This is a genomic window from Streptomyces ferrugineus, from assembly GCF_015160855.1.
Taxonomy (GTDB): domain Bacteria; phylum Actinomycetota; class Actinomycetes; order Streptomycetales; family Streptomycetaceae; genus Streptomyces; species Streptomyces ferrugineus.
On the sequence record NZ_CP063373.1, the window covers coordinates 5472919 to 5929650 of the forward strand.

The 456732-nt window shown below is 72.1% G+C and carries 400 protein-coding genes and 12 pseudogenes (2 of these 412 cut by a window edge); 214 read left to right on the plus strand and 198 right to left on the minus strand.

What is annotated here, in order from left to right; all coding sequences use genetic code 11:
* The 8 genes from IM697_RS24740 to IM697_RS24775 form a co-directional block, all read left to right on the plus strand.
* Positions 1-1088, plus strand: the 3' portion of a protein-coding gene (locus tag IM697_RS24740) for a bifunctional copper resistance protein CopD/cytochrome c oxidase assembly protein (RefSeq protein ID WP_194038297.1). It extends 964 nt beyond the left edge of the window; the window shows 1088 of its 2052 coding nt (coding positions 965-2052); its start codon lies beyond the left edge, outside the window; the stop codon is at positions 1086-1088.
* Positions 1085-1753: a DsbA family protein gene (locus IM697_RS24745; RefSeq protein WP_194038298.1), complete on the plus strand. Its 669-nt coding sequence runs from the start codon at positions 1085-1087 to the stop codon at positions 1751-1753. The genes IM697_RS24740 and IM697_RS24745 overlap by 4 nt, the downstream gene beginning before the upstream one ends.
* 404 nt (positions 1754-2157) lie before the next feature.
* Positions 2158-2322, plus strand: coding sequence for a hypothetical protein (locus tag IM697_RS24750; RefSeq protein ID WP_194038299.1), 165 nt, complete (start codon positions 2158-2160; stop codon positions 2320-2322).
* A 248-nt stretch (positions 2323-2570) separates the two neighbouring features.
* Positions 2571-2966: a TOBE domain-containing protein gene (locus IM697_RS24755; RefSeq protein WP_194038300.1), complete on the plus strand. Its 396-nt coding sequence runs from the start codon at positions 2571-2573 to the stop codon at positions 2964-2966.
* Between the two features lie 162 nt (positions 2967-3128).
* Complete coding sequence (gene modA, locus IM697_RS24760; RefSeq protein ID WP_194038301.1) at positions 3129-3941, plus strand: molybdate ABC transporter substrate-binding protein; 813 nt, start codon at positions 3129-3131, stop codon at positions 3939-3941.
* Positions 3938-4822, plus strand: a complete 885-nt coding sequence (gene modB, locus IM697_RS24765) for a molybdate ABC transporter permease subunit (protein ID WP_194038302.1) — start codon at positions 3938-3940, stop codon at positions 4820-4822. The genes modA and modB overlap by 4 nt, the downstream gene beginning before the upstream one ends.
* Entirely contained in the window at positions 4819-5934 is a 1116-nt protein-coding gene (locus tag IM697_RS24770) for an ABC transporter ATP-binding protein (protein WP_228044163.1), read from the plus strand. The genes modB and IM697_RS24770 overlap by 4 nt, the downstream gene beginning before the upstream one ends.
* A gap of 94 nt (positions 5935-6028) precedes the next feature.
* Positions 6029-6448 (plus strand): TOBE domain-containing protein, encoded by a 420-nt coding sequence (locus IM697_RS24775; RefSeq protein ID WP_194038304.1) that lies wholly within the window; start codon positions 6029-6031, stop codon positions 6446-6448.
* Between the two features lie 40 nt (positions 6449-6488).
* Here IM697_RS24775 and IM697_RS24780 read toward each other — a convergent pair whose 3' ends face one another.
* A complete protein-coding gene (locus IM697_RS24780) occupies positions 6489-7850 on the minus strand; it encodes a transcriptional regulator (protein ID WP_194038305.1) in 1362 nt (453 codons plus the stop codon).
* Between the two features lie 214 nt (positions 7851-8064).
* Between IM697_RS24780 and IM697_RS24785 the strand changes: the two genes are divergently transcribed.
* Complete coding sequence (locus IM697_RS24785) at positions 8065-8763, plus strand: DUF4232 domain-containing protein (RefSeq protein ID WP_194038306.1); 699 nt, start codon at positions 8065-8067, stop codon at positions 8761-8763.
* Positions 8764-8874: 111 nt separating this feature from the next.
* On the opposite strand, the gene IM697_RS24790 is transcribed toward IM697_RS24785, so the two are convergent.
* The gene (locus tag IM697_RS24790; RefSeq protein ID WP_194038307.1) at positions 8875-9804 is read right to left on the minus strand and encodes a carbohydrate kinase family protein; all 930 of its coding nucleotides are present in this window, start codon (positions 9802-9804) and stop codon (positions 8875-8877) included.
* Entirely contained in the window at positions 9801-10487 is a 687-nt protein-coding gene (locus IM697_RS24795; RefSeq protein ID WP_194038308.1) for a class II aldolase/adducin family protein, read from the minus strand. Before IM697_RS24795 ends, IM697_RS24790 begins: the two co-directional genes overlap by 4 nt.
* A gap of 58 nt (positions 10488-10545) precedes the next feature.
* On the opposite strand from IM697_RS24795, the gene IM697_RS24800 reads away from it, so the two are divergent.
* From IM697_RS24800 to IM697_RS24810, 3 genes are all read left to right on the plus strand, one after another.
* The gene (locus IM697_RS24800; RefSeq protein ID WP_194038309.1) at positions 10546-11196 is read left to right on the plus strand and encodes a TetR/AcrR family transcriptional regulator; all 651 of its coding nucleotides are present in this window, start codon (positions 10546-10548) and stop codon (positions 11194-11196) included.
* Between the two features lie 48 nt (positions 11197-11244).
* Positions 11245-12006, plus strand: coding sequence for a YqjF family protein (locus IM697_RS24805; protein ID WP_194038310.1), 762 nt, complete (start codon positions 11245-11247; stop codon positions 12004-12006).
* Positions 12007-12110: 104 nt separating this feature from the next.
* Positions 12111-12860 carry an SDR family NAD(P)-dependent oxidoreductase gene (locus IM697_RS24810; protein ID WP_194038311.1) on the plus strand — a complete coding sequence of 250 codons (750 nt, stop codon included), beginning with the start codon at positions 12111-12113 and terminating at the stop codon, positions 12858-12860.
* Positions 12861-12979: 119 nt separating this feature from the next.
* Here the strand turns inward: IM697_RS24810 and IM697_RS24815 are convergent, their stop codons facing one another.
* The 3 genes from IM697_RS24815 to IM697_RS24825 all read right to left on the minus strand — a co-directional run bounded on the left by IM697_RS24815 (position 12980) and on the right by IM697_RS24825 (position 16278).
* Positions 12980-14911, minus strand: coding sequence for a DUF1996 domain-containing protein (locus tag IM697_RS24815; protein ID WP_194049854.1), 1932 nt, complete (start codon positions 14909-14911; stop codon positions 12980-12982).
* Between the two features lie 205 nt (positions 14912-15116).
* Complete coding sequence (locus IM697_RS24820) at positions 15117-15569, minus strand: flavodoxin family protein (RefSeq protein ID WP_194038312.1); 453 nt, start codon at positions 15567-15569, stop codon at positions 15117-15119.
* A 28-nt stretch (positions 15570-15597) separates the two neighbouring features.
* Entirely contained in the window at positions 15598-16278 is a 681-nt protein-coding gene (locus tag IM697_RS24825; protein WP_194038313.1) for an ANTAR domain-containing protein, read from the minus strand.
* 128 nt (positions 16279-16406) lie between these two features.
* Between IM697_RS24825 and IM697_RS24830 the strand changes: the two genes are divergently transcribed.
* A complete protein-coding gene (locus tag IM697_RS24830) occupies positions 16407-16772 on the plus strand; it encodes a helix-turn-helix transcriptional regulator (protein WP_194038314.1) in 366 nt (121 codons plus the stop codon).
* Between the two features lie 9 nt (positions 16773-16781).
* Here the strand turns inward: IM697_RS24830 and IM697_RS24835 are convergent, their stop codons facing one another.
* Both IM697_RS24835 and IM697_RS24840 read right to left on the minus strand, forming a co-directional pair.
* The gene (locus tag IM697_RS24835; protein WP_194038315.1) at positions 16782-17663 is read right to left on the minus strand and encodes a YegS/Rv2252/BmrU family lipid kinase; all 882 of its coding nucleotides are present in this window, start codon (positions 17661-17663) and stop codon (positions 16782-16784) included.
* Between the two features lie 74 nt (positions 17664-17737).
* Positions 17738-19336, minus strand: a complete 1599-nt coding sequence (locus IM697_RS24840; protein ID WP_194038316.1) for an FAD-binding oxidoreductase — start codon at positions 19334-19336, stop codon at positions 17738-17740.
* Positions 19337-19409: 73 nt separating this feature from the next.
* Here IM697_RS24840 and IM697_RS24845 point away from each other — a divergent pair, with 73 nt between their 5' ends.
* Both IM697_RS24845 and IM697_RS24850 read left to right on the plus strand, forming a co-directional pair.
* Positions 19410-20009, plus strand: a complete 600-nt coding sequence (locus IM697_RS24845) for a TetR/AcrR family transcriptional regulator (RefSeq protein ID WP_194038317.1) — start codon at positions 19410-19412, stop codon at positions 20007-20009.
* Entirely contained in the window at positions 20006-21592 is a 1587-nt protein-coding gene (locus IM697_RS24850; protein ID WP_194038318.1) for a glycerol-3-phosphate dehydrogenase/oxidase, read from the plus strand. Before IM697_RS24845 ends, IM697_RS24850 begins: the two co-directional genes overlap by 4 nt.
* 175 nt (positions 21593-21767) lie before the next feature.
* Here IM697_RS24850 and IM697_RS24855 read toward each other — a convergent pair whose 3' ends face one another.
* A complete protein-coding gene (locus IM697_RS24855) occupies positions 21768-23852 on the minus strand; it encodes an RICIN domain-containing protein (RefSeq protein ID WP_194038319.1) in 2085 nt (694 codons plus the stop codon).
* A gap of 314 nt (positions 23853-24166) precedes the next feature.
* On the opposite strand from IM697_RS24855, the gene IM697_RS24860 reads away from it, so the two are divergent.
* Together IM697_RS24860 and IM697_RS24865 are read left to right on the plus strand one after the other, a co-directional pair.
* Entirely contained in the window at positions 24167-25195 is a 1029-nt protein-coding gene (locus tag IM697_RS24860) for a LacI family DNA-binding transcriptional regulator (protein WP_194038320.1), read from the plus strand.
* 182 nt (positions 25196-25377) lie between these two features.
* Positions 25378-25761, plus strand: a complete 384-nt coding sequence (locus IM697_RS24865) for a hypothetical protein (RefSeq protein WP_194038321.1) — start codon at positions 25378-25380, stop codon at positions 25759-25761.
* A 37-nt stretch (positions 25762-25798) separates the two neighbouring features.
* Here the strand turns inward: IM697_RS24865 and IM697_RS24870 are convergent, their stop codons facing one another.
* Positions 25799-26206 carry an SseB family protein gene (locus tag IM697_RS24870; protein WP_194038322.1) on the minus strand — a complete coding sequence of 136 codons (408 nt, stop codon included), beginning with the start codon at positions 26204-26206 and terminating at the stop codon, positions 25799-25801.
* A 661-nt stretch (positions 26207-26867) separates the two neighbouring features.
* A complete protein-coding gene (locus IM697_RS24875) occupies positions 26868-28046 on the minus strand; it encodes an epoxide hydrolase family protein (protein ID WP_194038323.1) in 1179 nt (392 codons plus the stop codon).
* Between the two features lie 103 nt (positions 28047-28149).
* On the opposite strand from IM697_RS24875, the gene IM697_RS24880 reads away from it, so the two are divergent.
* Together IM697_RS24880 and IM697_RS45995 are read left to right on the plus strand one after the other, a co-directional pair.
* On the plus strand, positions 28150-28716 hold the full coding sequence (locus IM697_RS24880) for a CGNR zinc finger domain-containing protein (protein ID WP_194038324.1): 567 nt from the start codon (positions 28150-28152) through the stop codon (positions 28714-28716).
* 76 nt (positions 28717-28792) lie between these two features.
* Positions 28793-28925 (plus strand): annotated as a pseudogene (locus tag IM697_RS45995) (IS701 family transposase); the annotation flags it as partial.
* A gap of 806 nt (positions 28926-29731) precedes the next feature.
* On the opposite strand, the gene IM697_RS24890 reads toward IM697_RS45995, so the two are convergent.
* Complete coding sequence (locus tag IM697_RS24890; protein WP_194038325.1) at positions 29732-29881, minus strand: hypothetical protein; 150 nt, start codon at positions 29879-29881, stop codon at positions 29732-29734.
* A gap of 423 nt (positions 29882-30304) precedes the next feature.
* On the opposite strand from IM697_RS24890, the pseudogene IM697_RS24895 reads away from it, so the two are divergent.
* Positions 30305-30568: pseudogene (locus IM697_RS24895) on the plus strand (long-chain fatty acid--CoA ligase); the annotation flags it as partial.
* A gap of 326 nt (positions 30569-30894) precedes the next feature.
* On the opposite strand, the gene IM697_RS24900 reads toward IM697_RS24895, so the two are convergent.
* Positions 30895-32397 carry a SulP family inorganic anion transporter gene (locus IM697_RS24900; protein WP_194038326.1) on the minus strand — a complete coding sequence of 501 codons (1503 nt, stop codon included), beginning with the start codon at positions 32395-32397 and terminating at the stop codon, positions 30895-30897.
* Positions 32398-32744: 347 nt separating this feature from the next.
* Here IM697_RS24900 and IM697_RS24905 point away from each other — a divergent pair, with 347 nt between their 5' ends.
* Positions 32745-33161, plus strand: coding sequence for a MerR family transcriptional regulator (locus tag IM697_RS24905; RefSeq protein WP_194038327.1), 417 nt, complete (start codon positions 32745-32747; stop codon positions 33159-33161).
* 88 nt (positions 33162-33249) lie between these two features.
* On the opposite strand, the gene IM697_RS24910 is transcribed toward IM697_RS24905, so the two are convergent.
* Together IM697_RS24910 and IM697_RS24915 are read right to left on the minus strand one after the other, a co-directional pair.
* A complete protein-coding gene (locus IM697_RS24910) occupies positions 33250-33684 on the minus strand; it encodes a VOC family protein (protein ID WP_194038328.1) in 435 nt (144 codons plus the stop codon).
* Between the two features lie 381 nt (positions 33685-34065).
* Positions 34066-34503 (minus strand): hypothetical protein, encoded by a 438-nt coding sequence (locus tag IM697_RS24915; RefSeq protein ID WP_194038329.1) that lies wholly within the window; start codon positions 34501-34503, stop codon positions 34066-34068.
* Positions 34504-34553: 50 nt separating this feature from the next.
* On the opposite strand from IM697_RS24915, the gene IM697_RS24920 reads away from it, so the two are divergent.
* Entirely contained in the window at positions 34554-35045 is a 492-nt protein-coding gene (locus IM697_RS24920) for a hypothetical protein (protein ID WP_194038330.1), read from the plus strand.
* A gap of 348 nt (positions 35046-35393) precedes the next feature.
* Here IM697_RS24920 and IM697_RS24925 read toward each other — a convergent pair whose 3' ends face one another.
* Positions 35394-37448 carry a SpoIIE family protein phosphatase gene (locus tag IM697_RS24925; RefSeq protein WP_194049855.1) on the minus strand — a complete coding sequence of 685 codons (2055 nt, stop codon included), beginning with the start codon at positions 37446-37448 and terminating at the stop codon, positions 35394-35396.
* Between the two features lie 684 nt (positions 37449-38132).
* On the opposite strand from IM697_RS24925, the gene IM697_RS24930 reads away from it, so the two are divergent.
* A complete protein-coding gene (locus IM697_RS24930; RefSeq protein WP_194038331.1) occupies positions 38133-39203 on the plus strand; it encodes a class I SAM-dependent methyltransferase in 1071 nt (356 codons plus the stop codon).
* Positions 39204-39244: 41 nt separating this feature from the next.
* Here the strand turns inward: IM697_RS24930 and IM697_RS24935 are convergent, their stop codons facing one another.
* The 3 genes from IM697_RS24935 to IM697_RS24945 all read right to left on the minus strand — a co-directional run bounded on the left by IM697_RS24935 (position 39245) and on the right by IM697_RS24945 (position 40678).
* Positions 39245-39679: a DUF2267 domain-containing protein gene (locus tag IM697_RS24935; RefSeq protein ID WP_407699549.1), complete on the minus strand. Its 435-nt coding sequence runs from the start codon at positions 39677-39679 to the stop codon at positions 39245-39247.
* Between the two features lie 69 nt (positions 39680-39748).
* Positions 39749-40144: a DUF2267 domain-containing protein gene (locus IM697_RS24940; RefSeq protein WP_194038333.1), complete on the minus strand. Its 396-nt coding sequence runs from the start codon at positions 40142-40144 to the stop codon at positions 39749-39751.
* Between the two features lie 102 nt (positions 40145-40246).
* Positions 40247-40678 carry an Hsp20/alpha crystallin family protein gene (locus IM697_RS24945; protein WP_194038334.1) on the minus strand — a complete coding sequence of 144 codons (432 nt, stop codon included), beginning with the start codon at positions 40676-40678 and terminating at the stop codon, positions 40247-40249.
* 128 nt (positions 40679-40806) lie between these two features.
* Between IM697_RS24945 and IM697_RS24950 the strand changes: the two genes are divergently transcribed.
* Positions 40807-41472: a type III effector protein gene (locus IM697_RS24950; RefSeq protein ID WP_194038335.1), complete on the plus strand. Its 666-nt coding sequence runs from the start codon at positions 40807-40809 to the stop codon at positions 41470-41472.
* Between the two features lie 320 nt (positions 41473-41792).
* Here the strand turns inward: IM697_RS24950 and IM697_RS24955 are convergent, their stop codons facing one another.
* Positions 41793-42491, minus strand: a complete 699-nt coding sequence (locus tag IM697_RS24955) for a hypothetical protein (RefSeq protein WP_194038336.1) — start codon at positions 42489-42491, stop codon at positions 41793-41795.
* A gap of 189 nt (positions 42492-42680) precedes the next feature.
* Here IM697_RS24955 and IM697_RS24960 point away from each other — a divergent pair, with 189 nt between their 5' ends.
* The 8 genes from IM697_RS24960 to IM697_RS24995 all read left to right on the plus strand — a co-directional run bounded on the left by IM697_RS24960 (position 42681) and on the right by IM697_RS24995 (position 47634).
* Complete coding sequence (locus IM697_RS24960) at positions 42681-43001, plus strand: hypothetical protein (RefSeq protein ID WP_228044165.1); 321 nt, start codon at positions 42681-42683, stop codon at positions 42999-43001.
* Positions 43002-43109: 108 nt separating this feature from the next.
* A complete protein-coding gene (locus IM697_RS24965; protein ID WP_194038337.1) occupies positions 43110-43589 on the plus strand; it encodes a DUF5994 family protein in 480 nt (159 codons plus the stop codon).
* Positions 43590-43800: 211 nt separating this feature from the next.
* Positions 43801-44139 (plus strand): MerR family transcriptional regulator, encoded by a 339-nt coding sequence (locus tag IM697_RS24970; protein WP_194038338.1) that lies wholly within the window; start codon positions 43801-43803, stop codon positions 44137-44139.
* A gap of 232 nt (positions 44140-44371) precedes the next feature.
* The gene (locus IM697_RS24975; RefSeq protein ID WP_007383480.1) at positions 44372-44575 is read left to right on the plus strand and encodes a cold-shock protein; all 204 of its coding nucleotides are present in this window, start codon (positions 44372-44374) and stop codon (positions 44573-44575) included.
* Between the two features lie 222 nt (positions 44576-44797).
* Entirely contained in the window at positions 44798-46360 is a 1563-nt protein-coding gene (locus IM697_RS24980; RefSeq protein WP_194038339.1) for a DEAD/DEAH box helicase, read from the plus strand.
* Between the two features lie 77 nt (positions 46361-46437).
* On the plus strand, positions 46438-46845 hold the full coding sequence (locus IM697_RS24985) for a CBS domain-containing protein (RefSeq protein WP_194038340.1): 408 nt from the start codon (positions 46438-46440) through the stop codon (positions 46843-46845).
* Positions 46846-46903: 58 nt separating this feature from the next.
* Positions 46904-47191, plus strand: a complete 288-nt coding sequence (locus IM697_RS24990) for an SCO5918 family protein (RefSeq protein WP_194038341.1) — start codon at positions 46904-46906, stop codon at positions 47189-47191.
* Between the two features lie 53 nt (positions 47192-47244).
* The gene (locus IM697_RS24995) at positions 47245-47634 is read left to right on the plus strand and encodes a hypothetical protein (protein WP_194038342.1); all 390 of its coding nucleotides are present in this window, start codon (positions 47245-47247) and stop codon (positions 47632-47634) included.
* A 76-nt stretch (positions 47635-47710) separates the two neighbouring features.
* Here the strand turns inward: IM697_RS24995 and IM697_RS25000 are convergent, their stop codons facing one another.
* The gene (locus tag IM697_RS25000) at positions 47711-48349 is read right to left on the minus strand and encodes a class I SAM-dependent methyltransferase (protein ID WP_194038343.1); all 639 of its coding nucleotides are present in this window, start codon (positions 48347-48349) and stop codon (positions 47711-47713) included.
* Positions 48350-48562: 213 nt separating this feature from the next.
* Between IM697_RS25000 and IM697_RS25005 the strand changes: the two genes are divergently transcribed.
* A complete protein-coding gene (locus IM697_RS25005) occupies positions 48563-49189 on the plus strand; it encodes an NADPH-dependent F420 reductase (protein WP_194038344.1) in 627 nt (208 codons plus the stop codon).
* Position 49190: 1 nt separating this feature from the next.
* Here the strand turns inward: IM697_RS25005 and IM697_RS25010 are convergent, their stop codons facing one another.
* Positions 49191-49982, minus strand: coding sequence for a maleylpyruvate isomerase family mycothiol-dependent enzyme (locus tag IM697_RS25010; protein WP_194038345.1), 792 nt, complete (start codon positions 49980-49982; stop codon positions 49191-49193).
* Between the two features lie 103 nt (positions 49983-50085).
* On the opposite strand from IM697_RS25010, the gene IM697_RS25015 reads away from it, so the two are divergent.
* A complete protein-coding gene (locus IM697_RS25015) occupies positions 50086-50787 on the plus strand; it encodes a lipoprotein (protein WP_194038346.1) in 702 nt (233 codons plus the stop codon).
* A gap of 84 nt (positions 50788-50871) precedes the next feature.
* Here IM697_RS25015 and IM697_RS25020 read toward each other — a convergent pair.
* The 8 genes and pseudogenes from IM697_RS25020 to IM697_RS25050 form a co-directional block, all read right to left on the minus strand.
* A pseudogene (locus IM697_RS25020) lies at positions 50872-51021 on the minus strand (endo-1,4-beta-xylanase); the annotation flags it as partial.
* Between the two features lie 56 nt (positions 51022-51077).
* Positions 51078-51125, minus strand: a pseudogene (locus IM697_RS46000) (hypothetical protein); the annotation flags it as partial.
* A 172-nt stretch (positions 51126-51297) separates the two neighbouring features.
* On the minus strand, positions 51298-52077 hold the full coding sequence (locus tag IM697_RS25025) for an alpha/beta fold hydrolase (RefSeq protein ID WP_194038347.1): 780 nt from the start codon (positions 52075-52077) through the stop codon (positions 51298-51300).
* Positions 52078-52140: 63 nt separating this feature from the next.
* Positions 52141-53292: an alpha/beta hydrolase gene (locus IM697_RS25030; RefSeq protein ID WP_194038348.1), complete on the minus strand. Its 1152-nt coding sequence runs from the start codon at positions 53290-53292 to the stop codon at positions 52141-52143.
* Positions 53289-55637 (minus strand): thioester reductase domain-containing protein, encoded by a 2349-nt coding sequence (locus IM697_RS25035; RefSeq protein WP_194038349.1) that lies wholly within the window; start codon positions 55635-55637, stop codon positions 53289-53291. Before IM697_RS25035 ends, IM697_RS25030 begins: the two co-directional genes overlap by 4 nt.
* A gap of 74 nt (positions 55638-55711) precedes the next feature.
* A complete protein-coding gene (locus IM697_RS25040; RefSeq protein ID WP_194038350.1) occupies positions 55712-69292 on the minus strand; it encodes a type I polyketide synthase in 13581 nt (4526 codons plus the stop codon).
* Positions 69293-69427: 135 nt separating this feature from the next.
* Positions 69428-71161: a fatty acyl-AMP ligase gene (locus IM697_RS25045; protein ID WP_194038351.1), complete on the minus strand. Its 1734-nt coding sequence runs from the start codon at positions 71159-71161 to the stop codon at positions 69428-69430.
* Positions 71162-71453: 292 nt separating this feature from the next.
* Positions 71454-71690, minus strand: a complete 237-nt coding sequence (locus IM697_RS25050) for a hypothetical protein (protein ID WP_194038352.1) — start codon at positions 71688-71690, stop codon at positions 71454-71456.
* Positions 71691-71926: 236 nt separating this feature from the next.
* On the opposite strand from IM697_RS25050, the gene IM697_RS25055 reads away from it, so the two are divergent.
* The 6 genes from IM697_RS25055 to IM697_RS25080 are packed head-to-tail and all read left to right on the plus strand — an operon-like array spanning position 71927 to position 77360.
* Positions 71927-73414: an ATP-binding protein gene (locus tag IM697_RS25055; RefSeq protein WP_194038353.1), complete on the plus strand. Its 1488-nt coding sequence runs from the start codon at positions 71927-71929 to the stop codon at positions 73412-73414.
* Complete coding sequence (locus IM697_RS25060; protein WP_194038354.1) at positions 73411-73833, plus strand: roadblock/LC7 domain-containing protein; 423 nt, start codon at positions 73411-73413, stop codon at positions 73831-73833. The genes IM697_RS25055 and IM697_RS25060 overlap by 4 nt, the downstream gene beginning before the upstream one ends.
* A complete protein-coding gene (locus IM697_RS25065; protein ID WP_194038355.1) occupies positions 73830-74192 on the plus strand; it encodes a DUF742 domain-containing protein in 363 nt (120 codons plus the stop codon). Before IM697_RS25060 ends, IM697_RS25065 begins: the two co-directional genes overlap by 4 nt.
* Entirely contained in the window at positions 74164-74793 is a 630-nt protein-coding gene (locus IM697_RS25070; RefSeq protein ID WP_194038356.1) for a GTP-binding protein, read from the plus strand. The genes IM697_RS25065 and IM697_RS25070 overlap by 29 nt, the downstream gene beginning before the upstream one ends.
* Positions 74790-76100, plus strand: coding sequence for a cytochrome P450 (locus IM697_RS25075; RefSeq protein ID WP_228044166.1), 1311 nt, complete (start codon positions 74790-74792; stop codon positions 76098-76100). Before IM697_RS25070 ends, IM697_RS25075 begins: the two co-directional genes overlap by 4 nt.
* Positions 76101-76127: 27 nt before the next feature.
* Positions 76128-77360, plus strand: a complete 1233-nt coding sequence (locus tag IM697_RS25080) for a cytochrome P450 family protein (RefSeq protein WP_194038357.1) — start codon at positions 76128-76130, stop codon at positions 77358-77360.
* Positions 77361-77486: 126 nt separating this feature from the next.
* Here the strand turns inward: IM697_RS25080 and IM697_RS25085 are convergent, their stop codons facing one another.
* The gene (locus IM697_RS25085) at positions 77487-79019 is read right to left on the minus strand and encodes a helix-turn-helix domain-containing protein (RefSeq protein WP_194038358.1); all 1533 of its coding nucleotides are present in this window, start codon (positions 79017-79019) and stop codon (positions 77487-77489) included.
* A 141-nt stretch (positions 79020-79160) separates the two neighbouring features.
* Here IM697_RS25085 and IM697_RS25090 point away from each other — a divergent pair, with 141 nt between their 5' ends.
* From IM697_RS25090 to IM697_RS25100, 3 genes are all read left to right on the plus strand, one after another.
* Positions 79161-79781, plus strand: a complete 621-nt coding sequence (locus IM697_RS25090) for an L-threonylcarbamoyladenylate synthase (protein WP_194038359.1) — start codon at positions 79161-79163, stop codon at positions 79779-79781.
* Between the two features lie 122 nt (positions 79782-79903).
* A complete protein-coding gene (locus IM697_RS25095) occupies positions 79904-80659 on the plus strand; it encodes a dienelactone hydrolase family protein (RefSeq protein ID WP_194038360.1) in 756 nt (251 codons plus the stop codon).
* Between the two features lie 58 nt (positions 80660-80717).
* Complete coding sequence (locus tag IM697_RS25100) at positions 80718-81674, plus strand: aminoglycoside phosphotransferase/kinase family protein (protein WP_194038361.1); 957 nt, start codon at positions 80718-80720, stop codon at positions 81672-81674.
* Positions 81675-81737: 63 nt separating this feature from the next.
* On the opposite strand, the gene IM697_RS25105 is transcribed toward IM697_RS25100, so the two are convergent.
* Together IM697_RS25105 and IM697_RS25110 are read right to left on the minus strand one after the other, a co-directional pair.
* Positions 81738-82238: a hypothetical protein gene (locus IM697_RS25105; protein ID WP_194038362.1), complete on the minus strand. Its 501-nt coding sequence runs from the start codon at positions 82236-82238 to the stop codon at positions 81738-81740.
* A gap of 42 nt (positions 82239-82280) precedes the next feature.
* Positions 82281-83117: a DUF2249 domain-containing protein gene (locus tag IM697_RS25110; RefSeq protein ID WP_194038363.1), complete on the minus strand. Its 837-nt coding sequence runs from the start codon at positions 83115-83117 to the stop codon at positions 82281-82283.
* 658 nt (positions 83118-83775) lie between these two features.
* Between IM697_RS25110 and epsC the strand changes: the two genes are divergently transcribed.
* Together epsC and cysK are read left to right on the plus strand one after the other, a co-directional pair.
* Positions 83776-84363, plus strand: a complete 588-nt coding sequence (epsC, locus tag IM697_RS25115) for a serine O-acetyltransferase EpsC (protein ID WP_194038364.1) — start codon at positions 83776-83778, stop codon at positions 84361-84363.
* Positions 84360-85280: a cysteine synthase A gene (gene cysK / locus IM697_RS25120; protein WP_194038365.1), complete on the plus strand. Its 921-nt coding sequence runs from the start codon at positions 84360-84362 to the stop codon at positions 85278-85280. Before epsC ends, cysK begins: the two co-directional genes overlap by 4 nt.
* A gap of 324 nt (positions 85281-85604) precedes the next feature.
* Here cysK and IM697_RS25125 read toward each other — a convergent pair whose 3' ends face one another.
* Entirely contained in the window at positions 85605-86390 is a 786-nt protein-coding gene (locus IM697_RS25125; protein WP_194038366.1) for an IclR family transcriptional regulator, read from the minus strand.
* Between the two features lie 246 nt (positions 86391-86636).
* On the opposite strand from IM697_RS25125, the gene IM697_RS25130 reads away from it, so the two are divergent.
* From IM697_RS25130 to IM697_RS25145, 4 genes are all read left to right on the plus strand, one after another.
* Positions 86637-86816 carry a hypothetical protein gene (locus IM697_RS25130; protein WP_194038367.1) on the plus strand — a complete coding sequence of 60 codons (180 nt, stop codon included), beginning with the start codon at positions 86637-86639 and terminating at the stop codon, positions 86814-86816.
* An 83-nt stretch (positions 86817-86899) separates the two neighbouring features.
* Positions 86900-87448, plus strand: coding sequence for a vitamin K epoxide reductase family protein (locus tag IM697_RS25135; RefSeq protein WP_194038368.1), 549 nt, complete (start codon positions 86900-86902; stop codon positions 87446-87448).
* A 112-nt stretch (positions 87449-87560) separates the two neighbouring features.
* Positions 87561-88415 carry a class I SAM-dependent methyltransferase gene (locus IM697_RS25140; protein WP_194038369.1) on the plus strand — a complete coding sequence of 285 codons (855 nt, stop codon included), beginning with the start codon at positions 87561-87563 and terminating at the stop codon, positions 88413-88415.
* Between the two features lie 10 nt (positions 88416-88425).
* Complete coding sequence (locus tag IM697_RS25145; RefSeq protein ID WP_194038370.1) at positions 88426-88776, plus strand: cupin domain-containing protein; 351 nt, start codon at positions 88426-88428, stop codon at positions 88774-88776.
* 21 nt (positions 88777-88797) lie between these two features.
* Here IM697_RS25145 and IM697_RS25150 read toward each other — a convergent pair whose 3' ends face one another.
* From IM697_RS25150 to IM697_RS25175, 6 genes are all read right to left on the minus strand, one after another.
* Positions 88798-90027, minus strand: a complete 1230-nt coding sequence (locus IM697_RS25150; RefSeq protein ID WP_194038371.1) for a DegT/DnrJ/EryC1/StrS family aminotransferase — start codon at positions 90025-90027, stop codon at positions 88798-88800.
* A gap of 2 nt (positions 90028-90029) precedes the next feature.
* Entirely contained in the window at positions 90030-91196 is a 1167-nt protein-coding gene (locus IM697_RS25155; RefSeq protein ID WP_194038372.1) for a GNAT family N-acetyltransferase, read from the minus strand.
* 1 nt (position 91197) lies between these two features.
* A complete protein-coding gene (locus IM697_RS25160; protein ID WP_194049857.1) occupies positions 91198-91716 on the minus strand; it encodes a MarR family winged helix-turn-helix transcriptional regulator in 519 nt (172 codons plus the stop codon).
* A gap of 251 nt (positions 91717-91967) precedes the next feature.
* A complete protein-coding gene (locus tag IM697_RS25165; protein WP_194038373.1) occupies positions 91968-92540 on the minus strand; it encodes a NifU family protein in 573 nt (190 codons plus the stop codon).
* Between the two features lie 9 nt (positions 92541-92549).
* On the minus strand, positions 92550-94499 hold the full coding sequence (gene feoB / locus IM697_RS25170; RefSeq protein ID WP_194038374.1) for a ferrous iron transporter B: 1950 nt from the start codon (positions 94497-94499) through the stop codon (positions 92550-92552).
* On the minus strand, positions 94496-94801 hold the full coding sequence (locus tag IM697_RS25175; protein ID WP_194038375.1) for a FeoA family protein: 306 nt from the start codon (positions 94799-94801) through the stop codon (positions 94496-94498). Before IM697_RS25175 ends, feoB begins: the two co-directional genes overlap by 4 nt.
* A gap of 199 nt (positions 94802-95000) precedes the next feature.
* On the opposite strand from IM697_RS25175, the gene IM697_RS25180 reads away from it, so the two are divergent.
* Positions 95001-95771, plus strand: coding sequence for a transposase family protein (locus IM697_RS25180; RefSeq protein WP_194038123.1), 771 nt, complete (start codon positions 95001-95003; stop codon positions 95769-95771).
* A 57-nt stretch (positions 95772-95828) separates the two neighbouring features.
* Here IM697_RS25180 and IM697_RS25185 read toward each other — a convergent pair whose 3' ends face one another.
* The 3 genes from IM697_RS25185 to IM697_RS25195 all read right to left on the minus strand — a co-directional run bounded on the left by IM697_RS25185 (position 95829) and on the right by IM697_RS25195 (position 100954).
* Positions 95829-97421: an ABC transporter permease gene (locus IM697_RS25185; RefSeq protein ID WP_194038376.1), complete on the minus strand. Its 1593-nt coding sequence runs from the start codon at positions 97419-97421 to the stop codon at positions 95829-95831.
* Positions 97418-98380, minus strand: a complete 963-nt coding sequence (locus tag IM697_RS25190) for an ABC transporter ATP-binding protein (RefSeq protein ID WP_194038377.1) — start codon at positions 98378-98380, stop codon at positions 97418-97420. Before IM697_RS25190 ends, IM697_RS25185 begins: the two co-directional genes overlap by 4 nt.
* 141 nt (positions 98381-98521) lie before the next feature.
* Positions 98522-100954, minus strand: coding sequence for a SpoIIE family protein phosphatase (locus IM697_RS25195; RefSeq protein ID WP_228045019.1), 2433 nt, complete (start codon positions 100952-100954; stop codon positions 98522-98524).
* A gap of 285 nt (positions 100955-101239) precedes the next feature.
* On the opposite strand from IM697_RS25195, the gene IM697_RS25200 reads away from it, so the two are divergent.
* Together IM697_RS25200 and IM697_RS25205 are read left to right on the plus strand one after the other, a co-directional pair.
* Positions 101240-101818 (plus strand): carboxymuconolactone decarboxylase family protein, encoded by a 579-nt coding sequence (locus IM697_RS25200; protein ID WP_194038379.1) that lies wholly within the window; start codon positions 101240-101242, stop codon positions 101816-101818.
* The gene (locus tag IM697_RS25205) at positions 101815-102675 is read left to right on the plus strand and encodes an RNA polymerase sigma-70 factor (protein WP_194038380.1); all 861 of its coding nucleotides are present in this window, start codon (positions 101815-101817) and stop codon (positions 102673-102675) included. The genes IM697_RS25200 and IM697_RS25205 overlap by 4 nt, the downstream gene beginning before the upstream one ends.
* A gap of 44 nt (positions 102676-102719) precedes the next feature.
* Here the strand turns inward: IM697_RS25205 and IM697_RS25210 are convergent, their stop codons facing one another.
* On the minus strand, positions 102720-103955 hold the full coding sequence (locus tag IM697_RS25210; protein ID WP_194038381.1) for an MFS transporter: 1236 nt from the start codon (positions 103953-103955) through the stop codon (positions 102720-102722).
* Between the two features lie 217 nt (positions 103956-104172).
* On the opposite strand from IM697_RS25210, the gene IM697_RS25215 reads away from it, so the two are divergent.
* The gene (locus tag IM697_RS25215; protein WP_194049858.1) at positions 104173-105300 is read left to right on the plus strand and encodes an MFS transporter; all 1128 of its coding nucleotides are present in this window, start codon (positions 104173-104175) and stop codon (positions 105298-105300) included.
* A 27-nt stretch (positions 105301-105327) separates the two neighbouring features.
* Here IM697_RS25215 and IM697_RS25220 read toward each other — a convergent pair whose 3' ends face one another.
* Together IM697_RS25220 and IM697_RS25225 are read right to left on the minus strand one after the other, a co-directional pair.
* Positions 105328-106320 (minus strand): alpha/beta fold hydrolase, encoded by a 993-nt coding sequence (locus tag IM697_RS25220; RefSeq protein ID WP_194038382.1) that lies wholly within the window; start codon positions 106318-106320, stop codon positions 105328-105330.
* A 209-nt stretch (positions 106321-106529) separates the two neighbouring features.
* On the minus strand, positions 106530-107438 hold the full coding sequence (locus tag IM697_RS25225) for an arginase family protein (protein ID WP_194038383.1): 909 nt from the start codon (positions 107436-107438) through the stop codon (positions 106530-106532).
* Between the two features lie 256 nt (positions 107439-107694).
* On the opposite strand from IM697_RS25225, the gene IM697_RS25230 reads away from it, so the two are divergent.
* Complete coding sequence (locus tag IM697_RS25230; protein ID WP_194038384.1) at positions 107695-108576, plus strand: MHYT domain-containing protein; 882 nt, start codon at positions 107695-107697, stop codon at positions 108574-108576.
* Positions 108577-108654: 78 nt separating this feature from the next.
* The gene (locus tag IM697_RS25235) at positions 108655-110157 is read left to right on the plus strand and encodes a metallophosphoesterase family protein (protein WP_194038385.1); all 1503 of its coding nucleotides are present in this window, start codon (positions 108655-108657) and stop codon (positions 110155-110157) included.
* Positions 110158-110183: 26 nt separating this feature from the next.
* Here IM697_RS25235 and IM697_RS25240 read toward each other — a convergent pair whose 3' ends face one another.
* Positions 110184-121955, minus strand: coding sequence for a non-ribosomal peptide synthetase/type I polyketide synthase (locus IM697_RS25240; protein ID WP_194038386.1), 11772 nt, complete (start codon positions 121953-121955; stop codon positions 110184-110186).
* Between the two features lie 119 nt (positions 121956-122074).
* Complete coding sequence (locus IM697_RS25245; RefSeq protein WP_194038387.1) at positions 122075-124060, minus strand: AfsR/SARP family transcriptional regulator; 1986 nt, start codon at positions 124058-124060, stop codon at positions 122075-122077.
* Between the two features lie 272 nt (positions 124061-124332).
* On the opposite strand from IM697_RS25245, the gene IM697_RS25250 reads away from it, so the two are divergent.
* The gene (locus tag IM697_RS25250) at positions 124333-124857 is read left to right on the plus strand and encodes a hypothetical protein (protein WP_228045021.1); all 525 of its coding nucleotides are present in this window, start codon (positions 124333-124335) and stop codon (positions 124855-124857) included.
* Between the two features lie 45 nt (positions 124858-124902).
* Here IM697_RS25250 and IM697_RS25255 read toward each other — a convergent pair whose 3' ends face one another.
* Positions 124903-125814, minus strand: coding sequence for a DUF4231 domain-containing protein (locus IM697_RS25255; RefSeq protein ID WP_194038388.1), 912 nt, complete (start codon positions 125812-125814; stop codon positions 124903-124905).
* Between the two features lie 128 nt (positions 125815-125942).
* On the opposite strand from IM697_RS25255, the gene IM697_RS25260 reads away from it, so the two are divergent.
* The 5 genes from IM697_RS25260 (at position 125943) to fxsT (ending at position 133842) form a co-directional block, all read left to right on the plus strand.
* Positions 125943-126716 (plus strand): AAC(3) family N-acetyltransferase, encoded by a 774-nt coding sequence (locus tag IM697_RS25260; RefSeq protein WP_228044167.1) that lies wholly within the window; start codon positions 125943-125945, stop codon positions 126714-126716.
* 151 nt (positions 126717-126867) lie between these two features.
* On the plus strand, positions 126868-127050 hold the full coding sequence (locus IM697_RS25265; protein ID WP_194038389.1) for an FXSXX-COOH protein: 183 nt from the start codon (positions 126868-126870) through the stop codon (positions 127048-127050).
* Positions 127047-128267: an FxsB family cyclophane-forming radical SAM/SPASM peptide maturase gene (locus IM697_RS25270; RefSeq protein ID WP_228044168.1), complete on the plus strand. Its 1221-nt coding sequence runs from the start codon at positions 127047-127049 to the stop codon at positions 128265-128267. Before IM697_RS25265 ends, IM697_RS25270 begins: the two co-directional genes overlap by 4 nt.
* 312 nt (positions 128268-128579) lie before the next feature.
* Positions 128580-129851, plus strand: coding sequence for a TIR-like protein FxsC (locus tag IM697_RS25275; protein WP_194038390.1), 1272 nt, complete (start codon positions 128580-128582; stop codon positions 129849-129851).
* Positions 129841-133842 (plus strand): FxSxx-COOH system tetratricopeptide repeat protein, encoded by a 4002-nt coding sequence (gene fxsT / locus IM697_RS25280; RefSeq protein ID WP_194038391.1) that lies wholly within the window; start codon positions 129841-129843, stop codon positions 133840-133842. The genes IM697_RS25275 and fxsT overlap by 11 nt, the downstream gene beginning before the upstream one ends.
* A gap of 134 nt (positions 133843-133976) precedes the next feature.
* On the opposite strand, the gene IM697_RS25285 is transcribed toward fxsT, so the two are convergent.
* Positions 133977-134372: a hypothetical protein gene (locus IM697_RS25285; RefSeq protein ID WP_194038392.1), complete on the minus strand. Its 396-nt coding sequence runs from the start codon at positions 134370-134372 to the stop codon at positions 133977-133979.
* 218 nt (positions 134373-134590) lie between these two features.
* The gene (locus tag IM697_RS25290; RefSeq protein WP_194038393.1) at positions 134591-135274 is read right to left on the minus strand and encodes an ATP-binding protein; all 684 of its coding nucleotides are present in this window, start codon (positions 135272-135274) and stop codon (positions 134591-134593) included.
* Positions 135275-135570: 296 nt separating this feature from the next.
* On the opposite strand from IM697_RS25290, the gene IM697_RS25295 reads away from it, so the two are divergent.
* Positions 135571-136449 (plus strand): alpha/beta fold hydrolase, encoded by an 879-nt coding sequence (locus IM697_RS25295; RefSeq protein ID WP_194038394.1) that lies wholly within the window; start codon positions 135571-135573, stop codon positions 136447-136449.
* A gap of 24 nt (positions 136450-136473) precedes the next feature.
* On the opposite strand, the gene IM697_RS25300 is transcribed toward IM697_RS25295, so the two are convergent.
* Together IM697_RS25300 and IM697_RS25305 are read right to left on the minus strand one after the other, a co-directional pair.
* Complete coding sequence (locus IM697_RS25300; RefSeq protein WP_194038395.1) at positions 136474-137448, minus strand: TauD/TfdA dioxygenase family protein; 975 nt, start codon at positions 137446-137448, stop codon at positions 136474-136476.
* Positions 137449-137549: 101 nt separating this feature from the next.
* The gene (locus tag IM697_RS25305; RefSeq protein ID WP_194038396.1) at positions 137550-139100 is read right to left on the minus strand and encodes a glycoside hydrolase family 32 protein; all 1551 of its coding nucleotides are present in this window, start codon (positions 139098-139100) and stop codon (positions 137550-137552) included.
* A 159-nt stretch (positions 139101-139259) separates the two neighbouring features.
* Between IM697_RS25305 and IM697_RS25310 the strand changes: the two genes are divergently transcribed.
* The 4 genes from IM697_RS25310 to IM697_RS25325 are packed head-to-tail and all read left to right on the plus strand — an operon-like array spanning position 139260 to position 143901.
* On the plus strand, positions 139260-140669 hold the full coding sequence (locus IM697_RS25310) for an extracellular solute-binding protein (RefSeq protein ID WP_194038397.1): 1410 nt from the start codon (positions 139260-139262) through the stop codon (positions 140667-140669).
* Entirely contained in the window at positions 140666-141634 is a 969-nt protein-coding gene (locus tag IM697_RS25315) for a carbohydrate ABC transporter permease (RefSeq protein ID WP_194038398.1), read from the plus strand. The genes IM697_RS25310 and IM697_RS25315 overlap by 4 nt, the downstream gene beginning before the upstream one ends.
* Before the next feature lie 15 nt (positions 141635-141649).
* The gene (locus IM697_RS25320; RefSeq protein ID WP_194038399.1) at positions 141650-142504 is read left to right on the plus strand and encodes a carbohydrate ABC transporter permease; all 855 of its coding nucleotides are present in this window, start codon (positions 141650-141652) and stop codon (positions 142502-142504) included.
* Entirely contained in the window at positions 142501-143901 is a 1401-nt protein-coding gene (locus IM697_RS25325) for a glycoside hydrolase family 32 protein (protein WP_194038400.1), read from the plus strand. The genes IM697_RS25320 and IM697_RS25325 overlap by 4 nt, the downstream gene beginning before the upstream one ends.
* Here the strand turns inward: IM697_RS25325 and IM697_RS25330 are convergent.
* Positions 143864-144928, minus strand: coding sequence for a LacI family DNA-binding transcriptional regulator (locus tag IM697_RS25330; RefSeq protein ID WP_194038401.1), 1065 nt, complete (start codon positions 144926-144928; stop codon positions 143864-143866). The genes IM697_RS25325 and IM697_RS25330 overlap by 38 nt on opposite strands.
* 96 nt (positions 144929-145024) lie before the next feature.
* Between IM697_RS25330 and IM697_RS25335 the strand changes: the two genes are divergently transcribed.
* Together IM697_RS25335 and IM697_RS25340 are read left to right on the plus strand one after the other, a co-directional pair.
* Positions 145025-145855 (plus strand): aldo/keto reductase, encoded by an 831-nt coding sequence (locus tag IM697_RS25335; protein ID WP_194038402.1) that lies wholly within the window; start codon positions 145025-145027, stop codon positions 145853-145855.
* A gap of 57 nt (positions 145856-145912) precedes the next feature.
* On the plus strand, positions 145913-146521 hold the full coding sequence (locus IM697_RS25340) for a DNA polymerase ligase N-terminal domain-containing protein (protein ID WP_194038403.1): 609 nt from the start codon (positions 145913-145915) through the stop codon (positions 146519-146521).
* Positions 146522-146982: 461 nt separating this feature from the next.
* On the opposite strand, the pseudogene IM697_RS25345 reads toward IM697_RS25340, so the two are convergent.
* A pseudogene (locus tag IM697_RS25345) lies at positions 146983-147852 on the minus strand (IS110 family transposase); the annotation flags it as partial.
* A 122-nt stretch (positions 147853-147974) separates the two neighbouring features.
* Positions 147975-148352: a DUF6207 family protein gene (locus IM697_RS44975; protein ID WP_228044169.1), complete on the minus strand. Its 378-nt coding sequence runs from the start codon at positions 148350-148352 to the stop codon at positions 147975-147977.
* Between IM697_RS44975 and IM697_RS25355 the strand changes: the two genes are divergently transcribed.
* The gene (locus IM697_RS25355; protein WP_194038405.1) at positions 148351-148554 is read left to right on the plus strand and encodes a hypothetical protein; all 204 of its coding nucleotides are present in this window, start codon (positions 148351-148353) and stop codon (positions 148552-148554) included. The two genes, IM697_RS44975 and IM697_RS25355, sit on opposite strands and share 2 nt — an antisense overlap.
* 94 nt (positions 148555-148648) lie before the next feature.
* Here the strand turns inward: IM697_RS25355 and IM697_RS25360 are convergent, their stop codons facing one another.
* The gene (locus IM697_RS25360) at positions 148649-149071 is read right to left on the minus strand and encodes a DUF6069 family protein (protein ID WP_194038406.1); all 423 of its coding nucleotides are present in this window, start codon (positions 149069-149071) and stop codon (positions 148649-148651) included.
* Positions 149072-149102: 31 nt separating this feature from the next.
* The gene (gene lgt, locus IM697_RS25365; protein ID WP_194038407.1) at positions 149103-149969 is read right to left on the minus strand and encodes a prolipoprotein diacylglyceryl transferase; all 867 of its coding nucleotides are present in this window, start codon (positions 149967-149969) and stop codon (positions 149103-149105) included.
* 178 nt (positions 149970-150147) lie between these two features.
* Between lgt and IM697_RS25370 the strand changes: the two genes are divergently transcribed.
* A complete protein-coding gene (locus IM697_RS25370; protein WP_194038408.1) occupies positions 150148-151371 on the plus strand; it encodes a sensor histidine kinase in 1224 nt (407 codons plus the stop codon).
* Positions 151368-152015 (plus strand): response regulator, encoded by a 648-nt coding sequence (locus tag IM697_RS25375; RefSeq protein WP_194038409.1) that lies wholly within the window; start codon positions 151368-151370, stop codon positions 152013-152015. The genes IM697_RS25370 and IM697_RS25375 overlap by 4 nt, the downstream gene beginning before the upstream one ends.
* Before the next feature lie 77 nt (positions 152016-152092).
* Here IM697_RS25375 and IM697_RS25380 read toward each other — a convergent pair whose 3' ends face one another.
* On the minus strand, positions 152093-152785 hold the full coding sequence (locus IM697_RS25380) for a TetR/AcrR family transcriptional regulator (RefSeq protein ID WP_194038410.1): 693 nt from the start codon (positions 152783-152785) through the stop codon (positions 152093-152095).
* 101 nt (positions 152786-152886) lie between these two features.
* Between IM697_RS25380 and IM697_RS25385 the strand changes: the two genes are divergently transcribed.
* The 3 genes and pseudogenes from IM697_RS25385 to IM697_RS25395 all read left to right on the plus strand — a co-directional run.
* Positions 152887-153561: an SDR family NAD(P)-dependent oxidoreductase gene (locus tag IM697_RS25385; RefSeq protein WP_194038411.1), complete on the plus strand. Its 675-nt coding sequence runs from the start codon at positions 152887-152889 to the stop codon at positions 153559-153561.
* Between the two features lie 85 nt (positions 153562-153646).
* Complete coding sequence (locus IM697_RS25390) at positions 153647-154018, plus strand: DoxX family protein (protein ID WP_194038412.1); 372 nt, start codon at positions 153647-153649, stop codon at positions 154016-154018.
* A 519-nt stretch (positions 154019-154537) separates the two neighbouring features.
* Positions 154538-154699: pseudogene (locus IM697_RS25395) on the plus strand (non-homologous end-joining DNA ligase); the annotation flags it as partial.
* Between the two features lie 38 nt (positions 154700-154737).
* On the opposite strand, the pseudogene IM697_RS45750 reads toward IM697_RS25395, so the two are convergent.
* Positions 154738-155036: pseudogene (locus tag IM697_RS45750) on the minus strand (ATP dependent DNA ligase).
* Positions 155037-155114: 78 nt separating this feature from the next.
* On the opposite strand from IM697_RS45750, the gene IM697_RS25405 reads away from it, so the two are divergent.
* Positions 155115-155549 (plus strand): cupin domain-containing protein, encoded by a 435-nt coding sequence (locus tag IM697_RS25405; RefSeq protein ID WP_194038413.1) that lies wholly within the window; start codon positions 155115-155117, stop codon positions 155547-155549.
* On the opposite strand, the gene IM697_RS25410 is transcribed toward IM697_RS25405, so the two are convergent.
* The 4 genes from IM697_RS25410 to IM697_RS25425 form a co-directional block, all read right to left on the minus strand.
* Complete coding sequence (locus tag IM697_RS25410; protein WP_194038414.1) at positions 155550-157886, minus strand: SpoIIE family protein phosphatase; 2337 nt, start codon at positions 157884-157886, stop codon at positions 155550-155552.
* Between the two features lie 76 nt (positions 157887-157962).
* A complete protein-coding gene (locus IM697_RS25415; protein WP_194038415.1) occupies positions 157963-158421 on the minus strand; it encodes a peroxiredoxin in 459 nt (152 codons plus the stop codon).
* The gene (locus tag IM697_RS25420) at positions 158418-158798 is read right to left on the minus strand and encodes a DoxX family protein (RefSeq protein WP_194038416.1); all 381 of its coding nucleotides are present in this window, start codon (positions 158796-158798) and stop codon (positions 158418-158420) included. Before IM697_RS25420 ends, IM697_RS25415 begins: the two co-directional genes overlap by 4 nt.
* A gap of 84 nt (positions 158799-158882) precedes the next feature.
* Positions 158883-159629: an AraC family transcriptional regulator gene (locus IM697_RS25425; protein ID WP_194038417.1), complete on the minus strand. Its 747-nt coding sequence runs from the start codon at positions 159627-159629 to the stop codon at positions 158883-158885.
* Between the two features lie 87 nt (positions 159630-159716).
* Between IM697_RS25425 and IM697_RS25430 the strand changes: the two genes are divergently transcribed.
* On the plus strand, positions 159717-160886 hold the full coding sequence (locus IM697_RS25430; protein ID WP_194038418.1) for an MFS transporter: 1170 nt from the start codon (positions 159717-159719) through the stop codon (positions 160884-160886).
* A gap of 141 nt (positions 160887-161027) precedes the next feature.
* On the opposite strand, the pseudogene IM697_RS25435 reads toward IM697_RS25430, so the two are convergent.
* Positions 161028-161174: pseudogene (locus tag IM697_RS25435) on the minus strand (TetR family transcriptional regulator); the annotation flags it as partial.
* A gap of 251 nt (positions 161175-161425) precedes the next feature.
* Here IM697_RS25435 and IM697_RS25440 point away from each other — a divergent pair.
* The 4 genes from IM697_RS25440 (at position 161426) to IM697_RS25455 (ending at position 165214) form a co-directional block, all read left to right on the plus strand.
* Entirely contained in the window at positions 161426-162112 is a 687-nt protein-coding gene (locus IM697_RS25440) for a response regulator (protein ID WP_194038419.1), read from the plus strand.
* A 74-nt stretch (positions 162113-162186) separates the two neighbouring features.
* A complete protein-coding gene (locus IM697_RS25445) occupies positions 162187-163167 on the plus strand; it encodes an ATP-dependent DNA ligase (protein WP_194038420.1) in 981 nt (326 codons plus the stop codon).
* 142 nt (positions 163168-163309) lie between these two features.
* Positions 163310-164086: an NPP1 family protein gene (locus IM697_RS25450; protein WP_194038421.1), complete on the plus strand. Its 777-nt coding sequence runs from the start codon at positions 163310-163312 to the stop codon at positions 164084-164086.
* 102 nt (positions 164087-164188) lie between these two features.
* Positions 164189-165214 (plus strand): questin oxidase family protein, encoded by a 1026-nt coding sequence (locus tag IM697_RS25455; protein WP_194038422.1) that lies wholly within the window; start codon positions 164189-164191, stop codon positions 165212-165214.
* On the opposite strand, the gene IM697_RS25460 is transcribed toward IM697_RS25455, so the two are convergent.
* On the minus strand, positions 165195-166196 hold the full coding sequence (locus IM697_RS25460) for an ArsR/SmtB family transcription factor (RefSeq protein ID WP_194038423.1): 1002 nt from the start codon (positions 166194-166196) through the stop codon (positions 165195-165197). The two genes, IM697_RS25455 and IM697_RS25460, sit on opposite strands and share 20 nt — an antisense overlap.
* A gap of 106 nt (positions 166197-166302) precedes the next feature.
* On the opposite strand from IM697_RS25460, the gene IM697_RS25465 reads away from it, so the two are divergent.
* Both IM697_RS25465 and hemC read left to right on the plus strand, forming a co-directional pair.
* On the plus strand, positions 166303-167502 hold the full coding sequence (locus IM697_RS25465) for an MFS transporter (protein ID WP_194038424.1): 1200 nt from the start codon (positions 166303-166305) through the stop codon (positions 167500-167502).
* Between the two features lie 17 nt (positions 167503-167519).
* On the plus strand, positions 167520-168455 hold the full coding sequence (hemC, locus tag IM697_RS25470; protein ID WP_194038425.1) for a hydroxymethylbilane synthase: 936 nt from the start codon (positions 167520-167522) through the stop codon (positions 168453-168455).
* Positions 168456-168482: 27 nt separating this feature from the next.
* Here the strand turns inward: hemC and IM697_RS25475 are convergent, their stop codons facing one another.
* Positions 168483-169001, minus strand: a complete 519-nt coding sequence (locus IM697_RS25475; protein ID WP_194038426.1) for a hypothetical protein — start codon at positions 168999-169001, stop codon at positions 168483-168485.
* A gap of 366 nt (positions 169002-169367) precedes the next feature.
* Between IM697_RS25475 and IM697_RS25480 the strand changes: the two genes are divergently transcribed.
* A complete protein-coding gene (locus IM697_RS25480; protein ID WP_194038427.1) occupies positions 169368-170162 on the plus strand; it encodes an RNA polymerase sigma factor SigF in 795 nt (264 codons plus the stop codon).
* 33 nt (positions 170163-170195) lie between these two features.
* Here IM697_RS25480 and IM697_RS25485 read toward each other — a convergent pair whose 3' ends face one another.
* Positions 170196-170528, minus strand: coding sequence for an ANTAR domain-containing protein (locus IM697_RS25485; protein ID WP_194038428.1), 333 nt, complete (start codon positions 170526-170528; stop codon positions 170196-170198).
* A gap of 169 nt (positions 170529-170697) precedes the next feature.
* Between IM697_RS25485 and IM697_RS25490 the strand changes: the two genes are divergently transcribed.
* Positions 170698-171498, plus strand: a complete 801-nt coding sequence (locus IM697_RS25490; RefSeq protein WP_194038429.1) for a VOC family protein — start codon at positions 170698-170700, stop codon at positions 171496-171498.
* Between the two features lie 17 nt (positions 171499-171515).
* On the opposite strand, the gene glgX is transcribed toward IM697_RS25490, so the two are convergent.
* Positions 171516-173660, minus strand: a complete 2145-nt coding sequence (glgX, locus tag IM697_RS25495; RefSeq protein WP_194038430.1) for a glycogen debranching protein GlgX — start codon at positions 173658-173660, stop codon at positions 171516-171518.
* Complete coding sequence (locus IM697_RS25500; protein WP_194038431.1) at positions 173657-174169, minus strand: pep a2; 513 nt, start codon at positions 174167-174169, stop codon at positions 173657-173659. Before IM697_RS25500 ends, glgX begins: the two co-directional genes overlap by 4 nt.
* A 296-nt stretch (positions 174170-174465) precedes the next feature.
* On the opposite strand from IM697_RS25500, the gene IM697_RS25505 reads away from it, so the two are divergent.
* From IM697_RS25505 to IM697_RS25530, 6 genes are all read left to right on the plus strand, one after another.
* On the plus strand, positions 174466-174771 hold the full coding sequence (locus tag IM697_RS25505; RefSeq protein ID WP_194038432.1) for a DUF5133 domain-containing protein: 306 nt from the start codon (positions 174466-174468) through the stop codon (positions 174769-174771).
* A 70-nt stretch (positions 174772-174841) separates the two neighbouring features.
* A complete protein-coding gene (locus tag IM697_RS25510) occupies positions 174842-176848 on the plus strand; it encodes an alpha-1,4-glucan--maltose-1-phosphate maltosyltransferase (protein ID WP_194038433.1) in 2007 nt (668 codons plus the stop codon).
* Between the two features lie 5 nt (positions 176849-176853).
* Positions 176854-178572, plus strand: a complete 1719-nt coding sequence (treS, locus tag IM697_RS25515) for a maltose alpha-D-glucosyltransferase (RefSeq protein ID WP_194038434.1) — start codon at positions 176854-176856, stop codon at positions 178570-178572.
* A 41-nt stretch (positions 178573-178613) separates the two neighbouring features.
* Positions 178614-179975, plus strand: coding sequence for a maltokinase N-terminal cap-like domain-containing protein (locus IM697_RS25520; RefSeq protein WP_194038435.1), 1362 nt, complete (start codon positions 178614-178616; stop codon positions 179973-179975).
* Positions 179976-179979: 4 nt separating this feature from the next.
* Positions 179980-182196 carry a 1,4-alpha-glucan branching enzyme gene (glgB, locus tag IM697_RS25525; RefSeq protein WP_194038436.1) on the plus strand — a complete coding sequence of 739 codons (2217 nt, stop codon included), beginning with the start codon at positions 179980-179982 and terminating at the stop codon, positions 182194-182196.
* A 113-nt stretch (positions 182197-182309) separates the two neighbouring features.
* Positions 182310-184214 (plus strand): AMP-dependent synthetase/ligase, encoded by a 1905-nt coding sequence (locus tag IM697_RS25530; RefSeq protein ID WP_194038437.1) that lies wholly within the window; start codon positions 182310-182312, stop codon positions 184212-184214.
* A 6-nt stretch (positions 184215-184220) separates the two neighbouring features.
* Here the strand turns inward: IM697_RS25530 and IM697_RS25535 are convergent, their stop codons facing one another.
* Positions 184221-184775: a fibronectin type III domain-containing protein gene (locus tag IM697_RS25535; RefSeq protein ID WP_228044170.1), complete on the minus strand. Its 555-nt coding sequence runs from the start codon at positions 184773-184775 to the stop codon at positions 184221-184223.
* A gap of 10 nt (positions 184776-184785) precedes the next feature.
* Positions 184786-185388, minus strand: a complete 603-nt coding sequence (locus IM697_RS25540) for a hypothetical protein (protein ID WP_194038438.1) — start codon at positions 185386-185388, stop codon at positions 184786-184788.
* 276 nt (positions 185389-185664) lie between these two features.
* Between IM697_RS25540 and IM697_RS25545 the strand changes: the two genes are divergently transcribed.
* The 4 genes from IM697_RS25545 to IM697_RS25560 all read left to right on the plus strand — a co-directional run bounded on the left by IM697_RS25545 (position 185665) and on the right by IM697_RS25560 (position 190386).
* Entirely contained in the window at positions 185665-187035 is a 1371-nt protein-coding gene (locus IM697_RS25545) for an NAD(P)/FAD-dependent oxidoreductase (RefSeq protein ID WP_194038439.1), read from the plus strand.
* 86 nt (positions 187036-187121) lie between these two features.
* Positions 187122-189365: an FUSC family protein gene (locus IM697_RS25550; RefSeq protein ID WP_194038440.1), complete on the plus strand. Its 2244-nt coding sequence runs from the start codon at positions 187122-187124 to the stop codon at positions 189363-189365.
* A gap of 36 nt (positions 189366-189401) precedes the next feature.
* Entirely contained in the window at positions 189402-189641 is a 240-nt protein-coding gene (locus tag IM697_RS25555; protein WP_194038441.1) for a hypothetical protein, read from the plus strand.
* 289 nt (positions 189642-189930) lie between these two features.
* Positions 189931-190386, plus strand: coding sequence for a cyclic nucleotide-binding domain-containing protein (locus IM697_RS25560; RefSeq protein WP_194038442.1), 456 nt, complete (start codon positions 189931-189933; stop codon positions 190384-190386).
* Positions 190387-190409: 23 nt separating this feature from the next.
* Here IM697_RS25560 and IM697_RS25565 read toward each other — a convergent pair whose 3' ends face one another.
* A complete protein-coding gene (locus tag IM697_RS25565) occupies positions 190410-191024 on the minus strand; it encodes a LysE/ArgO family amino acid transporter (protein WP_194038443.1) in 615 nt (204 codons plus the stop codon).
* A gap of 66 nt (positions 191025-191090) precedes the next feature.
* On the opposite strand from IM697_RS25565, the gene IM697_RS25570 reads away from it, so the two are divergent.
* Complete coding sequence (locus IM697_RS25570) at positions 191091-191999, plus strand: LysR family transcriptional regulator ArgP (protein ID WP_194038444.1); 909 nt, start codon at positions 191091-191093, stop codon at positions 191997-191999.
* Between the two features lie 20 nt (positions 192000-192019).
* Here IM697_RS25570 and IM697_RS25575 read toward each other — a convergent pair whose 3' ends face one another.
* The gene (locus tag IM697_RS25575; RefSeq protein ID WP_194038445.1) at positions 192020-192727 is read right to left on the minus strand and encodes a TetR/AcrR family transcriptional regulator; all 708 of its coding nucleotides are present in this window, start codon (positions 192725-192727) and stop codon (positions 192020-192022) included.
* A gap of 117 nt (positions 192728-192844) precedes the next feature.
* Between IM697_RS25575 and IM697_RS25580 the strand changes: the two genes are divergently transcribed.
* Both IM697_RS25580 and IM697_RS25585 read left to right on the plus strand, forming a co-directional pair.
* A complete protein-coding gene (locus IM697_RS25580; protein ID WP_194038446.1) occupies positions 192845-194062 on the plus strand; it encodes a saccharopine dehydrogenase family protein in 1218 nt (405 codons plus the stop codon).
* Positions 194063-194167: 105 nt separating this feature from the next.
* The gene (locus IM697_RS25585; RefSeq protein WP_194038447.1) at positions 194168-194401 is read left to right on the plus strand and encodes a WhiB family transcriptional regulator; all 234 of its coding nucleotides are present in this window, start codon (positions 194168-194170) and stop codon (positions 194399-194401) included.
* Positions 194402-194439: 38 nt separating this feature from the next.
* Here the strand turns inward: IM697_RS25585 and IM697_RS25590 are convergent, their stop codons facing one another.
* Genes IM697_RS25590 through IM697_RS25600 form a run of 3 tightly spaced genes read right to left on the minus strand, consistent with a single transcriptional unit; the run spans position 194440 to position 197734 of the window.
* Positions 194440-196263: a sensor histidine kinase gene (locus IM697_RS25590; protein WP_194038448.1), complete on the minus strand. Its 1824-nt coding sequence runs from the start codon at positions 196261-196263 to the stop codon at positions 194440-194442.
* Complete coding sequence (locus tag IM697_RS25595; protein ID WP_194038449.1) at positions 196260-196964, minus strand: response regulator transcription factor; 705 nt, start codon at positions 196962-196964, stop codon at positions 196260-196262. Before IM697_RS25595 ends, IM697_RS25590 begins: the two co-directional genes overlap by 4 nt.
* Positions 196965-196993: 29 nt before the next feature.
* Positions 196994-197734 carry a L,D-transpeptidase family protein gene (locus tag IM697_RS25600; protein WP_194038450.1) on the minus strand — a complete coding sequence of 247 codons (741 nt, stop codon included), beginning with the start codon at positions 197732-197734 and terminating at the stop codon, positions 196994-196996.
* A gap of 79 nt (positions 197735-197813) precedes the next feature.
* Between IM697_RS25600 and IM697_RS25605 the strand changes: the two genes are divergently transcribed.
* On the plus strand, positions 197814-198164 hold the full coding sequence (locus IM697_RS25605; protein ID WP_194038451.1) for a DUF488 domain-containing protein: 351 nt from the start codon (positions 197814-197816) through the stop codon (positions 198162-198164).
* A 22-nt stretch (positions 198165-198186) separates the two neighbouring features.
* Here IM697_RS25605 and IM697_RS25610 read toward each other — a convergent pair whose 3' ends face one another.
* Together IM697_RS25610 and IM697_RS25615 are read right to left on the minus strand one after the other, a co-directional pair.
* Complete coding sequence (locus tag IM697_RS25610) at positions 198187-199860, minus strand: FAD-binding dehydrogenase (RefSeq protein ID WP_194038452.1); 1674 nt, start codon at positions 199858-199860, stop codon at positions 198187-198189.
* A 24-nt stretch (positions 199861-199884) separates the two neighbouring features.
* Positions 199885-200511 carry a TetR/AcrR family transcriptional regulator gene (locus IM697_RS25615; protein WP_194038453.1) on the minus strand — a complete coding sequence of 209 codons (627 nt, stop codon included), beginning with the start codon at positions 200509-200511 and terminating at the stop codon, positions 199885-199887.
* A 109-nt stretch (positions 200512-200620) separates the two neighbouring features.
* Between IM697_RS25615 and IM697_RS25620 the strand changes: the two genes are divergently transcribed.
* The 4 genes from IM697_RS25620 to IM697_RS25635 all read left to right on the plus strand — a co-directional run bounded on the left by IM697_RS25620 (position 200621) and on the right by IM697_RS25635 (position 204616).
* On the plus strand, positions 200621-201250 hold the full coding sequence (locus tag IM697_RS25620) for an alpha-ketoglutarate-dependent dioxygenase AlkB (protein WP_194038454.1): 630 nt from the start codon (positions 200621-200623) through the stop codon (positions 201248-201250).
* A 110-nt stretch (positions 201251-201360) separates the two neighbouring features.
* Positions 201361-202542: an acyltransferase family protein gene (locus tag IM697_RS25625; protein WP_194038455.1), complete on the plus strand. Its 1182-nt coding sequence runs from the start codon at positions 201361-201363 to the stop codon at positions 202540-202542.
* Positions 202543-202592: 50 nt separating this feature from the next.
* Positions 202593-203339: an MBL fold metallo-hydrolase gene (locus IM697_RS25630; protein WP_194038456.1), complete on the plus strand. Its 747-nt coding sequence runs from the start codon at positions 202593-202595 to the stop codon at positions 203337-203339.
* Between the two features lie 41 nt (positions 203340-203380).
* Positions 203381-204616 carry a DUF4032 domain-containing protein gene (locus IM697_RS25635; protein ID WP_194038457.1) on the plus strand — a complete coding sequence of 412 codons (1236 nt, stop codon included), beginning with the start codon at positions 203381-203383 and terminating at the stop codon, positions 204614-204616.
* Position 204617: 1 nt separating this feature from the next.
* Here the strand turns inward: IM697_RS25635 and IM697_RS25640 are convergent, their stop codons facing one another.
* On the minus strand, positions 204618-205502 hold the full coding sequence (locus IM697_RS25640) for a universal stress protein (protein ID WP_194038458.1): 885 nt from the start codon (positions 205500-205502) through the stop codon (positions 204618-204620).
* A gap of 105 nt (positions 205503-205607) precedes the next feature.
* Here IM697_RS25640 and IM697_RS25645 point away from each other — a divergent pair.
* The 5 genes and pseudogenes from IM697_RS25645 to IM697_RS25665 all read left to right on the plus strand — a co-directional run.
* A pseudogene (locus tag IM697_RS25645) lies at positions 205608-205772 on the plus strand (VOC family protein); the annotation flags it as partial.
* A 128-nt stretch (positions 205773-205900) separates the two neighbouring features.
* Positions 205901-207577 carry an NAD(P)/FAD-dependent oxidoreductase gene (locus IM697_RS25650; RefSeq protein ID WP_194038460.1) on the plus strand — a complete coding sequence of 559 codons (1677 nt, stop codon included), beginning with the start codon at positions 205901-205903 and terminating at the stop codon, positions 207575-207577.
* The gene (locus IM697_RS25655) at positions 207574-209013 is read left to right on the plus strand and encodes an ATP-binding protein (protein ID WP_194038461.1); all 1440 of its coding nucleotides are present in this window, start codon (positions 207574-207576) and stop codon (positions 209011-209013) included. Before IM697_RS25650 ends, IM697_RS25655 begins: the two co-directional genes overlap by 4 nt.
* Entirely contained in the window at positions 209010-209363 is a 354-nt protein-coding gene (locus tag IM697_RS25660) for a UBP-type zinc finger domain-containing protein (RefSeq protein WP_194038462.1), read from the plus strand. Before IM697_RS25655 ends, IM697_RS25660 begins: the two co-directional genes overlap by 4 nt.
* A 60-nt stretch (positions 209364-209423) precedes the next feature.
* Positions 209424-212366 (plus strand): helix-turn-helix transcriptional regulator, encoded by a 2943-nt coding sequence (locus tag IM697_RS25665; protein WP_194038463.1) that lies wholly within the window; start codon positions 209424-209426, stop codon positions 212364-212366.
* 7 nt (positions 212367-212373) lie between these two features.
* Here the strand turns inward: IM697_RS25665 and IM697_RS25670 are convergent, their stop codons facing one another.
* From IM697_RS25670 to IM697_RS25685, 4 genes are all read right to left on the minus strand, one after another.
* Positions 212374-213567, minus strand: a complete 1194-nt coding sequence (locus IM697_RS25670) for an SGNH/GDSL hydrolase family protein (protein ID WP_407699550.1) — start codon at positions 213565-213567, stop codon at positions 212374-212376.
* A complete protein-coding gene (locus IM697_RS25675; RefSeq protein ID WP_194038464.1) occupies positions 213564-215930 on the minus strand; it encodes a glycosyl hydrolase family 95 catalytic domain-containing protein in 2367 nt (788 codons plus the stop codon). Before IM697_RS25675 ends, IM697_RS25670 begins: the two co-directional genes overlap by 4 nt.
* A gap of 62 nt (positions 215931-215992) precedes the next feature.
* A complete protein-coding gene (locus IM697_RS25680) occupies positions 215993-217810 on the minus strand; it encodes an alpha-galactosidase D (RefSeq protein WP_194038465.1) in 1818 nt (605 codons plus the stop codon).
* 31 nt (positions 217811-217841) lie between these two features.
* Positions 217842-219020 (minus strand): ROK family transcriptional regulator, encoded by a 1179-nt coding sequence (locus IM697_RS25685; protein ID WP_194038466.1) that lies wholly within the window; start codon positions 219018-219020, stop codon positions 217842-217844.
* A 195-nt stretch (positions 219021-219215) separates the two neighbouring features.
* Between IM697_RS25685 and IM697_RS25690 the strand changes: the two genes are divergently transcribed.
* From IM697_RS25690 to IM697_RS25720, 7 genes are all read left to right on the plus strand, one after another.
* Positions 219216-220430, plus strand: a complete 1215-nt coding sequence (locus tag IM697_RS25690; RefSeq protein ID WP_194038467.1) for a serine hydrolase domain-containing protein — start codon at positions 219216-219218, stop codon at positions 220428-220430.
* Positions 220431-220509: 79 nt separating this feature from the next.
* Entirely contained in the window at positions 220510-221871 is a 1362-nt protein-coding gene (locus IM697_RS25695) for a CAP domain-containing protein (RefSeq protein WP_194049864.1), read from the plus strand.
* A 65-nt stretch (positions 221872-221936) separates the two neighbouring features.
* Entirely contained in the window at positions 221937-222614 is a 678-nt protein-coding gene (locus tag IM697_RS25700; RefSeq protein WP_194038468.1) for an AIM24 family protein, read from the plus strand.
* Between the two features lie 205 nt (positions 222615-222819).
* A complete protein-coding gene (locus tag IM697_RS25705) occupies positions 222820-223884 on the plus strand; it encodes a tetratricopeptide repeat protein (RefSeq protein WP_194049865.1) in 1065 nt (354 codons plus the stop codon).
* On the plus strand, positions 223881-224930 hold the full coding sequence (locus IM697_RS25710; protein WP_194038469.1) for a polyprenyl synthetase family protein: 1050 nt from the start codon (positions 223881-223883) through the stop codon (positions 224928-224930). The genes IM697_RS25705 and IM697_RS25710 overlap by 4 nt, the downstream gene beginning before the upstream one ends.
* A gap of 123 nt (positions 224931-225053) precedes the next feature.
* Complete coding sequence (locus tag IM697_RS25715; RefSeq protein ID WP_194038470.1) at positions 225054-226013, plus strand: threonine/serine dehydratase family protein; 960 nt, start codon at positions 225054-225056, stop codon at positions 226011-226013.
* A 158-nt stretch (positions 226014-226171) separates the two neighbouring features.
* A complete protein-coding gene (locus IM697_RS25720) occupies positions 226172-227761 on the plus strand; it encodes a serine/threonine protein kinase (RefSeq protein WP_194038471.1) in 1590 nt (529 codons plus the stop codon).
* On the opposite strand, the gene IM697_RS25725 is transcribed toward IM697_RS25720, so the two are convergent.
* A complete protein-coding gene (locus IM697_RS25725; RefSeq protein WP_194038472.1) occupies positions 227762-229198 on the minus strand; it encodes a serine hydrolase domain-containing protein in 1437 nt (478 codons plus the stop codon).
* Positions 229199-229248: 50 nt separating this feature from the next.
* On the opposite strand from IM697_RS25725, the gene IM697_RS25730 reads away from it, so the two are divergent.
* A complete protein-coding gene (locus IM697_RS25730; RefSeq protein WP_194038473.1) occupies positions 229249-230220 on the plus strand; it encodes an LLM class F420-dependent oxidoreductase in 972 nt (323 codons plus the stop codon).
* A gap of 109 nt (positions 230221-230329) precedes the next feature.
* Entirely contained in the window at positions 230330-231412 is a 1083-nt protein-coding gene (locus tag IM697_RS25735; protein ID WP_194038474.1) for a hypothetical protein, read from the plus strand.
* On the opposite strand, the gene IM697_RS25740 is transcribed toward IM697_RS25735, so the two are convergent.
* A complete protein-coding gene (locus tag IM697_RS25740; protein WP_194038475.1) occupies positions 231394-231876 on the minus strand; it encodes a DUF6328 family protein in 483 nt (160 codons plus the stop codon). The two genes, IM697_RS25735 and IM697_RS25740, sit on opposite strands and share 19 nt — an antisense overlap.
* A gap of 84 nt (positions 231877-231960) precedes the next feature.
* Entirely contained in the window at positions 231961-232944 is a 984-nt protein-coding gene (locus IM697_RS25745) for an aldo/keto reductase (RefSeq protein ID WP_194038476.1), read from the minus strand.
* 137 nt (positions 232945-233081) lie between these two features.
* On the opposite strand from IM697_RS25745, the gene IM697_RS25750 reads away from it, so the two are divergent.
* Positions 233082-234770 (plus strand): cholesterol oxidase substrate-binding domain-containing protein, encoded by a 1689-nt coding sequence (locus IM697_RS25750; RefSeq protein WP_194038477.1) that lies wholly within the window; start codon positions 233082-233084, stop codon positions 234768-234770.
* A gap of 18 nt (positions 234771-234788) precedes the next feature.
* Here IM697_RS25750 and IM697_RS25755 read toward each other — a convergent pair whose 3' ends face one another.
* Complete coding sequence (locus IM697_RS25755) at positions 234789-235988, minus strand: FAD-dependent monooxygenase (protein ID WP_194038478.1); 1200 nt, start codon at positions 235986-235988, stop codon at positions 234789-234791.
* A gap of 354 nt (positions 235989-236342) precedes the next feature.
* Here IM697_RS25755 and melC1 point away from each other — a divergent pair, with 354 nt between their 5' ends.
* Both melC1 and melC2 read left to right on the plus strand, forming a co-directional pair.
* Entirely contained in the window at positions 236343-236714 is a 372-nt protein-coding gene (gene melC1 / locus IM697_RS25760) for an apotyrosinase chaperone MelC1 (protein WP_194038479.1), read from the plus strand.
* 34 nt (positions 236715-236748) lie between these two features.
* Positions 236749-237573, plus strand: coding sequence for a tyrosinase MelC2 (gene melC2 / locus IM697_RS25765; protein WP_194038480.1), 825 nt, complete (start codon positions 236749-236751; stop codon positions 237571-237573).
* 18 nt (positions 237574-237591) lie between these two features.
* Here the strand turns inward: melC2 and IM697_RS25770 are convergent, their stop codons facing one another.
* Together IM697_RS25770 and IM697_RS25775 are read right to left on the minus strand one after the other, a co-directional pair.
* Entirely contained in the window at positions 237592-238272 is a 681-nt protein-coding gene (locus IM697_RS25770) for a ribonuclease H family protein (RefSeq protein WP_194038481.1), read from the minus strand.
* 52 nt (positions 238273-238324) lie between these two features.
* Positions 238325-239125: a VOC family protein gene (locus IM697_RS25775; RefSeq protein ID WP_194038482.1), complete on the minus strand. Its 801-nt coding sequence runs from the start codon at positions 239123-239125 to the stop codon at positions 238325-238327.
* A gap of 150 nt (positions 239126-239275) precedes the next feature.
* Between IM697_RS25775 and IM697_RS25780 the strand changes: the two genes are divergently transcribed.
* From IM697_RS25780 to IM697_RS25800, 5 genes are all read left to right on the plus strand, one after another.
* Positions 239276-240283, plus strand: coding sequence for a zinc-binding alcohol dehydrogenase family protein (locus IM697_RS25780; protein ID WP_194049866.1), 1008 nt, complete (start codon positions 239276-239278; stop codon positions 240281-240283).
* Between the two features lie 431 nt (positions 240284-240714).
* Entirely contained in the window at positions 240715-242151 is a 1437-nt protein-coding gene (locus IM697_RS25785) for a family 2B encapsulin nanocompartment shell protein (protein WP_194038483.1), read from the plus strand.
* Positions 242152-242167: 16 nt separating this feature from the next.
* A complete protein-coding gene (locus IM697_RS25790; protein ID WP_194038484.1) occupies positions 242168-243217 on the plus strand; it encodes a family 2 encapsulin nanocompartment cargo protein terpene cyclase in 1050 nt (349 codons plus the stop codon).
* A gap of 50 nt (positions 243218-243267) precedes the next feature.
* Positions 243268-244146 (plus strand): geranyl diphosphate 2-C-methyltransferase, encoded by an 879-nt coding sequence (locus IM697_RS25795; protein ID WP_194038485.1) that lies wholly within the window; start codon positions 243268-243270, stop codon positions 244144-244146.
* Between the two features lie 118 nt (positions 244147-244264).
* A complete protein-coding gene (locus tag IM697_RS25800; protein ID WP_194038486.1) occupies positions 244265-245155 on the plus strand; it encodes an SGNH/GDSL hydrolase family protein in 891 nt (296 codons plus the stop codon).
* An 8-nt stretch (positions 245156-245163) separates the two neighbouring features.
* Here IM697_RS25800 and IM697_RS25805 read toward each other — a convergent pair whose 3' ends face one another.
* Complete coding sequence (locus tag IM697_RS25805) at positions 245164-245646, minus strand: VOC family protein (RefSeq protein WP_194038487.1); 483 nt, start codon at positions 245644-245646, stop codon at positions 245164-245166.
* A gap of 123 nt (positions 245647-245769) precedes the next feature.
* On the opposite strand from IM697_RS25805, the gene IM697_RS25810 reads away from it, so the two are divergent.
* From IM697_RS25810 to IM697_RS25820, 3 genes are all read left to right on the plus strand, one after another.
* On the plus strand, positions 245770-246978 hold the full coding sequence (locus IM697_RS25810) for an epoxide hydrolase family protein (RefSeq protein ID WP_194038488.1): 1209 nt from the start codon (positions 245770-245772) through the stop codon (positions 246976-246978).
* A gap of 87 nt (positions 246979-247065) precedes the next feature.
* Positions 247066-247704, plus strand: coding sequence for a ClpP family protease (locus IM697_RS25815; RefSeq protein WP_194038489.1), 639 nt, complete (start codon positions 247066-247068; stop codon positions 247702-247704).
* Between the two features lies 1 nt (position 247705).
* A complete protein-coding gene (locus IM697_RS25820) occupies positions 247706-248308 on the plus strand; it encodes a ClpP family protease (RefSeq protein ID WP_194038490.1) in 603 nt (200 codons plus the stop codon).
* Positions 248309-248323: 15 nt separating this feature from the next.
* On the opposite strand, the gene IM697_RS45755 is transcribed toward IM697_RS25820, so the two are convergent.
* The 3 genes from IM697_RS45755 to IM697_RS25835 form a co-directional block, all read right to left on the minus strand.
* The gene (locus tag IM697_RS45755; protein ID WP_194038491.1) at positions 248324-248797 is read right to left on the minus strand and encodes a helix-turn-helix domain-containing protein; all 474 of its coding nucleotides are present in this window, start codon (positions 248795-248797) and stop codon (positions 248324-248326) included.
* Positions 248798-249029: 232 nt separating this feature from the next.
* On the minus strand, positions 249030-249485 hold the full coding sequence (locus IM697_RS25830) for an ATP-binding protein (RefSeq protein ID WP_194038492.1): 456 nt from the start codon (positions 249483-249485) through the stop codon (positions 249030-249032).
* A gap of 98 nt (positions 249486-249583) precedes the next feature.
* The gene (locus IM697_RS25835; protein WP_228044171.1) at positions 249584-250732 is read right to left on the minus strand and encodes a DUF6777 domain-containing protein; all 1149 of its coding nucleotides are present in this window, start codon (positions 250730-250732) and stop codon (positions 249584-249586) included.
* A 161-nt stretch (positions 250733-250893) separates the two neighbouring features.
* Here IM697_RS25835 and IM697_RS25840 point away from each other — a divergent pair, with 161 nt between their 5' ends.
* Positions 250894-252186 carry a streptophobe family protein gene (locus tag IM697_RS25840; protein ID WP_194038494.1) on the plus strand — a complete coding sequence of 431 codons (1293 nt, stop codon included), beginning with the start codon at positions 250894-250896 and terminating at the stop codon, positions 252184-252186.
* 427 nt (positions 252187-252613) lie between these two features.
* Here IM697_RS25840 and IM697_RS25845 read toward each other — a convergent pair whose 3' ends face one another.
* From IM697_RS25845 to IM697_RS25860, 4 genes are all read right to left on the minus strand, one after another.
* Positions 252614-253639 (minus strand): serine/threonine-protein kinase, encoded by a 1026-nt coding sequence (locus IM697_RS25845; protein ID WP_194038495.1) that lies wholly within the window; start codon positions 253637-253639, stop codon positions 252614-252616.
* On the minus strand, positions 253629-254174 hold the full coding sequence (locus tag IM697_RS25850; RefSeq protein ID WP_194038496.1) for a hypothetical protein: 546 nt from the start codon (positions 254172-254174) through the stop codon (positions 253629-253631). Before IM697_RS25850 ends, IM697_RS25845 begins: the two co-directional genes overlap by 11 nt.
* A gap of 9 nt (positions 254175-254183) precedes the next feature.
* Positions 254184-256526, minus strand: coding sequence for an FHA domain-containing protein (locus IM697_RS25855; RefSeq protein ID WP_194038497.1), 2343 nt, complete (start codon positions 256524-256526; stop codon positions 254184-254186).
* A gap of 71 nt (positions 256527-256597) precedes the next feature.
* On the minus strand, positions 256598-257008 hold the full coding sequence (locus tag IM697_RS25860) for a hypothetical protein (RefSeq protein ID WP_194038498.1): 411 nt from the start codon (positions 257006-257008) through the stop codon (positions 256598-256600).
* Positions 257009-257355: 347 nt separating this feature from the next.
* Between IM697_RS25860 and IM697_RS25865 the strand changes: the two genes are divergently transcribed.
* Entirely contained in the window at positions 257356-257739 is a 384-nt protein-coding gene (locus IM697_RS25865; RefSeq protein WP_194038499.1) for a nuclear transport factor 2 family protein, read from the plus strand.
* A 73-nt stretch (positions 257740-257812) separates the two neighbouring features.
* Entirely contained in the window at positions 257813-258100 is a 288-nt protein-coding gene (locus tag IM697_RS25870) for a DUF1905 domain-containing protein (RefSeq protein WP_194038500.1), read from the plus strand.
* On the opposite strand, the gene mgrA is transcribed toward IM697_RS25870, so the two are convergent.
* Positions 258090-259082, minus strand: coding sequence for an L-glyceraldehyde 3-phosphate reductase (gene mgrA / locus IM697_RS25875; RefSeq protein WP_194038501.1), 993 nt, complete (start codon positions 259080-259082; stop codon positions 258090-258092). The two genes, IM697_RS25870 and mgrA, sit on opposite strands and share 11 nt — an antisense overlap.
* A gap of 136 nt (positions 259083-259218) precedes the next feature.
* Between mgrA and IM697_RS25880 the strand changes: the two genes are divergently transcribed.
* Positions 259219-260106: a LysR family transcriptional regulator gene (locus tag IM697_RS25880; RefSeq protein WP_194038502.1), complete on the plus strand. Its 888-nt coding sequence runs from the start codon at positions 259219-259221 to the stop codon at positions 260104-260106.
* 25 nt (positions 260107-260131) lie between these two features.
* Positions 260132-260641 (plus strand): mycothiol transferase, encoded by a 510-nt coding sequence (locus tag IM697_RS25885; protein ID WP_194038503.1) that lies wholly within the window; start codon positions 260132-260134, stop codon positions 260639-260641.
* A 13-nt stretch (positions 260642-260654) separates the two neighbouring features.
* Here IM697_RS25885 and IM697_RS25890 read toward each other — a convergent pair whose 3' ends face one another.
* Together IM697_RS25890 and IM697_RS25895 are read right to left on the minus strand one after the other, a co-directional pair.
* Complete coding sequence (locus IM697_RS25890) at positions 260655-261725, minus strand: adenosine deaminase (protein WP_194038504.1); 1071 nt, start codon at positions 261723-261725, stop codon at positions 260655-260657.
* A 48-nt stretch (positions 261726-261773) separates the two neighbouring features.
* Complete coding sequence (locus IM697_RS25895; protein WP_194038505.1) at positions 261774-262160, minus strand: VOC family protein; 387 nt, start codon at positions 262158-262160, stop codon at positions 261774-261776.
* Between the two features lie 134 nt (positions 262161-262294).
* Here IM697_RS25895 and IM697_RS25900 point away from each other — a divergent pair, with 134 nt between their 5' ends.
* Complete coding sequence (locus IM697_RS25900; protein ID WP_194038506.1) at positions 262295-262753, plus strand: pyridoxamine 5'-phosphate oxidase family protein; 459 nt, start codon at positions 262295-262297, stop codon at positions 262751-262753.
* Between the two features lie 119 nt (positions 262754-262872).
* Positions 262873-263859, plus strand: a complete 987-nt coding sequence (sph, locus tag IM697_RS25905; RefSeq protein ID WP_194038507.1) for a sphingomyelin phosphodiesterase — start codon at positions 262873-262875, stop codon at positions 263857-263859.
* Positions 263860-263880: 21 nt separating this feature from the next.
* On the opposite strand, the gene IM697_RS25910 is transcribed toward sph, so the two are convergent.
* The 4 genes from IM697_RS25910 to IM697_RS25925 form a co-directional block, all read right to left on the minus strand.
* Positions 263881-264786, minus strand: coding sequence for an aldo/keto reductase (locus IM697_RS25910; RefSeq protein ID WP_194038508.1), 906 nt, complete (start codon positions 264784-264786; stop codon positions 263881-263883).
* A 39-nt stretch (positions 264787-264825) separates the two neighbouring features.
* Positions 264826-265536, minus strand: coding sequence for a chitinase (locus IM697_RS25915; protein WP_194038509.1), 711 nt, complete (start codon positions 265534-265536; stop codon positions 264826-264828).
* A 228-nt stretch (positions 265537-265764) separates the two neighbouring features.
* Complete coding sequence (locus IM697_RS25920; RefSeq protein WP_194038510.1) at positions 265765-266958, minus strand: RNA polymerase sigma factor; 1194 nt, start codon at positions 266956-266958, stop codon at positions 265765-265767.
* Positions 266958-267311, minus strand: coding sequence for a YciI family protein (locus IM697_RS25925; protein ID WP_194038511.1), 354 nt, complete (start codon positions 267309-267311; stop codon positions 266958-266960). Before IM697_RS25925 ends, IM697_RS25920 begins: the two co-directional genes overlap by 1 nt.
* Before the next feature lie 235 nt (positions 267312-267546).
* Here IM697_RS25925 and IM697_RS25930 point away from each other — a divergent pair, with 235 nt between their 5' ends.
* Positions 267547-267987 carry an SPW repeat protein gene (locus IM697_RS25930; protein WP_194038512.1) on the plus strand — a complete coding sequence of 147 codons (441 nt, stop codon included), beginning with the start codon at positions 267547-267549 and terminating at the stop codon, positions 267985-267987.
* Between the two features lie 81 nt (positions 267988-268068).
* Here IM697_RS25930 and IM697_RS25935 read toward each other — a convergent pair whose 3' ends face one another.
* The gene (locus IM697_RS25935) at positions 268069-268836 is read right to left on the minus strand and encodes an ArsR/SmtB family transcription factor (RefSeq protein WP_194049867.1); all 768 of its coding nucleotides are present in this window, start codon (positions 268834-268836) and stop codon (positions 268069-268071) included.
* Between the two features lie 221 nt (positions 268837-269057).
* On the opposite strand from IM697_RS25935, the gene IM697_RS25940 reads away from it, so the two are divergent.
* A complete protein-coding gene (locus IM697_RS25940) occupies positions 269058-269477 on the plus strand; it encodes a hypothetical protein (protein ID WP_194038513.1) in 420 nt (139 codons plus the stop codon).
* 29 nt (positions 269478-269506) lie between these two features.
* On the opposite strand, the gene IM697_RS25945 is transcribed toward IM697_RS25940, so the two are convergent.
* The gene (locus IM697_RS25945) at positions 269507-270244 is read right to left on the minus strand and encodes a phosphotransferase (protein WP_194038514.1); all 738 of its coding nucleotides are present in this window, start codon (positions 270242-270244) and stop codon (positions 269507-269509) included.
* 71 nt (positions 270245-270315) lie between these two features.
* Between IM697_RS25945 and IM697_RS25950 the strand changes: the two genes are divergently transcribed.
* Both IM697_RS25950 and IM697_RS25955 read left to right on the plus strand, forming a co-directional pair.
* A complete protein-coding gene (locus tag IM697_RS25950) occupies positions 270316-270891 on the plus strand; it encodes a nucleoside/nucleotide kinase family protein (RefSeq protein WP_194038515.1) in 576 nt (191 codons plus the stop codon).
* Between the two features lie 70 nt (positions 270892-270961).
* Positions 270962-271225, plus strand: a complete 264-nt coding sequence (locus IM697_RS25955; RefSeq protein WP_194038516.1) for a GlsB/YeaQ/YmgE family stress response membrane protein — start codon at positions 270962-270964, stop codon at positions 271223-271225.
* A gap of 3 nt (positions 271226-271228) precedes the next feature.
* On the opposite strand, the gene IM697_RS25960 is transcribed toward IM697_RS25955, so the two are convergent.
* Positions 271229-272173 carry an NAD-dependent epimerase/dehydratase family protein gene (locus IM697_RS25960; RefSeq protein ID WP_194049868.1) on the minus strand — a complete coding sequence of 315 codons (945 nt, stop codon included), beginning with the start codon at positions 272171-272173 and terminating at the stop codon, positions 271229-271231.
* 60 nt (positions 272174-272233) lie between these two features.
* Positions 272234-273190 (minus strand): annotated as a pseudogene (locus IM697_RS25965) (NAD-dependent epimerase/dehydratase family protein); the annotation flags it as partial.
* 132 nt (positions 273191-273322) lie between these two features.
* Here IM697_RS25965 and IM697_RS25970 point away from each other — a divergent pair.
* Positions 273323-274030 carry a TetR/AcrR family transcriptional regulator gene (locus IM697_RS25970; RefSeq protein WP_194038517.1) on the plus strand — a complete coding sequence of 236 codons (708 nt, stop codon included), beginning with the start codon at positions 273323-273325 and terminating at the stop codon, positions 274028-274030.
* A gap of 41 nt (positions 274031-274071) precedes the next feature.
* Here IM697_RS25970 and IM697_RS25975 read toward each other — a convergent pair whose 3' ends face one another.
* The gene (locus IM697_RS25975; RefSeq protein WP_194038518.1) at positions 274072-274848 is read right to left on the minus strand and encodes a GNAT family N-acetyltransferase; all 777 of its coding nucleotides are present in this window, start codon (positions 274846-274848) and stop codon (positions 274072-274074) included.
* Positions 274849-274982: 134 nt separating this feature from the next.
* On the opposite strand from IM697_RS25975, the gene IM697_RS25980 reads away from it, so the two are divergent.
* On the plus strand, positions 274983-275468 hold the full coding sequence (locus tag IM697_RS25980; protein WP_194038519.1) for a nucleoside deaminase: 486 nt from the start codon (positions 274983-274985) through the stop codon (positions 275466-275468).
* Positions 275469-275497: 29 nt separating this feature from the next.
* Here IM697_RS25980 and IM697_RS25985 read toward each other — a convergent pair whose 3' ends face one another.
* Together IM697_RS25985 and IM697_RS45760 are read right to left on the minus strand one after the other, a co-directional pair.
* The gene (locus IM697_RS25985; RefSeq protein ID WP_194038520.1) at positions 275498-276352 is read right to left on the minus strand and encodes a GNAT family N-acetyltransferase; all 855 of its coding nucleotides are present in this window, start codon (positions 276350-276352) and stop codon (positions 275498-275500) included.
* 231 nt (positions 276353-276583) lie between these two features.
* Complete coding sequence (locus IM697_RS45760) at positions 276584-277237, minus strand: chaplin (protein WP_194038521.1); 654 nt, start codon at positions 277235-277237, stop codon at positions 276584-276586.
* Between the two features lie 271 nt (positions 277238-277508).
* On the opposite strand from IM697_RS45760, the gene IM697_RS25995 reads away from it, so the two are divergent.
* On the plus strand, positions 277509-279095 hold the full coding sequence (locus IM697_RS25995; protein ID WP_194038522.1) for an alpha/beta hydrolase: 1587 nt from the start codon (positions 277509-277511) through the stop codon (positions 279093-279095).
* A gap of 65 nt (positions 279096-279160) precedes the next feature.
* Entirely contained in the window at positions 279161-280258 is a 1098-nt protein-coding gene (locus IM697_RS26000) for a baeRF3 domain-containing protein (RefSeq protein WP_194038523.1), read from the plus strand.
* A gap of 48 nt (positions 280259-280306) precedes the next feature.
* Here IM697_RS26000 and IM697_RS26005 read toward each other — a convergent pair whose 3' ends face one another.
* On the minus strand, positions 280307-280720 hold the full coding sequence (locus IM697_RS26005) for an SsgA family sporulation/cell division regulator (protein ID WP_194038524.1): 414 nt from the start codon (positions 280718-280720) through the stop codon (positions 280307-280309).
* 430 nt (positions 280721-281150) lie between these two features.
* Between IM697_RS26005 and IM697_RS26010 the strand changes: the two genes are divergently transcribed.
* Positions 281151-282548, plus strand: a complete 1398-nt coding sequence (locus tag IM697_RS26010; RefSeq protein WP_194038525.1) for a PP2C family protein-serine/threonine phosphatase — start codon at positions 281151-281153, stop codon at positions 282546-282548.
* 10 nt (positions 282549-282558) lie between these two features.
* Here the strand turns inward: IM697_RS26010 and IM697_RS26015 are convergent, their stop codons facing one another.
* A complete protein-coding gene (locus IM697_RS26015; RefSeq protein WP_194038526.1) occupies positions 282559-284052 on the minus strand; it encodes a DNA-binding protein NsdB in 1494 nt (497 codons plus the stop codon).
* Positions 284053-284286: 234 nt separating this feature from the next.
* On the opposite strand from IM697_RS26015, the gene IM697_RS26020 reads away from it, so the two are divergent.
* Both IM697_RS26020 and IM697_RS26025 read left to right on the plus strand, forming a co-directional pair.
* Positions 284287-285429, plus strand: a complete 1143-nt coding sequence (locus IM697_RS26020) for an aminoglycoside phosphotransferase family protein (RefSeq protein WP_194038527.1) — start codon at positions 284287-284289, stop codon at positions 285427-285429.
* Between the two features lie 242 nt (positions 285430-285671).
* Positions 285672-287591, plus strand: coding sequence for an N-acetylmuramoyl-L-alanine amidase (locus IM697_RS26025; protein WP_194038528.1), 1920 nt, complete (start codon positions 285672-285674; stop codon positions 287589-287591).
* Between the two features lie 3 nt (positions 287592-287594).
* Here IM697_RS26025 and IM697_RS26030 read toward each other — a convergent pair whose 3' ends face one another.
* From IM697_RS26030 to IM697_RS26065, 8 genes are all read right to left on the minus strand, one after another.
* Complete coding sequence (locus IM697_RS26030) at positions 287595-289928, minus strand: glycoside hydrolase family 95 protein (protein WP_407699551.1); 2334 nt, start codon at positions 289926-289928, stop codon at positions 287595-287597.
* Between the two features lie 134 nt (positions 289929-290062).
* Positions 290063-290560, minus strand: a complete 498-nt coding sequence (locus IM697_RS26035) for a hypothetical protein (protein WP_194038530.1) — start codon at positions 290558-290560, stop codon at positions 290063-290065.
* A 329-nt stretch (positions 290561-290889) separates the two neighbouring features.
* A complete protein-coding gene (locus IM697_RS26040) occupies positions 290890-291795 on the minus strand; it encodes a universal stress protein (protein WP_194038531.1) in 906 nt (301 codons plus the stop codon).
* A 143-nt stretch (positions 291796-291938) separates the two neighbouring features.
* Positions 291939-292181 carry a DUF397 domain-containing protein gene (locus tag IM697_RS26045; protein WP_194038532.1) on the minus strand — a complete coding sequence of 81 codons (243 nt, stop codon included), beginning with the start codon at positions 292179-292181 and terminating at the stop codon, positions 291939-291941.
* Positions 292182-292275: 94 nt separating this feature from the next.
* On the minus strand, positions 292276-293442 hold the full coding sequence (locus IM697_RS26050; RefSeq protein WP_194038533.1) for a thiolase domain-containing protein: 1167 nt from the start codon (positions 293440-293442) through the stop codon (positions 292276-292278).
* On the minus strand, positions 293439-294488 hold the full coding sequence (locus IM697_RS26055) for a thiolase domain-containing protein (RefSeq protein ID WP_194038534.1): 1050 nt from the start codon (positions 294486-294488) through the stop codon (positions 293439-293441). Before IM697_RS26055 ends, IM697_RS26050 begins: the two co-directional genes overlap by 4 nt.
* Positions 294485-295426, minus strand: a complete 942-nt coding sequence (locus tag IM697_RS26060; RefSeq protein WP_194038535.1) for a Zn-ribbon domain-containing OB-fold protein — start codon at positions 295424-295426, stop codon at positions 294485-294487. The genes IM697_RS26055 and IM697_RS26060 overlap by 4 nt, the downstream gene beginning before the upstream one ends.
* A 12-nt stretch (positions 295427-295438) precedes the next feature.
* Positions 295439-296239 carry a crotonase/enoyl-CoA hydratase family protein gene (locus IM697_RS26065; protein WP_194038536.1) on the minus strand — a complete coding sequence of 267 codons (801 nt, stop codon included), beginning with the start codon at positions 296237-296239 and terminating at the stop codon, positions 295439-295441.
* Positions 296240-296404: 165 nt separating this feature from the next.
* On the opposite strand from IM697_RS26065, the gene IM697_RS26070 reads away from it, so the two are divergent.
* The 3 genes from IM697_RS26070 (at position 296405) to IM697_RS26080 (ending at position 300585) form a co-directional block, all read left to right on the plus strand.
* A complete protein-coding gene (locus IM697_RS26070) occupies positions 296405-298033 on the plus strand; it encodes an acyl-CoA synthetase (RefSeq protein WP_194038537.1) in 1629 nt (542 codons plus the stop codon).
* A 116-nt stretch (positions 298034-298149) separates the two neighbouring features.
* On the plus strand, positions 298150-300018 hold the full coding sequence (locus IM697_RS26075) for a sulfatase (RefSeq protein WP_194038538.1): 1869 nt from the start codon (positions 298150-298152) through the stop codon (positions 300016-300018).
* Between the two features lie 144 nt (positions 300019-300162).
* Complete coding sequence (locus IM697_RS26080; RefSeq protein WP_194038539.1) at positions 300163-300585, plus strand: hypothetical protein; 423 nt, start codon at positions 300163-300165, stop codon at positions 300583-300585.
* A 36-nt stretch (positions 300586-300621) separates the two neighbouring features.
* On the opposite strand, the gene IM697_RS26085 is transcribed toward IM697_RS26080, so the two are convergent.
* Genes IM697_RS26085 through IM697_RS26095 form a run of 3 tightly spaced genes read right to left on the minus strand, consistent with a single transcriptional unit; the run spans position 300622 to position 305034 of the window.
* The gene (locus tag IM697_RS26085; RefSeq protein ID WP_194038540.1) at positions 300622-301893 is read right to left on the minus strand and encodes a cation:proton antiporter; all 1272 of its coding nucleotides are present in this window, start codon (positions 301891-301893) and stop codon (positions 300622-300624) included.
* A gap of 6 nt (positions 301894-301899) precedes the next feature.
* The gene (locus IM697_RS26090) at positions 301900-302385 is read right to left on the minus strand and encodes a cation:proton antiporter regulatory subunit (protein WP_228044172.1); all 486 of its coding nucleotides are present in this window, start codon (positions 302383-302385) and stop codon (positions 301900-301902) included.
* A 51-nt stretch (positions 302386-302436) separates the two neighbouring features.
* On the minus strand, positions 302437-305034 hold the full coding sequence (locus IM697_RS26095; protein WP_228044173.1) for an AMP-binding protein: 2598 nt from the start codon (positions 305032-305034) through the stop codon (positions 302437-302439).
* A gap of 385 nt (positions 305035-305419) precedes the next feature.
* On the opposite strand from IM697_RS26095, the gene IM697_RS26100 reads away from it, so the two are divergent.
* The 3 genes from IM697_RS26100 to IM697_RS26110 all read left to right on the plus strand — a co-directional run bounded on the left by IM697_RS26100 (position 305420) and on the right by IM697_RS26110 (position 309244).
* Positions 305420-306460 carry an iron ABC transporter substrate-binding protein gene (locus IM697_RS26100; RefSeq protein ID WP_194038542.1) on the plus strand — a complete coding sequence of 347 codons (1041 nt, stop codon included), beginning with the start codon at positions 305420-305422 and terminating at the stop codon, positions 306458-306460.
* 111 nt (positions 306461-306571) lie between these two features.
* On the plus strand, positions 306572-308122 hold the full coding sequence (locus tag IM697_RS26105; protein ID WP_228045026.1) for an ABC transporter permease: 1551 nt from the start codon (positions 306572-306574) through the stop codon (positions 308120-308122).
* A gap of 75 nt (positions 308123-308197) precedes the next feature.
* Positions 308198-309244, plus strand: a complete 1047-nt coding sequence (locus tag IM697_RS26110; RefSeq protein WP_194038543.1) for an ABC transporter ATP-binding protein — start codon at positions 308198-308200, stop codon at positions 309242-309244.
* Here IM697_RS26110 and IM697_RS26115 read toward each other — a convergent pair.
* Positions 309216-310100 carry an alpha/beta fold hydrolase gene (locus tag IM697_RS26115; protein ID WP_194038544.1) on the minus strand — a complete coding sequence of 295 codons (885 nt, stop codon included), beginning with the start codon at positions 310098-310100 and terminating at the stop codon, positions 309216-309218. The two genes, IM697_RS26110 and IM697_RS26115, sit on opposite strands and share 29 nt — an antisense overlap.
* A 204-nt stretch (positions 310101-310304) precedes the next feature.
* Here IM697_RS26115 and paaK point away from each other — a divergent pair, with 204 nt between their 5' ends.
* Complete coding sequence (gene paaK / locus IM697_RS26120) at positions 310305-311603, plus strand: phenylacetate--CoA ligase PaaK (RefSeq protein WP_194038545.1); 1299 nt, start codon at positions 310305-310307, stop codon at positions 311601-311603.
* Here the strand turns inward: paaK and IM697_RS26125 are convergent.
* Positions 311597-313096 (minus strand): acyl-CoA synthetase, encoded by a 1500-nt coding sequence (locus tag IM697_RS26125; RefSeq protein ID WP_194038546.1) that lies wholly within the window; start codon positions 313094-313096, stop codon positions 311597-311599. The genes paaK and IM697_RS26125 overlap by 7 nt on opposite strands.
* A 110-nt stretch (positions 313097-313206) precedes the next feature.
* Between IM697_RS26125 and IM697_RS26130 the strand changes: the two genes are divergently transcribed.
* The 4 genes from IM697_RS26130 to IM697_RS26145 all read left to right on the plus strand — a co-directional run bounded on the left by IM697_RS26130 (position 313207) and on the right by IM697_RS26145 (position 321424).
* Positions 313207-315621, plus strand: coding sequence for a penicillin acylase family protein (locus tag IM697_RS26130; protein WP_194038547.1), 2415 nt, complete (start codon positions 313207-313209; stop codon positions 315619-315621).
* A 249-nt stretch (positions 315622-315870) separates the two neighbouring features.
* Positions 315871-317334 carry a cytochrome P450 gene (locus IM697_RS26135; RefSeq protein WP_194038548.1) on the plus strand — a complete coding sequence of 488 codons (1464 nt, stop codon included), beginning with the start codon at positions 315871-315873 and terminating at the stop codon, positions 317332-317334.
* The gene (locus tag IM697_RS26140) at positions 317309-318325 is read left to right on the plus strand and encodes a (-)-alpha-amorphene synthase (protein ID WP_228044174.1); all 1017 of its coding nucleotides are present in this window, start codon (positions 317309-317311) and stop codon (positions 318323-318325) included. The genes IM697_RS26135 and IM697_RS26140 overlap by 26 nt, the downstream gene beginning before the upstream one ends.
* A 186-nt stretch (positions 318326-318511) precedes the next feature.
* Positions 318512-321424 (plus strand): ATP-binding protein, encoded by a 2913-nt coding sequence (locus IM697_RS26145; RefSeq protein WP_194038549.1) that lies wholly within the window; start codon positions 318512-318514, stop codon positions 321422-321424.
* Positions 321425-321426: 2 nt separating this feature from the next.
* Here the strand turns inward: IM697_RS26145 and IM697_RS26150 are convergent, their stop codons facing one another.
* Positions 321427-323004 carry an acyl-CoA synthetase gene (locus IM697_RS26150; RefSeq protein ID WP_194038550.1) on the minus strand — a complete coding sequence of 526 codons (1578 nt, stop codon included), beginning with the start codon at positions 323002-323004 and terminating at the stop codon, positions 321427-321429.
* Positions 323001-324110 carry a nitronate monooxygenase gene (locus tag IM697_RS26155; RefSeq protein ID WP_194038551.1) on the minus strand — a complete coding sequence of 370 codons (1110 nt, stop codon included), beginning with the start codon at positions 324108-324110 and terminating at the stop codon, positions 323001-323003. The genes IM697_RS26150 and IM697_RS26155 overlap by 4 nt, the downstream gene beginning before the upstream one ends.
* A 127-nt stretch (positions 324111-324237) precedes the next feature.
* On the opposite strand from IM697_RS26155, the gene IM697_RS26160 reads away from it, so the two are divergent.
* Positions 324238-326019, plus strand: coding sequence for a serine hydrolase domain-containing protein (locus IM697_RS26160; protein ID WP_194038552.1), 1782 nt, complete (start codon positions 324238-324240; stop codon positions 326017-326019).
* Positions 326020-326023: 4 nt separating this feature from the next.
* On the opposite strand, the gene IM697_RS26165 is transcribed toward IM697_RS26160, so the two are convergent.
* Positions 326024-326875 (minus strand): helix-turn-helix transcriptional regulator, encoded by an 852-nt coding sequence (locus IM697_RS26165; RefSeq protein ID WP_194038553.1) that lies wholly within the window; start codon positions 326873-326875, stop codon positions 326024-326026.
* 87 nt (positions 326876-326962) lie between these two features.
* Here IM697_RS26165 and IM697_RS26170 point away from each other — a divergent pair, with 87 nt between their 5' ends.
* Positions 326963-327748, plus strand: coding sequence for an SDR family NAD(P)-dependent oxidoreductase (locus tag IM697_RS26170; RefSeq protein WP_194038554.1), 786 nt, complete (start codon positions 326963-326965; stop codon positions 327746-327748).
* Here IM697_RS26170 and IM697_RS26175 read toward each other — a convergent pair.
* The 5 genes from IM697_RS26175 to IM697_RS26195 all read right to left on the minus strand — a co-directional run bounded on the left by IM697_RS26175 (position 327745) and on the right by IM697_RS26195 (position 334197).
* Positions 327745-329343 carry a phytoene desaturase family protein gene (locus IM697_RS26175; RefSeq protein WP_228044175.1) on the minus strand — a complete coding sequence of 533 codons (1599 nt, stop codon included), beginning with the start codon at positions 329341-329343 and terminating at the stop codon, positions 327745-327747. The two genes, IM697_RS26170 and IM697_RS26175, sit on opposite strands and share 4 nt — an antisense overlap.
* Positions 329344-329389: 46 nt before the next feature.
* The gene (locus IM697_RS26180; RefSeq protein WP_194038556.1) at positions 329390-331630 is read right to left on the minus strand and encodes a serine/threonine-protein kinase; all 2241 of its coding nucleotides are present in this window, start codon (positions 331628-331630) and stop codon (positions 329390-329392) included.
* Positions 331612-332562 carry an oxygenase MpaB family protein gene (locus IM697_RS26185; RefSeq protein ID WP_194038557.1) on the minus strand — a complete coding sequence of 317 codons (951 nt, stop codon included), beginning with the start codon at positions 332560-332562 and terminating at the stop codon, positions 331612-331614. Before IM697_RS26185 ends, IM697_RS26180 begins: the two co-directional genes overlap by 19 nt.
* Before the next feature lie 9 nt (positions 332563-332571).
* Complete coding sequence (locus tag IM697_RS26190) at positions 332572-333750, minus strand: acyl-CoA dehydrogenase family protein (RefSeq protein ID WP_194038558.1); 1179 nt, start codon at positions 333748-333750, stop codon at positions 332572-332574.
* Between the two features lie 72 nt (positions 333751-333822).
* Positions 333823-334197 (minus strand): four-helix bundle copper-binding protein, encoded by a 375-nt coding sequence (locus IM697_RS26195; protein WP_194038559.1) that lies wholly within the window; start codon positions 334195-334197, stop codon positions 333823-333825.
* Between the two features lie 124 nt (positions 334198-334321).
* Here IM697_RS26195 and IM697_RS26200 point away from each other — a divergent pair, with 124 nt between their 5' ends.
* From IM697_RS26200 to qcrB, 3 genes are all read left to right on the plus strand, one after another.
* The gene (locus IM697_RS26200; RefSeq protein ID WP_194038560.1) at positions 334322-334687 is read left to right on the plus strand and encodes a DUF6479 family protein; all 366 of its coding nucleotides are present in this window, start codon (positions 334322-334324) and stop codon (positions 334685-334687) included.
* 63 nt (positions 334688-334750) lie between these two features.
* Positions 334751-335101: a DUF8129 domain-containing protein gene (locus IM697_RS26205; RefSeq protein ID WP_194038561.1), complete on the plus strand. Its 351-nt coding sequence runs from the start codon at positions 334751-334753 to the stop codon at positions 335099-335101.
* Positions 335102-335142: 41 nt separating this feature from the next.
* On the plus strand, positions 335143-336651 hold the full coding sequence (qcrB, locus tag IM697_RS26210; protein ID WP_194038562.1) for a cytochrome bc1 complex cytochrome b subunit: 1509 nt from the start codon (positions 335143-335145) through the stop codon (positions 336649-336651).
* Here the strand turns inward: qcrB and ctaF are convergent.
* From ctaF to IM697_RS26225, 3 genes are all read right to left on the minus strand, one after another.
* Complete coding sequence (ctaF, locus tag IM697_RS26215; protein WP_194038563.1) at positions 336594-337037, minus strand: aa3-type cytochrome oxidase subunit IV; 444 nt, start codon at positions 337035-337037, stop codon at positions 336594-336596. The two genes, qcrB and ctaF, sit on opposite strands and share 58 nt — an antisense overlap.
* Positions 337037-338692: an aa3-type cytochrome oxidase subunit I gene (gene ctaD, locus IM697_RS26220; RefSeq protein ID WP_194038564.1), complete on the minus strand. Its 1656-nt coding sequence runs from the start codon at positions 338690-338692 to the stop codon at positions 337037-337039. The genes ctaF and ctaD overlap by 1 nt, the downstream gene beginning before the upstream one ends.
* 65 nt (positions 338693-338757) lie before the next feature.
* Positions 338758-339099 (minus strand): hypothetical protein, encoded by a 342-nt coding sequence (locus IM697_RS26225; protein ID WP_194038565.1) that lies wholly within the window; start codon positions 339097-339099, stop codon positions 338758-338760.
* A gap of 145 nt (positions 339100-339244) precedes the next feature.
* Here IM697_RS26225 and ppk2 point away from each other — a divergent pair, with 145 nt between their 5' ends.
* On the plus strand, positions 339245-340048 hold the full coding sequence (ppk2, locus tag IM697_RS26230; protein ID WP_194038566.1) for a polyphosphate kinase 2: 804 nt from the start codon (positions 339245-339247) through the stop codon (positions 340046-340048).
* 3 nt (positions 340049-340051) lie between these two features.
* Here ppk2 and IM697_RS26235 read toward each other — a convergent pair whose 3' ends face one another.
* The 3 genes from IM697_RS26235 to IM697_RS26245 form a co-directional block, all read right to left on the minus strand.
* Positions 340052-340933, minus strand: a complete 882-nt coding sequence (locus tag IM697_RS26235; RefSeq protein WP_194038567.1) for a universal stress protein — start codon at positions 340931-340933, stop codon at positions 340052-340054.
* 76 nt (positions 340934-341009) lie between these two features.
* Positions 341010-343409: a glycoside hydrolase family 65 protein gene (locus IM697_RS26240; protein WP_228044176.1), complete on the minus strand. Its 2400-nt coding sequence runs from the start codon at positions 343407-343409 to the stop codon at positions 341010-341012.
* On the minus strand, positions 343406-344179 hold the full coding sequence (locus IM697_RS26245) for an HAD family hydrolase (protein WP_194038568.1): 774 nt from the start codon (positions 344177-344179) through the stop codon (positions 343406-343408). Before IM697_RS26245 ends, IM697_RS26240 begins: the two co-directional genes overlap by 4 nt.
* Before the next feature lie 341 nt (positions 344180-344520).
* Between IM697_RS26245 and IM697_RS26250 the strand changes: the two genes are divergently transcribed.
* Positions 344521-345432, plus strand: coding sequence for an EamA family transporter (locus tag IM697_RS26250; RefSeq protein ID WP_194038569.1), 912 nt, complete (start codon positions 344521-344523; stop codon positions 345430-345432).
* A gap of 27 nt (positions 345433-345459) precedes the next feature.
* Here the strand turns inward: IM697_RS26250 and IM697_RS26255 are convergent, their stop codons facing one another.
* From IM697_RS26255 to IM697_RS26265, 3 genes are all read right to left on the minus strand, one after another.
* Positions 345460-346299 carry an endonuclease/exonuclease/phosphatase family protein gene (locus IM697_RS26255; RefSeq protein ID WP_194038570.1) on the minus strand — a complete coding sequence of 280 codons (840 nt, stop codon included), beginning with the start codon at positions 346297-346299 and terminating at the stop codon, positions 345460-345462.
* Between the two features lie 94 nt (positions 346300-346393).
* Entirely contained in the window at positions 346394-349081 is a 2688-nt protein-coding gene (gene ppdK / locus IM697_RS26260; protein ID WP_194038571.1) for a pyruvate, phosphate dikinase, read from the minus strand.
* Between the two features lie 14 nt (positions 349082-349095).
* Entirely contained in the window at positions 349096-349998 is a 903-nt protein-coding gene (locus IM697_RS26265) for a universal stress protein (RefSeq protein WP_194038572.1), read from the minus strand.
* 182 nt (positions 349999-350180) lie between these two features.
* Here IM697_RS26265 and IM697_RS26270 point away from each other — a divergent pair, with 182 nt between their 5' ends.
* From IM697_RS26270 to hypE, 12 genes are all read left to right on the plus strand, one after another.
* On the plus strand, positions 350181-351005 hold the full coding sequence (locus IM697_RS26270) for a universal stress protein (protein ID WP_194038573.1): 825 nt from the start codon (positions 350181-350183) through the stop codon (positions 351003-351005).
* Between the two features lie 305 nt (positions 351006-351310).
* Complete coding sequence (locus tag IM697_RS26275) at positions 351311-351817, plus strand: hydrogenase maturation protease (RefSeq protein WP_194038574.1); 507 nt, start codon at positions 351311-351313, stop codon at positions 351815-351817.
* Positions 351814-354105: a carbamoyltransferase HypF gene (gene hypF / locus IM697_RS26280; protein ID WP_194038575.1), complete on the plus strand. Its 2292-nt coding sequence runs from the start codon at positions 351814-351816 to the stop codon at positions 354103-354105. The genes IM697_RS26275 and hypF overlap by 4 nt, the downstream gene beginning before the upstream one ends.
* 6 nt (positions 354106-354111) lie before the next feature.
* A complete protein-coding gene (locus IM697_RS26285) occupies positions 354112-354369 on the plus strand; it encodes a HypC/HybG/HupF family hydrogenase formation chaperone (RefSeq protein ID WP_194038576.1) in 258 nt (85 codons plus the stop codon).
* 109 nt (positions 354370-354478) lie between these two features.
* A complete protein-coding gene (locus IM697_RS26290) occupies positions 354479-355633 on the plus strand; it encodes a 4Fe-4S dicluster domain-containing protein (protein WP_194038577.1) in 1155 nt (384 codons plus the stop codon).
* Positions 355633-356097 (plus strand): Crp/Fnr family transcriptional regulator, encoded by a 465-nt coding sequence (locus tag IM697_RS26295; RefSeq protein WP_194038578.1) that lies wholly within the window; start codon positions 355633-355635, stop codon positions 356095-356097. The genes IM697_RS26290 and IM697_RS26295 overlap by 1 nt, the downstream gene beginning before the upstream one ends.
* Positions 356094-356900, plus strand: a complete 807-nt coding sequence (locus IM697_RS26300; RefSeq protein WP_194038579.1) for an FAD/NAD(P)-binding protein — start codon at positions 356094-356096, stop codon at positions 356898-356900. The genes IM697_RS26295 and IM697_RS26300 overlap by 4 nt, the downstream gene beginning before the upstream one ends.
* A 1-nt stretch (position 356901) precedes the next feature.
* Entirely contained in the window at positions 356902-357663 is a 762-nt protein-coding gene (locus IM697_RS26305; RefSeq protein WP_194038580.1) for an NADH-quinone oxidoreductase subunit B family protein, read from the plus strand.
* Positions 357660-358991: a Ni/Fe hydrogenase subunit alpha gene (locus tag IM697_RS26310; protein WP_194038581.1), complete on the plus strand. Its 1332-nt coding sequence runs from the start codon at positions 357660-357662 to the stop codon at positions 358989-358991. Before IM697_RS26305 ends, IM697_RS26310 begins: the two co-directional genes overlap by 4 nt.
* 21 nt (positions 358992-359012) lie before the next feature.
* The gene (locus tag IM697_RS26315; protein ID WP_194038582.1) at positions 359013-359639 is read left to right on the plus strand and encodes a CBS domain-containing protein; all 627 of its coding nucleotides are present in this window, start codon (positions 359013-359015) and stop codon (positions 359637-359639) included.
* A 16-nt stretch (positions 359640-359655) separates the two neighbouring features.
* On the plus strand, positions 359656-360759 hold the full coding sequence (hypD, locus tag IM697_RS26320; RefSeq protein ID WP_194038583.1) for a hydrogenase formation protein HypD: 1104 nt from the start codon (positions 359656-359658) through the stop codon (positions 360757-360759).
* The gene (gene hypE / locus IM697_RS26325; protein WP_194038584.1) at positions 360756-361790 is read left to right on the plus strand and encodes a hydrogenase expression/formation protein HypE; all 1035 of its coding nucleotides are present in this window, start codon (positions 360756-360758) and stop codon (positions 361788-361790) included. Before hypD ends, hypE begins: the two co-directional genes overlap by 4 nt.
* Positions 361791-361866: 76 nt before the next feature.
* Here hypE and IM697_RS26330 read toward each other — a convergent pair whose 3' ends face one another.
* From IM697_RS26330 to IM697_RS26380, 11 genes are all read right to left on the minus strand, one after another.
* Complete coding sequence (locus IM697_RS26330) at positions 361867-362442, minus strand: Rv1733c family protein (RefSeq protein WP_194038585.1); 576 nt, start codon at positions 362440-362442, stop codon at positions 361867-361869.
* 5 nt (positions 362443-362447) lie between these two features.
* Complete coding sequence (locus IM697_RS26335) at positions 362448-363455, minus strand: Acg family FMN-binding oxidoreductase (protein ID WP_194038586.1); 1008 nt, start codon at positions 363453-363455, stop codon at positions 362448-362450.
* 45 nt (positions 363456-363500) lie between these two features.
* Complete coding sequence (locus tag IM697_RS26340) at positions 363501-364004, minus strand: flavodoxin domain-containing protein (protein ID WP_194038587.1); 504 nt, start codon at positions 364002-364004, stop codon at positions 363501-363503.
* 24 nt (positions 364005-364028) lie between these two features.
* Entirely contained in the window at positions 364029-364760 is a 732-nt protein-coding gene (locus IM697_RS26345) for a CBS domain-containing protein (protein ID WP_194038588.1), read from the minus strand.
* A gap of 12 nt (positions 364761-364772) precedes the next feature.
* The gene (locus tag IM697_RS26350; RefSeq protein ID WP_194038589.1) at positions 364773-367466 is read right to left on the minus strand and encodes a bifunctional acetate--CoA ligase family protein/GNAT family N-acetyltransferase; all 2694 of its coding nucleotides are present in this window, start codon (positions 367464-367466) and stop codon (positions 364773-364775) included.
* A gap of 160 nt (positions 367467-367626) precedes the next feature.
* Positions 367627-370008 carry a phosphoketolase family protein gene (locus IM697_RS26355; protein ID WP_194038590.1) on the minus strand — a complete coding sequence of 794 codons (2382 nt, stop codon included), beginning with the start codon at positions 370006-370008 and terminating at the stop codon, positions 367627-367629.
* 42 nt (positions 370009-370050) lie between these two features.
* Positions 370051-370923, minus strand: coding sequence for a universal stress protein (locus IM697_RS26360; protein WP_194049873.1), 873 nt, complete (start codon positions 370921-370923; stop codon positions 370051-370053).
* A 5-nt stretch (positions 370924-370928) separates the two neighbouring features.
* On the minus strand, positions 370929-371951 hold the full coding sequence (locus IM697_RS26365) for a zinc-dependent alcohol dehydrogenase (RefSeq protein WP_194038591.1): 1023 nt from the start codon (positions 371949-371951) through the stop codon (positions 370929-370931).
* Positions 371952-371976: 25 nt separating this feature from the next.
* Positions 371977-372882, minus strand: coding sequence for a universal stress protein (locus IM697_RS26370; protein ID WP_194038592.1), 906 nt, complete (start codon positions 372880-372882; stop codon positions 371977-371979).
* 109 nt (positions 372883-372991) lie between these two features.
* Positions 372992-373621, minus strand: coding sequence for a DoxX family membrane protein (locus tag IM697_RS26375; RefSeq protein WP_194038593.1), 630 nt, complete (start codon positions 373619-373621; stop codon positions 372992-372994).
* 141 nt (positions 373622-373762) lie between these two features.
* Positions 373763-374686, minus strand: a complete 924-nt coding sequence (locus IM697_RS26380) for an amino acid kinase family protein (protein WP_194038594.1) — start codon at positions 374684-374686, stop codon at positions 373763-373765.
* 217 nt (positions 374687-374903) lie between these two features.
* Between IM697_RS26380 and IM697_RS26385 the strand changes: the two genes are divergently transcribed.
* From IM697_RS26385 to IM697_RS26395, 3 genes are all read left to right on the plus strand, one after another.
* A complete protein-coding gene (locus IM697_RS26385; protein ID WP_194038595.1) occupies positions 374904-375368 on the plus strand; it encodes a Crp/Fnr family transcriptional regulator in 465 nt (154 codons plus the stop codon).
* Between the two features lie 18 nt (positions 375369-375386).
* Positions 375387-376046: a CBS domain-containing protein gene (locus tag IM697_RS26390; protein WP_194038596.1), complete on the plus strand. Its 660-nt coding sequence runs from the start codon at positions 375387-375389 to the stop codon at positions 376044-376046.
* Positions 376047-376152: 106 nt separating this feature from the next.
* On the plus strand, positions 376153-376854 hold the full coding sequence (locus tag IM697_RS26395) for a response regulator (protein WP_194038597.1): 702 nt from the start codon (positions 376153-376155) through the stop codon (positions 376852-376854).
* A gap of 23 nt (positions 376855-376877) precedes the next feature.
* On the opposite strand, the pseudogene IM697_RS26400 reads toward IM697_RS26395, so the two are convergent.
* Both IM697_RS26400 and IM697_RS26405 read right to left on the minus strand, forming a co-directional pair.
* Positions 376878-377746 (minus strand): annotated as a pseudogene (locus tag IM697_RS26400) (alpha/beta hydrolase); the annotation flags it as partial.
* A gap of 274 nt (positions 377747-378020) precedes the next feature.
* Entirely contained in the window at positions 378021-380711 is a 2691-nt protein-coding gene (locus IM697_RS26405) for a cation-translocating P-type ATPase (RefSeq protein WP_265582670.1), read from the minus strand.
* A 357-nt stretch (positions 380712-381068) separates the two neighbouring features.
* Between IM697_RS26405 and IM697_RS26410 the strand changes: the two genes are divergently transcribed.
* The 5 genes from IM697_RS26410 (at position 381069) to IM697_RS45555 (ending at position 385618) form a co-directional block, all read left to right on the plus strand.
* Positions 381069-381935 carry a universal stress protein gene (locus tag IM697_RS26410; protein WP_194038598.1) on the plus strand — a complete coding sequence of 289 codons (867 nt, stop codon included), beginning with the start codon at positions 381069-381071 and terminating at the stop codon, positions 381933-381935.
* A gap of 87 nt (positions 381936-382022) precedes the next feature.
* Positions 382023-384299, plus strand: a complete 2277-nt coding sequence (locus IM697_RS26415) for a heavy metal translocating P-type ATPase (protein ID WP_194049875.1) — start codon at positions 382023-382025, stop codon at positions 384297-384299.
* A 10-nt stretch (positions 384300-384309) separates the two neighbouring features.
* Positions 384310-384738, plus strand: coding sequence for a hypothetical protein (locus IM697_RS26420; protein WP_194038599.1), 429 nt, complete (start codon positions 384310-384312; stop codon positions 384736-384738).
* On the plus strand, positions 384735-385226 hold the full coding sequence (locus IM697_RS26425; RefSeq protein WP_194038600.1) for a hypothetical protein: 492 nt from the start codon (positions 384735-384737) through the stop codon (positions 385224-385226). The genes IM697_RS26420 and IM697_RS26425 overlap by 4 nt, the downstream gene beginning before the upstream one ends.
* Before the next feature lie 266 nt (positions 385227-385492).
* Positions 385493-385618, plus strand: coding sequence for a hypothetical protein (locus IM697_RS45555; protein WP_265582671.1), 126 nt, complete (start codon positions 385493-385495; stop codon positions 385616-385618).
* 126 nt (positions 385619-385744) lie between these two features.
* Here IM697_RS45555 and IM697_RS26430 read toward each other — a convergent pair whose 3' ends face one another.
* Genes IM697_RS26430 through IM697_RS26440 form a run of 3 tightly spaced genes read right to left on the minus strand, consistent with a single transcriptional unit; the run spans position 385745 to position 389732 of the window.
* Positions 385745-388114 (minus strand): glycoside hydrolase family 65 protein, encoded by a 2370-nt coding sequence (locus IM697_RS26430; protein WP_194038601.1) that lies wholly within the window; start codon positions 388112-388114, stop codon positions 385745-385747.
* An 11-nt stretch (positions 388115-388125) separates the two neighbouring features.
* Positions 388126-388884: an HAD family hydrolase gene (locus tag IM697_RS26435; protein WP_194049876.1), complete on the minus strand. Its 759-nt coding sequence runs from the start codon at positions 388882-388884 to the stop codon at positions 388126-388128.
* A 2-nt stretch (positions 388885-388886) separates the two neighbouring features.
* Positions 388887-389732, minus strand: coding sequence for a universal stress protein (locus IM697_RS26440; RefSeq protein WP_194038602.1), 846 nt, complete (start codon positions 389730-389732; stop codon positions 388887-388889).
* A gap of 257 nt (positions 389733-389989) precedes the next feature.
* Between IM697_RS26440 and IM697_RS26445 the strand changes: the two genes are divergently transcribed.
* The gene (locus IM697_RS26445) at positions 389990-390496 is read left to right on the plus strand and encodes a universal stress protein (RefSeq protein WP_194038603.1); all 507 of its coding nucleotides are present in this window, start codon (positions 389990-389992) and stop codon (positions 390494-390496) included.
* A gap of 13 nt (positions 390497-390509) precedes the next feature.
* Entirely contained in the window at positions 390510-390872 is a 363-nt protein-coding gene (locus tag IM697_RS26450) for an NADPH-dependent FMN reductase family protein (protein ID WP_194038604.1), read from the plus strand.
* Positions 390873-390918: 46 nt separating this feature from the next.
* Here IM697_RS26450 and IM697_RS26455 read toward each other — a convergent pair whose 3' ends face one another.
* From IM697_RS26455 to IM697_RS26465, 3 genes are all read right to left on the minus strand, one after another.
* On the minus strand, positions 390919-391125 hold the full coding sequence (locus IM697_RS26455; RefSeq protein WP_194038605.1) for a hypothetical protein: 207 nt from the start codon (positions 391123-391125) through the stop codon (positions 390919-390921).
* Positions 391126-391356: 231 nt separating this feature from the next.
* A complete protein-coding gene (locus tag IM697_RS26460) occupies positions 391357-392079 on the minus strand; it encodes a CBS domain-containing protein (protein WP_194038606.1) in 723 nt (240 codons plus the stop codon).
* A gap of 47 nt (positions 392080-392126) precedes the next feature.
* On the minus strand, positions 392127-392591 hold the full coding sequence (locus IM697_RS26465; RefSeq protein ID WP_194038607.1) for a cyclic nucleotide-binding domain-containing protein: 465 nt from the start codon (positions 392589-392591) through the stop codon (positions 392127-392129).
* A 300-nt stretch (positions 392592-392891) separates the two neighbouring features.
* On the opposite strand from IM697_RS26465, the gene IM697_RS26470 reads away from it, so the two are divergent.
* The 5 genes from IM697_RS26470 to IM697_RS26490 are packed head-to-tail and all read left to right on the plus strand — an operon-like array spanning position 392892 to position 398256.
* Positions 392892-393782 (plus strand): universal stress protein, encoded by an 891-nt coding sequence (locus tag IM697_RS26470; RefSeq protein ID WP_194038608.1) that lies wholly within the window; start codon positions 392892-392894, stop codon positions 393780-393782.
* Between the two features lie 23 nt (positions 393783-393805).
* Positions 393806-394405 (plus strand): 2-oxoacid:acceptor oxidoreductase family protein, encoded by a 600-nt coding sequence (locus IM697_RS26475; protein WP_194038609.1) that lies wholly within the window; start codon positions 393806-393808, stop codon positions 394403-394405.
* Positions 394389-395630 carry a pyruvate ferredoxin oxidoreductase gene (gene porA, locus IM697_RS26480; protein WP_194038610.1) on the plus strand — a complete coding sequence of 414 codons (1242 nt, stop codon included), beginning with the start codon at positions 394389-394391 and terminating at the stop codon, positions 395628-395630. Before IM697_RS26475 ends, porA begins: the two co-directional genes overlap by 17 nt.
* On the plus strand, positions 395627-396634 hold the full coding sequence (locus IM697_RS26485) for a thiamine pyrophosphate-dependent enzyme (protein ID WP_194038611.1): 1008 nt from the start codon (positions 395627-395629) through the stop codon (positions 396632-396634). Before porA ends, IM697_RS26485 begins: the two co-directional genes overlap by 4 nt.
* Positions 396631-398256, plus strand: coding sequence for an NAD(P)-binding protein (locus tag IM697_RS26490; protein WP_194038612.1), 1626 nt, complete (start codon positions 396631-396633; stop codon positions 398254-398256). Before IM697_RS26485 ends, IM697_RS26490 begins: the two co-directional genes overlap by 4 nt.
* A gap of 852 nt (positions 398257-399108) precedes the next feature.
* Here IM697_RS26490 and IM697_RS26495 read toward each other — a convergent pair.
* From IM697_RS26495 to IM697_RS26520, 6 genes are all read right to left on the minus strand, one after another.
* Positions 399109-400839, minus strand: a complete 1731-nt coding sequence (locus IM697_RS26495) for a sensor histidine kinase (RefSeq protein WP_194038613.1) — start codon at positions 400837-400839, stop codon at positions 399109-399111.
* A 120-nt stretch (positions 400840-400959) separates the two neighbouring features.
* Positions 400960-401988: a type I glyceraldehyde-3-phosphate dehydrogenase gene (gap, locus tag IM697_RS26500; protein ID WP_194038614.1), complete on the minus strand. Its 1029-nt coding sequence runs from the start codon at positions 401986-401988 to the stop codon at positions 400960-400962.
* A gap of 118 nt (positions 401989-402106) precedes the next feature.
* Positions 402107-402793, minus strand: coding sequence for a response regulator (locus tag IM697_RS26505; RefSeq protein ID WP_194038615.1), 687 nt, complete (start codon positions 402791-402793; stop codon positions 402107-402109).
* A gap of 95 nt (positions 402794-402888) precedes the next feature.
* A complete protein-coding gene (locus IM697_RS26510; RefSeq protein ID WP_194038616.1) occupies positions 402889-403719 on the minus strand; it encodes a universal stress protein in 831 nt (276 codons plus the stop codon).
* Positions 403720-404136: 417 nt separating this feature from the next.
* Entirely contained in the window at positions 404137-404814 is a 678-nt protein-coding gene (locus IM697_RS26515) for a helix-turn-helix domain-containing protein (RefSeq protein WP_194038617.1), read from the minus strand.
* A gap of 18 nt (positions 404815-404832) precedes the next feature.
* The gene (locus tag IM697_RS26520; RefSeq protein WP_194049877.1) at positions 404833-405903 is read right to left on the minus strand and encodes a zinc-dependent alcohol dehydrogenase family protein; all 1071 of its coding nucleotides are present in this window, start codon (positions 405901-405903) and stop codon (positions 404833-404835) included.
* Between the two features lie 172 nt (positions 405904-406075).
* Between IM697_RS26520 and IM697_RS26525 the strand changes: the two genes are divergently transcribed.
* Entirely contained in the window at positions 406076-406468 is a 393-nt protein-coding gene (locus tag IM697_RS26525; RefSeq protein WP_194038618.1) for an STAS domain-containing protein, read from the plus strand.
* Between the two features lie 8 nt (positions 406469-406476).
* Here the strand turns inward: IM697_RS26525 and IM697_RS26530 are convergent, their stop codons facing one another.
* The gene (locus tag IM697_RS26530) at positions 406477-407457 is read right to left on the minus strand and encodes an Acg family FMN-binding oxidoreductase (protein WP_194038619.1); all 981 of its coding nucleotides are present in this window, start codon (positions 407455-407457) and stop codon (positions 406477-406479) included.
* Between the two features lie 264 nt (positions 407458-407721).
* Here IM697_RS26530 and IM697_RS26535 point away from each other — a divergent pair, with 264 nt between their 5' ends.
* Complete coding sequence (locus tag IM697_RS26535; protein ID WP_194038620.1) at positions 407722-408297, plus strand: Rv1733c family protein; 576 nt, start codon at positions 407722-407724, stop codon at positions 408295-408297.
* Between the two features lie 287 nt (positions 408298-408584).
* Here IM697_RS26535 and IM697_RS26540 read toward each other — a convergent pair whose 3' ends face one another.
* Both IM697_RS26540 and IM697_RS26545 read right to left on the minus strand, forming a co-directional pair.
* On the minus strand, positions 408585-408875 hold the full coding sequence (locus IM697_RS26540; RefSeq protein ID WP_194038621.1) for a DUF1876 domain-containing protein: 291 nt from the start codon (positions 408873-408875) through the stop codon (positions 408585-408587).
* 10 nt (positions 408876-408885) lie between these two features.
* The gene (locus tag IM697_RS26545; protein WP_194038622.1) at positions 408886-410232 is read right to left on the minus strand and encodes a nicotinate phosphoribosyltransferase; all 1347 of its coding nucleotides are present in this window, start codon (positions 410230-410232) and stop codon (positions 408886-408888) included.
* Between the two features lie 180 nt (positions 410233-410412).
* Here IM697_RS26545 and IM697_RS26550 point away from each other — a divergent pair, with 180 nt between their 5' ends.
* Positions 410413-411438 carry a 6-phosphofructokinase gene (locus IM697_RS26550; RefSeq protein WP_194038623.1) on the plus strand — a complete coding sequence of 342 codons (1026 nt, stop codon included), beginning with the start codon at positions 410413-410415 and terminating at the stop codon, positions 411436-411438.
* Between the two features lie 21 nt (positions 411439-411459).
* On the opposite strand, the gene IM697_RS26555 is transcribed toward IM697_RS26550, so the two are convergent.
* The gene (locus tag IM697_RS26555; RefSeq protein WP_194038624.1) at positions 411460-412350 is read right to left on the minus strand and encodes a universal stress protein; all 891 of its coding nucleotides are present in this window, start codon (positions 412348-412350) and stop codon (positions 411460-411462) included.
* A 181-nt stretch (positions 412351-412531) separates the two neighbouring features.
* On the opposite strand from IM697_RS26555, the gene IM697_RS26560 reads away from it, so the two are divergent.
* From IM697_RS26560 to IM697_RS26575, 4 genes are all read left to right on the plus strand, one after another.
* Positions 412532-412933: a beta/alpha barrel domain-containing protein gene (locus IM697_RS26560; protein WP_228044178.1), complete on the plus strand. Its 402-nt coding sequence runs from the start codon at positions 412532-412534 to the stop codon at positions 412931-412933.
* 256 nt (positions 412934-413189) lie between these two features.
* Complete coding sequence (gene dhaK, locus IM697_RS26565; RefSeq protein WP_194038625.1) at positions 413190-414182, plus strand: dihydroxyacetone kinase subunit DhaK; 993 nt, start codon at positions 413190-413192, stop codon at positions 414180-414182.
* 46 nt (positions 414183-414228) lie between these two features.
* Positions 414229-414828: a dihydroxyacetone kinase subunit DhaL gene (dhaL, locus tag IM697_RS26570; protein WP_194038626.1), complete on the plus strand. Its 600-nt coding sequence runs from the start codon at positions 414229-414231 to the stop codon at positions 414826-414828.
* Positions 414821-415240 (plus strand): PTS-dependent dihydroxyacetone kinase phosphotransferase subunit DhaM, encoded by a 420-nt coding sequence (locus IM697_RS26575; RefSeq protein ID WP_194038627.1) that lies wholly within the window; start codon positions 414821-414823, stop codon positions 415238-415240. Before dhaL ends, IM697_RS26575 begins: the two co-directional genes overlap by 8 nt.
* Positions 415241-415405: 165 nt before the next feature.
* Here the strand turns inward: IM697_RS26575 and IM697_RS26580 are convergent, their stop codons facing one another.
* The gene (locus IM697_RS26580; RefSeq protein WP_194038628.1) at positions 415406-416056 is read right to left on the minus strand and encodes a TetR/AcrR family transcriptional regulator; all 651 of its coding nucleotides are present in this window, start codon (positions 416054-416056) and stop codon (positions 415406-415408) included.
* Positions 416057-416196: 140 nt separating this feature from the next.
* Between IM697_RS26580 and IM697_RS26585 the strand changes: the two genes are divergently transcribed.
* Complete coding sequence (locus IM697_RS26585; RefSeq protein ID WP_194038629.1) at positions 416197-416958, plus strand: SDR family NAD(P)-dependent oxidoreductase; 762 nt, start codon at positions 416197-416199, stop codon at positions 416956-416958.
* A 30-nt stretch (positions 416959-416988) separates the two neighbouring features.
* On the opposite strand, the gene IM697_RS26590 is transcribed toward IM697_RS26585, so the two are convergent.
* Complete coding sequence (locus IM697_RS26590) at positions 416989-417684, minus strand: glycoside hydrolase family 75 protein (protein WP_194038630.1); 696 nt, start codon at positions 417682-417684, stop codon at positions 416989-416991.
* A gap of 450 nt (positions 417685-418134) precedes the next feature.
* Between IM697_RS26590 and IM697_RS26595 the strand changes: the two genes are divergently transcribed.
* Positions 418135-419115 (plus strand): fibronectin type III domain-containing protein, encoded by a 981-nt coding sequence (locus IM697_RS26595; protein ID WP_194038631.1) that lies wholly within the window; start codon positions 418135-418137, stop codon positions 419113-419115.
* A gap of 167 nt (positions 419116-419282) precedes the next feature.
* Positions 419283-419822: a hypothetical protein gene (locus IM697_RS26600; protein WP_194038632.1), complete on the plus strand. Its 540-nt coding sequence runs from the start codon at positions 419283-419285 to the stop codon at positions 419820-419822.
* 48 nt (positions 419823-419870) lie between these two features.
* Here IM697_RS26600 and IM697_RS26605 read toward each other — a convergent pair whose 3' ends face one another.
* Both IM697_RS26605 and IM697_RS26610 read right to left on the minus strand, forming a co-directional pair.
* Entirely contained in the window at positions 419871-420422 is a 552-nt protein-coding gene (locus IM697_RS26605) for a PadR family transcriptional regulator (protein WP_194038633.1), read from the minus strand.
* A gap of 71 nt (positions 420423-420493) precedes the next feature.
* Positions 420494-422509: an NADPH-dependent 2,4-dienoyl-CoA reductase gene (locus tag IM697_RS26610; protein ID WP_194038634.1), complete on the minus strand. Its 2016-nt coding sequence runs from the start codon at positions 422507-422509 to the stop codon at positions 420494-420496.
* A 120-nt stretch (positions 422510-422629) separates the two neighbouring features.
* Here IM697_RS26610 and IM697_RS26615 point away from each other — a divergent pair, with 120 nt between their 5' ends.
* Positions 422630-423790 (plus strand): M20 family metallopeptidase, encoded by a 1161-nt coding sequence (locus tag IM697_RS26615; RefSeq protein WP_194038635.1) that lies wholly within the window; start codon positions 422630-422632, stop codon positions 423788-423790.
* Positions 423791-423802: 12 nt separating this feature from the next.
* Here the strand turns inward: IM697_RS26615 and IM697_RS26620 are convergent, their stop codons facing one another.
* Together IM697_RS26620 and IM697_RS26625 are read right to left on the minus strand one after the other, a co-directional pair.
* Positions 423803-424171, minus strand: a complete 369-nt coding sequence (locus IM697_RS26620; RefSeq protein WP_194038636.1) for a hypothetical protein — start codon at positions 424169-424171, stop codon at positions 423803-423805.
* A 122-nt stretch (positions 424172-424293) separates the two neighbouring features.
* Positions 424294-425166, minus strand: a complete 873-nt coding sequence (locus tag IM697_RS26625; protein ID WP_194038637.1) for a hypothetical protein — start codon at positions 425164-425166, stop codon at positions 424294-424296.
* Positions 425167-425438: 272 nt separating this feature from the next.
* Here IM697_RS26625 and IM697_RS26630 point away from each other — a divergent pair, with 272 nt between their 5' ends.
* Both IM697_RS26630 and IM697_RS26635 read left to right on the plus strand, forming a co-directional pair.
* Positions 425439-427517 carry a SpoIIE family protein phosphatase gene (locus tag IM697_RS26630; RefSeq protein WP_194038638.1) on the plus strand — a complete coding sequence of 693 codons (2079 nt, stop codon included), beginning with the start codon at positions 425439-425441 and terminating at the stop codon, positions 427515-427517.
* Positions 427518-427653: 136 nt separating this feature from the next.
* Positions 427654-428406: a hypothetical protein gene (locus tag IM697_RS26635; protein ID WP_194038639.1), complete on the plus strand. Its 753-nt coding sequence runs from the start codon at positions 427654-427656 to the stop codon at positions 428404-428406.
* Here IM697_RS26635 and IM697_RS26640 read toward each other — a convergent pair whose 3' ends face one another.
* Positions 428407-429228: a putative protein N(5)-glutamine methyltransferase gene (locus tag IM697_RS26640; RefSeq protein ID WP_194038640.1), complete on the minus strand. Its 822-nt coding sequence runs from the start codon at positions 429226-429228 to the stop codon at positions 428407-428409. It abuts the gene before it with no gap.
* Positions 429229-429517: 289 nt separating this feature from the next.
* On the opposite strand from IM697_RS26640, the gene IM697_RS26645 reads away from it, so the two are divergent.
* From IM697_RS26645 to IM697_RS26670, 6 genes are all read left to right on the plus strand, one after another.
* Positions 429518-430123 (plus strand): sulfite oxidase-like oxidoreductase, encoded by a 606-nt coding sequence (locus IM697_RS26645; RefSeq protein ID WP_194038641.1) that lies wholly within the window; start codon positions 429518-429520, stop codon positions 430121-430123.
* Positions 430116-430880, plus strand: a complete 765-nt coding sequence (locus IM697_RS26650; RefSeq protein WP_228044179.1) for a ferredoxin reductase — start codon at positions 430116-430118, stop codon at positions 430878-430880. Before IM697_RS26645 ends, IM697_RS26650 begins: the two co-directional genes overlap by 8 nt.
* 99 nt (positions 430881-430979) lie before the next feature.
* Entirely contained in the window at positions 430980-431564 is a 585-nt protein-coding gene (locus IM697_RS26655; RefSeq protein WP_194038642.1) for an Rv1733c family protein, read from the plus strand.
* 154 nt (positions 431565-431718) lie between these two features.
* Positions 431719-432687 carry an acetylxylan esterase gene (locus IM697_RS26660; protein ID WP_194038643.1) on the plus strand — a complete coding sequence of 323 codons (969 nt, stop codon included), beginning with the start codon at positions 431719-431721 and terminating at the stop codon, positions 432685-432687.
* Between the two features lie 136 nt (positions 432688-432823).
* Positions 432824-433990: a serine hydrolase domain-containing protein gene (locus tag IM697_RS26665; RefSeq protein ID WP_194038644.1), complete on the plus strand. Its 1167-nt coding sequence runs from the start codon at positions 432824-432826 to the stop codon at positions 433988-433990.
* Between the two features lie 129 nt (positions 433991-434119).
* Positions 434120-434863 carry a GntR family transcriptional regulator gene (locus IM697_RS26670; protein ID WP_194038645.1) on the plus strand — a complete coding sequence of 248 codons (744 nt, stop codon included), beginning with the start codon at positions 434120-434122 and terminating at the stop codon, positions 434861-434863.
* Here IM697_RS26670 and IM697_RS26675 read toward each other — a convergent pair.
* Complete coding sequence (locus IM697_RS26675) at positions 434833-435612, minus strand: class I SAM-dependent methyltransferase (RefSeq protein ID WP_194038646.1); 780 nt, start codon at positions 435610-435612, stop codon at positions 434833-434835. The two genes, IM697_RS26670 and IM697_RS26675, sit on opposite strands and share 31 nt — an antisense overlap.
* 5 nt (positions 435613-435617) lie before the next feature.
* Positions 435618-436175: a PadR family transcriptional regulator gene (locus tag IM697_RS26680; protein ID WP_194038647.1), complete on the minus strand. Its 558-nt coding sequence runs from the start codon at positions 436173-436175 to the stop codon at positions 435618-435620.
* Positions 436176-436245: 70 nt separating this feature from the next.
* Here IM697_RS26680 and IM697_RS26685 point away from each other — a divergent pair, with 70 nt between their 5' ends.
* The 3 genes and pseudogenes from IM697_RS26685 to IM697_RS44990 form a co-directional block, all read left to right on the plus strand.
* Entirely contained in the window at positions 436246-436644 is a 399-nt protein-coding gene (locus IM697_RS26685) for a nuclear transport factor 2 family protein (protein ID WP_194038648.1), read from the plus strand.
* Between the two features lie 347 nt (positions 436645-436991).
* Positions 436992-438128: a transcription termination factor Rho gene (gene rho, locus IM697_RS26690; protein ID WP_194038649.1), complete on the plus strand. Its 1137-nt coding sequence runs from the start codon at positions 436992-436994 to the stop codon at positions 438126-438128.
* A 91-nt stretch (positions 438129-438219) separates the two neighbouring features.
* Positions 438220-439107: pseudogene (locus IM697_RS44990) on the plus strand (D-alanyl-D-alanine carboxypeptidase family protein); the annotation flags it as partial.
* A gap of 35 nt (positions 439108-439142) precedes the next feature.
* Here the strand turns inward: IM697_RS44990 and IM697_RS26695 are convergent.
* The 11 genes from IM697_RS26695 to crcB (IM697_RS26745) all read right to left on the minus strand — a co-directional run bounded on the left by IM697_RS26695 (position 439143) and on the right by crcB (IM697_RS26745) (position 450037).
* Entirely contained in the window at positions 439143-440492 is a 1350-nt protein-coding gene (locus IM697_RS26695; RefSeq protein ID WP_194038650.1) for a glycosyltransferase 87 family protein, read from the minus strand.
* Positions 440489-441883: a polyprenol phosphomannose-dependent alpha 1,6 mannosyltransferase MptB gene (gene mptB / locus IM697_RS26700; RefSeq protein WP_194038651.1), complete on the minus strand. Its 1395-nt coding sequence runs from the start codon at positions 441881-441883 to the stop codon at positions 440489-440491. The genes IM697_RS26695 and mptB overlap by 4 nt, the downstream gene beginning before the upstream one ends.
* A 160-nt stretch (positions 441884-442043) precedes the next feature.
* Positions 442044-442985, minus strand: coding sequence for a glutaminase (locus IM697_RS26705; protein WP_194038652.1), 942 nt, complete (start codon positions 442983-442985; stop codon positions 442044-442046).
* Between the two features lie 49 nt (positions 442986-443034).
* Positions 443035-444444: an aspartate ammonia-lyase gene (aspA, locus tag IM697_RS26710; protein ID WP_194038653.1), complete on the minus strand. Its 1410-nt coding sequence runs from the start codon at positions 444442-444444 to the stop codon at positions 443035-443037.
* Positions 444445-444561: 117 nt separating this feature from the next.
* A complete protein-coding gene (locus IM697_RS26715; protein WP_194049879.1) occupies positions 444562-445578 on the minus strand; it encodes an asparaginase in 1017 nt (338 codons plus the stop codon).
* A 50-nt stretch (positions 445579-445628) separates the two neighbouring features.
* Positions 445629-447068, minus strand: a complete 1440-nt coding sequence (locus IM697_RS26720) for an amino acid permease (protein WP_194038654.1) — start codon at positions 447066-447068, stop codon at positions 445629-445631.
* Positions 447065-447739 carry a FadR/GntR family transcriptional regulator gene (locus IM697_RS26725; protein WP_194049880.1) on the minus strand — a complete coding sequence of 225 codons (675 nt, stop codon included), beginning with the start codon at positions 447737-447739 and terminating at the stop codon, positions 447065-447067. The genes IM697_RS26720 and IM697_RS26725 overlap by 4 nt, the downstream gene beginning before the upstream one ends.
* Positions 447740-447896: 157 nt before the next feature.
* Positions 447897-448733, minus strand: coding sequence for an undecaprenyl-diphosphate phosphatase (locus IM697_RS26730; protein WP_194038655.1), 837 nt, complete (start codon positions 448731-448733; stop codon positions 447897-447899).
* 94 nt (positions 448734-448827) lie between these two features.
* Positions 448828-449202, minus strand: a complete 375-nt coding sequence (gene crcB / locus IM697_RS26735) for a fluoride efflux transporter CrcB (protein ID WP_194038656.1) — start codon at positions 449200-449202, stop codon at positions 448828-448830.
* Complete coding sequence (locus IM697_RS26740; protein WP_194038657.1) at positions 449199-449579, minus strand: DUF190 domain-containing protein; 381 nt, start codon at positions 449577-449579, stop codon at positions 449199-449201. Before IM697_RS26740 ends, crcB (IM697_RS26735) begins: the two co-directional genes overlap by 4 nt.
* The gene (gene crcB / locus IM697_RS26745; RefSeq protein WP_194038658.1) at positions 449576-450037 is read right to left on the minus strand and encodes a fluoride efflux transporter CrcB; all 462 of its coding nucleotides are present in this window, start codon (positions 450035-450037) and stop codon (positions 449576-449578) included. Before crcB (IM697_RS26745) ends, IM697_RS26740 begins: the two co-directional genes overlap by 4 nt.
* A 269-nt stretch (positions 450038-450306) precedes the next feature.
* Between crcB (IM697_RS26745) and IM697_RS26750 the strand changes: the two genes are divergently transcribed.
* Positions 450307-450777, plus strand: a complete 471-nt coding sequence (locus tag IM697_RS26750) for an SRPBCC family protein (protein WP_194038659.1) — start codon at positions 450307-450309, stop codon at positions 450775-450777.
* Between the two features lie 191 nt (positions 450778-450968).
* On the opposite strand, the gene IM697_RS26755 is transcribed toward IM697_RS26750, so the two are convergent.
* Positions 450969-451736, minus strand: coding sequence for a transposase (locus tag IM697_RS26755; protein ID WP_194038660.1), 768 nt, complete (start codon positions 451734-451736; stop codon positions 450969-450971).
* An 88-nt stretch (positions 451737-451824) separates the two neighbouring features.
* Between IM697_RS26755 and IM697_RS26760 the strand changes: the two genes are divergently transcribed.
* Entirely contained in the window at positions 451825-452595 is a 771-nt protein-coding gene (locus IM697_RS26760) for a transposase family protein (RefSeq protein ID WP_194038123.1), read from the plus strand.
* Positions 452596-452652: 57 nt separating this feature from the next.
* Here IM697_RS26760 and IM697_RS26765 read toward each other — a convergent pair whose 3' ends face one another.
* From IM697_RS26765 to IM697_RS26780, 4 genes are all read right to left on the minus strand, one after another.
* On the minus strand, positions 452653-452823 hold the full coding sequence (locus tag IM697_RS26765) for a hypothetical protein (protein ID WP_194038661.1): 171 nt from the start codon (positions 452821-452823) through the stop codon (positions 452653-452655).
* Between the two features lie 215 nt (positions 452824-453038).
* Positions 453039-453326, minus strand: coding sequence for a helix-turn-helix domain-containing protein (locus tag IM697_RS26770; protein ID WP_194038662.1), 288 nt, complete (start codon positions 453324-453326; stop codon positions 453039-453041).
* 221 nt (positions 453327-453547) lie between these two features.
* A complete protein-coding gene (locus tag IM697_RS26775; protein WP_194038663.1) occupies positions 453548-455107 on the minus strand; it encodes a glycoside hydrolase family 53 protein in 1560 nt (519 codons plus the stop codon).
* A gap of 86 nt (positions 455108-455193) precedes the next feature.
* Positions 455194-456732, minus strand: partial view of a beta-galactosidase gene (locus tag IM697_RS26780; protein WP_194038664.1) — the 3' portion only. The gene runs 483 nt beyond the window's last position; only the last 1539 of its 2022 coding nucleotides appear in the window; its start codon lies off the right edge, out of view — the gene reads right to left on this strand; its stop codon occupies positions 455194-455196.

A 456732-nucleotide genomic window follows, 5' to 3' on the forward strand; every position in this document is an offset into this window, starting at 1 on the left:
TCATGGCGGTGGCGACGGGGCTCGCCGTGGGCCTGTCGCGCACTCCGGCACCCGGCGCCGAGGACGCTTCCCTGTCGCCCACCGAGGAACTGCTGGGTTTCCCGATGCCGCCGCCACTCGGCGACTTCCCGTGGACGCCGCTGTTCACGCAATGGCACTTCGACCCGCTGTTCGGCTTCGGTACCGCCACGGCTGCGCTGCTGTACCTGGCAGGTGTCCGGAAGCTGCGCGCCCGTGGTGACAAGTGGCCTGTCGGCCGAACGATTGCGTGGCTGCTGGGCCTGGCGGTGACCGTCCTGGCGACCATGAGCGGGCTCGCGGTCTACGGCAAGGTGCTGTTCAGCGTGCACATGGGCCAGCACATGATCCTCGCGATGACCGTGCCGATCCTGCTGGTGCTCGGTGCCCCGGCCACCCTCGCGCTGCGCGCCCTGCCTGCCGCGCCGAAGGGCGAGCCGGACGGTCCGCGCGAGATGCTGATGAAGCTGCTGCACAGCCGCTATGTGAGGGTGATCTCGAACCCGGTGGTGGCGAGCGTGCTGTTCATCGGCAGCGCCTTCGTCGTCTACTACACGTCGCTGTTCGAGCAGCTGATGCGCAGCCACCTGGGCCATATGTTCATGCTGGTGCACTTCCTGGCCGTCGGGCTGGTGTTCTTCTGGGTGATCATCGGAATCGATCCCGGCCCGCGCCGCCCGCCTCACCTCGGGCGGCTGTTCGTGCTCATCCTGACGATGCCGTTCCACTCCTGGTTCAGCATCTCGCTGATGAGCTCCACCGCGCTGATCGGCGAGGGCTGGTGGTCCCTGCTCGACCGTCCCTGGGTCGCCGAGGCGTTGGACGACCAGTACAACGCGGGCGCGATCGCCTGGGCCACCGGAGACATCCCGGTCCTGATCACCACGATCATCCTGGCGATCCAGTGGATCCGCTCCGACCAGCGCGAGGCCCGCCGCATCGACCGGCAGATCGAACGCGGCGACGACAACGACCCCCTCGCCGCCTACAACGCCTACCTCGCGAGCCTGCACGCCCGCGACCGACACCCCGGCCAGTCGGCCAGGCCCACCCCCACCGAGGAATCATGAGCAAGATAAAGAAGCAACTGTTCGCCGTCGCGGTCCTCGTGGCCGGATTCGCCGCCGCGATCGGCTCCTACCTGCTCCTCAAGCCGGATGATCGCGGCAACGGCGGCCTGAACGTACAGCCGGTCGCCGAGGCGAAGGTCCTGCGCGACGACAGCCACCGCCTCAACACCCCGAAGAAGAGCGAACTGACCATCGTCGAGTTCCTCGACTTCGAGTGCGAGGGGTGCGGTGCGTTCCACCCGGTCGTGGAGAAGCTGCGCGAGGAGTACGGCGACAGGGTCACCTTCGTCGCCCGCTACTTCCCCATGCCGGGTCACCGCAACGGCGAACTCGCCGCTCGCGCCGCCGAAGCCGCCGCCCAGCAGGGCAAGTTCGAGGAGATGTACGACAAGCTCTTCACCACCCAGCGGGAGTGGGGCGAGTCGCAGGAGTGGAAGCAGGACGTCTTCCGCGGCTACGCGAAGCAACTCGGCCTGGACATGGGCAAGTTCGACGCCGCTCTCGCCGACCCGGAGGTCGCGGGGCGCGTCCAGGACGACCAGCGCGACGGCCTCGGCCTCGGTGTCCAGGGGACGCCGACCTTCTTCGTCGACGGAGCCAAGGTCGACACCCCGGCCTCCTACGAGGCGTTCAAGGCGCTCATCGACGCCCGGCTGTCCGACTGACGCAGGAGGACGCGCCGTGCGCTACCTCATCGACCAGGCCCGCGTCTTCCGCGCCCGCGCGGCAGCCCTCGGCCTGGTCCTCGGCTCCAGGCGGAGAACGACAGACCCCCTGCGCCGGGTCACGGCTGCGGGACACCCATATCCCGGTCCATCCCTCATCCTGGCGGCGGCTTCGGCCCGCCCGCTCTCACCAGCAAGGAGTTCCTCTTGCTCACGTAACACCGTGCCTGCTCGGCGCGCCGGACCGCGATCGTCGGCGGTCCTGCCATGTAGGGGCGTCGCCGCCGAGCACAAGATCAAGGTGCGGCAGTTGCCGGGCGAGCGCCTGCTGCGCGCGGCGGGCCTGCCCCCCGGGCGCCGATGTCCGGGTCCGTCGACTGCTGCTGCCGCAGGCGGCACGGGCGATGGACGAGGGCGCGATCGACGCCCTGATGGTGTTGGGCGGCGTTCCCCTGCCGGCGCTCTCCGCCCTCGACGCCCGGCACCCGTCCGCCTCCTTCCGTCGGCCGACCTCCTCCCCCGCCTGCGCGCCGGTACGGAACGCTCCGGCTCGGGCCTCGGTGCGGTGACGGGGCCGGCAGGGGCGCGCCGGGGAACGCCCGAGGTGACGACGACCATCGGCGTGGCCAACCCCCTCCTGTGCCACCCCGACCTCCCCTCCCCCGTCGCCACCGCCCTCATCGACGTCCTGGTTCGCCGCCGCGCGCCTCGTCCCGACCACAGCTCGGTCAGCCGAGCGGGCGGGCCGGGGTGCGCTCGGCCGTGCAGTGCGCCCTCCGGCACTTCAAGCCCCCGCCGCTGACCTATCTTGGCCTGCATGCAGGCATACACGATCGGCCAGGCCGCACGGCTGCTCGGCGTCAGTCCGGACACCGCGCGGCGGTGGGCGGACGCGGGGCGGGTGGCGACCCACCGGGACGAGGGCGGCAGGCGGCTCATCGACGGCAAGGACCTGGCCGCCTTCTCCGTCGAACTCGCGAAGAGCGGGGGCGGCGACGAGGACACCTCCTACACCTCGGTGCGCAACGCCTTTCCCGGCATCGTCACCGCGATCAAGCTGGGCGACGTGGCGGCCCAGGTGGAGATCCAGGCCGGGCCGCACCGGCTGGTGTCGCTGCTGACGCGGGAGGCCGTGGAGGAGCTGGGGCTTGAGGTGGGCATGGAGGCCACGGCCCGGGTGAAGTCGACGAACGTGCACATCGACCGCGTGTGAGCGGTGAGGGCTCCGCCTCCGCTCGCACCCCGCTGGTACAAACGCACATGCCATGCCAGTACACAAATGGTCCGGCTCATGCGATGCGACAAGAGACTTTCTCCTCGCATCTGCGGCAGTATCATCGGCGCATGTGCACCTACCAGAGGGAGTGGACTGGCCATGACCCGTTCCGTGCGTCGGACCCGCCGGATGATGAAGGTGACCGGCGCGGGCGCCGCCGCTCTGCTGGGTCTGAGCGCCTGCTCGCCCTCCGGCTCGGAGTCCGCCACTGACTCGGGCTCCGCCTCGGGCGGGCTGTCCGGGCAGGTGACCGTCTTCGCGGCGGCCTCGCTGAAGGAGAGCTTCACGAAGCTGGGCAAGGTGTTCGAGAAGGAGCACCCGGGCACCGAGGTGACCTTGAGCTTCGGCGGCAGCGACGCCCTCGCGGCGGGCATCACCGGCGGTGCGCCCGCCGACGTCTTCGCCTCGGCCAGCCCCAGGACCATGAAGGTCGTCACCGATGCGGGGGCCGCCTCGGGCACGCCGGTCACCTTCGTCCGCAACCGGCTGGAGATCGCGACCCTGCCGGGCAACCCCGGCAAGATCGCTTCCCTGAAGGACCTCACCGACTCGGGTCTGAAGGTCGTGCTGTGCGACAGGACGGTGCCGTGCGGTGCCGCCGCCCAGAAGGCCCTCGACGCGAGCGGGTTGAAGCTGACGCCGGTCTCCTACGAGGAGGACGTCAAGTCCGCGCTGAACAAGGTGGTGCTGAAGGAGGCCGACGCGGCGGTCGTGTACCGGACCGACGTGCAGGCGGCGGGTGACAAGGTGGCGGGCGTGGAGTTCCCCGAGTCGGCCGACGCCGTCAACGACTACCCGATCACCGTGCTCAAGGAGTCCCAGAACGCCGGGGCGGCCAAGGCGTTCGTGTCGCTGGTGAGGTCCGCCGAGGGCCGGCAGGTCCTGGCCGAGTCAGGGTTCCTGAAGCCGTGACCTCCTCGTCCCCGGGCAGAGCCGACGCCACGGACACCCTCACCGGTGGCCCGCGGCGCGGCCGCGTCCGCTTCCGCAGCGACCGTACCGGCCCGCGTGGGCGCGGCGGTGCCCCGCTGCCCCTGCTGCTGCCCGCGCTGATCGGTCTGGCCTTCCTCGTTCTGCCGCTCGTCGCCCTGCTGATCCGGGCCCCGTGGCGCAGCATGCCCGACCTGCTGACCAGCTCCGAGGTGTGGGAGGCGCTGCGGCTGTCCCTGGTGTGCGCGACGGCGGCGACCGCGGTGAGCCTGGTGATCGGGGTGCCGCTGGCCTGGCTGCTGGCCCGGGTGGAGTTCCCGGGGCGTGGTCTCGTACGGGCCCTCGTCACACTGCCGCTCGTGCTGCCGCCGGTGGTCGGGGGTGTGGCGCTGCTGATGGCGCTGGGCCGCAACGGCGTCGTGGGCAGGTGGCTGGACGACTGGTTCGGGCTCACGCTGCCGTTCACCACGGCGGGCGTGGTGGTGGCGGAGGCGTTCGTGGCGATGCCCTTCCTCGTCATCAGCGTGGAGGGCACCCTGCGCGCCGCCGATCCGCGCTACGAGGAGGCCGCCACGACCCTGGGCGCCTCCCGCTTCACCGCGTTCCGCCGGGTCACCCTGCCGCTGATCGCCCCCGGCATCGCGGCCGGCGCCGTCCTCGCCTGGGCCCGGGCGCTCGGCGAGTTCGGTGCGACGATCACTTTCGCCGGCAACTTCCCGGGCCGTACCCAGACCATGCCCCTCGCCGTCTACCTCGCCCTCCAGAACGACCCGGAGGCGGCGATCGCGCTCAGCCTGGTGCTGCTCGCCGTGTCGATCGCGGTGCTGGCGGGGTTGCGTGACCGATGGATGACCGCCTCATGACCGACCTCGACAAGACCACGGGAGCCGCGGGAGCGGCGGGAGCGGCCCTCGGGGCCTCCGCACCACCGCCAGGGAGCGGGCTCGACGCGCGCCTGGTCGTCGAGCGCGCTTCGTTCCGCCTCGACGTGGCGCTCAGGGCGGCGCCCGGTGACGTGGTCGCGCTGCTCGGCCCGAACGGGGCGGGCAAGACGACCGCCCTGCGGGCCCTCGCCGGTCTCGTCCCGATGTCCGGCGGTCATCTGCGGCTGGACGGCGCGGAGTTGGACCGTACCCGGCCGGAGTCCCGCCCCGTCGGGGTCGTCTTCCAGGACTACTTGCTCTTCCCGCACCTGTCCGCGCTGGACAACGTCGCCTTCGGGCCGCGCTGTCACGGCGCCACCAAGGCGCAGGCCCGCGCCCAGGCCGCCGAGTGGCTGGGGCGCATGGGTCTGGCCGGGCACGCCGGGAGCAAGCCGCGCGGGCTGTCCGGTGGTCAGGCGCAGCGCGTGGCCCTCGCCCGTGCGCTGGCCACCCATCCGCGCCTGCTACTGCTCGACGAGCCGCTCGCCGCGCTCGACGCCCGGACCCGGCTCGACGTCCGCGCCCAGTTGCGCCGTCATCTGGCGGACTTCGAGGCGGTCGCCGTACTCGTCACGCACGATCCGCTGGACGCGATGGTCCTGGCCGACCGGCTGGTCGTCGTCGAGGACGGCCACGTCGTCCAGGAGGGCACGCCGTCCGACATCGCCCGCCATCCGCGCACCGACTACATCGCGCACCTGGTCGGCCTCAACCTCTACCGGGGCGAGGCCGAGGGGCACACGGTCCGCGTCGACGGCGGCCCCGCGATCACGACCACGGAGGATCTCGCCGGCCCGGTCTTCGTCGCCTTCCCGCCCGGCGCGGTCACCCTGCACCGGGAGCGACCCACCGGATCCAGCGCCCGCAACCTGTGGCGCTTGGAGGTGGTCGGTCTGGAGACGCACGGCGACCAGATCCGCGCCGACCTCACCGGCGAACTGCCCCTGGCCGCCGACCTCACCACCATCGCCGCCGCCGAACTCGACCTGCGCCCCGGAGCCACAGTCTGGGCGTCGGTCAAGGCGGCCCAGACACACGCCTACCCCGCGTGACGAGGTTCCGGCAGGTGCGGACTTCACCGGGCTACGGTGAGCCTCCCAGCACCCCCAAAGGGGGCACATCGCACATTCTGTGAGGCGTACGACCATGAGCCTGAGCATCCGCAACCAGATCCCCGGCACCGTCACCTCCGTCACTGCGGGGGAGGCCATGGCGACGGTCAGGATCCGCCTCGACGGCGGCCAGGACGTCACCGCCGCCATCACCCTGGACGCCGTCAGGGACCTGGGCCTCGCCGCGGGCTCCACCGTGCGCGCCCTGGTCAAGGCCACGGAGGTCGCGCTGGCCACCGGCCCGGTTGAGGGGCTGTCCATCCGCAACCGGCTGCCCGGCACCGTGCTCGAGGTCGCGGCGGGGGCCGCGATGGCCTCGGTGCGGGTCTCGGTCGACGGCGGTGAGGTGACGGCCGCGATCACCAAGGACGCGGTCGGCGAGCTCGGCCTCGCGGCGGGGTCCGCCGTCACCGTCCTGTTCAAGTCGACCGAGGTCTCGCTCGCCACCGGATGAGGCCGAGGGAACTGCACGAGGCCCTCCCGGGCCCCCTCTCTCATCCCTCTGCCGACTCCAGCCACTTCTGGCCGCCGAGTGGGAACTCGTATGCCGGACGCCCGTTGTTGCCGCTGGTCCGGAACGGCTTCCCGTTGTCCTTGACGACGAGCGTGCCGTGCCGGTCGCCGCTGGACCAGGCCAGCTCCAGATACCAGCTCACGTCGTACGCCGAGGCGTCGGCCGTGATCTTCAGGACCTCCGGATCGGACTCGCTCACCTTGAGCGGGAAGTCCCGCTGCCCGGCCCCGGCCACGACCGTGGGCCGCGCTCCGTCGAGCGCCACGCTGAAGGGCCGGGTCGGCACATCGCCGCCGCAGCCGACGCCCATCACGTAGTCGTTCCAGGCCAGGGGCGTGTCCCTGGCGACCACCCGGACCTTCAGGCTGTCGAGGACCACCGTCTCCCGCCCCGTCCCTTGAACGGTCAGCGTCACCAACTGCTGCCCCGCCGACACCGCCTTGTACGCCCCGACCCAGGCCGGCGCGTCCTGCTCCACCGGGGGCGGGCCGACCTCCGTCGCGGGCCGGTCCACGAGGTAGTGCTGGGAGCACGGGCCCTCCCAGCTGTAGGGACGGGTGTTCACGGTCAGTGGAGGCTTGGCGTCCGGCCGGTCGGCGGAGCCCGCTCCGGCGCCGGGCGCGCTCTTCGTCGCAGTGGCGGAGGGCGACGGGGAGTCGGGGCCGCCGGGCTCGGCGTTCTTCGAGGGGGATGCCGACGTGCGGGGCCCGTCCTTCGTCGGCTGAGCCGAGGCGTCCTTGGAGGCGGCGGCCCCGACGGGGCTGCCGCGGCCGTCGTCGCCCTGATGTCCACCCGAAGGCAGAGTCAACGCCAGGGCGACGGCGCCGAGCACGACGGCCACGCCGACACCGGCCAGGACGGCGGTACGGCGGCGAAGACGCCGGGGACGTCCGGCGGGGATGGTGGGCCGGGCGGGGCCCGGAGTATCGGCGGGCGCGAACTCGGCCACCGGTGCACCGGGCCCGACCGCCGTCTCCTCGGAGGGGACTTGGGCGTCCCCCTGCCCGGCCGCCCCGGCATCCGCGTCCCCCTGCCCGGCCGCCCCGGCATCCTGGGAAGCCGAAGCGGCCGCCTCCCCCGCCCCCTTCCTCCCCCGCAACGCATCCGCCAGCACCCACCGCCGATGCAGCTCCACCAGCTCCTCCGGCGCGGCCTTGCACAGCCGCGCCAGCCGCTCCACGGGCGCGTAGTCGGTGGGGACGGCATCCCCGTTGCAGTACCGGTGCAGCGTCGACGTGCTCATGTGCAGTCGCTTGCCGAGGACGCCGTAGCTGAGCCCCGAGCGGTCCTTCAACTGCCGCAGAAGCGCCGCGAAGTCGGCCGCCGCAGTGCCTTCCGACACCGTTCCTCCATCCCCCATGTCCCGTTCCCCCGTTCCAGGGGACGGACGTTTCTCCAGGTCAGAACCGTTCCCGCCGTTCCAGTGTTCCTGATCGCCCGCCGGGTGTGGCGGCCGGGACGGAAACCGGATCAAGCTCTGGTCATCCAAGCACGCCGCTGCCGGAAACCGGTCGAGCGGATGCGCCCAAACCCATTGCACGGACAAGGAATCAGCCATGCGCACCTTCCGCCACGCCCGCCTCCTCGCCGCCACCGGCGCCGCCCTGACCGCCCTCGCCCTCACCGCCTGCGAGAACGGCTCCGGCACCCGCGACGAGGGCGCCGCGCAGTCGGGTTCGCCGAGCGCGACCAAGGACGTGTCGAAGCAGACGCAGGACCAGTCGTCTCGGCAGACGGGCCAGAACGCCGGAGCGGAGCAGTCGTCGGCCCGGTCCACCGAGCCGGGCGAGTCGGCGCAGAAGGGCGCGGGAGGCGGAGGCGCCCCGGCGGATCTGACCATCTGCAACGGCTCCAACACCAGGACCGAGGCGCAGCCGGTCTCCCGCCCGCTCAACCACCTGCTGCTCACCGTGACCAACACCGGTTCGAAGCGGTGTGCCCTGTTGTACTACCCGGTGCTCCGCTTCGACGAGATGCAGTGGGTGCCGCAGGCGATCGAGGACACCCGGCCGCAGGCCGTGACGATGCTGGAGCCGGGCGCCTCCGGTTACGCGGGTGTCCTGCTCTCCGCGGCCGACGGCAGCGGCACGGGCGCGGACACCGGCCGCAAGCTCACGGTCGGCTTCCAGGGCAGGACCCCGAACAGCGACGGCGGCCCGGCGGCCACGCCCTCCCTGCCGGCCGAGGGCGTCCACTACGACAGCGCGCTGAGCGTGACCTACTGGCAGACGGACATGGAAACCGCCCTCAGCTGAATTCCCACCAGCATGGGGCACCGCGGCCAGGCTCTTGACGCGCGACGCCACCGCGCCGGAGCCGGCCGCCGTGTCGGTCCGCTCACCGATGAACCGTGGGGCGTGCCCGGATCAGGCGCGCGGCTTGTTCGTCGCCGCGAAGGCGTCGGCGCCCGCGAGGTCGAAGTCCCCGTGGTCGCTGCCGAGGCCCTGCGCCACCAGGGCGGCGGCCGCGCTGCCGAGGACGGCGGCGTCGTACGGGGTGCGGCCCAGGCCCGTACCGCGTACGAAACCGGCCGAGAACGCGTCGCCGCAGCCGGTGGTGTCCACGACGTCGATCGCGAAGGCGGGCACCTTCTCGGTGCCGTCGGGGGTCACCAGCAGCGCGCCGTCGCCGCCCCGGGTGACCGCCACCAGGCCGGCTCCGGCGGCGAGGAGTTTCCGCGCGCCCGCGGCCAGGTCCTGTTCGCCGGTGAAGCCGAGGACCTGGTCCTCGTTGGGCAGCATGTGGTCGACGTAGGGCAGCGCCGGTTCGAGCTGCTCGAAGCTGCCGAGCGCGCCGGGGGCGAGGAGGTCAACCGAGGTGACCGTGCCGTGCTCCTTGGCGTGCGACAGGATGCGCGTGGCGGTGTCGACGCCGATCAGTTCGGGGCCGCCGAGGTGGAGGTGGGTGGCTTCGGCGATCGCGTCCCAGGGCACGTCGTCGGGGCCGTAGGTGATGTTGGCGCCGAGGAGGTGGAGGGAGGGGCGGTCGCCGTTGGGGCGGATGGGCAGGACGCTCGCGGAGGTGGGGGTGTCGGTGCGGCGGACGAGGTGCCGGGTGTCGATGCCGGCCGCACGCAGGAGTTGGACCAGCATGTCTCCGGTGGGGTCGGTGCCGATGGCCCCGGCGCTCTGTACCGAGGCCCCGAGCTTGGCGAGGGTGAGCGCGGTTCCGCCGGCCGTGCCGGCGGCGGTCATCCTGATGTCCTCCACCAGGGTGGCGCCCTGCCCCTCGGGTATGGCCTCGACCGGCCGTACCAGCACGTCCAGCACATGCACGCCCAGCGTGACGACCTTCATCGGTTTCCCTCCTGCACGGGTGGTACGGGGTGGGTGGTGCCGTAGTTCCGGGCGAGCGCGGCCTCGATCACCGCGAGTTGCTGCTGTTCGTCGAGGACGCGGGGCGTGCCGAGGGCGGCCGCGTGCTGGTAGACGCCGCACGCCCACTCCAGCAGCAGGGCGTGCTCGACGGCCTTGTCCAGTGTCGGGGCATGGGTGAGCGCGCCATGGCTGGCCATCAGCGCGGCGCTGCGGCCCTCCAACGCGGTCAGGACGGACTCGGCGAGTTCCGGTGTGCCGAAGGTGGCGTACGGGGCGACGCGGACCGTGCCGCCGAGGGTGAGCAACTGGTAGTGGATGCAGGGCAGTTCGTCGAGCACGCAGGCCAGCGCGGTCGCCATCGGCGCGTGGGTGTGGACGACCGCGCCGGTGCCGTAGCGGCGGTATACGCCCAGGTGCAGGTCGAGTTCGGAGGTGGGCTCCAGCGTCCCGGCCACGATGTTCCCGTCGAGGTCGACCACGGTCACCTGGTCCGGCGTGAGTTCGGCGAGCACCGCCCCGGTCGCCGTGATGGCGACACGGTCGTCCACCCGCACGCTGACGTTGCCGGCCGTGCCGATGAGCAGCCGCTCCGCCCCCAGCCGCCGGCACGCCTCGGCCACGGCGGCGCGCTGCGGACCCAGCACCGAGCTTGAGCCTGTCATGTGCGCGACGCTAGCCTAAACGTGAAACAAAGTCACGTTCAGATTCGGAGGCCGCCACATGGGCGACCCGACCCCGGAGCCCGGCGGCACCTGGCAGGTCCCCCTGCGCCGCACCCCTCAGCAGGCGCGCAGCAAAGCGCGCCTCGCCCGGGTCCTTGAGGCCGCGGAACGCGTCCTGGTCCGCGAGGGCGTGCAGGCCCTGACGACGACCCGCATCGCGGCGGAGGCCAAGGTCTCGGTCGGTTCGCTGTACCAGTACCTGCCCGACCGGGACGCCGTCATCGACGCCCTCGCGGCCGGCTACTTCGCCCGGCTGGAGGCCGCCATGGACGACCTGGTGGACTCGGCGTCGGCGCAGCGGTGGGACGACCCGGTCGGGGTGCTCATCGACGCGTACGCCGCGATCTACCGCACCGAACACGGCTTCCGGGCCCTGTGGTTCGGCAGCAGCCTCACCGAGCAGACCCGTGCGGCGGACCGCGAGCACAAGCGCCGTATGGCCGACGGCATCCGGCGCATCCTGCTGGCCCTCGGCCTCGCCCGCGACGACGAGGCACTCGCCCGCGCCTGCCACGCCGCGGTCCTCGCCGCCGACGCCCTCGCCCAGGAGGCGTTCCGCCGTGCTCCCGAGGGCGATCCGGACCTCCTCGACGAGGCCAAGCTGATGCTGCGCGGATACCTCACCGGCATCGCCGCGCGCTACCGATGACCCGTGGCTGCGCGCCTGGGCGGATCCGGGCTCTGCCATGCTGGCCCGGTGCCGAATCCCACTCCCGTCACCCCGGACGCCCCCGCCCACATACGCACGCCGCTCCTCACCCAGGAGTGGCTCGACCTCGCCTTCATCCACTGGGCCGTCGAACCGGACGTCGTGGCCGGGCTGTTGCCCAGGGGCACGGTTCCGGACACGCACGACGGCATGACGTACGTCGGGCTGGTCGCGTTCCGGATGCATCGGGTCGGCTGGCTGCGGCTGCCCGGGGTGCCGTATCTCGGGACCTTCCCCGAGACCAACGTGCGCCTGTACTCCGTGGACGGGCACGGGCGGCGCGGCGTCGTGTTCCGGTCGATGGACGCCGCACGGCTGATCCCGGTCGTGATGGGACGGGTCGGCTTCCGGCTGCCGTATCTGTGGTCGCGGATGACCGTCCGATCGGCGGGCGACACCGTGACCTACACCAGTGCGCGTCGCTGGCCCGGCCCGCGCGGCGCGTCGAGCCGCATCACCGTGCGCACCGGTGAGCCCGTCGAGGAGCCGACCGGGCTGGAGCACTTCCTGACCGCCCGCTGGGGCATGCACAACGCCTTCTTCGGCGGGCCCGAGCCGCTGGCGTACCTGCCCAACCACCACCCCCGGTGGCTGCTGTACCGCGCCGAACTGCTCACCTGCGAGGAGAACCTCCTCACCGCGGCCGGACTGCCCGCCCCGGACACGGACCCGGTCAGCGTCCTGTACTCCCCCGGCGTGCCGGTCCGCCTGGGCCGTCCGGCGCGGCCCGCGGGCATCCCCACTCCGTGACCCACCCGCGCGTGTCGAATTCCGCGGCTCGGCGCCGACGTATCGGATGAGAGTCGGGGCCGCCTCCGCGGCCCGCCGACAGTCGGACAAGACGGAGACCGATCATGTTGCTCAAGGACAAGGTCGCGGTGGTGTACGGCGCGAGCGGCCCCATCGGCGGGGCGGCGGCGCGCGCCTTCGCCCGCGAGGGGGCGCGGGTCGTCCTCGCCGGGCGCCGCGCGGCACCGCTGGACGAGCTCGCCGAGGACATCCGGGCCGCGGGCGGGACGGTGGAGACCGCCGTGGTCGACCCGCGGGAGGAGGCGGCGGTGGACGCCTTCGTCGACGGCGTCGTCGCTCGGGCGGGGCGGATCGACGTGTCGTTCAACGCGATCGGCTACGGAGATGTCCAGAAACCGTTGATGGAGATCTCGGAGGCGGACTTTCTGCAGCCCATCGTGACCGCGATGCGGTCGCAGTTCCTGACGACCCGGGCGGCGGCCCGGCACATGATCGGGCGCGGCACGGGAGTGATCCTCGCCTTCGGCGGCGGTGGCCCGCAGACGCTGCCCGGGCTCGGCGGCTTCAAGATCGCGCTGGACGCGCTGGAGGGGCTGCGCCGGCAGTGGGCGATCGAGCTGGGCCCGCACGGCATCCGCGTGGTGACCCTGAAGTCCGGCGGCGTGCCGGAGACCCTGCCCGAGGGCTTCCCCGGCAGGGCGGCCATCGTGGACAGCCTGGTCGAGGCGACGCAGCTCGGCCGTGGTGCGACGCTCGCCGACGTCGGCAACGTGGCCGCGTTCGTCGCCTCCGACAAGGCCCGCACGCTCACCTCGACGGACGTGAACATCTCCTGCGGCGCCATCGTGGACTAGTACGCCGCGGGTCACCGCCTGCCGCCTCGCCCCGCGCACGCGCGGGGCCCGGACCGGAGGCGACCGGTCCGGGCCCCGCTGGACGGTCCCGGCGTCAGACGCCGTTGCCGGCCGTCATGTCACTCGGCGCGGCGCCTGGTGCGCATCAGCAGCAGGAAGCCCCCCGTCAGCAGGACGGCACCGGCCGCGGCCGGCCACAGCGAGGTGCCGGTCTCGGCGAGATCGCCGCCGACGGCCTGCGGCTGCGTGCCGGAGCCGGCGTCGGAGTCGTCGCCGGCCGCGCCCGGCTGGGTCTGCTCCGCGGCACCGCCCGCGTTCGCGTCGTCGTCGCCGGAGCCGCCCTCGGCCCGGGCGGTGGCCGACGGCGTTCCGTAGGCCTTGGGCGCCACGGTGCTCGACACGGTCGGCTTGTCGTCCTCGGCCGGGTCGGCGGCGGGCGCCTCCTTGTCGGGCTCCTCGGTCGCGGGTGCCTCGGTGGCCGGCTCCTCGGTCGCGGGCTCGTCCTCGGCCGGCGGCTCCGTCTGCTCGTCCCCTCCGTTGCCCGGGTCCGGCTTGTCCTCGTCGGCCGGCGCAGTGGTGGGAGCCTCGGTCGGCTCCTCCTGGCCCGGGTCACCGCCGTCGTCAGCACCCACGCCGCACTTGCGGCCCTCGTTGATGCAGTCGACCATCTCGCCCATCAGGTCCTCGTCGAAGACGTTGATGAAGTCGCCGTGGTCGGTGACCGGCTTGTGCAGCTGCTCGGGGAACGTGTCCACCGCGAACAGCGGCGTCGTACGGCCGCCGTCCTGCAGGCTCGGCGCGTCGACGTCGTACACGATCCGCTGCACCAGCTGGGGAATGGCCTTGAAGCCGTTGCCGCAGCTGCCGTCCGCCGCGGCGAACGCCACGTGCGCGCGGTGGTTGGCGCTGTCGATGTTCTGTCCGTCCCAGCAGCTCTGGAACCTGAAGGTGCGCACCACGTCACTGCCCTGCGGGCACAGCGGGTACTTGTCCTTCAGCTGCCGGTCCTCGAAGCCGGTGCAGCTCCAGGAGGCGTTGGCGTTGGCGGTGCCGTTGACGAACGCCTTGGCGTCACCGGTGATGATGCGCAGCAGCCGCGGCATCGCCACGACCTTGGCGCGCGGGTTGCCCACGAACGTCAGCGTCACCTCCTTGGGGGTGACGATCTCGCCGGCGTTGCCCTCGATGCCGCCGCCGGGCGAGTTGGCGTCCTGCTCCTGCGTCCCGTTCTGAAGACGGATCACGGGCCAGTAGTACGTGGACTTGTCGCCCTGGTCGACACAGCTGGTCTCGGCGTTCGCCAGGTCCTCGTCGCTCGCGAAGGCGTCGTTGGACTGGTTGCCGATGTAGTCGTGGAAGTGGTGGGCGCCGTTGGAGACGCCGGGGGCGACGATGATGTTGTCGGAGTTGAACAGGCCGTTCTCGTTGACTCCGCAGCTGCTGGCGAAGGTGCCGCGGGAGGCGTCCGACGTCAGGGCCGGGCTGGGCACGTTCGGCTGTACGGACTTGATGTCCACGTAGTCCGCGGCGACAGGCCCGTTGCCGGCCTGGCCGCCGTTGCCGTTCTGGCCGTCGTCGCCCTGCTGTTGGTCACCCTGGTCGCCGCCGTTGTCCTGAGCTCCGTCGGCGCCGTTCACCTGGTCGCCGTTGCCGCTGTCGGCCGCGCGCAGCGTGCAGGCGGCCAGGGAGTCCAGGCCCTCGGGCCGCTCCCCCACGCGGTCGACCGCGATGGCGATGCGCTCGATGGTGGCGCCGCGCTTGTCCTTCAGCGGATTCATGATCGCGTTGTCGGCGAAGCCCGCGTCCTGCTGGATCGCCTGGGCCGACTTCTGCAACCGCTGGTAGGCGTCGGCGATCTGCTGGTCGAGGAGCGCGAGTTCCTTCGCGACGTCCTCCTTCGCCCCCTCCGGCACATCCGTCAGCTTGCTGCCGACATCGGGGCAGTCGATCGTGCCGGCCGGGGAGGACAGTGTCCGGGCGGGGTCCGCTCCGTCGTCCTCGGTCGCCGAGGCATAGACGTTGGCCGCAACCAGGCCGCCGCCGCCCAACATCAGCGCGACCGCTGCAAAGGTCGCGCGCCGTGCGCCCGTTGGGCGTCTTCGCGTGCTGCGTCCCAAGGAAGTACTCCTACGCCTCGTGGTCGGTCAGGGCATGAAAATCCCCCGGTCCCATACGGAGGCCGACCCCGTGGTGTTCAAACGCCTCGCGAATTCACAGAACTTTCTTATGAGCACCGGCTCTTCGTCCGAGCCCCGCTCAGTCCATCAGCCCGGCGGCGAGTGTCGCCCCCAGCTCCCAGCAGGCCTCGATGTCGGCCTTGGCGGGCTCGCCCGTCACCGTCACGGGCTGCACGGCTCGGCGCCAGGCCAGGCCCGTCGTGATGGAGTCGACCGCCCGCACGGCCCCGGTCACATCGCTGCCGCCGTGCACGTAGTAGCCGAAGGGGCGGCCCCGGGTCGCGTCCAGGCACGGATAGTAGATCTGGTCGAGGAAATGCTTCAGGGCGCCCGAGATGTAGCCGAGGTTCGCCGGGGTGCCCAGGAGGTAGCCGTCGGCGTCCAGCACATCGGACGCCGTGGCGGACAGCGCCGGTCGCCGCACGACCTCGACGTTCTCGATCTCGGGCGCGGTGGCGCCGGAGACGACCGCTTCGAGCAGGGCCTGGCAGTTGGGTGAGGGGGTGTGGTGAACGATCAGCAAGGTAGGCACACCCCGCACCCTGCCGCCGTGCCGCCGATCAGCGCAACTGCGGCGTTCCGGCCGTCGAGTCGACCTTGGCGACCGCGGCCGACAGTTGTTCGCGTACCCCTTCGGGCAACGGATCGCCCTTGACCGCGGCCACCAGGGATCCGGCGAGACTGTGCAGTTTGGTGTTGGTGTTCTGCGAGACCGCGACCAGCACCGCCCAGGCGTCCTCGGAATCCAGGCCGAAGGACGCCATCAGAATGCCCCGGGCCAGGTCGATGGTCGGCCGGGTGTGCATGGCCCGCCGCAGTTGGGCGATCTCGGTCCGCAGGTCCTCGTCGCGTTCCACGGATGCCTCCGCGTCCTGGGTGTGCCTGGCTGCCGTGTCCTGTCCGTCAGCCCCGGAATCGGCGAACATCGCCCGTGGGTCGGTCACCGTCACCAGCCGGTCGACTGCCCCGCCGCTGATGCGGACGACCACCGTCTTGCCCTGCTTCAGCGCTCGTTGGCGCAGGCTGAGCAGGATGTCGAGAGCGTCGCAGTCGCAGAAGGACACGCCGCTCAGATCCAGCTCGACCCCTTGGACCGAGTCGCTCAGGGCTTTGTGCAGGCAGTTGCGCAGCCGCTCACCGGTGTCGAGATCGAGCTCTCCGCACACTTCCACGCGGACCCGCTTGCCGTCGAGGTGAAGCGCGGTGGTCAGACGCTGCGCTTGGGACGTGAGCTCCGGCATGACCGCCTCTCCCTCAAGTGCTCCCCGTCTCGCTACAAGACTGACCCGAACAGCCGAACACGTCAACTGATACATGAAATCTCGTGCGTGTTTTTGTATACGTGAACGCCCAGACGTATCATTGGCCCATGGATGGAGTCCCTGAGTCACACACCGGGTGGACATTCCTGACCAACCACGCGCGTGTGCTGGCGGCGATCGCCGACAACCCGAACATCCGTATCCGGCACATCGCGGCCCGCTGCCGCCTCACTGAACGGGCCGTGCAGAAGATCATTTCCGATCTGGAGCGGGACGGCTATCTCTCCCACGTCCGCGAGGGACGTTCCAACACCTACCGGATCGAGCCGGGCAAGGTGCTGCGCCACCCCGCGGAATCCGGGCTGCCGGTGGCCGCACTGCTCTCGCTGCTCCTCAAGGACGAGGCTGATCGTGGCATCACGCCGGAGCAGTTCAGCCCCGCACGCCAGTGGACGCCGGTGGACGGCGGATGAGCGGTCCGCTCAGCACAGTACGCGCAGCGCTCCCGGCAGGACTCTGACCGTGACCGGCAGGATGGCCTCGACCTCGCCGTCGGCGCCGTAGGGCACCTCGCGGTCGGCCGCGATCCGTATCTCCTTGCCGCGCAGGATCCGCACCTCGGGGCGGCGGACATGGGCTCCGGTCTTGAGCTCGTTCATCAGGGCGAAGAACAGCCGGCGCGGTGCCTCCCGGATCATCACGACTTCCAGCAGGCCGTCGTCCACGCGGGCGTCGGGCGCGATGAGCCGGCCCGATCCGTAGTAGCCGGAGTTGGCGGCGACGACCGTGTAGCCGGTGTGCAGGTGTTCCTGGCCGTCGACGGTGACCCGGTAGCGAGCGGCGCGCCAGGTGGTGACGGCGCGCAGGCCGCCCGCGTAGTAGGAAGCGGCGCCGCGCAGCAGGGTGGCGTTGTTGGCGTGGCGGTTGGCCAGCGCGTCGACGCCGGCGTAGACGCTGCCGAGGGCCACCGTGCGCTGGTGGACGGCCGACTCGACCTCGATGATGTCGACCTCGCGGGGCTCGTGGTTCAGCAGCGCCACGGCGAGCGCCGCCGGGTCGGTGGGCAGGTCGAGCGCCCGGGCGAAGTCGTTGCCGCGTCCGGCCGGGACCAGGCCCAGCAGGGCGTCGGTGCCGCTGAGGGCGCCGCCGACGCCGCCGGCCATGCCGTCGCCGCCGACGGCGAGCACCACCCGGCCCCGCGCTCCGGCGTCCCGCGCCAGTTCCTGGGCGTGGGCGAGGCTGCGGCTGTACTGGGTCTCCAGGTCGGCCCCGGCCTCCCGCAGCGGCCGGGCCACGTCCAGCAGCGCGGCGGCTGCGGCGGATCCGCCCGCCGTGGGGTTGACGATGGCGGTGAACTGTCTCATCGGTGTGCCTTTCGGGCCGACGGGAGGGGCGCTGCCGGAGGAGGGTGAGGGGGGTGGCGGTCTTGGTGTGCGGGTCAGTCGAGCGGCAGCAGCACGCCGGGGTTGAGCAGGCCCGCCGGGTCCAGTCGCCGCTTCACGGCACGCAGCGCGTCGATGCCCAGGGGGCCGGCCTCGCGGACGTACCAGTCGCGGTGGTCGGTGCCCACGCCGTGGTGGTGGGTGATCGTGCCGCCCGCGGCGAGGATCGCCTCGTTGGCGGCGTGCTTGGCCCTCTCCCAGTGTGCGACCGGTTCGTCGCCCTGGGCCGAGACGACGGTGAAGTACAGCGAGGCGCCGTTCTCGTAGACGTGGGAGATGTGGCACATGATCAGCGGTGGGGTGCCGGCCTCGGTGAGTGTCGTGGCGAGGGCGTCACGGACGGCCGCGTAGAGCTCGGGGACGCGTGACCAGAAGGTCGCCGTCTCCAGCGTCTCGACGAACGCCCCGGCGTCCAGCAGGGAGTCCCGCAGATAGGGCGCCGAGTAGCGGCCGTGCGCCCAGCGCTGCCCCGGGTCCTCGCCCAGCGGGGTTCCGCCGCACTCCCGCAGCACGGCCGAGCCCCGCTGCCTGCGGTACGTGATGTCCTCGTCCGTGCCCTCGTAGCCGGCGATCGCCATGCATCCGGCGGACCGCTGCCCGGCGTCGGCGGCGCCGATGGCGTCGGGCTGGGCGAGGCCGACGAGGGTCTCGGTCTCGTCGGACAGCCGCAGCACCGTCGGACGGGGGCCGTCCTGGGCGAGCCGGCGCAGTGCGGCGGCGCCCGCCTCGAAGGAGTCGAAGCGCCAGCCCTCGTAGACACATGTCTCGGGGACGGGTCGGATCCGCACGGTCACGGACGTGATGACGCCGAACGCGCCCTCCGAGCCGAGCAGGAGCTGGCGCAGGTCGGGCCCGGCCGCCGAGCGCGGTGCGCGGCCCGAGTCGATGGTGCCCTCGGGGGTCGCGAGGGTCAGGCCCAGGACCATCTCGTCGAAGCGGCCGTAGCCGGCGGATGCCTGACCGCTGGAGCGGGCGGCGGCGAATCCCCCGATGCTCGCCCACTCGAAGGACTGGGGGAAGTGGCCGAGGGTGAAGCCGTGTTCGGCCAGCAGTGCCTCGGCCTGCGGCCCGCGCAGTCCGGGTTGCAGGGTGGCGGTGCGGGAGACCGGGTCGAGGGCGAGCAACTGGTCCATGCGGCGCAGGTCCAGGGCGACGAAGGGGCCGCGCCGGGCGGGGGCGAGGCCGCCGACGACGGAGGTGCCGCCCCCGAACGGGACCACGGGCAGGCCGTGTTCGGCGCAGGCGCGCAGTACGGCGAGGACGTCGTCGTGGCCGGCGGGGAGGACGACCGCCGCGGGGACGTCGTCGACCTCGCCGTCGCGGATCCGCAGCAGGTCGGGGGTGGACTTGCCGCGGGTGTGGCGGATGCGGGTCTCGGCGTCGGTGCGCACGTGCTCCGCCCCGCCGACCGCGGCGGACAGGGCCTGGCGGGCGGCGGGTTCGAGTCCCGGCTCGGGCACGGCTATGTCGTCCAGGGCGACCGGCCCGGCGGTGCGCGGCTTGACTCCGAGCAGGTCTCGAAGCAGGCCGACCACGGTCTCGGGCAGCGGCGCCGCCTTGGCCGGGTCGCCCCAGCCGCTCCACAGCATGTCCATGGGTCTCGTCCTCACCGGTCGAATCGAGCGATGCCGTGTCCCGGACGGCCCCGCAGGCGTTACACTGTGACACATGACGCCTATTCGTCACAACTACTCGGACGGCGACACCGTGCTCGACGCGGTGCGCGACTGCGTCCTGGCCGTCGGGGTCCGCCGTACGACGCTGACCGACGTGGCCCGCCGCGCGGGTGTCTCGCGGATGACGCTGTACCGGCGGTGGCCCGATGTGCGCTCCCTGGTGGGGGACCTGATGACCCGGGAGTGGGTCGCGGTCGCCACCGGCGCCATGCCCGAACGGCGGCCCGGTACGGACACGCGCGACCTGATCGTCGAGGGGCTGGTGGCCGGGGCGAAGGCCTTCCGCGCCCACCCGCTCTTCCTGAAGATCGTCGACGTCGATCCGGAACTGCTCCTGCCCTACGTCCTCGACCGCCGCGGCGCGAGCCAGGAGGCGCTGCTCGCCCTGCTCGGCGACGCGCTGCGGGAGGGCCACGCCGACGGATCCGTACGCGACGGCCACGTGGAACGGCAGGCGCGGTCCCTGCTGCTGATCGTCCAGTCCTTCACCCTGTCCCTGCGGACCATGACCGACGAGGACGACGCCGACCTGAGCAGCGACGCGTTCCTGACGGAACTGCGCAGCATCCTGGAGAGGACCCTCACGCCATGACCGCCGCCACCGACCTGCCCGGATCGTCACTGTCCGCCGCCCGCCGCTCGCGTGAACTCGCCGCGACCGTGGGCGGTCCGGCCGTGGACGTCCTGGTCGTCGGGCTGGGCGCGACGGGCGCCGGGGCCGCGCTGGACGCCGCCGCCCGGGGGCTGACGGTGGCCGCCGTCGACGCCCATGACCTGGCCTTCGGCACCTCGCGCTTCAGCAGCAAGCTCATCCACGGCGGGCTGCGCTATCTCGCCTCGGCGCAGCTCGACGTCGCCCACGAGAGCGCGGTCGAGCGCGGGGTGCTGATGGAGCGCACGGCACCGCATCTGGTGCGGGCCCAGCCCTTCGTGCTGCCGCTGACCCCCCTGGTCTCCCGTGCCCAGTCCGCCCTGGCCTGGGCGGGCTTCCGGGCCGGCGACACCCTGCGCCTGGCGGCCCGCACCGCCCGGGCCACCCTGCCCGCACCGCGCCGCCTCTCCACGGTGGAGACCCGGCATCTCGCCCCCGCACTGCGCACCCAGGGACTGCGCGGCGGCCTGCTGTCCTGGGACGGCCGGCTCACCGACGACGCCCGTCTGGTGACCGCGATCGCCCGCACCGCCGCCGCCCACCACGCGCGGATCCTGACGCGTGTCAGGGTCCTGGAACTCACCGCGTCCGGCGCCCGCATACGGGACGAGCTCACCGGCGAGGAGGGCGAGATCAGGGCCCGTGCCGTGATCAACGCGTCCGGGGTCTGGGCGGGCGGCCTGGTGGACGGCATCCGGATCCGCCCCTCGCGCGGCACCCATCTCGTGCTGCGCTCCGAGCACCTCGGCCCGCTGCCCGCGGGGCTGCATGTGCCGGTCCCCGGCGAGACCAACCGCTTCGTCCTCGTGCTGCCGCAGGGCGACGGCCGGGTCTACGTCGGCCTCACCGACGAGCCCGTCGAGGGCGACATCCCCGACGTCCCCGACGTGCCCGAGAGCGACATCGGCTTCCTGCTCGACGTCCTCGGCTCGGTCCTGGACGTCCCGGTCCGACGCGACGACGTCGTGGGCGCGTTCGCGGGCCTGCGTCCGCTGCTCGACACCACGCCGGCGGCACACTCGGGCGGTGCGTCACGGACCTCCGACATCTCCCGCCGGCACGCGGTCCTCACCTCGCCGGAGGGCGTGACCACCGTGCTCGGCGGCAAGCTCACCACGTACCGGCGGATGGCCGAGGACGCCGTCGACGCCGCCGTCGCCGCACACCGCCTCCCGGCCGGCCCCTCCCGCACCGCCTCCCTCCCCCTCGTCGGCGCCGCGTCACCCGAGGCCCTCGGTGCCGTCCGGGCACCGCGCCGCCTCGTCCAGCGCTACGGCACCGAGGCGGCGGCCGTCCAGGCGCTCACCGCGCGCGATCCCCGGCTGGGCGGACCCGTACTGCCGGGCCATCCCGTCACAGCCGCCGAACTCCTGTGGGCCGTACGCCACGAAGGCGCCCTCCACGAGTCCGACCTGCTCGACCGGCGCACCCGCATCGGACTGGTGCCGGCCGACCGGGCGGCGGCGCTGGACGCCGTGCGCGAGGTGCTGGGTGAGGTGTCGGCGCAGGTGGGTGACGTGTAGGGGCAACCCGCTCAGGCATCGGGCGCCAGTGCTCGACCGGCGCCCGCGCCGTCCTGCCCTGCCAGGTCGAATTGTGCGTCACGAGTCTCGCCCGACGACGTCCATGCGTACTCCACCGGCCGGGCCGGGGACGTCGCGGTCGGGACTCGTGACGCAATGCTGCCGGGCTGAGGCGCTACCCGGCCTGTGAGCCGTCGTAGTCCGACGGGGAGTCCGCCGTCACGTCGGTCACCTTCCAGCGTTGGTTGGCGCCGGAGTTGGGCTGCCAGACGCCGACTGCGGCACCTTCGTTCGTGGACTGGCCGGCGACGTCGGGAAGCTGGCCGGTGGCGGCGTTGACGAGAGTCCAGGTGCCGTCGCCGGTGGTCGACATGATCCACTGGGCGGCGTTGTCGCGGCGGCCCCGGTCGGGCTCGGCCACCAGGGCGCCCTCCCGGACGGCCAGACGCTTGCCCTCCGTCGCCTCGGTGAAGACGTACCGCTTGCGGTTGTCATGGCCGCGGATCTGCTTGAGCCGCCACTGCTGGCCGCTCGGATCGGCGGCGTCGGCGCTCTTGATGACGAGGCCGGTGCCGTTGTCGGCGATCGTGAGGTCCTTGCCGCTCTGGACGCCGGTGAGCCGGTAGGTGTGGCCCTTCTGGAGCTCGGCCGCTTCCCGGGCCACCCCGGACACGCCCTTGACGAGGAAGGACGTCACGGACTGGGCGGGCACGGTGACCGTGGCCTGCCTGCCGGTGACCCGGACCGGCTTCTGCCGCTCCAGCTTGCCGTCGGCGCTGGTCACCACCGGGGTGACGGTGGCCCGGGAGGAGACTCGCCCGAACTTCGACAGGTCGAGGGTGACCTCACGGGCCCCGGTGGTGCTGTTGACGTGGACGACGGTCGCCGCGTCGCCCTTGCGGGAGAGCGCGGCCGTGCTGGAGGTGTCGTTCGTCTTGATCAGCCGGTCGCCGGGCTTGATGTAGTGGGTGAAGTTACGGGCCGTGTCGAACTTGGTGTTGGTGTAGATCGGGCAGCTTTCGAGGGTGTCCTTCGAGGTGCAGCTGAACGAGAGCTGGATCTCGCCCCAGTTGCCGCCCTTCGCGGACTCGCCGCCGGGCTTCATGTTGTCGTAGTCCTCGACGGGCTGCCAGAACACCCAGGCACGGGGCTCCAGTTCACGCAGGTCGTCGACGATGCGCTGGGCCAGGCCGAGACCCGGCCGCATGTCCGTGAAGCTCTGTCCGTCGCCCCAGTCGCCCTCGACCTCGCTCATCCACAGCGGCTTGTCCGCGGCCTTGGCCAGGTCCCGCACGGTGGTGCGCTGGCCGGTGCCGTAGGTGTGGACGTTCATCTGGCCGACGAGGTCACGGACCTCCTGCGGGTAGGAGTTCCAGTTGGTGGCGAATTTGCCGGGGTTGGTCTCGTCCATCGCGGATATCTCCGCGTGCGTACGGGACTTCGCAAGGGTCGGACCCAGCGCGCGGATCACCTTCTGCTGGAGTTCGGGGCCGATGTGGGCCCCCTCCTGACGGCCGCCCACGGGCTCGCCGTCCGGGCCGAGCTTGGTGCCCCAGTAGTCGGTGTTCGGCTCGTTGAACGGGTCCAGGGTGTCGACCTTGATGCGGTGCGCCTTCTCGAGGCGTTCGGTCGCACCCACCAGGTACTTGGCGAAGTCGTCCACGGACTCGGTCTTGAGCTGGTCCTTGCCCGCGTCGAAGTTGCCGGACACATAGCCGCTCTCGGTCATGAACCACGGCGGCGAGTTGCTGAACGTCTCCCAGTGGGTGATGTCCTTCTTGATGCGGTCGACCCACCAGCGCTGAGTGGCGTCGGCCTTGTCGTTCCAGTCGGCGGGGTCGTCGGCGTCCCACCAGTCGACGTCCTCGCGGGTGGTGCCCGCCGGGGCCTTCCACCAGCCCTCGACCGCGCCGCCTGCGCGCAGGTAGTCCTTGACGTCCGGGGCGTTGCCGCCGCCGATGTTGTAGCGGGCGATGTTCAGCGCGAGGCCGGCGTCCCCGAAGAGGAGCTTGGCCAGCTTCTCCCGTATCGCGGGCGGGTAGTCGCCGGTGGCGTTGGCGAACCAGACCAGGCTGGTGCCCCAGCCCTCGAACTTCTCCTGCCGGTAGGAGGGGTCGGGCCGGACCGTGACCGCGGCGGTGGCCGCGGCCGTCTCGGCGTGCGCGAGAGGCAGCGTGGTGGTGGCCAGGACGGTTCCGGTCGCCAGGGCGGTGATGCCGATGGCCCCGAGGAGCCTTCTCTTGCGCGTGCGGTGTGCCATCTCCAGTACTCCAGCTCTTCCGCGTACCGCACGTCCCGGCGGAACGCGGAGATCGAGGCCCGCTCGGGGGCGGTCTGGTGCGTTTCAGTACGCTCTCGTACGATTTCGACTAGGTGATGTTTACGTAAACATCCATTGGCGCGATGTCTACACTGTCGGAATCTCGGCGGTCAAGGAGTCGTCCGGGACCGAAAGTTGCGTGGCTGGAGGACGGCATGGACACGACCGACGACGGTGGCGGCGCGCCGCCGGGAACGCGTCCGTCGGAGAGCCGTACAAGAAGGCGCACGGCCCGCCCCCGGCAGGGTGCCTCGATGGCCGATGTCGCCCGTGTAGCGGGCGTCTCCTCCCAGACGGTCTCCCGTGTCTCCAACGGCTTCCCCGGCGTCACCGACGAGACCCGTCGACAGGTCCTGGCCGCCATGCGGGAGCTGGGCTACCGGCCCAACAGTGCCGCGCGGGCGCTCAAGCGCGGCGAGTTCCGCACCCTCGGCGTGATCACCTTCTCCCTGTCCACCATGGGGAACATCCGCACCCTCGAGGCCATCGCCACGTCCGCCGCCCAGCAGGGCTACGCCGTCACGCTCCTTCCCGTCGCCGTGCCGACCCAGGACGAGGTGAACGGGGCCTTCTCCCGCCTGGGCGAACTCGCCGTGGACGCCGTCATCGTCATCATGGAGATACACCTGCTCGACGCCGCGACCGTCTCGCTGCCGCCCGGCGTCCAGGTCGTGGTGGCCGACTCGGACGCCGGCGACCGCTACACCGTGGTCGACACCGACCAGGTGGGCGGAGCCCGCGACGCCGTGCGGCATCTGCTGGACCTCGGTCACGACACGGTGTGGCATCTGGCGGGCCCCGAGGGCTCGTTCGCCGCCCAGCGCCGCGCCAACGCCTGGCGCGCCACCCTCACCGAGGCCGGCCGCCTCCCACCGCCCCTCGTGCGCGGCGACTGGTCGGCCGAATCCGGTTACCGGGCCGGGCTCCGACTCGCCGACCAGCAGGACTGCACGGCCGTGTTCGCCGCCAACGACCAGATGGCGCTGGGGCTGCTGCGCGCCCTGCACGAACGCGGCCGGAGAGTGCCCGACGACATCAGCGTCGTCGGCTTCGACGACATCCCCGAATCCGCGTCCTTCCTGCCTCCCCTCACCACCATCCACCAGGACTTCGCCGAAGTGGGACGACTCTGCGTGGAAGGGGTCCTCGGCAAGATCCGCCGACCCGTACAGGAGACGACGGGACATGGCACCACACTCGTCCCGACCCGCCTCGTACGGCGCGACAGCACCGCACCGCCACCACCGGGCCAGGAGCGTCACGCGGCACGACCGCGGTCATGACAGTGAGGGGACACCCTCCGGGAGTGCCCGCGTCCGATCCGCTGGCCCGACCCCGACCCCTCCCACATCCGCCACTCAGCCACTCCCGTCACTCCCGTCGCGTCACGCGTCATGGCGGACGGCGTACGGTTCCTGCTCGTCTCACCTTCACGACCCGGACCGGCAAGCCCCGCGCCGAGCTCGTGCCCGTCGAGGCGGCGGACGCGCTGCAGGGCGAGGACGTTGGGTTCGCGGGCTACACCGCGGGCACCATGGGCCAACTGCCGCGCGAACCCGACGTGATCGCGATCCCGGCCGGGATGGTGCGCTGCGACCCGCACGTCGAGGGCAGCCCGTACGGGTTCGCGCCCCGCGTGAGCCTGCGGACGCCGGCCGAGAAGGCCGCCGCCGAGGGCGTATGGCTGGCTAGCGGCGCCGAGGTGGAGTACTGCCTGGTGCAGCGGGCGGTGGAGGGGAGATACGACAGTTTCCGGACGGATCAAATAGGTCCCGCCGTCCGACGTTCCCCAACCAGGCGAAGGCGCCGCAGCCTCTCCATGAGCACACGTGAGCACGACCAACGCTGACCACCACCGGCGGCCCGAATCCGCCGGTTCCCGGCCGTCACACGAGGCAGCGACCCAGCAGCCACCGCGCCCTGTGCGCGGACAGGGTCAGCTCGTCCTCGTCCCCGGCGTCGATCACCAGCAGCACCTCATCGCTCGGCCAGCGGGAGGCCAGGTCCCGCAGGGTGACCGGCCTGTAGCAGGGCACCTGGGGAAAGGCCCTGAACAGTCGTTCCTCCGAGGTGAAGACCATGACCGCAGGGGCGTCATGGACACTCTCGATCACCGGCAGCACAAGCCGCACCAGCTCACTGTGGCTACGCGTATATCGGATGCCGCCGATCGCAGGGATCAGCACGTCACAGCCAGCCAGCGCTTCGAGCGCCCGTACGTCCCCCGTGGTGGACAGGTCTTGCAGAGCCTTCCGTGCCACCGATTCGAAGACCTCTGCCGGGATCTCAGTCATAGCGCCGCACCCTTTTTACACAGAGCCACTCCCGGACGACGGATCGTCTAACTCCATCTACCCGCGATCGCTGCAACCATGCGGTGAGTCCGGCGCACGAGTGCCATCCTGGGGCTGTCTCTGACCCGTCAAAGATCGCTCAACGACGATCAACGCCGATCGATCACTGCCGTCAGACGAATCGCGGTAGGCCGACCCGTGGAACCGCGGAAGACGCCCCTGCCGGACGGACGAGTGATCACATAGTCGTCGAAGCATGCTGACCCACAGCGGACCCGCATCGACGCAGAGGGAAGTGGTGAACCCAGAGCCCGATTCCGTGGCACCCATATCCGCGCCGAGCACCGGCCCGGATCCCCGAACCAAGCACCGCCCGGACACCGCACCCGATGCCCGCCCCGGACGAACCCGACCCCGGCTTCAACCACAACGGCATCCAGGCCATGTCGGCCGGCACCGGCCCGGAGGCGCCCCCCTCCCGGCCCGAGCCGCGCCCCGCTACCCAGGCCCTACGGAGCCCGGATCCAGCGATTGACTCGTCCCCGACGCCGAGCGGGCCGGGCCGCCGCGCCTACTCGCCGACCGCCGGATTGCCTCACCCACCGTCAGCTCACACCATCAGATCATCAGCCGCCGGATTCGGGCTCCACACCCAGCGTCTTCACCGATTGGCGGCCAGCACTGCCGCGAGGCCTCCTTGCAGATCCTTGACGAAATACTCGGGAACCTCCAGCGACGGGAAATGTCCCCCGGCTTCAGGGGACCTCCATCGGACGATCTGCCGGAACCGCTCCTGTGCCCAGGCACGCGGGCACTTCTCGATGTCCCGGGGATACACACTGATTGCTGACGGGACATCGACCCGAAGGTCGGGGTCGAGCGAGTCGTGGCTTTCGTAGTAGATGCGGGCCGACGACGCGCCGGTCCGCGTCAGCCAATACAGGGTGACGTCGTCGAGAACCCTGTCCCTGGAAATCCTCTCGAACGGGCTGTCCTCGGTATCTGTCCACTCAGCGAACTTGTCAAGGATCCAGGCGAGAAGCCCGACTGGTGAGTCGACGAGCGAGTAGCCGATGGTCTGCGGTCGGGTCGCCTGCTGCTTCGCGTACGCCGCGCGGTGGCGCCAGAAATCGCGGGTGTCCTCGGCCCATGTGCGCTCGGCCGCCGTCAGCCCGTCCGTCGTCAACCCGGGCGGTGCCTGCGCGGTCGTTGTGTGGATACCGAGAACGTGCGTCGGGAACCTGCCGCCGAGGACCGTAGTGATCACACCACCCCAGTCGCCGCCGTGGGCTACGAACTTGCTGTAGCCGATCCTTCCCATCAGTTCCACCCACGCGGCCGCGATCTTCTCGATTCCCCACCCGGTGGTGGCCGGCTTGTCGCTGTAGCCAAAGCCTGGCAACGACGGGACCACGACGTGGAACGCCGGCGCGTCCGCATCTTTCGGATCTGCCAGCTCATCCACTAGGTCGACGAACTCAGCAATGCTGCCCGGCCAGCCGTGCGTCAAGATCAGAGGAGTGGCATCTGCGCGTGCGGATCGACGGTGCAGGAAGTGAATACCCAGACCGTCAATGGTCGTGCGGAACTGGCCGATCCGGTTAAGGCGCGCTTCGAACGAGCGCCAGTTGTACCCGGTGCGCCAGTAGTCCACGACATCGACGAGGTCGGCAAGAGGAACGCCCTGTGCCCATCGGCGAGGGTCGGGCGCCGCGCGATAGACCGTCTCAGCTTCCGGGAGCCGCGCCGCGACCAATCGCGCGCGCAGATCGTCGAGGTCAGCGTCAGTTGCGTGGGCTTCAAATGCTTGCACCTCGCCTGCTTGCACCTCGCTGGGCATGAGACCTCCCGGTCGTCGTGGAGCCGGCTTGGACCTGGCGCGAACCGGCTAAGACGGTTCTAGCATCTCTCGATGTCGGCGTGCAACCAGCTAAGGTGGTTCCATGCATGCTCGGTTCCCTGAATTCCGTCTCGGTAAGGTGCTGGCGACCAGCTTCACGGCGACCCTGACGGAGCGTCGCGGCGACGCTGTGGAACGTATTCCCACGCCGCAACGACTCGTCGACTGGCTGGCGGTGAATGGCCTGGCCGTGGATTCCTGCACCACCGCCCAGCTCGAACTCGCTCGGGAACTGAGGGAATCAATCCACGCCGCCTTGACAGCGGCCGCGATCCAAGACCCTCTCCCTGCGTCTGCTGTCCAGGTCATCAATGACCGCAGTACTCAGGGTCGGGCCGCGGCCATTCTGACGCCCGAGAACAATCGGCAATGGCGACTCAGCTCGACTTCCTGCGTGGAGGATGCGCTGAGCGTTATCGCCGCCGACTCGATCAGCATCATCGCAGGCGAACGAGACGGAAGACTGGCCTTGTGCGCATCGCCAACCTGCCGAGCCGCCTTCTTCGACACCAGCCAAAGCCGCACCCGCAAATGGTGCGACATGAACACGTGCGGGAATCGTCAGAAGAAGGCGCGCTTCAATGCCAACAAGCGCAAGAGCTCCGGATAATTGCGTGCTGAGCACGTCACTCGAAGTGGTGGGGACCTTGCTGATGTCAGATTGTGGGAAAGCGGTCTGGACCGCGTCCTGGACGGACGACCGGGAACGATGCCGGCGGTCAGCCATCGACGACACGGTCGGCTTCGAGACCGAGTGGCCGTGGCCGAGCGATGGTCCGCCGTGCGATCGCCGACAGGATCCCGTTGCGGTGGGTGACCGCACCAACCGCCACAACACTGTGGTGACCCGCTGGGCGCCCGACCACCCCGTCCACGACCCGTTCGCAGCCTGGCCCGGCAGAAGTGGAAGCATCGCTCCCGCGGCGAGGGATTTGGTCAATGCCCGCGTCGCGCAGGCGCTGGTATGCGCCGTCGGGGCAGGTAGTCACGAAACTCGTAGAGGCCGACCTTCCGGCGGACGACCAGGCCCGCTGCCCTGGGGCGGGTCACCTTGGACTTCTCCCGGGCGGCCGCGCATGGGCCGGTTAAGCAGTTCCGACGGCGGCGCGTGCTCAGCTCAGCGTCAAGTGCACCAGGTCGGTCTCCTGATCACGGGCCCGGGCGAAGCACCGGCTTTTCCCGGTGGCCACCCTGGACCGCCCCTGGGCCCGCGAGGTAGTCACCGAAACCGACCCCGCCGCCCAGCTCGCCCTCCAGGCCGCCGGCGCCCGCCGTGTCCTCGAGCGCGCCGCGCCGGTCCTGGAGGTCGTGCGCGGCGCGGCGACCGCCGACCCGGAACTGGCCGAGTTCTGGCGGCCAACCAGCAGCAGCGCCACACGGTCCAGCTCCGCTTCGCCGAGACACTCACGGCCAAGACGTCCGGCTCGCTGCGCGACGGCCACGACGCCACGTCCGCCGCCGACATCGCGCTGGCCGTCCTGGGCCCGGAGACCTACGGTCTGCTGGTCAGCAGCCGGGGCTGGTCCCCGGAGCGCTGGGAGCGGTGGGCGACGGACGCTCTCGTACGGCAGTTGCTCCCCTGCCCACGGCCGTACCGACTCAACGGCGCATGCGGCGCGGCGCCTTCAGCTCCGTTCGGCACCTTGTACGGACCGGACCCGGTCAACGCGCTGTGCCTGCCGCCACCGCTGGAACTCGGGCAGGGCCACGATGTCGGTGAAGTGACCGAAGGACGGGTCGCGGGTGAGGACGTGGTCGACGATCCGATAGCGCACAACTTACTGAACGGCGCGCTGCGAGCTGTCGCTGGCTCTCGCTTGGGCGGCGGTGGGGCGTGTGATGTCGGCGGGGCCGGATTGACAGCCCGTGGTCGCACTTGGTCAGAACGCTGCGATTGACCAAGCGTCTGTCCCGTGTCGAACGCCCACGTCCGTGGCCGTAGCTGTGACCTGCGACGACCAGATCAGCTGAGACAATGTCAGCCGACGGGTCTCAGACGATCTGGTCCCAACGAACCGGGTCCACGCGTCTCACTCAATTTGGCGGGACACCTCCACCTCGGTCGGGCCGTGGCAAAGGCCCTGGCCGCGAAGCGCGTGGCCTCGTACCGATTCGACCGGCGGGGCGTGGGTGTCACCGCAGGTGACTGGCAGACCACGAGTTTCCTGCAACACCGCCGGGACGCCGTCGCGGTTCTGGCGGCATCTCATGATCTCGGCGGGCGCAGCTACGCGGAGGTCGTCTCGTCACCCCAGGTGCACAAGCTGATCGACGGCTTTGTCCAGCGTGTCAACGGCGAACTGCAGCGGTGGCAGACCGTCAAGAAGTTCTCGGTCCTGCCGCGTGACCTCGACGTGGAGCACGGTGAGTTCACTCCGAGCCTCAAGGTCAAGCGGCCTGTCGTGGAGCGCGAGTACGCCGATGCCATCGAGGCCATGTACGAAGGTTCCCGCGAAGCGTGACCTCCATGAGTCCGGTACGGCACGCAGCCGTACCGGACCGCCCCACCTGGCCTTCGCCGGCGGCAGACCGTGAGCGACCAGGGTGTGCCGCCACCAGCCCGCAACTCCGCAGTGGTCACATCGGCGAAGGGGCGGAACGGCGTCGCCCGGTGCTGGGAGCGCAGCAGGCAGCGGGTCACGGACAGCGCCGTACGCCCACGGGCAGCGCATACCGCGGCCCGGACTGGGCTCGCGTGCTCCGGGGCTTCGCCGACGTTGTCCACCTCGACGAGCGGGTCCGGGCGCCCTCCCCCACTACGTCCGTCGGGGAGGGGCGGCCGGTCCGGTCAGTGGCTGCCGGTCAGCTGGCCGGCGAGGCGCTCGTGCATGTCGGCGCTGGGCTTGTTCAGGCCGACGATGGTGACCTTCTTGCCCCGCTGGGCGTACTTGGTCTCGACGGCGTCCAGAGCGGCGACGGACGAGGCGTCCCAGATGTGCGCGTCGGAGAGGTCGATGACGATGTCGTCCGGGTCGTCCTTGTAGTTGAACTGGTGGACGAGGTCGTTGGAGGAGGCGAAGAACAGCTCGCCGGTGACCGCGTAGACGACCTGGTTGCCGTCGGGGTCGACGACACCGGAGACGTTGACCATGTGCGCGACGCGCTTGGCGAAGACGACCATCGCGGTGATGCAGCCCACGACGACGCCGATGGCGAGGTTGTGGGTGGCGACCACGCAGGCGACGGTGACGACCATGACGGTCATCTCGCCGAGCGGCATCCGCCGAAGCGTCTTCGGGGCGATGGAGTGCCAGTCGAAGGTCGCGAACGACACCATGATCATGACGGCCACGAGCGCGGCCATGGGGATGTCGGAGACGACCGGGCCAAAGGCGATGCACAGCACCATCAGGAACGCGCCGGCCAGGAACGTCGACAGGCGGGTCCGGGCGCCGGAGACCCGTACGTTGATCATGGTCTGGCCGATCATGGCGCAGCCGCCCATGCCGCCGAAGAAGCCGGTGACGATGTTGGCGATGCCCTGGCCGATGGATTCGCGGGTCTTGCCCGAGTGGGTGTCGGTGATGTCGTCGACCAGCTTGGCCGTCATCAGCGACTCCATCAGGCCGACCAGCGCCATGGCGAAGGCGTAGGGGGCGATCGTCGTCAGCGTGTCCATCGTGAAGGGGACGTCCGGCAGGCCCGGCACCGGCAGTGAGGAGGGCAGCTCGCCCTTGTCGCCGACGGTCGGCACGGCGATTCCGGCCGCCACCGTGATCACGGTCAGGATGATGATGGAGACCAGCGGGGCCGGAATCACCGTGGTGACCTTCGGGAAGAAGACCATCAGCGCGAGCCCGCCCGCGACCAGCGGGTAGACCATCCACGGCACATCCGTCAGCTCCGGCACCTGAGCCATGAAGATGAGGATGGCGAGGGCGTTGACGAAGCCGACCATCACGCTGCGCGGCACGAACCGCATGAGCTTGGCCACGCCCAGCGCGCCCAGGATCACCTGGAAGACGCCGGCCAGAATGACGGCCGCGATCAGGTAGCTGAGGCCGTGCTCCCGGTTGAGCGGGGCGATGACCAGGGCGACCGCGCCGGTCGCGGCGGAGATCATGGCCTTGCGGCCGCCGACGATCGAGATGACGACCGCCATGGTGAAGGAGGCGAACAGACCGACCGCCGGGTCGACCCCGGCGATGATCGAGAAGGAGATCGCCTCCGGGATCAGGGCCAGGGCGACCACCAGGCCGGCCAGCACCTCGGTGCGCAGGACCTTCGGGGAGTCCAGCCAGTCGGGCTTGGACAGGCGGAACTTCGGGGCTGCGGACAGCAGTGAGGACATGCAACCGTTTCTGTTCAGGCGCACGGGTCACGGGCAGGGACACGTACACGCGTCGTACATGACTCCGCGCACGCGGGGAGCGAATTCCTCGGGCATCATGGCCCGGAAGTCTTCGGATGCCATCGGGGCCCGGTCGGGGCCCGCGCCATGGGCGTCCACTCCTGCCATCAGCCTCGACGGCGGCGGTGAACAGGGAGAGACTCTACCCTGACGTGAGGGCAGAGTGCGACTTGCGGCGTGTGAAACGCAGGTAAATACCCGGCAGGACCCAGTGATTCATCTCACGTAAGCTGTGGTGCTTTACGGATTCGAAAATCGAAGGAAACAACGAAGGGGATCATGGGGCGATGACGGATCAGCGGCAGATGCAGATCGGTGAGGTGGCCGAGCGGACCGGTTTGTCTCTGCGCACCATCCGGCACTACGAGGAAGTGGGCCTGGTGATCCCCTCGGCCCGCAGCAAGGGCGGCTTCCGGCTGTACACGGACTCCGACGTCGAGCGCCTGATGGTGATCCGCCGTATGAAGCCGCTGGACTTCTCCCTGGAGGAGATGCGGGACCTGCTGGACATCACCGACCGGCTCGCCGCCACCGACGACCGGCCCGTGGGTGAGGAGCTCAAGCGCCTGCGGGAGCGGCTGGACTCCTACCGCGAGGTTGCCGACGCCCGCTGCGAGACCCTGCGGGCCCGGCTGGAGATGGCCGAGGACTTCGCCGCAACTCTGCGCCGCCGCCTGCAGGCGGACGCCCGCTCGGGTGCCTGAGCGGCCCCGGCCGTAGTACGGGACTACGGGACGAGGGGCGCGGACCGCCAAGGGCCGCGCCCCTCGATGCCATTCGGCCGCGTGACGGTCAGGCCCCTACGGCGCCCGGTACCTCTTCGGTGACGCCGTTCAGCGGCGAGTTCGGATCACTGCCGTACGGGCGGGTGATGACCTCCAGGCCGTGACCGGCCGGATCCCCGAAGTACACACCCCGCCCGCCGTCGTTGCGATTGATTCGACCAGGGTGACGGCCGTGCGGGTCGGCCTGGATCGGCACCCCGGCCGCCACGAGCCGCGCGAGCACCTGGTCGAACTCCCGCTCGGAGACGAGGAACGCGTAGTGCTGCGTGGGGATGTCGATGTCGACGGTCGCGAAGTCCAAAGTGACGCCGTTGGCGGTCGTCACCGGCAGGAACATCCCGGCCGGCTCGCCAACCTCGAGCCCCAGGACATCGGCGAGGAAATGAGCGGACTTCTCCCGGTCACGGGAAAGAACAATGGTGTGGTTGAACTCGACTGACACTGGTCAATGCCTCCACGGGCATCTCCGCGGCGCCTCCATGCCTCACCCGGCCGGTGACCGACACGCGATGCCGCGCCAGAGATCGTAAACACCCTTCTCCGGCGGCGTCGAGGGGTTTTCGGCCCGTCATCCAGCCCGGCCTCGCCCATCCCCTAAGGACGCGCGCCGGATTCCCTGGTCGGTACGCCCACCAGCGCCCGTCGGACGACCGCGGCACCCAGCGGACCACACCCCGCAAGCCATCCGTGAGTGCACGCCATGGTTGTTCGCGGCATGTGGGACTGGTCGGGCGGCCCGAACGGCGGCTCAGGCCGTTCCCAGGCGGTGGGCAGGGCTGCCGCCATCATCATTCACGTGACGTGAGCGTATGCCGCGTTCCCCTCACGGGTGCAACAGGTGCGGACGGCCGGGAGGCGCCCCGGGCTCGTTCGAAGCGCAGGAGAGGATGCGACGCGGGCCGTTCTCGCTGTCGAGGATGAGCCGGGCGTTGCCCGGGTGCGGCTGCAAGGAGACCAGGGCGGTCTCGCGCACCGCGACGCCGAGGCCGCCGTCGGTGAGATGGAAGCCGATGGCAGGGCTGCGACGGGCTCCGAAAGAATCCGCTGCACCGCCCGACCACCTCGCCGGGCGCTGGCTGCCACGGCTTGGGCCGCCGAGTTCACCGGCTTCGGATACGGGGATCAACTCCGTGCTGAGCATGCCCTGTTCGGCCAGGCGTGCGCACAGCAGCCGGGCCCGGTCGTTCCCCGACGCGGTAATCGTGACCCAGCCGAAGGAGGGCGGGCACCCCGGGGCGATCTCGGCGCACTTCCTGCGCACCGCCGTCCCCTTCCTCACGAGCGCCGCCGTCTGCGCCGTCGGGTTCTGGTGTGATCTCCGTCGGGAGCGGACTGTTGCTCGCCCCGATCACCACCGCGGTCGCCAGCGGCGTGGACCCGTCCGGCGCCGGGGCGGCCTCCGGGCTGATGAACACCACCAAACGGGTCGACGGCGTACTCGGCCTGGTCGCCCTGTCCGCGCTCGCCGCCGACGCCTCCGGCGTCCCGGCCGGGTTCGCACGGGTCTTCGGTGCCATCGCGGTGGTTCTGGCCGTCGTCGCCGTCGTATCACTCACGTACCACCAGGAGCAGATCGTCGAACAACTCGAGGTCAAACTCGGCCGGGACAGCCGCGAGGACGTACGCCTCCGCCTCCTCGGCGAGATCGCCTTCGGCGCCTACCGTGTCGGCGCCAAGAACTGGACCGCCGGCCGCGGCAAAGGAGCCGGCAGTCGTGGCAAGGGGGGACGCGCGACGCTGGCCGCCCGCGTGGACGAGGCGTTCGACGCCGTTCCCGACGCGATCGCGCTGGACGCCGACTGACGCTGCCTGCCGAACTTCGGACGCCGGCCGCGCTCGCTCGCAGGACTGACCGGCACGGACCATGAGGTCCGTCGACTCGGCGGCGGGTGTGGCGGAGGTCCTGGACGCGGAAATCGTCCGGCACGCCGACCGTGATCCGACCGATGGACTGAACGCCGCTGCCGACCGGGAGCGCGTTGGCCGGGACGGTGGCGCCGATGCGTCGGCAGACGCCGGCGGCCGGCGCGCAGCATGTCGGCCTGCTCGCCTCCCAGGAGCGAAGCCATCTCTCTCGGACAGTTGGGCGACGTCTTCGGCTCGGGCGCGGGATCTCCGTTGGGCGACACGGCTGTCGTGGACCGGCAGTGCTCACACACGCGGACGGATGAGGAGGAGGGCGACATCGTCGCTCCTCGGGGCGGAACGGTCGGCGTGGTGGAGGAGGCTGTCGGCGAGGTCGTCCAGGCCGTGGGCCGTTTCTCGGGCCAGGTGCCGGGCGAGTCGGCGGGTGGAATCCCCGATGTCGGTGCCGGGGACTTCCACGAGTCCGTCGGTGTACAGGACGAGCACGGCGCCGGGTGGGAGGGAGATCTCCGTGCCGGGGTAGTCCGCCTCGGGGTCGATGCCGAGCAGCAGCCCGGTGGGGACGTCGAGGGCTTCGGTACGGCCGTCGGGGTGGCGCAGCAACGGCGGGGGGTGGCCGGCGGTGGCGAGGTGGGCCCGGTGGTGGGCGAGGTCGAGACGGGCGATCAGACAGCTGGTGAACAGCTCGGCGTCGAGGTCGGTGAGGAGACGGTTGGTGCGGGCGAGGAGTTCGGCCGGCGCCGTGCCGACGGTGGCGTGGGTGTGGACGGCGGTGCGGACCTGTCCCATGAGAGCCGCGGCCTCGGTGTTGTGGCCCTGGACGTCACCGATCGCGGCCACGGCCGTGGTGGGGGTGTCATGGATGAGGTCGTAGAAGTCGCCGCCGATGTCCATGCCGTGCCCGGCCGGCCGGTATCGGGCGGCCACGTCCAGGCCGGGCACGGCGGGCAGAGTGCGGGGCAGCAGGCCGGTCTGCAGGGTGTGGGCGAGGCTGTGCTTGGCGTCGTAGAGGCGGGCGCGTCCGAGGGCCTGCGCGATCAGCCCGGCGATGGAGGTCAGCACCGCCCGCTCGGACGGCGGGAAGGAACGGGGCCGGTCGTAGGCCAGGACGAGTGAGCCGACGGGACGGCCGGAGACGATCAGGGGCAGGAACGCCCAGGAGGCCATCCCGTCCTGGTGGACGGCCGGTGGGTAGGCCCGCTTGAGGTCGGCGAACGAGGCGAAGAAGCCCGGGACACCGGTGGTCAGAACCCGTACGGCCGGGGTTTCGGAGGTCAGCGGTGCACCGTCGAAGCGGGCGACGAGCTCGGCGCTGTAGCCGCGGTACCCGATGATCCGCAGCCTGCCTTCCTCCGCGGCCATCAGCGCGAGGGCCGTCGGACCGAACGCCGGCACCAGCTGATCGCCGGTCATCTCGACCACGTCGCCGACCCCGACCGCCTCGGTCAAGGTCACCGCCAAGTGCGTCAGGTGGTACAGCGACGTCGCCCCGACCGTCGCCCCGACCGGCTGTGTGGGACCCGGCGAGGGCTCAGCGACGGTGCTCCCGATGGGAGCGGGGGTGATGTGGACACTGATGCCGCTCTCGTCCGGATAGAGCCGGAAGGACAGCCAGGTGTCCGGGGGGCGCAGCGCGGTGAAGGAGGTGGGCCGGCGGGTCACCACCGCCTGCCGGTAGCGGTCCTCAAAGGCCGGGTCACGCAGCCACGGCAGCACCTCCCAGGGCAGTTTGCCCAGCAGGTCGCCGGTGCCCACCAGGTCGGCACCGGCCGGGTTGACAAAGGTGATCCGGCCGTCCAGATCCAGGGAGCAACAGCCCACCGGCACACGGTGGGTGAACTCCAGCGCGGCCCGAGCCCGGGCCGGGTCCGCCTCACCCTGCGGATGGGGCGGCGGCAGGACACGTGGCTCGTCGACGGAAAACGGCAGACAGCCACCGCCCTCGGCCTGTCGAAGGATTCCCCCGGCATCCCGGCAGAAGGTGGCGATGGCCTCGTGCTGGGTCGGGCTCAGTCCCGGCGGATGTCCGACGGGCCACAGCAGCACGAGGCCGCCACACGTATCGGTATCGGTGGTGATCGGTGCCGCGGCCAGCATGAAGTCGTACGGCAGCACGATCCCCACCCTGGGATAGCGCCGGGCCATCTCCTCCTGACTCGGCAGCCACACCAGCCGCCGGTCCCGGATGGCGTCCGCCACCGGGATCCGGGCGTCCACCGGGATCCGCGCCCATGGCGCGGCGATCTGTGCAGGCACACCCGCCACCAGCACCAGCCGCAGCACCCGCTCCCCGGGCGGCAGCACGTACACCAGCCCCACCGACGCGTCCGTGCCCCGCATCACCTCACCCAGAACAGCCTCAAGCCGTTCCCCGGGAGCTGCGGAGAGGTCGACGGGGTCTGCGGGAAGGCGTACATCACCCACATTCGGACCATACGCCCATGGGGTTGTCGCGGCAGCCGACACCACACGTCACCCATGGGCGGCCCGCGAAGATGATCGGCATGGTCCTGCACCGAGTGGCGGACGCGTCGGCGGCGTCGCCGGCCTCGGCGGTTCAGGCCGTGGGCCGTGGAGATCGCGGTCCGTCCGCTCGATAGGACCGGGGCGTTCAAGGCGGGTGCGCTGTCGCACGACGACGGTTCCCGTTGCTGTGGTCGACGCGGTCGACACCTGCCAGTGGTGGTGCGGACCCTCGCCGCGGTCGGCGGCCGGGATCGACGGCGGACTGCCGACGTCGCGGCTTGTGCTGCCGGCGTCCGCGACGGACGTTGCTCCCGGCGGTCGACGTGGCCGAGGTGCTCGGCGCCACGCCCGCCACGGTCAGCAGCGCGCTGCGGCGCCGGGGCGGGCCTCACAGACCTGGCAGTCGACGAAGACGTAGCGGATCCGATACCCGGATCAGGTGAGGAGAACAGGCCCTAGCGGCTCCGCCCGTCGTGGCGGCGACGCAACGCAGCAGCTCGGTGCTTGGCTGGCAGGACCGGTCGCATCCCGCGATCGTGCTCGGCCAGGAGGGACACGGTGGCAGCACAGCGAGAAGTGGACGAAGCAAAGGTCGAGGCCTTCATGGAGAAGGCGCTCGGGGACCTCAGCGGGACGATGACCGTCGGTCTGTGCCACCTGGGAGACCGGCTGGGCCTGTTCAAGGACCTCGCGGCCAACGGCCCCGCCGACAGCCGGGAGCTCGCGGACCGTCTGGATCTCAATGAGCGTTACGTTCGTGAGTGGCTGCGGGGTATGACCGCCGCGGGCTATCTGGAGGAACCGGAGCCCGGGCGCTTCACCCTTCCCGCCGAGCACGCACCGGCCCTGGTGGACGAATCGGGGCCCATGTTCCTCGGCGGTGTCTACCAGATGATGCCTGCGGCGCTGGCGCCGTACGAGCGGTTGAGCGAGGCCTTCCGGAGCGGGGGCGGCGTACGGCAGAGCGATTACCCGGACATCCTGTGGGACGGCATGAGCCGTTTCACCGGCAGCTGGTTCGAGAGCGTGATGGTCGACGACTGGCTGAGCACGTTCCCGCACGTCGTCGAGAGGCTGGAGCGGGGCATCGACGTCGCGGACGTGGGATGCGGTGCGGGCCGCGCCCTGATCGTGCTCGCCGAGGCGTTTCCCCGCTCGCGTTTCACGGGCTTCGACAACTTCCCGGCCCAGGTGGACCGCGCTCGGGCGAACGCGGAGAAGGCCGGTGTCGCAGACCGTGTGACCTTCGAGACGGTCGACGCCGCCCGGGGGCTCCCCGGACGCTACGACCTCATCACCACCTTCGACGTCATCCACGACGCGGCGGAGCCGAAGCGGCTTCTGTCCGCCATCAGGGCCGCCGTCAGGGACGACGGCGACTACCTGATGCTCGAGATCAACAGCGAGGACCGGCCCGAGGACAACGTCGGCCCTGTCGCATCGATGTTCTACGGTTTCAGCATGTTCTACTGCATGACCACCTCCCTCGCGAACGGGGGAGCCGCCCTCGGAACGTGCGGTATGCCCGAGGCGGTCGTACGCGACCTGTGTGCCGAAGCTGGTTTCAGCGCCGTGGCCCGGTCCACGGCCGACGACCCTTTCAACGTCCTGTACGACATCAAGCCGTAGGCTGCACGGTCACGAGGAGGGCGTAGCCGAGGGCGCCCTGCCTATGCCGCTGGGGTGAGTTCGGCGCGGCCGAACAACAGTGCGTAGCCGGACGGCAGTTGGTGCAGGATGCGGGTGAGAAGGTCGGGGCCGGACAGGGCCGCGACGGCGCGAAGGACGGAGCCGGTGTCCCAGCGGGTGGTGCCCACGGGGGCGCCGGCGCGGGCGGCGAGGTCCTTGACGAAGGCCCAGCCGGTCAGCGGCTGGGTGTCGGGGATCTGTGCGGTGAGGATGCGTGCGGCTTCGAGGGGCAGGCGAGCGGCCAGTTCGACGCGCTCGTCGCCCGTCAACTGGCGTCCGAGTCCGGCGAGGACCAGACGGACGGCTTCCACTGCCTGTTCCCGGGTGGGGTAGGCGCCTTCGTAGCGAACCTTCTCCAGCATCTGCTCGTACGTCATCACGGGCGTGTGCTGGAGCGGTGCACGCCGGTCGGACATCACTGCGGTGTTCGCCTTTCTGTCGCTGTGGTGGTGCCGGACCCACAGGGCGCGCGGACAATCAGGGGGTCAGGTGGGCTGGGGGCGACCGAAGAGCAGGTCGTAGCCCTCGGGGAGCTGGAGCAGCATCTGCTTGAGCAGGTCGTCGCCGGCCGCGTCGGCGACCGTGCTGAGGACGGCGCTGACATCCCAGGCCGCGGTCTGTTCGGTGGCTCCCTCGATCCAGGCCGCTGTCGCCCGCACGAACCGCTCCGGTGGCAGGGGTTCGGCGCTTTGTAGCGGGTTGAGGAGGATCAGGGCGAAGTGTTCCGGCAGGCGTGCCGCCAGCTGGGCGCGCACTTCGCCGACCAGGTGAGCACCCAGCAGGGCGAGTACCACGCGGGTCGCGCGTTCTGCTTCCTGCCGGCTGTCGTACTCGCCGCGTTCTCGCACATGGTCGAGGAACGCCTCCCGTTGCAGGGTCACGTCGGCCGCCCCCTTCTTCGCTCCGTAGGGGTGCGGAGGACGGGTGAGGGGGGGAGATCAGGTGCCCGTCCTCCGCCGCTGTTCGGCGCGTTTCGCCCCGGCTCAGCCGGAGATCTCCTTGCGGTCGGATCCCCCGCCGATGGCGATCTTGCGGGGCTTGGCCCGTTCGGCGATCGGGATGCGCAGGATCAGCACGCCGGCGTCGTAGTCGGCCTTGATGTGCTCGGTGTCCAGCGTGTCGGCCAGCACGATCTGGCGGGAGAAGACGCCCAGTGGCCGCTCCGACAGTTCCATCTGCACGTCGTCGGCCTTCGCCACGGGCCGGCGCTCGGCCTTGACGGTCAGCATGTTGCGTTCGACGTCGATGTCGATCGCGTCCGCGCTGACGCCGGGGAGGTCGAAGGCCACCACGTATTCGTCGCCCTCGCGGTAGGCGTCCATCGCCATCGCGGCCGGGCGCGACCAGGTGCCCGGGCTCGTCAGCTGCTGAGCCAGCCGGTCGAGCTCACGGAAGGGGTCGGTGCGCATCAACATCGTCAGACACCTCCAGCGGGTTCGGGCAGTTGCTGCCAATGCGCTCACTGAAACCGTTGTAACATGTCATCCAATGGATGACAAACACGATGTCATCCACAGGATGACAACCTCTGAGGGAGGTGCTCATGACAGCAGCCGATCAGCCGATCCAGCCGACCCCCTCCAACGCCGACGCCCAGAACCCGGCTTCGTTTCTCGCCGCCGCTGCGGCACTGGAAGCCATAGACGACGCCCTGCGCGTCGCCCAGCACGAGGAGCCCGGCGCCCCCGATGTCCACGATGTCGGCCCTGAGCAGGCCCTGGCCTCCCTTCTTCTGCTGCGGCAGGTTCGCGAGCAGCTCGCCGAATGGGAAACCGGTCTGATCGAAACCGCCCGCCAGGCGGGAGCCAGCTGGGCCGACCTCGCCCACCCACTCGGCGTGGCCAGCCGCCAGGCCGCCGAACGCCGCTACCTGCGCAACCGGCCCGGCCCCGCCGGAACCACCGGCGAACAACGCGTCCAGGCCACCCGCGAACGTCGCGCCGCCGAGCGCACCATCGCCGCCTGGGCCCGCCGCAACGCCGCCGACCTGCGCCGCATCTCCGGCCAGATCACCGCTCTCACCGACCTCCCCACCGCCGCCCGCCTCCCCCTCAGCCAACTCCACGCGGCCCTGGCCCACGACGACCCCGCCGCCCTCGTCGATCCCCTCAACGCCACCCGCCCCCACCTGACCCCCGCCCACCCCGACCTCGCCGCCCAACTCGACACCCTCACGAATTCCGCCAGGCCCCCAGCCACCCCCGACTGACCGGCCGGCACGCGGCGGCAGGGCGATGACCATCGGCATGACCGTGCGGCGCGAGATCCCGCCGCCGCCCGAGCAGGTGGCCGACTCGGGACGGGCGCCGAGGGCACCCGCACCCCCGCTCCCTCGGCCGACACATCCACCACTACGTCCCGCGCGTGGCCGCCGACGAGCCACCGCGGCTGCTGGACATGGTCTCCGTGGCCGCTCCCAGGCCGAGGCAGGTGACGTCCAGAAGCACAGCGATGCTCACCGGGGTGGCGTCCGTCGGGCCCCCTCCCGCTTCGAAGCATGCGGCCGCCGCTGAGCGCGTCCCAGCGGCGTCACGGCCCGATGACCAGGGCGCGACACCGCGCCGTAGGGGTCGCGGTGCGGGCGTCGGCCGCAACGGAGCGCCAACCCCAGGACCGCAGGGCGCGAAGGGTCACGGTGTCGCCGCGGTCCACCAGCGTGACGCCGAGCACGGCGGGATGGTCGGCGAGTACGGCGGTGTGGCCGGCGAGCAGCCGCCGCTGCAGGCGCCGGGCGAGGTTCCAGTCACAGCCCTGGTTCTGGGTGCGCACCCAGGAGTGGACCAGGATCCCGGGGATCGCGAAGAGCCTCCCGGAGGCGGCGAGCCGGAGCAGCTCCCTGGGCAGACATCCGTCCGGGCCCCACCACCAGGGCCCGTCCGCGAGTACCGGAAAGCCGTACGCACATCCCGTCAGTACGACACCCTCCTCGTGGGCTGTGGGTACCTCGGCGCCGGTGGCCCCAGCCGCCCCGGCAGGTTCCGGCAGCATGTCGCTCTCCGCGACCAACAGGGCGAAGCCCGGTCGCGGCACCTCCCCCACAAGTCGGCGCAGGAACAGCTCACGGCCCTGGTTCCACGCCCGCGGGTCACCGCCGGAGGTCGCCGCGTACAGGTCACCGAGTTCCCCCAGCCGGTCCTCGATCTGCCGTCGGGACAGTGGGCGGATACGCTCCCCTTCCAGGGGCGACGGCACCCGCCGGCCCCTCCGGTCGGGCACGTTCACAGTCATGAGGCGAGTCCTGCCCCGGGGCCGGACGGGACCGGCCCGGCGTCGTCGTCCGCCGAGGACGGCACCGCGTGGGAGCGGATACGCGAAGAACCCCCGGCCCCTTCACCGTACTCCCGCGTACGGTCGGTCACGGCGGCCCGGGCGTACGGTGGACGTACCGGGGGGCCGTCGGCAGAGAGGGGCAGGCCCATGCACTCGAGGTCCGGCCGCTCCGACGACGTCGACAGCACCCCCGATGTGCGGTGGGCCCCGCCCGCGGGCGGGGGACTCGCCGAGGTACGCATCATCGCCGCGGACCCCGACGTCGCCCAGCGGGTCGCCGTCGTCCTGCGCCAGGAGTTCGTCTGCGACGAACCCCGCAGCTATCCCACAGGCCCGGACGGGCGCGGCACCCTGCTGCACCTGACCGTCGACACCCGCCGCGCCGCCGACGCCCCGTCGGCGCCCTCGCCGTGGCTGGAGAGCAGCCGTTCCCAGGGCCGGCGCTCGCACACCGACGAGCCCGGCTGACGGTCGGCGCAGGAGTAGCGTGGGACGAGGAAGTCCGAGGTCTTCTCCAGCCTTCCCACGGCCCAATCCACCGAGCCGAGCCGGAACCGCCACAGGCAGGTGAGCACAGTGCCCGGTACCGATCCCCCGCCCGCGGCGGGACTCCTGCCGGACGGCGTCTACGAGGCCGTACGCCCCGGGACGGCCCTGCTGCGGTTGGAGACGACGCACGACCGCCGGGGAGTCCTCGATGGTGCATGGTGGCCGCGCTCCCGTGACATCGCAGCCGAGCTGCCCGGTCTGATCAGCGCGCTGACCGGACACCTCGGGCCGATCGCCCGGGTCGGCCTGGATTCCGCCGCCTGGGACGGGCTGCCGACACGCCTGGTCGTCGAGGGGCGGGTCGTGCACATCGACGCGTCATCCGTGGGTGACGACACCGTCATGCTCACCCGAGGGGATCAGGACCTCTTCTCCCTGCTCGTCGTGCCGCCGGACACTCCGCCCGACGCGGCGCGGGCAGCGATGACCCAAGCGGTGCGTGCCGACAACGTCAAGGATGCCGGGCGGATACTCGTCGACACCGGCGCCGAGTCCGGCCGCCCGTAGGCCTCCGATCCCCGTACCGCTCGGCGAGACGGTTCCCGGGCCGCGCGCCGCTGACCCGGGCCGCCCGGCAGGGGAAAGTCTGTGACGGCGAGGACACATGTCCGTACCCGTCGGAGTTAGGGTTGCCGGACCAGGCAGATGGTGCCGAACCCTTTCGGAGTACGGGTGCCGCCCGCCCGGGCCTCCAGCCGTGTTCCCGAAACAAGGTGCTATGCCAGCTGAAGACACGCCCGTCGCCGGGAACCTCGACGACGACGATTACCCCGCCTACACCATGGGACGAGCCGCCGACGTGCTCGGCACCACCCCCGCCTTCCTCCGGGCCGTCGGCGAAGCCCGGCTGATCACTCCGCTGCGCTCGGAAGGCGGCCACCGCCGGTACTCCCGCCACCAGTTGCGCATCGCCGCCCGCGCCCGTGAGCTCGTCGACCAGGGCACCCCCGTCGAGGCCGCGTGCCGCATCATCTCTCTCGAGGACCAGCTCGACGACGCCCTCCGTCTGAACCGGGAGATGCGCCGGAAGCTGAGCGAGCGCGGCACGGATACCTAGTCTCGCCGCTACAGAAATACAGGATGCCGCGGGGCGAGAATTCCTGAGCGGTCGAAAAAACCCATGACCGGCTTCCACCCGACCTGTGTTAACGTGATCTCAGTTGCAGTTTTGGTTGCCAGAGATCTTATTCTTTGCAGAGCTTTCCGGATCTTTCCGGAGGGGTGATCATCGCGGCGACTCGGACCCGTAAAGTGCGGAGTCCGGCACTGCCCCCCAAGGGAGATTCAATATGGCATCTGGCACCGTGAAGTGGTTCAACGCGGAAAAGGGCTTCGGCTTCATCGAGCAGGACGGCGGCGGCGCTGACGTGTTCGCCCACTACTCGAACATCGCCACCAGCGGCTTCCGCGAGCTTCAGGAAGGCCAGAAGGTTACCTTCGACGTCACGCAGGGCCAGAAGGGCCCGCAGGCCGAGAACATCGTTCCCGCCTGACACTGACGCGAACCACGTGACTGGGGCCCGCACTCTTGGGGTGCGGGCCCCAGTTCATTGCTTTCCGGGCCTCCTCCCGGATTCCTGATTTCCTGACAGCCCCGGCCGCAGCGCCGAGAGGGCTGGTTTTCGCATTTCCCTCGGCTTATTCTTGTGAATCCTCGTGCGGCTCCGCGCTGCTGGATGGAATTCCTCGATAGCCGCATCGAGGAAGGTTCCGCCATGAACCGCACCCGCCGTACCGGCCGCAACTCCGATCGTTCTCGCAACCAGGAGAAGGGCCGGCAGAGGCATCGCCCGGGCGCCGGACGGAACGGTGGTCAACGGACCCGCGTCACGACACGCCCGCAGGAGTTCACCCTGCCGGTCACCCTCACCGAGCCGCTGCCCGCGGTCGCCACGTTCGCCGAACTGGCCATGCCCGCACGTCTGCTGGCCGCGCTCGACGCCGAGGGCGTGACCGTTCCCTTCCCCATCCAGGCGGCCACCCTGCCCAACGCGCTGGCCGGACGGGACGTGCTGGGCCGCGGGCGCACGGGCTCGGGCAAGACACTCGCCTTCGGCCTGCCGGTGCTGGCCCGGCTGGACGGGCGGCGGGCCCAGCCCCGACAGCCGCTCGCTCTCGTCCTCGTGCCCACCCGGGAACTGGCCCAGCAGGTCGCCGACGCCCTCGCCCCCTACGCCCGTGCGCTGCGCCTGCGGCTCGCCACCGTGGTGGGCGGCATGGGGATCGGCCGCCAGGCGAGTGCGCTGCGCGGCGGCACCGAGGTGGTCGTAGCGACACCCGGCCGGCTCAAGGACCTCATCGAACGGGGCGACTGCCGGCTGGACCAGGTCGCCGTCACCGTCCTGGACGAAGCCGACCAGATGGCCGACATGGGCTTCATGCCACAGGTGACCGCACTGCTCGACCAAGTCGGCCCCGGCGGCCAGCGGTTGCTGTTCTCAGCCACCCTGGACCGCAACATCGACCTCCTGGTGCGCCGCTACCTCCACGACCCCGTGGTGCACTCGGTCGACCCGTCCGCGGGCGCCGTCGCCACCATGGAGCACCATCTGCTGCACGTCCGCGACGCCGACAAGCACACCACCGCGACCGAGATCGCCGCCCGCGACGGGCGGGTGATCATGTTCCTGGACACCAAGCACGCGGCCGACCGGCTGGCCAAGCACCTGCTGTCCGTCGGTGTGCGCGCCTCGGCCCTGCACGGCGGCAAGTCCCAGCCACAGCGCAACCGGACGCTCGCCCAGTTCAAGGACGGTCATGTGACGGTCCTGGTGGCCACCAATGTCGCCGCCCGCGGGATCCACGTCGACGACCTCGACCTCGTCGTGAACGTCGACCCTCCCGGCGATCACAAGGACTACCTGCACCGCGGCGGCCGTACCGCGCGTGCCGGTGAGTCCGGCACCGTCGTCACCCTCGTCCTGCCGCACCAACGTCGCGCGATGGACCGTCTGATGACCGACGCCGGCATCACCCCGCGCAGTGCCCTGGTCCGCCCGGGCGAGGCCGAACTGCATCGCATCACGGGCGCCCGGACGCCCTCCGGCGTGCCCGTCACGCTCACCGCACCGGTCGCCGAACAGAGCGCACGGACGGAATCCGCCAACCGCGGCCGGAAGGGACCAGCCGCCGGCCGGAGTCGGAGGGGACGGAACGCCGGCCGCGGTGGGGCCGGACGGGCCACGGGCCGCGGTGAGGACGGACGAGCCACCGGCGGCGGTGAGGCCGGACGGGCCGTCGGCCGGAATCGGCACTCCGCCCCGCGGAACAACCCATAGCCCAGGCCCGCCGGATCCGCTCCCGCGCCGGGCGTGCCTTCGCCCGTCCGCGCCGCCCCGACGAAGAGGAGAAGCCCTTGACGCCGATCCCGCCTGACACGCTGCCGGCCACAAGCGCCGACGGCACCGGTCTGACCGCCTGCGACGCCATGCACGCTCCCGGTCCCCAGGTGGACGACCACATGACCGTCGACGTGGCCCTGTCCGTGCTCATCAGCGCGCGCGTCCCGCATCTGCTGCTCCAGGACGAGGACGGGCGGTGCGCGGGGCTGGTCACGCTGGCCCAGCTCTCCGCGTATCGCGGCGGCTCGTGGTACGGCCACCGCAGACGGTTGCGGGACATACCGCTCGACCGCGGACCCTTCACCTCGTCCGTGGCCGAACTCGGCGAGGCCGAAGCCGCCATGCGGGTCAGGGCCCTGGACATGTCCCCTGTGATCGACGAGCACGGCTACGCCCTGGGCGTCCTCGCGCTCACCCACTGACCGCCGTCGCACGGTCGGCCCCTCCGGTGTTCTCTCCCCCAACTCTGTGGAGGCATCCATGCGTTGTGTCATCGCCCGTTTCCCGTTCGACCTCACCAAGGGCGAGGTCGAGCAGTCCATGAGCGGCATCACGCCCGAACCGGTCACCGGTGTGGCCGTCGCCATCGGCCGCCGCGTCTACCCCGTGATGCAGGTCGGGGAAGTGATCACCAGGCAGGACCGCCGCGACTTCACCTCGGGTGAGATGCGCCGGGCGCTGACCCGGCTCGGCTTCACCTGCCACGACGCCCCTACGACCACACCGGTCGAGGCCGCGCGGCCCGACCAGGGACTGCTGGGCTGGTGACACTCGCTTCCTTCCGCGCGCCGAGACCCGTCATGGGGCTAGGCTCCTGAGGCATGAAGCACCCCGACGACCTGCTCGTCGCGATCGCAGCGACGGTGGAGTCGCAGCACAGCAGTCAGATGTCCCTGACCGTGGTGACTCCAGGAGCCGTCATCACGGGACGGCTGGCCCCGGAAGCCCTGTGGAAGGAACGCGTGGCCGAGGTCCTGCGGGACTCCGAGCACCTGGGGCGGTTCGCCGCCGTGTCCACCCCGTCCCAGGGCGGCACCGACCGCCGACCGGAGCACGATGGGACCGAACCCGCGCCCACGCACCTCCACTTCCACGTCGCCCGGATCCTCCAGGGAAGCTTCGGCATCCCCGACACGGGAGGCATGTACCGCGTCGCGCTGGCGGACGTGAGCGCGTGGACCATCGGGGACATCGGCTATTCGGACCAGTGAGGCCGGTGGCGTCTGCGCACGGCGCGGTCCGGTGGCCCGGACGTACGGGATCCACCACGCCCTTCGCTCCAAGGGCTCACGCCTCACCCCGCCGAACGCGCCACACATTGTCTTCCCGGAAGCCCTCCACGCCCTCCGGCGACACATGCACGCTGCGCACCGTCTCCAGCGTCTCCACGGTCCAGTCGGCCTCCGGCAGGGCGAGTTCGTCGAGGACGCCGCGCAGTGTCGGGAACTCCGCCTCGAAGGGCGGCTCGGTCTGCCAGGACGGCCAGCCGGCGTGCATGACGAGGAGCAGGGTGCCGCCGGCCGCGACCGCGTCGGCGGCCTGCCGCAGGATCCGCTGCTGGTCCAGCTCGACCGGCGACTGCAGGAACTGCGCGTTGACCAGGTCGAAGGGGCCCTCGGGGAACGTCTCGCCCAGCACGTGACGCTCCCAGGCCGTACGGTCCCTCACACCGGCCTCGGCGGCATGCAGGGCGGCACGCTCCAGCGCCGTGTGGGAGATGTCGACGCCGGTGACCCGCCAGCCGCGCGAGGCGAGCCACACCGCGTCGGCGCCCTCACCGCATCCGAGGTCGAGGGCCCTGCCCGGGGCGAGGTGGCCGGCCTCGCGCACGAGCAGGGAGTTGGGGCGGCCGCTCCACAGCCGGCCGCCGTCGCGGTAGCGGGCCTCCCAGAACTCGGCGGCCGTCGGGGAGTGGGGCTCGGTCATGTCGCCTCCGGAGTGCGCGGTGTCGATGGCGGGACTCGGGCGAGGGCCCGGTCCATGCCCTGAAGGCTGCGGGATGCCGCGGTCGGTGACAAAGGGACTTGCTGTTCCGGCAAAGCGATCTCTGGGTGAGGCCTCAGGAGTACGACTTTGGTGCCGGTCCGCCCGGGCCCGCGGCCCGATTCGCCGAGCCCTCACCCCGCCTAGCGTCGAGCCATGCGTATAGGACTTCTCGGTACCGGCAACGTCGCACGCGCACTGGCCCACGGCTGGCGAGCCGCAGGGCACGATGTGCTGCTCGGTTCACGTGCACCTAAGGAACGCGCCGACCTCGGCCTGCCGGTGGCGGGCCTGCACGAGACGGCCGCGCACGCGGAGGTGCTCGTCAACGCCACCCCGGGGACCGTCTCGGTCGAGTTGCTGCGCTCCATCGGGCGACCGGCCCTGGCCGGCAAGCTCCTGATCGACGTCGGGGTCGGCCTCTCCGACGACTACACCGAGCTCTCGCACCCCAACAGCAGCCTGGGAGAACAGATCCAGGGGGCCTTTCCCCTGACCCCCGTCGTCAAGACGCTGTGCACCATGGACTCGACGGTCATGATCGCCCCGGACGGCCTCGACGGCCCGAGCACCGTCTTCCTCTCCGGCGACGACGCCGAAGCCAAGCGGACCACCGGCCGCCTGCTCACCGACCTCGGCTGGCCCCCGTCGTCCCAGCTGGACATCGGGGGCATCGCCACGGCACGCGGGCAGGAGCACTTCGCGCTGCTCTTCATGGGCATCGCGGGCGGTCTGGGGGCCCACGCGTTCAACATCAACGTGGTCACGCGCGCCGCCGGGTAGCTCACTCGCCCGGCGCCTCCAGCCAGAAGCCCGCGCGGGTCCGCCACAGGTCGAGGAGCGCGGCATCGCCCTCGATCTCCACGGCGGGCGCGGGCCGCTTGTAGAAGAACAGGAGCAGGTCGGTCACCGGGCCGCGTGCGGTCGCGGTGGCTTCCTCGGAACCGGGGCGCCAGACGGGCCGCTCACCGGCGAGGGCGACGAGCCACCGGCCGGCGCCGGCCGCGTCGAAGTGGAGCGTGCGGTCGGCGCCGAGCAGGTCGGGCAGATCCGGCCGGAGCTCGAACGCCTCGGGGAAGGTGGAGTACTCCAGCCACTCCTCCACCGCGTCGACGGCGAGGGCGTCCTCGAGCTCGAACTCGGCGCCGGCCGCCAGGGCGGCGTCGGCCCGGTGCACGACGGTCTCGTACGTCATGCGCCGCGCCCAGAACGCCACCGGCGCCGGCTTCTCCTCGGAGGGGTTCCACGCCCGGGCGTCGGGCCCGGCGGCGCGGAGGGTGGCGCTGAGCCGTGCCGCGCCCCCGGTGAGCCACGGGATCAGGACGGACGCGTCCTCGTCGGTGTAGGCGGTGAGGTCGTTGACCAGGCCGTCGGGGACGGGACCGGTGGACCCGGTCCGGACGATCTCCTCCGCCCAGCGGTGGTCGCCGCCCACGTGCCGCAGCAGTTGGCCCAGGTTCCAGCCGGGGCAGGTGAGCACCGGGGCGGTCAGGTCCGCGCCGTGCACATGGGCCGCGAGCCGTTCGGTCTGGGAGACGATCTCGTCGCAGTAGCGGTCGAAGGTCAGCGAGGTCATCGCCTCATGATGCCGCAGGGCCGGAGGGGCCTCGCCGGTGGTCTCGGATACTGTGTGCGGCCTGAGCAAGATCGGTTAGCGGTTGGGGTGGGGAGAGATCACGATGGTGGTGGGGGCGAGACGGGTTCGGCGTCGGCTGGCCCAGGCGGCGTTGCTGGCCGTGGTGCTGACGGGATGTTCGGGGGTGGCGCAGGACGATCCGAAGACGCCGTCGAGCGCATCGGCGGCGGCCGAGGCGGCGCGTGCCGACGAAACGGCGAGTGGTGGCGATACGGCGGTGAAGAGCGGGGGCACCATCGGCGCGGCCGGATCGGCGTGCGAACTCCCCGTCACCTTCGACATCGCCGAGGACTGGAAGGCGGAGGCCGTCGACGGCGGGGACGGCTCCGGGGAAGCCGACAGCGAACTGGCCCAGGAGATCGCCGACGCGCTTCTGCACCAGGGCCCGGTCACGGCCACCTGCGAGATCGACGCCAAGCCGGCCGGGAACATCGGCTTCCTGCGCATCTGGAAGGGCAAGGCGGGTGACGACGACGCGCGTGCCGTACTGGAGGGCTTCGTGAAGGCGGAGAAGGGCGTCAGCAAGGCGAAGTACAGCGCGTTCGAGGCGGGCGGCCTCACCGGGGCCGAGGTGAACTACCTCGTCACCAGCGAGCTCCTCGATGAGACGAAGGAGGAGTCGGCGCTGGCCGTCGCCACGAAGCAGGGCCCGGTCGTCATCCACCTCGGCGGAATGGACACCGACGAGCACCGGGCGATGCTGCCGGCGTACGAGCTCGCCAAGCGGACGCTGCGGGCCGGCTGAGCGACGCATGAGTCCGGCGCGCGGGCCTTCAGCAGGCGGCGCCCGCGCCGGAGTCGGGGCCGCGCTGTTGCCGTTCTTCATGACGGTGGAGCCGAAGCTGGTGGACGCGAGGTCGGTGACACCCCAGACGGTGCTGCCGGTGCAGCGCGAGACGGCGAGGCAGGCCCGCACCACGTTGCTGTAACTGTGGGCCTGGGCCGAGCCCGAGCCCTCGATGTCCAGCTCGGTGATCTGCGGTCGGCGGTGCCGAGTCCGGCGACCCGGCCCGGCAACTGGGAGTGCCAGACCAGGGTGTGGCCGCGGACCTTGGCGCCGGCCGCGGCGAGCAGGCCGGCCATGCCGAGGGCCAGTGCGGGGCACCACCTCGTCTCCTTCCGGGATTCCGAGAGTTTCGTGGAGTTCTACGACTGCCCCTCGCGCTCTCCGCCCCGGTATAGAACGCGATCCCCCTCCGGCGTGAGCCACACCCGCAGATACTGTGTGACGGCCCCGGTCGGTGCCGCTGCTCGTCTACGCGCGGTCGGTGAGGAAGCGGTCCAGGGCCGTCGTCAGTTCGGCGGGCTTCTCCACCGGCAGTTCGTGGCCGGCGTCCAGCACGCGGACCACCGCGTCCGGGTAGGCCTTGGCCATGCGCAGCATCTGGGAGAGGGGCAGCTGGATGTCGTGGTAGCCGTGCACCATCAGGGTCGGGACCTGTATCTGTCCGACCTGGTCCAGGATGTCGAAGGCGCGCATGGCGCCGTAGAGCGTCATGACGACCTCCCGGGGAGTCTCGGCGGAGGCGCGGATGTACTCGCGGATCTCCTCGCGCGGGTAGCCGGGGGCGAAGGCGCGCTGGATGTTGGCGGCGACGAACAGCTTGAAGGGGGCGAGCGTGGAGGCTGCCATCAGCAGGGCTCGGCCGCGGCTGTAGGCCATCTTCCCGATCGAGTTGACCAGCACCATGCGCTCGACCCGTTCCGGGTGGGCGAGTGCGATGGTCTGGGCGATCATGCCGCCCATGGAGTGGCCGATGATCACGAACCGCTCGATCTTGAGGTGGTCGAGGAGGGCGAGGACGTCGTCGGCCAGGTCGCCGACCCTGCGCGCGCCCGCTCCGGTGCTCTCGCCGTGCCCGCGCAGGTCGAGCCGGACGGCGCGGCGCCGCTCGGCGAAGTGGGCCATCTGGTGGTCCCAGCGGTGCCGGTCCGCCGTCCAGCCGTGCACGAACACCAGGGGCACGGCCTCGCCGTCGCGGGGGCCCTCGTCGTCGTACGTCAGTGTCGCGCCGTCGACTTCGAGCTGCGGCATGGTCGCCTCCTGGCGTGCGCTGGGGTTACTGAGCGGTAGGGTATCCGGCCCGGTGGCCGCCGGTCACCGGCGTTCGCCCAGGAAATCGAGGATGTGCCCGAACACGTCGAGGGCCGCTCCCCTGCCGAGGAACGTGTCCAGGTGGCCGTAGCCGGGGATCTCGGTGTACGTCACGTCGAGCTGCGGCTGACGGTGAGCGAGGACGTCGTGGCAGAGCTTCTGGGAGTCGAGCCACAGGCCGTTCTCGCTGCCCGCGAGGAGCAGGACGGGGGTGTCGATACGGGCGGCCGCGTCCAGGGCGTTCTGCGGGAGGGCGCGGTAGCGGTGGTCGGTGTCGTGCCAGCGCACGACGGTGCGGGCCAGTTCGATGCGGCGCAGGTGCGGCAGGATCCACAGGGGCGCGGGGCCGAGGAGTTCGGCGAGCCGGCCGTGGGTGGTGTCGGTCAGGTGCTCGTGGACGAAGAGGGACGCGCCGGTCCCCCAGGCCGAGTTGTGCAGGATCTGGCAGGTGGGGTCCGGGCAGGTCGCCTTGCGGGAGGCCAGCGCGAACAGCGGGGTGTACTTCGACCACAGGCCGACCTGGCGGAAGTCGACGGGGATGTGGTCGATACGGGACTTCAGCAGTTCCCCGGCCAGCGTCATGCGCAGGGAGGTGCGGCCCGCGAGCTTCGGCGTGAGGAAGACGCCCTGGGAGACGACGCCCGCGAGGCCCGGCACCAGTCCCGCCGTCATGCTCAGGGAGAGCGTGAGCGAGCCGATGCAGTGGGCGACCGCGAACAGGGGGCGGTCGCCGATGCGGGTGCGGATGTGGGCGACGGCCTCGGGGATGTCGTACAGGGCGACGTCGTCGTAGGTGTAGCGGCGGCCCGTCTCGTTGTAGGGCAGCCGGCGACTGCCCCGCCAGTCGAGCAGCCAGGGCTCGTAGCCCTCGTCCAGGAGGACGTCGACCAGGTTGCGGGTCTCGGGCAGCAGGAACATGTCGGCCGAGGCGGTGTGCCCGTGCAGGAGCAGCACGGCGGGGCGGTCCCGGTCGCCCCGGTCGCCGGGGTCGATGCGGGTCAGGCCGAGGCGTACGCCGTCGCTCGTGTGGAACGGGATCTCCTCGACCTTGGCCGGGTCGAGCCGGTGGTGGAGAGGGCGCAAGGTCGTGGTGGTCCTCACCCTGCGCAGGGCGGGCCGGGTGGCGGTCCTGGGGTTCGGTGTGCGGAAGATCATCGGCGGTGCTCCGTGGGGGTCTGGGTGCGGCGCAGGTCGAGCAGGTCCGCGGCGGCCCGGGCGAAGGGGCCGAGCAGGCCGCGGCCCATCTCCAGGCCGAACCAGGCGAGCCAGGTGAGCTTGGCGGCGCGCTTCTCCTGGCTGGTCAGGCGCGGGTCGACCTTGATGCCGTCGATCTGGTCGCGTACGTAGGAGTCCGCGGGGACGACGACTTCGCCGGCGAGGCTCGCCGGTTCGCCTTCGCGGCCGATTTCCACGGTGAGGGCTCGGGTCTGGCGCCAGACGTCACGGCGGGCGCGGGCGTACTTGTGGCCCTCCAGCCACCAGCGGCCACCGTCGGCGTCCGTCAACTGGAGCCGGTAGCGAAGGAGTTGGTGGCGCAGGCCGTGCCGCTGCGGGATGCCCTCCTCGGGGCGGATCCAGATGTCGCCGCGCTCCACGGTCAACGGCTCGGCGTGCAGGGCCGGACAGGTGACCTCGCCCCGGACGTCGACGCGGCGGTCCGTCACCAGCTGGTGCATGCTCGCGATGGAGAGGGTGAGGGCCATGGCGCAGGGGGTGTCGGGGCTGCCTGCGACGGGGCCGACGCCGCCCCTGGTGGTCTCGGTGAACCACAGGTAGGGCTGGTCGTCCTTGTGCGGGAGCCGGGCCAGACCGTCGTGGGCGAGGGCCTCGAACGTCTTCACCTGCGCCCGGGCGTCGTAGCGGGCGGCGGGTGGCAGGCCGAGGGCCTCGACGAGCGCGCCGGTGCGGTCGGCGGTGGCGGCCGGGCCCTTCAGGGTCGCCTCACACAGCTTCAGGGCCGTGGGGCTCTGCAACACCCGGGTGAGGAAGGCCAGTTCGGGTATCGGCTCGGCCTCCAGGCGGGCGAGGGCGTCGGAGCGCCACTCGTCCCAGTCCTGTACGCGGACGTGCATCCCGCCGAAGGCCATGTCCCGTACGACGTCGTCGAGGGTGTTGGGCACGCCGGTGAGGTTGTAGTCGAAGCCCCAGGCGTCGGGCTCGCAGATAGCGGCGACGGCGACGCGGCTGACCCAGTCGACCGGGGCGGCGTTGAGGTAGCGGAAGGCGGGCACCGTACGGAACCGGCCGAAGGCCGAGATGAGGCCGCTGCTGAGGTCCTGGGGGTTGTAGGCGCCGGTCCTGGTGTGGCCGCCGATGCCGCCCGGCCGCAGGGCCGTCACCACCAGGCCGTGGTCCCGGGCGCGCCGCAGGGCGACTTCCGCGGCCCACTTGGTCTGGTCGTAGCCGGCGACGAGCCGGTCGATGTGCGCGAGGGGGTCGTCCTCGCCCATGGAGGGGATGCCGACCTCGTTGAAGACGGCGATGGAGGAGATGTGGTGCAGCGGCTTGGGGCGGCCGGTAGCGGCGAGTTCGGCGAGGGTGAGGGCGCCGAGGACGTTGCTGGTGCGCAGTGACTGGTAGCCGCGCAGGAAGTCCACGGCCGCCGCGACCGAGACGACGCTGTCCAGTTCGTGGGTGAGGGTGTGCCAGAGGTCGTCGGACAGGCCCAGGTGCGGATGGCGGATGTCGCCGGGGAGCACGGTGATCCGGCGGCGCACCTCCGACGACCAGGGCAGACCGTAGCTCCTTAGCGCCTCGCCGAGCCGGGCCGTGGCCGCCTCCTCGTCGGCGGCGCGGACCAGGCAGTGCACGTGGGCGTCGCTGTGCCGCAGCAGGTCCAGGAGCATATGGCTGCCGAGGAAGCCGGTGGCGCCGGTCAGCAGGATGCGGCGGGGCGGGAGGGGCTCGGGCGGGGCGGTGAAGGGGAGGCGGTCGGCGAGGGCCAGGTCGGCGAGGATCTGGCTGAGGTCCTCGGGGCGGGCCGTGGAGTCCGGCGGGGTGGTCAGGGGTGGGGCGGCGGCCATGGGCGTCGCCGGCTCGACGGGCTGCGGCGGTACGGCGATCGCGGCTCCGGTGCTTTCCAGCCGCCGTCTGGCCAAGGCGATGGGCCGGGCGTCGGCGAACACCTCGTCCAGGTCGACCGACACGCCCAGCTCGCCCTCCAGCGCCGAGACGAGTTCGACGGCGTTCACGGAGGTGCCGCCGGCGTCGAAGAAGTCGGCGTCGGGCGCCAGTTGTCCCGCCGGCACGAAGCGGCCCGCCACGGCCGCGATGGCGGTGGCGAGTTCATCGGGACCGCGCGAGAGGTCCGCACCCGCAGCGGTCGGTGGAGCGTCGGCACCGGGCCGCTCGGGCGGCCCGGTCGGCTCGGTCGGCTCCGTCGCCCCCTTGACCCTGGCCAGCAGGTCGGTCACGGTCAGCCCGACACCGCCCCGCTCTATGGCCTCCGCGGTCGCCCGCTGGTCGGCGGCCGCCGACACGTTCTCGTTCACCTCACGCATGAGAGCCCTTCACGGTGTTGCCCTGCCCTTTCATCGCTGCCGACAGCCATCCGCACGCACGCCACCCCGTACCGTCATGGGCGCCGCCAAGAGCGGAACGTCCTCAGGTGCTCCGGTGTGACGACGGCCTCCAGTCGGTCGTCGTCCTGATCGCCGCCGCCCAGTGCCGACAGCAGCCGGCGGGCCGGGGCGTTGCGCGCGGTGCGTTCCGCCGTCAGGCGGACCTTGGCGCAGCACAGTTCCTCGGCGCGCTCGGCCAGCCACCGCAGGAGCCGTTCCTCGACACCCCGACCGAGCGCCCGGCAGCTCATCAGCCAGGCCAAAACGTCGAGTTGGTCGCCCTCGCGGCGCACGGCGAGGAGGCCGATCTGGCCGTAGTCGCCGAAGCGGTCACGGGCCGACGCCGTCCAGATCTCGCCGTGCTCGCGCCACCGGGCGACGTCGCCGCCGTCGGCAGAGCGGGCGCGGAGAGTGAACTGGTTGGTGCGGCGCAGGAGTTGCTCGGCCCGCCGCACATCGGCGTCGGCCAGCGCCCGGACCTCGACCTCCAGTTCCAACTGCTCCAGGAACTCCTCGAATCCGGCCTGTTCCCGTACGGCGTCCCGCTCCCGCTCCTGCTCGTAGAACCGCGCCCGCAGCGCGTCCTCGGCCGTCCCCGCCGCGGGGACCAGCGGCCACAACCGGCCCAGGAAGTCCGGTAGTTCGGCCGCCGGCGGGCAGGTCACCGACAGCACCTGCGGCAGCGCGGCGCGCATCCTGGCGATCTCGGCCGGGTTGTCGTCGAGGAAGAGGAAGCTGTCCAGGCCGAGGTTGAGCGTGCGCGCCGTATCGGCGAGGCGGGTCGGCTTGGGGCCCCAGGCCGCCGAGAGCACGCTGAAGTGGTCCGCCTTCAGCAGGCTGTCCGCGCGGTCCAGTACGGCGCGGACGGTGTCCTCGTCGTTGTTGCTGACCAGCACCAGCAGCGCGCCCGCCGCGCGCCACTGGAGCAGCCGGTGCGCCAGCAGGGCTCGCGGACCGGTCAGGTCCACGGCCTCGGGGCCGATCTCGCCCGCCACGCCGCCCCACAGGGTCTCGTCGCCGTCGACCGCGATCACCTTGGGCGCCGGGCGCCGTACGGACCGCACGGCCTCGGCGAGGCGAAGGGCGACGGCCGCCTGGAAGTGCGGGGTGAACGGCAGGTGGGCCACGCGTTCGGTGCGCTCGTCGAAGACGTCGTCGACGGGGTGGCGGCGGGTCCAGTCGCCGGGGCCGAGGACGGCGATGCCGGGCACCTCGGCCAGTTCGGCGGCGATCTCCCGCTCCCACCGCTCAAGGCGGTCCTCGACCTGTGCGGTGGGCGGGAAGCCGACGATCAGCGGCTTGCGGGTGCGTTCGGCGACCTCGCGCAGCGCGGCCGGGTAGGCGGTGCGCAGTTCGGCGAGCAGCGTGTCGTCGATCGGGCCGAAGCGTTGCAGGTCCGTGGCCCGCAACAGGACGACGCCCACGGTCGTGGCCGGGTCGGCGAACACTCCGGAGGGGTCGCGCAGGCTCGCCGTCACATGGTGGTACGGGGCTTCCGCGACCGTCGTCACGCTGCCGTCCGGCGCCGACTCGTTGACGGCCGTCTCGCACATCAGGGGCAGGTTGCCGAGGGCGAAGGTGGCGGCGAGCGCGAGCCTGCGGGGCGACTCGGCGTGCGGTGTATCCGTACGCACCCGCCCCGACGGATCCTCGGCCGTCTCCGCCAGCAGACTCAGCAACTCCTCCCCCAGCTCGGCCACCGTCGCCGCGTCCAGGATGTCGAGGTTGTGGTCGAGGCGGATCCGGCCCACGTCCGGGGTCATGGTGATCATCAGGTCGAGGTCCGAGTAGCCGGTCCCGGCCGGCAGCACCTCCAGGCCGGTCAGCCCGCGAGCGGCGCGTACGTAGTTGAAGTACACCTCCACCAGCGGCGCGTTCGCCCGGTACAGCCCCTGTTCGGCCAGCACCGGCAGCACGTCGGAGAACATGGCACCCTTGGTCAGCACCCGCTCCAGCCGCCCGTCGGTGCGGCGCAGCACCTCCTCGATCCGCTCCCCCGCGTTCGCCTCGGCGGGGAAGGGCACCGGCACGCCGAAGAAGCCCACCGCGTCATAGGCGTCGGCGTGGATGCGGGTGTCCACGGGCACGGCGAGGACGAAACGTTCCCGCTCGCGCTTCCGGGCCAGCAGGACGGTCAGGGTGCCGAGGCAGAAGGCCGCGGGCGTCACGGCCAGGCGGCTCGCGGCGGCCGAGATCCGGTCCGTCAGCCCGTCGGGGATCGGCACGGTGACACTGCCGGCGCGGTACGAGCGGGTCTGCGGGCGCGGCCGGCTCAGGGCGAGGTCGAGGCGTGCGCTGCCCCGGAACGCCTCGCGCCACTCGCTCGCGTCGGTGCTCCCGTCGGCGTGCTCACCGGTCCGCTGGGCCTCGATCAGCAGTTGGACGTCGCGGTTGGTGACGGTGTCGCCGAGTGCCGCACCGGACAGCTCGGCATCGATCTCGCCCGCCACCAGCAGCAGCGACTGCAGATCGCTGACGGCGTGGTGGGCGCCGTACACCAGGACCTGGCCGCGCTCACCGCCGTCCAGCAGCTCGAATCGCCACAGGGGCGCGGCCGCGAGGTCGAACGGTGGCTCCAGGAGCTCGCGCAGCCGGTCGGCGGCGTCGAGGGCGGCGGTGTCCGGCACGACCGTCCACCGCAGCAGGGGTTCCGGCAGTTCGCGGTGCACGCTCAGCCGGCGTCCGCCCTCGGCGGCGGTGACGACGGCGGTGCGCAGGGCCGCGTGCCGTGCGGTGAGGCGGGTGAGGATGCCGGTGAGCGCCTCGCGGGTGGTGGGCGTAGTGAGACGTACCGCGAGGCCGACGGCGTGGGCCGCGTCCGGCATGCCCGGCTGGGCGCTGCGCAGCAGCCGTACGACGTCGCGGGTCGCGGTGTGCGATTCGGTCGCCGGAATCTCGGTCGCCCGATCCGGTTCGTCCGCTGCCGCTGTCCGTCGTTCGGGCAGTGCCGTGCCGAGGGCCTGGGCGAGGCCGCGGATGTCGGCGGCCGAGAAGACGGTGGCGGCGGGGAGTTCGACGCCGAGTTCGCGGGCGAAGGAGTTGCGCAGGCGCACCAGCATGAGGGAGTCGAGGCCGAGTTCCTTCAGGGCCGTGGTCGCGGACACCTGGACCGCGCCGCCGGAGACCTCGCCGATCCTGGCGCGTACGTACGCTTCCAGGCGTACGGTCCGCTCGGTGTCGCTCGTCGCCGCGAGCACCTTCTTGACCAGGTCGTCCGTGCCGGGTGTGCCGGTGGGGACGGCGACCAGGTCGGCCAGGATCGGGCGGGTGCGGGCGGCGTCGGGGTCGAGGGCCAGCATCTCCCAGTCCAGGGCCAGCGGGGCGAGCTGGCGGCGGCCCGTGCTCAGCACGCGTTCGAACAGCTCACCGCCGTCCTGCGCGGAGAAGGCGACCAGGCCCGAGCGGGCGGTCTCGGCCTCGCGGGTGCCGGACTCGGCCACCATGCCGACGCCGGACCAGGCACCCCAGTCCAGGCTGAGCGCCCGCCGGTCGGTACGGGAGAGGTGGTGGGCCCAGGCGTCGAGGAAGGCGTTGGCCGCCGAGTACGGGCTCTGTCCGGCCGAGCCGAGCAGGCCGGCCGCGGATGCGAACAGCACGAAGTCGGCTGCTTCCGGGGTGAGTTCGGTGAGCAGGGCGGTGCCCAGGACCTTGGGGGCGAGGACGCGCAGGACGCGCCCGTCGGTCAGGTTGGCGATCGTGGCGTCGTCCAGGACGCCGGCCGCGTGCACGACGCCGGTGATCGGCCCGAGTGCGTGGCGTACGGCGTCCAGGGCGGCCGTCAGCCCTTCGCGGTCGGCGACGTCCGCGCGTGCCAGGTGCACGGTCACGCCCCGCTCTTCGAGCGTCCGGATCCAGCCGAGGGCGTCGTCGGTGGGCGCGCCGCGGCTCATCAGGGCCAGCCGGCGGGCGCCCCGGCCGGCGAGCCGTTCGGCGACGACCCGCCCGAGGCCGCCCAGGCCACCGGTGATCAGGTACACGCCGCCCGGAGTGATCGCGCCCTGGCCGCCGTCGTCGGGGCGGGTGCGGGTCAGGCGGGGTACGAGTCGTCCGGTCCCGCGCAGCGCGACGAGCCGTTCGTCGTCGGCGTGCCGCAGTTGGGTCCACAGGGCGTCGGCGCCGCCCGTCGCCGGCAGGTCGACGAGGGTGGTCCGCAGCTCGGGGTGCTCTTGCGCCAACGCGAGCCCGAAGCCCCAGGCGAGCGCTTGCTGGGGGTGGGTCACCTGCGTGCTGTCACCGGCGGCCTGGCTGCCCCGTGCGACGACGAAGAGGCGGGGCGTCCGGCCGCCCTGCGAACGATCCGCGAGCGTGCGCACCAGGTGCAGGGTGCTCAGGCAGCACAGCCGGGCCGCCTCCTGTGCCGTGCCGGCGTCCTCGATCGCGGGGGCGTCCAAGGCGGACAACTGGACGATCCGCTCGGGTGGTTCGCTCGCGAAGGCCTCGTCGAGCAGGCGCGCGAGGTGGTGCGGGTCGGCCGGGTCGAGGACGTAGCGTCCGGGGCCTTCGGCGGTGAAGGTCCGCCCTTTTCGCGCGATCACATACGGCACGTCGGTCGCGAGCCGTTCCGCGACCTCGGCCGCCACGCCCGTCTCGTCGGCCAGGACGAGCCAGCTTCCGCGCGGGGGCGGTTCGTCGGCGATCGGGCGCGGCTGCCAGCGGGTCTCGAACAGCGCCCCGTCCAGCGGCGAGAGCGCGGCCAGCTCGAACTCCTCCGCCTCCAGCAGCAGTTGGTCGTGCTCGTCGTACAGGCGAAGGTCCAGGGTCGCGGTGTCCCCGGACACCGACCGCAGCTCGCAGGTCACCCAGACGGGAGTGGTGCGCAGCCCGGTGTGGCGGAGCCGTCCGACTCCGGCGGGCACGAACGCCCGTCCCTGCGGTGCGTCGGCGGGCAGCGCGGCGGTGTGGAAGGCGGCGTCGAGGACGGCCGGGTGCAGCAGGTGGCCGGCGGCGGGCTTGTCGGCGAGCCGGGCCAGGGCGGCGGAATGGGTGCGGTGGCCGGACTCCAGGCCGCGGAAGGCGGGGCCGTATTCGATGCCGAGGGCGGCGAGAGCGCCGTAGACGCCGGGCAGATCGACCTGCTCGGTGCACCGTTCGCGCAGTGCGGCGAGCGGCTCGGCGGCGGATTCGGCGCCGGTGACGGCGACGCGTCCGGCGACGTGGCGTTCCCAGCCTGCGCGCCGTCCGTCGCCGGTGGGCGCCGAGGCGATGGTGAAGTCCCAACAGCCGTCGGCGGCGGGTCGCAGGACGAGCTGCAGCCGGGTCGGGCGGGACTCGTCGAGGCGCAGCGGCTGGAGGAACCGCACGTCGGCGAGCCGTACGTCACCTCCGTCCCGTACGACGGACGCGGCCTCCAGCGCCATGCCGAGGAAGGCGGCGCCGGGCAGCCACACCTCGCCGGTCACCCGGTGGTCGGTGAGATAGGCGAAGCGGCTGTCGCGCAGGTCCACCTCGCTCTGGAAGATGTGCCGGTCTGCCTCGTCGCTGGCCTCGACGTGCGTGCCCAGAAGCGGTGAGGCGCCGCCGGTGGCGGTGGTCGGCGCGGGGGCGAGCCAGTGGCGTTCGCGGGCGAAGGCGTAGGTGGGCAGGTCGACGCGGCGGCCCGCCGGGAACAGGGCCCGCCAGTCGGGGGTGTGGCTGGCTGTGTACAGCTCTCCCAGCCTGCCGAGCAGTGCGTCCCGCCCGCCGTGCTGGCGGCGCAGCGTGCCGACGCTCACCGCGTCGATTCCGGCCTCGGCCGCCACCGCCTCGACGGCGGAGCCCAGCGAGGGGTGCGGGCTCAGCTCGACGAAGTAGCGGTAACCGTCGTCCAGCATGCGGCGGATGGTCTCCGCGAAGCGGACGGGCTCGCTGAGGTTGGCGTACCAGTACTCGGGGTCCAGTCGGTCGCCGGAAACGGGTTCCGCCAGCACCGTCGAGTACACAGGGGTGCCGCTGTGGCCGCCCTGGATGCCGGCGAAGCGGTCGAGCAGTTCGTCGCGCAGCGGTGCCATCAGCGGGGTGTGCGAGGCGAACGGGGTCGACAGCGACCGGGCCTCGATGCCCTGTTCGTCGAGGCTCCGGCGCAGGTCGGCCAGTGCGTCGGCGGCACCCGAAACGGCGGTGGAGTGCGGGCCGTTGACGGCCGCGACGAAGAGGCGGCCGGCGTACGGGGCGAGCAGTTCCTCGACCCGGGGGCGGGGCAGGTTCAGGGAGAGCATGCCGCCCTTGCCCGCGACGGGTACGACCGCCTGGGCCCGCCCGGTCACCACGGCCACGGCGTCGTCCAGGGTGAGGGCGCCGGCACTGTACGCGGCGGCGATCTCGCCGAGGCTGTGCCCGGTCACGGCGTCCGGGGAGACGCCCAGCGAGCGCCAGGCGGCCGTCAGTGCCGCGTTCACCGCGAACAGCGTCGGCTGCAGGTACTCGGTCCGCTCCAGCGGGGAGAACTCCTCGGGCGCCCGCAGGGCGTTGAGCACCGACCAGCCGGCGCGCCGCCGCACGGCCTCGTCGATGCGGGTCAGTTCCTCGCGGAAGGCGTCCGACTCCCGGATCAGGTCGAGGCCCATGCCGGGCCACTGACCGCCGTGTCCGGCGTAGACGAAGGCGATCTTGCCCGTCTGCTCCTCCCGGAGCGCGGGGAGCGGGATCCGCCCGGACGCCAACTCGCCCAGGAGGGCCCGAAGTTCGTCGCGGTCCTCGGCCACGACCGCCGTGCGCCGCTCGAAGTGGCTGCGGTGGCGGGCCAGGGTGTGGGCGAGGTCCGGCAGCGCGGCGGAGTCGTGGGCGAGGTGGTGTGCCAGAGCGGCGGCCTGCCCGCGCAGGCCCGCCTCGCCGCGGCCGGAGAGGACGAACAGGCGCTTGCCGGCGGGAGGTTCGGCGGCGGGATCGGGCGACAGGGACTGGGACTGGGGCGCCTCCTCCACGATCACATGTGCGTTGGTGCCGCTGATCCCGAAGGCGCTGACGCCCGCGCGCCGCACCCGTTCGGGATCCCGTGGCCAGGCGTGGGCCTCGTTCAGTACGCGCAGTCCGCTGTCCGCCCAGTCGACGTGCCGGCTGGGCGTGTCGGCGTGCAGGGTGCGCGGCAGGGTCTCGTGGCGCAGGGACTGCACGACCTTGATCAGGCCGACCACGCCCGAGGCCGCCTGGGTGTGTCCCACGTTGGACTTCAGCGAGCCCAGGTACAGCGGGCGTCCCTCGGCGCGCGAGGCGCCGAAGACCTCCGCGAGGGCGTTCGCCTCGATCGGGTCGCCCAGCGTCGTGCCCGTGCCGTGCGCCTCGACGTGGTCGATGTCCTCGGCCCGCAGCCCGGACCGGGCCAGGGCGCGGCGGATCACCTGCCCCTGCGCGGGTCCGTTGGGCGCGGACAGGCCCTGGCTGCGGCCGTCCTGGTTGACGGCGGTGCCGCGCAGCACGGCCAGGATCCGGTCGCCGTCGCGCCGGGCGTCGCTCAGCCGCTTCAGTACGACCATCCCGGCGCCCTCGGCCCAGATGGCGCCGTCGGCGGCGTCGGAGAAGGAGCGGCAGCGGCCGGTCGGGGACAGGCCGCGCAGCCGGCTGAACTCGACGAAGGTCTGCGGCGTGACCATCAGGGTGACGCCGCCGGCGAGCGCCAGATCGCACTCTCCCGCGCGCAGCGCCTGCGCCGCCAGGTGCACGGCCACGAGCGACGAGGAGCACGCCGTGTCCACGGTCAGCGCGGGCCCGTTCAGCCCCAGTGTGTAGGCGAGGCGGCCGGAGGCCACGCTCAGGGCGGAGCCCGTGCCGACGTATCCGTCGAGTTGGTCGAGGCGGGTGCCGGAGAGGTAGTCGCTGCCGAACATGCCGACGTACACGCCGGTGGTGCTGCCCGCCAGTTCGGCCGGCACGATGCCGGCGCGCTCCAGCGACTCCCAGGCCGTCTCCAGCAGCAGCCGCTGCTGCGGGTCCATGGCCGCCGCCTCCTTCGGGGTGATGCCGAAGAAGGCCGCGTCGAAGGACTCGATGTCGTCGAGGAAGCCGCCCTCGCGGGCGTATGACTTGCCGGGCACGTCCGGGTCGGGGTCGTACAGCGACTCGACGTCCCACCGTCCCGCCGGGAACGGTCCGACGGCGTCCCGGCCCTCCGCGACCAGGCGCCACAGGCCCTCGGGGTCGGTGACTCCGCCTGGCAGCCGGCAGGCCATGGCGACGAGGGCCACCGGCTCGTCGGAGGAGGAGGCGGGTGCGGGTGGAGATGCGGGTGCGGGTGGAGATGCGGGTGCGGGTGCGGCCTGGCGGCTCGGGCGGGCCGTTGTCGCCAGGGCACCGGTCAGCAGGTGTTCGCTCAGGCGGGTCGGCGTGGGGTGGTCGAAGAGCAGGGTGGCGAGGAGCCTGGTGCCGATGCGGGCGCTGATGCGGTTGCGCAGGTCGACCGCGGTCACCGAGTCCATGCCGAGATCGCGCAGCGGCTGGTCGGGGCGGACGGACTCCGCCGAGCGCAGGCCGAGCGCGTGGGCGGCCTCCTCGCGGACCAGGGCGAGGACGCGCGCGGCGCGTTCTGGTGCCGGCAGCCGGGCCAGGCGGTCGGCCAGGGTGCGGGTGCCGGGCTGGGCCGGGCGGGTCGCGGGGAGCAGGGAGCGCCACAGTGCGTCGGTGGGCGCGGTGGCCCTGAGCCGGGGCAGGTCCAGGGCCCAGGCGACCAGGTGGGGGGCGTCGCGGCGCAGGGCGAGTTCGGTCAGGTCGCGGCCCTGGTCGGGGGTCAGGGCGCGGTGACCGAGCCGGGTCATCCGCTCCAGGTCGGCGTGCTCGGCGGCGAGCCCCTCCCCCGCCCAGGCACCGAAGGAGACCGAGACGCCGGGCAGGCCCAGGGCGCGGCGGTGCTGGGCGAGTTGGTCGAGGAAGACGTTGGCGGCCGCGTAGTTGGCCTGGCCCGCGTTGCCGACGACTCCCGCGGCGGAGGAGACCAACAGGAAGAGGTCGAGCGGGTGATCGGCGGTGAGCCGGTGCAGGTGGGCGGCGCCGTCGACCTTGGGACGCAGCACCTGGGCGAGGCGCTCGGGGCTCAGCTCGGCGACGACCCCGTCGGCGAGCACGCCGGCACAGTGCACGACCCCGCGCAGGTCCCCGATACGGCCAAGTACGTCCGTCACGGCCGCCGCGTCGGCGACGTCGCACGCGGCGACCTCGACCTCGGCGCCGAGGGCGGTGAGTTCGGCGGTGGCCTCCGCCAGGCGAGGGTCCTCGACTCCTTGACGGGACGTCAGCAGGAAGCGAGGGACGCCGTTCTCGGCGAGCATCCGGGCGATGTGGCGGCCCACCGCCCCGAGGCCACCGGTGATGAGCACGGTTCCGTCGGTGGGGATCCGCGCAGGGCTCCCGGGCGGTTCGGGACGGGCTCGTATCAGGCGCGGGGCGAGCAATTGGCCGCCGCGCAGGGCGAGTTCGGGCTCATCGGCCGGCAGCGGCGGCAGTTCGTCCGCGCCGTCGAGGTCGAGGAGGGTCAACCCGAGGTCGGGGTGTTCGGCACGGGCACCGCGTGCCAGCCCCCACAGCACCGACTGTGCGAGCCCGGAAACGGTCTCACCGTCGGCCGTTGCGACTGCTCCGCGGGTTATCCAGACCGTGCGTGCGGGCGCCTCCTCCGGCGGGAGCGCGATCAGGGCCTGCAATTCGGCAAGCGCCGTGGCCGCCAACTCGTGGGCTGCGGCGGCCGGTTCGGTGTCCGTTGTGGTCCCGGGCCAGAACCGTACGACGGTGTCGGCGTCCTCCTCTTCGCCTGCTGCGGCCGTCCACGCCACCTCGTACAGGTGCCGCCCGTTCTCCGACCCGCTGTTGAGGTCGGCCGGGTTGGCGGCCCGCAGGCGTACGCCTTCCAGGCGGCCCGCCGGGAAGCCGTCGGCGTCCCACAGGGCCACGTCCAGCGTGAGGTCCGTGCCCGAGCCGCCGGTCCGGCGCACCGCCGCGGTCAGCTCCGTCGCCCCACCGGGCGGCAGGACGCAGCGGGCCACCGCGACCGGCAGCAGGACACGCTGGTCGGAGGCGTCGAGCGCGGCGGCCACGTGGAGGGCGGCGTCCAGGAGTGCCGGGTGCACCGGGTAGGGGTCGGCCGTGTCGCGGGCCACGGGCGGCAGGCAGAGGCGGGCCAGCACGGTCCCGTCGCCGGTCGCGGTGGCCTGTCGTACGCCCTGGAAGGCGGGGCCGTAGCCGAGGCCGAGCCGGGTCAGGTGCGCGTAGGTGTCCTCGGGCCAGGCCGGTTCGGCCGTCTCGGGCCAGGTCGGGGGCACGTCGGCGGGCATGGCGGTCGGGTCGGCGGCGGACGCGGTGGCGTGCAGGGTCCAGTCCGTCGGCTCCTGGCCGCGGGGGCGGCTGTGGACCGTGATCTCCGGCACCGGTCCGGCGGTGATCACCTCGACGGACACCTCGACCGTGCCGGCGCCGGGCAGGGTGAGGGGTGCCAGGAGGAGCAGGTCGGTGACGTCGGCGGGGGTGTCGGGGCGGGCCGCGGCCAGGGCGGCGCGGCAGAGTTCCATCAGGGTGGTGCCCGAGACCACGGTCCGGCCGAAGACGGTGTGGTCGGGCAGCCAGTCGGCGGTGGCCGGGGACCACTCGTTGCGGAAGGTCCAGCGGGTCTCGTCCGCCGACTGCAGCTGGATGCCGAGCAAGGGGTGCGCGGCGCGGTCGAGGAAGCCGGGGGCGGCTTCCGTGGTGGCGGGCTCGGTCCAGTGACGCTGTTCGTCCCAGGCGTAGGTCGGCAGGTTGACCGGAGTCGTCTGCGGAACCAGGCGGCGCCAGTCGATCCGCCGTCCGTGGGCGTGGAGTTCGGCGGCGGCACGGTCCAGGCAGGCGGGGCCGTCCTCGTCGCGGCGCAGGGAGCCGACGGCGACCAGGTCCTCGTCGATGGTGCGCAGGGCGGTGAGCAGGGACGGGTGCGGGGCGAGTTCGACGAAGTGGCGGTAGCCGTCGGCGACCATGCGCTCGACGGTGGGCGCGAAGCGGACGGGTTCGCGCAGGTTGGTGTACCAGTAGTCGGCTTCGAGTACGGCGGTGACCGGTTCGCCCGTGACGGTGGAGTACCAGGCGACGGACGTGGGGCAGGTGGTGACCCCGTCGAGTTCGTCGAGGATCGTGGTGCGGATCGGCTCGACCCGCTCGGTGTGGGAGGCGTAGTCGACGTCGAGGCGCCGGGCGAAGATCTGCTGCCGGTCGAGGTCGGCGAGCAGCGCATCCACGGCGTCCACGGCACCGGCGATCACGGTCGAGCGGCCGCTGTTGACGGCGGCGACGTCGATCTCGCCGCCGTGGTCGGCGAGTCGGTCCTCGACCTCGGTGTGCGGCAGGGCGACGACGGCCATCGTGCCGGAACCGGACAGTTCGGTCAGGGCCTGGCTGCGCAGGGCGACCACGGCCGCGGCGTCGTTGAGGCTGAGCACCCCGGCGACGCAGGCCGCGGCAACCTCGCCCTGGCTGTGTCCGACGACCGCGTCCGCCCGTACTCCGCGCGCCCGCCACACGGCGGCCAGCGACACCATCACGGCGAAGAGGACCGGCTGGACGACGTCGACCCGGTCCAGGCTCGGGGCGCCCGCGTCGCCCCGCAGGACGGACGTGACCGACCAGTCGGTGAACGGGCGCAGGGCGGCGTCGCAGCGGTCGAGTTCGTCGGCGAACACCGGGTCGCGGTCGAGCAGATCGCGTGCCATGCCGGGCCACTGGGATCCCTGGCCGGGGAAGACGAACGCCAGCTTGCCCACCGGGAGGGGCTGCTGGGGGCCGACGGTCAGGTCGGTGTCGGTCCGGTCCTCGGTGAGTGCGCGCAGGGCGGTGAGCAGTTGCGCGCGGTCGGCGGCCTGGACGACGGCACGGTGCTCGAAGTGGGTGCGGTGGTGGGCCAGGGTGGCGGCGACCGCGGGGAGCGGCAACTCGGGCCGCTGCTCAAGGGTTCGGCGGAGGCGGTCGGCCTGGCCCCGGAGTGCGGGGAGGGTGCGGGCCGAGACCGGGAAGAGGGTGCTGCCGGGGAGGTCGCCGGGCGGCTGGGGCCGGTCCTCAGGCGCTTCCTCCAGCACCACATGGGCGTTGGTGCCGCTGATCCCGAAGGCGCTCACGCCCGCGCGCCGCACCCGCTCGGCATCCCGTGGCCAGGCGTGCGCCTCGCTCAGCACGCGCAGGCCGCTGTGTGCCCAGTCGACGTGCTCGGTCGCCGTCTCGGCGTGCAGGGAGGCCGGTATGCGTTCGTGGCCGAGGGCCAGCACGGTCTTGATGACGCCGGCGATGCCCGCGGCGGCCTGGGTGTGGCCGATGTTGGACTTGAGGGAGCCGACGCCGAGGGGGCGGCCTGCGGGGCGGTCGGGGCCGAACACGGCGGCCAGGGCATTGCCCTCGATGGGGTCGCCGAGCCGGGTGCCGGTGCCGTGCGCCTCGATGTGGTCCAGGTCGTGCGGCTGCAGCCCGGCCGCGTCGAGGGCGGCGCGCAGGACGCGTTCCTGGGCGGGGCCGTTGGGGGCGCTCAGGCCCTGGCTGCGGCCGTCCTGGTTGATCGCCGAGCCCTTGACGACCGCGAGGATCCGGTCGCCGTCACGGCGCGCGTCGGCGAGCCGCTTCAGCAGCACCACTCCACAGCCCTCGGCCCACACCACGCCGTCGGCGTCGGCCGAGAAGGGGCTGCACCGCCCGGACGGCGACAGCCCGCGCAGCCTGCTGAACTCGACGTGCCCGCGCGGCGTCACCAGCAGCGTCGCGCCGCCCGCCAGTGCCAGGTCGCACTCCCCGCCCGCCAGCGCCCGCGCCGCCAGATGCAGTGCGACCAGGGACGACGAGCAGGCGGTGTCGACGGTGACCGCCGGGCCCTGAAGGCCGAGGGTGTAGGCGATGCGGCCGGACGCCACGCTGGCCGCCGAGCCGGTGCCGACGTGCCCGTCGAGCTGGTCCAGGGCGGCCGAGGCCAGGTATCCGCTGTCGTAGAGGCCGATGTAGACGCCCGTGGAGCTGCCGTTCAGCGTCTCGGGGACGATCCCGGCGCGTTCGATCGCCTCCCAGCCGGTCCGCAGTAGCAGCCGCTGCTGGGGGTCCATGGCGGCGGCCTCGCGCGGCGAGATCCCGAAGAAGGCCGCGTCGAAGCGGTCGATGCCGGAGAGGTAGCCGCCGTGCAGCGAGTACGCCTTGCCGGTGGCCTCCGGGTCGGGGTCGTGCAGCCCCTGGGTGTGCCAACGGCCCGCCGGCACCTCGGTGATGGCGTCCTCGCCCTGCGCCAGCAGCCGCCACAGCGCCTCGGGGTGGTCGGCGCCGCCGGGGAACCGGCAGGCCATGGAGATGATCGCGATGTCGTCCCCGGCGCGCACGGGGGTGTCGTCCGGCGCGGGGATCTCCGCCGGGGTCCGTGCGGGCACGTCGGCGAAGACCGCCTTCGCGAGCGCGGCGATGGTGGGGTGGTTGAAGACGAGGGACGGGTCCAGGCCGCGGCCGGTCAGGGCGGACAGCTCTGCGGCCAGGGTCACCAACTGCCGCGATCCCAGCCCGAACTCGGCGATCGGGCGGTCGGGGTCGACGGCCAGCGGATCGAGCCCGGCCGTCTCGGCGACGGCCGACTCCAGCCAGACCCGCACGCCCTCCTCAGTGGTGAGGGACGGCTCGGGGGACTGCTTCGGGGACGCGTGCGCAGGCATCTGGAGAGGTGTCCTCGGGGATTCGGGCAAAGGGCGGGGCGGCCGTACGACGCACGGGGCTCGGGGTGGTGGAAACGGCCGCTGCGGGCGTCGTACGGCTGTTCTCGTCGGCGTACGACGATCGGCCGGGCGGTGTCAGCTCGGGGTGGGCGCGGTGACCGCGGCGAGGGTGCCGTCGAGGTAGGCGGCCCGGGAGGCGCGGCGCTGGATCTTGCCGCTGGAGGTCTTGGGGATGGTGCCCGGCCGGACCAGGACGACGTCGCGCACGGACAGGCCGTGGGCCTCGCCGATCCCGCTGCGCACGACGTCGATGATCTTCTCGGCCTCGGACACCGCGTCCGGGGCGATCTCGGCGACGAGGACGGTCTGTTCGCCGCCCGCTCCCCCGTCGTTGCCGTCGACGGAGAACGCGGCGGTGCAGCCGGGCCGCAGCGCCGGGTGGGCCATCTCGGCGGTCAGTTCCAGGTCCTGCGGGTAGTGGTTGCGGCCGTCGATGACGATGAGGTCCTTGAGGCGGCCGGTGACGAACAGTTCACCGTCGCGCAGGAATCCGAGGTCGCCGGTGCGCAGGAAGCTGCCGTCGTGGCCGGTCAGGGTGGCGCGGAAGGTCTCGCGGGTGGCGAGGGCGTTGCGCCAGTAGCCCTTGGCGACGCTCGCGCCGCGCACCCAGATCTCGCCGGTCTCGCCCTCGGGCAGCTCCTCGCGCCGTTCGGGGTCGGCGATGACGACGGTGACGTCGGGGCCGGGGCGGCCGGAGCTGACGGCCGCGGCGTCGGACTGGCCGGCGTGCGGGCCGGTCTCGGGGGGCGCGAGCAGGGTGGGCGGGGCGGGGACCGCGCTGCCGGTGACCATCAGGGTGGCCTCGGCGAGTCCGTAGCAGGGGTAGAGGGCCTCGCGGCGGAAGCCGGCCGGGGCGAAGGTGTCGGTGAAGCGTCGCAGGGTGGCGGCGCGTACCGGTTCGGCGCCGTTGAAGGCGACCCTCCAGCCGCTGAGGTCGAGTTCGTCGAGGAGCCGGGGGGTGGCGTGCTTCAGGCACAGCTCGTAGGCGAAGTTGGGGGCGCCGCTGGTGTGCGGGCGGTAGCGGCTGATCGCGGTCAGCCAGCGCTGGGGCTGCTGGAGGAAGTGCAGCGGCGAGAAGAGGGTGGCGGTGACACCGAGGTGGATGGTGTTGAGGACGGGGCCTATGAGGCCCATGTCGTGGTACATGGGCAGCCAGCTCACGAACATCTCGTGGCCGTACTCCGCGATGACGTCCGGGGTGTGGCCCATACGCTCGGTGATGACCCGCTCGTTGTCCAGCAGGTTTTGGTGGGTGACCATCACGCCGCGTGGGGCGGAGGTGGATCCGGAGGTGTACTGGAGGAAGGCGACCGAGTCGGCGTCGAGGTCGGGCTCGCGCCAGGAGGCGGCGGCCGCGTCGGGGATGTCCTCGGTGGCGACGCGGGTGACGCCGTCGAGCTCGGGCAGGTGCTCCGCCAGGCCGGACAGGGCCGTGATCACCTCGCGGCCGCCCAGGATCACCTTGGCGTCGGCGTCGGCGATCAGCCGCTTCATGCGGGTCAGGGCGCGGTGGTTCTGCGTACGGCCCTGCGGCGGGACGCCCGGCACGGCGACGACGCCGGCCGCGAGGCAGCCGAGGTAGCCGCAGATGAACTCCGGGCCGGGCGGGTACAGCAGCATGGCGCGGGATCCGGCGAGGCCGCGCTCCTGGAGCCAGGCGGCGACGGCCCGGGACCGCTCGGCGAGACGGCCGTAGGAGATCTCCTGGATCTCGCCGTCGCAGTCACCGGTGACGAGGTAGCGGTAGGCGGTGCGGTCGGGGTGGTGCGCGGCGTGCTGGGAGAGCAGATCGACCAGGGATCGAACCATGTTGCGAGTCTCACCTGTCTGCATCGAAGGACGACGAACTGGAGTTCGAGGGTCAGATGCGGGTTGAGCACGGATCGCTCGGTCGGCGGCCATCCCCCCGTCCAGCTTGCTACCGGCGAGTAGCACCATAGCAATCCCACCGGTTCGGCGGGCCGAACAAATGTAAACCCTACGTGTCGAAACCGAGTTGGCGCACCGGGGGTCCCGTCGGCCGCACCTTTCGGCCTCCATACCGGCGAAAGCCCGGACACCTCGGCGATCTCGGTGTCCGGGCTGCGCGAGAGGGCTTGGCTCAGCCCTCGCCCAGTCGCTTGCGCAGCAGCGACTTCCCCAGTTCGGCGCCCTTGCGGCTGTCGGCCTGGGCCTTGCGGAACAGGTCGGCCGCCTCGGTGTCCTTGCCGCGTTCCGCGTCCTCGATGTAGGTCTCCAGCCGCAGCGCGTTGTTCAGACACGCCTCCACGTACCAGATCAGGTTGTAGTCCTTGTCCTGCGTACCGGTGATGCCGCCGGTCTCCGTGCCACTGGTCATACGGGCCTCCTCCAGCGTCGTTTCTCCTGACCTGGTCGCCGGGTACCCGCCGCCCGGCCGTCAATTCAGACAGTCCACGCAGAAGTGAGCAGAGTTGCTTCACTTTCGAAGCGAAGTATCTGTCGACCGTGCGAGATCGATCGATGACGGTGTGTACTGTGCTGCGAGCGGCTCACCGACGGCCCTCGGAACCAGCCCTGCCCGACTGCCCCGAACCGACCTCTGGAACCGACTCGATGATCGAATTACCGGACCTGGCGACCGGCGGTCTCGCCGTCGGCATCGTGTCCGCGCTCGCCTTGGGCGGCGGGCTGCTGCACGCACAGCGGCAACAGGCGCGCCAACGGGCCGAGATCACCGCGCTGCGCCGCCAACTCGACGGCGCGGTGAAGGCGTTCACGGCCGAGATCGAGCATCTGGCGACCCGGCGTGTCCCGGCCGCCGCCCAGCAGATGGCGCATCCGCATGTCCCCGTTCCGGGCCCGCTGCATCCGCAGACCTCGCACACGCCGATCGGCCCGGCGCTGGAACACGTGCTGAACGGGCTGCGCGTCGAGCTGGCCGCACAGCGCACCCGGATCGACGCCGCCGCACAGGCCGGCATGCGCGGGGCGACACGCGAGATCCAGGCGGCCCTCTACCGGCTCCAGGACGCGCTGCGCGGGCTGCAGCAGAAGTACGACGAACCGGAGTTGGCGCAGACCCTGTTCCAACTGGACCACGAGAACGAGCAGTCGCTGCGGCGGGCGCAGGTCGCCGCCGTGGTGTGCGGAGCCTGGGTCGGGCTCGCCCGCGAGGAGTCGCACCTGGTGGACGCGGTGACCGGCGGCCAGGCCCGGCTCGCGGGCTACCACCGGGTCCGGATCCACAACCACCTCACCGCGGGCACCGGGCTCGTGTCGCACGCCGTCGAGCCGGTCGCGATCATCGTCGCCGAGCTCCTCGACAACGCGCTGCGGCACTCCGCGCCGGACACCGAGATCCAGGTCAACCTGGAGCACGTCCACCACGGCGTCTGCGTCACCGTCGACGACGCGGGCCTGGGCATGACCCAGGACGAACGCGCCCGCGCCCAGCGGCTGGTGGCCGGTTCCGAGCCGATCCTCCTCACCGAACTGGGCGATCCGCCCCGCATGGGGCTCGCCGCGATCGGGCAGCTCACCCGGCAGTTCGATCTGGACGTCGACCTGTCGTCGCCGTCGCCGTACGGCGGGGTGCGGGCGGTGCTGCGGGTCGACAGCCAGCTGCTCAGCCGTATCGACCCCGACGAGCGCCCGCCGGCGGCCAGCGCGCCGCGCTCCACGCGCCCGGCCGAGCGGGAGGAGGCACCCGTCGAGGCGGCACGCGACTCGCGACCTGAGGCGTCCGTCGCCTCCCCCACGCACACCGAAGCGACCGGCAGCACGCACGGGTACGGGACCGAGCCCGACGGCGCCTCCGACGCCGCGTCCGGGCATCACGCCCCACGGGACACCGGCGGTCTGCCACAGCGCCGGCGCCGTAGGCGGATGGCGGCGACGTCCGGCGACACGCCCGAACCGAGACCCGCGGCACGCCGCCCGGAGGAGGCCGCCGCGGCGCTGGGGGCGCTGCAGGCCGGTACCGCCGCGGCCCGGTCCGCGTCCGGTGAGCCGGCGGACGACGACTCCACCGCCGTGCCGGACACCGGGCACGACGACACCGATCAGACCGACCATGAACACGAAGGGGGAACGGCTCGATGACCAGCCGCGATGCCGGCGACACGGCCTGGGTGCTCGAACCGATCCTGCAGGTGCCGCATGTGGTGGCCGCCGTGCTGCTCACGCGGGACGGGCTGGTGACCGGGTACACCGACGCGCTGACCCGGCCCTCGGCCGAGCGGGTGGCGGCGATCACCAGCACCGTACAGGGGGCGTGCCGGACGGCGGCCGCGGCGTTCGCCGACCGGGAGCGGGCCGAGGTGCGCCAGGTCGTCATCGAGTCGGACCACGGGTATGTGCTGATCGTGCCGACGGACCACGGCACGTGTGTGGCCGCGTACGGGGACGGGGAGGTGCGCCTGGATCTGCTCGCGCACCGGGTGCACTCCCAGGTGGCGCGGCTCGGCGAGAAGGCGATGGCCGCCGCGTCCCGAGGTGCCGACGGCGGCGCGCCGGCATGACCGGCCGCCGTGGCGGCCGCCCCCTGGTTCCCGCGTATCTGTCGACCGGCGGCGTGGCCCGGCCCAGCCGCCCCCAGCTGGAGCGGCTGTCGGTGCTCACCAGTACCGGCGCCGCCGCGCCCGCCGGTCTGCCCGCCGCCCAACTCGCCCTGCTGGACGCCCTGAACGACGGTTCGCTCACGGTGGTGGAGGCGGCGGCGCTGCTGCGGTTGCCGGTGTCCGCCGTGCGTGTCCTGGCGGGCGAGCTGATCGACCGGGACCTGGCGTCGTCCAGGGCGCCGATCCCGCCCGCCCAACGCTTCGACCCCGATTTGCTGAAGAGAGTGGCCGATGGCCTTCGCGCCCTCAAGCACACCTAGCGGCACGGCGAGACCGCCGGTCGACGTCCACCTGCCCGACACCGCCCGCGACCTGGTCAAGATCCTCGTCGCCGGCCCCTTCGGCGTGGGCAAGACGACCCTGATCGGCTCGGTCTCCGAGATCCGCCCGCTGCACACCGAGGAGCCGATCAGCGAGGCGTCCGCGCCGCTGGACGACCTGGCCGGGGTGCGGGACAAGGCGACGACCACCGTCGCCGTGGACTTCGGCCGGATCAGCCTGCCGGGCGGCGTCGTGCTGTATCTGTTCGGCACACCCGGCCAGGAGCGGTTCCGGCCGCTGTGGGACGACATCGCGTACGGGGCGCTGGGGGCGCTGGTCCTGGTCGACAGCCGTCGCATCGACGCGTCGTTCGACGTGCTGGGACTGGTGGAGGAGTCGGGGCTGCCGTACGCGGTCGCCTTCAACGCCTTTCCGGACGCGCCAAGGCACCACACCGAGGAACAGTTGCGCGCCGCCCTGGACCTGGAGGCGGGCACACCGATGGTGACGTGTGACGCACGGGACGCCGACTCGTCCGTCGACGCGCTGCTCGCGCTGGTCCAGCACCTCATCGACCGTCACGCTCCGGAGGACCGGTGACCACCCGATCGCCCGACCGGCAGGCATTCCCCCACTCGGCGCCCGTGCGGCTGTGGGAGGACGGCTTCGCGCTGGATCCGTACTCCTACTACGACGCCCTGCGCGCCCAAGGGCCGGTCGGCTGGGCGGAGTTGGCGCCCGGTGTGCCGGCGTACGTCGTCACCGACCGGCGGGCGGCGCTGGATCTGCTGCGCGACACGGACACGTTCTCGCACGACCCGCGGCCGTGGGAGGCCACGGTCGCCGACGACTCGCCGATCCTGGGCATGATGCGCTGGCGGCCCAACACCCTGTTCGCCGACGGTGCGGCCCACGTCCGGTACCGGACCTCGCTGATCGACACCTTCGACCGGATCGAGCCGCACGATCTGCGGGCCCGGGTGCACCGGGCGGTGCGGGTGCTGGTGGACCGCATCGGGCCCAAGGGCGAGGCCGATCTGGTCGCCGAGTTCGCGCGACCGCTGATGGCGCTGGTGTTCAACAGCCTCTTCGGGCTGCCCGACAGCCACAGCGACCGGCTCAACACCGCGCTGGGCAAGATGATGGAGGGCGGCGCCGAGGCGGCCGAGGGCGAGGCGGAGTTCGGCGGCTACGTGCTGGAGCTGATCGCCGCCAAGACCGAGGAGCGGGGCGACGACCTGCCGAGCCGGCTCCTGGACCACCCCGCCGGGCTCACCCCCGAGGAGGTCACCTGGCAGGTGTTCCTCACCCTGGGCGCCGGGCACGAGCCGACGGCGAACCTGGTGTCGAACGCGCTGTCGCGCATCCTCGGCAACCCGCTGTACTACTCCACCCTCACCAGCGGCGCCCGCCCCGTGACGGAGGCGGTGGTGGAGGTGCTGCACCACGAGACACCGCTGGCCAACTACGGCATCCACTACGCGCGCAGCCCGGTGTCCTTCCACGGCACGTGGATCAGGTCCGCGGTGCCGGTGGTCGTCTCGTACGGGGCGCTCGCCCACTTCGCCGAGCGGGAGGCCACCGGCGGCCGCCACCCCCGGGACGCCTCGCACCTGTCCTGGTCGGCGGGTCCGCACGCCTGCCCGGTGCGGCAGCACACGCTGCTCATCGCCACCGAGGCGATCGAGCGGCTCACCCAGTGGCTCCCGGACCTGGAGCCGGTCCTGCCGCGGGCGCGCCTGACATGGCGGCCCGGCCCCTTCCACCGCTCACTGACCTCCCTGCCCGTCCGGTTCAGCCCCAGGGGGTGTTGTGAGAGTCCCGCACAGCACCCGCGGCGCCCGGCACGCACCCTCGGCGCACCGAACACCGCAGGCACCGCACGGGACGCTCACAACACCCCCTAGCTCCCCCGACCAGCCAGGAGTCCCCTCGTGACCGTGTCCGACCGCACCGACCGCTTCGCCATCGACCCGTTCGGCGCCGACATCCCCGGTGAGAGCGCCCGGCTGCGCGCCCTCGGCCCGATCGTGCCGGTGGAGCTGCCGGGCGGGATTCCCGCGTGGGCGCCCACGGGCTACGACACGCTCAAGGAGCTGATCCTCGATCCCCGGGTCAGCAAGGATCCGCGGCGGCACTGGCGGCTGTGGCCCGAGCTGGGCGATCACCCCTCCTGGGGCTGGATCCTGGGCTGGGTGGGCGTGGTCAACATGCTCTCGACGTACGGCTCCGACCATGCGCGGCTGCGCAAGCTGGTCGCGCCGAGCTTCACCCAGCGGCGCACGGAGATGATGCGGCCACGGGTGGAGGCGATCACCGCGGAGCTGCTCGACGCGCTCGACAAGGGCGAGTCGGAGGTCGATCTGAAGGCCGCTTTCGCCCACCCTCTGCCGATGCGGATGATCTGCGAACTGTTCGGCGTGCCGGAGGAGTTGCGGGAGGACACCGCGGCGCTCATCGCGGCGATCATGGACACCTCCGACCCGAGTCCGGAGCACGCGGCGTTCGTGCAGCGGCAGATCGGCACGGTGCTGCCGGCGCTGATCGCGTACCGCGGCGAGCACCCCGGGGACGATCTGACGACCGAGCTGATCCGGGTGCGCGACGAGGACGGCGACCGGCTCGGCGACGAGGAACTGCTGTACACGCTGCTGCTGGTGATCGGCGCCGGGTTCGAGACGACCGTCAATCTCATCGGCAACGCGGTGGTCGCCCTGCTGACCCACCCCGAGCAGTTGGACGCCGTACGGTCCGGACGGATCGGCTGGGACGCGGTGATCGACGAGACGCTGCGTGTGCACCCGTCGATCGCGTCGCTCCCCCTGCGGTTCGCGGTCAGCGACATCGAGGTCGGGGACGTGACGATCGCGGCCGGGGACGCCATCATCACGACGTTCGCGGCCGCGGGAGTGGATCCCGCGCACTACGGGCCCGACGCGGACACCTTCGACGCGGCGCGCGGGGCGGACGACCATCTGGCCTTCGGGATCGGGGTGCACCGGTGCATCGGCGCGCCGCTGGCCCGCGTCGAGGCGATGACCGCGCTGCCGGCCCTCTTCGACCGCTTCCCCGAGCTGCGGCCGGCCGTCGGCGCTCAGGAGCTGCGTCAGGTGCCGTCGTTCATCGCGTTCGGCTGGCAGGAGATCCCGGTCCGGCTGCGGGGATGATCGGCGTCGGGGCGCGGGGACGCGACCGGTCCCCCGTTCCGGTCGTGTCCCCGCGGAGAGTTGAACTTACGTCCACGACGCGGGCATTGGGTATCGCGTCGATGCCCACTGTGCCGCCGGCGGGACTCACCCGTGCACAGGTGAGTCCGGATGGCCCGGTTTCGCCCGGTGCAGTACGGGCTCGGTCAGGTCGCCCAGCGTGAGATGGGCCAGGACGACCTCGTACAGGTCGCTGCCGCCGGCCAGGAGACGGCGTTCCAGGACGGGTTCGGCGCTGCGGACGTGCTCGCGGACGGTCTGGGCATGGACGCCGAGGGTCTGCGCGGTCCGTTCGGCGTTGCCGCCCTCGGCGATCCAGGTCCGCAGGGTGCGGCGCAGGTCCCGGGTGTCCTTGTCGAGGTGGGCGAGGAGGTCCTGCGCCCAGGTGCGCATCGCGGGTCCGGTCAGCAGGTCCCGCAAGGGGACGAAGGTCGCCTGCGCGGGGCTGTCGTCGGCCGGTGTGTCGCCCAGGCCGATCTGGATGTTGAGCGCGAGGTGGACCACGGCACGGGCCGTCAGATCGGCGAAGTCCGTGCCCAGCAGGGCCTCCACGCGTTCCATGCGGGCGCGGACGGTGTTGCGGCTGACGCCCATGACCTTGGCCGCGCTCACGGCGGTGAACTCCAGGCCCAGCCGGGTCGTGGCGAGCAGTTCGGCGCGGGTGTGGTGCGGCAGCGTGTCGAGCGGGCGCAGCAGCCGGTCCGTCCACCCGCGCAGGGCCGCCGGGTCGATCAGGCGCTCGGGGTGGGTGCGCTCGGCGTAGACGGCGGCCTTGTCCGGCCGGAAGTGCGCGACGGCGAGCGCGCTCACGGCCTGCCCGTAGGCGGTGGCGGTGCGGGCCAGGCTCTGCCGGGCGCTGCCGCCGATGAAGGTGCGCGGGCGCCGGCCGATCAGCGCCCTGAGTTCACGCGCGTCCGCCTCGCCGGGCGTCACGACGATCACATGCTCGTCCACGGCCGGGCAGAGCACGACCAGTGCGCGCTCTTCGGTGACGTCGATGCATTCCCCGGCGAGCCGGTCGCGCTCCTCGGCGGTGCCCTCGACGACATGGACGCAGGCGCTGTCCGTGTCGAGCAGGCCCGGCCACAGCCCCGCGGCGACGCGGCGCGCGGCGACGGTGTCCTCCACCATCAGCAGTTGCAGGATCGCCAGGCGCAGATCGGAGGTGGCCTGTTCGAGCCGGAGTCCGGCGGCGGTCGTCTCGTCCGCCTTGAGCAGGAGTTCGATGACCTGGACGGTGTGCGTGACGATGTCGGAGGCGCGCCGGTCGAAGGGCGTCTCGCGCGACACCGCGAGGACGCCCGCCGCGGAGGGGTTCGGGTACGTCACCCGGACCAGCCGCACATGACGGCCCTGGCCCTCCCAGGCGGCGGAGGCGATACGGCCGGCGGCGACACCCTCGACGAGGTGGTCGTCCAGGGGCGGCCGGGTGCCGGCGAGGAGTCTGCCGGTGTCGTCCTGGAGCGAGACGACGCCCCGCACGGTGTCCGCGAGCCAGGCGACGACCCGGCGGACGTCCCGGCCGCCCGGCCGCAGGTGCTCCAGCAACTCCTCCGCCCAGGCCGAGCCGTCGGCGCCCGGAACCCCCGCCCGACGGTTCCCGTCCTCTCTGCCAGCCACTTCGGCGTTCACCTCGTCCTGCACTTATTCACAACGTACCGGTCGGGGACGTTACCTCACATATCCGTGAACGCGGGGTCGGCGGACTCCGGCTCCGCCCGCCTGCGCGGCGGTTGGGCCGTGAGGGCATAGGCTCGGCGAATGGCGAAGTACTTCGACGTGCACCCCGACAATCCCCAGCCGCGCACCATCGCCCAGGTCGCCGAGAGCGTCCGCTCCGGTGCGCTGATCGCGTATCCGACGGACTCCTGCTATGCGCTGGGCTGCCGGCTGGGCAGCCGTGACGGCATCGACCGGATCCGGGCCATTCGCCGCCTGGACGACCGGCATCACTTCACCCTGGTCTGCCAGGACTTCGCGCAGCTCGGCCAGTTCGTGCGGGTGGACAACGACGTGTTCCGCGCGATCAAGGCGTCGACGCCCGGCAGCTACACGTTCATCCTGCCCGCGACGAGGGAGGTGCCGCGCATGCTGCAGCATCCGAAGAAGAAGACGGTGGGCGTGCGCATCCCCGACCACGTCGTGACACAGGCACTGGTCACCGAGCTCGGGGAGCCGCTGCTGTCGAGCACGCTGCTGCTGCCCGACGAGGAGGAGCCGATGACCCAGGGCTGGGAGATCAAGGACCGGCTCGACCATGTGCTGGACGCGGTGGTCGACTCCGGGGACTGCGGCACCGAGCCGACGACGGTGATCGACTTCTCGGGCGGCGAGGCCGAGATCGTACGGAAGGGAGCGGGTGACACGTCCCGGTTCGAGTAAAGGCGTCCCCAAAGGGGAGGGGGTGCCGCGAGCCGTTTGCATGCTGCGTGCAACCATGCGTGCGGCCCGGTTCCACCGGCTCGGCGACCTGTTCGCCGTGAACCGCACAGAGAGGCACCCCCATGACCTCCGTACAGGGAACAGACGTCGACCTCCCCATCGAGGACGGTGTGGCGGACGCCTATCTGGCCCATCCGGGCGACGGTCTGCCCCGACCGGGCGTCCTTCTCTACCAGGACGCCTTCGGACTCCGTCCCCACCTGCGGCGGATGGCCGACCGGCTCGCCGGGGCGGGCTACGCGGTCCTCGTGCCGAACGTCTTCTACCGGCACGGGCGCAGCCCCGTCTTCGATCTGCCCGAGTTCATCGACCCCGAGGCGCGGCCGGAGCTGTGGCAGAAGATCGTCCCGGTCATGCGGTCCCTGACGCCCGAGCTCGCGGTGCGCGACGCCGGCGCGTATCTGCGCTGGATGGCCGAGCGGCCCGAGATCGCCGACGGCCCGGTCGCCCTCACCGGTTACTGCATGGGCGCCCGGCTCGTGCTGCGCACCGCCGGCGCCTACCCGGACCGGGTGGCCGCCGCGGCCGGTTTCCACGGCGGCCAGCTGGCGACCGACGCCGAGGACAGCCCGCACCTGGCCGCCGAACACATCACCGCGGAGCTGTACTTCGGGCACGCCGACGCGGACCAGTCGATGCCGCCGGAGCAGATGGAGCGCCTCGCCGCCGCGCTGACCGCGGCCGGAGTCCGCCACCGGTACGAGGTGTACGAGGGCGCCCACCACGGTTACACGCAGGCCGACACCTCGGCGTACGACGAGGCCGCGGCCGAGCGGCACTGGGCGGCGCTGCTGGACCTGCTGAAGCGGACGTTCTGATCCGCTGGGCCACTCCGCGTCGCGGCACTCCCGCCCACGCGGATGCGATGATCGAACCGTGACCGACTTACTGACACCCCAGGACATCGCCCGCCGCACCGCCGCCGCAGCCGACGCGGCCGTCGCGGCGGGGCGGGATCTCGGGCTCACCGTCACCGATGCCAAGGTGCTCTACGAGCTGTTCTCCGTCGTCGTCCACCTCGCGCCCGCGCCGGTCGTGGCCCGGATCCCCACCGTGCTGCCGAGCTACGCCGACCTCGACTCCCTGGCACACCGTCAGCGGGCGGAACTGGACGTGGCCCAGTGGCTCGCGGATCAGGGAGTCCCGGTGATCCCGCCGAGCCCGCTCGTGCCGGCGGAGCCCGTGCGGCGGGACGGGTTCTCGATGACGTTCTGGCGGTTCGTCGAGGAGGACCGGGACCGGGCGCCCGACTACGCGGCGAACTCCGCGATCACCGCCGACCTGCACGCCGCGCTGCGCACGTACCCGGGCCGGCTGTCCTACCTGTCCGCGGCCGAACCGCGGTTCATCACGGACGCCCTCGCGTCGCTCGAACAGCGCCCCGACCTCGTCGAACCGGCCGATCTGGACCGCGCGCGCCGCGAGTGGCGGGTCCTGGAGCCGCTGGTGCGCTCACGCGCGGCGTTCGAGGAGCGGTTCCCGGGCATCGACCTCCAGCCCGTCCACGGCGACTCGCCGCCCGCGAACATCTTTCCCGGCGTGGACGGGGACCTCTACTCCGACTTCGAGCTGATCACGTTGGGGCCCGTCGAGTGGGACCTGGCCGCGCTCGGTCCCGACCTCGAAGCCGCCTACGACCGCCGGGCCCTGAGCAAGGGCATGAGGCCGCTGGACCAGGACGTTCTGCGCTTCGTGAACGCCGTGGGAATGCTGCGCACCATCGCGGCCCTCACCCTCGCACCGCAACTGCCCGCCCTGCTCGAGTACCTGGAGCCGGCCATCGCCCAGTGGCGGACCGCGCCGTTCGCGGGCGGCCTGGCCGACCTGCCCTGAAGGGATGCGGCGACTGCCCCGACAAGGCCGACGCGGGCGTGGAGTTGGGCGGCGGATCGGCGATCAGGGGCGCCGCCTGTCCGCGCGTAGGGCATCCGCGGTGGCCACCAGGGCCGCACCGACGCCGGTCAGTGCGGCGCCCAGGCCGGTGACCAGCGTGGTCAGGTGCCAAGCCTGGTAGGCGGACAGCAGTGAGCCGCGCAGGGTCTCCCCCATGAAGACGGTCTGGCGCAGTTGCTCCAGCTTCTCGTCGTCGCCCCCGGTGGCGTGCAGCTCTTCGGTGATCTCGGCGTAGCTGCGACCGCCGGCGGCATGGACGAGATGATCCTTGATCATCTCCGCGTAGGCGTGGGCCTGGGCGCCGCTGTCCACCGGCACACCGGCCAGGTGGGTGAGCTGGGCGGGAAGGCCGTGCGTGGGGAAGGTGATCCGCTGGTTGGCCAGTTCGGTCCGGATCTCCTCGCGTGCGCTGCGGCCGCGCAGCAGCATGACGGGCCCGGCGGCCAGCAGGGCCGCGCCAACCGTCCCCAGCAGCACGCCGGCCCGGCGGTGCGCACCATTCATGACGTGTCTTCCTTCTTCTCGTAGGTCCGTGGGTGTCCGTGGTCAGCGGTGGCTGAGGCGGAGCCGCCAGGCGTCCGGGCCGCGCTGGAGGTACTCCACCCCGAAGCGTCCGGGCTCGCGCTGCTCGATCTGCGCGAGGAGCGGCAGCGGGTCGTGCGGGGCGACGAGCACCATGGCGTTGCCCGCCGGGACCGCGTCGAGGGCGCCGAAGACCGTGGCGTGGCGCAGGGCGTGCGGGACGTCCCGCACGTCCAGTTCGGGAACCTCGGCCTCCTCCTCGCCACCGCAGCCGCACCCTCCGCCGCAGCCACCGCTCTCCTCGGTCGCGTCGCCCGTGGCGTCCTTCGCCGTACCGGCGGCCTGGGCCCCCGCGGTGCCGTCCGTCGCCGACTTCTGCCGTGCGAGCATGTCCCGCAGGTCGGCGAGCAGCGCGGCCAGACGGACACCGGGTGCGACGGCGAGCAGCGGCAGCACCAGGCCGTTCTCCTTGGCCACGTGCTCTTCGAAGAGCACCTGCAGTGCCCGGGCGTCGGCCGCCGCCCCCAACGCCGTGGGGGCGGCCCGCAGGGAGCCGACCAGCGCGGCGAGGCAGCTGTGTTCGGCGATCAGGCTCTCGATGAGCAGGCGGCTGTCGGGCAGTCGGCGCGCGGCAGGGTAGAGCACGGCTTCCTCGGCGGCCGCGTGCGGCAGGAGCTCACGTTCACAGAAGGACACGAGACCGGCCCGGATCCGCTCGGCCGCCCCGGGCTCCCGCTCCGCCGCGGTGAGCAGCAACGCCACGCGCCCGGCCAACTCTCCGGCGAGGTCGACGTGGTGCGCCTCGGCGGCTTCGAGAGCGGCGGCGTCCTCGGGGGCCGACGCAATGGTGACAGCACTCATGAGGGGGTCTCCAACGGTTCACGGCCGGTCGGGCCGACCGGCGCGGGTAGGGCGCCGACTCGTCCGCCACGCCCTGAGGCGACCGGCGCACCCGCCCGCCAGCCTGTAGCGGGACGCCGGCGCCAGGACGTGGCGGACGGACGACCATCCGGCGATGACAGGTGGGACGACCGGATGACGACCGGACCGGGGCTCGCCGCGCCTCGTGGACGCACGAAGACGAGGCCGAGCGGCAGGACACGACGGCCCGTGGCGCTCCCGGCCGGTCGTGGACCAGCATCACCGTGCCACCGCCTCCGTCGCCTGGGCCGGACGGTCCACCGGGCAGCGCCTCCCGGTCCCCGCCGCGCATGCGGAACAGGGCCGAACGGCCGTGTGGGAAGGGGAAGGTCGACCCAGTCGGAGCCGCTCCCCGTCCGCCTATCGTCCGGCCTCATGGACAACGGCCCACATCCGGAGCACTCGCACATCCGCACCCGGCAGGCCCGCCCGGTCGCCACCGGGCCGGCGGTGCGTCGATGTCAGAGGGGCTGACCGGGCCGTACGGCGTCACGTCGCCGACACGCCGTCGGCCCGTACGGCGCTCACCAGCTCCGACGCCCCTGTCCTGTCTCGCCTCGACGCATGCCGTCGGGCCACGCCCGCAGAAAGACGCGCCATGATCCTCGAAGACCTCCGGACGGCCTGCCGCAAGGACCCCGCTCTGCACGGCGTTCACATCATCGAGCTCCTGCTGTATCCGGGGCTGTGGGCCATCTGGTCGCACCGGGTCGCCCACCGGCTGCACCGGCTCGGCCTGCCGTTTGTGCCCCGACTGCTCTCCCAGCTCTGCCGAGCCCTGACCGGCATCGAGATCCACCCCGGCGCCGTCATCGGCCGCCGCTGCTTCATCGACCACGGCATGGGCGTGGTCATCGGTGAGACCGCCGTCCTGGGCGACGACGTGATGCTGTATCACCGGGTGACGCTGGGCGGCACCGGCTGGTGGACCGACACGAAGGGCACGCGGCGGCACCCGACCGTCGGCGACCGGGTCGTCCTCGGCGTGGGCGCCACCGTGCTCGGCCCCGTGTACGTCGGCCACGACACGACTGTCGGCGCACACGCTCTCGTCCTGCGCGACGTCCCCGCCCACTCCTGCGTCCGCGCCGCCCGACCGGACACCACGACCCGCGGCCGCACCGCGACGCCCCCACCGCGCGCCGGCCTCCCCGTCACCACCGACCGGACAGAAGGACGACCATGACAGCGATACATCCCTCGATCACGGCGCTGATCGGCCGTACCCCCCTGGTGGCGCTGCGCCGTTACGGCGCGGACCTGCCCGTCCGCCTGGTCGCCAAGCTGGAGTCCGCCAATCCCGGCGGCAGCGTCAAGGACCGCATCGCGCTGGCGATGATCGAGGACGCCGAGGCCACCGGAACGCTCCGGCCCGGGCAGCGGATCATCGAGCCGACCAGCGGCAACACCGGCATCGGCCTCGCCATGGTGGCCGCCGCCGGGAACCATCCGGTGACCCTCACCATGCCCGAGAGCATGAGCGTCGAACGTCGCGCCCTGCTGCGTGCCTACGGTGCCGAGCTCGTCCTGACTCCGGCCGCCGACGGCATGCGTGGCGCCGTCGCCCGGGCCGCCGAACTGGCGGAGCGCCACGGCTGGTTCATGCCGCAGCAGTTCGCGAACCCGGCGAACCCCGACGTCCACCGCCGTACCACCGCCCAGGAGATCTGGCAGGACACAGCAGGCCAGGTCGACGTCCTGGTGGCCGGTGTCGGCACCGGCGGGACCGTCACCGGTGTCGGGCAGGTGCTGAAGGAGAAGAAGCCGGAGGTCACCGTGGTGGCCGTGGAGCCGGACGAGTCGGCGGTGCTGTCCGGCGACTCACCCGGCCCGCACCGTGTCCAGGGGCTCGGCGCCGGGTTCGTCCCCGACGTCCTCGACACCACGGTCTACGACACCGTTCGCCGCGTCTCCCTGGACCAGGCCCGGGAAGAGGCCCGCCGTCTGGCCCGCACCGAGGGCATCCTGGCCGGCGTCTCCGGCGGAGCGGCCCTCCACGCGGCCGCCGCGGTCGCGCGTCGGCCGGAGCACCTGGGTGCGCTGATCGTGGTCGTCCTGCCCGACACCGGCGAGCGGTATCTGAGCACGGACCTGTTCTCCTGATCACGCGTCGCCTCACCCACGGGAACAGGCACTGCCGTCCCTCCGCCTCCTCGGCGGTGCCACCCTTGCGGACGTATGCCGCGCCAAGCTCACGCCGGGGTCGGCCAAGGTGCCCGGCAGGTCGGCGACCTTGAAGGGGAATGCGGTCGGACAGGCCGCGGGGTCGTTGCGCACGGTCAGTTCGCGGCGAAGCTCCCGCTCGACCAGCGCCCGCCGCCCGCGCCCGGCGAAGATGTGCGGGGCCCGGCCGGGGCCCCCGACTGGGTCCTCGCAAGGATGGTCGCCGGGCCCGGAACCCGTACTTGCGGCTCCGTAACCAGATGCTCAGCCGGCATGGCCCACCCGGCGGCTGATCTCCTCCGCCCCCTTGAGCAGCACGGGCGCCAGCTCGTGCATGCGTTCCTCGGTGAAGCGGTACGCCGGTCCCGACGCGCACAGCGCGGCGACGACCCCGCCGTCCCGGGAGCGGATCGGGGCCGCCATGGCATGCAGCCCGACCTCGAACTCCTCCAGCGTCACCGCGTACCCGCGGTCCCGCGCCTCGGCGAGGTGCCTGTCCAACTCCCGCCCGGCGGTGAGGGTATTCGGCGTCACCCTTTTCATACTGGAGTGCGCGAGCAGCGTGGTGCGTTCCCGCGCCGGCAAGTGGGCCAGCAGGACCTTGCCGGTGGCGGTGGCGTGCACCGGGGTGGGTTGGCCGACGCGACTGTGCGTGCCGACCGCGCCCGGGCCGCGGACCTGGTAGAGGGTGATCGCGTAGTGCTCCTTCAGGACGGCGACGCTGATGGTCTCGCCGATCTCCACGGTGAGTTGCTCGCACACCGGCCTGCCCTGCCGGGTGATGTCGAGACGGTCCACGACCGCGCCCGCCAGGTGCACGAGCCCGAAGCCGAGTCGGTACCTGCCCCGCTCGGCCGTCTGCTCGACCAGACCGCGTGACTCCAACGCCCCGAGCAGTCGGAACGCGGTCGACTTGTGGACATCGAGCTGCGCGGCGGCCTCGCGGACACCCGCCTCACCGCGCTGGGCGAGGATCTCCAGGACGCTCACGGCACGGTCGACGGACTGCGCCCCGTTCACCACGGGACCTGTTGTCGAATCCTGTCGCATATCGCTCCCATCGTGCAGGTCAGCCCCTGTCGAGACGTGGAGGGGTGCGGGGTCCGGGGTGCGTCGGACGGCTGCCGAATCGCCGCCAGCATGCGACACCGACCGCGTCGTCCTCCTCGGCCGACCGGCCCCGGTACGGGGACCTTTGGGCCCTGTCGGCGCGGCGCGGGCCGGGCCGGAAGGTCACTCGGCGGGGACCGATGGACCCAGGCGCGGGACGGCGTGGGCCGCCTAGCGTCCCCACTCATGGAGAACGACAAGCCGGCACGTCCCCCGCGCGGGCGTGCCGCCGAGAGCCGGCCACTCGCCGCCCCGCGCCTGCCGGCCCGGCCGTACATGGCCCACCGGCACCGTGCCACACCGGCGACGACCCCGACGACCGTGCGCCGGGCCCGGTCGGCCTCCGGCTCCCGGCGAGCGGCATGAGTCACGGCCCCGCGCTCTCGCCGGACCCCACGACCACCCCACGCCCCCACACGGTGGCCTCGAGCCGCCGAACGGGATGGGTGATGGTCACCACCGGGATCGTCGGCTGGCTCGCCTCCTTCCGGCTCACCGTGGACGACTGGCGGCTGCTGCGCGACCCGGCCTACCAACCGCCGTGCGACATCAGCCCCGTGGTGAGTTGCGGCAGCGTCATGTCCAGCTCGCAGGGCAGCCTGCTCGGCTTCCCCAACATGCTCCTCGGACTGGGCGCCTTCGCCGCCGTGATCGCCCTGGGCATCGCCGTGCTCTCCGGGACGCGCCTGCACCGCGGGCTGTGGCTCGCGCTGGGCGCCGGGGCGCTGACGGGGGTGGTGTTCGTCCACTGGCTGATCGTGCAGTCGCTCTACGAGCTCAACAAGATCTGCCCCTACTGCGCCGTCGTCTGGGTCGTCACCATCGCCCTGTTCTGGTACGTGACCCTGCACTGCCTCGAACAGCGAATCGTCCCGGTGCCCCGGGGTGTCCTGGAGGTCGTGCGGGACACCCACTGGATGATGCTCGCCGCCTGGTACGGGGTGATCGCGATGCTCGTCCTCACCCGCTTCTGGTCGTACTGGAGCAGCCTGCCGTGACGGGCCCACTGGACCCCGCACTCGGGACGTTCGGCCCCCGCACCCCTCTCCCACTCGAAGTTAGGTTCACCTAAGTAGCACCGACGCAGGCTGTGGAGAGCGAGGAACGAGCATGGCATCGACGGACCCTTCGGCCCTGGAGAAGGAGCGGAAGGACATTCCCCTTCCCGGCGACGGACTGGACGCCACCCGTATGCCGGGCCACTGGCTGCTGGCCCGCTTGGGCAAGCGCGTCCTGCGTCCCGGTGGCGTAGAACTGACCCGCTGGATGCTCGACACCCTGGCCCTCGGTCCGGACGACCGAGTGGTGGAACTGGCCGCGGGGCTCGGGGCCACGGCCCGGCTGACCCTCGCGCGCATCCCGGGCTCCTACACGGCAGTCGACCGCGATCCCGCCGCCGTGGCGGTACTGGGCACTCTGATCGCCCCCGGCGCGACCGACGTCGCGGCCGTACGGGCCGACGCCGCGGACACCGGTCTGCCGGCCGGCAGCGCCACCGCGGTGTACGGGGAGGCCATGCTGACCATGCAGCCCGAGCCCGCCAAACGCCGCATCATGCGCGAGGCCCGGCGGCTGCTCGCCGACGCCGACGGCCGGTACGCCATCCACGAGCTGTGCCTGCTGCCCGAGGACCTCGACCCGGAACATGCGGAGGCGATCACGCGGGACCTGGGCGAGGCCATCCACGTCGGCGCCCGTCCGCTGACCCCGCGCGGCTGGGTCGACCTGCTCGCCGCCGAGGGCTTCACCGTCACCGCACGCCGGCGAACGCCGATGGCCCTGCTCGAACCCCGCCGGCTCATCTCCGACGAGGGATTCGCGCAGGCCGCGCGCATCGCCGGCCGGGCTCTGCGCGATCCCGAAGCCCGCCGGCGTGTCCTGCGGATGCGCCGCGTCTTCCGCCGCCACCAGGCCCACCTCGGCGCCATCGGCCTCATCGCCACACCCACCCCGCGCACCGTCTGAGGAGACCCGCATGTCCGCCACCGTCATCCCCGACCTGACCACCGAACTGCCGCTGCCCGAGGACGGCACCCTCAGCCGCGTCCTGTACCGCGACGACCGGCTGCGCGTGATCGGCTTCGCGTTCGCCCAGGGGCAGGAGCTGACCGAGCACACTTCGGCTCTGCCGGTCGTCATCCAGGTCGTGCAGGGCCGCCTGGACCTCGTCCTCGGTGACGAGAAGTCCGTGGCGACGCCCGGCAGTTGGATCCACCTGCCCGCCCGACTGCCCCACACCGTGCGCGCCATCGATCCCACCATCATGCTGCTGACCATGCTGCCCGCCCCGGACCCCACTGCGGCCGGCGGCCCCGCCGCGGCCTGAACCAGCCCCGCCGACACGCACTCAGCGGCCCAGGGACGCCGGTGGCGTGGTGTCCGCAACGGAGCCGGAAATCGGGAGGCGGGCGGTCGTCGCCCGCTCTCTCGTCAGGGCGCTGATGACCCTACGGGCCAGGAACGGATCGGCCGGAAGGACGTGCGCGGCGAACCAGCGGGCGGCAGCGGGGTCGGGGGACGGTTCGACGAACTCCGCGCCCGCGTAGTCGTCGAGCGGAGGATCGTAGACGTATCCGGAGACCACGCCGTGCCTCACCAACCGCTCCACCAGGGCGTCGCGGTCGTCGACGAGGAGCGGAGCACGGAAGAGGGGCGGGGGCCCGTCGTACGCCGCCTGCTCTCTCAGTGCCGGGGAAGCCCACGCGGTACCCGAAAGCAGCGACACGCCGACCCTGCGCCGGGTGAGATCCCGGTCCAGGCCGGCCATCCGCAGTGCCAACTGTCCGCGGACCAGGGCCCCATGGCGGGTCCGGTAGCCATGCAGGTCGACGCGGACCCAGGGCTCGTAGGGAGTCAGCCCCGGCGCCCGGCCCGCGCAGGCGGCCAGCCGCGGTGCGCGCAGGGCCATGCGGAAGTCGTCGCGTTCCAGCGCTCCGAGGTGCCGCAGCATCCGCCACACGGGGTGCACCAGGTGGAGGCGGCACACAGCCGAACGGGCCAGCGGCCGCAGCGTGGTGGCCAGGTCGTCGCGCAGGCGGCGTGGGGTGAGCAGGTCGTCGCGCAGGAGTTCCAGCTCGCGCCGGGTGCGTGCGTCGTCGACGGCGAGGAAGCCGCCCGCCATCCCCGCGACATGCTTGGAGAGGCTGAACGCCGCGGCCCTCCCGAACGTCCCGATCGGCTGCCCGTCCACATGCGTGCCGATGGCGTGCGCCGCGTCCTCGATCAGGGGGATGCCCAGCGCGGCGCAGCGGCGGCGCAGTTCGACGACCCGGTCGGGCAGCCCGTACAGGTTGGTGGTCAGAACGGCGTCCACAGCGCGCCAGGTGGACGCCGGTACGGCGGCCGGGTCGATGTTGCCGTCCCACCGGGACACCGGGGCCTGGACCGGGCGCAGTCCGGCGGCGAGGACGACGAAGAGGATCACGTCGTCGTTCACCGGGGACATCAGCACCCGCGCACCCGGCCGGCACCAGCGCCGCAGCGCCAGATACAGGGCCAGTCGGGCCGAGGGCGTGTAGACGCATTCACGTCCGATGCGCCGTGTCATCGTCGCGGCGAGCCGCGATCCGTACGGCATCGTCACCTGCTTCCGTTGCTTCCGTTGGAGGGGCGCGTGGCGGACGCGGTGCGTTCGGGCGCGTGCCGACGGGGCACGGCGGCTCCGGCCAGCACCGACGTGCGGAAGGTGCCGGCCGTCTTCAGCAACCGGTCGGCGGGCTGCCGCAGCCCGGGATGGGCCAGAACCGTGTTCCGCAGGCCGCGCACCGGGCCGCGCCACATCCGGTGCGCGGCCGACACCGGGTGGAGGCGGGCCGCGAACCCCTCGCCCACGCGCAGCTCTCGGGTCTTGAGCCAGTCCTTGTACTCCATGTCGCCGCGCCCGAGATCCACGTAGGTCACTCCGTGCGCGCCGGCTGCCTCCGCCAACCTCAGATGCATGATCAGCCCGGGCGAGTAGCGGCCGAACTCGGGGTCGTACGCGGGAAACCAGGTCGCCAGCACCGTGCGCGACCTCGGCCCGAAGTGCGCAGCCACCGCCCGGTCACCGGCGTACAGCACGGACAGCACACCGGTGAAGTGCTCGTCCCGGGTGTGGAACAGGTCGTCCACCAGGTGCACGATCCACGGCCGGGCGAACCGGTCCATCCGGCCCGTCCTGCGGTACTGCGCGGACTTCCACCGCATGAGCCGGCGCAGCATCCGCGGGTCGCGCTCGTCGAAGACGAACCGCACCTCACCGATGTCGCGCCCCAAGCGCCGTTCCTTGGCCAGCGTGGACTTGGTGAGCCGAGGGGAGGTGCGGCGCAGCCACTGCGCGTATCCCGTCCCGTGGTGCTCCAGGTCGATCACGGGTGAGGCGAACATTCCGGTGACATGTCTGGCGAAGGGTCCCTGCTCCTCGACGAGGTGGTCGAACTCGAAGACGGACAGCCCGCAGGCCCGCAGCAGCTCCCCGGTGTCCCAGGTGACCCCTGGGCGGTGCACCAGCGCCTGGCAGTCGGACAGGCCGAGCCCGATCGCCCGGCCGACGCCTAAGACCCCGCGCTGGTACGGAAGAAATCCGACGGGCTCCCCGCTCTCCCTCAGGACGGCCACGCGCGCTCCGCGTCGGTGTCGAGCGATCGCCATGGCGAACTGCGGTGACAGGAAGGGGTTGGCGTACTGGGGTGAATCGTCCATCGTCCCGTGCCACACGCGGTGAAGTGCGGGGCTCAGCTCGTCGAGGCGGTAGTTCGTGATGTCCATCTCAGACCTGCCGATCTCCTCGGTTGACGGTTGTCGGAGGCGGCCCTTGAAGACGCTCCTCACCGCGCTCCTCGACGTGATGGACGACCCGCCACAGCACCTCCGTGACGCTCCGGCACTCCTCGTCGCTGAGCCTGGCGGTCACGTACGCCACCTCCTCGTCCATCTTCGGCGACAGACGCAGCATCAGCGCCTCGCCGTCGGCCGTGAGGTCGAGCAGCACCAGCCTGCCGTCGCAGGGGTGGTCGGACCGTCTGATGAATCCCCTGCGCTCCAGCGTCCGTGAGACCCCGGTGAGGGTCCCTTTGGAGATCCCCGCTTCCCGCGCGACATGCCGGGTCTCCGACTCGCCTCGGACCCAGACGACCCGGAGCACCACGAACGCCGTCCAGGTCAGGTCGGCGCCACGCAGCACGGAGTTCTCGAGGTGCTGCCGTACCACCGAGCCGGCACGGCAGAGGGCGGCGACCACGGCTGTCCGTGCGGTGAGGACCGTGGTGTGACCCAGGGGGTGGGACATTTCCCGTACGTCCGGTTCGGGCACCCCGGCCTCCTCTGCACTTCCGCGTCCGTACGCACCGGTCTCCTGACGCCCGCGCTGCGGCCGGTCACACGCCAGCATGGAGATGCCGACGCGTTCACGCGTGGGCCGAACAGGCACGTCCGCATGACCCGTTGGTCCCTTTCGACACCTCCGGCCGGGCCCGACGGCCGTCCGGACAGGGGCTTTCGACCCACAGCCGGCTGCCACGTCCTTCGACTCTCGCTCCCTCAGCCACCTCCTGTACCGCGTCGGCCTCTGCGCGGCGGCGGCGAGCCGGCGTTCCGGATCTCCCGCAGGCCGGGGTGGCGTCGGCGCAGTTGGTGTTCCAGGCGCCGGTGCAGTGTGACCCAGGCGGCGGGGCAGCCGTGGCAGGCGCCGCCCAGGCGGACGGTGACGATGCCGTCGCATACGTCGACCAGGTCGATGGAACCGCCGTGGGAGCGCGCGAGGTCGCCCACCGGTCCGGCGAGGACGTCCCTGGCCGCGCTGTACAGCAGTGCGTCGTCGCCGCCGTGGCCGGTGTCGCCCGCGGCGATCCATCCGGTGGGTTCGTCGAGGGCGGCGTGCAGCGCGGTACGGACCCGAGGGCCCTCCCGGGACCAGCTGCGGTCCGAGCCGAGGACGGTGACGACCGCCGCCGGTTCCACCGTGATCCGTGCCAGGGTGCCGTCGGCCAGCAGCCCCGCCAGTGGCGCGGGTGCCTCGGCGAGCGGGCCGGTCACGGTGAGGATGCCGGCCGGCGTGATCCAGCGCAGCCGGTCGGGCCGACCGGGTACCGGCTGGGCGTGCAGGGGGATCACCGGTCGCGCTCACCCGCCCGACAGGACGGTGACCGTCCTGGCCAGCCAGGCCATCAGCCAGGCCAGCGCCGTCAGATAGGCGAAGGCGGTCAGCGGCCATCTCCATGTGCCGGTCTCCCGGCGCAGGACCGCCACGGTGGCCATGCACTGCAACGCGTAGACGAAGTAGACCAGCAGCGCGGCGATGGTGGGCGGGGTGAGGACCGGCTCCCCGGCGCGGGGCCCGTCGGAATGGGTCATGTCCCGCAGCGCCTGCCCCGGGTCCTCGGGTTCCTCGGCTGCCGCGACCTGCCCGAGGGTGGCGACGAAGGTCTCCCGTGCGGCCTGCGCCGACAGCACTCCCACGTTGACGCGCCAGTCGAAGCCCAGCGGCTCGAAGACGGGCGCGACCGTCCTGCCGAGGCCGGCGGCGTAACTGTGGTCGACGGTGTAGGCGGACACGGCCACGGGATCGGCGGTGTCGACACCCTCCGCGCGCAGGTGCGCGGCCGAGTGCAGCGGCAGGTTCAGCAGCAGCCACAGGGCGAGGGTGGTGGCGAGGATGACGGTCGAGCACTTGCGCAGGAAGGCCCCGGCGGCGGACCACACCGCCGTCAGCACCGCGCGCGGCGTGGGCAGTCGGTAGGGCGGCATCTCCATGAAGAACGGCACCGCCTGGCCACGTCGGTCGCCGAGCTTCTTGAACACCCAGGCGGCCAGCATCGCCGAGACCGCGCCGAGCAGGTACAGGCCGAACATCACCAGACCCTGCGCGCCGAACGGGCCCACCCTCGCGGAGGGGTCGACCAGCAGGCCGATGAGCAGGACGTAGACCGGCAGCCGCGCCGAGCAGGTCATCAGCGGGGCGGCCATCATGGTCGCGACGCGGTCCTTCGCCGAGGGCAGCGTGCGGGTGGCCATGATGCCGGGGATCGCGCAGGCGAACGAGGACAGCAGTGCCACGAACGCACGGCCCTCCAGCCCGAAGCGCGCCATCACCCGGTCCATCACAAACGCCGCCCGCGCCATGTAGCCCACGCCCTCCAGCAGGGCCAGCAGCAGGAACAGCAACACGATCTGCGGGACGAAGACCAACACACCGCCGACGCCGCCGATGAGCGCGTCGCCCAGCAGCCCGGCGGCCCATGGGTTGCCGACGTGCGCGGCGACCTGGCCCGACAGCCGTCCGAACAGCGCCTCGACGTAGCCCTGGAGCGGCGCGGCCAGGGTGAACACGGTCTGGAAGAACAGCGTCATCACCGCGAAGAACACCACCGTGCCCGCCAGCGGATGCAGCAGCACCGCGTCGACGCGCCGGGTGACCCGGTGCCGCTCAGGGGCCTCGTAACCGGCGAAGGCCAGTACCGACTCCGCCCAGGCGTCCCGCTCGCCGGGCTCGGTGGGCGGGGCCACGGCCGGGATGGGCCAGGCCCTCCAGTCGGCGAGCCTCGCGCGCAACTGTGCGACGCCGTACCCACGGTGGCCCACCACCGCCAGGACGGGCACCCCGAGCGCCTGAGCCAACGCGTCGACGTCCAGACGGCCCTGACGGCGCACCAGCTCATCGGTGAACGTCACCACCACACAGGTGGGCAGCCCGCGGGCCAGAACCTGCGCGACGAACCCGAGGGACCTCCACAGGGTGGTGGCATCCACCACCACCAGCAGCGCGTCGGGCCGCTCCGCCCCCTCCAGCCGGCCGTCCAGCACATCGACCGCGATCCGCTCGTCCGGGCTGACCGGTTCCAGACCGTAGGTACCCGGCAGGTCCTCGACCACATACGTGTGCCGGCCCGCCCGGCAGGTCCCGACGAACCGGGACACGGTCACCCCGGGGTAGTTGCCGGTCTTGGCACGCAGCCCGGTCAGGGCGTTGAAGACACTGGTCTTGCCCGCGTTGGGGCTGCCGACCAGGGCAACCCGCGGTGTCCCGGCCACAGTCGCCTCCGCGCCGCCGGCGTCGTGGCAGCCCGCGCTCACCGCTCCGCCTCCACGACCTGTACGTACGCGGCCTGCGCCCGCCGCAGACACACCTCGTAGTCCTTGACCCGGTAGACGACCGGGTCACGCAGCGGAGCGCGGCGCACCACCTCCACCACCGCGCCGACGGTGAACCCCAGATCGTTCAACCGGCGGGCCACCGAAGGCGACCCGTCAGCGACGACCGCTGCCACCGTGGCACGGGCGCCGGGCGCCAGATCCGCCAAGGCACAGCGCTCGCCTCGGATGACGGCGACCGCCCTGTCCCCCGCCCTCTCGCACTCCCGGTCAAGCTCGCTCATCCGTGCCTCCGCCACAGCATGCCGACCCTCCACAGGGTCCAACTAAGGCGAGGCTAGCCTTACCAATATGGACGGGGCGTGGGCGTTCCGGCCCGCGGGCAGGGGCCCCTTCGGCCCCATCGACAAGGCCACATGACCCCATGCGGCCGGGGAGCCTAAAGCGTGTTGCAGAACGCTGTGATCAGGGCATTTCCCTTGCATGGGTGGGGTGTTGAGGGCTGAGCCGGTCTGGGTGGAGACGTTCACCGGTCTGCGGGCTGAGCAGTTCGGGCGGCTGCTAAGGGCGGTTCGGGAACGTGGTGGTGAGGGGTGCGGGTGGGGTCGTCCGTGGCGGCTTCCGCTGGCCGAGCGGGTGCTGCTGGTGGCTGTCTACTACCGCACGAACCTCACGATGCGGCAGCTCGCCCCGCTGTTCGGCATCTCCCCGGCGACCGTGTGCCGGGTGATCCAGCGGCTGGGGCCGCTGCTCGCGCTCGAGCCGGTACGTGCCCCGCAGGAGGCAGTCGAGCGGTTGTGGATCGTGGACGGCACCCTCATCCCGGTCCGTGACCGAGGTGTGGGTGCCTCCTCGCGTAACTACCGTTTCTCAGCAAACGTGCAGGTCATCGTGGACGCAGACACCCGGCTCGTGGTGGCCGCGGCCCGTCCGCTGCCGGGCACCACCGCGGACGCGCACGCCTGGCGGCGCTCCGGACTGGCCGAGCACTGCGAAGGCGTGACGGTGCTCGGCGACGGCGCTTATCTCAACACCGGCCTGATCGTCCCGCACCGCAAACGCCCCGGACGGCCGCTACTCAAGGGCGAAGAGGAGGACAACGCGGAGCACCGCAAGGTCCGCGCCCGTGTGGAGCATGTGATCGGACGGATGAAGAATTACAAGATCCTGCGTGACTGCCGGCAGCGCGGCGACGGCCTCCATCACGCCGTTCAGGCCGTCGCCCGCATGCACAACCTCGCCCTCACCGCGTGACCAGACGCGACAAACGCCCAGTTCAGCCTGCCTGATCACAGCGTTCTGCAACACGCTTTAGCCGATGTCCCGTCTGCGCAATCCCGCCAGGCCGAGCGCCGTCAGCGCGGCGGCGAGGAGTGCGAGCAGGGCCGGCGCGGCGGCGCTCGGGTCGGCCGCCGGCAGGTGCGGGATGTGCTCGAAGGGGGACGCGTCCGTGAACCACCCGGGCAGGTCGAGGACCTCGCCGAGCAGGCCGATGACGAAGCAGGCGGTGAGGGCGGCCCAGGTGGCCACCATGCCGCGTGGGGCGAGACCGAACAGGGTGATGGCGAGGCCCGCGAGCAGCCAGAGTGCCGGGGCGTAGACGAGCGCGGCGCCGACGAGACGGGGGACCTGGCCCATGCCGCCGCCGGAGACGCCGTACGCGAGCCCTGTACCCAGGCCCGCGGCGATGAGCACGACGACGCTGCCGGCCAGCGCCACGGTCAGATGGCCGGCCGTCCAGCGGCCCCGGGAGACCGGTGTGGCCAGTACCGGCTCGGCCCGCAGTCCGCCCTCCTCGCCGCGCAGTCGCAGGACGGACTGCACCGTGTACCCGCCGCTGAGGAGGGCGACGACGAGCAGCGACTGGGCGAGGTAGGAGTCGGTGAGGTCGGCCGTGCCGTAGCGGGCGACGATGTCCTGCATGGTCTCGTTGTCGCCGACGAAGTCCTCGACGTCGGCGGCGACCCAGCCGTAGGCCAGGCCGGTCAGGAAGACGCCGCAGCTCCAGCCGATCAGGCTGCCCCGCTGCAGCCGCAGGGCCAGGCCGAGCGGCCGGCCCAGGCCGGGTGCGGCGCGGGGCGGGCCGGGCCTGGGTGGGACGAGGCCCGCGCCGAGGTCGCGCCGGTCGGACAGGGCGTGTGCCGCGGTGACCGCCCCTGCGGCGCAGATGAGGGCGAGGAGCAGGGGCCACCAACGTTCGCCGGCGAAGGGGCGGGCCTTCTGGACCAGGCCGATGGGCGAGAACCACGACACCGTGCCGTCGCCGATGTCGCCGACGGCCCGCAGGACGAAGGCCGCGCCCAGCACGGCGCCGGTGCCGCCGTGCACGACCCGGGTGTTCTCCGAGATCTGGGCCACGGCGGTGGTGATCCCGGCGAAGACGAGCCCCAGTGCGCAGAAGGACGCGCCGAAGACCACCGAGCCCGCGACGGGCAGTTCCATGGCGATCAGGCCGAGGGTGACCAGCATCCCGACCGTCACGTTCATGGCGGCCACGACCAGCAGGGCGGCGGTGGCGCCGGCGTGCCGGCCGATGGGCAGCGAGCGGATCAGCTCGGCGCGGCCGGCCTCCTCCTCGGCGCGGGTGTTGCGTCCGATCATGAACGTGCTCATGAGGGCGACCACGACCAGCCCGAGCGTGCCGACCTGGAAGGCGACCTCGCCGCCCAGGGTGTCGAGCGCCAGGGGCGGGCCGTTGAAGGCGATGGCCGCGGCGTTGTCCTCACTGGCCTCGGCCGCCACGTCGAGGTCGTGCTGTGTGGGATACAGGCCCTTGACGCCGGCCGCCGTCAGCAGCACCAGGAAGGGGATGGCCGTGAGCCAGATCAGGATGCGGATTCGCTCGCGGCGCACGATCAGCCGGGTGAGGACGGCCGTGCCGGTCAGCTCGGTCGACCGGGTCATCGCCGCTCCCCCTTCACCTGGAGGTCCGGCTCGTCGTCGTAATGGCGCAGGAACAGCTCCTCCAGCGTGGGTGGCCGGCTGGTCAGGGTGCGGATCCCGAAGCCGGTGAGGTGGCGTACGGCGTCGTCGAGACGGCCGGTGTCCACGTCGAAGCGCACCCGGTGGTTCTCGGCGCGCAGATCGTGCACGCCGGTCAGGGCGTCCAGACCGGCGGGCGTCCGGACCGTCTCGACGTCGATCGAGGTGCGTGTCAGATGCCGCAGCTCGGTCAGCGTGCCGCTCTCCACGGTGCGGCCGGCCCGGATGATGCTCACCCGGTCGCACAGGGCCTCCACCTCGGCCAGGATGTGGCTGGACAGCAGCACCGTGCGGCCCTCGGCCTTCACCTCGCGGATGCAGTCCTGGAAGGCGCTCTCCATCAGCGGGTCGAGCCCCGAGGTCGGCTCGTCGAGGAGCAGCAGTTCGGCACGGGATGCCAGCGCCGCGACCAGGCCGACCTTCTGCCGGTTGCCCTTGGAGTAGGTGCGGGACTTCTTGGTCGGGTCCAGCTCGAACCGCTCCAGCAGTTCGTCGCGCCGAGCCGGGTCCAGGTCGCCGCGCAGCCGCCCGAAGACGTCGATGATCTCACCGCCGGTCAGCTTGGGCCACAGACTGACGTCACCCGGCACGTAGGCCAGCCGCCGGTGCAGGGCGACGGCGTCGCGCCAGGGATCGCCGCCCAGCAGCCGGGCCTCGCCCGCATCGGCTCGCAGCAGGCCGAGCAGAACGCGGAGGGTCGTGGTCTTGCCCGCGCCGTTGGGCCCGAGGAAGCCGTGCACCTCGCCGGTGGCGACCGTCAGGTCCAGCCCGTCCAGGGCACGGGTCCGGCCGAAGGTCTTCACCAGCCCCGAGACGCAGACGGCGGCGGCACGGCCGCGACCGGTCGCTGCGGGGCGCGCGGGAACGGAGATGGCGGACATCGGCGCCTCCTGGCTCGGGTCTCCTCCGACGCTTCCGCACGGCGCGGGTTCTCGGCAGGGGCCAGAGGTCCCGGGCGACCGGACGATGGGGACGGAACCGGCCGGCACGGGGTGGTGCCTGAGCCCGTCGCGGGGCCGTGCTCACTCGCCGGTGATGTCCACCTCCGCCCAGATCGTCTTCCCTGCGGCGTGCTGGCGTGTCCCCCAGCGCCCGGTGAGCTGGGCGACCAGGAGCAGGCCGCGGCCGCCCTCGTCGAAGGTGCGGGCCCGCCGCAGGTGCGGGGCGGTGCTGCTGCCGTCGGAGACCTCGCAGATGAGCGAGGTGTCGCGGATCAGACGCAGTCGGATGGGCGGTTGCCCGTAGCGGATCGCGTTGGTGACGAGTTCGCTGACGACCAGTTCGACGGTGAACGCCACGTCGTGCAGTCGCCACTGCGCCAGCCGGGCCAGCACCTGGGCACGGGTGTCGGCCACCGTGGCCGGGTCCGACGGCACGTCCCACGTGGTGACCTGACTCGCGTCGAGGGCTCGGGTGCGAGCGACCAGCAGGGCGACGTCGTCCTGCGGCTGGGCGGGCAGCAGGGTGCCGATCAGGTCGTCGCACAGGGCGTCCGGCGAGACGGCAGGCCGCTCCAGGCACTGGCGCAGCAGCGCGAGACCGTTGCCGGGGTCGTGGTCCGCCCCTTCGATGAGGCCGTCCGTGTACAGCGCCAGGAGGCTGCCCGCGGGCAGCTCCCACTCGACGGTCTCGAACGGCAGACCGCCCACCCCGAGCGGCGGGCCTGGAGGGACGTCGACATAGTGGGCGGTGCCGTCGGGGGTGACGACGGCGGGCGGCGGGTGGCCCGCGGTGGCGGCCGTGCAGCGGCTCTCGACCGGGTCGTAGACCAGGTACAGGCACGTGGCGACGAGCCCGGTGGAGATGTCGCCGTCGCTCTCGGCCGCCGCACTCGGTTCCTCCTCGGCAAGGTGGCTGACCAGGTCGTCGAGGTGAACGAGGAGCTCGTCGGCGGGGAGGTCGACGTCGGCCAGTGTGCGTACGGCGGTCCGCAGGCGTCCCATGGTGGCGGAGGCACGCAGGCCGTGGCCCACCACATCGCCGACGACCAGGGCGACCCGGGCGCCCGACAGCGGGATCACGTCGAACCAGTCGCCGCCCAGCCCCGCCCGGGTGCGGGCCGGAAGGTAGCGGTAGGCGGCGTCGACGGCGTCCTGGGCGGCGAGCCGGCGAGGCAGCAGGCTGCGCTGCAGGGTCAGGGCGGTGGTGCGCTCGAGGGTGTAGCGGCGGGCGTTGTCCACGGACACGGCGGCCCGCGCGGCGATCTCCTGGGCGAGGAGCAGATCGTCCTCGTCGAACGGGTCCTGGCGCCGGTGGCGGACGAGGACGGCCACGCCGAGGGTGATACCGCGGGCCCGCAGCGGGACGACCATGATCGAGTGGATGCCGAAGGACTTCACCACCCCGGACCGCTCGGGGTCGGCCTTCCGCCAGCTTCGAATGGACTCGTCGAGGGTGCTGTGCAGCGAGGGCCGGCCGGTGGCCAGGCAGCGGACGGGAGGCGTGGACTGCGGATAGTGGTCCACCTCTCCCGGCTGGATCACCGCCTCGGGCGCGCCGGGCAGGACGGACCGCTGGGCGGCGCGGCGCAGGGCGACGGTGCCGGCACCGGTGCCCGTGCCGTCGCCGGTGCGTCTCGGCTCGACACCGCGGAACAGGGAGTCCAGCAGGTCGATGGTGACGAAGTCGGCCAGTCGGCCCACCGTCACATCGGCCATCTCCTGCGCTGTGCGCATCACGTCCAGCGTGCTGCCGACCCGCGTGCTGACGTCGTTCAGCAGGGCGAGCCGCTCCCGGGCCAGGTGCTGTTCGGTGACGTCCAGCGCGGACAGTTGCAGACGCCGTACCCGGCCCGAGGGGGCCTTGATCGGGGACACGGCCACGGACCAGACCCGCTCGCGCGCCTGGGCCCGGGCCCTGCCCCGCACGAGGAACTGTTCGGGCTCCCCCGTCGCGAACACCCGGCGCATGCCGCCCTCGACCGTCCGGCAGGCGTGGGGCGGCAGGACCTCGGTGATCCGCCGGCCCCGCATCTGCTCTTCGCTGAAGCCCAGTTCGCGTGCGGCTCCGGCGCTCGCCCGCACCGCCCGCAGCCCGGAGTCGAACACCATGACCGGCAGGTGGCTCTGCGCGAACGCCTCCTCCGTCGTCTCCCGGTCCGGTCGCGGCCGCTCCGGCGCCGTGAGCAGCAGGAGATACTGGGCCTCGCCCCGGCCGTCGCACGACGGGTACGTCCGCAGCCGCACGGCCACGTGCGGTCCGTCCCGGTGCCGGAGCGAAACGACCTCGCTCGGTCCGGCCAGGACGGCGGAGAGATCCTTCTCGGCGCGCTCGTCGGGATCGAGCAGAACGGTCACGGGACGCCCCACGACCTCCTGGTACGGGTAGCCCAGCAGACGCTCGGCGCCCGCGCTCCACCCCGTCACCATCCCCCGCACATCGACGACGGCCGTGGCGGCGTCCACCGGATCCGGGTACTCGCCGGAGCCGTTGCCGAGTGGGGTGGCACCGTGCATGTCGATCATCGTCCATTCCGCCCCGTGGACCATGGCCCCGGGGACACCAGCCCAGGGGCAGCCGGCGCGCGAAGCGTCCCGCCACACCGCGCCGACACACCTACCCCCACTTCTACCGCCCTTCGCTCCCACGCGCGCGCCCGGACGCCACGCCGATGTCCGTGGCGCCGGCCTGGCACCTGCGCCAGAACATCGCCGGCGAGGAGTGATGTCACGTTCGGGGCCTCCCCGGTGTCTTCATGTCGAACCGGCATACAGACATGGCAGACACAGGTGGAGGACATCATGGCGCTACGCCTTCCGAAGGCCGAGCTCCCCGCCGAACTCGAGGCGAGCATGGTCCAGCAGTTCGGGGCCGTGCCCGAGAACGTGGAGGTGTTGTGGCACAGCCCCGACGTCACCCGGGACAACCTGGAGCTCGGCGGCAGGGTGGCCGCGTGGGACGCGGCCGACGCGAGCCTGAAGTCGTTCGCGCACATGGCCGTCGCGGCACAGGTCGGGTGCGGTTGGTGCCTCGACGCCGGCTACTTCCAGGCGCGGAACCAGAACCTGGACCTGGCCAAGGCGAGCCAGGTGCCGCGCTGGCGGGAGGCCGAGGTGTTCACGCCGCTGGAGCGGGACGTGATGGAGTACGCCGAGGCCATGACGAACACGCCGCCGACGGTCACCGACGAGCAGTACGCGGCTCTGCTGGAGCGGCTGGGCCCGGCGGCGATGGTCGAGCTGACCGCGTACATCGGTTTCGTCAATCTCGCGACGAGGGCCAACGTGGCGAACGGCGTCACGTCACAGGGCTTCTCCGACGCCTGCGAGATCCCGCTCGCGGCGCGCGGTGAGAAGCCCGCCGCGCCGTCCGCGTCATGACCGACGACCCGTTCGTCGCCCACCGCAGCCTGCTGTTCACGGTCGCCTACGAGATGCTCGGCTCGGCGGCCGACGCCGAGGACGTGCTCCAGGAGTCCTGGCTGCGGTGGGCCGGCGTCGACCGCTCTCAGGTGCGTGACCCGCGCGCGTACCTCGTGCGGGCCGTCACCCGGCAGGCGCTCAACCGCCTGCGTGCGCTGTCGCGCAGCCGCGAGGACTACGTCGGCGAGTGGCTGCCGGAACCGCTGCTGACCAGCCCCGATGTAGCCGAGGACGTCGAACTCGCGGAGAGCGTGTCGATCGCGATACTGACCGTGCTGGAGACGCTCGGGCCCGTGGAGCGTGCGGTGTTCGTGCTCCGCGAGGTCTTCGACATGCCGTACGGCGAGATCGCCGAGGCCGTCGGGAAGTCCGTGCCCGCGGTGCGGCAGATCGCGCGGCGGGCACGCGAGCACGTGGCGGCCCGTCGGCCCCGGATGCGGGTGAGCCGTTCGGAGCAGCGGGCGGTGGTGGAGCGGTTCCTGGCGGCGCTGCGCACCGGGCGGCTGCAGGACCTGATGGAGGTCATGGCGCCCGACGTGGTGCTGATCAGCGACGGCGGCGGACTGGCGGCGGCCGCGCTCGCTCCGGTCCACGGGGCCGAGGCCGTGGCGGCGCTGCTGGCGCGCACGGACCGGGCCGCGTTCGAGACGACGGCCGTATGGCTCAACGGCGCCCCCGCGGCCCGGGTCGAGGCCGAGGGCCGGCCGGCGGCGGTGAGTGTCGTGGTGGAGAACGGCCGGGTCACCCGGATCTACGCGACGGCGAACCCGCGGAAGCTGACACGGCTGGACGATCTGGTCGAGCTCGCCAGGTGATCCGTGGCCGCGCGTGTGCGGGGTGAGCGGTCCGGCCGGACCGCTCATGCCGCGGGTCTTGCCGCCCGGTGTGCGGCAACGGCCATGACGACCACGGACGTCAGGGTGAGCCCGGCGCCGACGTGGAGGGGCGCGGTGTAGCCGAGTCCCGCGGTGATGGCCAGACCGCCGAGCCAGGCGCCGAGGGCGTTGCCGACGTTGGAGGCGGACACGTTCGCGCTGGCGGCCAGGGCGGCTCCGTGCGCGAAGTCGGTCACGCGGGTGATCATGCCGGGCACGCCGGCGAACCCTGACACCCCCATCAGGAACGTCAGGGTCACCGTCGCGACGGGGCTGTCGGCCAGCAGGCCGAACACCGCCAGGACGACGGTGAGTCCGAGCAGGGCGAGGACCAGGGCACGGTCACGGTCGTGGTCGGCCGCCCGTCCGCCGATCACGTTCCCGACGACCAGTCCGATGCCGTACACCATCAGCAACCAGGAGACGTCCCCCGGGGAGAATCCGCCGACCTCGGTGTAGGTGTAGGCGATGTAGCTGAACGCGCCGAACATCCCGCCGTAGCCGAGCGCGGTGGCCGTCAGGGTGAGCCAGACCTGAGCCGACCGGAAGGCGCGAAGCTGGGCCCGCAGGCCGCTCGGCGGACCCGAACCGCCCTGCGGTGTCTGACCCGCCCACCCGGGGACGAGGGCGACGATGCCCGCCAGCGCCAGCACGCCGATCGCGGTGACCGCCCAGAACGCCGCCCGCCAGCCCCAGCGCTCCCCGATCCACGCGCCGAACGGCACCCCCAGCACGTTCGCGACGGTGAGTCCGGCGAACATGACCGCCACCGCGCGGGACTTGCGCTCGGGCGCGACCAGGCTGCGCGCGACCAGCGAGCCGATGCCGAAGAACGAGCCGTGGCACAGCGCCGCGACGATCCGGCCGAGCAGCATCACCGGATAGCTCGGCGCCACGGCGGACAGCAGGTTGCCCACGACGAACAGCGCCACCAGGCCCACCAGGACCGCCTTGCGGGGCAGTCGCGCCGTCGCCGCGGTCAGGACGAGCGCGCCGATCGCGACGCTCAGCGCGTATCCGGAGATCAGCCGGCCCGCCGCCGCCTCGGACACCGCGAAGCTCGACGCCACCTGCGGCAGCAGCCCGGCGATCAGGAACTCGGTCAGGCCGATGCCGAAGCCGCCGAGTGCCAGCGCGATCAGTCCACTTGGCGTCCGTCGCCGTTCGTGCGGGCGGTTGCGTAGGACGAAGTCCGTGTCCGCGGCGCCGAATTCGCTCATGCGTCCACCGTCGCCCGTGACAGCGCGTCCCGCCCATGGACAAAGATCGGCGGCGCTTGGACGAAAGTCGTGCCCCGGGCGGCGGGTGAATTCCCTGCGCGCCGCCGCGGGTGGCCCCGTGCGGCGGGCGCAAGCTGGAGGCGTGCGCAACGGTGGGCGAGAGGTGAGCGGCGGGTGGCGGGCGTGTCTGCTCGGCGGTGCGGTGTTCGCCGTGGGAATGGCGGGCACCACGCTGCCGACGCCCCTGTACGGCCACTACCAGGAGGAGTTCGGCTTCTCCGAGCTGACGGTCACCGTAGTGTACGCCGTGTACGCCTTCGCGGTGATCGGTGTGCTGCTGCTCGCGGGCAACGCCTCGGACGCCGTGGGCAGGCGGCCGGTGATCGTTTCGGCCCTGGGCTGTGCCGCCGCGAGTGCCGTCTGCTTCCTGAGCGCCTCGGCGCTGGGCTGGCTGTATGTGGGCCGGCTGCTGTCGGGGCTGTCCGCCGGTCTGCTCACGGGGGCCGCCACGGCGTATGTGATGGAGCTGGCGCCGCGTGGCGGCGCCGCCCGGGCCACGTTCGTCGCGACCGCCGCCAACATGGGCGGACTGGGCTGCGGTCCGCTGCTCGCCGGGGTGCTGGCGCAGTACGCTCCCTGGCCGCTGTATCTGCCGTTCGTCGTGCACCTCGCTCTGGCGGTCTGCTCGGTCGCCGTGGTGCTGTCGCTTCCGGAGACCGTGCGGGAGCGGCGGCCGCTGAGCACCGTACGGCCGCAGCGGCCCAGCCTGCCGCCGCAGGTGCGGTCGGTGTTCGGTCCGGCGGCCACCGCCTCCTTCGTGGGTTTCGCCCTGTTCGGCGTGTTCACCTCGGTCAGCCCGGCGTTCCTCGCCGAGTCCCTGCACGAGCGCAACCACGCCGTGAGCGGGCTGGTCGTGGCGATGGCCTTCTTCGCCTCGACCGCCGGGCAACTGGCCGTCGGCCGGGTCGGGGTGAGCCGGGCGCTGCCGCTGGGCTGCGCGGCACTCCTCGTCGGGCTGGCGCTGCTCGCCGGGGCGCTGTGGTGGGACCTGCTGCCGCTGGTGGTGGCGAGCGCGATCGTCGGCGGGAGCGGTCAGGGGCTTTCGTTTCGCGCGGCGCTGTCCGCGGTGACCGATGCCTCGCCGGCGGACCGGCGGGCGGCGGTGATCTCGACGCTGTTCGTGGTGGCGTACGGGGGTATCTCGCTGCCGGTCGTCGGGGTGGGGGTGCTGACGGGTCCGATCGGGCTGGAGGGGGCGGGCCTGGTGTTCATCGCCTGCATGACCGTCCTGGTCCTGACGGCCGCCGGCTATCTGGTCCGGCGGCCGGTGCCGGTGCGGGCGTGAGCCCCGGCCCGTGAGGCCGTGGGAGACCTACGCGATCTCCGGCAGGGCGGCGAGCCAGTCGGTCAGCAGCCGGTTGGTCTCCTGCGGGCGTTCCTGCTGGATCCAGTGGCCGCAGCCGTCGAGGAGGTGCGAGGAACGCAGACCGGGCAGGGTCGTGGGGTAGGCCTTGATCGCGTCGGCCAGCCAGGTGGTGGAGGCGTCGAGCGCGCCGCCGAGGAACAGCGAGGGCTGGGTGAGGGGGGCGCCGGTGTGGTCGGCCAGGTCGGCCCAGTCGCGGTCCATGTTCCGGTAACGGTTGAGGGCCCCGGTCATGCCGGTGCGCTCGAACTCCCCCGCGTAGACGTCCAGGTCGGACTCCGCCAGCCAGGCGGGCGGCCGCCCGGCGGGGAAGCGGTCGCGCAGTGTGCCGCCGTGGGCGACGAAGTGCGGGTCGGGGGCGCCGGGTCCCGGCATGGTGTCGGCGGACAGGGCGGCGTAGAAGCCCGCGAGCCAGCCGCGGACGTCGGGCTCGATCTCGGCCTCGGCACGCCCCGGCTGCTGGAAGTAGGAGACGTAGAACTCCTCCGGGCCGCCCATCCGCGCGAACGCCTCGCTCGGTTTCGGACCGCCGGGCGGGGTGTAGGGCACGCTCAGCAGCCCGACCGCGTGGAACACTTCGGGGTGCAGCAGAGCGGAGGTGGCGGCGATGGTCGCGCCCCAGTCGTGCCCCACGATGACCGCCGACCGCTCGCCGAGCGCCTCCACCACGGCGACGTTGTCCGCCACCAGCTCCAGCATCCGGTAGGCGTCGAGCGCCTCAGGCTTGGCGGAGCGGCCGTATCCGCGCACGTCGACGGCGACCGCGCGGTATCCGGCCGCCGCCAGCGCGGGGAGCTGGTGGCGCCACGAGTACCAGCACTCGGGGAAGCCGTGCACCAGGAGGACCAGGGGTCCGGCTCCCTGTTCGGCGAGGTGGATCCGGCCGGCGGGAGCCGGTACCAGGCGGTGGATGACGTCCGTTGCACGGGCGGCGTGGGGCATGTTTCCTCCGGGGCTGCGCGGGGTTCCGTCATCCTGCGTCGGCAGGGAGGAGCGTCGCGAGTCTCCTTGCCGATTCGGCAAAGTCGCAGGTCCGGCCTCCCGGCCTCGCCGTCCCACCTCCAGGTCCGCCCCCCGGCCGCGCCCGACCACCTCCAGGTCCGGCCCCCCGGCCGCGCCCACCCACCTCCCGATCCCGCACGTCCTGCCCGTCAACCGCCCCCGGTGAGGTCCGTGTCGGCACCCGCCGACAGTGCCCGGCGCAGGCATCCGGCGAGTTGGCCGGCGATCGTGCCGTCCGGGTCGAGACGGGGGTTGAAGATCGTGACGTCCAGCCCTACGGCTCTCGGCTCGCCCAGTGCCGTGCTCAGCACGCCCTCCAGTTCCCGCCAGGTCAGCCCGTCCGGCTGTCGGTAGTCGACGGCGGGCATGATCGCGTCGTCCAGGACGTCGACGTCGAGGTGCACCCAGAACTCGTAGATCGCAGCGGCGGTGAGCCGGTCGACGGCCCGGCGCGCGGCACGGTCCGCACCGGACTCGCGGACACCGTCGAGGTCGATCGCGTGCAGCCCGGCCGGCAGGGGCTGACTTCCGGCCCGGGCGGAGTCGTCCGCGTCACGGAAGCCGAGGGCCACGACGTCCTCGTCCCGCACCAGGGGCCCGCGGCCCTCCAGGTCGGTGAGCAGCCCGGGGCCGCGGCCGGTGGCCAGGGCGAGTTCCATCGAGGCCGCTTCGCCGTACGGCTCGGCCGAGGGCTGGTAGAAGTCGGTGTGGCCGTCGAGGAACAGCAGTCCGGGGCGTCCGCGGCGGCGCAGGGCGAGGAGGTTGCCGAGCAGGACGGTGCAGTCGCCGCCGAGGACGACCGGGAAGCGGCCGGCGTCGAGGACGTCGCCGACGGCGTCGGCCAGTCGGACCGAGTACTCGGCGATGCCGCGCGGGTTGAGCACGCCCGTGTCGGCGTCGCGTGTCGGATCGTATGCCGGTGGCTCGATCCGGCCCGCCCGTACCGCGTCGAGATCGGTGAGCAGACCGGCGTCCAGGAGAGCCGCCGGCAGCTCCTGGACTCCGGACGGCCGCAGGCCCAGCACGGACGGTGCCTCGATGATCGCGAGTCGCCGCATGTCCGGCCCCTTTCCGGCGCTGTCTGCCGTCCCGTACTCCATCTGTGCCACATCCACCGGGCCGACACCACTCGTGGCCTTAGCAGACATTCCCGGGCCCGGCCTCCGTCTGGCCGGATCTGATCCCTGTGTGACCGGAGTCCAACCCTCGTGATGCAAAGTTCAACCGCTACCGACGGTAAACGCTTGCTTTTGCACTCTCCTGCCACGTACACCTAGCTCCACAACAGGCCATGACTCAGGGGGGAGTTGGCTTATGCAAGGCACGGTTGACGGGTTCCGCTACGGTGCGGTGACCCCGGTGGCGGCCTATCTGATGGCTTGCCTGGGAGGGGCGTTGGGGCTGCGGTGCATCGTGCGGACCCTGCTCGGCGGACAGTCGTGGAAGCCGGGCTGGCTGGCGCTCGGTGCCGCCTCGATCGGCTGCGGCATCTGGACGATGCACTTCATCGCCATGATCGGCTTCCAGGTCGAGGAGACCCGGATCCGGTACGACACGGGGCTGACCGTCCTCAGCCTGGCCGTGGCGATCTTCGTCGTCGGCATCGGCGTGTTCATGGTCGGCTATCTCGGCGCCGGGCGGGCCGCGCTGACCGGAGCGGGGGTGATCACCGGGCTCGGGGTGGCGGCCATGCACTATCTGGGAATGGCGGCGCTGCGGCTCGACGGTGACATCGAGTACGACGCGTTCACCGTCGGGCTCTCCGTCCTGATCGCGATCGTCGCCGCGACCGCCGCGCTGTGGGCGGCCGTGACCATCCGCGGATTCCTGACCAGCCTCGGGGCGAGCCTCGTCATGGGAGTGGCCGTCTCCGGGATGCACTACACGGGCATGGCGGCCGTCAGTGTGCACCTGCACGGCACGACGGGCGCGTCGTGGGCCGGGGACTCGCCCAGCTCGCTGCTGCTGCCCATGCTGCTGGGGCCGATCATCTTCCTCCTGCTGGCCGGAGTGGTGGTGATGTTCGACCCGCTCCTGGTGCTCGGCGACGGCGAGAGGAGCCGCTCCGGCACGGACCGGGGCCGACGGGACGGACCGAGCGGGGCCGCGGCCCAACAGCCGCGCCACGACTCGGGGTTCGGGGCATCCGGCGACACGCCGGAGCCACGCCGCAAGCCCTACGCCCGCAAGTGGTGACCGGGGCGGGGGCCGGCCGACGCACGGCGCCCCGGCTCCCCCTCTCGCCGTTCTCTAGATCATTGTTACGGTGCACCGGTGTCTGATTCCTCACGCGATACCGCCGAGGGCGCCGGCTGGGGCGCCACCGAACTCGGCACGTACAAGCGGCTGATGCCGCCCAAGGTCGAGAAGATCTCGTGGCTCGACCCCCGGATGCTGTGGGCCGCGCGCAACGGCGTGCTGGCGTCCTGGTTCGGGGACCCCACGGGCCGTACCCGCAGCCGCTGGGTGGCGCAGCGCACGGCCGCCGGCGCACCCGCCGACAAGGTGATCCGGCGGGACGACCCCGACCGGTTCTCGTTCCTCGTCATCGGTGACACCGGCGAGGGCGACGATCCCCAATACGCCGTGGTGCCCGGGCTTCTGAAGGTGGGTCAGGACACCAGGTTCACGGTCCTCACCAGCGATGTGATCTACCCGGTCGGCAGTGCCGACGAATACGGCACCAAGTTCTTCCGGCCCTACCAGGATTATCAGGCGCCCATCTACGCGATACCGGGCAACCACGACTGGTACGAGGACCTCGGCGCGTTCATGCGCGTCTTCTGCGACGACGCCCCGCCCCTGGCCCCGGAGCCCGCGCCGCGCCCGTTCAGCCGGGCCCGGCTGCGGGAGCTGCTGTGGCACCGGCCGCGCAAGGGTGACGGCCAACGGCTGGACGAGGCCAGGAAGCTGCGGTCGGCCGCCGCCCAACAGGCCGCCCAGCCGGGGCCGTACTGGGCGATCGACGCCGGGCCGGTGCGGCTGATAGCCATCGACACCGGGCTGCTCGGCACGCTCGACGCCGAGCAGGGCGCGTGGCTGCGCGAGGTCTCCAAGGACCCGCGTCCGAAGATCCTCATCACGGGCTCGCCCCTGTACGTGGACGGCGAACACCACCCCTGCGAGATCGAGGGCGGCGGCACCGTCGACGACATCGTCCGCGACCCGGCCCACCGCTATGTCGCGGCGATAGGAGGCGACATCCACAACTACCAGCGCTATCCGGTCCAGGTGGACGGCCGCACGATCCAGTACGTCGTCTCGGGCGGCGGCGGCGCGTTCATGCACGCCACGCACACCATCCCCCGGGTCGACATCGCGAACGTCACCGAGAAGGAGTTCCGCTGCTATCCGCTGCGCGGCGACTCCCTGGCCTTCTACAGCACGCTCTACGGCCGCCGGCTGCGCCTGCGCCGCTTCTTCACGCTGACCGAGGCGCAGGCCACGGCCGTCATCGCCGAACGGCTGGAGATCCAACCGGGTCGCGCGGCGGCCCCGGACGCCCGCATCACATGGCGCACGCGGCTGGTCGCGGGCCTGCTGGGCACCGGACGCCGCCCCGACCGGGCCAAGCGGTTCCGCCTTCCCGTGCGCAAGATCTACACGTCGCTGTTCTCCCCGAGCTCGGCGACGTACAGCCCGCCGTTCTTCAAGCAGTTCCTCCGCCTCGACGTCACTCCGGAGACGGTCCGTCTGCGCTGCTACGCCGCGACGGGCAACCGCGCCCAGGAGCTGCGACCGCCGGTCGAGGACGAGGTGACGATCCCGCTGATCTGAGCGCGGCGATCCGGGCGTGAGCGTGGCTACCGGGCTCGGCCCGGCCGCGGGTCGGCGTCCGGGACGATGACCCGGTCGAGCAGGTGCAGCGGGGCGGCCCGCACCCCGGCCGCCTCGGTCGCGTCCCAGTGGGCGAGGGCCCGGGGCAGGTCGACCAGGCCGTGTGTCAGGGGGAGTTCGGTCCCTGGCCGGCCGAGAGCTCCGAGGTGGGCGTGGAGCAGTGACTCCAGCCGGCACGAGGCCAGGGTGCCCTTGATGCCGGGCCGCATGGCGAAGCCCGCGCTCGCCACGTCCGGCAGGTCGTCGCCGAGCCGGGTCCGAGTGAAGTCGAGGGCCAGCAGGCCGCCTCCGACGACCAGGACGTCCCGCTGCCGGATCGTCCGGTCCAGGGCGCTCGCGGTGTCGAAGCAGTGCGGGAAGGAGTCGTCGACCACGATCGTGCCGGGGCGCAGCCGATCGACGTCCAGGAGGTTCGTCGCGCCGCTGACGGCGGTGACGATCACGTCGGCCGCGTAGCAGGCTGCGGGCAGCATCGGTCCCGACTCGACGACCTGGATCCGCGTCGCCGGGTACTCGGACGCCAGCTCCGCCGCCAGCCGCTGAAGTCGCGCGGTGCTGCCGGGCAGGTCGCACAGCAGCAGCCCGGCCGGCGGGCGGGGAGCCGTCGCCAGCAGCAGTCGTAGCGACGAGGTGCCGATCGAGCCGCAGCCGACGACGGCGAGGGACAGCTCGTCGAGACGGCGGCCGGTCGCCGTGAGCGCGGCCTGGACGGTCTTCACGACGGCGACGGTCGTCGAGGCGTGTCCGGTGGTGATCGCCGCGTCGGTGGTGGTCTCCCGCAGGACGTCGTAGCCGTAGCCGGTGAGCGCCGGGATCATGCCCGCGAGCGAGACGCAGCCCGCGCCCAGTGCGGCGGCGTGCTCGACGGCGCGGGCGGTGCGGGCGGCCAGGTCGCCGGCCGGGGCCAGTTCGTCGGCGAAGAGCGGGAGGGCGACGAAGCCCGAGTCACCGAGCGCGGTCCCGGTCTCCTCCAGCAGACGGGCGCGGCCGTCCGGGAAGAGGAGGGAACGGATCTCCTCCCGGCCGAGCCCGGGGCTGTCGTGCGCAAGCCCCGCGAGAGCGGCGAGGTGCTGCGGCGCCGGCAGGTATCCGACGAGCGCGGCGTCGAGCCGCGGTCGCCGACGGCGGCCGGGGCCGCGCACGGCCTGGCCGAGCTGCCTGCGCATGTCCTCGGCGAACCCGGTCACCTCACCGGCGGTGAGGGCGGCCGCCGAGGCCCGCACCGTGACGCGCAGGCCCGCACCGTCCGCCAACGGCCGCACGGCCAGGAACACATCGGTGCCGAGCGGCGGCGGGGCGAGCGAGGTGTCGGACTCGTCGGGGTGCAGTGACAGGCTGCCGCCCGTCTCGGCGCCCAGGGAGGTGAAGTCGAGGAAGGTGAAGAAGAACTGGGCGTGGCTCGGCAGTCCCGCCGCCGTGCGCAGCTCGCTGGGCCCTTCGGCCCGGGCCAGCTCCGCCTCGGCCGCCAGCCGCCGCAGGTCGTCCGCAAAGGCGTCGCCCCGCAGTGCGGGGCGCAGTGCCACCGCCTCCGCGAACGGGCCGAACACCCGATGCGCGTCCGCCGTGGACTCCTCGCGTCCGGTGACGGCGAGTCCGAGCATCAGGTCGCGCTGCCCGGTGAGTTCGGCGAGGACGCGGTGGTACGCGGTGAGCAGCGGCGCGTACAGCGTGCGGTGGGCCGCTCGGGCGAGTCTGCGCAACCCGCCGGTCGTGGCCGGGTCCACGGTGAATCCGGCGGTGTGGAAGGCCGGTTGCGGGTCGGTGCCCTCGGTGGCCGGCCGGCGCAGCACGGGTGGCGTGTAGGGCGCGCGGAGACGGGCGCGGTACGACTCGGCCTCGGGTCCGTGCGGGCGTGGCCGTACGGCGGACCGGGTGACGTGATCGCGGAAGGTGCTGTCGAGCGGCGGCAGCCCGTGCGGCAGCCCTCGGTCGAGGTGGTCGTAGGCGGTGAGCAGTTCCCTGGTGAGGAGGGCGGCACTGTAGCCGTCGCCGATGAGGTGGTGGGCGTGGACGAGGAGGACGTGCTCGGCGGGAGTCACCGTGAACAGCCGCATCCGGAGCAACGGCCAGGCCCAGGGCTCCAGTCGGCGCCGCGCCTCCTCGGCGATGCGCCGCTCCAGCAGGCCGGGGTGTGCGAGGGTCTCCGTCTCGACGGGCAGGCGCAGCGAGTCGGGCAGCTCCTGCTGTACGGGCGGGCGGGCACCCGCGGGGAAGACGGTGCGCAGCATCGGATGCCGGGCCACCAGGACGTCCACGGCGCGCTGGAGGACGTCCGGGCGCAGTGGCCCGCTCAGCCGGAACCGGGCGAGCCAACCGGTGCCCGCCTCGGGGGCGATGGTCTCGGCGAGCAGGAAGCCCCGCTGGGAGGGCGTGAGGGGATAGGGATCCGCGGACCGCACGGTGGCGGGGGCCGGGTCCGGCGCGGAGGTCGGGTCCGGCGCGGGAGTCGGGTCCGGCGCGGGAGTCGCGGCGGCGCTGTCGAGGGCCGTCGCGAGGGCGCCGAGCGTGCGGTGGGTGTAGACGGTCGTGGGCCGTGGGACCACGGGAAGCTCCTCGCGCAGGCGGGCGAAGAGCTCCAGCACCAGGATGGAGTCGCCGCCGAGGTCGAAGAAGTCGTCCTCACGGGTGACGTGGGGTGCGTCGAGCAGGGCCGCCCAGAGGCGCGCCACCGTGTGCTCGGTGGGGGTGGCGGGCGGGGTTCCGGACTCGGGGGCGGCGGTGTCGGCCTCTGCCGAGGCGCCCTCGCCGGCCGTCGGCAGCCGGTTGCGGTCGATCTTGCCGGTGCCGGTCAGGGGCATCGACGCGAGCGTGTGGATGCGTCCGGGCAGCATGTACGGCGGCAGCGCGCGGGACAGGAAGGCGCGCACCTCGCGCGTGTCCGGCTCGGCCGCCGCGGTCCGGGGTTCGAGGTACGCCTCCAGGCGGCCGTCGACGAGCAGTACGGCGGCACGGGCGACGTCCGGGTGGGTGAGCAGCGCGGCCTCTACCTCGCCGAGTTCCACTCGGTGGCCGCGGACCTTGACCTGGTCGTCGAGACGGCCGAGGAACTCCAGTACACCGTCCGGGCTGTGCCGGACCCGGTCACCGCTGCGATACCAGCGGCGACCGTCGCGCTCGACGAAGGCCTCCGCGGTGAGCTGCGGCTCGTGGAGGTAGCCCGGGGTCAGCCCGGTTCCGGCGATGAGCAGTTCACCGGCCTCGCCGGGAGCGCAGGGGCGTCCGTCCTCGGTGACGACGGCCAGTTCGGTCCCGGCCACGGGACGGCCGATGGGCAACTGCCGTACGTCGTCGGCGGGCCGGGTGTCGATGATGTGGCAGGTGGCGTTGATGGTGGCCTCGGTGGGCCCGTACAGGTTGGCGATCCTGTGCCCCGCCGCGCCCCCGCATGTGTCGAGCAGGTCGAACCACCGGCGTACGTGCGCGGCGGGCAGCGCCTCCCCGCCTACGTGCACCCAGCGCAGTGCCGACAGGTCCGGGGGTGTCCCGTCCCGCCTTGCCCGGGTCTCGGCGGCGGTCAGCAGCCGCTCCCACAGCGTCGGCACCGAGCTCCACACCGTGATCCGGTCGTCGACGAGGCGGTCCAGGAGCGCCTCGGGGTCGCGCAGCAGGTCCCGGGTCAGGGTGTGGACGGTGGCGCCGGCCAGCAGCGGCGCCAGCAACTGGCGTACGGACGCGTCGAAGCAGACGGACGCGGTCTGCACGAGGTGGTCGCCGGGGCCGTAGCCGAAGGTGCTCAGGGACCAGTCGAGGTAGGTGAGCATGGAGCGGTGGGTGATGGGGACCGCCTTGGGGCGGCCCGTGGAACCCGAGGTGAAGATCACGTAGGCGATGGCGTCCGGGTCGGCGGGTGGCTGCCCGACGGGGCTCGGCGAGACCGGGGACCGGTCGTCGGCCATGACCGGGGTGATGCCGTCCAGCGCGGTGGCCGCTGTGCGCGTCGCCGTGTGGCAGACCACTGTGGTGACGCCCGTGCGGGCCACCTGGTCCCGCATCCGGGCCACGGGATGGGTCGGGTCCAGCGGCACCCACCCGGCGCCCGCCCGAAGGATGCCCACCACGCCCACGACGGTGTCCGGGCCGGGATCGGTGAGCAGGCCGACCAGATCGCCCGGGCCTACGCCGCTCGCCCGCAGCCGGGAGGCGAGGGCGGTGGAGGCGGCGTCGAGTCGGGCGTAGGTGAGGGTGGTGCGGCCGGTGTGCACCGCGACGGCCGACGGAGTCGCGCGGAACCGGGCGGACAGCCGGTCGGCCACCCCCTCGGCGCGGTCCGGGGCGGACTGCTCGGCCGCCGCTCGCAGTTCGAGCGCGTACTCCTTTGCGAGGCGCTCTACGGTCTCGCGGCGGAAGAGGTGCGCGGGGTGGTTCCAGGAGAAGTGCAGGGTGTCGTCCGACTCCCAGCACAGCAGTCCCAGCCTGGTCGCCGCGGAGGCGGTGGCCGCCGCGGTCGGGGTCACGGTGACCGGCCAGTCGCGGCCATGGCTCACGGGGAAACGGGCGAAGCTGAACCCGGCCGGGGCGACCGTACGGGGCGCGGGGCCGGTGGCGGGCAGCAGCGCGGCGATGTCGGGGCTGGTGAGCGTCGCGTGGGACTCGGCCTCGCGCCAGCTGCGCCGCAGCCGCCGGGCCAGCGCGGTCACGGGCTCGTCCGGGTCGACGGTGACGAACACCGGGAGGGTGTCGGCGAGCGGACCGACGAGCCGGTCGATCCCGGGCAGCGGCGCCTCCCGCCGGGCACGCGCCACGTTCACGGCGACGGCCGGCTGTCCGCCCCAACGGGCCAGGCAGCGGCCGTAGACGGCGAGCAGCAGATGGAAGAGGGAGACGTCGTGCCGGGCCGCCACCTCGCGCAGCGTGGCCGTGAGCGACGCGTCGAGGGTCGACTGGTGGTGGGTGAGCGGCGGCGCCGGGAGGGCTTGCGGATCGCCGTCGTACGGCAGTGCCGCAGGCGTGTGCCCGGCGATGCGCTCACGCCAGTACCGCTGGTCCCGGATGAAGGCCGGGGAGCGGCGATCGGCGTCGACGAGGGCCGCGTAGTCGGCGAACTCGGTGGACAAGGGCGGGAGTTCGCCGGGGCGGCCGTGGGCGAGGGAGGTGTAGAGCGACCAGAGTTCCTCGCACAGCACCTTCAGGCTGAAGCCGTCCGCCGCGCTGTGGTGGACGACGAGGAGGAGGTGTGCTTCGTCGCGGTCGCGGACGAGGAGGGCACGGACGGGGTCTTCGACGGTCAGGTCGAAGGGACGGTTGTACAGCCGTTGTTCGAGCTCGGGCAGTGGTGGCGCGGCGGCGTCCGGCTCGTGCACCTCGTACCAGCGGGGCGCGGTGTCGGTGGGCCCGGCGGGCGCGATGAACTGGCGCGGAGGTGTGCCGTCCGCGGTGATCCGCAGACGCAGCATGGGGTGGCGGGCGGCGAGTCGGGCGAGGGCGCGGCCGAGGAGTCCGGGGTCGAGGGGGCCGCGGATGGTCTGGCGTATGCAGCCGTAGGCGGTGACGCCTTCGTAGAGGGCTTCGGTGGTGAGGAAGGCGAGTTGGAGGGGGGTGAGAGGGCTCGGAGGGTTCTCCTGGGCGCGGCTCACGGGGGCGGGCGTCTCGCGGGCCTCCGGGCTCTGTGTGCCGAGGTGGGTGGCCAGTTCGGCGACCGTGCGGTACTCGAAGAGCAGTGTGGCGGGCAGCGGAAGCCCGAGTTCCGTCTCCAGGCGGCGTGCGAGGTCGACGGCGGTGAGCGAGTCCAGGCCCAGTCCCAGGAACTGCTCGTCGTCGGCGATGTCCTCGGGGGCCCGGTGCAGGGCCTCGGCCAGCAGGCGGCGTATCAGGTCGGCGGTGCGGGCGGCGTCGGGGCCGGTGGCGACGGGGTGTCCCGCCACACTCGCGGTGGAGTGCCCCGGCGCCGGTGCGGGCGTCTCCGGGGCCGTCACCAGCACGTGAGCGGCCCCGGTCGCGACCGCCGCCCGCAGCCCCGCGATCGCGGCCCCCGGGGTCATGGGGCTCAGGCCGCGCGCACGCGGCGGTGCCCCGGCGGCCAGTCCCGTGTCGGCGACGGGCCCGAACCCGATCGACTGCCAGGGGCGGCCCGCCGCGCGCTCGGCGGCGGCGAAGGCGTCCAGGAAGGCGTTGGCGGCCGCGTAGTCGCCGAGTGCGCCCGCCAGGCCGGGCAGGACCGAGGAGACGGAGGAGAAGGCGACGCGTACGGCCGGTTCCTGACCGTGCCGGCGCAGCGCCTCGGCGAGCAGTGCCGTGCCACGCACCTTCGCGGCGAGCGTCCGCTCGATCTCCGCGTCGGACTTGGAGCGGAGCGAGCCGGGCCGGACCGTGCCGGCGGCGTGGAAGACCCCGTCCAGCGGGGGCAGTTCGGCGAACAGCGCCTCGACGGCCGCCTCGTCGGACACGTCGGCCGCGTGGTACCGGGCCGCCCGTGCGCCCCGGGCACGGAGTCCGGCGAGCAGGTCCTCGGGCAGGGTCGCGGAACGTCCGGTCAGGATCAGCTCGCACGCACCCCGGCCCGCCAGATCCCGCGCGAGTGCCGAACCGAGCCCTCCGGCTCCCCCGGTGATCAGATAGGTGCCGTCCGGCGGCAGTTCCCCGGGCCCGGTGGGAGCGTCCGCCGCGTCGTCGGGCGCGCGGCCGAGCCTGCGCCCGGACCGCCACGCGACGGCACCCCCGGCGCCGGACTCGTGGGCCGAGTACAACTCCCGCTCCAGGGCGTCGACTCGGGCGGCGAGCGTGTCGCCGGAGGACAGGTCGACGCCGCGGGCCGCGAGCCCTGGGTGTTCCTGCGGGAGTGCCAGCGCCAAGCCGTGCGGGAGTGCCTGCGCGGGGCTCGTCCGTTGCGTCGGCGTGCCGGTGACGTAGGCGTCCTCGGTGACCACCAGCAGACGGGAGCAGTCGGCGGGGAGGTGGTCGAGGGCGTGGCGCAGTGCGGTGACGGTGGCCTTCGTGGCGGCGTCGAGGTCGTGCGGGGCCTCGGCCTCCGCCAGCCATACGACGGTGTCCGCCGGCGCCGGTGCCTGGTCGTGAACCGCGTCGTCCATGACGACCGTCACCCCACGACCGGTGAGCCGCTCGCCCAGCGCCCGGCCGAGCGCCCGGTCGCCGCCGAGCAGCCGTACCACGCCAGGACCTTCGGCAGGCGTGAGTGGCGCCGCCCGCCAATCGAGGCGCCGCACCACGGGCACCGCGTCGGCCCTGCGCGGCCAGTGGCGGCTGCGTCGGAAGGGGTACGTCGGCACCGGCACCCGCGGCCGCCCGGCAGCCGGGGTCGTCCGGTCCAGGGCCGTTCCGCGTGCCCACAGCCGACCGGCCGTCTCCAGCAGGGCCCGTGGTGTCGCACCTGTCGCCGAGGAGGGTCCCGTCGACAACACCTCCACGTCACCGGCGCCCTGCGGGCCGGCGACCGCCCGGACCGCCGCACCGAGGGTGTCCCCCGGGCCGAGCTCGACGAAAGTGTCGTAGCCCTCGTCCAGGAGGCGCTCCACCGCCGCCCCGAACCGCACCGGCTCGACCGCGTGCCGCTGCCAGTAGGCGGGGGTGAGACCGGGCCGCCACTCGCCGGTGACCGTGCTGAGCATCGGCACGGCCGACGGTTTCACCGTCAGTGTCCTGGCGGCGTCCCGCAGCGGATCGAGGGCCGGTTCCAGCAGCGGTGAGTGGAAGGCATGGGACACCCGGAGCCTCCGCGTGGCCACGCCGCGCCTCGTCAGCTCCGTGACGGCACGGTCCACGGCGTCCTCGGCGCCCGAAATCACCACCTGCGCGGGCCCGTTGACGGCGGCGATGCTCACCGACCCGGCGAACTCCGCGACGGTGTCCTCGTCCCCTCGCACCGCGGCCATGGCTCCGGGGAGGGCCAGCTCGCCCACCAGCCGCCCGCGCCGCGCGGCGAACCCGACCGCCTCGGCCAGGCTCAGCGAACCGGCGACACACGCCGCCGCGATCTCGCCCACACTGTGCCCGGCGACCGCGTCGGCGGACACGCCCCACTCCCCCAGCTGCCGGGCCAGCCCCACCCCGAACGCGACGAGCAGCGGCTGAGCCACCTCCGTCCGCGCCAACTCTCCGGGAGCCACACGGGGATCGAGGCACCACTCGGCGAGCGAGCGCCCGAGCACGGGCCCCGTCAGCGACGATGCCTCGTCCAGAACCGCACGGAACGCCGGAGCCGACCGGTACAGGGCTCTGCCCTGGCCGGGTGTCTGGGCGCCCTGGCCCGGCAGCAGGAACACCGTGCGGGGCCGGGTCCGCGCCACCGTGAAGTCCGCCGGGCGGGCGGCCTGGAGGCGGTCCGCGAGGTCGCCGTCGGCGACCACGGCGAGACGGTGACGGCCGTCGTCCCGGGCGGTGTTGACGGTGGCGCAGATGTCCGCCTCCCGCAGGGACGGGTGCCCGCGGACGTGCACGGCCAGGTCTGCGGTGGCCGCCCGGAGCGCGTCGGCGCTGTGGGCCGACAGCGTGAGCAGGTGCGGGCCGTCGGCGGGCGGCGTCGGGGAGGTCGTCCGTCCGGGTGGCTCCTCCAGGACGGCGTGGGCGTTGGTGCCGCCGAAGCCGAAGGCGTTGACGCCCGCGATCAGGGGCCCTGGGGCCTGCCATTCCCGCCGCTCGGTGACGAGTCGGAAGCCGGGGGCGACGCGTTCCAGGTAGGGCGCGGGCGGGGTGGTGTTCGGGGAGGGCGGGATCTGCCGGTGCCGGAGTGCCAGGATCGTCTTGACCAGGCTCGGCATGCCGGCGGCGTTGAGCAGGTGTCCGACGTTGGCCTTGACCGAGCCGAGCAGGCGCGGCCGTCCGTCCGCGCGGGGCGGGAAGGCGTGCCCGAGGGACTGGGCCTCGATGGGGTCGCCGACCGGGGTGCCGGTTCCGTGCGCCTCCACGTACGACACCGTGTCGGGGTCGATGCCGCACTCGCCGTATGCCTGGGTGATGACCTCGCGCTGGGTGCGCGGGTTCGGGGCGAGCAGGCTCAGCGACCGGCCGTCGTTGTTGACGGCGGTGCCCCGGACGAGGGCCAGCACCGGATCGCTGTCCCGCAGCGCGTCGTCGAGACGGGCCAGGACGAGGGCCGCTCCGCCCTCGCCGGGCACGATGCCGTCGGCGGCGGCGCCGAAGGGGCGGCTGCCGCCGGTCGGGGACAGTGCGCCGGCCCGGGCGAGCAGTCGGTGGCCGGTCGGGGTGAGGGCGAGTTGGACGCCGCCGACGACGGCTACGTCGCACTCGCCGCTCTGGAGGCTGCGCCGCGCCAGATGGAGGGCGACGAGCGCCGAGGAGCAGGCGGTGTCGACCGCGAGGGCGGGGCCGTCGAGGTCCAGTGTGTGGGAGAGGCGGGCGGCGATCAGGTTGGGCAGGTTGCCGGTGAGGGCGCCGGGATGGGCGGCCAGGTCGCCGCCGCCGGTCGAGGCGAGGATCTCGCGGTATCCGCTGTCGCCGACGGCGGCGAACACACCGACCCTGCGGCCGCTGCGACGCGCTCCCGCGTATCCGGCGCGCTCCAGGGCTTCGTGGGCCAGTTCCAGGAAGATCCGCGCCTGTGGGTCGGTGGCGCGGGCCTCCTCGTCGTCCATGCCGAAGCAGTCGGCGTCGAAGTGCGCGGGGTCGGGGAGGAAGGAGCCGAAGAGGTCGGGGGCGTCGTCCCATCGGTCCTCCGGTACGGCCGTCAGCGTGTCGCGGCCGGAGAGGAGCAACTCCCAGAACGCCTCGGGAGTTTGGGCGCCGGGGAAGCGGCAGGCCATGCCGAGGACGGCCACTGGCCCGTTCCCCGAGGGCTCGCCGGACGCCTTGGAGACCCGCCCCGCCACGGTCGCTCCGCCACCCTCCCCGGTCAGGGACAGCACATGCCGGGCCAGCGCAGCCACGGTGTCATGGTCGCGCAGTGCCCGGGGCTCCACCGTGACGGAGAAGGCGTCCTCGATACCGGCGATGACCGTCATCGCCTTCAGTGAGGAGCCTCCGAGGGCGAAGAAGCGGTCGTCCCGGTCGATGGCCGCCGGGGCGAGGTCCAGTGCCTGTGCCCAGATCCCCCGGATCGCCTCCTCGACGTCATGCCGTGAATGCGGCGCGTCCCTGCGCGGTCGGTCCTGCGCCCGCACCGCCGCCGCCAACCGCTCCTCGACGGCCGCGTAGGCACCCGCCTCGAACCGGTCCCGCATCAGCGCTCGCCGCAGCTTGCCGCTGGTCGTCCGGGGAAACGCCCCCGGTGGCAGGGGCAGCACCCGTACGTCGTCGTGGCCCAGTGCCTCGCGGACCCGGGCCGCCGCAGCGTCCAGCACCGGAAGTGCCGTGGCCAGGGCGGGTCTTGCCCATTGAACGAACACCACCACCCGGTCGCCCCCGGTGTCCGGATCGGGGGACCCGATCGCCGCCACCGTCCCCTCGGGCAGCCCCGGAGTGGCCGCGGCGGTCTCCTCCAGGTCGGGTGCGTGGAAGGTGCGGCCGCCGACGAACACGACGTCCTTGTGCCGGCCGGTGACGCACAGCCGGCCCTCGCTCAGGAAGCCCAGATCGCCCGTGCGCAGCCAGCCCTCGGAGAACGCGGACGCGCTCGCCTCGGGACTGCGGTGATAGCCGCGTGCGAGCTGCGGACCGCGCACCTCGACATGACCGACGCGCCGGTCGCCGAGAGCTTTGCCGGAGTCGTCGGTGACCCGGATCTCGCAGTCCGGGACGGGGCGGCCCACGTCCATGAACTCGACGGTGTCCGGGCCGGGTGCCGCGGGGACGGCCCTGCCTCGGCTCAGCGCCCCGCGCTCCAGGCGCAGGGGCGCGGCGACCTCCCCGAGCGGGGGCACCGTCACGGCGAGAGTGGACTCGGCCAGTCCGTACACGGGAAGCATGGCCGTGGAGTTCAGCCCGGCCGGCTCCGCCTTGGCGGTGAACTCCCGCCACACGCGCGGTGCGATGGGCTCGGCGCCCACGAGCATCAGGCGTACACCACTCAGGTCCAGTCGGTCCCAGGTGCCGGCCGGCACGCGCCGCACCGCGAGGGCGAGCGCGAAGTTCGCCGCCGACAGCAGGGTCGCCCGGTGCCGTGCCACCGACTCCAGCCACAGCGCCGGGCGCTTGGCGAAGGTGAGGGGTTCGAGCCGTATCTGCTTCAGACCGGCCGCCATGGGGACCAGATGGGTGCCGATCAGACCCATGTCGTGGAAGTACGGCATCCAGGTGGCCACGACGTCGTCGGGTGTGACGGCGGTGGCGGCGCGGATCTGGCGGAGGTTGGCGAGGACGGCCTGGTGGGTGAGTTCCACGCCCTTGGGGTCGCCGGTGCTGCCGGAGGAGAACTGGAGGAACGCCAGGTCCCGCGGGCTCCGGTGGGGCAGCGCGCGCAACGGGCGGGCCTCGCGCAGCGCGCCCAGCCGCAGGGCCCGCACCGGTTCCGGGAGTTCGGCGAACAGGTCCTCGCCGGCGTCGTCGACCAGGACGGCGGGCCGGCCGAGGAACTCCCACACCGGTGCGACCCGGCGCGGCTCCGGTGCGAGCGGGACGGGCACGAGCCCAGCGGCCAGCGCTCCCCAGAACATCGGCTGGAAGTTAGCGCCGAGGGTGGCGAGGAGCGGGACGGGGGTACCGGGCCGGAGTCCCGCCGCGCGCAGGCCGCCCGCCACGCGCAGTGCGTCGTCGCGGAGCTCGGCGAAGGTCACGGTGTGCTCGTCGCCGTCGCCTCGGACATGGACGACGACCTGGCCGGGGTGCTGCTCGGCGGCGCGCAGCAGTACGTCGAGGAGGGTGACAGCGGCAGGGGGCCCGGGAGTCGGCATGTGCTTCCTTCCTCGTCGCACGCGGCGAGGGGCACGCGGGCGCGCCCCGCCGGCGTCGGGTACCCGGCGGGAGCGTTGTCGATCATTCACCTGTACGACGACGAGTTTCGCCGAACGGTTCACCTGCGGGTCGAGTGGCCGGTTCCTCGAAGGGCGGCGCCGAGGTCGCCCAGATGCGTCGAGACCGGCCCCAGAGTGAGCAACCCGCTGCCCGCGCCCGCCAGTTCGTTCACCGCAGGCGAGAGGGCGGCCTGGGCGCGGGCCATGGTCTGCCGGTCGCGCAGGGCCAGTGCGGCACGGGCGGTGAGGCACCACAGGGCCTCCTGGAGGAGGTCGCGGGGCGGTTCGGGCGTCGCGCGGAGGGCGTCGAGGGCCTCGGCGCGGCGGCCCTGGTCGAGGAGGAGCAGGGGACGCGTCCAAGGGGCGTACGGGCCCCAGTCGGTGTGCTCGTCGAAGCGGAGCGGCATGGAGTGCCGCAGGCGCAGACACAGCAGCGCGAGGGGCGGCAGGCCGTGGGCGAGGCCGGGCATTCCGGCTCCGTCGAGCAGGGCGGTCGCGTCACGGTAGGCCGCCTCCACCTCGGCCATGGGTGCCCGGCCGGTGGCGTCCAGTCGCAGGGCGGCGTACCAGCCGGTGAACACGCCCACGAGCGGCCGTTCGTGCCGTGCGGCCAGTGCGTCGGCGGCGGCCGCGTGGTGGTCGGCGGTGGTGAAGTCCCCGAGGGCGCCGCGGGCTTGGAGGCGGACGAGGTGGCCCAGGATCTCGTACGTGGACAGCCCGTGCCGGGCCGCGAGCGCGATCAGCTCCGCGCCGATCGCGTCCCGGCGTGGCGCGAGCCCGGTGCGGTCGAAGCACTGCATGAAGGAGGCGTTGAGGGCGAACGCCAGCAGGGCCGGATCGTCGAGGCGGCGGGCGATCTCCTCGGCATGGCGGGCGGCCTGCGGGCCACGGGCGCTCCGGGTGCCGCGCGACTCCAGGGCGATGGTGGCGAGCAGCCGCGCCCGGTCCGTGGCTCGGGCCTGCCCCGGCAGGGCGGCCAGCGTGCGCTCGGCCGCCGCGACGACCTGTGCGGCCTGTTCCGGGTCGTCGAGGCGGGTCCAGATCGCCGGGACGTCGTAGGCGCCGATCACCCGCGCGGTCAGTTCGGCATCGCCCAGCTCCTCGGCGGCCGCGACGGCGGCGACCCGGTGCTCGCGGGCGGCCGGCAGTCCGCTGCCGCCGGTCATCGCGAGGTTGCGCAGCAGGCCGGTCGTGGACTCCAGGCGGGCGCGGGCGTCGGGGGCGACGGCGCGGTCGTAGGCGGCGGCGACCTGCTCCCAGACCCGGCCGGCCGGATTGTCCGGCGAGCGGCCGAGGCGGTCGGCCTGCCGGAGGATGTCCGTCTCCAGGGCGCGCAGCCCGGGGCCGGGGTCGATGCCCAGGTCGTCGGCCAGCAGCGTTCGCGCCCTGCGCAGGACGTCGAGGGCGTCGGCCTGACGGCCCGTGCGGTACAGGGCCAGGGCGAGCAGGCGCCAGGCGTTCTCGCGCCAGGGATGCTCGGCCGCGTGCGCCCGCAGGTCCGCGGCCACGCGGTCGGCCGGACCGAGGTCGAGCAGGGCCTCGGCCCGCAGTTCCACGGCGTGCAGGCGCAGCTCGGCCAGCCGACGGCTCTCGGCGCGGGCCCACGGCTGCTCGGCGAACTCCGCGTAGGCGGGCCCGCGCCACAGCCCGAGTGCCTCCTCCAGCCGTACGGTCGCCTCCTTCGGCGGGAGCGTCGCGGCGTCGGCGACGGTCCGCTCGAACCGCCACGCGTCGACCGCGTCCGGCGCGGCGCGCAGGGCGTAACCCGGGCCCTCGGTGACCAGCAGCCGGGCCGGAGTACGGGGCGGGCGGTCGGGTTCCAGGGCGCGGCGCAGGGCGGCGACGAAGGTGCGCACCGCTCCCACGGCGTCGCCGGGCGGGTCCGTCCAGAGGTCGTCGACCAAGCGGGCGACGGGCACGACACGGCCCCGGGCGACGATCAGCCGGGCCAGCACCGAGCGGTGTCTCGGCCCTTTCAGGCCGATCGCGCTGCCGTCCACGTCCCAGGCCGTCACCGGGCCCAGCACGCCGAAGGCAGGGGCCATGCCTGCCACCGCCCTCCACCGTCGCGGGTCACCGGACATCGACGGAATGCGCGGTCCGTGGTGATTCCACGATAGGTGGTGATTCCAAGACAGTGGGCCTCCTGTCCGGCCTGCCCTTTCGTGAGCCCGGCGATCGGAGCCACAGGAGATCGGCGGACATGTCGTGTTCTCGCCGTGACAGGTCGTCGTACAGGGGTCGCCGACGGACCCGAGGTGAGTCCGGCAGAGGTGACGGGAAGGACTCTGTCGTGACGAGAACCCCTGCGGTCAGCATCACCGACGAAACCGTCGCCGCCCGCCCCGACGCGGGCCGGACACGTGTCGTCCCCATCGGAGTGACCGGGCACCGATCTCTTCCCGCCTCGGTTCTCCCCCACCTGCGCTCCCGGATGCGGGAACTGCTGCGAGAAGGCGCCGATCTGACGGTGCTGACCAGCCTCGCTGCAGGTGCCGACCAGCTCTTCGCGAAAGTCGCCCTGGACTGCGGTGTACCGGTCACCGCCGTCATCCCGGGCATGGACTACGCGGCCCACCTCGGCAGCGCGACGGATAAGGCGGCGTACCAGCGACTGCTCAGGTGTTGTACGACACGGGTCGATCTGCCCGTCGAGGCGACACACGAGGAGGCGTACGACGCTGCCGGCCGCTGGATCGTCGATCACTGCGACCGGCTCGTCGCGGTGTGGGACGGCTTGCCGGCCCGGGGTCGGGGTGGCACCGGCGACATCGTGGCCTACGCCAGACGGACGGGTGTCCCCGTCACCGTCATCTGGCGCACGGGCGCACGGCGCGACTGAGCCGGTGCAGGCGTTCCCGCCCCGGGCCGCCGTCGCCGCGACGGGTCAACTCCCGACGCCGACCAGCCAGTCGGTGTGCTGCGGCGACATGAGACGCTCCGCCTCCGCGACGGCCTCGGCCCACCCGTTCTCGGTCACGGTGGTGCCCATCGCGACCCGGAGCATCTCCAGGTCCTGTTCGACGAGGGAGTGCGCATGCGTCAGCGGCCGGTGTCGCCGCACCTCCTGCCAGGCCACGCCGGCCGCCGCGGCGGCGCTCAGCAGGCCGGTCAGATCCCAGCTCAGCCCGCCCATGGCCCTGAGGGCCGCCGCGATCAGAGCGAGCGCCGTCAACATGGCGGTGACATACGCCCAGCGCCCCGCGGCATGGCGGGCCTGTGTGGCCCGGTTGCGGTACCAGGTCAGTTGCTCGAGCATGCGATCGCGCAGATAGATGTCTCGGCGTGCTTCGAAGGGCTTGGACCGCACCGCGCGCATGGCGGGGGTGATCTGGCCGGTGCCGCGGGCGGCGCCCGGCCCGTCCCGCGGGTCCGCCCAGCCGACCTTTCGCAGCTCCCGCAGCCGCTCCTCCATCCGCTCCACGAACAGGGCGTCCGGGTCGCGAACCTCAGAGCGGAAGGGGCCGCCGTGGACCATGTACTGCCAGGCGAGCGACTTCAACGTCTCGGCGGCGGCCCGGTGCACCTGCCAGTGCACCCGGGCTCTGCGGCGCGAGCTGTACAGGCCGAGAGCGACGGACAGCGCGTACAGGACGGCCGCGACGGCTACCGGGATGCGGCTGTTGATCCGCTCGGCGAGCATGGCGCAGGCCGCCGCCAGAAGCAGCAGGGCCAGTTGTGTGCGAACCGCGTGGAACGACTCGCTCTGACGGGCGATCGCCCAGTGATCGCTTGCCCGGAAGAGTGGAGGCAGATCACTCTCGCCCACCGTCGTACTGGGACCCGGAATGCCCCTCATCGACGCCCCCGAAGCGCTCGTTCCCCCCAGAAATTCCGAGTATGGGACCGAAATGGTGAGGATGGCCACCCCACTCTTGCGCCATCGCGGCGGGCCATGGGGTGGCCGTCCGGTGAGGGAGGAAGGTCATGCCCGACGCCGGGAGCCTGACTCGGCTTCTCATCGACCTGGGCGTCCGCCGCGGCGGGATCCTGATGGTGCACGCGTCCCTCAGCGGGACAGGGCTGAGTCCGTCGGACGCACGGGATGCGCTGCTGGCCGCACTCGGCCCGGCAGGCACGCTTGTCGCCCCCGCCTTCACCCCGGAGAACTCCGACACTTCACGCGCGCATCGGGCGCTGGTCGAAGGGCTGTCCGAGCGGGAGGTGCAGGACTTCCGGGCGGCGATGCCTCCCTTCGCACCCGATGTGACACCGTGCCCGAGCATGGGAGCGCTCGCCGAGTCCGTACGGACCATGCCTGGCGCCGTGCGCAGCACGCATCCGCAGACCTCGCTGACCGGACTGGGGCCCCGCGCGGCCGAGTTGCTCGCTCGGCACCACCCGCACTGCCACCTGGGCGAGGACTCCCCGCTCGCCGCGCTGTACGAGGCGGACGCCCAAGTGCTGCTGCTGCGGGTGGGGTTCGAGGTGTGCAGCGCGTTCCATCTCGCCGAGTACCGGTTGCGGCCACCGCCGCCGACCCGCACCTACCGATGTGTGACCGGGGCCGTGGGAAACTGGACGTCGTACGAGGATCTCGTCCTGGACGACCGTGACTTCGCCGCGATCGGGGCACGTCTGCCGCGCGGTCTCCTGAACGGCGGGGAGTGGGCCGGCAAGGCCGTCGTCGTCCTCGGTATGCGCGATGCCGTCGACAACGCAGGGATGCAAATGTCCCGATATCGCTCGGGATTGCCCTGAGTGGATGAGTGAGGATTCGTCCTCCGTCGGACCACCGGCCAGGTGGACGCGCGCAGAGCTCTGAAAGAGCATGGACATGGAATGTTTCGGGGCAACATCTCGGCACTCGGCACCACTCAGGGACGCTCAGGGTCAGGGGGAGCAACTACCGATGGATGCGCCTCAGGAAAGCAGCCGCAATACAGGACTGGTGGACATCACCGGGTTCTCGCCTCACCTGCTGGAGACAGTGGCTGAAACGAACACGGCACTTGGGCACGCCCTGCGGCGACGCCTTCAAGAAGCCGACAGTCCGCAAGGGACGACCGACGTCGTCTTCGACAGTGCGCTGTGACCGCATGGGAGGTCGACCCCGCCGAGCCGGGCCGGCCGCCGGGCGTTCCCTTACGGCAGTTCCTGTTGAAGATCCACAGCTTGTGCAATCTGTCCTGCGACTACTGTTATGTGTACTTCGCCGCTGACCAGAGCTGGCGGCAACGGCCCAGCATGATGCCCCTCGACACGGTCCGCCGAGCCGCCGACCGGATCGCCGAGCACGCGCTGGAGCACCGGCTTCGCTCCGTCCGGATCATCCTGCACGGCGGGGAACCTCTGATGGTGGGGAGAACGCACCTCTCCGAACTGCTCACCGTCCTCCATGAACGCCTGGACCCGGTGGTGCCTTTCCACTGCTCGCTCCAGTCGAACGGAACGCTCCTCGACACGAACTTCCTCGAGCTGCTGCTCGACCACCGGGTCGACGTGGCGGTGAGCCTCGACGGGGCACCCGCGGCACACGACCGGCACCGTCGGTTCTCGGACGGCCGCCCGAGCCACCCACGTGTCGCCGCGGCGCTGAAGCTGCTCGGACATCCCAGGTATCGACATCTGTTCGTGGGACTCCTGTGCACCGTGGACCTGGCGAACGACCCCGTCGAAACCTACGAGTCGCTCCTGCGGTTCGAGCCACCGCGCGTCGACTTCCTTCTGCCGCACGGCACTTGGGGTCGTCCGCCCCCGGGCGTCGAAGACCGGACACGCCCCCCGCACCGGCCCCCGGACACCGAGACCCGTGGTGACCGGGTCCCCTACGCCGAGTGGTTGATGTCCGTCTTCGACCGCTGGTTCGACGCGCCACAGCAGGAGACTCGCGTTCGCTCGTTCGAGGAGCTCATGTCCGGCCTGCTCGGCGGCGCCGTGAACACCGAGGCGTTCGGACTCGCACCGCACGACCTCGTGGTCGTGGAGTCCGATGGGACCCTTGAGGACTCCGACTCCCTCAAGGTCGTGGCACCCGGCGCGCCGGTCACCGGGCTCGACGTGTTCCGGCACCCCTTCTCCGACGCCCTTCGCACGGAGGCCATGCGCAGGCGGCAGGCGGGAGCGGACGGTCTCGGGCAGGTCTGCCGGGACTGTGTGTTCACCGACGTCTGCGGAGGCGGCCTGTACACCCACCGCCACCACCCGACGACCGGATTCGCCAACCCCTCGGTCTACTGCGCGGATCTGGCCGTCCTGATCGCCCACATCCGCCGACGCATGAACCATCACCTGATGCGCGCCCCTCAGTGAGCCGGGACCGTGACACCGCGCGCCCCAAGTGCTCAACGAAGCAAGGAGAGTTGAATGCCTTCGATGTGGGGATAGGTGGATATGAACTCGGATCCTGCCGCGCAGGGTACCGCGCGGAGGAAGGGGGGTATCGTTCGCTGTCTCGGCACTGCTCCACCACGGCAAGAACTGAGGGGAACCGGTTGGGGGGTGATGAGGTGTGGAGGTCCACTGTTCCGTGCTCGCTTCCGCCGGCGCCGGACACCCTCCAAGGCGCACAGTGTGGCTCGCTCCACCGTCTGAACCCCGTGGAAGCTGCAGGTCAGGGACTCATTGGAACCGTATTTCTTCCTGAGCTACGCGCGCAGGCGGGGCCCTCGGGTCCTGATCAAACGGTTTTACGACGATCTTTGCACCGAACTGCGTGGCTTACGCGCGAGGACCAGCGAGCCGTTCGGGCGACCCTTTCTCGACGTCCTGTCCATCCAGGTCGGTCAGAACTGGAACGCGGCCCTGGGCGATGCCGTGGGGCATTGCCGGACCATGGTGGCCCTGTACACCTCGGACTACTTCCGCAGCGACTTCTGCGGGCGGGAGTGGAAGGCCTTCGACGACCGGCAGCGCGGCCTGCGCGACGTGACGGGTGTGGACGCGCGAGCGCTCATTCCGGTCCTGTGGGAACCGGTGTCGGGGGTCCCCACCGGCGCCGACCACATACAGTACGAGAACATCGACTTCGGCGAGGACTACGCCCGGTGGGGGTTACGGCGGTTGCTGGTCGCGGACCCGGGCGGGGAGTACATCCGGATCGTGAAACTCCTCGCGCAGCAGATACTGGTCGCCGCGGAGCACTTCCGGATACCGGTGGTCGAGGGTCTCGATCTCAGCGCTCCGGAGGCGGTGGGCCCGTTCCCCTCCACCGACCTCGCGGCGCCGGGCAGCCATGCCCTGGTACTGGTGGCCGCACGGACTGCCGCGACAGCACATCCGCAGCGGGTGCATCCCGCGTGCCGGTGCCACGGAGACAGCCCCGCCGACTGGAATCCGTTCCCCACCGAACACGAGGAACCGCTGGCCACAAGGGCGAGACGCCTTCTGGAGCAGAGCGGCTTCACCGTGCGGACCGAGACCGTCTCGCACCAGCTCGGACAGCACCTCGACCGGGCCCGCGCGCAGGGGTGGGTCGCGGTCCTCCTGGTGGAGGCACAGGCCGCGGCTGACGAGGCGTATCGAAGAGCGATCCGGGCGTACGACCGGGAGAACCATCCCGGCAGTGTCGTGATCGTCCCGTGCGGAGCGGACGAGGCGAGTGATCCGTCGCAGGGCAAGTCCTACTGGGATACGGTCCGCAGCGCGTTCCCCCTGAGCTGGGCGAGCGGCGCCGGCGAACCTTTGCCGTTGGTCCAGCTGGGTGCTTTGTCTGACGATTTCGACGGCCTCCTCCATGCGGTAGTTGCCAAGGCGAGCAACCACCTTTTCTCTTTCTTGGGAGAAGAGGAGGTGTTCCCGACCGACTCCGCGAGCCTTCCCATCCTCGACGTCGTGGCCCCTTTCCGCCCCACACCTTCGAGAGCCGGAGCAAGGAGCAGGACCGATGACCCATGACGACCACGGCCGGGGCACGATCATCACCTTCTACTCCTTCAAGGGCGGCACGGGGCGCACCATGGCGCTGGTCAACACCGCCTGGATCCTCGCCAGCAACGGCCTGCGCGTCCTCGTCGTGGACTGGGACCTGGAGGCGCCCGGACTGCACACCTACCTGCAGCCCCTGCTCGCCGACCCCGAACTCACCGAGAGTGCGGGCGTCATCGAGATGGTGCAGAACTTCGCCCGGGAGGCGACGGCACACGCCGTGGGCTCCCGCGCCGAGGCCGGGGACGCGACCACGGCTCGGCCGCCCTCCCTCGTCGGACTCCGAGAGCACGCACGGGTCGACCAGTACGTCGTGGGCACGGATCTGCGGCTCCCCCCGGGCGGGAGGCTCGACCTGCTACCGGCCGGTGCGCAGGACCCCGACACCTATGCCGTCACCGTCAGCACCTTCGACTGGGGCAAGTTCTACCGCATGGGTGGCAACAACCTGCTGACGGCGTTGCGTGAGGACATGGCAGCGCGTTATGACTACGTGCTGATCGACAGCAGGACCGGGTTCAGTGACACGGCGGGCATCTGCACGGTGGTCCTGCCTGACATCGTGGTGGACTGCTTCACCCTGAGCCGGCAGGGCGTCAACGGCGCCGTCCGGGTGGCGGAGTCGATCCGCCGCAACTCCCACGCCCAGCGGAACATCCGCATCGTGCCGGTGCCCATGCGCGTCGAGGACGCCGGCCGCGACCGTCTCGAGGCCGGGCGATACCAGGCCCGCAGCCTGTTCAGCCCGTTCCTGCACTGGATGCCGGAAGAGGAGTACGACGACTACTGGAACAGCGTCGAGATCCCCTACAAGGCCAGCTACGCCTACGAGGAGATCCCCGCCACCGTAGGAGAGCGGCGTCAGGACGGCACACTGCTCGCCGCATTCGAACGACTCACCGCCCGGATCACCGACAACCGGGTGATCCAGTTGAGCAACATGCCGGAGACCTACCGTCAGCGGCTGCGCAGGGAGTACGAACGCAACTCGCCCGTCAACCGCAAGGACTTCTACGTCAGCTACGCCGCCCCGGACCGGCTCTGGGCGGACTGGGCGGCCGCGGCGTTCCGGGCCGCGGGCTTCGAGGCGAAGCTGGCACCGGTCGAGACGACCGACCTCTCGGCCGCCTCCACGGCGCTGGCCGGGCTGGAGCGCACCCTGGCCGGTGAGTCGCGGCTCGTCGTGCTGCTCTCTTCGCAGTACACGGCTCTCAAGGAGGCACGGGACACCTGGCAGCGCGTCAGCCGTAGGGACTCCAACGGCGAGAACGGCATGATCATTCCGGTCCATGTGGACGACTCCTCGCTCCCACCGGAGTTCACGACCGCCTCCCCGGCCGTCAGCCTTGTCGGAGTCTCCACCGAGGAGGCGGTGCTTCGGCTGCTGGCCGCCGCCGACGGGGAGCAGCCAGGGAGCGGTGCCCGCCATGTCGCGGCGAGTGCGATCCCGTCCACCAGGCTCCCCGGCACACCACCGAAGGTGTCCCGGCTGCCACAGCGCAACGCCGTGTTCACCGGTCGCCGGGCGCTGATCGAGCGTCTGCGGGACAGTCTGCTCTCGGGCGGTTCCACCGCCGTGCTGCCCCAGGCCCTCTACGGACTCGGCGGGGTCGGCAAGACGCAGATCGCCCTGGAGTACGCACACCGCTTCGCCTCGGACTACGACGTGGTCTGGTGGATCAACGCGGCCGAACGGCAGCAGATCCGTCAGGACCTCAGCGCACTCGGCGCGCGCCTCGGAGTGGCCACCGGCGGCAAGGACCTGCGCGCGATATGCAACGAGGTGCTGGACAGGCTGCGCCGCGGCGCTCCCCACTCCCGGTGGCTGCTCGTCTACGACAACGCCGAGAAGGCCGGGGACCTCGACGAACTGATTCCCGTCAGCGGATCCGGCCGGCATGTCCTGATCACCTCCCGCAACCCCGGGTGGGACGAGCGTGCGGCACGCCTCGAGGTCGACCTCTTCACCCGGGAGGAGAGCGTGGCCCTGCTCCGCCGCTACAACCGCGGCCTGGAACGGGTGGAGGCGGACCGGGTGGCGGAGGAACTGGGGGACTTCCCCCTCGCGGTCAGCCTCGCTGCGGCGTCGCTCCAGCAGTCGGCCCTGCCCGTGGACACCTACGTGGAGATGCTTCGTAGTCAGATGACCGACATCCTGCGCAGTCAGCCTGCGCCCGAATACCCGAGTTCCGCCGCAGCCACCTGGCTGCTCTCCCTCAACCAGTTGCGGGAGCGCATGCCCGCAGCCGCCGCGCTCCTGCAGGTGTGCGCGTTCTTCGGCCCCGACCCCATCCCGCGAAGCCTGCTCAACAACCAGACCTCTCGCCGGTTGCTGCAACACCACGACCCGAGTCTGGCGAACCTGCTGATGATGGGCAGGCTGTACGGAGAGATCAAGCGCAACGGGCTGGCGCAGATCGACGAACGCGCCGACACCCTCACCCTGCACCGTCTGGTCCAGCGGGTCCTCAGGGACCAGCTCAGCGCCGAGGAACAGGGCGAGATGCGCGAGCGGGTCCACTCCGTCCTCGGCGAGGGCAACCCCAACAACCCCGACGACTCCGCCAACTGGTCCCACTACGCCGCGCTGCTGCCTCATCTGCGACCGACGCAGGCGGAGGAGAGCGACAAGACCGAGGTGCGGCAGTGGATCTGCGACACGGTCCGCTACCTGTGGCGCAGCGGCGACGCCGCGACGGCCGACCAGACGGCCGAGCGTGTGCTGGGCACCTGGACCTCGCTGTTCGGAGACGACGACGAACTGGTGCTCCAACTGCGCACCGAACTCGGCAACGCCCTGCGCGACCAGGGCCGGCTGTCCAAGGCGTTCTCGGTGACCCGAGACGCCTACGAACGTGGGCGTCGTGTCCTCGGCGAGGACCACCCCTACACCCTGAACGCGGCCATGAGCCTGGGCGCCGACCTGCGTGGTGCCGGACGCTACGAGGAAGCCATGGAAAGCGACAGGGACACGCTCGAGCGGGCACGTCGCGTGTACACGGACTCTCACCCGCGAACCCTGTCGGCGGCGAACAACCTCGCCGTGTCCGAGTTCCTCTCCGGCAACCGGGAGGCGGCGCGCAACACCAACCGGGACATCTTCAAGCAGCGCCAGGAGATCTCCGGTCCCGACGAGCGCTCCACGCTCAACTCGGCCACCAACTACGCCCGCGACCTGCGCGCCGCAGGAGAGTTCCACGAGGCGCTGAAACTCATCGAGGACACCCTCGAGCGAAGCCGGCGCACGCTCGGAAACGAGCACCTGATCACGTTCCGCGCCTCGCTCGGAGCTGCCATCCTCTACCGCCGCCTCGGCGACTCCGAGAAGGCCTACGCGTTGACCAGCGAAACGTACGACCAGTGCCGCAAACAGCTCGGCGACGACCACCCCGACACACTGGCCGTGGCGACGAACCTGTGCTCCGACCGGTACGACCGCGGAGATGCCGTGGAGGGGCGGGACCTCGCCAAGGACACCTTCGAGCGCTACCAGCGCCGGTTCGGCGAGGATCACGTCTTCACCCTCGCGAGCGCCACCAACCTCGCGATCCTGCTGCGCCTCACGGGTGAGCGGGAGGAGGCGCTGCGGCTGTCGGCGCAGGCCCTCGATCGCCTGCGCGGACTCCTCGGCCCTCGGCATCCGTACACGCTCACCTGCATGCTCAACCATGCGACGGACCTGTCGGAGAACGACCGCCACCCGGAGGCGGTCGGAATGGCTCGCGAAGCGTCCGAGGGACTCGAAGCCGTACTCGGCCCCAACCACTACCTGACGATTGCCGGCGCCTCCAACCTCGCCGCACAGCTGCGTCAGGACGAACCGGACGAGGCCCGGCGACTCCACGACGAAGCCGAAGGACGGGCAAGGGAGAGCAAGGAGCTGGGCGGCGAACATCCCATGACCCGCTCGGTCACGGCGTGGCGCCCCATCGACGCGGACATCGAGCCACCGGTCACCTGACCACCGGCTCGGTGGGACGGTCAGTGACCAAAGCCAGTCCGGCGCCTCGGCATCCGAAGGCGCCGGACTGAGCGGGCCCAGCCTCCGACCAGCCGACGACCGAGCGTGAACCGTCCCGTGCTCCCACCCGTGTGTCAACTGGCGAGGAGGCTGCGCACCTCCGTGACCTGCGCCGCACCGAGATCGGCGTAGCGCGCCATGGCCTCTTCGAGAAACTGCCTCGCCCCTCGTGCCTCGCCCTGGACGAGCGCGAGCTTGCCGACTTCCAGCAGAACCTGGTCCGCACCAAGGACGCCCATCTCCACTTCCGTCCAGGCAGCGCCTCGGCGATTTCCCATCCGTCGGTACATGAGGAGTGCGGTGTCGCCGTGTTCCCGTGCGGTGGCCCGATCACCCATCATCCTGCGGAGCGTACAGAGTTCGACGTGCACATCCGCGATGTTCCGCTCACCGCCCAGCTCGTTGAACTCCCGCAACGCCTGTTCCAACAAGGCCTGTGCCTCTGCGTAGGATCCCAAGATCCTCTTCACGATCCCGATCTCGCGCCGGGCCCAGGCGCAGCCGTTCCTTTCCGATGCGCTGGATTTGATCCTCAGAGCAGCGGAGAATGATCCATGCCTCGTTGCGGTGGTTCCCCTTCGGCGACGATCCGGTCGGCGATGTGTCGGATGGTCAGCGGCAGACGGTGTCGTCGACCGTGCGGGAGCCTCGGCGCAGGATGTCGCCGACGACGGATCGGGCAGCGTCCTCACCGAGAGCGCCGACCTCGACATGCACGTCCGCGTCCAGACCGGGCAGCATGCGCGGCTTCGGCCACGTCGTCGAGGACGATCAGGAACGGCCTGCTTCCGACGGCGGACCGCCATTCGCTGCTCATGCTGTCCAGATTGAAGTCTGTCGTCGCCGGAGCCGCGCCGACGATGGTCAGCACCCCGGCGAGGGCGTCCTGCGGCCGGAGCCGACCCGCCGATTCCGCATGGCTGCGGTACGCGACGAAGAGCCGGCCGCCCGGGTCGCGCTCGACGAGGCGGTGGGCCGCCTGGACGGCGAGTTCCGTCTTGCCGCTCCCCGACCGCCCCGTGACGAGGCAGACGAGCGGCCGTGCCGCCGGCGCGGGCGGCTCGGCGGTCAGGAGCCGGTCCAGTTCGCTTTCGCGGCCGGCGAACACTGCCATTCCCGGTGGGAGTGTGTTCGGCCCGTCGCCGCGGTCGGCCGACACGCCGACCGGAGCGGGATCGTCCGTGGCGGGGCTGCCACCGGGCACCAGAACGGCACCCGCGGCCGCGAGGGTGACCAGCGCGAGCAGTGTGCCGAAGAGCCACCAGTTCCAGGTGGCGGTGACCAGATTCGTCACCGCGCCCACGCCGGCCCCGAGGACGGGTCCGGACGCCAGTATCAGCGCCTCACGTCGTCGCCTGGGACTTATGGTCATCGGCCCCCCAACCGTCGCCGAGCGAACTGCACATGCCCGTTCGGACGCGGCTCCACTCCTCGATCGGCAGGGGCATGCCGAGGGGCGGGCCGGATGGGGGGCGACCGGCGACGACCACCACCGGCTTACGTGTGAACGGCCTCTCGCGACGCGCATGGCGTGCGCATCGCGCGGGAACTCCCGGTCTGTTCCTTTCGACGTCTGTCCCGGACCCGCCGCTCATTCGCTGCTCATCCGCCCCCGGGAGGATCGAGGAGTCCCCCAGCCCATCGATGAGCATCCCAAGGAGCGACGCCATGCCTCCTGTCATCCCCGGCTTCGGCCACCACCGCATCCCGGTCGCCGACGGCGTGTCCCTGCACGCGGCCGTCGGTGGCTCCGGCGCGCCGGTCGTCCTGTTGCACGGCTTCCCGCAGACCCACCTGATGTGGCGGCACGTGGCCGTCGATCTCGCGGCGGACCACACGGTGATCTGCCCGGACCTGCGCGGCTACGGCGCCAGCGACAAGCCGGCCGAGTCCGACGGCAGCGGGTACGCCAAGCGGACCATGGCCGCGGACATCGTGGCCCTGGCCCGCGCACTCGGGCACGAGCGCTTCGCCCTGGCCGGGCACGACCGTGGCGCTCTGGTGGCCTTCCGGGCCGCGCTCGACCATCCCGGCGCGGTGACCCACCTGGCGTGTCTCGACATCCTGCCGACCCTGGACATGTGGGACGTGATGCACGGCGTCACCGCCGCCGTCGGCTTCCACCTCTATCTGCTGGCCCAGCCGCCCGGCCTGCCCGAACGCATGATCAGCGCCGCGCCGGACACCTTCTTCGGGCACTTCCTCGACATCTGGACGACCGACCGGGGGGCCGTGCCGGACGAGGTCCGCGCCGCCTACCTGGCGGCCTGCCGGGAGGCGGTGCCCTCGATCGTCGCCGACTACCGGGCCTCGGCCGGTGTCGACATCGAGCACGACCGGGCCGACCGGGAGGCGGGACGCAGGCTGCGGATGCCCGTCGCGGTGCTTCAGCAGGACTGGGGCGCCGCCCTCGGTTTCGACGCGGCCGCGCTGTGGCGCGCCTGGGCGCCCGATCTGCGGCACACGACGGTCTCCCACGGCCACTTCATGGCCGAGGAGGCACCGGACGACATCGCGAAGGCGCTGCGGGAGCTGCTCGCCCGTTGATCCCGCGCGCGAAAGCCCGCTCGGCTACCAGCGCCCCGGCTCGGTCCCGACGATCGGCTCCGAGGGTTCGCCGTCCACGCCCACCGGTACGTCACCGGTGAGCATCACCCGGTGCATGGTCCGGGGGAAGTCCAGGTGGGCGTTGTCGCCGGGGGCCAGGTGGATGGTGGCCCGGTTGTCCCAGAAGGCGATGCTGCCGGGCTCCCAGCGGAAGCGGACCGTGTACTCGGGGCGCACCGCCTGCTCCAGCAGCATGTCGAGGATCGCCCGGCTCTCGGCCCGGGAGAGACCGGCGATCTGCTCGACGTAGTAGCCGTTGACGTAGAGAACCCGCTCCCCCGTCTCCGGATGGACGCGCACCAGCGGATGCAGCGAGGCGACCTGGTGGTCCAGCAGGTGGCGGACGTACGCGTCGTCGCCGGGCCGGGGCTGATAGCCGACGCCGAGGCGGTGCTCGGCCCGCAGCCCGTCGACGAACTCCCTGACCGGGCCGGAGAGTCCGGCGTAGGCGGCGGCCAGGTTGGACCAGGTCGTGTCGCCGCCGTACGGGGGCACGGTCTCGGCGCGCAGGATCGTCGCGGCGGGCGGGTCGATACGGGCGCCGTGGTCGCAGTGCCAGCCGCGCAGCAGGGTGTGGCGGCGGCGCCGCAGCCACTCGTCGTGCTCCATGCCGAACCTCCCGCCCAGCTCCAGCCGGTCGGCGGTCGTCTCGATCTCGGGGAAGTCCGCCGGGGAGGCGCTCCCCCGCCTGCGCGGGACGACCGGTTCGCCGAACCGGCGCGCGAACGCCACATGCCCGGCGTGGTCCAGCCGTTGCCCCCGGAAGAAGACGACCTTCCAGCGGAGCACCGCCGCCCGGATCGCGGCGACGACGGTGTCGTCGAGTTCCCCGGCCAGGTCGGCGCCCGTGATCTCCGCCCCGATGTGGCCGGCGACCGGGCGCACCTCGATCCCCGCGGCGTGCTCCGCCCCGCCCTCCGTGGTCCTGTCCGTCGTCATGCCCGCTCCGTCGGTCGTCCGTCCGTCTGCCCACACCGGCTCCGGTCCGAGCCGGCTCCGGGAAGATCGTGACAGTGATCGGCGGGCCTGGCGACAGGGCCTCAGACCGCGAACTCCCGGATCACGGTGTTCCGGAACACCGCCGGGCCGTCGATCGTGAACAGGGCGAGCCCGGTGTCGATCAGGTACGGGAAGACCTCCGAGGAGTGCACGTACCGTCCGTCGTCCACGAACATCTCGACGGATGTGCGGTCGACCAGGATGCGCAGCCGCACCCTGCGGGTTGACGGGTCGAAGGGGCTGTGGCTCTCCTGCCACCTGCCGGAGGCGTCCGGGTTCACGGTGGGGCGGCGGTTGAGGAAGGCGTAGTCCCGGTAGACCCCGGCGTCGACGTGACGGCTGCCGTCGGGAGAGCGACGCAACTGGACTCCGGCGCCGGTGAGTTGGTCCCAGGTGATCTCGCAGGTCACCTCGTACGCCGTGCCCCGGTAGTCGAGCACCCGGGTGCCGGAGACCTCCAGGTCGCCCAGGTTCACGGTGCGCGAGACATGGGCATCCAAGCCCGCGACCGGCTGTGAGGCCAGGTAGTACGTTCCGGAGGAGGCCCGCTTCAGGGTGAGCTGACGGACGATCGAGTCCGTGCCGTTGAAGCCGTCGCAGTCGATCGTGGGCGTGATGTTGGCGTAGTCCCAGTTGTTCAGCCAGCCCATGGCGTAGCGGACGGACGGGTCCACCGAGCCGTCGCTCCGGTGCCGGTCGAAGGTGACGGCCGCGTACCAGTCCCAGCCGTGGTCGAGCCACTGCGGGTCGGTGGCGTCGGCGGTGAAGGCCGTACCGTCGAAGGAGCCCGTCCAGTAGGCGTAGGTGTTCGGCCGCCCCGAGCCCTTGCCGTTGGCGCTCACGCCGAGCACCCACTTCGCGGTGCCGTCGTCGGCGGTGACGCGGAACAGGTCCGGGCACTCCAGGACGCCGATGCCGCCGTGGACGAAGCCTCCGGCGTACGTCCAGGACTTCAGGTCGTCCGAGTGGTAGAAGCCCACCTTGTCGTTCTCGGCCAGTGCCATCACCCACCGGCCGCGCTCCTCGTCCCGGATCACCTTGGGATCGCGGAAGTCGCGCACACCGGGGTTGGGCAGGACGGGATCGGTCCCGTGGTTCGTGAACGTCCGGCCGCCGTCGGTCGAGTAGTACAGGTACTGCGCCTGCGTGACCTCGTCCGGCGCCATGGTGGCGATGACGATCACCGCCCCCGCGCCGAAGCCCGCGGTGTCGTCCGTGTCGATCACCGCCGACCCGGACCAGACGTCGCCGTTGACCGTCGTGTCCTTCGGCACAGCTGTCCCTCGGTCCTGGAAGGAGACCAGATCGGTGCTGGTGGCGAGGCGCCACGCGGTGCCCGTGGTGGTTCCGCCGGCGAGATAGTCCGGGTTGTACAGGTAGTAGTAGCGATACTCCCCGTCGATCCAGACCGGGCGCTGCGGGTCGTTCTTCCACTGGTCGGGCACCGTGAAGTGGTACTCGGCGCGATAGCTCGCGCAGGTGGCGGCCGGTTTCCCAGGTTTCGCGGCGGCCGGAGACGCGGTCGGCAACAGCGTGGCCGAGGCCCCGGCCGCTGAACCGGCGAGCAGCGATCTCCTGGACATCATGCGCATCACACATCATTCCCATCGTCGGGACGGCGGCTCGTGTGGACCAGGACTCTGCGACCTAACTCGTTAAAGGTCAAGTGGTTCACGACTATTGACAGGGCCGACAGGCACTTCTCATCATCTGGGGCATCACTGGTCGACTAACACGAGTTAGGCCCTTCCATGACCGACTCGCACCCCACCCGCCGCACGCTGCTGCGGTACGGCGCCTACGGCGCGGGAGCCGCCGCGCTCGCCGGTACCGCCGCGAGCTGGGACCGGCTGACCGGAGCCGACATCCCCGGCCGGAACGACGGCTCGCTCGTCGTCGCCACGCTCGGCCCCGCATACGGACCGGAGGCGATCCGCACGCTCACCGACGGCTTCAAGAAGGTCCACCCCGACATCAAGCTACGGATCAACGCCGTGCAGGCCGTCGACTGGTCCGACTTCTTCGCGAAGATCCTCACCCAGATCGCGGCGGGCACGGCGCCGGATCTGGTGTACGTCGCCACCGAGGGCGTCCAGTTGTTCGCGCAGCGCCTCGGGGTCCCGCTGGACGACTGGGTGCGGCGGGACGCCGAGGAGCTGCGCGAGTACTTCGCCGACGTCCATCCCTCGCTGGTGGAGTCGATGATGTACGAGGGGAGCCTGTACCAGCTCCCGGTCGAGTTCAACGCGGCCGACATGTACCTCAACAACCAGGTGCTGAAGCGGGCGGACGCCGGCTTCCCGGCTGCCGACTGGACCCGCGACGACTTCACCGCGCTGCTGCGGGACATGAAGAAGGCCAGCGGTTCGCAGTTCACGCCGTACTTCTGGACCAACCGGCTGTGGGGCGGCGTGGTGCCCTGGCTGTTCGCCAACGACACCAATCTGCTCGCCGAGTCCAAGGCGCCGGGCGGCGCCTGGCTGTGGGACTCGTTCTACCCGGCCGGCGCCCGGAAGGGACGCGGCGGCGGGTTCCGCTGGACGACCCCGCAGGCCACCGACGCGCGCGTGGAGGAGGCGTACGACTATCTCGCCTCCCTCGTCCAGGAGGGCCTGTGCACCCGGCCCGAGGGCGGCAACGGCCAGAACCTCATCGGCGTGTTCTCCACCGGCCGGGTCGGCGTCACGCCCGCGGGCGGCTTCTGGGCGGGGGGTCTGCATCTGGCCGGGATGCGGGCGGACGCCTTCGACGTGCAGTACTTCCCGCGCTGGCGCACCCAGCGCATGCAGTTCGGTGCCGCCGGCTACGCGCTGCTGCGCACGTCGAAACTGCAGGAGGAGGCCTGGGAGTTCATCAAGTACGCCGCCCGCCGGGACACCCTGATGCGGCTGTTCGAGACGAACCAGACCACCCCGGCACGCCGCTCCATGCTGACCGCCGACCGCTACCGGGAGACCGGCCCCGACCACTGGCAGGTCTTCTACGACACCCTCGACAAGTTCCCCTACACCGGGCCCATCCCCGCGCCACCGCAGGTCGCCGAGGTCGAGCAGGTGCTGCTCAAGCACACCGGCACCGCCCTGGCCTCGCGGCGCTCGGTGGGTCCCGCGCTGCGCCGGATGCAGAGCGATCTGGAGAAGGCCATGGAGCGTGACGTATGACGAACACCCAGGCGAACACCCGGATACCGGACGCACGGCCGAAGCCTTCGGGGGCCGCGCCCCCGCGCCCCGCGCCCCGGGCCTCCGCCCGCGATCGTGGCGTCCGGCTGCTGGCCACGCTGTTCCTGGCGCCGACGATCGTCGGCATCGTCGTCTTCACGGTCGTCCCGATCGTCGGCTCGGTGGTGCTGAGCCTCTTCCACTGGAACGTGATCGACGACCCGAGCTTCGCCGGAGCCGCCAACTACCGTGAGGTCTTCACCGATTCGACGGTGCTGGTCTCCTTCGGCAACACGCTGGTGTTCATGGTGCTCGCCGTCGCGCTCCAGCTGTTGATCGCACTCACCCTCGCCCTGGCCGTGAACGGCCGGATGCCGGTGTGGCTGCGCTCGGTGTTCCGGTCGGCGTTCTTCTTCCCGCTGGTGCTGTCCGCCGCGTCGATCTCGGTGGTGATGAAGTACCTGTTCAACCAGGACTTCGGGGTGGTGAACTGGCTGCTGGGGCTGGTCGGAATCGCTCCGGTGCCGTGGCTGACGTCCGAGAACGCGGCGATGGCCACCGTGATCCTGGTCTACGTCTGGCAGCAGTTCGGGTTCTCGTTCCTGCTGTTCGTGGGCGGGCTGAACAACATCCCCAGGGAGATCCACGAGGCCGCCTCCCTCGACGGCGCCACCGGGCTGCGCAAGCACCTCAACGTCACCCTGCCCCTGCTGTCGCCCACGCTGCTGGTCGCGTCGGTGGTCGGCATCATCAACGCGCTCCAGGTCTTCGAGCAGCCGTACGTCCTCACCAACGGCGGCCCCGGCGACGCCACCCGCACCGTGGTGATGGTCATCTACGAGAGCGCCTTCGAGCAGCTCCGCTTCGGTACGGCCTCGGCGGTGGGCGTCCTGCTGTTCGTGCTGATCATGGCGGTCACCGCCGTCCAGTTCCGGCTCAGCCGGCGTTTCGTCCACTACCAGTGAGCCGGTGAGCCTCCCATGAGCCAAGCAACCCTGTCCCTGAGCCGCACCCGGCACTCCCTCGCGCCCTTGGCCCGGATCGCCGGGCTGACGGTGTGCGCCCTGCTGACCCTGGGCCCGGTCATCTGGACCGTCTCCACCTCGCTGCGCACCCCGGCCGAGGCCTTCGACCTGCCGCCGAGCATCATCCCGACGAGCCCCTCCACGGAGGCGTACCGCGGCGTCTTCGACCAGATCGACGTCTGGCTGCTCGCCCTGAACTCGACGCTGGTGACCGCGCTGATCGCGGTGGGCCAGATGATCACCGCCGGGCTGGCCGGCTACGCCTTCGCACGCCTCGAGTTCCGGTTCAAGAAGCCGCTGTTCGGCCTGGTCCTGGCGACCATGATGGTGCCACTGCAGGTCACGATCGTGCCGGTGTTCCTGGTGCTGAAGTCGATGGGCCTGACCGACACCCTGCTCGGTCTGATCATCCCGGCCTTCCCGACCGCCTTCGGCACCTTCCTGATGCGCCAGTACTTCCTGGGCATGCCGAAGGACCTGGGCGAGGCAGCGATGCTGGACGGCTGCGGGCCCTGGCGGATCTTCCGGTCCGTGTACGCCCCGCTGGCCGCGCCCGGTCTCGCGATCGTCGGCGTACTGGCCTTCAACTACCACTGGAACGAGTTCTTCCGCCCGCTGATCCTGGAGACCTCCGGCCAGAACTACACCCTCCCCCTGGGCCTGGTCTCCCTCCAGGGCAACCTCGGCACCGGCTCCATCTCGGTGGTGCTCGCCGGTGTCGTCCTGTCCATGATCCCCGCCGTCGCCGTGTTCGTCGTCGGTCAGCGCCCTCTGCGCGAGGGCATCACGTCCGCAGGAGTCAACCGTTGAGCCTCGCCGCTCAGTCCACGGACCCGAGCGCCCCGCGCTTCAGGGTCCGTCCCCCCGCCAACTGGATCAACGACCCGAACGGCCCCTTCCGTTGGCGGGGCCGCCACCACCTCTTCTACCAGCACAACCCCGCCGCCCCCGTGCACACCGACGTCCACTGGGGCCATGTCTCCAGCGCCGATCTCGTCGTCTGGGAGCACCATCCGCTCGCGCTCACCCCGACACCCGGCGGCCCGGACGAGGCGGGCTGCTGGTCCGGGTGCGTGGTCGACGACGACGGGGTGCCCACGGCCGTCTACACCGGCGTCGACCGCCGTCACACCGGCCTCGGCTCGATCTGCCTGGCGCGGGCGCTGATGCCGGAGGACGAGACGCTCACCGACTGGCGGCCGCTGCCCACGCCGGTGGTGAGCGGCCCGCCCGACGGCCTGGACGTGGTGATGTTCCGCGACCCGTTCGTCTTCACGAGCGGTGGCCGTCGGTGGGCGCTGGTCGGCGCGGGGCACGCCGACGGGACACCGTCGGTGCTGCTGTACGAGTGCGACGACCTGGCCGACTGGCGGTTCGCCGGAGTGCTGCTCGACGGCGCCGACCCGGTCGCGGCGGACGCCTTCGGCGACCGGGCGGTGGGCTGGGAGTGCCCGCAGCTGTTCGAGACGGCGGGCGGGGAGTGGGTGCTGGTGCTGTCGCTGTGGGACGGGGATCCATGGGACACCGGCTATCTGACGGGACGTCTGCGGCCCGACGGCGCGGGCGGGTTGCGTTTCGCGGCCCGCCGCGGCGGACGGCTGGACCACGGGCGCGACTTCTACGCGCCCGCCGTACTCCGGGAGCCGGGCCGGGTGTTGATGTGGGGCTGGTCGTGGGAGGCGCGCGGGCAGGAGGAGGTCGACCGTGCGGGCTGGGCCGGGGTGCTGACCGCTCCGCGGGTGGTGGACGTCCATGCCGACGGTGCCCTGCGTGTCGCACCGGCGCCGGAGCTTCGGCTGCTGCGGGCGGCCGAGCCGCTGGTGACGGCGGCGGCCCGGCGTGCCGCGCTGCCGGAGGCGTACGACCTGACGGTGACCGCGTCCGCCCGTACCGTCGTGAGTCTGCTGCGGTCGGCCTCGGGGGCGGAGTTGACGGTGGTGCTGGACCCGGACGAGGGCACGGTGACGCTGGACCGGGGTGACTGGCCTCGCAGCGGGCGGGAGGGGACGGCGCCGATCGTGGTGCGGGTGCCGGCCGACGAGGTGCGGATTCTCGTCGACGGGTCGCTGCTGGAGCTGTTCGCCGGCGACCGGGCCATGGTCACCGAGCGGGTCTACCGGCGGCCGGACGATGTGGCCGAACTCGTCGTGACCGGCGCCGGGGCCTCGGTCAGCGGCTGGGAGCTGGTCCCACCGACGCTCGGCTGATCACCGGGCAGGCCAGGCGCCGTACCGTCGCGGGCGGCGTCCGGCCGGTGTCGATGGCGTCGAGGAGCAGACGCGCCGCCGCGTCGCCCATCGCCCGGTGCGGCAGGGCGACGGTGGTGAGCGGCGGGGTGAGGAACTCCGCCATGTGCTCCTGGTCGTCGTAGCCGACCACCGACAGCTCGCCGGGGACGGCGACACCGAGCCGGGTAGCGGCGTGCAGGACGCCCGCCGCTACCCGGTCGTTGTAGCAGAAGACCCCGGTGGGGCGCTGGTCGGCGGGGACGCCGTCGAGGACGCTCAGCGCGCCCTGGTACCCGCCCGTTATCTCGCCGCCGCTGCGTACGACCCACTCCTTGGGCACGGTGATGCCCTCGGCGCGCAGCGCGTCGCGGAAGCCGCGCAGGCGGTCGGCGGAGGCGATGTCGTCCTGGCCGCCGACCACCGCCATCCTGCGGTGCCCCTCGTCCAGCAGCAGCCGGGCCGCCGTACGGCCGCCCGCGCGCTCGGCGGGGATGACGGCGGGCAGGGAGCCGTCGTCGGGCAGGCAGTTGGCGAGGACGGAGTGGGTGCGGTGCAGGCCCTCGGGGACGCGGACGCGGCGCAGCGACATGGCCGCGTAGATGATGCCGTCCACGCGCCGGTCGAGGAGTTCGGCGACGGCCGCGTCCTCCTTGGCCGGGTCGCCGCCGGAGTCGATGGTCAGCACGAGGTGCTCGCTGTCCCAGGCGGTCTCCATGGCGCCGCGCAGCAGCCGCCCGGCGAAGGGCGAGGAGGCGATCTCGTCGGTGACCAGGCCGATCACGGCCGTACGGCGGCGGCGCAGGCCGCGAGCGACGGGGTCGGGGCGGTAGCCGAGCTCGGCGGCGGCGCGGCGGATGCGTTCCTGGGTGGCGGGTGAGAGATTGCCCTCGGCGCGGCCGTTGAAGACGAAGGAGACGGCCGTGTGGGACACCCCGGCGAGCCGGGCGACGTCCCGTGACGTGGGACGCCCGGATCCCGTCGCGTGCTTCTCCTCGGTGCCGCCCATGCCGTGCGCCGCCCTCTTCCCCCACCTGTCCGGTTGATCAATCCTCACCCTATCCGTGACGCTGGGTGTACGGCACAGTCGAGGGGAGGTCCGACAGTGATCAGCATTCCGCTGCACACGCTCAACGACGGCACGACGATCCCCGGCATCGGTCTGGGTACCTGGCCGATGGACGACGCCCAGGCGGAACAGGCGGTGCTCGACGCCCTGGAGCTGGGCTACCGCCTCGTCGACACCGCGACGAACTACCGCAACGAGACGGGCGTCGGCCGAGGGGTCGCGCGCAGCGCCGTTCCGCGCGAGGAGGTGGTGGTGACCACGAAGCTCCCGGGCCGGCACCACGGCTACGAGGAGACCCTGGCCTCCTTCGAGGAGTCCCGGCGCCGCCTGGATCTCGAGTACGTCGACCTGTATCTGATCCACTGGCCGCTGCCCCGCGTCGACAAGTACGTCGACTCCTGGCGGGCCATGATCAAGCTCCGCGAGGACGGTCTCGTCCGGTCGATCGGCGTCTCCAACTTCACGCCCGAGCACATCGAGCGGCTGGAGCGCGAGACCGGGGTCCTGCCCTCGGTCAACCAGATCGAGCTGCACCCGCTGTTCCCGCAGGAGGAGCTGCGTGCCTTCCACACCGGCAAGGGCATCGTCACCGAGAGCTGGAGCCCGCTGGGGCGCGGCAGCGACCTGCTGGACGACCCCGTCGTCAAGGGCGTCGCCGAAGCCCTCAAGGTGACCCCCGGCCAGGTCGTGCTGCGCTGGCACACGCAGCTGGGCGCGCTGCCGATCCCGAAGTCGGGGAACCGGGAGCGGCAGCGCGAGAACCTCGACGTCTTCGGCTTCACCCTGGACGCCACCCAGATGGCCGCCGTCGCCGACCGGGCCCATCGGCGCCTCGGCGGGGACCCCGAGGTGCACGAGGAGTTCTGAGGCGGGAGTCGCGGGCGCCCTCGCGGGGTACTCGGAGCGCTCGGGAAGGAGGCGCTCGTGGGCGAGAAGGACCAGCTGCGCGAGTACCGCGGCAAGCGTGACTTCGGCCGGACGCGCGAGCCGGAGGGGCGTCCGGCGGCCGCCGGTGAGGAGCCGCGGTTCGTGGTGCAGATCCATGACGCAAGCACCCTGCACTTCGACTTCCGGCTCCAGGTGGACGACGTGCTGAGGTCCTGGTCGGTGCCGAAGGGACCGTCCGGAGACCCCAAGGACAAGCGGCTCGCCATGCCGACCGAGGATCATCCGCTGGAGTACGAGGACTTCGAGGGGGTGATCCCGAAGGGCGAGTACGGCGGCGGCACGGTCATCGTCTGGGACAGCGGCACCTACGAGCCGCTCAGCCATGACCGCAGGGGACGGCAGGTCGACTTCGGGGAGTCGCTGGAGCACGGTCATGCCACGTTCCGGCTGCACGGCTCGAAGCTGCACGGCGAGTTCGCCCTCACCCGGATCCGCGGCGGGCAGGACGACCGGGAGGCCTGGCTGCTGGTGAAGGCGGGAAAGGGCCGCGGACATGGGCACGGCACCCCCGACCCGTACCGGGCCCGCTCGGTGCGCACCGGCCGCACCCTCGCCCAGGTCGCCGCCGACGGCGACGAGGGGTGAGCGTGGCGACCGGTCTGCCGGACACCCTCCCGGACGGGCAGCGGCGGCTGCTGCGCGAGGCGCGCCCCGGGGCGGAGCCGGCCGCGCGGCCGATGCCGGCCACGCTCAGCGACCGGCGGGACTTCTCCGGCGAGGAGTGGCTCTTCGAGCGGAAGTTATGGACAGGGTTTCAGCCTGTCCGGTGTCCAGACTCAGGTCCTGCTTGATAGGCCTGAAAACGACGGCGGCCTCACCGCGGTCGCCCTATCTCACCGGTCGCTGGTTAAGCGCCGCTTTCCGGGCTCGGGGGCGGGGCCTGGAAGGACTGGATCATTCAGGCGATCAGTCGGCGCCAGGCGTCCGGGGGGTGCTTCTATCTGTTCGGTCAAGGTCTGTGGGCTTGGTCAGGCCGTTTGTTCGTGCCCGGGTTGGTAGAGGGTGCGGTGCTTGAGCATGGCGTGCAGGACGTCGACACGGCGGCCGCCGACCTCGGCCAGGATGCGGGCACCGGTCCTGACCGCGACCCCGGGCATGGAGGTCAGGCCCTTCGCGAGAGGGTGGGCCTCCAGCAGTGCGGCGACCCGCATCTCCAGGATGTCCCGGCGCTTGAGGAGGACCGCGAGGGCCTCGGCCAGGCCGGAGACGATCTCCCCTGCCGAGCCGGTGCCGGGGACCCGCACAGTCTGCTCGGCCAGGGCGGTGGTGATCTGATCAGCCAGGGTGTGGGCACTGCGCATGCGCGGCGCCGCCTGGAGCATGACCTGCGCGATCTGCTCGGTGCCGGCCTGGGCCAGCTGGGCCGGGGAGCCGTAGGCCTGTAGCAGGGCCAGGACGGCCGGGTGCCGCAGGCGGGGTCCCAGGACGCGTTCAAGGGCAGGGTGGATGGAGGTGAGCAGTCCGCGCAGCCGGTTGGAAGTGCGGGTGGCGTCCTGGGCGAGGTCGTCGTCGTGGCCCAGGACCATGGTCAGTTCGGCCCGCACGCTCTCGTCGGGATCGATGGAGTGCAGCAGGTGCGGCATGGTGCGGGCGGCATCGGCGATGACGTAGGCATCGCGGGCGTCGGTCTTGCCGGTGCCGGGGTGCAGATCGGCCAGCCGGCGCATCGACAGGCCCGGCAGATAGGCGACTTCGCATCCACAAGCGCGGGCGACGGTCACCGCCAGGGTGCCGATGGAGGCCGGCTGGTCGACCACGACCAGGACCTTCCCCTTGCGCTTGAGGCGGGCGAAGAGCTCCCGCAGCTGGGGCTCGCCGTTGGGCAGCGCCTTGTCGAAGGTCGTACGGCCGTCGGCCAGCAGAGCCGTGCCGTGGTGGGCGGACTTGCCTATGTCCAACGCGCAGAACACATCGATCGACGTGAAGTCGTTGCTGGTCACCGGGCTTTCCCTCCCCGGAGTCACAACCGGTGGCCCGCCGGGCACCGGAGATCGGCAGCCACATTACGCAGCCCTGCCTGTCGGCGGACACGCTTCCATCAGCGATCAACCGGTGCCGCCAGGACCGGCGACAGCACCCCCCGGATTGGACAGGGGCAACGAGTCATACCGGCTCCGGAAGCCACGAGCCCGAACCGGGCTCTACGAGGAAGGTAATGGGCATCGGCCGTGGCGCCGAGGACTCCGGCGTTGGCCATCAGCAGCACGAGATCGCGGCTGGTGAAGTCCTCGCGCAGCTGCCCGCAGTCCTTGGCGCGGCCGACCTCGCGTCCAGCGTCGTCCGCACTCCGCTTTCGCCATTTCTCCCGTCCGGCGAGCAGCTGCTGGAAGGCGAGCGCGGTGGCTTCGTCAGCGGCCGCGACGTCGACGACCAGGCGGTACGGCGTGGTGGTGGAGGAACTGGCGGTGGAGGTCATGGCGCAGCTGCCGGACGACCGGGCGCGGCAGGAGGTGATGGCGCTCGTGGAGGTAGCGCGGATGGATCCGCGGGCCTGGCCCGATGTGCGTGATCCGGGCTCGGTTGAGGAGATCCGGGAGGCCTTCGGGCGGCGGTGCTGGATCCAGTACATGCCGCACGCCGGAGCGATCGAGGTCCGTGACATCGGGTGGGCGGGCTGATCACTATCCGTCCCGGTCGGTCTTCAGGGGGTTCTTTGGGGGTGCCGGGCGGATCGTGCCTCCTCAACGCTCTATGGCCCGGCCGGCGCGTGGGTCAGCGCGCCGAGCTCAGTGGCATGACTCTGCGGTACGTCGGCACTGCGATCACCGCGACCGCGACGTGCATCAGGAGCAGCGCCCCCACACCGGTCACCTCGCCCTCGCCGAACAGGAAAAAGTCCGGCACGAAGGACAACACGACGACCGACGGGACGAGTCGGCGGAGCAGCCGTTCGGGATCGGAGGAGAACCTGCGGACGAGGGCCCACCCGACGGACCCTCCCAGCACTCCCAGCGCGGTCAGAAAGACGTACGACGAGGGCTCCAACGGGCGGAAGTCGTCCGGTGCACCGAGCGCGTGCGCCAGTACGGCGATCAACGCGTTCACCAGCGAGGACAGCAGGAAGGCGACGAACACACCTCCCGCCACCATGATCGGACCCCGACGGGTGGGGAGCGTCTCAGAGACACGGGACATGGCAACTCCAAACGGACATGAGGGACATTGGTCAGTTCTTGGGGCTACTGGTGGCATCCACTTGCTGAAGGAGACGGCCGACGTCGACGCCGTCACGCCTGTCGGCCGCGCGCCGTGTCGTAGCCACGAGGTAGGCGACGGCAGCCGCGAAGACCAGCAGCGCGGTCCAGTCGTTCAGGCGCAGGCCGAGGATGTGGTGGGCCTCGTCCACCCGCAGGTACTCGATCCAGAAGCGGCCGACGGTGTACGCGGCGGCGTACAGCGCGAACGCCCGGCCCCGGTCGAGACGGAAACGGCGGTCCGCCCACAGGACCAGGGCGACCACGCCGAGACACCACAACCACTCGTACAGGAACGCCGGGTGATACGTGGCCAGGTTCGGGGTGGCCTCAGGCCGGTGCGCGGGGTCGATCTCCAGGGCCCAGGGGAGAGTGGTGGCCCGCCCGTAGAGCTCCTGGTTGAACCAGTTGCCCCAGCGGCCGATGGCCTGCCCCAGCGCTATGCCGGGTGCGACGGCATCGGCGAACGCGGACAGGGCAACGCCCTTGCGGCGGCAGCCGATCCAGGCTCCGACGGCCCCACCGGCGATGGCGCCCCAGATACCGATGCCTCCGTCCCAGATGAAAAGGGCCTTGACCGGATCGCCGCTCTTGCCGAAGTACAGCTCGCCGGACGTGATCACGTGGTAGAGGCGGGCACCGACGACACCGAATGGAACCGCCCAAAGGGCGATGTCCGCCACGACGGTCTTCTCTCCGCCGCGAGCGGCCCAGCGACGGCCGCCCAGCCACACCGCGGCGGCGATTCCGAGGATCAGCATCAGTGAGTAGCCGCGCAGTGGGAGCGGGCCCAGGTGGACCTCGCCGATGGACGGGCTGGGAATGAAGGCCAGGAGCACTGGTGGTTCCTCACAAGGGGCGGTGGAAGAGCAGGCCGTCGACTGCGGGGCCGATCGTCGCCGCCCGCGCCCCTCACGCACATCGACCGATCGACGCGCCCTGCATCCACCGATCGGTGGAGCCGCCCCGCTGGTCGGCTGATTCTGCCGCTACGCGGCTGCGCCTACTCTGTAGGCCATGGCACTGCAACAGGCGTGGGACCGGCAGCGGTGGAAGGCCATGGGGCAGCACGCCTTCTTCGTCACCGTGCTCGCCCTGTCCATGCCGGGTGCGCTGGCCGGGGCGGATATGACGACCGGCGCCGCGCTGTCGCGGATCGGCCCGGCAGTGGGGCTCGCCCTTTGGTATGCGTACTGGATCGCGCTGCGCGGTGGCGCCGACCGCCCGCCGCTGCCCTACCTCGTCGGGGCCCTGTCCGGGTGGGCGGTCATGGCCACGGTGGACCCCGCGTTCCTCCCGGTCGCCGTGGCGGTACTGAGCCCGTACTGGCTGAGGCGGGCCTGGTGGTCGGCCGGCGGGGTGCTGGTGCTGGGCGCCGGCTGGTCATGGCAGAGCCTGACCACGGACGGCTCCGTCGACGTACGGGCGCTCACGGGCTGCGTGCTCGCTACCGCGGTGGCGGTCACCATCACCTGCTACGTCGCCACCCTCGACCATGAGAGTCACAAGCGGCAGCGGCTCCTGGACGAACTCACCGCCACCCAGGCGGAACGAGCGGCAGCGGAACGCCAGGCGGGTACCCTGGCCGAACGTCAGCGCCTGGCCCGCGAGGTCCACGACACGCTCACCCAGGGGTTCGCGTCCATCGCCATGCTGCTGGACGCCGCACGCGACGACCTGCCACCCGACTCCCCTGCGGCCCGCCGCGTCGAGCAGGCCATGCGCACGGCCCGGGACAACCTCGCAGAGAGCCGCCGCCTCGTGCACGCCCTCCGCCCGGCGCCACTGGACCGCACGCACCTGGCGGACGCTGTCCGTGAACTCACCGCCCGGCTCGCGGAGGAGACCGGCACCGAGGCCTACACGGTCGTGACCGGCCGCCCGGCCGCCCTGCCTCCCAGTACCGAGGGCGAGTTGCTGCGGGTCGTGCAGGAGGCACTGACCAACGCCCGGCGGCACGCCCGCGCGATGAGTGTCTCGGTCACGCTGTCGTACCTCGGCGACGTCCTGGCGATCGACATCCAGGACGACGGCACCGGGTTCGCACCGGCTGCCCGGCATACGGGCGTCGGCCTGACCACCATGCGGGAGCGCATCGCCGCCTTGCACGGCACGTTCACGGTGGAAAGCGCCCCGGGCGAGGGTACGACCGTCGCCGTCACGGTGCCCCTCCCGGTCGAGCCTTCCGCCTCCGTCTCCTCAGCCGTGTCGGGCACCGAGCGGATGGCCCCGGCGTCATGAGGACATCGGCCGGTCCCACGATCCGAGTCCTTCTCGCCGACGACCACCCCGTGGTCCGTGACGGGCTTGCCGCCATGCTCTCCACCCAGCCCGATCTCACGGTCGTCGGCGAAGCCGCCACCGGCGCCGAGGCACTGCGCCAGACCGCCTCACTCGCACCCGACGTCGTGCTGATGGACCTGCAGATGCCCGAAATGGACGGCACGACCGCGACCGCCGCCATCCGTGCCGCCCACCCCGAGGTGCGGGTACTCGTCCTGACCACCTACGACACGGACGCCGACATCACTGCCGCCGTCGACGCCGGCGCAGTCGGCTACCTGCTCAAGGACACCGGACGACACGAGCTCTGCGAGGCCGTTCGGACCGCGGCTCGGGGAGGCGCGGCACTGTCGCCCACCGTGGCCGCCAAGGTCCTCGCCCATATGCGCGGCGACCGGGGCGCCGGCTTGTCCGGCAGGGAGCTCGAAGTCCTGTCCGCCGTGGCCCGGGGGCAGAGCAACAGACAGATCGCCCGCGCCCTGCGCCTGTCCGAGGCCACCGTCAAGACCCATCTGCTGCACATCTACACCAAGCTCGACGTCCGTGACCGGACCGCCGCTGTCACCGCCGCACTTGGCCGAGGAATCATCCGCATGGACTGAAGGCCTTGCTGGAGTGTTGCTCGGCGGTACGGCGAGAGGCCGAGGAGTTCCGTCAGTCGGTCCTCCACCGAGTAGGACTAGGCGGTGCCCGGGCCGGTTTGTGAGAGGCGGACCATGGCGCGGTAGAGGGCGGTGGGCCTCGGGGCGTCGGGCAGCGGGGGGATCGGCGCACCGGGCGCGGCGTAGGAGCGGAGCATGTGGCCGACGAGGCGGCGCCAGGCGTCGGGGGCGTCCTCGCCGGCGGCGGTGACGACTCCGGCGTTGGCGATGAGCAGGATGACGACGTCCTGGTGGGTGAAGTCCTCGCGCAGGTGCCCGGTGTCCTTGGCACGGGTGATGAGCTCGAGCAGCCGCTCGTACGCCTCGGCGCGGCGTGCCTCCAGCGCCTTGGCGGTCGGGAAGGACATGGTCAGCACGTCGGCGAAGCCGCGGTCGGCGGCCTGCATGGCACAGACGGCCTGGAGGTAGCTGATGAAGCCGTGCCAGGGATCGGGGTCGGCCAGTGCCTCGGCGACGGCGTCGGCGTAGGCATCCATGCGATCGGCGAAGACCGCGTTGACGAGTTCCTCCCGGGTGGCGAAGCGCCGGCCGAGCGTGGCTTTGCCGACGCCTGCCTCTCGGGCGACCGAGGCCATGGAGACGCCGAGTCCTTCGGTGGCGTAGAGGCGGCGGGCAGCGGCCAGGATGCGGCAGCGGTTGCGTTCGGCGTCGGCGCGCAGTCCCGGGCCGGGCTGCTGGCCTGGCGTCTGGTCCGAAGGTGGCGAGGTCATACCCCCACTCTACCCAAGTGGAACGGTCGGCCCGTTTCTGCTGTACGGTGTGCGACAGTGAAAGTGGGACGCCTGGCCCACTTACTTGAAAGGACTTCACCATGCCCAGCATCGCCATCGTCGGAGCCGGCCCCGGCATGGGCCTCGCCATCGCCCGCACCTTCGGCTCGCGCGGCTACGACGTCGCTCTCATCGCCCGCAACCGCGCCAAGCTCGACGACCTCGTCGGCCGACTCACCGCCGAGGGCATCACCGCCGCCGCGTTCCCGGCGGACGTGCGCAACCACGACGCGCTGACCCAGGCCCTCAAGGACGCCGCCACCCGCTTCGGCGGCATCGACGTCCTGGAGCACTCCCCCGCTCCCAGCATCGCCTCCGTGAACCTCACCTCCCCGTCCCAGACCAGCCCCTCCGATGTACAGGGATGGATCGACTTCCTGCTCTGCAGCGCCATCACCGCCACCCAGGCCGTCCTGCCCGCGATGCGTGAGGCCGGCGCGGGCACCCTGCTCTTCACCAACGGTGCCGGCTCGGTCGACCCCATCCCGATGCTCGGCAACGTCAACCCCGCCCAGGCGGCGCTGCGCAACTGGGCGCTCAACCTGCACAAGGAGCTGGCCGGCACCGGTATCCAGGCCGCGCACGTCGCCATCGGCGTGTGGATCGGCGCGGGCGGCCCTCCCGAAATCCCGACCGCCGAGGCCGAGGACATCGCCCCTCTCTACTGGGACCTGCACACCCAGCGCGACGAAGCCGAGCGCGTCTTCACCGGCTGACGCCTCCCAGCTCTCCCCCGCGGAAGCCTGACCCGATCACTCCTCATCCGCCGCGGCGGATCCGAAGAAGAAGGTGTCCGCTCCGATGAACGTGTTCCTGTGGATCCTGCAGGGCGTCCTCGCCGCGCTGTTCGCGGCCGCCGGCGTCACCAAGTCCACCCAGCCCCGCGAAAAGCTCATATCCCAGCTGCCGTGGGTCAGTGACGTCTCGACACCCGTGGTGCGTCTGATCGGCGTCACCGAACTCGCCGGCGCCCTCGGGCTGATCCTGCCGGGCGCCTTCGACATCGCCACCTTGCTCACCCCGCTTGCCGCCACCGGCCTGGCTGTGATCATGGTCCTGGCCATGGGCCTCCACGCCCGCCGCAAGGAGCCGCAGGCCATCGGGTTCAACGCGATCCTGCTCATCGTCGCCGCGATCATCATGTGGGGCCGGTTCGGGCCCTACTCCTTCTGACCACCCGGTCTCCCGTCCCTTCACAGCGGCCCGGCCCGCGACCACGCCGGCCGGGCCGCAAGGCGAGGTCGTACTCGGCCGCCGGACTGATCAGGAACGGCTGACCTTCGGGCACGCCCAGGTCATCCAGCCGCTGATCCAGACCGTCGAACAGCGCATTGAACTCCCGTATGAATGGGCTCACTTCCCTCGGCCACGCGAGGTCTCGCCGGGTGAAGTGCACCCGCCACCCTGTGATCGACATGACGCTGGCCGATAGCCGTGGACAGCTCAACAGCCCATAACCGAAATTGGACGGGGTGCGCGTGCTGAGCGCTCCGCTGGAAGTGCCGCGATCAGGCCGTCGATCGGGTGCGGCACCATCGTGGCTGGTCGCGCCCACGCGGCGGAGCCGCAGATCGATACAGACCCGCGCCCCTTCGGGGCGCTGCAAGAACCGCAGCGCGGGCTTTGGCGCTTCGTATGGACCTGACCCGGCGGCAGGACGTCGAGGCGAGCGGGGTCGCGGCGACGTAGTACGTGTTCGACCTGCTCAGGCTGGACGGCCAGGACACCACGCGGCTGCCGCTCAGGGCCCGCAAGTCGCTGCTGCGGCGGGCGCTGACGTACCGCGCTCCGCTGCGGATGACGCCCCACCGCAACGAGGGCGGGGCCGAGCTGCTGGCCGACTCCTGCGCCCGGGGCTGGGAGGGGCTGATCGCCAAGCGGGCCGACGGGGACTACCAGCCGCGCCAACGCGGATGCCGCAGCATGCCGTCCCGGGTCCACTCGGTGAAGTCGATCTGCGCGACCAGCTCCGGCCTTACGCACCGGACCTTCGAACGGCGCGCGAGACACACATCCCGTCCAGCCGCTCGCGCAGTTCCAGCAGCGTGCGCCGGTCGAAGCCGGTGCCGACCTTGCCCGCGTACCGCAGCCGCCCGCCCTCGTGATAGCCGAGCAGCAGCGCACCGAGCCCGACCCGGCTCCCGGCCGGCTCGGCCGGCGGACGGTGCGGCCGCGTGAGCGCCTTGCGGATCTTTGGGGTTCTGCCCCCAACTGGGCTTGTGTGCCTCTATGTTCACGGCGGAACCCATGTCCTCCAGGAGGCTCCCGTATGCGCACCGCGCTCCGCACCACGCTCATCGGCGCCGTGACCGCCGCCACCGTCCTCGTCTGCGGCCCCGCCCAGGCGACGCCCCCGGGCCCGGGCGTCACCGGCCGGACCATCAGCCAGACCACCGTCGGAGACACCGACTACGTCCTGCGAGAGGTCACGGTGCCGCCCGGCCAGGCCACCGGCTGGCACTACCACGACGGCCCGGTGTACGGATACGTGAAGCAGGGCACGCTCAGCCACTACGACTCCGGCTGCGCCTCCGACGGCGTCTATCCGCAGGGCACCGTCGTGCGCGAGCCGGGCGGGCCGAGCGACGTCCACCTCGGCCGGAACCAGGGCGACACCACGCTCGTGCTGGAGGTGTTCTACATACTCCCGCACGGCGCGCCGCTGTCCGAGGACGTGCCCAACCCCGGCTGCCCCTTCGAGTGATCACACCGGCGGCAGCGGCTGTTCCGCCCAGATGGTCTTGCCGCTGCCGGTCTGCCGGCTGCCCCAGCGCTGGGTGAGCTGGGCGACGAGCAGCAGTCCGCGGCCGCCCTCGTCGTAGGCGTGGGCCCGGCGCAGATGCGGGGAGGTGGAACTGGCGTCGGAGACCTCGCAGATGAGGGTGCGGTCGCGGATCAGACGCAGCTGGATGGGCGGGGCGCCGTACCGGATGGCGTTGGTGACGAGTTCGCTGACGACGAGTTCGGTGACGAAGGCCGCCTCGTCCAGTCCCCACGCGGTCAGTTGGTCCGTGGCCGCCTGCCGGGTGCCGGCCACGCGCTCGGGGTCGGGCGGTACGTCCCAGGTGGCGATGCGGTCGGCGCCCAGGGCCCGGGTGCGGGCCAGCAGCAGGGCCACGTCGTCGCTGGGGTCCTCCGGCAGGACGGCCTTCAGCACCCCGTCGCACAGCGCGTCCAGGGACTCGGCGGGCGCGGTCAGCGCGCGGCACAGTTCGGCGGTGGCGTGGTCGATGTCGCGGTCGCGGTCCTCGATGAGGCCGTCCGTGTACAGGGCGACCAGGGCGCCCTCGGGCAGTTCCACCTCCCTCGCCTCGAAGGGCAGCCCGCCGACCCCGAGCGGCGGCCCGGCGTTCACCTCGATGACCTGGGCGGTGCCGTCGGGCAGGACGACGGCCGGCGGCGGATGGCCGGCCGCGGCGAGGCTGAGGCGGCGGGTGACGGGGTCGTAGACGGAGTAGAGGCAGGTGGCGCCGAGTTCGGCGACCTCGTCGGAGTCGTCCCCGGCGAGGTGGGTGACCAGGTCGTCGAGGTGGGTGAGGAGTTCGTCGGGCGGCAGGTCCACGTCGGCGAGGGTGCGTACGGCCGTGCACAGCCGGCCCATGGTGGCCGAGGACGGGATGCCGTGTCCGACGACGTCGCCGACGACCAGGGCGACCCGGCTGCCGGACAGCGGGATCACGTCGAACCAGTCGCCGCCGATGCCGGCCTGCGATCCGGACGGCCGGTAGCGGTGGGCCACCTCGACCGCCGCCTGGCCGGGCAGTCCCCGGGGCAGCAGGTTGTGCTGGAGGGCGAGCGCGGTGGTGCGTTCCCGGGCGAAGCGGCGGGCGTTGTCGACGCAGACGGCGGCCCGGCTGGCGAGTTCCTCGGCGAACACGGCGTCGTCGGCGCCGTAGTCGTCCGACTGCCGGATGCGCACGGCCACCGCGACGCCGAGCGTGGTGCCCCGGGCCCGCAGTGGCACCGCCATCATCGAGTGGGCGCCCACCCGGTGGCGCCGGCCGGCCGGGGCCCGGGCGTTGCGTTCGGCGACCCACCGCATGAACGCCGGCTCGCCGGCCTGGCTCTGGATCACCCGGCCCTCCAGTATCGCGCGGGCCGGCGGCGAGAACGGCGGGTAGTGGTCCACCTCGCCCAGGTGCACGGCCGCTTCCGGGGTGCCCTCGGTGACCGAGCCGTGGGCGACCCGGCGCAGGGCGATGTCCGTGCCGGTCAGTACGGGCGGCTCCTCGGCGCCCAGGACCCAGTCGAACAGGTCCACGCTGGCGAAGTCGGCGAACCGGGGCACCACGATCCCGACCATCTCCTCGGCGGTGCGCACCACGTCCAGGGTGGTGCCGATGGCGGCGGCGGCCTCGTTCAACAGGGCCAGCCGCTGGCGCGCCCAGTACTGGTCGGAGCTGTCGAACGCGGCGAGCGCGGTTCCGATCAGCTCGCCGGAGGGGTCGCGCACCGGCCACATCTCGGTGGTCCAGGCATGTTCGCGGTTCAGGGCCGGGGCGCCCGTGAAGCTCTCGTAGCGCAGCGGCCTGCCCGTCTCGCTGACCTGGCGAAGATGCCACAGGAAGCCCCGGCTGTGGACCTCGTCCTCCACGGTCTCCGGGAAAGGGCGGCCGAGCAGCACGTCCTCCGGTACGCCCATGACCTTGCAGGCCACGTCGTTGAGCCGCAGGTAGCGCTGGTCGGCGTCGAAGACGGACATGGACATGGACGCCTGCTGGAAGGCCAGCTCGGCCAGGGTGGGCTCGTGCCGGTCGGGCGGCCCCGCGGTGATCACGTATCCGTCGGGTCGGCCGTCCTCGTCCAGCACGGCGCACGCGGTCACGGTCAAGGGCACGGCCCCGCCGTCCCGGTGCCGCAGCACGGCGGTGCCGGTCAGCGCCGCGACGCCTTCGGGGGCCGGCGGCTCGGCGAGCAGGTCCCGTGCCGGCCTTCCCACCACGTCCGCGGCCTCCAGGCCCGTCAGCCGTCGGGCACCCTCGCTCCACCCCTTGACCACACCCTGGGCATCGAGGATCGCCACGGCGGAGACGCGCTCCATGTCGTCCAGCATGAGACCTGGGCCGCACCGCATCAACCGCGACGCCCGGGCCGTTGCCCGCGGGCCGCGACCGCGCTCACTTGCGCAGCGCGGCGAGGGCCCGGTCGGCGTGGGTGTTCATCCGCAGTTCGCTGCGGACGACCTCCAGAACGGTGCGGTCCTGCCCGATGACGAAGGTGGCCCGTTTGGTGGGGGCCAGCGCGAAGCCGCGCGTCACGCCGAACAGCTCCCGGACCGTGCCGTCGGCGTCGGACAGCAGCGGCATCCCGAGGGTGTGGCGCTCGGCGAACTCCTGCTGGCGTTCGACCGCGTCCCCGCTGATGCCGACCGGCCGGGCCCCGACGGCGGCGAACTCGGCGGCGAGATCACGGAAGTGGCAGGCCTCCGCCGTGCAGCCGGGGGTGAGGGCGGCCGGGTAGAAGAACAGCACCACCGGTCCCTCGGTGAGCAGTTCGGTCAGGCTGCGCACGGCGCCGGTCTCGTCCGGCAGCGTGAAGTCCTCGACCTTGTCGCCGACCTGTACTCGTGCGCTCATGACCGGCCCTCCGCGTTCCTGGCGACGCCCCGTGCCCACAGCACGAGGGGGATCTGCAGCGGCAGCCGGCCGACGGCCGCGGCCTTCTGCGGGGCGGGGCGGTGCCGCCAGTCGACGGCCATCTTCACGTTCGCGGGGAACACACCGACGAAGAAGGCCGCGGTGGCCAGCGCGGCGGCCTTGCGGGTGCGCGGCAGCGCCACACCGGCGGCCAGCGCGAGTTCGGCGACGCCACTGGCGTACGTCCAGGTCCGGGGCGTCCCCGGAAGAGCGCTCGGCACGACCGCGTCGTACTGGCGCGGGGCGGTGAAGTGGGTGACGCCGGCCGCGGCCAGCAGGCCGGCGAGCAGCAGGGGCGAGCGTTCGGACCGGGGCACGGATCCTCCTTGGATGGCCTGCCGCCGGATGCTACCGGAGGGTAGATCACGGACCGCCACCCGCCCTGCCCGTCATCGGCCCCGCTACGTGCGGCGGTTGTGGGTTCCCGGGGTGTAACCGAAGGAGCGGCGGAAGACGTCGATGAAGGCACTGGCGGAGGACCAGCCGCAGCGGTGGGCGACGGTCGTGACGGGCGTGTCCTCGGCGAGCAGCCGCAGCGCGTGGTAGAGGCGGGACTGGGTGCGCCACTGCGGGAAGGTCATGCCGAACTCGCGGCGGAAGAGCCGGCTGAGAGTGCGCTCGCCGACCCCCGTCGCGGCGCCGAGCGCGGCCAGGGTGCGCGGGTCGGCCGGGTCGGCGTGGACGAGGGCGCAGACCGCGGCCAGGCGTGGGTCGGCGGGGGTGGGCAGGCTCAGGGGCTGCTGGGGCGAGGCACGCAGTTGGTCGCGCAGGACGGCGAGCAGGCGACGGCGCTCGGGGCCGCCGTCGTCGGGGTCGCGGGTGTAGGCGAGGATCAGCTCGCGCAGGAGCGGGCTGACGGCGAGGACGGTGGGGGCGTCCAGGCCGAGGGGGTTGTCGTCGGCGGGCAGTCCGACCAGGTACAGGTCGAGGTGGCCGTGGGCGCGGTGGGCGTGCGCGGTGCCGGCGGGGACCCAGATGGCGCGGTTGCCGGGCGCGAACCAGGTGCCGGCGTCGGTGGTGACGGCGAGGACGCCGGAGCCGGCGTAGACGATCTGGTGGTCGTCGTGCCGGTGGGCGTCGATGCGTTCCCCGGCGGCCAGGACCTTGGCACGGGTCGGCGCGGTCGGTGCGTGGCGGATGTTCGACACAGCTCGGCAGATTATCGGAAGCGGGCCACCGGCGCGGGCCGCGACGATCGCGGGGTGTCCGAGAAACGCAGTCGAACCATCACTTTGATGTCCCTGGGCCACGCCTGTGTCGATGTCTATCAAGGCGCCGTCGCGGCCCTCGTCCCCTTCTTCGTCGCCGAGCGCGCCTACAGCTATGCCGCCGCCTCGGGCGTCGTCCTCGCCGCGTCCCTGTTGTCGTCGGTGGTGCAGCCGCTGTTCGGGGCGCTCACCGACCGCTGGTCGATGCCCTGGCTGCTGCCGCTGAGCGCGCTGGCGGGCGGTGCGGGGGTGGCGCTCAGCGGGGTCACGGGGTCCTACGCGCTCACCTTGGCGGTGGTGGCCGTGTCGGGGGTCGGGGTCGCCGCGTACCACCCGGAGGCGGCCCGCGCGGCCCGCGCCGCCTCGCGGGGGAGCCATACGGCGATGGGCTGGTTCTCCCTCGGCGGCAACGTCGGTTTCGCCCTGGCCCCGCTGCTGGTGGCGGCGGTCGTCGCCACGGGCGGGCTGGGTGCTTCTCCCCTGCTGGTCGTGCCGGCGGTCGTCGGGGCGGCCCTGTGTGCGGCGGCGGTGCGTTCGGGCACGGGCGGGGGCGCGGACGGCGGCAGGGGCGGCGAGGGGATCGGCACCGACGACTGGCCGTCGTTTCTGCGGCTGTCCGGAGCGATCATGTGCCGGTCGATCGTGTTCGTCGGCCTGAGCGCCTTCGTCTCGCTGTACGTCCGTCAGCGGGCCGGTGGCGGGGAGGTGGCCGGTACGGCCGCGCTGTGCGTGCTCTACGCGGGCGGCGCGGTGGGGACGGTGGCCGGGGGCCGGCTCGCCGAGCGGTACGGGCGGCTGACCGTCGTGCGCCGGGCGTATGCGCTGTCCGTCCTCGCGGTGGCCGGGCTGGTCCTGGTTCCCGGGCCGGCGATGTATCTGTTCGTCGCGCTGACGTCGGCCGGCCTGTATGTCCCGTTCTCGCTGCATGTCACGCTCGGCCAGGACTATCTGCCCCGGCGGGTCGGCACGGCGAGCGGAGTCACGCTGGGGCTCGCCGTGAGCGTGGGCGGGCTCGCCGCGCCGGTGATCGGCGCGCTGGCCGACGCCACGTCGCTGCGGACGGCGCTCGTGCCGCTCATCGCCCTGCCCGCGCTGGGGTGGCTGCTGCTGAGCGGGCTGCGGGAGCCGGCTTCTCCGGGGCGGGCGGCACCGGCTGCCGGCCCGCCCGACCGACGTTCGCGCGCCGTGTCCGCTTGAGCGCCCGGGTCAGGCGGTCCCGGCCGGTGCCGTCGGCTGCGGTTCGGTGTCCTCGTCGACGGTGTGGGCGAGGAAGTCGTCGACCCTGCGCTGGAAGAGCCCGGCCGGCTCACGCAGTTCCTCGGGCGACCAGTCGGCCAGGGCGTTGTTGCCCTGGCCCGCGGCCTCGCTGACCTGGCGGTTGGACACCGCGTACACGCCGTGCTCGGCGAAGAGCCGCTCGGCCGCGGTCAGGAGCAGCTCCCGGGTCGCGCTGACCTGTTCCTCCCGCAGTGTCCTGCCCGCCATGATCACCACCGCACCGGGACCTCGCGCCACCCGCCGACGACCAGTCCCTCGAGCCGCCGTGGCTTCACTCCCCACAATCTAAGTCAACTGACTGAATCGCGGCGGCGGGCCGTCCTGCTCGGGGATGAGGTGTGGGGCGGACATACTGCGTTTCGAGTAGCGGTGATTGTCGGCGGACGCATGACGACACGGCGGCTCGATACGGGAAGGCTGAGCGCAGTCCCACGATCCGGAAGCGGAAGAAACACCCCATGACCATCCGTGTACTGCTCGCCGACGACCAGGCCCTGCTGCGGGCCACCTTCCGGATCCTGATCGACTCCTCCGCCGACATGGAGGTCGTCGCCGAGGCCACCGACGGCGCCGAGGCCGTCGACCTCGCCCGGGCCCACCACCCCGACCTGGTCCTGATGGACATCCGTATGCCCGGCACCGACGGACTCACCGCCACCACCACGATCTGCGCCGACCCCGGCCTCACGGCGGTGCGGGTGCTGATCCTGACCACGTTCGAGATCGACGAGTACGTGGCGCGGGCGCTGCGGGCCGGGGCGAGCGGCTTCCTCGGCAAGGACGTCACCGCGGACGTGCTGCTCGACGGCATCCGTACCGTGGCCGCCGGCGAGTCCCTGCTCTCCCCCACCGCGACCCGCACGCTCATCACCCGGTTCCTGGCATCGCCCGCCGAGAGCTCGCAGTCGGCCGCGCCGGAGCACCTCGCCGCGCTAACCGCGCGCGAGCGGGAGGTCATGGCGTGGGTGGCCGAGGGGCACTCCAACGAGGAGATCGCCGAGAAGCTCTACGTCAGCCCGCTGACCGTACGCACCCATGTGCACCGGGCCATGACGAAGCTCGGCGCCCGCGACCGTGCCCAACTGGTCGTGATGGCCTATCAGTCGGGCCTGGTGCGGGCCGTGCCGCCGAACGCGGAGCAGTGACGTCCCGGCCGCCGTTCAGGGGAAAACGGCGGCCAGGGCGCGTGAGCGCGGGCAGGGCCGTCGACAACTGACCCGTGAGCCTGCCGCTGATCCCTCCGATGCTCGCGACGCCCGGCACCCTGCCGCCCGCCGCGCAGGACGCGCGCTGGGCGTACGAGACCAAGCAGGACGGCCAGCGCGCGGTGGCCTATCTGGCCGGCGACGGCTCCCTGCTGCTGCGCGCCCGCTCCGGCGAGGACATCACGCCCGCCTACCCCGAACTGCGGCCGCTCGGCGACGCGCTCGGCGCCACCTCCGCCGTACTGGACGGGGAGATCCTGGTGCTGGACGAACAGGGGCGCGCCGACTTCCAGTTGCTGCAGTCCCGCATGGGCCTGGTGCACGCGCCCGCCCGGGCCGCCCGGATGGCCACGCGGACCCCGGTGCATCTGGTGCTGTTCGACGTGATGCACCTGGCGGGCCGCTCCCTGCTCAAGGTCCCCTACTCACGCCGGCGCGGGCGGCTGGAGGAGCTGGACCTGGCCGGGCCGTTCTGGTCGACGCCGCGCGCCCTGGTGGGACACGGCGCGCAGGCGCTGGCGGCCACCCGCGAGCACGGCCTGGAGGGGCTGGTGTGCAAGCGGCTGGACTCGCTGTACGAGCCCGGGGTGCGTTCCCGCGCCTGGATCAAGATCCGCAACATGCACAGCGAGGACGTGGTCGTCGGCGGCTGGCTGCCCGGCAAGGGTCGGCTCACGGGCCTGCCGGGCGCGCTGCTGGTCGGTCAGTTCACGGCCGACGGGCGGCTGCGGTACGTCGGCGGCGTGGGCACCGGCTGGAGCGAGGCCGAGCGCACCCGGCTCGCCGAGCTGCTGCGGGCCGGCGCGACGGACGTGTGCCCCTTCGATCCCGTCCCCCAGGTGGCGGGCGCGCGCTGGGTGCTGCCCCGGCTGGTCGGCGAGGTCCGCTTCAGCATCCGCACCCGCTCCGGCATGCTGCGCCAGCCGTCGTGGCTGCGGCTCAGGCCGGACCTGGCGCCCACGGACGCGGCGGCCCAACTGCCGGACGACGTCTGACGCACAGGTGCGGCGGCGAGTATTGCGCTGCCCTTCACCGTTGGTACGCCCGTGGCTCTTGGCGCGTAAGTGAAAACCGGGGATCCTGAACTGCCGTTCCCCCCACAGCCGTTGGGCTGCGCCCGGACTCCGAGGAGACGCAGTGTCGTCACAGACGTTCCGCACCCACAGCAAGCGATGGCTCACCGGTCTGGCAGGTGCCGCCGCGCTCGTCGTCGCTTTCCCCAGCGTCGCCTTCGCCGCCCCGCCCGGAGCGCTGCCCGCCAACGCCGAGTCGGGCGAGCAGACGTACCAGCCCGCCTACGACTACGACACCGACGGCTGCTACTCCACCCCGGCCATCGGCCCGGACGGCACGGTCAACGGCGGCCTGAACCCGACCGGTGCGCTCAACGGCAACTGCCGTGACGCCTCGGACCTGGACAACACCAACGGGTACTCGCGCTACAAGTGCAACAACGGCTGGTGCGCCTACATGTACGGCCTGTACTTCGAGAAGGACCAGGCGATTGCGGGCAGCAGCATCGGCGGGCACCGGCACGACTGGGAGCACGTGGTGGTGTGGGTGCAGAACAACGCGGTGCGGTACGTGTCGACGTCCAACCACGGCTCGTTCACGATCAGCCCCGCGTCGTCGGTGCGCTTCGACGGCACACACGCCAAGATCGTGTACCACAAGGACGGCATCAGCACGCACTGCTTCCGCCTGGCCAACTCGGGCGACGAGCCGCCGGAGAACCACAAGGGCACCTGGCAGTACCCGCCGCTGGTCGGCTGGAACGGCTACCCGGCGGGCGTGCGCGACAAGCTCGTCGCGTACAACTTCGGCAGCGCCAACTTCGGCCTGAAGGACGGCAGCTTCGAGTCCCACCTGGCGTCGGCGAAGCCGTCCGGCATCTCGTTCGACCCGAACGCCTGATCAGACGTCACCATCGGGCGCGGGTCCTAGGACCCGGGCACCGCGCGGTTTGCGTCCCGCGCCCGATCCCGGCCCGCGGCCGGGCCGCATACGGTCGCGCTCATGGAGACAAGCGACAAGCACGACACCGGCGGACAGTTCGAGGAAGCCCTGGAACGCCTGCACACCCGCGGCCCGGAACGGCAGGGCTGGCTCTCCAACCACGCCCCCATGGTCGTGGAAGCTCTCGCCGCCCACGGCCGGGCCGGGGCGGTCCATCGCTGGCTGGACCTCTACGAGGACAGGCTGGAGGACTTCCCGGACCGCGTGGCTCCTGTCACCGACGACGACTGGGCCTCGGCGCTGGGCGATCCGCGCCGCATCACGGACTGGACCGATCATTTCTCCCGCGCCCTCGCCGAACGGCCCTTCAGGAGCGTCCTCGCCGAGTGGTGGCCACGGTTGTTGCCCGGGATGTACGGCGGCGCCACGCACACCGTCATACGGGCCGGGCATGCCGTACGGGCCCTCGAGGCCGGCGAGAACGCGCCCCGGCTCGCCGAACTGGCCCATGCGCTGGGCTACTGGGCGGCACGGCATCAGCCGGTCACCGGCGTCGCCGCCCTGCCCGGAGCCCTGACGGCCTCGGCGGCCCTGGACGCGGTACCCGCCATCGAGCCGGGGCATCTGGGATTCCGCGACCGGCTGGCCGCCGTCCGCCGACTGCCCGTGTGGGCCGCCTCGGTCACCGACCCGGACACCGCACGTGACCGGCTGACCGAACTCGTCCGTGCCACGACCCACCGCTACGCCACCCATGGCCACGGCGAACCGACCATGCTGGCGCATGCGGCGACCGCTCCCAACGCCGTGCTGCGGACGCTGGATTCGCTGCCGCGCGAGCTGTGGGCGCCGAGCCTGCACGCGGCGTGGATCGCGTCCGCGGCGGTCACCGCCATGTACGCCCCGGCGGAGCCGGTCCCCCACCGGCCCGCGGCGGCACTCACCCCGGAAGAGGTGCTGGAGCGCGCTGTGGCACACGGCGACGAGCACGTCATCAAGTTCACCGACACGGCCCTCGACGTCGGTGACGAGCCCGCCCTCGCGGCCGCCGTGCGGGCGGTCGAGATCAGCGCGCCGCTGGTGTGACGTCCCGCTCGACGAGGGCGTCGCCCAGAGCCGTTCGTCCGTACAGGACGTAGTGGCCCTGGCGCCGGGACTCCAGCAGGCCGGATTCCCGCAGGACCGAGAGGTGGGCCGACACGGTCGACGGGGCCAGGCCGTGGCGGTGGGCCAGTTCCGTCGTCGAGGAGGGCGCGGCGAGGCCGGTGAGGACGGCCGCGCGCTGGTGGCCGAGCAGCCGGGCGAGCGCCTGTGGCGGGCGCGGGGCGGTGTGGAGACGGGCCATGTCCCGGGCGGGGTAGATGACCGTCGGCTGCCAGGGCCGGGCGAAGCCGCTCACCACGTCCGGCCACACGAACACGCTCGGCATCAGCAACACGCCCCTGCCGTCCGGGCGTTGGGCGTCCGTCACGTCGGCGTACCGGCGCAGGGTGAGGGTGTGGCCGGTCCAGTCGACGGCCGGGTGCAGGTCGGTGAGCAGCGCGTCGAGGCCGCCGTCGGCCGCCCTGCGCGAGCGGTGCGCGATGTCCGCCTCGAGCACGGCCCGATGGCGCGGCCAGTCCGGGGCGAGCAGCGCGTGCCAGGCCCGTTCGGTGAGGTCGGCCAGGCGCCGGACGGTGGCGGCGGGGTCGTCGAGCGCGGCACGCCCCTGGGGTGACTCGGCCAGGCCCGGGGTGCAGGACAGCGAGCGTGCCATCTCGGCGTGGGCCAGGGCGGGGTCGGTGGCGCGCATCCGGGCCAGCTCGTCGTCGATGGCCGGGTACGGGTGCTCGGGGGGCGGGCCGAGGAAGTCCGGGGTGTAGCCGCCGGGCGGGGGGATGAACAGCCACAGGAGCCCCAGGTCGAGGCCGGCGACCGTACGGCTCATACGGCGCAGCCAGGCCTGGTGGTAGCCGTGCCGGGCGGGCCGGCGCAGCATGCGCAGCGCCTCGTGGGTCTGGCACAGCGGCGAGATCGCGAACCGGCAGCGCGTGAGGTCGTCGGTGCCGAGGTGCAGGGCGAGCGGCATGGCAACCCCCGTGGTGAGCGGCGATTCGTCCTGGACCGAAAGAGTAGAGGCACCGGCCGCGGCCCAGCACGCTTGCCCCGACTCCCCCTCACGGAAAGGCGGTTGGATGGCAAGCGTGGGTCCGGCACCCTGGCGGCGTGCCGCCGTCGTCGCGGCGCTGATGCTGGCGGCGTTCACCTTCAACACCACCGAGAACCTCCCGGTCGGCCTGCTCGCCCTCATGGCGGACGACCTGCGGGTGTCGCTGACCGCCGTGGGCGCCCTGGTCACCGGGTACGGCCTGACCGTGGCCGTCGCGTCGCTGCCGCTCGCCCATGTCACCCGGTCGGTGCCGCGCCGGTATCTGCTGACGGGGATTCTGGGCCTGCTCGCCGTGGCGAGCTGGGTGTCGGCGCTGGGCGGGGTGTCGTACGGGGGGCTGCTGGCGGCGCGGGTGGCGACGGCGCTGGGGCAGGCGTTGTTCTGGGCGGTGATGGGGCCGGTCGCGGTCGGGCTGTTCCCACCGGAGCGTCGCGGGCGGGTCATCGGACTGCTGTCCGTCGGGGGCTCGCTGGCCACGGTGGCCGGGGTCCCGGCGGGGACCTGGCTGGGCGGACACACGGAGTGGCGGACGCCGTTCGCGGTGCTCGGTCTGCTCGCGCTGCTCTCGCTCGTGACCATCGGCGTCCTGCTGCCGTCGTCCCGTCCGCAGGACGGCCATTCCGCGTACGGCGCCGCCCCCGACCGGCGCGGGTTCCGTGTCGTGCTGACGGTGACCACCCTTTCGGTGACGGGTGCCTTCGCCGGGTTCACCTATGTCGTCGCCTTCCTCGACGAGGTGAGCGGGTTCGGCGCGGACGCGGTGAGTGCGGTGCTGTTCGCGTTCGGTGGGGCGGCGCTGGCCGGGGTCACCGTGACCGGGCCACTGCTCGACCGCTTCCCGCGCGCCACCCTGGCCGTGCCGGTGGCGGGCCAGGCGGTGGCGCTGCTCGGCCTGTACGCCGCGGGCCATGTCCCGGTGGCGAGCGTCGTGCTGATCATGCTGCTGGGCTTCTCGGTCGCGCCCGCCTTCATGGCGACGCAGAGCCGGGTGCTCCAGGTGGCGCCGGGCCGCACCGAGACCGCCCTCGCGGCCAACTCGGCCGTCTACAACGTGGGGATCGCCGCGGGTGCGTTCCTCGGCGGCGCGCTGCTGCCCGCCACCGGGGTGCGCGGCACGTTCCTGGCCGGGGGCCTGTTGACGGTGGGGGCGCTCGCGGTCCTGCTGTGGTCGGAGCGCGGGAAGGCGGTGGGAATCGACCGGTACCGTACGGACGCTCGGCTGTGACGGTCTATCGTGTCCGCATGTCCGTGCCTGAACTGATCCGTATCGTCTCCCGCGACTCGCCGATGGCGCTCGCCCAAGTGGAGCGTGTCCGCGCCGAGTTGGCGGCCCTGCACCCGGGTGTGCGCACCGAGGTCGTGCCGGTGAAGACGACCGGTGACAAGTGGATGGGCGATCTTTCCAAGGTCGAGGGCAAGGGCGCGTTCACCAAGGAGGTGGACGCGGCGCTGCTGGCGGGCGAGGCCGATCTCGCCGTGCACTGCGTCAAGGACATCCCCGCCGACCGGCCGCTGCCCGCGGGGACGACGTTCGCCGCGTTCCTGAAGCGGGACGACATCCGTGACGCCCTGATCCACCCCGGCGGGCTGACGCTGGACGAGCTGCCGGCCGGCACCCGGATCGGCACCTCCTCGGTGCGCCGGGTCGCGCAGCTGGCCGCCACCCATCCGGAGCTGGAGTGCGTGCCGTTCCGCGGCAACGCCAACCGGCGGCTGGAGAAGCTCGCGGCCGGCGAGGCCGACGCGCTGCTGCTGGCGGTGGCCGGCCTGGAGCGCATCGGCCGCACCGACGTGATCAGCGAGGTCCTCTCGCCCGAGGCGCTAATGCCGCCCATCGGCGCGGGCATCCTCGCGCTGCAGTGCCGGGAGGGCGACAGCGAGCTCATCGACGCGGTCAGCGGACTCGGCGACCCGGACACCTATCGGGAGGCCACCGCCGAGCGCATGTTCCTGCACGTGCTGCAGGGGCACTGCAACAGCCCCATCGCCGGGTTCGCGCGCGTGGACCGCGGCGGCGAGTTGTCCCTGCGGGCGTGTGTGTTCACCCCGGACGGCAAGACGCGGCTGAACGCCCACGAGTGGGCGGGCCGGCTGGACCCGGCCACGCTGGGTACGTCGGTCGCGGTGGCGCTGCTGCGTCAGGGCGCCCGCGAGATCATCGACGGCATCCCGCACTGAGCCGCCGGGCACCGGGACGGTCGCGCGTCAGGCGGTGCCCTCTTCGGCCTGCTCCCGCAGGAAGTCGCTGATCTGGAGCGCGAGGCCGTCCCGCAGGGTGGCGGCGTGGACGCCGACCGTCTCCTGAAGGCCCAGGCCGCCGGTCCACAGCCGGCGGTCGGCCCACTCCTCCTCGACCCGCAGCTGGATCTGCACATCGACCTGGCTCAGGCTCGCCTCCGGGCCCGCCGCGTACAGCACGGCGGTGGCCCGGCGCAGCGGGTAGACGTCGAAGCCCTCGATGAACTGCGAGTTGCGCCAGTCGATGAACGCGGCCTCGCCGTCGCTGCCGATCCGCACGTCGATCTGGCCGTCCTCGAGGTGGATGCCCAGGTGCCTCTCACCGCGGTTCTCGACGGTGACACGGACCCTGAAGTACGTCAGCCCCTCGGCGGCCTCGTCCCGTCCGCGCGGCGGCTCGGCGGCTTCCAGACGGTGGACGCGGACACGCAGACCGGCATGCTCGTCGTACTCGTGCCAGTCCCCGACCACGTTCGGCTCGTACACAGTCCACCTCTCGACCCAGAGAGCTGCTGTCTATCTTCGCGCTCAGCGCACTGTCAAATGAGCAGAATGCGCTGTGGCCAGCCCATTCGCCCGCTTGATCACCGATCAAGCCGTGGGCAGGAAGGATCCGCCTTCCGGCCGCGCGGCCGCGTTCACCCACGTGCCGCACATCACGTTCCCCAGCAAGATCAGCGAGGCGCTCCGCCTTCCCTTCCGGCGCGGACGGACAGTCACCCGACGGCGACACGTAGTGGTATTCACGAAATGCGTTTCTGGTTCTTGGATAGGGGGAATATGTCGATATGTGCTTCGGACCGGAGGCACATCCGTGAGAACCCGAGCACCTGCTGAGGGAGGTGCACACGGATGTGTGCCACCGCAGCCAGAACGAAGCAGCACCCGCATGACGACGCCCCCGACACCGCCGAGGCCTTCGACCGGATCGCCGCACTGCCCGAGGGGGCCGAACGCAAGGCACTCAGGGACGAACTGGTTCAGGCCTGGTTGCCCATGGCCGAGCGGATCGCCGTACGGTTCAAGGGCCGTGGCGAGTCCCTCGAGGACCTGTACCAGGTGGCCGCCCTGGGGCTGGTGAAGGCCGTCGACCACTACGACCCGGCCCGCGGCCACGCCTTCGAGGCGTACGCGGTGCCCACCATCACCGGCGAGATCAAGCGGCACTTCCGTGACCACATGTGGACCCTGCATGTGCCGCGCCGGGTCCAGGACCTGCGCAATCGCGTGCGCAACTCCGCCAAGGAGCTGTCGCAGCGCACCCCGGGCCGCACACCCACGGTCGCCGAGATAGCCGAGCACGCGCAGCTCAGCGAGAGCGAGGTGCGCACCGGGATGGAAGCGCTGGAGTGCTTCTCCGCGCTGTCGCTGGAGGCGGAGATGCCCGGCACGGACGGCTACGCGCTGGGGGACGCGATCGGCGATCCGGACCCGGCGTACGAGGTCGTCGTCGACCGCGTGTCCGTCAGACCGTGTCTGCAACGGCTCCCGGAACGCGAGCGCACGATCCTGTACCTCCGCTTCTTCGGCGGGATGACACAGAGCCGCATCGCGCTGCAACTCGGGATCTCGCAGATGCATGTCTCGCGGCTGCTGAGCGGCTGCTTCGCCCAGCTTCGGGAGGAACTGCTGGCCGAGGTGCGCTGAGTCGGGCGGCCCGCGTACGGCCTGCCCGTGCCGTCACTCCTGGGGGGACTCCGGGATCTGCGTCGGGCCGTGGCGTTCGAGGGCCTCTTCGAGTTCGACGCGGATCTCCGGCGGCATCCTGCCGCCGCGGCCCCAGGTGATGATCAGCTCCGCGACCCGGCGCAGCTTGATGTTCGTGTGCTGGGAGACGTCCTTCAGGACCGCCCATCCCGCGTCCGGGGCCACCCTGCCCAGCGCCACGACCATGCCGATCGCCTGGTCCACGACGGCGTGCGAGGCCACCGCCTCCTTGAGCTGGTCGACCTCTTCCTCCAGCTCGAGAATCCGGTCGGTCTCGTCAGGACGGTCGTTCGGTACCGATGCCACGCCTCCATCCTCGCCTCTTGACCGGTCGGGTGCCAGTGAAACGCGAGGACCGAGATCGGCCGTTTCGGCGCAACGGCGGGGGTACTCGACAGGCCCCTGAGCGAATCCGGCTGGACACTGGGAGCAGACCGGTGGCCCGCCGGCCGGGCGAGACCAGGACGCGACTGCCATGAACGATGCGAGAACCACCAGGGGCACGGCCGACGTCGTGTCCACACACTCCGTCTTCGGCGCACCTTGCTGGGTGAGCCTGACCAGCCGGGACCTGGAAGCCACCCAGGAGTTCTACACGGCCGTCCTGGGCTGGCGCTGGAGGCCGGCCAAGCTCGGGGACCCCTTCCGGATCGCGCTGGCGCAGAGAGTGCCGGTGGCCGGCATCGCCGCGGTCGCCTCGATGTGGCAGATGGCCGTGGCCTGGACGCCCTACTTCGCCGTGCCCAGTGCGGACGAGGCCGTGGCCCGGGTGCAGGAACGCGGCGGCACCGCGGCCGTCGGGCCGCTCTCCCTGCCGCCGGGACGGGCGGCGCTGCTCGCCGACCGGGACGGGGCGACGTTCGGCATCTGGGAGGGGGAGCTCATCTCCAACTGGGAGACCTGGCGTCGCGCCGCGCCGACGTTCATCCGGCTGCACACCCGGGACGCGTTCGACGCCGCCATGTTCTACGGCGAGGTCTTCGACTGGGCGTCGGAGCGGCCCGGCTGCTGCGAGGTCCACTACGAGGGCGGCGAGGTCGTGCTGCGCAGTGGGGGCGACGTCGTGGCGCGGATCGAGTCGGGGGCGCTGGGGGCCGCGCCGGATCCCACGATTCGACCGCACTGGCAGGTGCACTTCGCCGTCGCGGACGTGGCGGAGTGTGCGCGCGCCGCGGAGCTGCACGGGGGAAGCGTGCTGTCCAAGGTCAGCGAGGAAGCGGTGCTGCGGGATCCGGACGGGGCGCAGTTCACCGTGACCTCGCGGCGCGAGCGGTAGGTTGCCCCGAGCCCCTTTCAGGATGTCGCGCGCGGCGGTCTCGACAGCAGCACCAGGCTGCGGCGTTCGATGAGGAGAGCGGCGGCCGCCTTGTGTTCCTGCTCGTCCGGCGGGCCCTGCTGTTCGGACGTGTCGATCAGGGTCGTCCAGCGTTCGCCGTAGGTGCTGTCCGGGAGCTGGAACTCCACCGGCTCCCAGTAGGCGTTGAGCAGGAGGAGGAAGGAGTCGTCGACCACGGGGCGGCCGCACGGGTCGGGTTGGGCGATGGCCTCGCCGTTGAGGAAGGCGGCCACCGAGTGGGCCTCGGCGCGGTGCCAGTCGTCGGGGGTCATCTCGCGTCCGTCGGGCAGGAACCAGACCAGGTCGGGCAGCGGCTGGTCGGGGTGGGTCGGGGTCTCGCCCTGGAAGAAGCGGCGGCGGCGCAGGACGGGGTGGGCGGCGCGCAGGGCGATGACGTAGCGGGTGAAGTCGGCCAGAGCCCGCTGGTCGTCGGTGAGCCGCCAGTCGACCCAGGAGACCTCGTTGTCCTGGCAGTAGGCGTTGTTGTTGCCGCGCTGGGTGCGGCCGAGTTCGTCGCCGTGGCCGAGCATCGGGATGCCCTGTGACAGCAGCAGCGTGGCGAGGAAGTTGCGCTGCTGACGGGCGCGCAGCGCGAGCACGGCCGGGTCGCGGGTCGCGCCCTCGGCGCCGCAGTTCCAGGACCGGTTGTGGCTCTCGCCGTCCCGGTTGCCCTCGCCGTTGGCCTCATTGTGCTTGTCGTTGTAGGAGACGAGGTCGCGCAGGGTGAAACCGTCGTGCGCGGTCACGAAGTTGACACTGGCACGCGGGCGGCGCCGGCTGTGCGCGTACAGGTCGGCGGAGCCGGTCAGCCGGGAGGCGAACTCGCCGAGCGAACCGGGCTCGGCGCGCCAGAAGTCCCGTACGGCGTCCCGGTACCTGCCGTTCCACTCCGACCACAGCGGCGGGAAGTTGCCCACCTGGTAGCCGCCCTCGCCGACGTCCCACGGCTCGGCGATCAGCTTGACGCGGCTGATCACGGGGTCCTGCTGGATCAGGTCGAAGAACGCCGAGAGCCGGTCCACCTCGTGGAACTGTCGGGCCAGCGTGGCCGCGAGGTCGAAGCGGAAACCGTCGACGTGCATCTCGGTGACCCAGTAGCGCAGCGAGTCCATGATCAGCTGGAGCACATAGGGGTGGCGCATCAGCAGGCTGTTGCCGGTGCCGGTGGTGTCGTAGTAGTGCGCCCAGTCGCCGTCCACCAGGCGGTAGTACGAGGCGTTGTCGATGCCGCGGAAGGACAGGGTCGGGCCGCGCTCGTTGCCCTCGGCGGTGTGGTTGTAGACCACGTCCAGGATCACTTCGAGGCCGGCCGCGTGCAGCGCCTTCACCATCGCCTTGAACTCGTTGACCTGCTGGCCGCGGGTGCCGTGGGCGGCGTAGGCGTTGTGCGGGGCGAAGAAGCCGATCGTGTTGTAGCCCCAGTAGTTGGACAGGCCGCGGTCGAGGAGGACGCCGTCCTGGACGTACTGGTGCACCGGCATCAGCTCGATGGCGGTCACACCGAGGGAGGTGAGGTGCTCGACGATCGCGGGGTGCGCCAGCCCTGCGTAGGTGCCGCGCAGCTCCGGCGGGATGTCGGGGTGCTTGCGGGTCAGGCCCCGTACGTGCGCCTCGTAGATGACGGTGTCGGCGTACGGTCGTCCGGGCGGGCGGTCGTCGCCCCAGTCGAAGTACGGCTCGGTCACTACGCCGAGCATGGTGTGCCCGGCGCTGTCCGCCGGGGAGGGGCCGCCCGGGGTGCGCTCGAAGAGGGAGGCGTGGTTGTCGACCTGGCCGTCGACGGCCCGGCTGTACGGGTCGAGCAGCAGCTTCGCCGGATTGCACCGGTGGCCGAGGCCCGGGTCCCAGGGGCCGTGCACCCGATAGCCGTAGCGCTGTCCCGGGCCGACGCCGGGCAGATAGCCGTGCCACACGAAGCCGTCGACCTCGGTCAGCGGGACCACGCCGTGCCGGCCCCGGTCGTCGACGAGGACGAGCTCGACACGCTCGGCGACCTCGCTGAACAGGGCGAAGTTGGTGCCCTGGCCGTCGAAGGCGGCGCCCAACGGGTAGGGGTGCCCGCTCCACGCGGGCACCCCTTTGCTGCGCTTTCGCGCTGTCACAGGGCCTCCTGGAGGACGCCGTCCCGGGTACCCGCCGCGTCGGCGACGGCCGTGGCCGGCGCCTCCCGTGGCACCTGAAGCGCCTCCCGCAGGTTGGGCGCGGGCGCGGGCGGCACGAGCGGGGCGCGTTCGCCGGCGCGGGCGCGCTGCGAGAACCAGATGACCTTGCTGCCGGACTCGGTGGCGCAGCAGCCCCATCCGTCGCTCATCGCGGCGAGGTGCTGAAGGCAGGCGCGCAGCTCGTGGTCCGGGCGCAGGGCGCGGTCGTTGTCACCGATGGCGGTGATGAGGTGCTGGCCGTTCCACCACATCTCGATCGAGGTGTTCTTGTCCGTGGCGTGCTCGTCGATGGCCCGCAGCAGCATCTCCGTGCCGTGTCGGACGGGTTCGACGAGGGTCTCCAGGTCCCAGTACCTGAGGTGAGCGGCCAGAATTCGGCTGACCTGACCCACCCGTTCGGGGCTGACTTCCACATCGAGGTGGTAGTAGCAGGGCACTGCGGTCTTCACCGTCGTTACCTCCTCACCGCGAAAGCTCCCGCTCTCCTCGCCCCTGCGGGACGGGCCCCGAGCACGGAGCGTGAGCGCCGATCGCTTCTGAGTCACTCCAGGGTGGGGGTGGTGCGCCATTCGTGCAACAGGAGGACACATCTGAGGTGGTTGAAGATCCAACAGGACGGAGAGTCGCCGACCGTGCACCATGTGTGAAGACCTCGATGCCCGTAACGGAACCCGTGCGTGTGCGCGCACGGGTTCCGCCCGACGGTCGGGAGACGCGTCATCGAGCCCGGAAGGTGAGCGGGGCCATGCTGCTACCGGCCAAAGCCGAAGTCGCCCGGCAACTGCGGCGATACCGGGCCTGGGAACGAGCCATGCTCGCGGCCCCGGCCGACCTCACGGTGCGCGCCACCTTCGAGGACACCGGCTACACCCTCTGTGTGCTGATGGGAAAGCGCTGCGCCCGTGAGGCCGCGGACGCCGCGGAGCGCTTTCTGCGCATCACTCCGGCCGCCTATCTGCAGGAGCAGGACGAACGGCCCCGCACGGCGAGCGTCTCCGCCCGCAGAGGGCCGCCGAGGTCGCGGCGGCGACGTTTCCATGCCGGGAGGTAGGCGGCTTCCGGCGCAGATCGAATCCCCGGCCGGGCCCCGTGCCCGGCCTCGAGCACGGTGGAGGTGAGCCATGGGCAGGACCAAGAGCAGGGCCGGTGCCGGCGCCGGGACCATCGGGCGCATCCCGGTACGGGACGTACAGCCGGCCGTGGAGTGCGGCAGGCATCCGGCGAAGGCCGTCACGGGTGAGACCTTCGAGGTCACCGCCACGGTGTTCCGTGAAGGCCACGACGCCGTGGCCGCCAATGTCGTGCTGACCGACCCGGACGGCCGTCCCGGCCCGTGGACGCCGATGCACGAACTGGCCCCCGGCACCGACCGCTGGGGCGCCAAGGTGACTCCGTCCGCGGTGGGCCGCTGGACGTTCCATGTGGAGGCCTGGAGCGACCCGGTGGCCACGTGGCGGCGCACCGCCCGCATCAAGGTCCCGGCCGGGATCGACGTCGGCCTGGTCCTGGAGGAGGGCGGCGAACTGTACGAGCGGGCCGCCGCCGGAGTGCCCGACGAGACGGAGCGGGCGACCCTGCTGGCCGCCTCGGAGGCGCTGCGGGACGACTCGCTGCCGCCGGTGTCACGGCTGGCGGCGGCGTTCGCGGCGAACGTCGACGCGGTGTTGGGGAGGTATCCGCTGCGGGATCTGGTCACCGCGTCGGATCCGCTGCCGCTGCTGGTGGAACGCGAACGGGCCCTGTACGGCTCCTGGTACGAGTTCTTCCCCCGCTCCGAGGGCACCCCCGAACACCCCCACGGCACCTTCACCACCGCCGCCCGCCGACTGCCCGCCATCGCCGCCATGGGCTTCGACGTCGTCTACCTGCCGCCGATCCACCCGATCGGTACCACCTTCCGCAAGGGCCCCAACAACACCCTCTCCGCCGGCCCCGACGACGTCGGCGTGCCCTGGGCGATCGGCTCCCCCGAGGGCGGCCACGACGCGATCCACCCCGGTCTCGGCACGATCGAGGACTTCGACCGGTTCGTGGCGCGGGCGGGTGAGCTGGGCCTGGAGGTGGCCCTGGACTTCGCCCTGCAGTGCTCGCCGGATCACCCCTGGGTGGACAAGCACCCCGAGTGGTTCCACCACCGCCCCGACGGCACCATCGCCTACGCGGAGAACCCGCCGAAGAAGTACCAGGACATCTATCCCATCGCCTTCGACGCGGACCTGGACGGCCTGATCGCCGAGACCCTGCGGGTGCTGCGGCACTGGATGGCCCACGGGGTGCGCATCTTCCGCGTCGACAACCCGCACACCAAACCGGTGCTGTTCTGGCAGCGGGTGATCGCGGACATCAACCGCACCGACCCGGACGTGATCTTCCTGGCCGAGGCGTTCACCCGCCCCGCGATGATGCACACCCTGGCCCAGACCGGCTTCCAGCAGTCCTACACCTACTTCACCTGGCGCAACACCAAACAGGAACTGACCGAGTACCTGACCGAGCTGTCGGGGGAGGCGGCGGCCTACATGCGGCCGAACTTCTTCGCCAACACCCCCGACATCCTGCACGAGTTCCTGCAGACCGGCGGCCGGCCCGCCTTCGAGGTCCGCGCCGTCCTGGCCGCCACCCTCTCCCCCACCTGGGGCATCTACAGCGGCTACGAACTGTGCGAGAACACCCCCCTGCGCCCCGGCAGCGAGGAATACCTCGACTCCGAGAAGTACCAGCTGCGCCCCCGCGACTGGGACACCGCCGAACGCGAGGGCCGCACCATCACCCCCCTGCTCACCCGCCTCAACGCCATCCGCAGGTGCCACCCGGCCCTGCATCGGCTCAGGAACCTCCGCTTCCACCGGACCGACAACGACGCGCTGATCGCGTACAGCAAACGCACTGGTCCGGACACGGTTCTGGTGGTCGCCAACCTTGATCCCCACCACACCCAGGAGGCCACGGTCTCGTTGGACATGCCGCAACTCGGCCTGGACTGGGACGCCTCTCTGTCCGTGCACGACGAACTGACGGGTGAGATCTACCGCTGGGGCAGGACCAACTACGTACGTCTCGAGCCCGGCCGGGCGCCCGCGCACGTGTTCCACGTCCAGGCATCGCCATCGCAGATCGGAGGGTCCTGAGCGTCATGACCGTCAACGAACCCGTGCTCGACACGTTCGAGGACACTCCTGCCAAGGATCGTGACCCCGACTGGTTCAAACGTGCCGTCTTCTACGAGGTCCTGGTCCGCTCCTTCCAGGACAGCAACGGCGACGGCGTCGGCGACCTCAAAGGCCTGACCGCCAAACTCGACTACCTGCAATGGCTCGGCGTCGACTGCCTGTGGCTGCCGCCCTTCTTCAAATCGCCGCTCCGGGACGGCGGCTACGACGTCTCCGACTACACCTCGGTCCTGCCCGAATTCGGCGACCTCGCCGACTTCGTTGAATTCGCCGATGCCGCCCATCAGCGCGGTATGCGCGTCATCATCGACTTCGTCATGAACCACACCAGCGACCAGCACCCGTGGTTCCAGGAGTCGAGAAAGGACCCCGACGGGCCCTACGGCGACTACTACGTATGGGCCGACGACGACAAGGCCTACGCCGACGCCCGGATCATCTTCGTCGACACCGAGCCCTCCAACTGGACGTACGACCCGGTCCGGGGGCAGTACTACTTCCACCGGTTCTTCTCCCACCAGCCGGATCTCAACTACGAGAACCCGGCCGTGCAGGAGGAGATCCTGGCCGCCCTGCGCTTCTGGCTGGATCTGGGCATCGACGGCTTCCGGCTCGACGCAGTGCCCTATCTGTACGCCGAGGAAGGCACGAACTGCGAGAACCTTCCCGCGACGCACGAATTCCTCAAGCGCGTCCGCCGTGAGATCGACGCGATGTATCCGGACACGGTGCTGCTGGCGGAGGCGAACCAGTGGCCGGAGGACGTCGTCGACTACTTCGGCGACTACCGCAGCGGCGGCGACGAGTGCCATATGGCGTTCCACTTCCCCGTGATGCCGCGGATCTTCATGGCCGTGCGGCGGGAATCCCGCTATCCCGTCTCCGAAATCCTCGCCAAGACGCCGGCCATTCCCTCCGGCTGCCAGTGGGGCATCTTCCTGCGCAACCACGACGAGCTGACCCTGGAAATGGTCACCGACGAGGAACGCGACTACATGTGGGCGGAATACGCCAAGGACCCCCGCATGCGCGCCAACATCGGCATCCGCAGGCGCCTCGCCCCCCTGCTCGACAACGACCGTCATTCCATCGAACTCTTCACCGCCCTGCTGCTCTCCCTGCCGGGCAGCCCGATCCTCTACTACGGCGACGAGATCGGCATGGGCGACAACATCTGGCTCGGCGACCGCGACGCCGTCCGCACCCCCATGCAGTGGACGCCGGACCGCAACGCCGGCTTCTCCACCTGCGACCCCGGACGGCTCTGCCTGCCGACCATCATGGACCCGGTCTACGGCTACCAGGTGACGAACGTCGAGGCGTCCATGGCCTCGCCGTCCTCCCTGCTGCACTGGACCCGGCGCATGATCGAGATCCGCAAGCAGAACCCCGCCTTCGGACTCGGCACCTACACCGAGCTGCAATCCTCCAACCCCGCCGTGCTCGCCTTCCTGCGCGAGTACGAGGACGACCTGGTGCTGTGCGTGCACAACTTCGCACGCTTCGCGCAGCCGACCGAGCTCGACCTGCGTGAGTTCAGCGGACGCCATCCGGTCGAGCTGTTCGGCGGGGTGCGTTTCCCGGCCATCGGCGAACTGCCGTATCTGCTGACCCTCGGGGGCCACGGCTTCTACTGGTTCCGGCTCACCCGAGTCGCATCCCGCATCGGCAGACGACTTTGAGCGTGAGCTTCGAGCGTGTGCCGAGGAAAGGACGCGTCACCATGCAGAAGACCGCATATCCCCGACCCACCCGTACGGTCGACGCCAGCCCCATGGCCTCGCTGGCCGGGCTGCTGCGCGAGTGGCTGCCGCGGCAGCGCTGGTTCGCGGGCAAGGACCGGCCCGTCACCGACCTCGCGCTGCTGTCGATGACGGAGCTGTTCCCGGGCTGTCTGCATCTGCTGGTGCACGCCGGCCACTCGGCGGTGCCCGCACCGGGCGGCGCTCCCCCGGCCGGTGACTGCTACCAGCTGCTGCTGGGCGTGCGGCAGCACCTGTCGCCGCGGCTCGGCCGGGCGCTCATCGGCCGTGCGGAGGAGGGGCCGCTGGCCGGTCTGACGGTGTTCGACGCGCTGCAGGACCCCCGTTCGGCCCAGCTGCTCCTGGACCGGCTGCGTCACCCCGGCACGGCGGGCCCGCTGCGCTTCGAGGCGGACTCCTCCGTGTCGCTGCCGGCCGGCCTTGTGCCCCGGCTGCTGGACGCCGAGCAGTCCAACTCCTCGCTGGTGTACGGCGACGCGTTCATCCTGAAGCTGTTCCGGCGCATCCAGCCGGGCGTCAATCCCGACCTGGAGCTGTCCGGCGCGCTCGCCGGGCAGGGCTGCGGCCGGGTGCCGGCCCCGGTGGCCTGGTTCCGTACGACGCACCCGTGGGAGGCGACGCTGGGCGTGCTCCAGCCGTTCCTGCGGGACGCCTCCGACGGCTGGACCCTGGCGCTGGACGCGCTGGCCTCGGGCGACGACTTCACCGCCGAGGCCCGTGAGATGGGGCAGGCGACGGCGGAGGTGCATCTGGCGCTGGCGGCGGCCTTCCCCTCCCGGGCCCACGCCGAGAACGGCCGTACGGCGGCGGAGATGACCGAACGCCTCGAGCTCGCCGCGCACTTCGTCCCCGCGCTGCGGCCCCATGTCCCCGGTCTGCGCACCGCCTTCGGTGCGCTGGCCGCCTGCGCCCCCGGCCCGTCCGCCCAGCGCATCCACGGCGACCTGCACCTGGGGCAGGTGCTGCGGGCCGGCCGGGAGTGGTTCGTCATCGACTTCGAGGGCGAACCGTCCCGCCCGCTCGCCGAGCGGCGCGGCGTCCACTCCCCCGTGCGGGACATCGCCGGCATGCTGCGCTCCTTCGACTACGCCGCCCGGCAGCGCCGCCCGTGGCGTCCGGAGTGGGCGCGCCGCTGCCGGGAGGCCTACTGCGCGGGCTATGCCACCCGCGCCGGGTGGGACCCCCGCAAGAAGCACGGGCTGCTCCGTGCCTATGAGACCGACCGCGCCGTGTACGAGGTGCTGTACGAGGCCCGGCACCGACCCGACTGGTTGCCCGTACCGATGGCGGCGATCGAACGCCTCGCCGTGAGAGGAGCCTGACCCCATGGCCCTGCACGAGACCTCGCGCCCCGAGTCCGCCGGACCGGACCGGCACAGCACCGCGCCGCCCCTCGATCCGGCCGACCGTGATCGCCTGCTGTCGGGTGCCCACCACGATCCGCACGCGCTGCTCGGGGCGCACCCGGTCCCGGGCGGGATCGCCTTCCGGGCGCTGCGCCCGTTCGCGCGGGCGGTGGGCGTCGTGGTGGACGGCGAGCGCACCGCGCTGGTCTCGGAGGGCGGCGGCCTCTTCTCGGCCGTACTGCCGCTGGACGCGATCCCCGCGTACACGCTGCTGGTGTCGTACGCGGAGGACGGATCCGACGAGCGCGAGGTGCACGACCCGTACCGCTTCCTGCCCGCCCTCGGCGAACTCGACCTGCATCTGATCCGCGAGGGCCGGCACGAGGAGCTGTGGAAGGCGCTCGGCGCCGAGCCGATGACACACCAGGGCGTGCGGGGCACCCGGTTCACCGTATGGGCGCCGAACGCCCGGGGTGTGCGGGTCGCCGGGGACTTCACCTGCTGGGACGGGACGGCGTTCCCGATGCGCTCGCTCGGCGCGTCCGGGGTGTGGGAGCTGTTCCTGCCGGGCATCGGCGAGGGCACCCGGTACAAGTTCGAGATCACCTCCCGCCACGGTCACCGCTTCCTCAAGGCCGACCCGATGGCGCGCCGTGCCGAGGTCCCGCCGGACACGGCGTCGATCGTGCACGCCTCGCACTACGAGTGGGGCGACGGGGAGTGGATGGCGCACCGGGGCGATGTCCCCGTGCACCAGGCCCCCTTCTCGGTGTACGAGGTCCATCTGCCGTCCTGGCGGCCGGGGCTGACGTACCGCCGGCTGGCCGAGGAACTGCCGGCGTACGTCAAGGACCTGGGCTTCACCCATGTGGAGTTCATGCCGGTCGCGCAGCATCCCTTCGCGGGGTCCTGGGGCTATCAGGTCACCGGCTTCTACGCGCCCACGGCCCGCCTCGGCACACCCGACGACTTCAAGCACCTGGTCGACGCGCTGCACCGGGCCGGCGTCGGGGTGATCGTGGACTGGGTGCCGGCCCACTTCCCCAAGGACGACTGGGCACTGGCCCGGTTCGACGGGGACCCGCTGTACGAGCCCGGGGACGCGCGGCGGGCGGAGCATCCGGACTGGGGGACGTTCGAGTTCGACTACGGGCGCACCGAGGTGCGCAACTTCCTCGTCGCCAACGCGACGTACTGGTGCGAGGAGTTCCACATCGACGGGCTGCGGGTGGACGCCGTCGCCTCCATGCTCTACCTCGACTACTCGCGGGACCCGGGGCAGTGGTCGGCCAACGCGTTCGGCGGGCGGGAGGACCTGGCGGCGATGCGGTTCCTGCAGGAGATGAACGCGACGGTGTACCGGCGCAATCCGGGGGTCGTCACGATCGCGGAGGAGTCCACCGCCTGGGGCGGGGTCACCCGGCCGACCGACAGCGGCGGGCTGGGGTTCGGGCTGAAGTGGAACATGGGCTGGATGCACGACTCGCTCCAGTACATGGCCAAGGAGCCGGTGCACCGCAAGTACCACCACAACGAGATGACGTTCTCGATGGTGTACGCCTACAGCGAGAACTACGTCCTGCCGATCTCCCACGACGAGGTCGTGCACGGCAAGCAGGCGCTGGTGTCCAAGATGCCGGGCGACTGGTGGCAGCGCCGCGCCAACCACCGTGCGTACCTGGGCTTCATGTGGGCGCACCCGGGCAAGCAACTGCTCTTCATGGGGCAGGAGTTCGCACAAGGTGCCGAGTGGTCGGAGGCACACGGTCCGGAGTGGTGGCTGCTCGATCCCGGGTACGCGTCGGCGGGCGACCACCGGGGTGTGCGGGACCTGGTGCGGGACCTCAACTCGCGCTACGGGGCGACCCCTGCGCTGTGGGAGCGGGACACCGACCCGGGAGGCTTCCAGTGGTCGCTCGGGGACGCGGCCGACGACAACGTCTTCGCGTTCCTGCGGTACGACACCGAGGGCACCCCTCTGCTCTGTGTCTCCAACTTCTCCCCCGTAGTCCGTCAGGACTACCGCCTGTGGGTGCCGGACCACGTCACCGCCTGGCAGGAGACGCTCAACACCGACGCGGCGCGGTACGGCGGAAGCGATGTCACCAACCCCGATCCCGTCAAACCGGAGGACGGGCACCTGCGTCTGACGCTGCCTCCGCTGGCCACGTTGTGGCTGCTGCCGTACGGGATGTGACTCCCGAGTTCTCCGTTCCCGACACCATCCGGTCTCAGCTGGGCTAGATTCGGGCAGCGCCGATAACGGAACTCATCGGTGACGTCACACCCGGTACACATCTGGAGCAGCGCATGCGCGACCTCGGCCTCGCTCCCCCGACCGTCACGTCCCTGATCGGCGGGCTCGCCGACAGTGTCTTCGAGACGGCGGCCGTCCGTCCCACGCTGCCGATGCTCGCGCGCCGTCCCGACCCCTCCTCCACCACCTGGGAGGAGGTGACCGCCGTGGAACTGCGCGACGAAGTCGCCGATCTGGCCAAGGGACTGATCGCGTCCGGCATCTCGCCGGGCCACCGCGTGGCCATCATGGCGCGCACCCGGTACGAGTGGACGGTCTTCAGCTACGCGCTGTGGGCGGTGGGCGCCGAGGTGGTCCCGATCTATCCGACGGCGTCGCGCGACCAGGTGGAGTGGATCCTGAGGGACGCCGAGTGCGTGGCCGTGGTGGTGGAGGACGAGCAGGCGGTCATGACGGTCGGCTCGGTGTGCGGATCGCTGACGCGGCTGCGCCACGTCTGGCAGCTGGACGCGGGCGGGCTGGGGCAGCTCGTGGCGCGGGGCGAGTTCATCCCGCTCACCACGGTCGAGTCGCTGCGCCGCATCGTGCTGCCGGACTCGACGGCGGTGATCGCCTACACCTCCGGCACCACGGGCCGGCCTTTGGGCTGCGCGCTGAGCCACCGCAATCTGGCGAGCCCCTGCGACACGCTGCTCGCGGGCTGGGGCCACAAGGTGGTGCCGCCGGGCGGGCAGGCGTCCGTTCTCGCCTTCCTGCCGTTCTCCCATGTGTACGGCCTTCTCGTGCAGACCCTGTGCGTCCGCGGCGGCATGATGATGGGGCACGAACCGGACCTGCGCGTGGAGGCGCTGGCGGTCGCCCTGCGCACCTTCCGCCCCACCTATTTCTGCGGTGTGCCGTCGATCTTCGAGAAGATCTACAAGAACGCCCTGCGCACGGCCCAGCAGGCGGGCCGGGGCGCCCTGTTCGAGCGGGCCGCCGACACCGCACGGGACTTCGCGGCCGCCCTGGAGCGGCAGCGGCTGGGCGGCGGTCCCGGGCCCGGTTTCGATCTGCGGCTGCAGCACGCCCTGTACGAGCGGACGGTGTACCGCAAGTTCCGTGCCGCACTCGGCGGCCGGGTGCTGCTCGGGACGTCCGGCGGCTCGTCCCTGAACCGTGAGCTCTCCCTCTTCTACGAGGGCGTCGGCATCTTCGTGAACGACGGGTACGGGCTCACGGAGACCAGCGGCGGGGTCACCGCGCAGCCGCTGGGCCGGGAGATGTCGGGGACGGTGGGGCAGGCGCTGCCGGGCATGGACATCCGGGTCGCCGACGACGGGGAGATCCTGGTGCGCGGGCCGTCGGTGTTCCAGGGATACGTCAACGACGAGAGCTCGACGTGGGCCGCGCTGCGCGGCGGCTGGCTCGCGACCGGGGACCTCGGGCGGCTGGACTCCGACGGCTATCTGACGATCACGGGGCGCAAGAAGGACGTCATCGTCACGAGCAGCGGCAAGAGCGTCTCGCCGGCGCTCCTGGAGCAGCGGCTGAGGATGCATCCGCTGGTGCACCAGGCGGTGGTGGTGGGCGACAACCGCCCCTGTGTCGGCGCGCTGATCACCCTGGACCCCGACTTCCTGGCGTACTGGCGGGACGGCCACTCGGTGCGCAGCGACGCGCGGATCCGGGAGGCGCGGGAGGAGAACGCGCTGCGGGAGGAGGTCGCCCGGGCCGTGGCCGCCGCCAACAGCGCGGTGTCGCGCGCCGAGTCGATCCGGGTGTTCCGGGTGCTGCCGGAGCCGTTCGACATGGCCCGCGGGCTGCTGACGCCGTCGATGAAGCTGCGCCGGGACGAGATCGTGCGGCACTACGCGCTGCAGATCGACGCGATGTACCAGGCCCGCTCGCGCGCACCGCGGGAGCAGTTGTCGGACGAGTTCGCGCACTGGGACGACGCGGACAACGTCTTCCGCTGAGCACGCCTACCCGCCCGAGGTGAGCCGTACGACGTTCGACTGCTCGCCGAGGACGAGGGCGCGGATCCGGAAGGTGGCCTGCTTCTCGCCGGGCAGGGTGCGCAGCGTCGTGCCGGTGACCTCCGGATCGACGACGGCGACGGGCTCGTACCAACCGCTGTCCTTCCGGCGCATCTCCAGGAGGAAGCCGTCCTCGTCGGCGGAGTCGTCGGTCCAGGTGAAGCGGATGCCGTCCGGAAGGTCGGCGCGGACCGGCCGGGTCACGGGTCCCCGGTAGGCCCGCAGGCGGTAGAAGAACGTGGTGTGCGGCATCAGGTCGGGGTGGCGGTAGGTCGACACCTGCCGGGGCAGATGGTCCAGGACGGTGTAGGGGCCCGCTTCCTCGGTCGCGAACTCCAGCACATGGCCCGCGACTCCCGGCCGGGTGCCCGTCCAGTCGAGGTCGATGTCGGTGGGTGTCGTCAGGACACCTCGCAGCGGCTGCTGCCGTGTCTCGGCCGAGCAGGCCGGCAGCGCCAGGATCAGCGCCGCCGACACCGCGATGTGCGCTCTTGCTCGCATACGGCGGCCGCTACTTGCGCCAGAAGCGGATGTTGCTCCACTCCACGGTCGCCGGCCCGCTGCCGCTGTTGGTGCGGTAGGCGCCGAACTTGTCGTAGAAGCTGCCGCCGGGGCTGGCGTAGGTGTGCTTGAGCGAGCCGTTGATGTAGGTGCGGTGCTCGGCGCCGACCTGGTGGACGGTGTTGACGCGGACGGTCGTGCCGACGGTTCCGGCGTGGGAGAGCGTGGTGCCGCCGTGCACCGCGTACAGCCGGCCGCCGCGCTCGACGGCGAGCATGAAGTACGGTCCCGAGCCCGACTCGTGGAACGTCTGCTTGAGGCTGATCCGGGAGCCGCTGAGGCCGGTGATGCGGAAGTGGCCCTCGAACTGGCGCGTTCCGCCGGTGTAGGTGGCATAGCGCCGTTCAGCCCGTTGGTCGCCGCTGGCGGTGGAGCAGGTGAGCCGGAAGGTCAGGCCGTCGATCCGGCCGCAGCCGCGTTCCTGTTCGCTGTGACCGGGGGACACCGACTGCCAGCCGCCGGGCTCGACTTCGGCGACGGCGTGCGGGGCGGTGAGCAGCGACGTGGCGCACAGCGCCGTGGTGACGGTGAGGGCGCGCAGGCGTGGGAGCATCCTGCCTCCTGTCGAATGAGGGGATGTGTTCACATACATAAATCACGGTCTCTTGCATGGATGGCTTCAACGGAAGCTAGGTCCGGACCAATAGCTCGTCAAGAGATCGCGCGGACACGTCTTTCACTTCCGAACCGGTGTGCCCTCGCGCGGGTTGGGGCAGGGTGGATCACGACGGGTTCGGCTGCCTGCCGCACCCGGCTGGCGGAACGACCGGTGGCGCGGTGGGATCGAGGCGAACGTCGTCGAGGCAGACCGCCTGGAGCCGCAGAAGGGATGATCACCGTGACACGACCCAGGATCCTGGTGGTTGGCGCAGGCTTCGCCGGAGTCGGATGCGTGCGCCGGCTGGAACGCAAACTCTCCCCGGACGAGGCCGAGATCACCTTGGTGACGCCGTCCTCCTACCAGCTCTACCTGCCGCTGCTGCCCCAGGTCGCCTCCGGTGTCCTGACGCCCCAGTCGATCGCCCTGTCGCTGCGCCGCAGCCGCAGGTACCGCACCCGGATCATCCCGGGCGGCGCCATCGGCGTGGACCTCGCGTCCAAGGTCTGCGTCATCCGCACCATCACCGACCGGACCGTCAACGAGCCGTACGACTACATCGTGCTGGCCCCCGGCAGCATCACCCGCACCTTCGACATCCCGGGGCTGACCGACAACGCGTACGGCATGAAGACGCTCGCGGAGGCCGCCTACCTGCGCGACCACGTCATCTCCCAGCTCGATCTCGCCGACGCCAGCCAGGACCCCGACGAGCGCACGGCGCGCCTTCAGTTCGTGGTGGTCGGCGGCGGCTACGCGGGCACCGAGACCGCCGCGTGTCTGCAGATGCTGACCCACAACGCGGTCAAGCGCTATCCGCGGCTCGACCCCCGCCTGATCAAGTGGCATCTGATCGACATCGCCCCGAGGCTGATGCCCGAACTCGGTGAGAAGCTCGGCGACGACGCCCAGGAGATCCTGCGCAAGCGTGGCATCGAGATCTCCCTCGGGGTGTCCATCGCCAAGGCCGGCCCCGAGGAGGTCACCTTCACCGACGGCCGCGTCATCCCAACCCGCACCCTGATCTGGACCGCCGGCGTGGTCGCCAGCCCGCTGATCGGCACGCTGGGCGCGGAGACGGTACGGGGGCGGCTCGCGGTCACCGCCGAGATGAACTTGCCCGGGCACGACGGCGTGTTCGCGCTCGGCGACGCCGCCGCGGTGCCCGACAGGGCCAAGGACGAGGAGGGCGCCGTCTGCCCGCCCACCGCCCAGCACGCCATGCGCCAGGGCAAGGTGGTGGCCGACAACGTCATCGCCGCCCTGCGCGACCAGCCGCTGCGGCCGTACGAGCACAAGGACCTCGGGCTGGTCGTCGACCTCGGCGGCCGTGACGCCGTGTCCAAGCCGCTCGGCGTCGAGCTGAAGGGCCTGCCCGCGCTCGCCGTCGCCCGCGGCTACCACTGGTCGGCGCTGCGCACCAACGTCGCCAAGACCCGCGTGATGACGAACTGGCTGCTCAACGCCGTCGCCGGGGACGATTTCGTGCGCACCGGATTCCAGTCGCGCAGTCCCGCCAAGCTCAAGGACTTCGAGTTCGTGCACGCCTATCTGACGCCGGAGCAGCTGCGCGCGCAGGTCGGCGGGAAGGGCGACGGCTGAGCGGGGTGCCGGCCTCGGCCGAGGCGCGGGGCGCGGAGCGCGGAGCGCGGTGTGAACGGAGAGAGAGCGGGAGAGAGTACGGCGGCGTGAGGGCAGCGGGAGGGCCGGTCCGGGCGCGGCTGCGCGACCGGGTCGCGGCGTCGGACCCGGGTCTGCTGAGGCTGGCGGCCGGGCTGCGCACGTCGGGCTCGATCGCCCTCACGGTCGCCCTGCTCGCGCTGCTGGGCACCGATGTACGCCATCTGGTGGCGGGGGCCCTGGCGGCGATGGTCTCCACCTTCGCCATCCGGGAGAAGCAGCGCGGGCAGCAGGCGGTCACGCTCGCGCTGGGGCTTCCGGTGGCGCTGGCGTCCCTGACGCTGGCGGCGGTGCTGCACACCAACGTGGTGGCCGGCGACCTGTTCTTCGTCGCGCTCATCTTCTGCGCCGTCTACGGCCGCAGATTCGGCGACCGGGGCACCGCGCTCGGTCTGATCGGCTTCCAGATCTACTTCGTGTCGCTCTTCGTCGGCGCCTCCGTCAGCGAGTTGCCCGCCCTGTGCGGCGCGGTCGCCATGGGCTTCGCGTGCGGCGCGCTGATGCGGTTCGTCCTCGTTCCCGAGACGCCGACGGGGGTGCTGCAGCGGCTGCGCGGGGCCTTCCGGGCCCGGCTGGCACAACTGCTGTCCGCGCAGCTCGATCTGCTCGACGCCGGTCCCGAGGACGCGGACCGGGCCCTGGAGCAGGTGCGCGAGGGCACCGCACGCCTGCACGAGACGGCCCTGCTGATCCAGGGCCGGCTGGAGGAGGGCACCGCCGACGAGACGGTGGCCGGGCTCGTCCAACGGCGGGTCGCGGACGCCGAGATCGCCGCCGAGCGCCTGGGGCTGTCGCTGCTGCGCGCCCGCGGGGCCGAGCGGGTGGACACGCTGGCCCTGCATCTGCCGGGCGCGCCCGTGCCCTCGGGCGGGCGGCAACCGGTGCGGGACGCGGCGACCGACACCCTGCGCCGGGATCTTCAGGCCCTGCGCCTGCTCGTGCTGCGGCCCGTCGACCGGGCCACCGGAACCTCGGTGGCCCATCTGCGCAACCGGCTCCTCGGGTACCGCGACGAGGACAACCTGCCGGTCGCCTCGCCCGCCGTGCAGGACGTCTTCCGGGCCGTCGGCGAGGCCGCCCGTGCCGTACTCGGGCTGCGGATCGCGCTCGGCGGCACCCACGACGAGTCGGACGACTCCCCGGCCACGGCCCGTTCCCGCGAGGAGCTGGACGCGGAGGACGCGGTGCTGGACGCCGAGGAGGAGACGCCCGCGCCGGAGCGGACGGGCCTTGAGCGGCCCACCACGCGTGCCGCCGTGCAGGTCGCCGTGGGGTCGGCGCTGGCCATGGTCGGCGGTGAGCTGCTGTCCCGTGACCGCTGGTACTGGGCGGTGCTGACCTGCTGGATCGTGTTCCTCAACACCGCTTCCACGGGCGAGATCCTGGTCAAGGGCTACCGCCGGCTGCTCGGCACCGTCCTCGGCGTGCTGGCCGGCATCGTGCTGGCGGGCGCCGTCGGACAGCACACCTGGACGGCGTTCGCGCTGGTGCTGCTGTTCGTCTTCGCGATGTTCTACTCGGCGCCGCTGTCCTACACGCTGGTGTCCTTCTTCGTCACCGCGGCGCTCGGGCTGCTCTACACCCTGCTGCACACCTACAGCCTCTCGGTGCTGGTGCTGCGCGTCGAGGAGACCGCGCTCGGCGCGGCCTGCGGGGTGATCGCGGCCGCGTTCGTGCTGCCGGTGCGGACCGATCGCCGTACCAACGAACTCCTCGCCACCGTGCTGGAACGGCTCGGCGACGTCACCCGCAGCGCCGTCGACCAGCTCAGCGGCGGACCGCCCGTCGACCTGATCGACGAGGCACGCGACCTGGACCAGGCGCTGGCCGACCTGCGGGCCGCCACCCAGCCGCTGACCCATCCCGGCACGCCGCTGCGGGCCCGGCGGGAGACCGCGCGCTATGTCGTCGCGCTGCTGGAGACCTGCGCGTATCACGCGCGTTCGCTGGCCGCGACCGCCGAGCTGCTGCCCACCCATCCCTCGATCGCGGCGGACCCGCGGCTGCGCCGGGCCGCGCGTCGCATCGAGCACAACATCGAGGTGATCACCGCCCGCGTGACCGACGAACACGCCACGGTCGAGATCGAGACCGGCCCGAGCATCGCCTCGCTGCTCGGCCCGGCCGTCCCCGGCACATCGCGCTACGGCCGGGTCACCGACCGTGTCCTACGCCATCTGCAACGCCTCGACGAGGGGGTGTCCGGCCTGGCCCGTCCACTGGGCGTGCCGGTGAAGGCACCGGACGGATGACCGCACATCGGGGCGATACCTGGGTACGCGGATGTCATGACCGATGTCGTGGACTCAGACGAACTGCTGCGGCGGATGCAGCGGGCCCGGGCCTATGCCCGGCGGAACCAGCGGACGTGGCGGGCACGGAGCGAGGAGCTGGGGTCGACCGATCCCGAGGGGGCCCGCGACGCCGCCGTGCGGACGGTGGCGTACGAGACCGTGATCACGGTGCTGGAAGAGATCCTGACCCCGGGGAAGCACGCCGAACCCGGTCTGAAACCTGGATCGGAGTGAAACCAGTCACGTACGCCGGTTTCGATGACGCAGAATCCGCCGAGATGGTTTACGGTTCATACATACGTGGTCACGGGGTCGACCGAATCGGTCCTCCGTGCGCCACCCCCTACGGCCCTGGCTGGCCTCCCCCGTCCAGCCAGGGCTTTTTCATGCCCTCCGCGATCCGCCGCACGAGATCCCGGCCAAAACCGGGTCCGCCGAGGTGCTCAGCGCGGCGGCAGCCGCTGAAATGGACGCAGGGAACGCACGCACCGGAACCTCAGTCCTCGGCGAGGAGCCCCGTGTCATGACCAAAGCGATCAAACTCCTGACCGCCCTTCCGCCGCCTCAGCGCGAGCGCCTGATGTCCCTCGCGAGGGAGGTCTCCTTCCCGGAGGACACCCGGATCTTCGAGGCGGGCGGCACCGCCGACCGTTTCTGGGTCATCCGCTCGGGCGCCGTCTCCCTCGACCAGCGGGTGACGTCCGTGCAGCGGGTCACCGTCGCCAGCCTCGGCGCCGGCGATCTGCTGGGCTGGTCCTGGCTGTTCCCGCCGTACCAGTGGGACTTCGGCGCGGAGGCCTTCAGCCCCGTGCGGGCCTACGAGTTCGAGGCGGCGGCGGTGCTGCGGCTGTGCGAGGAGGACACCCGACTCGGGCTGTCGCTGGTACGGCACGTCGCCGAAATCCTCGCGCACCGGCTGGAGATGACCCGGGGCAAGCTGATGGAGCAGTACGGCCACAACCGGCGCCCGGTGCTCTGAGCGCCCCACGCGGTAGTGGCGGGTCAGGCGCCCGCGACGAGGCTCACGCCGAGTGCGATCATCGTCGCGGCGACCAGCCCGTCCAGCACGCGCCAGGCCACCGGCTTGGCGAGGTGGCGGCTCAGCAGGCGGGCGCCGAAGCCGAGCGCGGCGAACCAGCACAGGCTGGCGAGCGCGGCGCCGAGGCCGAACGTCCAGCGCATCGGGCCCCGGTCGGCGGCGACCGTGCCGAGCAGGAAGACGGTGTCGAGGTAGACGTGCGGGTTGAGCCAGGTCATCGCGAGGCAGGTCAGCACCGCCCGCCGCCGTGACCCCGCGGCGTCGCCCTCCGTCAGCAGGGCGCCGGCCGGCCTGAAGACCCGGCGGGCGGCGAGCGCGCCGTAGCAGAGCAGGAACGCCCCGCCGACCCACGCCACCGCGGTCAGCGCCCCGGGCCACGCCACGACCACCGCGCCGACGCCGGCCACGCCCAGGGTGATCAGCAGCGCGTCGGACAGGGCGCAGATGCCGACGACGGCCAGGACGGCGTCGCGGCGGATCCCCTGACGCAGGACGAAGGCGTTCTGGGCGCCGATGGCGACGATCAGGGAGAGGCCGGTGCCGAATCCGGCGGCTGCGGTGGTCAAGGCGTTTGTCATGCCGTTGACGTTAAGGAAGCGATCTCCGCACGTACAGCTAAAGATTCTTAGCTACCTTTAGCAGATATGAAGACCGAGCTGACCGAGCTTCCCCTCGACCAGGTGCGGACGCTGCTGGCGGTGGTGGACGAGGGCACCTTCGACGCGGCCGCGGCCGCGCTGCATGTGACGCCGTCGGCGGTGAGCCAGCGGGTGAAGGCGCTGGAGCAGCGCACGGGGCGGGTGCTGCTGGTGCGCACGAAACCGGTGCGGCCGACCGAGTCGGGCGAGGTCGTCGTCCGGTTCGCCCGCCAGTTGGCGCGCCTGGAGCGCGATGCGCGGGCCGAGCTCGGCATGAGCGCGGCCGGGGAGCCGACCCGGGTGTCGGTCGCGGTCAACGCCGACTCGCTGGCGACGTGGTTCCTGACGGCGCTCACGCGCGTACCGGCGGAGCCTCGGCTCTGTTTCGAGCTGCGGCGGGAGGACGAGAGCCGTACGGCGGTGCTGCTGCGGGAAGGGCAGGTGATGGCCGCGGTGACCTCGTCGCCTGATCCCGTGGCGGGGTGTTCGGTGCGCCTGCTGGGCCGGATGCGCTATCTGGCCGCGGCGAGCCCGGAGTTCGCCGACCGGCATCTCGACGGGCCGCTGGGGGAGGCGCTCGCACGGGCGCCGGTGATGTCCTTCGACCGCAGTGACGACCTCCAGGACGGGTTCGTGCGCAGGCTGCGGCGTGGCCGGACCGGCGCGAGTGCCGTACGGCACCACGTCCCCACCTCGGAGGGGTTCGTGTCGGCCGTGGCGGCCGGACTGGGCTGGGGACTGGTGCCCGAGGCGCAGGCGGAACCGCTCCTGAAGGACGGCCGCCTGGTGCAGCTCGCCCCGAAGCGGCCGGTCGACGTCCCGCTGTACTGGCAGCAGTGGAAGCTGGACTCACCGGCTCTGGCGGCGGTCACGCAGGCAGTGGCGATCACGGCGGAGGAAGCACTGCGCCCATGACGTCCCGCGTCCTTGGGACGTCAGCCGTGACGCCCCTCCAGTTGCGCGGCGGCGCTGTCCAGCAGCATCTCCAGCGCCGTCGGATAGGCGCTGTTCACCATCCGAGTCGCCAGCAGCGGCGCCGCCTCGGCGATCCGGGGATGGGTGCTGCGGGGCAGCCGGGCATACGTCGAGCGCCACATCTCCTCATCGGCGCGAAGTGAGGCGCTGGGCAGCGCCAGCGACGCCGCGTCCAGCGCCGCGAAGGCCAGCGTCTGGTCGATGAAGGCGTGGTAGATGCGCACGGTGTCCGGCAGCGGGAACCCGGCTCTGCGCAGGAGGTCCAGGACGGCCTCGTCGGCGGCGAGTTCGTTCGCGCGGCCGGTGACCCGGTTCGTGGTCAGCAGGGCGGCCTGCGGATGGGCGACGTAGGCGGCGTGGATGCGCAGCCCGACGGCGCGCAGGTCCTCACGCCACTCCCCCGTCGGCTCCCAGCCTTCCAGCGCCTGGCCGATGAGGGCGTCGCCGATCGCGAGGGTCAGATCGTCCATGCCGCGGAAGTAGCGGTACAGCGTGCTCGGGTCGGCGTCCAGGGCCAGCCCGAGGCGACGGGCGGTGAGACCGGCGCTGCCGTGTTCGCGCAGCATGCGCAGCGCCGTGTCGACGATCAGCCGCTCCGACAGCACCGTGCCGCTCTTGGTGGGGCGACGCCGCCGCCGCTTCTCTTCCGGTACGACCGGTTTCGGCATCGCCGTCTCCCTCCTTATGCCAACGGCATTGACCTTAACCGAGTGGGCGGCGTTGTATTCCAGGCGGGGCCCCACCACGTCGTAGACCTTCAGCACTTCAGTCGAGGGAGTCTTGTCATGCGTGTACTGCTCGTGGGAGCCGGCGGGGTGGGTACCGCCATCACCCGGATCGCGGCCCGGCGTCCGTTCTTCGAGGCGATGGTGGTCGCCGACCACGACCCCGCCCGCGCCGAGGCGGCCGTGACCGCCCTCGCCGACGATGCCCGCTTCCGTGCCGAGCGGGTGGACGCGGGCGACGAGGCGGCGGTCGCCGCGCTGCTGCGGCGGCACGCCTGCGACGTGCTCCTCAACGCCACCGACCCGCGGTTCGTGATGCCGCTGTTCCGGGCCGCGCGCACGGCCGGTGCCACGTATGTCGACATGGCGATGTCGCTGTCGCGGCCGCATCCGGAGCGGCCGTACGAGGAGTGCGGGGTCAAGCTGGGCGACGCCCAGTTCGAGCAGGCGGCCGACTGGGCGAGGGCGGGCGCGCTGGCGCTGGTCGGCATGGGTGTGGAGCCGGGGCTGTCCGACGTGTTCGCCCGGTACGCGGCCGACGAGCTGTTCGACGAGATCGAGGAGATCGGCGTCCGCGACGGCGCGAACCTCACCGTCGACGGCTACGACTTCGCGCCGTCGTTCAGCATCTGGACCACGATCGAGGAGTGCCTCAACCCGCCGGTGGTCTACGAGGACGGCCGCGGCTGGTTCACCACCGAGCCGTTCAGCGAGCCCGAGGTGTTCGACTTCCCCGAGGGCATCGGGCCGGTCGAGTGCGTGAACGTGGAGCACGAGGAGGTGCTGCTGGTGCCGCGCTGGGTCGACGCGCGGCGGGTGACCTTCAAGTACGGCCTGGGCGAGGAGTTCATCGACACGCTGAAGACGCTGCACCTGCTGGGTCTGGACCGCACCGAGCCGGTGACCGTGCCGGGCGCCGACGGGCCGGTGCGGGTCTCGCCCCGGGACGTGGTCGCCGCCTGTCTGCCGGATCCGGCGACGCTGGGCGAGCGGATGCACGGCAAGACCTGCGCGGGCACCTGGGTACGGGGCGTCAAGGACGGCCGGCCGCGCGAGGTGTACCTGTACCACGTGGTCGACAACCAATGGTCCATGAAGGAGTACGGCAGCCAGGCCGTGGTGTGGCAGACCGCCGTCAACCCGGTCGTCGCCCTCGAACTCCTCGCCACCGGCGCCTGGTCGGGCGCGGGCGTGCTCGGTCCTGAGGCCTTCCCCGCCCGCCCCTTCCTGGATCTGCTGACGGCGTACGGCTCCCCTTGGGGCATGCGCGAAGAGTGACCTGATTCGGCTGTGTCCAACGGGGTTTCACTCATGCATCGACAGGCGACCCGAAAACGAGTAGGCATCCACCGAGGGCACGTACGACGATCGCAGGTGACTTTGATGGACGACTGGCGAGACCACGCCGCCTGCCGCCATGAGGACCCCGACCTCTTCTACCCGATCGGCACGTCCGGACCGACCGTGTTGCAGACGGAGCAGGCGAAGGCCGTCTGCCGGCGCTGCTCGGTCCGCGAGCAGTGTCTGCGCTGGGCGCTGGACATGGACCAGTTCATCGGGATCTGGGGCGGCACGAGCGAGGCCGAGCGACGGGCGCTGCGGCAGCGGGCCGGATGACCGGCGGCTCGTCGGCACGGGCGTAGCGTCCGCGCGGCTCAGTCGGGCGCCTCGGCCGCCGGCAGTCGCAGCGTGAACACGGATCCGGCGCCTGGCTCGCTCGCCGCGTCGACCGTCCCCCCGTGCGCGGCGACCAGGTGCCGGACGATCGGCAGGCCCAGCCCACTGCCGCCGGTACGCCGACTGCGGGACTTCTCCGCGCGCCAGAACCGGTCGAAGACGTAGGGCAGGTCCTCGGCGTCGATTCCGGTCCCCGTGTCGGTGACGTCGAGGACGACGAAGTCGCCGTCGCGCTGGGCGGTGAGGGTGACGGTGCCGTCGGCCGGTGTGTGACGCAGGGCGTTGGAGACGAGGTTGCCGAGTGCCTGGCGCATGCGGACCGGATCCGCGTCCAGCCAGGGCGTGCCGTCGGCCGTGGTGCGCAGGGTGACGCCGGCGGTGTCGGCGGCGACCCGGTGGGCGGCGGCGACCTGGCCGAGGAGGTCGTCGGCGCGCACGGGCTCACGGTGCAGGCGCAGGGTGCCGGCGTCGGCGGCGGCGAGGTCCTGGAGATCGTCGATGACGCGCTGCAGGACGAGCGCCTCCTCGTGCAGGGAGGCGAGCAGGGCGGGGGCGGGGGCGACGACGCCGTCGCGGGTGACTTCCAGCCAGCCGCGGATGTTGGTCAGCGGGCTGCGCAGTTCATGGGCGATATCGCTGACCATGGCCTTGCGCTGGGCCTCCAACCGCTCGCGCCGCTCGGTGAGTTCGTTGAACGCCGCGGCGAGGATGCCGGTCTCGTCGCGGGTGGTGACGGGGACGCGCACATGCAGCTCGGGCGGCTGCTGGGCCGCCTCGGTCAGCGCCCGCAGCGGCCGGACCAGCCGGGTGGCGACCACGGCGGTCACGGCCACGGTGACGGCCAGTACGAGGCCGGCGGCACCGACGACCTTGGCCTTGTTGGCCGGGGACATGTCGAACCGTACGGCCGTCGTGTCCCCGCCGCCCAGGAACAGCTCGGCGACGGGGGCCACGTACGGGTCGAGCTGGGCGCGGCGGGCGGCGTCGGCGCAGCTCTCCGCCTTCCGCAGGGACTCCGGGTCCCCGGGGCGACCGACCTTGCCCATGAGGTACCGCGTGCCGATGCGGCGCTCGTTGATGTCGACGGCGACGAACAGGTCCCGGCCGGCGCTCACGCCGTTTCGTTCCAGGCAGTCCCAGGACCGTTCCGTGAGTTCGGACAGAGCCTTCTTCTCGGTGGGCGTCGGAGTGTTGAGCCTGCCGTCGGCGCACTCGTCGGGTACGTAGCCGGCCGCGACGGCCCCCTTCTCGTCGCTGAGGACGGGGCGTCCGCTCGGCGTCCTCAGCACGGTGGTCTCGTAGCCGTTGCGGGCGTAGCACTGCTGCCTGGCCGTGGCGAGCTCGTCCAGTCGGACCCGCTCCCCGGCCGGCAGCAGATAGGGCCCCACCACGCGGGGGTCGAGCCCGCTGCGCTGCGCCCCGCGCTCCGTGTAGGTGTCGGTGCGCAGCGGGTCGATGGTGGCGGCGGCGCGTGGCGGCAGGGAGGTGCCGGGCGGTGCGGAGTCGGCGATGGTCCGGCGGTCCGGGGTGGTCAGCGCGATACGGCGCCCGGTCCGCGCGGACAGCGCACGCACCGTCTCCTCGACGCCTCTCCAGTCCGGGTGGGTCGCGGCGTATCCGCTGAGCCGGGCCAGGACGTCCATGTCCTCCGCGAGGACCTGTCCCTGCTCCTCGCGCAGCGCCCGAGTGGTGGTCTCCACCGCCAGCCAGGCCGTCGCCGCCACCGAGCACACGGCGATCAGCACCGTCGCGATCAACAGCCGGACCAGGAGGCGCTTGCGCACCGGGATGCGCGCGGTCACGCACGGCCCCCGCTGAGCTTGTAGCCGACGCCGAACACCGTCAGCAGCCGCACCGGCCTGCGCGGGTCGGCCTCGATCTTCTTGCGCAGGTTCATGATGTGGACGTCGACGGCCCGTTCGGTGGAGGCCCGGTCGGTGCCCCGGGTGCACTCCAGCAACTGCCGCCGGGAGAAGACGCGTTCGGGTTCGGCCGTCATGGCGAGGAGGATCTCGAACTCGGCCGGCGTGCACTCCACCGCCGCCCCGTCGCATCGCACCTCGTGCCGTACGGGGTCGACGGCGAGGCCCGCCGCGCGGACCACGGGATCCTCCCGCCGGCCGGCGGCACGTCCGCTGCGCCGCAGCACCGTGCGGATGCGGGCCATCAGCTCCCGCGGGCTGTACGGCTTGGTCATGTAGTCGTCGGCGCCGAGTTCGAGGCCGAGCAGTACGTCGTCCTCCGCCGACCGGGCCGTCAGCATCAGCACGGGGAGGTCCGGATCGTCGGGGTTCCGGCGCAGCACCCGGCACACCCCGAAGCCGTCGATCACCGGCAGCATCAGGTCCAGCACGACCAGGTCGGGCCGTCGCCGCCGGACCGCGTCGAGGGCGGCCGGCCCGTCGTGCACCACGGTGGCGGTGTGGCCCTCCGCCAGCAGGGAGCGTCGTATCAGTTCGGCCTGCATCTCGTCGTCCTCGGCGACCAGCACATGTGCGCACACGCGGCGGATCCTAAGCGGTCCGGGGGATTTCAGCGGGCCAGTGACTTGGCGTCGCCCATGACGACGACGGGATGCCGGTCGGGGTCCAGCGCCCGCAGCAGCTCCCTCATGTGCTCCCGCGCGATGCTGACGCAGCCCTGTGTCGGGCCGTCGTGGTCGACGTGCAGCCATATGCCGCCGCCGCGGCCCGCGCCGAGCGGGCGGGTCCAGTCCAGGGGTGAAGTGCCGGGCCGGCGGTTGTAGTTGATGGCGATCACGTAGTCGAAGGAGCCGGCGAGCGGCTCGCCCTCGAAGCCGGTGCCGGTGGCCGTGAACCCGACGCCGTGGTCGTAGGGCAGCCTGGTCCCGGGGTCGCGGAGCAGGCCCCCGGCGTCGGTGAGGGTGAAGACGCCGACGGGTGAGCGCAGATCGCCGGCGCGGTGGTGGTCGGTCCAGCCGCGCAGGGCGTTGTGGGCGGGCCAGCTCGCGCCGGCCTCCCAGCCGATGTCGCTGCGCTCGTACAGGACGACCGTCGACTGCGAGGAGTTCCTGCCGCGTCCGGTCACGACGACGGCCTGACGTGCCTCGGCGGGCACCTTCGCCCAGGTCTTCGGGCCCAGTCCGGGCAGTTGCTGCGGGGCCACCTCCAGGGCGACGTCGGGCAGGGGCGTGGCGGCCGCGGGCCTGGTGGCGGTGGGCCGGCTGTCCGGCGTCGCCGCGTCACCGCCGCCGCAGCCGGTCAGCAGCAGGGAGGCGGCCAGCAGTGCGACACGGGGCTTGTGCGTGATCATGAGTCGACCTTGGCCGACACTTGTGAGGAACTCGTCAGGTCCGGCGGGTCGTCGTCCGCCGCCCGAGAAAGGTCCGGCCATGAGTGTTCGCATCCGTCGTGTCTATGAGACGCCCGAGCCCGAGGACGGCGTTCGCGTCCTGGTCGACCGGCTGTGGCCGCGCGGTCTGTCGAAGGACGCCGCCCGGGTGGACGAGTGGCCGAAGGGACTCACCCCGTCGACCGAGCTGCGCCGCTGGTACCACGCGGACGAGAGGTCGTACGACGAGTTCGCGCGCCGCTACGAGGCGGAGCTGGCCGAACCCGAGGCGGCGGAGCTCCTGGAGCGGGTACGGGCGTGGGCGGCCAAGGGTGACGTGACGCTGCTGACCTCCTCCAAGACCCCCGAACAGAGCCACGCCGCGGTGCTGGCCCGCCTCCTTGGGGAGTGAGGAGACGGGCCGGCCGGCGCGTTCAGGCCGTCTGCTCGGCCGCCGTCCGTCCCGCCGTCCGGCCGGAGAACAGGCAGCCGCCGAGGAAGGTGCCCTCCAGGGCGTTGTAGCCGTGGACGCCGCCACCGCCGAAGCCGGCGACCTCGCCGGCCGCGTACAGGCCGTCGATGGGCGTGCCGTCAGCGCCCAGGGCGCGGGAGTGGAGGTCGGTCTGGATGCCGCCGAGGGTCTTGCGGGTCAGGACGTGCAGCTTGACGCCGATGAGGGGGCCGGCCGCCGGGTCGAGGATGCGGTGCGGGGTGGCGACGCGGCCGAGGCGGTCGCCGATGTAGCGGCGGGCGTTGCGGATGCCCTGGACCTGGGCGTCCTTGCTGTAGGGGTTGGCGATCTGCAGGTCGCGGGCCTCGATCTGGCGCCGGACGGTCTCGGCGTCGAGGAGCGGCTTGTCCGTCAACTCGTTCATCTTCTCGACCAGTTGCTCCAGCTTGGGCGCGGTCACGAAGTCCGCGCCGTTGCGCAGGAAGGCGGCCACCGGTCCCGGGGCGCCCTTGCCGAGCACGCGTTCCTTCAGGAACCCGGTCCGGTCCTTGGCGGTGATGTCGGGGTTCTGCTCGGAGCCCGACAGCGCGAACTCCTTTTCGATGATCTTCTGGCTGAGGATGAACCAGGAGTGGTCGTACCCGGCGATGTCCTCGGTCGTGCGCAGGTGCTCCAGCGTGCCGAGGGTGTCGTAGCCCGGCAGACAGGGGTCGGGGAGCCGGCGGCCGAGGGCGTCGAACCACATCGACGACGGCCCGGGCAGGATGCGGATGCCGTGGCCGGGCCAGATCGGATCCCAGTTCTGCAGGCCCTCGGTGTAGTGCCACATACGGTCGCGGTTGACCAGCCGTACGCCCGCCTCCGCGCTGATGTCGAGCATGCGGCCGTCGACATAGGCCGGGACGCCGGTGACCATCTCGGTGGGCGGGGTGCCGAGCCGCTCGGGCCAGTAGCGGCGGACCATGTCGTGGTTGGCACCGATGCCGCCGGTGGTGACGATCACGGCCTGGGCGGTGAGCTCGAACTCGCCGGCGCGGTCCCGGTTGGAGGCGACGCCCCGGGGCGAGTGGTCGTCGGCCAGGACCGTTCCGCGCACCCCGCGCGCGGAGCCGTCCTCGATGACCAGTTCGTCGACCTGGTGCCGGTGGTAGAAGGTGAGCAGCCCGTCGCGGGCGGCCTGCTTGGCGTACCGGACGAAGGGCTCCACGACGCCCGTGCCGGTGCCCCAGGCGATGTGGAACCGGGGCACGGAGTTGCCGTGGCCGTCGGCCCGTAGGTCGCCGCGCTCGGCCCAGCCCACCGTGGGCAGGAACTTGATGCCGTGCCCGTCCAGCCAGGCGCGCTTCTCGCCGGCCGCGAACTCGACGTACGCGCGTGCCCAGCGCACCGCCCAGGAGTCCTCGTCCTCCACCCGGTCGAACCGGGCGCTGCCCTGCCAGTCGTTCCAGGCCAGGTCGAGGGAGTCCTTGATGCCCAGGCGCCGCTGCTCCGGGGAGTCGACGAGGAACAGCCCGCCGAAGGACCAGAACGCCTGTCCGCCGAGGTTGGCCGCGTTCTCCTGGTCCACCAGCGCGACCCTGCGGCCCCGGCTGGTCAGTTCGCTCGCGGCGACCAGGCCCGCGAGTCCCGCTCCGACGACGATGACGTCGGCATCCATGGCGACCGTCCCTTCCTCATGTCCTCATGTGGTGGTGTCGCTGCCGTCGGTGAGCAGCGCGGTGAGCAGTTGTTTCAGCCAGGCGCGGGCGTGCTCGACGTCCTTGTCCAGCAGCAGTTGGGTGGTCACTCCGTCGTAGGCGGCGACCACGGCGTGGGCGGCGCCGTCGATGCCGCCGAGCACGGCGGGCAGTGCGGTGTCTGCCCGCGCGCGGGCCAGCCGGTCGGCGATCGCGCCGCGCAGTCGGGCCCGGTGTTCCAGCAGTGTCCGGGCCACGGCCGGTGCGCGCGCGGCGTGCACCAGGAAGTCCGTCTTCACCAGCAGCCAGTCGCGGTCCAGGAGCAGCACGTCGGTCACCCGGTCCACGGCGGCGGGCACGTCCAGGTCCGGCCCGTCGAGGGCGAGCGCCCCGGAGACCTGCTCCGCGATCACGTCCGCGCGCTGCTGGTAGAGGGCGAAGAACAGTTCGTCCAGGCTGTCGAAGTTGGAGTAGAAGGCACCCCTGCTGTAGCCGGCGGCGTCGCAGACCTCCTCGATGGAGACCCGGCCGAAGCCCTTGGCGGCGAACACCTCGAAGGCGGCGTCGAGCAGGTTGGCCCGGGTGCGGACCCGGCGCTTGGTGACACGCCTGGTCGTCTCCTCCACCGCCACGTCCGGACCTCCGTTCGATACATGAATGTATCCGATACATGAGTGCATCCAAAGAGTCCGACCGAAAACCGATGGGAACAAATTTTCGATTCAGGGGTACGCTGGCAGCATGGCCACGCACCTCCAGGGCTCCCTGTTCGACCAGACCGACGAGCTGCGGCTCGGCTCCCTCGCCGGGGTCCGCCGCACCCGGCTCGCCCGTGGCGCCTGGATCGACGTGCTGCCGGGCTGGCTCAGCGGGGCCGACGCGCTGTTCGAACAGCTCGCCTCCGAGGTGCCGTGGCGTGCCGAGCGGCGCACGATGTACGACCACGTGGTCGACGTACCGCGACTGCTCGCCTTCTACGGGGCGGACGACGCGCTGCCGCATCCCGTCCTCGTCGAGGCCCGCGACGCGCTGTCCGCGCACTACGCCGAGGAGCTGGGTGAGCCGTTCACCACGGCCGGGCTCTGCTACTACCGCGACGGCCGGGACAGCGTGGCCTGGCACGGTGACCGGATCGGACGGGGCGCGCGCGAGGACACCATGGTCGCCATCCTCTCCGTGGGCGCGCCCCGGGATCTGCTGCTGCGCCCGATGCGCGGCGGGGGTCGGACGGTGCGCCGGCCGCTGGGGCACGGCGACCTGATCGTGATGGGCGGCTCCTGCCAGCGGACCTGGGAGCACTCGGTACCGAAGACCACACGCGCGACGGGACCGCGCATCAGCGTGCAGTTCCGCCCGCACGGCGTGCACTGAGGCTTCAGAGGCGGCCGCTTCGGGTGCACGCGGGGGCTGCCTCCGGCGGACGGTGCCGGAGGCAGCCCTTCCTCTGGGCGAGGCCCCGCCGCGCCCCCACACTGGTCCGGGTGAGCGCGCAGACGCAGGTCCCGGCCACCGCTCCCCGACGCGGCGAACTCGACACGCTGCGGGTGCTCGTCGTCCTCGGGCTGGTCTTCTTCCACTCCGCCCTGGTGTTCTCGCCGGACGACGACTTCTACGTCAAGAACGCCGAGACGACCGGCGCCGTCACCGTGCTCGCCGGGTTCGGGGTGGTCTGGGCGATGCCCATGCTGTTCCTCGTCGCCGGGCTCGGCTCCCGGCACTCGATCCGCCGGCGCGGGGCCGCCCGGTTCACCCGGGAACGCCTGCTGCGCCTGGGAGTTCCGCTGGTCGTCGCGACGGTCGTGCTGTGCCCGCTCCCCCAGTGGCTGCGGCTGCGGGCCGCCGACCCGGGCTACGACGAGTCGTACGGGCGCTTCTGGCTCCGCTTCCTCACCGTCCACCCGGACCTGGCCGACTTCCCGTTCGTCCTCGACGGGGAGCACTTCGAGACCGGCCACCTGTGGTTCGTCGTGCTCCTGCTCACCTTCAGCCTGCTCCTCGCCCCGGTCGCGGCGCCGCTGGCGGCCTGGTCGCAGCGCGCGGGACAGGCGGTGCAGCGGCGCCCGTCCCTGCTCCTGGCGCCCCTTGTGCCGCTCGCCGCGATCAACGCCTTCCTGGGGATGGAGGAGGGCTTCGCGGGCTGGAACCGCTGGGCCTATCTGGTGTTCTTCGCCTTCGGGTACGCCCTCGCCGACGACGTGCGCGTCCGCGCCGCCCTGCGCCGGCTCGCCGTGCCGGTGGGGGTGGCCGGGCTGGTCCTGTTCGCGGGGACCGCGCCCGGGTTCCTCGCGCTGGACGACCCGTTCACCGACGGGAGCGCGCCGGCGCTGGTGACCCGGGCCGTGTTCGGGGCGGCGGGCTGGTGCTGGGTCGTGGCGATCCTCGGGCTCCTGGACCGGCCGCGCGAGGTGCGGGCGCCGTCGCGCGCGATGGTGTACCTCGGGATCGCCGCCCTGCCCGTGTATGTGCTGCACCAGCCGGTCGTGGTCGCCCTGGCGTACGGCGTGGCGGGGTGGCCGGCGCCGATCGCGGTCGAGTACGCGGTGATCGTGGCCGGTTCGCTGATCGTGATCCTCGCGCTGTACGAGGGTGTGGTGCGCAGGACGCGGTGGACGAGGTTCCTGTTCGGGATGCGTCCGGCCCCGCCGAAGGCGCTTTCACCGTGATCTGCTTTGCTGTCGCACGTCGGGCACGTACCTCACCACGCGGGACGATCATGCGGGCAGATGTGCAGCAAGTCGCGGACGGCACCTGTCTGGTGCACGGCAGCAACACCAACTGGGTGATCCTGACCGAGGGGGACGCGATCACGCTGATCGACACCGGCTACCCCGGGGACCGGCCGCGGCTCCTCGCCTCGCTCGCGGAGGTGGGCGGTGCGCCGGAGGCGGTGCGGGCCGTACTGATCACGCACGCGCACACCGACCACCTGGGCAACGCCGAGTACCTGCGCGACACGTACGGCACGCCGATATTCCTGCACGAGGCCGAAGTGCCGCACGCCCGCCGCGAGTTCCTGCACCAGGTCGATGTCGGGACGGTCCTGCGCAACGGCTGGCGGCCCGGTGTCCTGCCCTGGGCGATCCACGCGATCCGCTCCGGCGGCACCGCGCACGTCCCGGTCACCTCCCCCGAGGCGTTCCCGTCGCCGGGGCCGCTGGACCTGCCCGGCCGCCCCGTACCGGTGCACACGCCCGGTCACACCGACGGCCACTGCGCCTACCATCTGCCGGACGCCGGTGCGGTGATCGCGGGCGACTCCCTGGTCAGCGGGCACCCCACCTCGCGGATCAAGGGGCCGCAGCTGCTGCCGGACATGTTCCACCGCGAGCGGGCGCGGGCCGTGGCCTCGCTGGCCGTGCTCGAAGACCTCAAGGGCGAGGTGCTACTGCCCGGGCACGGTCCGCTGCACCGGGGCTCGGTGCGCGAAGCCGCTCTTCAGGCCCGGGAGCGCGCCCTTTAGGGTGAGCTGACGATTCCCCGCGAGCCGAGGACGAACGGACCATGGCACTCCAGATCAGCGCGACGAATCCGGAGCACCCCGCGCTCCTGCTGGAACTGCCCTGGCAGCTCCCCTTGGAGGAGTGGCCGGAGGAGGTGCTGGTCCCGCTGCCCCGCGGCATCTCCCGCCACGTCGTGCGCTACGCCCGCGCCGGCGACGAGGTCATCGCCGTCAAGGAGCTCGCCGAGCGCCCGGCCCTGCGTGAGTACGAGCTGCTGCGCGACCTGGACCGGCTCGGCATCCCCGCGGTCGACCCGCTGGCCGTGGTCACCGGCCGCACCGACACGGCCGGCGGCCCGCTGGAGTCGGTGCTGGTCACCCGGCACCTGGGCGGCTCGCAGCCGTACCGCTCGATGTTCGAGACGACGATGCGCCCGGCGACCATGCACCGGCTCATGGACGCGCTCGCCGTGCTGCTGGTCCGTCTCCACCTCGCCGGCTTCGCCTGGGGCGACTGCTCGCTGTCCAACACGCTGTTCCGGCGCGACGCGGGCGCCTACGCCGCGTACCTGGTGGACGCCGAGACCGGCGATCTGCATCCGCGGCTCAGCGAGGGCCAGCGCGACTACGACCTGGACCTCGCCCGGGTCAACATCAGCGGCGAGCTGCTGGACCTGGAGGCGTCCGGGGCGCTGCACCCCTCCGTCGACCCGATCGAGTTCGGCATGGAGATCTGCGCCCGCTACCGGAGCCTGTGGCAGGAGCTGACCCGCACCTCGGTGTACCCGGCGGGCAAGTACCACTACATCGAGCGCCGGATACGCCGCCTGAACGACCTCGGTTTCGACGTGGCCGAGATGCAGATCGAGCACGCCGCCAACGGCGACACGGTCACCTTCGTGCCCAAGGTCGTCGACGCCGGCCACCACCAGCGCCAGCTGCTGCGCCTGACGGGCCTGGACACCGAGGAGAACCAGGCCCGCAGGCTGCTGAACGACCTGGAGAGCTGGATGGCCACCCAGGACGACTACGCCCCGGGCGACCCCCTCGGTGCCCGTCCCGAGGTGCTCGCCCACCGCTGGGTGCGCGATGTCTTCCGCCCCACCGTGCGGGCCGTACCGCTCGAGCTGCGCGGCTCCATGGACCCGGCCGAGATCTACCACGAGCTGCTCGAACACCGCTGGTACCTGTCCGAGCGGGCGCAGCACGACATCGGCCTGGACACGGTGGTCGAGGACTACATCGAGAACATCCTGCCCAAGGCCCGCGAGACGCTGCAGCCGACCACGTCCGACTGACTCACTCGTCGTGCGGCACCACGGCCACCGGGCAGGGCGCGTGGTGCAGCACGCCGTGCGCCACCGAGCCGATGCGGGCGCCCACGGCCGTACGGCGGGCGCGGCGCCCGACGACCATCAACTGGGCCCGCCCGGCCACCGACAACAGCACCTGCCCGGCGCTGCCCATCTCGACGTGCTCGACCACATGCACGTCCGGGAAGCGCTCGCGCCACGGCCGCAGCGCCTCGCCCAGGGACTTCTTCTCGTACGGCTCCAGCCCTCCGGCATCGTCGAGGAGCTTCATGGAGGCCGGGCTGTAGGAGAACAGCGGCGGCAGGGTCCAGGCCCGCACCGCGCGTACGGCCGCGCCACGCGCCGCGGCCGTCTCGAACGCGAACCGCAGGGCGGGGGCGCTGTCGTCCGGGTCGCCCTGCTGGCCCACCACGATCTCGCGCCCGGCGGCCTCGGCGGACGCCTGGTCCCCGGCCCGGACGAGGACGACGGGCCGCGTAGCCCCGGCGATGACCTGCTGTCCGACGGAGCCCAGCAGGAACCCGACGACCGCGGCCTGGCCCCGCGAACCCAGCACCAGCATCTCGGCGTCCGCCGCGGCGGCGAGCAGTGTGTCGGCGGGCCCGCCGTCGAGGACGTCGGTGGTGACGTCCAGCCCGGCATGCCGCTCGGTGACGGAGCGGGCGGCCTCCGCCAGCCCCTCGCGGACCCACCGGGCCTGGGTGTCGGCGTCTTCGGCGTACCCCGCGTCCACCGCCTCGTGCGGCTGGAACCGCCACGCGTGCACCACCCGCAGGGCGAGCCCACGGCGGACCGCCTCCCGGGCGGCCCAGCCCAGCGCGGCGACGCTCTCCTCCGAGCCGTCCACCCCTGCCGTGATCGGGCGCGTCATACCGGCTGCCTCCTCATGTAAATGATCATGTCTTCGCATCATGGTCATGTCCTCGACCCCAGTCTTCACTACCCCGCGGGCCTGGCATGGGAAGGGGAGCAAGTGATGGTGGACTCGGCCGATCCGGAGGCCCTCGGGCGCTGGTGGGCCGAGGTCCTGGGCTGGGTCGTGGTGTGCGACGAGCCCGACGAGTTCGAGCGGCTCCACCTCGACTACCGGCCCCACGACCGAGACGCGGAGGTCGCCCGCCTCCTCGCCCTCGGCGCGCGGCGCGGCTGAAAACCGCCGCCTCGCGCATACCCGCGCGAGGCGGGTGGATCGAACATACGATGGACCGGAGTCGGCGCGGCGGTCGCGAGGACACCGCGCCGTGGTTCGGAGCCCGGGGTGGGAGACGTATGGCACAGGCCGCCGACGCAGCGCGGACCGTCATCCTGACCGTCGACGACGATCCGGGGGTCTCCCGGGCGGTCGCCCGCGATCTCCGGCGGCGCTACGGCGCGTCGCACCGCATCGTGCGCGCGGAGTCCGGCGAGTCGGCGCTTCAGGCGCTGCGGGAGCTGAAGCTGCGGGGCGACCTGGTGGCCGTGATCCTGGCCGATTACCGCATGCCGCAGATGAACGGCATCGAGTTCCTCGAACAGGCCCTGGACGTGTACCCGGGGGCGCGGCGCGTGCTGCTCACCGCGTACGCGGACACGAACGCGGCGATCGACGCGATCAACGTCGTCGACCTCGACCACTACCTCCTCAAGCCGTGGGACCCGCCCGAGGAGAAGCTCTACCCGGTCCTGGACGACCTGCTGGAGGCGTGGCGGCGCAGCGACTACCGGCCGGTGCCCAGCACCAAGGTGGTCGGGCACCGCTGGTCGGCGCGCTCCTCGGAGGTACGGGAGTTCCTGGCCCGCAACCAGGTGCCGTACCGCTGGTACTCGGCCGAGGAGCCCGAGGGGCAGCGGCTGCTCGCCGCCGCCGGGCAGGACGGGCAGCGGCTGCCGCTGGTGATCACTCCGGAGGGGACGCCGCTCGTGGCGCCCGAGGCACCCGAACTGGCCGCCCAGGTCGGGCTGGCCACGACGCCGACGGCCGACTTCTACGACCTCGTCGTCATCGGCGGCGGACCCGCCGGACTCGGCGCGGCCGTGTACGGGGCGTCGGAGGGGCTGCGGACCGTGCTGGTGGAGCGGTCGGCGACCGGCGGGCAGGCCGGGCAGAGCTCCCGGATCGAGAACTACCTGGGCTTCCCGGACGGCGTGTCGGGCGCCCAGCTCACCGACCGGGCCCGGCGGCAGGCGGCGAAGTTCGACGCCGAGATCCTCACCGCGCGCGAGGTGACGGGGCTGGAGGTCAGCGGCGCCGCCCGGATCGTGCGGTTCTCGGACGGCTCGGCGGTCGCCGCGCACAGTGTGATCCTGGCGACCGGCGTGTCCTACCGGCAGCTGGCGGCGCCCGGCTGCGACGACCTGACCGGCTGCGGCGTGTACTACGGGTCGGCGCTCACGGAGGCGCCCGCGTGCCAGGGCCAGGACGTGTACATCGTCGGCGGCGCCAACTCCGCCGGGCAGGCGGCGATGTATCTGTCCCGGGGCGCCAAGTCGGTGACGCTGCTGGTGCGCGGCGAGTCGCTGTCGGCGTCCATGTCGCACTATCTGGTCCAGCAGATCGACGAGGCGCCGAACATCTCGGTACGCGCCCGGACGGTCGTCGAGTCCGCGCACGGCTCCGGGCACCTGGAGCAGCTCACGCTGCGCGACGTGGACAGCGGGCGGACCGAACTCGTCGACGCCCAGTGGATGTTCGTGTTCATCGGCGCCGCCCCGCTGACCGACTGGCTGGACCAAACGGTGCTGCGGGACGAGCGCGGGTTCATCCTGGCCGGGCCTGACCTGACCGCCGACGGGCGGCCGCCGGCCGGCTGGGAGCTGGACCGGCCGCCGTACCACCTGGAGACCAATGTGCCCGGCGTGTTCGTGGCGGGTGACGCGCGCGCCGAGTCCGCCAAGCGTGTCGCGTCCGCCGTCGGAGAGGGAGCCATGGCCGTGATGCTGGTGCACCGCTATCTGGAGCAGTCATGAGCGGGCAGTCGATGCCGTGCGACGCGCGGGAGATCGGCTCGCTGTTCCTGTTCGAGAAGCTCACCCCCGAGCAGCTCGGCCGGTTGTGCGGCGAGGGGCGGGTGGAGATGTTCGAGCCCGGGCCCGTGTACAGCGAGGGCGACCCCGCGACCTGCTTCTACGTCATGATCGAGGGCACCGTCGTGCTGTCCCGGCGGGTCGGCGGCGACGACGTGGAGGTCAACCGGACGTCCCAGCGCGGGGTGTACTCGGGGGCCTGGCAGGCCTATCTCGGGGACCGGGTGCCGCAGGTCTACAACAGCTCGATGCGGGTCACGGAGCCGACGCGGTTCTTCGTGCTGCCTGCCGCGACCTTCGCGGCCGTGATCCAGGAGTGGTTCCCGATGGCCCTGCACCTGCTGGAGGGCCTCTTCTTCGGCCAGAAGAGCACCCAGTTGGCCATCAACCAGCGCGAACGGCTGCTGGCGCTGGGCTCGCTGTCCGCCGGGCTGACGCACGAGCTCAACAACCCCGCCGCGGCGGCCGTACGGGCGACCGCGACGCTGCGCGAGCGGGTGGGCAAGATGCGGCACAAGCTGGCCGTCATCGCCCAGGGTTCGTACTCCCCCGAGGTCATGGCCAACCTCATCGACATCCAGGAACGCACCGCCGAACGGGTCGCGAAGGCGCCGACGCTGAGCCCGCTGGAGGCCTCCGACCAGGAGGACACGGTCACCGACTGGCTCGACGACCACGGCATCCCGGACGGCTGGCGGATCGCGCCCACCTTCGTGCAGGCCGGCCTCGACGCGGACTGGCTGGACCAGGTCGCGGCGGCGGTGGACGAGGAGATCCTGCCGAACGCGATCGGGTGGCTCAACTACACCGTCGAGACCGAGCTGTTGATGGACGAGATCAACGACTCGACCACACGCGTCTCGCATCTCGTGGACGCCGCCAAGCAGTACTCCCAGCTCGACCGCGCGCCCTTCCAGAACGCCGACGTGCACGAACTCCTCGACAGCACCCTGCTGATGCTCTCGAGCAAGATCGGCCGGCAGATCGAGGTCGTCAAGGAGTACGACCGTACGCTGCCGAAGATCCCGGCGTACCCGGCGGAGCTCAACCAGGTGTGGACGAACCTGATCGACAACGCGGTCTCCGCGATCAACAGCGCGGGCGGAGAGGGGACGTTGACCGTGCGGACGGCGCCGGACCACGACCGGCTGCTGGTGGAGTTCCGCGACACCGGGATCGGCATCCCCGAGGCGGACCGGGGGCGGATCTTCGACCCCTTCTTCACGACCAAGCCCGTGGGCGAGGGCACCGGGCTAGGCCTCGACATCTCCTGGCGGATCGTGGTCAACAAGCACCACGGCACGATCCAGGTGGAGTCCGAGCCGGGCGACACGCGCTTCCAGGTGCTGCTTCCGTTCACCTCCGAGGAGGCTTCATGACCAGCGTCAACGGCATCGATCCCGGCGTGCCGCCGAGTGGCAGCGGGTGCCGGGAGTGCGACGAGGCCGGCGGGTGGTGGTTCCATCTGCGGCGGTGTGCGCAGTGCGGTCATGTGGGGTGCTGCGACAGTTCGCCCGCGAAGCACGCCACCGCCCACTTCCGGGAGACGGGGCATCCGCTGGTGCAGAGCTACGAGCCGGGCGAGGCCTGGTACTGGAACTACGCCACGAGTGAGTTGTTCGAATCGGGGCCCGAGTTGGCGGCACCGTCGAGTCATCCGGCGGATCAGCCCGCGCCGGGGCCCGCGGGACGGGTGCCGGACGACTGGGCGAAGGCATTGCGCGCCTGAGATCCCCGCGTCCCGGAGAAAACCACCGGCACTGTCAGGGGTGAGTGACAGGATGTTGCCGTGTCGCAGGCATCCTTCACCACACCGCTCATCGGGCGGGATCCCGAGTTCACCCGGCTCTCCCGGGTGCTGGAACGCGCCCAGGAAGGGGAGGCCCGGGCGGTTCTGATCGCCGGGGACGCCGGGGTCGGCAAGACCCGGGTGCTCGACGAGGTCGCCGGGAAGGCGTCGGCGGCCGGGATGACCGTGCTGACCGGGCACTGTGTCGACCTCGGCGACGTCGGGCTGCCGTATCTGCCGTTCACCGAGGTCCTCGGGGTGCTCGCCGGTGACGGGCGGTCCGCGGAGGTGCTCGGGGCCCATCCCGTCGTCGGCCGGCTGCTGGGCGGCGGGACGGATGCCGTGAGCGACCGGCTGCGGTTGTTCGAGGGCATCGCGGGGCTGCTGGCCGACCTCTCCGAGATCGCGCCGGTGCTGCTCGTCCTGGAGGATCTGCACTGGGCCGACCAGTCGTCGCGGGATCTGCTGCGGTTCCTGCTCAGCCGCGGGATCCTGCAGCGGACGGCCGCGGGGGCGCCCGCGCGCCGACTGGCCGTGCTGGCGTCGTATCGCGCCGACGATCTGCATCGGCGTCATCCGCTGCGGCCGCTGCTCGCCGAGCTGGTGCGGCTGCCCGCCGTGGAGCGGCTGGAGCTGCGGCCCCTGGCCGATGCCGAGGTGGCGAGGCTGGTGCGGGCCGTGCAGGAGCGGCCGCTGCCGGACGGCACGGTCCGGCGGATCGTCGAGCGGGCCGAGGGCAACGCCTTCTACGCCGAGGAGCTGGTCGCGGCCACGGACACGGAGGCCGGCGGGGTGCCCAGCGGGCTGGCCGACGTTCTGCTGATCCGGTTCGAGCAGCTCTCCGACACCGCGCAGCAGGTGCTGCGCACGGCCGCGGTCGCCGGGCGTCGTGTCGAGCACGAGCTGCTGCGGGGTGCCGTGGGCATCCCGGAGGAGGAGCTGGAGTCGGCGCTGCGCGAGGCCGTCGGGCGGCAGTTGCTCGTGCCCGGCGACGGCGACACGTACGCGTTCCGGCACGCGCTCGCCCGCGAGGCCGTCTACGCCGATCTGCTGCCCGGTGAACGGGCCCGGCTGCACGGGACGTTCGCCCGGCTGCTGGCGGGGCGTGGCCGTCCGGACGAGACGGCGGCCGAGCGCGCCCACCACTACCGCGAGAGCCATGACCTGGCCGAGGCGCTGGCCGCCTCGCTGGAGGCCGCCGGACATGCGCGCGGGTTGGGTGCCCCCGCCGAGGAGCTGCGGCATCTGGAGACCGCCCTGGACCTGTGGTCGTCGGTGGAGCGGTCGGCGCGGCCCTCGGGCGAGGGCCAGGACCGGGTGACGCTGACGCTGCGCGCGTCGGCGGCGGCCGCGCACGCCGGCGAGTCGCACCGCGCGGTCTCCCTCACCCGCTCCGCGCTCGCCGGCGTCGGCCGGGACACGGACACCGAGCTCGCCGCCCGGGTCCGCTACACGCTGGCCGGCAATCTGCTCGACGTGGACAGTCTGACGGCGGCCTACGCCTACAGCAGCGAGGCGCTCGCCCTGATCCCGGCCGAGCCCCCGTCGCGGACCTGGGTGTGGGCGGCGGCCACACACGTCCTCGCGGCACGTCAGGTCGGGGAGAACGAGACCGCGCTGCGGGTCGCCCGTGAGGCCCTGCGCGTCGCCGAGCAGTTGCGGGCGACGGACGCCCGGGCGGACCTGCTGATCTCGCTGGCCGCGCTCGAGGGCGGCGGCCGGCGTACGCCGCAGGGGCGGGAGCGGCTGCGTGAGGCCCGGGAGCTGGCGCGGCGTTCGGGCAACGCGCCGGTGGAGATGCGCGCCCTGTTCAACCTCGCCGTCGGCTGCTTCGAGTCCGGTGAGCTCCAGGAGTGTCTGCCCTGGCTGGCGGAGGGGCTCGAGCGCGCCCGGCGTGCGGGGTTGCTGTCCTCGCCGTATCCGCTGGAGATGCGGTATCTGCAGCAGCTGGTGCTGTACACGCTGGGCCGCTGGGACGAGTGCCTGAGCGCCGCGGCGTCCGACGCCGAGGTGCTGCCCGCGGCGGGCGGTTACACGGCCGGTCCGGCCCTGTACGTGGCGCTCGCGCGCGGTGACTTCCGGGCGGCCGAGCAGGCGCGTGCCCTGCTTCAGGGGCCGTTCGACTGGATGGGCACGCTGGTCGCGGGCATCGCGCTCACCGACGCCGCCGCGCTGCGCGGGGAGGCGGAGGCGGCCGTGGAGCGGATGCGGTCCACCGTCGCGGCGCTCACCGACGACGCGGGGACGCCGCCGGACGCCACTGTGCGGCTCGCCGCCCTCGCCCTGTCCGCGGTCGCCGACCGGGTCGCCGAGCTGCGCCTGGCCGGTGACGAGGCGGGGGCGCGCGGCTGGTCGGACACGGCGACCGAGCTGGTGGAGCGGGCGCGGGCCACGGCCGCGCGCGGGGCGAACGGCACCTCGCAGGGCCCGGAGGGCATGGCGTGGCTGGCCCGCGCGGAGGCGGAGTGGACGCGGGCCGTCGCCGGGCCGGACGCGCCCGCGTGGGCGAAGGCGGTGGCCGCGTTCGACTACGGCGACGACTACGAGCGGGCCCGGTGCCGGCTGCGGCACGCCGAGGCGCTGCTGGCGGCGGGCGACCGGGAGGCCGCGGCCGGCGAGGCCCGGGCCGCCCGGGAGACCGCGGCCCGGCTGGGTGCCACGCCGCTGCTGGAGCGGGTGGACGCCCTGATCCGCCGGGGCCGGCTCGGCGGGAGCACCGCCGACCGGTCCTCCCCGCTGACGGCCCGTGAGCAGGACGTCCTGCGGCTCCTCGCACTCGGCCGCAGCAACCGGCAGATCGGCGAGGAGCTGTACATCAGCGGCAAGACGGCGAGCGTCCATGTCTCCAACATCCTCGCCAAGCTGGGCGCGGCGAGCCGTACGGAGGCGGTGGCGATCGCGTATCGGGAGGGACTGATCAGCCGCGAGGAGACGGTGGGCTGACGCCCTGTCACCCCGTGGTCTCGCAGTCGAGGGCAGTCAGGTCGACGGCGTCGGCCATCGCCTGCATGCCCTTGTCGTTGGGGTGTATGTGGTCGCCGCCGTCGAGGGCGGGAAGCATTCTCGCCCTGTCGTAGGGGCTGCGCAGAACGCGGTCGAAGTCGGTGACGGCGTCGAACTCGCCGCCGGTGCGGATGAACTCGTTGACCTCCTGGCGTACCGCCTCGCCGGCCGGGTCCCATTCGTGCCAGCCCTTGAAGGGGCCGACGGTCGCGCCGACGACGCACTTGCCGGCCGCGTGCGCCCGGTCGATGATCTCGCGGTAGCCCTCGATCAGGTCGTCGGCGGTGACGCCGGTGTGGGCCTTGATGTCGTTCACGCCCTGGAAGAGGAACACGGTCCGCACGCCCGGCTGGGACAGCACATCGCGCTCCAGCCGGTTCAGGGCACTCTGGCCGGGGCCGTCGGCGAGGACCTTGTTCCCCGAGATCCCCTCGTTGGCCACGCCCTTCACGGCGGTGTCGGTCTTCTGCAGACGGCGGGCCAGATAGTCGGGCCAGCGGCGGTTCAGGTCGGAGGTGGACTGCCAGCCGTCGGTGATGGAGTCGCCGAGGGCGACCACCGCTCCGGTGCCCTTGGCGGCGTGCACGGCGACGGCGTCGAGGTAGAACCAGGAGCCGGTCGGGATGGTCCAGGCGGTGCCGCTCTCCTCGGCGGTGTGGTCGCCCTGGGTGGCGTACGACGTCTGCATGGCCATCCAGTGGCCGCTCGCCGGGCCGCCCGCGTCCGGGCTGTGCAGGCTGACGACGAGGTTGGCGGTCGCGGGCAGCCTGCCGGGCAGCGGGTCGCTCCACACGGTGTGGCCCGCCGGCACGGTGACCGAGGGCTTTCCGTCGAACGCCAGCCGCCGGTTGCTGCCCGGTCGCAGTTCGGCGCCCTGCTTCTGGATGCCCGCGTAGACGCTGTCGAAGGTCAGCGGCCGGTCTCCGAAGGCGTTGGACAGACGGATCCGGACGCCGGTGCCGCCGACGCTGGTGTGTACGACGAGCCGGTAGCTGCGGCCCGCGACGCCGTCGGTCATGCGGTCGGCACTGGCCGCCCAGGTGACGACGCCGCCGGCGTCGCCGGTGGCCTCGGCGGGCGCGGACTGGCAGGCGACGACCGTCAGCAGGAGGGCGGCGGAGGGAAGCGCGGCGGCCCTCACCGGGGGAAGTCCCTCAGCGTGACGGAGGCGCCGGGCCGCAACGTGACCGTGCGGGACCCCTCGCCGTACGCGACCGTCGTGGTGCGGCCGCCGACGCTGTGGATCCGGGCCTCGGTCGGCTTGCCGTCGCGCCAGCGCAGGTCGGCCTCGAAGCCGCCCCGTGCGGGCACGCCCCGGACGAAGCCGGTGGTGGCCCAGGCGTCGGGGAGGGCGGGGAGGAGTTCGATGTGTCCGGGCCGGGAGTACAGCAGCATCTCCACCATCGCCGCCGGGGTGCCGAAGTTGGCGTCGATCTGGAAGATGCCCCGGCCGCGTTCCGCCTCGTAGATGTCGAAGAGGTTGGGTGCCGTGCCGTTGCTGCCGTCGGTCGAGGGGCGGAGGTTGTCGACGATGAGCCGGTAGGCGTGGTCCGCGTCCTTCAGGCGGGCCCAGCACAGGCCGCGCCAGGCGTTGGCCCAGCCGAAGTTCTCCATGCCGCGGGCGGTGAGCAGGGCGGTGGCGCCGGCCACGATGTCGGCCGGGGTGGAGCCGTCGGGGCGGATGCGGTCGCCGGGGAACAGGTTGATCAGCGGGGACAGGTGGCGGTGCGTGGTCTCCCCCAGGTTGTCCGGCGACATCCACTCCTGCAGCCAGCCGGTCGTGGGGCTGACCTGCGGCAGGTACAGCTTTCTGCGCAGTGCCGCGATCGTGTCCGCGTAGGCGGTGTCGGTGCGCAGCTCGGCGGCCGCGGTGCAGTAGTTCCCGAACAGTGTCCACACGACTTCCTGAGCATAGGTGATGCCTTTGGCGTCCTGTGGGCCGTGTTCCGGAGACCAGTCGCTGTCGTCGACGAGCACCTCCTTCGAGGTGCCGGGGAGGGTGATGGTGAGCAGCCGCGCCTCCCAGAACTCGCAGGCGCCTTTGAGCAGCGGGTAGATCTTGCTCAGGTATGCGCGCGACCCCGTGTACTCGTAGTGCTCCCACAGGGTGGTGCACAGCCAGGCGTTGCCCGCCGGATGCCACCACCAGCCGCTTCCGCCGTGGGGGTTGGTGGAGAAGGCGACGGCCCAGCCGGCGTTCCTGCCGGAGGAGTTGCGGAAGCGGTTGCGCGGGTCGTTGAACAGGCGGCGGGTGACGTCGGTCCAGGACGGGAGCTGGGCGAGGCAGTAGTCCGCGAAGGCGTCGAAGCACGGGGACAGTCCGGTGCGGTCGGCCATCCAGTAGTTCATCTGGATGTTGACGTCGGTGTGGTAGTCGCCCATCCAGTCCGGGTCGTTGCCGTCCAGCCACAGGCCCTGGAGGGCCACCGGCAGGCTGTCGCGCGAGCCGCAGATCATCAGGTAGCGGCCGAACTGGAGGTATGCCGCCTCCAGTTCGGGGTCGGGTTCCGGATCGCGGCTGCGGGCGTGCAGGCGCTCCCAGGTGTCCAGTGCGCGCTGTGCGTCGGTGGACGTGCCGAGGGAGAGGTCGAGTCGCCCGTACAGGGTGCGGTAGTCGGCGATGTGGGTGCGCCGCAGGGCGTCGGCCGATTCCGCGGCGGCGGCGCGGACCTTCGTACGGGACAGTCGCTCGGGGTCGAGGGAGGGGTCGCGGAAGCCGGCCGCGGCGTCGGGCGCGTAGTTGGTGCCGGCACCGACGATCACGGTGAGGTCCTCGCAGCCGGAGAAGTCGATGCGGGTGCCGTGGACGGTGACCTTGCCGCCGTTGCCGCGGGCCGTGACGGCGGCGCCGTAGCGCAGGCCGTTGGGGAGGGTCGCGCCGAAGGACTCGGCTGCGGTGGGGCTCTCGCCGTGGGTGCCGGTCAGGGTGAGGGTGCCGGTGTAGCGGCCGCCGCCGCTCTGGGTGAAGTGCAGGACGATGACGTCGTCGGGGTGGCTGGCGTACATCTCGCGCCGGTAGGTGACGCCGGAGCGGACGTAGGAGCTGGTGACCAGGCCCCGGGCGAGGTCGAGGGTGCGGCGGTAGCCGTGGACGGCGCCGAGGTCGTGGTCGGGGAGGTCGACGGTGAGCCTGGCGAGCAGTGTGAAGGAGCCGAAGTCGGAGCGGCCGTAGGGGAACTGGCCGTCCTGGTCCAGGGTGTCGTTGAGGCCGCCGGTCCACATGGTGGCGTCGCTGATGAGCAGCAGTTCGCGGCCGGGGTCGTTGCTCACGAGGGCGCCGATGCGGCCGTTGCCGACGGGCAGGCCCTGTTCGATGAGCGAGCCCTCGTCGCCGGGGGCCCGCCACCACAGCCGGTGCCGGGTGGAGCCGGCGGGCAGCGGGCCTTCGGCTGGGCGGGCGGGTGCGGCGGAGGCGGTGAAGGCGGGCAGGGAGGCGAGGGTGGCGGTGAGGCCCGCGGTGGTGGCCAGGGAGAGGACGGATCTTCTGCTCGGGCTGGTGTCCATGTGCGGCTCCGGGTACGTCCGGGTCGGGGCCCGGCGCATGGCCGGGCCCCGACGGAGGGAGGTCAGAGGGACTTCGGTACGTCGATCCGGTCGATGTCCGGTGCGTAGCCGGTCCCGCTGTCGAACGTGATCGTGTTGGCCCCGGCCTTGAGGCTGACCGGCACATGGACGCTGTTGGCGGTGCCCCAGTCCCCGGTGGAGGCGAACTTGTGCGAGGTCGCGCCCCCTGCGTTGGCCGACACGAGCACCGATCGCGCGTCGCCGCTGACGTAGGCCACCTTGATCTGGTAGATGCCGGCCTTGGGCACCACGACGTCGTTCACGGTGACCTTGCCGCCCCCGTAGAGGTTGCCGACCTTGCGTCCGTCGGAGCAGGCGGAGCAGGCGGCGACGGAGGCGTTGCCGCTGAGGGTGTTGGCGGCCGCCTCGGCCTCGTGGGCGGTCCAGACGAGGTCCGTGCCGCGCGGGGTGACGGTGAACAGGCGGGAGCCGTGTGCCGGGAGCGCCTGGGTGATCCGGCCGGAGTGGCTGCCGAGGTTCTCCTTGTTCCACACGTCGCGTACGAACGCCTTGCCCCTGAAACCGAGGGTGGACCAGTTCGCGGTCACCGCGGCGGGCGCGTCGGAGAGGTTGAACAGTGCCACGGTGTAGGTGCCGTCGGGGTTCTTCGCGGCCCACACCTGCTGCGGGTCGGAGGCGGTGACGGGCTCGGCGGGCGGGGCGCTGCTCTGGTTGATCGCGATGACCTCGCGGTCGGTGAGCAGCTTCAGGCCGTAGGAGTCGAGCCGGGTGAGGTCGTCGCCGGTGAACAGCGGGGACTTGGCGATCGCCCACAGGGTGGCGTAGCTCTGCCGTTCGGCCTTGGTGAGGCCGTCCATCTCGCCGTTGCCGACGTTGAGGGAGTCGAGGTCGTTCCAGCCGCCGGGGCCGGCGTGGTCGGTCCAGGCGGGGGCGTCGTCCCAGCGGTCGTCGACCGAGTTCTCCCAGGTGACCAGGGTGTTGCAGTAGCACTCGACGTCGGTGTCGATGCGCCAGCCGTTGGAGTACTTCTTCCAGTCCTCGACGTGCCCGTAGTCCAGGGACCAGGACAGCTCCAGGTGGATCGGGCGGCCGGCCGCCTTGATGGCCTGCTGCCAGGCGGCGACGTCGGCCACGTTGTCGTAGTTGTCGCCGGTCTTGGACGAGCCGGGGCCGACGCCGTCGAGCTTCAGGAAGTCGTAGCCCCAGTCGGCGAACATCCGCGCCTGGGAGTCGATGTACTTCTGTGCGCAGGGATCGGAGAAGTCGATCTTGTAGGCGGAGTCCCAGCCGTTGGTGGTGCGCAGGTCGTCGTGAACGATGTCGGCGGTGGTGCACCCCGGTGCGTTCCAGATCGGCGTCGTGCCGTCGCGGTAGGCGCCCTTCTCCAGGCCGACCGGGAGGTAGATGCCGGCCTTGAGGCCCTTGGCGTGGATGCGGTCGGCGACGGCCTTCATGCCGCTCGGGAAGCGCTCGGGGTCGGCCTTCTGGCGGCCGTACTCGTCGTACCGCTGTGTCCAGGACCAGTCCATCCACCAGCCGGCGTCGATGTTGACGTACTCGTAGCCGTACTTCTTGAGCTTGGCGGCCATGGCGTCGGTCTGCTTGGCGACGTTCGCCTCGGACAGATAGCTGTAGTCGCCCTTCGGGTTGAGGCCCGGGTACTTCGACGACTGCATGGTCCAGCTCGTCCAGCCCATGTAGGGCTTGGCGGCCACCGCGGTGGTGGCCGGGGCGACCGGGGGCGTGGTGGTCTCGGCTTGTGCGGCGGGCACGGCGGCGGTGACACCGGCGGTGAGGGCCAGGACCACCACGGCTCTCAGGGCGCGTGCGGGCAGGACGGAGTACGAGGATGACCGCATGGGTCGTACCTCCTGAGGTCGTTCAGCGGCGCTACCGCTGGTCGTCGGCTCTGATGAAGGACTGGATCGCGGTGGCCGCGGCCCCGCGCGCCCACTCCTCGAAGGGCAGCGGGCGGGTCTGTACGTCGCACTGGGCGGCGGAGCCGAACGCGGCCGCGGCGAAGGCGTCGCGGATCTGTTCGGCGAACAGGTCGTGGGCGGCGAGGCCCTCGCCGGAGATGATCACCCGCTCGGGGCCGAGCAGGTTGGCCACGGTGGCGATGCCCCGGCCGATCGCCTCACCCGCGCGGGCGTAGGCCTCGCGCGCCCCGGTGTTGCCCCGGTGGGCCAGCTCCACGGCCTCGACGGTGTCGGCGACTTCGACGCCGGTGGTCTCGCGGATGCGCCGGACGATCGCGGCGTCCCCCGCGATGGCCTCCACGCAGCCGCGGTTGCCGCAGTGGCAGGGCGGTCCCGCCGGGTCGACGGTCACATGCCCGATCTCCCCGGCCACGCCGTGCGCACCGGCGACCACCCGGCCGTGCACGACCAGGCCGCAGCCGATGCCGGCGCCGACGGTCACCACGGCGAAGTCGGACAGCCCGACGCCGGCGCCGAACCACTGCTCGGCGACGGTGAGGGCGCGGACGTCGTTGTCGACGGTGACCGGCAATCCGGTGGTCGCGGCGGCGAGTTCGGCGAGGGGCACGTCCCGCCACTGAAGGAACGGTGAGTAGCGCACGACTCCGGCGCCGCGGTCCACGTCTCCGGAGACGGCGATGCCGAGTCCGAGGACCGGGACGCCCAGGTCGCCCGCTTCCGCGAGCAGTTCGCCCGCCAGCTCGGCGACCGAGGCCAGTACACCCCTGGGCTCCCGGTCCGGGAGCGGGGCGTGGCGGGCGACGCGGATGCGGCAGCACAGGTCGGTGAGCACGCCGATGATCTCGTCGCCGGTCACCTTGACGCCGATGAACAGCGCCCGTCCACCGTCGACCCGAACCGGGTTGGCCGGTCGGCCGAGCGTGGGACGGGCCGCCTCCTCCACGTCCTCCACCAGATAGCCGGCCTCGATGAGGGGCCGTACCGCCTTGGTGACGGCGGCCGGGGACAGTCCCGCCCGCCGGGCCACCTCCAGACGGGTGAGCGGCCCCTGGCTCAGGACCGTGGTGAAGATCTGCGAGGCGGCCGGCGTGTTCGCCGGGAACGTCTCGGCGCGGTGGATCGAGGACATGCCCGGAACCTAGGGCCCTTATTTTCCGCCGTCAATAAAAGAAGCGGGATTCACCGGAGGACTCCCACCCGGTGATCCCTGGCTGTCCAACTGTGCGTCGTCTGTGGCGATGTGACGGGATGCGAGAAGGTTGCCCGGAACGAGGGTGATCGTTCTCGCAGGTGTACCCCATCGACACAAACGGGAGGAAGCCGGATGGTCTCAGCAGCGGTGGTCAGAGGTACGGCGTTGGCGGCACTGGTGTCGCTCCTGGCGGCGCCCGCACACGCCGTGTCCGCGGAGTCCGGCGCCACGAAGGTCGCCACCAGGGCCGACGCCCTGCCCGCCCCGGACATCGCCGGGGTGTGGGACGTCCTGCGCACGGTTCGCAAGCGGGGAGCGCCCGGCGCGATCGCGCGGATCGACGACGGCGCCAAGACCCACTGGGCCGCCCTGGGGGTCGCCGACCGCAGGACGAAACGGGCCATCAGCAACGCCGACCGGTTCCGCATCGGCAGCGTCACCAAGATCTTCTCGGCCGTGGTCCTGCTGCAACTGGCCGACGAGCGGAAGCTGGACCTGGACGCGCCGGTCAACCGCTATCTGCCGGGGCTGCTGCCCGACAACCGCATCACGGTGCGGCATGTGCTCAGCCACCGCAGCGGACTGTACGACTACACCAACGACATGTTCGCGCGGACGGTCCCCGGCTTCGAGGCGGTCCGCGCCAAGGTCTTCACCTACCGCCAGCTCGTGAACCGGTCCCTGAGCAGGCCGCGCACCACCAAGCCGGGCGGCGCGTACTCCTACTCCAACACCAACTTCGTCGTCGCCGGCATGCTCATCGAGAAGCTGACCGGGCGCTCCGTGCGGACCGAGTACCGCGAGCGGATCATCGAGCCGCTGCACCTGCGCGACACCTTCTACGTCCACCCCCGCACCAAGATCCCCGGCCGGCACGCCCGTGGCTATCTCACCCCGGACACGGCCGGCGCGGCGCTCGTCGACGCCACCGAGCAGACGGTGTCGTGGGCGCAGAGCGCGGGCGCGGTCATCTCCACCACCAAGGACCTCAACACCTTCCTGTCGGCGCTGCTCGGCGGCCGGCTGACCTCGCGGGCCCAGCTCGCCCAGATGCAGCGGTGGGTACCGGCGGGCGGCACACAGTCGTACGGGCTCGGGCTGCGGCGGCGCGAGCTGTCGTGCGGTGTCTCGGTCTACGGCCACACGGGCGCCGTCCAGGGCTACTACACCTACGCGTTCGCGTCCAAGGACGGCAGGCGCAGCCTGGCCGCGCTCGCCAACGCCTCCAACAACGGCACGGTCCTCAACTCGATGGGGGGCGCGCTGGAGTCGGCGTTCTGCGGCAAGAAGGCCAAGCCGCGGCATCGTTCCGAGCACGTCGAGAAGCAGCGGGCCGAGGGTGCCTGACGGGTGGGAACCCGTGAGATCCGGCGGACGTTGTCCGGACATCTCCACCGGATCTCGAACCACCCACCAGGACGGCATGATGAGCGAGTTGGTTCCCGGGGGCAATCTGCCCCTCCCGGGCGGCAGCGTGACCGTCCGGGTGCCCGGCCCCTTCGACGTGTCCGCGCTCATCACCGACGACGGCGGCAAGGTCAAGGGCGACGCCGACTTCGTGTTCTACAACCAGCCGTCCGCGCCGGGCGCCCGCCTCCAGGGCGACACCCTGACCGTCGATCCCCCTCGGCTGCGCGCCGGGGCGACCCGGGTCACGGTCGTCGTCAGCCCCGCCGATCCCGGCACCGCCCTGGGCCGGCTGCCCGCCCCGGTGCTCCAGGTCACCGACCCGGGCGGCCGCCAGCTCGCCCGGTTCGCCCCGCCGCGCCCGCGGCAGGAGACGGTGCTGCTGCTCGCCGAGCTCTACCGGCGCGGCGGCAGCTGGAAGGTGCGGGCGCTCGGGCAGGGCTATGCGGACGGGCTGGCGGGACTCGCGCGCGACTTCGGGGTGGACGTCGTCGAGGACGCGACACCGTCTCCGTCCCGGCGGACACCCGCTCCGCCCATGCCGACCGCACGGCCGGCGATGCACACCCTGTCCGGCTTCACCACCGCGCACTCCCCCTCCCCCGATCCCGACGGCTTCCTCGGCCTGGTCAACTCCGCCCGCACGAGCGCCGGTTCACCGCCGGTCGCCCTCGACGCCCGCCTCGCCTCCGCCGCCCGGGCGCACGCCTCCGCCATGGCCGCGGCGGGCCGGCTCGACGTCGAGGGCCGTGACGGCGTCTCCGTGTACCAGCGCATCAGCGCCGCCGGGTACGCGTATCTCACCGTCGGCGAGCACCTGGTCTCCGGTCCCCGCACACCCGCCGAGTTCGTCGCGTACTGCCTGCGCGACGACCGCCCCCGCCGCACCCTGCACGACCCGGCCTTCACCCACGCCGCGGTGGCGTACGTCAACGGCGGCCGCTCGGGCGACACCTACTGGACGGCGCTGTGGGCCAGGCCGCTCACGCCGGGCGATCTGTCCCGCACCGCGGCCGAGGTCGTCGACCTCACCAACCGCGAGCGGACCCGGGCCGGGCTGCGCCCCTTGGCCGTCGATCCCGCGCTCACCGCCGCCGCTCAGGCGTACAGCGCCGACATGGCGGCCCGGGCCTTCTACTCCCACACCTCGCCCGAGGGGACCCAGCCCTGGGACCGGGCGGCGGCCGCGGGCTCCCGTATGCGCTCGATCGGCGAGAACATCGCGTGCGGTCAGCGCTCCCCCGCCGAGGTCGTGGAGGGCTGGATGAACAGCCCGGGGCACCGCGCCAACATCCTCAAGCGCGACTTCACCCACATAGGCATCGGCTTCGCGGGCGGCGGACCCGCGGGCACGTACTGGACGCAGCTCTTCGGCGCATGAGGTCCCCGGAAGCCCGACACGCCGCGCGCTGGGCGGAACGGATCCGTCCGGGACAGGATGCCCGCATGAAGGGTGACCTCTTTTCCAGCGAGCACATGGTCCAGCCCGCCACGGCGCCGGGCATGACGATCGAGAACGCCAAGTGCGTCAAGTACGCGGTGAACGGCGAGATGCACGCCCGGCAGGGCGCGATGGTCGCCTACCGCGGCAACCTCCAGTTCGAGCGCAAGGGCCAGGGCATGGGCGGCATGCTCAAGCGGGCCGTGACCGGTGAGGGGCTGCCGCTGATGGCGGTGCGCGGGCAGGGCGAGGCCTGGTTCGCGCACGAGGCGCAGAACTGCTTCATCGTCGATGTCGACCCCGGCGACGAGTTCACGGTCAACGGCCGCAACGTCCTGTGTTTCGATGCGTCGCTGTCGTACCGGATAGCGACGGTGAAGGGCGCGGGCATCACCGGCGGCGGCCTGTTCAACAGCGTGTTCACGGGCCAGGGCAGGCTCGGGCTGATCTGCGACGGCAACCCGCTGGTCATCCCGGTCTCGCAGCAGTACCCGGTGTACGTCGACACGGACGCGGTGGTCGGCTGGACCGCCGGGCTGCAGACCTCGCTGCATCGTTCGCAGTCGCTCGGCTCGATGCTGCGCGGCGGTTCCGGGGAGGCCGTGCAGCTGATGCTGCAAGGTCAGGGCTATGTCGTCGTACGGCCGAGCGAGGCGACGCCGCAGAAGCCACAGCAGCACTGAACCGACACCGTGAGGTGATCTGCGCCTCACGAGCAACCCCGTCCGCCCCGCCGACGTCTTGATCGACGACAGGCGAAGCCCTGGCCGCCCGTTTCGGCCAGGGCTGATTTTCAACGCTCTATACACACTATGTATACACAGCGTGTATACGCATCTCGTATACGCGGAGAGTAGACACGGTGTGTATGTCGATCGAAAGGCATCGATGTACGGCAAGGCATTCGCCCCGGAGTACCAGGGCGCCCTGACCACCCTGTCCGTGAACTCGTCGCTCAGCGACGTACTGGCCGCCGGCACCGAGCAGTTGAGAGCGGCCGAGCGGACCGGGCGGCACGGCGAGGCGGCGCGCTCCGGGCTCGCGGTCGCCGAGGCGCACCGCCGGCTGGGGCACGTCGGTGCCGCGGACCGGGCGTGGAAGGCCAGCTACCGCGCCGCCCGGGAGGCCGGCGACACGGGGGCGATGGCCTGGGCGCTGTGGAGCGGCGGCACGCTGGCCCGGCAGCGCGGGGCGTTCCCGCTGGCCCGGCGGCTGCTCCAGCTCGCGGCAGAGTTCGGCGAGCGCGGCGGCGACATCGTCGTACGCGGCTACTCGCTGGCCGGCCTCGCGGAGACCGGCCGCATCCAGGGCGACTACGAGGCAGTCCGCCGGCTGCACGAGCAGTTGCTGGCCGAGGCCCGGCGGCGCGGCGAGGCGCGGCACACGGTGTGGGCGCTGGAGGGCATCGCGCAGATCCATCGCAACACCGGCTCCTACGACACGGCGTACGCCCTGTTCGAGGAGGCGGCCGAGATCGCCGCGCGCGCCGAGGACCGGCGGGGACACGCCTGGGCGCTGCGCGGGCTCGCCGACATCGTGTCGGTGCGCGACGGCGACGTGGAGCGGGCGCTTGCACTGCTGTCCGAGGCGGAGACCACCTGCCGCACGATGAAGCTGTCCAGCGCGCTGGCCTACAACCACAAGATGCGCGGCAACGTCCTCTACCGCGCCGGGCGTTACGCCCAGGCCCGGGAGCTGTACGAGCAGGCGCTCGCGGAGTTCCGTGCGATGAGCGAGCCGCGCGGGGAGGCGCTGTCCCGGCTGGGGCTGGTGAAGTCGCGTGCCCGGCTGGGGCGCGACCGTGCCGAGACGGCCGCCGAACTGGCGGAACTGGCCGGGGTGTTGGAGCGGATCGGGCTGCGGCACGCGCGGGAGATGGTGGCGCGGGCGCAGGAGGAGTTCGGCGCCGACAAGCACGCCGTGGCGGGCGCCGGGGAGGTGGCCGTACGGTGACGGCGCTTCCTTCGGCGCTCCGGGCGCCCTCCCCATCCCACGCGGTGCCGGACGCCCGCCAGGTCCTCGACCGCTGCCGGGCCCTGGTGCGGCCCGCGCTGCGGGAGGCGGTCGGGCGGACGCATCCGTGGGTCGGTGAGATGGCCGCGTACTCCTTCGGCTGGTGCGAGGTGGGCGGTGCGCCGGCCGCCGCGTCCGGCGGAAAGGGCGTACGGCAGGCGCTGGCCGTGCTCGGTGCCGAAGCGACCGGTGCGCCCGGGCGGGTCGCGGTGCCCGGGGTGGTCGCGGTGGAGCTGGTGCACGCCTTCTCGCTGCTGCACGACGACATCATGGACGGCGACGAGGCACGGCGGCGCCGCCCCACGGTGTGGAAGGCGTACGGCACGGGACCCGCCGTCCTCGCGGGGGACGCCCTGTTCGCGCTGGCCGTCGAGACGCTCGCCGCGGCACCCGCGGGGCCCCGGGCCGTGCGGCTGCTGTCCGTGGCGTTGCAGGACCTGGTGCGCGGTCAGGCCGACGACCTGCTGTTCGCCACGCGGCCCTGGAGGGGACCGGAACGGGTGCGGACGGACGAGTACCGGGCGATGGCCGAGCACAAGACGGGCGCCCTGCTGGGCTGCGCCGCCGCGCTGGGCGCCCTGCTCGGCGGTGCGCCGTCCGCGACCGTCGCCGCCCTCGACCGGGCCGGCCGGCATCTGGGCATCGCCTTCCAGGTGGTGGACGATCTGCTGGGCATCTGGGGCGACCCCGCCGTCACCGGCAAGCCGGTCCACGGCGATCTGCGCGAGCGCAAGAAGACCTTCCCGGTGCTGGCCGCGCTCGACTCCCCCGCCGCCGGTCCGCTCGCCGCGCTCCTGGAGTCGGCCGCCGACCCCGGCGAGGTGGCCGCGCTGATCGAGGAGGCGGGCGGTCGCTCGGCCGCGCTCGTGGCGGCCCGGCGTCATGTCGCCGCCGTGACCGCGGCCCTGGCGGACATACCGTTGCGGGAGGGACCCGCCGAGGAGTTGCGGGCGCTGCTGGACTTCCTGCTGCGGCGCGATCTGTGAGAGGGCGCTGCGCCCTACGGCAGTGATCGTCGCGGCTCGGCGAAAACGGGTTGACCGGCGACGCCGCCCGCGTCAGGGTGCCGAACGGTGCGGATCCCACCCCGCGCCGGAAAGGTGACCGCCTTGATCGGGATCTCGGACGTCGAAGCCGCGGCCGGCCTCATCGCCGGACATGTGGTGCACACCCCGACCGTGCCCAGCCCCGGCCTGTCGGCCCTGCTCGGCGCCCCGGTCACGGCGAAGCTCGAACTCCTGCAGCGCACCGGCTCGTTCAAGGCGCGCGGGGCGACGGCGAAGCTGCTGTCGCTGAGCGACGCCCAGCGCGCCGCCGGGGTCGTGGCGGTGAGCGGGGGCAACCATGGAATCGCCCTGGCGATGACGGCGGCCGTCCTCGATGTGAAGGCCACCGTGGTCATGCCGCGTTCGGCGCCCGCGCACGCCGTGCGGATCGCCGAGGACGCCGGGGCGTCGGTGCGGCTGACGGAGGACATGGACGGTGCGTTCGCGCTGGTCACGCGGCTGCGGGACGAGGGGCTGACGCTCGTCCACCCCTTCGACGACCCCCTGGTGATCGCCGGGCAGGGCACCGTCGGGCTGGAGCTGGCCGACGACGCCGGTGACCTCACCGACGTGATCGTCAGCGTCGGGGGCGGCGGGCTCGTCGCCGGTGTCGCGGTGGCGCTGCGGGCCCGCCGTCCAGGTGTGCGGATCTGGGGCGTGGAGACCGAGGGCGCCGAGGCCATGTCCCGGGCGCTGGCGGCGGGCGGGCCGGTGCCGGTGCCGCTGTCGTCGATCGTGTCCACGCTCAGCGCGCCGGCCGCGTCGCAGCTGACGTACGACCATGTGTCCGCCCTCGTCGACGAGGTGCTCGTGGTCCCGGACCGGGAGGCGGTGCGGGGCGTGCTCGATCTCGCCGAGCACGCCAAGGTCTGGACCGAGCCCGCCGCCGGCTGTCTGCTGCCCGCGGCCCGGCGCGTCCTGGAGCGGGTCGGGGGCGGTGCGCGGCTCGGGCTGGTCGTGTGCGGGGGCAACGCGACGACCTCGGACGTGCTGCGCTGGGCGGCCGATTTCGGCCTTCGCTGAATCATTCACGCTCAATTTCCCTGGATTTTCCACATGCTTACTCATGCGTCAGAAAGCAAAGGAAAAGAAGCGCCCTTTGGTTGAGGATTTCATTGAACGCTTCCCGTCATGTCCCCCGTACTTCCTGTGAGATATCAGAGCCCGGGGTTCAGCGAGGGATGGCCATGGTCAAGGCGCGCGTCTCCACAGCCGAGTTGGTCGCCGGAAGGTACCGGCTCGTCGATGTCGTCCAGCGCGAGACGAACCGCGTCGGCTACTACGGCGAGGACATGGAAACCGAACGCCCGTGCCTCCTCACCCAGATCGGTCTCCCCGACGATCCGTGCCCGGACGCCGCGGGCCGGACCACCTCACGCATCCTGCGCGCCTCCGAGCGGATGGGGCTGCTGCGCCCGGGACACGTGGCCCCCGTCCTGGACGCCGTCGAGGAGTCCGGGAGCCTGTGGATCGTCACCGACTGGATCGACGGCACGCCTTTGGGTGAACTCATCCTTCAGCAGGGCATGTTCAACCACGTGCGCGCCGCGCGCATCGGCCTCGAACTGCTCGACGTGCTGGAGGCCGCGCACGTCGCGGGCATCACCCACGGCGAACTGAGCCCCGGGCAGGTGTTCGTGGGCGGCGACGGGTCCGTCGTCGTCACCGGCTTCGGACTGGCCGGCGCGACCCTCGCGCCCCGCGTCGCCGCGCCGTCGTACGCCTCGCCGGAGCAGGCCCGCGACGAGCGGATCGGGCCGGCGTCCGATCTGTGGGCGCTCGGCGCGATCCTCTACACGATGGTCGAGGGGCGCCCGCCGTATCGCGAACGGGACCGGCCCGAGGCCACGTTGAAGGGGGTCGACCGGCTCCCGCTGCGCGCCCCGGTGCGCGCCGGGCCGCTCACCCAGGTGGTGCAGGGGCTGCTGCGCAAGGACTCCCGGGAGCGGCTGAGCCGGCCGGCGGTCCGCGACACGTTCGTCCGGGTCCTCAACGAGGACCCTGAGACGGCCACGCAGGAGATGGGGCAGACCCGACTGCGCCGTCGATACGCCGTCGGGCCCACCTGGAGCAGACGGGCCATGGTGGCCGGCACGGCCCTGGCCGTGGTCACCGTCGCGGCCGCCGTCCTGGTGGTGACCAACGGCCGGTCGAACGACTCGGGCCCCGCGTCGGCGGGTTCGGCGCCCGGCGCGTCCGCCTCCGCCGGGGCGCCGACCGCCCAGTCCCCCACGCCCAGCCCCTCCCCCTCCCAGGAGGGGACGGGCTCGAAGCCCCCCACCGCATCCCCCTCGGGCACGGCCCTGCCGCCCGGCTACCGGACGTACACCTCACGGGACGGCTTCTCCGTCGCTCTGCCCGAGGGCTGGAAGGCGCTGCGCACCAAGCGGACCGGGGACCTGGCGTACCGCGTCTTCTTCAGCGCCGACGGCGATGCGCGCACCCTCGCCATCACCTACAGCGAGGCCCTGGGGTCGGACCCCGTCGCCGTGTGGCGCGACGAGGTCCAGCCCGACCTGGAGGAGCGCTCCGGGTTCCGGCGCATCGGCGACATCGAGGCGACGACGTACCAGGGTTACGAGGCCGCCGACATGGAGTGGGTCTCGGAGAACGACGGCACTCGGCTGCGCACCTTCGGCCGCGGGTTCCTGATCGGCGACCACCGCGGCTACTCGCTGCGCTGGACGACCCCGGAGGATGACTGGGACGACCCGGCGAACCGGGAGGCCCTGGACGTGTTCCTGCGGACCTTCCGGGTGGCGGAGGACTGATCAGCCCGAGGCACGGGGTGCGCGCATCGCCCTGAGCGGCAGGCCGTGCAGTGGGTCCGTGCGCCAACGGGCCGTGAACGTCCGGTCCTTGAGCGAGCAGGTCACGTCGAGGTGGTGCGGGGTCTCCAGGAAGGCGACGTCCACGACGAGGGTGTCGGCGTCGGCCCAACCGCCGCTCACCGCGGTGGGCACCGGCTCCTCGGTGACGGTCCACCCGGCGTCCCCGAACCGCACCACGAGCGGGTGGCCGCCCTCGGTGAGCGTCAGCGCCCAGCCGTCCCCGTCCGACGCGAGGTCGATCCCGGTGAGCTTGGGCACGGGCCCGCAGACACCGCCGTCCGGGGTGAACGCGGCGGCGGACCACGCCTCGGCCCGCTCGGGCGGCGCGGGCTCACCCGTGGCGGGCGGCAGCGCCAGCCCGGCCAGCCGCCGCGCCAGTTCCGCGTCCGCCGTCTCGCCGTCCGTCAGGGGCGCGGGGCCCAACGCGGGCAGCAGATGCCTCCAGACCAGGTTCAGCAGGGCCTGCATGTCCCAGGTGTCCGCGGTCGTCGCGATCACGGCGTCGTGCTCGGGCAGCACGACGCAGAACTGGCCGAAGGCACCGTCGCCGCGATAGCCGTGCCGGGACATCCAGAACTTGAAGCCGTAGCCCCGCTGCCAGTCGTCCCCGGGCATCACACCGTCGTTCGGGATCTGCGGCCGCGTGGCCTCGGCCACCCACCACTCGGGCAGCAGCCGCTCGCCCTCCCACACCCCGCCGCGCAGATAGAGCTGGCCCAGCCGGGCGATCGCGTCGGTGGTGGCGTGCAGCCCGCTGAAGCCGAGCTCCCGGCCGCTGCGGTCCGTCAGCCAGGCGATGTCGCCGATGCCGAGCGGATCCAGCAGGCGCGGCCGCAGATACTCGGTCAGCGACTGTCCGCTCACGCGCTGCACGATGGCGGAGAGCGCGAAGGTGGCGGGCTGGTTGTAGGCGAAGACCGTGCCCGGGTCGCGGTCCGGGGGCACCAGGAGGAAGCCGCGCACGAGGTCCTCGCGGTCGCGCCGGCGCGCCTCGGAGACGGTGTCGCTCTCGTGCCCGCTGGCCATGGACGCCACGTGCCGCACGAGCATGGCGCGGCTGCGCGGGTCGGTGATGTCGGCCTCGAACTCGGGGAAGTACGAGATCACGGGGTCGTCGAGCCGTATCAGCCCCTCGGCGGCGGCCATCCCGGCGGCGGTCGCGGTGAAGCTCTTGCTGATCGAGTAGAGCAACTGCGGGCGTTCGGGAGCGTACGGCGCCCACCAGCCGGAGGCGACCAGATGCCCGTGCCGCAGGATCATCAGGCTGTGCGGCTCGATCGCGGGGGCGGCGTCGACGGCGTCGAGGAAGGCGAGGACGCCGTTGGCGTCGACGCCCTGGGCGGCGGGGGTGCTCGAAGGCAGCGGGCGAACAGGCATACGGGCATCCTCTCCCGTTTTCGACGCCGCTGTCCGGGGACTCGGGCCCCATGGTGAAGATCGGATACACGATGATGACCGAGCAGGCTGGCCCTCGTGAGCTGGTGGACCACCTGGTCCGCGCCGAGGCGGCGGGCTTCGACTTCTCCGTGACCTCGGACCACTACTTTCCGTGGCTGCGTTCGCAGGGTCACTCGCCGTACGCCTGGAGTGTGCTGGGGGCGGCCGCCCAGGCCACGTCGCGGATTCCGCTGATGACGTACGTGACGTGTCCGACGGTCCGCTACCACCCGGCGGTGGTGGCGCAGAAGGCGGCCACGATGCAGTCGCTGTCCGGGGGCCGGTTCCGGCTGGGGCTCGGCTCGGGCGAGAACCTCAACGAGCATGTCGTGGGCGGCGGTTGGCCGTCGGTGGATGTGCGGCACGAGATGCTGGAGGAGGCGGTGGAGATCATCCGGGCGCTCTTCGGGGGCGGCGATGTGAACCATCGCGGCCCGCACTTCGACGTGGAGTCGGCCCGACTGTGGGACCTGCCGGACGAGCCGCCGCCCATCGGCATCGCCGTCTCCGGGGAGCAGTCCTGTGCGCTCGCGGGCCGGCTGGGCGACCTGGTGATCGCCACGGAACCGAAGGCGGACCTGCTGGAGGCCTTCGACCGGCACGGCGGCGCGGGCAAGCCCCGGGTGGGGCAGGTCCCGGTGTGCCACGACGCCGACCCGGACGCCGCGATCGAGCGCGCCCACGCCCAGTTCCGCTGGTTCGGCGGTGGCTGGAAGGTCAACTCGGAGCTGCCGCACCCGGACTCCTTCGCGTCGGCGACCCGGTTCGTCACCCGGGACGACGTGGCCGACTCGATCCCGTGCGGCGACGACCCCGACGCCTTCGTCAAGGCCGTCCGCCCCTACGCCGAGGCGGGGTTCACCGAGATCGCCCTGGTACAGATCGGGGGCGAGGCGCAGTTGCCGTATCTCGACTGGGCGGAGAAGACGCTGCTGCCCGCGCTGCGGGAGGCCCTCGACTGACGCACCCGCACCCCGGTGCCCCGGGGACGGCGAGAGCCCCGTACGCGGGTGCCCTAGGCTGCCGGTCGGCACTTTTGCCGTCCGAACAGCCTGTACAGGAGAGTCATCCGTGAGCCTGGCGATCGTCCCGTCCGAGACGTCCCCCGTGCCCCTGTCCGACCTCGTCGCCCGTGACGCGCGAGAGTTCGGGGTCTACGCGCGGACCGGGGGGTGGGCCTTCGGCCTGATGGTGGCGCGCAGCGTACGCCCCGGCGGCCAGAGCGCGGACGAGACGCCGAAGGTGTCCGCGAAGGAGTTCGCCGAACTCGCCGGGTGCTCCCCCGAGCGCGTCATGCGCTACTACAAGGCCTGGGACCGGGCCGCCGACGACGGTCTCGTCCCGCACTTCGAGGCGCTCGCGCCGGGCCAGGAGGTGGAGCTGCCGGACGCCGACGTGTGGCTCGGCTACTACGTCTCCCGCAACGGCGCCACCTCCGAGCGGGGCACCGCCATCGCCGAGGCGGCCGAGGCCGAGGGCATCCGCCCGACGAAGGCCCTGGAGGTCGCCGAGAACCCCACCGCGCTGCGCGCCGCGATCCTCGCCGACCCCTCCACGGCCCGCGCGGCCCGCCAGGCGCTCCTCGACCGTGTCCGGGAGGACCCCGATCTCCAGGCCGAGCTGGCGCGGGACGTCGTACGCACCGACGACCTGAAGAAGGCCGTCGCCACGGAGAACCGGGCGGCCGACCGGATCGGCTACGTCCGGCAGATCGCCGAGTCCGGCCAGATCAGGACCCCGGCCGGGCAGACCGTCGACGCGCCCGTGGACGTGCGCCAGGAGGCCGAACGGCATCTGTCGCTGATCGACGAGCTCGACGAGGACGAGGACACCGGCGAGTGGGCCGGCGAGGCCTACGACACCATGAAGTCCCTCGTCGCCGAGACCGTGGAGGCGGACCCCGAACTGCGGGTGCGGGAGCGGCGCACGAAGTTCTACAACAGCCTGCAGCGGGCGACGAAGGTCTTCGAGGAACTGACCTTCGACGACGTTCAGGAGTTCGTGGAGGACGACATGGTCCAGCAGCTGGAGGAGCTCCAGCAGGCCATCTCCACGTGCATCACGGCGCTGCGCGGCGCGCAGGCAGGCACCGGCGAAGCGAGCCTGCCGCGCTCACCCGGTCAGGACGCCGCCGCTCACTCCTCGGCGCGGTGACGCGCCCACAGCGGCAGCAGGAACCACCACAGCACGTACCAGACGACGACGCCCGCCACCAGCAGGGGCACGAACCAGTCGTGGGTGGCGACCCGCAGGATCAGCAGCAGCGAGCCCGACATGGTGCCGAGCAGCAGGAACAGGCCGACGAAGGTCATCTTGGAGGCCCATTCCACCGCCTGCGGCTTGATGCGCCGCCCGGCCACCAGACGGTGCAGCGACACGGGGCCGATCAGCGCGCCGGTGGCGGCGGCGCCCAGCACCACCGTCACGATGTAGATGGTCTGGTCCGTGTCGGTGAGCCTGTCGTACTTCGCCGTGAACACGACGGTGAGCAGGAAGCCGAACAGGATCTGGACGCCCATCTGGGTCACCCGGACCTCCTGGAGGAGTTCGCCCCACATGCGGTCGGCCCGCTCCTCCTCGCTCTCGTCGCGGCCCGTCCGTCGTCCCTGTGCGGTCATGCCGGTACAGGTAACCCCGCCGCGGAACACTCAAACGGCGGGGTCGGTGAGCGGCGTGGCCACCGCTCGCGGCGCGGTACGCGTCTACCAGCGGCCTTCGACCTGCTCCTTGATCCGCCGGTCGTACAGGTCCCGGATCGCGGTGAGCGTGTGCTCGGACAGCTCCGGCAGCGCCGCGGCGGCCGCGTTGGCGCGGGCCTGCTCGGGCGAGCGGGCGCCCGGGATCACGGTGGTCACGCCGGGCTGCTGGATGATCCAGCGCAGCGCGAGCTGGGCCGGTGTGAAGCCCTCCGGGGCGAGGGCGGCGAACTCGACGGCCGCCTCCACGCCGGAGTCGTAGTCGACGCCGGAGAAGGTCTCGCCCTGGTCGAAGGACTCGCCGTGCCGGTTGTAGGTGCGGTGGTCGTTGGCCGGGAAGACGGTGTCCTTGGTGTACTTGCCCGACAGCAGGCCGGAGGCCAGCGGGACGCGGGCGATGATGCCGACGCCCGCCTCCTCGGCCGCGGGCAGCACCTCGAGGAGGGGCTTCATGCGGAACGGGTTGAGGATGATCTGCACGCTGGCCACGCCCGGCCGGGCGATCGCGGTCAGCGCCTCGGCGCAGGTCTCGACGCTGACGCCGTACTGCGCGATGCGCTCCTCCTCGACCAGGGTGTCCAGGGCGTCGAACACCTCGTCCGTGGAGTAGACCGGCGTCGGCGGGCAGTGCAGTTGGACCAGGTCGAGGCGGTCCACGCCGAGGTTGCGCCGTGAACGGTCGTTCCAGGCGCGGAAGTTGTCGAGAACGTAGTTCTCGGGGATCTGGTCGACACGGCGGCCCATCTTGGTCGCCACGAAGATGTCCAGCTCGGGCCTGCCCCGCAGGAAGCCGGCGATGGTCTGCTCACTGCGCCCGTCGCCGTACACGTCGGCCGTGTCGAAGAAGGTGACCCCCGACTCCACCGCCGCGTCCAGTACCGAAAGGGCTTCCTTGTCGTCCACGTCTCCCCAGTCGGCGCCCAGCTGCCACGTACCGAGACCGACGACGGATGCCCGCTGACCCGACCTACCGATTACACGCTCGTCCATGGCGTCAGTGTGTCATTCGCCGCCGGCGGGGGCGGAGGGGGCCCGCCGCCCGGGCCCCCTGTGAATTCGTCACCCACAAGAGTGAATCCGTTCGGCGAGCAAGCGGTTACCGTCGGCCGGGTCCCTAGCTTGGGCCTGTGATCGACAAGTTCACCCGCAGGGGCTTGCTCCGCACCGCGGCCCTGGCCGCCGTACCGACCCTGGCCCCGGCGGATCCGGCCGTCGCCGCGCGGGAGTTGCCGGACTTCCCGGCGGACGTGGCGCTGTACCGCTCGGCGTATCGCAACTGGGTCGGCGAGATCACCGCCGACGGGCTGTGGGCCTGCGCACCGGCCGGCCCGGATCAGGTGGCCGACGTCGTCAACTGGGCGTGGCGGCACGGCTGGAGGGTGCGCGCCCGAGGTTCCTCGCACGGCTGGTCACCGCTGACGATCACGCCGGGCACACCGTCGGACGCGCCGGTCCTCCTCGTCGACACGGCCTCACATCTCACCGGCCTGTCCCTGGAGTCGCCGACCGCGGTGCGGGCCGGCCCGGGCGTCACCCTGGAGGCCCTGCTCACCTACCTGGAGGAACACGGTCTGGGCGTCACCGCCACGCCCGCGCCCGGCAACCTCACCCTGGGCGGCGCCCTGGCGATCGACGCCCACGGCACCGCCGTACCCGCGCTGGGCGAGCGGCGGCCGCCCGGTCACACATACGGCTCGCTGAGCAATCTCGTGCTGTCGCTGACGGCCGTCGTCTGGGACGAGGACAGCGGCGCGTATGTGCCGCGGACCTACGACCGTGCCGAGGCGGACTGCGCCGCGCTGCTCACCCACCTCGGCCGCGCCTTCGTCACCGAGGTCGTGCTGCGCGTGGGCGCTAACACCAACCTGCGGTGCGTCAGCCGCATGGACATCCCGGCCGACGAGCTGTTCGCCGCGCCCGGCTCCGACGGCCGCACCTTCGCGAGCTTTCTGGACCGAGCAGGGCGGGCCGAGGCGATCTGGTTCGCCTTCACCGAGTGCCCGTGGCTGAAGGTGTGGAGCGTCTCCCCGACCCGGCCACTGACCTCACGGCAGGTGCGGACGCCGTACAACTACCCGTTCTCCGACAGCGTCCCGCCCCCGGTCGCGGAGCTGGTCGAGCGCGTCGTGTCGGACGGGGCCTGGTATCTGGCTCCGGTGCTGGGCAACGCTCAGTACGACGCGGCCGTGCTCGGGCTGACGGCCACGCTGTCGGCGGACATCTGGGGGCCGTCCAAGAACACGCTGCTGTATCTGCGGCCGACGACGCTGCGGATCGCCACGAACGGCTACGCGGTGCACACCGGCCGGGACCAGGTGCAGCGCGTCGTCGCCGAGTTCGCCGCCTTCTACCGGGAGCGGCTCACGGCCTACGCCGACCGGGGCCGGTTCCCGGTCAACGGGTCGGTGGAGATCCGGGTGACGGGCCTCGACGATCCGGGGGACGTCGGGCACACGGGGGCGCGGGCCCCGCTGCTGTCGGCGCTCCGGCCGCGCGACGACCGCCCCGAGTGGGACACCGCCGTGTGGCTGAACATCCTGACGCTGCCCGGGACGCCGTACGCGGAGGAGTTCTCGAGCCAGATCGAGCGGTTCCTGCTGCGTACCTTCGACGGCGAGTACGCCATGACCAGGGTCGAGTGGTCGAAGGGCTGGGCCTATACGAGGGAGGCCGCCTGGAGCGACGGCGAGGTGCTGGGCCATGCGGTGCCCGGCGGCTTCGGGGAGGACACGTGGGGGCAGGCCCGCGGTGTGCTGGACCGGCTCGATCCGCACCGGGTGTTCGGCAACGGCTTCCTCGACCGGTTGTTCCGGTGAGGCACGTCCCTTCGCCGTTCAGGGGCGGGACGCCCTCGCCTGCATGGTGCGGGCGAGCTTCGGGCCCAGCCGGCGCTTGAGGCGGCGCGTCGTCTCCAGCCGGCCGGCCGCCCGGTCGAGCCGGTAGTAGAGCCGGGGCGGCACATGGGGCAGCAGGGGCGAGTGGCGCTGGCCGAGGAGGGCGAACATCTGCTGCGGGGGCAGGTCGATGTAGCGGGGCAGGTTCTCGTACCAGCGGGCGCTGAGGCGGGCCGCGCTCTGGACGGACAACAGGGCCCGTCTGCGCTGCCGTTCGTAGCGGTCGAGGGCCTGCGGCAGGGCGGGCTGCTCGTGCAGTGCTCCCGCCAGGGCGATGGCGTCCTCCAGGGCGAGGGTCGTGCCGGCGCCGACGGAGTAGTGGGTGGTGTGGGCGGCGTCGCCGATCAGGACGAGGTTGCCGCGGTGCCAGGTGCGGTTGGTGAGGGTGCGGAAGGTCAGCCATTGAGCCGAGGGGCGGCCGATGAGGGGGTGGCCGTCGAGGATGTCGGCGAAGAGCTTCTCCAACAGGGCCAGTCCGTCGGCCTCGTTCGCGGTGTCCAGGCCGAGGCCGGTCCAGGTCTCGGGGGCACATTCGACGACGCAGGTGCTCGACTCGGGTCCGAAGCCGTAGCCGTAGCACCAGATCCAGCCGTGGCCGGTCTCGACGAAGGCGAAGGTGAAGGCTTCGAAGACCTTGCTCGTGCCGAGCCAGAGGTAGCGGTTGCGGCCGGTGCCGATCGCCGTGCCGAAGTGGTCGGCGTGGCGGGTGCGCAGGGCGCTGTGAACGCCGTCGGCCGCCACGATCAGGTCGGCGTCGGGCAGGTCGTCCGGGGTGATCCCGTGCTCGAACTCCAGGCGTACGCCCAGCGAGCGGGCGCGCTCGGCGAGGATCTCCAGCAGGCGGTGGCGGCCGATGCCGTGGCCCTCGTCGCCGGGCCGGCGGGTCGTCAGGTCCCGTACGTGGGCCACTCCTTCGCTCCAGCGGACCGAGTTCGCCTCGACGGCCCGGGCCGACTCGGGGTCGTGCGCGTGAAGTCTGTCGAGCAGTCCGCGCCAGTAGGTGACGCCCCAGCCGTAGGTGGAGCCCTCCGGATCGCGTTCGTGGACGGTGATGTCGTGGGACGGGTTCCGCAGCTTGAGCAGGATCGAGAGATACAGGCCGGCGGGCCCGCCGCCGACGCAGGCGACCTTCACACACACCCCTGGAAAATACCCGATTCGGTCATTTCGGGTCCGCAGGGTAGCAGGGCGGGAACACCGCGCAGGGCATTCCGGATCGCGCCAGTTTCCGTAGGTGGGGCACATCTCCCGACGTCACGCCCACCCGCGAAGGATCACCGGAAACCCGCTTCCCGGGAGAAGGAATTCGCCGTTCCGCGGCTGCGCGGACGCCGGCCGCGACAAGATCATCCTCGTTCAACACTGTACGACATTTAGCAACTTGTCCGGATCGAGGCCACCCGCTCCCGACCGATTTCTCCCGTGCTCGTCCGGCCCGATAGGTATGCGGGGTTCGCAACCGAACGAATCACCGAACGAACCCAGGAGGTCCGCATGCCGGAACTCAGCCGTCGCCGTGCCCTGACCGCCGCGGCCGCCCTCGCCACCATGGCCGGTGTCCAGCCGGCCGTCGCCCCCACCGTGTCCGCCACGGAGCACGGCCGTCACACCCCGGCGTCCTTCGACGAGGTCTACAAGGGCCGCCGGATACAGGGCCGGCCGGTCTCGGGCGGCGCTCATCAGCATCACGGAGGCGGCTACGCCGTGTCCGTCGACGGGGTGGAGCTGCATGTGATGCGCAACGCCGACGGCAGCTGGATCAGCGTCGTCAGCCACTACGACCCGGTGCCCACCCCGCGCGCCGCCGCCCGTGCCGCCGTGGACGAGCTCCAGGGCGCCGCACTTCTGCCCTTCCCCGCCAACTGACTCTCCGTACCCGCACTCTGGAGCACGCTCGACCATGACCGTCCGCAAGAACCAGGCCGCCCTGACCGCCGACGAGAAGCGCCGCTTCGTCGCCGCCGTCGTGGAGTTGAAGCGCAGCGGCCGCTACGACACGTTCGTCACCACGCACAACGCCTTCATCGTCGGCGACACCGACGACGGTGAGCGCACCGGCCACCGTTCACCTAGTTTCCTGCCCTGGCATCGCAGATTCCTGCTCGACTTCGAGCGCGCCCTGCAGGAGGTGGACTCCTCGGTCGCGCTGCCCTACTGGGACTGGAGCACCGATCGCTCGATACGGTCGTCGCTGTGGGCGCCCGACTTCCTGGGCGGCACCGGGCGCAGCCGCGACGGGCGGGTGATGGACGGGCCGTTCGCGGCGTCGGCCAGCAACTGGTCGATCAATGTGCGCGTCGACGGCCGTACGTTTCTGCGCCGCTCGCTCGGCACCGCCGTACGGGAGCTGCCGACCCGGGCCGAGGTGGAGTCCGTGCTCGCCATGCCGACGTACGACACGGCGCCCTGGAACAGCGCGTCGGACGGCTTCCGCAACCACCTCGAGGGCTGGCGCGGCGTCAACCTGCACAACCGGGTCCATGTGTGGGTCGGCGGGCACATGGCGACCGGCATGTCGCCCAACGACCCGGTGTTCTGGCTGCACCACGCCTACGTCGACAAGCTTTGGGCGCAGTGGCAGCGGCTCCACCCCGGCAGCGGGTATGTGCCGGTGGCCGGGACACCGAACGTGGTGGACCTCAACGACACGATGAAGCCGTGGAACGACGTGCGTCCCGCCGATCTGCTCGACCACACCGCGCACTACACCTTCGACGCGGCCTGAGCCCCGTGGGGCTCGTCGTCATGCCTGCGCGGTACGGCACTCCGGGTGGCCCCAGCCCTGGGCGTTCTTCGCGATCTGCTCGCCCGCCGCATAGCCGCGGCCGCACCCGCAGCGGCCGGGGAACTTGGCCTTGATGGTGCGCGCGGAGCTGCCGTTCTGCCGGGACGCCGCCGCCCTGCGACGCGGCGCCTTGGTCTTCGGGGTGTCCGGGGACGGCGGCGGCTCCGGTGAGCCGAGCTCGCTGCCCGCCGGCTCCTGCACGGTGGCGGCCTGGCTGGCGGCGCGGTCGGCGAAGTCGTTGAGCCGGTCGCCGTCGACCTGGTGGGCGGGGACGTAGCGGAACTCGACCGTGCGGCCGTCGAGCAGCTCGTCGATGCGTACCACCAGGTCCTGGTTGGCGACGGGCTTGCCGGCGGCCGTCTTCCAGCCGTTGCGCTTCCAGCCCGGCAGCCAGGTGGTGACGGCCTTCATGGCGTACTGCGAGTCCATGCGGATCTCCAGCGGTACGCCCGGGTCGGTCGCGGTGAGCAGGCGTTCCAGCGCGGTGAGTTCCGCGACGTTGTTGGTGGCCCTGCCCAGCGGCCCCGACTCCCAGCGGGCCGGGGCCTCGGTCTCGTCGGCGACGACCCAGGCCCAGCCCGCCGGCCCGGGGTTTCCCTTCGAAGCCCCGTCGCACGCGGCCACAACACGTTCACGCATGCGCCGATCATGCCATGGGCCGGCGGGCCGTCCGGTCGCAGGTCTCCCGCGATCAGGGGACGTCCGTCGTCTTCGGCATGTCCCCTTCCGTCGTCGTGACGTCGATCACCGAGAAGTTCGCGCCCTGCGGGTCGGTGAGCGCCGCGAACCGGCCGAACGGCGAGCTCATCGGCCCGAAGCGCAGAATGGCGCCCTGCTTGGTGGCCCGGGCGACCGCGTCGTCGCAGTTGGCGACCGTGAAGTAGACGTTGATGTAGGAGGGGACCTCGGGCGGGAACTCCTCCGTCATCTGCATCCGGCCGAGGACCATGTCGTCGCCGAGGGAGTAGATCCGGAAGTCGACCTCGTCGTCCTCCATCTGCTTGGCGCCGTACCCGAAGACGGCCGGGAAGAAGGCGTCCGGCTTCTCCCGCTCGCGGGTGAAGACCTCGCCCCAGCAGTACGCGCCGGGCTGGTCCATCGGCGCCTCGAAGCCCTCGTGGGTACCGGGCTGCCAGAGGCCGAAGATCGCGCCGCTGGGCTCGCGGGCCAGGCACATGCTGCCGACCTCGCCGACCGCCATCGGCTCCATCAGGATCTCGCCGCCGTTCTCACGGATCTTGGCGCCGGTGGCGCCCACGTCGGCGGACGCGAAGTAGAGGCACCACTGCGACTGCCCCTCCTGGCCCGGCATGGGCGGGACGACCGCGGCGGCCGCCTTGCCGTTCGCGTAGGCCTGGGTGTAGTTGCCGTAATCCGTCGACTCCTCGCCGAACGTCCAGCCCAGGACGTCGCCGTAGAAGTTCTTGGCCCCCTCGATGTCGCTGAACATCGCGTCGGCCCAGATCGGGGTTCCCTCAGGTTTCACGGCCATGGCTGCGGCCCTCTCCCGGATCGGTGAGTTGTCCGGATTCATACGCTAGCCACCGGCCGGTCGGGGCGCGCGCCGAATACCTGGTTCCGTTCCAGACTGGGGGAGACGGCGGCCGGTCGACGGACGGGGCTCGGTATGGCGGACGGGACGATGCGCGCGTGGTCGGTGATCGAGCCGGGGCCGGTCGGGGCGGGGCCGCTGCGGCTGGTCGAGAAGCCGGTGCCGGTGCCCGGGGACGACGAGCTGCTGGTGCGGGTGCGGGCGTGCGGGGTGTGCCGTACGGATCTGCATGTCGCCGAGGGCGATCTGCCGGTGCGCCGGCCCGGGGTGACGCCCGGGCACGAGGTCGTCGGGGAGGTCGTGGGGTTCGGGGCGGCGGTGGGCGGCTTCGCGGTCGGGGAACGGGTGGGGGTGGCCTGGCTGCGGCGGACCGACGGGACGTGCCGCTATTGCGCGCGGGGGTCGGAGAACCTGTGCCCGGCCTCGTCCTACACCGGCTGGGACGCCGACGGCGGATACGCCGAGTACACGACCGTGCCGGCCGCGTTCGCCTACCGGCTGCCCGGCGGCCTGGACGACGTGTCGCTCGCGCCGCTGCTGTGTGCCGGGATCATCGGCCATCGCGCGCTGCGCCGCTCGGCACTGCCGCCGGGCGGACGGCTGGGACTGTACGGCTTCGGGGGCAGCGCTCATCTGTGCGCGCAGGTGGCGATGGCCGAGGGTGCCACCGTGCACGTCCTCACGCGCGGGGCGGACGCCCGCAAGCTGGCGCTCGATCTCGGGGCGGCCTCGGCGCGCGGCCCGTACGAGATGCCGCCGGAGCCGCTGGACAGCGCGATCCTGTTCGCGCCCGCCGGTGAGCTGGTGCCGGGCGCGCTGCGGGCCCTGGACCGGGGCGGGACGCTGGCGATCGCCGGCATCCACCTCAGCGACGTCCCGGGCCTGCGCTACGAGAGCGAGCTGTTCTACGAGAAGCAGCTGCGCAGCGTCACCTCCAACACCCGCGAGGACGGCCGTGAGTTCCTGGCGCTGGTCGCCGAGCACTCCGTACACGCCACGACACACAGCTATCCGCTGTCGCGGGCGGACGAGGCGCTGCGGGATCTCGCGGCGGGGCGGTTCGACGGTGCGGCCGTGCTGGTGAACGACCTGTCCTGAGCCGCGTGCGCCCCCGGCGCCGGCCGGGACGCGTGAGTCGGGTGGTCGCGCGCCGTACGCCCGCCCGTCCGGACGATCACCACCGGCGTGAAAGGACGTGCCCGTGCGCCCTCCGCTTCGGAGGAGGGTTTGCGCCACTCACGTGGTGAAGCCGCCCCCTTCACGCCGTACCGGGCAGGCCACCTGCGCTGTTTGGCTTGTCCGTGCGGCGCGTTCGGCCCATCCGTGCCACTGGGTCCTGTCGTCACATTCCCGTCGTCCGCCCGAAGGGCGGGCCCGGCGGCGTCTGGTGCGTGCGAGCGTGCGTGCCAGACGCCGCCGGGCAGGCGGGAATGTGGCGACAGGGCCCAGGGCCGCCGTCATCGCGCCCAGAGGCTGCCGTCGTCATCGACCACTCCGCTCACCCCTGCTCACCCCTCCAGGGAGGGACAGTGTCCGTACCCGAGAGTGCCACCGGACCCGCCGCCGACGACCCCGCCCCCGCCGCCGACGGACCACTCACCAGTCTGAGCACCCAGGCCGCGCGCCAGCTCACCACGACCACCAAGTCCGAACCGCAGATGCAGGCCATCTCCTCGCGATGGCTGCTGAAGATGCTTCCGTGGGTGGACGTCAAGGGCGGCACCTACCGCGTCAACCGGCGTCTGCAACTGCGCGTGGGCCGCGGCCGGGTGCAGTTCGAGCAGAACGGCGCCGACGACATCAAGGTCATCCCCCAGACGCTCACCGAACTGCCGGTCCTGCGCGGCTACTCCGACCTCGACGTGCTCAAGGAGGTCGCGACCCGGTTCCGGGTGCGCGAGGTGCGCGCCGGCCAGGTGCTCGTCGAGGCCGGGCAGCCGGTCCATGAGGCCTACCTCGTCGTGCACGGCCGGTTCACCCGCTTCACCGAGGGCAAGTACGGCGAGGAGGAGATCCTCGGCATCGTCACCGACGGCGACCAGATCGGCGACGAGGCCATCGGCCAGACCGACCCGCTGTGGCTGAGCTCGGTGCGCGCCGAGACCTCGGGCGTGCTGCTGGTGCTGCCCTGGACCGTGGTGCGGGAGTTCACCGAACGGGTGCCGTCCCTCGCCGCGCACCTGGCGGCCTACGCCGAACGGCAGCGGCTGCCCATGAACCGCAAGGGCGAGGCGGACGTCCCGGTACAGGCCGGGCACAGCGGGGAGCCGACCATCAACGGCGGCTTCGTCGACTACGAACTCGCCCCGCGCGAGTACGAGTTGTCCCTCACCCAGACCGTGCTGCGCGTGCACACCAGGGTCGCCGACCTCTACAACAACCCGATGAACCAGACCGAGCAGCAACTGAGGCTGACCGTCGAGGAGATCCGCGAGCGCCAGGAGTGGGAGCTGGTCAACAACCGGGAGTTCGGACTGCTGCACAGCGCCGACTACGGGCAGCGCATCAGCACCTTCACCGGTCCGCCGACACCGGACGACATGGACGAGCTGCTGTCGATGCGCCGCAAGACCAAGCTGTTCATCGCCCATCCGAAGGCGATCGCGGCCTTCTTCCGGCAGTGCAACCGGCGCGGCCTGGTGCCCGGCACGGCGAGCGTCGACGGGCACGAGATCCCGGCCTGGCGCGGTGTCCCGATCTTCCCGTGCAACAAGATCCCGATCAGCCCGCAGCACACCTCCAGCATCATCGCGCTGCGCACCGGCGAGGGCGACCAGGGGGCCGTCGGACTGTTCCAGACGGGGATTCCGGACGAGTTCCAGCCCGGTCTGAACGTGCGGTTCATGGGCATCGACGCCAACTCGATCATCCGCTACCTCGTCACCGCCTACTACTCGCTGGCGATCCTCGTCCCGGACGCGGTCGGGATCCTCGAGAACGCCCAGATCGGCCGGACCCCTGAGTGATCGTGTGGAGCATCCGATGAGCACGGCCCCCTCCTCGCCGGCCCTGCCCGGACCGCCGAACCTCGCCCGCACCATCCGGGCCCGGCGCGGCGGTGCGATCCCCGGGCTCAAGTACCGGCAGGTCGCCCCCGCCGACCCGGAGAAGGTCGCGGAGGTCGACCGCAGACTGGAGGCCTGGGCCCGCCGCCTCGATCTGTTCCCGCGGTCCTGGTCGGGGGACTTCTCGGGGTTCCAGTTCGGCCGGGCGGTGGTGCTCCAGCACCCGGCCGGGGCCGACCTGGAGCGCCTGACGGCGGCCGGGGAGCTGCTGCTCGCCGAGAACATCGTGGACAGCTGCTACTGCGAGGAGGACGAGGGCAGGGGGGCCTCGCGCAGCGGTCTCGGCGGGCGGCTGATCCTGGCCCAGTCGGCGCTGGACCCGTACCACGGCACCCCGGAGTTCCAGGAGCAGTGGGCGCACGGTGTGCAGCGGGACGGTCCGCTGCGCTCGTACCACTGGGCGCTGAAGGACTACGCCGCCGTCGCCACGCCCAGCCAGACCGACCGGCTGGTGCACGATCTCGCCCGGCTGCACCTGGGCTATCTCGCCGAGGCCGCCTGGAGCGAGACGCGGTACGTCCCGCACGTGTGGGAGTACCTGGTGATGCGGCAGTTCAACAACTTCCGTCCCTGCCTGTCGATCGTCGACGCCATCGACGGCTACGAACTGCCCGAGGCGCTGTACGCCCGACCCGAGATCCAGCGGATCACCGCCCTCGCCTGCAACGCCACCACGATCGTCAACGACCTGTACTCCTTCACCAAGGAACTGGCCAGCGACCCCACCCATCTGAATCTGCCGCAGGTCATCGCGGCCAACGAGCGCTGCGGCCTCAAGGCCGCCTACCTGAAGGCGGTCGAGATCCACAACCGGATCATGGAGGCGTTCGAGGAGGAGTCGGCCCTGCTCGCCGCCACCTCACCGCTCGTCGAGCGCTACGCCCGGGGCCTGTCCGACTGGGTGGCCGGCAACCACGAGTGGCACGCCACCAACACCCACCGCTACTACCTGCCCGACTACTGGTAAAGCGCGAGCGAATGACAGAACGTCACACGCACCAACCCGAGGAGTCACCGTTGACCATCGCCCCCGAAGCCGACCCCAAGGCGAAATCGGTGCCGACCCAGTCCACGTACCAGACCCGCGTCGCGGACTACTGGAACGCCGAGGAGAACCCGGTCAACCTCGAACTCGGAAAGCTCGACGACCTGTACCACCACCACTACGGCATCGGGGACGCCGACCGCTCGGTGCTCGACGAACCCGATCCCGCCCTGCGCCGGGAGCGGATCACCGCCGAACTGCACCGGCTGGAGCACGCCCAGGCCGAACTCCTCGCCGACCGTCTCGGCCCGCTCTCCCCCGCCGACCGCGTCTTCGACGCCGGCTGCGGGCGCGGCGGCGGCAGCGTGGTGGCGCATCTGCGCTACGGCTGCCACGCCGACGGCGTCACCATCTCCGACAAGCAGGCCGAGTTCGCCAACGCGCAGGCCCGCGACCGGGGCATCGACGACCGGGTGCGCTACCACCACCGCAACATGCTGGACACCGGGCTCCCGACCGGGGCGTACGCGGCCTCCTGGAACAACGAGTCCACCATGTACGTCGAGCTGGACCTGCTGTTCGCCGAGCACGCCCGGCTGCTGCGCCGCGGCGGCCGCTATGTGGTGATCACCGGCTGCTACAACGACACCTATGGGCGCGCCTCCCGCGAGGTGTCCCTCATCAACGCCCACTACATCTGCGACATCCATCCACGCTCGGCGTACTTCCGCGCCATGGCCCGCAACCGGCTGGTCCCGGTCCATGTGCAGGATCTGACCGCGGCGACCATCCCCTACTGGGAACTGCGCCGCGAGGCCGATCACCTGGTGACGGGTATCGAGGACACCTTCCTCAACGCCTACCGCAACGGCAGCTTCCAGTATCTGCTGATCGCGGCGGACCGCGTCTGAGCGACCGTCGGGCTCGCGTCGGCCACGGCCCATTCCGTGGCCGACGCGTGTCTTCCCCCTTGGGGCCGGTCGTGCTTGCCTGGGAGCCGTTTTCGGTGTCCGGGGCGGGAGTCGCCGTATGCGCAGACCGTGGATCGTGGGGGTGCTGCTGGCCGCCGTGCTGCTCGGCGCGTGCGGGGACCCGGCGTCGGAGCCGCAGGACGCGCCCCCGCCCAAGGTGCCGAGGGCGTCGGTCACCACGCAGCAGCGGGCGCCGGCCTCACCGAGCCCCACGCCCGTGAAGGCGCCCTCCGTGCTGTATCTCGGCGACTCCCTCGCGATGGAGGCGCAGCGGGTCATCGGCCAGGAACTGCGCCGCGAGCTGCGGGCGACGTACAAGAGCGCCCCGTACTCGGGCACGACCCTGTGCGACTACCTGGAGGGCACGGGCAAGCGGTCCCTGGTCCCGGACGCGGACAAGGCGGCCGTGCTGGTGCGCAGGGAACGGCCGGACTTCGTGGTGCTGCAGTTCTGGGGGAACGCGTGGGATTACACGCCGTGCATGGCCGGGATCACCCACGACGCCTCTCCGGGAAGGTACTTCGAGCGGTACGCGGCGGACATGAAGCGGCTCACCGACCAGATCTCGGCGGCCGGGGAGGCACGGATCGTCTGGGTGCTGCAGGGGCCGGACCCGATCACGCCCGACCGGGTCCGGCGGGTCAACGCCCTCTACGAGAAGCAGGCCGCGGCCTCGGGCGATCTGGTCGCCGACGCCGGCAAGGCGGTGAGCGCGGCCGGGGCCCGCTACTCCTGGGTCCAGTACCTGCCGTGCACGGCGTACGAGCAGGCGCACTCCGAGTACTGCACCCAGCCGGGCCGCGACCGGACGGCCCTGCACCGCGACGACGACTATCTGCACTTCTGTCTGGCGCCGACCACCTCGACGCCCAAGCCATGCCCGGTCCGCTCCCCCGGGATTCTGCGGATCGCCCAAGCGATCACTCAGGTGATCCGCGAGAACCCGTAGGGCCGGGCTCACTCGCCCGCGTAGGCCTTGTCCAGGGCGGCGATGTCGAACTTGCCCATCGCCATGAACGCCTTGGTCACCCGGGCCGCCTTCGCCGGGTCCGGGTCGGTGATCATCGCGTCCAGCCGGTCCGGGACGACCTGCCAGGACACCCCGTACCGGTCCTTGAGCCAGCCGCACGGGCCGGGCTCGCCGCCGTTCTCGGTGAGCTTGGCCCAGTAGTAGTCGATCTCCTCCTGGTTCTCGCAGAAGATCATGAAGGAGGTCGCCTCGGTGAACTTGAACTGGGGCCCGCCGTTGAGCCCGAGGAACTTCTGGCCGTTGGCCGTGAACTCGACGGTCATCACGCTGCCGGCGGGCTGGGGCGCCCCCTCCGGGTAGCGCGCGACCTTGCCGACGCTGGAGTTCTTGAAGACGGACACATAGAAGTGGGCGGCCTCCTCCGCCTGGCCGTCGAACCACAGACACGTGGTGAAACCGTCGCTTGCCATGACTTCCTCCTGGAGCCTGGATCCGCTGTCATCTGTGTCGACCGGCCCGCGCCGCGAAAGTCATCGCTCGCAACGGCGGGAAATCCGCGTGGCCGGTACAACGAGGCGAACTAGCATCCCGGCATGACGTCATCGTCCACGGACAGCATCCGCCCGTATCGCATCGACATTCCGCAGAGCGCCCTCGACGATCTCCACGACCGGCTCGACCGCACCCGCTGGCCCGACGCGATCCCGGGCGCGGGATGGGCCCACGGGGTGCCGATCGGCTATCTGCGCGACCTCGTACGGCACTGGCGGCACGGCTACGACTGGCGGGCGGCCGAGGCCCGGCTCAACGAGTGGCCGCAGTTCACGACCACGATCGACGGGGCGAACGTCCACTTCGCACATGTCCGCTCGCCCGAGCCCGATGCCACCCCGCTGATCATCACACACGGCTGGCCGGGGTCGATCGTGGAGTTCCTGGACGTCGTGGGGCCGCTCGCCGACCCGGCGGCGCACGGGGGCGATCCGGCGGACGCCTTCCATGTCGTCGTCCCGAGCATCCCGGGGTTCGGGCTGTCCGGGCCGACGACCGAGCCCGGCTGGGAGGCGGGCCGGGTCGCCGACGCGTGGGCCGAGCTGATGCGCCGGCTCGGCTATGAGCGGTTCGGCGCGCAGGGCGGCGACTGGGGCGCGGCGATCACCCGGGAGCTGGGCAGGTCGCATCCCGGGCGGGTGCTCGGCGTCCACGTCAATCTGCTGCCGGGCGCGCAGGCGACCAGCGAGCCGACGCCGCAGGAGCTGGCCGAGCTGCCCCCCGACGAACAGGAGCGGGCACTCACCTCATGGCGCCGGTGGGCCGCCTTCTCGCGCGACGGCATCGGCTACTACCACCAGCAGGCCACCCGGCCGCAGACCCTGGCGTACGGGCTCACCGACTCACCCGTGGGGCAACTCGCCTGGATCGTCGAGAAGTTCCGGGAGTGGACGGACTCCGGGGAACTGCCGGAGGAGGCCGTCGACCGGGACCGGATGCTCACCAACGTGATGCTGTACTGGCTGACCGGCACCGCCGGTTCGTCCGCGCGCATCTACTACGAGCGGGCGCATCCGCGCGGCCGGGTCGCGAAGCCCGCCGAGCCGTCCACCGCCCCGACCGCGCTCGCCCTGTTCCCCGCCGAACCGCAGCTCCCACTGCGGCACAAGGCCGAGCGCACCGAGAACCTGGTGCGGTGGACGGAGTTCGACCGGGGCGGGCACTTCGCGGCGATGGAGGAGCCGGACCTGCTGGTGGACGACGTCCGGGCGTTCTTCCGGCAGTTGCGCGAGGGCTCTGCCGTCGGCTGATCTGCCACGGGCAGACAAATCCGCCACCGGCGTCGTCCGCGGTCGACAGTGGGGTCGACGGCATCCCGACCACCACGAGGAGACCAGATGACGCCCCTTGCCATGCTCGCGCCCCGGGCCGAGGAGGGCGACACCCCGCCGACGCGGTTCGACGACCATCTCGCCGCCCAACTGCTGGGCCAGCGCATCGTGTTCCTCGGCACCGAGGTCACCGAGGCCTCCGCCAACCGGGTCTGCGCGCAGTTGCTCCTGCTGTCGGCGGAGGACCCGCGCACCGACATCAGCCTGTACATCAACAGCCCGGGCGGGTCCGTGTACGCGGGGCTCGCGATCTACGACACGATGCGCCTCATCCCCAACGACGTCTCGACGCTCGCCATCGGCTTCGCGGCCAGCATGGGCCAGTTCCTGCTCTGCGGCGGCACGCCGGGCAAGCGGTACGCCCTGCCGAACGCGCGGATCATGATGCACCAGGGGTCGGCGGGCATCGGGGGCACTGCCGCCGACATCGAGATCCAGGCGGAGAACCTGGAGCACAGCAAGCGGACCATGGAGCGGCTCATCGCCGAGAACACCGGCCAGACCCCGGAGACCATCGCCCGGGACGGTGACCGCGACCGCTGGTTCACGGCCGAGGAGGCCAGGGAGTACGGCATGGTGGACCAGGTCGTCCAGTCCCTCGTGGACGTCCGCCCGGCCGCCTCGAAGCGACGGATGGGGCTGTGACATGGGGAACTACACGATTCCGTACGTCGTCGAGCGGACCGCGCACGGTGAGCGCTCCTCCGACGTGTTCAGCCGGCTGCTGTCGGAGCGGATCATCTTCCTCGGCACTGAGATCGACGACGGCGTCGCCAACGTCGTGATCGCCCAGCTGCTCCATCTGGAGTCGGCGGCGCCGGAGAACGAGATCGCGATCTACATCAACTCCCCCGGCGGCTCGTTCACTTCACTCATGGCGATCTACGACACCATGACGTACGTGCAGGCGCCGATCTCGACGTTCTGTGTGGGGCAGGCGGCATCGACGGCCGCCGTGCTGCTGGCCGGAGGGGATCCGGGGCGGCGGTTCGTGCTGGAGCACGCGCGCGTGCTGCTCGGTCAGCCCGCCTCGGGCGGCAGCCGTGGCATGATCTCCGACCTCGCTGTCCAGGCCAAGGAGATGGTCCGGATCCGCTCGCAGGTCGAGGAGGTGCTGGCCCGGCACACCCACCACGACATCGCGACGCTGCGCGCGGACATGGACCGCGACAAGGTGTTCACCGCACCGGAGGCGGTGGCGTACGGGCTGGCCGACGAGGTGGTGAGCCGGCGCCTCGTTGGGGTCTGAGGCGCCGGCGCCTCCTCAGGCCGCCAGGCACAGCCCGTCGTACGGCGTGCCGGCCCTGCCGCGGCCGCTGCCCGGGACGCTGCGGCCGGCGAGCCGGACCAGCTCGCCCTGCGCCAGCGACAGCAGGTCGCCGAGGCCGAGCCCCAGGGCGTGGGCCGCGGCCGCGAGGACCTCCGAGGAGGCCTCCTTGCGGCCGCGCTCCACCTCCGAGAGATACGGCATGGAGATCCGGGCGGCGTCGGCCACGTCCTTGAGCGTGCGCTCCTGGGCGAGGCGCTCGCGGCGCAGGACGTCGCCGACGAGGTCGCGCCAGAGGGGTTCCTTGGGGGCAGGGGCCTCCGGCGGGGCGGCGCCCGGGCGTTCGGACGGGGGGCGAGTCGTTCCCGGGCGCGCGGCCGACGGATGGGCCGCCGGACGGGTCGGCGTTCGACGGCCGGCCGGTGGGCGCAGGGCAATGACGCGGGCTTCGTTCGGCGCTTGTTCGCTCACCTTCCCAGCCTAGGAGCGCGGGGCGTGAGGGGAAGGGATCGGCGTTCTGCCCTGGGGGAAATCGCGGCTACGGCCGACCGGGGCGCGGGGTCCGCCGCGGCGCCGCCCCCCCCATGTCCCGCCACCCGCAGCGGCGTTCGGGCAGCGCGCCGTCAGGCTCTGTCGCATCGGTCGTACGGGCGGGCAGGGGCGGTCGGCATCCGGGCCGCCCACCGGTTTCCGGCCGCGACCGTCACTCGTCGGCGAGGCGGAGCACCGCCCGCACCCGCTTGCCGACCGGCACCCGCTCCACGGCGACCTCCGTCGCCAGCGCGTGCACTATCTCCAGACCGTGCCGGCCGACGCGCTCCGGGTCCCTGGGGTAGCGGCGGGGCAGGGCGGAGCTGCTGTCGTACACGCAGACCGACACCGCGTCGTCGGTGCCCTCCATGTCCAGGATGTAGGGGCCGTTGCTGTGCCGGTCGGCGTTGGTGACCAGCTCGCTGACCACCAGGAGCACCTTGTCCTCGGCGGTCTCCGCGATCGTGGCGCACCACTCGGTCCTGAGCCGCCCGAGGAACAGCGCGGCGAAGGACCTCGCCTCGGCGATGCACCCCGGTTCACCGCTGTAGTGCGCCGCCCGCCGTAGCGGTTCCACGGGCACGTCGAAACCAGTCGTAATCACTGCACCGTCCACGTGCTCGGTCATGCGTTTCTCTCTCGGAAGCCGGACTGGCCGGACCCTGTTGCACCAGTCCTCGTACCCAGAGCGGAGCCGCGCAGTCACTCTGCAGGTGGCGCCGTACGTCACAGCGGGGGCGACTGCGGTGCGGGACCGGTCGGCGCGGACTGTGACGTGGTGGCCGTGTCCCCGTCGGGCGGCAGCTGTGTGGTGGGCGTGTCGGGCGTCTCGGGCTCGGTCGTCGTGGGCTCCGTCGGCGATGTCTGCGGGGACGTCTCGGGGGTGGAGGTCTGCGGAGTCGACGGTGAACTCGGCGATGTCGGCGACGTGGGTGTCGACAGGCTCGGCGACGGGGTGGGCTGCTTGGGCCGGTCGGTCTTCCTGTCCTTGCCGCCGTCGTCGCCCCGGTGGCGCGCGACCCACTGGTCGTCGTCCTCGTCGTAGATGACGAAGACGTCGATGATCGTCGTCGAGGGCGCGATCACCACGACGTTCGAGGAGCGGAACGACGGCCAGGAATCACCCGTGTGCCGGGGCGTGCCCTGCTGGGCGACCGGCCGGGTCAGCGGGTTGCCGCAGGCGCACCGCACCCGGGGCTCCCCGCGGTCGTCGACGAGGACGGCGGTGCCGGTCTGGAGGACGGCCTGGTAGCTGGTGGCGGCGCCGTCGACGTAGCCGTGGTTGGTGACGCGGGTGTCCAGGCGCAGTTGGACCGGGGTGAGGGAGCGCAGGTACGCCGGGACGTCGGAGGGCTCGACCCGGGAGACGGAGGCGAACGCGTCGTTCTTCGCCGGGACCTCCCGGAGGTACGTGATCTGCTTCTCCACGTCGCAGGCGGCCACGTTGCGGCTGCCGCCGTACAGGCCGGGCGCCCCGCCGTCGACGCCGCGCACGGCGTTCGACGGCTCCGACCCGGTGGGCGGGGACGGGGTGACGGGCGCGGCGGAGCTGTCCTTCGCCGTGGACGCGGTGAACGGGTCGGGGCCCGTCCTGTCCGCCGCCTGGAGGAAGACCTCGCCGCTCTTGCCGGTGCCGCCGTCGCCGCGGGAGAGGACGACGGCGATGACCACGGCGGCCACGACCACGGTGGTGAGCACCGCGATCCGGGGCGCGGACCGCCACCAGGGCCGGTGGGGTTCCGGTCCGGGCGCCGCGCCGCCGCCACCGCCGGACGGGGGCGGCGAGGGCGGGCCGGAGGGCGGCTGGGAGGGGCCCGACAGGGGGCCCGAGGGCGGTCCTGTGGGGCGGCCGGACGAGGGAGGTTCGACGCTCACGAAGCCTTCTTCCCGACACGGGGCCTGTGTTGCCGTTCTGTAAGCATTTACGGCTTTTCGCAACGCTCCCATTCTGTGTTCCGATCCCGCGCGGCCCGCAAGCCGACGCGGACGGACCTCCCGGCGAGCGCACCGCTGAAGTGCTCCTTAGCGTGGGCAGGGTGAGTGCGCCGCCCCCCTCCCGTCCGGCCGTGGCCGCCCATGGCTGGGTGCGGGCCCTTGGCTGGGTGCGGGCCCTCGTCGCGGTGTTGGCGGGGCTGGTCTCGATGGGGGTGGTCGCCGCGCTCGGGCTGTGGGCGGCCGGGGCGGCCGATCTCCCGGACGGCGCCTTCCCGCGTGTCGTCGCGGCGACCGTGGTCACGGCGGTCGGCGGCACGGTCGAGCTCTCGGGGAACGCCGGAGGGCTGGCCGAGTCCGACGCCGGGCTGACCGTGATCCCGCTGTCCGTCACGCTCACCGGCGCCCTCGTGCTGGCCGCCGGTTTTCTGCGGCCGTTGCGGCACCGGGCGGTCGCGGGCGCGGCGGAGTTGGCGGGGTGGGCCGCGAGGATCGCCGTGCTGTGGCTGCTCGCGCTGCTGGCGCTGGCCCTCTCCGCCCGCCAGACCTTCTCCCTCTCCCTCGACGACTTCGGGCAGGAGGAGCTGGGCGACCTGGGCGACCTGTTCGGCATCTCACCCGAGGTCGGCTTCACCACCGATGTCCTGACCACCGTGTTCTTCGGCCTGCTGTGGCTGGCGGGCGTGCTCGTGCTGACCCTGCTGGTCGCGCGCGGCGCCCCGCTGCCGGGGCGACTGCTGCGCTTCCAGGAGTCGGTGCGGCCGGCGGCGTACGCCATGGTGGCGCTGTTGCTCGCGTACGTCGGGCTGGGCGTCGTCATCGGGCTGGTCGTCGCGGCGACGCGCGGGCACGCGGCACAGACGTTCGCGGTGATCCTGCTCGGGTTGCCGAACCTGGTGTGGCTCGCCCTGACGATCGGGCTCGGCGCCACCTGGAACGGCCGGGTGGACGGGCCGTTCGGGCTGCCCATGCCGCATGTGCTGGACGAGGTACTGCGCGGCAAGGAGGTCGCCGAGCTCAATCTGGGCACGCTCTCCGAGCACGACGGGCGGGTGTGGTGGCTGGTGGCCGTGGACGCGGCCCTGCTGGTCGCCGCCGCGTTCGTGATGGCGAGGCGCTCGCCGGCCCGGACGCGTGCCTGGCAGCACGGCGTGCACATGGCGGTGGCGCTGGCGCTGACGGTGCTGATGATCTGCCTCGTCGGCCGGATCTCCGCGCACTACGGACTGTCGGTCCTGGGCATCGGCGACCTCGGCGGCGATCTGGGCGGCGAGCTGTTCCTGAGACCCGAGGTGTGGTCGGCCTTCGGCCTGGCGCTGCTGTGGGGGCTGGTGACCGGATTCCTCGGCGGGCTGCTGGCTCGGCCGACGCGGCACCGCGGCGAGGCCGCAGGCTGAGCGAGGGACCGGTCGCCTGCGGGACACCGCTCGGCGTGTCCCGACGTACGGCCGGCGCGGCGCCCACCGGCCCCCGAGGTGTGATCGGCCTTCGGCCTGGCACTGCTGTGGAGGATGGTGACCGGATTCCTCGGCGGGCTGCTGGCTCAGCCGACGCGGCACCGCGGCGAGGCCGCAGGCTGAGCGAGGGACCGGTCGCCTGCGGGACACCGCTCGGCGTGTGCCGACGTACGGCCGGCGCGGCGTTCACCGGCCGAAGACCGGAGCGGCCCAGCGGGGCGGCGGCTTCGGCGGGTCCGGCGCGGGTTCCCTCGACGGGCTGCTGGCTCGGCCGACGCGGCACCGCGGCGAGGCCGCAGGCTGAGCGAGGGACCGGTCGCCTGCGGGACACCGCTCGGCGTGTGCCGACGTACGGCCGGCGCGGCGTTCACCGGCCGAAGACCGGAGCGGCCCAGCGGGGCGGCGGCTTCGGCGGGTCCGGCGCGGGTTTCCTCGGTGGTCGCGCGGCCCGGGACTCCTTCTCCAGCCCCGCGACCCTGAGGTCGACCTCCGTTGGCGCGTGTGCCGTGGCCGCGCCGCCGGTCATGGCGGCGCGCAGGTCGGCGACGAAGGCGAGGCAGGAGTCCTGGCGGTGGTCGGGGTTCTTGGCCAGGGCCCGGCGGAACACGGCGTCGACCGGCGGGGCGAGGTCGGAGCGCGCCTCGGTCAGGGGTGGCGGCTCGTCGAACTGGTGGGCCCACAGCAAGGCCATGTCGTCGTCGCGGCGGAACGGCGGATGGCCCGCCAGGCACTCGTAGACCACGCAACCGAACCCGTAGACGTCGCAGCGCGCGTCGACCGGCTTGCCGGAGATCTGCTCGGGGGCCACGTAGTCGAGGGTGCCGACGAACTGGCCGACGGTCGTGAATCCGGTCAGCGACAGCGACTTCTTCGTCAGGCCGAAGTCGGTGAGATAGACGTGCTCGGGGTGGTCGCTGTCGGTGCCGCGGGCGACGAGGATGTTGCCGGGTTTCACGTCCCGGTGGACCAGGCCGTGCTCATGGGCCGCGTCGAGGGCGGAGGCGACCTGGGCGGCGATGCGCAGGACCGTCCCCGGCGGCAGCGGGCCCTGGCGGTCGAGGAGCGAGCGCAGGTCGCTGCCGGAGACGTAGCGCATGGCGATGTACAGGACGCCGTCCGTCTCGCCCGCTTCGAAGACCGGCACGATGTGCGGGTGGTCGATCGCCGCGGCGGCCCGGGACTCGTGGGTGAAGCGGCGCCGGAAGGTGTCGTTGCGGGCCAGCTCGGGGGCGAGGAGCTTCAGCGCGACGGTGCGGTCCAGGCGCAGATCCCGGGCGCGGTAGACCACGGCCATGCCGCCGCGGCCGATCTCGCGCTCGATGCGGTAGCCGGCGACCTGCCGGCCGATCAGCTCGGAGGGCCGGCCCGAGAACAGGCTCGTGTCACGGGCCATCGGGCGTCACGACCTGGGTCGGTGCGTGGCCGGGCTCCGCCTTCGCACGGGGCTCGGCGTCCGTCGCGTAGGTGCTCAGCCGGGTGCCGTCCGTGTACACCCACCGCCCGTGCTCGGCGTCGTACAACCACACGGACTCCCCGTCGACGACCACCCCGACCCGTACCCCCCGGGTGCGGGCCCGGAAGCCCTCGCCGTCCAGGCCGCCGGCCGCCAGGTCCTCGACCGAGGCCCGGTAGCCGTTCAGTGCCCGCTCGGCCCGGGCGAGCAGCGGGCGCGGGTCGGCGGTGCGGGCCGGCGGGCCGCCGTCGGCGGTGGGCGGGTCCTGCGGTACGGCGACCAGGGAGCGGCCGTCGACCCAGGCGGACCAGCCGTTGGCGCACAGGACGCGTCCCCAGTCGCCGCGCCGTTCGACGAGCTGGACCGGCAGGAAGGCGTCGAGGGGCACGGTCGGCCGGGCGGGGTCGGGGGCCTCCCAGGCGGACATGCCGTGTCCGGGGACGACGTGCGTGGGCCGGAAGCCGGGGGAAGTCATCGCCTGCGCCTACTTCCGCATCACGGCGGGTTCGCGCCGGCGCAGCAGCCGGGAGACGAGGAAGCCGAAGAGCGCGGAGAGCACGATCAGCATGGCCACGTTGAACAGCCACACCCCGGCCGAGTGCTCGAACAGCGGATCGCCGGTCAGGTCGCCGGGCACGATCCGGGCCAGTTCGACGGTGCCGGCCATCGCGCCGAGCGCCCATCGCGACGGCACCAGCCAGGAGAGCTGCTCCAGGCCGGGGACGCCGTGGAGCTTGAGCAGGGCGCCGCAGAAGACGACCTGGACGATGGCGAGGAGCACCAGCAGCGGCATCGTCACCTCCTCCTTGCGCACCAGCGCGGAGACGACCAGGCCGAGCATCATCGCGGTGAAGGCGAGCAGGGCGACGGCCACGGTGATCTCGACCAGGGGCGGCATCAACACGCCTTCGCCGCCGGGGGCGTCGAGATCGACGCCGAGCAGGGCGACCAGGGTCAGCACGACGGCCTGGAGGACGGTGATCGTGCCCAGGACCACGACCTTGGACATCAGGTACGCCGATCTGGACAGGCCGACGGCGCGTTCGCGCTGGTAGATGACGCGCTCCTTGACGAGCTCGCGCACCGCGTTGGCCGCGCCGGTCAGGACGCCGCCGACGCACAGGATGAGCAGCGCGTTCATCGCCGTCGCCTGGGTCAGCCTGCTGCCCGCCAGGGCCCGGGCCATGGCGCCCATCACGAACGGCAGGGCGATCATGATGACGAGGAAGGTGCGGTCGGCGCCGAGCGCGGTGGCGTAGCGGCGGGACAGGATGCCGAGCTGGGCGCCACGGGTGCGCGGGCGGGGCGGCCGGCCGATGACGACGGGGTCGGTGCGGGGCTGCCGGGGCTGTGCGGTCGCGTCGGCGATGTACCGCCGGTGGCAGGACGCGGCCCGGTAGTCGCCCGCCCAGTCGCGTTCCCGGTCGCGTTCGAAGGCCTCGAAGGCCTCCGGCCAGTGCTCGAAGCCGAAGAAGGGCAGCGCCTCCTCGGGCGGCCCGTAGTAGGCGATGCGTCCGCCGGGTGCGAGGACGAGGAGGCGGTCGCAGGTATCGAGGCTGAGCACGCTGTGGGTGACGACGATGACGGTGCGGCCGTCGTCGGCCAGGCCGCGCAGCATGTGCATCACCGAGCGGTCCATGCCGGGGTCGAGCCCGGAGGTCGGCTCGTCGAGGAACAGCAGCGAGGGCTTGGTGAGCAGTTCCAGGGCGACGCTGACGCGCTTGCGCTGCCCGCCCGACAGGCTGTGCACGGGCTGCAGGGCGCGCTGCTCCAGGCCCAGCTCGTGGATGACCTCCTCGACCCGGGCGCGGCGCTCGTCCTTGGCGGTGTCCTGGGGGAAGCGCAGCTCGGCGGCGTAGGACAGGGCGCTGCGGACGGTGAGTTGGGCGTGCAGGATGTCGTCCTGAGGGACCAGGCCGATGCGCTGGCGCAGCTCGGCGTAGTCGCGGTAGAGGTCGCGGCCGTCGTAGAGGACGGTGCCGTGGTCGGCGGGGCGCTGCCCGGTGAGGGCGCCCAGGAGGGTGGACTTGCCCGCTCCGCTCGGTCCGACGACGGCGAGCAGGCACTTCTCCCCCACCGGGAAGGAGACGTGGTCGAGGAGGGTCTTGCGGCCGTGGTCGACGGTGACCGCGAGGTCCTGCACCTCCAGGGAGATCTCGCCGGTGTCGACGTACTCCTGGAGCTGGTCGCCGACCAGGCAGAACGCGGAGTGTCCGATGCCGACGACGTCCCCGGGGCCGATCGGCGCGACGGTGACGGCGCCGCCGTTGAGGTAGGTGCCGTTGTGGCTGCCCAGGTCGACGATCTCGTAGGTCCCGTCGGGCAGGGTGTGCAGCTCGGCGTGGTGGCGGGAGACGACCAGGTCGTCGACGACCAGGTCGTTGTCGGCGGCGCGGCCGATGCGGACGGTGCGGGTGGTCAGCGGCCGGACGTTGGTGGGCTGCCGGAAGGTGCCCGTGCGCCCGGGCATGGACACGGCCGAGGGGCGTTCCGGTGCCGCGGCCGGGGGGCGGTCCAGCAGGATCGCGCGGGGGCCGTCGGAGGGGTTGCCGAAGCGGATGACGGTGCCGGGCCCGACGTCCCAGTGCTGGATGCGGTGGCCGTCGGTGTAGGTGCCGTTCGTGCTGTCGTCGTCCGCGAGGGTCCAGTGGTCGGCCTCGGGGTGGAACACCGCGTGGTGCCAGGAGACGCGGGCGTCGTCGATGACGATGTCGCTGAGCGGGTCGCGTCCTACGCGGTAGTCACGGCCCGGGGTCAACACGGTCGAGCCCGACTCGGTCTCCATGACGAGTACGGGTGCGGCCGGTGCGACAGAACGCTCCGCCATGCCAGGATTCTATCGATCTGCCCATATGTGTGCCCACTTGCGCCAGGGTGGGACCGTTGGGGTACCGGGGGTCAGGCGACGGGCATCACCAGTGCCGGGATGGTCCGCTGCATCCGCAGGGCGTCCACGGACTCGGCGAGCAGTTCGTATTCGGTGGTGTCGTCGCTCACGGCGATCCGGACCAGGCGACCGGCCGCCAACTCGTCGGCGACCAGCTCCTGTTGGTCGACGTCGCCGCACCAGGTGCGCAGTGCGGCCGGGACGTCGGGGACGGTGTCGGCGACCGGGACGAGCGAGCTCGGCGGGAAGTGCTCTGCCTCCGGTCGCGGGTCTAATCGCTCGGCCATCCAGGACGCCCGGTCCCGTAACCACCACAGGGCGAGGGCCAGGGTGGGCGCCCGGTAGGTACCCAGGGGCACTCCGATGCGCCGCCCGCCGCAGACGCCGTATGCGGTGACATGGCAAAGGAACTCGTCGTGCACGTAGCCTCCCCCGTGGTGCCGTGTTCGCCTGCCGGCGGACCTCGCTTCCCGTGCGGCTCGTGAGCGGTGTGTAAGGGCGTCGTCGCCCCAAGTGAAGCGCCCTCGTAGTCGAGTATGTTCACTACTGAAACACTGTCACCACGACTTTCCGGCCACTCTCCTGGCATATTCACAGCCGGTACTGGCCGAAATACGTCAGGTATAGGTCAACTCCGCCTTCGAGGCGGGCATTACCTCGGGCGTAATCGAGCTTTCCGGCCCGGGCGGGCATCGTGGCGGTACCGGGTCACCGCGACCGGGATCCCGGTTCTGAGCAGCACTTACGACCTCGTTGGAGGCTGATCCCCATGCCCGCGCACACCGATCGTTACGACAGCGCCGTCGCCCGCTACTTCGAGGCGTGGAACACCCGCGAGCCCGAGGCTCTGGCCCGGGCGGTGGCCACCGCCTGGAGCCCGCAGGGCGGCTACACCGACCCCCTGGCCGACGTCCGCGGCCACGAAGGGATCGTGGCCGTCGTCTCGGCGGCGCACGCGCGGTTCCCCGGCTTCGTCTTCCGGCTCACCGGCTCGGTCGAGGGCCATCACGACACCGCGCGCTTCTCCTGGGAGCTGGTGAGCGAGGCCGACGGCTCGGCACCCGTGGCCGGGTCCGATGTGATCACGCTGGACCCGGAGGGGCGGATCACCTCCGTCCTCGGCTTCCTGGACCGGGTGCCCGCCGAGGCGTGAGCGATGAGTTCCGCGCGTCGCGGCGGTCTGTCCCGGTGAAGGCAGGAGAGACCGCTGCGGAACGGAGCACATCATGACCACGAGCGCGCATGTGGACGCGGAGTTCACCGCCGTCCTGCGCAAGAGCCCGAGCAAGGGTGGTTGGACCTATGTCGTGTGGCCGGAGTCCGCCGAGTTCTTCGGCACCCGCGGACTGGTCAAGATCCGCGGGACGATCGACGGACATCCGTTCCGCAGTTCGTTCATGGCCCTCGGAGACGGCACCCACAAGCTTCCCGTGAAGGCCGATGTGCGCAAGGCCATCGGGAAGCAGGAGGGCGACTCCGTGACCGTTCACCTGACCGAACGGCTCACCCCTTGAGCACCGCGTCGATCCGGGCCAGCTCCTCCGCGCCGAAGTCCAGGTTGCGGGCGGCCGCGACGCTGTCCTCGATCTGCTGTGCGCTGCTGGCGCCGACGAGCGCGGAGGTCACCCGGCCGCCGCGCAGGACCCAGGCGAGGGCCAGCTGGGCCAGGGTCTGACCACGGGACTCGGCGATGTCGTCGAGGGCGCGCAGCTTGCCGACGAGATCCTCGGTGATCGCGTCGGAGTTCAGGAACGGGCTGTCGCTCGCGGCCCTCGAGCCCTCCGGGATGCCGTCGAGGTAGCGGCCGGTCAGCAGACCCTGCTCCAGCGGGGAGAAGACGATGGAGCCGACCTGGAGCTCGTCCAGGGCGTCGAGCAGGCCCTCGTCCTCGGGGCGGCGGTCGAGCATCGAGTAGCGCGGCTGGTGGATGAGCAGCGGGGTGCCCAGCTCGCGCAGGATGCGGGCGGCCTCGCGGGTCTGCTCGGCCGAGTAGTTGGAGATGCCGACGTAGAGCGCCTTGCCCTGCTGCACCGCCGAGTGCAGGGCGCCCATCGTCTCCTCGAGCGGAGTGTCCGGGTCGGGGCGGTGCGAGTAGAAGATGTCGACGTAGTCCAGGCCCATCCGCCGCAGGCTCTGGTCGAGCGAGGACAGCAGGTACTTGCGCGAGCCCCACTCGCCGTACGGGCCGGGCCACATCAGATAGCCGGCCTTGGTGGAGATGATCAGCTCGTCGCGGTACGGCGCGAAGTCCGTCTTCATGGCCTCGCCGAACGCCGTCTCGGCGGCGCCGGGCGGTGGGCCGTAGTTGTTGGCCAGGTCGAAGTGGGTGACGCCGAGATCGAAGGCGCGGCGCAGGATGGACCGCTGCGTCTCGACCGGGCGGTCCGGACCGAAGTTGTGCCACAGTCCGAGGGACAGCGCGGGGAGCTTGAGGCCGCTGCGTCCGGTGCGCCGGTAGGGCATGTCCGCGTAGCGGTCGGGGTGTGCGGTGTACAACGCGACTCCAGAGGGGTTGGCACACGAAGGACGGCTCCGAGGAACCGGCTTCCGGTCGCCCTCCACTCTGTCGCGACCTGCGCGCAGTGGTCCAACAGGTAAATCAGATGGGATTCAGCGGCTACGCTGCTCAATCATGGAACTGCGCCATCTCCAGCACTTCGTGGCGGTCGCCGAGGACCAGCACTTCACCCGGGCGGCCGAGCGCCTGCTGGTGTCCCAGTCCGGCCTGTCGGCCTCGATCCGGGCACTGGAGCGGGAGTTGCAGACCCCGCTGTTCGTGCGCACGACCCGCCGGGTGACGCTCACCCCGGCCGGCCGGGCCCTGCTGTGCGAGGCGGAGCGGATCCTGGCGCAGGTGCGGGCCGCGCACGAGGCGGTGGCCGCGGTGCAGGGTGTGCTGCGCGGGATGCTGGCACTCGGGTCCGAGCAGTGCATCGCCGGGGTGCATGTGGCGGGGCTGCTCGCGGCCTTCCGGCGGGAGCACCCGGACGTGGAGATCTGTCTGCGCCAGGCGGGCTCGGGCGCGCTCGCGGAGGAGGTCGCGGCCGGCCGACTCGACATGGCCTTCGCCGTGCGGGCCGCACAGGAGGACACCGAACAGCTGCGGGTCGTACCGCTGTACGGCGAGCCGATGACCGTCCTGTGCCATCCGAGTCACCGGCTCGCGGCCGCCGGGGCGGCGGTCACCCCGGAGGAGCTGGGCGGGGAGGTCTTCGTCGACTTCCATCCGGACTGGGGACCGCGCCGCACCACCGACGCGGTCTTCGCGGCCGCGGGCGTACGGCGGAGCGTGGCGCTGGAGGTCAACGACGTGCACAGCCTCCTGGACCTGGTGGACGAGAACCTCGGCGTCGCCGTCGTACCGCGGCACTTCCGGCACAAGCGGCCGACCCTGACCGCCCTGCCGGTGAAGGACACCGATGAGACCGTCTACGAGACGGTCGCCCTGCTGCCGCCCGCGCAGGCCACCAGCCCGGCGGCCCGGGCGCTGATGGCACTGCTGCAGACGGAAGGCGAGTGACGGGCGGTTGCGCGATGGTGGAGCCATGCATGCGAAGGACATCCTCATCGACGGGTACAACCGCATCCAGGAAGAAGTCCACGCCGCCGTCGACGGCCTCGGCCCGGACGAGCTGACCGCCCGGCCCTCCCCCGACGCCAACTCCGTCGCCTGGCTGATCTGGCATCTCACCCGGGTCCAGGACGACCACGTCGCCGACGCCTTCGACCTCGACCAGGTGTGGCTGGCACAGGACTGGCAGAAGACCTTCGGCCTCGACCTGCCACGCCACGACACCGGCTACGGCCACACCCCGGCGAAGGTCGCCAAGGTGCGCGTCGACTCCGGTGACCTGCTGACCGGCTACTACGACGCCGTGCACGCCCAGAGCCTCGGCGCGCTGCGCGAGCTGGCGGCCAGGGATCTGGAGCGGGTCGTGGACGAGCGCTGGGATCCGCCGGTCACGCTGGGCGTACGGCTGGTCAGCGTCCTGTCCGACGATCTCCAGCACGTCGGACAGGCCGCCTACGTCCGCGGGCTGCTGCCCCTGCCGTAGCCCGCGGGCCGCGTCACAGCTCGGCCGCGTACCCCGGCAGGACGACGTCCTCGATGAGGGCCGTGCGCTCGTCGAACGGGATGAACGCGCTCTTGAGGGCGTTCACCGTGACCGTGCGCAGGTCCTCGACGGTCCAGCCGGCCTCCTCGACCAGCAGGGACATCTCCCGGGTCATCGTCGTCCCGGACACCAGACGGTTGTCGGTGTTGAGGGTGACTCTGAAGCCCAGGTCCTTCAGCTCGGTGATCGGGTGCCCGGCTATCGAGGTGGCGGCGCCGGTCTGGAGGTTGGAGGTCGGGCACATCTCCAGCGCGATACGGCGGTCGCGGACCCAGCCCGCGAGCCGGCCCAGCTTGCCCTCCACGATGTCGTCGGTGATGCGCACGCCGTGGCCGATGCGCTGGGCGCCGCAGATCTGCAGGGCCTGGTGGATGCTGGACAGGCCGTCGGCCTCACCGGCGTGGATGGTGAAGGGCACGCTCTCGCGGCGCAGGTGCTCGAAGGCGTCCAGGTGGTCGGCGGCCGGGAAGCCGGCCTCGGCACCGGCGATGTCGAAGCCGACGACACCGGCGTCCCGGAAGGCGACGGCCAGGTCGGCGGCCTCGCGCACCCGGTCGAACATCCGCATGCCGCACAGCAGGGTGCCGACGCGCACCGGGGTGCCGGCGGCCGCGGCCTTCGCCATGCCGGCGGCGAGGCCCTCCTGGACGGTCTCGACGACCTCGGCGAGGGTCAGCCCGCCGGTGGTGTTCAGCTCGGGGGCGTAGCGCACCTCGCCGTAGACGACACCGTCGGCCGCGAGGTCGAGGACGTACTCCTCGGCGGTGCGCAGCAGACCCTCGCGGGTCTGCAGCACGGCGAGGGTGTGCTCGAAGGTGGCGATGTAGCGGACCAGGTCGCCGGAGTTCGCGGCGTCGAAGTACCAGGCGGCGAGCTCGTCCGGGTCGGTGGTGGGCAGGGTGTGGCCGACCGCCTCCGCCAGCTCCACCACGGTGGCGGGGCGCAGACCGCCGTCGAGGTGGTCGTGCAGGACGGCCTTGGGGAGGCGGCGGATCACATCGGCGTCTACGCGCGTAGCGGTCATGGTGCGGTCTTTCCTTGAGCGGGGCGGTTCGAAGCGGCGGGAGGGGCGTCAGGCGGCGGGCTGGAGCAAATCCCAGCGGTTGCCGTACAGGTCCTGGAAGACGGCGACCGAGCCGTAGGGCTCATGCCGGGGCTCCTCCAGGAAGGTCACGCCGGCGGCGAGCATCCGGGCATGGTCGCGGGCGAAGTCGTCGGTGTGCAGGAAGAACCCGACACGGCCGCCGGTCTGGTCACCGACCCGGGCGCGCTGCTCGTCGCCCTTGGCGCGGGCCAGCAGCATCCCGGTGCCCTGGTCGCCGGGCCGGACGACGACCCAGCGGGAGCCGTCCGGGCGCGGGCTGTCCTCGACGAGCCGGAAGCCGAGGGCTTCGGTGTAGAAGCGGATCGCCTCGTCGTAGTCGTCGACGACGAGGGTGACCAGGGCGACGTGTCTCATCGGGGCCTTCCGGGGCAGTCGGTTGACCGGAGAGGTTATACGTAAAACCTCTCCGGCGCCAGTCACGACCGGGACCACGGTCCTACGCCTGCGGCCCGAGGTGCGAAAGACGGTCGGCGACTAGCGTTCCGGCCATGACGATCACGGAAGTGCCACGCAGCCCCGAGCACCGCAAGCGGGACGTGCTGGACCGGCTGGAGCGGGAGACCGACGTCTGGGTGGCCTCGGCGGACGCCGACGGGGTGCCGTGTCTGGTCGCGCTGTGGTTCGTCTGGGACGGCGAGGCCCTCTGGCTGGCCACCCGCCCCGGCAACCCCACGGGCCGCAACCTCCGCGCCGGCCGCCGGACCCGGCTGGCCTTCGGGGACACGCGCGACGTCGTCCTCATCGACGGCGACGTGGAGACCTACGGCAGCGACGAGGTGCCGCCCGCGGCGGCTGAGGCGTTCCGGGCGAAGACCGGCTGGGACCCACGCGGCGACTCGGCGACGTACGCCTACTACCGGGTGCGTCCGCGTGCGGTGCAGGCCTGGCACGAGCAGCGCGAACTACCCCAGCGCCATCTCATGCGGGACGGAATCTGGCTTGTCTGAACAACTTCCATACGTACGCCCCTTCGCCATCCGATTCCCGCACGACTGTTACCTAGGAGTAATCCCTGATGGTTTGATGTGCGGCGCCACTCAACCCCCTTCACCCACAGGGAGATCCAGTGACGCTCTTCGCACATCGTCGTGCACATGGCTCGGCCGTGCTCGCGCTCTCGCTCGCCACCGCAGGCTTGGCGGGCGCAACGCCCGGCGCGTCGGCCGCCGAGCAGACGCCGCCGCTCAAGGTGCTGTCGTACAACGTCTTCCTGTTCAGCAAGGCCCTCTACCCGAACTGGGGTCAGGACCACCGGGCCACCGAGATCTCCAGGGCGCCGTTCGTACAGGGCAATGACGTCATCGTGTTCCAGGAGGCGTTCGACAACTCCTCCTCGGACGCGCTGAAGAGCTCCCTCGCCGACCGCTACCCGTACCAGACGCCGGTCGTCGGACGCACCAGGAGCGGCTGGGACGCCACCGGCGGCGCGTACTCGGCGACGACGCCCGAGGACGGCGGGGTCACGGTCCTGAGCAAGTGGCCCGTCGTGCGCAAGGAGCAGTGGGTCTACAAGGACGCGTGCGGGGCGGACTGGTGGTCCAACAAGGGCTTCGCGTATGTGGTGCTGAACGTGAACGGCACCAAGGTGCACGTCGTCGGCACGCACGCCCAGTCGACGGACCCGGGCTGCGACGCGGGCGAGGCGGCCGCCATGCGCAGCCGTCAGTTCAAGACGATCGACGCGTTCCTGGACGCCAAGAACATCCCGGCGGGCGAGCAGGTGCTGCTCGCCGGTGACCTGAACGTCGACTCGCGTACGCCGGAGTACGCCTCGATGCTCGCCGACGGCGGGCTGGTGGGAGCCGACGCGCGCACCGGGCACCCGTACTCCTTCGACACGCAGGACAACTCCATCGCCCGCGACCGCTACCCCGACGACCCGCGCGAGGACCTGGACCACGTCCTGCACCGCGCGGGTCACGCCCGACCCACGGCCTGGAAGAACGAGGTCGTCAAGGAGCAGAGCGCGCCCTGGACGGTGACCAGCTGGGGCACCGACTACACGTACACGAACCTCTCGGACCACTACCCGGTCACTGGGTACGCGGGCTGAGCGCAGCCGATACGGTCCGGCTCAACCGGCGTGCTCTCGCGCCGCGTTGAGCCGGGCCAGCTCGTCGTCGGTGAGGCGCAGGGCGCCGGCGGCCACGTTCTCGGCCAGGTGCTCGGGATTGCCGGTGCCGGGGATGGCGAGAACGTGCGGGCCCTGATGCAGGGTCCAGGCGATGCGTACCTGGGCGGGGCTCGCGCGGTGCGCCCGGGCCACGGCGAGCACCTCGTCGTCGTGCAGGGCGGTCGCGCCCTGCTCCCCCGCCTCCCCGGCCACGGCGTAGAACGGCACGAAGGCGATGCCCTGCTCGCCGCACAGGCGCAGGAGTTCGTCGGCCTCGGGGTCGGGCCGGTCGAGCGCGTACCGGTTCTGCACGGACACCACGGGCGCGATGGCCTGCGCCTCGGCGAGGTGCCGTGGCTCCACGGACGAGATGCCGAGGTGCCGGATCAGGCCGGCCTCACGCAGCTCGGCCAGCGCGCCGAAGTGCTCGGCGATGGAGTCCTGCCGCATGCGGCGCAGGTAGACGACGTCCAGGTGGTCGCGGCCGAGCTGGCGCAGGTTCTCCTCGACGTGGCCGCGCAGTCGGTCGGGGCGGGCCGAGGTGCCCCAGTCGCCGTGGTAGTCGCGGAAGGGGCCGACCTTGGTGGCGATGACCAGGTCGTCGGGGTACGGCGCCAGCGCGGTGTTGATCAGTTCGTTGGCGGAGCGGAGGGCGGAGAAGTAGAAGGCGGCGGTGTCGATGTGGTCGACGCCCAGCTCGACCGCCTTGCGCAGTACGGCGATCGAGCGTGACCGGTCGCTCGGCGTCCCGTGGTGGAAGGCGGCGCTGCCCGTGAGCCGCATCGCGCCGAAGCCGACGCGGCTGACGGACAGGTCGCCGAGTTTCCAGGTGCCCGCGGCGTCCGCGGTGATCGTTTCGGAGGTCATCGGCGGAGTTTCGCACACACGGGCGGGCGGACAGGGGCTTCAGCAGTAGAGGTTGCCGCCGGGGGCGACACCGAGGACCGAGGTGAACCGCTGGTAGGCGTCGACGCGGCTCTGTACCTGGGCCGGGTTCTTGCCGTCGCATTCCAGTGAGCCGTTGATCGAGCGGATGGTCTGGCCGAAGCCGGCCTGGTTGACCATGGCGTTGTGGGGGGTCATGGTGCCGGGGCCGGTCTGCGTGTTCCAGTACCACAGGCCGGTCTTCCAGGCGACGGCCGACTCGTTCTGCACCCGCCAGGGGTTGTTGAGCAGGTCGATGCCGAGGGCGTCGCCGGCGGCCTTGTAGTTGAAGTTCCAGCTGAGCTGGATGGGGCCGCGGCCGTAGTAGGCGTCCTGGCCCGCGGGGCAGCCGTAGGGCTGGTTGCGGTCGCAGTAGTGGGGGTAGTTGGCGGTGTTCTGCTCGACGATGTGGACCAGTCCGCCGGTCTCGTGGTTGACGTTGGCGAGGAAGGCGGCGGCCTCCTGCTTCTTGACGGTGTCGCTGCCGGTGTTGGCGAAGCCGGGGTAGGCGCTCAGCGCGGCGGTCAGGCCGCTGTAGGTGTAGAAGGGGTTCCGGTTCGGGAACATCTGGTTGAACTGGGCCTCGCTCACCACGAACCCGGCGGCGGACGCGCTCGGGGCGGGCTGGAGGAGCAGCGCGGCGCTTCCCAGGGCGAGCGAGGAGACGAGTGCTGCGGTACGGCGCCTCTTCACAGGATCAACTCCTTTGCGGAGCACGGCCGCACCCGGACAAGGGCAGGGGAGATCAGCACCTTGTGCGCACGCACCGACGGAGTCGGTCACGGCGTGGGGGCGGCCGTGGTGGGGGGTGTGGGGACACACTCAACCGCGTTGGTCTGTACCAGTCAAGGGTGTAGACCAGTCAACCCGCCCCACCGCTCCGGGAGTCGGGGAAACGCCGCCTCGGCAGGACCGTCACCCTCAGGCCTGGATGAGCTCCCGGCGTCGGCGTTCGAGATAGCCGCTCTCCGCCGGGTTCCGCGAGAGCGCGAGGGCGGCGTCGTACGCCCGCACGGCCTCCATGGTCCGGCCCAGACGGCGCAGCAGGTCCGCGCGGACGGCGTGGAAGACGTGGTAGCCGTCGAGTTCCAGCGCGTCCACGAGGTCGAGGGCCTGGGCGGGGCCTTCGGTCTCGGCCACGGCGACGGCCCGGTTCAGGGCCACGACCGGGCTGGGGGCGACGGTCATGAGGTGGTCGTAGAGCTGCCGGATCTGATCCCAGTCCGTGGCCCGCGGGTCCGGTGCGTCGCTGTGCACGGCCTGGATGGCGGCCTGGAGTTGGTACGGCCCCGGCCTGCCCCGGCGCAGACAGCGGCGCACGAGCGTCTGCCCCTCGGCGATCGACTCGCGGTCCCAGCGCGCACGGTCCTGCTCCGGCAGCGGCACGAGCGCGCCGTGCTCGTCCTGCCGCGCGGACCGGCGGGACTCGACGAGGAGCATCAGCGCTAGCAGTCCGGTGACCTCGGGCTCGTCCGGCATGAGTTCGGCCAGCAGCCGGCCGAGCCGTACGGCCTCCGCGCACAGGTCCGCCGCTCCCTCGTACCCCTGGTTGAAGATCAGGTAGACGACGGCCAGCACTCCCGTGAGCCGGTCCAGCAGGTCGGCGTCCCGGGGCACGCGATACGGGATTCCGGCGTTGCGGATCTTCGCCTTCGCCCGCACCAGGCGCTGGGCCATGGTCGGCTCCGGCACCAGGAAGGCCCGCGCGATCTGGGCCGTGGTGAGCCCGCCGAGCAGGCGCAGGGTGAGGGCGACCCGCGCCTGGGCGGAGAGGGCCGGGTGGCAGCAGGTGAAGATGAGCCGGAGCCGTTCGTCGCGCACGGGGCCCTCCTCGGGCGGTGCGTCGGGGGCGTGCAACAGGGCCGCCTGGGCGTGGCGTTCGTCCCGGCCGGCCTCGCGGCGCAGCCGGTCGATGGCGCGGTTGCGGGCGGTGGTGATGATCCAGCCTGCCGGGCTCGGCGGCACACCGGTCCGCGGCCAGCGCCGCAGCGCCGTGGTGAACGCGTCCTGGACCGCTTCCTCGGCGAGGTCGATGTCGCCGAGGAAGCGGACGAGGACGGCGACCGCGCGGCCGTACTCCGCGCGGAAGACGGCCTCGACGTCCGGGGCGTCCATCAGTCGTCGGCTTCGCCCATGAACGGGCGCACCTCGATCGGCAGGGTGGTCGCCAGGGCCAGCCTGCGGCCCCATCCGAGGGCCGCGTCCAGGTCGGGCGCCTTGATGAGGCTGATGCCGCCGAGCATCTCCTTGCCCTCGGCGTACGGTCCGTCGGTGACCAGGACGTCGCCGTCGCGGGGCCGCAGCACGGTGGAGGACTCCGGGCCGTGCAGTCCCCCGGCGAACACCCAGGCGCCCGCCTCGCGCAGCTCCCGGTTGAGGACGTCGAGGTTCTTCTCGATCTCGCCGAGGACCTCCGGGGCGGGCGGCTCCCCGACCGGCTGCATCACGTTGAGCAGGTAGTACTTCATCACGGCCTCCTCGGGCCTCGTGGTGGTCTCTCACCTCCTACACGAACGGCCCGGCCCTGGATCGACACCCGTACGCGGGTGCCGGGAGAAATTTCCGGAGAGTTCCTCCGCTTACATCGTCATGAACCCGTCGACCTCTACACATAAGGAAGAAATAAGCGCAGAATGACCGTAGGCGCGCTTACCGCATACCGCACCAGACGCGGTCAGGCCTGCGAGTCAAAGGAGACGAGTCATGGCCAACGTGCAGCCCACCAGAGGTGACATAACCGCCCACCCCGATGTAACCGAAATGCGGGACCGCTACGCCCGCATGCTCGGCGGTCGTGATGTGACGCTGCTGGACGGACCGGTGTTCCTGCTCGGTCTGTACTGCGCGGTGTCCCCCTGGATACTCCACTACACGACGAGCCAGCCCCCGCTCGTGACGCACAACCTGGTCGTGGGAATCGCGATCGGGCTGCTGGCCCTCGGATTCACCCGGGCTCCGGAACGCATGTACGGCCTGAGCTGGGCCTGCTCCGCGATCGGCGTCTGGATGATCATCGCGCCGTGGGTCGTCGGGGACAGCCCGGACGCGGGCGTCGTGGTGAACAACATCATCATCGGCGCGCTTGCCGTGATCCTGGGGCTGATGTGCGCCGGAACGGCGGCGAGGAGCACCTCGAGGCCGTAGCGGCGACCGGAGAGGAGCGCACGAAGGCCGGTCCGCACCCGCGGACCGGCCTTTCCCCCGCCCACACCTCGGCGGGGCCGTTCAGCGGGCCGGCATCAGCCACGGCTCCTGGGGCAGCACATGACCGGTCTCCAGGAGCGACTTGAGGTTGGACAGCACCGCGGGCCACCCGGACGACACGTCGGCGCGCTCGCTCTCGTCCGCCAGGTCCTCGTGTGTCACGGTGAGCCGGACGATATCGGCGTGCCGCTGGATGTCGAAGGTGACCCGGGAGTACTTGTCCTCCTGCCCCTCCTCGTCCGGCGCCGCCCAGGTGGTGACCAGACGCGTGGGGCGCTCGCTCTCCACGACGGTGCCGACCACGTCGGCGATGCCCGAGCCGTCCGTACGGACGTGTTCCCAGCGGGAGCCGGGCCGCCAGTCCGAGACGTTGCGGTGGCCCCAGTAGGCGGCGGTCAGGTCGGCGTCGGTGAGGGCGTCCCAGACCTTCTCGGGGGTGCTCTCGATGTAGGTGACGTAGACGAATGCGGGCTTGTCGGTCATGGCTTCCTCGGCTCGTCGTTTCACGGCCCCGAGCACACGCAGGCGCGGGCGCTCGAACTTGTCGATCCACCGCTCCTGGATCTCGTGGAGCGGGACCGGATTGAGGTAGTGCAGCTTCTCCCGCCCCCGCCGCACCGTGCTGACCAGGTTGGCGGCCTCCAGGACCCCCAGATGCTGGGTCACCGACTGACGCGCCATGTCGATACGCGCGCACAGCTCCCCCAGCGTCTGCCCGTTGTCCTCGTGCAGCCGGTCCAGGAGCCGTCTGCGCGTCTCGTCGGACAGCGCCTTGAAGACCTTGTCCATCGCGGGGTCGCCACTGTCTGATCGCACACTCAACGTTATGCAGGTAATTACCTGCATGTCAACGGCAGCGATTTGCGATTTATCCACTTTGAGCTGCACACGAAGAATGACTGTTGCACGGCCTATCGGTGCTCTTGATGGACGGTCCGTAGCTTCGAACACGTCGGAACGAACCCCACCGAAGGAACCACCCCCTGACCCAGCAAGCCGAGGCCAAGCGCATGTACGTGACGACGGTGAAGCTCGCGGACCAGGTCAGCCGGGCCGAGGGCGTGCAGTACGGGACCCTCTACACCCAGGGCGCGCCCACACAGGCCCAGCACAACGGACTGCACGTCACCCTCCGGCCGAACGGCGAGGTCACCTCCTGGATCGAGCGGGCGAAGCCCGAGCCCAAGGCCAAGCCGGCCGTCGAGCGCGTCCTGATCGGCACGGCGACGCTGGCGGACGGGTCGACGACGGCGAAGATCCACCGGCTCGCGGACGACCACTACGAGGCCGACGTCTTCGCCAACGGCACCCGGCTCGACACCCTCGTCGCCGCCGGCCACCCCGCGTACGGCGAGCACAACGGCCTGCGCGTCGCCCTCCACCCGGACGGCGAACTGACCTCCTGGGTCGACCCCACCCCGATGCCCTGACGCCGGCCGCCCGTCACGCGCGCACGGCGTCAGCTCAGGAACACCCCCAGCTCACGCCGGTGTTCAGCGGTCCACGCGTAGGCGTCGCGCACCTCGTCCACGGCTCCCCGGTCCCGCAGTCCCACCATGGCCGGCTCGCCCCGCGCGGCGCCCCCCTCGATGCCCCGCCGGCAGCGGTCCTGCCACCACAGGATCGCGTCGACGATCCCCTCGCCGCCGTACGGCCCGTACGCGTCGCAGATGAGCGCGATGCGCCGCGCCGTCTCGGACACCCGGGTGACGCCGGGCCCGAGGTCCAGGTACTGCCAGCACACATGGGCGAGGTCATGGATGCGCTCGCCGGGCGCGGCGAGGTCCCAGTCGACGAAGGCGGTCGGCCACCAGTCGGCGCCCTCCACCGTGTACACCGTGTTCTTGGGCGCGAGATCGTTGTGGCACACGACGTCCCGGTCGCCGGCCAGCGGTGTTCCGTGCGTCATGTCGTGGACGGCGCGGACGAGTCGGGCCACCCGCACCAGCGCCGCGTCCGTGCCCGCCGCGGCCCGCTCCCGCGCCGTGACGGCCGCCCGCCCCTCCAGGTAGCCCAGCACCTCCCGCCCCTGCTCGTCCGTCCCGATGTAGCGCGGGGCCCCCTCCCACCCCCGTGACTCGAAGAGCGCGAGCAACTCCCGCACATACTCCGACCGTTCGGACGGTCTGCGCCGCACGGTCGTCCCGACCCGCACCACCTTGCCGACGGCTCCACCGCCGAGTACCTGCTCGGCCATCCGCACCTCCACTGATCGACGGGCGCCGAAACCACTCGCCAAGCATGCCCGTACCCGGGCACGCTGCCCGTATGGATCAGGCGGAGGCACTGCTCATCGGGGGACGGGCCGGGGTCGGCAAGACGACGGTCGGCTGGGAGGTCTCGGCACGGCTGCGGGCCGCGCGGGTGGCGCACGCGGTGATCGACGGCGACTTCATGGGCGCCGTCCATCCGGCACCGCCCGGCGACGCGCACCGGGCCGACATCACGGCACGGAACCTGGCCGCCATGTGGGGAAATTACGCGGGGCTCGGATACCGGCGCCTCGTCTACACGAACACCGCGAGCGTGCTCGACACGTCCGCGCCCGTCTTCCGCGCGGCCATGGGTGACGACGTGCGGCTGGTACGGGTCCTGCTGACCGCCACCGACGCGACGGCCGAACAGCGGCTCGCCGGGCGCGAGCTCGGCTCCGAGCTGGAGCACGAGATGCACAGCAGTGCGCGCAAGGCGCGTCTCCTGGACGAACACGCGCCCGCCGACGTGCTGCGCGTGGTGACCGACGGCCGTACCGTGATCGACATCGCCGCGCAGGTCGTGGCCGCCACCGGATGGGTCGTGGACGGCTCCGCGACGGCGACCGGCCCGGTGTCGACCGCCGGTTGAAGCGGAACGGACTGTCCCTGTCTCCACGGGGAACCCGGACTGCCGCGGGGACAGGAGGAAGAGGGTCGAAATGGAGATCTCGGGCATCATCAGCGCCATTGTGATCGGCATCGTCATCGGTGTGCTCGGACGACTCGTGATTCCGGGCCGTCAGCGCATCGGCGTCCTGTGGACGATCCTCGTCGGCATCGTGGCCGCGCTGCTCGGCTCGGCGATCGCGGCCGGCTTCGACGTGGCGGACACCGACGGTGTCGACTGGGTCGAGTGGCTCATCCAGATCGGCCTCGCCGCACTGGGCGTCGCCGCACTGGACCGGGCGAGGGCGCGCCGCTGACGATCAGGTGAGTGCCCCGGCGGCCCGCATCGCGGCGAGGCCGTCGCGGGCCGCCGGGTGGACGGGCGTCCAGCCGAGTTCGCGTTCCGCCTTCGCGGTGGACACGCGCAGCGTCGTCGACATCATCGTGTGCGCGTATGACATGGGCCGCATCAGCCACAGCGGCACGGTCATCGGCTTCGGCAGCCCGAACCCCTCGGCCACGCACCGCACATGTGCCCCGAACCCCAGCGGAGCCCGGTCGGCGATGTTGTACGCCTGGCCGGGGCGCCCTCGTTCGACGGCGGCGACCACCGCGCGGGCGGCGTCGGTGAGCTCGATCCAGGGCAGCACCCGGCCGTGGTCGGCGGGGACGGGCAGTTGCCGCTTGCGCAGCATCGACAGGAGGGCGTCGGTGCCGCCCGGGCCGTAGAACAGACCGAAGCGGAGCGCGATGCCCTCCAGGCCCGAGGCGCCGAAAGTGAGTTGCTCCTTGATGCGCATCGCCGCGATGTGGGCCTCCAGCTCCGGGGAGCGGCCGCGCGGGCCGAAGGGGCCGTCCTCGTCGATCACCTGGTCGCCGTGGTCGCCGTAGCCGTATCCGAAGACCATCGACTCCGACACGAGGCGCCGGGCGCCGGTGGCCCGTGCGGCCTCGATCAGGTGGACGGTTCCGTCGGTGCGCAGCGCGTTGGTGGCGTGCATGTCGCGGTGGCGCATGGGCGACTTGCGCAGGGCGGTCGCGGCGTGGATCACGGTGTCGAAGCGGTGGCCGTCGACGGCGCGCAGGAGGGCGTCGCGGTCCAACAGGTCGGCCTGGATGTCGTTGCGCGGGCCACGGCCGAGCCCGGTGACCTCGTGGCCCGCCTCGGTCAGGGCGCGGGTGATGTGCCGGCCGAGGACACCGCCGGCGCCCGCGAGGAGGACGGTCCGGCTGCGGCCGCTGTCGTCTGTGTGGTTCGTCGTCATGCGAGTGCGACGAGCGGGCCGGGCCCGGATGTGACATCCCGGCCGCACCGGCACGGGCCACCGTCCCGCGAGCAGCCCCTCGTACCAGGTCACGGTGGCGTCGACCGTCTCCACCAGTGGGGTGGGCGTGGCGCCGAAGGCCTGCTCGAAGGCCGAGGAGTCCATGATCTGGGGCTCGGTGTGCTGGTAGAACATCTCGGCGTACTCGGCCATGAACCGCTCGTCGAACGGGCCGAAGGGCCGGGGCTCGGGAAGGACCACGACGTTCAGCGCCTTCCCGACCCGCTTCTCGATCATCCGGTGGATCTCGCGGGTGCTGACGGCGGGCGCGGTCGGCAGATGCCAGACCCGTCCGTCACCCTCCGGGCGCTCGCCGAGGGTGGCGAGCCCCGCGGCCACGTCCTCGATGTTGGTGTAGCTGTGCGGCAGGTCGATGTCACCGAGCCCCAGCACCTCCGTGCCGGTGAGCGCGCCCGGGAAGACGGCCCCGCCGAGGGAGGAGTTGAGCACGCCGGGTCCGACGAAGTCGGCGGAGCGGGCGAGGACCACCCGGGCACGGCCGGCACGGTGTGCCGCTAGGTACTTCTCGTCCAGTTCGGCACGCATCCGCCCCTTGCGGCTGGTCGCGTTCCACGGGGAGTCCTCGGTCATCACCGCGCCCCCGGTCTCGCCGTACGGGTAGAGCGTGTCGAGTACGACCAGCCGCGCCCCGGCGGCCTCCACGGCGCCGAGGATCGCGTCCTGAACGCGGGGCATCACCTCGACCTGGAGGTGATAGCCGACGTTGACGGCGTGATACACGACGGCGGCTCCGGCCATGGCCGCTCCCGCGCCCTCCGCCGTGCTCACGTCGGCGGCGACCCGCTCCACCCCGTCGATCGCGGGCCCTTCGCCCTTGCGGTCGACGAGGCGCACGGGGTGGCCGCGGCGCACGAGTTCCCGGGCGAGGGCGGTTCCGGCGGGACCGGAGCCGAGTACGGCGTGCAGGGAGCGGGGGGCGTTGGCGGTGGCGCTCATGACGGCCTCATCTCTAGGTCGGTTACTGACTATCACTTATGTTAGATACAGTAACTCTTTCGATAGGTCATAGCAAGAGTGGGGCAGCCGGGCTCTCGTTAAGGTGTGTCGCGATACCGAGGAGGAGCCGTCGTGACCAGCAGTGCGCAGACCCCGCGAGCGCGTTACCGCGAGCAGACCCGGGCGGAGATCAAGGAGATCGCGCTCCGGCAACTGGCCGAGGGCGGCACGGAGGGGGTGGCCCTCACCCGGATCGCCAAGGAGGTGGGGCTCTCGGGGCCCGCCCTCTACCGCTACTTCGACTCCCGCGACGCGCTGCTGACGGATCTCATCCGCGACGCGTACGCCGACCTGGCGGCGGCCGTCTCGGCGGCGGCCGGCGCGCTGGCGCCGGACACGTCACCGCGAGCGCGGCTGCGGTCCCTCGCGGCGGCGTGCCGGGGCTGGGCCGTCGAGCAGCCGCACCGGTACCTGCTCATCGAGGGCACGCCGGTGCCCGGCTACGACGCACCCCCGGACACGGTCGACAGCGCGCGGGCGGTGCTCGGGCCGTTCCTGCCGGCGTTCGACGGAGCCGAGCCGTCTGGGGCCGTGCGGCCCGTGGTGGAGCAGATGACGGCCTGGGCGGAACGGGACGCGGCCGTCGCGCAGTGGGCGCGCGGGGAGGTGTCGGCGCGGTCGGAAGGGGTCGCGCTGGCCGGGGCGGTGCTCGCCTGGTCCCATATGCACGGGGCGATCGGGCTGGAGGTGTCGGGCCAGTTCGAGGGCATGGGCCATGACGGGAGCACGCTGCTCACGGCCCAGATCGACTCGCTGGCGGACGCGTTCGGGCTCGGCTGAGGGCGGGCCGGTCCGCCAGGGGCTGCACCCGGGACTCGTCCCTACGGCGTGTACACGTAAGGCGTGGTGGTGGTCAGCGGTTCGAAGCCGAGCCGTTCGAGGATGGGCCGGCTCGCGCTCATGGCGTCGACCTGGAGATACCGGTAGCCACGCGCCGCGGCGGCCCGGGCGCGGTGGGCGACCAGCGCACGGTAGATGCCCCGGCCGCGCCAGCCCTCGACGGTCCCGCCGCCCCACAGCCCGGCGAACCGCGTGCCCGGCACGAGCTCCATCCGGGCGGCGCTGACCGGAGTGTCTCCGGCCAGGGCGACGACCGCGACCACGGTGTCCGCGTCGGCCGTGAGCTGGGCGAGCAACTGATGCCGGAGCCGGGAGCCGTCGGTGCCGAAGGCCTTCTCGTGCACCTCGGCGACGAGGTCGACGCCGGCCCGGTCGGTCACGGGGACGATGCGGATGCCGTCCGGCGGCTCGGCGTCCAGGTTCAGGTCGGCGGCCTCGCCGATCATCAGCGTCTCCTCGGGCTGGGGCGTGAAGCCCGCGCCCCTGAGCCGCCGTCCGAGGTCCACGGGGAGGTCGTGGCCGTAGAGCTTCCACTCGAACGCGAGCCCGAGCCCGCAGAAGTGGGCGATCTGTTCGGCGATCGCCGCGTCGGCGCCGGCCTCGTCCCGGTCGGACCAGACGACGCCGTTCCAGCCGTGCGCGGACGACACCTGGCGGACGACCCCGCCCACCCGCTCGACCAGCGCGTCGGGGCCGTCCGGCCGCGCGCCTTCCCGTAGATCCCGGTCGAAGAGGGCGAGCACCCCGGCATGATCCATGGGATCACTCCAGCACCGCGCCGCCGCCGGAGCAAGGCCTTTACGGCCCGGCCGCATCTTCCCGGCCGTCCGGGCGTGCGTCGGCGAGCATGGGCCGCGCACGGAGAATCGCGCCGCCGAAAGGGCCGTACACCATGGTCGTGAAGGACATCGAACTGCCGCACCTGCGCCGCTGCGTCGCGCTCGCGACCGAGGCGCTGGAGGCCGGGGACGAGCCGTTCGGCTCGGTTCTGGTGGGGGCGGACGGCGAGGCGCTCGCCGAGGACCACAACCGGGTGGCCTCCGGCGACCGCACCCGGCACCCGGAGTTCGAGCTGGCACGCTGGTCCGCCGCCCATATGTCGCCCGAGGAGCGGGCCGCCGCGACGGTGTACACCTCCGGCGAGCACTGCCCGATGTGCGCGGCCGCGCACGCGTGGGTGGGCCTGGGACGCATCGTGTACGTCACCTCGTCGCAGCAACTGAGCGGCTGGCTTGCCGAGTTGGGCGTGCCCGCGCCACCGGTACGGACCCTGCCGATCCAGGAGGTCGCGCCGGGCGTGACCGTGGAGGGCCCGGTGCCCGAGCTGACGGCGGACGTCCGCGCACTGCACTTCCGCTTCCACCGGCGCACGGGCTGACGCGCGGCCGCCTGACCGCCCGGACCTCGCTAGCCCAGCTCCAGCGTGGCCACGCCGAAGACGCGCTCCTGCGCGTACGGCCGCACCGGCCCCGTGTACATGCGGGCGGTCTCGAAGGAGGGCGTGAAGCCGGCCTCCTCGGCGAGGGCGACGCCCGCCGGGTTGTTCTCGGGCACGTCGATCGCCACCGCGCGGCCGGCCGCCTCGGCGGTCAGGGCGGTGAAGACGGCCCGCGCGTCCTCGGGGGTGTCCGCGAAGAGCGGGCCGATGCGCGGGCAGTCGTGGCCCGGGCGGATCACGCCGTAGCCGGTGACGCGATCGCCGGTGCGGCGGACGACGGCCCGGTGACCGGGGCCGGTGAGCCAGTGCGCGAGGAAGCGGGGGCGGTCGGCGGGCGTGCAGGCGCCGTCGTAGGCGGTGATGTCCTCGACGTCCTCGGGGCGAACGGCCCGCACGTCCGCCGGGGCGGGGACGGCGGGTGCGGTTCCGGTGTACCGGAAGGTGCGGTGGGCGAACTCGAAGCCGGAGCGGCGGTAGTTGTCCTGCTGGGCGACGACTCCGTCGAGGCCCACCGTACGGTTCTCCGCGTGCGCCAGCGCGGTCTTCCAGGTGGCGCGGCCGTAGCCGCGGCCGCGCAGGTCGGGGCGGACCAGGTACCAGCCGAGGAACGCGTAGTCGGACCCGTAGTTGACCACGGAGATCGCCGAGACGGGTTCGCCGTCGATCCGGCCGAGGAAGAAGCCCTCGGGGTCCTGGGCGAAAAAGGCCGCGCTGTCCGCGAGTCCCGGGTTCCAGCCCTCGTCGACGGCCCATCCCCGGACGACCGGCCAGTCGTCGAGGCCGGCCTGCGTGATGACGAGGTCTTCGGGGGCCGATGCGGCCATGAACGCGCTCCGTTCCGTCGGGGGTGCGCGCGGGTGATCCACCGCGCACGCAGCATCCTCGCGGATCACGCGGGAGGGCGTCACGGCATGATCAAGCCGTTGCCGCGCCCCGCGGGTGACGCGCCGGACGGATGTTCACACGGTGCCGTACCGCGTCGTACGACAGTCGTACGGCAAAGGCCCCACCGTCGTCTGCCGGTGGGGCCTGCCGTACCGCGTGCGCGACGCGGGTCAGCGCACCGCCTTGGGGCGGAAGCGGCGGTACAGGACGACCCCGCCCAGGGCGAGAGCGGCGGCGCCCGCCACGGTGGGGAGGGTCTGGTCCGCTCCGGTGTGGGCGAGGGCGGCCCTGGGCCCGTGCGGCACGTGCGCGGGCGGCACCGGCCGCGGGTGCCGGGCCCGCGGTGCGGACGGCTTCGGATCGGGCCGCGTGGTGGCGGGGGGCTGCTTGCCGGGGCCGTTCACCGACTCGTTGCCGATCGCCGCGTTGCCGACGCCGACGACGTTGACGCTGTTGCCGCTGACGTTCACCGGGAGGTGCACCGGGAGCTGCACGACATTGCCGGACCCGACGCCGGGCGAATCCTTTCCGCTCCCGTCGGCCGACGCCCCGCCGTCCGACGCGCCGCCCGGCTTGGCCTCACCGTCCTCGTTGGCGCACTTGTTACCGACGGCGGGGTTCAGCAGCCCCACCACGTTCACGGTGTTCCCGCACACGTTCACCGGGACGTGCGCCGGGAGCTGGACGGTGTTGCCGGAGAGCACGCCGGGCGAGTCGGCCGCGGCGCCGTCCGCCGCGGAGTCGGCGTACGCGGGCATCGTCACGGCCATCGCGCCCGAGGCGGCAGCAATGGCGATCACACCGTTTCGGGTAACCCGTCTCATAGGTTCCCTGCCTTCCAGACATGGTCGCGGGCACTCGCCCGCATCGGATAAAACGCAGGTGAACCATTCGAGTTATGGCTTATCGGCCTTTCACCCCATCGAGTGGCACGCTTGTCGAACTAGTGGCAAAAACGCCCGATAGGAACACAAGGGGCGCAGGATACGGCCGCTTCGCCGGTCCCGCACGTCCGGAGGCGTGCCTTCCGGGGCCCGCCTATCGTGATCGAGGACGCCGATTCCCGGTCCCGCGACGGGCGTCCTGGAGGCATCCATGCTGGCCAAGCTGTCAACGCGGCCCATGCTGCGGCGCTGCGCGGTCACCGGCGCGGTCGGTCTCGCCCTGCTCGGCACGGCCCTGCCGGCCGGCACGGACAGCCCGGAGGCCGACCTGACCCGCTTCTACCGGCAGAAGATCACCTGGGCCAGGTGCCCGGGCGAGGGCCTGCCGAAGGATCTCCAGTGCGGCAAGGTCACCGTCCCCCTCGACTACGCCCACCCACGCGCCGGCACCCTCGACCTGGCGCTCGCCCGCTACCGGGCGACCGGCGACAAGCGGGGCTCGGTGCTGCTGAACTTCGGCGGGCCGGGCGGCCCCGGCGTCCCCGAGTTCATGACCGGCGCCAAGGACTTCATGGAGCTGACGGACAACTACGACATCGTGACCTTCGATCCGCGCGGCGTCGGCAGGTCCTCGCCGGTCAGCTGCGGGGACGGAAAGGAGGACATCGAGATCCCGGACGACAGCACCGAACTCGGCCGCGACCCGCAGTCCGTCCTGAAGCGGTTGCGCAAGGCGGCCGCGACCTGTGCCCGCCACTCCGGCCCCGTGCTGCCCCACATAGGCACCGTCAACGCCTCGCGCGACATGGACGTGATGCGCCAGGCCCTCGGCGACGACAAGCTCAACTACCTGGGTTTCTCGTACGGGACGCGGCTGGGCGCGGTGTACGCGGCCCAGTTCCCCGAGAAGGTCGGCCGGTTGGTGCTCGACGGCGTGGACACCCTGACCGAGCCGCTGACCGAGCAGGGCGTGGCGGGCGCGCGGGGACAGCAGAAGGCGCTGGACGAGTTCATCGACTGGTGCGTGAAGGACATCGCCTGTCCGTTCGGACAGGATGCTCGCGAGGCCCGCAAGCAGGTGGTACGGCTCGTCGACTCGCTGGACGCGGATCCCGTGCCGTCGGCGTTCGGCGAGCCCTTCACCGGGCAGGACCTGGTCGGCGCCCTGGGACAGGCGCTCTACAGCGAGGAGTTGTGGCCGTCCCTGGAGCGCGCCCTGGCCTCGCTGGTGGAGGACGGCGACACGCACGCCATCGAGACGTTCACGGGCGGCGGTGCGGCGCCCGCGCGCCGCGAGGAGACCGACGAGCCGCACGACGGCGGGCTGGTGGACGAGGAGGACGTCCCCCTCGACAACATGCCCGCCGCGCTGATGGCGATCAACTGCGCGGACGACCCCGACCGCCCCACCGGCCGGCAGATCATCGACGACCTCGACCGGCTGCGCGCCGAGTACGACCAGGCGTCGCCGGTCTTCGGCCCGTACCGGCTCAGCGGGGTGCTGATGTGCTACGGCCGCCCCAGGGGCACGGACTTCATACGCGACGAGGTCAAGGACGTGGCCACGCCGAAGATGCTTCTCGTGGGCACCCGGGGCGACCCGGCGACGCCGTACCGCTGGACCGTGGAGACGGCCGGCCGCCTCGGCTCCTCGGCCGTGGTCCTGGACAACAAGGGCAGCGGGCACACCGGGTACTCCTCCTCCAAGTGCGTGCACGGCAAGGTCGACACCTTCCTGCTGTACGGCACGCTGCCGCCCGACGGCAGCTCCTGCGGGCCGGAGGACGACGATGAGTAAGCCCGGGCCGAAGTGATGGGATTGCCCCTAATGCCCGATCGGCGAATCGGTCCTATCGTGCTGTTATGGAGCACGCACTCAGTCCCACGACCCTCACCGAGCTGCGGCGCCCGCGCCCCTATCCGGCCGTGTCGGTGCTGACGCCGACGCATCGCCGAGAGCCCTATCGAACCCAGGACCAGGTCCGGCTGCGCAATGTCGTGGCCGAGGCCAAGAAGCAGCTGGAGGCCGATCCGTCGGTCACCCGCGAGCGCCGGACCGACGTCGAGCGCCAGCTCGACCAGGCCCTCGCCGAGGTCGATCTCACCTACGCCGAGGACGGTCTGGTGATCTTCGCGGCCCCCGGTGAGCACCAGGTGTGGTCGCTCGCCCGCACGGTGCCCGAGCGCGTGGTGCTCTCGGACACCTTTCTGACCCGCCACCTGGTCTCCGCGCAGGCCGCCGAGCGGCCCTACTGGGTCCTGTCGATCTCCGCGGACCGCGTCGCCCTGTGGAACGGCACCCTCGACCGCATCACCGAGGCCCGTATGGGCGGCTTCCCGCTGACCCGGCGCGTGGAGAACTTCGACGCCGAGCGCCGCGAGCAGATCGGCGACACGCCGAGCACGTTCCGCGACGAGGGCACCCGCCACTTCCTCAAGGACGCCGACTCGGCCATGAGCACGATCCTGCGGCGCGATCCGCGGCCGCTCTACGTCACCGGCGAACAGGCGGCGCTGTCCCTGCTGGACGAGATCGGCGGCGCCACCAGGATCGCGGTGCACATCCCGCACGGCGGGCTCGCGCACGGCACGCACGAGGCGGTGTGGCAGGCCGTCGGGCCGCGGATCACCGCCGAGATCCGCGAGAACACCGACGCCGTCCTGCGCGAACTCGAATCCGCCCATGGCCGCAAGGCGTTCGCGGCCGGTCTCGACGAACTCTGGCGCAGCGCCCGCGAGGGACGCGTACGGCTGCTGGCCGTCGAGGAGAACTACCGGGCGACCGTACGCGGCGAGGAAGGCGGCCATCTGATCCCCGCGGTGAGCGGCGACCTCGACGCCCGCGAGGACATCGTGGACGAGATCGTCGAGCAGTGCCTGGAGACCGGCGCCGAGGTCCGTTTCGTGCCGGACGGCACGCTGAGCGACTCCAGGGGGATCGCGGGAGTGCTGCGGTACTGACGCCGGGGCGTCGAGGAGGCGGCACCGCGGCGGCTCGCCGCCTCCTCCTCACACGCCGCCGAACAGCGCGCTCAGCCCTCGCTCCACGACCGCCTCCAGGTCCTCCTCGCCGGCCGCGACCACGGCGTACGTCCGCAGCAGGAAGCGGTGGAGCGCGGAGGTGTCGAACTGGAGCAGCGCCATGCCGTGGGGCGAGTGCAGCTCCACGACCGTCCGCTCCTGGCCGCACGGCCAGATGTGCACGTCCCCGTCGCCCGCCGGGCCGCGCAGCCCCGCCTCCAGCAGGCCGCGCGCGAAGGTCCAGGTGGCGCCCTGGCCGTCGAGCGAGACATCGCCCGGGAAGTCGACGTAGACCGCCAGCGGGTCCGTGGAGGCGTACCGCAGCGTGGCCGGTACCGGGATCTCCCGCTCCTCGCCGGTGATGAGACGGGCGCGGGCGGGCTGCTCGAGGGCGATGTCCATGGGCGGTCTCCCCTGCGGGTCGGCGGTCGGACGGTTTTGCCGCTGTGCTTTTACGACTCCGCAGGTGCCCTTCGCATTACACCGACGTGCACGTCAATTTTGTGAGCTGCATCACCCCAGATGGGTGCAACCGAACGATCGAGGGCCACTTTCGCCACACCCCTGGAACACGCGGCCCTCGAACATGCGCATGAGGGCCGTTCGATCGCCGCGAAGGGCCATCAAATCCCGTACGCCGACTACGACTTGATCCCCTCGGCCACGTACACAATTCGCGTGACTCGACCGCCCGGAGAAGACTCTGGCATATGCCAGACGCACCACCGCAACGGGTGTTGCCAAATCCCTTACAGGGCGTCGCGGGCTGTGCAACAGTCGTAACGGTCCTTCCGTCAGCCTTGGTCGTACCGTCCCCGCCTCGGAGTGCGTCATGCCGCCCCATGTCTCTGCGGACCACCCCGCCGCCCAGCCGCCCGGGCGCGGCTCGGTCGACGCGCTCATATCGCAGACGCGACGGCTCAAGGGCGATGTCGACGCCGTGCGGCGGGACACCCGGAGCGACGGTTCGGATCCGCGGGAGCGGTGGCAGCGAGCGCTGTGCGACCTCGCGCTGCACCAGCTCAACGACCTGGACGAGCACCTCGGGCAGCTCCGCGAAGGCCCGCCCGCCACACCGTCGGCGCCCGCGCCCCGGAGCGGATCGCTGCTCAGCCGGGTCGGCAGCGCGGAGTGGAACCTGCTGACGGACGAGGCCGGTTGGTCCGGCGAGCTCTACCAGATCCTGGGCCGCGACCCCGCGTCGGCGCCGCTCAGCCTCGACGAGCTGCCGTCCGTGGTGCTCGAGGAGGACCGGCCGAAGCTGACGGCGATGGTCACCGGCTGCCTGGTCGACGCCAAGCCCATCGACGGGGAGTTCCGGATCGTACGGCCGGACGGCGAGGCCCGGACCGTGCACATGATGGGCGAACCCGTGCTCGACTCTGACGGAAGCACCGCCTCGATGTGGGCCGTGCTACGGGACGTCAGCGAACTGCGCCGAAGCCAACGCGCCGTGAGTGAGACCCGTGACTCGCTCCAGCGCCACCGGCACCTGGCACAGACCGAGCACCGGCTCGCGGTCGAGTTGCAGGAAGCTGTGCTGCCGCCGTGGCGCGGCTCCCTGCGACTCCCGCACCAAGGCCCCGAGACACTCGACCTCGCGGCCCACCACCTGCCGTCGTCGACGAGCGCACTGATCGGCGGCCACTGGTACGACGCACTCGAACTGGCCGACGGCGAGACGCTGTTGAGCGTCGGCGACCTCACCGGCCACGGAGTCGCCGTGACCTCCGGCATGGCGACCCTGCTGGGCGCCGTACGCGGCATGGCGATGGCCGGCACCCAGCCGGGGCAACTGATGTCCTGGCTCAACCAGTTACTCGACGCCACCGTCCAGCCCGCCCTCGGCAGCGCCGTGTGCTGCCGCTACCGCCCCGACACCCGCACCCTGACCTGGGCGCAGGCCGGACACCCCGCCCCGCTGCTGTTCCGCGACGGGACGGGGCGCAGGCTGAACGCGCCGGACGGCGTCCTGCTCGGTGCCTCCTCGGGGGCCGAGTACGCCCAGGCCGAGGAGACCCTCGAAGTGGGCGACCTGCTGCTGCTGCACACCGACGGACTGGTGCCGGGGCACAGCGGAGCGGACTCGGTGAGCCTCCTCCTCGGCCTGGGCCCCCGCCTCGGCGAGACAGACACGGCACAGGACTGTGTACGGCTGGTCGTGGACGAGTTCGGTGAGAGTGAGCGCGCGGACGACGCCTGCGTGCTCGTGGCCAGGGTGGTGTCCTAGGGGAAGTCCCCTATGCCGGTGCGCTGTCGCCGCCCGGCCGCTTCGCCTTGGGCAGCGCCAACCGGATCTCCTCCCGCAGTTCATGGATCTTCGGGTAGCTGGAGTACTCGGCGGTGAGCCGGTACATCTGGCGCAGCCGGTCCCAGGTGCGGCCGGACGAGTTCTGCCCCATCGACACCAGGGCGAGCCGGGCGAAACTGTCCGCCTGTTCGGGGTCGTCGGCGATGAAGCAGGCGGAGGCCATGGACAGGAAGTCGAAGATCTTCGACCGTTCCTGCGCGTCGACGCGCAGCGCCAGGGCCCGCTCCGCGTAGTGCTGGGCGTGCACGGCGGCGCCCGGCTCGAACTCCGCCAGTGTGCGGTAGGACAGGGCCTGCATGCCGTACAGGTCCGCCTCGTTGAACAGTTGCATCCAGCTCGGCGGCGGCACGTCGCCCTTGTCGGAGACGAACAGGTCCTCCGCCTGTCCGAGGGTGCGGCGCATGGCCTGGCTCTTGCCCTGGGACGCCTGTGCCCAGGCCTCGATGGTGTGGAACATGGCCCTGGTGCGCGGCAGCACCTCGTCGCCGGAGCCGGACTGGGCCAGTTTCATGAGGTCGAGTGCGTCGTCGGGCCGGCCGAGGTGCACCATCTGGCGAGCCGCTCGGGAGAGCGCCTCCCCGGCGCGGGGCCGGTCGCCGCCCTCCCGGGCCGCGTGGGCGGCGATGACGAAGTACTTCTGGGCCGTGGGCTCCAGGCCGACGTCGTGCGACATCCAGCCCGCGAGAACGGCGAGGTTGGCGGCGACGCCCCACAGGCGCCGCTGGAGATGTTCGGGGTGATGGTAGGCGAGCATGCCGCCCACCTCGTTGAGCTGGCCCACGACTGCCTTGCGTTGCAGCCCGCCGCCGCGGGCCGCGTCCCAGGCCCGGAACACCTCTACCGAGCGCTCCAGTTCCTCGATCTCCTGCGACCCGATGGGAGCGGCCTCGTAGCGGTCGAACCCGGCCGGGTCGGCGTGCAGGGGGTCGTCGAACTGGGGGGCGTCGGCCTTGAGGGCCGGGTCGGTGTGCAGCCAGTCGTGCATGGCGCTGCTGAGTGCGGATCCCGCGGCGAGCGCGGCACCCGCGCCCACCAAGCCGCGTCGGTTGAGCATGAGGTCCATTCCCGTGAATTCGGTGAGGACCGCAGCCGTCCGCTCGGGCGCCCACGGCACACCGTCGGGATGCTCCACACTCCCGCCGTCCTGCCGTTTCCCCGCACGCCCGTGCCGGACCAGACCGAGGTCCTCGATGGTCACGACACGGCCGAGACGCTCGGTGAACAGGGCCACCAGTACCCGCGGCACCGGATCGCGCGGGATCTCTCCCATGTCGATCCACCGCCGCACCCGCGAGGTGTCGGTCGCCAGCTGGGGGTGGCCCATGGCCGCCGCCTGCCGGTTGACCAGCCTCGCGAGCTCACCCTTGGACCAGCCGGCCAGGCCGAACAGGTCCGCCAGGCGGGTGTTGGGTTCTCCGCTCACTTCAAGCCCCCAGGTTCTCGGCTGAGTTGACAGTAGCCCCGCGAGAGTTGCCTCGGGACTATTCGCCAGGGTTCGCCAGGGTGCGCCAGATGGTGTGCCACTGCGCATCGGGTGTCAGGTAGGAACGCGCCACCCCGACCCGGTTCGCCGAGGGACATTCCCCAGGGTGCACCCGGGCGACCGGATCGGGCAGCGCTTTGACGTCGCAGGCACACGAAGGGATCTGTCTCTCCCATGTACGCAGCATCGTCCTCCGTGTCCGCCCCGCCCCGGTCGCTGCGTGCCCGCCCGGCGGGCGGCGGCCCCTACCTCGCCCCCGCGCGGCCGGCGGCCACCCCTGTACTCGGTGCGGGCCGACCGCCGCGCGCCGCGGGGCTCGGCACCCAACCGCTCAGCGGGAGACTCGACTTGTCCGGCCCCCAGGGCGCCCAGCTGCGTTCGGCGATCGCGTCGGTGCACCGGATCTGCCCGGAGTTCGCGCCGGTCCAGGTGCTGCGCCGCAGTGGGCGATCCGTGCTCCTGGTCGGCACGACCGGGCGCAGCACGGCCGTCGCCAAGTGTTTACTGGATCACTCGCCGGCCTGGGCCGAGCGGATCCGGCACGAAATAGCGGCATACCGCTCGTTCGTCCGGCACCGCCCCCCGGTGCGGGTGCCGAGACTGATCGCGGCGGATCCGGACAACGGCGTCCTCGTCATCGAGCGGATGCCGGGCCGGGTGGCGGCCCTGCAGCGGCACCCGGCCGAGGTGCCACCGCGCGCGGACATCAGGGCGGCACTCGGCGCGATCTGCCGGCTCAACACCTGGCGGCCGCCGGCGGGCACCTTCGACGCGCCGTTGGACTACGCCGCCCGGATCTCCCGGTATCACGAGCTGGGGCTGCTCACCGACCGGGACATGGGCGATCTGCAGAAGCTGCTGCACGGCATCGCGGCGAGCGCGGGCCGGCACGGCATGGGCCAGTTCTGCCACGGCGACGCGTTGCTGTCGAACATCCTGCTCTCACCGGCCGGTCCAGTGCTGGTGGACTGGGAGCACGCGGGCTGGTACCTGCCGGGCTACGACCTGGCGACGCTGTGGTCGGTGCTCGGGGACGCGCCGGTGGCCCGGCGGCAGATCAGCCAGATCGCCCAGACAGCGGGTCCGGCGTCGCGGGACGCGTTCCTGGTGAACCTGATGCTGGTGCTGACCCGTGAGATCCGTACCTACGAGACGGCCGTGCAGCGTTCGATGCACGACGCGACCCCGGCGGCACCGGGAGTGGCCCACCCGGGTGCTGCGCCGTCCGGCGAGGAACAGCGGCTGCTGCTGAGGCGGCTGCACGACGACTGTCAGCTGGCCCGGCGGGCCGTGCGCGCGGCGGTCGGCACTCGCTGACGGGGACGGTGGCCCGCGGTACGCCCTTGGCGTACCGCGGGCCTTCGTGTGTGCGGCCATCGGGGTACGCCTCTGACACCCCGCAGGCCAGGACGCCGTCACCACGAAACTCCCGGGGACGCCGGTGACGAGGGAATTCACCCGCCTCTTGGCATGATTGACGGATCGTCGGACAGCCGGTACCACAGACCCACGCCCGGCCCCGCACGGCTCATCGCGCCCGACCGTCCCAGGAGGCTGCATTGCGAGGATCCGTCACCGCCCTGGCCGCCGCGGCACTGCTGCTCCCTCTGCTCGGCGCGGCCCCGTCCGACACCCGGAACTCCGAGCACGGCCTCCAGTCGGCCTTCGCCTCCGCCGCCGCCGAGTACCACGTGCCGCAGAGCGTCCTGCTCGGAGTCTCCTATCTGCAGTCCCGCTGGGACGCGCACGGCGGGGCGGCCAGCGTGACCGGCGGCTACGGCCCGATGCACCTCACCGACGCCCGCACCGCGCTCGCCGAGGCCGACTCGCACCACGGCGACGGCTCGGAGGACCCGCGCGGCGACAGCGCCCGCCCGGCCCTGACCCCGAAGGCGAAACCGCCGAAGTCCTCCGAGGTCCCGGCCCGCCTCAGGACGCTGCCGAAGGCGGCCGAGCTGACCGGGCTGAGCCGCAGGCAACTGCGTACGGACCCGGCCGCCAACGTGGCCGGCGGCGCCGCGCTGCTCGCCGCCGCGCAGCGGGAGCTGGGCCGCCCGCTCAGCTCCGACCCGGCGGACTGGTACGGCGCGGTGGCCCGGTTCTCCGGGGCCGACGACACGGCGACGGCCGCGGCGTACGCGAACGACGTCTACGCCGTGCTGCGCACCGGGCAGGAACGCGAGACGGACTCCGGCCAGCTCGTGGCCCTGGCCGCCCAGCCGGACCTCTCCCCCGACACCGCGCAGTTGCGGCGGGCGGGGCTGCGCACGCTCGACGCCACGGAGACCGAGTGCCCGCCGACGGTGTCCTGCGAGTGGGTCCCGGCGCCGTACGAGGAGTTCGGGGAGGGCGACTACGGCAATCACGACCTGGGCGGTCGTCCGGCCTCGCAGCGCATCGAGTACATCGTCATCCATGACACGGAGGGCGCCTGGGACGGTGTCCTCAACATGGTGCAGGACCCCACCTATGTGTCGTGGCAATACACCCTGCGCTCCACCGATGGTCACATCGCGCAGCATGTGAAGGCCAAGGACGTGGCCTGGCACGCGGGCAACTGGTACATCAACGCCAAGTCGATCGGCCTGGAGCACGAGGGCTTCCTGGCGCGGCCGGACGCCTGGTACACGGAGGCGATGTACCGGTCCTCGGCGCGCCTGGTCCGCTACCTCGCCAAGAAGTACGGCATCCCGTTGGACCGACAGCACATCCTCGGCCATGACACCGTGCCGGGTCCGACCGCGTCGACGATCAGCGGTATGCACACCGACCCGGGCCCGTACTGGGACTGGCGGCACTACTTCGAGCTGCTCGGCCGCCCCCTCGTACCCACCGCCGGCCCGAACGGCGGCCTGGTGACGATCCGCCCCGACTACGCCACCAACCGGCCCGAGTACACGGGCTGTGTCACCGCCGGCCGGCCCTGCGCGGACCACGGTTCGAGCGCGGTGCGGCTGTACTCCGGTCCCGGTGAGTCGTATCCCCTGATCAAGGACATCGGCCTGGGTTCCACCCCGTCCAAGGGCGTCAACGACCTGTCGTCGCGGGTCTCGACCGGGCAGCAGTACGCGGTCGCCGGCCGGGACGGTGACTGGACGGCGATCTGGTACCTGGGCCAGAAGGCGTGGTTCAGGAACCCGAGGAAGAACCCGACCGCGGTGAACGCGGCGGGGCAGGTGGTGACGCCGAAGGCCGGCCTGACGAGCGTCCCGGTGTACGGGCGCGCCTATCCCGAGGCCGCCGCCTATCCGGAGGGCGTCCCGGCGCAGACGGTGTCGGCGCTGCCGTACACCTTGCCGGCCGGCCAGCGGTACGCGGTGGGCGGCAAGGTGCCGGGCGAGTACTACTACGCGGTGACCTTCGACGAGGCCTCGCACCGGGTCGTGACCGGCAAGGACCTGTACTACGAGATCCAGTTCGGTCATCGGGTGGGGTATGTGCGGGCGGCCGACGTGCGGGTGGTGCCCTCCGGCTCGTAGGGGTCAGTCCGTCGCCTCCCAGGTGTAGCGCCGCCCCGCGACCGCCTTGAAGGTCAGCCGCCCGTCCTCGAACAGATCACTGCTCATGGTGAGTTCACGGGTGCGTGTCGCCTCGACGACGATGCGGGTCGCCCGTCGGTCCGCCCACTCGATGTCGAGGACGGCGCCGCCGCGGGCGCGCAGGCCGCGCACCGAGCCGGCCGGCCAGGCGGCGGGCAGGGCGGGAAGTACCTCGATGACGTCGAACTGGCTCTGCAGGAGCATCTCCACGACTCCGGAGGTGGCGCCGAAGTTGCCGTCGATCTGGAACGGCGGGTGGGTGTCCCAGAGGTTGGGCAGGGTGGAGGACCTGAGCTGTTCGCGGAGCATCCGGTGGGCGTGGTCGCCGTCGCGCAGCCGGGCCCAGAAGTTGATCTTCCAGGCCTTGGACCAGCCGGTGCCACCGTCTCCGCGTGCGGTCAGGGAGACCTTGGCGGCGTCCGCCCACTTGCTGCCGGGTTCGATCCGCCGCCCGGGGTGCAGGGCGAACAGATGCGAGACATGCCGATGGGTGTCGGCGGGGTCGTCCAAGTCCTGCTTCCATTCCTGGAGTTGGCCCCAGGAACCGATGTGCAGGCCCGGGTCGAGCCGGGTCAGCGCCTCCTCGACGCGGCGACGGAACTCGGGCGTGTCGCCCAGGATCCGGGCCGCTTCGAGGGTGTTGGTCAGCAGGTCGTGCACGATCTGCTGCGACATGGCGGCGCCGGCCGTGAAGTCGCCGTGCTCGGGTGAGTAGCTGGGGGTGACGACGAGGGTTCCGTCGCGCGGGTCGGTGCGCAGGTTGTCGAGCCAGAACTCGGCGGCCTCCTTCATGACCGGGTACGCGGTGCCGCGCAGGTAGTCGGTGGAGCCGCCGAATCTGTAGTGCTCGTACATCTGCTGGGTGAGCCAGGCCGCCGCTTCGGGGAACCAGAACGCGGTCGCCCAGTCGTGCACTCCGGTGAAGCCGTAGGGGTTGGTCTCGTTGTGCACCACCCAGCCGCGCGAGCCGAACATCTCCTGTGCCGTACGGCGTCCGGGCGCTCGCAGGGCCTCGACGAAGCGGTCGTAGGGCGCCGTGGTCTCGGCGAGGTTGGCGGCCTCGGCGGGCCAGTAGTTCATCTGGAGGTTGATGTTGGTGTGGTAGTCCGCCGACCAGGGGGGTGTGGTGCTGTTGTTCCAGACGCCCTGGAGGTTGGCGGGCAGGGATCCGGGGCGTGAGGAGGCGATGAGCAGGTAGCGGCCGTACTGGAAGTAGAGGGCCTCCAGGGCGCGGTCCGCGGCGCTCGTCCCGCCGGTGTAGTCGGCCAGGAGTCGGTCCGTGGGGACGTCCGCGGGCAGTGACTGGCCGATGTCGAGGCCGACACGGCCGAAGAGGGCTCGGTGGTCGCGGACGTGCCGGACGAGCAGGGACTGGTAGCGGTCGCCCGCTTCGCCCACGGCGCGGCTGACGGCGGCGTGCGGATCCGGGCCGCGGTAGTCGGGGTAAGTGTCGGCGTAGTCCGTTCCGGCGGCCAGGACGAACCAGGCGCTGTCGGCGCCGGTCACGGTGAGGGTGCCGTCGGCGCCGGAGGTCACGGTGCCGCCCTGGGCGCGCACCCGGACCTGCGCCTCGAAGCGCAGGCCGTTGTCGGCGAGCGTGCCGCGCACGGTGAGGGTGCCGTCGGCGGCGGTGGCGGTGTGGTCGGCGCGCGGCGAGGTGTAGCGCAGGGTGAAGGTGACGTTGCCGGGCCGGTCGGCCGCGAGCCGTCCGACGATCACGCCGTCGGGGTGAGAGGCGAAGAAGTCCCTTTGGTGGCGCGTGCCTTGGTGGGTGTGGACGACCGTGGCGACGGCGTTGTCGAGGTCCAGCTCGCGCCGGTAGTCCGCCGGCGGTGTCGTCGGCGCGCCGGGCAGGTCGAGGTGGAGGTCGCCGAAGGTCTGGTGGGCGCCGTAGCCGGCCCTTGGCTGGCCGAGCCGGTCGGCCACCGTCTCGGGGTCGAGGGCGGTCCGCGCGTCGAGGTCGTCCTGTACGGCGGTGATCGCGCCGGGGCGGGGTGCGCGCCAGTTGCCGTGGTCGTAGCCCTGGACGGAGCCGGGGCCGCCGGTCCAGAGCGTCTTCTCGTTGAACTGGAGCCGTTCGGAGGCGAGCGTGCCGAACACCATGGCACCGAGGGCGCCGTTGCCGATGGGCAGGGCTTCGCGTTCCCAGTCGGCGGCCGGGGTGGCGTACCAGAGAACCGATGATCTCCTCGACACATCGGAGGAATCAGCGGCGGCAGCCTCTGCGGCTCCGGCTCCGAGGGCAAGCCCTCCGACCCCTCCGACCGCTGCTGTCAAGGTGGTCCTTCGAGTGATCCCATGAGGCTCATACGACATGACCCCTGACGCTAGAGATCCGATGACTCTGCGACAAGGGTCATGACAAGACGAGCGGGCAGCGCGCTGCGCGGGGACGGCGGCGCGGGGGCGACTCAGCCCTGCTGGAAGAGCTCCGCCGGCAGCGGCTTCAGGAGGGCGTACAGGTCGTCGGTGATGGGGCGGTCCCAGGCGGCGATGGTGACCAGGACGTTGTCGCTGCGGTCGAACTGGACGCAGGAGATCCGGCTCTCGGAGAGCTTCAGCCGGCGCACGATCAGGAGGTTGTCGCCCTGCATCACGGGCACGTCCTCGCTGCCGACGACCGTGATCTCCTCGTCGTTGTCCAGCGCCAGCAGCAGCTGCGCGACCTCGAACGGGATCTCGCCCTCCGGCACCTCGCGGGCCGGGGAGCCCTCGGGCAGGTTGCCGATGATCATCGCCGGACCGCGGCCGCCGAACAGGTCGTAACGCAGGAAGACGCCCTGGCAGCTGCCGTCGGGAGCGGGCAGCAGACCGGCACCCAGATTGCCGGGCCAGTCGCCCGGGTCCATGGCCAGTACGTCGAAGTCGGGCCCGGCGGGCGTGGCGCTGCGGCGGCGGAGGAACGACATGTCGCCATGGTACGTGGCCGGGCGTGTTCCGTGACGTGAGGGCAGAGGTTGGAGCGCTGCTCCGGGGGTGACACCCCGGGCCCCGGATGCTGCGACGGCGGTCCTCCCGCGCCGGCACATCCCGTTGCCCGTCGGCAGCGGGCGCCCTACGGCCGCGATCATGCCGCTCCACGCCGTGGGCGACGTGCCCGTGCTGAAGCCGTGTCCCGGGGGCCGCCGCCCGGGACGCCGAGGCCGAGGGCCGCGTCCTGTCCCGCCGCCAGGGCCTGCCGCACGTGTACAGCAACCCCCTTGGTCCCTACGGGAGTTGGGGGAGACGGCGCGTGCCCTCACTCCTCCGGCGGCGTGGGCGGCACCACCGCCACCGGGCTCGCGGCGTGCAGCAGGACCGCCTGGGTGACCGAGCCCATCATGCGGGCGGGGGCCAGCAGGCGGCGCCGGTGGCGGCCCACGACGACCAGGGTCGCGTCCTTGGAGGCGGCGACCAGGTGGCCGGCCGCGTCGCCGGGGGCCACGTGGGGCTCGGCGCGGACCTCGGGGTGGCGTTCGCGGTACGGGGCGAGGAAGCCTTCCGCGAGGGTGCGGGTCTCGGCCTCGATGGCGTCCTGGTCGGCGAACGGCGGCACGGCCTGGGCGGTGGTCGCCGTCCACAGGTGCAGCGGCCAGGCGTAGGCGGCGACGACCTGGAGCCGGGCGCCGCGCCGGGCGGCCTCGGCGAAGGCGAAGGACAGCGTGGCCTCGTCGGGGCTGTCGACCTGGAGGCCGACGACGACGCGGGGGCCCGGTTCGATCGGCATGTCGCCGTGCACCTGGCGCCCGGGCTTGGGCACGACCACGACCGGGCACTCGGCGTCGCGTGCGGCGGTCATGCCGCTGGAGCCGAGCAGCAGGCCGACGAAGCCGCCCCTGCCCCGGCTGCCCAGCACCAGCAGCTGGGCGTTGGAGCCCTGTTCGGGCAGCGCCGCACCGGGCGCCCCGGCCAGGGCGAGGTACTCCGTCACCGGCCGCTCGACGCGCCCGGCCAGATACCGGCGTACGGCGCCGATCACCGGATCGGCCTCGGTGTCCGGGTGCCCGGCGGGCAGGATCTCGGCGCCCACCCAGGCGACGTACTGCTGCACGTGGACCACCCGCAGCGGCGCCTCGCGCAGCAGGGCGGCGTCGAAGGCCCAGTCCAGGGCGACGAGGCTGTCGTCCGAACCGTCGACCGCAGCGATGACCGGCAGGGTGCTCATGGGTTCCTCACCTCCGGGAGACGACCTTCTCCGCTACCGGGCCAGCCTGGCTCAGGCAGCGGCCCCGGCGGGGTTCTCGAGGTCGCGTGTCCGGAAAAACGGGCGGAACACACCCGGAACGGCCCGTCAGACCGCGCGCGTGATCACGTGAGGTCGAACTCCCCCTCCCGTGCTCCCGACACGAAGGCGCCCCACTCGGCGGGCGTGAAGATGAGGGAAGGGCTCTCCGGGCGGCCGCTGTTGCGCATCGCGATGAATCCCTCGACAAAGGCGATCTGGACATCCCCCAGGCCACGGCTGCTGGAGTGCCACTCGGCGTTGCTGAGGTCCAGCTCGGGCTTGTCCCAGCCTGCGAGCGGCTGCTGCTGGATGGTGGTCTCGGCCACGTCCGTGCTCCTCCCGATTGCGTCGTCCGCGGTCAGCCTAGCGATCGACCTCAACCGCCAACAGGCCACGTGAGGGGGACCTTTGCGGAGACTTTCACGCATCCGGGGGTTCGGACCCCACCAGCCACATCGAGAAGAACTGCGATCCGCCGCCGTAGGCGTGTCCGAGCACCTTCCTGGCCCGCTCCACCTGGTGTTCCCCGGCCTGTCCCCGCACCTGGAGCGCCGCCTCCGCGAAGCGGATCATGCCGGAGGCGCCGATGGGGTTGGTGGACAGGACACCGCCCGACATGTTGACGGGCAGATCGCCGTCCAGCTCGGTCACCCCGGACTCGGTGAGCTTCCAGCCCTCGCCCTCGGCGGCGAAGCCGAGGTTCTCCAGCCACATGGGCTCGTACCAGGAGAACGGCACGTACATCTCGACGGCGTCGATGTCCCGGCGTGGGTCGGCGACCCCCGCCTGCCGGTAGACGTCGGCCGCGCAGTCCTTGCCGGCCTGCGGAGACACCGCGTCCTTGCCCGCGAACAGGGTGGGCTCGCTGCGCATGGCGCCGCCGAGCATCCAGGCGGGCGGCCGGGGCGCGCGGGCGGCTCCGGCGCGGTCGGTGAGGATCATCGCGCAGGCGCCGTCGGAGGAGGGGCAGGTCTCCGAGTAGCGGATCGGGTCCCACAGCATGGGCGAGGCCTGGACCTTCTCCAGGGTGATGTCGTGCTCGTGGAGGTGCGCGTAGGGGTTCTTGAGCGCGTTGCGCCGGTCCTTGTACGCCACCAGGGAGCCGACCGTGTCGGGCGCGCCGCTGCGCCGCATGTACGCGCGTACGTGCGGGGCGAAGAACCCGCCCGCCCCGGCCAGCAGGGGTTGCTGGAAGGGGATCGGCAGGGACAGTCCCCACATGGCGTTGGACTCGGACTGTTTCTCGAAGGCGAGCGTCAGCACGGTGCCGTGGACGCGGGCCGCGACCAGGTTGGCGGCGACGAGGGCGGTGGATCCGCCGACGGAGCCGGCCGTGTGCACCCGGAGCATGGGCTTGCCCACCGCGCCGAGCGCGTCGGCGAGGTACAGCTCCGGCATCATCACGCCCTCGAAGAAGTCGGGCGCCTTGCCGATGACTACGGCGTCGACGTCCGCCCAGGTCAGTTCGGCGTCGTCGAGCGCCCTGCGGGCGGCCTCCCGGACGAGCCCGGCGATCGACACGTCCCGGCGCGCCGCGACGTGCTTGGTCTGGCCGATCCCTGTGACGGCCACGGGCTCCTTGCTCATCGCGGATCCCCTTCGAGTACGGCGACCAGGTTCTGTTGCAGACAGGGGCCGGACGTGGCGTGCGCGAGCGCCCGGTCGGACTCGCCCCGCTGGATCCGGGCGGCGGCCTCTCCGATGCGGATGAGCCCGGCGGCCATGACGGGGTTGGCGGCGAGCGCCCCGCCGGAGGGGTTGACGCGCACGCCGTCGTCGAGCCCCAGCGCCTTGCGCAGGACGACCTCCTGCGAGGTGAACGGGGCGTGCAGCTCGGCGGTGTCGACGGGCCGTTCGAACGCGCCCGCCCGCTCGGCGGCGAGGCGGGTCGAGGGCGAGTCGGTCAGATCGCGCACGCCGAGGCTGTGCGCCTCGATGCGGTGGTCGACACCCCGGATCCAGGCGGGCCGGTCGCACAGCTCACGGGCCCGCTCCCCCGCCGCGAGGACCACGGCGGCGGCTCCGTCGCCGATGGGCGGGCAGTCGCCGGTACGCAGCGGTCGTACGACGTAGTCCCCGTGCGCCACCGAACCGCGCAGCTGGGCATGGGAGTTGGCGGTGGCGTCGGTGCGGCTGCGGGCGGCGACCGCCGCGAGGGCGGGTTCGTCGGTGTCGCCGGCGTCGATGAGGGCCTGGGCCTGGAGGGCGGCCAGGGCCACGGAGTCGGGCCAGAGGGGGGCGACGTAGTAGGGGTCGAGCTGGCGGGTGAGGACGTCGCGCAGCGGGCCGGGCGAGGACTTGCCGTAGGAGTAGACGAGCGCGGTGTCGGCGTCCCCGGTCAGCAGCTTGGTCCACGCCTCGTACAGCGCCCACGCGCCGTCCATCTCGACGTGCGACTCGGAGATCGGCGGCCAGGCGCCGACGCCGTCGAGGGCGAGGGTGAAGGAGAAGGCGCGGCCGGCGAGGTAGTCGCTGGAGCCGGAGCAGGTGAAGCCGATGTCGGCGGTCTTCAGGCCGGTCTGCGCGAGCACCTCGTGCAGTACGGGCATGAGCATCTCCACCTCGGAGAACTCCTCGCTGGTGCGCCGGTGGTCGGTCTGGGCGAAGGCGACGACGGCGATCTCGCGGTTCACAGCAGCTCCCGGTAGGTGTCGTAGTCCGCGTCGGGCTCGCCCGTGGGCCGGTAGTGGTCGGGGTAGCGGGCGCCTTCCGTCCACACCGGCTCGACCCGCAGGCCCATGCGCACCTGGTCGTAGGGGATGCCGCCGATGCGGCCGTGCAGGGCGAGGCCGGCGCCGTCGAGGGCGATGTGGGCGTAGACGTACGGCACTTCGATGTCGAGGTTCTTCGCCTTGATGTTGACGATGCAGAAGGTGGTGACCGTGCCGTGGGGACCTACCTCGACCTGTTCCGATGTGGCCACCCCACATGTGGGGCACGCACCCCTCGGTGGCACGTACACCTTGTGGCAGGACGGACAGCGTTCGCCGACGTTGCGGTGTTCGGCCAGGGCGTTGATGTACGCGCTCTGGGCCCGGCCGGGTGAGTAGGTGTAGTCGAGGCGGGCGGGGGCGACGATGCCGGTGATCGGGTCCTCGAACTCCCTGTCGGCGCCGGTGGGCTGGGCCGGATCGCCGTCGTACGGCTCGAAGCAGGCGATGTCCGTGATGGCGCCGGTGCGCTCCTCGGCCCAGCGGACGCGGACGCGCATTCCGGTGTGCACGGCGTGGGGGCCGGGGGCGTCGAGGGCGTGCAGGAGGGCGGTGTCGGCGCCGTCGAGGCGGACCAGGGCCCAGGCGAAGGGGGTGTCGAGGGGCTGGTCGCGGCGGGGGGCGTGGTTCCAGGCCCAGGTGGTGACCGTGCCGGTGGGGGCGACCTCGACCAGGTCGCGGATCTCCTCGGCGGTGACGGGGTCGTACTCGACGGGCGGGACGAGGGTGCGGCCGTCGCCGGTGCGCACCCCGAGCACGACGCGTTCGCGCAGGCCGGTGAGGAAGGCGCTCTGCACGGGGCCGAGGGAACGGGTGAAGGGGAACTCGACGGCCAAGGGGGCTTTGAGGACTTCCGGCACGGTGGTCCCTCCTCAGGAACGCTTGTAGACGGGCGGCCGCTTCTGAGCGAAGGCGCGGGCGCCTTCCTTGGCGTCGGCGGTGTCGAAGATCGGCCAGCCTCGCCCCAGTTCGGCGGCGAGGCCGTCCGTCTCGGTCATCTCGGCGGTGTCGTAGACCGACGCCTTGACGGCCTCGACGGCCAGTGGACCGCAGGCGTTGATCTGCTCGGCGATCTCCAGCGCCCTGGTCAGCGCCGTGCCGTCGGGCACGACATGCCCGATGAGGCCGATGTCGGCGGCCTCGCGGGCGCTGTACGGGCGTCCGGTGAGCAGCATCTCCAGGGCGTGGGTGCGCGGGATCTGGCGTTGCAGCCGGACCGTGGAGCCGCCGATCGGGAACAGGCCGCGCTTGACCTCGAACAGGCCGAAGGTCGCCGACTCGCCCGCGACGCGGATGTCGGTGCCCTGGAGCATCTCGGTGCCGCCCGCGACGCAGTACCCCTCGACGGCGGCGATCACCGGCTTGCGGGGGCGGTGGTGGCGCAGCATCGCCTTCCAGTGCAGGTCGGGATCGGCCTTGAGCCGGTCGCGGTACTGCTCCCCCGCCATGCCCTGCCCGGCCAGGGCCTTGAGGTCCATGCCCGCGCAGAACGAGCCGCCCGCACCGGTGAACACGATCGAGCGGACCGTGTCGTCGGCGTCGGCCTCGAGCCAGCCGTCGTAGAGGCCGACGAGCATGGCCAACGAGAGCGCGTTCTTGGCCTGAGGCCTGTTGAGCGTGAGCACCAGTGTGGCGCCCTCGCGCTGCACGGTGAGGTGTTCCGTCCCACCCATCGCCCATCTCCCCTCTGAAAGAACGAGAACAGGTTGCAGGAGGCGCCGGGGCACTTCAAGGGTTTTCTGACAGGTAGTCAGATTTCTTGTGCGCGGACCCTTCACAGTTGTGCCGCCCTTTGCTCTGATGACCGGCACCGGTGGAGAGCGAGGGCAGGAGGAGCGGTGGAGTACAACCTTGCCGACCTGTTCGAGTCGGTCGTCGACGCGGTGCCGGACCGCGAGGCGCTCGTGTACATCGACCATCCCGGCACGGGTGCGGAGCGCCGTCTGACGTACGCCGAGCTGGACGCGGCCGCCAACCGGATCGGGCACCATCTGATCGACAGCGGGATACGCCCCGGCGAGCATCTCGGGCTCCACCTCTACAACGGCATCGAGTACCTCCAGACGGTGCTGGGCTGCCTGAAGGCGCGGATCGTGCCGGTCAACGTCAACTACCGCTACGTGGAAGAGGAGTTGGTCTACCTCTACCGGGACGCCGATCTGGTGGCCCTGGTCTTCGAGGCGGAGTTCGCCGACCGGGTGGCGGCGGCGCTGCCACGGGTGGACGGGCTGCGGCACCTGGTGCGGGTGGGCGGTGCGACGCCCGGTGCGGCCGAGGCACCGGTCGTGCCGGCCGTGGCCTTCGCGGACGCCGAGGCGGCCGGATCGCCCGAGCGGGGATTCCCGGCGCGGTCGGCGGACGACCAGTTCATCATCTACACCGGCGGCACCACCGGGATGCCCAAGGGCGTGATGTGGCGCCAGGAGGACCTGTTCTTCTCGGGCCTGGGCGGCGGCGCGCCGACCGGTGAGCCGGTGCGGAAGCCGGAGGAACTCGCCGAGCGCGTGGCGGCGAGCGGCGACGGCATCACCTTCTTCCCGACCGCCCCGCTGATGCACGGGACGTCCACGCTGACCGCCTTCATCGGCTTCAACTTCGGCCAACGCATCGTGATCCACCGCAAGTTCGCGCCGGAGGACGTCCTTCGCACCATCGAGAAGGAGAAGGTCACCAGCGTGTCGCTGGTCGGCGACGCGATGCTGCGGCCGCTGGTCGACGCGCTGAGCGGGCCTCTCAAGGGCACGGACTGCTCGTCGATGTTCAGCGTTTCGTCGTCCGGGGCGATCATGTCGGACACGGTGCGCCGGCAGTTCCAGGAGCTGGTCCCGAACGTGATGCTGCTGAACAACTTCGGCTCCTCCGAGTCCGGCTTCAACGGTACGGCGACGGAGGACTCCGGGCCCGAGCGCGGATTCCGCATCCGCGTCAACTCCCGTACGCAGGTGGTCGATCCGGCCACCCATGAGCCGGTCGCCGTGGGTGAGGTGGGCCGGGTCGCCCAGTGCGGCCATGTGCCGCTCGGCTACTACAACGACCCGCGGAAAACCGCCGAGACCTTCTTCGAGAAGGACGGCGAGCGCTGGGTGCTGCTCGGCGACATGGCCACCGTCGACGACGAAGGTGTCGTCACCGTGCTGGGGCGCGGCTCGCAGTGCATCAACACCGGGGGCGAGAAGGTGTACCCGGAGGAGGTCGAGCAGGCGCTCAAGTCCCACCCCGATGTGTACGACGCGCTGGTGGCCGGGGTGCCGGACGCCAGGTGGGGGCATCATGTGGCGGCGGTGGTGCAGTTGCGGACGGGCGCGGTACGGCCCTCCCTGGAGGACGTCCAGTCCCACTGCCGCACCCATCTCGCGGGCTACAAGATCCCTCGCCAGCTGGTGATCACGGACGTGATCCGGCGCTCGCCGAGCGGCAAGGCGGACTACCGGTGGGCTCGGGAGGTCGCGGCGGCTGCGGACGGGTGAATTCCGGGCAGGTCGGATTGAACCTAAGGTGACGTGCGGACGTACTCGTGGTGGCAGGCCCGGTGATCGGGCGCTGTTCGCCATGCCATCGCAAGACCGCACGGGAGGTCCTCCGGGTGTCGCAGGAGGCAACAGAGGCAGCAACACGGGAGTCGGAAGAAGCGGGGACGCCAGGGGCGGTCGATACGGCGGAGGCGGACAGCGGTGACGACGCTGTCTCGTCGGCCGACACAGACTCGTCCGCCGACACGGCCCAGGCGTCGGAGACGTCGGAAGCCGCCGATGAGCCTGAGGCCGCCCGCCCCGCACAGCCGTCCGGCTCCACGCCCCGCCCCGGCTGGTTCGGCTGGCGGCGCCGCTTCCCCCGTACGGCACAGGGCGTCGCCGTCGGCACGACCGTGCTGGCCGCCGCGCTCCTGCTGTTCGCGCTCCTCGTGCCCAACCGTCTCGAACGGCTCGGGCCCGACGCGTTCTTCCGCCTCCCGGCCGAGGGGATCCTGCTGGCGGGGCTGCTGCTGGCGGTGCCGCCGCGATCACGGCGGCTGTTGTCGGTGGCCTCGGGGGTGTTCCTGGGTCTGCTCACCGTCCTGAAGTTCGTCGACATGGGCTTCTACTCGGTGCTGGCCCGCCCCTTCGACCTGGTCCTGGACTGGATACTGCTGGACGACGCGGCGGAGTTCGTCCGGGAGTCCTTCGGCCGCACCGGACAGGTGCTCGCGGTGGTCGGGGTGATCGTGCTGCTCGTCGCGGTGCTCGTCCTCATGACGCTCGCGATGGTGCGCGTGACGAACCTGATGGTCCGCCATCGTGCCGTCGCCACCCGCACGACCCTGGTCCTCGGCACCGCGTGGATCACCTGTATGACCCTGAGCATCCAGATCGCCGGCGTCCCGCTCGCCACCAAGGGCAACGCCGAGTTCGTCAACAACCGCATCGACCAGGTGCAGGCGGGCCTCAAGGACGGCCGGATCTTCGAGAAGCAGGCGTCCGTCGACGCCTTCGCGAAGACACCGCCGGACCAGCTCCTGACGGGGCTGCGCGGCAAGGACGTGCTGTTCACGTTCATCGAGAGCTACGGCCGGGTCGCGATCGACGACCCGGCGATGGCACCGCAGATCGACGCGGCGCTCGAGGAGGGCACGAACTCGCTCAAGGCGGCCGGGTTCCAGTCCCGCAGCGCCTGGCTGGAGGCACCGGTGACGGGGGCGGGCAGCTGGCTCGCCCACTCCACGTTCCTCTCCGGCCTCTGGATCAAGAACCAGCAGCGGTACCGGAGCCTGACGACCAGCGACCGCGCGACGCTGAACAGCTACTTCCGCAAGACGGGGGCGTGGCGCACGGTCGGCATCGTGCCGGGTGTGCGGCGGGCCTGGCCGGAGGGCAAGTTCTTCGCGCTCGACCACATCTACGACTCGGAGCACCTGGGCTACCAGGGCCCCTACTTCAGCTGGACGCCGGTGCCCGACCAGTTCAGCCTGGAGGCGTTCCAGCGGCTGGAGCACGGCAAGAAGAACCGCGACCCGATCATGGCGGAGATCATCCTGGCCTCCAGCCACAACCCCTGGTCCCCCATCGCCCGCATGGTCGACTGGGACGACCTCGGCGACGGCTCGGTCTTCCACCAGATCAAGAAGGAGGGCACCGACCCCAAGGAGGTCTGGCAGGACCCCGAGCGCGTGCGCACCGAGTACCGCCGCGCCATCGAGTACTCCCTGGACAGCCTCACCGAGTGGGTCGAGCGCTACGGCACCGACGACACGGTCCTCGTCTTCCTCGGCGACCACCAGCCGGTGCCGACGGTCACCGCCGGCAGCACGAGCAAGGACGTCCCCGTCACGATCGTCGCCCGCGACCCGAAGGTCCTCGACCGGATCGCCGAGTGGAACTGGACGGACGGCCTCAAGCCCGCCGAGAACGCCCCGACCTGGGGCATGGACCGCTTCAGGGACCGCTTCCTGACGGCGTACGGGCCGCAGGGGGGCTGAGCGGAGAGGGCGACGGCCGGCCCGTTCGGGTGACGCGCAACGGACGCAGCCCGTCCGGCGTAGCAGCAGGCGACGGTGCACGGGTGGCGTACCTACGGTCGCAAGGAGAGGTCGTCGCGACCTCAGGACCGAAAGGGAACGCCCGTGAGAAGACGCGTCCACGCGATATGCACGACCGCGATCACCGTTCTCGCCATGGCCGGCCCGGCGGCCCACGTGGCGCACGCCCAGGGCGATCTGGACTGCCGCGACTTCGCCTTCCAGGAAGACGCGCAGGCCGAACTCGACCGCAATCTCAGCGACCCGCACCGGCTGGACCAGGACCAGGGCAGGGACGACGACATCGCCTGCGAGAGGCTGCCGCACCGGGGCGCGGCCGTCGCCCCCGTCCACACCCCGCCGCCTCTTCCCACCCGCTCGCCTCTCCCCACCCAGGGGGTGAGGGGCGGACTGGGCGGCAGCTCGGGGCCGGCGGACTTCGAGATGGCACTGGGAGCCGGCCTGGCGGTCGGCGCGCTGGCGCTGACCGCCGGCTTCGTCGTGTACCGGCGTCGGCTCCACCGCTGAGCACGCGCTCCCGGCCGTGACGGACCGTCCGCGGGATCATGACCGGCCGAGCACGTCCTGCCCGTCGACCGTGTCGTACGCCGCGTCCGCCGCCTCGGTCAGGGCCTCGCCCTCGACGGCCGCGACGCCCGGCGAGGCGGAGCCACCCGTGCGCCGCCGCCTCAGACGCATCGCCACGGGTTCGGTGTAGCGGGCGGTGAGCGGGCCCACGATCACCAGGATCAGCACGTACGCGGTGGCCAGCGGTCCCAGGGACGGCTCGATGCCGGCGGTCACCGCGAGCCCGGCGATGACGATGGAGAACTCACCGCGGGCCACCAGGGTTCCGCCCGCCCGCCAGCGGCCCTTGACGGAGATCCCCGCACGCTTGGCGGCCCAGTACCCGGTGGCGACCTTCGTGAGCGCGGTGACCACGGCCAGCGCGAGCGCGGGCAGCAGCACCGGCGGGATGCTCGCGGGGTCGGTGTGCAGCCCGAAGAAGACGAAGAACACCGCGGCGAACAGGTCCCGCAGCGGCGCCAGCAGATTGTGCGCCCCCTCCGCGACCTCGCCGGAGAGCGCGATGCCGACCAGGAACGCGCCGACCGCGGCCGAGATCTGGAGCTGCTGGGCGAGTCCGGCCACGAGCAGGGTCAGGCCGAGCACGACCAGGAGCAGCTTCTCGGGGTCGTCGCTGGAGACGAAGCGCGAGATGTGGCGGCCGTAGCGGACCGCGAGCAGGAGGACGAGCCCGGCGGCGCCGAGCGCGATGGCGAGGGTGACGCTCCCCGCCGCGAGACCGGTGCCGGCCAGCAGGGCGGTGACGATCGGCAGGTAGACGGCCATGGAGAGGTCCTCGAGGACGAGGATGCTCAGGATGACCGGGGTCTCGCGGTTGCCGAGCCGGCCGAGGTCGCCGAGGACCTTGGCGATGACGCCGGAGGACGAGATCCAGGTGACGCCCGCCAGGACGACGGCGGCGACCGGGCCCCAGCCGAGCAGCAGGGCCATGCAGGCGCCCGGCAGCGCGTTGAGCGCGGCGTCGACGAGTCCGGCCGGGTACTGGGTCTTGAGGTTGGAGACGAGGTCGCTGGCCGTGTACTCGAGGCCGAGCATCAGCAACAGCAGGATCACGCCGATCTCGGCGCCGATGGCGACGAAGTCCTCGCTGGTGCCCAGGGGAAGCAGGCCGCCCTTGCCGAAGGCGAGCCCGACCAGCAGGTACAGGGGTATCGGCGAGAGCTGGAAGCGCCCGGCGAACCGGCCCAGCAGGCCGAGACCGAGGATGATCGCACCGAACTCGATGAGGAAGACCGCGGAGCTGTGCATCGCGGCTCACTCCCGCCCGAGTATCTCGGCGGCCGCCTCCACGCCCTCACGGGTGCCGATCACGATCAGGGTGTCGCCGCCGGCCAGCCGGAAGTCCGGGGTGGGCGAGGGGATGGCGTCGGCGCGGCGCAGTACGGCCACGATGGACACGCCGGTCTCGGTGCGCATCCGGGTCTCGCCGAGCAGCCGTCCGTTCCAGTACGAGGTGGCGGACAGTTCGACGCGCTCGGCGACGAGGCCCAACTCGGTGGTGGACAGCAGGTTCGGGCTGTGGTGGGCCGGCATCAGCGCGTCGATCAGCGTGGCCGCCTCGGCGGAGCTGAGCCTGACCGACAGCGCGCACGCGTCCGGGTCGTCCGTGCGGTACGCGCTCAGCGTCCGCGAGCCGTCCCGGTGGGCGACCACGGACATGCGGCGTTGCTCACGGGTGGTGAGGTCGTAGCGGACTCCGATGCCGGGCAACGGCGTACTGCTCAGGCGTGGCGCGCCCACGGTTGTCCCCCTGTCTCGGTCAGATGTGGTGTCCGGTTCTCCGACCGAACCCTAACGAGTGCCGGGAGCCTGCACGAACGCGGCCGCTCGCCGCCTGTCGAGCCACCTGGGTGCGCACCGCATCAGGCGGGTCGCCAAGGAGCCGTACATCACGCCGACGGCCAGCGAGACCAGCAGCGCGAGCACGGGCGAGTCGTCGCGGATGTACGGGTAGACGTGGAAATGCGTCAGGTAGATGTACAGCGAGCTGCCCGCCAGCAGCCCCGCCAGCCGGTTGACCGGGTCCAGGCTGGGCAGCACCGGCACCCAGATCAGCAGGGCCAGCCCCGCCACGACGACGACCGTCCGCAGCGACTGGCCCTCAGCCCCGGGGAACAGCCCCGGCACGGTGGCCAGCAGTACCGCTGTCAGCAGCAGCCGCCGCGGCACCGTGCGTGCCCGCGCCGCCGCCCAGCCCAGGGCGAACAGGAAGAACACCACGGTGGGGCTCAGATGGAACCGGACGTGGGCCAGCCCCAGCGGGTCGTACCGGCCGATCACCCCCAGCGCCACCAGGCCCAGCGCGAAACCGAACGGGCTGCGCCGCTCGGCCCGGTCCAGCAGCGGCAGAGCGAGGAGCGCGGTCAGCACGATCAGGAAGTGGACCAGCGCCTCCACGAACCAGTACCGCCACTCGGGGTGCGAATTGTCCTGTGGGAAGAGACTGTTGACCAGCAGCAGGTTGGCGAGGTCGTACTCGCGGGTCAGGGCCAGCGCGAAGGCCAGCCACACCATGCTCGGCACGGCGATGCGCAGGATGCTGCGCCCCAGGGCGCGCACACGGCGCCCGCGCGGGGCGTCGGTGAGGTGGAAGCGGGCGAAGTTGAATCCGGCGACGCCGAGCAGGACATGCGCGCCGCCCTGGACGAAGTAGACGGGTATGTGTGCGCTGACCACGAGGACGATGCCGACGGCCCGCAGGGCGATGCCGGTCTCCAGCGTGCGTCTTCGGCGCGCCGGGCGCGGGGTCGGCGACGGGCCGGGGGCCCGCAACTCGCGGATGGGGGTGGTGTGCCAGTCGGCGGGCAGGGTGCCCAGTGCCTCTTCGAGGCGCAGCGACATCTCGACGTAGGACAGGGAGTCGCCTCCCAGGCCGACGAAGCTGCTGTCCTCGGTGACGTCCCTGCGGTCGAGGATCTCGGCGTACAGGCGGCACAGTTCCTCGGTCGTCGCCTCGCCGGGGCGGTTCCGTGCGCTGTCCCGGGACGGTTCCGCCGCGGGGCGGGTCAGGCGTCGTACGGCCTCGTAGTCGGGCTTGCCCGTGGCCAGCCGGGGCAGATCCGGCACCACGCGGACGCGTATCGCGCGCACCGGCAGTCCGCATGCGTCCGCGACCAGGCGCCGCACTCGCGAGGCGTCCGCCTCCGCGCCCTCCTCGCTCGCCACCGCGACGGCCAGCGCGTCGTCGTCCCCGGCGCAGTACGCGCGCACGCCGTGCCGCTCCAGCAGCCCTTCGACGCGCTGCGGGTCGATGCGCAGCCCGAGGATCTTCGCGAACCGGCTGCGTCGCCCGACGATCTCGTAGAGCCCGTCGGATGCGCGCCGGGCGATGTCTCCCGTGCGCAGTTCCCCGACGGTACGGCCGAGCGCCAGGTCCGCCGGGGTCTCGGCGTAGCCGAGCATGACGTTGGGTCCCGTGTACACGAGTTCGCCGGTGTCCGGCGCGCCGGTGCCGTCCGGGCCGTCCAGCGGCTCGAGCCGGAAGGAACCGCCGGGTATGGGCACGCCGACAGCCTGCGGGCGTTCGGCCGCGCGTCGGGGCGGCAGATAGGCCATCCGGGCCGTCGCCTCCGTCTGCCCGTACATCACGAACAGCTCCCAGCCCGCGCGGCGCCCCAACTCGGCGTATCGCACGACGCGTTCCGGCGCGAGCCGGCCGCCGGCCTGGGTGACGCGGCGCAGCTCGGGCAGCCGCATCCCCTCGAAGCCGACCCGGTCGAGCAGGTCGAAGGTGTACGGGACCCCGGCCAGCACCGTGCCCCGGGCGGCACGGAACAGCTCCCAGAAACCGGCGTCGGCCACGGACCGTCCGGTGACGATGAGTCCGGCACCGCGCAGCAGATGGCTGTTGATGACCGACAGTCCGTAGCAGTAGTGCATGGGCAGGGTGGTGGCGGCCCGGTCGCTGTCCCCGATGTCCTGGTACGAGGCGATGGACTCGGCGTTGGCCTGGAGGTTGTCGTGGGAGAGCCGGACCAGTTTGGGTGAGCCCGTGGAGCCGGAGGTGCTCAGCAGCAGGGCGAGGTCGGGGTGGAGGGTGTGGGCGGAGGTGGGGTGCCGCTCGTCGAGGGCCCAGGTCGTGGTGCCGTTCTCGGCTTGTCGCGGTACGGCGACCACGTCGGGGGCGTAGGCGGCGGTCAGCGATTCGAGGGTGCTGTCGCTGTCGCCGGGGACCAGCAGGAGCGGATGCCCGGCCGACAGGGCGGCGAGGTAGACGACGAGGGCGTCGACCCGGTTGGCCCCGGCCAGCAGCACCAGGCGCCGGGCGGGACCGAGGCGTTCGGCCGTCTCGGCCACGCGCGCGGCCAGTTGCCGGTAGGAGAGCTCTCCGTCCTCAGTGATCAGCGCGGTGCGGTCGCCGAACGCGGCGAGGTTCCGGGCGAACGGCACGGTCCGGGGTTCCGCGCACGGTTGCCCTCCCCCGGCGGTGGTGGCGCCGCCGGGGACGGACGGTCCGGTGGACGGAGGGGCGAACAGGCCGGCGAACCGTTCTCTGACACGTCGTCCGGAGGCCGGACGTGCGGGCCGGAAGGGCGCGAAAGGAGACGGAAGCGGTGGAATGTCCGGGCGTGAGTCGGAGGGGATGGTCACGGGGCGCGCCCTTTCCGCTTCCATGGCGTCGTCCGCTGGTAGCACAGATCACTTGACGGTGAGGTTAGCTTTACCTTATTCATAGCTCGTTCACAAGGTTCCCCCAGCGGCACCAGACAGCCGCTCGCCCTTCTGATTGACGCGACGAGCGCCGCAGGTGGCGAGCCACGCAGGAAGGCAACACATGCGACGCCCCACGGCCCGCCTGATCACCGCGCTCACCGCGATCGGCCTGCTCGTCCCCGCCCTCGCCGCCTGCGGCTCGGACGACAAGGGCGGCGGCTCGGGCGGCGGCGACGACGCCGCGCTGGTCATCTACTCCGGCCGCAACGAGAAGCTCGTCAAGCCGATCCTGGACAAGCTGGAGAAGGCCGTCGGCAGCGAGGTCGACGTCCGCTACGGCGAGAGCGCCGAGTTGGCGGCCCAGATCCTGGAGGAGGGCGACCGCACCAAGGCCGGGCTCTTCTTCTCCCAGGACGCCGGCGCGCTCGGGGCCCTGTCGAAGGAGGGCATGCTGGAGAAGCTGCCCCAGGCCACCCTCGACAAGGTGGACTCCGCCTACCGGGGCGGCGAGGGCGACTGGGTGGGCCTGTCGGGCCGCGTCCGCGTCATCGCGTACAACCCGGACAAGGTCGACAAGGCGCCCGACAGCGTCCACGACGTGGTCAAGCCCGAGTGGAAGGGCAAGGTGGGCTTCGCGCCCACCAACGCCTCCTTCCAGGCCTTCGTCACCGGCATGCGGGTCCTGGAGGGCGACGACGCCACCCGCACCTGGCTCAAGGGCCTGAAGGCCAACGGCAAGACCTACAGCAACAACCTCGCCACGCTGGACGCCGTCGAGTCCGGCGAAGTCTCCCTCGGCCTGGTCAACCACTACTACTGGTACGAGCGGGTCGCCGAGAAGGGCGAGGACAAGGTGGGCGCCAAGCTGCACTTCCTGCCCGGCGGCGACCCCGGCGCGCTGATCAACGTCGCCGGAGCGGCCGTCCTCAAGGACGGCGGGCAGAGCGCGACCGCCCAAAAGGCCGTCGACTACCTGCTGTCGAAGGAGGCGCAGACCTACTTCGCCGAGGAGACCAAGGAGTACCCGCTGGCCGCCGGCGTGACCAGCCCGGTGCGGGACCTGCCCGCGCTGGACTCGCTTCAGGCCCCGGACATCGACCTGAGCAAGCTGGAGTCGCTCCAGGAGACCCTGGCCATGCTCCAGGACGTCGGGCTGGTCTGATCCGACGTGGGCACATCCCCTCAGTCCGTACGGGAGCCGGCCGCCCCGGACACCGAAGGCCGCCCGGCCCGGGTGTCCCCCGCGGCCGGGCTCCGGCGCACCCGCAGAGCCGTGGGACGGCTGCTCCCGGGCGCCGGCCCCGGCGTCCGCGCCACCGACCGCAGGCCTCCGTGGGTGCTGATCGTCCCCGCCTGCGTGGCGGCCCTGTTCGCGCTGCTCCCGCTCGGCTACCTCGCCGTCCGCGCGCTCGAACGCGGCCCCGGATACGCCTGGGACGTCGTCGCCGACGAGCGCACCCTCCAACTCGTCGGCCGCAGCCTGGGCCTCGCGCTCACCGTGGTGGCGGCCTGCCTCGTGCTGGGCGTCTCGCTGGCCTGGCTGACCGTGCGCACCGCCCTGCCCGGGGCCCGCGCCTGGTCGGTGCTGGCCACCCTGCCGCTCGCCGTGCCCAGTTACGTCGCCGCCTTCACCTGGCTGTCCGCCGCTCCGCGGACCGCCGGGTTCGCGGGGGCGGCGCTGGCCCTGACGCTGGTCAGCTTCCCCTATGTGCAGCTGCCGGTCGCCGCGGCGCTGCGCGGCATCGACCCGGCGCAGGAGGAGGCCGCACGCTCCCTCGGGCACGGCCCGTTGAGCACCTTCTGGCGGATCACGCTGCCGCAGCTGCGGCCGGCCGCGGCCGGCGGCGGGCTGCTCGTCGCGCTGTACGTCCTGTCCGACTTCGGCGCGGTCTCACTGATGCGGTACGACACCTTCACCTGGGCCATCCACACCTCGTACCGCGCCTCCTTCGACCGCACCCCGGCCGCCGCGCTGAGCGTCGTGCTGGTGGTGATGACCGTGGCGCTGGTCGCCGCCGAGGGCCGCACCCGGGGCCGCGCGGGCCACGCCAGGACCGGCACCGGCAGTGCTCGCCCCATCGCTGCGGTTCCCCTCGGACGCTGGCGGATCCCGGCCCTCGCGTGGTGCTCGGCGGTGACGGCCGTCGCGGTCGCCTTCCCGCTGGGCACCCTCGGCTACTGGCTGGCCGTCGGCACCTCCGCGACCCGGGACCTCGGCGGGCTCGCCGAGACGGCCTGGGCCACGCTGGGCGTCGCCGCCGCCGGAGCGGCCCTGACCACGCTGCTCGCCCTGCCGGTCGGCGTGATCGCGGCACGCCACCGGGGCCGCGGTGCCCGGCTGCTGGAGCAGGCGGCGTACGCGGGTCACGCGCTGCCCGGCATCACCGTCGCGCTCGCCCTGGTCTTCTTCGCCGTCCGCTACGCCTACCCGCTCTACCAGCAACTCCCGTTGCTGATCTGCGCCTACGCCGTGCTGTTCCTTCCCGTCGCCGTGGCCGCCACCCGGGCCGCCGTACTGCAGGCGCCACCGGTGCTCGAGGACGTCGCCCGCTCGCTGGGGCGACGTCCGCTGCGGGTGCTGCGGGACGTGACGGTGCCGCTGGCCGCTCCGGGCGTCGCCGCCGGGGCCGCGCTCACCTTCGTGGTCTGCATGAAGGAACTCCCCGCGACGCTGCTGCTGCGCCCCACCGGCATGGACACCCTCGCCACCCGGCTGTGGACCGAGACCGGTGCCGGGTCCTTCGCCGCGGCCGCCCCCTACGCCGCGGCACTCATCCTGCTGGCCGCCGTCCCCTCGTACCTGCTGGGCAGGCACCGCACATGAAACCTCCGAGGCAGGCATCGCACATGACTCCCCGAGACAGGCTCCGCACATGACTCCCCGAGACGGGCACCGCCGATGACGAACGACCTCCACATCGAGCAACTGGCCAAGTCCTACGGCCCCGAGGCCCATGTGCTGCGCGGGCTGGACCTCGACGTGCCGGGCGGCGCCCTGGCCGCCGTGCTCGGCCCCTCCGGCTGCGGCAAGACCACCCTGCTGCGCGTCGTCGCCGGATTCCTGCGCGCCGACGCCGGTTCGGTCACCGTCGGGGGACGGCGGCTGACCGGGCCCGGTGTCCAGCTGCCGCCCGAGCGGCGGCGCGTCGGCATCGTGCCGCAGGAGGGCGCCCTCTTCCCGCATCTGAGCGTGGCCCGCAACGTGGCCTTCGGGCTGTCCGGCCTGGACCGGGGCGAGCGGCGCCGCCGCACGGAGGAGATGCTCGACCTGGTCGGACTCGCCGGATACGGCGAGCGGATGCCGCATGAGCTGTCCGGTGGCCAGCAGCAGCGCATCGCCCTGGCCAGGGCGCTCGCCCCGCGGCCCCAGCTCGTGCTGCTGGACGAGCCCTTCAACGCCCTCGACAGCGCGCTGCGCGCCGGCGTGCGGGCCGACGTGCGCGCCGCCCTGCGCGCCACCGGGGCGACGGCGGTACTGGTCACCCACGACCAGCAGGAGGCCCTGTCGACCGCCGACCTGGTCGCGGTCGTACGGCAGGGCCGGGTCGCCCAGTGCGACACGCCGCAGGCGCTCTACCGGCGCCCCGCCGACCCCTGGGTGGCCGGGTTCGTCGGCGACGCCGTCGTGCTCCCCGGCACGGTCGAGCACGGCGGCCGCACGGTCGCCACGGCTCTGGGCACCGTGCCGCTGGCCGCCCCGTCCGAGGGCTCCGGGTCCGGCACGGTGCTGCTGCGGCCCGAGCAGTTGCGGCTGACGGAGGCGGAGCCGGGCGGAGCGCGAGGCACGGTGACCGATGTGTGCTTCTACGGCCACGATGCGAAGGTGACCGTGTCCGTGGCGGGAGTCGACGCCCCCGTCGACGTCCGCGTCGCGGGTCCGGTGTCGGTGCGGCCCGGCGAGGAGACGGGCCTGCGCCTCACGGGCGAGGCCACGCTCCACCGTTGACGGCCGGGGGCGCTCCCCCGCTCCCGTTCAGGAAAGCGACGACGCACCGCACGAACCACTCCGGATCGTCCAGCCACGGATGGTGCCCGGCGCCGGGCTGCACGGCGACTTCGGCGTCGGGGAAGACGTCGGCGGCGCGTCGGGCGAGGCCGGGGGTGGGGGATCCGTCGAGTTCGCCGGCGAGGACGAGGACCGGGGCGGCGAGCCGGGAGAGCTCGGCGCGGGTCCGGGGCGGGTCGTAGGCGCCGTCGGAGCCATAGACGTCGGCGGCCTCGTCGTTGTACTCGTCGTCGCCGAGCGCGTCGTGCTCCTTGGCCGCCTCGTCCCAGCGCCCGTAGAAGAAGGGCACGAAGACGGGGTCGAAGTCACCCGCCCCGGTCAGCCATGCCTCGAACGCGGCGAACGCCTCCGTGAACCAGGGCTCGTCCTCCCGCAACCGGGCGGCGGCCAGCCGTTCCTCCGCCGTGGGCGGCATCCCCAACGCCCATGGTGTCGCGGTCACCAGCGCCAGCCGTGCCACCCGCTGCGGATACCGGGCGGCGTACAACATGGCCAGGCTGCCGCCCGCCGAGTGCCCGAGCACATCCATGTGGGCGAGCCCCATGTGGTCGCGCAACACCTCCACGTCGTCCACCAGGTGGTCGCAGCGGTACGTGGCCGGGTCGGCCGGCACGGCCGAGTCCCCGGTGCCGCGCAGGTCGAGGAGCACGAGCCGCCGGTGCGCCGCCAGTCCGCCGAGGTCGCCCAGGTAGGCGGAGGCCCGCATGGGCCCACCGGGCAGGACGACGAGCGGTTCGCCCTCCCCACGCAGGTGGTAGGCGATCTCGGTCCCGTCGGTGGCGCGGAAGGTCGGCATGGACCCGATCTTGGCCGCCGGGCCGTCCGTTCGGCAACGGGGCAGGTCACGGTTGTGCGGGCAGCCCGCTCGGCGGGCCGCACCGACAGAAAGTGCGGCCCGCCCTCTTGCCTGATCAACGGCCGCCTGGATTACTGATCCCGAAGACCCAGACCGAATGATCGGTCGTCCGGAATGACGCGGTTGGCGAGGGAGAGCTTCCTCATGGCGGATACGACGGAACTGCTGGACCCGGGGGAACGGCTCGCCCCGGAGGCGCTGCGGGCGTTGCAGCTCGAGCGGTTGCGCGGATCGCTGCGGCAGGCGTACGACAACGTGCCCTTCTACCGTGCGTCGTTCGACAAGGCAGGGGTGCACCCCGACGACTGCGGTTCGCTCGCCGATCTGGCCCGCTTCCCGTTCACGACCAAGGCCGACCTGCGCGAGAACTACCCGTTCGGGATGTTCGCCGTGCCCCAGGACCGTATCCGCCGTATCCACGCCTCCAGCGGCACCACCGGACGCCCCACGGTCGTCGGCTACACCGATGCCGACCTCTCCCTGTGGTCCGACATGGTGGCCCGCTCCATCCGGGCGGCGGGCGGACGCCCCGGGGACAAGGTGCATGTGGCGTACGGCTATGGGCTGTTCACCGGTGGGCTGGGCGCACACTACGGGGCCGAAAGGCTGGGCTGTACGGTCATCCCGGCGTCCGGCGGCATGACGGCCCGCCAGGTCCAGCTGATCCAGGACCTCGGGCCCGAGATCATCATGGTGACGCCGTCGTACATGCTCACCCTCCTCGACGAGTTCGAGCGGCAGGGCGTCGATCCGCGCGGTACGTCGCTGCGGGTGGGCGTCTTCGGTGCCGAGCCCTGGACCGAGCGGATGCGCCACGAGATCGAGGAGCGGTTCGCGATCGACGCCGTCGACATATACGGGCTGTCGGAGGTGATCGGGCCCGGGGTCGCTCAGGAGTGTGTGGAGACCAAGGACGGGCTCCATGTGTGGGAGGACCACTTCTTCCCCGAGATCGTCGATCCGATCACCGGTGAGGTGCTGCCGGACGGCGAGGAGGGGGAACTGGTCTTCACCTCGCTCACCAAGGAGGCGATGCCCGTCATCCGGTACCGCACACGGGACCTGACGCGGCTGCTGCCCGGGACCGCCCGGGTGTTCCGGCGAATGGCGAAGATCACCGGGCGCAGCGACGACATGGTCATCCTGCGCGGGGTCAATCTCTTCCCCACCCAGATCGAGGAGATCGTGCTGCGCACCCCTGGCGTGGCGCCCCACTTCCAGTTGCGTCTGACCCGGGAGGGCCGCCTCGACGCCCTCACCGTGCGTGCCGAAGCGCGCCCCGACGCCTCCCCCGGGATCCGGGACGCCGCCGCGCAGGCCATCGCGGCGGCCGTGAAGGACGGGATCGGGGTGTCGGTCGCCGTGGAGATCGTCGAACCGGAGTCGCTGGAACGCTCCGTGGGCAAGATCCGCCGCATCGAGGACCTGCGCCCCCGTCAGTGACCGGCGAACCGGTCCCGCAGCTCCCGCTTGAGGATCTTCCCGCTGGCGTTGCGCGGCAACTCGTCCACGAACTCCACCCGCTTCGGCGCCTTGAAGTGGGCGAGCTTCTCGCGCGCGTGGTCGATCAGTTCGGCCTCGCCCACCTCGCCGCGCGGCACGACGACCGCCGTGACGGCCTCGATCCAGCGCTCGTCGGGCAGACCGATCACGGCGACCTCGGCGACACCGTCATGGGTGTAGAGCGCGTCCTCGACCTGCCGTGAGGCGACCAGTACGCCACCGGAGTTGATGACGTCCTTCACCCGGTCGACGACGGTGAAGTAGCCATGTGCGTCGCGCACGGCGAGGTCGCCGGAGCGGAACCAGCCGTCGCGGAAGGCCTCGGCGGTCTCCTCGGGCTTGTCCCAGTAGCCCTCACACAACTGCGGGGAGCGGTAGACGATCTCGCCGGAGGTGCCGTCGGGCACCTCCTCGCCCTGTTCGTCGACGACACGGGCGTCGACGAAGAGGACGGTGCGCCCACAGGAGTCCATCCGGCCCTTGTGCTCGTCCGGGGCCAGCACCATGGCCAGCGGGCCGATCTCGCTCTGGCCGAAGCAGTTGTAGAAGCCGAGCTTCGGGAGCCGTTCGCGCAGCCGCTCCAGGACGGGCACCGGCATGATCGACGCGCCGTAGTACGCCTTGCGCAGCCCGCCGAGGTCGCGCTCGGCGAAGTCGGGACGGCCCGCCAGGCCGATCCACACGGTGGGCGGGGCGAACAGGCTGTCCACCCGGCCGGCCTCGATCAGGTCGAAGAGCCGGTCGCCGTCGGGGGCGTCGAGGATGAGGTTGGTGGCGCCGACCGCGAGGTACGGCAGCAGGAACACATGCATCTGCGCCGAGTGGTAGAGCGGCAGGGAGTGCACGGGGCGGTCGCCCGCGCTGAGGTCGAGGGCGGTGATGGCGCTCAGGTACTCGTGGACCAGGGCGCGGTGCGTCATCATCGCGCCCTTGGGCAGGGCCGTCGTACCGGATGTGTAGAGCAGTTGCACCAGGTCTTCGGAGCGCGGCTCCGGGCCGTCGTACGCGGGAGCCGTCGCGAGCCGCGCCAGGAGCGAGTCGTCGGCGTCGCGCAGCGCCAATGTACGGACGTCCGAAGGCAGTCGACCGGCCAGGCCGGGGTCGGCGAGGACGAGACGGGCGCCGGACTGGCCGACGATGTAGGCGAGGTCGTCGCCGGTCAGGTTCTGGTTGACCGGGACATGGACGAGGCCCGCGCGGGCGCAGGCGAGGAACCCGATCAGATAGGCGTCCGAGTTGTGGCCGTAGGCGCCGACCCGGTCGCCGGGGGCGAGGCCCGTATCGAGCAGGACGCTCGCCGCGCGGGAGACGGCCCCGTCGAGTTCCTCGTACGTCCATGAGCGGTCGCCGTACTCCACCGCGATCCGCGCCGGGGTGCGCCGCGCGCTGCGCCGCAACACCCCGTCAACCGTGCTGCCCTGTCCCTGCGTCATGACTCATGATCCTCGGTGTGTGGCCGAGGCGGGTCAAGCACCTGGCTGGTGCGGTCCGACCCATGGGTACGCTCAACCGCTCCTTCCCTCAAAGACGTTGGGAGGCACAGATGCGCACCACTCGCCCGAGACGCTTCCTCGTGGCGGCCGCGGCCCTGCTCACGGCATCGGCCACGCTGCCGGCCGCGGCGGCCGACCGGCCGGATCACCGCGAACGTCCCTCGCACGGCGCCATGTCCGCCGTGCTCCGCTACACCGAGTACGGCATTCCGCACATCGTCGCCGACGACTACAAGTCCCTCGGCTTCGGCACCGGTTGGGCGCAGGCCGCCGATCAGGTGTGCACGCTGGCCGACGGGTTCGTGACCGTCCGCGGTGAGCGCTCGCGCTTCTTCGGGCCGGACGCGGCGACCGACTTCTCGCTGTCGTCGGCCACCAGCAACCTCTCCAGTGACCTGTACTTCCGCGGCGTACGCCAGGCCCGCACGGTGGAGAAGCTGCTCGCCGAACCGGCGCCGCGCGGGCCCAGCCGCCAGGTGAAGGACCTGATGCGGGGCTTCGCGGCCGGGTACAACGTCTGGCTGAAGCGGAACCGGATCACCGACCCGGCCTGCAAGGGCGCCACTTGGGTGCGACCGGCCACCACGCTGGATGTGGCCGCCCGTTTCCACGCCCTCGCCGTGCTCGGAGGCCAGGGCGGCATCGTGGACGAGATCACGTCCGCCCGGCCGCCCACCGGCTCGGCAGCCGAGACCACGGGCACCGGTGCGGACGCCGAGGCCCTGATACGGGCCGTACGCGAACGGACCGCCGATGCGGGCATGGGCTCGAACGCGGTCGCCTTCCGTGGCGACACCACGGCGAACGGCCGCGGTCTGCTGCTGGGCAACCCGCACTACCCCTGGCAGGGCGGGCGCCGCTTCTGGCAGGCCCAGCAGACGATCCCCGGCGAGCTCGACGTGGCCGGCGCCGCGCTGCTGGGGTCGCCGACGATCGCCATCGGCTACAACTCCCACGTGGCGTGGAGCCACACGGTGTCGACCGGTGTCCCGTTCAGCCTGCACCGGCTGGCCCTGGATCCCGCCGACCCCACCGTCTACCTGGTGGACGGCAAGCCGGAGCGGATGAGGAAGCGCACCGTGACCGTCGCGGTCAAGGACGGCACACCGGTGACCCGCACCCAGTGGTGGACCCGCTACGGCCCCGTCGCCGCCTCCACCGACGGCGCGCTCCCGCTGCCCTGGACGGCGACCACGGCGTACGCGCTCAACGACCCCAACGCGGCCAACCTGCGCTTCGCGGACACCTCGCTCGGCTTCGGCAAGGCGCGCGCAACGGCCGACATCGCCAGGTCCCTCACCCGGCACCAGGGCCTGCCCTGGGTGAACACCATCGCCGCGGACTCCTCGGGACACTCCCTGTACACCCAGTCGCAGGTGCTGCCCCGGATCACCGACGACCTCGTGGCGCGGTGTTCGACGGACCTGGGCCGGACCACCTACCCGGCGGCGGGCGTCGCGGTCCTCGACGGCTCCCGCGGCGACTGCGCGCTCGGCAGCGACCGCGACGCCGTCCAGCGCGGGACGTTCGGGCCCTCGCGCATGCCCACGCTGAAGGACGCGCCGTATGTGGAGAACTCCAACGACAGCGCGTGGCTCAGCAACGCCGACCGGCCGTTGACCGGTTACGAGCGGATCTTCGGCAGCATCGGCACCCAGCGCTCCCTGCGCACCCGCGGCGCGATCGAGGACGTGGCGGCGATGGCGGCGCGGGGCGGACTGACCGTCCGGGACCTGGAGCGTCAGCAGTTCGCGAACCGGGTGCCGGCGGGCGACCTGGCGACGGCCGACGTGGCGAAGGCGTGTGCCGCGCTGCCGGGCGGTACGGCAACCGGCAGTGACGGCAGGGCCGTTGACGTGTCCGGGGCCTGCCCGGTGCTGGCGGCGTGGGACCGCACCATGGACACCGGCAGCCGGGGCGCCCTGCTCTTCGACCGGTTCTGGCGGAAACTGACCGCGACGGTTCCGGCCGCCCAGCGGTGGAAGGTGCCGTTCTCGGCGGCGGACCCGGTGCGCACCCCGAACACGCTCAACACCGGCGCTCCCGGCTTCGCCACGGCCCTCGCGGACGCGGTCGCCGAGCTGCGGGCGGCGGGCATCGCGCTGGACTCCCGCCTCGGCGAGCACCAGGTCGTCGTACGCAACGGCCAACGTGTCCCCGTGCACGGCGGCACGGAGGGGATGGGTGTGTGGAACAAGATCGAGCCGGTGTGGGACCAGGCGCGGGGCGGCTACACGGAGGTGACGACCGGTTCCAGCCACATCCAGGCGGTGGGCTGGGACGGCAGCCGCTGCCCGGTGGCACGCACGCTGCTGACGTACTCGCAGTCGTCCAACCCGGGCTCGCCCCACTTCAGCGACCAGACCCGGTTGTTCTCGGGTGAGAGGTGGGTGAGCGCGCGCTTCTGCGAGAAGGACATTCTGGCGTCACCCGCGTTGAGGGTCGTCCGCTTGAGCGAACGCTGACTCAGTGTGGTCCCGTTCCACATGGGGCGGGACCACATATGAGTGGCCCATGGGATCCACCATGAATGCGCCCTACGTCAATAGCCGTTCACCAAGTGCTTCTTTTGCTTCTCTTGTGCTCCGATGCGCCCCTTTGGAGAAAGGTTTCGGGAAACCAAGAGCCACTTGGACTGGGCAGGACTTGTCTCAAGCGTTCAAGTCCGTGGTGCGTTCACCGATTTCGCGTGCCGCGTCGGGCAGGAGGGTTTCATGGGCCGTACTGTGCCTGAACAGAAACGTGTATGGACGACAGGAACTGCTCCAGGCATATTCCCGCTCCTTGGTCACGGTATCGCGTTCTACCGACAACCGCTGGCGTTTCTCAATTCTTTGCCCACGTACGGGGATCTGGTCGAGATACGGCTGGGCCCCCAGCGCGCATGGATGGTGTGCCATCCGGAGCTGACCCACGAGGTGCTGATGGATCCGCACACCTTCGACAAAGGGGGCCCGCTCTACGACAGGCTCGGAAAGCTGATGGGGGACGGTCTCGTCACCTGCCGTCAGCCGACGCACCGGGCCAAGCGCGCGCTGCTGCAACCCCACTTCCGGCCCTCCCACGTCGCGCATTACACGGACCTCGTCACGGAGGAGGCCGAGGCGGTGTGCCAGGGGTGGCAGACGGGTCGGACGGTTCCCGTCACCCAGGCGATGATGACGCTCACGACCCGCGTGACCAGCCGTGTTCTGCTCTCCGACTCGCTGGACGACACGACGACCGCCGAGGTGGGGGACTGTCTCGCCGATGTGGTCCGTGGTCTGTTCGTCCGCACGGTCGTACCGATCGACGCCCTGTTCCGCCTCCCCACACCCCCCAACCGCCGCTATCGGCGCGCGCTGTCCCGACTGCACGCGATCATCGACGCGGTGATCGCGGAGCGCCGCAGGGGCCCCGACCGCGACGACGTGCTGGGAACCCTGCTGACCGCCGCGCGCGACGACGGCGGCGCGCCGGCGATCACCGACCAGGAGGTCCACGACCACCTGATCACGCTGCTGCTGACCGGCGTCGAGACCCAGGCACTGACCCTGGCCGGGGTCTTCAGCCTGCTGGCCCGCCATCCGGAGGTGGAGCGACAACTGCACGCCGAGCTCGACTCCGTCCTCGCCGAAGGCCGACGACCCGGTCCCGACGATCTGCCGCACCTCGTCTACACCCGGCGCGTCGTCACCGAGACGCTGCGCCACTCGTCTCCCGGCTGGCTCTTCACCCGCGTCGCCACCCGGGAGACGGAACTCGCCGGATGCCGTCTGCCCAAGGGTGCTGCCGTCCTGTACAGCCCCTACCTCCTGCACCACGATCCCGCGTCGTTCCCCGACCCCGAGCGTTTCGACCCCGACCGCTGGCTGCCGGGGCGGTCCACCGCCGAGCAGCGTCGCGCGATGATGCCGTTCTCCGCGGGCAACCGCAAATGCATCGGTGACGAGTTCGCGATGGTGGAGGCCACCCTGGCGCTGGCGACCATCGCCGGCCGCCGGCGCCTGAGTCATCTGCCGGGGTACGCCGATCAGAAGCCGCGGCCCGGGATCACGATGGGACCACGTTCCCTGGTCATGTTCTGCGAACCCCGTTCGCGTACGCCCTCCGCCGCCTCGCTCACGCCCCGGGCAACAGCGGGCCGGCGCACATCGGACATCCGGACGGCAGGTGACGACGTTGTCGACAACGCATGAGGAAATCAAGCTCGGCGCACCGGGCGGAATGCCGGTCTCCACTCTCCGGGACCTGATCGACACCAACCTCCGTATGCCTTTTCCGTTCCAGCGCAACCCTCATGAACCCGAAGCCGCGACGGGCGTCGACGCCTGGCTGAAGGTGTGGGGGCTGACGGACGATCCGGATGTGGCGGCGATGATCGCCCGCACCCGACCCGCCGAACTCGCCTGCTACACCAGCCCCTCCATGGATGCCGGTCTGCTGCAGATCGTGGCCCATCAGATCGCCTATCAGTTCGTCTTCGACGACCTCGCGGAGGATCTCGGCCGGCACTCTCCGGGCAGGCTGCTCCCCCTGCTGTGCGAAAGCGTCGCGATTCTGCGGGACGGCAGGCCGCCCAGCACTCCCCTCGGAGCCGCCCTGGCCGATCTCCACCGCCAGGTCCGGGAACGGTGCACACCCGCACAGGCCGCGCGATGGGCCTGGCAGAGCCGTGAATACGTGCACGGCCTGTTGTACGAGGCCGTGGCCCAGACCCACCCGTTCCTCCCGCGCACCGGCGACTGCACCTCCATACGGTCGCTGACCGCGGGCGTCGAGCCGTTCTACCCGCTGTACGAGGCCGCCCAGCCACGGGAACCGACCGCGGCCGAGGTGCATCACCCCGTCGTACGGCGGCTGAGCCGGCTGTCGGCCGACGCGGCGGTGTGGACGGCCGACCTGTTCTCCGCGGTGAAGGAACAGCGCGCGGGCGAGATGATCAACATCGCCCTGGCCCACCAGCGCGAACACCGGTGCTCACTACAGACGGCCGTGCTCCTGGCCATCGAGGAGATCAACGGCACGATCGAGACGTTCGAAAGGCTCTACGACGGGATCAAACCGGAGTTGAGCCCCGCGGGCGTCGGCTATGTGGAGGGCATGATCGGGTGGATCCGCGGGTGCTACGACTGGTCGCGCACCGTGCCTCGCTACGCGGACGTGACGTCGGTGCCCGCCGTGCCGTAGACGCTCCTGGCGCGCCCGGCTTCAGCGCCACCCGCGAGGTGTCCATCCGTGTCCACTACCCAGCGAGGAGGCATTCTCCCACCTACCGTTCATGATTCACCCAATGGTGCCCAATCCGGCCTGCCCCCGCTCGACGAGGCGTACGCTCGGCTCCTCCGAGCCGAACGACAGAAGGCGGTACGGCAGATGGCGATGGAGCCGCGGCACCCGGTCACGCAGCAACGGACGTTGATCGAGCGCCGGCGGGAACTTCAGGCTCTCGACGCCGCGTTCAAGGAGCTGCGGGGCGCCACGGACGGTGTGCCGCGGGCGAGGCGCAGGGGGCTGCTCGCCTTCAGCGGACCGGCCGGACTGGGTAAGACGGCACTCATCACGCAGGCACGTGACCGGGCCGTGGCATCGGGACTCACCGTGCTGTCGGGCAGGGGCGGGGAGAAGGAGCAGGGGTCGGCGTTCCGTGTGGTGCGCCAGTTCATGCAGCCCTGGCTGGCGAGGATGGAGGGGGCGGAACTCCACGACTTCCTGGGCAGCTGGTACGACGTCATGGCCGCGGTACTCGGCCTCGAAGCGAGGGGTACCGCCCCCGCGCCGGACCCGACCGGGGTCCGCGAGGGACTCGACTGGGTCATGACCCGCCTCACCATCAAGAAGGCGCCCGTCGTCCTGCTCCTGGACGACCTGCACTGGGCGGACGCCGAATCCCTGAGCTGGCTCGACTCCTTCGCCTCACGGGTCGATGACCTTCCCCTGCTGATCGTGGTCGCCTACCGGCCCGACGAACTGCCCTCGGAAGCGGGCGAGCTGCGTACGCTCGTCGGGCATCACGGGGACGAGCGCCCCCACGACCTGGCACACCTCACCCCCGAAGGCGTCGCGCAGATCATCAGGGACCAGGTCGGTGAGGCGGCCGAGGACGTGTTCTGCAAGGAATGCTGGTCGGCCACCGGCGGGAGCCCCTTCGAAACGGTGGAGCTCGCCATCGGACTCGCGGAGCGCGGACTGAGCGGCAGCGAGGACGACGCGCCCGCGATGCGTGAACTCGCCGCGGCGATCAAGGGCCCGGGACTGATCGAGCGTCTGGAAGGGCTCGACACCGCGACCGTCCGCTTCGCGCACGCCGCCGCCGTGCTGGGCTCGCCCTTCTCACCCCAGCTCGCCGCGGCCATCGCGGTGCTGGGCGAGGAGACCGCCGCCGAGGCGGCCCAGAAGCTGCGTGCGGCCCGGATCCTCACCGACGGCCACGGCCCGGAGGGCGAGCTGGAGTTCGTTCACCCGCTGATCGCCACGACGATCTACCGGTCCATCCGCTCCGGCTTCCGGGCCGGTCTGCACAACGCGGCCGCGGAGGCCGTCCTGAACGCGGGGTACGGCCCCACCGCCGCCGCCCGACATCTGCTGGAGGTGTCCTGCGAGGGCAGGCCCGAGACGGTCGAGTGTCTGCGCGAGGCCGCTCGCGAATATCTGCGCGCCGGGGCGACCGAGGCCGCCCAGCGGCTGCTGACCCGTGCGCTGCAGGAGCCGCCGCTGCCCGAGGACCGTGCCGCGATCCTGCACGAACTCGCGGGTGCCACGTTCCTGATCGAGCCCACGGCCACGGTGCGCCATCTGCGCCAGGCGCTGGCGGAGCCCCATGTCGACCCCGATCTGCGCGCCTCCATCGTGTACCGGCTGACGACCGCGCTCGCCCACACCGATCGGATGGCCGAGGCCGCCACCGTGGCCGCCGAGGAGGCCCGGCAGGCGACGAACCCGCGCGTCAAACTGCGGATGCAGGCCGATCAGTTCGTCTGGAGCACGATGCGCGCCGACGACCCGGACTCGCCCGCCCGCTCCCGGACGCTGGCGCGGCTGGCCGAGCAGTTGCCCGGCCGCAGCCTGGAGGAGCGCTACATCCTGGGGCTGCGGGCCTGGGACGCCGTCCTGCGGGGCGAACCGCGGCAGACCGCCCTCACGTATGCGGAGAAGTCCCTGCACGGCGGCATGAGCTGGACCGATGAGAACCGGGGCTTCGAGGTGCCCCTTTCGGTCGCCCTGGTGTTCATGTACGGCGACCAGCCGCGACGGGCCGAGGAGTTGTTCGAGAAGGGGATCGCCGAGTGCGCCGGCAAGGGCTGGCACGGCTCCCACCTGGCCTTCGGCCAGACCATCGCCGGCTACGTCCGCTACCACCGCGGCTGTCTGGCCGAGGCCGAGGACCTGGTCCGCGAAGGCCTGCGCATCGCCGACAAGGTGGAAGGGGTCGTGGCCGCCCGGTGGTACGGCGTCAGCGTCCTGATCCAGACGCTGCTGGCCCGTGGGCGCGTCATCGAGGCCCGCGCGCTCGCCGACGACCACCACTTCGGTGAGATGGCTCCGAACGCCATCATCTATCCCGACCCGCGCACCGTGTACGCGGAACTGCTCCTGGCGGAGGGACGGCACGCGGAGGCGGCTGCGTTGCTGTCCGCGGTCGGGGACTGGCTGGACGGACGGGCCTGGCGCAACCCGGCCTGGTGCCCGTGGCAGCTACGGCTGGCGACCGCGCTCGTCCCCACCGCCCCGGACGCGGCGATCGCCCACGCCCAGGACGCCGTCCACCGCGCCCGGGACTTCGGTGCCGCCTCCGTCGTCGGCCAGGCCCTCCACACTCTCGCCGAGGTGACCGGCGGGCCGGCGGCGCTGGAGCTGTACGCGGAGGCGGTGGACCACCTGGAGCAGTCCCCCGCCTCGTACGAACTCGCCCGCGCCCAGGTCGGCCACGGCGCCGCACTGTCCCGCAACGGGCGGCTCCAGGAGGCCGCCGACCGGCTCTACCAGGGCCTGGAAGGCGCCGTCCACTGCGGGGCCGAGGCACTCGCGACACGGGCCAGGGAGGAACTCTCGGCGGCGGGACTGCGCCCGCTGCCGCTGCGCTACGTGCACGCGGACGCGCTGACCGCGCAGGAACGCCGTACTGCCGAACTGACCGTCGAGGGAAAGCCGGTGGCCGTGATCGCCAAGGAACTGCACCTGACCGAGCAAGGGGTGCGGCAGTTGCTGTCCAGCGTCTACCGCAAGATCGGCACCGATGCGGCGGGCCTCGCCAGGGCCCTGGAGGCCCTTCCCCGTGTGCGTCCCTGACGTCACACGGGCCGGGTACGCCCCTCCCAATACGGTTCCCGCAACCGCCGCTTGTACAGCTTGCCGTTGGGATCGCGCGGCATCTCGGCGATGAAGTCGACGCTCTTGGGCCGCTTGTAGCCGGCGAGTTGACCAGCGCAGTGGTCGAGGATGGTGGCGGCGAGCGCGGGGCCGGGTTCGTGGCCGGGGGCCGGTTCGACGACGGCCTTGACCTCCTCGCCCCAGTCGTCGTGCGGGATGCCGAAGGCGGCGGCGTCGGCGACGGCCGGGTGGGCGAGCAGGGCGGACTCGATCTCGGCCGGGTAGATGTTGACCCCACCGGAGATGATCATGTCGATCTTGCGGTCGCGGAGGAAGAGATAGCCGTCCTCGTCGAGGTAGCCGAGGTCGCCGACCGTGAAGAAGTCGCCGATGCGGTTCTTCTTCGTCTTGGCCTCGTCCTTGTGGTAGGCGAAGCCTCCGGTGTTCATCTTGAGGTAGACGGTGCCGAGTTCGCCGGGCGGGAGGCGGTTGCCGTCGTCGTCGAAGACAGCGAGTTCGCTGATGGGCCAGGCCTTGCCGACGGTGCCGGGCTTCTTCAGCCAGTCCTCGGCGGTCGCGAAGGCACCACCGCCCTCGCTGGCGGCGTAGTACTCCTCCACACAGGGGCCCCACCAGTCGAGCATCGCCCGCTTCACATGGTCGGGGCACGGGGCCGCGCCGTGGATGGCGTGCCGCATGGAGGAGACGTCGTAGCGGGCCCGTACGTCCTCGGGGAGGGCGAGGAGGCGGTGGAACTGGGTCGGGACCATATGGGTGTGCGTGCATTTGTGGGTGTCGATCAGGCGGAGCATCTCCTCGGGCGTCCACTTGTCCATCAGCACCAGCCGGTGCCCTATGTGCAGGGACGCGCCGGCGAACTGGAGCACGGCGGTGTGGTAGAGCGGTGAGCAGACCAGGTGCACGTTGTCGTCGAAGGGCCTGATGCCGAAGATGCCGAGGAAGCCGCCCAGGTAGGCCTCCTCGGGGGGCTTGCCGGACAGCGGGCGGCGGATGCCGCGGGGGCGGCCGGTGGTGCCCGAGGTGTAGTTCATGACCCAGCCGAGAGTGCGGTCGGCGGGCGCGGACTCCGGTTGTCCGTCGAGGAGTTGGGCGTAGGGCCTAAAGCCCTCGACCTGACCCACAGCGTACCGGTGGGTGGCCGCCAGGCCCGCCTCGTCGGCGGCCCGGCGCGCGGGGTCGGCGTAGCGCTCGTGGGCGATGAGCACCTTGGCGCCGGAGTCGGCGACGATCCAGGCGATCTCGGGGCCGACGAAGTGGTGGTTGACGGGGACCAGGTAGAAGCCGGCCTGGGAGGCCGCCAGGTAGGCGGTGAAGAACTCGACGCCGTTGGGCAGGACGACCGCGAAGGCGTCGCCGCGCTGGAGGCCGGCCGCGCGCAGGCCGTGGACGAGGCGGTTGGTGGCTGCGTGCAGGCGCCCGGCGGTCCATCGCTCGCCGTCGGGGGCGACCAGGACCGGGCGGTCCGGGTCGGCGGCGGCCTGGGCCCAGAAGCCGACGGGCGGGGTGTTGACGGTGTGTGCCGCGGGGGTGCTGGTCACTGGCCGCTCCTTCCGGCGATGCGGTTGATGCGGTCGACGGCCCGCTCGAAGCCGCGGGTGAGGTCGTCGAGGACGGCCTGGACGCTGCGTTCGCTGTTCATCCGGCCGACGATCTGGCCGACGGGCGTGCCGAGCAGGGGCGCGACCTCGTACTTCTGGATGCGTGAGACGGCTTCGGCCACGAGCAGTCCCTGGAGGGGCATGGGGAGGGTGCCGGGCCCGTTCGGGTCGTCCCAGGCGTCGGTCCACTCGGTGCGCAACTGGCGTGCGGGCTTGCCGGTCAGGGCGCGGGAGCGGACGGTGTCGCCGGAGCCGGCGGCGAGCAGCTTGGCGGTGAGGCCGGGCGAGTGCATGTCCGCTTCTGTGGTGGTCAGCCATATGGAGCCCAGCCACACACCCTGGGCGCCGAGGCTCAGTGCGGCAGCCACCTGTTGGCCGCTTCCGATGCCGCCGGCGGCGAGTACGGGCAGCGGGTCGACCGCCTCCACCACCTCCGGGGTGAGCACCATGGAGGCGATCTCACCGGTGTGGCCGCCGGCCTCGTAGCCCTGGGCCACGACGATGTCGATGCCCGCCTCCTGGTGCTTGCGGGCGTGGCGGGCGCTGCCCGCGAGGGCGGCGACGAGCACGCCCCGGTCGTGGGCCCGCGCCACGACGTCCGCGGGCGGTGAGCCGAGGGCGTTGGCGAGCAGCTTGATCGGGTAGTCGAAGGCGACGTCGAGCTGGGTGCGGGCGACCTGCTCCATCCATCCGGTGATCCGCCAGCCGGCCGCCTCTCCCTCGGCCAGTTCGGGAACCCCGTACTTGGCGAGGGTGTCCTTGACGAACTGCCGGTGCCCCTCGGGGATCATCGCCTCGACGTCGGCCTCGGTGACGCCCTCCACCTTCTTCGTCGGCATGACGACGTCGAGGCCGTAGGGCCGGCCGTCGACATGTGCCTCGACCCAGTCGAGGTCGCGTTTGAGGTCGTCCGGTGCTGTGTAGCGGACCGCGCCGAGCACTCCGAAACCGCCGGCCCGGCTGATGGCCGCGGCGACGGCGGGGAACGGCGTGAAGCCGAAGATGGCGTGCTCGACTCCCAGTTTCTTGCTCAGCTCCGTCTGCATGGGCGCAGGATGCCGGAGTCCTCCGGAGGACGGAAGGGGTTTCCTGATGCTCCGTCAGCTTTCTGCTCGCCTCCTGGAACGCTCACGCCTCATTGACACGACCGGCACCCGACAGGAAGGTTTCACGATGACCGATGAGGTGATCCCGAGACCTGCCCGCCGTCAACCGAGACCTACCCGCCGTCAACTGGGCACCCTGGCTCTGGGCGGTGCCCTGGCCCTCGCCCCGTTACCCGCCGCCCCGGCCGCAGCCGCGTCCGGTCGCCCCACCCTTCGCCACGGCTCCCCCGAACGCGCCGGCCTCCTCCCCGATCACCTGCGCCGACTCGTCACCGACGCCGAGGCGTTCCTGGGCCCCTCCCCCACGCACCCCTGGTACGCGGGCGCCGTCCTGCTCGCCGGGCGTGGCGGCACCGTGGCCCTGCACCAGCCGATCGGGATGGCGGTGCGCTATCGGGCGTACGACGAGGAGACCGACACCGGCGTCGAGTTCCCGGCCGACCAGCAGCTCGCCATGGCCGAGGACACCGTCTTCGATCTGGCCTCGGTCTCCAAGCTGTTCACCTCGATCCTCGCCGTGCAGCAGATCGAGCGGGGCGCCCTCGGACTGGAGGCGACGGTCGCCTCCTACCTCCCGGACTTCGGCCGCGCGGGCAAGCAGGACATCACGGTACGTCAGCTCCTCACCCACACCTCCGGGTTCCGCGCCTGGCTCCCGCTGTACGAGGCGCCGACGTACGAGGAGAAGCTCCAGCTCATCTGGGACGAGGCGCCGATCGACCCGCCCGGCATCGCCTACCTGTACTCGGACCTGAACCTGATCTCCCTCCAACTGGTCCTGGAGAAGATCACCGGCCGTACGCTCGACACCCTCCTCCACGACGAGATCACCGGCCCGCTCGGCATGCGCCGCACCCGCTACAACCCGCCCGCCGCCTGGAAACCGAAGATCGCGGCCACCGAGGACGCCCGCAGACCCTGGTCCGGCCTGGACCGCGGTCTGGTGTGGGGTGAGGTGCACGACGAGAACGCCTTCAGCCTCGGCGGAGTCGCGGGCCACGCGGGCGTGTTCTCGAACGCGTGGGACCTCGCGGTCCTCGGCCGGACGCTGCTCAACGGCGGCGGCTACGGCCGCGCACGCGTCCTGCGGCCGGAGTCGGTGGAGTTGATGTTCACCGACTTCAACACCGCCTTCCCCGGCGACGAGCACGGCCTCGGCTTCGAGCTCTACCAGCACTGGTACATGGGCGCGATGGCCACTCCGCGCACCGCGGGGCACACCGGCTTCACCGGCACCTCGCTGGTCCTCGACCCGACGACCGACTCCTTCCTCGTCGTGCTCGGCAACTCGGTGCACCCGGTGCGCGGTTGGCGCTCCGGCTCCGCGCCCCGGGTCGCCGCGGCGGACAACCTGGCCCGCGCCGTGCCGGTCCGGCCACGACACGGCCGTACGGCATGGTTCTCGGGAATGGCGAGCGCCACGACCGCGACCCTCGCCCTCCCCGCGCTGGACACGTCCGGCGGTGACGCGCGGCTGTGCTGCGCCCTGTGGTGGGACACCGAGCCCGAGGCGGACGGCCTCACCCTGGAGACGACGACCGACGGCGGCACCACCTGGCAGCCGCTCCCCTTCACCACGGTCCGCCACGGCGAGCCGCCGCAGTCCCACCCGACCGGCACGGTCACCGGCTGGTCCGGCCGGGTCTGGCACCGGCTCACGGCGCGGCTCCCCGCGCACCGGGGGCTGACGCTGCGCTGGCGGTACGCCACGGACCGGCGGTACGTGGGCCGTGGCGCGTACGTGGACGGTGTGCGCGTCGAGACGAGGCGCACCGTGCTCTTCGACGAGGCCCGGCCGGCGGACGCGGCGCGGATCACCGCGAACGGCTGGTCCGCCTGCGCAAACTGACGGTTCAGCCGGGGACGTCCAGGCGCTGGGTGCCGACGACGGACAGCAGCCGCAGCGCCTCCTCGGACGGCGAGCCGGGGGTGGCGGTGTAGATGACGACCCGCTGGTCGCGGTCGGCGATGTCGAGCACGTCGCAGTCGACGGTGACCGGGCCGACGACCGGGTGGTCGAAGGTCTTGCGGAGCGTGGGAGCGGCGGTCACGTCGTGGGCCGCCCACAGCCGGGCGAACTCCTCGCTGCCGGCCAGGAGTTCGCGGACCAGCCCGGTCAGTTCCGGGTCGTCCGGGTAACGGGCCGCGGCGGCGCGCAGCCGCTGTGCGGAGTGCCGCGCGAACTCGGTCACGTCGGACACTCCGTAGAGCCGCCGGCCGTCGCGGTGCGGGCCCAGGAAGGCGCGCCGGACGAGGTTGCGGTCGCGGCGGGGCAGGGCGGAGAAGTCCTCCATCAGGGCGGCCGCGAGGTCGTTCCAGGCGATGATCTCGAACGTCGCCGAGATCACGATCGCGGCCGCGTGCGGCAGCCGGTGCAGCAGGTCGACGATGCTCCGGCGGACCTCGCGCGAGGGCCCCGGCGGCGGTCCGGGCGGGGTCCCGGCGAGGTGGTGGAGGTGGTCCCGCTCGGCGTCCGACAGGCGCAGGGCGCGGGCGAGCTGGGCCAGCACCTCGCGCGAGGGGCGCGGGGCGCGGGCCTGCTCCAGCCGTGTGTAGTACTCGGTCGAGATGAACGCGAGCTGCGCCACCTCCTCGCGGCGCAGTCCCGGCGTACGGCGCCGCGGCCCGCTCGGCAGCCCCACGTCCGCGGGCGCGATGCGCTCGCGCCGGCTGCGCAGGAAGTCGGCCAGTTGTCGTCGGTCCACCCGTCCAGTGTGCGCATGCGTCCGGGAGCCCAGCCAGGTACAGCCGGTGCCTGGCTGGGCCTTGCGGCCGGTCGCAGGCTCGACGGTATGAACGACACATCGATCACCACCGCGACCGGTCTGCTCGAGGGCAAGGTCGCGTTCGTCACCGGCGCCGGCCGTGGCATCGGCGCCGCCGCCGCTCGGCTGTTCGCCCGGGAAGGGGCCCGAGTGCTGCTCGCGGCGCGCACCGAGGCGCAGCTCAAGGCGGTCACCGAGGAGATCGGAGCGGCCGGCGGCACCGCGGACTTCGTGCGGTGCGACCTGGCCGACGCCGACAGTGTGCGGGCCGCCGTCGACCGGGCCGTGGAGTTGTACGGCCGCCTGGACGTCGCCTTCAACAACGGTGCGACGATCCAGCCGCCCGGCCCGCTGGACCAGCTCTCGGAGGCCGAGTTCGACCGGATCGGCGCCGTCGATCTCAAGGGTCCCTGGCTGGCGATGAAGGCCGAGATCGCCGCCATCCGGGCCACCGCCGGACACGGCGCGATCGTCAACAACTCCAGCGTGGGCAGCTTCGCCGCCAACCCCGAGCTGCCGGTGTACGGCGCGATGAAGCAGGCGGTCAACAGCCTGACCGCGTCGGCCGCCGTCACGTACGGCCGCGAGGCCATCCGGGTCAACGCCATCGCCCCCGGGCTCACCCTCACCGAGATGGTCGACGAGTGGGAGCGGAACTCCCCCGGCATCATCGACCGGGCCACCGCACTGAGCCCGCTGGGCCGGGCCGCCGACCCGGAGGAGATCGCCCAGGCCGCCGCATGGCTGCTGAGCGACCGCGCGTCCTATGTCACCGGCGTGGTCCTCCAGGTGGACGGTGGCGCCCGCGCCTAGGCCTGGTTCCACAACACGCCCTGGTCGGCGGCCTCCAGCACCGCCATCGCCGCGTTGTGCCCCGGCACCCCGCTCACCCCTCCCCCGCGCACCGCGCCCGCCCCGCACAGCAGCACGTTCGCGTGCCGGGTCTCCACGCCCCAGCGGCCGGTGCCCTCCTGGGCGTAGGGCCAGGCCAGCTCGCGGTGGAAGATGTTGCCGCCGGGCAGCCGCAGGTCGTGCTCCAGGTCGAGGGGGGTCTTCGCCTCGATGCAGGGGCGCCCGTCGGCGTCGGTCGCCAGGCAGTCGGCGATCGGCTCGGCGAGGTGGGCGTCGAGTTGGGCGAGGGTCGCCTTCAGCAGCTCGTCGCGCACGGCGTCGTTGTCGCGCTCGAAGAGCCGGGCCGGGGTGTGCAGGCCGAAGAGGGTGAGGGTCTGGTAGCCCTGTTCGACGAGGTCGGGGGCGAGGATCGTGGGGTCCGTGAGGGAGTGGCAGTAGATCTCGGACGGGGGCGCGGCGGGGAGTTCGCCCGCGGCGGCCTGGGCGTGGGCGGTGGCGAGCTGGTCGTAGCCCTCGGCGATGTGGAAGGTGCCGGCGAACGCCTCGCGCGGGTCGACGGAGCGGTCACGCAGCCGGGGCAGACGTCTGAGCAGCATGTTCACCTTGAGCTGGGCGCCCTCGGCGGGCGCCGGGGGCGTGTCGCCGGTGAGGGTGGCCAGCTCCTGTGGGGAGGCGTTGACCAGGACGTGGCGGGCGGCGGCGACGCCCTCGCCGTCGGCCGTGCGGTAGGTGACCTCGGCCGTCCGGCCGTCCGTGTCGACGCGCAGCGCCTCGTGCCCGGTGACGAGGACCGCGCCCGCCTCGCGTGCCGCCTTGGCCAGTGCGTCGGTGAGGGCGCCCATGCCGCCGACGGGGACGTCCCAGTCGCCGGTGCCGCCGCCGATCACGTGGTAGAGGAAGCAGCGGTTCTGCTTCAGCGACGGGTCGTGGGCGTCGGCGAAGGTGCCGATCAGGGCGTCCGTGAGGACCACGCCCCGCACCAGGTCGTCCGTGAAGCGGTCCTCGATCGCCACGCCGATCGGCTCCTCGAAGAGGATGCGCCAGGCGTCCTCGTCGTCGACCCGCCGGCGCAGCTCCTCGCGGCCGGGCAGAGGCTCGGTGAGCGTCGGGAACACGCGCCGCGCGACCTCGCCGGTCATGCCGTAGAAGCGCTGCCACGCCGCGTACTCGCGCTCGCCGCCGGTCAGCCGCTCGAACGCCTCCCGGGTGCGCCGCTCGCCACCGCCCACCAGCAGTCCGGTGGGCCGTCCGTCGCGTTCGGCGGGCGTGTAGGAGGAGATGTCGCGGGTGCGGACGCGGAAGTCCAGGCCCAGGTCCCGCACGATCTTCCTGGGCAGCAGGCTGACCAGGTACGAGTAGCGGGAGAGCCGTGCGTCGACCCCGGTGAACGGCCGTGTGGACACGGCGGCGCCCCCGGTGTGGTCCAGCCGCTCCAGCACCAGCACGGACCGGCCGGCCCGGGCCAGATAGGCGGCGGCGACCAGGCCGTTGTGGCCTGCGCCGACGATGACGGCGTCGTACGTACGGTGTCCCGGGTGTGCCTCGTGTGCGGCCATGGTTCTTCGTAACACGTGATGATCTAGGTCGGCCATAGGGCGGCCTTCACGGGCCGCCGGACGCCCGCTGCTGCCGCAGCACCGCCACCCGGCGGTACAGCTCGACCGCCTCCGCCTCCCGCCCGAGCTGTTGCAGGCAGTGGGCCTCGTCGTTGCGGCTGGCGAGGGTGTCGGGGTGGTCGGCGCCCAGCACGCGTTCACGGGCGGCGGCCACTGTGCGGTACTCGGTGAGCGCGTCCGGCCAGCGGCCCAGCCAGCCGAGGCTCACGGCGACCTCGCGTCGGCTGACCAGGGTGTCCGGGTGGTCGGGGCCCAGCACGCGCTCGCGGATCGCGCAGACGTCGCGGGACTCTGCGAGCGCCTCCTCCCAGCGGCCGAGGCGGCCCAGGTTGACGCCGAGGCCGTGGCGGGCGCGCAGGGTCTCGGGGTGGGCGGGGCCGTGGACGCGGGTGCGGTCGTCGACGAGGTCGCGGTAGAGCTGGAGCGCCTCCGCGCTGCGGCCGAGCCGCCCGAGGCTGATGCCGACCTCGTAGCGGGCGGAGAGCGTGTCGGGGTGGTCGGGGCCGAGGGCCTGGGCGCGGGCCTCGGCGACCTCGCGGTAGGTCTGCAGGGCCTCCGTCCAGCGGCCCAACTGGCCTAGTGCGTAGGCGACCTCGTAGCGGGTCACCAGGGTGTCGGGATGGTGCGGGCCGAGGATGCGGGCGCGGGCGGCGGCGACCTCGTCGGCCATGCGGTACGAGTCCTCCAGCCGGCCGAGCCTGCTGAGGTTGAAGGCGAGGTTGTGGCGGCAGCGCAGGGTGTCGGGGTGGTCGGCGCCCATGGCGCGCTCGCGGGCGATCAGCACCGAGGTGTAGACCTGGTGCGCGTCGAAGTGGCGGCCCAACTGGCCGAGCACGTACGCCATCTCCTGCCGGGCGGCGAGCGTCTCGGGGTGGTCCGGGCCGAGCGACAGGCTGCGGGCGCGGGCGACGTGCTTGTACTCGCGCAGCGCGTCGGCGGCGCGGCCGGTGCGGCTGAGGGTGAAGGCGACCTCGTAGCGGCTGGCGAGGGTGTCGGGGTGGTCGGGGCCGAGGAGGTGCTCGCGCTCGGCGGCGACGGCCCGGTGCACCTCGCCCGCCTCGGTCCAGCGGCCCAGCCGGCCGAGGCTGAGCCCGGCGTTGTGCCGTCCGGCCAGCGCGGTGAGCGTCGCCGCGGACGGGGCGGGCGGCTCCTCGGGTACGGCGGTCTCGTCGGGCCGTCCGGTGGCGGGCCGCGGGATCCACTCGCCGGTGAGGCCGGCCCCGGCGTCCGGGGGTGTGGTGCGCAGTGCGGCGCCGGTGGCCTTGTGGCCGGTGGTCATGCCGCGGGTCCAGGACGGCAGGCGGGGCTCGCGGGCCGCGGGCTCCGGGGGCCTGAGGGCGGGCTGCGGGGTCACCACGGTCGGCACGTACTCCGGGGTCGTACGGCCCAGGCTGATCCGGCGGCCCAACTCGCGGCCGTCGTGCGGGCGTTCCTCGGGGCGCTTGGCCAGCAGATCGAGGATGACCCGCTCGACGTACTCGGGCAGCTCGTCGCGGTGGCTGCGCGGTGGCCGGGGCGGGGTGTCGCGGTGGCCGACGAGGATCGCCCAGGGGTCGTCCAGGTCGAACGGCGGTACCCCGGTGGCGATCTCGTACAGCACGCAGCCCAGTGAGTACAGGTCGCTGCGCTGGTCCACCTCCTCGCCGCCGATCTGCTCGGGCGACATGTAGTGCGGGGTGCCCATCGCGATGCCGGTGCCGGTCAGCCGGGAGGTGAAGCCGATGTCGTGGGCCAGGCGCGCTATGCCGAAGTCGCAGATCTTCACCGTGCCGTCGGCGAGCCGCATGATGTTCGCCGGCTTCAGGTCGCGGTGCACGATGCCCTGCTGATGGGTGTAGGCGAGGGCGGCGGCGACCTGGTCGGCGATCTCGACGACGTCCGGGACGGGCAGCGGATGGTGTTTGTTGTCCTCCAGGAGCTGGCTGAGGTTGCGGCCCTGAAGCAGCTCCATGACCAGGAAGAGGACGCCGTCGGACTCGCCGAAGTCGTGGACGACGGTCACCCCGCGGTGCTGCAGGGCCGCGGCCACCCGGGCCTCGCGGCGGAACCGCTCCCGCAGGACCCGGGTGAAGGAGTGGTCGTGGTGGGGTCCCAGCGGCTTGAGGCACTTGACGGCGACGTGCCGGCCCAGCGACTCGTCGCGCGCACGCCACACCTCGCCCATACCGCCGCGCCCGATCAGCTCGAGCAGCCGGTACCGGCCCTGGATCAGCCTGCTGTCCCCCATCTCCCGCGCTCGCCCCCCGTTACGTCACGGTCCGCTCCGCCCTCCCCCGGCCCGTCCAGTATGGCGAGCTGTCGTCCGAGTTTGTACGGGGCCGGGCGCGAGCCGGGACCGAGTCGTGCCATGGCGCGCAGGATGTGTTTGGGCGGCAGTTGCCAGCGCAGACGCGCGGGAACGCAGCGCAGCACGGTGCCCGTGGCACGCAACTGACGGGTGACGGTGGCGGGTTTCGGGGCCGCTCTGCCGTACAGCTCGTGGGCGTACGGCGGCAGGGCGGCGTAGGCCATGTGCGCCACGCGCCGCCACAGCACCTCACGCGCCGGGACGAGAAGGGGGTGCGTCGGCGGGCGGAGCAGGAAGTCGTCCACCGCGCGCGCCCCGGGTCCGCACTCCAGTTCGGGGCGCACCTTCTCGAAGTACTCCGCCAGCTCAGCCCGGTTGGCCGGTACGGCGTCCGGGTCCAGGCCCACCAGGCGGGCGCTGGCCCGCTGTTCGTCGATGTAGCGGTCGGCTTGAGCGTCGGTGAGGCGGAGGCCGGAGCGGCTCGCGACGTGCAGATAGGAGTCGATCTCGGCGCAGTGCACCCACAGCAGCAGTTCGGGTTCGTCGACGCCGTAGCGCTCCCCCGTGTCCGGGTCGGTGGCGCTCAGCATGCTGTGGATCCTGCGTACCCGGGCGCCGGCCCTCTCGGCGGCCTCGGTGGTGCCGTAGGTGATGGTGCCGACGAAGTTGGCGGTGCGCAGCAGGCGCCCCCAGGCGTCCTGGCGGCCACTCTTTTGACGATTAAACGCAGTGGAGTTCTGCATGACGCCGCGCACCGCGCGCGGGTGCAGGGCCTGGAGGTAGAGCGCGCGGATTCCAGCGACCCACATCATGGGGTCGCCGTGCATCTGCCAGGTCACGGAGTTCGGCGTGAACAGCCCGGGATCACCCATGCCCGCAGGCTAACGCCGCACCCTCGGCATTCCCAGACCGATCCAGGAGATGATCTCCCGCTGGATCTCGTTGTTGCCGCCGCCGAAGGTGAAGATGACGGCCGAGCGGTAGCCGCGTTCCAGCTCGCCGTGGAGTACGGCGCCCGCCGAGCCCTCCTTCAGCGCCCCTGGTGCGGCGACGATCTCCATCAGCCAGGCGTAGGCGTCGCGGCGCGCCTCGGAGCCGTAGACCTTGACGGCGGAGGCGTCCTGCGGGGTGAGGGTGCCGTCCTGGACGGCGCTGACCATCTGCCAGTTGAGGAGCTTGAGGGCGTCGAGCCTGGTGTGGGTCTGGGCGAGGCGGCGGCGCACCCAGGGCAGGTCGATCACCCGGCGGCCGTCGGCGAGCTTGGTCTCCATCGCCCAGCGCTGGACGTCGTGCAGGGCGCGGATGGCCATGGTGCCGTGGGCGGCGAGGGTGACGCGCTCGTGGTTGAGCTGGTTGGTGATCAGGCGCCAGCCCTGGTTCTCGGCGCCGACGCGGCGGGAGACGGGGACGCGGATGTTCTCGTAGTAGCTGGCCGTGGTGTCGTGCGAGGCGAGGGTGTTGATGACGGTGCAGGAGTAGCCGGGTTCGGTGGTCGGCACGAGGAGCATGGTGATGCCCTTGTGGGGCGGGGCGTCCGGGTCGGTGCGCACGGCCAGCCAGACCCAGTCGGCGGTGTCGCCGTTGGTCGTCCAGATCTTCTGGCCGTTGACGACGTAGTCGTCGCCGTCGCGCACCGCGCGCGTCCTGAGGGACGCGAGGTCGGTGCCCGCCTCGGGCTCGCTGTAGCCGATCGCGAAGTCGATCTCGCCGGAGAGGATCTTCGGCAGGAAGTACGCCTTCTGCTCGTCGGTGCCGTACCGCATGATCGTCGGGCCGACGGTGTTGAGCGCCATCAGCGGCAGCGGTACGCCCGCCTGGGCGGCCTCGTCGAAGAAGATGAACTGTTCCATCGTGGTCAGGCCACGTCCGCCGTACTCCTTGGGCCAGCCCACACCGAGCCAGCCGTCGGCGCCGAGCCGCCGGATGGTGCGGCGGTAGTGGCGTTTCTGGGCTGCCGGGTCGGTGAAGCGGGTCTGTGCGAGGTCCGGCACCAGTTCGGCGAAGTAGTCGCGCAGTTCGCTGCGCAGCCGCTGCTGCTCGGGCGTGTATTCGAGATGCACGGCGCCTCCAGGCTCCCCAAGGGCGGTCCTGACGGCGCACACCGTAGAACGTGTTTCAGAAATTGGGAACGGTCAGGCGAGGCTCCCTATGAAGTCGGTGCACGCCCGCGCACACTTCCGGCACGCCTCGGCGGCCTCTTCACCACCGGGACGGCTGTCGAAGGTGTGCGCGCACTCCACGCACACCGACCTGCACCACTCGAGCTGAGCGCGGATCGCGGCCTCGTCGAGGAGGTTCTGCTCGGACAGCACCTGGCAGGTCGCGTCGCAGACCTCCGCGCACATGATGCCCTTGCGCCGCAGGAGTTCCTGCTCCTGGGTCCCGTCCGGATCCACCAGGCTCGCGCGCAGCGCACAGGCACGGGCGCAGTCCGTACAGGCCTGGGCGCACGCGAAGCGGTCCTCGAGGAACCGGACGAGCTCTTGCTGGGATGTCGTGGATGTCACACGGGGCGGGTAGCCGGAGCCGCGGGCGCCAAACCCGGTGTTCCCGGGCGTCCGGGCCGGTCGCGGTGTCCGGGCCGGTCGCGGTGTTCGGGTTCACGTGTGGTGCCAGGGGTACTCGCGCGCCATGGATACCGCTTGGATGGACATCGCCGCGCCCTCGGGCGCGCTCGCCGTCGGTCTGCTCGTCGCGGGTGTGGCCGTCGTGGCGCTGCTCGTCGGCGCCTTCGCGCTGGGCATCCGGGTCAGGCGCCGCGAACCGGGTCCGCCCCGTCCCGGGGAACAGCCCCGGCTGCCGGCGGAGGGCCCGGTCCACGAGGTCCGGGAGAACCGCGAGCCCGCCGAGGTGCCCAGAAGCGACCACCGCGTCACCCCGCACGACATGCCCGCCCACGGCAACCTGCCCACCCGGCCGGGCCCCTCACGCAAACGGCGCCGCTGGAGCGCCGGCGGCAGCGGGTCGTTCGGCGGTGGCGGGCCGGGCAGCACGTGACGTCCGGCGCCGTCCGAGGCAGCCATGAGGCGCGCACCTGTGACACCGAGGGAAGTGAGAACCATGGCCGACCCCACCCGTAGCACCCTGCCGCTGCCCGACTACGACCACCTGCCGATCGGCGGTCTGGAGAGCCGCGTACGGTCGCTGTCCGCCGGCGAGGTCGAGGAGCTGCTGGCCTATGAGCGGGCGCACGCCGACCGGCTCCCGGTGACCGAACTGCTGGCCACCCGACTGGAGCAGCTCGAGTCCGGCGCCGAGCCGACGTCCGGTGACCCCGGCGCGCTGCGCCCCGAGAGCGGCGCACGGCGGGCGGGTTCCCCGGTGTCCCCCGCGACCTCGCCGGAGCCCTTCAGCCCGCCGCCGCACGGCACACCCGACCAGCGGGGGAAGCCGAAGGGTGATCGTTCGTGACAGTCCGTTTCCCGGCGCGGGCGCCGGGGGACTCGTGATCCGTGCTGTGGAGGAGGAGAAGGGCTCGTGCCGGCGCCCGGGCCCGTCATGCCGCTGAGCGCACCACGGACTACATCGACGGGCGGCTGCCCCTCTCCGAGGGCGGCGGACTGCTGCGGAAGGCCTTCCCCGACCACTGGTCGTTCCTGCTCGGCGAGATCGCCCTCTACAGCTTCGTCGTCCTGCTGCTGACCGGCGTATGGCTGACGCTGTTCTTCCACCCCTCGATGACCGAGGTGGTCTACCACGGCTCGTACACCCCTCTGGCCGGGGTGCGCATGTCGGCCGCGTACGAGTCGACGCTGGACATCAGCTTCGATGTGCGCGGCGGCCTGCTGATCCGTCAGATGCACCACTGGGCGGCCCTGGTGTTCCTCGCCGCGATCGGGGTGCATCTGCTGCGGATCTTCTTCACCGGCGCGTTCCGCCGGCCCCGCGAGGTCAACTGGCTGATCGGCGTGACCCTGTTCCTGCTGGCGCTGGCCGAGGGGTTCGCCGGCTACTCGCTGCCGGACGACCTGCTGTCGGGTACGGGCCTGCGGATCGCCCAGGGCATCATGCTGTCGATCCCGGTCGTGGGCACGTATGTGTCGTTCTTCGCCTTCGGCGGCGAGTTCCCCGGCGAGGAGATCATCCCGCGGCTGTACGCGCTGCACATCCTGCTGCTCCCCGGACTGCTGCTCGCGCTCGTCACCGTGCATCTGATCCTGGTGTTCTATCTCAAGCACACCCAGTGGGCGGGCCGCGGCCGCACAGAGCGCAACGCGGTGGGCAAGCCCATGGTCCCGCAGTTCGCGGCCTCCTCGGGTGGTCTGTTCTTCATGGTGTTCGGTGTCCTGACGCTGCTGTCGGGGGTGGCGCAGACCAACCCGATCTGGGCGTACGGCCCCTACCGCGCGGACGTCGTGTCGACGGGCTCTCAGCCGGACTGGTACGTCGGCTTCCTGGAGGGCTCGCTGCGCCTGGTGCCCCCGTGGGAGACGACGGTGGCCGGGCACACGCTGATGTGGAACGTGCTGCTGCCCGCGGTCGTCCTGCCGGGGGTGCTGTTCGCGGTGCTGTACGCGTACCCGTTCGCCGAGCGGTGGGTGACCGGCGACCGCGAGGAGCACCATCTGTGCGACCGCCCCCGCGACCACCCCGTGCGCACCGGACTCGGGGTCGCGGCGATCAGCTGCTACGGCGTGCTGCTGGCGGCGGGCGGCAACGACATCATCGCCTACGCCTTCTCGATCTCCGTGAACGCGCTGACCTGGGTGTTCCGGATCTCGTTCCTGGTCCTGCCGCTGCTCGCGTTCATGGTGACGAGACGTGTCTGCCGGGCGCTGCGGGAGGCGGACCAGGAGCGGCTGACGGAGGGCGAGGAGACCGGCGAGCTGCGGCAGACCCTCGCGGGCGGCTACGAGGAGCGCCACGAGCCGCTCGACGAGGAGCGGCGGTACGTCCTGCGGAGCTACGGGCTGCGGGGCGAGGAGGAACGGGAGCCGTCCGCGGAGGAGCTGGAGCGCTGACCGTCCCGGCCCGCGTACTGGAACACCATGCCGACGACCCCGTGTCCGAGCACCCCGACGCCCAGCAGGAACAGCCACAGTCCGTAGACGACGCCGAGCGCGGCGAGGACGGATCCCGCGGCGATGGTGATCGGCCAGGGGCTGTGCGGCGGGAAGAAGTCGAGCGGGCCGGCGGTGTCCGCGATCTCGGCGTCCGCACGGTCCTGGGCGCGCAGGCCGCGCCTTCGGTACTGCATGTGCAGGAAGAACGCGACGAGCGCGGCCATGAGAAACGCGATGAGCAGTACGGCGGTGCCCGCGGGTTCCTCGGAACTCACGCCGTAGCCGACTGCCGTGACGAGGAAGAACGCCGCGACGCCGACGAAGAGCCGGGATTCGGTCCGCATCAGGACTCCTTGGCGATGGCCGGGTGGTGCAGGTCGAACGCCGGGGACTCCGAGCGGATCCGGGGCAGCGCCGTGAAGTTGTGGCGCGGGGGCGGGCAGGAGGTGGCCCATTCGAGGGAACGGCCGTAGCCCCAGGGGTCGTCCCGGTCCACCCGTCGGCCGAAGTGGGTGGTGCGCCACACGTTGTACAGGAACGGCAGGGTGGACAGGCCGAGCAGGAACGCGCCGATGGAGCTGATGGTGTTCAGCAGGGTGAAGCCGTCCGCGGCCAGGTAGTCGGCGTAACGGCGGGGCATGCCCTGTTCGCCCAGCCAGTGCTGGACCAGGAAGGTGGTCTGGAAGCCGACGAAGAGGGTCCAGAAGTGGATCCGGCCGAGGCGTTCGTCGAGCATCTTCCCGGTGAGTTTGGGCCACCAGAAGTAGAAGCCGCCGAACATCGCGAAGACGACGGTGCCGAACAGCACGTAGTGCAGATGGGCGACGATGAAGTACGAGTCGGTGAGGTGGAAGTCCAGCGGCGGGGAGGCGATGAGGACGCCGCTCATGCCGCCCAGCAGGAACGTCACCAGGAAGCCGCAGGCCCACAGCATCGGGGTCTCGAAGGACAGCGAGCCTCTGATCATCGTGCCGATCCAGGCGAAGAACTTGATGCCGGTGGGCACGGCGATGAGGAACGACATCAGGGAGAAGAACGGCAGCAGAACGGCGCCTGTCGCGAACATGTGGTGGGCCCACACCACGGCGGACAGCATGGTGATGACGATGGTCGCGCCGATGAGGCCGAGGTAGCTGAAGATCGGTTTGCGGCTGAAGACCGGGATGATCTCGGTGACGATGCCGAAGAACGGCAGCGCGACGATATACACCTCGGGATGCCCGAAGAACCAGAACAGGTGCTGCCACAGCACCGCACCGCCGCTCGCCGCGTCGTAGATGTGCGCCCCGAACTTGCGGTCCGCCTCCAGCGCGAGCAGGGCGGCGGTGAGCACCGGGAACGCCGGCAGGATCAGGATCGACGTGAACAGGGTGTTCCACGTGAAGATCGGCATCCGGAACATGGTCATGCCGGGGGCGCGCAGGCACAGGATCGTGGTGATGAAGTTGACCGCGCCGAGGGTGGTGGACACACCGGTCACCACCAGGCCCATGGTCCACAGGTCACCGCCCGCGCCGGGGCTGCGGACCGCGCTGTTGAGGGGCGCGTAGGCGAACCAGCCGAAGCTCGCGGCTCCGCCGGGTACGAGGAAGCCGCCGACGACCATCAGGCCGCCGAACAGGTACAGCCAGTACGACAGGGCGTTGAGCCGGGGGAACGCCACGTCCGGGGCGCCGATCTGCAACGGCATGACGGCGTTGGCGAACCCGGCGAACAGCGGCGTCGCGAACAGCAGCATCATGACCGTGCCGTGCACGGTGAACAGCTGGTTGTACTGGTCGTTGCTGAACAACTGCAGCCCGGGGCGGGCGAGTTCGGCCCGCATCAGCAGCGCGAGGACACCGCCGAGGAGGAAGAAGCCGAAGGCGGTCGTCAGATAGAGGTTGCCGATCACCTTGTGGTTGGTCGTGGTCGCCCAGCGCGCCAACGCCCGACCGAGCCCGCCGCCCGGCCGGGACGGCGCGGTCCGCGTCCGCCCGGTCCTGCTGTCCACCGCCATGCGCCGCTGGGTACCCCGTCGCCGATGGCGGCAGTCCTGCACCGGGCGGCATTCACCCGTGCGCCTCAGCCGCCGTCGGAGAACCTCCGCGCGAGGTCCCGATGGTGGTCCGCGACCTGTCCCGCCTGGTCCGCGGTGAGGGCAGCGCCCGGCATGGACCCCAGCCGCTCGATCTGCTCGGCGAGGCGCAGGTGCTGCGCGCGAGCGTGCTCGCGGCAGGCCAGGCAGGTGACGCTCTCCGGCCGCGACGAGGTCATCGCGTACGGCACCCGCAGACCGCAGCCGGTGTCGACGGTCTCCGGCAGATCGCCGACCCGGCCGAACGTGCCGGCGAGCAGATTGCGCGCGCGGGCGTCGTAGCGGGTCACGCTCCGCTCGACGTGGATGTGCGGATCGGCGTCGTCCATGGGCCCATCCTGCCCTCCCGCCCGGTGCCCCCGATGCGAGGGTCCGTAAGTCGCGAGGGGCCGTAAGTCGGCCGTCCGGGGTGCGCCGCGCGCCGCCCGTCAGTACGGTGCTGTTCTGGTGTTCGGTGCGGCTGTGGGAGGCGGCATGGCCGGCGACGACGTGGAGAAGCTGCCGCGCAAGACGTACGAGAAGGAACTGCTGCGCCTCCAGACGGAGCTGGCGAGGCTTCAGGAGTGGGTGCGCGCGACCGGCGCCCGGCTGGTCGTGATCTTCGAGGGGCGGGACGCGGCGGGCAAGGGCGGCACGATCAAACGGGTCACGGAGCACCTCAACCCGCGGGTGGCCCGGATCGCGGCCCTGCCCAAGCCGACCGAGCGCGAGCGCACCCAGTGGTACTTCCAGCGGTACGTCGAGCATCTGCCGGCCGCCGGGGAGATCGTGCTGTTCGACCGGAGCTGGTACAACCGGGCCGGCGTCGAGCACGTCATGGGTTTCTGCACCAAGGAGGAGTACCAGCTCTTCCTGCGGCAGTGCCCCATCTTCGAGCGGATGCTGGTGGAGGACGGGATCCTGCTGCGCAAGTACTGGTTCTCGGTGAGCGACGACGAGCAGCAGGAACGCTTCCGGCGCCGCCTTGAGGACCCCCTGCGCCGCTGGAAGCTGTCCCCCATGGACCTGGAGTCGATCACCCGCTGGGAGGACTACTCCCGGGCCAAGGACGAGATGATGGTGCACACCGACATCACCGAGGCGCCCTGGTACGTGGTGGAGAGCGACGACAAGCGCCGGGCCCGGCTGAACATGATCGCCCACCTGCTGGACTCCGTGCCGTACCAGGACGTGCCCCCACCGGTCCTGGAACTGCCCGAACGCCCGGAGTCGACCGGCTACCGGCGACCACCGCGCGAACTGCAGACCTACGTCCCGGACCACACCGCCGACCTGTGAGGTTCACTCCTCCTCGGTGCGGACCACGGCGACCGGGCACTCGGCATGGTGGAGCACCGCCTGGCTGACCGAGCCCAGGAGCAGCCCGGCGAATCCGCCCCGTCCCCGCGCCCCGACCACCACGAGCCCGGCATCGGCGCTGGCCTCGATGAGGGAGTGCCGCACCCGGCCGCGCACCAGCCTGCGCTCCACGGCGACATCGGGATACCGCTCGCGCAGCCCGCCCAGCGCCTCGGCGAGCACCCGCTCCTCCTCGTCGTGCAGCCGGCCCTCGTCGTACGTGACGAAGGGCGGGTCGGCGGGCGCCTCGTACGCCCGCTCGGTCCGGGTGCTCCAGGCGTGCAGCGCCACCAGGCGCACGCCGTGCAGGGAGGCGTGGGCGAAGGCGAACTCGACCGCTCCGCGCGCCGCGGGCGAGCCGTCCACGGCGAGGAGGACGGGCCCGGCCGGATCGGGCCTGCGGCGCACCACCAGCACCGGGCAGGCGGCGTGGGCGGCCAGGTGACCCGCGGTGGAGCCGAGCAGCAGGGCGCCGAAGCGGCTCAGGCCGCGGCTGCCGACCACGGCCAGGGACGCGGTGCGCGACTCGACCTCCAGCACCGTCACCGGTTCGCCGACGACGACCTCACGCGTGATCTCCAGACCCGGGGCCGTGTCGTGAGCGCACCGCTCGGCCCTGATGAGCGTGCCGTCGAGCAGCTCACGCACCCCGGCGCTGCCCGCGTCCCAGGGCCGCCCGCCGGGCGGTATGTGCGCGGCCGGCCAGCCGAAGGCGTGCACCAGCCGGAGCCCCACGCCCCGCAGCCCGGCCTCGCGCGCCGCGACCTCCACGGCCACCATGCTCGACGGCGAACCGTCCACCCCTACGACCACCGGGCCGTTCATCGCGCTCACCCTCCGGGCCTGATCCGCTGTTGCCCTCCCAGCCTCCACCCGCCGGCCGCATCCCGCACAGGGCCGGTCAGTCGTGAACGACCAGCCGCGCCGTCTCCCCCGGCTGCACGGACATCTCGCGCCCCTCCAGCCGCACGTCGATCGGTGACACGTCGTGGGACGGAACCGCGATCTCCAGCAGCCCCCGCTCCAGACGCAGCCGGACACCCCAGTTGCCCTGGTAGCGCAGGGCGAACCCGTACGAGGACAGCTCCGGCAACGGCACCGGGTCGAGCCACAGTGCCCCACCCCGCGTCTCCAGACCGGTCAGCCCGCGCTGTACGAGGTCGAGGGTGCCGGCCATGGCACCCAGATGGATGCCCTCGCCGGTGGTACCGCCCTGCACATCGGCGATGTCTCCCTGCAGCGCCTCCTGCACGAACTTCCACGCCTCGGTACGCCGGCACCGGGCCAGCACCCAGCCGTGGACCAGCCCGCTGAGCGTCGAGCCGTGACTGGTGCGGTGCATGTAGTAGTCCACGGTGCGCCGCCACATCTCGTCATCCAGCCGATAGCCCAACCGGCGGAACAGCTCGCGCAGTTCGGCCGGCGCGAAGAGATAGCCCAGCATCAGCACATCGGCCTGCTTGGAGGCCTTGTAGTGGTTGACGGAATCCCCCTCCGCCTCCAGGACCCGGTCCAGGCGGCGGATGTCGCCGTACTGCTCGCGGTAGCCGTTCCAGTCGAGCTCGGCGAGCTCACCGTAGCCCTCGAACTGGCTGATGACGTCGTCGTGGAAGGGCACGTGAAGCGTACGGGAGACGTCCTCCCACCGTTCGAGTTCGCCGCCGTCCAGTGCGGTGCGTTCGACGAGTTCGCGCCGACGCGGCTCGGGCAGGGTGCCGAGCAACTCCAGGGTGCGGACCAGCACCCAGGCCGCGGTGACGTTCGTGTACGCGTTGTCGTCGAGACCCGGCGCCTCGCTGTCCGGGTACGCCTCGTGGTACTCGTCCGGGCCCACGACTCCCTTGATGCGGTGCCGGCCCAGGCTCTCGTCGTACACGGCCCGGTCCGCCCAGAACCGGGCGATCTGCAGCAGCATCTCGGCGCCCTTGGTGTGCAGGAACTCCATGTCGCCGCTCGCCTCGCAGTACTGCCACACGTTGTAGGCGATCGCCGACCCGACATGGTGCTGGAGATGGGAGTGGTCGGGCAGCCACCGCCCCGAACGGGGGTTCAGGTGAAGCTGCTGGGTCTCCTCGCGCCCGTCGCTGCCGCTCTGCCACGGATACATCGCACCCCGATGGCCAGCCGAACTGGCCGCGGTACGGGCCTGTTCGAGGCGGCGGTGACGGTGGTGGAGCAGGGCGCGGGATACCTCGGGGAAGTGGAGGTTGAGGTAGGGCAGGACGAACAGCTCGTCCCAGAAGACGTGGCCTCGGTAGGCCTCGCCGTGCAGTCCCCGGGCGGGCACGCCGACGTCGAGGTCGGCGGTGTGCGGGGAGAGGGTCTGCAGGACGTGGAAGAGGTGCAGCCGCAGGATCCGGCCCGACTCGCCGGGCACGTCGAGCTCCGCACGACGCCACAGCTGGTCCCAGGCCGTGCGGTGCGACTTGAGCAGCGTGTCGAAGTCCGGGGCTCGGCCGACGCGGTCGACGGCTGCGTGCAGCGGGTCGCTGATAGCCGGGTCGCGGGAGGTGTGCAGGGCCACGGTCTTGTCGACGGTGGCGGTGCGGCCGTCCGTCAGATCGAGCTTCAACCGCTGGATGACGTACGGCAGTTCGTGGCGGACCGTCGCGGGCGCGTCGGCGGTGAGGCGGGCCGCGAGGCCGATCCGGATGTCGGAGGTGCGGGTGCGGCAGCGCAGCCACACCGTGTCCGGGGCGGAGGTGCCGGCGTGGAGGTGGGTCAGATGACGGCCGTCCAGGTCCCGGTAGCGCGCCACGCCGGCGTTGGTGACTCCGCCGTCCAGGGCCGCCTCCACCTCCAGCTCGCCGGAGAACCCCTCGGCCGTGAACTCGGTGCGTAGGGCGGCCATATGTGGGTCGGCCATATGCACCATCCGGAGCTGCCGTACCATCAGCACACGGTCCTCGCCGAGGTCGTAGCGCGTCCGGCGCTCCATCAGTCCGGCAGCCAGGTGCAGCATCTGCCGGTGTTCGAGCACGGGCGTGGTGTCGGGGGTGAGCCACGGCCCGCCGGGGAGGCGGAAGCGCAGCGGCAGCCAGTTGGGAACGTTGACCATGTCCTCGTTCTCCACACGGCGGCCCGCGACATCGGACGTGAGCCGGTTGTAGATGCCGGCCACATACGTCCCCGGATAGTGCACCTCATCGGCAGCACACTCCGGAAGCGCACCCCGAGTGGCGAAGTAGCCGTTGCCCAACGTGCACAGCGACTCCCGAAGCCGCTCGTCAGCGGGCTCGTACCCCTCGTACTCCCAGCTCCAGCCCGCCGCCACGGCCTCCGGGCTCAGCTCGTCCGTCACTGCGGCTCTCCTCCCGCGCAGAGTTCTCCCAGGTCCCGTACGACGATGTCGGCGCCGTGCCGCCGCAGCCTCTCCCCCGAGTCCCGGGTGCCACCCCGGTCGACCCCGACCACCAGAGCGAACCCACCCCTGCGCCCCGCCTCCACCCCCGCCAGCGCGTCCTCCACCACGACAGCCCCCTCGGCAGACACACCCAGCCGGGACACGGCCTCCAAAAACAGATCCGGCTCCGGCTTACCCGCAAGACCCAGCCGAGCCGCCTCACCCCCGTCCACCAGCACGTCGAACAAGTCCCGCACCCCAGCCCGGCTCAACAACTCCCCCGCATGCCGAGACGCCGAAGCCGCAGCCACCGCCACCCCCACCCCACGCAACACCCGCACCAACCGGACCGTCCCCCGATACGCATCAACACCGTCCGCACGCAGCCGCTCCATAAACAGCCGCTCCTTCTCGGCAGCCACCGCACGCACCCTCTCCGCCGACGCCTCCACACCCCGCGCGGCAAGAAAAGCCGCCGCACCGTCGAGACGGGACCTGCCATCCACATACCGCAGATAGTCCTCCCCCACATCAAAAGGACGCCGCTGATCCGCATCCGCCGGCGGATGCGCCCCCAGGAAGCCGTCGAAGGCCTCCTTCCAGGCAGCCGCATGCACCCGAGCCGAATCAGTGATCACACCATCGGTGTCGAACACGACGGCACGCACTTCGCGAAGGGGGTCGGCGAGCGTGTCTTCGGACTGGTCACCCCGATATGTGAACCGCACGGCCTCCTCACCTCCACTCGAGCCGCGTCCCGCGACCGACGGGATCCGCTCATGGGTACCCGTCGAGCCCGCCTTGTCACCTTGTCACCTTTGTGGGCCCTGAAGGCCGACCGGCCCTGGCGCAGCCGCCTCGCGCGTGGTGTGCTGGAGGGGACGGGAAGGACCCAGAACGACGCGGAGAAGCGGCCGGCAGCCGCGCACCGCGCAATCAGGATCCGCGAGAAGTGGATAGGGCCCTTCCCGCCCTCTTGCCCGGGCGCGGCCGGATGCATAACCCAAGCGTATGGATGACACCACGGTACGCATTTTGGGCAAAGATCGAGCGGTCGCACGATCGGCGTATGCACACCCGCCCCTCACCCGCGCTGACGCCCGCAGCCGCGCCCGCGCCTGCGACCCGGCCGGATACCCCCGAGCGGACCGGCGGACGCCTCGTCGGCGTGGCGACCATGATCGGCAGCGGCCTGTCCAACCAGACCGGTGCCGCGATCGGCTCCCTCGCCTTCCCCGTCCTCGGCCCCGTGGGCGTCGTCGCCGTGCGCCAGTACGTCGCCGCCCTGGTCCTGTTCTCGGTCGGCAGGCCGAGGCTGCGTTCGTTCACGTGGGGTCAGTGGTGGCCGGTGATCCTGCTGGCCGTGGTGTTCGGCACCATGAATCTCTCTTTGTACTCGGCGATCGAGCGGGTCGGCCTGGGTCTGGCGGTGACGCTGGAGTTCCTCGGCCCGCTCGCCATCGCGCTGGCGTCCTCGCGCCGCCGCGTGGACGTGTGCTGCGCGGTGATCGCCGGGGCCGGTGTCGTCATCCTGATGCGCCCGCAGCCCTCGACCGACTACCTCGGGATGGCGCTGGGGCTGCTGGCGGCCGCCTGCTGGGCGTCGTACATCCTGCTCAACCGCACCGTCGGCCGCCGCGTCCCCGGAGCGCAGGGCGCGGCGGCCGCGGCCGGTATCTCCGCGGTGATGTTCCTGCCGATCGGCGTCGCCGTCGCCGTCCGGCACCCGCCAACGGCCGGCGCCGTCGCCTGCGCGGTCATCGCCGGGCTGCTGTCCTCGGCCGTGCCCTATCTCGCGGACCTGTTCACCCTCCGCCACGTCCCGCCCCGGGCCTTCGGTCTGTTCATGAGCGTCAACCCGGTCATCGCGGCCGTGGTCGGCTGGGTGGGGCTGGGCCAGGACCTGGGCGGCCTGGAGTGGGCGAGCATCGGCGCGATCGTGGCGGCCAACTCGCTGAGCATTCTGACGTCGCGTGGCTGAGAACGTGCGGTGAGCCCGCTGTGCCGCTCAAGTCGGGTCCACGTCCGTGCGTACGACGTGGTGGTCCGAGTTCGGCGTCGGATGTACATGGTGACGGAGCGGGACGAAGCCTCGAAGGAAGACGTAGTCGAACTTGCTCTGCCAGTCGGTGGTCGGCGTGCAGATGCCGGTGGACGCGGGACGGCACTGGGGGTCCGTGGCCGTGGCCAGGGCCCACATCGGGGCGAGTTCGGGGGCGTCCGGCACGGCGTTGAAGTCGCCGAGCACGATCGCCCGGTCGTGCTCGGCGACCTCCGCGGCGAGTACGCGCGTCTGGCCTGCCCGGACCGTCTCCTGACGTCGGTGGGCGAGGTGGGTGTTGAAGACCCGGACGGACTGGCCGCCCACGGTGGTGGTGACGGCCATGTACCCACGGTCCTCGGATCCGCCGTCGGGATACTCCACGTCGACGGGGTCGGTCATCGGTGCCGCCGAGAGGACCGCCTGACCGAACTCCCCGGGGCTCCACGGCACTCCCCCGCAGCGGCCCCAACTGCGCAGCACCATCCCGTACTCGACGTGGTAGACCAGCCCGTAGAGGTTCTCCAGATGGTCCCGGATGCTCTCGACGTCCCGCACGCACGCTTCCTGCATGCCGATGACCTGGGGCGCGTATGTGGCGATCTCCGCTGCCCGGTCGACGTTGCTCGTCTCGCAGGGGTTGCAGATGTTCCACGTCATGACCCGGTTCGGCACGACGTCCCTGACGGCCTCGACGGGCAGTGACCCGCCGGCGAGGGCTCCGCTCGGCGCACTGGGGCCGACGAGCACCATGCAGGCCACGGTCATGGCGCCCACGAGCAGACGCGTGATCCTTCCGAGCACCATCGCCCCTCCTCACCGTGGATGCGCGGGGCATCCGACGTCTCCACGCATGAGGTTATGGGACGAGTCTGTGAACGACGCGCGCGTGCCTGCCGCGTCACCTGGTGTCGCTGGTACCTGCCCGGTCCGCGACGGCCGCCCGGCCCGCCTCCAGTCGTGCGGCCGGAATGCGGAAGGGCGAGCAGGAGACGTAGTCCAGTCCCGCGTGGTGGAAGAAGTGAATGGAGTCGGGGTCGCCGCCGTGCTCGCCGCACACGCCGGTCTCCAGGCGGGGGTTGATGGCGCGTCCGGCTCGTATGGCCAGTTCCACGAGCTGTCCGACGCCTTCCTGGTCGATCGACTCGAACGGCGACACCTCGAAGACGCCCTTCTCCAGGTACAGCGGGAAGAAGGAGGCCTCGGCGTCGTCGCGGGACAGGCCCCAGGTGGTCTGGGTGAGGTCGTTGGTGCCGAAGGAGAAGAAGTCGGCGTCCTGTGCGATGCGTCCGGCGGTGAGGGCGGCGCGCGGCAGCTCGATCATCGTGCCGATCGGGCAGTCGAGGGTCGTGCCGGTCTCGGCCGCGACGTCGGCGAGGACGCGCTCCGCCTCGGCGCGGGCCAGGCGCAGCTCCTCGACGGTGCCGACGAGCGGGATCATGATCTCGGCGCGCGGGCGGCCACCCGCGCCCAGCCGGCCGATCACGGCTTCGGCGACGGCCCGCACCTGCATGGCCATCAGGCCCGGCACGGCCAGGCCCAGGCGCACACCGCGCAGGCCCAGCATCGGGTTCTGCTCGTGCATCCGCTCGACGGCGTGCAGGAGTTCGCGGTCGTGCGGGTCGGGGTGGGCCGCGGCGGCGAGCCGGACGGCCAGGTCGGTGCGGTCGGGCAGGAACTCGTGCAGGGGCGGGTCCAGCAGCCGGATCGTCACCGGCAGGCCGTCCATGGCCTCGAGGATGCCGGTGAAGTCCTCGCGTTGCAGGGGCAGCAGGGCGGCCAGGGCCTGATCGCGTGCCGTGTCGTCGCGGGCCAGGATCATCCGCTCGACCAGCGCCCTGCGCTCGCCGAGGAACATGTGCTCGGTGCGGCACAGGCCGATGCCCTGGGCGCCGAGCGCGCGGGCGCGTGCGGCGTCCTCGGGGGTGTCCGCATTGGCCCGTACTTCGAGACGGCTCACGGAGTCCGCGTGCGTGAGCGCGCCCAGGACCGCGTCGGTGACCGGTCCGGTGCTCGTGCCGGTCTCCAGGGCGCGGCCGACGTCGGACGCGGTGAGCGGGAGTGCGCCGACATGGACCGTGCCGGCGGTGCCGTCGACGGAGAGGGTGTCGCCCTCGTGGACGACGACGCCCGATTCCGTGGTGAACCGGCGGCCGGCCGGGTCGACCGTGAGGGCCTCGGCGCCGCACACGCACACCTTGCCCATGCCGCGCGCGACGACGGCGGCGTGGCTGGTCTTGCCGCCCCGGCTGGTCAGCACCGCCTGCGCGGCGATCATGCCGGGCAGGTCGTCGGGGGTGGTCTCGCGGCGGACCAGCACCGTGTGCTCGCCGAGCGCGGCGCGCCGTACGGCCTCGGCGGAGTCGAAGACGGCGACGCCGACCGCGGCGCCGGGCGAGGCGGGCACGCCGTGGGCGAGGGGCACATCGGCCGGGGTGGTGTCGAAGCGGGGGAACATCAGACGGGTCAGGGCGGCGCCGTCGACCCGGATCAGGGCCTCGTCGGCATTGATCGTGCCGTCCGCGCCGAGGTCGTGGGCGATGCGGAAGGCGGCCTCGGCGGTGCGCTTGCCGACGCGGGTCTGCAGGATCCACAGCTTGCCGCGCTCGACGGTGAACTCGACGTCGCACAGGTCGCGGTAGTGGTCCTCCAGGGCGCGCAGGTGGTCGCCGAGTTCGATGTAGGTGTGCGGGGCGATGGCCTTGAGCTCGCTCAGCGGCAGCGCGTCGCGGACGCCCGCGACGACGTCCTCGCCCTGGGCGTCAGGCAGGTAGTCGCCGTACATGCCGCTCTCGCCGGTGGCGGGGTCGCGGGTGAAGGCGACTCCGGTGCCGGAGTCCGGGCCGAGGTTGCCGAAGACCATGGCCTGGATGTTGACGGCGGTGCCGAGGTCCTCGGGGATGTGTTCGCGGTGGCGGTAGACGTGGGCGCGTTCGCCGTTCCAGGAGTCGAAGACCGCGCGGATGGCGCGGGCGAGCTGCTCGGTTGGGTCCTGCGGGAATTCCTCGCCGGTCTCCCCCCGGATGATGTCCTTGAACTCATCGGTGAGCTTGACGAGTTCACCGGTGTCGAGCTCGTGGTCGGTGGCGACCGCGCGCTGCTTCTTGTGGGCGGCGATGGCCTGTTCGAACAGCTCGCCGTCGACGCCCATCACGGTCCGGCCGAACATCTGGATGAGCCTGCGGTAGGAGTCCCAGGCGAACCTCTCCTGCCCGGAGGCCTTGGCCAGCCCGGTGACGGACCGGTCGTTGAGGCCGATGTCGAGGATGGTCTCCATCATGCCGGGCATGGAGAAGCGGGCGCCGGAGCGCACGGACACCAGCAGGGGGTCCTCGGGCGCGCCGAGGGTGCGGCCCATGGTCCGCTCCAGGCCGGCCAGCGCGTGGGCCGCCTCGACGCCGAGTTCGTCCGGTTCCTCGCCCGTGGCCAGGTAGACCTTGCAGGCCTCGGTGGTGACGGTGAAGCCCGGCGGTACGGGCAGGCCGAGCCGGGTCATCTCGGCGAGGCCGGCTCCCTTGCCGCCGAGGAGGGCGGCCATGTCCCGGCTGCCCTCGGCGAATTCGTACACGTACTTGGTGGGCGCGCTCATCGGGCCTCGGCCTCTCACTCGTGGGGAACGACGGCCACGGGGCAGCCGACGTGATGGATGGCGGCGTGCGTGACGGGTCCGGTGCGGGGGCCCGTCGGGCGTTCGGTCATCCGGCGGCCGACCACGAGCAGACTCGCCCCGGTGGCGGCCCGGACCAGCACGGACTGGGCGCGGCCCTCGGTGACGGTCTGAGCGACCTCGACCTCGGGATACTTGTCCCGCCACACCTGCATGACGGCGGTGAGGAAGCCGAGCCATTCGTCGGCCTGTCCCGGGCCGTCCACCAGGCCGATGTCGCCGGGGCCGAGCCCGAGCGGGGACGGTGTCTGCCAGGCGTGCACGACGTGCAGGCGCGCGCCGCGCAGCCGGGCCGCCTCGAAGGCGAACTCGATCACTTCGTCGCAGGGGTCGTCGAGGTCGATGCCCAGGACGACGTCGCGGTAGCCGGTGCGGGTGGAAGGGCCGCCGTCGTCGGCCGGAACGTGCTCGTCGGACGCCTCCTCGTCCGCCCGGACGAGGACGACGGGCCGCACGGCGCGTGCCACCACTCCCAGGGCGACCGACCCGACCAGGAACCCGGTGAAACCGCTGAGCCCGCGCGAGCCCAGGACCAGCAGCTCGGCCTCCTCGGCCGCGTGGAGCAGGGCGGCGGTCGCGGGGCCCGGCCGCTGCTCGTCGTCGAGTTTGACGCCGGGGCAGGTACGGCGGATCCGGTCCTCGGCCTGGCGCAGCGCGCGCCGGCCCAGATGCCGCCGGACCGCCGGTGCCGGCTCCGCCGCTCCTTGGCCGGGGTGCCAGTTCCAGACGTGCACCAGACGCAGCGGCCGGTCCCGGCGCGCCGCCTCGCGGGCGGCCCACTCCGCGGCGGCGAGACTCTCGGCGGATCCGTCGACTCCGGCCATGACGGGCGGAAGCATGGCGCGCACCTCCTGTGGTCGGTCTGCTCCTCGGTGCCAGCGTCCGCCGGCGCCCTCCCGGCGGGTAGGGGCCGCCAGGACCCCGGTCCGGGCCCGTTCGGCCCCCTGTGTGCCGGTCGTGGGCGAGGCGACGCTGGAACGGCCCGCGCATCGAGTTCCCCCGGGGTGGAAGGCGGCACATCATGGAGCGAGCGATCATCACCGGTGTGGACCGGTCGGCACGCAGCCGTGCCGCGGCGGACTGGGCCGCGCGTGAGGCGCTGTCGCGCGGCCTGCCCCTGCGGGTGGTGCACGTGTCGCCGCCGGACGGTGCGGGGCCGGCCGAGCGCTGGCCGTACCGCCCTGAGACGGTGGCGGACCACGTGGTCGCCGAACTCACCGGCCGGCACCCGGGTTTGCGGGCCGAGGGCCTGAACCTCACCGGGGCTCCGGCGGCGGCCCTGCGCACGACGGCCGAGGACGCGGAGCTGCTGGTGCTCGGTCTGCGCGGCGAGGGCGATCACCCCAGGATTCCCGTGGGCTCGACCGCCAGCGCCCTGGTCCGGGCGTGCCGGCGTCCGATGGTGCTGGTCCCCGGCGCGCCGGCGGGCGAGGGGCCGCCCGGCCGTGCCGACGGCGTGACCCTCGGGTTCGACGCCCGCGGCCCGGCGAGCGGCGCTGTCGGCCTCGCCTTCGAGGCGGCCCGGCTGCGCGGCGTACGGCTGCACGCCGTGCATACCTGGGCGCTGCCCGCGCAGGCGGCGAAGCGGCCCTTCCCCGTGCTGGAGGAGGACCGCGCCAGCTGGGAGGACGACGAGGTGCAGTCGCTGTCGGACGCGCTGCGGCCGTGGCGCGGCAAGTATCCGGACGTGGACGTTCTGGAGGACGTCGTGCTGCTCGCTCCGGAGGTCGCGCTCGCCCATGCCTCCGGGAACTCCGGTCTGGTGGTGATCGGCCGCCACTCGGGCGATACGGCGCTCGCACTGCTGCCACACGCCCTGTGCCCGGTCGCGGTCGTCCCGGTATAGCGCCCCGACGGGTCCACGGCGGCTCGGCGGGACAAAAGCAACCCCCGAGGAGGATCGCCCCACACGACAGACGCCTCACCCACGCCCGCAGACTCCCGCCCAGCGGCGATCGGCCCCCACTCCGGCCGCACAGCACTCGCACCGCTACCGCACACGCCGTGCCCGGTCGCGGTCGTCCGGGCACAGCACACCGGCGGGTTCGCGGCCCGGCGCGGCGCGAGGGGCGGGCGCCGGGGAGGGTCGGCCCCTTGGCCGGGGTCGTTCGGCCCATGCGGCGGGCGGCGGTGATGGCCCACGGTGAGGGCATGAGGAGACGCGGTCGCATCGCCGTCATCGGGGTCGGGAACGAGTTCCGGCGCGACGACGGCGTGGGCTGGGCCGTGCTCGCCCGGTTGCGCGAGCGGGCCGAGGAGCGGGCGTTGCCGCCGGACACCGACCTCGCGACCTGCGACGGCGACCCGGGACGGCTGCTCGGCCTGTGGGAGGGCGCCCGCCTCGCGGTCGTCGTCGACGCCGCCCACGCCCACCCGGGCACCCCCGGACGGGTGCACCGCCTGGCTCTTGACGCCGGGCTCGTCGCACAGCCGTCGACCACCAGCTCCCACGGGCTGGGACTGGGCGAGGCCGTGGAGCTGGCCCGGGTGCTGGGCATGCTGCCCGAGCGGCTGATCGTGTACGCCGTCGAGGGCGCCGAGAGCGAGTTCGGTACCGGCCTCTCCCCCGCCGTCGCGGCCGCGGTGGAGCCCGTCGCGACGGCGATCGAGGGCGAGATCGCGCGCAGTGGTCACGCGCCGGCCGGGGGGCAGCGATGACCGTGCGTCACTTCTCCGTCGAGGGCATCGTCCAGGGCGTCGGCTTCCGGCCCTTCGTCTATCGGACCGCGGTCGGACTCGGCCTGCACGGCTGGGTGGCCAACGTCGACGGCCATGTGGAGGGCGAGGTCTGCGGGCCGACGCCTGCGGTCGAGGAGTTCGCCACCCGGCTGCGCACCGACGCACCGGCCCTCGCCCGGGTGCGCCGCGTCCGGCTGACCGACGGCGCGCACCGTCGGCCGTACGACACGGGATTCCAGGTACGGCTCAGCGCCCCCGGCGGCCCGGACACGGCACCCCGCGAGATCCCGCCGGACGCGGCCGTCTGCGACGCCTGCCTCAGCGAGCTGTACGACCCCCGCGACCGCCGCTACCGCTACCCGTTCATCAACTGCACCGACTGCGGCCCGCGCGCCACGATCATCGAGGGCCTGCCGTACGACCGGATCCGCACGACCATGCGCCGCTTCCCGCTGTGCGCCGAGTGCGCCGCCGAGTACGCCGACCCCCGCGACCGGCGGTTCCACGCCGAACCCGTCGCCTGCCCGGCCTGCGGGCCACGGCTCGCCTGGGAGGAGCTGCGCGGCGAGGAGGCGCTGCGGGCGGCGGTGCGCACGGTCGACCGGGGCGGCATCGTCGCGTTGAAGGGGCTGGGCGGCTATCAGCTGGTGTGCGACGCGGGCGACCCGGTGGCCGTGGCGGAGCTGCGGCGTCGTAAGCGGCGTCCGGCGAAGCCGCTCGCCGTGATGGTCGCGGACCTCGCCGCGGCCGCGCGGCTCGCGCAGATCAGCGCGGGCGAGCGCGCGGCCCTGGTATCCCCGGAGCGCCCGGTGGTGCTGCTGGGCCGTCGCCGGTGGCGTGGGCGCGCGGCTCCCCTCGCCCCCGGGGTCCATCCCGGCCTGAGCCGGGTCGGCCTGTTCCTGCCCACCACCGGCCTGCACCATCTCCTCCTGGACGGGCTGGCGCGGCCGCTCGTGGTCACCAGCGGCAATCTCAGCGACGAGCCGATCGCCATCGACGACGCAGCGGCACGCAGCAGCCTGGCCGCCGTGGCGGACGGATTCCTCACGCACGACCGGCCGATCCGGTCCCGGTACGACGACTCCGTGGTGCGGTTCACCGGGCGGACCAGGATCACGGTCCGCCGGGCGCGCGGGCTGGCTCCCGCCCCGCTGCCGCTGGCGGTACGGCGGCCGGTGGCCGGTGCCGGCGCCCAGCTCAAGCACACCTTCACCCTCGCCGCCGACGGCCGGGCCCACATCGGTCCGCACACCGGGGACCTGGCCGACCTCCCGACGTACGACGCGTTCACGGCGTCGTACGACCACCTCAGGGAGCTCACCGGAATCGAGCCCGCCGTCCTCGCCCACGACCTGCACCCGGGATACCTGTCCACGCGGTGGGCGATGGAGCAGCCGCTGCGCCGCGTCGCGGTGCAGCACCACCACGCGCACGTGGCCGCCTGCGCGGCCGAGCACGGGGTGCGCGGCCCATTCCTCGGGGTCGCCTACGACGGGCTGGGGCTGGGCGACGACGGGACGCTGTGGGGCGGCGAGATCCTCGTCGCCGAGCTGAGCGGCTACCGCCGCGTGGGCAGGTTCGCCACGGCGCCCCTGCCCGGCGGCGACGCGGCGGTACGCCATCCCTCCCGCACCGCCCTCGGCCATCTGCTGGGCGGCGAGACGCTGGGCTCCCCGCGCCCCTACCCCTGGCTCACCCGGCCCTTCACCGAGCGGCTCGACCCGGCCGAGGTCGCGGCCGTGCGCGCCATGGTCGCGCGGGACGTCAACTGCCCGCGTGCGTCCAGCGCCGGACGGCTCTTCGACACGGTGGCGGCACTGCTCGGTCTCACCGACGAGGTGAGTTACGAGGGTGAGGCGGCCGTCCGGCTCGAAGCGACGGCCGGCGACGAGCGTGCCGTACCGCTCGCCCATCGGGTGGTACGGGCGCAGGGCCTGTGGGTGTACGACTCCGTGCCGACGCTGTCCGATCTGCTGCGGCGGCAGCGGGACGGGGAGCCGCCGTCCCGGCTGGCGGCGGCCTTCCATCTGACGCTCGCGATCGTCACCGCCGAACTCGTGGCGCGGGCCGTGGGCGAGGGCGCGCCGCGCACGGTGTGCCTGGGCGGCGGCTGCTTCGTGAACCGGCGGCTGCTGACCGAGGTGAAGCGCCGGCTGCAGGCACAGGGCCTGCGGGTGCTGGTCGGCGGTCAGGTCCCCGTCGGGGACGGCGGCATCAGCTACGGCCAGGCGGCGGTCGCGGCCGCACGGCTGGCCCGGGAGGGGTGAACGCGTATGTGCCTGGGCATCCCCGGGCGGATCCTGGAGGTCCACGACGACGCGGGCCTGCGCATGGCGACGGTCGACTTCGGCGGAATCCGGCGCGAGGTCTGTCTGAGCTGCACGCCCGAGGCGGCCGTCGGGTCGTACGTCATCGTGCACGTCGGCTTCGCGATCACCCAGGTCGACGAGGCGGAGGCACAGCGCACGCTCGACGTGCTGCGGTCGATGGCGGACGCGGTGGAGAGCGAGCTGGGCGAGCCGCTCCCCTGAGGGACCCGGTCGGCCCGTCAAGAGGGCCGGTCAGCCCCTGCCGCCGGCCCTCGCCGAGTCGGAACCTGACGGTGGAGGAGCACGAGCCACCCGGACGAGGAGGACCGTCATGACCGCCCTCACAGCCCCCGCCGTGCTCGACCGGGATGGTCTGGACGCGCTGGTCGCCGTCCTCGTGGCGAAGGGACGCACGGTCATCGGGCCCACCGTCCGCGACGGCGCGATCGTGCTCTCGGAGCTGACCTCGGCGGACGCGCTGCCCTACGGCTGGGGCGTCGAACTGGACGCCGGGCGGTATCGGCTGGTCTCCCGCGAGGACGGCGCGGCCTTCGCGCACAGCGCCGGACCGCAGTCCTGGAAGTCCTGGCTGCACCCGGCGCGAGAGCGGCTGTGGAGCGCCGACCGGACGGCCGAGTCAGACGTCGCCTTCACCGCGGCCGAGCCGGCCGAGCCCTCGTACGCCTTTCTCGGCGTCCGGCCCTGTGACCTGCGGGCCATCGCGATCCAGGACCGGGTGCTGACCGGCGGGCGGTACGAGGACACCGGGTACCGCAGGCGTCGCGGCAAGGCGTTTGTGATCGCCGCCGAGTGCACCGAGCCCGGGGCGACCTGCTTCTGTGTGTCCACCGGCGGCGGCCCCGCGGCCGACCCCGGCTACGACCTGGCGCTGACCGAGGTCGTGGACGAGGACGGGCACCGCTTCCTCGTCCGCGTCGGCAGCGACGAGGGCGCCGAACTGCTCAAGGCGATACCGCACCGCACCGCCGACCCGGTCACGGAGTCGACCGCCGACGCCGCCGTGGAGGCGGCCCGTGACCGCATGGGCCGTTCGCTGCCCCCGGTCGACCTGCGCACCCTCATGGGGGCGAGCCTGACCGCCGAGCGCTGGGACGACGTCGCCGCCCGCTGTCTGACCTGCGGCAACTGCACCATGGTCTGCCCGACCTGCTTCTGCACCACCACCGAGGAGGTCACGGACCTCACCGGTGACCACACCGAGCGCTGGCAGCGCTGGGACTCCTGCTTCGACCTGGACTTCTCCTATCTGCACGGCGGACCGGTCCGCTCCTCCCCCCGCAGCCGCTACCGGCAGTGGCTCACCCACAAGCTCTCCACCTGGCACGACCAGTTCGGCACGGCCGGATGCGTCGGCTGCGGACGCTGCATCACCTGGTGCCCGGCCGGCATCGACATCACGGAGGAGGTCGCCGCCCTCGACGCCGAACTCACCGCTCACGCCGAAACCGGAACGGAGTCGGACTGATGCCTCCCTCGATCGCCCTGCGCATGAACCACGCCCTGCCCGTGGAGCACCGCGAACGGCTGCTGCGCGTCGGCCGCGAGGTGAGCTTCCCGCAGGGCACCCGGCTGTTCGAGGAGGGCGGGCACGCGAACCGCTTCTGGATCATCCGGGACGGCACGGCCGCCCTCGACATGCATGTGCCCGGCCGCCGGCCGCCGGTCGTCGAGACGCTCGGCGTCGGTGACCTCGTCGGCTGGTCCTGGCTGTACGAGCCGTACGTCTGGCAGTTGGGCGCCGAGACCGTGACGCCGCTGCGGGCCTACGAGTTCGACGCCGTCGCCGTCCGCCTCACCTGCCTGAACGACCCCGAGTTCGGGCGTGCCGTGGAGCACTGGGTCGGCCGGGTGCTGGCGCATCGGCTCAACGCGGCCCGCGCCCGGCTGGTCGACCTGTACGGGATCTACGAGACGAAGGAAACACGATGACCACCGTGCCGGTCCCCCATCGCGTGGTCGCCCGCCGGACGGAGACCGCGGACACGGTCACGCTGTGCCTGGAACCGGTGGCCGCGGCGCTGCCCGACTTCGCGCCGGGACAGTTCGCGATGGTGCACTCCTTCGGCCGGGGCGAGATCCCGGTCTCGGTGAGCTCCGTCCAGGCCACGGGCGGCCTGGCGCACACCGTCCGCTCCGTGGGCGCCGTCTCCGAAGGGCTGTGCGCCACGCGGGTCGGCGATGTCGTCGGGATCCGCGGCCCCTACGGCAACAGCTGGGAACTGCGGCGGGCGCGCGGCAGTGACGTGCTGATCGTGGCCGGCGGCATCGGCCTCGCCCCGCTGCGGCCGTTGGTCCTCGGCGCGCTGGCCGAGCCGGAGGCATACCGCCGCGTCAACGTCCTCGTCGGGGCCCGCACCCCGGACGACCTGATCGGCCGCCGGGAGGTGGAGAGCTGGCCCACCGCCTTCACCGGGATGACGGTCGACCAGCCCGCTCCCGGCTGGCGCGGGGACGTCGGCGTGGTCACCCAGCTCCTGGGGCGGGCGCTCTTCGACCCCGGCTCCACCTGGGCGTTCGTCTGCGGGCCCGAGCCCATGATCCGGGCCGCCGCCCGCGAACTCGTCCAGCGCGGTGTCCCGCACGACCGTGTCCGCGTGTCGCTGGAGCGCAACATGCGCTGCGCGACGGGGCACTGCGGGCACTGCCAGCTCGGCCCGCTGCTGCTGTGCCAGGCGGGGCCCGTGGTGACCTGGGCGCAGGCCGAACCCCTGCTGTCGGTAAGGGAGTTGTGAGATGGCCCCCACACTCGCCGTGTTCAAACTGGCCTCCTGCGACGGCTGCCAGCTCACCCTGCTGGACTGTGAGGACGAACTCCTGGCGCTGACGGGCGTGGTGGAGATCGCCCACTTCCTGGAGGCGACCAGCGCGGTGGCGCCCGGACCGTACGACCTGTCCCTCGTCGAGGGCTCGGTCACCACGGCCGAGGACGCCGAGCGGATCCGTGCCATCAGGGCGGCCTCGCGCCACCTGGTGACCATCGGGGCGTGCGCGACCGCCGGGGGCATCCAGGCGCTGCGGAACTTCGCGGACGTCGACGAGTACCGGCGCGTGGTGTACGCGCACCCCGAGTACGTCGAGACGCTGGCCACGTCCACGCCCGTGTCGGCGCACGTGGACGTCGACTTCGAGCTACGGGGCTGCCCGATCGACCGGCGTCAGCTCATCGAGGTGATCACCGCCTTCCTCGCCGGCCGCAAGCCGGACATCCCGGACCACAGCGTGTGCTTCGAGTGCAAACGGCGCGGCACCGTCTGTGTGACCGTCGCCCACGGCACTCCCTGCCTCGGCCCGGTGACACACGCCGGCTGCGGGGCGCTGTGCCCGGCGTACCACCGCGGCTGCTTCGGCTGCTTCGGCCCGTCCGGGTCGGTGAACCTGCCCGCGCTGATCCCGCTACTGCGCCGCGACGGGCTCGACGAGGACGACGTGGAGCGGTTCCTGCACACGTTCAACGCCGCCGCGTTCGAGAAGTTCGAGAAGGAGTTGGAGACGTGACGCACCGTGGTTCCCGTCTGCTGCACGTCGGCTCGCTGTCCCGGGTCGAGGGCGAGGGCGCGCTGCGCCTGCACGTCCACGACGGCACGGTCACCGAGGCGAGGCTGGAGATCTACGAGCCGCCCCGGTTCTTCGAGGCGTTCCTGCGCGGGCGCTCCCACACGGAACCGCCGGACATCACGGCCCGGGTGTGCGGGATCTGCCCGGTGGCGTACCAGATGAGCGCCTGCGCGGCGATCGAGGACGCGTGCGGGGTGACGGTCGACCCGGTGATCGGCGATCTGCGGCGGCTGCTGTACTGCGGCGAGTGGATCGAGAGCCAGGCGCTGCACATCTATCTGCTGCACGCGCCGGACTTCCTGGGCCGCGCGAGCGCGATCGAGCTGGCCCGCACGCACCGCGCCGAGGTCGAGCGGGGACTCAGGCTGAAGAAGGCGGGCAACTCGCTGATGGAGCTGCTCGGCGGGCGGGCCGTGCATCCGGTGAACGTCCGGCTGGGCGGCTTCCACCGCGTGCCGACGCGCGACGAACTGCGGCCGGTCGCCGAGGAGTTGAAGCGGGCGCTCGACGACGCGTGGGACACCGTGCGCTGGGTCGCCGGCTTCGAGTTCCCGGATGCCCGGGTCGAGGCCGATCTGCTGGCGCTGGCCGAGCCGGACACGTACGCCATCGAGAGCGGGACACCGACCGTGCTGCGCGCCGACGGCACCACGGACACCTTTCCCGTACGGGACTTCACCGAGCGCGTCGCCGAGACGCACGTCCCGCACTCCACGGCACTGCACTCGCGGCTCGACGGGAGGCTCCATCTCACCGGTTCCCTGGCCCGGTTCGCGATCAGCGGCGCCCGGCTCTCGCCGGTGGCGGTGCAGGCGAGCGTGGCAGCGGGGCTGGGTGATCCGCGCGACGGGGCGGTGTGCCGCAATCCGTTCCGGTCGATCCTGGTGCGGGCGGTGGAGACGGTGTACGCCGTCGCCGAGGCGCTGCGGATCATCGAGACGTACACCCCGCCCGCGCGCCCCTACACGGAGGTGCCCCCCGTCGCGGCCCTCGGGCACGGGGCCACCGAGGCGCCCCGCGGGGTGCTCTACCACCGCTACGAACTCGACGCCGACGGGATCGTGACCAGCGCGCTGCTGGTGCCGCCGACCGCGCAGAACCAGGGCGCGATCGAGGACGACCTGCGGCGGCTGGCCCAGCGGGCGATCGGCGAGGGCGACCCGGACGACAGTGAGCTGACGGCCCTGTGCGAGCGGGCGATCCGCAACCACGACCCGTGCATCTCCTGCTCGACCCACTTCCTCGACCTGACGGTCGTCCGTACCTGACGAGAATCGCGGGAGGTCGTGATGACTGAATCTCCGTACACCGTGAGCGATGTGATGACCCACACCGTCGTCGCCGTCGGCAGCGAGGCGCCCTTCAAGGAGATCGTCGAGCTGCTCGACCAGTGGAAGGTCAGCGCCGTGCCGGTGCTGGCCGGTGAGGGCAGGGTCATCGGCGTGGTCTCCGAGGCCGATCTGCTGCCCAAGGAGGAGTTCCGCAACGCCGACGAGATCAACGGCGGTCTCGTGGAGCGTCGCAAGGCGGCGGCGCTGACCGCGGGCGAGCTGATGACCACCCCGGCGGTGACCGTGCACGCGGACGCCTCACTGGCAGAAGCGGCGCGCATCATGGCCCGCAGGCATGTCAAACGGCTTCCGGTCGTGGACGGCGTCGGCATGCTCCAGGGCATCGTCAGCCGCAGCGATCTGCTGAAGGTGTTCCTGCGTTCCGACGCGGAGATCGCCGACGAGATCCGCAGCCAGGTGATGACCTGCATGCCAATCACCACCGCGCTGGGTGTCTCGGTCACCGAGGGCGTGGTCACGCTCAGCGGTGCGATGCCCGAGCGCGGGCTCGTGCCGGTGGTGGCCCGGGCCGTGCGGGCGGTCGAGGGAGTCGTCGACGTCCAGTTGGACATCAGTCACCGGTGAAGGGGCCGCACGTCCGATGAAGTACCTCGACGAGTACCGCGATCCCGTCCTCGCCCGGCGGCTGCTGGACGAGCTGCGGCAGACCGCCACGCGCCCCTGGCGGATCATGGAGGTGTGCGGCGGTCAGACGCACACCCTCGTCCGCCAGGGCATCGACGAACTGCTGCCGGCCGGGATGCGGATGATCCACGGCCCCGGCTGCCCGGTCTGTGTGACCCCGCTGGAGACCCTGGACCGGGCCATGGCCGTCGCCGCCCGGCCCGGTGTGATCCTCACCAGCTTCGGCGACATGCTGCGCGTGCCCGGCACGGACACCGACCTGCTGTCGCTGCGGGCGCGGGGCGCGGACGTCCGTGTGGTCTACGCCCCGATGGACGCCGTACGCCTGGCCGCCGAGCACCCCGACAGGGAGGTCGTCTTCCTCGCGGTCGGCTTCGAGACGACCGCGCCGGCCAACGCGACGGCCGTGCTGCACGCGGCAGGCCTCGGGCTGACGAACTTCTCGATGCTGGTCAGCCATGTCCTGGTGCCGCCCGCGATGACCGCGCTGCTCGACGACCCGGACTGCGAGGTGCAGGCGTTCCTGGCGGCCGGGCATGTGTGCGCGGTGATGGGCTGGCGGGAGTACGAGCCGATCGCCGCCCGCTACCGGGTGCCGATCGTGGTCACCGGGTTCGAGCCGCTGGACCTGCTGGAGGGCATCCTGATGGCCGTACGACAGCTCGAGTCCGGGCGCTGTGAGGTCGAGAACCAGTACGTACGGGCCGTGCGACGCTACGGCAACACCAAGGCGCAGGACGCGGTCCGCGAGGTGTTCCAGGTGACCGACCGGGCCTGGCGGGGCATCGGGGCGCTGCCCGACAGCGGTCTGGAACTCGCCCCGCGATACCGGCGGTTCGATGCCGCCCGGCGCTTCGACGTGGCCGGGCTGTGCCCCGTCGAGGACCCCGAGTGCATCGCCGGCGCCGTCCTCACCGGGGCCAGACTGCCCACCGACTGCTCGGCGTACGGCACCCGCTGCACGCCTCGCCACCCCCTCGGCGCGCCCATGGTGTCGTCCGAGGGCACCTGCGCCGCCTTCCACGCGGCCGGACGCACTCCCGCGAGGAGGACGGCATGACCATCCAGTGCCCCACCCCCCACCACGACGACGAGGTCGTCCTGCTCGGCCACGGAGCCGGCGGGCGCCTCACCGCGGAGCTGCTGGACCGGCTGATCCTGCCCGCCCTCGACGGCGGCCCGGGCCCCATGGAGGACGCTGCGCTGCTGCCCGGGTACCGGGAACTGGTGATCAGCACCGACAGTTTCGTGGTCAGTCCGCTGTTCTTCCCCGGCGGGGACATCGGCTCGCTCGCCGTCCACGGCACGGTCAACGACCTCGCGATGCGGGGGGCGTGGCCGCTCGCGCTGTCCGTCTCCCTGATCGTGGAGGAGGGGCTGCCGCTGGCCGAACTGCGGGCGGTCCTTTCCTCGTTGGGGAAGGCCGCCCAGGACGCGGGGGTGCCCGTGGTCACCGGGGACACCAAGGTCGTGGGCCGTGGTGCCGCCGACCGGCTGTTCATCAACACCACCGGCATCGGGCAGCGGCACGGCTCACTGCATCCGTCCGCCGCGCTGGCCCGCCCGGGCGACGCGGTCCTGCTGTCCGGGCCGGTCGGGCTGCACGGCACGACCGTGCTCAGTACCCGTGAGGGCCTCGGCTTCGAGGGCGACATCGCCTCCGACACCCGGCCGCTGCACCGACTGGTGGGCACCCTGGCACCGCTCGGTGCCGACGTCCATGTGCTGCGTGACCCGACGCGCGGCGGGCTCGCGGCGGCCCTCAACGAGATCGCCCGTGACTCGTCCGTCGCCGTCGAGATCGAGGAGAGCGCGGTGCCGGTGCCCGGGGCGGTCGCCTCGGCCTGCGATCTGCTCGGTCTCGACCCGCTGGTCGTCGCCAACGAGGGCTGTCTGGTCGCCTTCGTCTCGGCCGACGCGGCGGAGGGCGCCCTGCGCGCGATGCGTTCGGTGGCCGAGGGCGCGGGGGCGGTGCGGATCGGTGAGGTGCTGCCGGACGGGCCGGCGGGGCGGGTGACGCTGCGCACCCTGGTCGGTGCCCGGCGGATCGTGGAGATGCCGCTCGGGGAGCAGCTGCCGCGCATCTGCTGAGGGGGCGGCCGCACGCGAGCACCCGCGCACCCGGTCTTCTCCTCCCGGACGCGCGGGCGCGTCCTGCCGCGTCCTGTCAGCCGGCCTTCCGCCGCCACCGGGGACCGACCTCGGCCCACTCCGTCTCCCATTGTCGCAGCCGCTGCCGCTCCAGCCGGGCGATCGCGGCCCAGCCGGCGAGGACCGGCAGCGCGCCGGCGCCCACCGCGGCCGCCGTGCCCAGCACCGCGCCCTGGAGTTCGGCCTGGTCATGGCTCGGGGGCGCGGGCGCGAGGCGCCCCTTGTCGTTCAGCCACACCCTCGTCCTCTCGCCTGCCACGCCGCCGGGCTCGACGCGGGCCAGTCCCGTCCCGACGGTGCCGTCCGCGGCGGTCCAGCGGACCACGGCCCAGGCGCGGGCGCTGTCGGCGCCCTCGGTGGCGGACGTGGACGGCTCCGCGTCCTCGGTCAGCACCGCCGTGACGGGGTGCCGCTGCACGCGCAGGCCGTTCATGTCGCGTTCGACGGCGTGCGCGGTCAGGACGCCCGTGACGACGGCGACCAGGAGGGCCGACGTCGAGGTCAGGAGGATCAGCCAGGCCTCCGTCAGATGGCTGCGGCGCCTGAGGGGGTTGCGCCTCAGGCGCCGGCACAGCCGCCCGGTCCGGGTCATCGCCGTCACCGGTTTGGCAGGCCGTCGCGGATCAGCACCTCGGCGGGCGGGCGGCGGGAGGTGCGCCATGTGCGGGTCGTGCGGCCGAGGCGCAGGACCACCTGCGGGAACCGGCCGCCGACGAGGTGTGTGCGCAACTGCGCCCGCAACACGGGCAGTTCGAGGGGCTGGGTGTGGAAGGCCGCCGCGACGTGGTGGGCGGTCGCGTGGAGGAGGACCCGCTGGAGCGCCTGGCCCGAGCGGAGCCAGTCGGTGCGGCTGTCGCCGGGGGTGGACAGCACGGCGACGGTCCCGGTGCGTCCGATCCAGCGGCGGCTCGGGCGAACCCAGTACGGGGCGAGCCCGAGATAGTCCCGGCCGGCGAGCAGGATGGCGTCCGGGTGGTGGCGGCAGGCCTCGACGGGCACTCCCCGCGGTCCGGCGTGCCGGCGGATTTCGGCGGCGTGGCGCGGATCCGCGCGGTGCAGGTCCTCGGCGGTGCGCACCAGGTCCGCGAGCAGCCGGAGCTTCTCCGGCTCGTCGATGACCAACAGCTCGGCGCCCTCGGCGCGGGCGTGCTCGCGCAGTTCGTCGAGGAGGGTGTCCGGCACGGGTTCGGGGCCGAAGGGCCCGCGGTGGGTGTGCCGGTGGGGCATCGCGCCGGCCATCATGGTCTCCTCCGGCGTGGCCGGGGCGTGGGCCGCGTAGGCCACGTGCGCCAGATGGCTGGAGTTCCCGGTCGGCAGCAGTTCGACGGCGGGCTGGAAGCCCAACTGGCGTACCGCGATACGCACGTTGAACAGGGCGGCCCCGCAGGCGATGACCGCCTCCCGGCCACCGGGGTCGGTCAGGAGCATCCGCCGCCCCCCGTGGAGGTAGACCTCGAATCCGTGGTCGCGCCCCTCCTCGGCGAAGAGCCACGGCTGGCAGTTGTGCGGTGAGGGTGCCAGGGAGGCGGCGCGGGCCAGGTGGAGAGCGGCGTGACCGTGGCCCACGCGGGCGGCGTGGCCGGGGATCTCGTACGACACAGACATGGTGCTGCCACCCTTCGTGGACGTTCCTGACCCGCGTTGCCGTGCTCAGGCCGTGGTGACCAGTGCGTGGGCGACGCCGCGCGACCAGTCCTCGATCCGGTCGAAGTCCCGGTAGTCGCCGCCCTTTCCGTTCTTGATGATCATCCGCGCGACCCATCCCTTGGCGCCCTCCTCCAGGCAGCCGCCGAAGGTGACGTGCCCCTTCGCACCGAGCCGGGTCATGGCCCGCTGCAGGCCGGGCACGGGCGGGATGTCCCGCTCGGAGGCCGAGGGGTCCAGCGGGCCGCTGCTGAACAGCCACAGCGGGCGTCCCGCCAGCTCGCGGCCGTGCCGCCTGAGGAACCGGCGGGAGTCCTTGTGCCAGCGTCCGGCGTACAGTCCGCCGCCGACGACGACGGCGTCGTACGCGTCCACGTGGGCGACGGAACGGGCCGGCAGGGCCTCGGCGGTGAGGCCCTCCTTGCGCAGGACCTCGGCCACCGCCTCGGCGATCTGGGCGGTCGATCCGTTGGTCGTCCCATAGGCGACCAGCACTTTGGTGGCAGTCATGGTGCTCCGCCTCCTTTCAGCACATCACAGCTTGCGCAGCCACTCGTCGGCGACGCCGTGCAGTGCCGGCGCGTCGGGCCGGACATGCGAGTCGTCCAGCCGGTGGGTGAGCTTGTCGACGACCGCGACCACGCCGTCGATCTGTCGGGTCATGGACAGGGCGATCTCCGTCTCGCTCTTGCGCTCCATCTGGCCGAGCAGCGTGACCACGCCCTCCGTGACGGAGACGGCGATGCTGCGCGGCGGCAGCCACAGGGCCCGGACCAGGACCTCGTCGACGACCTCGGCGCGGATGGCCTCGTCCGGCCGGAGGAAGACCTGGAGCAGGTCGCGGCGGGTGACGATCCCCACCAGCCGCTGCTCCTCGTCGAGGACGGGCAGCCGTTCCACGTGGTGCTTCGCCATGGTGCGGGCGGCCTCGACGATGGTGTCGTCGGCGTGCACCGTGACGGCCGGCTCGGTCATGAGCTGGCCGGCCGTACGGGCCCGGACCTTCACGGCCCGCTCCCGGCCGGTGCGGGTCAGCCGGTCGAAGCGGAAGCGCTTCTTGGGCTCGTACGGGTCGGGAGTCTCGGCCTGCCGGACCATCAGGTCGGTCTCGGAGATGACGCCGATGACCCTCTCGTCCTCGTCGACGACCGGCAGTCCGCTGATGCGGTGGTCACCGAGCAGCCGGGCGACCTCCTTGAACGGGGTGCCGTACGCGGCGCGGACGACCTCCGTGGTCATCACGGAGCCGACCTTGTTGTGCTTCATGGCTGTTCCTCCTCAGCGGAGTCGACGCAGATACGGATCCTGGGGCCTGCGTGGCAGCAGGCGTATGCGCGCATCGAGCACGGTGACCCTGCCCGGTGTCGCGAGAACGGGGTTGAAGTCCGCCTCGGCCAGCTGTGGCAGGTCGCTCGCCATGCGGGACAGCCGCAGCAGCAGTTGTTCGAGGCCCTGGAGGTCGACGGGCCGGGCGCCGTTCGAGCCGAGCAGGAGCGGGGCGCAGCGCGGGGACGTGATCAGGTCGTGGACGTCGTGGTCGGTGAGCGGGGCGAGTCGTGCGGCGTGGTCGGCGAGGACCTCCGTCGCGGTGCCGCCGAGTCCGAACAGCACGAGGGGGCCGAAGACCTGGTCCTGGACGACGCCGGCGAACAGCTCGGTGCCGCGGTCGGCGAGCGGCTGGATCAGCACGCCCTGAAGCAGGCCGGCGAACCTGGTCTCCAGATCGCGGAAGGCGGCGCGGACCTGGTGGTCGCCGCGCAGATCGAGGTGGACGGCGTGCTCGGCGGTCTTGTGCACCAGGCCCGGCCAGTGGCCCTTCATCACGACCCGGCCGTCGGCGCCGCGCAGCCGCTCCGCGGCGAGTACGGCGTCGTCCTCGGTGTCCGCCCAGGCCCAGGCGAGCTGGGGAATGCCGTAGCAGCCCAGGAGTTCGGCGCATTCGCGCGGGTCGAGCCAGCCGCCGTCCGGGTGCCGGTCGAGGTAGGCCTCGACGAAGGTGTGGGCGCGTCCGGTCTCGACGTCGTCGAGGTCCGGGACCGTCCCGGCGGGGCGGGCGAGCCAGGCGGCGCGGCGGGCCGCGTGGGCCAGTGACCGGGCCGCCGCCTGGGGTTCGGCGTAGGAGGGGATGGTGGTGTGCTCGGCGGCGGGCAGCAGTTCGACGGGCAGGCCCTGTTCGAGGCGTATCGCGACGACGGGCTTGGTGTGCCGTCCGGGGGTGTGGGTGAGGGCTCGGACGAGGTCGTCGCCGGTCGCCGCGGCGACCGCGGTGGGGACGAGGGCCACGAGGACGGCGTCGACGGCGCCGCTCCGCATGATCCGTTCCACACAGCTCGCGAGCTGCTCCTCGGTGACGGCGGCGGTGGCGTCGACGGGGTTGCCGACGGCGGCACCCGCGGGCAGGGCGGCGAGCAGGTCGTCGATGAGTTCGGGGCTGGGCGCCGGGAGCTGGAGCCCGGCCTCGGCGCAGGCGTCGGCCGCGAGGACGCCCGCTCCGCCGGCGTTGGTGACGATGGCGACGCGGGGGCCCGCGGGCAGCGGCTGGGAGTGCAACAGCGCGGCCGCTTCCAGGAGTTCGCCGCAGGAGCGGGTGGCGGTGATGCCGGCCTGGGTGAACAGCGCGCCGCGCGTCATGGTGCGGGTGGCGGCGGCCGCGGTGTGCGAGGCGGCGGCGCGGCGGCCCGCCTCGGTGCGGCCGGCGTCGACGGTCAGGACCGGCATCCGGCGGGTCACCCGGCGGGCGGTGTGCGAGAAGGCGCGGGGGCTGCCGAAGGACTCCAGGTGGAGCAGGGCGAGGTCGGTGTGGCCGTCGCTCTCCCACCACTGGAGCATGTCGTTGCCGCTGACGTCGTACTTGTCGCCGAGGGAGGCGAAGGAGGAGACGCCGATGCCGAGCCGGGACAGCCCGTCGAGCAGGGCGATGCCGACACCGCCGGACTGGACGGCGACGCCCGCGGTGCCGGGTTGCGGGTGGCCGGCGGCGAAGGTGGCGTCCAGGCGCAGCTCGGGGTCGGTGTTGGAGACGCCGAGGCAGTTCGGCCCGACCAGGCGCATGCCGTACGCCCGGCAGGACTCCAGCAGCGCTCGCGCCTGGCCGGCGTCCAGTCCCGCGGTGACGACCAGGAGTGCGCGCACCCCGGCCTTGCCGCATTCCTCGGCGGCGTCGGGGACCGCGGCGGCGGGTACGGCGAGGACCGCCAGGTCGGGGATCGTGGGCAGGGCGCCGACCGAGGGGTGGCACGGCACGCCGAGGATCGAGCTTGCGCGCGGGTTCACCGCGAACAGGCGGCCGGTGTAGCGGCCGGCGTGCAACTGGTGCAGGATCGCCCGGCCCACCGAGCCCGGCTTGCGTCCGGCGCCGACGACGGCGACGGTGCGCGGCCGCAGCAGCGGTTCGAGGCTCACGACGTCGGCGGCGCGGCCGCGTTCCTCCACGGCCGCCAGATAGGTGTCGCTCTGGTCGAGGGCGATCGTGCAGCGCACCTCCGGGCCCTCGAAGCGGCGGGTGGTGCGCAGGCCGAGGTCGGCGAACAGCTTCAGCACCTCGTGGTTCTCGCTCAGCGCGTCGGCCGTGAAGTCGGTGATGCCCTCGGCGCGGGCCGCGGAGACCAGGTGCTCGACCAGCAGGGTGCCGACTCCCCGGTGGTGCAGTCCGTCGGCGACCGCGATGGCGATGTCCGCCGTGTTCCCGGTCCCGCCCCTGTCGTACTCGGCGAGACCGATCACCCGGCCGCCGGTCTCGGCCAGCAGCGCCCGGTACCCGGGGGGCTGCTCGGCGCAGGCCCGGTCGGCGGCCATCTCGGCGGAGCGGCGGCTGGCGGCGAAGAACCTCAGGCGCAGGTTCTCCAGGGACATCTCCTCGTACAGCCCCCGCACCTGGTCGTGGTCGCCCCGCCGCACGGGGCGGATGCACACGGTGGTGCCGTCCGCGAGCAGGGCGTGGACCGTGGGCCGACTGAGCGTGTCGTCCGTCATCGCGGTTCCCCTCGGTAATCCTCTGGGTTTTCCCCGGCACTTAGAGCGTCCAGCGGAACGGGCGGTGGCCCCATGGGCTGTCCGGGCGGTGTGGGTGGGCCGGTCGGCCCTCTGTGCGGGGCCGGGCAGCGGGCGGCCGGGCCCACCCTCGAGGACCTGGTCAGGCGTTCCAGGTCCAGTCGGCGACCTCGGGCAGGTCGGTGCCGTGCTCCCGGATCCAGGCGTGGTGGCGGGTGCGGGCATCGGCCATCTGCTGGCGTACGGCGGCGGCGCGCACCGCGAGGCCGGGGACGCGGTCGATGACGTCCATGACCAGGCGGTAGCGGTCGAGGTCGTTGCGGACGACCATGTCGAACGGCGTGGTCGTGGTGCCGGACTCCTTGTAGCCGCGCACATGCAGGTGCGGGTGACCGGTGCGACGGTAGGCGAGGCGGTGGATCAGCCACGGATAGCCGTGGTAGGCGAAGATCACCGGCTTGTCCTTCGTGAACAGGCCGTCGTACTCGAAGTCCGTCATGCCGTGCGGATGTTCCTCGCGCGGCAGCAGCCGGGTCATGTCGACGACGTTCACCACGCGCACGGCCAGGCCGGGCAGATGGCGGCGGAGCAACTGGGCGGCCGCCAGGACCTCCTGGGTGGGCACGTCGCCCGCGCAGGCGAGCACGACGTCGGGCTCGCCGCCGTTCTCCGTGCCGGCCCAGTCCCAGATGCCGGCTCCGCGTGCGCAGTGGGCGCGGGCGGCGTCCATGGACAGCCAGTCGAAGCAGGGCTGCTTGCCGGCGACGATCACGTTGACGTAGTCGCGGCTGCGCAGCGCGTGGTCGGCGACGGACAGGAGTGTGTTGGCGTCCGGCGGCAGGTAGACCCGGACGACCTCGGGGCTCTTGTTGAGGACGTGGTCGACGAAGCCGGGGTCCTGGTGGGAGAAGCCGTTGTGGTCCTGCCGCCACACATGTGAGGTCAGCAGGTAGTTCAGGGAGGCGATGGGCGCGCGCCACGGCAGCCCCCTGGACGTCTTCAGCCACTTGATGTGCTGGTTGACCATGGAGTCGACGATGTGCACGAACGCCTCGTAGCAGGAGAACAGTCCGTGCCGGCCGGTGAGGAGGTAGCCCTCCAGCCAGCCCTGGCAGGTGTGTTCGGAGAGGATCTCCAGCACCCGGCCGTGCCGGTCGAGGTGCTCGTCGACCGGCAGTGTTCCGGCCTGCCAGGCCTTTCCGCTGGCGTCGAAGACGGCCTGGAGCCGGTTGGAGGCGGTCTCGTCCGGGCCGACGACCCGGAAGTCCCGGCGCACGCGGGTGTCCTTCATGACCTGTTCCAGCAGGTCTCCGAGGATCCGGGTCGGCTCGTGCAGCGTCGTGCCCGGCTTGTCGACCGGTACGGCGAAGGAGTCAAGGGACCGCACGGGCAGGTCGCGCATGAGCAGACCGCCGTTGGCGCGCGGGGTGGCGCCCAGGCGGCGGGCGCCTTCGGGAACGCAGGCGAGGACGTCGGCGACGGGTGTGCCGTCCGGGTGGAACAGTTCCTCGGGCCGGTACGAGCGCAGCCATGCCTCCAGCTGGCGCAGGTGGTCCGGGTTCTCCCGGACGCCGGCCAGCGGGACCTGGTGGGCGCGCCAGGTTCCCTCCACCGGTACGCCGTCGACCTCGGCGGGACCGGTCCAGCCCTTCGGCGTGCGCAGCACGATCATCGGCCAGTGCGCGCGCTCGCCGACGCCGTCCTCACGGGCCGTGCGCTGGAGCACTGCGATCCGGTCGAGCGCGTCGTCCAGGGCGCGGGCCAGGGCGCGGTGCACGGTGGCCGGGTCGTCGCCGGTGACATGGAGGGGTTCGTGGCCGTACCCCCGTAGCAGCGCGTCCAGTTCGTGCTCGGGCAGGCGGGACAGCACGGTCGGGTTGGCGATCTTGTAGCCGTTGAGGTGCAGGATCGGCAGGACGGCGCCGTCGTGGACCGGGTCGAGGAACTTGTTGGAGTGCCAGGAGGCGGCCAGCGGACCGGTCTCCGCCTCGCCGTCACCGATGACGCAGGCGACGACCAGGTCCGGGTTGTCGAAGGCGGCGCCGTAGGCGTGGGAGAGCGAGTAGCCGAGCTCGCCGCCCTCGTGGATGGAGCCCGGGACCTCCGGCGCCACGTGGCTGGGCACACCGCCCGGGAACGAGAACTGCCGGAACAGCCGCTCCATCCCCTGCGCGTCGCGCGACACGTCCGGGTAGGTCTCGCTGTAGCTGCCGTCCAGCCAGGAGCCGGCCAGCACGGACGGCCCGCCGTGGCCCGGGCCCCACACGCACAGGGCGTCGAGCCCGCGCGCCTTGATGACGCGGTTGAGGTGGGTGTACACGAGGTTCAGGCCCGGCGAGGTGCCCCAGTGACCCAGCAGTCGCGGCTTGATGTGCTCCGGCGCGAGAGGCTCGGTCAGCAGCGGGTTCGCCATCAGGTAGATCTGTCCGGCGGCGAGGTAGTTGGCGGCCCGCCAGTGGGCGTCGAGCCGGTGCAGTTCGTCGTCGGTCAGTTCGGTGCCGGGCTGGTGTTCCAGCTCTGACATGGGGTGACTCCGTAGGTCATCGGGGTTGGTTGTGGGCTGCGCTCAGGCCGGCTGCGGTACGACGGCGACCGGGCAGGCCGAGTAGTGCAGGGCCGTGTGGGCGACACGGCCGAGCTGGAGCCCGAGGTGGCCGGCGCGGCGCTTGGCACCGACGATCAGGAGGTCGGCGCTGTGCGAGGCGTCCATCAGCACGCGGCGGGGGTGCCCTTCGACGGTCCGGCGGTGCACCTCCACATCCGGCGGGGCGTCCCGCAGGGCCTTGGCCAGGGTCTCCTCGGCGTCCCGCTCGTGCAGCTTGGCGGGTGCGCCGGCGAGCAGCGGGTGATCGGTGGTCTCGTGCGCGGGGCAGCGCCAGGCGCGTATCGCCTCCAGGGGGACGCCGCGGCGCCGGGCCTCTTCGTAGGCGAAGCGCACGGCCGTCGAGTCCTCGGCGGACTCGCCGACGCCCACCACGATCCGTCCGTGCACCGGTGGCGTCGCCTGGTTGTCGTGGCTGCCGCGGAGCACGACCACGGGGCAGTGGGCGTATGCGGCGACCGTCAGACCGACGGAGCCGAGCAGCGCCTCGGCGAGAGAGCTGCGGCCGCGGCTGCCGACGACCAGCGCGCAGGCGTTGCGGCTCTCACGCACCAGGGCGTACTCGGGCTCCTCGAACAGCACGTCGGAGGTCACCTTCAGATCCGGGTGCCGGTCGTGTGCCCGTCGGGCGGCGGCGCCGGTGATCTCCTGGGGCAGCCGCCGCGCCGAGGGCTTTCCGATGTCCTTGGCCAGCGCGGCGCCCTCGTACTGCGACCACAGGCAGGCGTACACGACACTGAGCGGTACGCCGCGCAGTGCGGCCTCGTCGGACGCCCAGTCGACGGCGCGCAGGCTGGGTTCCGAGCCGTCGACACCGACGACGATCGGCAGGTCCATCGCACTCACCGGTCCGTCCCGAGGTCGAACACGATCCGGGCCTTGACCTGGCCGCGCAGCACCTCGTCGATCGACTCGTTGACGGAGGCGAGCGGGCGGGTCTCGCAGATGACCTTCGTACGGCCGGCCGCGTGCAGCTGGAAGACCTCGGCGAGGTCCTGCCGGGTGCCGACGATCGAGCCGATCACGCTCGTCCCGTTCAGGACGGTGTCGAAGATCGGGACCTGGACGGTGCCGTGCGCGGGCAGGGCGACCATGACGAGCTTGCCGCCGCGCCGCAGCCCGGAGTTGACCGCCGTGAAGGCGCCCTCGTTCACGGCGAGGGCGATGGCCGCGTGTGCGCCGCCGTGCCGCTTCAGCGCTTCGCCGACGTCCTGCTTGCGGGCGTCGATGACGAGGTCGGCGCCCAGTTCGGCGGCGAGTTCGAGCTTGTCGTCGGTGACGTCGATCGCGGCGACGGTCGCTCCGGCGATCTTGGCGTACTGCACGGCCAGGTGACCGAGTCCGCCGACGCCGGAGATCGCGACGAGCTGGGCGGGCCGTACGTCGGCGACCTTGAGCGCCTTGTACGTGGTCACGCCGGCGCAGGTCAGCGGGGCGGCGTCGACGGCGGTGACGCCGTCCGGCACCGGCTGCGCGAAGTCGGCCCAGGCGAGCATCTTCTCCGCGTAGCCGCCGTCGCAGCCGTAGCCGGTGTTGATCTGCTGCTCGCACAGCGTCTCCCAGCCGGACAGGCAGTGCTCGCACCGCCCGCAGGCCTTGCCCAGCCACGGCACGGCGACCCGCTGGCCGACGGCGAGGTGGGCGACGCCGTCGCCGAGCTTCTCGACGAGTCCGACGCCCTCGTGTCCGGGGACGAAGGGCGGGTTGGGCCTGACCGGCCAGTCGCCGTGGGCGGCGTGGATGTCGGTGTGGCACAGCCCGGAGGCCTCGACCCGGATGCGGACCTGGCCGGGGCCGGGTTCGGGGTCGGGGCGTTCCTCGATGACCAGGGGCTCGCCGAAGGCTCGTACGACCGCTGCCTTCATGGGGTCAACTCCTCGGGGATCGGTGTCAGTTGTGGGCGACGACCGCTACGGGGGCGGCGGCGTGGTGCAGGACGGCGTGGGTGATCGGGCCGATGTGCGCGCCGAACGGGCTACGGCGGACACGGCGGCCGACGACGACCAGGGAGGCCTCGCTGGAGGCGTCCACCAGGTGGGCGCCGGGGCTTCCGGACGGGGACTCCTCGGTGACTTCCACGTTCGGGTACTTCTGGCGCCAGGGGCGCAGTGTTTCCGTCAGGATGGCGGCCTTCTGCCGGGTGAGTTCGTCGTGGAACCGGACGTCGCCGGACAGGCCGTAGACGTAGTACGGCGGCAGGTTCCAGCCGTGCAGCACCCGCAGGCCGGTCTCGCGGCGGGCGGCCGCCTCGAAGGCGAACTCGATCACCGAGTCGTCGGGGCTCTCGGCGTCGAGGCCCAGCAGGACGGGCCGGTAGCCGGTGGCGGCCGAGGGGATGCCCGCCGCGTCCGGTTCGTGCTCGTCGGCCGCCTGCTCCCCGGCGCGGACCAGGACGACGGGCCGGGTGGAGTGCGCCACGACGGAGAGGCCGACGGAGCCGACCATGAAACCGCCGAAACCGCTCAGTCCGCGGGAGCCGAGGGCCAGCAGTTCCGCGTCCTCGGCGGCCTTGACCAGGGTCTCGGCGTAGCCGCCGGTGAGCTGCTCGGTGGTCACCTCGAGGCCGGGGTGGCGCAGCTTGATCCCCTGGGCGGCCTCGCGCGGGATGCGCTCGGTCCAGTGCAGCTGGGTCTCGGTGCCGAGCAGCGGGGCCTGGGCCATGGGTTCCGGGACGGGCTCCCAGACATGGACGATCTTCAACGGCAGGCCGCGCAGCTTCGCCTCGCGGGCCGCCCATTCGGCGGCGGCCCGGCTCTCGGACGAGCCGTCGAGACCTACTACAACGGTTCGGACCATGATTCTGCCTCCTGATCAGGGATCTGTGTCCAGCGTCGGTCGTGCGGGTGCGCTCGTGGAGGGGCCGCTGGTCCCCGGCCGGGACCGACCGGCCCAACGGCCCCTCGATTCACCGCAGCCAGGGGTTGCGGCTGACGAGCGGCAGGCGTGCCCACACCCTGCCGAGTCCCCAGACCGCTCCGGCTCCCACAGCCGCGAGGGCGATCAGGACGACGGCGTAGACGACGTGGTACTCGGCGAACGGGTTGGTCGACATGCTCGGCGAGCCGTCGGAGAGGTGCTTGGCCGGCGGCCACTCGGCGATCCACATCAGCGCCATCATCAACGTGCCCGCGACGGCGGCCAGCCGCAGCCCGATGCCCAGGACCAGCGCCAGGCCGATGCCGAGCAGGCCCAGCATGAACAGCCAGTCCGCCCAGCCGGCCCCGGCCCAGTCGTGGAACGTGGACTCCATCGGCCCGGCCGCGACACCGCTGAGGAAGCCCTTGGTGGGCGAGCCGCCGTCGATCCAGCCGCTGCCGGACCGGGTGGCGTAGCCGAGGCCGAAGGCCTTGTCCAGGAACGCCCACAGGAAGACGAACCCGGTCAGCAGGCGCAGGGACGCGAACGCGTAGCCGGCCGCGGTGGTGGTTGCGGCGGCCTCCCGCACGCTGCCGTCGGCGGCCGAGGCGGGTCGGGGCCTGCGGAACGACGGCAGGTGGAGACCGGAACGCCGGTGAGGGTGCTCGTGCACGGCCATGATGGTGTTCCTTTCGGAGCGGATTCCTTGTTGACGCCGTCCACTTTCGTGGCGCGGACATGCCTTGCCCCGATGCCGAAAGTCCGCGTTCGTTGGGCTGAACGGCCCCAACCCCGGGCCCTGTCGGGCCGCCGGTCGCCGTCAGGTGACGAACAGGTCGGGGCGCACGAGGGTGCCGGAGCGGCCGTGCACGATCTCGTACGCCGCGTCCAGGGCCCCGATCGCGGCCAGTCGGCCGGTGTTCTCCACGAACCTGGCGGCGGCCTCGGCCTTGGGGCCCATCGACTCCTGCGGGAAGTGGGCGTCGCGCAGTTCGGCGGGCGTGGCATCGAGCACGGGTCGCTGATCCGGGGTGCCATAGCCGGCGTAGACGTTCGGGACGTCGGTGAGGACGAGCAGGAAGTCGGCCTTCAGGTCCTCGGCCAGCCGGGCGGCGGCGAGGTCCTTGTCCACGACCGCCTCCACCGCGTGCGGCGCCCCGGTCGCCCGGTCGCAGACCTCGGGGACGCCGCCCCCGCCCGCGCACACCACGACGGTCCCCGTCTCCAGGAGCAGCCGGACCGTGTCGGCCTCCGGGATCCGCTCGGGCGAGAGCGCGGGGACCACACGCCGCCGGCCGTGGCGGTACTCGGCCATGGACCAGCCGTACTTCGCCGCCAGGAACCGGGCCGCCCGCTCCGGGTAGACGCGGCCGACGAACTCGGTGGGGTGCTCGAAGGCGGGGTCGTCGCCCCGTACCCGGGTGTGCGTGACGAGCGCGACGACCCGGCGTCCGGGCAGCACTCCGCGCAGGGCGCGCACCAGGAGGGTGCCGATCAGGCCCTGGGTCTGGGCGCCGAGCAGATCCACCGGGCAGGGGGCGTTGCGGGCGGGGTCGGCCGTGCTCTGGGCGGCGAGGAGGTCGAGCTGTGGCGCGTTGCCGTGCGTGATGACGAGTTCGTGCTCGTGGGCGAGCGCGGCGAGCGCGGTGGCGACACGGACGGTGTTGGCGCGCTGGACGTCCGCGTCGGGGCGTTCTCCACGGCGCAGCAGGGCGTTGCCGCCGAGGGCGACGACGATGCGCATGGTCTTCGCCTCTCCCCTCGCCTCGTTTCGTCGAGACAGTGCCGAGCGGCGCTCTTCCCCTCATTCAACGGCCGGACCGCGCGGTCGCGCACCGTGCCGAAGGGCCTCCGGGAGCCGCCGGGTGGCCCGGGGCAGGGGCCGGGTGGCCCATGGCTGCGGCGGCCGGACGTGCCGACGCTGGAGGTGGTAGCTCCGCACGCCCGACCTGGAGGCACCCATGAACGCACCGGCAACGACCAGCATGCCTCGGGCACTGTCCGCCGAGCACCGGGAACGGCTGCTGCGGATCGCGCGTGAGGTGTCCTTCCCGCAGGGCGCCCGGCTCTTCGAAGAGGGCGGGCGGGCGGACCGGTTCTGGATCATCCGGACCGGCACCGTCGACCTCGACATGCGTGTGCCCGGCCGCCAGCCCGCCGTCATCGACTCGCTCGGCCACAACGAACTCGTCGGCTGGTCCTGGCTGTACTCGCCGCACAGCTGGCACCTGGGCGCGGAGGCGGCCTCGCCGCTGCGGGCGTACGAGTTCGACGCCGCCGCCGTGCGCGAGCTGTGCGAGACCGATCCCGAGTTCGGCGGGAGCATCGCCCGCTGGGTCGGTGAGGTCGTGGCCCACCGGTTGCAGGCGGCGCGGGTCCGGCTGCTGGACCTGTACGCCCCGTACGGCAGCGGAAGCCCGCGCTGAGGAGTTGGAGGAGCCATCGTGCCCGGATCCCCGCACATCGTGCGTGATGTGATGACCCGCGACGTCGCCACCGTCGGCCGCGACGCCGCGTTCAAGGATGTCGTGCGGACGCTGCAGGACCGCGAGGTCAGCGCCGTGCCCGTGGTGGACGGCCGGGGGCGGGTCCTCGGTGTCGTCTCCGAGGCCGATCTGCTGCCCAAGGAGGAGTTCCGCGACAGCGACCCCGACCGGTACACGCAACTGCGCCGGCTGTCCGACCTCAGGAAGGCCGGTTCGCTGACCGCGGGCGAGCTGATGACCTCTCCCGCGATGACCGTCACGGCCGACGCCACGCTCGCGCAGGCCGCCCGGACCATGGCACGGGCCAGGGTCAAGCGGCTGCCGGTGGTGGCCGTGGACGGCCGTGTGGAGGGCATCGTCAGCCGGGCCGACCTGCTGAAGGTGTTCCTGCGGGACGACGAGGAGATCGCGGAGGAGGTGCGCCGCGAGGTCATGGCCTACCTCTTCCCGCCGCCGGCCTCGGCGGCCCGGATCGCGGTCGACGACGGGGTCGTGACGGTGAGCGGCCGGATCCGTGACACATCGCTGGTGCCGGTGGCCGCCCGGCTGATCCGGGCGGTGGAGGGGGTCGTGGACGTCACGTTCGAACTGGACGGGTGGGACGGTTCCACGGCCTGATGCGCCGAGTGGGGCCGATCGGCCCTGGTGCCCACGCTCCTGACGGGTGATGATCGTGGTCGAGGGCGGCCGCCGTCCGCCACCATCCGGGGAACGAGGGGTCGACATGACCGAAGCGCACCGCTTCACGGCACAGGAGCCGATCCGGGTCTTTCTGCTGGACGATCACGAGGTCGTCCGGCGCGGACTGTCCGACCTCCTGGACGCCGAGCCGGACATCTCCGTCGTCGGCGACGCGGCGAACGTGGAGCACGCCCTCGTCCGGGCCCCGGCGGTGCGACCGCACGTGGCCGTGCTGGACGTACGCCTCCCGGACGGCGACGGCATCACCGTCTGCCGCGAGCTGCGCAGCCGGATGCCGGAGCTGGCCGTGCTGATGCTCACCTCGTTCGACGACGAGGACGCCCTGCTCGACGCGATCATGGCCGGGGCGTCCGGCTATGTGCTGAAGCAGATCAAGGGGTCCGACCTGGTGTCGGCGGTACGCACGGTCGCCTCGGGCCAGTCCATGCTCGACCCCGCGACCACGGCCCGCCTGATGCGCTCCCTGCGCACCGAGCCCGCCGCGGCCCCCGCCGAGGCGCCGGAACTGGCCGGGCTGTCCCCGCGCGAGCGGGAGATCCTCGCGCTGATCGGGGACGGTCTCACCAACCGCGAGATCGGCAGCAGGCTCTACCTGTCGGAGAAGACCGTCAAGAACCACATCTCCCGGCTGCTGGCCAAGCTGGGCGTCCAGCGGCGCGTCCAGGCCGCCGTACTCGCCACCCACCTGGAGCGGCCGGAGGCCGGTGACCGCGCGATCCAATAGGCCGACAGGGCCTGGATGCCGGGCAGGACCCGGGCGAGCCAGTCGGTACGGGTGCGGCCGGGCCGTGGCGGAGATGCGTGCCCGCGGGTACAGCGCGTCGAACCCGTGGAAGCCGCCTGCCCACACGTGGAGTTCGGCCTGGCCGCCCGCCGCCCGGATACGGCTCGCGTAGTCGGTGTCCTCGTCGCGGAAGACTTCGGCGGAGCCGGTGTCGACGTAGGTGGCCGGCAGGACCGAGAGGTCGTCTCCGAGGACGGCCCGCCATCCGAACTCGTTCATCTCGCCGGTCCAGACGCCGGGCGCGCCGGAGTACTGGCGGCCGGACAGGGTGCAGTCGCGGTGGTCGAGCATCGGGCAGATCAGCATCTGCGCCGCGATCGCCGGGGTGCCGAGGTCGCGGGCCAGCAGGGCTCCCGCGACGACGATGCGGGCGGGGTCGACGCCGAGTTCGGCGGTGTGTTCGGCGACCAGGAGCAGTCCCCGGTAGCAGTCGTCGACCAGGGTGGTGCCGGTGGCCTCGGGGGGCGAGCCGGTAGTCCACGCAGACCACGACCGCACCGAACGCGTCGAGCCACTCCAGCGGGATGTCGATCTGCGAGAAGCGGTCGCCCATGACCATCCCGCCGCCGTGGATCCAGTAGACGCAGGGTGCGGCGGCGGTGCGTTCCCCGTCCGCCGGGCTGAAGACCGACAAGGGGATCGGGGCACCGTCGCCGGCGGGCACGGTGATCTCACGCCGGTCGACCCGCCCGTGGGCGAGGAGGGAGTCGATGGGGGTCGACGGCATCCGGCGCAGTCGCGTGAGAACCTCCGCGTCGAGCCGGGACATGAGGGGCATGTCGGCGAGCAGCTCCCGCAGTTCGGGGTCCAGGGCGGGCCGGGTCGCGGTCATGGTCGTTGCCTTTCGGGGGTGGTCGGGCGAGGCGGTGGGCCGAAATCCGCTCCGGGGGCTCAGAAGGCGGACTTGCCGTGGACCGGGACGTAGTCGGTGTACTCGGGCTCCTTGGCCAGTAGGTCCAGCAGCCGGTCGCCCACCCCCGGCTTCGCGCTCACGGGCCAGTACCTGTTCACCAAGGAGAGCGATGTCGCCGAGACGGTGTGGCGGGCCGTGCACGACACCACCGGCCGGCTGACGCGAGGCGGGCGCCGCACCGCCACGTAGGCGCCTACCTCCCCAGCAGCCGTCGCCCCGCGCGCGCCGCGAGCTCGACGAGAAGCACCGTGGATGCCGTACCCAGGCACAGCGCCCACTGGCCCGCGTCGAGCGGCACCGTGCCGAACACCGAGCGGGCCCACGGCAGATGGACGGCGAGCACCTGCACCGCCAGCACTGCGGCCAGGCACAGCCACAGCGTCCGGTTGCGGAACTGGTGGCGGCCGAGCAGGGGCCCGTCGTCGGCGCGGACGTTCAGCGAGTTGAACAGCTGGAACAGGACGAACGTGGTGAACGCCATGGTCAGCGCGGTGTCCGTGTCGATCCACGAACGGGCCGCGGCCAGCAGGGCCAGCGTGCCGAGTGCCATGGCCGCGCCAGCCCGGGTGATGGCCAGCAGGCGGCGGGTGTCCAGGATGCGTTCCTCGGGATCGCGCGGAGGGTGGCGCATCACGTCGTCGCGGGCGGGGTCCACGGCCAGGGCCATGGCGGGCGGGCCGTCCATGATGATGTTGATCCACAGCAGCTGGGCCGCGGTCAGCGGGGCCGGCAGGCCGGCCAGGGAGGCGCCCAGCAGGGTCAGGATGGCGCCGACGTTGGTGGCCAGCTGGAAGCGGACGAACTTGACGATGTTGTCGTAGATCGCCCGCCCCTCGCGGACCGCCCGCACGATGGTGGAGAAGTCGTCGTCGGTGAGGACCACGTCGGCGGCTTCCTTGGCCACGTCCGTGCCGGTGCGCCCCATCGCCACGCCGATGTGCGCGGCCCGCAGCGCCGCGGCGTCGTTGACGCCGTCACCGGTCATGGCGACGATGTGGCCGCGGCTCGACAGGGCCCGCACGATCCCGACCTTGTGCTCGGGGGCGACCCGCGCGAACACGCCGATGTCGTCGATGCGCGCGGCGAGTTGTTCCTCCGTCATCCGGTCCAGCTCGGTGCCGGTGACCACCTGGCCGTCGATGTCGAGTTCACGGGCGATGGCCGTCGCCGTGTCGGCATGGTCCCCGGTGATCATCTTCACCGCGACGCCCGCGGACCGGCACTGCGCCATCGCGTCCCGGGCCTGGGGGCGCGGCGGGTCGGCGATCCCGGCGACGGAGACGAGGGTGAGGCCCGGCAGCGCGCTGGGGTCCGGCGGGCCGTCCACGACGGCGGTGGCGGCACCCAGGACGCGCAGTCCCGCGCCGCCGAGACGTGCGGCCACGGCCTCGACCTCGCCGCGGCGCGGGGCGTCGAGGGGTCGTACCCCTTCTTCGGCCTGTACGGCGGTGCACAGGTCCAGCAGCACGTCCACCGCGCCCTTGACGTGGACGCGGGTGCGGCCGTCGGGCTCGGCGTGGAAGGTGGCCATGTACTTGGTCGCGGCGTCGAACGGCAGCTCGCCGGTGCGCGGCAGTTCGGCCCGCAGCCCGTCGGCGTCGAGGCCGGCCTTCGTGGCCAGGACGATCAGCGCGGCCTCCGTCGGGTCGCCGACGAAGCCGTCGTCGGTCAGCCGTGCGTCGTTGCAGAGGGCGAACGGCAGGACCGCGGGCAGGAGTCGATCGGGGTGTCCCTCGCCGCCGCGGACGGCGCCCCGGGTGCCGTAGCCCTCGCCGGTGACGTCGTAGAGCCTGCCGGTGGTCCAAAGGGCTCGTACCGTCATCTCGTTGAGGGTCAGCGTGCCGGTCTTGTCGCTGCACACGACCGTCGCCGAGCCCAGCGACTCCACCGAGGCGAGCCGTTTGACGATGGCCCCGCGGCGTGCCATGCGGTACACGCCCAGCGCGAGGGTCAGCGCCAGGACCGCCGGCAGCCCTTCGGGGATGGCGGCGACGGCCAGGGCCACGGCCCGCAGGGCGATCTCCCCGAGTCTCTCGCCCTGGATCAGGGCGACGAGCGCGTAGGCGACGACCGCGACGCCGCTGAGCAGGGCGAGCCGGCGGCCGAGGCTGTCGAGCTGGATCTGGAGCGGGCTGGGCGGTTCCGCGCCGCTGCGCAGCGCCTCGGCGATCGCGCCGAGTTCGGTGCGCATGCCGGTGGCCGTCACGATCATCTCGGCCCGGCCCCGGGTCACGGCGGTGTTCATGAACAGCATGCTGGTGCGTTCGGCGAGGGGCACCGGTCCGCTCGTCCCCGCCTCGACCGGCGCGGTGCTCTTGGCGACCGGCTGTGACTCGCCGGTCAGGGCCGCCTCCGCGACCTCCACCGACTCCGCGACGGTGAGCCGCCCGTCAGCCGGCACCCGGTCGCCCGCCTCCAGCAGGACGATGTCCCCGGGGACGAGGCTGGCGGCCTCGACCTGCCGCTGCGTGCCGTCGCGACGGACGCGGGCGGTGGGCACCAGCATCCGGCGCAGCGCCTCCAGGCTGCGCTCGGCGCGCCGCTCCTGGAGGTAGCCGAGGACGGCGTTGATCTGGAGGACGACGGTGATCACGACGGCGTCCTTGATGTCGCCGATGGCGCCGGCCACGACGGCGGCGATCAGCAGGATGCCGATGAGCCAGTTGCGGAACTGGTCCAGGAACTTGAGCCATTCGGGCCGCCGGGCCGGTTCGGCCAGCCGGTTCGGCCCCTGGGTCGCGGCGCGCTCGGCGGCCTGCCGCGCGCTCAGTCCCGTCGCCGGGTCGACCCCCAGGCCGGCGGCCACCTCGGCCGGGGCCAGTCGGTGGCTGTCCGCCTCCGGTGCGCGTTCCGGCACGGCCGCTGCCGCCAGTCGTCCGCCCACGGTCACCGCCCTCCCGTCCGGACCTCGCGCACGGTCCCGAGCCGGGAACCGTCCACCCCTACGAGAACCGGGCTTTCCATCGCGCTCCCCTTTCCGAGCAAGGCAGTCGGGCTCCGTACGACGCGGCGGGGCAGCACGGTGTGGCCGGGCCCGGGGGCCCGGCCGACGGCCGTCGCCTCGCTCCTGTGCTCCCAGGCTCGTCTCGCCGACCGATTCCGGGACAGGGCCGACCGGGCCCCGCGCGCACCCCGACCGGCCCTCGTCCGGGGGTCGCCGGGATCCCACTCTGGAAGTGGGGAGGGAGCACACGCGCGGCACTGGGTCACCGGGTGCCGCGCCGACACCGGGAGGTGCGCCATGACCGGACCTGTAGTGGTGGGACTGGACGGATCGCCGGCGAGCGTGACGGCCGCCTGGTGGGCCGCCCGCGAAGCCGCTGACCGGCACCTGCCCGTCGTCCTGCTCCACTCGTGGACCACCCAGCCCTTGGACGTGCCCATCCGTCAGGAGGCACATACCAAGCAGCGCTACGGCCGGGACATCCTGCAGCGGACCGCGGCCGAGCTGCTCCACCGTCACGGTGATCTGACGCTGACCACGGAACTGGTGTCGGCCCCTGCCGCACAGGCCCTGCTGGAGCACGGCACGAGCGCGTCCGTGCTCGTGCTCGGCTCGCGCGGGTACGGCTCCGTGGCGAGTTTCCTGCTGGGCTCCAGCAGCCTGCACGTGCTCGGCCTGACGCCGTGTCCGGCTGTCGCCGTCCGAGCGGACGATCCCGCCGTAGAGACGGGTTGGGACCACCCGGCGGCGGCGAACCGCGACGAGGTCGTCGTCGGGGTGGAGGATCCGGCGACGGCCGCCGAGCCGTTGCTGGAGTTCGCCTTCACCTCGGCCGCCACGCACGGAGCGCGGCTTCGGGCGGTACGGGCGGTGCCCTTGGCCTCGCTCGTCGCCGGTCCCGACGAGGACATCGAGGCCGAGGAGCGGACACGCCTGGCCGACGCTCTGGCACCGTGGCGCGAGAAGTTCCCCGACGTGCCGGTCACCAAGCACGTCGCCACAGGTCCCGCCGCGCAGGTGCTGCTGACGGCCTCGGCCCGCGGCCGGCTGCTGGTGGTGGGACGCAGGCGCCATCCGTCGCTCCTGACGTGGAAGCTCGGGCCGGTCGCGCACGCCGCCCTGCACCACGTGTCGTGCCCCGTCGCCGTCGTCCCGCACGACTGAGCCGACCGGGTGTCCAGGACGAGGACCGCCATGACCCGCTTCCTTCCGCAGAGGCCGCCGCACCAGGTGCTGTCGGCCCTCTCCCGTATGCCGGCCCTGGAGTCGCTGCTGCTGGCCGACACCCTGGTCGCGTTGACGGTCGGGGGCGCCTTCCGGCTGGCGGGCGCCACCGATCTCGCCGACCTGTGCTGGGCCCTGGGCACCATCGTCGCCGTCGGGCCCGCGGTGGGCTGGGTGCTGGGCGCCCTCAGGCGCGGTCAGGCCGGCGTCGACCTGATCGCGGTCCTGGCGCTGGCCGGCACGCTCGCGGTCGGCGAGTACCTGGCGGGATCGCTGATCGCGCTGATGCTCGCCTCGGGCCGCACGCTGGAGGCGGCCGCCCGGCGGCGGGCCTCGCACGATCTGCGCGCCCTGCTGGAGCACGCGCCCCGCACCGCCAGGCGCCGCACCGGCACCGAGGTGCGCATGGTGCCGTTGGGCGAGGTGGCGGTCGGCGATCTCCTCGTCGTCGGGCCCGGCGAAGTCGTCCCCGTCGACGGGATCGTGGTCCGGGACCCGGCCGTGCTCGACGAGTCGGTGCTCACCGGTGAGCCGCTGGCCGTGCGGCGGGCGCCGGGCCGCTCGGTGCGCAGCGGCGCCGTCAACGCGGGCGGTGCCTTCGAGCTGCGTGCGTCGGCGACGGAGCGGGACAGCACGTACGCGGGGATCGTTCGGCTGGCCCGGCAGGCCGGGGCGCAGTCCGCGCCGGTGGTCCGGCTGGCCGACCGGTACGCGGCCTGGTTCCTGCCGCTCACCGTGGCCGTGGCGGGGCTGACCTGGCTGGTCAGCGGATCCGCCGTGCGGGCGGTGGCGGTGCTGGTGGTCGCCACGCCGTGCCCGCTGCTGCTGGCCGCGCCGGTGGCGGTCGTCTCCGGGCTGTCACGGGCCTCGCGCCGCGGGGTGGTGATCCGGGACGGCGGGGCGCTGGAGAACCTCGGCCGGGCCCGCACGCTGCTGCTCGACAAGACGGGGACGCTCACCGGCGGACGCCCGCGGGTGCTGGACGTGATCGCGACGCACGGCTGGCAGCCGTCGCAGGTGCTGCGGCTGGCCGCCTCCCTGGACCAGTACTCGCCGCATGTGCTGGCGCGGGCCCTCGTCGACGAGGCCCGTGAGCGCGGTCTGCGCCTGTCCGTGCCCTCGGACATGTCCGAGGAACCCGGCCGCGGGGCCGTGGGCACCGTCGCCGGACGCCGGATGTGCGTGGGCCGCCTGGACCTGGGGGTCGACAAGCCCACCTGGGCCCGCGCGGCGGACAACCGAGCCGTCCTGGACGGGGCGGCGGTCGTCTGGCTCAGTGTGGACGGCCACCCGGTCGGGGCCGTGCTGCTGCGCGATCCGCTGCGTCACGACGCGCCGCGCACGCTGCGCCGGCTGCGCGCGGCGGGCATCGAACGGCTCGTGATGCTCACCGGCGACCGTGCCGAGCCCGCCCGCGAGGTCGGCGCCGTGCTCGGTCTCGACGAGGTGCGCGCCGGCCTCTCCCCGGCCGACAAGGTCGCCGCGGTGCGCGCCGAACGCGACCGCGCCGTCACCGTGATGGTCGGCGACGGCGTCAATGACGCGCCCGCGCTCGCCGCCGCCGACATCGGAGTGGCGATGGGCGCCCGCGGCTCCACGGCGTCCTCCGAGGCCGCCGACATCGTGCTGACCGCCGACCGGGTGGACCGCCTGGCCGACGCGGTCACCATCGCCGTACGGTCCCGGCGCATCGCGGTGCAGAGCGCGCTCGGCGGGATGGCCCTGTCGCTGGCCGCGATGGCCGCCGCGGCCCTCGGCCTGCTTCCGCCGGCCGCCGGCGCCCTGCTCCAGGAGGGCATCGACGTCGCCGTGATCCTCAACGCGCTGCGCGCGCTGGGCGACGACCGGGCGTCCCGCACGGCGCTCCAGCCGTCCACGGCGGCGCTGATCCACCGCTTCGCGGCCGAGCACGACGACCTCCAGTACGTGCTGGAGACCGTGCGCGGCGCCGCCGACCGGCTCTCGGACGGCCCCGGGCCCGAGGCTCTCGCGGCCGTACGGGAGGTGCACCGCCTCCTAACCGAGCGGCTGTTGCCGCACGAGCACGCCGAGGAGCACGAGCTCTATCCGGCTCTCGCGTCCGCGCTCGGCGGCCCCGAGGCCACGGCGACGATGAGCAGGGCCCACGTCGAGATCGACCGTCTCGCCCACCGCATCGCCACCCACCTGACGCTGGCCGGCCCCGAAGGGCACCTGGCCCCGGAGCAGCTGGACGACCTGCGTGCCTGTCTGTACGGGCTGCACACGGTGCTGCGGCTGCACTTCACGCAAGAAGAAGAGAACTACTTCTCCCTCGCGCAATGAGGTAGCGACGGTGAACGAACCCGTCGATGAGGTCGAGCACCTCGTCCACACGGCGCTCCAACTCGCCCGGCGGGCCGTGGACGCGGGCGACGCGCACGCCGCGATCGTCGTGCCCCGGGGGTTCACCGAGCCGCTGCACGGCGGGGACGCCGAGGCCGTCCGGGTGCTGGACAGAGTCGACTACGGCCTGCAGGCCCAGCTCGCCCGTGCGGTCACCGAGTCCTACGTCACCCAGGTCAACGCCGACCGGCTGTCGGTCGCCACGGCCGTCGCGGCGAGAGCCCCGCCCAGCATGGGCATGTTCTTCGTGCTGTTCACCGTCGGCTTCGGGGCGCGCGGCTGGGACGCCGTCGGGGCACCGCTGCTCGGCATCGCCGTGTTCTGCGTCGTCGTGATCGCCGTGACGGCGCTGCTGCTGCGGCTGAGGAGGACACCATGACCGCTCTCGCCGTGACCCGGGCAACCCTGGCGCGTGTGCTGGGCGACCGCACCGCGCTGTTCTTCATGGTGCTGCTGCCGGTCGCCATCATCGTCGTCATCGGAGTCACCGTGAGCGGCTTCGACCAGTTCCGCGTCGGACTGGTCCCGGCGGCCAAGGCGGGGCCGGTGGCACGGGAGTTGACCACGGACCTCCAGGAGGCGCCCGGGTTGCGCACCCGTACGTACGACGCCACCCACGACGCATGCGCCGCGCTGCCCCGCGCTGGACGCCGTGGTCGTGGTGCCAACGGATCTCGACGCGGACGTGCGGGCCGGGCGGTCCGTCACCGTACGAGTGCTCGTGGAGCCCTCGGGCAGCGCCGGTCACTCGGCGGTGACCTCGGTGTCGGCCGTGGTGGCGGAGCACGCCGCACGCCTGCAGGCCGCCCGCTTCGCCGGCGACGAGGCCGGCGGTTCCTTCGAGGACAACCTCCGCCTCACCCGTAGCGCCGAACGGGCCGCCGCCCCCATCGTTGTCCGCAGCGAGACCGCGGGCGGCGGCCGCCAGAGCGACTTCCTGCCGCTCGGCTACAGCTACAGCACACCGACCATGCTCGTGCTGTTCGTGTTCATCAACGCCCTGGCGGGCGCCGCGGCCATCGTGCAGACCCCGACCTGCTGCTGGCCGTTGTGCAGTCCCTGGTGGGCCCGGCGCTGGGCATCGGCCTGGGCATGCTGGGCGGTTGCATGTGGCCCCTGGCCGTGGTCCCCGAGTGGCTGCGCACCGCGGGGCACGCGGTTCCGCACGCCTGGCGGTCCTCGCCGCCTTCGCCACCGCGCTCCTGGCGGTGGCGGCCCTGTCGCTGCGGCATGGGCTGGTGTCGACGTCCGGCGGCTGAACTGGCATGACTACGTCACGCACCAAGGGTGTGCCGATCGCCTGGAAGGTCGTCCGGGAACCGGCTGCACCACACGCGGCTGATCTCCGACATCAGGACACACACCCGCGAGTTGCGCCCGCCCCATCAGTCCGGCAACTCCAGCAAGGCCGTCTCCCCGGGATCGACGGCGACCGCACGCCCGGGCAGCCGTACGTCGATCGGTGACGCGTCGGAGGACGGTACGGCGATCTCCAGCTTGCCGCGTTCCAGACGCAGTCGGACACCCCAGTGACCCTGGTAGCGCAGGGCGAACCCGTACGAGGACAGCTCCGGCAACGGCACCGGGTCGAGCCACAGCGCCCCACCCCGCGTCTCCAGACCGGTCAGCCCGCGCTGCACGAGGTCGAGGGTGCCGGCCATGGCACCCAGATGGATACCCTCGCCAGTGGTACCGCCCTGCACATCGGCGATGTCTCCCTGCAGCGCCTCCTGCACGAACTTCCACGCCTCGGTACGCCGGCACCGGGCCAGCACCCAGCCGTGGACCAGCCCGCTGAGCGTCGAGCCGTGACTGGTGCGGTGCATGTAGTAGTCGACCGTGCGCCGCCACATCTCGTCATCCAGCCGATAGCCCAACCGGCGGAACAGCTCGCGCAGTTCGGCCGGCGCGAAGAGATAGCCCAGCATCAGCACGTCGGCCTGCTTGGAGGCCTTGTAGTGGTTGACGGAGTCCCCCTCCGCCTCCAGGATCCGATCCAGGCGGCGGATGTCGCCGTAGCGCTGCCAGTACTTCTCCCAAGGGAGTTCGGCAAGTTCGCCGTAACCCTCGAACTGGCTGATGACGCCACGGTGGAAGGGCACATGGAGGGTGCGGGAGACGTCTTCCCATTGTTCGAGTTCCCCTCCGTCGAGTCCGGTGCGTTCGACGAGTTCGCGCCGCCGGGGCTCGGGCAGGGTGCCGAGCAGCTCCAGGGTGCGGACCAGCACCCAGGCCGCGGTGACGTTCGTGTACGCGTTGTCGTCGAGACCCGGCGCCTCGCTGCCCGGGTACGCCTCGTGGTACTCGTCCGGACCCACGACTCCCTTGATGCGGTGCCGGCCCAGGCTCTCGTCGTACACGGCCCGGTCGGCCCAGAACCGGGCGATCTGCAACAGCATCTCGGCGCCCTTGGTGTGCAGGAACTCCATGTCGCCGCTCGCCTCGCAGTACTGCCACACGTTGTAGGCGATCGCCGAGCCCACATGGTGCTGGAGATGGGAGTGGTCGGGCAGCCACCGCCCCGAACGGGGGTTCAGGTGAAGCTGCTGGGTCTCCTCGCGTCCGTCGCTGCCGCTCTGCCACGGATACATCGCACCCCGATGGCCAGCCGAACTGGCCGCGATGCGGGCCTGTTCAAGGCGGCGGTGACGATAGCGGAGCAGAGCGCGGGACACCTCCGGGAAATGCAGATTCAAGTAAGGCAGGACGAACAGCTCGTCCCAGAAGACATGGCCTCGGTAGGCCTCGCCGTGCAGCCCGCGGGCAGGCACGCCGACATCGAGGTCGGCGGTGTGCGGGGAGAGGGTCTGCAGGACATGGAAGAGGTGCAGCCGCAGGATCCGGCCCGACTCGCCGGGCACATCGAGCTCCGCACGACGCCAGAGCTGGTCCCACGCGGTGAGGTGCGACTCGAGAAGGTCGTCGAAGCCCGGGGACCGGCCCACCCGGTCGACGGCTGCGTGCAGCGGGTCGCTGATAGCCGGGTCGCGGGAGGTGTGCAGGGCCACGGTCTTGTCGACGGTGGCGGTGAGGCCGTCCGTCAGGTACAGCCGTGTGTGCTGGGTGGTGCGAGAATCGTCGCTGTCGGCCACGACGGGCATGTCGGCGGTCAGCCGAGCTGCCATGCCGATCCGGATGTCGGAGGTGCGGGTGCGGCAGCGCAGCCACACCGTGTCCGGAGTGGCGGTGCCGGTATGCACATGCGTGAGGTGGTGGCCGTCCAGGTCCCCGTAGCGCGCCACGCCGGCGTTGGTGACTCCGCCGTCCAGGGCCGCCTCCACCTCCAGTTCGCCGGAGAACCCCTCGGCCGTGAACTCGGTGCGTAGGGCGGCCATATGTGGGTCGCCCATATGAACAAGCCGCTGCTGGCGGATGGACAGCACGCGTCCCTCGCCAAGGTCGTAGCGCGTGCGCCGTTCGAGCATGCCCGAGGCCAGGAGCAGATCCAGTCCGTGTGTGAGCACGGGCGTGGTGTCGGGGGTGAGCCACGGCCCGCCGGGGAGGCGGAAGCGCAGCGGCAGCCAGTTGGGAACGTTGACCATGTCCTCGTTCTCCACACGGCGGCCCGCGACATCGGACGTGAGCCGGTTGTAGATGCCGGCCACATACGTCCCCGGATAGTGCACCTCATCGGCAGCACACTCCGGAAGCGCACCCCGAGTGGCGAAGTAGCCGTTGCCCAACGTGCACAGCGACTCCCGCAGCCGCTCGTCAGCCGGTTTGTACCCCTCGTACTCCCAGCTCCAGTCCGTCACGTCGACGCTCCTCACGCCAGCAGTTCCGCCAGGTCCCGTACGACGATGTCGGCGCCGTGCCGCCGCAGCCTCTCCCCCGAGTCCCGGGTGCCACCCCGGTCGACCCCGACCACCAGAGCGAACCCACCCCTGCGCCCCGCCTCCACCCCCGCCAGCGCGTCCTCCACCACGACAGCCCCCTCGGCAGACACACCCAGCCGGGACACGGCCTCCAAAAACAGATCCGGCTCCGGCTTACCCGCAAGACCCAGCCGAGCCGCCTCACCCCCGTCCACCAGCACGTCGAACAAGTCCCGCACCCCAGCCCGGCTCAACAACTCCCCCGCATGCCGAGACGCCGAAGCCGCAGCCACCCCCACCCCCACCCCACGCAACACCCGCACCAACCGGACCGTCCCCCGATACGCATCAACACCGTCCGCACGCAGCCGCTCCATAAACAGCCGCTCCTTCTCGGCAGCCACCGCACGCACCCTCTCCGCCGACGCCTCCACACCCCGCGCGGCAAGAAAAGCCGCCGCACCGTCCAGACGGGACCTGCCATCCACATACCGCAGATAGTCCTCCCCCACATCAAAAGGACGCCGCTGATCCGCATCCGCCGGCGGATGCGCCCCCAGGAAGCCGTCGAAGGCCTCCTTCCAGGCAGCCGCATGCACCCGAGCCGAATCAGTGATCACACCATCGGTGTCGAACACGACGGCACGGATGTGCCGTAACACGGGTGCGAGTGCGTTCGCGGACGCCGTCGGGGTAGGCGGGCTCTCCATGGTCACTCCGGTTGGGGTATGACGGCTACGGGGCAGGCGGCATGGTGCAGGAGCGTGTGTCCCACGCGTCCGAGTTGCAGCCCGAACTGGCCGGACCGGCGCCGCGCACCGATCACGACGAGGTCCGCGGCCGCCGACCGGCGCAGCAGCACCCGGCGGGCCGGGCCCTCCACCGTGTCGCGACGCACCCGCACGCCCGGGTGGTCGGCCATCGAGTCGTGGAGAACGGCGTCCAGCAAGGCGGACGCCCGTGCTTTTTGCTGGTCGGCCGACTCGTGGGCGGGGGCTCGCCAGGCTCGTACGGCATCGAGCGTGCACCCGCGTGCCTCGGCCTCGCGGAAGGCGAATCTCACGGCCTCACCGGCGATCGCGGGGTCGGCCGCGCCGAGCAGGATCCGCTCGTGGGTGCCCGCCAGGCCGGCCTTGTCGCCGCGGACCACGATCACCGGTCCGTGGGCGCGGGCGGCCACGGCCAAGCCGACCGAGCCCAGCAGCAGGCCGGCGAACTCGCCCCGGCCGCGCGAGCCGGTGATCACGGCGAAGGCGTAGTGGGATTCGCCCAGGAGCGCGTCCGCCGCCTCGTTGGGGACCACCTCGGCCGAGATCTTCACCTCGGGGTTGCGTCGCCGGGCGCGTTCGGCGGCGGTGCCGACGATGTTCTCCGCCAGGACTCGCTCGGACGGGCGTTCCTCCCCGACGGACGGCACGTCGCCCTCGTACCTCGCCCACAGGGACGCGTATATCAGGCGCAGCGGCAGACCGTGCCGGGCCGCCTCGTCCACGGCCCAGTCGACCGCGGTGAGACTCGGATCCGATCCATCGACACCTACGACCAGGGGCAGCTCCATCGCATCCACCGCCTTTCGTCGGGCCGCAGCATGGTGCGGCGCGGGGTCCCACTCCACCGTGGCACGCGCGACCGGGGGGCTGCAGGGGCCGATCGGCCCGGGCGCCTGCCCGAGCAGCCCCGGGGGCGGCGACGAGCGGGCCCGCGTGCGGTGGCAAGGGACCGTTGGGCACGGGCCCGGAACCGGTCGGCCCATGCTTCGCCGACCCTGAGGGGGAGAACGTGGGAGCACAGGCCGGGCCGTCCGGGGAGGCAACCATGACCGAGCACGCCGACGGAATCGTGGTGGGCGTCGACGGGTCCGAGGCGTCCGTGGCCGCGCTGCGCTGGGCGGCGGAGCAGGCACGGGCCCTCGGGGCGGGGGTCGTCGCCGTGCACGCCTGGGAGCCGGGCACGGCCGGGTACGCGCCGTACGCGCCGGTGTCGGCCCGCCCGACGGTCTCGGACCAGCGCGAGCGGGCCGCCGAGGTCCTGGCCTCGGCCGTGCGCGAGGCCTTCGGTTCGCACGTCGACCCCGGTGTGCGTGCCGTCGTGGTGGAGGGGCCGCCCGTGCGAGTGCTTCTGCGGTACGCGCACGGCGCCCTGCTGCTGGCCCTGGGCCGCGCGGGGCACGAGCGGTGGGAGACCCCGGCGGTGGGCACGGTGAGCCGTGAGTGCCAGCGGCATGCCGCGGTGCCCGTGGTGACGGTGCCGGTCTCCGAGGGTCGCGCGCCACGCCTCAGGGCTGTCGGTGCCCCTTCCGTCGTACGGAGCGGAGCCGCGTGACGAGGTGAGCGTCATGCGTGTTCTGGTGGGCAACCAGAGCTGGCTCGACGCGGCCGCACAGTTCGTGAACGAGAGCGCGGAGCTGCTGGGTCCGCGTCCCGTGTGGCTGTTCAGCGTCGGGATGCCGGGGGCGCTGCGCGGGCCGTTGCGGCGGATGGGTGCTCGGGAGGCCCCCGTGATCCTTCGCCGAAGCGTGCCCGCGGACCTGCCGTATCGGAGCCATCGGCTCTTCTCCGGCGTCATCCGCGCGTCCCATCTGCCGCTCGGCGGCCGGATCCGGTTCCGTCTGATGGGCAGCCGCTACGGCGACTGCCGCGACTGGGGCGCCATCGACGCCTGGGCGGTCGAGATCGCCCGGGAGCTGCTGGACGCATGAGGGCTCCCCGCCGCGCGGGCGGCGGGGAGCAGCATCGGCGGGTGCCTCAGCAGCGGACGGACGAGTGGTGGATCGCGGTCTCGGGCCGGTGCGGGGCCCGCGACGGCGGGGTCGGCCGCCTGCGCGCCCGGCGGCCGCGCCGACGAAGCACGAGCGTGTCGAACAGCGCGGCGAGGACGCATGTCACCCCTGTCGCCGCGAACAGCAGGAGCGTGAACCGCTCCCAGAACTCCGGTGTGAGACTCGTGCCCACAGTCCTCGCCCCCTCGGATCGGCATCGTCCCCCGTCACGTCCAGCCAACTCCGATACCGCCCGGGGCACATGAGCCGGGCGTCCCGGAAGGAGGGCTGGAGCGGCCCTTGCGGGAACGGCGATCGCCCTCGGTGCCCTGGGCGGGCGGGAATGACCGTCCTTGCACGCAGGCCCGGCGGGCCCATGTCGATCGCCGCGTCCGGCGTGCGCGTTGCCGTCGCGCGCGGCTCGTCAGCGGGGTTCGACGACTCCCGGAGGCCGTATCAGCGCCGTGTCGTCGAGGGGGTCCGGGTCGAGGACGGGGCGCCGAGGCGGGCCCAGCAGCTCGCAGTCCACGCCCACGACGCCCTCCACGGCGCGGGTCAGCCATGTCACGAGGGGTACGACCGTGGTGTCGCGCACGCGGCCGGTGATTCGCACGACTCCTTCGTGCACCTCCACCCGGATCGCGTCCTCCGCCTCGGGGAAGAGTCGGGCGACGACCTCGTGCCGTACCTCCTCGGCGATGGACTCGTCGTCCCGCAGGAATCCCTTGAGCAGGTCGGAGCGGCTGACGATGCCCTTCAGCACCCCGCCGCCGTCGACGACCGGCAGCCGCTTGACTCCGCGGTGCGCCATGCTCCGGGCGGCCCGGGCCAGGGTGTCGTGCTCGCCGGCGGTGACGGCCGGCGTCGTCATCAGCTGCTCGGCGGTACGCGCGTCGGCCTTGGTGAGGGCGGCGAGTTCGGTCGGCGGGACGGACGGGCCGGGGTCGCTCTCCCTGAACTCCTCCTTGCGCAGCAGGTCCGCCTCGGAGACGACGCCGATGACCTTGTTCTCGTCGTCCACGACCGGCAGGGCGCTGACGTTCCACCGGTCCATGGCCTTGGCGATGTCCTTGAAGGTCGCTCCGCGCCGGACGGCCACGACGGTGCGGGTCATCACGTCGCTCACGAAGCTCGGGGTGCCGTTCATGATGTCCTCCGGCGGTATGCGATGCGGGCGACGGACGGGGCCGGGAGTCACCCCCGCGATCCGCTGCCGTAGGGGGCGTACAGGTCCAGGAGCCGGGTGCGGGCGACCTGGAGGCGGCGGGCCACCACGTCGCCGACCCACATGGTGATCGCGTGGCCCGTCTCGGGATCGTCCAGGCACATGCGGCGCACGGCCTCGGCGTCGAACTCGTGGGCGGACACCGGCCCCACCGTCTCCGCGCCGAACTGCCAGGTGTGCGGCGGGAACAGCCAGGACCAGCCCAGCAGGTCTCCGAATCCCAGCGTCTCGAGCACGACCGGCCGACGCCCGGGCACCCTCATGTCGAGGGCCACCGCGCCGGACCGGATGATCCAGAAGTGGTCGGCCCGCCTGCCCTCGTCGAACAGACGGATGCCGGACGGGTAGCGCGCCTCGTGTGCCAGGGTCATCAGCCTGCCGCGGTACTCGGCGGACAGGAGCCTGGGCAGGCGGGACACCGTCATGCTCGTCATGGTCTGCCTCCTCGTCCACCGGCCACCGGCCACCGACACGGCCGTGGTCCGGACGTACGTCTCCTGATTCCAGACTCGGTCACAGGCGTGGGGACGGCATGGGCCGAGCGGCCCTATGTCCAGGGTCCCAGTGGGCACACGTGGGACGGCGTCGTGATCGCCGTGCGCGGCGGCACCCAGGGCCGTTCGGCCCACCGGCGAGGCCACGCAGCCCCTGCCGCCGCCGGCCCCGGCGCGAAAGCCTGAGAGTGCCAAGTCCGGCGCACCGTGCGCGGACGGCCGATCGGGGAGGTGTTGGTCGTGCGGCGCCCTGTTGTCGTAGGACTGGACGGTTCCAACGAAAGCCTCGCCGCCGCCGACTGGGCGGCCAGGGAAGCATTGCGGCGCGGCCTGTCGCTGCGCCTCGTCCACGCGTTCGAGGGGCTGCCCTCCGCCGCGTCGGACCTGCCGGAGCTCGCGGCACCGCAGTACCGGGCGGGACGGATCCTGCGCGAGGCTGCGGACCTTCTGGGCGAGCGCTACCCCCAGGTGTCCCTCAGCACCGAGCAGATCGCCCGGGCCGCCCCGGAGGCCCTCGTCGACGCGGGCGCCGACGCCGAGCTCCTGGTGCTCGGCAGCCGGGCGTTCAGCGGATTCGGCGGGTTCATGGCCGGCTCGGTGGCGCAGGCGACCGTCGCCCGTGTGGCGCGGCCCGTCGTGCTCGTGCGCGCCGACCAGAGCCTGGCGGACGAGCATGTGCCGGACGCCGACGGCCGGCCGTCGGCGCACACCCCGTACCGGCCCGTCGTGCTCGGCGTGGACCCGGTCCATCAGTCCGAGGAACTGATCGCGTTCGCCTTCGAGAGCGCCAGGCTGCGCGCCGCCCCGCTCAGGGTGGTGTACGCCTGGCAGCTCCCGTACGTCCAGGGGGCGGCGGCCGCGAAGGCGCGCAGGGCGGTGGGGGCGGCCGCGGCCAGGACGCTGGCCTCGGTGCTCGGGCGGTGGCGGGAGAAGTTCCCCACGGTGGAGGTCGTCGAGCTGGCGGAGGAGGGCAGCGCCGCACAGCGGCTGCTGCACGCCACCGAGGACGCCGGTCTGCTGGTCGTCGGCCGCAGGGTCCGCCCGTCCAGGCTCGGCACGCACACCGGTCCGGTCGCCCACGCGGCGATCCACCACGCCAGGTGCCCGGTCGCCGTGATCGCGCACGAGTGAGGCCGCACCCGAGGAGGGCGCCCATGTTCCAGGTACGCATCCACGGCCGCGGTGGCCAGGGCGCCGTCACGGCGGCGGAGCTGCTGTCGGTGGCGGCCTTTTTCGAGGGCCGTCACGCACAGGCCTTCCCGAGCTTCGGGTCGGAGCGGACGGGGGCGCCGGTCATGGCGTTCTGCCGGATCGACGACCGTCCGATCCGGGTCCGTGAACCCGTCACCCGTCCCGACGCGCTGGTGATCCAGGACGCGACCCTGCTGCACCAGGTGAACGTCGTCGAAGGGCTCACGCCCGGCGGCTCGGTGCTGGTCAATTCGCCGGGCGACCCGGACGCTCTGGGCCTCACGTCGCTCACCGGGCCCGTCCTCACGGTCCCGGCCACCGCCATCGCCCTGCGTCACTTCGGTCGCCCGGTCCCGAACGTCGTCCTGCTCGGCGGCCTCGCCGCCCTCACCGGCTGTGTGACGATCGACTCGCTCGCCGACGCCGTACAGGGGCGTTTCCACGGCGAGTTGGGCAGCGCCAACGCGGCCGCGGCCCGGGAGGCGTACGCACACATCCGCGCCCGGCGACGCCGACAGCCCACGAACCCGCGGGGGGAGCCCGCCCATGCTCAAACAGACTGAGGGCTCGCGTGCGGTCGCCGAGACCGTCGCGTACTGCCGTCCCGAAGTGATCGCCGCCTACCCGATCTCCCCGCAGACGCACATCGTCGAGGAGCTCAGCCGGCTGGTGAAGTCCGGTGCGCTCAAGCCCTGCGAGTACGTCAACGTCGAGTCGGAGTTCGCCGCGATGTCCCTGTGCATCGGGGCGTCCGCGGCCGGCGCCCGTGCCTACACGGCCACCGCGAGCCAAGGCCTGCTGTACATGGTGGAGGCCCTCTACAACGCCTCCGGCCTGGGCCTGCCCATCGTGATGACGGTCGCCAACCGGGCGATCGGCGCGCCCATCAACATCTGGAACGACCACAGCGACGCCATGTCCCAGCGCGACTCGGGCTGGATCCAGCTGTACGCGCGCGACAACCAGGAGGCCGCCGATCTGCATCCGCAGGCGTTCCGGCTGGCCGAGGAGCTGTCGCTGCCGGTGATGGTGTGCATGGACGGCTTCGTGCTGACGCACGCCTGGGAGCGCATCGAGGTGCCGGAGCGGGCACAGGTCGACGCGTTCCTGCCGGCGTACGAGCCACGCCAGGTCCTGGACCCCGCGGAGCCGGTGTCGATCGGCGCCATGGTCGGTCCGGAGGCCTTCACCGAGGTGCGCTATCTGGCGCACGCCAAGCAGATGCAGGCACTGGAGGCGATCCCGCGGGTCGCCGAGGAGTTCCGGGCGGTCTTCGGACGCGCCTGCGGCGGGCTGGTCCAGCCGTACGCCTGTGAGGACGCCGAGACGATCGTCGTGGCGCTCGGTTCGGTGCTTGGCACGATCTGCGACGTCGTCGACGAGATGCGCGAGCGCGGGGTGCGGATCGGGGCGCTGGGCATCACGTCGTTCCGCCCGTTCCCGCTGGACGCGGTGCGGGCCGTGCTCGGCAGGGCCCGCCAAGTGGTCGTGCTGGAGCGGGCGTTCGCCGTCGGCATCGGCGGGATCGTGTCCGCGAACGTACGCACGGCGCTGTCCGGGATCCACCTCGACGGCCGCACCGTGGTCGCGGGGCTCGGCGGGCGGGCGATCACCAAGGCGTCGCTGCACCGGCTGTTCGACGACGCGATGGCCGGACGCCTCGACCCGCTGACCTTCCTGGATCTCGACACCGAACTGGTGGAGCGGGAGCTGGCGCGGATGGCACGCACCCGCAGGTCCGGGCCGTCGGCCGAGAACATCCTGCGCGATGTGGGGAGCGACCGATGAGTGCCGCGCGGCAGGTCAAGTTCTACCAGGTGGGCAGCTTCGCCGCCGGAAACCGGCTGCTGGGCCCGGAGCTGCAGTCGGACCAGTCCGACCCGGCGCGGGCCAACGCGCTCACGTCCGGGCACCGCGCCTGCCAGGGCTGCGGTGAGGCGCTCGGCGCCCGCTACGTCCTGGACGCGGCACAGCGGGCGGCCGGCGGCAAGGTCATCGCGGTCAACGCGACGGGCTGCCTGGAGGTGTTCTCCACGCCGTACCCGGAGACGTCGTGGCAACTGCCGTGGCTGCACTCCCTGTTCGGCAACGCGCCCGCCGTCGCCGCCGGGGTCGCGGCGGCGCTGCGGGCCAAGGGACGCACGGACGTCCGGGTCGTGGGGCAGGGCGGGGACGGCGGGTCGGTGGACATCGGCTTCGGCTGTCTGTCGGGCATGTTCGAGCGCGGCGACGACGTCCTGTACGTCTGCTACGACAACGAGGCGTACATGAACACCGGCGTCCAGCGCTCCGGCGCCACTCCCCCGGCGGCCCGCACGGCCACCACCCAGGCGGTCGGCGAGGAGCCCGGCGCGGCCTTCGGGCAGGGCAAGAGCCTGCCGCTGATCGCCATGGCCCACGAGATCCCGTACGTCGCCACGGCCACCGTCGCCGGACTGCGCGACCTGGAGGCCAAGGTGCACCGGGCGATGGGGATGCGCGGGGCCCGCTATCTGCACGTCCTGGTGCCCTGTCCGCTGGGTTGGGGCACGGCGTCCTGCGACACGGTGCGGATCGCGCGGCTCGCCGAACGCAGCGGTCTGTTCCCGGTGTTCGAGGCGGTCGACGGCGAGGTCACCGACGTGACGCCGATCCGGCGCCGGGTTCCGGTGGAGGAGTACCTGCGGCCGCAGAAGCGGTACCGGCACCTGTTCGAGCCCGAGGTCCGCTCGGACGTCGTCTCCCGCATCCAGCGGGCCGCCGACCGGAACATCGCCCGCTTCGGGCTGCTGGCCGAGGAGGCTGTGCCGTGAAGGAGAAGCCGTTCGCGATCACCCTGGACGTGGGCTCCAGCCTGGCCAACCGGACCGGCGCCTGGCGCACCGAGCGCCCCGAGTACGTCCACCGGCTCCCGCCGTGCAACCAGGCCTGCCCGGCCGGCGAGAACATCCAGCAGTGGCTGTTCCACGCGGAGAGCGGCGACTACGAGTCCGCCTGGCGGCAGTTGATGCGGGACAACCCGCTGCCCGCCGTCATGGGCCGGGTCTGCTACCACCCGTGCGAGACGGCCTGCAACCGGGTGCAGGTCGACAACGCCGTCGGCATCAACGCCGTCGAGCGCTTCCTGGGCGACGAGGCGATCAGGCGCGGCTGGCGGGTGGACGCTGCGCCGGTGTCCTCCGGGAAGCACGTACTGGTCGTCGGCAGCGGCCCCGCCGGACTGTCGGCGGCGTATCATCTCCGGCTCCTCGGCCACGAGGTGACGATCCGCGAGGCACAGGAGCGCCCGGGCGGCATGATGCGCTACGGCATCCCGCGCTACCGCCTGCCGCGCGAGGTCCTGGACGCGGAGATCGACCGCGTTCTCGCGCTCGGCGTCGTCCTGGAGACCGGCACCCGCGTCGACGACGTGCTCGCCGCGCAGCGCGACGGCGGCTTCGACGCCGTGTTCCTGGCCGTGGGCGCGGGCATCGGCCGGCGTACGTACATCCCCGCGGGCGACAGCGCGCACATCCTCGACGCGGTGGGGCTGCTGGGCGGCATGGAGGGCCAGGGTCCGCCGCTGCTGGGCCGTACGGTCGCCGTCTACGGCGGCGGCAACACGGCCATGGACGCGGCCCGTACCGCGCGCAGGCTGGGCGCGACCGACGCCGTGGTGGTCTACCGGCGCACCCGGGACCGGATGCCGGCACACGACGAGGAGGTCGAGGAGGCCCTGGAGGAGGGCGTGCGGATGAAGTGGCTGTCCACCATCAAGCACGCCGACGGCGACCGTCTCACGATCGAGCGGATGCGGCTCGACGAGACGGGGTTCCCGCGGCCCACGGGCGAGTTCGAGGAACTGGACGCCGACACGGTGGTGCTGGCGCTGGGCCAGGACTCCGACCTGTCGCTGCTGAAGGGCGTGCCCGAGCTGGCCGTGGACCACGGCGTGGTGCGGGTCTCCGAGGGCCTGATGACCGGCCACCGGGGCATCTTCGCCGGTGGCGACATGGTGCCCGCCGAGCGCACGGTCACGGTGGCCGTGGGGCACGGGAAGAGGGCGGCGCGGCACATCGACGCGTATCTGCGCGGGACTTCGTACGAGGCGGGCGCCAAGCACGCTCCGGCCGGCTTCGACCGCCTCAACACCTGGTACTACTCGGACGCCCCCGCCTCGGTGCGGCACCGGCTCGAACTGGCCCGCCGTGTCTCGACGTTCGACGAGGTGGTGCAGGGACTGGACGAGTCCACGGCCCTGTTCGAGGCCCGGCGCTGCATGTCGTGCGGGAACTGCTTCGAGTGCGACAACTGCTACGGCGTCTGCCCGGACAACGCGATCACCAAGCTGGGGCCCGGGAAGGGATTCACGATCGACCTGGACTTCTGCAAGGGGTGCGGGCTGTGCGTCGCCGAGTGCCCGTCCGGTGCGATCGAGATGGTGCCGGAGGAGTGAGCCGGGTTCGGCGGGTGTGTCCGGCCGGCGCTCCCCTCACGGCCGCCGGCCGGACACCGTATTCCCCGTCCCTCACGCGGGAGGCACCCGGGCGGGGAAGTCCGGTTCGGGGTCGGCGCGCCGTGGTGGGCGGCGCAGCGCCTCCCACGGGCGCGGCCGACATCGGCGGCCGGGGTCCGGGGCGCAGTTCACCACCATAGGCGGCCCCTGCCCCGGCGAGGAGGGTCGTGCGAGGACCTCTCTGTTCCGGCGCACCGTCGAATCCGGTCGTTCTCGCTGGCGCCGCCGGATGGCGGGCAGCGCCGCTCCATGTCCGGCTGCCGAAGCCGAGCCCGTGCAGAGCCCTCCCTCGGAAGGGGCGGCCGCCGCCATGAGTCGGCGTCAGCGGCGGCCGCCGGCGCGAGAACCCGTGTGGCCACTCGACCACGAGGTCCCGCAGGACCGTCCTCACGGCACCTGGCGCGCGCGGGAGTACGCCCCAGCTCGAACGGCCGGAGGACGAGGGGAGGCGAGTACCGCGAGGGGCGCCACGATGATCCCGACCGTCGAAAGTGTCACCCGGAACCTCATGACGACCCTCCCCCTCCGGCCGGCCCTTCCGTGCCGCCGCCGGTGTATGCCGGGCCCGCCGACACCGCGGAACCGCGCGTCCCCAGCACGGCCCGTGTCGGCCTGACGCGGGCCCGGCACGGGCAGGGTGACCCGCCTGCCCTTCCCGAGAAGCCGCACGAGGCGTTCACATCCGCCGATGTGGCCCCGTGAGCCGGGTTTCAGCCTGGCACCGCGGTCCTTGGCCCGGCAGATCCGAAGGTCCCCAGCGAGGGGGCCGAACGGCCCAGGCGCCGGCGCCGCCTATTCCGCTTCGGGCGTCAGCGGCGCCCGCCACACCAGCGTGCTGCCGCCGCCGTCGGGAGTGATCACCGTCAGGTCGCCGCCCAGTTGCTGTGCCCGCTCCGCCATGTTGGCCAGGCCGCTGCGGCGCCCGTCGGCCGGGATGCCCACGCCGTTGTCGGACACCGTCAGCCGTACCTCACGGCCGTCGGTCTCCAGCGCGACGTCGGCGCGGTCGGCGTGGGCGTGCCGGCCCACGTTGGTCAGCGCCTCGGAGAGCACGGCCACGACATGGTCGGCGATCTCCCGAGGCACGTCGGTGTCCACCAGTCCCTCCATGCGCACGCTCGGCGCGAAACCCAGCACCGAGGCCGCCTCGCCGGCCACCCGGACCACACGGGCCCGCAGCCCGCTGCCGGAAGCCTGGTCACGGGCTCGCAGGCCGAAGATCGTCGAGCGGATGATCTTGATGGTCTCGTCCAGGTCCTCCACCGCCCGGTCGACGCGGTCCGAGGCCTCCTTGTGCTCGATGAAGCGACCGGCGCTCTGCAGCGTCATGCCCGTCGCGAAGAGCCGCTGGATCGCGAGGTCGTGCAGGTCGCGGGCGATCCGGTCGCGGTCCTGCAGCAGGGCGATCTGCTCCGCGTCCGCACGGCGCTCGGCCAGCTCCATCGCGATCGCGGCCTGCGCGGCGAAGCCCCTCAGCGGCTCGATCTCCTTCTCGGAGAACACTATGCGCCCCGCTTCCCGCACCAGGAGTACGACACCGCGGACACCGTCGCCGGACCCGATGGGCACGGCCACAGCGGCCCCGAGCCCATCCAGTCTGGGCGAGGAGAACGGCGCACGGTCGTCATGGGTGACGTCCGGGCTGGTGACCGGAGCGTCAGTGGAGAAGGCCTCGCCGATCAGGCTTCCGTCCATGGGGAGGACGAGCCCGCGGTGGGCCTCGGCGCCCTGTCCGACCGCCAGTTCCACCTCCAGCGTCTCGGTCCCCTCCAGCGGCATGGCGACCACGGCGAGGGCCGCGCCGGTGATCTTCCGGGCGTGTTCGGCGATCTGGCCGAGAGCCTCGCCGCGCTCGCTGCCGGACATCAGGGCGTGGGTGATCTCCGCGGTCGCCCGCAGCCAGCGCTCGCGCAGCCGGGACTCCTCGTACAGGCGGGCGTTGTCGATCGCCACACCGGCCGCCACGGCCAGGGTCGACAGGACCGACTCGTCCTCCTCGTCGAACTGCACCCCACCCCGCTTCTCGGTCAGGTAGAGATTGCCGAAGACCTGGTCGCGCACCCGGATCGGGACACCCAGGAAGGTGTTCATCGGGGGGTGGTGCGCCGGGAAGCCGTAGGAGGCTTCGTGTTCGGAGATCTTGGTCAGCCGCAGCGGCTCGGGGTGACGGATCAGCTCGCCGAGGATGCCGTGCCCCTCCGGGTAGTGACCGATCCTGGCGATCTGCTCCTCGTCGACTCCGACCGTGTGGAACGCCGACAGCCGCTTGCCGTCGGAGCCGATCACGCCGAGCGCGGCGTACTGGGCGTCTACCAGCACGGCCGCGGCCTCCACAATGCTGTGCAACGCCTGTTCCAGGTCCAGCTCCCGGCCGACCGAGAGCACCGCCTCCAGCAGGCTGTGCACCCGGTCGCGGGTGCCCCTGGCCGCGTCCAGCCGGGCCTGCAGTTCCTCCAGCAGCTCGTCCAGCCTGAGCTGCGGCAGCCGTACGCGGGCCTTGTCGGCCTGCTCGTGGCTCTCCACCGGTGCTCCTCCACGTCCCCTCGACCTGCCGGAAGACCGTTACGGTCACGTGCCACGGTAACGGTCCAGGACGGGGGACGGTATGGGATCAGGCTCCGGTGGCCGGAGCGGGATTCCCGGTCAGCCGCGCGGTAGCCGGGCGGCGACGTACTCGGTGAGATCGAGCAGCCGGTTGGTGTAGCCCCACTCGTTGTCGTACCAGCCGAAGATCTTGACCAGTTCGCCGTGCGCCTGGGTCAGGGGGGCGTCCAGGACGCAGGAGGCCGGGTCGCCCACGATGTCGCGGGAGACGATCGGGGCGTCGGACACCCGCAGCACGCCCTTGAGCGGCCCGTCGGCGGCCTCGCGGAAGGCGGCGTTGATCTCTTCGGCGGTCACCGGCCGGTCGAGTACCACACTGAGGTCGGTCAGCGAGCCGTCCTCGACGGGCACGCGTACGGCGATGCCGTCCAGGGTGCCGGCCAGTTCCGGCAGGACCAGGCCGACCGCGCGGGCGGCTCCGGTGGAGGTGGGGATGATGTTCACGGCGGCGCTGCGGCCCCGCCGCAGGTCCTTGTGCGGGCCGTCGAGGACGACCTGGTCGTTGGTGTAGCCGTGGATGGTGGTCATCAGGCCCTTGACGATGCCGAAGTGCTCGTCCAGGACCTTGACCATGGGGGCGACGCAGTTGGTGGTGCAGGAGGCGTTGGAGACGACGTGGTCGCTCTGCGGGTCGTACGTTCCCTCGTTGACGCCCATCACCACGGTGGCGTCGACGTCCTTGCCCGGCACGGACAGCAGCACCTTGCGCGCGCCGGCCCTGAGGTGCGCCCCGGCCTGTTCCCGGGTGCGGAAGCGGCCGGTCGACTCGATGACGATGTCGACGCCGAGGTCGCCCCAGGGCAGGGCGGCCGGGTCGCGCTCGGCGGTGACGGTGATGCGCCGGCCGTCCACGGTGATCGAGTCGTCGTCGTGCTCGACGGGGCGGCCGATGCGGCCGTACGTCGAGTCGTACGCCAGCAGATGGGCCAGCGCCGCGGGCGAGGTGATGTCGTTGACCGCCACGACCTCCACCGGGGTGCCGGCGGGGGTCTCGGCGCGCTCCAGTGCGCAGCGCAGGTAGTTGCGGCCGATCCGGCCGAATCCGTTGATGCCCACACGTACGGTCATGTCCGTCGTCCTCCTGTTCGGTGCCCGGTGGGTCCCGGTACGTTGCCAGCCTCCGGTCTGCGGATCCGCCGCGGCAGGGGCCGTACGGGGCCGAAGCGCGGGACGTCCGGCCCACCTCTCAGTGGCCCTGCTGCTTCATGCGGTCCCGGGCCTGGCTGGCGATGACGGCTGCCTGGATGCGGCGTTCGACGCCGAGCTTGGCCAGCAGCCGGGAGATGTGGTTCTTGATGGTCTTCTCGGCGAGGAAGAGCCGCTGGCCGATCTGCCGATTGGTCAGCCCTTCACCGATCAGGGCGAGAATCTCCCGCTCCCGGTCGGTCAGGCCGGGCAGGGCGTCCGGCTCCCGCTCCGGCTCGTGGCGCAGCCGGGCCATCAGCTTGGCGGTGGCGCTCGGATCGAGCAGGGACTGGCCGCGGGCGACGGTCCGTACGGCCGACACCAGGTCGGAGCCCCTGATCTGCTTCAGCACGTAGCCGGAAGCGCCGGCCATGATCGAGTCCAGCAGGGCCTCCTCGTCGTCGAACGAGGTCAGCATCAGACAGGCCAGCTCCGGCATCCGCGAGCGCAGCTCCCGGCACACCGTCACTCCGTCGCCGTCGGGCAGGCGCACGTCCAGCACCGCGACCCGGGGGCGCAGCGCGGGCACCCGTACCAGGGCCTGTGCCGCGGTGGCGGCCTCGCCGACCACCGTGATGTCCGGTTCGTCGTCGAGCAGGTCGTGCACCCCCCGCCGTACCACCTCGTGGTCGTCCAGCAGGAAGACCTGGATCGGACCGTGGGTGCCGGGCTGTTCGGCGTCCGCCATCGGATGCTCCTTGGTCGCGGTCCCGCGCGCATGTGCACGCGGTCGGGTACCCGTCTCACGGAGATCCTTGCCCTCGCCGAAACAGGCCTGTGCGGTCATGCCGCCGTCGGCACCAGCACCACGGGGCAGTGGGAGCTGTGCAGCAGCGTGTGCGCGACCGGTCCGAGCTGCGGTCCGATGCGGCTGGTGCGGCGGTGTGCCCCGATGACGACGACGGCCGACTCGCGCGTGGCGTCCAGCAGGGCCTCGGCCGGTCCACGGCGGACCGTGCGGGTCTCGACGGCGACCTCGGGGTGCGCGTCCCGCAGCTCGGCCAGGCTGAAGCGCGGCACGGCCTCCTCGGCCAGGTCGTTCTGGGCGCGCCGCCGCTGTCCCGGGCTCGTCCCGGGGATCAGGGAGGGCAGCTCCGGGGTGATGTGGTGGTGGGTGGAGTGCACGACGCGCAGCTGGACACCCCGCCGTTCGGCCTCGAGGAAGGCGTAGGCGGCCGCGTCGGCGTCGGAGTCGTCCTCCAGGCCGAGCAGTACGCCACGGTCGCCGTCGCAGGGGTGATCACCGCGCACGATCAGCAGCGGGCCGTGCACCTGCGCGGCCACGCGCAGACTCACCGAGCCGGCCAGCAGTCCGGCGACACCGCCGAAGCCCCGGGTGCCGACGACGGTCAGGTCGGCGCCCCCGCTCTCGCGCACCAGGGCCCGTACGGCGCCGCCCACCGCAGCCCTGCTCACGACGGCCAGGGCCGGATGACGCTCCCGGACACGCGCCACGGACGACGTGAGGACGGGTCCCGCCTCGTCGCGCTCGGGCACGGCGTACACGACCCGCAGCTCGGCGCCGCGCCGGGCCGCCTCGTCCGAGGCCCAGTCGAGGGCTCGCACGGCGTTCAGGGAACCGTCCACTCCGACGACCACATGGTGGGGTGCCATCTCCCTCTCCCTTCTGCTCCGTGCTCCTGATGCTCGTCCTTCCACGATGTCGCCGGCAGGGGCCACGTGCACCCGGCGCGGCGCCGAACGTCCCGCGCGCGCCGGGCCGTTCGGCCCCACACCGGTCCAGGCGACGAGCACCGGGGCGGAGGGGGATGTCCAGCCCGTACACGTTGCGTCCGCCCACGACTTCGCGGCACCCAGGAGCGCGGGCCTGTGTGGAGCAGGCGCCCGTGCTCGGCCGGGTCGGTGACGACCGTGGCGGAGCCGGTGACGACGACGCGCAGCGGCACGGCGCCGCCGTCGTCCAGGCCGAAGTTCATGGGCAGTACCGCGGGCAGCGTCGTCCATCGTTCGCGAGGGTGCCGGTCGTCCGCCAGGGCCATGGGCTCCGGTCGGTCGGACCCCGGCCCCTGTTCAGACCGTGATCCGCCGCCCGGTGATGGTCAGGGGATCGATGAGCACCCACTGGTCGCGTCGCCCGCCCACCCAGGGCCTGCTGTACGCCGCCTCGTCGAGCCGATGCGCCTCGTCGGGGTCGGTCACCGTCCGCGCGCGTCCCCGTACGAGCACGCTCCAGCCCTGACCGAACACGTCGTCAATGCGGTCGACCTCGAAGGCCACCTGACAGCCGGCCGCCTGCGACGGCGTCGTGCCCGGGGCGGTCCGGAAGACTATGGCGCCGGCCACGACGCTGTAGTTGACGGGCACGACGACCGGCCCCGTGACGGTGGGCACGGCGATGCGCCCCACCCCGTGGGTCGACAGCAGGGCGCGGCACTCCCCCGTGGACAGCTCGGCGATGCCGGGACGGCCGGAGGCCTGGGGACCGGCACCGGGCGGCAGGTCGGTGTCCCCTCCGGTGAGCTCCCTGACGGTGGTGTGCAGGACCTCGGCCAGCACGTGGAGCGCGCCCGCGGCCGGCGCGGCGGCCGGGTGCTCCTCCAGGTAGCGGAGATAGGCGGGGGCCATGCCGGCCCGGGTGGCCGTCTCCTTCAGGGAGAGGCCCAGTTCTGTGCGTCGCCGGGCGATCCGGCGTCCGAGGTCGCCCGCCGGTGCCGCCTCGGTCGCCGCCGGCCGGACCTGTTCGGTCATGGCCGTCACTTCCTCTCGTCAGGCCGCGCGGACGGCGACCGTGTCGTGCGGCTCCCCGCCGAGCACGACCTTGAGGGCCCCGGTGTCGGCGGCCCGGCCGAAGACCTCGTACGCCTCCTCCATCCGGTCCAGCGGGAAGGTGTGGGTGACCAGGTCCGCGGTGGGCAGCCGTCCGGCCGCCGCCATGCGCAGCAGGGTCGGGGTGGAGTGGGTGTCGACCAGGCCGGTGGTGAGGGTGAGGTTCTTGATCCACAGGTCTTCGAGGTGGAGGGTCGCGGGGGCGCCGTGTACGCCGACGTTGGCGACGTGCCCGCCGGGCCGGACCATGCGGGTGCACATCTCGAAGGTCTCGGGGACTCCGACGGCCTCGATGACCGCGTCGGCGCCCAGCCCGTCGGTGAGGTCGGCGATCAACTGCTCCGGAGCCTCGCGGGCGTCGGCCACGGCGTCGGCGCCGAGCTGCCGGGCGGCCTCCAGCCGGGCGGCGGCCAGGTCCACGGCGACGATCTTCTCGGGTCCGAACAGCCGGGCCGTCACGATCGCGGCGAGCCCGACGGGGCCGGCGCCGACGACCGCGACGGTGTCACCGGGCCGCACCCGCGCGTTGAGCACGCCCACCTCATAGGCGGTCGGGAAGATGTCGGCCAGCAGAACCGCGTCCTTGCTGTCCAGGCCGCCGGGCAGCGCGTGGACGGAGAGGTCGGCGTGCGGGACGCGCACGTACTCGGCCTGGGTGCCGTCGATCAGATGGCCGAGGATCCAGCCGCCACCGCCCCGGCACTGGCCGTACATCGCCCTGCGGCAGTACGAGCAGCGGCCGCAGGCGGTGATGCAGGAGACCAGGACCCGGTCCCCGGGCCGGACGGTGCGCACGTCGGCGCCGGTCTCCACGACCTCGCCGACCGCCTCGTGCCCCAGCACCGTGCCGGGGTGCACCTCGGGCACATCGCCCTTGAGGATGTGCAGGTCGGTTCCGCAGATGGTGACGGCATCCACGCGCACGATCGCGTCCGTGGGGTCCTTGAGGCCGGGGTCCGGGACGTCCTCCCAGGAGGACTGTCCGGGACCGTGGAAGACGAAGCCCTTCATGGCGATCCTTCCCTCCTCTGCCGCTCCGGGGCGCAGCCGGTGTCCATCGCCCCGCAGGTCCAGCTTGTCCCACTCCGGGTGCCCGTGCTTGGGCCGGTCGGCCCCGCGGGATCGGTCGGCCTGGGCCGACCGGCCCTTCCGCCCGCCCGCCGGCACGCGATTCGCTGTGCCCATGTCCCAGAACCACACCAGCCGCACCCCGCCTCTCTCGGTGCGCGTCGTCGCTGGTACGACCGTCGCGGAGCCGCGCGGCGAGATCGATCTCCTCGCGGCGCCGGCCCTGATGGCCCGGCTGGACGCGCTGACGGCCGACGAGTGCCCGGACCTGGTGCTGGACCTGCGGGCCGTGACCTTCATCGACTGCAGCGGGCTGGGCGTCCTGTGCCGGACCCGCAACCGCGTCGTGGCCCGGCAGGGCGCGCTGCGACTGGTCAGTCGCAGCGCGCGCTTCCTGCGCCTGCTGCGCATCACCGGTCTGACGGGCGTGTTCGAGATCCACCCCGACTTGCCGGCGCTCGTCAGGACCGGGCCGCGACCGTCACAGAAGGTTGACGCGCCCCAGTGACGGTCCGCTCACCGCGGCGAGGCGTCGAGCACCGTACGCGCCGCGCGCCGCGGCGTGCTGGGGCCCTCCGGGCCGTAGCCGAGCCGTATCAGCATGTGCGCCTGTCCGGGCCCGGAGGTCACCGACTCGCGTAGGTCGGGCCACTCCATCGCCTGGTGCAGCAGGGAGGCGCGCAGTCCGTGGACCGTGGCCACCAGGAGGACGCGTTCGAGGGCCTGCCCGGCGCGCAGCCAGTCGGTGCGGCGGTCGTGCTCGGTGGTGAGCATCGCGATGACGGGAGTCGACTCGTAGGGGCGGGCGCGCAGCCGGTCGGGGTGGCGCTGGGCGGTGAAGTCGCGCATGGGGAGCCGTTCCGTGGCGTCCTGCGGGCCGAGCACCTCCGGCGGCATGCCGTTCCCGGTCTCGATGTACGGATCCTGGCGCACCCAGCGGCGGCTCTCGGTGCAGCGGTCCGCGTCCAGTCGGTTGCGCCGCTCACCGTCCGCGGTGAGTGCGAGCAGACGTGCGGTCTCGGCGTGGTCGGGGAAGAGGAGCCAGGCGCCCTCCGCGGCGGCCGCCGCGGCGAGTTCGACGCGCGGGCCGGGCAGCACCGGTCGGTCGGAGAACGGGAAGCGGCTGCTGTGCCGACGCCAGAGGGCCTCGTACAGCTCGCTCTCGCCCGGTCGCGGGTGGCCGGGCTCGGTCGGCCGTAGGGCGGCGAGCAGGTCCGGTTCCTCGGGGCGGGGCAGCAGCCGGGTGACCGGGTCCCAGCCGAAGTGGGCCATCGCGACACGGAGGTTGAGCACACACGCGCCCACCGACAGGTGCAGCGCCCGGCCCTCCGGGTCCGTGTACCGCAGACCCGCTCCTGGCGCGGCACGCACCTCGAAGGTGACCGTGTCCGGGTCCAGGCCGAAGCGCCACGGCTGGGAGTTGTGGATCGACGGCGCGGCGACCGCGGCCGAGACACAGGTCTCCAGGACCACGGCATCGAACGATGTGCTGCGCATGGTGTCCTCCCCTCTGGCCGGAGTGGTGCTGTCTTCGAGCGTGACGGCCCGGCCGCGGCGAGGTGAGGGGCCGATGGTCCTTCGTGACGGCCCCTGCGGGCCATGCGTGTGCGGCAGGGCCCGGGCCGATCAGGGCCGAACGTCCCGGCCGAGGGCTTGAGTTGGACCCGATCGGTCCCACTGCTCCGTCTGACCGGCCCATGCCGTCGACGGGCGCTCACTGCCACGGTCAGGACGACGAGAACGTCGAGGAGGTGCGGACCGATGAGCGACGGCACATGTGCGAAGAGGCGGTTGTGGCGCTGGCACAGCAACCCGCTGCGGCGGCGTGACGACATCGTCGAGGCCTGGATCGTGCTGGCCGTCTGGGCGGTGATCCTGGTGGGCGGCGCAGTCGTCGGGCTGGTGACGGCCCAGGCCGCCGCCGAGGCGTTCACTCGGCAGCGCGCCGAACGGCGTCCCGTGCCGGCCGTGCTCCTCGCCGACGTTCCCGCCTCGGCCAGTGCGAGCGGTGGAACACTCGCCCTGGCGAGGATCAGCTGGACGACCCCCGACGGCACGACGCACACCGACAGGACCCTGGTGGACACGGGGCAGAAGGCCGGCGCCGAGGTGACCGTGTGGCTGGACGGCCGGGGCGCACTCGTCACCGAGCCGCCGAGCACCACGGAGACCGCCATCGAGGCCGGCGTTCTGGGAGTGGCCGCCGCGGTCGGACTGGCCGGTGCGGCCGTCGGCGCCGGGGCCCTCGCGCGATGGAGGCTGGATCGGCGGCGCATCGACCAGTGGGGCCGGGAGTGGGACCTGGTGGGGCCCCTGTGGGGGCACAGGACCGGGTGAGCCGGGGCGACCGCCTTCATCCCGCACCAGCAGTCCCTCCGCGCCTCAGCCCTCGCCGCCCGTGGTGTGCGCCTCGGCCAGGTTCCCGTGGCCTCGTTCGACATGACGGACGTGCACGTCGGTCCGGGGGCCTGATCCCGATCATCGAACGGCTGTGCAGGAACGTCGACGGCGTGGTCGCGGTCTGCGCGCACATCGGGCGCCGGGTCGACGCATCCCGGAGTCAGCCGGCGACGATATGAGCCAGGACGACGAGAGCGCCGCCGCGCGGGCGGCGCTGTCGTCGGTCACACGGGCCAGCCGGTGACTTGGGGAGGTTCCCGCCGCGTCACGGACGCGCCCATGCCGTCGATGTCGCGTGCGGCGGCGTCCACCAGTCGCTGCCCGAGGTCGTGCAGCGCCCTGCCCGCCGCCAGCTCGTCGCCGATCTCGGGCACGTCGGTGTCCGCGGGGTTGCGGTGCGCCACGCCATGACCGGTGAGCGATGTGCTGCCGGTGTCCAGCACCACCCGGGCCTTCGTGGTCCCCTCGTCCTCGAAGAGGTAGAGGCGCACCTTCCATTCCGCTGTGTGGGGCATCGTTTCCTCCTCATCCCGGCACGGTCCGCTGCTCGGTCTCGATACGGCGCCGGACCTGCTCGGCGAGCGCGGTCAGCCGCTCCGAGGCCGCCGCCCGAGGTGCCAGGGGCGCCCGGATCCGGCGGGCCGCGGACGGCAGCCCCTCCAGATCGGCGGCGAACCGCGCAGCGCACTCGGTGACCGTCGACCGCCCGCCGACGCGTCGGCCGTCCCTCATCACCGTCTCCAGCAGCGGCACTCCCCCACCGGGCGGCGGCTCGTCGCTCAGTGCGATCACATCGGCGTACCCGGGAAGGCGAAACACCTGTTTGCGACCGGGGGCCGTGACCTTCGCCGAGGAAAGCTTCATCACCGGTCGGCCCGCGTACTCCACCAGCTTGTAGGCGGAGTCCAGGAAGGGCGCGTCGGCCGAGACCCCGACCCGGGTGCCGACTGCATAGACGTCGATCGGCGCCCCGGAGCGGACCAGGTCGTCGACGGCGTACTCGTCGAGACCGCCGCTGGCGACGACGCGGACGTCCGGCAGCCCGGCGGCGTCGAGGAGTCGGCGCGCCCGCGCGGCGAGGGCACCGAGGTCCCCGCTGTCCAGCCGCACCGCCGAGCCCGGCCCGCGGGCCGCGAGGTCGAGGTCGCCGAGCACGCGCGCCGCGACCCGCACGCCCGCCTCCGTGTCGTAGGTGTCCACCAGGAAGGTCACCGGACCGGGGTGGCACCGGGCGAAGGCACGGAAGGCCGCCTCCTCGGTGCCGAACGCCTCCACGTACGAGTGGGCCATCGTGCCGACGGCCGGGATCCCTTCCGCGGTCGCGGCGGCGACGTTGCTGGTCCCGGCGAAACCCACCATCGCGCCCAGCCGGGCGACCTGATGGCCCGCGTGGGTGCCATGGGTGCGGCGCAGGGAGAAGTCCACGACCGGGTGGCCCGCCGCGGCGAGGACGCATCGGGCGGCCTTCGAGGCGATCGCCGTCTGGTGACTGACCTGGTTCAGTACGTACGTCTCGACGAGCTGCGCCTGCGGCAGCGGTGCGGTCACCTCCAGCAGCGGCTCGCCGGCCAGCACGATCCGGCCCTCCGGCACCGCCCGCACCAGGCCGGTGAACTCCAGGCCGAGCAGCGGCGCAAGGTCCTGCTCGGGCCGGTGCAGTGCCGCGGCGTACGCGGCGACGTCCTCGGGGCCGACGCGGAAGCCGGTCAGGAAGTCCAGTGCGGACTCCACACCGGCCGCGACCAGGAAGCCCCGCTCCGGCGGCAGCTCGCGGACGAACAGGCTGAACGTCGCCGGCCGGGTCATGTCCTCGCGCAGATACGACAGGGCCATCGTGACCTCGTACAGGTCGGTGGTCGTCGCGTCGGACATCGGCGTCACCTCCGCGCCTCCTGCTCTCCATGATCCGACGCCCGCAGGGCCGTGTCACGGGCCCGGTGGTCCTGGGTGCCGGGCCCCGGGGCGGCTCGCAGACCGGCTCCCCGGCGCTCATGCTGGAGGGAGAGTCACCCGGCTCTGCGACTGTCCCTCCACTCGGAGAAGGGAGGAACCATGAAGGTCGGAGTGCTGACCGGTGGCGGCGACTGTCCCGGCCTCAACGCCGTGATCCGCAGCGTCGTCCGCAAGGGAGTCCAGGAGTACGGCTTCGAGTTCGTCGGCCTGCGGGACGGCTGGCTCGGTGCGCTGCAGGGCAATGTCGTGCCGCTGGACGTCGCCGGCGTCCGCGGGATCCTGCCACGGGGCGGAACCATCCTCGGGTCCTCCCGCACCAACCCGTTGAAGCACGAGGACGGAGTGCGGCGCATCCAGGACACCCTCGCCGCACACCAGGTGGACGCGCTCGTCGTGATCGGCGGCGAGGACACCCTCGGTGTCGCCACGGAGCTGAGCCGCCAGGGGGTCGACCTGGTCGGCGTGCCGAAGACCATCGACAACGACGTCGCCGGCACCGACTACACCTTCGGCTTCGACACGGCCGTCGGCATCGCCACGGAGGCCATCGACCGCCTCCACACCACCGCCGAGTCGCACATGCGCACCCTGGTGGTGGAGGTGATGGGCCGGCACTCGGGGTGGATCGCCCTGCACGCGGGCGTCGCGGGCGGCGCCAACGTGATCCTCATCCCGGAGCGGCCGTTCGACATCGAGCAGGTCTGTGCGTGGGTGAAGAACCGGTTCAAGATCCATTACGCGCCGATCGTCGTCACCGCCGAGGGGGCCACCCCCAAAGAAGGGCAGATGATCCTCAAGGACCAGTCGCTGGACGAGTACGGCCATGTACGGCTCTCGGGCATCGGCGAGTGGCTCGCCCAGGAGATCGAGGCGCGCACGGGCACGGATGCCCGTACCACCGTCCTCGGCCACGTACAGCGCGGCGGCACCCCGAGTCCCTTCGACCGCTGGCTGGCCACGCGCTTCGGACTGCACGCCGTCGACGCGGTCAAGGACGGCGACTTCGGCACCATGGTGGCCCTGCGCGGCACCGAGATCGTCCGCATCCCCCTCGCCGAGACCCGGGAGCGGACCAAGCAGGTGGATCCGTCGCTGTACGACGAGTTCGGGGTGTTCTTCGGCTGACGCTCCCGACGCTCCCGACCGTCAGCCGGCGTGCGGTACGACCGCCACCGGGCGGCGCGTGTGGTGCAGGACGGCGTGGGTCACCGGCCCCAGCCGGCCTTCGGCCGCCCGGGAGTCGGCGCGGCGGCCCACGACCAGCAGGTCGGCTTCCCGGGACGCGTTCAGCAGGGCCTCGGCCGGGTGGAGCAGGACGACATCGGTACGGGTGGTCACGTCCGGATACTTGTCCTGCCAGGTGCGCAGCGCGTCGGACAGTCGCAGGACCTCCTGGTCCTCCCAGGTCGCGCGGTCCTCCTCCGTCACGAACAGCGTCTGGGGAGACACGGCCTCGGCGGGAAGCGCCCACGCCTGGACCGCGCGCAGCGGCACCCGGCGCGCCTCGGCGGCCGTGAACGCGAAGTCCACCACCTCACCGACCGGACGCCGCGCGTCGAAACCCACCACGACCTGGCCGGCGGCGCGCGCCGCGCGGGTCCCGTCAGCGAAGCCCGCGGACGGCCGTTCGGGCACCAGCACGACGGGGCAGGCGGCTGCCGCGGCCGTCGCGAGGGCCACCGAGCCGACCGCGAGGCCGTCGAAGCCGCCCGAGCCCCGCGCCCCGACCACCAGCAGCCCGGCGCTGCGCGTCGCGGCGAGAAGCGCCGGGGCCGGTGGGCCGGCCACCTGCTCGCCCCGCACCTGCAGGTCCGGGTGGCGGGCACCGAGTTCGCCGATCGCCCGCTCCAGCAGGCGCTCACCCACGTGGTGCAGCGTCTCCGCCGCCGGGTTGGGGACGGCGTCGCCCGGCAGCCGTGGCGCGGCGTGCACGAGACGCAGCGGAACGCCGCGCAGCAGCGCCTCCCGCGCGGCCCAGTCGGCTGCGGCCAGGCTGCGCCCGGATCCGTCGATACCCGCCAGCACCGGGTGACTCATCACGCCCTCCTTCGCCCGCCGCGCACCGTCGACTCCACTTCCACTGTTCCACGGCGGACTCCCGGTGGCCCTGGTGAGAGAGCTGTGCGGCGCTCCGCCCCGCTCCACCGCGGGGGTCGGTGGAGTCTGCGGGCCGAACGGACTCTGACGTGGAATGCCGCGGGACAGGAGAGGCGGAACGATGACCGACATCCAAGGCCTGGTGGGCGACGAGGCGAAGGACCCGCTGACCCACACCGCCCAGGGGATTCTCCAGTCCCTCTTCGACCACGGCCGGCTGGCCGGGACGGGCTACGTGTCGATCCTGCCGGTCGACCAGGGCACCGAGCACTCCGCGGCCTCCGCGTTCGCCCGAACCCCCGCCACCTCGACCCGAAGAACGTCGTCGAACTCGCCGTCGAGGGCGGCTGCAACGCCGAAAGAGAACAACGGCGGCTACCGCGCGCTGGGCTTCGGCAGGACCGACCCGCTCGTGTACGGCACGCTCACCACCAAGGCCTTCCAGCGGCCCACGGCAGAAGGCGTCGAACTGCTCCACGCCGTCCAGGACGTCTACCTCGACGACAGCGTCACCGTCGCCTGACGGAGGAACAGCCCGGGAGCCTCCGCCCACGTGACCTTCGCCTGCCCAAGGTCGATACTGCCGACAGAAGTGTTTCCCGTCGACTCACATCGGACCGCCCGAGGAACCTGACCATCCGTCATCGAAGTCAGCACCGGTACCGCCGAAAGCCGCTTCCGACCGCCCTGGACCGCCCCCGTCGGCCGCCGGCCCGACCGCCCCGACCCGCTGACACGAAGGTCGCTCACCCATCTGCCAGCCCCACCAGGAGGCACCCATGAAGATGCTGATCAACGTCGCGGAATCCGTGGTCGCGGACGCGCTGCGGGGAATGGCCGCCGCGCATCCCGAGCTGGTCGTGGATGTGGACAAGCGGGTGATCGTACGGCGGGACGCGCCCGTGGCGGGGAAGGTGGGCCTGGTCTCCGGCGGCGGGTCGGGGCACGAGCCGCTGCACGGGGGCTTCGTGGGTCCGGGGATGCTGTCGGCGGCCTGTCCGGGCGAGGTGTTCACCTCGCCGGTGCCCGACCAGATGGTGCGGGCCGCGGCGGCCGTGGACAGCGGGGCCGGTGTGCTGTTCATCGTGAAGAACTACACGGGCGACGTCCTCAACTTCGACATGGCCGCCGAGCTCGCCGAGGACGAGGGCATCCAGGTCGCGAAGGTACTCGTCAACGACGACGTGGCGGTGACCGACAGCCTCTACACGGCCGGGCGGCGCGGCACGGGCGCGACGCTGTTCGTCGAGAAGATCGCCGGTGCCGCCGCGGACGAGGGGCAGCCGCTGGAGCAGGTGGAGGCGATCGGGCGACAGGTCAACGACAACTCCCGCAGCTTCGGCGTCGCCCTCAGCGCCTGCACCACGCCCGCCAAGGGCAGCCCCACCTTCGATCTGCCGCCCGGCGAGCTGGAGTTGGGCATCGGCATCCACGGCGAGCCCGGCCGGGAGCGGCGGGCGATGATGACCTCGGGTGAGATCGCCGACTTCGCGGTGGGCGCCGTCCTGGAGGACATGACGCCGCGCAACCCCGTGCTCGTCCTGGTCAACGGCATGGGCGGGACCCCGCTGTTGGAGCTGTACGGCTTCAATGCCGAGGTCCAGCGGGTGCTCGCCGAACGTGGTGTCGCCGTCGCCCGCACCCTCGTCGGCAACTACGTCACCTCGCTCGACATGGCCGGCGCCTCGGTCACCCTGTGCCAGGTCGACGAGGAACTGCTGCGGCTGTGGGACGCGCCGGTGAACACGCCGGGGCTGCGGTGGGGTATGTGATCCGGAGCCGGACGACCGCAACGCATCTGTCACGCAAGGAGATCCAGTGCTCGACGCCGAATTCTTCCGCCGTTGGATGACGGCGACCGCCGCCTCCGTGGACCGTGAGGCGGAACGGCTCACCGCTCTCGACTCGCCCATCGGCGACGCCGACCACGGCAGCAATCTGCAGCGCGGGTTCACCGCCGTGACGGCGGAGCTGGAGAAGGAGGCGCCGGCCACGCCGGGTGCGATCCTGATCCTCGCCGGGCGCCAGCTCATCTCGACGGTCGGCGGGGCGTCGGGGCCGCTGTACGGGACGCTGCTGCGCCGCACCGGCAAGGCCCTCGGGGACGCCGGTGAGGTCGGCGAGGACGAGTTCGCCAAGGCGCTGCGGGCCGGCGTGGACGCGGTCATGACGCTCGGCGGCGCCGCGCCGGGCGACAAGACCATGATCGACGCACTGGTGCCGGCCGTGGACGCGCTCGGCGACGGCTTCGTGGCGGCACGGGCCGCAGCCGAGGAGGGCGCCGTGGCGACGACGCCGTTGCAGGCCCGCAAGGGGCGGGCGAGCTATCTCGGGGAGCGCAGCATCGGGCATCAGGATCCCGGTGCCACGTCCTCGGCGCTGCTGATCGCGGCACTGACGGAGGCGGCCGGTGAGTGACGACAAGGGCGAAGGGCTCGTCGGCATCGTGCTGGTCTCGCACAGCGCGCAGGTGGCGGCGTCGGTGGCCGAGTTGGCGCAGGGGCTCGCGGGCGGTGCCACGGCGGTGCCGGTGGCCCCGGCGGGCGGTACCGAGGGCGGCGAGCTCGGCACCAGCGCCGAACTGATCGCGGCGGCGGCCGCTTCGGTGGACCGCGGTGCCGGGGTCGCGGTGCTCACCGACCTGGGCAGCGCGGTCCTCACCGTCAAGGCCCTGCTCGCCGAGGGCGACGAACTCCCGGACAGCACACGCCTGGTGGACGCGCCGTTCGTCGAGGGGGCGGTGGCGGCGGTGGTCACCGCGGCCGCCGGCGCCGACCTGGCTGCGGTGGAGGCGGCGGCGTCGGAGGCGTACACGTACCGGAAGGTGTGAGGCGGGCACCGCACCCATGGCCTGGCCCCCTCGGTCGCGTCCCGGATCCGGATTCGGATTCGGGCGTGTGTGCCGGGGGCCGTGGCTGTCACCCCCTGAGGTCCCGGTGACTGGCTGGCTTGACGGCACATGTGTGTCCGCCACATATGGCCCGGCGCCGGTGTTCTACGCGATCCCCTCCGCCACCACACCCAGCGCCACACGCAGTGTCGCCGTCAGCTCCGCCTGTGCCGTCTCCCGGTCGGGGTCGGTGTCGACGGTGTGCCAGGCGTAGTGCTCGACCGCCGCGCGCAGGGCCGCGTTGAAGGTCGCCGCCTGGATCGTCGGGCGCAGGTCGTCGGCGGGGAGGCCGGCGCGTTCGGCGAGGGCTCGGGCGAACGCCGGTTCGGCCTCGTCGTAGGTCTGGAGCCAGATCGCGCGCAGTCCGGGCTCGGTGCGGGTCAGTCGTACCAGCGCGCCGACGGTCGCACGGTCGGGGCCGACGAGGGCGAGTTCGTCGTCCGCGAGTTCCCGGTCGAAGAGTTCCTCCAGCCGCTGCCCGGGACGCCACCGCCGCAGACAGTCGGCGATCAAGTCGATCCCGGCCGAGAACAGCGGCCGTACGCAGCTCTCCTTGCTCGGGAAGTAGCGCCACACGGTCCGCGCGGAGACACCGACCGCCGCCCCGATCTGCTCGCCGGTCGTCGCCGCCACGCCCTGGGTGACGAACAGGTCCACCGCGGCCCGCGCGATCTCCAGCCGGATCTCGGCCTTGCGCTCCTCGGTCAGGGGCGGTCGGCCCGTGGGGCGGCTCGTCTGTTCACGGGCTGCGGTCATGTTCCCCTCCGGCCGGCGCTGATCGCTGTCCCGGGATTCTCCCCCACGACTTTATGTCACTCAGAGACATAAAGCCGTATCGTGAGGCCCCAGGCGCGTTCCGGATGCCGCCTCGCTGACTCATGGATCAGGAGCACCACATGACCACCGGACTGGACGGACGCAGCGTCATCGTCACCGGAGCGGGCTCGGGCATCGGGCGCGCGGCCGCCCTGGCCTTCGCCGAGCACGGCGCCAGAGTGGTGGCGGCCGACCTCAACGCCGAAGGCGCGAAGGAAGTCGTCAGGGAGATCGAGGAGGCGGGCGGCGGCGCGGTCGCGGTGGTGGGCGACCTGAGCGAGCAGGCCGTCGTCGACCAGGTCGTCGAGACCGCGGTCGAGCGTTTCGGCGGCGTGGACGTCCTGGTCAACAACGCCGGGATCATGGACCGCATGTCGGCACTCGCGGACGTCACCGACGCCGAGTGGGAGCGGGTCGTCCGGGTCAATCTCACCGCCCCGTTCCTGCTCACCCGCGCGGTGCTGCCGCACATGCTGCAGTCGGGCAGGGGGGTGATCGTGAACACGGCGTCCGAGGCCGGTCTGCGCGGCAGTGCGGCGGGCGCCGCGTACACGGCGTCGAAGCACGGAGTGGTGGGGCTGACCAAGTCCCTCGCGGTGATGTACCGCAAGCAGGGCATCCGGGCGAACGCGATAGCGCCCGGCGGCACTCAGACCGGCATCGTGGTGGACGCCGCGCAGGACGCGCACGGACCGGCGGCGCTCGGCCCGCACTTCGTCAACATCGGCAAACTGGCCCGGGCCGAGGAGCAGGCCGCCGCGATCGTGTTCCTCGCCTCGGACGCGGCGAGCAACATCAACGGCGCGATCCTGCCGGTCGACGACGGCTGGGCGGCGGTCTGACGCCTCGCCACGACACGGCGCGCGAGCGCTTCATCCGCCTCGTGCGAACTCCCTCGCCAACTGCTCGCCGGCCGTCACGGCGGCCGCGGCGTCCTCGATCGGCGTCACCCGCGTGTTCTTGAAGACGATGTAGGTGACGCCGGAGGCGGTGCCGCCGGTCCGCGGGTCGGGTGGGATGCCGAGCGCCTCGGCGGTGGCGTACGACGCCTCGCCGATGATGTCGCGGGGGCCCACGTCGCCGACGACCGCGTACCGCACCCGGTCCCGGTACACGACGGCCGCGACCGAGCCGCCGCGGATGCCGTGGGCGGCGTAGTCCCAGAGGTCGCTCGGGGTGGGCACGACGATGTACGGCAGGTGTTCGGCGCTCAGGTACCGGCCGTCGGACTGCCGAAAGGCCGTCGCCTCGGAGAAGTAGGGATCCGTGCGGTCGTTGCAGTGGTCGGTGGGCTGCCCGTCGCAGTCGATGTCCATGTCGGCCTTCCAGAACACGACGTCGCCCGCCCCGCAGACCGGGATCGTCGCGGGGGCATCGCCGTCGCTGCGATAGCGCCCGTGGGACACGGGGGTGCAGTCCTGGACCTTCGCCAGCAGTTCGGCGGCGCTGACGTCGACCTCGCGGTGCACCTCGGGCCCGTCCTGGGCGGCGGGCGGATCGGGGGGCGGCAGGGTCGGGGCGAGCAGAGCGGCGCCTGCCGCGGCCAGCGTCAGCGACTGGAAGCGCACGATCAGGAACCCTCTCGCCGGGGACGCCGGCGGACACGCAGCGGGGCGGCGACGAACTCCCGGGCCGCCCCGTATACCGGCGTTTGGATCATGCTGCCACTCCAGAGGGGCAAATGGCGCACACCCCGGCGACACGACGTCGGCCCCCGGACTCCCCGCCAGGGGCCGGGGGCCCGAGCCCGCGCCGGACCCCGGCCCGCCGACCACCCGCGTCCGGCGCCGGATCAGCGACGACAGCGGCCCGCGCCGGGCGGCACGAACTCCCCCTCTCCCAGGGAGAGTTCGGCCGCGAGGAGCTTCAGCATACGTAATCCTCCGGGCGCATCACCAACGGCCGGCGGGCATCGACGACCGGCGGGTTCCCCGGCACCCGCCCTCTTGATGTGACCGCGTCAGCGCGTCATATTGGTCCGGACCATTCCCGCGAGGCCGCCCCCGGGAGGCAGAGTCGTGCGACGTGTTCTCGTTCTCGTTTCCGCCGTCTGCGCGGCGTCGGCGCTGCTCTCGTCCTGTGCTTGGGGCGGGCCGGACGGGGACGGCGGCGGACGGCTGCCCGGGGCGCCCACCGGTGTCACGGCCGACGCGGGCAGTGCGACCAGCGTGCATGTCATGTGGAACGCGGTCTCGGCGGATCGCGGCATCCGGGTCTACGAGGTGTATCGCGGCCCTACAAAGGTCAAGGAAGTCACGGGCTCGGAGCACATGGTGGATGTCACCATGCTCAAGCCGTCCACCTCCTATGCGTTCAGCGTGCGGGCCCGTGACACGGATGGGCGCCTCGGGCCGCCCAGCAAGGTGGTCCGGGCGACCACTCCGGCGGCCGTGGCCGCCGACAACGAGGCCCCTGCGCCACCGGGGAAGGCCACGGCCCGTGCGGTCGGCAGCCGCGCGGTCCAGCTGTCGTGGACGGCCGCGACGGACGACCGGGATGTGGTGTCGTACGACATCCATCAGGGCGACACAAAGATCCACAGTGTGGGCGGGAACCAGACGGCGACCGTGGTCACCGGGCTGAGGCCGGGCACCCGTTACTCGTTCACCGTCCGGGCGCGGGACGCCGCCGACAACCTCTCCCCGCCCACGGCGGCCGTCCGGCTCGCCACCCCCGGCACCGACGACGGACGCGGCACCGCGCCCAGCGGGTTCCGGGCCACGACCCATCGCGCGGACGGGGCGTACCACCTCGACCTGAGCTGGGTGCCGCCACGCGTCGACGGTGTCGTCACCGAGTACCGGATCGAGCTCGACGGCCGTACGGCGACCTCGCTGGTGTACGGCGCGAGCCCGCCTCGCGAGCGGGCCACGTACAGCTTCTACCTGGGCCCGGAGCGCGGCGTGAGCCACCGGGTGCGGATCCGGGGCAGGCTGCCGGACGGCACCTGGGGCGGCTTCTCGGCGGAGGAGACGGTGACCACCGGCGAGCGGGGCTGACATCGGGTCCGTTGTCCCCCTGGTGCAGCAGCGTGTCACCTGTCCGGGCGACGCCCGCATGCGGGCCGGCCCCGGGGCGCGTTGGCTTCCCCTGAGGCAGCACGGGCGTACCCGACCCTCGGCGGCGCAACGGACGTACCGCCGACCGTGCCGCCGGAGGGCATCACATGCGCAACTCATCGCTCTTCCTCCGCACGGGCCTGACCGTGGCAGCCGCCTCCGCTCTCCCCCTCTTCGCGGCCGCCGTACCGGCCGCCGCGCAGTCGGGGATCTCCGTGAGCACCACCGGGTCCACGGTCTCCGTCACGACCAAGTCGTGCACGAACGTCAACGGCAGCTGGGGCACCGCCTCGCTGCTCACCAGCAGCCAGGCGAACTTCTCGCAGGGGCGTCAGGTCTCCCTGTCGGGGACGAGCGCGCTGCAGTCGGCGGCCTGGTCGAACGTGCGCGCGGGCACGTACACCGTCATCGTCATCTGCTCCAACGGCACGACCGCGGGCACCCAGTCGGTCGTCGTCTCCGGCCCCTCCCCCACGCGCACGATCTCCGCCACGGCCACGCCGTCGCGCGGTGTCATGGGCGGCATGGGCGGAGGCTCACGGGACTACGGCACCCTGACCCTGGTGGGCGGCGGTGTACTGGTGGGCACGGGTGCCGTGGTCACGGCCCTGTACCTGCGCCGCAAGTCGAAGCCGTACCGGCTCTGAGGGGGCATCGCGGCAACGAGCCGACGGCCGTCGTACACGGCCCTCGCCTCACGCCCTTTCGGGACCGGGCAGTTCGGCGAACTCCTCCAGCGCCCCGGTGAGCCACTGGATCCAGAAGGTCTCCAGATCGATGCCCGCGCGCAGCACCAGGTGCCGCAGCCGGTCCTGCGAGCTGTCCCTGCCGGGCGGGAAGTCGCGCTTGTCGATCTCCTGGTACTCGGCCAACTGCCGCTGGTGCAGCTCCAGATGGCGGCGCAGATCGGCCTCGATGCCCTCGGTCCCCACGACGGCCGCGGCGCGCATCCGCAGCAGCAGCGTGTCGCGGTGCGGCTTCGGGTCCTGGGACGCGCCGGTCCAGCGGGCCAGTTCGGCGCGGCCCGCGGGCAGGACCTCGTAGCTCTTCTTCTGCCCACGGGCCGGCTGCCGCGACGGCAGGGTCCGGATGAACCCCTCGGCCTCCAGTTTTCCCAGCTCGCGATAGATCTGCTGATGTGTCGCCGACCAGAAGTACCCGATCGACTTGTCGAAGCGACGGGTCAGCTCCAGCCCCGAGGACGGCTTTTCCAGCAGGGCGGTGAGGATCGCGTGCGGGAGTGACATGGAGTAATCCTAGGGACGGCCCTCAGGGCCTTCGCAGTGCCTGAACCGTCGCTGCAGTGCCTGAACCGTCGCTACAGGCTCGCCGCCAGCTCCGTGCCCTGCTTGATGGCCCGCTTGGCGTCCAGTTCGGCGGCCACGTCGGCGCCGCCGATAAGGTGCGCGCTGCGGCCCGCGGCGAGCAGCTCCTCGTACAGGTCGCGGCGCGGCTCCTGCCCGGTGCACAGCACGACGGTGTCGACCGGGAGGACCGTGCTCTCCTCGCCGACGGTGACGTGCAGTCCGGCGTCGTCGATCCGGTCGTAGCGCACGCCCGGGACCATGGTGACGCCCCGGTGCTTGAGCTCGGTGCGGTGGATCCAGCCGGTGGTCTTGCCGAGCCCGGCGCCGACCTTGGTGGTCTTGCGCTGGAGCAGGTGGACGGTGCGCGGCGGGGCCGGGCGCTCGGGGGCGGCGAGGCCGCCGGGGGCCGTGTAGTCCATGTCGACGCCCCAGTGGCGGAAGTACGTCTCGGGGTCCTCGCTGGCCTTGTCGCCGCCGTCGGTGAGGAACTCGGCGACGTCGAAGCCGATGCCGCCGGCGCCGAGGATGGCGACGCGGTCGCCGACGGGGGCGCCGTCGCGCAGGACGTCGAGGTAGCCGACGACGCTCGGGTGGTCGACGCCGGGGATGTCCGGGGTGCGCGGGGTGACGCCGGTGGCGACCACGACCTCGTCGTAGGCGGCGAGGTCCTCGGCCGACACCCAGGTGTTCAGCCGTATGTCGACGCCCTGCCAGTCGAGCTGGTGGCGGAAGTAGCGCAGCGTCTCGTCGAACTCCTGCTTGCCGGGGACCTTGCGGGCGACGTTGAGCTGGCCGCCGATCTCGCTCGCGGCGTCGAACAGGGTGACGTCGTGGCCGCGCTCGGCCGCGCTGACCGCGCAGGCCAGTCCGGCGGGTCCGGCGCCCACGACGGCGACGCGCTTGCGCAGTCGGGTCGGGGAGAGCGTCAGCTCGGTCTCGTGGCAGGCGCGCGGGTTGACCAGGCAGGAGGTGATCTTGCCGCTGAAGGTGTGGTCGAGGCAGGCCTGGTTGCAGCCGATGCAGGTGTTGATGGCCTCGGGACGGCCGGCCTCGGCCTTGGCGACGAAGTCGGGGTCGGCGAGCATCGGGCGGGCCATCGACACCATGTCCGCGCGGCCGTCGGCCAGCAGCTCCTCGGCCAGCTCGGGGGTGTTGATGCGGTTGGTGGTGACCAGCGGCACCGACACCTCGCCCATCAGCCGCTTGGTGACCCAGGTGTACGCCCCGCGCGGGACGGATGTCGCGATGGTCGGGATGCGCGCCTCGTGCCAGCCGATACCGGTGTTGATGATGGTCGCCCCGGCGGCCTCGACGGCCTTCGCGAGGGTGATCACCTCGTCGAGCGTGGAGCCGCCCGGCACCAGGTCCAGCATGGACAGCCGGTAGACGATGATGAAGTCGTCGCCGACGGCCTCGCGCACCCGGCGGACGATCTCGACCGGGAAGCGCATGCGGTTCTCGTACGAGCCGCCCCAGCGGTCGGCGCGGTGGTTGGTCCGGGTGGCGATGAACTCGTTGATGAGGTAGCCCTCGGAGCCCATGATCTCCACGCCGTCGTAGCCGGCCTGCTGCGCGAGGCGGGCGGCGCGCGCGTAGTCCTCGATGGTCCGCTCGACGTCGGCGTCGGTCAGCTCGCGCGGCGGGAAGGGGCTGATCGGCGCCTGGAGCGGGCTCGGGGCGACGAGGTCCTGGTGGTAGGCGTACCGGCCGAAGTGCAGGATCTGCATCGCGATCCGGCCGCCCTCGCGGTGCACCGCGTCGGTGATGACCCGGTGCCGCTCGGCCTCGGCCTCGGTGGTGAGCTTGGCGCCGCCCTCGTAGGGCCGGCCCTCGTCGTTGGGAGCGATGCCACCGGTGACGATCAGGCCCACGCCGCCGCGCGCCCGTTCCGCGTAGAAGGCCGCCATGCGCTCGAAACCGCGCTCGGCCTCCTCGAGGCCCACGTGCATGGAGCCCATGAGGACGCGGTTGGGCAGCGTGGTGAAGCCCAGGTCCAGCGGGCTCAGCAGGTGCGGGTATCGGCTCATCGGGGCCCTCCGTGCGCGGTGTCGTGCCTGACGTAGTTGTAGAGGACCGCACCGCGTTTGTGCAACTAGTTGCACAAGCGGGGAAGGGTGATCCGAACCACTGTCGGGCACAGTGCTCCCATGAGCCCGTACGCCGATGTCGTCGCCCTCGCCCAGCAGCTGATCCGACGCCCCAGCCGCGCGGGCATCGACGAGTACGGCCCCGTCCTCGCCGCCCTGGAGGACTGGCTCGCGGGCCGCGACCTGCCGCCTCGGCGCCTGTACGACGAGCGGGGCGGCGTCGTCGGGCTCCTGGTGGAGATCGCGGGCGGCCGGCCCGGCCCCTGGTGGGCGCTGGACGCCTGCGTGGACACGGCTCCGTACGGCGACCAGGGCGCCTGGTCGTTCCCGCCGGACTGCGGCGAGGTCGTCGACGGCTGGCTGCGGGGGCGGGGCGCGGCCGACTCCAAGCTGGCCGCGGCGATGTTCTGCCGGATCGCGGCCGAGCTGCACGGCCGCTCCGACGCCCTGCGCGGGGGGCTGGCAGTGCTCCTCGACGTGGACGAGCACACGGGCGGGTTCGGCGGTGCCCGCGCCTATCTGGCCGACCCGGCGGCAGTCCGGCCGGCCGGAGTGATGATCGGCTACCCGGGCCCGGACGAGGTCGTGGTCGGCGGGCGCGGCCTGTGGCGGGCCACGATCGCGGTGCACGCCGACTCCGGGCACTCCGGATCCCGCCGCCGTACGACGCCGGGAGCCGTCTCGCGCGCGGCCGAGCTCGTACGCCTGCTGGACGCCGCAGCGCTCCCGCCCGCCGAGGCGGACTTCCCCCTCCCGCCGAAGCTGACGGTGACCTCCTGCCATGGCGGCCAGGGCTTCTCCGTCGTCCCCGACCGGTGCGAACTCGGCGTCGACATCCGCACCACGCCCGCCTTCGACGCACACGACGCCGAACGGCTCATCCGGGACGCGGCGGCCGACCTGGACACCCGGATGCCCGCGCCGCGGCCGACCGTGATCACCCCGGTGGCGTCCTGGCCGCCGTACCGTCTCGAAAAGGATCAGCAGCCCGCCGCCGCGCTGCTGGACGCGGCCGCCGCGGAGGGGCTGGCGGTGCGGGCGAAGACAGCGGGCCCCTCGAACATCGGCAATCTCCTCGCGGGCCGGGGCATCCCGGCGACGGCGGGCTTCGGCGTCCGCCACGAAGGGCTGCACGGCGTGGACGAGCGGGCCTGCCTCGCGGACCTGCCCGCCGTCCACGCCGTCTACAGGCGTGCCGTGCTCACCCTGCTGGGCGCATGAGCGTCGTCACGCTCACCGGCTCTCCAGCACCACATGCAGCTCCCGCTCCTGGTCGCCCGAGGCCGAGGCGAGGTCGTGGACGGTGAACAGGGAGTCCAGCGTCGTACGGAGCCGTTCGATGGCCCAGTAGCCGCCCTGGGCGTCGGCCTCGACGGACGACGAGAGCCGGGCGGGCGGCGGGCACTCGTGCGCGTCCGTCACCTCGAACGTGCCGAGCCACACCATCGGGCGCGTCTCATGCAGCTGCTGCGGCACGTCCTCGGGGCCCCGGTCGGACTCGAAGCACGTGCACAGCGCGTCGAACACGATCCGGGCGTCTTCCTTGCTGCATCCGCTGATCTCGACGGACACGGGCTCCTCGTGCAGTCGTTCACGATCCATCGTGATCGCTCCTCTCGTGGCCGCACCGCGGAACCACGGGTAGCCCGCGGATCCGGACCCCAACCCCAAGAAAAGCACCACGCGCGCCGGAGCACTACCGGCGGCGCCCTCCGGCCCGTGTCTCAGCCGCGCGTGAACCGGTACGTCTTGCTGTCGGTCAGCACGCAGAAGCCCGGCGAGAGGACGATCACGCGCAGGGTGCCGGTACGGCGGTCGTAGTCGATGCCCTCGGTCTCGAACTCGCCCGAGCAGGAGCTGCGCAGCGGGAGCTGACGCAAGGCCGTGACGTGGCCGGTCACGTCGGACGAGCCGGGCTCTGCGGAGAGGTCGATCTGCAGCAGCGGCTTGGTCATGCCGAAGAGCGTGCCCGCGGGGTCGTCGGAGGAGCACAGCAGGGTCCTGGCATCGAGGAAGTCGCAGCCCTGCACGTCGCGTACGGCGTGGTCGAGCCGGATGCTGGAGGTCCAGGGGAGGTTCGCCGAGGGCGAGGTGCCGGCGTTGACGCCGGGCGTCGGGTGGACCAGCAGTCGGGTCATGGTGCCCCACTCGCCGGACACCATCCACTGGCCGCGGGGCGTGACGGCGACGAAGGAGTTGTTCAGCGCCTCCCCGGAGCCCAGCGTGTGCACGTACTCCGACCAGGTCCCGTCCGGCGCCTGCACCCGGAACATCTTCGCGGTGCCCGAGTCCGCCTGGTACGGCTCGATGTAGTAGCCGTTGTAGGAGGCGTCGGGGTCACCCACATGGTTCCAGCCACGGCTGCTCACCGAGGCGGGGATGGTGCCGATGCCGGTGTAGCGGTTGGGGCTGTTCGCCGGGACCTCCACGGAGGTCAGGCCCTGGCTCTCGGTCAGCGGGTTGGCGCGGTCGGAGCCGACCTCCGTCCAGGTGTCGGCGGCCTGCGCGTGCGCCGCGGTGGACAGCACGGCTGCGGAGGCGAGGGCGACGAGGCCGGTGACAACCGCGTGACAACGTTGCCGGGCGCGCAGGGCCATGGGAGCGACTCCTCGGGGGGGGTGGGTGCGTGTCGGCGGACAGTCTGGCGGTCGAGATGTAGTCATGTACAGACCAAGACGGCGAACGTCGGCTGTCTGTTCGGCCACAGTCGCGTGCCCCGCTGCTGACTTCGGCGGACGCCCGCCGCCGTGTTGAGGGATGGTGGAGGTGAGCGACCGAGGGGGCCGGGAGACGGTTGAACGCGGTAGAACAAGGGGAGTCGGCACGGGGGAACGGCGTGCCGCGACAATGGGCGAAGGCGGTGCGTGGCATGTCTCCAGCCGAACCTCCCGTCGCCGAGGGCGACGAGCCGGTGCGCGGACCGGTGGGTCCGAGTGGGCTGCTCGACGTGCTCGGCGTGGCCTCGGTGGTGCTGGACACCGAGGGGCGCATCGTGCTGTGGAGCCCCCAGGCGGAGGAGCTCTTCGGCTACTCGGCGCAGGAGGCGCTGGGCCAGTACGCCGCCCGGATCATGGTGCACGAGCAGCATCTGGACCTGGTCGTGAAGCTGTTCTCCGATGTCATGGAGACCGGTGAGGGGTGGGCCGGGGCGTTCCCGATCCGGCGCAAGGACGGCGGCACGCGCCTGGTGGAGTTCCGCAACATGCGGCTCCTTGACGACCAGGGCGACATCTACGCGCTGGGCCTGTGCGCCGACCAGTCGACGGTCCGCCGGCTGGAGCGGGACGTCGCGCTGTCGACGCGCACCATCGCACAGGCCCCGGTGGGCCTCGCCGTCCTCGACACCGAGCTGCGCTACGTCTCGGTCAACCCCGCGCTGGCCCGGCTCAACGGCATCCCCGCCGAGGACCACATCGGCCGTACGCCGCGCGAGCTGCTGCCGGGCGTCGACGCCGACGCCATCGAGGCGGCCCTGCGCGCGGTGCTCAGGACCGGTGAACCGATCATCAACCAGCGCATCGTGGGCCGGACACCGGCCGATCCGGACCGGGAGCACTACTGGTCCATCTCGCTCTACCGGCTGGAGGACACGGCCGGGACGGTGCTCGGCGTGGCCGGGATGGCCGTGGACATCACCGACCAGCACCGGGCCGCAGTCGAGGCCGAGACGGCACGGCGGCGCCTGGCGCTCATCGCCGACGCCTCCGCGCGGATCGGCACCACGCTGGAGCTGGAGATCACGGCGCACGAGCTGGCCGACGTCGCCGTACCGGAGCTCGCCGACGTCGCGGCCGTCGACCTGCTCGAATCCGTGGTGGAGGGCAGACGCAGCACCCTCGGCCCCTCCGAGCCGGCGGTGATCCGCGCCCTGGCCGTCCAGTCCGACCACGTCACGGTGGCCCTCGCCGCCGCCGACCAGCCGGGCGAGGTCGCCCGCTACGGACCGGACCGCCTGGTCACCGAGTGCGTGCGCACGGGCAGCCCCGTGTTGGTCACCCGGGTCGAGGAGAAGGACCTGCCGCGGATCGCCCGCTCCCCCGAGGCCGCCGTGCAGCTGGAGCGCGCGGGCGTGCACTCCTATCTGGCGGTGCCGCTGATCGCGCGCGGCGAGGTGCTCGGCGCCCTCGACCTCAAACGCACCCGCAATCCGCTGCCGTTCAGCGAGGACGACCTGCTGCTCGCCCGGGAACTCGCCGCCCGCGCGGCCGTGCAGATCGACAACGCCCGCTGGTACCAGAACGCCCGCGACACCGCCCTCACCCTGCAGCGCAGCCTGCTGCCCAGCCATCCTCCGGTGACCGGCGGTCTGGAGGTCGCCTCCCGCTACCAGCCCGCGGGCGCCAGCGCCGAGGTCGGCGGCGACTGGTTCGACGTGATCCCACTGGAGGGCGGCAAGACCGCGCTCGTCGTCGGCGACGTGATGGGCAGCGGCATCGACGCCGCCACGACCATGGGCCGACTGCGCACCGCGACGCACACCCTGGCATCCCTCGACCTCGAACCTGCCCGGCTCCTGGAACACCTCGACAAGATCACCGAGGGCCTCGACCACTCCATCGCCACCTGCGTCTACGCCGTCTACGACCCTCAGTTGCAACTGTGCCGGATCGCCAACGCCGGCCACCTGCCGCCCGCCCGCGTCCGCCCCGGGCACACCCCGGAACTCCTCGAACTGCCCACCGGAGTACCGCTGGGCGTCGGCGGCGTCGCCTTCTCCACGACGACCGTCGACCTCGAACCGGGCGACCAGCTGGTCTTCTACACCGACGGGCTCGTCGAGACCCGTCAACACCCGCTCGACGAGCGCCTGGACGCGCTCCTGGAGCTCCTCGACGACCCCGACCGGCCGCTGGAGGAGTGCTGCGACCTCCTCCTGCGCACCCTGCACCGGCCCGACAACTCCGACGACGTGGCGCTGCTCATCGCGCGCGTGCTGCCCCCGAGTTGACCGCCCCGGTACCGGCGGCGACAGGGCGGGCCCGTTTTCACAGGAACTGATTACCCGTTCCTTACCGTCCGCGACCCACAATCACAGCAAGGCATGGCATGGGGATGCCGGGTGCCGTGACCGATGGGAGCGAGCGGTGACACACGATCCGGATCACGCACACGACGCCGGCGGCGAGCCGGCCGGCGGAGACTTCGAGGTGCTCACGGGGCCGGGCGGCCCGGAGCGCGACCCCGCGCGGGGCAACGCGCTGCGGGGGCTGCGGCAGCGGCAGTCCGTCCGCGCCCGGGCGGTGACCGCGGCGGCCACGGTGGCCGTCCTGGCCCTCGGCGGCACGGTCGCCTACGCCGCGACCTCGTCGGGCTCCGGCGAGGGGGCCTCGCCCGCGGCCTCCGGGTCGGCGTCGCCGGACAGCCCTGGCGAACGGCACGGGCCCGGCTGGTGGTTCGGGCACGGCGGAGGCGGCGGCGTCCACGGCGAGTCGACCGTCAAGGATCCCGACAGCGACGAGTGGGTCGTACGGACCTGGCAGCGCGGCACCATCGACAAGGTGGACGGCGACCAGGTCACGGTCAAGAGCGAGGACGGCGCCGCGTGGACCTGGACCGTCGGCTCGGACACCACCGTCCGGCACTTCGGGGACGAGGGCTCCTCCGGTGCCGGTGACCTCAGGAAGGGCGAGGACATCTACGTCGTCGGCACGCGGTCCGACGACGACACCAGGACGGCCTCCCGGGTGCTGGCGGGCGACTGGGACGAGTGGAAGAAGGACCGGGGCGCGGAGCGCGGGCCGGGCGAGTGGCGGGGCGGCCTCCCCGGGCCGCGGCACTGGGACTGGCGGAACCCCGACCCCTCCGCGAGCCCTTCGAAGAGCGGCGCGTCGACCTGATCACGGCCGGCTGAGACCGACCACGACCGTCGTGTACAGCTCCTCGGAGACGACCAGACGCGCCGACAGTCCACTGTCGGTGAAGGCGTCCAGGGCGGTCGGCGCCTGGCGTTCGCTCGTCTCGACCAGCAGGCAGCCGCCGGGCGCCAGCCAGTGGGGCGCCTCGGCGACCACCCGGCGCAGGACGTCCAGGCCGTCCGGACCGCCGTCGAGGGCGCCACGTGGCTCGTGGTCGCGGGCCTCCGGGGGCAGCAGCCCGACTTCGTCGCTGGGTACGTACGGCACGTTCGCCGCGAGGATGCCGACCCGACCGCGCAGGCTGCCGGGGAGTGCCTCGAACAGATCGCCCGCGTGCACGTGACCGCCGTACGGGGCCACGTTGCGGCGGGCGCAGCGCACGGCTGCCGGGTCGATGTCGGCCGCGTGCAGCTCGACCCGGCCGGGTGCGCCGAGTGCGGCGGCCAGGGCCGCGCCGACGGCGCCCGAGCCACAGCACAGGTCCACGACCACGGCCGCGTCGGGTGCGAGGGCGAGGGCCTGCTCGACCAGGAACTCGGTACGGCGGCGGGGTACGAAGACGTCGGGTTCGACGGCTATGCGCAGCCCGCGGAACTCGGCCCAGCCGACGACGAGTTCGAGGGGCAGGCCGGTGATGCGCCGGTCCACCATGGCGGCCAGCTCGTCCGGGGTGCGGGCGGTGGCCAGGATCAGCCGGGCCTCGTCCTCGGCGAAGACACAGCCGGCGGCGCGCAGCGCGGCCACGACGGCGTCGGGCGAGAGCGGCGACGGGGAGGACGGCGAGGAAGCAGACAGAGGGGGCATGGAAGCCGAGAGCCTTTCGGAAGCCGAAGGGTGCTCTCGCGGCCGCCTACCGGCGGTGATCCGCGCCGATCCGAGGTGAGAGCACCCGACCTGACACAGCGGTAATGGGTCTCACCTCCCAGGTCTGCGCGGGACCGGGACTGTCCCGGCCGGACCGCCAACCCTACCCCAACGATCACGGCGGCTCCCGGACATCGACCGGGCCGGACCGCGTACGGTTGTGCGAAGCACGTACCGATCACGCTCAACCCGCGGGCCGTCGCCCCGACGGCCTGGAGGCACTCCCCGCATGAACGTCACCCGAGGCTTCACCGGACGCCCCCGCGTCAGGAACGCCGCGCTGCCGCCCGGCCAGTACGACGCGGGCGACGACTGGCCCGTGCTGTCCGCCGAGGTCACTCCCGAGCTGACGCCCGCCGAGTGGTCCTTGCGCATCGACGGTCTGGTCGAGGAACCGCGCGGCTGGAGCTGGGAGGAGGCGCACGAGCTGCCGGGATCGGTGTACGAGGGCGACATCCACTGCGTGACGAGCTGGTCGAAGTTCGGTGTGCGGTTCGGCGGTGTGTCGCTGGACGCCTTCCTCCATATGGTCCGGCCCCATGTGTCCGCCACACATGCCGTCGCCTACTCGCACACCGGTTACACCACCAGCCTTCCGCTCGCCGATCTGACCGGTGGGCGTGCCTGGATCGCCTGGGAGTACGACGGGCGGCCGCTCGCCGCGGAGCACGGGGGCCCGGCGCGGCTGCTGGTGCCGCACCTGTACTTCTGGAAGAGCGCCAAATGGATCGCGGGGCTGCGGATCCTGGACCACGACGAGCCGGGGTTCTGGGAGCAGAACGGCTACCACGCCCGGGGCAACCCCTGGGAGGAGCAGCGGTACCGCGGTGACTGAGGCAGCCGAGACGTTCACGCCACCGACCCGGTTCGCGGTGCCCGGTCGGATCGCCGTCAGCGAGCAGGCCGCCGCGGTGTGGCAGACGGCCACGATCACCCAGGTGCGCCGCGAGACCCCGCACGCCGCCACTTTCCGGCTCGCGGTGCCCGGTTGGGCGGGGCATCTGCCCGGCCAGCACCTGATGCTGCGGCTGACCGCCGAGGACGGCTATGTGGCCCAGCGCCACTACTCGATCGCATCCGCGCCCGATGACTCCGGGCACATCGAGCTGACCCTGGACCATGTCGAGGGCGGTGAGGTGTCGGGCTGGTTCCACACCGTCGCCGAGCCCGGTGACACGGTCGAGGTGCGCGGCCCGCTCAGCGGCTTCTTCGCCTGGCCCGGGGACCGGCCGGCGCTGCTGGTCGGCGCCGGCTCCGGCGTCGTACCGCTGATGTCGATGGTGCGGCACCACCGGGCGCGCGGTCTGGATGTGCCGCTGCGGCTGCTGGTGTCGGCGCGCGGTCCCGAGGAGCTGATCTACGCGCGGGAGTACGGCGCGGAGACGACGCCCGTGTTCACGCGGAGGGCGCCGGAGGGTGTGCCGGTGGGCCGTATGGCCGCCGCACATGTGGCGCCGCTCCTGGCAGAGCAGCCTCCTGGTGGGTGGGAGGCCTATGTGTGCGGCTCCAACGGGTTCGCCGAGCATGCCTCGCGGTTGCTGGTGGCGGCCGGGCAGCCGGTCCATCGCATCCGGATCGAGCGCTTCGGCTGACCGACCGTCCGGGGCCGGCCGCGGGTGCGTACGCGGGCGTGGGTGAGGTGGACGGCATGCCTGAGGCACGATGTCCGCTTTGCGGGGTACCTGAACGCCATGCGAAGCCGTGTGCGTGGCTGGCGCCTGCGGCCGAGTCCGCTGCGGCGCCGGTCCGATGTCGTGGAGACGTGGACGGTGTTGGGGGTGGCCGTCCTGCTGTTCGTCGTCGCACCGCTGGTCGGGGTGATCGCGGCCTGGTGGGCCCACGACGACGCCCGGGCCGCGGTCCGCGAGCAGCGCGCCGAACGCCGGCACGTCCGGGCCGAGGTCGTCGGCGGGACCTCGGGCGGGGTGCCCCTGGCTCACGGTGGCCGGCAACCGTACGCCCTGGCGACGGTCCGCTGGACGGATCCGGAGAACGGGACGCGGACGGCCTCGGCGCGCGTCCCGGCGGGCGCGCGGACCGGCGACACGGTCCGCGTCTGGCTCGACTCCGAGGGGCGGAGCGTCGCCCCACCGCCGGACGGCACCGCGGTCTGGCAGCACACCGTCACCATCGGTGTCTGTGCGACGGGCGGTGCGGTCGCCGTCATCCTGCTCGGCCACAGCTGCGTCCGGCACACCGCGATGCGTCGTCGCCTTGCCGAGTGGGAACAGGAGTGGGCCCGCACGGAGCCGGAGTGGACGGGCCGCCGGGCGTGAGGCGCGGCGGGGCCGGCACCGGTCACCCGATCACCGCCGGCGTCCGGCCAGCCGCTCGGGCTCTCCTCGCGGCGCGGCAGAGATCTGGCGAGTCCTCCGATCACCCACGTACGGTGTGATCAACCGCAGTCACTCTTCGCAAAGGCGGTCCTTCATGGCCCTGTTCGACCTTCCCCTCGACGAACTGCGCGAGTACCGCAGCGAGTCCGTCGAGCCCGAGGACTTCGACTCGTTCTGGTCCAAGACGCTCGAGGAAGCGCGTGGGCACGACCTGGACGCCCGCTTCGAGCCGGTCGACGCGGGGCTGTCCACCGTCGAGGTGTACGACGTGACGTTCGCCGGGTTCGGCGGTCAGCCGGTGAAGGGCTGGCTGCGGCTGCCCGCCGGTGCCACGGAGCCGCTGCCGCTGGTGGTGGAGTTCATCGGGTACGGCGGCGGGCGCGGCCTGCCGCACGAGAACCTGCTGTGGGCCTCCACCGGCCGGGCGCACTTCATGATGGACACGCGCGGCCAGGGCAGCGCGTGGGGCGCAGGTGGCGGGACGCCGGATCCGGTGGGGGCCGGGCCCGCGTACCCCGGGTTCATGACACGGGGCATCGACGCGCCCGAGAACTACTACTACCGCCGGGTGATCACGGACGCGGTCCGTGCCGTCGAGGCCGCCCGCTCGCATCCGCTGGCCGACGCCGCGCGCACGATCGCGCTGGGCGTGAGCCAGGGCGGCGGCCTCACGGTCGCGGTCGGCGGTCTGGTCCCGGACCTCGCGGCGATCGCGCCCGACGTGCCGTTCCTGTGCGACTTCCCGCGCGCGGCGACCCTCACGGACCGTCACCCGTACCGTGAGATCGGCCTCTATCTCAAGACCCACCGGGGCCGCACCGAGGACGCCCTGCGCACGCTGTCCTACTTCGACGGTGTTCACTTCGCGGCCCGCGGCCGGGCGCCCGCCCTGTTCTCGGCGGCCCTGGAGGACCAGACCTGCCCGCCCTCCACGGTCTTCGCGGCCTTCAACGCCTGGGCCCACGACGAGAAGGCCATCGAGGTGTACGACTTCAACGACCACGAGGGCGGCGGCCCCTTCCACGAGGCGGCCAAGGTGAACTGGCTGCGCGCGCACGCCTGAGACGCCACGCGTGGCGCGACCGCGCCGCCGTGGCTGTTTCCTGACCCTTCCACCCAGTCCGACCAGTCGGTACGTTCAGGAGGCCCGGGTCGCGGGGACGCGCCCGGGGTTTCCGGCGGACGGCGAGGGGCGGGCCATGGCAGAGCACGGGGCGCAGGTGCACGGGCGGTGCGATCCGCGGTTCGAGGCGGTGCGGACGGCGTTCGAGGCGAACTTCCGTGAGCGCGGGGAGCTGGGCGCCGCGGTCGCCGTCACGGTGGACGGCAGGACGGTGGTGGACCTGTGGGGCGGCTGGGCCGACTCGGCGCACAGCCGCCCCTGGGAGCGCGACACGCTGGTCAACGTGTGGTCGACGACCAAGGGCCCGACGGCGCTGTGCGCGCACATTCTCGCCGATCGGGGGCTGCTCGACTTCGACGCCCCGGTGGCCACGTACTGGCCGGAGTTCGCGGCGGCGGGCAAGGAACAGATCCTCGTACGGCATCTGCTGTCGCACCGCGCCGGCCTGTCCGGGCTGCGGGAGCCGCACACGCTGCGGCAGCTCTGCGACTGGGAGTTGACGACCCAGCGGCTGGCGGCGATGGAGCCCTGGTGGACGCCGGGAACCCGGTCCGGGTATCACGCGCTCACCTACGGCTTCCTGGTCGGTGAGGTCGTGCGCCGGGTGTCGGGGCTGCTGCCGGGGGCGTTCCTGGAGCGGGAGGTGACCGGGCCGCTCGGGATCGACTTCACGATCGGGTTGCCGGAGAAGGACGCCGGGCGGGCGGCGGAGCTGGTGCGGCCGCCGGTCGCGCGCGGCAGTGAGCAGGCCGCGGTCTTCAGTCAGCTGGCGCCCGCCGCCCTGGCCGCGCTGACCAACCCCGCGGTGGGGCCGGACGAGGCCAACTCGCCGCAGTGGCGGGCCGCCGAGGTCCCCGCCGCCAACGGGCACGGCACCGCGCGGGCGGTGGCCGCGCTGTACGGGATCTTCGCGGGGCGCGGCTCCTACGGCGGCCGCCGCGTCCTGTCCCCCGAGGCGGCCGAGCGGGTGCGCGAGGGGCAGGGCGGTTGCCGCGATCTGGTGCTCGGGGCCGGGTTCGAGGACGACACCGAGGTCGCCCTGGGCCTGTGGCTGAGCGGGTCGAACGGCTCGTACGGGCCCAACCCGCGGGCTTTCGGACACGACGGCTTCGGCGGCTCCTGCGGGCTGGCGGACCCGGAGGCCGGGGTGTCGGTGGGCTATGCGATGAACCGGATGGGGCCTCATATAGCCGACGACCCGCGGAAGATGGCGTTGATCGACGCCCTGTACGGCGCCCTGTGACGACCGGTTCGCGCGAGCCGTTTCGGCCGAAGTGCCGGGCCGCCCTTCCCTGGTGGTTTAGACCACTGCTTAGATCTGGTGACGCAAGGAGCCCGCACGGCTACGACACGTCACCACAGGAGGCGCGGCATGGCCCGCACCATCCCGCACGACCGTTCGCTCACGCAGGTGCAGCCGCTGTACTGGAGGATCGCCGCCGAGTTGCTCGGCGAGCTGCGTGACGGGACCGTCCCGCCCGGTGAACGACTGCCGGGAGAACGGCAGTTGGCGGAGCACTTCGGGGTCAGCAGGGAGACCGTACGGCAGGCGCTGGAGGTGCTGCGGCGCAGCGGCGCGGTCGCCACCGACCGGCGGGGCAGCCATGCCACGCTGCCCGGTCTGGCGGTCGAGACGGCGACCTCGCCGACGTTCCCGGTCGGGGCCCGGAGCGCGGGCCCGGGCGCCGCGGACCGGGCCACGGTCGCCTGGGAGACGCCCCCGCCGGAGCACGCCGAGGCACTGGGCCTGGCCCCCCACCGACGGACCCTGGTGCACCGCTACGAGTCCACGGACGCCGACGGGGCCGGCCGGCGCACGGCCGTGACGTCCTTCTCCGCGGTGGCGCTCGCCGAGGTCGCGGAACTGGCCCGCTATCGCGACCGCACCGACGCCACCGGTTCGGCCCAACTGCGCCGCGCCTACGACTGGATGCGCAAGGCGGGCCTCACGCTCCACCATCGGGACGCCATCACCCGCCTCCCCGGAGCGTCCACGGTGCGAGTCACCCGCCGGGTCCACGACCAGCACGCCCGCCCCCTGGAGGTCACGGACCTCGTGGTGGACGCCCAGCAGGACGCCCTGGTCTACGAGTTCACGCTGCCCGCGGCGGGCTGAGCGCGCACGGGCCCCGGCCGTCGCGCCACGACCATCCGCACCCGCGGGCTGCCGTCGCGCCGTCGCCCGAACTCGGGCAGGGCCTGCAGCTCCACCTCGAACCCGGCACGGGCCAGCTCGGCGCGCACCTCTGCGAGCCGGAAGGCCCGGTAGTACATGACGAACGGAGGCCGCCACACGGCGTTGCGCACCCGCATGACCGCGTCGAAGCCCAGCAGCATCCAGTAGGCGAGGTCCGTCGGACGCGGCGGGGCCACGATCGGGAAGGCGAAGCGGCCGCCGGGCCGCAGGACGGAGTGGACCTGCGCGAACAGCCCCGGCACCTCACGGGGCAGGAAGTGCCCGAACGCCCCGAAGCTCACCACGAGATCGAAGGCGGGCGCGAAGGGCAGGGCACGGGCGTCCGCGCGGACCCAGCCGACGCGCGGACGTCCGCGGTCCCGCGCCCCGGCCCGCGACCGCCGCCGCGCGACATCGAGCATGCCGGCGCTGAAGTCCACGCCGATGACGCTGCGCCGGCACACCTCGGCCAGCACGTCCACGCCCGCGCCCGTCCCGCAGCACAGGTCGAGCCCGTCGTCGTACGGGCCGGTCCGCGCGAGCGCCGAGGTGACGGCGTCGAGCACCGAGTCGGGCGTACGGAACGGGGTGTGGTCGAACTTCGGGGCGAGCAGGTCGTATCCGCGCTGGACGGACGACAGGGCCTGGACGGCGAGTTCGCGCAGGGAGGGGCCTTCGGGGCTGAACATCCGCGTCACCCCTGAGCGACGCGCTGCTTCAGGACGGCGAGGACGCGCTCGCACCAGCGCAGGTTCCCCTCCTCGAAGGAGATCCCGGCGAGCAGCGTCAGATACGGCCCGACACGGTCGGACTCGCGCAGGTAGGCGTCCTCGGTCCGGCCGTCGAGCAGACGCTCTCGGACACGTTCGTAGCGGCCGAGCTTGCCGCGCGCCCATGTCATGCGCTCCTCGATCATGGCGCGCGCGGCCTCGGGGTCGTCCACGGCCTGGAGCTTGATCAGCAGCTCGTCACGGATGGCGGTGGGCCGACGGGGCGGCTCGGCGGCGAAGGCGCGCAGGTCTTCGCGCCCGGCCTCGGTGAGCGTGAACATCCGCTTGTTGGGCCGCCGTTCCTGCTGTACGAACCGGGCCTCGACGAGGCCGTCCCGCGCGAGGCGCTCCAGCTCCCGGTAGAGCTGCTGCGGGGTCGCGGGCCAGAAGTTGGCGAACGAGATGTCGAAGACCTTGGACAGCTCGTAGCCCGAGGCCTCGCCCTCCAGAAGGGCGGCGAGGACGGCGTACTTGAGGGACATGTGGACACGTTAACAGTGGGTGACTATTGTCATCGACACCTACTCAACTAATTGACTATGAGGTGATCCGATGCGCGCGTTCCGTGAGGCGGTCGAGGCGGGCGACACCGAGGCCGTCGAGGCCCTGCTGGCGGACGACGTCGTCTTCACCAGCCCGGCCGTGTTCAAGCCGTACGCCGGAAAGGCGATCACCGCGGCGATCCTGCGCGGGGTCGTGCGGGTCTTCGAGGACTTCCGCTATGTGCGGGAGATCAACGACCCGGGCGGCCGCGATCACGCGCTGGTCTTCACCGCGCGGGTGGGCGACCGGGAGCTCACCGGCTGCGACTTCCTGCGGGTGAACGAGGACGGACTGATCGACGACTTCATGGTCATGGTCCGGCCGCTGTCGGGCGCGCAGGCCCTGGCCGAGGCGATGGGGGCGCAGTTCGACCGGATCGCGAAGGAGGCGGAGGCCCGCTCGGCGTAAGGCTTGGCGGGGACTTTCCCCGCGAGTGCATGCATGGCGCAGGAAGGGAATAGGAGAGGCCGCGGACACGTTGTGCGGATCAGAAGTGCTCGCCAGGCACTGATCCGGCGTGGTACGTTCGCCCTGGCACTTGTGCACGCCCCCGTTGTGGGCGCCGGTGCCAGTTCTCTCCCAGTTCGCCGGTCGACGTACCGGCTTCTCATCACCACCTCGTGATCAGCGGATCCGCCGTACCCGAGGTGCTGTTTCCGCCGCCCGAAGGCGTTCTGTCCGCCTTCCCTCTGTCCGCGGCTCGCCCCTTCCTTCCGCATGTCCCATGCCTTCCGTCCGTGAAAGGACCCGCCACCATGACCAGCACACTCGAACACCCCACAGTCCAGCAGCAGCCCCCGGTCCGCGCCGTCACCGGTGTCCTCGACATCGACGCGAACGGAAAGGGGCACCTGCGCGCTCAGAACCTGCTGCCCTCGCCCGCCGACCTCCAGGTCTCCCCCGCACTGATCCGCAAGTACGGCCTGCGCAAGGGCGACCTCGTCGACGGCGTGCGCGGCACCCAGCGCGCCCTCACCGAAGTCGCCCGCGTGGGCGGCCGCACCCCGGACAGCAGCCGTCGCCGCTTCGGCGAGCTGACGCCGCTTCACCCGCGTGAGCGCATCCGGCTCGAACACCCGGCGTCCGGTCTCACCGGCCGGGTCGCCGACCTGATCGCCCCTGTCGGCAAGGGCCAGCGCGGCCTGATCGTGGCACCGCCCAAGACCGGCAAGACGGTCCTCCTGACGCAGATCGCGGCCGCCGTCGCCGGCAACCATCCCGAGTGCCGGCTGATGGTGGTGCTCCTCGACGAACGCCCGGAGGAAGTCACCGACATGCGGCGCTCGGTGCGCGGCGAGGTGTACGCCTCGACCTTCGACCGGGCGCCCAAGCAGCACATCGCGCTGGCCGAGCTCGTCATCGAACGGGCCAAGCGGCTCGTCGAGGCGGGCGAGGACGTCGTCATCCTGCTGGACTCCCTGACCCGGCTGTGCCGGGCGCACAACAACGCGGCCGCCTCCGGTGGCCGCACCCTCAGCGGCGGCGTTGACGCGGCCGCGCTGCACGGGCCGAAGCGGTTCTTCGGTGCCGCGCGCCTCGCCGAGGAGGGCGGTTCGCTCACCATCCTCGCCACGGCCCTGGTGGAGACCGGCTCCCGGGCCGACGACTTCTACTTCGAGGAGCTCAAGAGCACCGGCAACATGGAGCTGCGGCTGAGCCGGGACCTCGCCTCCCGCCGCGTCTTCCCCGCCGTCGACATCAACCCGTCCGGCACCCGCCGCGAGGAACTCCTCCTGCCCCAAGCCGAGTTGACCGCCGTACGCGGACTGCGCCGGGCCCTGCAGACCCGGGACGGCCAGACCACCCTGGAAACCCTTCTGGAGCGGATGCGGGAGACACCCGACAACGCCACGTTCCTCCGGCGGATCCAGCCGACGCTGCCCGGCGAGTGACACGCCACGGGCATCGCCCGTCCGGGTGCAGGCGCGCCCCGAACGGCCCGGGCAGCGCGGCACGAGGCCGGTCCGTTCCTACGTTGGCGATATGAAGATCGGATTTACTTCCCGGGCCCTTGTGTCCGTCTGTGCGCTCTGCGCGACGGGACTACTGGCGCTCGCGCCCACCGCCGCGGTCGCCCGCACCGGGCACGACCCCGAACCGCCCGGCGAACCCCGGGCAGCGGCGGCCCCACGGCCCTCGCTGCTGTACCGGTCCGGCATCCATGTGCGGCCGCATGCCGGGGCGCCCCGGGTACCGCGGGTCTCCGCCCTGTCGTGGCTGGTGGCGGACGCGGACACCGGCGAGATCCTCGCCGCGTACGACGCGCACCGCAAGCTGCCGCCCGCCAGCACCCTCAAGACGCTGTTCGCCCTCACCCTGCTGCCGACCCTGCCCGCCGGCGTGCCGCACACCGTGCGCGAGCAGGAGCTGGCCGGGATCGGGGCCGGGAGCAGTCTGGTCGGGGTCGCCGAGGGACGTACGTACCGCATCGCCGATCTGTGGCGCGGGGTGTTCCTCAGCTCGGGCAACGACGCCGTGCGGGTGCTGGCCGCGCTGAACGGCGGCTGGCGCTCCACGGCCGAGCGGATGCAGGCCAAGGCGCGTTCGCTGGGCGCCCTCGACACACGGGTGCTGTCACCGGACGGCTACGACACGCCCGGCCAGGTGTCGTCGGCGTACGACCTGGCGGTGTTCGGCCGGGCGGGGCTGCGCAACGCGGAGTTCGCGCGGTACTGCGGCACGGCCGAGGCGAAGTTCCCGGGCGGGGGCGGCTGGGAGTACCCGATCCACAACACCAACCGGCTGCTGACCGGGGCGGGCGGCGTGACCCCGTATCCAGGGCTGATCGGCATCAAGAACGGCTACACCAGCAAGGCGGGCAACACGCTCGTCGCCGCTGCCCGCCGGGGCGGTCGCACCCTCGTGGTGACGGTGCTCAACCCCCGGTCGGGCGGCGGCTTCGCGGTCTACGAGGAGGCCGCCGAGCTGCTCGACTGGGGGTTCGGCGCCGCCGGCCGGGTCGATCCGGTGGGCTCGCTCGACGGCCTGCGGGCCAAGCCGAGGCCGGGTCCGGCGACGGTTCCCGTGGCGGCGGTGGGGTCCGAGGGCGAGGCCGGCTGGGCGGAGGCCTGCGCTGTCGCGGGCGCCGCCGGGGTCGGGGCCGGTGCCGTGTCGCTCGTGACGCGCGGCAAGGTCGAGCGGCCGGAGCCCGGCTGACCGACCGGCAGCCACAGCAGCAGGCCCAGTGTGATCCAGGCGTAGGTGTTGCTGCCGAGGAAGCCGTCGGCACCGGAGGCGTCGTCGAACCACAGCCACACCACGCTGGTGCACAGCACCGCGTACAGGGCGGCGGCGACGCGGCGATGTCCGTCGCGGACCAGGACGGCGAAGGACGGCAGCAGCCACACCAGATGGTGGACCCACGTGATCGGGCTGACCAGGCAGGCGGTCAGCCCGGTCAGGGCGAACGCCGCCGTCCAGTCCCCCGCCGCGGCCGCCCGTCGCGTGCGCGCCGCCCAGACGCCGAGGACCAGCAGCACCACGACCGCCCACACCGCGCGGCTCGACACGTCGAGGCGAGCGAGGATGCCTTGCAGCGACTGGTTGGAGACGTAGTCGAGGCGGCCCACCCGGGTGGTGTCCCACATCGCGTGCGTCCAGTAGAAGCGGGACGCGTCGGGCGCGACCCAGGTTGCCAGCGCCGTCGCCGCGGCGGCCACGGCCGTCGCCACCGCGGCGGCGCGCCAGCGCCGGGCCACCAGGAGCAGGCCGATGAACGCGGCCGGCGTCAGTTTGATCGCGGCCGCGAGGCCGATGCCCACACCCGCCCAGCGCTCCCGGCCGGTCGCCAGCAACCAGCAGTCCAGCAGCACCAGGGCCAGCAGCAGGATGTTCACCTGGCCGAAGCTGAAGGTGTCCCGCAGCGGTTCGAACAGGGCCAGCCCGCACAGGGCGAGCGCACCGCCGTACCAGCCGTGCCGCCGCCAGGCCCGCCCGGCCAGCACGCGCAGCGCGAAGGCCAGCGCCGCCAGGTTGAGCAGCAGCGCGAGCGCGATGGCGACGTGCAGGTCCACCAGCGCCATGGGCAGCATGACGACGGCGGCGAACGGCGGGTAGGTGAAGCCGTACGTCGTGCCCGGCACCCGGTAGTCGTAGATACGGCCGCCGTGGTGGATCCAGCTGTCGACGGTGCCGTAGTAGACGCGCAGGTCGAACCAGTCCCGCAGCAGCGGCACGGTGGCGGTGAAGACGGTCACGGCGGCGGCGAGGACGAGCACCAGCGCCAGCCGGCCGCGGTCGGTGTGCGGCGGCCTCATGCGGTGCGCTCCAACACCGGGGCCTGCGCCGCGAGGTGCGCCTGCCACAGGACGACGACGGCGAGCACGCCGCCGGAGACCGCCAGCACCAGCTGGCCGGCGTCGGCGGAGCCACCGCTGGGCAGCACGGCGAGCGCGAGCACTCCGGTCAGGGCCGCCACCCGGTGCCGTACCGAGGTGCTGGGCGCCGCGGCGGCGATGAGGAACAGGCCCCACAGCGCGTACCAGGGTCGGATCGCCGGTCCGAAGGCGGCCACCGCGGCCAGGCTCAGGCCGAGCGCGTACACGGGGCGGGGACGCCAGCGCCACCATATGAGGGCCACAAGGACCGCCGTGAGCACCAGTCCGAGGGTGTGCCACACCGGGACGGCCAGCGGCGCCAGATCGCTGCCGGCCCGCTCCAGCAGCGAGGCGGTGGCACGGCCGAGCAGGCTGGTGAGCGCCCAGTTCTGCGGGGAGACCGGTGTGTCCAGGGCTCCGATCCAGCCGTATCCGGTGCCCGTCACGGCGGTGACGGCGACCGTGGTGGCGGCGGAGGCCGCGGCCGTGGTCAGAACCGCCTTCGCCGGGTGGTGGCCGGCCCGCATCCGGAGCAGTACGACGGCGACGAGGCCCAGTGCGGCGGGCGCCTTGACCAGCGCGGCCAGCGTGACGAGTACGGCCCCCAGGACGGGCCACCGGCCGAGCGCGGCGACCAGTCCGGCGCCGAGCAGGCCGAGCATGATGGCGTCGTTGTGGGCGCCGGCGACCAGGTGCAGCAGCACGAGCGGGTTCAGGGCGCCCAGCCACAGCGCGGCGGACGGGTCGGCTCCGCTGTGCCGGGCCAGTCGGGGCAGCGCGGCCGCCATCAGGGCCACTCCGAGGAGCGCTATCAGCCGCATGCCGAGGAGTCCGGCGGGCAGTTCGCCGCGGGTCGCGCCGGACAGCGCGGAGGCGACGCCGAGGAACACCGGGCCGTAGGGGGCGGCCGTGTGCCGCCACAGCGGGGCGACCTCGTCCGCGAGCGGACCGCCGAGGTGGGAGGGGCCGTACGCGTAGACGTCGATGTGGGCGTCGACCATGGCGCCCTGGGCCAGGTAGCTGTACACGTCCCGGCTGAACAGCGGCGGCGCGATCAGCAGCGGGGTGGCCCAGACGGCCAGCACCAGCAGCAGGGCGCGCGGGGTCGGCGGGTCGGCGCTGCGCACCAGGCGGCCGAGCAGCAGCCACGCCGCGATCAGCACAACGACGCCGAAGTAGACGCCGACCAGGCCGAGGGCGGCGTGCACCGAGCTCGGGGCCAGGAGCTCCCGGACCGGCAGCGCACCGGCCGTCTCACCGCCGAGGGCGAGAACGGCGGTGCCGGCCAGACCGAGTATCTGGCAGCGGCGGAGATCGACGGGGAAAGCCATGGCCAACACTCACTCAGCGTGGCAACGCCGAGTGGCCAATAGTTGACGGGGTTCCCTCTGAGGGGAGGCCGTGGTGTGTCCGGCGCGTGATCGTCTGCGGGTCCGGTGGGGGCTTGTCGCGCAGTTCCCCGCGCCCCTTAAGGGCGCCTCAGTACCCCCTCTAGAACACTGACAGGCCCGTCAGTGTCGTGAATCTGTCCAGGGCCGCCACTCCTGTCACCGAGTTGCCACGCTCGTCCAGGCCCGGACTCCACACACAGAGCGTGCAACGCCCCGGTACCACCGCGATGATGCCGCCGCCCACGCCGCTCTTGCCCGGGAGTCCCACCCGATACGCGAAGTCGCCTGCCGCGTCATACGTCCCGCAGGTCAGCATGACCGCGTTGATCTGTTTGGCCTCGCTGCGGGTGAGCAGGCGGGTGCCGTCGGCGCGGACGCCGTGGCGGGCGAGGAAAGAGGTCGCCAGGGCCAGGTCGGCGCAGGATGCCTTGATGGAGCACTGGCGGAAGTACTGGTCGAGCAGGGCCGGCACGGGGTTGTCGATGTTGCCGTAGGACGCCATGAAATGGGCGAGTGCGGCGTTGCGGTCGCCGTGCGCCGTCTCGGAGGCGGCGACGTCCTTGTCGAAGTCCAGCGTCGGGTTGCCGCTCTCGGCGCGCAGGAAGGAGAGGAGTTCGCCGGCCGCGTCTCCGGTACGGGTCTGAAGGCGGTCGGTGACGACGAGCGCGCCCGCGTTGATGAACGGGTTGCGTGGGATGCCGCTCTCGTACTCGAGCTGGATCAGGGAGTTGAAGGGGTTGCCGGACGGCTCGCGGCCCACGTGCTCCCAGAGTTCGTCACCCTCGCGGGCCAGGCCGAGCGCGAGGGTGAAGACCTTGGTGATGGACTGCGTGGAGAACGGCTCGCGCCAGTCCCCCACGCCGTACACCGTGCCGTCGAGTTCCGCGACGGCCATGCCGAAGGCCCGTGGGTCGCAGGCCGCGAGCGCGGGGATGTAGTCGGCGGGCCGGCCGCGGCCGGGGGTCCGCTCGATCTCCTCCGCGATGCGCTCCAGGATCGGCTGGAAGGTCAGGGACGACGTCGACGCTGCCATGATCACCATTGTGCCTCCCCGTCGGTCCCGGTGCGCATCGGCGGATTCGGGTCACGGGTCAGGCCAGGGCCTGGCCGCTGCCCGCGACGACCTCCGGGCGCAGCAGGTCGGCGAGGGTCTCGGCGGGCAACAGGCCCTTCTCCAGGACGAGTTCGGCGACCCCCCGGCCGCTGGCGAGGGCCTCCTTGGCGATGTCGGTGGCGGCCGTGTACCCGATGTGCGGGTTCAGGGCGGTGACCAGGCCAATGGAGTTCTCCACCGTCCTGCGCAGCGCCTCGGTGTTGGCGGTGATGCCGGCCACGCACCGCTCGGCGAGGGTCACGCAGGCGTTGCGCAGATGCGTGATGCTCTCCGACAGCGAGTGCAGGATGATCGGCTCGAAGGCGTTGAGCTGGAGCTGGCCGGCCTCGGCGGCCATGGTGATGGCGACGTCGTTGCCGATCACCTCGAAGGCGACCTGGTTGACGACCTCGGGGATCACCGGATTGACCTTGCCGGGCATGATCGACGAACCGGCCTGCACCGGCGGCAGGTTGATCTCGTTGAGGCCGGCCCGGGGACCGGAGGAGAGCAGGCGCAGGTCGTTGCAGCTCTTGGACAGCTTGACGGCGATGCGCTTGAGGACGCCCGACATCTGGACGAAGGCGCCGCAGTCCTGGGTGGCCTCGACCAGGTTGGCGGCGGTGACCAGCGGCAGCCCGGTGATCTCGGCGAGGTGGCGGCGCGCGGACTCGGCGTATCCGGCGTGGGCGTTGAGGCCGGTGCCGATGGCCGTGGCGCCCAGGTTGATCTCATGGATCAACTCGACGGCCTCGGCAAGACGGGACCGGTCCTCGTCAATCATGACGGCATACGCGGAGAACTCCTGCCCGAGCGTCATCGGCACCGCGTCCTGCAACTGTGTACGGCCCATCTTGAGCACGTCGCGGAACTCGACGGCCTTGCGGGCGAAGGCGTCCTGCAGTACGGACATCGCCTTGAGCAACCCGCGCACCGCGAACACCGTCGCGATCTTGACGGCGGTCGGGTAGACGTCGTTGGTCGACTGACCGAGGTTGACGTCCTCGTTCGGGTGCAGGTACTCGTACTGCCCCTTCTCATGGCCGAGCAGCTCCAACGCCCGGTTCGCCACGACCTCGTTGGCGTTCATGTTCGTCGAGGTGCCGGCACCGCCCTGGATGACGTCGACGACGAACTCCTCGTGCAGCTTGCCGGAGCGGATCTCCCGGCAGGCGGCGACGATCGCGGCGGCCTTCTCCGGCTCCAGCAGCCCGAGCTCCTCGTTGGCGAGGGCAGCGGCCTCCTTGACGGCGGCGAGGGCGTCGATCAGGTGCGGGTAGGCGGAGATGGGAGTGCCGGTGATGGCGAAGTTCTCGGTGGCGCGCAGGGTGTGGACACCCCAGTAGGCGTCGGCGGGGACATCGCGGTCGCCGAGCAGGTCGTGTTCGCTGCGGATGACGGCGTTCATGAGGAAACGGTTCTTCTTTCTACGAGGGTGAGGGTGAGCGCCCCTTCAGGGGCGCGGGGAACTGCGCGACCAGCCAAATCCGGCCCGCAGCCGCCGTACAGGAAATCCGGCACATCCTTAGGCGCAGGCCGAAACAACCACCGGCTCCAGCGAACGAACGGGCCGCACACACCCGACCTCCCGCCCGCCACCCAGAAGCGCCTCACCCTGGAACTCGGCGAGCAGCCCCGGATCGACCCCGGCCCACGCAAGCGCCGCCGCAGCGACAGGCACCCGCGCCCGATTCGCCCCGTCGGCGATCTTCACGGCAACGGCCCGCCCGTCCGGCAGCGCGGCGACCTGAACGCCCTCGAAGCCGTCCTTCACCAACAGCCCCGGCACGGCCCGCATCAACGCGGCCACATCCCGCCCGGACCCGGAGGCCATCTCCGCATGCTCACGCATCGCATCGGCGACACGCGCCTCCGGCGTCCCCGGCGCGGCGGTGGTGATACGGGCCGCCGCGCGCGCGAGGCCATGCAGCGACACGGAGAACAGCGGCGCACCGCACCCGTCGACGGTCACCCGAGCGATCCGCTGACCGGTGAGGTCCTCCACGATCTCGGCGATCGCCTGCTGAAGGGGGTGCCCAGGCTCGAGGTAGTCCTCAAGAGACCAGCCATTGAGCCGGCAGGCGTACAGCATCGCCGCGTGCTTGCCGGAGCAGTTCTGGGCGAGCCGGGAGGGCATGCGGCCCTCCCGCACCCAGGCGTCGCGCACGACCGGGTCGAACGGCATGTCCGGGACGTTGCGCAGGTGGTCCTCGGTGAGCCCGGCGAGCTCCAGGATCCGCCGCGTCCCGGCGAGGTGGCGTTCCTCGCCGGAGTGGCTGGCAGCCGCGAGGGACAGCAGATCACCGTCCAGCGGGAGCCCGACGCGCGCCATGGCGACGGCCTGGACGGGCTTGAGCGCCGAGCGCGGGTAGAAGGAGGCCTCGATGTCGCCGAGCTGGAACCGGACGTCGCCGTCGTCGCCGAGGACGACGACGGAGCCGTAGTGGATGCCTTCGATCATTCCGCCGCGTACGAGGTGGGCGACGGGGGCGTGGAGGGGCTCGCGGACAAGGGGTGCGTCCGCTGTGGAACTGCTGTACATCACTGCCTGGTTGTCGTGGGTCGATGAGGGGTCGTCGACCGGCGCGCGGGTCACGCGTCGGCCTTGCTTGCGGTGCGCCCGACTCGGCCGCGGATGCCGTACCAGCCCGCGACGAGCGCTGCGACGATCAGCGGCAGGCACAGCACGGTGGTGCGGCCGGCGCCTCCGTCGGCGTACATGAGGACCAGGACGGTGGCGAGGAAGGCCAGCGTCACGAGTTCGGTCCAGGGGGAGCCCGGCAGCCGGTAGCCGGGGCGGGTGAGTTCGCCCTTCTCGGTCTTCTGCCAGAAGAGCAGGTGACAGACCATGATCATGCCCCAGGTGGCGAGGATGCCGATCGCCGCGAAGTTCAGCACGATCTCGAACGCCTCGGCGGGGACGACGAAGTTGAGCCCGACGCCCAGGACACAGATACCGCTGGTCAGCAGGATGCCGCCGTACGGCACCTGGCTGCGGCTCATCACCGAGGTGAACTTCGGGGCGGAACCGGACATCGCCATGGAGCGCAGGATGCGGCCGGTGGAGTACAGGCCGGAGTTGAGCGAGGACATCGCCGCGGTGAGGACGACCAGGTTCATGACGCCGCCGGCCTCCGCGACGCCGATGTTGGACAGGACGGTGACGAAGGGGCTCTCGCCCGCCTTGTACGAGGACCAGGGCAGCAGCATCGACAGCAGCACGACCGAGCCGACGTAGAACAGGCCGACGCGCCACATGATCGAGTTGATCGCCTTCGGCATGATCTTCTCGGGGTTCTCGGTCTCACCGGCGGCGACGCCGACCAGTTCGACGGAGGCGTAGGCGAAGACGACGCCCTGGATGATCAGCAGCATCGGGAGCAGGCCGCTGGGGAAGAGGCCGCCGTTGTCGCTGATCAGGGACGGGCCGGGGGTGTGTCCGTCCACGGGCTGCTGGGTGACCAGCAGGAAGATGCCGATCAGCATGAAGACGACGAGCGCGCCGACCTTGACGATCGCGAACCAGAACTCCAGTTCGCCGAAGATCTTCACCGAGATCAGGTTCACGGTCAGGACGACCGCGAGGGCTATGAGTGCGATCACCCACTGCGGGATGTCGGAGAACATGCCCCAGTAGTGGGTGTAGGTGGCCACCGCGGTGATGTCGGCGATGCCGGTGGTGGCCCAGTTCAGGAAGTACATCCAGCCCGCCGTGTACGCGCCCTTCTCCCCCATGAACTCCCGGGCGTACGACACGAAGGCGCCGGAGGAGGGCCGGTACAGGACGAGTTCGCCGAGGGCGCGGACGACCAGGAAGGCGAAGAGTCCGCAGACCGCGTAGGCGATGAACAGGGACGGTCCCGCGTCGGCGAGCCGGCCGCCGGCGCCGAGGAACAGGCCGGTGCCGATGGCTCCGCCGATGGCGATCATGTTGACGTGCCGGGCCTTCAGCGACTTGCTGTAGCCGTGGTCTCCGACGTCTATGTGACCGGACGAGGGGCGCGTCTCTTCTTTGAGGTGCTGCTCGCTCAAGCCTCGGGTCCGCCTTCCGGGGTGTCCGTGCGCGGCGGGCGCACGATGTCGGTGAGGGTCGTCTCGACGCGGTCGAGGTGGTGCGCCATGGCGTCCGTCGCGTCGAGTTCGGAACCGTCGATCAGCGCCTCCACGATCGCCCGGTGCTCCCGGTTGGACTGCTCGCGGCGGCCGCCCAACTCGTTGAGGAAGGCCGACTGACGCGCCAGTGCGTCGCGGATCTCCTCGATGACCCGGCGGAAGACCGGGTTCTGGGCGGCCTCGGCCACGGCCAGGTGGAACAGGGTGTCCATCGCGACCCACGCGGTGGTGTCCGTCTCCCGCTCCATGCGGTCGAGCAGATGGGCCAGGTGGTCGAGGTTCTCCGGGGTGCGGCGCACCGCCGCGTATCCGGCGACCGGGATCTCGACGTGCCGGCGCACCTCCAGCAGGTCGCTCGCCGAGTAGTCACCGAAGGTGGGGTCCTCGACGGCGCTGGCGACCACGAAGGTGCCCTTGCCGGTCTTGGAGACGGTCAGGCCCATGGTCTGCAGGGCCCGCAGGGCCTCGCGCAGCACGGGGCGGCTGATCTCCAGGGTGCGGCACAGCTCCGCCTCGGAGGGGAGCTTGTCGCCGACGGCGTACTCGCCGCGCTCGATGGCGTCGCGCAGATACGCCAGCACCGCTTCCATGGCGCTGACACGTCGCGGCGGCTGTCCGGCTGTCCGGCTGTCTGACAGGTTCACGGTACAGATACTCCGGGTGAGCCGTGGGTGGTGTCAAGGGAGGCGAAGGGAGAGATTCACCGGGCGTGACGCTCGAAGGCCGGCGGCACGCCCGGGACGATGCTCAGCTGTTGACCACTCCGGCGCCCAGCAGCCCGAACAGCAGCACACCGACGACGATCCGGTAGATCACGAAGGCGTTGAAGGAGTGCTTGGCGACGAACTTCAGCAGCCAGGCGATGGAGGCGTAGGCGACGACGAAGGAGACGGCGGTGCCGACGGCCAGGGGCAGGGCGCCCGTGCCGGTGCCGAGGGCGTCCTTCAGTTCGTAGACGCCGGCGCCGGTCAGGGCCGGGATGCCGAGGAAGAACGACAGCCGGGTGGCGGCGACGCGGTCCAGGTCGAGCATCAGCGCCGTGGACATGGTGGCGCCGGAGCGGGAGAAGCCCGGGAAGAGCAGGGCGAGGATCTGGGAGCCGCCGACGAGCATCGCGTCCTTGAAGGAGGTGTCGTCCTCCCCTCGCTTGTGCCGTCCCATCCGGTCCGCCGCCCACATCACCCCGCTGCCGACGATCAGCGAGCCCGCGACCACCCAGAGGGAGGCGAGCGGCCCCTCGATGAGCGGTTTGGCGGCCAGGCCCACGGCGACGATCGGGATCGTCGCGCAGATCACCCACCAGGCGAACTTGTAGTCGTGGTGGTACCGCTCCTCCTTGTCCCGCAGCCCGCGCAGCCACGCGGAGACGATCCGCACGATGTCCTTGAAGAAGTACACGAGTACGGCGGCGATCGCGCCGACCTGGATGACGGCCGAGAACCCCACGACCGCGTCGTCGTCGACGGGGATGCCCATCAGTCCTTCGGCGATCTTCAGATGGCCGGTGGAGGAGACGGGCAGGAACTCGGTCACACCCTCGACGGCTCCGAGGACGACGGCCTGACCGACGCTGATGGCGCTCATGGGATCCAGTTCCGGGGGTTGGCGGGACAGCGGGTGCGCACTGTCCTACCAGGTGCGGGTGTGGTCCCTGGGCCATCGACGCCGCCGTGGCGTCTTACGCCCACACCGCCTGGGCGACCGACACGCCCAGGAAGGCCGCGCCGAGGCCCACGGTCACGCTGACCACGACGTTGGCGACGGCGTAGCGCCCGGCTCCCGTCTCGGTCAGCCTCAGGGTCTCGTACGAGAAGGTCGAGTACGTGCTCAGGGCGCCGCACAGGCCGGTGCCGAGCAGCAGCTGGGCGTGGGTGCTCGCGGCGCCGGCCGCGACCGCGCCGGTGAGCAGGCCGAGGATCAGACAGCCGCAGACGTTGACGACGAAGGTGCCCCAGGGGAACACCGAGTCGTGCCGGGACTGCACCGCGCGGTCGGTGAGATAGCGCAGGGGCGCGCCGACGACGGCACCCGCGATCACCAGGAGCCAGTTCACGACGACTTCTTACCTCTCCGGTCCGGGTCGCGCGGAGTGTCGTCGCGGCCGATGTACCGGATGACCTCGCAGTCGTCGAGGATGACGAGTCCTTCGGTGACGAGTTCGTCGAGCTGCGGCAGGAAGGCCCGTACGCGTTCCTCGGTGTCGACGATCACGATCGCGACCGGCAGGTCCTCGCTCAGGGACAGCAGCCGTGTGGTGTGGATCAGGGAGGAGGCGCCGAAGCCCTCGATGCCGCGGAAGACGCTGGCGCCCGCGAGGCCTGCCGTGTGGGCGCGGTGCACGATCTCCGAATAGAGGGGCTTGTGGTGCCGGGTGTCGTGCTCGCCGACGAACACGGTCAGTCGCAGGGCCCTGCCGGTCAGCCTGGTCATGGCTGCCTCCACTTCAGGACGCGGCGGGTGGCCGCCGCCGCGAGCCAGACGGCCGTGAGTGCCGCGATCACGGTCGCGGCGAGGTAGGCCAGCCCCGTGCGCGGGTGGCCGCCGTCCACCAGCTTCTGGATGTCGACGGCGTATGTCGAGAAGGTGGTGAAGCCGCCGAGGACTCCGGTGCCGAAGAACGGGCGGACCAGGCGGTGGGCGGCCCACACGTCGGTGATGACCACCATGAAGACGCCGATCACGGCGCACCCGACGACGTTGGTCCACAGGGTCGCCCAGGGGAAGCCGCCCGGCTGGGCCGGCCACCACAGGGAGAGCGCGTAGCGGGCCGTGGCGCCGGCGGCGCCGCCGACCGCGACCACCGCGACGATCGGCGCCTGGCTCCGCCAGGCCGGCTGGCGCGGGGGGCGGGCGGGGGCGCGGAGGCTCTCGGTGTCCGGGGCTGTCATGGTCGTACGTCTCCTACTCGCCTGGGCCCGGGCATACGGGCCTCGCGACTGCAAGTAGGGACCGTTGGCGGCACCACTGCCGCGGTTCGGGTACGGCGGGCCCCACCGCCGCGCCGCGAGGGTGATCGCGGCCGGTCAACAGGGTAACCCTCGCGTCGGCCGGGCGTCCCGCCTGCCCCGCTGCGGATGCCCGGGGTGCGGCGCGCGGCTACTGTCGAAGAGCCCGCTGAGCAGCCGAGGCTTCGTCCGCCGGAAGGAGCGTGGTCGGCTTGGCCCGCAACCGCCGTCTGATCCTGAGTTCGCCGTCCGAGGTCTGGGCCCTGCTGTCCGACGGCCATCGCTACGGGGAGTGGGTCACGGGAACCCAGCAGGTCCTCGCCGTGGACCCGGAATGGCCGGATGTGGGCGCCCGGCTGCGGGTCCGGGTCGGTGTCGGGCCCCTGACCCTCGACGACGGCGTCGTCGTCCGCATCTGCGAACCGCGGCGGCGCCTGGAGCTGGAGGCGCAGGCGGATCCCTTCGGGGCGGCCCGCATCGCCATGAGGCTGATCCCCTGGGGCGAGCACACCCTCTTCGTCATCGACTGGCATCCGCTGCGCGGGCCCGGCACCCGGATGCACGGGCTGCCGGTCGACTACGTCGTCGCGATCCGCAACGGCATGATGCTGACGAAGCTGGCCCGGATCGCGGTGCGCGAGCACCGCGAGTTCAGCCCGGAGTCGATACCCCGCGCGGGCTAGTGCCGAATGTGGCGGCGGATCATGCTGCCCTGCGGAACGAGTACGCTGCCGACGAACGTCTGCGCGCGGTCGTCACCCGCGCGAACGTGGCCTGAGCCGGCTCAGCACCCGGTGGTTCATGGCAGGCTCCCGGGACAGGCCTTGCCCCGAGGGGGCTGATCACCTAGAGGTTGTCCCGTATGAGGCGTGAGTTATCCGGTGAGGGCCAGGCTGTGGAGCCGGGCGATGCCCAGCATGGCCTGATGAACACCGTTGCCCTTGAGCCGGCAGTCCCGCAGGATCTTCCAGTTCTTCAACCGCGCCAGGGCGTGTTCCACCCGGGCTCGCGCCCTGCGGTGGACGGCATTCTCCGCTTCCTGGTGTGGGCTGAGGCGTGTCTGACCTCGTCGTTTGCGGTGCGGGATGAGCAGGCCGGTGCCTTGGTACCCGCCGTCGGCGATGGTCGGTGCGCCGCGGCAGGCCCGGTCGACGCCGGACTCGGTGAATGCCCGGCAGTCGTTGCGGCTGCCGGGCAGCGGAAGGCCGATCGCCACGACCAGACGGCTGTTGGCGTCGATAACGACCTGCAGGTTCGTCGAGTAGCGGTAGTTCTTGCTGGAGGCGGCGATGCTGCGGTCGCGGGTGGGCACGAGGGTGCCGTCGACGATGTAGACGGTGTCTTTGCGCGGCCGACGGGCCGGCGAGATGGCCAGCAGGGGCGCCAGGTGATCGAGGATGCGGTCGGCCGCAGACTTCGAGACCCCGAACAGCGGCGCCACTTGCCGCAATGTGAGGTTCGTGCGCCAGTACGTCGCCACCAGCAACACGCGGTTCTCCAGCGGCAGCCGCCAGGGACGGCCGCGCTGAACATCACCACCGCGACGCCGCACCAGAGCCACCAGCCTGGTGAACTGCGACTCGGTCAGTCCGGAGAACGGCTCAATCCACTTCGGATCATCCGCTGAGATCACCCCACCCATGCTCAGCCAACGCACCAACTGCCCCACCAGTTACGGGACAACCTCTAAAGCGTGTTGCAGAACGCTGTGATCAGGGCATTTCCCTTGCATGGGTGGGGTGTTGAGGGCTGAGCCGGTCTGGGTGGAGACGTTCACCGGTCTGCGGGCTGAGCAGTTCGGGCGGCTGCTAAGGGCGGTTCGGGAACGTGGTGGTGAGGGGTGCGGGTGGGGTCGTCCGTGGCGGCTTCCGCTGGCCGAGCGGGTGCTGCTGGTGGCTGTCTACTACCGCACGAACCTCACGATGCGGCAGCTCGCCCCGCTGTTCGGCATCTCCCCGGCGACCGTGTGCCGGGTGATCCAGCGGCTGGGGCCGCTGCTCGCGCTCGAGCCGGTACGTGCCCCGCAGGAGGCAGTCGAGCGGTTGTGGATCGTGGACGGCACCCTCATCCCGGTCCGTGACCGAGGTGTGGGTGCCTCCTCGCGTAACTACCGTTTCTCAGCAAACGTGCAGGTCATCGTGGACGCAGACACCCGGCTCGTGGTGGCCGCGGCCCGTCCGCTGCCGGGCACCACCGCGGACGCGCACGCCTGGCGGCGCTCCGGACTGGCCGAGCACTGCGAAGGCGTGACGGTGCTCGGCGACGGCGCTTATCTCAACACCGGCCTGATCGTCCCGCACCGCAAACGCCCCGGACGGCCGCTACTCAAGGGCGAAGAGGAGGACAACGCGGAGCACCGCAAGGTCCGCGCCCGTGTGGAGCATGTGATCGGACGGATGAAGAATTACAAGATCCTGCGTGACTGCCGGCAGCGCGGCGACGGCCTCCATCACGCCGTTCAGGCCGTCGCCCGCATGCACAACCTCGCCCTCACCGCGTGACCAGACGCGACAAACGCCCAGTTCAGCCTGCCTGATCACAGCGTTCTGCAACACGCTTTAGGCGGACACATATGTGAGTGCCGGATACACCTCCGGGTCGCCCTCGACACCGGCCTCACGGAGGATGGGAACGAGGATCTCGGCGAAGCGGTTGAGGGCCTCCTCGGACTCCCAGACGTCGACGACGCGGAAGGTTCTCTCGCCCTGTCCCGAGATGTGTGCGAGCACTGCTCCTGTGTGAACTCGGGGGAGATGAGAACGATCGGCATTCGGGTCCTTCCAGATCGCGGAGACGCGGCATGGGGCTGCCACGTCTGGGCCGGAATCAGGCGATGGCGACGTCCGCCTGTTCACAGCGATCCTGGGCCGCCTCGCATCATCGCGCATGACTTGCTGCTCCGCACGAGACGGAGTCACGCCCTGGGGAGGGTGCCGTACTGCGGCTACCAGCCCTTCTCGAACATCCGCGCCACCTCGGCGATCCGCATCTCGTCCCGCCGATAGTGCACGCACGGCCCGATCCGCTTGGTGCGCAGCAGGCCGATGTTCACGAGGAGAGCGAGGTGGGTCTCGGCGGCCTCGAGCGACAGGCCGAGCTTCCCGGCGACGGCGTCCGCGGTGACACCGTCCTCGACCGGGTCGGCGTGTCCCTGGTCCGGGAAGTGCGCGACCGGGTCCTTGAGCCATTCCAGAATGTCCAGCCGCCGCCGGCCGGCGGGAGTCCTCAGCATCTCGTCCCCCTCCGTCGGGCCGTGTCGTGGGGCGTTCCCCCACTGTCCCGCAGCCGGGACCGTCGTGTCCGGGACTCTTCGCGGCTTGGCCAGTACCGAACGGCCGTACGACACAAGGCGATTGTCACGATGGACGCGGGGCCCGGCCGCAGGAGCACGGCCGGGCCCTTTGGTCACGCGGTCACGCGGTCACGCGGTCACGCAGCCTCAACGGCGTGGCCTCACCGGTGGCTGAACCACGCCATCGACGAGAGCGCCTTGTCGTCGTAGCCGAACAGGGCCTGGTTCTCCCAGCCGTTGCCGGAGGAGGGGTCGGTCGGGTCCCAGCCGTTGCCCGTGACGGCGGTCCAGGTCGCCTCCCAGTAGAAGACGCCGAGGCCACGGCCGTTCGGGACGGCCTCCACGATGCTCGTGACGTCGTTCATCCACCGGCGCTGCCCGGCCGTGTTCGCCGGGTAGCCGGCGACCAGTTCACCGGTGGTGTTGATGATCTCCTCGTGCGCGTCCTCGCTGTCCAGACGGAACGGGTACGCCGTCTCGGCGACGAAGACCGGCTTGCCGTAGCGGGCGGCCGCGTCGTCCAGGGTCGTCTGGAAGTCGTGGAGCGAGCCGTGCCAGTAGCCGTAGAACGACAGGCCGATCGCGTCGAACTTCACGCCGTTCGCGACCGCGCTGTCGAACCACCAGCGGGTGCCGGACAGGTCGCCGCCCTTGGCGAGGTGCAGGGCGACCGTGGTGGACGGGTTGACCGCCTTGACCGCGTCGTAGCCGGAGTTGAGCAGACCGGCGAGCTGCGACCAGTTGCTCGTGGAGCCCTCGTTCCACAGCATGCCGCCGTTGATCTCATTGCCCACCTGGACCATGTCGGCCGTGGTGCCTTGAGCCTTCAACGCGTTCAACACGTCGTACGTGTGGTTGTACACATCGGTCTTGAGTTGACTGTACGAGTGACTGGACCAGGCGGCCGGCTTGGACTGCGCGCCCGGGTCGGCCCAGGTGTCCGAGTAGTGGAAGTCGACCAGCAGTTTCATGCCGGCCGCCTTGACGCGCTTGGCCATGGCGAGGACACGCGTCTTGTTGTTGTAGCCGTCGGCCGGGTTGACCCAGACTTTCAGGCGCGCGTAGTTCATGCCGGCGTTCCTCAGGATGGTGACCGCGTCGCCGGTGCTGCCGGAGGCGGTCCTGTAGACGCCGCCCTTGGCCTCGCTCTTGGCGAGGGAGGAGATGTCGGCGCCGTGGATCGAGGTGCCGGACGTGCCGGACGCGAAGGTCAGGTCGTCGACATTGATCCAGTTGCCCGCGTTCGCGTCACTGTTGATGCTGATCGTGCACTGGTTGCTGGTCACATTGACCGGCACGACGATACGGATCCAGCCGCTCGCCGAGACGGGGAGGTCGGTGCGCTGCTCGGCGCCGCCGCAGTTCTTCAGGGCTATGTACGCCGAGTTCTGGCCGCCGCCGGAGCGAACCCACGCGGTGAGCTTGTAGTTGCCGTTGGTCAGCCCCGACAGGTACTGGTACGTCTCCACCTTGTAAGCGGAGGACGCCCAGTGGCTCAGCCGGTGACTCCCGCTGCGGCCACCGGACTCCGAGAAGGAGGCGGCGGTCGAGCCGTATTCCGACCAGCCGGCCGGTGTGGCCGCGCCGGCGCCGTCGGACTCGAAGCCGCCGTTGGTGAGCGTGTCGGCCGCCGAGGCGGTCTGCGCCGGCAGGGCGGTGAGAGCGAGCCCCGCGGTGAGCGGCGGCAGCAGGGCTTTGAGGGTGCGTCTGGGATGGAACATCGTCGTCCGTCGTCCCTTCGACGTGGGGATGGGGGGCGGCCCCTCCGCCCGCGGCTCGCGGCACGCGCGGGCGGAGGGGAGTCGGCTCAGCCGTCGAGTCGCACGACCCGGACGGCTCCGGCGGGGACCTCGAGGCGGCCCGCGGCGCGTTCACCGGTCAACAGCTCGGTGCCGGGCGCCTCCAGCGGCACCTTGGCGTCGGAGTCGGTGTGGTTGATCGCGAACAGGAAGCTGCCCGACTCACCGGCGCGGCGCACCACCTCGACATCGCGGGGAAGGTCGGCACGCGGTGCGACCTGGGCGTCCTCGATCGCCCAGCCGAGCAGCGCGTCGAGGCCCTCGACGCCCAGGCGGGTGGAGACGTACCAGGCGGTGCCCTCGCCGAGGCGGTGCCGGGTGACGGCCGGGTGGCCGGCGGTCAGTCCGTCGGCGTAGGTCCAGACGGTCTCGGCACCGCGCGGGACGACGAACTCCGTCCACACGTCGCCGCTCAGCTCGGAGCCGTCGGGGCCGGTGATGCGCACCAGCTGGTCCTGGAGCAGCGGGGAGAACTCCTCGATCGTCAGGCCGAGGACGTCTCGCAGCGGCCCGGGGTAGGCGCCCTCGTGCACGGCGTCGTGCTCGTCGACGATGCCGGAGAAGTACGACACGACGAGGGTGCCGCCGTTCTCGACGTACCGGCGCAGATTACGGCCGGCCGCCTCCGTCATCAGGTACAGGGCCGGCACGACGACAAGGGGATGGGCCGACAAGTCGGCTTCCGGGTGGGCGAAGTCGACCGTGAGGTGGCGGTCGTAGAGCACCTCGTAGAAGGCGTCGGCGCGCTCGCGCGGGTCGTGGTCCTCGCTGGGGCGCCAGTCGAGGTTCTGCGCCCACCAGGAGTTCCAGTCCCACAGCATCGCCACGTCGGCCCGGGTGCGGGTGCCGCGCAGAGGGCTCAACGAGTCGAGGGCGGCGCCGAGTTCGACCACCTCGCGCCATACACGCGTGTCCGTGCCGCCGTGCGGGACCATCGCCGAGTGGAACTTCTCGGCGCCGCGCCGGGACTGGCGCCACTGGAAGAACATGGCGCCCTCGGAGCCGCGCGCGACATGGCCGAGGGAGTTGCGGGCCATCTGGCCGGGGGCCTTGGCGGGGTTGCGGGGCTGCCAGTTGACGCCCGAGGTGGAGTGCTCCAGGAGGATCCAGGGCGCTCCCCCGGCCACCGAGCGGGTGAGGTCGGCGGCCATGGCGAGGTTGACGTGGGTGCGGCGGCCGTCGGTGATCAGGTAGTGGTCGTTGGTGACGATGTCGACCTCACGGCCCCAGGCCCAGTAGTCGACGGAGTCGCACTGGCTGAGGGCCGTCATGAAGTTGGTGGTGACCGGGACACCGGGCGAGAGGCGGTGCAGGATGTCCCGCTCCATACGGAAGTTCTCGCGCATCGTGGCGTCGGCGAACCGCTTGTAGTCCAGTGCCTGGGCCGGGTTGACCGACGTCGGGGTCGTGCGCGGCGGGTTGATCTCCTCCAAGTTCGCGTAACGCTGGCCCCAGAAGGCGGTGCCCCAGGCCTCGTTGACCGCGTCGACGGTCTCGTGAGTCGCCGCCAGCCAGCGGCGGAAGTGGGCGGCGCAGGAGTCGCAGTA

Excerpts from the sequence above, each read along its gene's own strand:
- IM697_RS24745 (WP_194038298.1), top strand. The coding sequence starts at position 1,085 with ATGAGCAAGATAAAGAAGCAACTGTTCGCCGTCGCGGTCCTCGTGGCC.
- IM697_RS24750 (WP_194038299.1), top strand. The coding sequence starts at position 2,158 with ATGGACGAGGGCGCGATCGACGCCCTGATGGTGTTGGGCGGCGTTCCC.
- IM697_RS24755 (WP_194038300.1), top strand. The coding sequence starts at position 2,571 with ATGCAGGCATACACGATCGGCCAGGCCGCACGGCTGCTCGGCGTCAGT.
- modA (WP_194038301.1), top strand. The coding sequence starts at position 3,129 with ATGACCCGTTCCGTGCGTCGGACCCGCCGGATGATGAAGGTGACCGGC.
- IM697_RS24770 (WP_228044163.1), top strand. The coding sequence starts at position 4,819 with ATGACCGACCTCGACAAGACCACGGGAGCCGCGGGAGCGGCGGGAGCG.
- IM697_RS24775 (WP_194038304.1), top strand. The coding sequence starts at position 6,029 with ATGAGCCTGAGCATCCGCAACCAGATCCCCGGCACCGTCACCTCCGTC.
- IM697_RS24785 (WP_194038306.1), top strand. The coding sequence starts at position 8,065 with ATGCGCACCTTCCGCCACGCCCGCCTCCTCGCCGCCACCGGCGCCGCC.
- IM697_RS24790 (WP_194038307.1), bottom strand. The coding sequence starts at position 9,804 with ATGAAGGTCGTCACGCTGGGCGTGCATGTGCTGGACGTGCTGGTACGG.
- IM697_RS24795 (WP_194038308.1), bottom strand. The coding sequence starts at position 10,487 with ATGACAGGCTCAAGCTCGGTGCTGGGTCCGCAGCGCGCCGCCGTGGCC.
- IM697_RS24800 (WP_194038309.1), top strand. The coding sequence starts at position 10,546 with ATGGGCGACCCGACCCCGGAGCCCGGCGGCACCTGGCAGGTCCCCCTG.
- IM697_RS24810 (WP_194038311.1), top strand. The coding sequence starts at position 12,111 with ATGTTGCTCAAGGACAAGGTCGCGGTGGTGTACGGCGCGAGCGGCCCC.
- IM697_RS24815 (WP_194049854.1), bottom strand. The coding sequence starts at position 14,911 with ATGTTGGGCGGCGGCGGCCTGGTTGCGGCCAACGTCTATGCCTCGGCG.
- IM697_RS24825 (WP_194038313.1), bottom strand. The coding sequence starts at position 16,278 with ATGCCGGAGCTCACGTCCCAAGCGCAGCGTCTGACCACCGCGCTTCAC.
- IM697_RS24830 (WP_194038314.1), top strand. The coding sequence starts at position 16,407 with ATGGATGGAGTCCCTGAGTCACACACCGGGTGGACATTCCTGACCAAC.
- IM697_RS24835 (WP_194038315.1), bottom strand. The coding sequence starts at position 17,663 with ATGAGACAGTTCACCGCCATCGTCAACCCCACGGCGGGCGGATCCGCC.
- IM697_RS24840 (WP_194038316.1), bottom strand. The coding sequence starts at position 19,336 with ATGGACATGCTGTGGAGCGGCTGGGGCGACCCGGCCAAGGCGGCGCCG.
- IM697_RS24845 (WP_194038317.1), top strand. The coding sequence starts at position 19,410 with ATGACGCCTATTCGTCACAACTACTCGGACGGCGACACCGTGCTCGAC.
- IM697_RS24850 (WP_194038318.1), top strand. The coding sequence starts at position 20,006 with ATGACCGCCGCCACCGACCTGCCCGGATCGTCACTGTCCGCCGCCCGC.
- IM697_RS24855 (WP_194038319.1), bottom strand. The coding sequence starts at position 23,852 with ATGGCACACCGCACGCGCAAGAGAAGGCTCCTCGGGGCCATCGGCATC.
- IM697_RS24860 (WP_194038320.1), top strand. The coding sequence starts at position 24,167 with ATGGCCGATGTCGCCCGTGTAGCGGGCGTCTCCTCCCAGACGGTCTCC.
- IM697_RS24870 (WP_194038322.1), bottom strand. The coding sequence starts at position 26,206 with ATGACTGAGATCCCGGCAGAGGTCTTCGAATCGGTGGCACGGAAGGCT.
- IM697_RS24875 (WP_194038323.1), bottom strand. The coding sequence starts at position 28,046 with ATGCCCAGCGAGGTGCAAGCAGGCGAGGTGCAAGCATTTGAAGCCCAC.
- IM697_RS24880 (WP_194038324.1), top strand. The coding sequence starts at position 28,150 with ATGCATGCTCGGTTCCCTGAATTCCGTCTCGGTAAGGTGCTGGCGACC.
- IM697_RS24900 (WP_194038326.1), bottom strand. The coding sequence starts at position 32,397 with ATGTCCTCACTGCTGTCCGCAGCCCCGAAGTTCCGCCTGTCCAAGCCC.
- IM697_RS24905 (WP_194038327.1), top strand. The coding sequence starts at position 32,745 with ATGACGGATCAGCGGCAGATGCAGATCGGTGAGGTGGCCGAGCGGACC.
- IM697_RS24925 (WP_194049855.1), bottom strand. The coding sequence starts at position 37,448 with ATGCGGGGCACGGACGCGTCGGTGGGGCTGGTGTACGTGCTGCCGCCC.
- IM697_RS24935 (WP_407699549.1), bottom strand. The coding sequence starts at position 39,679 with ATGTCCGACCGGCGTGCACCGCTCCAGCACACGCCCGTGATGACGTAC.
- IM697_RS24945 (WP_194038334.1), bottom strand. The coding sequence starts at position 40,678 with ATGTTGATGCGCACCGACCCCTTCCGTGAGCTCGACCGGCTGGCTCAG.
- IM697_RS24950 (WP_194038335.1), top strand. The coding sequence starts at position 40,807 with ATGACAGCAGCCGATCAGCCGATCCAGCCGACCCCCTCCAACGCCGAC.
- IM697_RS24955 (WP_194038336.1), bottom strand. The coding sequence starts at position 42,491 with ATGACTGTGAACGTGCCCGACCGGAGGGGCCGGCGGGTGCCGTCGCCC.
- IM697_RS24960 (WP_228044165.1), top strand. The coding sequence starts at position 42,681 with ATGCACTCGAGGTCCGGCCGCTCCGACGACGTCGACAGCACCCCCGAT.
- IM697_RS24970 (WP_194038338.1), top strand. The coding sequence starts at position 43,801 with ATGCCAGCTGAAGACACGCCCGTCGCCGGGAACCTCGACGACGACGAT.
- IM697_RS24975 (WP_007383480.1), top strand. The coding sequence starts at position 44,372 with ATGGCATCTGGCACCGTGAAGTGGTTCAACGCGGAAAAGGGCTTCGGC.
- IM697_RS24980 (WP_194038339.1), top strand. The coding sequence starts at position 44,798 with ATGAACCGCACCCGCCGTACCGGCCGCAACTCCGATCGTTCTCGCAAC.
- IM697_RS24990 (WP_194038341.1), top strand. The coding sequence starts at position 46,904 with ATGCGTTGTGTCATCGCCCGTTTCCCGTTCGACCTCACCAAGGGCGAG.
- IM697_RS24995 (WP_194038342.1), top strand. The coding sequence starts at position 47,245 with ATGAAGCACCCCGACGACCTGCTCGTCGCGATCGCAGCGACGGTGGAG.
- IM697_RS25000 (WP_194038343.1), bottom strand. The coding sequence starts at position 48,349 with ATGACCGAGCCCCACTCCCCGACGGCCGCCGAGTTCTGGGAGGCCCGC.
- IM697_RS25005 (WP_194038344.1), top strand. The coding sequence starts at position 48,563 with ATGCGTATAGGACTTCTCGGTACCGGCAACGTCGCACGCGCACTGGCC.
- IM697_RS25010 (WP_194038345.1), bottom strand. The coding sequence starts at position 49,982 with ATGACCTCGCTGACCTTCGACCGCTACTGCGACGAGATCGTCTCCCAG.
- IM697_RS25015 (WP_194038346.1), top strand. The coding sequence starts at position 50,086 with ATGGTGGTGGGGGCGAGACGGGTTCGGCGTCGGCTGGCCCAGGCGGCG.
- IM697_RS25025 (WP_194038347.1), bottom strand. The coding sequence starts at position 52,077 with ATGCCGCAGCTCGAAGTCGACGGCGCGACACTGACGTACGACGACGAG.
- IM697_RS25030 (WP_194038348.1), bottom strand. The coding sequence starts at position 53,292 with ATGATCTTCCGCACACCGAACCCCAGGACCGCCACCCGGCCCGCCCTG.
- IM697_RS25035 (WP_194038349.1), bottom strand. The coding sequence starts at position 55,637 with ATGCGTGAGGTGAACGAGAACGTGTCGGCGGCCGCCGACCAGCGGGCG.
- IM697_RS25040 (WP_194038350.1), bottom strand. The coding sequence starts at position 69,292 with ATGCCTGCGCACGCGTCCCCGAAGCAGTCCCCCGAGCCGTCCCTCACC.
- IM697_RS25045 (WP_194038351.1), bottom strand. The coding sequence starts at position 71,161 with ATGGTTCGATCCCTGGTCGATCTGCTCTCCCAGCACGCCGCGCACCAC.
- IM697_RS25050 (WP_194038352.1), bottom strand. The coding sequence starts at position 71,690 with ATGACCAGTGGCACGGAGACCGGCGGCATCACCGGTACGCAGGACAAG.
- IM697_RS25055 (WP_194038353.1), top strand. The coding sequence starts at position 71,927 with ATGATCGAATTACCGGACCTGGCGACCGGCGGTCTCGCCGTCGGCATC.
- IM697_RS25060 (WP_194038354.1), top strand. The coding sequence starts at position 73,411 with ATGACCAGCCGCGATGCCGGCGACACGGCCTGGGTGCTCGAACCGATC.
- IM697_RS25065 (WP_194038355.1), top strand. The coding sequence starts at position 73,830 with ATGACCGGCCGCCGTGGCGGCCGCCCCCTGGTTCCCGCGTATCTGTCG.
- IM697_RS25070 (WP_194038356.1), top strand. The coding sequence starts at position 74,164 with ATGGCCTTCGCGCCCTCAAGCACACCTAGCGGCACGGCGAGACCGCCG.
- IM697_RS25090 (WP_194038359.1), top strand. The coding sequence starts at position 79,161 with ATGGCGAAGTACTTCGACGTGCACCCCGACAATCCCCAGCCGCGCACC.
- IM697_RS25095 (WP_194038360.1), top strand. The coding sequence starts at position 79,904 with ATGACCTCCGTACAGGGAACAGACGTCGACCTCCCCATCGAGGACGGT.
- IM697_RS25105 (WP_194038362.1), bottom strand. The coding sequence starts at position 82,238 with ATGAATGGTGCGCACCGCCGGGCCGGCGTGCTGCTGGGGACGGTTGGC.
- IM697_RS25110 (WP_194038363.1), bottom strand. The coding sequence starts at position 83,117 with ATGAGTGCTGTCACCATTGCGTCGGCCCCCGAGGACGCCGCCGCTCTC.
- epsC (WP_194038364.1), top strand. The coding sequence starts at position 83,776 with ATGATCCTCGAAGACCTCCGGACGGCCTGCCGCAAGGACCCCGCTCTG.
- cysK (WP_194038365.1), top strand. The coding sequence starts at position 84,360 with ATGACAGCGATACATCCCTCGATCACGGCGCTGATCGGCCGTACCCCC.
- IM697_RS25125 (WP_194038366.1), bottom strand. The coding sequence starts at position 86,390 with ATGCGACAGGATTCGACAACAGGTCCCGTGGTGAACGGGGCGCAGTCC.
- IM697_RS25130 (WP_194038367.1), top strand. The coding sequence starts at position 86,637 with ATGGAGAACGACAAGCCGGCACGTCCCCCGCGCGGGCGTGCCGCCGAG.
- IM697_RS25135 (WP_194038368.1), top strand. The coding sequence starts at position 86,900 with ATGGTCACCACCGGGATCGTCGGCTGGCTCGCCTCCTTCCGGCTCACC.
- IM697_RS25140 (WP_194038369.1), top strand. The coding sequence starts at position 87,561 with ATGGCATCGACGGACCCTTCGGCCCTGGAGAAGGAGCGGAAGGACATT.
- IM697_RS25145 (WP_194038370.1), top strand. The coding sequence starts at position 88,426 with ATGTCCGCCACCGTCATCCCCGACCTGACCACCGAACTGCCGCTGCCC.
- IM697_RS25150 (WP_194038371.1), bottom strand. The coding sequence starts at position 90,027 with ATGCCGTACGGATCGCGGCTCGCCGCGACGATGACACGGCGCATCGGA.
- IM697_RS25155 (WP_194038372.1), bottom strand. The coding sequence starts at position 91,196 with ATGGACATCACGAACTACCGCCTCGACGAGCTGAGCCCCGCACTTCAC.
- IM697_RS25160 (WP_194049857.1), bottom strand. The coding sequence starts at position 91,716 with ATGTCCCACCCCCTGGGTCACACCACGGTCCTCACCGCACGGACAGCC.
- IM697_RS25175 (WP_194038375.1), bottom strand. The coding sequence starts at position 94,801 with ATGAGCGAGCTTGACCGGGAGTGCGAGAGGGCGGGGGACAGGGCGGTC.
- IM697_RS25180 (WP_194038123.1), top strand. The coding sequence starts at position 95,001 with ATGGGTGGGGTGTTGAGGGCTGAGCCGGTCTGGGTGGAGACGTTCACC.
- IM697_RS25185 (WP_194038376.1), bottom strand. The coding sequence starts at position 97,421 with ATGACCCGGTCGACCGAGCTGACCGGCACGGCCGTCCTCACCCGGCTG.
- IM697_RS25190 (WP_194038377.1), bottom strand. The coding sequence starts at position 98,380 with ATGTCCGCCATCTCCGTTCCCGCGCGCCCCGCAGCGACCGGTCGCGGC.
- IM697_RS25195 (WP_228045019.1), bottom strand. The coding sequence starts at position 100,954 with ATGCACGGTGCCACCCCACTCGGCAACGGCTCCGGCGAGTACCCGGAT.
- IM697_RS25200 (WP_194038379.1), top strand. The coding sequence starts at position 101,240 with ATGGCGCTACGCCTTCCGAAGGCCGAGCTCCCCGCCGAACTCGAGGCG.
- IM697_RS25205 (WP_194038380.1), top strand. The coding sequence starts at position 101,815 with ATGACCGACGACCCGTTCGTCGCCCACCGCAGCCTGCTGTTCACGGTC.
- IM697_RS25210 (WP_194038381.1), bottom strand. The coding sequence starts at position 103,955 with ATGAGCGAATTCGGCGCCGCGGACACGGACTTCGTCCTACGCAACCGC.
- IM697_RS25215 (WP_194049858.1), top strand. The coding sequence starts at position 104,173 with ATGGCGGGCACCACGCTGCCGACGCCCCTGTACGGCCACTACCAGGAG.
- IM697_RS25220 (WP_194038382.1), bottom strand. The coding sequence starts at position 106,320 with ATGCCCCACGCCGCCCGTGCAACGGACGTCATCCACCGCCTGGTACCG.
- IM697_RS25225 (WP_194038383.1), bottom strand. The coding sequence starts at position 107,438 with ATGCGGCGACTCGCGATCATCGAGGCACCGTCCGTGCTGGGCCTGCGG.
- IM697_RS25230 (WP_194038384.1), top strand. The coding sequence starts at position 107,695 with ATGCAAGGCACGGTTGACGGGTTCCGCTACGGTGCGGTGACCCCGGTG.
- IM697_RS25240 (WP_194038386.1), bottom strand. The coding sequence starts at position 121,955 with ATGCCGACTCCCGGGCCCCCTGCCGCTGTCACCCTCCTCGACGTACTG.
- IM697_RS25245 (WP_194038387.1), bottom strand. The coding sequence starts at position 124,060 with ATGGCCCCTGCCTTCGGCGTGCTGGGCCCGGTGACGGCCTGGGACGTG.
- IM697_RS25255 (WP_194038388.1), bottom strand. The coding sequence starts at position 125,814 with ATGAGGGGCATTCCGGGTCCCAGTACGACGGTGGGCGAGAGTGATCTG.
- IM697_RS25260 (WP_228044167.1), top strand. The coding sequence starts at position 125,943 with ATGCCCGACGCCGGGAGCCTGACTCGGCTTCTCATCGACCTGGGCGTC.
- IM697_RS25265 (WP_194038389.1), top strand. The coding sequence starts at position 126,868 with ATGGATGCGCCTCAGGAAAGCAGCCGCAATACAGGACTGGTGGACATC.
- fxsT (WP_194038391.1), top strand. The coding sequence starts at position 129,841 with ATGACCCATGACGACCACGGCCGGGGCACGATCATCACCTTCTACTCC.
- IM697_RS25290 (WP_194038393.1), bottom strand. The coding sequence starts at position 135,274 with ATGACCATAAGTCCCAGGCGACGACGTGAGGCGCTGATACTGGCGTCC.
- IM697_RS25295 (WP_194038394.1), top strand. The coding sequence starts at position 135,571 with ATGCCTCCTGTCATCCCCGGCTTCGGCCACCACCGCATCCCGGTCGCC.
- IM697_RS25300 (WP_194038395.1), bottom strand. The coding sequence starts at position 137,448 with ATGACGACGGACAGGACCACGGAGGGCGGGGCGGAGCACGCCGCGGGG.
- IM697_RS25305 (WP_194038396.1), bottom strand. The coding sequence starts at position 139,100 with ATGCGCATGATGTCCAGGAGATCGCTGCTCGCCGGTTCAGCGGCCGGG.
- IM697_RS25310 (WP_194038397.1), top strand. The coding sequence starts at position 139,260 with ATGACCGACTCGCACCCCACCCGCCGCACGCTGCTGCGGTACGGCGCC.
- IM697_RS25315 (WP_194038398.1), top strand. The coding sequence starts at position 140,666 with ATGACGAACACCCAGGCGAACACCCGGATACCGGACGCACGGCCGAAG.
- IM697_RS25320 (WP_194038399.1), top strand. The coding sequence starts at position 141,650 with ATGAGCCAAGCAACCCTGTCCCTGAGCCGCACCCGGCACTCCCTCGCG.
- IM697_RS25330 (WP_194038401.1), bottom strand. The coding sequence starts at position 144,928 with ATGGGCGGCACCGAGGAGAAGCACGCGACGGGATCCGGGCGTCCCACG.
- IM697_RS25355 (WP_194038405.1), top strand. The coding sequence starts at position 148,351 with ATGGCGCAGCTGCCGGACGACCGGGCGCGGCAGGAGGTGATGGCGCTC.
- IM697_RS44975 (WP_228044169.1), bottom strand. The coding sequence starts at position 148,352 with ATGACCTCCACCGCCAGTTCCTCCACCACCACGCCGTACCGCCTGGTC.
- IM697_RS25360 (WP_194038406.1), bottom strand. The coding sequence starts at position 149,071 with ATGTCCCGTGTCTCTGAGACGCTCCCCACCCGTCGGGGTCCGATCATG.
- IM697_RS25370 (WP_194038408.1), top strand. The coding sequence starts at position 150,148 with ATGGCACTGCAACAGGCGTGGGACCGGCAGCGGTGGAAGGCCATGGGG.
- IM697_RS25375 (WP_194038409.1), top strand. The coding sequence starts at position 151,368 with ATGAGGACATCGGCCGGTCCCACGATCCGAGTCCTTCTCGCCGACGAC.
- IM697_RS25380 (WP_194038410.1), bottom strand. The coding sequence starts at position 152,785 with ATGACCTCGCCACCTTCGGACCAGACGCCAGGCCAGCAGCCCGGCCCG.
- IM697_RS25385 (WP_194038411.1), top strand. The coding sequence starts at position 152,887 with ATGCCCAGCATCGCCATCGTCGGAGCCGGCCCCGGCATGGGCCTCGCC.
- IM697_RS25390 (WP_194038412.1), top strand. The coding sequence starts at position 153,647 with ATGAACGTGTTCCTGTGGATCCTGCAGGGCGTCCTCGCCGCGCTGTTC.
- IM697_RS25405 (WP_194038413.1), top strand. The coding sequence starts at position 155,115 with ATGCGCACCGCGCTCCGCACCACGCTCATCGGCGCCGTGACCGCCGCC.
- IM697_RS25410 (WP_194038414.1), bottom strand. The coding sequence starts at position 157,886 with ATGGAGCGCGTCTCCGCCGTGGCGATCCTCGATGCCCAGGGTGTGGTC.
- IM697_RS25415 (WP_194038415.1), bottom strand. The coding sequence starts at position 158,421 with ATGAGCGCACGAGTACAGGTCGGCGACAAGGTCGAGGACTTCACGCTG.
- IM697_RS25430 (WP_194038418.1), top strand. The coding sequence starts at position 159,717 with ATGTCCCTGGGCCACGCCTGTGTCGATGTCTATCAAGGCGCCGTCGCG.
- IM697_RS25440 (WP_194038419.1), top strand. The coding sequence starts at position 161,426 with ATGACCATCCGTGTACTGCTCGCCGACGACCAGGCCCTGCTGCGGGCC.
- IM697_RS25455 (WP_194038422.1), top strand. The coding sequence starts at position 164,189 with ATGGAGACAAGCGACAAGCACGACACCGGCGGACAGTTCGAGGAAGCC.
- IM697_RS25460 (WP_194038423.1), bottom strand. The coding sequence starts at position 166,196 with ATGCCGCTCGCCCTGCACCTCGGCACCGACGACCTCACGCGCTGCCGG.
- IM697_RS25465 (WP_194038424.1), top strand. The coding sequence starts at position 166,303 with ATGGCAAGCGTGGGTCCGGCACCCTGGCGGCGTGCCGCCGTCGTCGCG.
- hemC (WP_194038425.1), top strand. The coding sequence starts at position 167,520 with ATGTCCGTGCCTGAACTGATCCGTATCGTCTCCCGCGACTCGCCGATG.
- IM697_RS25480 (WP_194038427.1), top strand. The coding sequence starts at position 169,368 with ATGTGTGCCACCGCAGCCAGAACGAAGCAGCACCCGCATGACGACGCC.
- IM697_RS25490 (WP_194038429.1), top strand. The coding sequence starts at position 170,698 with ATGAACGATGCGAGAACCACCAGGGGCACGGCCGACGTCGTGTCCACA.
- IM697_RS25505 (WP_194038432.1), top strand. The coding sequence starts at position 174,466 with ATGCTGCTACCGGCCAAAGCCGAAGTCGCCCGGCAACTGCGGCGATAC.
- IM697_RS25510 (WP_194038433.1), top strand. The coding sequence starts at position 174,842 with ATGGGCAGGACCAAGAGCAGGGCCGGTGCCGGCGCCGGGACCATCGGG.
- treS (WP_194038434.1), top strand. The coding sequence starts at position 176,854 with ATGACCGTCAACGAACCCGTGCTCGACACGTTCGAGGACACTCCTGCC.
- IM697_RS25520 (WP_194038435.1), top strand. The coding sequence starts at position 178,614 with ATGCAGAAGACCGCATATCCCCGACCCACCCGTACGGTCGACGCCAGC.
- glgB (WP_194038436.1), top strand. The coding sequence starts at position 179,980 with ATGGCCCTGCACGAGACCTCGCGCCCCGAGTCCGCCGGACCGGACCGG.
- IM697_RS25530 (WP_194038437.1), top strand. The coding sequence starts at position 182,310 with ATGCGCGACCTCGGCCTCGCTCCCCCGACCGTCACGTCCCTGATCGGC.
- IM697_RS25535 (WP_228044170.1), bottom strand. The coding sequence starts at position 184,775 with ATGCGAGCAAGAGCGCACATCGCGGTGTCGGCGGCGCTGATCCTGGCG.
- IM697_RS25540 (WP_194038438.1), bottom strand. The coding sequence starts at position 185,388 with ATGCTCCCACGCCTGCGCGCCCTCACCGTCACCACGGCGCTGTGCGCC.
- IM697_RS25545 (WP_194038439.1), top strand. The coding sequence starts at position 185,665 with ATGATCACCGTGACACGACCCAGGATCCTGGTGGTTGGCGCAGGCTTC.
- IM697_RS25555 (WP_194038441.1), top strand. The coding sequence starts at position 189,402 with ATGACCGATGTCGTGGACTCAGACGAACTGCTGCGGCGGATGCAGCGG.
- IM697_RS25560 (WP_194038442.1), top strand. The coding sequence starts at position 189,931 with ATGACCAAAGCGATCAAACTCCTGACCGCCCTTCCGCCGCCTCAGCGC.
- IM697_RS25565 (WP_194038443.1), bottom strand. The coding sequence starts at position 191,024 with ATGACAAACGCCTTGACCACCGCAGCCGCCGGATTCGGCACCGGCCTC.
- IM697_RS25570 (WP_194038444.1), top strand. The coding sequence starts at position 191,091 with ATGAAGACCGAGCTGACCGAGCTTCCCCTCGACCAGGTGCGGACGCTG.
- IM697_RS25575 (WP_194038445.1), bottom strand. The coding sequence starts at position 192,727 with ATGCCGAAACCGGTCGTACCGGAAGAGAAGCGGCGGCGGCGTCGCCCC.
- IM697_RS25580 (WP_194038446.1), top strand. The coding sequence starts at position 192,845 with ATGCGTGTACTGCTCGTGGGAGCCGGCGGGGTGGGTACCGCCATCACC.
- IM697_RS25585 (WP_194038447.1), top strand. The coding sequence starts at position 194,168 with ATGGACGACTGGCGAGACCACGCCGCCTGCCGCCATGAGGACCCCGAC.
- IM697_RS25600 (WP_194038450.1), bottom strand. The coding sequence starts at position 197,734 with ATGATCACGCACAAGCCCCGTGTCGCACTGCTGGCCGCCTCCCTGCTG.
- IM697_RS25605 (WP_194038451.1), top strand. The coding sequence starts at position 197,814 with ATGAGTGTTCGCATCCGTCGTGTCTATGAGACGCCCGAGCCCGAGGAC.
- IM697_RS25610 (WP_194038452.1), bottom strand. The coding sequence starts at position 199,860 with ATGGATGCCGACGTCATCGTCGTCGGAGCGGGACTCGCGGGCCTGGTC.
- IM697_RS25620 (WP_194038454.1), top strand. The coding sequence starts at position 200,621 with ATGGCCACGCACCTCCAGGGCTCCCTGTTCGACCAGACCGACGAGCTG.
- IM697_RS25630 (WP_194038456.1), top strand. The coding sequence starts at position 202,593 with ATGCGGGCAGATGTGCAGCAAGTCGCGGACGGCACCTGTCTGGTGCAC.
- IM697_RS25635 (WP_194038457.1), top strand. The coding sequence starts at position 203,381 with ATGGCACTCCAGATCAGCGCGACGAATCCGGAGCACCCCGCGCTCCTG.
- IM697_RS25640 (WP_194038458.1), bottom strand. The coding sequence starts at position 205,502 with ATGACGCGCCCGATCACGGCAGGGGTGGACGGCTCGGAGGAGAGCGTC.
- IM697_RS25650 (WP_194038460.1), top strand. The coding sequence starts at position 205,901 with ATGGCACAGGCCGCCGACGCAGCGCGGACCGTCATCCTGACCGTCGAC.
- IM697_RS25655 (WP_194038461.1), top strand. The coding sequence starts at position 207,574 with ATGAGCGGGCAGTCGATGCCGTGCGACGCGCGGGAGATCGGCTCGCTG.
- IM697_RS25660 (WP_194038462.1), top strand. The coding sequence starts at position 209,010 with ATGACCAGCGTCAACGGCATCGATCCCGGCGTGCCGCCGAGTGGCAGC.
- IM697_RS25675 (WP_194038464.1), bottom strand. The coding sequence starts at position 215,930 with ATGGACACCAGCCCGAGCAGAAGATCCGTCCTCTCCCTGGCCACCACC.
- IM697_RS25680 (WP_194038465.1), bottom strand. The coding sequence starts at position 217,810 with ATGCGGTCATCCTCGTACTCCGTCCTGCCCGCACGCGCCCTGAGAGCC.
- IM697_RS25685 (WP_194038466.1), bottom strand. The coding sequence starts at position 219,020 with ATGTCCTCGATCCACCGCGCCGAGACGTTCCCGGCGAACACGCCGGCC.
- IM697_RS25690 (WP_194038467.1), top strand. The coding sequence starts at position 219,216 with ATGGTCTCAGCAGCGGTGGTCAGAGGTACGGCGTTGGCGGCACTGGTG.
- IM697_RS25695 (WP_194049864.1), top strand. The coding sequence starts at position 220,510 with ATGAGCGAGTTGGTTCCCGGGGGCAATCTGCCCCTCCCGGGCGGCAGC.
- IM697_RS25700 (WP_194038468.1), top strand. The coding sequence starts at position 221,937 with ATGAAGGGTGACCTCTTTTCCAGCGAGCACATGGTCCAGCCCGCCACG.
- IM697_RS25705 (WP_194049865.1), top strand. The coding sequence starts at position 222,820 with ATGTACGGCAAGGCATTCGCCCCGGAGTACCAGGGCGCCCTGACCACC.
- IM697_RS25720 (WP_194038471.1), top strand. The coding sequence starts at position 226,172 with ATGGCCATGGTCAAGGCGCGCGTCTCCACAGCCGAGTTGGTCGCCGGA.
- IM697_RS25725 (WP_194038472.1), bottom strand. The coding sequence starts at position 229,198 with ATGCCTGTTCGCCCGCTGCCTTCGAGCACCCCCGCCGCCCAGGGCGTC.
- IM697_RS25730 (WP_194038473.1), top strand. The coding sequence starts at position 229,249 with ATGGTGAAGATCGGATACACGATGATGACCGAGCAGGCTGGCCCTCGT.
- IM697_RS25740 (WP_194038475.1), bottom strand. The coding sequence starts at position 231,876 with ATGACCGCACAGGGACGACGGACGGGCCGCGACGAGAGCGAGGAGGAG.
- IM697_RS25745 (WP_194038476.1), bottom strand. The coding sequence starts at position 232,944 with ATGGACGAGCGTGTAATCGGTAGGTCGGGTCAGCGGGCATCCGTCGTC.
- melC1 (WP_194038479.1), top strand. The coding sequence starts at position 236,343 with ATGCCGGAACTCAGCCGTCGCCGTGCCCTGACCGCCGCGGCCGCCCTC.
- melC2 (WP_194038480.1), top strand. The coding sequence starts at position 236,749 with ATGACCGTCCGCAAGAACCAGGCCGCCCTGACCGCCGACGAGAAGCGC.
- IM697_RS25770 (WP_194038481.1), bottom strand. The coding sequence starts at position 238,272 with ATGCGTGAACGTGTTGTGGCCGCGTGCGACGGGGCTTCGAAGGGAAAC.
- IM697_RS25775 (WP_194038482.1), bottom strand. The coding sequence starts at position 239,125 with ATGGCCGTGAAACCTGAGGGAACCCCGATCTGGGCCGACGCGATGTTC.
- IM697_RS25780 (WP_194049866.1), top strand. The coding sequence starts at position 239,276 with ATGCGCGCGTGGTCGGTGATCGAGCCGGGGCCGGTCGGGGCGGGGCCG.
- IM697_RS25790 (WP_194038484.1), top strand. The coding sequence starts at position 242,168 with ATGAGCACGGCCCCCTCCTCGCCGGCCCTGCCCGGACCGCCGAACCTC.
- IM697_RS25800 (WP_194038486.1), top strand. The coding sequence starts at position 244,265 with ATGCGCAGACCGTGGATCGTGGGGGTGCTGCTGGCCGCCGTGCTGCTC.
- IM697_RS25805 (WP_194038487.1), bottom strand. The coding sequence starts at position 245,646 with ATGGCAAGCGACGGTTTCACCACGTGTCTGTGGTTCGACGGCCAGGCG.
- IM697_RS25810 (WP_194038488.1), top strand. The coding sequence starts at position 245,770 with ATGACGTCATCGTCCACGGACAGCATCCGCCCGTATCGCATCGACATT.
- IM697_RS25815 (WP_194038489.1), top strand. The coding sequence starts at position 247,066 with ATGACGCCCCTTGCCATGCTCGCGCCCCGGGCCGAGGAGGGCGACACC.
- IM697_RS25820 (WP_194038490.1), top strand. The coding sequence starts at position 247,706 with ATGGGGAACTACACGATTCCGTACGTCGTCGAGCGGACCGCGCACGGT.
- IM697_RS25830 (WP_194038492.1), bottom strand. The coding sequence starts at position 249,485 with ATGACCGAGCACGTGGACGGTGCAGTGATTACGACTGGTTTCGACGTG.
- IM697_RS25845 (WP_194038495.1), bottom strand. The coding sequence starts at position 253,639 with ATGGCCCGTGACACGAGCCTGTTCTCGGGCCGGCCCTCCGAGCTGATC.
- IM697_RS25850 (WP_194038496.1), bottom strand. The coding sequence starts at position 254,174 with ATGACTTCCCCCGGCTTCCGGCCCACGCACGTCGTCCCCGGACACGGC.
- IM697_RS25855 (WP_194038497.1), bottom strand. The coding sequence starts at position 256,526 with ATGGCGGAGCGTTCTGTCGCACCGGCCGCACCCGTACTCGTCATGGAG.
- IM697_RS25865 (WP_194038499.1), top strand. The coding sequence starts at position 257,356 with ATGCCCGCGCACACCGATCGTTACGACAGCGCCGTCGCCCGCTACTTC.
- IM697_RS25870 (WP_194038500.1), top strand. The coding sequence starts at position 257,813 with ATGACCACGAGCGCGCATGTGGACGCGGAGTTCACCGCCGTCCTGCGC.
- IM697_RS25880 (WP_194038502.1), top strand. The coding sequence starts at position 259,219 with ATGGAACTGCGCCATCTCCAGCACTTCGTGGCGGTCGCCGAGGACCAG.
- IM697_RS25885 (WP_194038503.1), top strand. The coding sequence starts at position 260,132 with ATGCATGCGAAGGACATCCTCATCGACGGGTACAACCGCATCCAGGAA.
- IM697_RS25890 (WP_194038504.1), bottom strand. The coding sequence starts at position 261,725 with ATGACCGCTACGCGCGTAGACGCCGATGTGATCCGCCGCCTCCCCAAG.
- IM697_RS25895 (WP_194038505.1), bottom strand. The coding sequence starts at position 262,160 with ATGAGACACGTCGCCCTGGTCACCCTCGTCGTCGACGACTACGACGAG.
- IM697_RS25900 (WP_194038506.1), top strand. The coding sequence starts at position 262,295 with ATGACGATCACGGAAGTGCCACGCAGCCCCGAGCACCGCAAGCGGGAC.
- IM697_RS25910 (WP_194038508.1), bottom strand. The coding sequence starts at position 264,786 with ATGACCTCCGAAACGATCACCGCGGACGCCGCGGGCACCTGGAAACTC.
- IM697_RS25920 (WP_194038510.1), bottom strand. The coding sequence starts at position 266,958 with ATGGACGCCCCGGACGTCGAGGCCGTCTTCCGCGCGGAGTACGGCCGC.
- IM697_RS25925 (WP_194038511.1), bottom strand. The coding sequence starts at position 267,311 with ATGAAGTACTACCTGCTCAACGTGATGCAGCCGGTCGGGGAGCCGCCC.
- IM697_RS25930 (WP_194038512.1), top strand. The coding sequence starts at position 267,547 with ATGGCCAACGTGCAGCCCACCAGAGGTGACATAACCGCCCACCCCGAT.
- IM697_RS25935 (WP_194049867.1), bottom strand. The coding sequence starts at position 268,836 with ATGGACAAGGTCTTCAAGGCGCTGTCCGACGAGACGCGCAGACGGCTC.
- IM697_RS25940 (WP_194038513.1), top strand. The coding sequence starts at position 269,058 with ATGTACGTGACGACGGTGAAGCTCGCGGACCAGGTCAGCCGGGCCGAG.
- IM697_RS25945 (WP_194038514.1), bottom strand. The coding sequence starts at position 270,244 with ATGGCCGAGCAGGTACTCGGCGGTGGAGCCGTCGGCAAGGTGGTGCGG.
- IM697_RS25950 (WP_194038515.1), top strand. The coding sequence starts at position 270,316 with ATGGATCAGGCGGAGGCACTGCTCATCGGGGGACGGGCCGGGGTCGGC.
- IM697_RS25955 (WP_194038516.1), top strand. The coding sequence starts at position 270,962 with ATGGAGATCTCGGGCATCATCAGCGCCATTGTGATCGGCATCGTCATC.
- IM697_RS25960 (WP_194049868.1), bottom strand. The coding sequence starts at position 272,173 with ATGACGACGAACCACACAGACGACAGCGGCCGCAGCCGGACCGTCCTC.
- IM697_RS25975 (WP_194038518.1), bottom strand. The coding sequence starts at position 274,848 with ATGGATCATGCCGGGGTGCTCGCCCTCTTCGACCGGGATCTACGGGAA.
- IM697_RS25980 (WP_194038519.1), top strand. The coding sequence starts at position 274,983 with ATGGTCGTGAAGGACATCGAACTGCCGCACCTGCGCCGCTGCGTCGCG.
- IM697_RS25985 (WP_194038520.1), bottom strand. The coding sequence starts at position 276,352 with ATGGCCGCATCGGCCCCCGAAGACCTCGTCATCACGCAGGCCGGCCTC.
- IM697_RS45760 (WP_194038521.1), bottom strand. The coding sequence starts at position 277,237 with ATGAGACGGGTTACCCGAAACGGTGTGATCGCCATTGCTGCCGCCTCG.
- IM697_RS25995 (WP_194038522.1), top strand. The coding sequence starts at position 277,509 with ATGCTGGCCAAGCTGTCAACGCGGCCCATGCTGCGGCGCTGCGCGGTC.
- IM697_RS26000 (WP_194038523.1), top strand. The coding sequence starts at position 279,161 with ATGGAGCACGCACTCAGTCCCACGACCCTCACCGAGCTGCGGCGCCCG.
- IM697_RS26005 (WP_194038524.1), bottom strand. The coding sequence starts at position 280,720 with ATGGACATCGCCCTCGAGCAGCCCGCCCGCGCCCGTCTCATCACCGGC.
- IM697_RS26010 (WP_194038525.1), top strand. The coding sequence starts at position 281,151 with ATGCCGCCCCATGTCTCTGCGGACCACCCCGCCGCCCAGCCGCCCGGG.
- IM697_RS26020 (WP_194038527.1), top strand. The coding sequence starts at position 284,287 with ATGTACGCAGCATCGTCCTCCGTGTCCGCCCCGCCCCGGTCGCTGCGT.
- IM697_RS26035 (WP_194038530.1), bottom strand. The coding sequence starts at position 290,560 with ATGTCGTTCCTCCGCCGCCGCAGCGCCACGCCCGCCGGGCCCGACTTC.
- IM697_RS26040 (WP_194038531.1), bottom strand. The coding sequence starts at position 291,795 with ATGAGCACCCTGCCGGTCATCGCTGCGGTCGACGGTTCGGACGACAGC.
- IM697_RS26050 (WP_194038533.1), bottom strand. The coding sequence starts at position 293,442 with ATGAGCAAGGAGCCCGTGGCCGTCACAGGGATCGGCCAGACCAAGCAC.
- IM697_RS26065 (WP_194038536.1), bottom strand. The coding sequence starts at position 296,239 with ATGGGTGGGACGGAACACCTCACCGTGCAGCGCGAGGGCGCCACACTG.
- IM697_RS26085 (WP_194038540.1), bottom strand. The coding sequence starts at position 301,893 with ATGCACAGCTCCGCGGTCTTCCTCATCGAGTTCGGTGCGATCATCCTC.
- IM697_RS26100 (WP_194038542.1), top strand. The coding sequence starts at position 305,420 with ATGCGACGCCCCACGGCCCGCCTGATCACCGCGCTCACCGCGATCGGC.
- IM697_RS26110 (WP_194038543.1), top strand. The coding sequence starts at position 308,198 with ATGACGAACGACCTCCACATCGAGCAACTGGCCAAGTCCTACGGCCCC.
- IM697_RS26115 (WP_194038544.1), bottom strand. The coding sequence starts at position 310,100 with ATGCCGACCTTCCGCGCCACCGACGGGACCGAGATCGCCTACCACCTG.
- paaK (WP_194038545.1), top strand. The coding sequence starts at position 310,305 with ATGGCGGATACGACGGAACTGCTGGACCCGGGGGAACGGCTCGCCCCG.
- IM697_RS26125 (WP_194038546.1), bottom strand. The coding sequence starts at position 313,096 with ATGACGCAGGGACAGGGCAGCACGGTTGACGGGGTGTTGCGGCGCAGC.
- IM697_RS26130 (WP_194038547.1), top strand. The coding sequence starts at position 313,207 with ATGCGCACCACTCGCCCGAGACGCTTCCTCGTGGCGGCCGCGGCCCTG.
- IM697_RS26135 (WP_194038548.1), top strand. The coding sequence starts at position 315,871 with ATGGGCCGTACTGTGCCTGAACAGAAACGTGTATGGACGACAGGAACT.
- IM697_RS26145 (WP_194038549.1), top strand. The coding sequence starts at position 318,512 with ATGGCGATGGAGCCGCGGCACCCGGTCACGCAGCAACGGACGTTGATC.
- IM697_RS26155 (WP_194038551.1), bottom strand. The coding sequence starts at position 324,110 with ATGCAGACGGAGCTGAGCAAGAAACTGGGAGTCGAGCACGCCATCTTC.
- IM697_RS26160 (WP_194038552.1), top strand. The coding sequence starts at position 324,238 with ATGACCGATGAGGTGATCCCGAGACCTGCCCGCCGTCAACCGAGACCT.
- IM697_RS26170 (WP_194038554.1), top strand. The coding sequence starts at position 326,963 with ATGAACGACACATCGATCACCACCGCGACCGGTCTGCTCGAGGGCAAG.
- IM697_RS26175 (WP_228044175.1), bottom strand. The coding sequence starts at position 329,343 with ATGGCCGCACACGAGGCACACCCGGGACACCGTACGTACGACGCCGTC.
- IM697_RS26180 (WP_194038556.1), bottom strand. The coding sequence starts at position 331,630 with ATGGGGGACAGCAGGCTGATCCAGGGCCGGTACCGGCTGCTCGAGCTG.
- IM697_RS26185 (WP_194038557.1), bottom strand. The coding sequence starts at position 332,562 with ATGGGTGATCCCGGGCTGTTCACGCCGAACTCCGTGACCTGGCAGATG.
- IM697_RS26200 (WP_194038560.1), top strand. The coding sequence starts at position 334,322 with ATGGATACCGCTTGGATGGACATCGCCGCGCCCTCGGGCGCGCTCGCC.
- IM697_RS26205 (WP_194038561.1), top strand. The coding sequence starts at position 334,751 with ATGGCCGACCCCACCCGTAGCACCCTGCCGCTGCCCGACTACGACCAC.
- ctaF (WP_194038563.1), bottom strand. The coding sequence starts at position 337,037 with ATGCGGACCGAATCCCGGCTCTTCGTCGGCGTCGCGGCGTTCTTCCTC.
- ctaD (WP_194038564.1), bottom strand. The coding sequence starts at position 338,692 with ATGGCGGTGGACAGCAGGACCGGGCGGACGCGGACCGCGCCGTCCCGG.
- IM697_RS26225 (WP_194038565.1), bottom strand. The coding sequence starts at position 339,099 with ATGGACGACGCCGATCCGCACATCCACGTCGAGCGGAGCGTGACCCGC.
- ppk2 (WP_194038566.1), top strand. The coding sequence starts at position 339,245 with ATGGCCGGCGACGACGTGGAGAAGCTGCCGCGCAAGACGTACGAGAAG.
- IM697_RS26235 (WP_194038567.1), bottom strand. The coding sequence starts at position 340,933 with ATGAACGGCCCGGTGGTCGTAGGGGTGGACGGTTCGCCGTCGAGCATG.
- IM697_RS26250 (WP_194038569.1), top strand. The coding sequence starts at position 344,521 with ATGCACACCCGCCCCTCACCCGCGCTGACGCCCGCAGCCGCGCCCGCG.
- IM697_RS26255 (WP_194038570.1), bottom strand. The coding sequence starts at position 346,299 with ATGGTGCTCGGAAGGATCACGCGTCTGCTCGTGGGCGCCATGACCGTG.
- ppdK (WP_194038571.1), bottom strand. The coding sequence starts at position 349,081 with ATGAGCGCGCCCACCAAGTACGTGTACGAATTCGCCGAGGGCAGCCGG.
- IM697_RS26265 (WP_194038572.1), bottom strand. The coding sequence starts at position 349,998 with ATGCTTCCGCCCGTCATGGCCGGAGTCGACGGATCCGCCGAGAGTCTC.
- IM697_RS26270 (WP_194038573.1), top strand. The coding sequence starts at position 350,181 with ATGGAGCGAGCGATCATCACCGGTGTGGACCGGTCGGCACGCAGCCGT.
- IM697_RS26275 (WP_194038574.1), top strand. The coding sequence starts at position 351,311 with ATGAGGAGACGCGGTCGCATCGCCGTCATCGGGGTCGGGAACGAGTTC.
- hypF (WP_194038575.1), top strand. The coding sequence starts at position 351,814 with ATGACCGTGCGTCACTTCTCCGTCGAGGGCATCGTCCAGGGCGTCGGC.
- IM697_RS26285 (WP_194038576.1), top strand. The coding sequence starts at position 354,112 with ATGTGCCTGGGCATCCCCGGGCGGATCCTGGAGGTCCACGACGACGCG.
- IM697_RS26290 (WP_194038577.1), top strand. The coding sequence starts at position 354,479 with ATGACCGCCCTCACAGCCCCCGCCGTGCTCGACCGGGATGGTCTGGAC.
- IM697_RS26295 (WP_194038578.1), top strand. The coding sequence starts at position 355,633 with ATGCCTCCCTCGATCGCCCTGCGCATGAACCACGCCCTGCCCGTGGAG.
- IM697_RS26300 (WP_194038579.1), top strand. The coding sequence starts at position 356,094 with ATGACCACCGTGCCGGTCCCCCATCGCGTGGTCGCCCGCCGGACGGAG.
- IM697_RS26305 (WP_194038580.1), top strand. The coding sequence starts at position 356,902 with ATGGCCCCCACACTCGCCGTGTTCAAACTGGCCTCCTGCGACGGCTGC.
- IM697_RS26315 (WP_194038582.1), top strand. The coding sequence starts at position 359,013 with ATGACTGAATCTCCGTACACCGTGAGCGATGTGATGACCCACACCGTC.
- hypD (WP_194038583.1), top strand. The coding sequence starts at position 359,656 with ATGAAGTACCTCGACGAGTACCGCGATCCCGTCCTCGCCCGGCGGCTG.
- hypE (WP_194038584.1), top strand. The coding sequence starts at position 360,756 with ATGACCATCCAGTGCCCCACCCCCCACCACGACGACGAGGTCGTCCTG.
- IM697_RS26330 (WP_194038585.1), bottom strand. The coding sequence starts at position 362,442 with ATGACCCGGACCGGGCGGCTGTGCCGGCGCCTGAGGCGCAACCCCCTC.
- IM697_RS26335 (WP_194038586.1), bottom strand. The coding sequence starts at position 363,455 with ATGTCTGTGTCGTACGAGATCCCCGGCCACGCCGCCCGCGTGGGCCAC.
- IM697_RS26340 (WP_194038587.1), bottom strand. The coding sequence starts at position 364,004 with ATGACTGCCACCAAAGTGCTGGTCGCCTATGGGACGACCAACGGATCG.
- IM697_RS26345 (WP_194038588.1), bottom strand. The coding sequence starts at position 364,760 with ATGAAGCACAACAAGGTCGGCTCCGTGATGACCACGGAGGTCGTCCGC.
- IM697_RS26350 (WP_194038589.1), bottom strand. The coding sequence starts at position 367,466 with ATGACGGACGACACGCTCAGTCGGCCCACGGTCCACGCCCTGCTCGCG.
- IM697_RS26355 (WP_194038590.1), bottom strand. The coding sequence starts at position 370,008 with ATGTCAGAGCTGGAACACCAGCCCGGCACCGAACTGACCGACGACGAA.
- IM697_RS26360 (WP_194049873.1), bottom strand. The coding sequence starts at position 370,923 with ATGGACCTGCCGATCGTCGTCGGTGTCGACGGCTCGGAACCCAGCCTG.
- IM697_RS26365 (WP_194038591.1), bottom strand. The coding sequence starts at position 371,951 with ATGAAGGCAGCGGTCGTACGAGCCTTCGGCGAGCCCCTGGTCATCGAG.
- IM697_RS26370 (WP_194038592.1), bottom strand. The coding sequence starts at position 372,882 with ATGGTCCGAACCGTTGTAGTAGGTCTCGACGGCTCGTCCGAGAGCCGG.
- IM697_RS26375 (WP_194038593.1), bottom strand. The coding sequence starts at position 373,621 with ATGGCCGTGCACGAGCACCCTCACCGGCGTTCCGGTCTCCACCTGCCG.
- IM697_RS26380 (WP_194038594.1), bottom strand. The coding sequence starts at position 374,686 with ATGCGCATCGTCGTCGCCCTCGGCGGCAACGCCCTGCTGCGCCGTGGA.
- IM697_RS26385 (WP_194038595.1), top strand. The coding sequence starts at position 374,904 with ATGAACGCACCGGCAACGACCAGCATGCCTCGGGCACTGTCCGCCGAG.
- IM697_RS26395 (WP_194038597.1), top strand. The coding sequence starts at position 376,153 with ATGACCGAAGCGCACCGCTTCACGGCACAGGAGCCGATCCGGGTCTTT.
- IM697_RS26410 (WP_194038598.1), top strand. The coding sequence starts at position 381,069 with ATGACCGGACCTGTAGTGGTGGGACTGGACGGATCGCCGGCGAGCGTG.
- IM697_RS26415 (WP_194049875.1), top strand. The coding sequence starts at position 382,023 with ATGCCGGCCCTGGAGTCGCTGCTGCTGGCCGACACCCTGGTCGCGTTG.
- IM697_RS26425 (WP_194038600.1), top strand. The coding sequence starts at position 384,735 with ATGACCGCTCTCGCCGTGACCCGGGCAACCCTGGCGCGTGTGCTGGGC.
- IM697_RS26435 (WP_194049876.1), bottom strand. The coding sequence starts at position 388,884 with ATGGAGAGCCCGCCTACCCCGACGGCGTCCGCGAACGCACTCGCACCC.
- IM697_RS26440 (WP_194038602.1), bottom strand. The coding sequence starts at position 389,732 with ATGGAGCTGCCCCTGGTCGTAGGTGTCGATGGATCGGATCCGAGTCTC.
- IM697_RS26445 (WP_194038603.1), top strand. The coding sequence starts at position 389,990 with ATGACCGAGCACGCCGACGGAATCGTGGTGGGCGTCGACGGGTCCGAG.
- IM697_RS26450 (WP_194038604.1), top strand. The coding sequence starts at position 390,510 with ATGCGTGTTCTGGTGGGCAACCAGAGCTGGCTCGACGCGGCCGCACAG.
- IM697_RS26460 (WP_194038606.1), bottom strand. The coding sequence starts at position 392,079 with ATGAACGGCACCCCGAGCTTCGTGAGCGACGTGATGACCCGCACCGTC.
- IM697_RS26465 (WP_194038607.1), bottom strand. The coding sequence starts at position 392,591 with ATGACGAGCATGACGGTGTCCCGCCTGCCCAGGCTCCTGTCCGCCGAG.
- IM697_RS26475 (WP_194038609.1), top strand. The coding sequence starts at position 393,806 with ATGTTCCAGGTACGCATCCACGGCCGCGGTGGCCAGGGCGCCGTCACG.
- porA (WP_194038610.1), top strand. The coding sequence starts at position 394,389 with ATGCTCAAACAGACTGAGGGCTCGCGTGCGGTCGCCGAGACCGTCGCG.
- IM697_RS26485 (WP_194038611.1), top strand. The coding sequence starts at position 395,627 with ATGAGTGCCGCGCGGCAGGTCAAGTTCTACCAGGTGGGCAGCTTCGCC.
- gap (WP_194038614.1), bottom strand. The coding sequence starts at position 401,988 with ATGACCGTACGTGTGGGCATCAACGGATTCGGCCGGATCGGCCGCAAC.
- IM697_RS26505 (WP_194038615.1), bottom strand. The coding sequence starts at position 402,793 with ATGGCGGACGCCGAACAGCCCGGCACCCACGGTCCGATCCAGGTCTTC.
- IM697_RS26510 (WP_194038616.1), bottom strand. The coding sequence starts at position 403,719 with ATGGCACCCCACCATGTGGTCGTCGGAGTGGACGGTTCCCTGAACGCC.
- IM697_RS26515 (WP_194038617.1), bottom strand. The coding sequence starts at position 404,814 with ATGACCGAACAGGTCCGGCCGGCGGCGACCGAGGCGGCACCGGCGGGC.
- IM697_RS26520 (WP_194049877.1), bottom strand. The coding sequence starts at position 405,903 with ATGAAGGGCTTCGTCTTCCACGGTCCCGGACAGTCCTCCTGGGAGGAC.
- IM697_RS26525 (WP_194038618.1), top strand. The coding sequence starts at position 406,076 with ATGTCCCAGAACCACACCAGCCGCACCCCGCCTCTCTCGGTGCGCGTC.
- IM697_RS26530 (WP_194038619.1), bottom strand. The coding sequence starts at position 407,457 with ATGCGCAGCACATCGTTCGATGCCGTGGTCCTGGAGACCTGTGTCTCG.
- IM697_RS26535 (WP_194038620.1), top strand. The coding sequence starts at position 407,722 with ATGAGCGACGGCACATGTGCGAAGAGGCGGTTGTGGCGCTGGCACAGC.
- IM697_RS26540 (WP_194038621.1), bottom strand. The coding sequence starts at position 408,875 with ATGCCCCACACAGCGGAATGGAAGGTGCGCCTCTACCTCTTCGAGGAC.
- IM697_RS26545 (WP_194038622.1), bottom strand. The coding sequence starts at position 410,232 with ATGTCCGACGCGACGACCACCGACCTGTACGAGGTCACGATGGCCCTG.
- IM697_RS26550 (WP_194038623.1), top strand. The coding sequence starts at position 410,413 with ATGAAGGTCGGAGTGCTGACCGGTGGCGGCGACTGTCCCGGCCTCAAC.
- IM697_RS26555 (WP_194038624.1), bottom strand. The coding sequence starts at position 412,350 with ATGAGTCACCCGGTGCTGGCGGGTATCGACGGATCCGGGCGCAGCCTG.
- IM697_RS26560 (WP_228044178.1), top strand. The coding sequence starts at position 412,532 with ATGACCGACATCCAAGGCCTGGTGGGCGACGAGGCGAAGGACCCGCTG.
- dhaK (WP_194038625.1), top strand. The coding sequence starts at position 413,190 with ATGAAGATGCTGATCAACGTCGCGGAATCCGTGGTCGCGGACGCGCTG.
- IM697_RS26580 (WP_194038628.1), bottom strand. The coding sequence starts at position 416,056 with ATGACCGCAGCCCGTGAACAGACGAGCCGCCCCACGGGCCGACCGCCC.
- IM697_RS26585 (WP_194038629.1), top strand. The coding sequence starts at position 416,197 with ATGACCACCGGACTGGACGGACGCAGCGTCATCGTCACCGGAGCGGGC.
- IM697_RS26600 (WP_194038632.1), top strand. The coding sequence starts at position 419,283 with ATGCGCAACTCATCGCTCTTCCTCCGCACGGGCCTGACCGTGGCAGCC.
- IM697_RS26605 (WP_194038633.1), bottom strand. The coding sequence starts at position 420,422 with ATGTCACTCCCGCACGCGATCCTCACCGCCCTGCTGGAAAAGCCGTCC.
- IM697_RS26610 (WP_194038634.1), bottom strand. The coding sequence starts at position 422,509 with ATGAGCCGATACCCGCACCTGCTGAGCCCGCTGGACCTGGGCTTCACC.
- IM697_RS26615 (WP_194038635.1), top strand. The coding sequence starts at position 422,630 with ATGAGCCCGTACGCCGATGTCGTCGCCCTCGCCCAGCAGCTGATCCGA.
- IM697_RS26620 (WP_194038636.1), bottom strand. The coding sequence starts at position 424,171 with ATGGATCGTGAACGACTGCACGAGGAGCCCGTGTCCGTCGAGATCAGC.
- IM697_RS26625 (WP_194038637.1), bottom strand. The coding sequence starts at position 425,166 with ATGGCCCTGCGCGCCCGGCAACGTTGTCACGCGGTTGTCACCGGCCTC.
- IM697_RS26630 (WP_194038638.1), top strand. The coding sequence starts at position 425,439 with ATGTCTCCAGCCGAACCTCCCGTCGCCGAGGGCGACGAGCCGGTGCGC.
- IM697_RS26640 (WP_194038640.1), bottom strand. The coding sequence starts at position 429,228 with ATGCCCCCTCTGTCTGCTTCCTCGCCGTCCTCCCCGTCGCCGCTCTCG.
- IM697_RS26645 (WP_194038641.1), top strand. The coding sequence starts at position 429,518 with ATGAACGTCACCCGAGGCTTCACCGGACGCCCCCGCGTCAGGAACGCC.
- IM697_RS26655 (WP_194038642.1), top strand. The coding sequence starts at position 430,980 with ATGCGAAGCCGTGTGCGTGGCTGGCGCCTGCGGCCGAGTCCGCTGCGG.
- IM697_RS26660 (WP_194038643.1), top strand. The coding sequence starts at position 431,719 with ATGGCCCTGTTCGACCTTCCCCTCGACGAACTGCGCGAGTACCGCAGC.
- IM697_RS26665 (WP_194038644.1), top strand. The coding sequence starts at position 432,824 with ATGGCAGAGCACGGGGCGCAGGTGCACGGGCGGTGCGATCCGCGGTTC.
- IM697_RS26670 (WP_194038645.1), top strand. The coding sequence starts at position 434,120 with ATGGCCCGCACCATCCCGCACGACCGTTCGCTCACGCAGGTGCAGCCG.
- IM697_RS26675 (WP_194038646.1), bottom strand. The coding sequence starts at position 435,612 with ATGTTCAGCCCCGAAGGCCCCTCCCTGCGCGAACTCGCCGTCCAGGCC.
- IM697_RS26680 (WP_194038647.1), bottom strand. The coding sequence starts at position 436,175 with ATGTCCCTCAAGTACGCCGTCCTCGCCGCCCTTCTGGAGGGCGAGGCC.
- IM697_RS26685 (WP_194038648.1), top strand. The coding sequence starts at position 436,246 with ATGCGCGCGTTCCGTGAGGCGGTCGAGGCGGGCGACACCGAGGCCGTC.
- rho (WP_194038649.1), top strand. The coding sequence starts at position 436,992 with ATGACCAGCACACTCGAACACCCCACAGTCCAGCAGCAGCCCCCGGTC.
- IM697_RS26695 (WP_194038650.1), bottom strand. The coding sequence starts at position 440,492 with ATGAGGCCGCCGCACACCGACCGCGGCCGGCTGGCGCTGGTGCTCGTC.
- mptB (WP_194038651.1), bottom strand. The coding sequence starts at position 441,883 with ATGGCTTTCCCCGTCGATCTCCGCCGCTGCCAGATACTCGGTCTGGCC.
- IM697_RS26705 (WP_194038652.1), bottom strand. The coding sequence starts at position 442,985 with ATGGTGATCATGGCAGCGTCGACGTCGTCCCTGACCTTCCAGCCGATC.
- aspA (WP_194038653.1), bottom strand. The coding sequence starts at position 444,444 with ATGAACGCCGTCATCCGCAGCGAACACGACCTGCTCGGCGACCGCGAT.
- IM697_RS26715 (WP_194049879.1), bottom strand. The coding sequence starts at position 445,578 with ATGTACAGCAGTTCCACAGCGGACGCACCCCTTGTCCGCGAGCCCCTC.
- IM697_RS26725 (WP_194049880.1), bottom strand. The coding sequence starts at position 447,739 with ATGGAAGCGGTGCTGGCGTATCTGCGCGACGCCATCGAGCGCGGCGAG.
- IM697_RS26730 (WP_194038655.1), bottom strand. The coding sequence starts at position 448,733 with ATGAGCGCCATCAGCGTCGGTCAGGCCGTCGTCCTCGGAGCCGTCGAG.
- IM697_RS26740 (WP_194038657.1), bottom strand. The coding sequence starts at position 449,579 with ATGACCAGGCTGACCGGCAGGGCCCTGCGACTGACCGTGTTCGTCGGC.
- crcB (WP_194038658.1), bottom strand. The coding sequence starts at position 450,037 with ATGACAGCCCCGGACACCGAGAGCCTCCGCGCCCCCGCCCGCCCCCCG.
- IM697_RS26755 (WP_194038660.1), bottom strand. The coding sequence starts at position 451,736 with ATGGGTGGGGTGATCTCAGCGGATGATCCGAAGTGGATTGAGCCGTTC.
- IM697_RS26760 (WP_194038123.1), top strand. The coding sequence starts at position 451,825 with ATGGGTGGGGTGTTGAGGGCTGAGCCGGTCTGGGTGGAGACGTTCACC.
- IM697_RS26770 (WP_194038662.1), bottom strand. The coding sequence starts at position 453,326 with ATGCTGAGGACTCCCGCCGGCCGGCGGCGGCTGGACATTCTGGAATGG.
- IM697_RS26775 (WP_194038663.1), bottom strand. The coding sequence starts at position 455,107 with ATGTTCCATCCCAGACGCACCCTCAAAGCCCTGCTGCCGCCGCTCACC.